The 452862-nt window shown below is 69.0% G+C and carries 417 protein-coding genes, 4 tRNA genes and 50 pseudogenes (2 of these 471 cut by a window edge); 245 read left to right on the top strand and 226 right to left on the bottom strand.

What is annotated here, in order from left to right:
* Positions 1–176: the start of a helix-turn-helix domain-containing protein gene (locus FNV62_RS08185; RefSeq protein ID WP_097283267.1), read on the bottom strand. The gene continues 700 nt to the left of window position 1, outside the view; the window shows 176 of its 876 coding nt (coding positions 1–176); it begins with the start codon at positions 174–176; its stop codon lies off the left edge, out of view.
* A gap of 376 nt (positions 177–552) precedes the next feature.
* Between FNV62_RS08185 and FNV62_RS08180 the strand changes: the two genes are divergently transcribed.
* Both FNV62_RS08180 and FNV62_RS08175 read left to right on the top strand, forming a co-directional pair.
* Positions 553–1035: an ATP-binding protein gene (locus FNV62_RS08180; RefSeq protein ID WP_143607244.1), complete on the top strand. Its 483-nt coding sequence runs from the start codon at positions 553–555 to the stop codon at positions 1033–1035.
* On the top strand, positions 1013–1594 hold the full coding sequence (locus FNV62_RS08175) for a hypothetical protein (RefSeq protein ID WP_318658462.1): 582 nt from the start codon (positions 1013–1015) through the stop codon (positions 1592–1594). Before FNV62_RS08180 ends, FNV62_RS08175 begins: the two co-directional genes overlap by 23 nt.
* A 301-nt stretch (positions 1595–1895) precedes the next feature.
* On the opposite strand, the gene FNV62_RS08170 is transcribed toward FNV62_RS08175, so the two are convergent.
* On the bottom strand, positions 1896–2336 hold the full coding sequence (locus FNV62_RS08170) for an SPW repeat protein (RefSeq protein ID WP_054233786.1): 441 nt from the start codon (positions 2334–2336) through the stop codon (positions 1896–1898).
* A gap of 138 nt (positions 2337–2474) precedes the next feature.
* The gene (locus FNV62_RS08165; RefSeq protein ID WP_097283265.1) at positions 2475–3077 is read right to left on the bottom strand and encodes a TetR/AcrR family transcriptional regulator; all 603 of its coding nucleotides are present in this window, start codon (positions 3075–3077) and stop codon (positions 2475–2477) included.
* Between the two features lie 150 nt (positions 3078–3227).
* Between FNV62_RS08165 and FNV62_RS08160 the strand changes: the two genes are divergently transcribed.
* Positions 3228–4070 (top strand): MBL fold metallo-hydrolase, encoded by an 843-nt coding sequence (locus FNV62_RS08160; protein ID WP_186003057.1) that lies wholly within the window; start codon positions 3228–3230, stop codon positions 4068–4070.
* 67 nt (positions 4071–4137) lie between these two features.
* Here the strand turns inward: FNV62_RS08160 and FNV62_RS08155 are convergent, their stop codons facing one another.
* The gene (locus FNV62_RS08155; RefSeq protein ID WP_143607242.1) at positions 4138–4731 is read right to left on the bottom strand and encodes a sigma-70 family RNA polymerase sigma factor; all 594 of its coding nucleotides are present in this window, start codon (positions 4729–4731) and stop codon (positions 4138–4140) included.
* A gap of 132 nt (positions 4732–4863) precedes the next feature.
* Here FNV62_RS08155 and FNV62_RS08150 point away from each other — a divergent pair, with 132 nt between their 5' ends.
* Positions 4864–5892: a MerR family transcriptional regulator gene (locus FNV62_RS08150; protein WP_144314961.1), complete on the top strand. Its 1029-nt coding sequence runs from the start codon at positions 4864–4866 to the stop codon at positions 5890–5892.
* A 30-nt stretch (positions 5893–5922) separates the two neighbouring features.
* Here the strand turns inward: FNV62_RS08150 and FNV62_RS08145 are convergent, their stop codons facing one another.
* The 3 genes from FNV62_RS08145 to FNV62_RS08135 form a co-directional block, all read right to left on the bottom strand.
* Positions 5923–6645, bottom strand: a complete 723-nt coding sequence (locus FNV62_RS08145) for a DUF4142 domain-containing protein (RefSeq protein WP_179858072.1) — start codon at positions 6643–6645, stop codon at positions 5923–5925.
* A 230-nt stretch (positions 6646–6875) separates the two neighbouring features.
* Positions 6876–8249, bottom strand: coding sequence for a cryptochrome/photolyase family protein (locus FNV62_RS08140; RefSeq protein ID WP_097283261.1), 1374 nt, complete (start codon positions 8247–8249; stop codon positions 6876–6878).
* Positions 8250–8366: 117 nt separating this feature from the next.
* On the bottom strand, positions 8367–9899 hold the full coding sequence (locus FNV62_RS08135; protein WP_144314959.1) for an SDR family oxidoreductase: 1533 nt from the start codon (positions 9897–9899) through the stop codon (positions 8367–8369).
* A gap of 186 nt (positions 9900–10085) precedes the next feature.
* Between FNV62_RS08135 and FNV62_RS54535 the strand changes: the two genes are divergently transcribed.
* The gene (locus FNV62_RS54535; protein WP_165854173.1) at positions 10086–10253 is read left to right on the top strand and encodes a hypothetical protein; all 168 of its coding nucleotides are present in this window, start codon (positions 10086–10088) and stop codon (positions 10251–10253) included.
* 10 nt (positions 10254–10263) lie between these two features.
* Here the strand turns inward: FNV62_RS54535 and FNV62_RS08130 are convergent, their stop codons facing one another.
* Entirely contained in the window at positions 10264–11190 is a 927-nt protein-coding gene (locus tag FNV62_RS08130) for a LysR family transcriptional regulator (protein ID WP_181360854.1), read from the bottom strand.
* 137 nt (positions 11191–11327) lie between these two features.
* Here FNV62_RS08130 and FNV62_RS57970 point away from each other — a divergent pair, with 137 nt between their 5' ends.
* From FNV62_RS57970 to FNV62_RS08105, 5 genes are all read left to right on the top strand, one after another.
* Positions 11328–11411: a putative leader peptide gene (locus tag FNV62_RS57970; RefSeq protein ID WP_351305882.1), complete on the top strand. Its 84-nt coding sequence runs from the start codon at positions 11328–11330 to the stop codon at positions 11409–11411.
* A 156-nt stretch (positions 11412–11567) separates the two neighbouring features.
* A complete protein-coding gene (sfnG, locus tag FNV62_RS08120; RefSeq protein ID WP_143614407.1) occupies positions 11568–12764 on the top strand; it encodes a dimethylsulfone monooxygenase SfnG in 1197 nt (398 codons plus the stop codon).
* Between the two features lie 53 nt (positions 12765–12817).
* Positions 12818–13372: an NADPH-dependent FMN reductase gene (ssuE, locus tag FNV62_RS08115; RefSeq protein ID WP_060897914.1), complete on the top strand. Its 555-nt coding sequence runs from the start codon at positions 12818–12820 to the stop codon at positions 13370–13372.
* 4 nt (positions 13373–13376) lie between these two features.
* Positions 13377–14561, top strand: coding sequence for an SfnB family sulfur acquisition oxidoreductase (locus FNV62_RS08110; RefSeq protein ID WP_144314958.1), 1185 nt, complete (start codon positions 13377–13379; stop codon positions 14559–14561).
* Positions 14562–14602: 41 nt separating this feature from the next.
* On the top strand, positions 14603–15745 hold the full coding sequence (locus FNV62_RS08105; RefSeq protein ID WP_143600484.1) for an LLM class flavin-dependent oxidoreductase: 1143 nt from the start codon (positions 14603–14605) through the stop codon (positions 15743–15745).
* On the opposite strand, the gene FNV62_RS08100 is transcribed toward FNV62_RS08105, so the two are convergent.
* Positions 15735–16835 (bottom strand): acyl-CoA dehydrogenase family protein, encoded by a 1101-nt coding sequence (locus FNV62_RS08100; protein WP_144314956.1) that lies wholly within the window; start codon positions 16833–16835, stop codon positions 15735–15737. The genes FNV62_RS08105 and FNV62_RS08100 overlap by 11 nt on opposite strands.
* Before the next feature lie 115 nt (positions 16836–16950).
* On the opposite strand from FNV62_RS08100, the gene FNV62_RS08095 reads away from it, so the two are divergent.
* The 5 genes from FNV62_RS08095 (at position 16951) to FNV62_RS08075 (ending at position 22087) form a co-directional block, all read left to right on the top strand.
* Complete coding sequence (locus tag FNV62_RS08095; RefSeq protein ID WP_060899052.1) at positions 16951–17307, top strand: YciI family protein; 357 nt, start codon at positions 16951–16953, stop codon at positions 17305–17307.
* Positions 17304–18521: an RNA polymerase sigma factor gene (locus FNV62_RS08090; RefSeq protein WP_060899053.1), complete on the top strand. Its 1218-nt coding sequence runs from the start codon at positions 17304–17306 to the stop codon at positions 18519–18521. The genes FNV62_RS08095 and FNV62_RS08090 overlap by 4 nt, the downstream gene beginning before the upstream one ends.
* A gap of 136 nt (positions 18522–18657) precedes the next feature.
* Positions 18658–19980 carry an aldehyde dehydrogenase family protein gene (locus FNV62_RS08085; RefSeq protein WP_143600481.1) on the top strand — a complete coding sequence of 441 codons (1323 nt, stop codon included), beginning with the start codon at positions 18658–18660 and terminating at the stop codon, positions 19978–19980.
* A 256-nt stretch (positions 19981–20236) separates the two neighbouring features.
* A complete protein-coding gene (locus FNV62_RS08080; protein WP_097283252.1) occupies positions 20237–21127 on the top strand; it encodes a glycoside hydrolase family 19 protein in 891 nt (296 codons plus the stop codon).
* 54 nt (positions 21128–21181) lie between these two features.
* Positions 21182–22087: an aldo/keto reductase gene (locus FNV62_RS08075; protein WP_179858070.1), complete on the top strand. Its 906-nt coding sequence runs from the start codon at positions 21182–21184 to the stop codon at positions 22085–22087.
* 55 nt (positions 22088–22142) lie between these two features.
* Here the strand turns inward: FNV62_RS08075 and FNV62_RS08070 are convergent, their stop codons facing one another.
* The 3 genes from FNV62_RS08070 to FNV62_RS08060 form a co-directional block, all read right to left on the bottom strand.
* Positions 22143–22853: a dienelactone hydrolase family protein gene (locus FNV62_RS08070; protein ID WP_054233804.1), complete on the bottom strand. Its 711-nt coding sequence runs from the start codon at positions 22851–22853 to the stop codon at positions 22143–22145.
* Positions 22854–22924: 71 nt separating this feature from the next.
* Positions 22925–23977: a sodium-dependent transporter gene (locus FNV62_RS08065; RefSeq protein WP_060899056.1), complete on the bottom strand. Its 1053-nt coding sequence runs from the start codon at positions 23975–23977 to the stop codon at positions 22925–22927.
* Positions 23931–24677 (bottom strand): phosphatase PAP2 family protein, encoded by a 747-nt coding sequence (locus FNV62_RS08060; protein WP_060899057.1) that lies wholly within the window; start codon positions 24675–24677, stop codon positions 23931–23933. The genes FNV62_RS08065 and FNV62_RS08060 overlap by 47 nt, the downstream gene beginning before the upstream one ends.
* Before the next feature lie 371 nt (positions 24678–25048).
* On the opposite strand from FNV62_RS08060, the gene FNV62_RS08055 reads away from it, so the two are divergent.
* Both FNV62_RS08055 and FNV62_RS08050 read left to right on the top strand, forming a co-directional pair.
* Positions 25049–25444 (top strand): VOC family protein, encoded by a 396-nt coding sequence (locus FNV62_RS08055; protein ID WP_054233807.1) that lies wholly within the window; start codon positions 25049–25051, stop codon positions 25442–25444.
* Between the two features lie 41 nt (positions 25445–25485).
* Positions 25486–26550, top strand: a complete 1065-nt coding sequence (locus FNV62_RS08050; protein ID WP_054233808.1) for an adenosine deaminase — start codon at positions 25486–25488, stop codon at positions 26548–26550.
* Here the strand turns inward: FNV62_RS08050 and FNV62_RS08045 are convergent.
* The 3 genes from FNV62_RS08045 to FNV62_RS08035 all read right to left on the bottom strand — a co-directional run bounded on the left by FNV62_RS08045 (position 26538) and on the right by FNV62_RS08035 (position 29571).
* Positions 26538–27047 (bottom strand): mycothiol transferase, encoded by a 510-nt coding sequence (locus FNV62_RS08045; RefSeq protein ID WP_144314954.1) that lies wholly within the window; start codon positions 27045–27047, stop codon positions 26538–26540. The genes FNV62_RS08050 and FNV62_RS08045 overlap by 13 nt on opposite strands.
* A gap of 27 nt (positions 27048–27074) precedes the next feature.
* Complete coding sequence (locus FNV62_RS08040; RefSeq protein ID WP_144314952.1) at positions 27075–28577, bottom strand: carotenoid oxygenase family protein; 1503 nt, start codon at positions 28575–28577, stop codon at positions 27075–27077.
* 100 nt (positions 28578–28677) lie between these two features.
* On the bottom strand, positions 28678–29571 hold the full coding sequence (locus tag FNV62_RS08035; protein ID WP_054233811.1) for a LysR family transcriptional regulator: 894 nt from the start codon (positions 29569–29571) through the stop codon (positions 28678–28680).
* 127 nt (positions 29572–29698) lie between these two features.
* On the opposite strand from FNV62_RS08035, the gene mgrA reads away from it, so the two are divergent.
* Complete coding sequence (gene mgrA / locus FNV62_RS08030) at positions 29699–30691, top strand: L-glyceraldehyde 3-phosphate reductase (RefSeq protein ID WP_144314949.1); 993 nt, start codon at positions 29699–29701, stop codon at positions 30689–30691.
* 52 nt (positions 30692–30743) lie between these two features.
* Here mgrA and FNV62_RS08025 read toward each other — a convergent pair whose 3' ends face one another.
* On the bottom strand, positions 30744–31739 hold the full coding sequence (locus tag FNV62_RS08025; RefSeq protein WP_097283245.1) for an oxidoreductase: 996 nt from the start codon (positions 31737–31739) through the stop codon (positions 30744–30746).
* 100 nt (positions 31740–31839) lie between these two features.
* On the opposite strand from FNV62_RS08025, the gene FNV62_RS08020 reads away from it, so the two are divergent.
* A complete protein-coding gene (locus tag FNV62_RS08020; RefSeq protein ID WP_144314947.1) occupies positions 31840–32769 on the top strand; it encodes an AraC family transcriptional regulator in 930 nt (309 codons plus the stop codon).
* Positions 32770–32924: 155 nt separating this feature from the next.
* Here FNV62_RS08020 and FNV62_RS08015 read toward each other — a convergent pair whose 3' ends face one another.
* A complete protein-coding gene (locus FNV62_RS08015; RefSeq protein ID WP_143614395.1) occupies positions 32925–33305 on the bottom strand; it encodes a nuclear transport factor 2 family protein in 381 nt (126 codons plus the stop codon).
* Between the two features lie 383 nt (positions 33306–33688).
* On the opposite strand from FNV62_RS08015, the gene FNV62_RS08010 reads away from it, so the two are divergent.
* From FNV62_RS08010 to FNV62_RS08000, 3 genes are all read left to right on the top strand, one after another.
* A complete protein-coding gene (locus FNV62_RS08010) occupies positions 33689–34099 on the top strand; it encodes a hypothetical protein (RefSeq protein ID WP_054233816.1) in 411 nt (136 codons plus the stop codon).
* A 472-nt stretch (positions 34100–34571) separates the two neighbouring features.
* Complete coding sequence (locus FNV62_RS08005; RefSeq protein ID WP_143600474.1) at positions 34572–36905, top strand: FHA domain-containing protein; 2334 nt, start codon at positions 34572–34574, stop codon at positions 36903–36905.
* A gap of 5 nt (positions 36906–36910) precedes the next feature.
* The gene (locus FNV62_RS08000; protein ID WP_054233819.1) at positions 36911–37537 is read left to right on the top strand and encodes a hypothetical protein; all 627 of its coding nucleotides are present in this window, start codon (positions 36911–36913) and stop codon (positions 37535–37537) included.
* 39 nt (positions 37538–37576) lie between these two features.
* Here the strand turns inward: FNV62_RS08000 and FNV62_RS07995 are convergent, their stop codons facing one another.
* Positions 37577–38878 (bottom strand): streptophobe family protein, encoded by a 1302-nt coding sequence (locus FNV62_RS07995; RefSeq protein ID WP_144314945.1) that lies wholly within the window; start codon positions 38876–38878, stop codon positions 37577–37579.
* 163 nt (positions 38879–39041) lie between these two features.
* Between FNV62_RS07995 and FNV62_RS07990 the strand changes: the two genes are divergently transcribed.
* On the top strand, positions 39042–40304 hold the full coding sequence (locus FNV62_RS07990; RefSeq protein WP_144314943.1) for a DUF6777 domain-containing protein: 1263 nt from the start codon (positions 39042–39044) through the stop codon (positions 40302–40304).
* Between the two features lie 7 nt (positions 40305–40311).
* Here the strand turns inward: FNV62_RS07990 and FNV62_RS07985 are convergent, their stop codons facing one another.
* From FNV62_RS07985 to FNV62_RS07975, 4 genes are all read right to left on the bottom strand, one after another.
* Positions 40312–40734: a PRC-barrel domain-containing protein gene (locus tag FNV62_RS07985; protein ID WP_143607225.1), complete on the bottom strand. Its 423-nt coding sequence runs from the start codon at positions 40732–40734 to the stop codon at positions 40312–40314.
* The gene (locus FNV62_RS07980; protein ID WP_143607224.1) at positions 40731–41327 is read right to left on the bottom strand and encodes a PRC-barrel domain-containing protein; all 597 of its coding nucleotides are present in this window, start codon (positions 41325–41327) and stop codon (positions 40731–40733) included. The genes FNV62_RS07985 and FNV62_RS07980 overlap by 4 nt, the downstream gene beginning before the upstream one ends.
* Positions 41324–41470 carry a hypothetical protein gene (locus FNV62_RS54530; RefSeq protein WP_169081005.1) on the bottom strand — a complete coding sequence of 49 codons (147 nt, stop codon included), beginning with the start codon at positions 41468–41470 and terminating at the stop codon, positions 41324–41326. The genes FNV62_RS07980 and FNV62_RS54530 overlap by 4 nt, the downstream gene beginning before the upstream one ends.
* Positions 41471–41596: 126 nt before the next feature.
* Complete coding sequence (locus FNV62_RS07975; protein ID WP_376224382.1) at positions 41597–42778, bottom strand: PP2C family protein-serine/threonine phosphatase; 1182 nt, start codon at positions 42776–42778, stop codon at positions 41597–41599.
* 126 nt (positions 42779–42904) lie between these two features.
* Between FNV62_RS07975 and FNV62_RS07970 the strand changes: the two genes are divergently transcribed.
* Together FNV62_RS07970 and FNV62_RS07965 are read left to right on the top strand one after the other, a co-directional pair.
* Positions 42905–43417, top strand: coding sequence for a MarR family winged helix-turn-helix transcriptional regulator (locus tag FNV62_RS07970; RefSeq protein ID WP_144314941.1), 513 nt, complete (start codon positions 42905–42907; stop codon positions 43415–43417).
* Positions 43418–43690: 273 nt separating this feature from the next.
* A complete protein-coding gene (locus FNV62_RS07965) occupies positions 43691–44020 on the top strand; it encodes an STAS domain-containing protein (RefSeq protein ID WP_097283237.1) in 330 nt (109 codons plus the stop codon).
* Positions 44021–44027: 7 nt separating this feature from the next.
* Here the strand turns inward: FNV62_RS07965 and FNV62_RS07960 are convergent, their stop codons facing one another.
* Positions 44028–44600 carry a MarR family winged helix-turn-helix transcriptional regulator gene (locus FNV62_RS07960; protein ID WP_164657623.1) on the bottom strand — a complete coding sequence of 191 codons (573 nt, stop codon included), beginning with the start codon at positions 44598–44600 and terminating at the stop codon, positions 44028–44030.
* Between the two features lie 187 nt (positions 44601–44787).
* Here FNV62_RS07960 and FNV62_RS07955 point away from each other — a divergent pair, with 187 nt between their 5' ends.
* From FNV62_RS07955 to FNV62_RS07935, 5 genes are all read left to right on the top strand, one after another.
* Complete coding sequence (locus FNV62_RS07955) at positions 44788–45240, top strand: ATP-binding protein (protein ID WP_097283235.1); 453 nt, start codon at positions 44788–44790, stop codon at positions 45238–45240.
* A 68-nt stretch (positions 45241–45308) separates the two neighbouring features.
* On the top strand, positions 45309–46547 hold the full coding sequence (locus FNV62_RS07950; protein WP_225900197.1) for a PP2C family protein-serine/threonine phosphatase: 1239 nt from the start codon (positions 45309–45311) through the stop codon (positions 46545–46547).
* Positions 46544–48211 (top strand): sensor histidine kinase, encoded by a 1668-nt coding sequence (locus FNV62_RS07945; protein WP_144314939.1) that lies wholly within the window; start codon positions 46544–46546, stop codon positions 48209–48211. Before FNV62_RS07950 ends, FNV62_RS07945 begins: the two co-directional genes overlap by 4 nt.
* Complete coding sequence (locus FNV62_RS07940; protein ID WP_054233829.1) at positions 48208–48651, top strand: response regulator; 444 nt, start codon at positions 48208–48210, stop codon at positions 48649–48651. Before FNV62_RS07945 ends, FNV62_RS07940 begins: the two co-directional genes overlap by 4 nt.
* Positions 48652–48864: 213 nt before the next feature.
* Positions 48865–50208 carry a diacylglycerol/lipid kinase family protein gene (locus FNV62_RS07935; protein WP_164657622.1) on the top strand — a complete coding sequence of 448 codons (1344 nt, stop codon included), beginning with the start codon at positions 48865–48867 and terminating at the stop codon, positions 50206–50208.
* Between the two features lie 109 nt (positions 50209–50317).
* Here the strand turns inward: FNV62_RS07935 and FNV62_RS07930 are convergent, their stop codons facing one another.
* Complete coding sequence (locus FNV62_RS07930) at positions 50318–50545, bottom strand: DUF5133 domain-containing protein (RefSeq protein WP_054233831.1); 228 nt, start codon at positions 50543–50545, stop codon at positions 50318–50320.
* Between the two features lie 274 nt (positions 50546–50819).
* Here FNV62_RS07930 and FNV62_RS07925 point away from each other — a divergent pair, with 274 nt between their 5' ends.
* Both FNV62_RS07925 and FNV62_RS57525 read left to right on the top strand, forming a co-directional pair.
* A complete protein-coding gene (locus tag FNV62_RS07925; protein ID WP_079089687.1) occupies positions 50820–51341 on the top strand; it encodes a DinB family protein in 522 nt (173 codons plus the stop codon).
* A gap of 87 nt (positions 51342–51428) precedes the next feature.
* Entirely contained in the window at positions 51429–51902 is a 474-nt protein-coding gene (locus FNV62_RS57525) for a helix-turn-helix domain-containing protein (protein WP_097283232.1), read from the top strand.
* Between the two features lie 69 nt (positions 51903–51971).
* Here the strand turns inward: FNV62_RS57525 and FNV62_RS07915 are convergent, their stop codons facing one another.
* From FNV62_RS07915 to FNV62_RS07905, 3 genes are all read right to left on the bottom strand, one after another.
* On the bottom strand, positions 51972–52574 hold the full coding sequence (locus FNV62_RS07915) for a ClpP family protease (RefSeq protein ID WP_144314937.1): 603 nt from the start codon (positions 52572–52574) through the stop codon (positions 51972–51974).
* Between the two features lies 1 nt (position 52575).
* On the bottom strand, positions 52576–53229 hold the full coding sequence (locus tag FNV62_RS07910; protein ID WP_054233834.1) for an ATP-dependent Clp protease proteolytic subunit: 654 nt from the start codon (positions 53227–53229) through the stop codon (positions 52576–52578).
* A gap of 212 nt (positions 53230–53441) precedes the next feature.
* The gene (locus tag FNV62_RS07905; protein WP_144314935.1) at positions 53442–54665 is read right to left on the bottom strand and encodes an epoxide hydrolase family protein; all 1224 of its coding nucleotides are present in this window, start codon (positions 54663–54665) and stop codon (positions 53442–53444) included.
* Positions 54666–54823: 158 nt separating this feature from the next.
* On the opposite strand from FNV62_RS07905, the gene FNV62_RS07900 reads away from it, so the two are divergent.
* From FNV62_RS07900 to FNV62_RS07870, 6 genes and pseudogenes are all read left to right on the top strand, one after another.
* A complete protein-coding gene (locus tag FNV62_RS07900) occupies positions 54824–55306 on the top strand; it encodes a VOC family protein (protein WP_144314933.1) in 483 nt (160 codons plus the stop codon).
* 364 nt (positions 55307–55670) lie between these two features.
* Positions 55671–56680 (top strand): annotated as a pseudogene (locus FNV62_RS55570) (IS110 family transposase); the annotation flags it as partial.
* Between the two features lie 594 nt (positions 56681–57274).
* Positions 57275–61264 carry a Pls/PosA family non-ribosomal peptide synthetase gene (locus tag FNV62_RS07885; RefSeq protein WP_144314928.1) on the top strand — a complete coding sequence of 1330 codons (3990 nt, stop codon included), beginning with the start codon at positions 57275–57277 and terminating at the stop codon, positions 61262–61264.
* Positions 61261–62682 (top strand): M1 family metallopeptidase, encoded by a 1422-nt coding sequence (locus tag FNV62_RS07880; RefSeq protein ID WP_143614381.1) that lies wholly within the window; start codon positions 61261–61263, stop codon positions 62680–62682. Before FNV62_RS07885 ends, FNV62_RS07880 begins: the two co-directional genes overlap by 4 nt.
* A 277-nt stretch (positions 62683–62959) precedes the next feature.
* Positions 62960–64156, top strand: a complete 1197-nt coding sequence (locus FNV62_RS07875) for a TIGR03118 family protein (protein ID WP_144314926.1) — start codon at positions 62960–62962, stop codon at positions 64154–64156.
* A 324-nt stretch (positions 64157–64480) separates the two neighbouring features.
* Positions 64481–64558 (top strand) — tRNA-Ile (locus FNV62_RS07870).
* A gap of 763 nt (positions 64559–65321) precedes the next feature.
* Here FNV62_RS07870 and FNV62_RS57965 read toward each other — a convergent pair.
* Positions 65322–65600 (bottom strand): annotated as a pseudogene (locus FNV62_RS57965) (cation transporter); the annotation flags it as partial.
* 124 nt (positions 65601–65724) lie between these two features.
* On the opposite strand from FNV62_RS57965, the gene FNV62_RS07860 reads away from it, so the two are divergent.
* On the top strand, positions 65725–66594 hold the full coding sequence (locus FNV62_RS07860) for a transposase (RefSeq protein ID WP_225900196.1): 870 nt from the start codon (positions 65725–65727) through the stop codon (positions 66592–66594).
* A gap of 119 nt (positions 66595–66713) precedes the next feature.
* On the opposite strand, the pseudogene FNV62_RS07855 reads toward FNV62_RS07860, so the two are convergent.
* Positions 66714–67480, bottom strand: a pseudogene (locus FNV62_RS07855) (transposase).
* Between the two features lie 92 nt (positions 67481–67572).
* Between FNV62_RS07855 and FNV62_RS07850 the strand changes: the two are divergent.
* The gene (locus tag FNV62_RS07850) at positions 67573–68013 is read left to right on the top strand and encodes a VOC family protein (protein ID WP_144314925.1); all 441 of its coding nucleotides are present in this window, start codon (positions 67573–67575) and stop codon (positions 68011–68013) included.
* Between the two features lie 80 nt (positions 68014–68093).
* Here the strand turns inward: FNV62_RS07850 and FNV62_RS55560 are convergent.
* Positions 68094–68192, bottom strand: a pseudogene (locus tag FNV62_RS55560) (cation transporter); the annotation flags it as partial.
* Positions 68193–69182: 990 nt separating this feature from the next.
* Between FNV62_RS55560 and FNV62_RS07840 the strand changes: the two are divergent.
* A complete protein-coding gene (locus tag FNV62_RS07840; RefSeq protein ID WP_375336837.1) occupies positions 69183–70421 on the top strand; it encodes an IS701 family transposase in 1239 nt (412 codons plus the stop codon).
* Positions 70422–71436: 1015 nt separating this feature from the next.
* Here FNV62_RS07840 and FNV62_RS07835 read toward each other — a convergent pair.
* Positions 71437–71946: a hypothetical protein gene (locus FNV62_RS07835; RefSeq protein WP_143599462.1), complete on the bottom strand. Its 510-nt coding sequence runs from the start codon at positions 71944–71946 to the stop codon at positions 71437–71439.
* A gap of 678 nt (positions 71947–72624) precedes the next feature.
* Between FNV62_RS07835 and FNV62_RS07830 the strand changes: the two genes are divergently transcribed.
* Both FNV62_RS07830 and FNV62_RS07825 read left to right on the top strand, forming a co-directional pair.
* Positions 72625–72849 carry a LexA family protein gene (locus tag FNV62_RS07830; protein ID WP_144314924.1) on the top strand — a complete coding sequence of 75 codons (225 nt, stop codon included), beginning with the start codon at positions 72625–72627 and terminating at the stop codon, positions 72847–72849.
* Positions 72846–73058 (top strand): hypothetical protein, encoded by a 213-nt coding sequence (locus tag FNV62_RS07825; RefSeq protein WP_144314922.1) that lies wholly within the window; start codon positions 72846–72848, stop codon positions 73056–73058. The genes FNV62_RS07830 and FNV62_RS07825 overlap by 4 nt, the downstream gene beginning before the upstream one ends.
* Positions 73059–73852: 794 nt before the next feature.
* Here the strand turns inward: FNV62_RS07825 and FNV62_RS07820 are convergent.
* Entirely contained in the window at positions 73853–74128 is a 276-nt protein-coding gene (locus tag FNV62_RS07820) for a hypothetical protein (protein ID WP_144314921.1), read from the bottom strand.
* 364 nt (positions 74129–74492) lie between these two features.
* On the opposite strand from FNV62_RS07820, the gene FNV62_RS07815 reads away from it, so the two are divergent.
* A complete protein-coding gene (locus FNV62_RS07815; protein WP_164657570.1) occupies positions 74493–74957 on the top strand; it encodes a hypothetical protein in 465 nt (154 codons plus the stop codon).
* Between the two features lie 289 nt (positions 74958–75246).
* Here FNV62_RS07815 and FNV62_RS07810 read toward each other — a convergent pair whose 3' ends face one another.
* Positions 75247–75888 carry a carbonic anhydrase gene (locus FNV62_RS07810; protein ID WP_143600456.1) on the bottom strand — a complete coding sequence of 214 codons (642 nt, stop codon included), beginning with the start codon at positions 75886–75888 and terminating at the stop codon, positions 75247–75249.
* A gap of 515 nt (positions 75889–76403) precedes the next feature.
* Between FNV62_RS07810 and FNV62_RS07805 the strand changes: the two genes are divergently transcribed.
* Entirely contained in the window at positions 76404–77606 is a 1203-nt protein-coding gene (locus tag FNV62_RS07805; RefSeq protein ID WP_263986824.1) for a PP2C family protein-serine/threonine phosphatase, read from the top strand.
* Positions 77607–77716: 110 nt separating this feature from the next.
* On the top strand, positions 77717–77899 hold the full coding sequence (locus FNV62_RS07800) for an XdhC family protein (protein WP_240363130.1): 183 nt from the start codon (positions 77717–77719) through the stop codon (positions 77897–77899).
* Here FNV62_RS07800 and FNV62_RS07795 read toward each other — a convergent pair.
* The 4 genes and pseudogenes from FNV62_RS07795 to FNV62_RS07780 all read right to left on the bottom strand — a co-directional run.
* Positions 77876–78136: pseudogene (locus FNV62_RS07795) on the bottom strand (XdhC family protein); the annotation flags it as partial. The gene FNV62_RS07800 and the pseudogene FNV62_RS07795 overlap by 24 nt on opposite strands.
* 371 nt (positions 78137–78507) lie before the next feature.
* On the bottom strand, positions 78508–78984 hold the full coding sequence (locus tag FNV62_RS07790) for a (2Fe-2S)-binding protein (RefSeq protein WP_097283223.1): 477 nt from the start codon (positions 78982–78984) through the stop codon (positions 78508–78510).
* Positions 78985–78994: 10 nt separating this feature from the next.
* Positions 78995–81328 (bottom strand): molybdopterin cofactor-binding domain-containing protein, encoded by a 2334-nt coding sequence (locus tag FNV62_RS07785; RefSeq protein ID WP_143607205.1) that lies wholly within the window; start codon positions 81326–81328, stop codon positions 78995–78997.
* Positions 81329–81747: 419 nt separating this feature from the next.
* On the bottom strand, positions 81748–82941 hold the full coding sequence (locus FNV62_RS07780) for a PucR family transcriptional regulator (RefSeq protein WP_164404844.1): 1194 nt from the start codon (positions 82939–82941) through the stop codon (positions 81748–81750).
* Between the two features lie 164 nt (positions 82942–83105).
* Between FNV62_RS07780 and FNV62_RS07775 the strand changes: the two are divergent.
* Positions 83106–83231, top strand: a pseudogene (locus FNV62_RS07775) (PadR family transcriptional regulator); the annotation flags it as partial.
* A gap of 259 nt (positions 83232–83490) precedes the next feature.
* On the opposite strand, the gene FNV62_RS07770 reads toward FNV62_RS07775, so the two are convergent.
* The 3 genes from FNV62_RS07770 to FNV62_RS07760 all read right to left on the bottom strand — a co-directional run bounded on the left by FNV62_RS07770 (position 83491) and on the right by FNV62_RS07760 (position 86870).
* Positions 83491–84660: a cytochrome P450 family protein gene (locus FNV62_RS07770; protein ID WP_097288759.1), complete on the bottom strand. Its 1170-nt coding sequence runs from the start codon at positions 84658–84660 to the stop codon at positions 83491–83493.
* 689 nt (positions 84661–85349) lie between these two features.
* On the bottom strand, positions 85350–86048 hold the full coding sequence (locus FNV62_RS07765) for an MFS transporter (RefSeq protein ID WP_144314919.1): 699 nt from the start codon (positions 86046–86048) through the stop codon (positions 85350–85352).
* A gap of 267 nt (positions 86049–86315) precedes the next feature.
* Positions 86316–86870, bottom strand: coding sequence for an alpha/beta hydrolase (locus FNV62_RS07760; RefSeq protein ID WP_205523136.1), 555 nt, complete (start codon positions 86868–86870; stop codon positions 86316–86318).
* 52 nt (positions 86871–86922) lie between these two features.
* On the opposite strand from FNV62_RS07760, the pseudogene FNV62_RS07755 reads away from it, so the two are divergent.
* From FNV62_RS07755 to FNV62_RS07710, 10 genes and pseudogenes are all read left to right on the top strand, one after another.
* Positions 86923–87153: pseudogene (locus tag FNV62_RS07755) on the top strand (VOC family protein); the annotation flags it as partial.
* Between the two features lie 272 nt (positions 87154–87425).
* The gene (locus tag FNV62_RS07750) at positions 87426–89009 is read left to right on the top strand and encodes an ABC transporter substrate-binding protein (RefSeq protein ID WP_144314917.1); all 1584 of its coding nucleotides are present in this window, start codon (positions 87426–87428) and stop codon (positions 89007–89009) included.
* 3 nt (positions 89010–89012) lie between these two features.
* Positions 89013–89969, top strand: coding sequence for an ABC transporter permease (locus FNV62_RS07745; protein ID WP_144314915.1), 957 nt, complete (start codon positions 89013–89015; stop codon positions 89967–89969).
* Positions 89966–90859 carry an ABC transporter permease gene (locus FNV62_RS07740; protein WP_143612562.1) on the top strand — a complete coding sequence of 298 codons (894 nt, stop codon included), beginning with the start codon at positions 89966–89968 and terminating at the stop codon, positions 90857–90859. The genes FNV62_RS07745 and FNV62_RS07740 overlap by 4 nt, the downstream gene beginning before the upstream one ends.
* Positions 90859–92586: a dipeptide ABC transporter ATP-binding protein gene (locus FNV62_RS07735; RefSeq protein WP_143612561.1), complete on the top strand. Its 1728-nt coding sequence runs from the start codon at positions 90859–90861 to the stop codon at positions 92584–92586. The genes FNV62_RS07740 and FNV62_RS07735 overlap by 1 nt, the downstream gene beginning before the upstream one ends.
* Positions 92583–94589 (top strand): CocE/NonD family hydrolase, encoded by a 2007-nt coding sequence (locus FNV62_RS07730; protein ID WP_144314914.1) that lies wholly within the window; start codon positions 92583–92585, stop codon positions 94587–94589. The genes FNV62_RS07735 and FNV62_RS07730 overlap by 4 nt, the downstream gene beginning before the upstream one ends.
* On the top strand, positions 94586–95227 hold the full coding sequence (locus FNV62_RS07725; RefSeq protein ID WP_225900195.1) for a TetR/AcrR family transcriptional regulator: 642 nt from the start codon (positions 94586–94588) through the stop codon (positions 95225–95227). Before FNV62_RS07730 ends, FNV62_RS07725 begins: the two co-directional genes overlap by 4 nt.
* A gap of 55 nt (positions 95228–95282) precedes the next feature.
* Entirely contained in the window at positions 95283–95678 is a 396-nt protein-coding gene (locus FNV62_RS07720; RefSeq protein WP_097283191.1) for a nitroreductase/quinone reductase family protein, read from the top strand.
* Positions 95679–96047: 369 nt separating this feature from the next.
* Positions 96048–97577 carry a DHA2 family efflux MFS transporter permease subunit gene (locus FNV62_RS07715; protein ID WP_144314912.1) on the top strand — a complete coding sequence of 510 codons (1530 nt, stop codon included), beginning with the start codon at positions 96048–96050 and terminating at the stop codon, positions 97575–97577.
* 60 nt (positions 97578–97637) lie between these two features.
* On the top strand, positions 97638–98030 hold the full coding sequence (locus FNV62_RS07710; RefSeq protein WP_144314910.1) for a winged helix-turn-helix transcriptional regulator: 393 nt from the start codon (positions 97638–97640) through the stop codon (positions 98028–98030).
* Between the two features lie 6 nt (positions 98031–98036).
* On the opposite strand, the gene FNV62_RS07705 is transcribed toward FNV62_RS07710, so the two are convergent.
* The 3 genes from FNV62_RS07705 to FNV62_RS07695 form a co-directional block, all read right to left on the bottom strand.
* On the bottom strand, positions 98037–98978 hold the full coding sequence (locus FNV62_RS07705) for an SGNH/GDSL hydrolase family protein (protein ID WP_143607195.1): 942 nt from the start codon (positions 98976–98978) through the stop codon (positions 98037–98039).
* Positions 98979–99074: 96 nt separating this feature from the next.
* On the bottom strand, positions 99075–100301 hold the full coding sequence (locus tag FNV62_RS07700) for a PP2C family protein-serine/threonine phosphatase (RefSeq protein ID WP_143600442.1): 1227 nt from the start codon (positions 100299–100301) through the stop codon (positions 99075–99077).
* Positions 100302–100365: 64 nt separating this feature from the next.
* Positions 100366–101382 (bottom strand): zinc-binding alcohol dehydrogenase family protein, encoded by a 1017-nt coding sequence (locus FNV62_RS07695; RefSeq protein WP_144316434.1) that lies wholly within the window; start codon positions 101380–101382, stop codon positions 100366–100368.
* A 154-nt stretch (positions 101383–101536) separates the two neighbouring features.
* Here FNV62_RS07695 and FNV62_RS07690 point away from each other — a divergent pair, with 154 nt between their 5' ends.
* The 5 genes from FNV62_RS07690 to FNV62_RS07670 all read left to right on the top strand — a co-directional run bounded on the left by FNV62_RS07690 (position 101537) and on the right by FNV62_RS07670 (position 107255).
* Positions 101537–102334: a VOC family protein gene (locus FNV62_RS07690; RefSeq protein WP_143600439.1), complete on the top strand. Its 798-nt coding sequence runs from the start codon at positions 101537–101539 to the stop codon at positions 102332–102334.
* A gap of 176 nt (positions 102335–102510) precedes the next feature.
* Complete coding sequence (locus FNV62_RS07685) at positions 102511–103566, top strand: ArsR/SmtB family transcription factor (RefSeq protein WP_143607193.1); 1056 nt, start codon at positions 102511–102513, stop codon at positions 103564–103566.
* Complete coding sequence (locus FNV62_RS07680; protein ID WP_144314908.1) at positions 103547–104266, top strand: ribonuclease H family protein; 720 nt, start codon at positions 103547–103549, stop codon at positions 104264–104266. Before FNV62_RS07685 ends, FNV62_RS07680 begins: the two co-directional genes overlap by 20 nt.
* Before the next feature lie 159 nt (positions 104267–104425).
* Entirely contained in the window at positions 104426–106498 is a 2073-nt protein-coding gene (locus tag FNV62_RS07675) for a serine/threonine-protein kinase (RefSeq protein ID WP_225900194.1), read from the top strand.
* Positions 106499–106745: 247 nt separating this feature from the next.
* Positions 106746–107255, top strand: a complete 510-nt coding sequence (locus tag FNV62_RS07670) for a hypothetical protein (protein ID WP_144314906.1) — start codon at positions 106746–106748, stop codon at positions 107253–107255.
* 92 nt (positions 107256–107347) lie between these two features.
* Here FNV62_RS07670 and tnpA (FNV62_RS07665) read toward each other — a convergent pair.
* Positions 107348–107778 (bottom strand): annotated as a pseudogene (gene tnpA / locus FNV62_RS07665) (IS200/IS605 family transposase).
* A 25-nt stretch (positions 107779–107803) separates the two neighbouring features.
* Here tnpA (FNV62_RS07665) and FNV62_RS07660 point away from each other — a divergent pair.
* Positions 107804–109084: an RNA-guided endonuclease InsQ/TnpB family protein gene (locus FNV62_RS07660; RefSeq protein WP_144314904.1), complete on the top strand. Its 1281-nt coding sequence runs from the start codon at positions 107804–107806 to the stop codon at positions 109082–109084.
* 107 nt (positions 109085–109191) lie between these two features.
* Positions 109192–109398 carry a DUF6745 domain-containing protein gene (locus FNV62_RS07655; protein ID WP_144314903.1) on the top strand — a complete coding sequence of 69 codons (207 nt, stop codon included), beginning with the start codon at positions 109192–109194 and terminating at the stop codon, positions 109396–109398.
* 73 nt (positions 109399–109471) lie between these two features.
* On the opposite strand, the gene melC2 is transcribed toward FNV62_RS07655, so the two are convergent.
* Together melC2 and melC1 are read right to left on the bottom strand one after the other, a co-directional pair.
* Positions 109472–110296, bottom strand: a complete 825-nt coding sequence (gene melC2 / locus FNV62_RS07650) for a tyrosinase MelC2 (RefSeq protein WP_143607192.1) — start codon at positions 110294–110296, stop codon at positions 109472–109474.
* Positions 110297–110330: 34 nt separating this feature from the next.
* Entirely contained in the window at positions 110331–110717 is a 387-nt protein-coding gene (melC1, locus tag FNV62_RS07645) for an apotyrosinase chaperone MelC1 (protein WP_054236852.1), read from the bottom strand.
* A gap of 504 nt (positions 110718–111221) precedes the next feature.
* Here melC1 and FNV62_RS07640 point away from each other — a divergent pair.
* Both FNV62_RS07640 and FNV62_RS07635 read left to right on the top strand, forming a co-directional pair.
* Positions 111222–112667 (top strand): MFS transporter, encoded by a 1446-nt coding sequence (locus FNV62_RS07640; RefSeq protein WP_143607191.1) that lies wholly within the window; start codon positions 111222–111224, stop codon positions 112665–112667.
* Entirely contained in the window at positions 112664–113263 is a 600-nt protein-coding gene (locus FNV62_RS07635) for a TetR family transcriptional regulator (protein ID WP_143607190.1), read from the top strand. The genes FNV62_RS07640 and FNV62_RS07635 overlap by 4 nt, the downstream gene beginning before the upstream one ends.
* Before the next feature lie 39 nt (positions 113264–113302).
* Here FNV62_RS07635 and FNV62_RS07630 read toward each other — a convergent pair whose 3' ends face one another.
* Positions 113303–113929, bottom strand: coding sequence for an alpha-ketoglutarate-dependent dioxygenase AlkB (locus tag FNV62_RS07630; RefSeq protein ID WP_144314901.1), 627 nt, complete (start codon positions 113927–113929; stop codon positions 113303–113305).
* Positions 113930–113973: 44 nt separating this feature from the next.
* Positions 113974–114858: an aminoglycoside phosphotransferase family protein gene (locus FNV62_RS07625; RefSeq protein ID WP_144316432.1), complete on the bottom strand. Its 885-nt coding sequence runs from the start codon at positions 114856–114858 to the stop codon at positions 113974–113976.
* A gap of 305 nt (positions 114859–115163) precedes the next feature.
* Here FNV62_RS07625 and FNV62_RS07620 point away from each other — a divergent pair, with 305 nt between their 5' ends.
* The 3 genes from FNV62_RS07620 to FNV62_RS07610 all read left to right on the top strand — a co-directional run bounded on the left by FNV62_RS07620 (position 115164) and on the right by FNV62_RS07610 (position 119251).
* On the top strand, positions 115164–116222 hold the full coding sequence (locus FNV62_RS07620; RefSeq protein WP_144314899.1) for a tetratricopeptide repeat protein: 1059 nt from the start codon (positions 115164–115166) through the stop codon (positions 116220–116222).
* On the top strand, positions 116219–117274 hold the full coding sequence (locus FNV62_RS07615; RefSeq protein WP_144314897.1) for a polyprenyl synthetase family protein: 1056 nt from the start codon (positions 116219–116221) through the stop codon (positions 117272–117274). The genes FNV62_RS07620 and FNV62_RS07615 overlap by 4 nt, the downstream gene beginning before the upstream one ends.
* Before the next feature lie 201 nt (positions 117275–117475).
* A complete protein-coding gene (locus FNV62_RS07610) occupies positions 117476–119251 on the top strand; it encodes a M4 family metallopeptidase (RefSeq protein WP_144314895.1) in 1776 nt (591 codons plus the stop codon).
* Between the two features lie 77 nt (positions 119252–119328).
* Here the strand turns inward: FNV62_RS07610 and FNV62_RS07605 are convergent, their stop codons facing one another.
* Together FNV62_RS07605 and FNV62_RS07600 are read right to left on the bottom strand one after the other, a co-directional pair.
* Positions 119329–120006: an AIM24 family protein gene (locus FNV62_RS07605; protein ID WP_060897522.1), complete on the bottom strand. Its 678-nt coding sequence runs from the start codon at positions 120004–120006 to the stop codon at positions 119329–119331.
* 134 nt (positions 120007–120140) lie between these two features.
* Positions 120141–120704: an NADPH-dependent FMN reductase gene (locus FNV62_RS07600; RefSeq protein WP_054236861.1), complete on the bottom strand. Its 564-nt coding sequence runs from the start codon at positions 120702–120704 to the stop codon at positions 120141–120143.
* A gap of 127 nt (positions 120705–120831) precedes the next feature.
* On the opposite strand from FNV62_RS07600, the gene FNV62_RS07595 reads away from it, so the two are divergent.
* Complete coding sequence (locus FNV62_RS07595; RefSeq protein ID WP_060897528.1) at positions 120832–121497, top strand: TetR/AcrR family transcriptional regulator; 666 nt, start codon at positions 120832–120834, stop codon at positions 121495–121497.
* Between the two features lie 14 nt (positions 121498–121511).
* Here FNV62_RS07595 and FNV62_RS07590 read toward each other — a convergent pair whose 3' ends face one another.
* The 8 genes from FNV62_RS07590 to FNV62_RS07560 all read right to left on the bottom strand — a co-directional run bounded on the left by FNV62_RS07590 (position 121512) and on the right by FNV62_RS07560 (position 129647).
* Entirely contained in the window at positions 121512–122717 is a 1206-nt protein-coding gene (locus tag FNV62_RS07590; protein WP_143600422.1) for a glycoside hydrolase family 64 protein, read from the bottom strand.
* 785 nt (positions 122718–123502) lie between these two features.
* Positions 123503–123721, bottom strand: a complete 219-nt coding sequence (locus FNV62_RS55555) for a hypothetical protein (RefSeq protein ID WP_143600421.1) — start codon at positions 123719–123721, stop codon at positions 123503–123505.
* Positions 123709–124470 carry a carbohydrate kinase family protein gene (locus tag FNV62_RS07585; RefSeq protein WP_225900193.1) on the bottom strand — a complete coding sequence of 254 codons (762 nt, stop codon included), beginning with the start codon at positions 124468–124470 and terminating at the stop codon, positions 123709–123711. The genes FNV62_RS55555 and FNV62_RS07585 overlap by 13 nt, the downstream gene beginning before the upstream one ends.
* A complete protein-coding gene (locus FNV62_RS07580) occupies positions 124467–125456 on the bottom strand; it encodes a zinc-dependent alcohol dehydrogenase family protein (RefSeq protein WP_144314893.1) in 990 nt (329 codons plus the stop codon). The genes FNV62_RS07585 and FNV62_RS07580 overlap by 4 nt, the downstream gene beginning before the upstream one ends.
* Entirely contained in the window at positions 125453–126319 is an 867-nt protein-coding gene (locus FNV62_RS07575) for a carbohydrate ABC transporter permease (protein ID WP_144314891.1), read from the bottom strand. Before FNV62_RS07575 ends, FNV62_RS07580 begins: the two co-directional genes overlap by 4 nt.
* A complete protein-coding gene (locus FNV62_RS07570; protein ID WP_144314889.1) occupies positions 126319–127281 on the bottom strand; it encodes a carbohydrate ABC transporter permease in 963 nt (320 codons plus the stop codon). The genes FNV62_RS07575 and FNV62_RS07570 overlap by 1 nt, the downstream gene beginning before the upstream one ends.
* Before the next feature lie 85 nt (positions 127282–127366).
* Positions 127367–128725: an ABC transporter substrate-binding protein gene (locus tag FNV62_RS07565; protein ID WP_144314888.1), complete on the bottom strand. Its 1359-nt coding sequence runs from the start codon at positions 128723–128725 to the stop codon at positions 127367–127369.
* A gap of 160 nt (positions 128726–128885) precedes the next feature.
* Positions 128886–129647: a DeoR/GlpR family DNA-binding transcription regulator gene (locus tag FNV62_RS07560; RefSeq protein WP_144314886.1), complete on the bottom strand. Its 762-nt coding sequence runs from the start codon at positions 129645–129647 to the stop codon at positions 128886–128888.
* On the opposite strand from FNV62_RS07560, the gene FNV62_RS07555 reads away from it, so the two are divergent.
* Positions 129600–130796: a hypothetical protein gene (locus tag FNV62_RS07555; protein WP_144314884.1), complete on the top strand. Its 1197-nt coding sequence runs from the start codon at positions 129600–129602 to the stop codon at positions 130794–130796. The two genes, FNV62_RS07560 and FNV62_RS07555, sit on opposite strands and share 48 nt — an antisense overlap.
* 267 nt (positions 130797–131063) lie before the next feature.
* On the top strand, positions 131064–131825 hold the full coding sequence (locus tag FNV62_RS07550; RefSeq protein ID WP_144314882.1) for a class I SAM-dependent methyltransferase: 762 nt from the start codon (positions 131064–131066) through the stop codon (positions 131823–131825).
* 32 nt (positions 131826–131857) lie between these two features.
* On the opposite strand, the pseudogene FNV62_RS07545 reads toward FNV62_RS07550, so the two are convergent.
* Both FNV62_RS07545 and FNV62_RS07540 read right to left on the bottom strand, forming a co-directional pair.
* Positions 131858–132103, bottom strand: a pseudogene (locus tag FNV62_RS07545) (IS630 family transposase); the annotation flags it as partial.
* Between the two features lie 11 nt (positions 132104–132114).
* A complete protein-coding gene (locus FNV62_RS07540; protein ID WP_164657621.1) occupies positions 132115–132282 on the bottom strand; it encodes a hypothetical protein in 168 nt (55 codons plus the stop codon).
* Positions 132283–132348: 66 nt separating this feature from the next.
* Here FNV62_RS07540 and FNV62_RS07535 point away from each other — a divergent pair, with 66 nt between their 5' ends.
* The 7 genes and pseudogenes from FNV62_RS07535 (at position 132349) to FNV62_RS07515 (ending at position 136215) form a co-directional block, all read left to right on the top strand.
* The gene (locus FNV62_RS07535; RefSeq protein ID WP_144314880.1) at positions 132349–132561 is read left to right on the top strand and encodes a cold-shock protein; all 213 of its coding nucleotides are present in this window, start codon (positions 132349–132351) and stop codon (positions 132559–132561) included.
* A gap of 261 nt (positions 132562–132822) precedes the next feature.
* Positions 132823–133644 (top strand): annotated as a pseudogene (locus FNV62_RS07530) (SAM-dependent methyltransferase); the annotation flags it as partial.
* Positions 133645–133675: 31 nt separating this feature from the next.
* On the top strand, positions 133676–134110 hold the full coding sequence (locus FNV62_RS07525; protein ID WP_240361209.1) for a class I SAM-dependent methyltransferase: 435 nt from the start codon (positions 133676–133678) through the stop codon (positions 134108–134110).
* 741 nt (positions 134111–134851) lie between these two features.
* Positions 134852–134950: pseudogene (locus FNV62_RS57960) on the top strand (Mu transposase domain-containing protein); the annotation flags it as partial.
* A gap of 24 nt (positions 134951–134974) precedes the next feature.
* Positions 134975–135466, top strand: a complete 492-nt coding sequence (locus FNV62_RS57955; RefSeq protein ID WP_375336858.1) for a hypothetical protein — start codon at positions 134975–134977, stop codon at positions 135464–135466.
* Entirely contained in the window at positions 135463–135672 is a 210-nt protein-coding gene (locus FNV62_RS57520) for an ATP-binding protein (protein WP_275901436.1), read from the top strand. The genes FNV62_RS57955 and FNV62_RS57520 overlap by 4 nt, the downstream gene beginning before the upstream one ends.
* Before the next feature lie 6 nt (positions 135673–135678).
* Positions 135679–136215, top strand: a complete 537-nt coding sequence (locus FNV62_RS07515) for an ATP-binding protein (RefSeq protein WP_309171924.1) — start codon at positions 135679–135681, stop codon at positions 136213–136215.
* A 413-nt stretch (positions 136216–136628) separates the two neighbouring features.
* Here FNV62_RS07515 and FNV62_RS07510 read toward each other — a convergent pair whose 3' ends face one another.
* The 3 genes from FNV62_RS07510 to FNV62_RS07500 all read right to left on the bottom strand — a co-directional run bounded on the left by FNV62_RS07510 (position 136629) and on the right by FNV62_RS07500 (position 141455).
* Positions 136629–137123 carry a transposase gene (locus FNV62_RS07510; RefSeq protein WP_143600418.1) on the bottom strand — a complete coding sequence of 165 codons (495 nt, stop codon included), beginning with the start codon at positions 137121–137123 and terminating at the stop codon, positions 136629–136631.
* A 268-nt stretch (positions 137124–137391) separates the two neighbouring features.
* Positions 137392–138624, bottom strand: coding sequence for an SWIM zinc finger family protein (locus FNV62_RS57030; protein ID WP_144314878.1), 1233 nt, complete (start codon positions 138622–138624; stop codon positions 137392–137394).
* A complete protein-coding gene (locus FNV62_RS07500) occupies positions 138621–141455 on the bottom strand; it encodes a DEAD/DEAH box helicase (RefSeq protein ID WP_143605237.1) in 2835 nt (944 codons plus the stop codon). Before FNV62_RS07500 ends, FNV62_RS57030 begins: the two co-directional genes overlap by 4 nt.
* A gap of 466 nt (positions 141456–141921) precedes the next feature.
* Between FNV62_RS07500 and FNV62_RS07495 the strand changes: the two genes are divergently transcribed.
* Positions 141922–141995: transfer RNA gene (locus FNV62_RS07495), tRNA-Met, on the top strand.
* Between the two features lie 672 nt (positions 141996–142667).
* Entirely contained in the window at positions 142668–143069 is a 402-nt protein-coding gene (locus FNV62_RS07490) for a hypothetical protein (protein WP_164331631.1), read from the top strand.
* A gap of 100 nt (positions 143070–143169) precedes the next feature.
* Here FNV62_RS07490 and FNV62_RS07485 read toward each other — a convergent pair whose 3' ends face one another.
* Together FNV62_RS07485 and FNV62_RS07480 are read right to left on the bottom strand one after the other, a co-directional pair.
* Complete coding sequence (locus FNV62_RS07485) at positions 143170–143496, bottom strand: alpha/beta fold hydrolase (protein ID WP_181360853.1); 327 nt, start codon at positions 143494–143496, stop codon at positions 143170–143172.
* Positions 143497–143547: 51 nt separating this feature from the next.
* Positions 143548–144315, bottom strand: a complete 768-nt coding sequence (locus FNV62_RS07480; protein WP_143600415.1) for an SDR family NAD(P)-dependent oxidoreductase — start codon at positions 144313–144315, stop codon at positions 143548–143550.
* 555 nt (positions 144316–144870) lie between these two features.
* Between FNV62_RS07480 and FNV62_RS07475 the strand changes: the two genes are divergently transcribed.
* The 5 genes from FNV62_RS07475 to FNV62_RS07455 all read left to right on the top strand — a co-directional run bounded on the left by FNV62_RS07475 (position 144871) and on the right by FNV62_RS07455 (position 148390).
* Positions 144871–145158, top strand: coding sequence for a hypothetical protein (locus FNV62_RS07475; RefSeq protein ID WP_143600414.1), 288 nt, complete (start codon positions 144871–144873; stop codon positions 145156–145158).
* A 224-nt stretch (positions 145159–145382) separates the two neighbouring features.
* The gene (locus FNV62_RS07470) at positions 145383–146423 is read left to right on the top strand and encodes an IS110 family transposase (RefSeq protein ID WP_143600412.1); all 1041 of its coding nucleotides are present in this window, start codon (positions 145383–145385) and stop codon (positions 146421–146423) included.
* A 25-nt stretch (positions 146424–146448) separates the two neighbouring features.
* Positions 146449–146844 (top strand): hypothetical protein, encoded by a 396-nt coding sequence (locus FNV62_RS07465; RefSeq protein WP_143600409.1) that lies wholly within the window; start codon positions 146449–146451, stop codon positions 146842–146844.
* Positions 146845–147101: 257 nt separating this feature from the next.
* Positions 147102–147824: a hypothetical protein gene (locus FNV62_RS07460; protein WP_144314876.1), complete on the top strand. Its 723-nt coding sequence runs from the start codon at positions 147102–147104 to the stop codon at positions 147822–147824.
* Between the two features lie 104 nt (positions 147825–147928).
* Positions 147929–148390, top strand: a complete 462-nt coding sequence (locus FNV62_RS07455) for a hypothetical protein (RefSeq protein WP_143600406.1) — start codon at positions 147929–147931, stop codon at positions 148388–148390.
* A gap of 873 nt (positions 148391–149263) precedes the next feature.
* On the opposite strand, the gene FNV62_RS07450 is transcribed toward FNV62_RS07455, so the two are convergent.
* Both FNV62_RS07450 and FNV62_RS07445 read right to left on the bottom strand, forming a co-directional pair.
* A complete protein-coding gene (locus tag FNV62_RS07450) occupies positions 149264–151027 on the bottom strand; it encodes an amidohydrolase (RefSeq protein WP_143600404.1) in 1764 nt (587 codons plus the stop codon).
* Positions 151028–151331: 304 nt separating this feature from the next.
* On the bottom strand, positions 151332–151889 hold the full coding sequence (locus FNV62_RS07445) for a DUF3291 domain-containing protein (protein ID WP_143600403.1): 558 nt from the start codon (positions 151887–151889) through the stop codon (positions 151332–151334).
* 614 nt (positions 151890–152503) lie between these two features.
* Between FNV62_RS07445 and FNV62_RS07440 the strand changes: the two genes are divergently transcribed.
* Together FNV62_RS07440 and FNV62_RS07435 are read left to right on the top strand one after the other, a co-directional pair.
* Positions 152504–152743 carry a hypothetical protein gene (locus FNV62_RS07440; RefSeq protein ID WP_143600402.1) on the top strand — a complete coding sequence of 80 codons (240 nt, stop codon included), beginning with the start codon at positions 152504–152506 and terminating at the stop codon, positions 152741–152743.
* Between the two features lie 1134 nt (positions 152744–153877).
* Positions 153878–155419, top strand: coding sequence for a metallophosphoesterase family protein (locus tag FNV62_RS07435; protein WP_225900822.1), 1542 nt, complete (start codon positions 153878–153880; stop codon positions 155417–155419).
* 195 nt (positions 155420–155614) lie between these two features.
* Here the strand turns inward: FNV62_RS07435 and FNV62_RS07430 are convergent, their stop codons facing one another.
* Complete coding sequence (locus FNV62_RS07430) at positions 155615–156328, bottom strand: IS6 family transposase (protein ID WP_143600400.1); 714 nt, start codon at positions 156326–156328, stop codon at positions 155615–155617.
* Between the two features lie 68 nt (positions 156329–156396).
* A pseudogene (locus FNV62_RS07425) lies at positions 156397–156687 on the bottom strand (MerR family transcriptional regulator); the annotation flags it as partial.
* 162 nt (positions 156688–156849) lie between these two features.
* Between FNV62_RS07425 and FNV62_RS07420 the strand changes: the two are divergent.
* A complete protein-coding gene (locus FNV62_RS07420) occupies positions 156850–157521 on the top strand; it encodes a class I SAM-dependent methyltransferase (RefSeq protein ID WP_143600398.1) in 672 nt (223 codons plus the stop codon).
* Between the two features lie 1419 nt (positions 157522–158940).
* On the opposite strand, the gene FNV62_RS07415 is transcribed toward FNV62_RS07420, so the two are convergent.
* Genes FNV62_RS07415 through FNV62_RS07405 form a run of 3 tightly spaced genes read right to left on the bottom strand, consistent with a single transcriptional unit; the run spans position 158941 to position 161576 of the window.
* On the bottom strand, positions 158941–159954 hold the full coding sequence (locus FNV62_RS07415; RefSeq protein WP_143600392.1) for an NAD(P)/FAD-dependent oxidoreductase: 1014 nt from the start codon (positions 159952–159954) through the stop codon (positions 158941–158943).
* Positions 159951–160490, bottom strand: coding sequence for an isoprenylcysteine carboxyl methyltransferase family protein (locus tag FNV62_RS07410; RefSeq protein WP_143600391.1), 540 nt, complete (start codon positions 160488–160490; stop codon positions 159951–159953). Before FNV62_RS07410 ends, FNV62_RS07415 begins: the two co-directional genes overlap by 4 nt.
* 27 nt (positions 160491–160517) lie before the next feature.
* Entirely contained in the window at positions 160518–161576 is a 1059-nt protein-coding gene (locus FNV62_RS07405) for a type III polyketide synthase (RefSeq protein WP_143600390.1), read from the bottom strand.
* A gap of 150 nt (positions 161577–161726) precedes the next feature.
* On the opposite strand from FNV62_RS07405, the gene FNV62_RS07400 reads away from it, so the two are divergent.
* Positions 161727–162596 (top strand): UbiA family prenyltransferase, encoded by an 870-nt coding sequence (locus FNV62_RS07400; RefSeq protein ID WP_181360852.1) that lies wholly within the window; start codon positions 161727–161729, stop codon positions 162594–162596.
* 591 nt (positions 162597–163187) lie between these two features.
* On the opposite strand, the pseudogene FNV62_RS55540 reads toward FNV62_RS07400, so the two are convergent.
* The 4 genes and pseudogenes from FNV62_RS55540 to FNV62_RS07380 all read right to left on the bottom strand — a co-directional run.
* Positions 163188–163364 (bottom strand): annotated as a pseudogene (locus tag FNV62_RS55540) (PRC-barrel domain-containing protein); the annotation flags it as partial.
* A gap of 444 nt (positions 163365–163808) precedes the next feature.
* Positions 163809–164918 carry a fatty acid desaturase family protein gene (locus FNV62_RS07390; RefSeq protein ID WP_143600389.1) on the bottom strand — a complete coding sequence of 370 codons (1110 nt, stop codon included), beginning with the start codon at positions 164916–164918 and terminating at the stop codon, positions 163809–163811.
* Between the two features lie 19 nt (positions 164919–164937).
* Positions 164938–166155, bottom strand: coding sequence for a ferredoxin reductase (locus FNV62_RS07385; RefSeq protein ID WP_225900192.1), 1218 nt, complete (start codon positions 166153–166155; stop codon positions 164938–164940).
* A 418-nt stretch (positions 166156–166573) separates the two neighbouring features.
* Positions 166574–166771, bottom strand: coding sequence for a hypothetical protein (locus tag FNV62_RS07380; protein ID WP_143600388.1), 198 nt, complete (start codon positions 166769–166771; stop codon positions 166574–166576).
* 745 nt (positions 166772–167516) lie between these two features.
* On the opposite strand from FNV62_RS07380, the pseudogene FNV62_RS57950 reads away from it, so the two are divergent.
* A pseudogene (locus FNV62_RS57950) lies at positions 167517–167741 on the top strand (CHAT domain-containing protein); the annotation flags it as partial.
* Between the two features lie 533 nt (positions 167742–168274).
* Here FNV62_RS57950 and FNV62_RS07370 read toward each other — a convergent pair.
* Complete coding sequence (locus tag FNV62_RS07370; RefSeq protein WP_164331627.1) at positions 168275–169039, bottom strand: esterase/lipase family protein; 765 nt, start codon at positions 169037–169039, stop codon at positions 168275–168277.
* Positions 169040–170197: 1158 nt separating this feature from the next.
* Here FNV62_RS07370 and FNV62_RS57945 point away from each other — a divergent pair.
* A pseudogene (locus tag FNV62_RS57945) lies at positions 170198–170347 on the top strand (IS110 family transposase); the annotation flags it as partial.
* On the opposite strand, the gene FNV62_RS07360 reads toward FNV62_RS57945, so the two are convergent.
* The gene (locus FNV62_RS07360; protein ID WP_164331626.1) at positions 170326–170499 is read right to left on the bottom strand and encodes a hypothetical protein; all 174 of its coding nucleotides are present in this window, start codon (positions 170497–170499) and stop codon (positions 170326–170328) included. The pseudogene FNV62_RS57945 and the gene FNV62_RS07360 overlap by 22 nt on opposite strands.
* 426 nt (positions 170500–170925) lie before the next feature.
* Between FNV62_RS07360 and FNV62_RS07355 the strand changes: the two genes are divergently transcribed.
* Both FNV62_RS07355 and FNV62_RS07350 read left to right on the top strand, forming a co-directional pair.
* A complete protein-coding gene (locus FNV62_RS07355) occupies positions 170926–171771 on the top strand; it encodes an alpha/beta fold hydrolase (protein ID WP_225900820.1) in 846 nt (281 codons plus the stop codon).
* A gap of 98 nt (positions 171772–171869) precedes the next feature.
* A complete protein-coding gene (locus tag FNV62_RS07350; protein WP_164331624.1) occupies positions 171870–172706 on the top strand; it encodes a GNAT family N-acetyltransferase in 837 nt (278 codons plus the stop codon).
* Between the two features lie 59 nt (positions 172707–172765).
* On the opposite strand, the gene FNV62_RS07345 is transcribed toward FNV62_RS07350, so the two are convergent.
* Together FNV62_RS07345 and FNV62_RS55530 are read right to left on the bottom strand one after the other, a co-directional pair.
* Positions 172766–173758: a hypothetical protein gene (locus FNV62_RS07345; RefSeq protein WP_143600383.1), complete on the bottom strand. Its 993-nt coding sequence runs from the start codon at positions 173756–173758 to the stop codon at positions 172766–172768.
* Between the two features lie 498 nt (positions 173759–174256).
* Complete coding sequence (locus tag FNV62_RS55530; RefSeq protein WP_240361469.1) at positions 174257–174556, bottom strand: hypothetical protein; 300 nt, start codon at positions 174554–174556, stop codon at positions 174257–174259.
* Between FNV62_RS55530 and FNV62_RS57515 the strand changes: the two genes are divergently transcribed.
* Positions 174530–174916 (top strand): hypothetical protein, encoded by a 387-nt coding sequence (locus tag FNV62_RS57515; RefSeq protein ID WP_275901621.1) that lies wholly within the window; start codon positions 174530–174532, stop codon positions 174914–174916. The two genes, FNV62_RS55530 and FNV62_RS57515, sit on opposite strands and share 27 nt — an antisense overlap.
* Before the next feature lie 129 nt (positions 174917–175045).
* Here FNV62_RS57515 and FNV62_RS07335 read toward each other — a convergent pair whose 3' ends face one another.
* On the bottom strand, positions 175046–175606 hold the full coding sequence (locus FNV62_RS07335; protein ID WP_143600381.1) for a nucleoside-triphosphatase: 561 nt from the start codon (positions 175604–175606) through the stop codon (positions 175046–175048).
* A gap of 109 nt (positions 175607–175715) precedes the next feature.
* Here FNV62_RS07335 and FNV62_RS07330 point away from each other — a divergent pair, with 109 nt between their 5' ends.
* Entirely contained in the window at positions 175716–176168 is a 453-nt protein-coding gene (locus FNV62_RS07330; RefSeq protein WP_143600380.1) for a YbhB/YbcL family Raf kinase inhibitor-like protein, read from the top strand.
* 5 nt (positions 176169–176173) lie between these two features.
* Here the strand turns inward: FNV62_RS07330 and FNV62_RS07325 are convergent, their stop codons facing one another.
* Positions 176174–176749, bottom strand: a complete 576-nt coding sequence (locus tag FNV62_RS07325) for a protein-L-isoaspartate O-methyltransferase family protein (protein ID WP_225900818.1) — start codon at positions 176747–176749, stop codon at positions 176174–176176.
* A 39-nt stretch (positions 176750–176788) separates the two neighbouring features.
* On the opposite strand from FNV62_RS07325, the gene FNV62_RS07320 reads away from it, so the two are divergent.
* Positions 176789–177364, top strand: coding sequence for an IS607 family transposase (locus FNV62_RS07320; RefSeq protein ID WP_144314874.1), 576 nt, complete (start codon positions 176789–176791; stop codon positions 177362–177364).
* Positions 177361–178818 (top strand): IS607 family element RNA-guided endonuclease TnpB, encoded by a 1458-nt coding sequence (gene tnpB / locus FNV62_RS07315; protein ID WP_143600378.1) that lies wholly within the window; start codon positions 177361–177363, stop codon positions 178816–178818. The genes FNV62_RS07320 and tnpB overlap by 4 nt, the downstream gene beginning before the upstream one ends.
* 188 nt (positions 178819–179006) lie before the next feature.
* Here tnpB and FNV62_RS07310 read toward each other — a convergent pair.
* From FNV62_RS07310 to FNV62_RS57940, 5 genes and pseudogenes are all read right to left on the bottom strand, one after another.
* Positions 179007–179531 (bottom strand): annotated as a pseudogene (locus tag FNV62_RS07310) (hypothetical protein); the annotation flags it as partial.
* A gap of 130 nt (positions 179532–179661) precedes the next feature.
* Positions 179662–180759: a hypothetical protein gene (locus tag FNV62_RS07305; protein ID WP_143600377.1), complete on the bottom strand. Its 1098-nt coding sequence runs from the start codon at positions 180757–180759 to the stop codon at positions 179662–179664.
* Between the two features lie 97 nt (positions 180760–180856).
* Positions 180857–181102 (bottom strand): hypothetical protein, encoded by a 246-nt coding sequence (locus tag FNV62_RS07300; RefSeq protein WP_143600376.1) that lies wholly within the window; start codon positions 181100–181102, stop codon positions 180857–180859.
* Between the two features lie 334 nt (positions 181103–181436).
* Positions 181437–182150, bottom strand: a pseudogene (locus FNV62_RS07295) (amino acid permease); the annotation flags it as partial.
* Positions 182147–182428 (bottom strand): hypothetical protein, encoded by a 282-nt coding sequence (locus tag FNV62_RS57940; RefSeq protein WP_143600375.1) that lies wholly within the window; start codon positions 182426–182428, stop codon positions 182147–182149. The gene FNV62_RS57940 and the pseudogene FNV62_RS07295, both read right to left, overlap by 4 nt.
* On the opposite strand from FNV62_RS57940, the gene murI reads away from it, so the two are divergent.
* The 3 genes from murI (at position 182427) to FNV62_RS07275 (ending at position 185056) form a co-directional block, all read left to right on the top strand.
* Positions 182427–183212: a glutamate racemase gene (gene murI / locus FNV62_RS07285; RefSeq protein WP_143600374.1), complete on the top strand. Its 786-nt coding sequence runs from the start codon at positions 182427–182429 to the stop codon at positions 183210–183212. The two genes, FNV62_RS57940 and murI, sit on opposite strands and share 2 nt — an antisense overlap.
* A gap of 44 nt (positions 183213–183256) precedes the next feature.
* Positions 183257–183937, top strand: coding sequence for a M15 family metallopeptidase (locus FNV62_RS07280; RefSeq protein ID WP_143600373.1), 681 nt, complete (start codon positions 183257–183259; stop codon positions 183935–183937).
* A gap of 552 nt (positions 183938–184489) precedes the next feature.
* Positions 184490–185056, top strand: coding sequence for a hypothetical protein (locus FNV62_RS07275; protein WP_143600371.1), 567 nt, complete (start codon positions 184490–184492; stop codon positions 185054–185056).
* A 46-nt stretch (positions 185057–185102) separates the two neighbouring features.
* Here the strand turns inward: FNV62_RS07275 and FNV62_RS07270 are convergent, their stop codons facing one another.
* Positions 185103–185825, bottom strand: coding sequence for an SDR family oxidoreductase (locus tag FNV62_RS07270; RefSeq protein ID WP_143600370.1), 723 nt, complete (start codon positions 185823–185825; stop codon positions 185103–185105).
* Positions 185826–185900: 75 nt separating this feature from the next.
* Here FNV62_RS07270 and FNV62_RS07265 point away from each other — a divergent pair, with 75 nt between their 5' ends.
* Complete coding sequence (locus FNV62_RS07265; RefSeq protein ID WP_143600369.1) at positions 185901–186278, top strand: MerR family transcriptional regulator; 378 nt, start codon at positions 185901–185903, stop codon at positions 186276–186278.
* Between the two features lie 44 nt (positions 186279–186322).
* Here the strand turns inward: FNV62_RS07265 and FNV62_RS07260 are convergent, their stop codons facing one another.
* Both FNV62_RS07260 and FNV62_RS07255 read right to left on the bottom strand, forming a co-directional pair.
* Positions 186323–187432, bottom strand: a complete 1110-nt coding sequence (locus FNV62_RS07260; protein WP_143600368.1) for a glycosyltransferase family 4 protein — start codon at positions 187430–187432, stop codon at positions 186323–186325.
* 74 nt (positions 187433–187506) lie between these two features.
* Positions 187507–188670: a hypothetical protein gene (locus FNV62_RS07255; RefSeq protein ID WP_144314872.1), complete on the bottom strand. Its 1164-nt coding sequence runs from the start codon at positions 188668–188670 to the stop codon at positions 187507–187509.
* A gap of 159 nt (positions 188671–188829) precedes the next feature.
* On the opposite strand from FNV62_RS07255, the gene FNV62_RS07250 reads away from it, so the two are divergent.
* Positions 188830–190218 carry an IS1380 family transposase gene (locus FNV62_RS07250; RefSeq protein ID WP_144314448.1) on the top strand — a complete coding sequence of 463 codons (1389 nt, stop codon included), beginning with the start codon at positions 188830–188832 and terminating at the stop codon, positions 190216–190218.
* Between the two features lie 326 nt (positions 190219–190544).
* Here FNV62_RS07250 and FNV62_RS07245 read toward each other — a convergent pair whose 3' ends face one another.
* The gene (locus FNV62_RS07245) at positions 190545–191801 is read right to left on the bottom strand and encodes a nucleotide sugar dehydrogenase (protein WP_143605229.1); all 1257 of its coding nucleotides are present in this window, start codon (positions 191799–191801) and stop codon (positions 190545–190547) included.
* An 82-nt stretch (positions 191802–191883) separates the two neighbouring features.
* Here FNV62_RS07245 and FNV62_RS07240 point away from each other — a divergent pair, with 82 nt between their 5' ends.
* A complete protein-coding gene (locus tag FNV62_RS07240) occupies positions 191884–192657 on the top strand; it encodes a glycosyltransferase family 2 protein (RefSeq protein ID WP_143600366.1) in 774 nt (257 codons plus the stop codon).
* A 130-nt stretch (positions 192658–192787) separates the two neighbouring features.
* Here the strand turns inward: FNV62_RS07240 and FNV62_RS07235 are convergent, their stop codons facing one another.
* Complete coding sequence (locus FNV62_RS07235) at positions 192788–192946, bottom strand: hypothetical protein (protein ID WP_143600365.1); 159 nt, start codon at positions 192944–192946, stop codon at positions 192788–192790.
* Between the two features lie 156 nt (positions 192947–193102).
* Between FNV62_RS07235 and FNV62_RS07230 the strand changes: the two are divergent.
* Positions 193103–194128: pseudogene (locus FNV62_RS07230) on the top strand (ISAs1 family transposase); the annotation flags it as partial.
* Positions 194129–194448: 320 nt separating this feature from the next.
* Here the strand turns inward: FNV62_RS07230 and FNV62_RS07225 are convergent.
* The 3 genes and pseudogenes from FNV62_RS07225 to FNV62_RS07215 all read right to left on the bottom strand — a co-directional run.
* Positions 194449–194955 (bottom strand): annotated as a pseudogene (locus FNV62_RS07225) (TauD/TfdA family dioxygenase); the annotation flags it as partial.
* Positions 194956–195536: 581 nt separating this feature from the next.
* Positions 195537–196169 (bottom strand): DUF6302 family protein, encoded by a 633-nt coding sequence (locus FNV62_RS07220; protein ID WP_143600363.1) that lies wholly within the window; start codon positions 196167–196169, stop codon positions 195537–195539.
* Positions 196170–196652: 483 nt separating this feature from the next.
* On the bottom strand, positions 196653–196868 hold the full coding sequence (locus FNV62_RS07215; RefSeq protein ID WP_144314871.1) for a hypothetical protein: 216 nt from the start codon (positions 196866–196868) through the stop codon (positions 196653–196655).
* Between the two features lie 338 nt (positions 196869–197206).
* Here FNV62_RS07215 and FNV62_RS07210 point away from each other — a divergent pair, with 338 nt between their 5' ends.
* The 6 genes from FNV62_RS07210 to FNV62_RS07185 all read left to right on the top strand — a co-directional run bounded on the left by FNV62_RS07210 (position 197207) and on the right by FNV62_RS07185 (position 204222).
* The gene (locus tag FNV62_RS07210) at positions 197207–197599 is read left to right on the top strand and encodes a hypothetical protein (protein WP_144314869.1); all 393 of its coding nucleotides are present in this window, start codon (positions 197207–197209) and stop codon (positions 197597–197599) included.
* 110 nt (positions 197600–197709) lie between these two features.
* Entirely contained in the window at positions 197710–198564 is an 855-nt protein-coding gene (locus FNV62_RS07205) for a terpene synthase family protein (protein ID WP_144314867.1), read from the top strand.
* 154 nt (positions 198565–198718) lie between these two features.
* Positions 198719–200236: a prenyltransferase/squalene oxidase repeat-containing protein gene (locus FNV62_RS07200; protein ID WP_164657620.1), complete on the top strand. Its 1518-nt coding sequence runs from the start codon at positions 198719–198721 to the stop codon at positions 200234–200236.
* Between the two features lie 316 nt (positions 200237–200552).
* The gene (locus FNV62_RS07195; RefSeq protein ID WP_144314863.1) at positions 200553–202178 is read left to right on the top strand and encodes a wax ester/triacylglycerol synthase domain-containing protein; all 1626 of its coding nucleotides are present in this window, start codon (positions 200553–200555) and stop codon (positions 202176–202178) included.
* Positions 202179–202341: 163 nt separating this feature from the next.
* Positions 202342–203379: a beta-ketoacyl-ACP synthase III gene (locus tag FNV62_RS07190; protein WP_316738814.1), complete on the top strand. Its 1038-nt coding sequence runs from the start codon at positions 202342–202344 to the stop codon at positions 203377–203379.
* Between the two features lie 435 nt (positions 203380–203814).
* On the top strand, positions 203815–204222 hold the full coding sequence (locus FNV62_RS07185; RefSeq protein WP_143600356.1) for a hypothetical protein: 408 nt from the start codon (positions 203815–203817) through the stop codon (positions 204220–204222).
* 279 nt (positions 204223–204501) lie between these two features.
* On the opposite strand, the gene FNV62_RS07180 is transcribed toward FNV62_RS07185, so the two are convergent.
* Together FNV62_RS07180 and FNV62_RS07175 are read right to left on the bottom strand one after the other, a co-directional pair.
* Positions 204502–206016 (bottom strand): ISL3 family transposase, encoded by a 1515-nt coding sequence (locus FNV62_RS07180; protein WP_143651897.1) that lies wholly within the window; start codon positions 206014–206016, stop codon positions 204502–204504.
* A 123-nt stretch (positions 206017–206139) separates the two neighbouring features.
* On the bottom strand, positions 206140–206484 hold the full coding sequence (locus FNV62_RS07175; protein ID WP_375336692.1) for a transposase: 345 nt from the start codon (positions 206482–206484) through the stop codon (positions 206140–206142).
* On the opposite strand from FNV62_RS07175, the gene FNV62_RS07170 reads away from it, so the two are divergent.
* Both FNV62_RS07170 and FNV62_RS07165 read left to right on the top strand, forming a co-directional pair.
* Positions 206477–206731, top strand: coding sequence for a DUF5372 family protein (locus tag FNV62_RS07170; RefSeq protein ID WP_164331618.1), 255 nt, complete (start codon positions 206477–206479; stop codon positions 206729–206731). The genes FNV62_RS07175 and FNV62_RS07170 overlap by 8 nt on opposite strands.
* 139 nt (positions 206732–206870) lie before the next feature.
* The gene (locus FNV62_RS07165; protein WP_143600355.1) at positions 206871–208913 is read left to right on the top strand and encodes a recombinase family protein; all 2043 of its coding nucleotides are present in this window, start codon (positions 206871–206873) and stop codon (positions 208911–208913) included.
* Here the strand turns inward: FNV62_RS07165 and FNV62_RS07160 are convergent.
* The 7 genes and pseudogenes from FNV62_RS07160 to FNV62_RS55510 all read right to left on the bottom strand — a co-directional run.
* The gene (locus FNV62_RS07160) at positions 208870–209910 is read right to left on the bottom strand and encodes an IS256 family transposase (protein ID WP_375336691.1); all 1041 of its coding nucleotides are present in this window, start codon (positions 209908–209910) and stop codon (positions 208870–208872) included. The genes FNV62_RS07165 and FNV62_RS07160 overlap by 44 nt on opposite strands.
* A gap of 95 nt (positions 209911–210005) precedes the next feature.
* Positions 210006–210860 carry an urease accessory protein UreD gene (locus tag FNV62_RS07155; protein ID WP_143600354.1) on the bottom strand — a complete coding sequence of 285 codons (855 nt, stop codon included), beginning with the start codon at positions 210858–210860 and terminating at the stop codon, positions 210006–210008.
* The gene (gene ureG, locus FNV62_RS07150; protein WP_143600353.1) at positions 210857–211552 is read right to left on the bottom strand and encodes an urease accessory protein UreG; all 696 of its coding nucleotides are present in this window, start codon (positions 211550–211552) and stop codon (positions 210857–210859) included. Before ureG ends, FNV62_RS07155 begins: the two co-directional genes overlap by 4 nt.
* Before the next feature lie 30 nt (positions 211553–211582).
* The gene (locus FNV62_RS07145; RefSeq protein WP_143600352.1) at positions 211583–212257 is read right to left on the bottom strand and encodes an urease accessory protein UreF; all 675 of its coding nucleotides are present in this window, start codon (positions 212255–212257) and stop codon (positions 211583–211585) included.
* 115 nt (positions 212258–212372) lie between these two features.
* Positions 212373–214418, bottom strand: a complete 2046-nt coding sequence (locus tag FNV62_RS07140) for an urease subunit alpha (protein ID WP_143600351.1) — start codon at positions 214416–214418, stop codon at positions 212373–212375.
* A complete protein-coding gene (locus FNV62_RS55515) occupies positions 214415–214810 on the bottom strand; it encodes an urease subunit beta (RefSeq protein WP_225900817.1) in 396 nt (131 codons plus the stop codon). Before FNV62_RS55515 ends, FNV62_RS07140 begins: the two co-directional genes overlap by 4 nt.
* 165 nt (positions 214811–214975) lie before the next feature.
* Positions 214976–215272: pseudogene (locus FNV62_RS55510) on the bottom strand (urease subunit gamma); the annotation flags it as partial.
* Positions 215273–215536: 264 nt separating this feature from the next.
* Between FNV62_RS55510 and FNV62_RS07130 the strand changes: the two are divergent.
* Entirely contained in the window at positions 215537–215788 is a 252-nt protein-coding gene (locus FNV62_RS07130) for a hypothetical protein (RefSeq protein ID WP_164331616.1), read from the top strand.
* Between the two features lie 40 nt (positions 215789–215828).
* Here FNV62_RS07130 and FNV62_RS07125 read toward each other — a convergent pair whose 3' ends face one another.
* Positions 215829–216611 carry a uracil-DNA glycosylase gene (locus FNV62_RS07125; RefSeq protein ID WP_143600348.1) on the bottom strand — a complete coding sequence of 261 codons (783 nt, stop codon included), beginning with the start codon at positions 216609–216611 and terminating at the stop codon, positions 215829–215831.
* A gap of 148 nt (positions 216612–216759) precedes the next feature.
* Between FNV62_RS07125 and FNV62_RS57935 the strand changes: the two are divergent.
* Positions 216760–217192: pseudogene (locus tag FNV62_RS57935) on the top strand (DUF4259 domain-containing protein).
* Positions 217193–217321: 129 nt separating this feature from the next.
* On the opposite strand, the gene FNV62_RS07115 reads toward FNV62_RS57935, so the two are convergent.
* Complete coding sequence (locus FNV62_RS07115; protein ID WP_225900191.1) at positions 217322–218062, bottom strand: group II intron maturase-specific domain-containing protein; 741 nt, start codon at positions 218060–218062, stop codon at positions 217322–217324.
* A gap of 114 nt (positions 218063–218176) precedes the next feature.
* Between FNV62_RS07115 and FNV62_RS07110 the strand changes: the two genes are divergently transcribed.
* A complete protein-coding gene (locus tag FNV62_RS07110) occupies positions 218177–218524 on the top strand; it encodes a ribbon-helix-helix protein, CopG family (protein WP_101408544.1) in 348 nt (115 codons plus the stop codon).
* 39 nt (positions 218525–218563) lie between these two features.
* Positions 218564–219778, top strand: a pseudogene (locus FNV62_RS55505) (recombinase family protein); the annotation flags it as partial.
* A 501-nt stretch (positions 219779–220279) separates the two neighbouring features.
* On the opposite strand, the gene FNV62_RS57500 reads toward FNV62_RS55505, so the two are convergent.
* Positions 220280–220654, bottom strand: a complete 375-nt coding sequence (locus FNV62_RS57500; RefSeq protein WP_318658500.1) for a reverse transcriptase domain-containing protein — start codon at positions 220652–220654, stop codon at positions 220280–220282.
* 1210 nt (positions 220655–221864) lie between these two features.
* Positions 221865–222386, bottom strand: a complete 522-nt coding sequence (locus tag FNV62_RS07095; RefSeq protein ID WP_144314861.1) for a GNAT family N-acetyltransferase — start codon at positions 222384–222386, stop codon at positions 221865–221867.
* 498 nt (positions 222387–222884) lie between these two features.
* Here FNV62_RS07095 and FNV62_RS07090 point away from each other — a divergent pair, with 498 nt between their 5' ends.
* The 5 genes from FNV62_RS07090 (at position 222885) to FNV62_RS07070 (ending at position 225802) form a co-directional block, all read left to right on the top strand.
* Complete coding sequence (locus FNV62_RS07090; protein WP_143600346.1) at positions 222885–224126, top strand: PP2C family protein-serine/threonine phosphatase; 1242 nt, start codon at positions 222885–222887, stop codon at positions 224124–224126.
* Positions 224127–224465: 339 nt separating this feature from the next.
* Entirely contained in the window at positions 224466–225041 is a 576-nt protein-coding gene (locus FNV62_RS07085; protein WP_143612556.1) for a DUF5994 family protein, read from the top strand.
* A gap of 5 nt (positions 225042–225046) precedes the next feature.
* A complete protein-coding gene (locus FNV62_RS07080) occupies positions 225047–225235 on the top strand; it encodes a hypothetical protein (RefSeq protein ID WP_143612555.1) in 189 nt (62 codons plus the stop codon).
* A gap of 95 nt (positions 225236–225330) precedes the next feature.
* Positions 225331–225597, top strand: coding sequence for a hypothetical protein (locus FNV62_RS07075; RefSeq protein ID WP_205523134.1), 267 nt, complete (start codon positions 225331–225333; stop codon positions 225595–225597).
* Positions 225598–225643: 46 nt separating this feature from the next.
* A complete protein-coding gene (locus FNV62_RS07070; protein ID WP_164331383.1) occupies positions 225644–225802 on the top strand; it encodes a hypothetical protein in 159 nt (52 codons plus the stop codon).
* A 143-nt stretch (positions 225803–225945) separates the two neighbouring features.
* Here the strand turns inward: FNV62_RS07070 and FNV62_RS07065 are convergent, their stop codons facing one another.
* The 3 genes from FNV62_RS07065 to FNV62_RS07055 form a co-directional block, all read right to left on the bottom strand.
* Positions 225946–226713, bottom strand: a complete 768-nt coding sequence (locus FNV62_RS07065; RefSeq protein ID WP_144314859.1) for a hypothetical protein — start codon at positions 226711–226713, stop codon at positions 225946–225948.
* Positions 226714–226906: 193 nt separating this feature from the next.
* A complete protein-coding gene (locus tag FNV62_RS07060; RefSeq protein WP_144314858.1) occupies positions 226907–228337 on the bottom strand; it encodes a selenium-binding protein SBP56-related protein in 1431 nt (476 codons plus the stop codon).
* A gap of 654 nt (positions 228338–228991) precedes the next feature.
* Complete coding sequence (locus FNV62_RS07055; RefSeq protein ID WP_225900190.1) at positions 228992–230293, bottom strand: IS256 family transposase; 1302 nt, start codon at positions 230291–230293, stop codon at positions 228992–228994.
* A gap of 170 nt (positions 230294–230463) precedes the next feature.
* Here FNV62_RS07055 and FNV62_RS07050 point away from each other — a divergent pair, with 170 nt between their 5' ends.
* Complete coding sequence (locus FNV62_RS07050; RefSeq protein WP_143651897.1) at positions 230464–231978, top strand: ISL3 family transposase; 1515 nt, start codon at positions 230464–230466, stop codon at positions 231976–231978.
* A 159-nt stretch (positions 231979–232137) separates the two neighbouring features.
* Here FNV62_RS07050 and FNV62_RS07045 read toward each other — a convergent pair whose 3' ends face one another.
* Together FNV62_RS07045 and FNV62_RS07040 are read right to left on the bottom strand one after the other, a co-directional pair.
* Complete coding sequence (locus FNV62_RS07045) at positions 232138–234363, bottom strand: haloacid dehalogenase-like hydrolase (RefSeq protein WP_143600341.1); 2226 nt, start codon at positions 234361–234363, stop codon at positions 232138–232140.
* Positions 234364–234710: 347 nt separating this feature from the next.
* Positions 234711–235301: an isochorismatase family protein gene (locus tag FNV62_RS07040; protein ID WP_143600340.1), complete on the bottom strand. Its 591-nt coding sequence runs from the start codon at positions 235299–235301 to the stop codon at positions 234711–234713.
* Between the two features lie 576 nt (positions 235302–235877).
* On the opposite strand from FNV62_RS07040, the gene FNV62_RS07035 reads away from it, so the two are divergent.
* Positions 235878–236324, top strand: coding sequence for a hypothetical protein (locus tag FNV62_RS07035; protein ID WP_143600339.1), 447 nt, complete (start codon positions 235878–235880; stop codon positions 236322–236324).
* A gap of 46 nt (positions 236325–236370) precedes the next feature.
* On the opposite strand, the pseudogene FNV62_RS55495 reads toward FNV62_RS07035, so the two are convergent.
* A pseudogene (locus FNV62_RS55495) lies at positions 236371–236704 on the bottom strand (transposase); the annotation flags it as partial.
* A gap of 50 nt (positions 236705–236754) precedes the next feature.
* On the opposite strand from FNV62_RS55495, the gene FNV62_RS07025 reads away from it, so the two are divergent.
* Positions 236755–237516, top strand: a complete 762-nt coding sequence (locus tag FNV62_RS07025) for a hypothetical protein (RefSeq protein ID WP_143600337.1) — start codon at positions 236755–236757, stop codon at positions 237514–237516.
* A gap of 195 nt (positions 237517–237711) precedes the next feature.
* Here the strand turns inward: FNV62_RS07025 and FNV62_RS55490 are convergent, their stop codons facing one another.
* The 8 genes and pseudogenes from FNV62_RS55490 to FNV62_RS57020 form a co-directional block, all read right to left on the bottom strand.
* Entirely contained in the window at positions 237712–239331 is a 1620-nt protein-coding gene (locus FNV62_RS55490) for a replication-relaxation family protein (RefSeq protein WP_225900189.1), read from the bottom strand.
* Positions 239332–239723: 392 nt separating this feature from the next.
* Positions 239724–239960 carry a hypothetical protein gene (locus FNV62_RS55485; RefSeq protein WP_225900188.1) on the bottom strand — a complete coding sequence of 79 codons (237 nt, stop codon included), beginning with the start codon at positions 239958–239960 and terminating at the stop codon, positions 239724–239726.
* Positions 239961–240226: 266 nt separating this feature from the next.
* Positions 240227–240472 (bottom strand): annotated as a pseudogene (locus FNV62_RS07010) (DNA-binding protein); the annotation flags it as partial.
* 129 nt (positions 240473–240601) lie between these two features.
* A pseudogene (locus FNV62_RS57025) lies at positions 240602–240670 on the bottom strand (hypothetical protein); the annotation flags it as partial.
* 233 nt (positions 240671–240903) lie between these two features.
* The gene (locus tag FNV62_RS55475; RefSeq protein ID WP_225900187.1) at positions 240904–242316 is read right to left on the bottom strand and encodes a hypothetical protein; all 1413 of its coding nucleotides are present in this window, start codon (positions 242314–242316) and stop codon (positions 240904–240906) included.
* Positions 242317–242446: 130 nt separating this feature from the next.
* Entirely contained in the window at positions 242447–243763 is a 1317-nt protein-coding gene (locus tag FNV62_RS07000) for a hypothetical protein (RefSeq protein ID WP_143600335.1), read from the bottom strand.
* A gap of 162 nt (positions 243764–243925) precedes the next feature.
* A complete protein-coding gene (locus FNV62_RS57495) occupies positions 243926–244507 on the bottom strand; it encodes a hypothetical protein (RefSeq protein ID WP_309170904.1) in 582 nt (193 codons plus the stop codon).
* Between the two features lie 112 nt (positions 244508–244619).
* Positions 244620–244751, bottom strand: coding sequence for a hypothetical protein (locus tag FNV62_RS57020; protein ID WP_258320958.1), 132 nt, complete (start codon positions 244749–244751; stop codon positions 244620–244622).
* Positions 244752–245008: 257 nt separating this feature from the next.
* Here FNV62_RS57020 and FNV62_RS06990 point away from each other — a divergent pair, with 257 nt between their 5' ends.
* Both FNV62_RS06990 and FNV62_RS06985 read left to right on the top strand, forming a co-directional pair.
* Positions 245009–245857: an ABC transporter permease gene (locus FNV62_RS06990; RefSeq protein ID WP_143600334.1), complete on the top strand. Its 849-nt coding sequence runs from the start codon at positions 245009–245011 to the stop codon at positions 245855–245857.
* Positions 245858–246268: 411 nt separating this feature from the next.
* Complete coding sequence (locus FNV62_RS06985; protein ID WP_143600333.1) at positions 246269–247105, top strand: hypothetical protein; 837 nt, start codon at positions 246269–246271, stop codon at positions 247103–247105.
* A gap of 29 nt (positions 247106–247134) precedes the next feature.
* Here FNV62_RS06985 and FNV62_RS57015 read toward each other — a convergent pair whose 3' ends face one another.
* From FNV62_RS57015 to FNV62_RS06970, 4 genes are read right to left on the bottom strand one after another with little or no spacing between them, the layout of a single operon-like run.
* Positions 247135–247269 carry a hypothetical protein gene (locus FNV62_RS57015; protein ID WP_260690256.1) on the bottom strand — a complete coding sequence of 45 codons (135 nt, stop codon included), beginning with the start codon at positions 247267–247269 and terminating at the stop codon, positions 247135–247137.
* A 23-nt stretch (positions 247270–247292) separates the two neighbouring features.
* Positions 247293–247883 carry a transposase family protein gene (locus FNV62_RS06980; protein WP_225900186.1) on the bottom strand — a complete coding sequence of 197 codons (591 nt, stop codon included), beginning with the start codon at positions 247881–247883 and terminating at the stop codon, positions 247293–247295.
* Positions 247880–248101, bottom strand: a complete 222-nt coding sequence (locus tag FNV62_RS06975; RefSeq protein ID WP_054237256.1) for a helix-turn-helix domain-containing protein — start codon at positions 248099–248101, stop codon at positions 247880–247882. Before FNV62_RS06975 ends, FNV62_RS06980 begins: the two co-directional genes overlap by 4 nt.
* On the bottom strand, positions 248101–248592 hold the full coding sequence (locus FNV62_RS06970) for a DUF2975 domain-containing protein (protein ID WP_143607180.1): 492 nt from the start codon (positions 248590–248592) through the stop codon (positions 248101–248103). Before FNV62_RS06970 ends, FNV62_RS06975 begins: the two co-directional genes overlap by 1 nt.
* Positions 248593–249491: 899 nt before the next feature.
* Between FNV62_RS06970 and FNV62_RS06965 the strand changes: the two genes are divergently transcribed.
* The 3 genes from FNV62_RS06965 to FNV62_RS06955 all read left to right on the top strand — a co-directional run bounded on the left by FNV62_RS06965 (position 249492) and on the right by FNV62_RS06955 (position 252994).
* On the top strand, positions 249492–250745 hold the full coding sequence (locus FNV62_RS06965) for a hypothetical protein (protein ID WP_097283169.1): 1254 nt from the start codon (positions 249492–249494) through the stop codon (positions 250743–250745).
* 444 nt (positions 250746–251189) lie between these two features.
* Positions 251190–251345 carry a hypothetical protein gene (locus FNV62_RS06960; RefSeq protein ID WP_164405932.1) on the top strand — a complete coding sequence of 52 codons (156 nt, stop codon included), beginning with the start codon at positions 251190–251192 and terminating at the stop codon, positions 251343–251345.
* A gap of 287 nt (positions 251346–251632) precedes the next feature.
* Positions 251633–252994 (top strand): beta-1,3-glucanase family protein, encoded by a 1362-nt coding sequence (locus tag FNV62_RS06955; RefSeq protein WP_144314857.1) that lies wholly within the window; start codon positions 251633–251635, stop codon positions 252992–252994.
* Between the two features lie 73 nt (positions 252995–253067).
* Here the strand turns inward: FNV62_RS06955 and FNV62_RS06950 are convergent, their stop codons facing one another.
* Together FNV62_RS06950 and tnpA (FNV62_RS06945) are read right to left on the bottom strand one after the other, a co-directional pair.
* Positions 253068–257339 carry a discoidin domain-containing protein gene (locus FNV62_RS06950; RefSeq protein ID WP_144314855.1) on the bottom strand — a complete coding sequence of 1424 codons (4272 nt, stop codon included), beginning with the start codon at positions 257337–257339 and terminating at the stop codon, positions 253068–253070.
* Between the two features lie 531 nt (positions 257340–257870).
* Positions 257871–258235 (bottom strand): annotated as a pseudogene (gene tnpA, locus FNV62_RS06945) (IS200/IS605 family transposase).
* Between the two features lie 76 nt (positions 258236–258311).
* Between tnpA (FNV62_RS06945) and FNV62_RS06940 the strand changes: the two are divergent.
* Positions 258312–259226: pseudogene (locus FNV62_RS06940) on the top strand (RNA-guided endonuclease InsQ/TnpB family protein); the annotation flags it as partial.
* Between the two features lie 45 nt (positions 259227–259271).
* On the opposite strand, the gene FNV62_RS06935 reads toward FNV62_RS06940, so the two are convergent.
* Both FNV62_RS06935 and FNV62_RS06930 read right to left on the bottom strand, forming a co-directional pair.
* Complete coding sequence (locus FNV62_RS06935; RefSeq protein WP_143614313.1) at positions 259272–259739, bottom strand: NUDIX hydrolase; 468 nt, start codon at positions 259737–259739, stop codon at positions 259272–259274.
* Entirely contained in the window at positions 259732–260448 is a 717-nt protein-coding gene (locus FNV62_RS06930) for a DUF5919 domain-containing protein (RefSeq protein ID WP_318658460.1), read from the bottom strand. Before FNV62_RS06930 ends, FNV62_RS06935 begins: the two co-directional genes overlap by 8 nt.
* Positions 260449–260766: 318 nt before the next feature.
* On the opposite strand from FNV62_RS06930, the gene FNV62_RS06925 reads away from it, so the two are divergent.
* Positions 260767–261129 carry a hypothetical protein gene (locus FNV62_RS06925; protein WP_225900185.1) on the top strand — a complete coding sequence of 121 codons (363 nt, stop codon included), beginning with the start codon at positions 260767–260769 and terminating at the stop codon, positions 261127–261129.
* Entirely contained in the window at positions 261126–261353 is a 228-nt protein-coding gene (locus FNV62_RS06920) for a hypothetical protein (RefSeq protein WP_143614309.1), read from the top strand. Before FNV62_RS06925 ends, FNV62_RS06920 begins: the two co-directional genes overlap by 4 nt.
* Before the next feature lie 592 nt (positions 261354–261945).
* Here FNV62_RS06920 and FNV62_RS06915 read toward each other — a convergent pair.
* Together FNV62_RS06915 and FNV62_RS06910 are read right to left on the bottom strand one after the other, a co-directional pair.
* Positions 261946–262668 carry an SMI1/KNR4 family protein gene (locus tag FNV62_RS06915; protein ID WP_143614307.1) on the bottom strand — a complete coding sequence of 241 codons (723 nt, stop codon included), beginning with the start codon at positions 262666–262668 and terminating at the stop codon, positions 261946–261948.
* A gap of 453 nt (positions 262669–263121) precedes the next feature.
* On the bottom strand, positions 263122–264558 hold the full coding sequence (locus FNV62_RS06910) for a recombinase family protein (RefSeq protein WP_143614303.1): 1437 nt from the start codon (positions 264556–264558) through the stop codon (positions 263122–263124).
* 28 nt (positions 264559–264586) lie between these two features.
* Between FNV62_RS06910 and FNV62_RS06905 the strand changes: the two are divergent.
* From FNV62_RS06905 to FNV62_RS06895, 3 genes and pseudogenes are all read left to right on the top strand, one after another.
* Positions 264587–264940: pseudogene (locus FNV62_RS06905) on the top strand (zinc ribbon domain-containing protein); the annotation flags it as partial.
* A 16-nt stretch (positions 264941–264956) separates the two neighbouring features.
* Positions 264957–265331: a hypothetical protein gene (locus tag FNV62_RS06900; RefSeq protein WP_097283165.1), complete on the top strand. Its 375-nt coding sequence runs from the start codon at positions 264957–264959 to the stop codon at positions 265329–265331.
* 106 nt (positions 265332–265437) lie between these two features.
* Positions 265438–265611 carry a hypothetical protein gene (locus FNV62_RS06895; RefSeq protein ID WP_164657619.1) on the top strand — a complete coding sequence of 58 codons (174 nt, stop codon included), beginning with the start codon at positions 265438–265440 and terminating at the stop codon, positions 265609–265611.
* Between the two features lie 30 nt (positions 265612–265641).
* On the opposite strand, the gene FNV62_RS06890 is transcribed toward FNV62_RS06895, so the two are convergent.
* Positions 265642–266286 carry a LuxR C-terminal-related transcriptional regulator gene (locus FNV62_RS06890; protein WP_144314853.1) on the bottom strand — a complete coding sequence of 215 codons (645 nt, stop codon included), beginning with the start codon at positions 266284–266286 and terminating at the stop codon, positions 265642–265644.
* A complete protein-coding gene (locus tag FNV62_RS06885) occupies positions 266271–267314 on the bottom strand; it encodes a sensor histidine kinase (RefSeq protein ID WP_240363945.1) in 1044 nt (347 codons plus the stop codon). Before FNV62_RS06885 ends, FNV62_RS06890 begins: the two co-directional genes overlap by 16 nt.
* Before the next feature lie 47 nt (positions 267315–267361).
* On the opposite strand from FNV62_RS06885, the pseudogene FNV62_RS55470 reads away from it, so the two are divergent.
* Positions 267362–268138, top strand: a pseudogene (locus FNV62_RS55470) (MMPL family transporter); the annotation flags it as partial.
* The gene (locus tag FNV62_RS55465; protein WP_413083915.1) at positions 268112–268498 is read left to right on the top strand and encodes a TM2 domain-containing protein; all 387 of its coding nucleotides are present in this window, start codon (positions 268112–268114) and stop codon (positions 268496–268498) included. The pseudogene FNV62_RS55470 and the gene FNV62_RS55465, both read left to right, overlap by 27 nt.
* 135 nt (positions 268499–268633) lie before the next feature.
* On the opposite strand, the gene FNV62_RS06875 is transcribed toward FNV62_RS55465, so the two are convergent.
* A complete protein-coding gene (locus FNV62_RS06875; protein ID WP_054237249.1) occupies positions 268634–268849 on the bottom strand; it encodes a tautomerase family protein in 216 nt (71 codons plus the stop codon).
* A 168-nt stretch (positions 268850–269017) separates the two neighbouring features.
* Here FNV62_RS06875 and FNV62_RS06870 point away from each other — a divergent pair, with 168 nt between their 5' ends.
* Positions 269018–269905: a helix-turn-helix transcriptional regulator gene (locus tag FNV62_RS06870; RefSeq protein ID WP_144314851.1), complete on the top strand. Its 888-nt coding sequence runs from the start codon at positions 269018–269020 to the stop codon at positions 269903–269905.
* A gap of 312 nt (positions 269906–270217) precedes the next feature.
* Positions 270218–270592, top strand: a complete 375-nt coding sequence (locus FNV62_RS06865) for a hypothetical protein (RefSeq protein ID WP_144314849.1) — start codon at positions 270218–270220, stop codon at positions 270590–270592.
* A gap of 289 nt (positions 270593–270881) precedes the next feature.
* Here FNV62_RS06865 and FNV62_RS06860 read toward each other — a convergent pair whose 3' ends face one another.
* From FNV62_RS06860 to FNV62_RS06850, 3 genes are all read right to left on the bottom strand, one after another.
* On the bottom strand, positions 270882–271067 hold the full coding sequence (locus FNV62_RS06860; RefSeq protein ID WP_164657618.1) for a hypothetical protein: 186 nt from the start codon (positions 271065–271067) through the stop codon (positions 270882–270884).
* A gap of 236 nt (positions 271068–271303) precedes the next feature.
* Entirely contained in the window at positions 271304–272581 is a 1278-nt protein-coding gene (locus FNV62_RS06855) for an FAD-dependent oxidoreductase (RefSeq protein ID WP_225900184.1), read from the bottom strand.
* Between the two features lie 345 nt (positions 272582–272926).
* A complete protein-coding gene (locus FNV62_RS06850; protein ID WP_144314847.1) occupies positions 272927–273370 on the bottom strand; it encodes a GtrA family protein in 444 nt (147 codons plus the stop codon).
* Between the two features lie 211 nt (positions 273371–273581).
* On the opposite strand from FNV62_RS06850, the gene FNV62_RS06845 reads away from it, so the two are divergent.
* The 4 genes from FNV62_RS06845 (at position 273582) to FNV62_RS06830 (ending at position 276819) form a co-directional block, all read left to right on the top strand.
* Positions 273582–275006 (top strand): molybdopterin-dependent oxidoreductase, encoded by a 1425-nt coding sequence (locus FNV62_RS06845; protein ID WP_144314846.1) that lies wholly within the window; start codon positions 273582–273584, stop codon positions 275004–275006.
* A 2-nt stretch (positions 275007–275008) separates the two neighbouring features.
* The gene (locus FNV62_RS06840; RefSeq protein ID WP_144314845.1) at positions 275009–275512 is read left to right on the top strand and encodes a hypothetical protein; all 504 of its coding nucleotides are present in this window, start codon (positions 275009–275011) and stop codon (positions 275510–275512) included.
* A complete protein-coding gene (locus tag FNV62_RS06835; RefSeq protein ID WP_144314844.1) occupies positions 275509–276183 on the top strand; it encodes a class I SAM-dependent methyltransferase in 675 nt (224 codons plus the stop codon). Before FNV62_RS06840 ends, FNV62_RS06835 begins: the two co-directional genes overlap by 4 nt.
* 195 nt (positions 276184–276378) lie before the next feature.
* Complete coding sequence (locus FNV62_RS06830) at positions 276379–276819, top strand: DUF11 domain-containing protein (protein WP_143614283.1); 441 nt, start codon at positions 276379–276381, stop codon at positions 276817–276819.
* A 224-nt stretch (positions 276820–277043) separates the two neighbouring features.
* Here FNV62_RS06830 and FNV62_RS06825 read toward each other — a convergent pair.
* A pseudogene (locus FNV62_RS06825) lies at positions 277044–277361 on the bottom strand (hypothetical protein); the annotation flags it as partial.
* Positions 277362–277373: 12 nt separating this feature from the next.
* Positions 277374–277910 (bottom strand): annotated as a pseudogene (locus tag FNV62_RS06820) (transposase); the annotation flags it as partial.
* A 343-nt stretch (positions 277911–278253) separates the two neighbouring features.
* Between FNV62_RS06820 and FNV62_RS06815 the strand changes: the two are divergent.
* From FNV62_RS06815 to FNV62_RS57930, 3 genes are all read left to right on the top strand, one after another.
* Entirely contained in the window at positions 278254–279168 is a 915-nt protein-coding gene (locus FNV62_RS06815) for an NAD-dependent epimerase/dehydratase family protein (RefSeq protein ID WP_143614281.1), read from the top strand.
* A gap of 175 nt (positions 279169–279343) precedes the next feature.
* Positions 279344–279748, top strand: a complete 405-nt coding sequence (locus FNV62_RS06810; protein ID WP_143614279.1) for a Dabb family protein — start codon at positions 279344–279346, stop codon at positions 279746–279748.
* 78 nt (positions 279749–279826) lie between these two features.
* A complete protein-coding gene (locus tag FNV62_RS57930) occupies positions 279827–280195 on the top strand; it encodes a nuclear transport factor 2 family protein (RefSeq protein WP_205522901.1) in 369 nt (122 codons plus the stop codon).
* A 38-nt stretch (positions 280196–280233) separates the two neighbouring features.
* On the opposite strand, the pseudogene FNV62_RS06800 reads toward FNV62_RS57930, so the two are convergent.
* Positions 280234–280410 (bottom strand): annotated as a pseudogene (locus tag FNV62_RS06800) (IS66 family transposase); the annotation flags it as partial.
* Between the two features lie 94 nt (positions 280411–280504).
* Positions 280505–280882, bottom strand: a complete 378-nt coding sequence (locus FNV62_RS06795; RefSeq protein ID WP_143614275.1) for a MerR family transcriptional regulator — start codon at positions 280880–280882, stop codon at positions 280505–280507.
* 260 nt (positions 280883–281142) lie between these two features.
* Here FNV62_RS06795 and FNV62_RS06790 point away from each other — a divergent pair, with 260 nt between their 5' ends.
* Both FNV62_RS06790 and FNV62_RS55455 read left to right on the top strand, forming a co-directional pair.
* Positions 281143–281841 (top strand): LuxR C-terminal-related transcriptional regulator, encoded by a 699-nt coding sequence (locus tag FNV62_RS06790; RefSeq protein ID WP_143614273.1) that lies wholly within the window; start codon positions 281143–281145, stop codon positions 281839–281841.
* Positions 281842–281854: 13 nt separating this feature from the next.
* Positions 281855–282076 (top strand): annotated as a pseudogene (locus FNV62_RS55455) (cysteine hydrolase); the annotation flags it as partial.
* A 196-nt stretch (positions 282077–282272) separates the two neighbouring features.
* Here FNV62_RS55455 and FNV62_RS06785 read toward each other — a convergent pair.
* Positions 282273–282881, bottom strand: a complete 609-nt coding sequence (locus tag FNV62_RS06785; RefSeq protein ID WP_097288738.1) for a TetR/AcrR family transcriptional regulator — start codon at positions 282879–282881, stop codon at positions 282273–282275.
* Positions 282882–282973: 92 nt separating this feature from the next.
* On the opposite strand from FNV62_RS06785, the gene FNV62_RS06780 reads away from it, so the two are divergent.
* From FNV62_RS06780 to FNV62_RS06765, 4 genes are all read left to right on the top strand, one after another.
* A complete protein-coding gene (locus tag FNV62_RS06780) occupies positions 282974–283714 on the top strand; it encodes an SDR family NAD(P)-dependent oxidoreductase (RefSeq protein WP_143614271.1) in 741 nt (246 codons plus the stop codon).
* A gap of 12 nt (positions 283715–283726) precedes the next feature.
* Positions 283727–284380 carry an NADPH-dependent F420 reductase gene (locus tag FNV62_RS06775; RefSeq protein WP_143607160.1) on the top strand — a complete coding sequence of 218 codons (654 nt, stop codon included), beginning with the start codon at positions 283727–283729 and terminating at the stop codon, positions 284378–284380.
* Between the two features lie 119 nt (positions 284381–284499).
* Positions 284500–284892, top strand: a complete 393-nt coding sequence (locus FNV62_RS06770) for an ester cyclase (protein WP_097283084.1) — start codon at positions 284500–284502, stop codon at positions 284890–284892.
* An 83-nt stretch (positions 284893–284975) separates the two neighbouring features.
* Entirely contained in the window at positions 284976–285662 is a 687-nt protein-coding gene (locus FNV62_RS06765) for an SDR family NAD(P)-dependent oxidoreductase (protein WP_143614269.1), read from the top strand.
* Between the two features lie 814 nt (positions 285663–286476).
* On the opposite strand, the gene FNV62_RS06760 is transcribed toward FNV62_RS06765, so the two are convergent.
* Positions 286477–287349, bottom strand: a complete 873-nt coding sequence (locus FNV62_RS06760; RefSeq protein WP_097283081.1) for a TetR/AcrR family transcriptional regulator — start codon at positions 287347–287349, stop codon at positions 286477–286479.
* Positions 287350–287489: 140 nt separating this feature from the next.
* Between FNV62_RS06760 and FNV62_RS06755 the strand changes: the two genes are divergently transcribed.
* Complete coding sequence (locus FNV62_RS06755; protein WP_144314843.1) at positions 287490–289727, top strand: MMPL family transporter; 2238 nt, start codon at positions 287490–287492, stop codon at positions 289725–289727.
* Between the two features lie 202 nt (positions 289728–289929).
* Here FNV62_RS06755 and FNV62_RS06750 read toward each other — a convergent pair whose 3' ends face one another.
* A complete protein-coding gene (locus FNV62_RS06750) occupies positions 289930–290511 on the bottom strand; it encodes a TIGR03086 family metal-binding protein (protein ID WP_144314842.1) in 582 nt (193 codons plus the stop codon).
* Between the two features lie 85 nt (positions 290512–290596).
* Here FNV62_RS06750 and FNV62_RS06745 point away from each other — a divergent pair, with 85 nt between their 5' ends.
* Positions 290597–291208, top strand: a complete 612-nt coding sequence (locus tag FNV62_RS06745) for a TetR/AcrR family transcriptional regulator (protein ID WP_225900183.1) — start codon at positions 290597–290599, stop codon at positions 291206–291208.
* Between the two features lie 625 nt (positions 291209–291833).
* Here the strand turns inward: FNV62_RS06745 and FNV62_RS06740 are convergent.
* Together FNV62_RS06740 and FNV62_RS06735 are read right to left on the bottom strand one after the other, a co-directional pair.
* Entirely contained in the window at positions 291834–292817 is a 984-nt protein-coding gene (locus tag FNV62_RS06740; RefSeq protein WP_143607155.1) for a GNAT family N-acetyltransferase, read from the bottom strand.
* 42 nt (positions 292818–292859) lie between these two features.
* A pseudogene (locus FNV62_RS06735) lies at positions 292860–293126 on the bottom strand (IS256 family transposase); the annotation flags it as partial.
* Positions 293127–293562: 436 nt separating this feature from the next.
* Between FNV62_RS06735 and FNV62_RS06730 the strand changes: the two are divergent.
* On the top strand, positions 293563–294414 hold the full coding sequence (locus FNV62_RS06730) for an oxygenase MpaB family protein (RefSeq protein ID WP_225900182.1): 852 nt from the start codon (positions 293563–293565) through the stop codon (positions 294412–294414).
* On the opposite strand, the gene FNV62_RS06725 is transcribed toward FNV62_RS06730, so the two are convergent.
* On the bottom strand, positions 294401–294787 hold the full coding sequence (locus FNV62_RS06725; RefSeq protein WP_263986823.1) for a helix-turn-helix domain-containing protein: 387 nt from the start codon (positions 294785–294787) through the stop codon (positions 294401–294403). The genes FNV62_RS06730 and FNV62_RS06725 overlap by 14 nt on opposite strands.
* Before the next feature lie 432 nt (positions 294788–295219).
* Between FNV62_RS06725 and FNV62_RS06720 the strand changes: the two genes are divergently transcribed.
* The 3 genes from FNV62_RS06720 to FNV62_RS06710 all read left to right on the top strand — a co-directional run bounded on the left by FNV62_RS06720 (position 295220) and on the right by FNV62_RS06710 (position 297654).
* Entirely contained in the window at positions 295220–295420 is a 201-nt protein-coding gene (locus FNV62_RS06720; RefSeq protein WP_144314841.1) for a hypothetical protein, read from the top strand.
* A 94-nt stretch (positions 295421–295514) separates the two neighbouring features.
* A complete protein-coding gene (locus FNV62_RS06715; RefSeq protein WP_143600153.1) occupies positions 295515–296042 on the top strand; it encodes a hypothetical protein in 528 nt (175 codons plus the stop codon).
* Between the two features lie 73 nt (positions 296043–296115).
* Positions 296116–297654: an ISKra4 family transposase gene (locus FNV62_RS06710; protein ID WP_143600152.1), complete on the top strand. Its 1539-nt coding sequence runs from the start codon at positions 296116–296118 to the stop codon at positions 297652–297654.
* Between the two features lie 202 nt (positions 297655–297856).
* Here the strand turns inward: FNV62_RS06710 and FNV62_RS06705 are convergent, their stop codons facing one another.
* Entirely contained in the window at positions 297857–298378 is a 522-nt protein-coding gene (locus FNV62_RS06705; RefSeq protein ID WP_144314840.1) for a hypothetical protein, read from the bottom strand.
* 192 nt (positions 298379–298570) lie between these two features.
* On the opposite strand from FNV62_RS06705, the gene FNV62_RS06700 reads away from it, so the two are divergent.
* Complete coding sequence (locus FNV62_RS06700; RefSeq protein ID WP_144314839.1) at positions 298571–299269, top strand: hypothetical protein; 699 nt, start codon at positions 298571–298573, stop codon at positions 299267–299269.
* A gap of 106 nt (positions 299270–299375) precedes the next feature.
* On the opposite strand, the gene FNV62_RS06695 is transcribed toward FNV62_RS06700, so the two are convergent.
* From FNV62_RS06695 to FNV62_RS06685, 3 genes are all read right to left on the bottom strand, one after another.
* Positions 299376–299936 carry a hypothetical protein gene (locus tag FNV62_RS06695; protein WP_144314838.1) on the bottom strand — a complete coding sequence of 187 codons (561 nt, stop codon included), beginning with the start codon at positions 299934–299936 and terminating at the stop codon, positions 299376–299378.
* A 301-nt stretch (positions 299937–300237) separates the two neighbouring features.
* Positions 300238–300450 carry a cold-shock protein gene (locus FNV62_RS06690; RefSeq protein ID WP_144314837.1) on the bottom strand — a complete coding sequence of 71 codons (213 nt, stop codon included), beginning with the start codon at positions 300448–300450 and terminating at the stop codon, positions 300238–300240.
* A gap of 456 nt (positions 300451–300906) precedes the next feature.
* Positions 300907–301149 carry a hypothetical protein gene (locus FNV62_RS06685; RefSeq protein ID WP_144314836.1) on the bottom strand — a complete coding sequence of 81 codons (243 nt, stop codon included), beginning with the start codon at positions 301147–301149 and terminating at the stop codon, positions 300907–300909.
* Between FNV62_RS06685 and FNV62_RS06680 the strand changes: the two genes are divergently transcribed.
* Entirely contained in the window at positions 301144–301665 is a 522-nt protein-coding gene (locus FNV62_RS06680; protein ID WP_144314835.1) for a hypothetical protein, read from the top strand. The two genes, FNV62_RS06685 and FNV62_RS06680, sit on opposite strands and share 6 nt — an antisense overlap.
* A gap of 573 nt (positions 301666–302238) precedes the next feature.
* Here FNV62_RS06680 and FNV62_RS06675 read toward each other — a convergent pair.
* From FNV62_RS06675 to FNV62_RS06665, 3 genes and pseudogenes are all read right to left on the bottom strand, one after another.
* Positions 302239–303360, bottom strand: a complete 1122-nt coding sequence (locus FNV62_RS06675) for a lipid II:glycine glycyltransferase FemX (RefSeq protein ID WP_144314834.1) — start codon at positions 303358–303360, stop codon at positions 302239–302241.
* A gap of 183 nt (positions 303361–303543) precedes the next feature.
* A pseudogene (locus FNV62_RS06670) lies at positions 303544–303636 on the bottom strand (IS5/IS1182 family transposase); the annotation flags it as partial.
* Positions 303637–303681: 45 nt separating this feature from the next.
* Complete coding sequence (locus FNV62_RS06665; protein WP_225900181.1) at positions 303682–304206, bottom strand: SMI1/KNR4 family protein; 525 nt, start codon at positions 304204–304206, stop codon at positions 303682–303684.
* 199 nt (positions 304207–304405) lie between these two features.
* Between FNV62_RS06665 and FNV62_RS06660 the strand changes: the two genes are divergently transcribed.
* The gene (locus FNV62_RS06660; RefSeq protein WP_144314833.1) at positions 304406–304651 is read left to right on the top strand and encodes a hypothetical protein; all 246 of its coding nucleotides are present in this window, start codon (positions 304406–304408) and stop codon (positions 304649–304651) included.
* 576 nt (positions 304652–305227) lie between these two features.
* Here the strand turns inward: FNV62_RS06660 and FNV62_RS06655 are convergent.
* From FNV62_RS06655 to FNV62_RS06645, 3 genes are all read right to left on the bottom strand, one after another.
* Positions 305228–305626: a hypothetical protein gene (locus FNV62_RS06655; RefSeq protein ID WP_144314832.1), complete on the bottom strand. Its 399-nt coding sequence runs from the start codon at positions 305624–305626 to the stop codon at positions 305228–305230.
* A 279-nt stretch (positions 305627–305905) separates the two neighbouring features.
* Entirely contained in the window at positions 305906–307606 is a 1701-nt protein-coding gene (locus tag FNV62_RS06650) for an RICIN domain-containing protein (RefSeq protein WP_413083820.1), read from the bottom strand.
* Between the two features lie 744 nt (positions 307607–308350).
* Positions 308351–309019: a hypothetical protein gene (locus FNV62_RS06645; RefSeq protein WP_144314830.1), complete on the bottom strand. Its 669-nt coding sequence runs from the start codon at positions 309017–309019 to the stop codon at positions 308351–308353.
* Between the two features lie 205 nt (positions 309020–309224).
* Here FNV62_RS06645 and FNV62_RS06640 point away from each other — a divergent pair, with 205 nt between their 5' ends.
* Positions 309225–309929, top strand: coding sequence for a TIGR02391 family protein (locus tag FNV62_RS06640; RefSeq protein ID WP_225900180.1), 705 nt, complete (start codon positions 309225–309227; stop codon positions 309927–309929).
* On the opposite strand, the pseudogene FNV62_RS57925 reads toward FNV62_RS06640, so the two are convergent.
* Positions 309929–310039, bottom strand: a pseudogene (locus tag FNV62_RS57925) (Tn3 family transposase); the annotation flags it as partial. The gene FNV62_RS06640 and the pseudogene FNV62_RS57925 sit on opposite strands and share 1 nt — an antisense overlap.
* Before the next feature lie 232 nt (positions 310040–310271).
* Between FNV62_RS57925 and FNV62_RS06630 the strand changes: the two are divergent.
* Positions 310272–310601: a hypothetical protein gene (locus FNV62_RS06630; RefSeq protein WP_144314829.1), complete on the top strand. Its 330-nt coding sequence runs from the start codon at positions 310272–310274 to the stop codon at positions 310599–310601.
* 237 nt (positions 310602–310838) lie between these two features.
* Here FNV62_RS06630 and FNV62_RS06625 read toward each other — a convergent pair whose 3' ends face one another.
* The gene (locus tag FNV62_RS06625; protein ID WP_144314828.1) at positions 310839–311705 is read right to left on the bottom strand and encodes a hypothetical protein; all 867 of its coding nucleotides are present in this window, start codon (positions 311703–311705) and stop codon (positions 310839–310841) included.
* A gap of 187 nt (positions 311706–311892) precedes the next feature.
* Between FNV62_RS06625 and FNV62_RS06620 the strand changes: the two genes are divergently transcribed.
* From FNV62_RS06620 to FNV62_RS06595, 6 genes and pseudogenes are all read left to right on the top strand, one after another.
* Positions 311893–312474, top strand: a complete 582-nt coding sequence (locus FNV62_RS06620; RefSeq protein ID WP_225900179.1) for a hypothetical protein — start codon at positions 311893–311895, stop codon at positions 312472–312474.
* 13 nt (positions 312475–312487) lie between these two features.
* Positions 312488–312685, top strand: a pseudogene (locus FNV62_RS57920) (transcriptional regulator); the annotation flags it as partial.
* Positions 312686–312750: 65 nt separating this feature from the next.
* Positions 312751–312830, top strand: a tRNA-OTHER gene (locus FNV62_RS06610).
* 112 nt (positions 312831–312942) lie between these two features.
* Positions 312943–313527, top strand: coding sequence for a hypothetical protein (locus tag FNV62_RS55450; RefSeq protein ID WP_225900178.1), 585 nt, complete (start codon positions 312943–312945; stop codon positions 313525–313527).
* Between the two features lie 635 nt (positions 313528–314162).
* A complete protein-coding gene (locus FNV62_RS06600; protein WP_164657617.1) occupies positions 314163–314309 on the top strand; it encodes a hypothetical protein in 147 nt (48 codons plus the stop codon).
* Positions 314306–315505 (top strand): DMT family transporter, encoded by a 1200-nt coding sequence (locus tag FNV62_RS06595; protein ID WP_205523133.1) that lies wholly within the window; start codon positions 314306–314308, stop codon positions 315503–315505. Before FNV62_RS06600 ends, FNV62_RS06595 begins: the two co-directional genes overlap by 4 nt.
* 331 nt (positions 315506–315836) lie before the next feature.
* On the opposite strand, the gene FNV62_RS06590 is transcribed toward FNV62_RS06595, so the two are convergent.
* A complete protein-coding gene (locus tag FNV62_RS06590) occupies positions 315837–316556 on the bottom strand; it encodes an IS6 family transposase (protein ID WP_144314826.1) in 720 nt (239 codons plus the stop codon).
* 17 nt (positions 316557–316573) lie between these two features.
* Here FNV62_RS06590 and FNV62_RS06585 point away from each other — a divergent pair, with 17 nt between their 5' ends.
* Entirely contained in the window at positions 316574–317431 is an 858-nt protein-coding gene (locus tag FNV62_RS06585; protein ID WP_144314825.1) for a HEPN domain-containing protein, read from the top strand.
* Positions 317432–317571: 140 nt separating this feature from the next.
* Here FNV62_RS06585 and FNV62_RS06580 read toward each other — a convergent pair whose 3' ends face one another.
* On the bottom strand, positions 317572–317859 hold the full coding sequence (locus tag FNV62_RS06580; protein ID WP_144314824.1) for a hypothetical protein: 288 nt from the start codon (positions 317857–317859) through the stop codon (positions 317572–317574).
* A gap of 6 nt (positions 317860–317865) precedes the next feature.
* On the opposite strand from FNV62_RS06580, the gene FNV62_RS06575 reads away from it, so the two are divergent.
* Complete coding sequence (locus tag FNV62_RS06575; protein ID WP_144314823.1) at positions 317866–318453, top strand: hypothetical protein; 588 nt, start codon at positions 317866–317868, stop codon at positions 318451–318453.
* Entirely contained in the window at positions 318446–318910 is a 465-nt protein-coding gene (locus FNV62_RS06570) for a DUF6650 family protein (RefSeq protein WP_144314822.1), read from the top strand. Before FNV62_RS06575 ends, FNV62_RS06570 begins: the two co-directional genes overlap by 8 nt.
* Before the next feature lie 48 nt (positions 318911–318958).
* On the opposite strand, the pseudogene FNV62_RS57915 reads toward FNV62_RS06570, so the two are convergent.
* The 4 genes and pseudogenes from FNV62_RS57915 to FNV62_RS06555 all read right to left on the bottom strand — a co-directional run.
* Positions 318959–319069: pseudogene (locus FNV62_RS57915) on the bottom strand (hypothetical protein); the annotation flags it as partial.
* A 651-nt stretch (positions 319070–319720) separates the two neighbouring features.
* Positions 319721–320638: a recombinase family protein gene (locus FNV62_RS06565; protein WP_144314821.1), complete on the bottom strand. Its 918-nt coding sequence runs from the start codon at positions 320636–320638 to the stop codon at positions 319721–319723.
* A 140-nt stretch (positions 320639–320778) separates the two neighbouring features.
* Positions 320779–321537, bottom strand: coding sequence for a DUF429 domain-containing protein (locus FNV62_RS06560; protein ID WP_225900177.1), 759 nt, complete (start codon positions 321535–321537; stop codon positions 320779–320781).
* A gap of 380 nt (positions 321538–321917) precedes the next feature.
* Positions 321918–322349, bottom strand: a complete 432-nt coding sequence (locus FNV62_RS06555; RefSeq protein WP_144314819.1) for a hypothetical protein — start codon at positions 322347–322349, stop codon at positions 321918–321920.
* 298 nt (positions 322350–322647) lie between these two features.
* On the opposite strand from FNV62_RS06555, the gene FNV62_RS06550 reads away from it, so the two are divergent.
* Complete coding sequence (locus FNV62_RS06550) at positions 322648–322818, top strand: hypothetical protein (protein WP_164657616.1); 171 nt, start codon at positions 322648–322650, stop codon at positions 322816–322818.
* 9 nt (positions 322819–322827) lie between these two features.
* Positions 322828–323376 carry a hypothetical protein gene (locus FNV62_RS06545; RefSeq protein ID WP_144314818.1) on the top strand — a complete coding sequence of 183 codons (549 nt, stop codon included), beginning with the start codon at positions 322828–322830 and terminating at the stop codon, positions 323374–323376.
* A gap of 16 nt (positions 323377–323392) precedes the next feature.
* On the opposite strand, the pseudogene FNV62_RS06540 reads toward FNV62_RS06545, so the two are convergent.
* Together FNV62_RS06540 and FNV62_RS06535 are read right to left on the bottom strand one after the other, a co-directional pair.
* A pseudogene (locus FNV62_RS06540) lies at positions 323393–324222 on the bottom strand (IS5 family transposase).
* 124 nt (positions 324223–324346) lie between these two features.
* Entirely contained in the window at positions 324347–324763 is a 417-nt protein-coding gene (locus FNV62_RS06535; protein ID WP_164331608.1) for a peptidase inhibitor family I36 protein, read from the bottom strand.
* A 171-nt stretch (positions 324764–324934) separates the two neighbouring features.
* Here FNV62_RS06535 and FNV62_RS06530 point away from each other — a divergent pair, with 171 nt between their 5' ends.
* A complete protein-coding gene (locus FNV62_RS06530; RefSeq protein WP_164657569.1) occupies positions 324935–325111 on the top strand; it encodes a hypothetical protein in 177 nt (58 codons plus the stop codon).
* Between the two features lie 555 nt (positions 325112–325666).
* A complete protein-coding gene (locus tag FNV62_RS06525) occupies positions 325667–326065 on the top strand; it encodes a hypothetical protein (protein ID WP_144314816.1) in 399 nt (132 codons plus the stop codon).
* Positions 326066–326554: 489 nt separating this feature from the next.
* Here the strand turns inward: FNV62_RS06525 and FNV62_RS06520 are convergent.
* A pseudogene (locus tag FNV62_RS06520) lies at positions 326555–326887 on the bottom strand (transposase); the annotation flags it as partial.
* A gap of 241 nt (positions 326888–327128) precedes the next feature.
* Here FNV62_RS06520 and FNV62_RS06515 point away from each other — a divergent pair.
* Entirely contained in the window at positions 327129–327854 is a 726-nt protein-coding gene (locus FNV62_RS06515; protein ID WP_144314815.1) for an HAD family hydrolase, read from the top strand.
* Complete coding sequence (locus tag FNV62_RS06510; RefSeq protein ID WP_205523131.1) at positions 327851–328828, top strand: transposase family protein; 978 nt, start codon at positions 327851–327853, stop codon at positions 328826–328828. Before FNV62_RS06515 ends, FNV62_RS06510 begins: the two co-directional genes overlap by 4 nt.
* A 97-nt stretch (positions 328829–328925) precedes the next feature.
* Here FNV62_RS06510 and FNV62_RS06505 read toward each other — a convergent pair whose 3' ends face one another.
* The 5 genes from FNV62_RS06505 to FNV62_RS57910 form a co-directional block, all read right to left on the bottom strand.
* Positions 328926–330782: a phosphatidylglycerol lysyltransferase domain-containing protein gene (locus tag FNV62_RS06505; protein WP_144314814.1), complete on the bottom strand. Its 1857-nt coding sequence runs from the start codon at positions 330780–330782 to the stop codon at positions 328926–328928.
* Positions 330783–331198: 416 nt separating this feature from the next.
* Complete coding sequence (locus FNV62_RS06500; protein WP_413083819.1) at positions 331199–331390, bottom strand: hypothetical protein; 192 nt, start codon at positions 331388–331390, stop codon at positions 331199–331201.
* Positions 331391–331672: 282 nt separating this feature from the next.
* Positions 331673–331813, bottom strand: a complete 141-nt coding sequence (locus FNV62_RS06495; protein WP_164331566.1) for a hypothetical protein — start codon at positions 331811–331813, stop codon at positions 331673–331675.
* A gap of 56 nt (positions 331814–331869) precedes the next feature.
* Positions 331870–332958: a glycosyltransferase family 2 protein gene (locus FNV62_RS06490; protein ID WP_075033438.1), complete on the bottom strand. Its 1089-nt coding sequence runs from the start codon at positions 332956–332958 to the stop codon at positions 331870–331872.
* On the bottom strand, positions 332895–333107 hold the full coding sequence (locus FNV62_RS57910) for a hypothetical protein (RefSeq protein ID WP_413083914.1): 213 nt from the start codon (positions 333105–333107) through the stop codon (positions 332895–332897). Before FNV62_RS57910 ends, FNV62_RS06490 begins: the two co-directional genes overlap by 64 nt.
* 402 nt (positions 333108–333509) lie before the next feature.
* Between FNV62_RS57910 and FNV62_RS06485 the strand changes: the two genes are divergently transcribed.
* Complete coding sequence (locus tag FNV62_RS06485; protein WP_143612493.1) at positions 333510–334229, top strand: IS6 family transposase; 720 nt, start codon at positions 333510–333512, stop codon at positions 334227–334229.
* Between the two features lie 363 nt (positions 334230–334592).
* A complete protein-coding gene (locus FNV62_RS06480; protein ID WP_225900176.1) occupies positions 334593–336263 on the top strand; it encodes an alkaline phosphatase family protein in 1671 nt (556 codons plus the stop codon).
* Positions 336264–336662: 399 nt separating this feature from the next.
* Here the strand turns inward: FNV62_RS06480 and FNV62_RS06475 are convergent, their stop codons facing one another.
* Entirely contained in the window at positions 336663–337637 is a 975-nt protein-coding gene (locus FNV62_RS06475; protein ID WP_144314813.1) for a magnesium transporter CorA family protein, read from the bottom strand.
* Between the two features lie 231 nt (positions 337638–337868).
* Here FNV62_RS06475 and FNV62_RS06470 point away from each other — a divergent pair, with 231 nt between their 5' ends.
* The 5 genes from FNV62_RS06470 to FNV62_RS06450 all read left to right on the top strand — a co-directional run bounded on the left by FNV62_RS06470 (position 337869) and on the right by FNV62_RS06450 (position 342026).
* On the top strand, positions 337869–338603 hold the full coding sequence (locus FNV62_RS06470) for a site-specific integrase (RefSeq protein WP_164657615.1): 735 nt from the start codon (positions 337869–337871) through the stop codon (positions 338601–338603).
* Between the two features lie 2 nt (positions 338604–338605).
* Positions 338606–338971 carry a helix-turn-helix domain-containing protein gene (locus FNV62_RS06465; protein ID WP_144314811.1) on the top strand — a complete coding sequence of 122 codons (366 nt, stop codon included), beginning with the start codon at positions 338606–338608 and terminating at the stop codon, positions 338969–338971.
* A 137-nt stretch (positions 338972–339108) separates the two neighbouring features.
* Positions 339109–339750 carry a hypothetical protein gene (locus tag FNV62_RS06460; RefSeq protein ID WP_144314810.1) on the top strand — a complete coding sequence of 214 codons (642 nt, stop codon included), beginning with the start codon at positions 339109–339111 and terminating at the stop codon, positions 339748–339750.
* A 234-nt stretch (positions 339751–339984) separates the two neighbouring features.
* Positions 339985–340725, top strand: a complete 741-nt coding sequence (locus tag FNV62_RS57010; RefSeq protein ID WP_164657614.1) for a hypothetical protein — start codon at positions 339985–339987, stop codon at positions 340723–340725.
* A 302-nt stretch (positions 340726–341027) separates the two neighbouring features.
* The gene (locus FNV62_RS06450) at positions 341028–342026 is read left to right on the top strand and encodes a YdcF family protein (protein ID WP_144316303.1); all 999 of its coding nucleotides are present in this window, start codon (positions 341028–341030) and stop codon (positions 342024–342026) included.
* A 339-nt stretch (positions 342027–342365) separates the two neighbouring features.
* Here the strand turns inward: FNV62_RS06450 and FNV62_RS06445 are convergent, their stop codons facing one another.
* Entirely contained in the window at positions 342366–342524 is a 159-nt protein-coding gene (locus FNV62_RS06445) for a hypothetical protein (protein WP_225900175.1), read from the bottom strand.
* A gap of 362 nt (positions 342525–342886) precedes the next feature.
* Here FNV62_RS06445 and FNV62_RS06440 point away from each other — a divergent pair.
* A pseudogene (locus FNV62_RS06440) lies at positions 342887–343186 on the top strand (transcriptional regulator); the annotation flags it as partial.
* Positions 343187–343654: 468 nt separating this feature from the next.
* On the opposite strand, the gene FNV62_RS06435 reads toward FNV62_RS06440, so the two are convergent.
* Positions 343655–345820, bottom strand: a complete 2166-nt coding sequence (locus tag FNV62_RS06435) for a P-loop NTPase fold protein (RefSeq protein WP_164657613.1) — start codon at positions 345818–345820, stop codon at positions 343655–343657.
* Positions 345821–346348: 528 nt separating this feature from the next.
* Positions 346349–347068 carry a hypothetical protein gene (locus FNV62_RS06430; protein ID WP_144314807.1) on the bottom strand — a complete coding sequence of 240 codons (720 nt, stop codon included), beginning with the start codon at positions 347066–347068 and terminating at the stop codon, positions 346349–346351.
* 168 nt (positions 347069–347236) lie between these two features.
* On the opposite strand from FNV62_RS06430, the gene FNV62_RS06425 reads away from it, so the two are divergent.
* Positions 347237–348169, top strand: coding sequence for a hypothetical protein (locus tag FNV62_RS06425; protein WP_144314806.1), 933 nt, complete (start codon positions 347237–347239; stop codon positions 348167–348169).
* Positions 348170–348310: 141 nt separating this feature from the next.
* Here the strand turns inward: FNV62_RS06425 and FNV62_RS06420 are convergent, their stop codons facing one another.
* Positions 348311–349699, bottom strand: coding sequence for an IS1380 family transposase (locus tag FNV62_RS06420; RefSeq protein ID WP_144314448.1), 1389 nt, complete (start codon positions 349697–349699; stop codon positions 348311–348313).
* A gap of 167 nt (positions 349700–349866) precedes the next feature.
* On the opposite strand from FNV62_RS06420, the gene FNV62_RS06415 reads away from it, so the two are divergent.
* The 5 genes from FNV62_RS06415 to FNV62_RS06395 all read left to right on the top strand — a co-directional run bounded on the left by FNV62_RS06415 (position 349867) and on the right by FNV62_RS06395 (position 354916).
* The gene (locus FNV62_RS06415) at positions 349867–350076 is read left to right on the top strand and encodes a hypothetical protein (RefSeq protein ID WP_144314805.1); all 210 of its coding nucleotides are present in this window, start codon (positions 349867–349869) and stop codon (positions 350074–350076) included.
* Positions 350077–350460: 384 nt separating this feature from the next.
* On the top strand, positions 350461–353184 hold the full coding sequence (locus tag FNV62_RS06410) for a polymorphic toxin-type HINT domain-containing protein (RefSeq protein ID WP_144314804.1): 2724 nt from the start codon (positions 350461–350463) through the stop codon (positions 353182–353184).
* A 6-nt stretch (positions 353185–353190) separates the two neighbouring features.
* A complete protein-coding gene (locus FNV62_RS57905; protein ID WP_097282995.1) occupies positions 353191–353598 on the top strand; it encodes a barstar family protein in 408 nt (135 codons plus the stop codon).
* Positions 353599–353968: 370 nt separating this feature from the next.
* Positions 353969–354658 (top strand): DUF4328 domain-containing protein, encoded by a 690-nt coding sequence (locus FNV62_RS06400; protein WP_164657612.1) that lies wholly within the window; start codon positions 353969–353971, stop codon positions 354656–354658.
* A gap of 66 nt (positions 354659–354724) precedes the next feature.
* The gene (locus FNV62_RS06395) at positions 354725–354916 is read left to right on the top strand and encodes a hypothetical protein (RefSeq protein WP_225900174.1); all 192 of its coding nucleotides are present in this window, start codon (positions 354725–354727) and stop codon (positions 354914–354916) included.
* A 17-nt stretch (positions 354917–354933) separates the two neighbouring features.
* Here FNV62_RS06395 and FNV62_RS06390 read toward each other — a convergent pair whose 3' ends face one another.
* Together FNV62_RS06390 and FNV62_RS06385 are read right to left on the bottom strand one after the other, a co-directional pair.
* Positions 354934–355821, bottom strand: a complete 888-nt coding sequence (locus tag FNV62_RS06390) for an IS3 family transposase (RefSeq protein WP_144314802.1) — start codon at positions 355819–355821, stop codon at positions 354934–354936.
* A complete protein-coding gene (locus tag FNV62_RS06385) occupies positions 355818–356117 on the bottom strand; it encodes a transposase (RefSeq protein WP_144314801.1) in 300 nt (99 codons plus the stop codon). Before FNV62_RS06385 ends, FNV62_RS06390 begins: the two co-directional genes overlap by 4 nt.
* Here FNV62_RS06385 and FNV62_RS06380 point away from each other — a divergent pair.
* The 4 genes and pseudogenes from FNV62_RS06380 (at position 356016) to FNV62_RS06365 (ending at position 359707) form a co-directional block, all read left to right on the top strand.
* Positions 356016–356804 carry a tyrosine-type recombinase/integrase gene (locus FNV62_RS06380; protein WP_318658499.1) on the top strand — a complete coding sequence of 263 codons (789 nt, stop codon included), beginning with the start codon at positions 356016–356018 and terminating at the stop codon, positions 356802–356804. The genes FNV62_RS06385 and FNV62_RS06380 overlap by 102 nt on opposite strands.
* Positions 356801–357244 carry a DUF6262 family protein gene (locus FNV62_RS06375; protein ID WP_144314800.1) on the top strand — a complete coding sequence of 148 codons (444 nt, stop codon included), beginning with the start codon at positions 356801–356803 and terminating at the stop codon, positions 357242–357244. Before FNV62_RS06380 ends, FNV62_RS06375 begins: the two co-directional genes overlap by 4 nt.
* Before the next feature lie 513 nt (positions 357245–357757).
* Positions 357758–358210: an ATP-binding protein gene (locus tag FNV62_RS06370; protein ID WP_413083818.1), complete on the top strand. Its 453-nt coding sequence runs from the start codon at positions 357758–357760 to the stop codon at positions 358208–358210.
* An 86-nt stretch (positions 358211–358296) separates the two neighbouring features.
* A pseudogene (locus FNV62_RS06365) lies at positions 358297–359707 on the top strand (ISKra4 family transposase).
* Positions 359708–359850: 143 nt separating this feature from the next.
* Here the strand turns inward: FNV62_RS06365 and FNV62_RS06360 are convergent.
* Both FNV62_RS06360 and FNV62_RS06355 read right to left on the bottom strand, forming a co-directional pair.
* Positions 359851–360390: a transposase gene (locus tag FNV62_RS06360; RefSeq protein WP_225900173.1), complete on the bottom strand. Its 540-nt coding sequence runs from the start codon at positions 360388–360390 to the stop codon at positions 359851–359853.
* Positions 360378–361586, bottom strand: coding sequence for a glycosyltransferase 87 family protein (locus FNV62_RS06355; protein ID WP_225900172.1), 1209 nt, complete (start codon positions 361584–361586; stop codon positions 360378–360380). The genes FNV62_RS06360 and FNV62_RS06355 overlap by 13 nt, the downstream gene beginning before the upstream one ends.
* A 222-nt stretch (positions 361587–361808) precedes the next feature.
* On the opposite strand from FNV62_RS06355, the pseudogene FNV62_RS06350 reads away from it, so the two are divergent.
* Positions 361809–362106: pseudogene (locus tag FNV62_RS06350) on the top strand (transposase); the annotation flags it as partial.
* 150 nt (positions 362107–362256) lie between these two features.
* Here the strand turns inward: FNV62_RS06350 and FNV62_RS57005 are convergent.
* The 3 genes from FNV62_RS57005 to FNV62_RS06340 form a co-directional block, all read right to left on the bottom strand.
* Positions 362257–362385, bottom strand: coding sequence for a hypothetical protein (locus FNV62_RS57005; RefSeq protein ID WP_263986835.1), 129 nt, complete (start codon positions 362383–362385; stop codon positions 362257–362259).
* Positions 362386–362474: 89 nt separating this feature from the next.
* A complete protein-coding gene (locus tag FNV62_RS06345; protein ID WP_144314799.1) occupies positions 362475–363227 on the bottom strand; it encodes a hypothetical protein in 753 nt (250 codons plus the stop codon).
* 501 nt (positions 363228–363728) lie between these two features.
* Positions 363729–364067: a hypothetical protein gene (locus tag FNV62_RS06340; protein ID WP_144314798.1), complete on the bottom strand. Its 339-nt coding sequence runs from the start codon at positions 364065–364067 to the stop codon at positions 363729–363731.
* A 1167-nt stretch (positions 364068–365234) separates the two neighbouring features.
* Here FNV62_RS06340 and FNV62_RS06335 point away from each other — a divergent pair.
* Positions 365235–366590 (top strand): S1 family peptidase, encoded by a 1356-nt coding sequence (locus FNV62_RS06335; RefSeq protein ID WP_225900171.1) that lies wholly within the window; start codon positions 365235–365237, stop codon positions 366588–366590.
* 412 nt (positions 366591–367002) lie between these two features.
* On the opposite strand, the gene FNV62_RS55430 is transcribed toward FNV62_RS06335, so the two are convergent.
* On the bottom strand, positions 367003–368025 hold the full coding sequence (locus tag FNV62_RS55430) for a hypothetical protein (protein ID WP_225900170.1): 1023 nt from the start codon (positions 368023–368025) through the stop codon (positions 367003–367005).
* Between the two features lie 366 nt (positions 368026–368391).
* Positions 368392–369657 (bottom strand): IS701 family transposase, encoded by a 1266-nt coding sequence (locus FNV62_RS06320; RefSeq protein ID WP_143612542.1) that lies wholly within the window; start codon positions 369655–369657, stop codon positions 368392–368394.
* A 364-nt stretch (positions 369658–370021) separates the two neighbouring features.
* Here FNV62_RS06320 and FNV62_RS06315 point away from each other — a divergent pair, with 364 nt between their 5' ends.
* Positions 370022–370471: a hypothetical protein gene (locus FNV62_RS06315; protein ID WP_164331601.1), complete on the top strand. Its 450-nt coding sequence runs from the start codon at positions 370022–370024 to the stop codon at positions 370469–370471.
* A gap of 231 nt (positions 370472–370702) precedes the next feature.
* On the opposite strand, the pseudogene FNV62_RS55425 reads toward FNV62_RS06315, so the two are convergent.
* Positions 370703–370804 (bottom strand): annotated as a pseudogene (locus FNV62_RS55425) (IS5/IS1182 family transposase); the annotation flags it as partial.
* 385 nt (positions 370805–371189) lie between these two features.
* Positions 371190–372251 carry a helix-turn-helix domain-containing protein gene (locus FNV62_RS06305; RefSeq protein WP_143614237.1) on the bottom strand — a complete coding sequence of 354 codons (1062 nt, stop codon included), beginning with the start codon at positions 372249–372251 and terminating at the stop codon, positions 371190–371192.
* A gap of 13 nt (positions 372252–372264) precedes the next feature.
* On the opposite strand from FNV62_RS06305, the gene FNV62_RS06300 reads away from it, so the two are divergent.
* Positions 372265–373152, top strand: a complete 888-nt coding sequence (locus FNV62_RS06300) for a hypothetical protein (protein WP_143607143.1) — start codon at positions 372265–372267, stop codon at positions 373150–373152.
* Positions 373153–373375: 223 nt separating this feature from the next.
* Here the strand turns inward: FNV62_RS06300 and FNV62_RS55420 are convergent, their stop codons facing one another.
* The 3 genes and pseudogenes from FNV62_RS55420 to FNV62_RS06290 form a co-directional block, all read right to left on the bottom strand.
* Positions 373376–373612: a DUF6207 family protein gene (locus FNV62_RS55420; protein ID WP_143611051.1), complete on the bottom strand. Its 237-nt coding sequence runs from the start codon at positions 373610–373612 to the stop codon at positions 373376–373378.
* Positions 373613–373621: 9 nt separating this feature from the next.
* Positions 373622–374512: a LysR family transcriptional regulator gene (locus FNV62_RS06295; protein WP_143607141.1), complete on the bottom strand. Its 891-nt coding sequence runs from the start codon at positions 374510–374512 to the stop codon at positions 373622–373624.
* 498 nt (positions 374513–375010) lie between these two features.
* Positions 375011–375376: pseudogene (locus tag FNV62_RS06290) on the bottom strand (DUF6233 domain-containing protein); the annotation flags it as partial.
* A gap of 351 nt (positions 375377–375727) precedes the next feature.
* Between FNV62_RS06290 and FNV62_RS06285 the strand changes: the two are divergent.
* From FNV62_RS06285 to FNV62_RS06280, 3 genes and pseudogenes are all read left to right on the top strand, one after another.
* On the top strand, positions 375728–376480 hold the full coding sequence (locus tag FNV62_RS06285) for a hypothetical protein (protein WP_143614233.1): 753 nt from the start codon (positions 375728–375730) through the stop codon (positions 376478–376480).
* Positions 376481–376482: 2 nt separating this feature from the next.
* Positions 376483–376602: pseudogene (locus FNV62_RS57900) on the top strand (IS5/IS1182 family transposase); the annotation flags it as partial.
* Positions 376603–376761: 159 nt separating this feature from the next.
* The gene (locus FNV62_RS06280) at positions 376762–377232 is read left to right on the top strand and encodes a hypothetical protein (RefSeq protein WP_144314796.1); all 471 of its coding nucleotides are present in this window, start codon (positions 376762–376764) and stop codon (positions 377230–377232) included.
* Here the strand turns inward: FNV62_RS06280 and FNV62_RS06275 are convergent.
* Positions 377227–378170 (bottom strand): IS5 family transposase gene (locus FNV62_RS06275; RefSeq protein WP_225900169.1). Its coding sequence is split into 2 segments (ribosomal slippage): positions 377227–377823 and positions 377826–378170, totalling 942 coding nucleotides; the frame shifts between segments, so codons are not numbered across the junction. The genes FNV62_RS06280 and FNV62_RS06275 overlap by 6 nt on opposite strands.
* Before the next feature lie 451 nt (positions 378171–378621).
* Complete coding sequence (locus FNV62_RS06270) at positions 378622–379110, bottom strand: DUF2269 domain-containing protein (RefSeq protein WP_225900168.1); 489 nt, start codon at positions 379108–379110, stop codon at positions 378622–378624.
* Positions 379111–379481: 371 nt separating this feature from the next.
* Here FNV62_RS06270 and FNV62_RS06265 point away from each other — a divergent pair, with 371 nt between their 5' ends.
* The 4 genes from FNV62_RS06265 (at position 379482) to FNV62_RS06250 (ending at position 382378) form a co-directional block, all read left to right on the top strand.
* Positions 379482–380210 (top strand): hypothetical protein, encoded by a 729-nt coding sequence (locus FNV62_RS06265; RefSeq protein ID WP_143614231.1) that lies wholly within the window; start codon positions 379482–379484, stop codon positions 380208–380210.
* 20 nt (positions 380211–380230) lie between these two features.
* Positions 380231–380749, top strand: a complete 519-nt coding sequence (locus tag FNV62_RS06260; RefSeq protein ID WP_143614229.1) for a hypothetical protein — start codon at positions 380231–380233, stop codon at positions 380747–380749.
* Between the two features lies 1 nt (position 380750).
* On the top strand, positions 380751–381581 hold the full coding sequence (locus FNV62_RS06255) for an NAD(P)H-binding protein (protein WP_143600264.1): 831 nt from the start codon (positions 380751–380753) through the stop codon (positions 381579–381581).
* Positions 381582–382030: 449 nt separating this feature from the next.
* Positions 382031–382378 (top strand): SDR family NAD(P)-dependent oxidoreductase, encoded by a 348-nt coding sequence (locus FNV62_RS06250; protein WP_240361190.1) that lies wholly within the window; start codon positions 382031–382033, stop codon positions 382376–382378.
* 401 nt (positions 382379–382779) lie between these two features.
* On the opposite strand, the gene FNV62_RS06245 is transcribed toward FNV62_RS06250, so the two are convergent.
* The 5 genes from FNV62_RS06245 to FNV62_RS06225 all read right to left on the bottom strand — a co-directional run bounded on the left by FNV62_RS06245 (position 382780) and on the right by FNV62_RS06225 (position 386862).
* A complete protein-coding gene (locus FNV62_RS06245; protein WP_143614226.1) occupies positions 382780–383172 on the bottom strand; it encodes a hypothetical protein in 393 nt (130 codons plus the stop codon).
* Between the two features lie 431 nt (positions 383173–383603).
* On the bottom strand, positions 383604–385142 hold the full coding sequence (locus FNV62_RS06240) for an ISKra4 family transposase (RefSeq protein WP_143600152.1): 1539 nt from the start codon (positions 385140–385142) through the stop codon (positions 383604–383606).
* A gap of 73 nt (positions 385143–385215) precedes the next feature.
* Positions 385216–385743, bottom strand: coding sequence for a hypothetical protein (locus FNV62_RS06235; RefSeq protein WP_143600153.1), 528 nt, complete (start codon positions 385741–385743; stop codon positions 385216–385218).
* 57 nt (positions 385744–385800) lie between these two features.
* The gene (locus FNV62_RS06230) at positions 385801–386220 is read right to left on the bottom strand and encodes a hypothetical protein (RefSeq protein ID WP_144314795.1); all 420 of its coding nucleotides are present in this window, start codon (positions 386218–386220) and stop codon (positions 385801–385803) included.
* Between the two features lie 568 nt (positions 386221–386788).
* Positions 386789–386862, bottom strand: a tRNA-Met gene (locus FNV62_RS06225).
* Between the two features lie 567 nt (positions 386863–387429).
* On the opposite strand from FNV62_RS06225, the gene FNV62_RS06220 reads away from it, so the two are divergent.
* Both FNV62_RS06220 and FNV62_RS06215 read left to right on the top strand, forming a co-directional pair.
* A complete protein-coding gene (locus FNV62_RS06220) occupies positions 387430–387681 on the top strand; it encodes a hypothetical protein (RefSeq protein WP_143600262.1) in 252 nt (83 codons plus the stop codon).
* Between the two features lie 223 nt (positions 387682–387904).
* Complete coding sequence (locus tag FNV62_RS06215) at positions 387905–389380, top strand: NF041680 family putative transposase (RefSeq protein ID WP_143630318.1); 1476 nt, start codon at positions 387905–387907, stop codon at positions 389378–389380.
* Positions 389381–389713: 333 nt separating this feature from the next.
* On the opposite strand, the gene FNV62_RS06210 is transcribed toward FNV62_RS06215, so the two are convergent.
* From FNV62_RS06210 to FNV62_RS55405, 4 genes are all read right to left on the bottom strand, one after another.
* Positions 389714–390832: a PP2C family protein-serine/threonine phosphatase gene (locus FNV62_RS06210; RefSeq protein WP_225900167.1), complete on the bottom strand. Its 1119-nt coding sequence runs from the start codon at positions 390830–390832 to the stop codon at positions 389714–389716.
* A 436-nt stretch (positions 390833–391268) separates the two neighbouring features.
* Positions 391269–391688 carry a transposase gene (locus tag FNV62_RS55415; protein ID WP_225900166.1) on the bottom strand — a complete coding sequence of 140 codons (420 nt, stop codon included), beginning with the start codon at positions 391686–391688 and terminating at the stop codon, positions 391269–391271.
* Positions 391689–391690: 2 nt separating this feature from the next.
* Positions 391691–392509: a hypothetical protein gene (locus FNV62_RS55410; RefSeq protein ID WP_225900165.1), complete on the bottom strand. Its 819-nt coding sequence runs from the start codon at positions 392507–392509 to the stop codon at positions 391691–391693.
* A gap of 30 nt (positions 392510–392539) precedes the next feature.
* Positions 392540–392923 carry a transposase gene (locus FNV62_RS55405; RefSeq protein WP_225900164.1) on the bottom strand — a complete coding sequence of 128 codons (384 nt, stop codon included), beginning with the start codon at positions 392921–392923 and terminating at the stop codon, positions 392540–392542.
* Positions 392924–393353: 430 nt separating this feature from the next.
* Here FNV62_RS55405 and FNV62_RS06200 point away from each other — a divergent pair, with 430 nt between their 5' ends.
* Positions 393354–393704, top strand: coding sequence for a hypothetical protein (locus FNV62_RS06200; RefSeq protein WP_143600260.1), 351 nt, complete (start codon positions 393354–393356; stop codon positions 393702–393704).
* Positions 393705–393865: 161 nt separating this feature from the next.
* A complete protein-coding gene (locus FNV62_RS06195) occupies positions 393866–394468 on the top strand; it encodes a hypothetical protein (protein ID WP_143600259.1) in 603 nt (200 codons plus the stop codon).
* 312 nt (positions 394469–394780) lie between these two features.
* Here the strand turns inward: FNV62_RS06195 and FNV62_RS06190 are convergent, their stop codons facing one another.
* A complete protein-coding gene (locus tag FNV62_RS06190; RefSeq protein WP_143600258.1) occupies positions 394781–394960 on the bottom strand; it encodes a hypothetical protein in 180 nt (59 codons plus the stop codon).
* 342 nt (positions 394961–395302) lie between these two features.
* On the bottom strand, positions 395303–396619 hold the full coding sequence (locus FNV62_RS06185; RefSeq protein ID WP_143607133.1) for an XRE family transcriptional regulator: 1317 nt from the start codon (positions 396617–396619) through the stop codon (positions 395303–395305).
* Positions 396620–396901: 282 nt separating this feature from the next.
* Between FNV62_RS06185 and FNV62_RS06180 the strand changes: the two genes are divergently transcribed.
* From FNV62_RS06180 to FNV62_RS06155, 6 genes are read left to right on the top strand one after another with little or no spacing between them, the layout of a single operon-like run.
* Positions 396902–398083 (top strand): cytochrome P450, encoded by a 1182-nt coding sequence (locus FNV62_RS06180; protein ID WP_164657610.1) that lies wholly within the window; start codon positions 396902–396904, stop codon positions 398081–398083.
* Between the two features lie 34 nt (positions 398084–398117).
* Positions 398118–399509, top strand: a complete 1392-nt coding sequence (locus FNV62_RS06175; RefSeq protein WP_143607131.1) for a hypothetical protein — start codon at positions 398118–398120, stop codon at positions 399507–399509.
* Complete coding sequence (locus FNV62_RS06170) at positions 399506–400483, top strand: aspartyl/asparaginyl beta-hydroxylase domain-containing protein (RefSeq protein WP_143607130.1); 978 nt, start codon at positions 399506–399508, stop codon at positions 400481–400483. Before FNV62_RS06175 ends, FNV62_RS06170 begins: the two co-directional genes overlap by 4 nt.
* 20 nt (positions 400484–400503) lie before the next feature.
* The gene (locus tag FNV62_RS06165; protein ID WP_143614222.1) at positions 400504–401649 is read left to right on the top strand and encodes a glycine amidinotransferase; all 1146 of its coding nucleotides are present in this window, start codon (positions 400504–400506) and stop codon (positions 401647–401649) included.
* A complete protein-coding gene (locus tag FNV62_RS06160) occupies positions 401646–402893 on the top strand; it encodes an ATP-grasp domain-containing protein (RefSeq protein WP_143607128.1) in 1248 nt (415 codons plus the stop codon). Before FNV62_RS06165 ends, FNV62_RS06160 begins: the two co-directional genes overlap by 4 nt.
* Positions 402890–403696: a class I SAM-dependent methyltransferase gene (locus FNV62_RS06155; protein ID WP_143614220.1), complete on the top strand. Its 807-nt coding sequence runs from the start codon at positions 402890–402892 to the stop codon at positions 403694–403696. The genes FNV62_RS06160 and FNV62_RS06155 overlap by 4 nt, the downstream gene beginning before the upstream one ends.
* A 73-nt stretch (positions 403697–403769) precedes the next feature.
* Here FNV62_RS06155 and FNV62_RS06150 read toward each other — a convergent pair whose 3' ends face one another.
* Positions 403770–406268, bottom strand: coding sequence for an NACHT domain-containing protein (locus tag FNV62_RS06150; protein ID WP_143614218.1), 2499 nt, complete (start codon positions 406266–406268; stop codon positions 403770–403772).
* Positions 406269–406330: 62 nt separating this feature from the next.
* On the opposite strand from FNV62_RS06150, the gene FNV62_RS06145 reads away from it, so the two are divergent.
* On the top strand, positions 406331–406624 hold the full coding sequence (locus FNV62_RS06145) for a hypothetical protein (protein WP_143600248.1): 294 nt from the start codon (positions 406331–406333) through the stop codon (positions 406622–406624).
* 345 nt (positions 406625–406969) lie between these two features.
* On the opposite strand, the gene FNV62_RS06140 is transcribed toward FNV62_RS06145, so the two are convergent.
* Both FNV62_RS06140 and FNV62_RS06135 read right to left on the bottom strand, forming a co-directional pair.
* Positions 406970–407953 (bottom strand): phosphotransferase family protein, encoded by a 984-nt coding sequence (locus tag FNV62_RS06140; RefSeq protein WP_143607126.1) that lies wholly within the window; start codon positions 407951–407953, stop codon positions 406970–406972.
* A 99-nt stretch (positions 407954–408052) separates the two neighbouring features.
* Entirely contained in the window at positions 408053–408739 is a 687-nt protein-coding gene (locus tag FNV62_RS06135) for a hypothetical protein (protein WP_143600240.1), read from the bottom strand.
* Between the two features lie 74 nt (positions 408740–408813).
* On the opposite strand from FNV62_RS06135, the gene FNV62_RS57000 reads away from it, so the two are divergent.
* The 4 genes from FNV62_RS57000 to FNV62_RS06120 all read left to right on the top strand — a co-directional run bounded on the left by FNV62_RS57000 (position 408814) and on the right by FNV62_RS06120 (position 412498).
* Positions 408814–408939, top strand: a complete 126-nt coding sequence (locus FNV62_RS57000) for a hypothetical protein (protein ID WP_263985282.1) — start codon at positions 408814–408816, stop codon at positions 408937–408939.
* 526 nt (positions 408940–409465) lie between these two features.
* Entirely contained in the window at positions 409466–410854 is a 1389-nt protein-coding gene (locus tag FNV62_RS06130; RefSeq protein ID WP_144314448.1) for an IS1380 family transposase, read from the top strand.
* A gap of 149 nt (positions 410855–411003) precedes the next feature.
* On the top strand, positions 411004–411915 hold the full coding sequence (locus tag FNV62_RS06125; RefSeq protein ID WP_144314794.1) for a hypothetical protein: 912 nt from the start codon (positions 411004–411006) through the stop codon (positions 411913–411915).
* A 295-nt stretch (positions 411916–412210) separates the two neighbouring features.
* A complete protein-coding gene (locus tag FNV62_RS06120) occupies positions 412211–412498 on the top strand; it encodes a hypothetical protein (RefSeq protein ID WP_143600238.1) in 288 nt (95 codons plus the stop codon).
* Positions 412499–412871: 373 nt separating this feature from the next.
* On the opposite strand, the pseudogene FNV62_RS55400 reads toward FNV62_RS06120, so the two are convergent.
* Both FNV62_RS55400 and FNV62_RS06115 read right to left on the bottom strand, forming a co-directional pair.
* Positions 412872–412967: pseudogene (locus tag FNV62_RS55400) on the bottom strand (IS5/IS1182 family transposase); the annotation flags it as partial.
* 55 nt (positions 412968–413022) lie between these two features.
* Positions 413023–413709, bottom strand: coding sequence for an SDR family oxidoreductase (locus FNV62_RS06115; RefSeq protein ID WP_143600237.1), 687 nt, complete (start codon positions 413707–413709; stop codon positions 413023–413025).
* 501 nt (positions 413710–414210) lie between these two features.
* Between FNV62_RS06115 and FNV62_RS06110 the strand changes: the two genes are divergently transcribed.
* From FNV62_RS06110 to FNV62_RS06075, 8 genes are all read left to right on the top strand, one after another.
* Positions 414211–415089 carry an alpha/beta fold hydrolase gene (locus FNV62_RS06110; RefSeq protein ID WP_143600236.1) on the top strand — a complete coding sequence of 293 codons (879 nt, stop codon included), beginning with the start codon at positions 414211–414213 and terminating at the stop codon, positions 415087–415089.
* The gene (locus tag FNV62_RS06105) at positions 415086–415703 is read left to right on the top strand and encodes a hypothetical protein (protein ID WP_143600235.1); all 618 of its coding nucleotides are present in this window, start codon (positions 415086–415088) and stop codon (positions 415701–415703) included. Before FNV62_RS06110 ends, FNV62_RS06105 begins: the two co-directional genes overlap by 4 nt.
* A complete protein-coding gene (locus FNV62_RS06100) occupies positions 415703–417268 on the top strand; it encodes a hypothetical protein (RefSeq protein ID WP_144314793.1) in 1566 nt (521 codons plus the stop codon). Before FNV62_RS06105 ends, FNV62_RS06100 begins: the two co-directional genes overlap by 1 nt.
* A 27-nt stretch (positions 417269–417295) precedes the next feature.
* On the top strand, positions 417296–417979 hold the full coding sequence (locus FNV62_RS06095; protein ID WP_143600233.1) for a DUF169 domain-containing protein: 684 nt from the start codon (positions 417296–417298) through the stop codon (positions 417977–417979).
* Positions 417980–418328: 349 nt separating this feature from the next.
* Positions 418329–419303 (top strand): zinc-dependent alcohol dehydrogenase family protein, encoded by a 975-nt coding sequence (locus tag FNV62_RS06090; protein ID WP_164331595.1) that lies wholly within the window; start codon positions 418329–418331, stop codon positions 419301–419303.
* Positions 419300–420028: an NADPH-dependent F420 reductase gene (locus FNV62_RS06085; RefSeq protein WP_318658498.1), complete on the top strand. Its 729-nt coding sequence runs from the start codon at positions 419300–419302 to the stop codon at positions 420026–420028. The genes FNV62_RS06090 and FNV62_RS06085 overlap by 4 nt, the downstream gene beginning before the upstream one ends.
* Positions 420029–420073: 45 nt before the next feature.
* Positions 420074–421075 (top strand): zinc-binding dehydrogenase, encoded by a 1002-nt coding sequence (locus tag FNV62_RS06080; RefSeq protein ID WP_143614208.1) that lies wholly within the window; start codon positions 420074–420076, stop codon positions 421073–421075.
* Positions 421076–421169: 94 nt separating this feature from the next.
* The gene (locus tag FNV62_RS06075) at positions 421170–421496 is read left to right on the top strand and encodes an MmcQ/YjbR family DNA-binding protein (protein ID WP_143607124.1); all 327 of its coding nucleotides are present in this window, start codon (positions 421170–421172) and stop codon (positions 421494–421496) included.
* 401 nt (positions 421497–421897) lie between these two features.
* Here FNV62_RS06075 and FNV62_RS56995 read toward each other — a convergent pair whose 3' ends face one another.
* Positions 421898–422449: a TetR/AcrR family transcriptional regulator gene (locus FNV62_RS56995; protein ID WP_164657609.1), complete on the bottom strand. Its 552-nt coding sequence runs from the start codon at positions 422447–422449 to the stop codon at positions 421898–421900.
* Positions 422450–422774: 325 nt separating this feature from the next.
* Between FNV62_RS56995 and FNV62_RS06065 the strand changes: the two genes are divergently transcribed.
* The 3 genes from FNV62_RS06065 to FNV62_RS06055 all read left to right on the top strand — a co-directional run bounded on the left by FNV62_RS06065 (position 422775) and on the right by FNV62_RS06055 (position 424943).
* Positions 422775–423608 carry an MBL fold metallo-hydrolase gene (locus FNV62_RS06065; RefSeq protein ID WP_143614202.1) on the top strand — a complete coding sequence of 278 codons (834 nt, stop codon included), beginning with the start codon at positions 422775–422777 and terminating at the stop codon, positions 423606–423608.
* Between the two features lie 538 nt (positions 423609–424146).
* Positions 424147–424590 (top strand): tautomerase family protein, encoded by a 444-nt coding sequence (locus FNV62_RS06060; protein WP_143600226.1) that lies wholly within the window; start codon positions 424147–424149, stop codon positions 424588–424590.
* 125 nt (positions 424591–424715) lie between these two features.
* Positions 424716–424943, top strand: a complete 228-nt coding sequence (locus tag FNV62_RS06055) for a hypothetical protein (RefSeq protein ID WP_143600225.1) — start codon at positions 424716–424718, stop codon at positions 424941–424943.
* Between the two features lie 59 nt (positions 424944–425002).
* Here FNV62_RS06055 and FNV62_RS06050 read toward each other — a convergent pair whose 3' ends face one another.
* A complete protein-coding gene (locus FNV62_RS06050) occupies positions 425003–425638 on the bottom strand; it encodes a TetR/AcrR family transcriptional regulator (RefSeq protein WP_143600224.1) in 636 nt (211 codons plus the stop codon).
* Positions 425639–425759: 121 nt separating this feature from the next.
* A complete protein-coding gene (locus tag FNV62_RS06045) occupies positions 425760–427445 on the bottom strand; it encodes an FAD-dependent oxidoreductase (protein WP_143600223.1) in 1686 nt (561 codons plus the stop codon).
* Positions 427446–427721: 276 nt separating this feature from the next.
* Between FNV62_RS06045 and FNV62_RS06040 the strand changes: the two genes are divergently transcribed.
* Positions 427722–429110 carry an IS1380 family transposase gene (locus FNV62_RS06040; RefSeq protein WP_144314448.1) on the top strand — a complete coding sequence of 463 codons (1389 nt, stop codon included), beginning with the start codon at positions 427722–427724 and terminating at the stop codon, positions 429108–429110.
* 161 nt (positions 429111–429271) lie between these two features.
* On the opposite strand, the gene FNV62_RS06035 is transcribed toward FNV62_RS06040, so the two are convergent.
* Positions 429272–430021, bottom strand: coding sequence for an SDR family NAD(P)-dependent oxidoreductase (locus tag FNV62_RS06035; protein WP_143600222.1), 750 nt, complete (start codon positions 430019–430021; stop codon positions 429272–429274).
* A gap of 326 nt (positions 430022–430347) precedes the next feature.
* Here FNV62_RS06035 and FNV62_RS06030 point away from each other — a divergent pair.
* Together FNV62_RS06030 and FNV62_RS06025 are read left to right on the top strand one after the other, a co-directional pair.
* A pseudogene (locus tag FNV62_RS06030) lies at positions 430348–430638 on the top strand (LexA family protein); the annotation flags it as partial.
* Positions 430639–430851: 213 nt separating this feature from the next.
* Entirely contained in the window at positions 430852–431091 is a 240-nt protein-coding gene (locus tag FNV62_RS06025; RefSeq protein WP_143600221.1) for a hypothetical protein, read from the top strand.
* A gap of 251 nt (positions 431092–431342) precedes the next feature.
* Here FNV62_RS06025 and FNV62_RS06020 read toward each other — a convergent pair whose 3' ends face one another.
* Complete coding sequence (locus FNV62_RS06020) at positions 431343–432104, bottom strand: DNA polymerase thumb domain-containing protein (RefSeq protein WP_309171918.1); 762 nt, start codon at positions 432102–432104, stop codon at positions 431343–431345.
* A gap of 272 nt (positions 432105–432376) precedes the next feature.
* A pseudogene (locus tag FNV62_RS06015) lies at positions 432377–435879 on the bottom strand (DNA polymerase III subunit alpha).
* A 182-nt stretch (positions 435880–436061) separates the two neighbouring features.
* Between FNV62_RS06015 and FNV62_RS06010 the strand changes: the two are divergent.
* Both FNV62_RS06010 and FNV62_RS06005 read left to right on the top strand, forming a co-directional pair.
* Positions 436062–436868, top strand: coding sequence for a S1 RNA-binding domain-containing protein (locus FNV62_RS06010; RefSeq protein ID WP_211178877.1), 807 nt, complete (start codon positions 436062–436064; stop codon positions 436866–436868).
* A gap of 381 nt (positions 436869–437249) precedes the next feature.
* Entirely contained in the window at positions 437250–438053 is an 804-nt protein-coding gene (locus tag FNV62_RS06005; RefSeq protein ID WP_143600220.1) for a hypothetical protein, read from the top strand.
* 123 nt (positions 438054–438176) lie between these two features.
* On the opposite strand, the gene FNV62_RS06000 is transcribed toward FNV62_RS06005, so the two are convergent.
* Positions 438177–439055: a DNA ligase gene (locus FNV62_RS06000; RefSeq protein WP_143612536.1), complete on the bottom strand. Its 879-nt coding sequence runs from the start codon at positions 439053–439055 to the stop codon at positions 438177–438179.
* A gap of 111 nt (positions 439056–439166) precedes the next feature.
* Here FNV62_RS06000 and FNV62_RS05995 point away from each other — a divergent pair, with 111 nt between their 5' ends.
* A complete protein-coding gene (locus FNV62_RS05995) occupies positions 439167–440096 on the top strand; it encodes a Ku protein (RefSeq protein ID WP_143607117.1) in 930 nt (309 codons plus the stop codon).
* 196 nt (positions 440097–440292) lie between these two features.
* Positions 440293–440826 carry an RICIN domain-containing protein gene (locus tag FNV62_RS05990; RefSeq protein ID WP_143600217.1) on the top strand — a complete coding sequence of 178 codons (534 nt, stop codon included), beginning with the start codon at positions 440293–440295 and terminating at the stop codon, positions 440824–440826.
* Between the two features lie 501 nt (positions 440827–441327).
* Here the strand turns inward: FNV62_RS05990 and FNV62_RS56990 are convergent.
* On the bottom strand, positions 441328–441390 hold the full coding sequence (locus FNV62_RS56990; RefSeq protein ID WP_258320987.1) for a DUF6207 family protein: 63 nt from the start codon (positions 441388–441390) through the stop codon (positions 441328–441330).
* Between the two features lie 94 nt (positions 441391–441484).
* A pseudogene (locus tag FNV62_RS56985) lies at positions 441485–441532 on the bottom strand (hypothetical protein); the annotation flags it as partial.
* A 104-nt stretch (positions 441533–441636) separates the two neighbouring features.
* Here FNV62_RS56985 and FNV62_RS05985 point away from each other — a divergent pair.
* Entirely contained in the window at positions 441637–442905 is a 1269-nt protein-coding gene (locus FNV62_RS05985) for a hypothetical protein (RefSeq protein ID WP_143600216.1), read from the top strand.
* Between the two features lie 160 nt (positions 442906–443065).
* Here the strand turns inward: FNV62_RS05985 and FNV62_RS05980 are convergent, their stop codons facing one another.
* The 4 genes from FNV62_RS05980 to tnpA (FNV62_RS05960) all read right to left on the bottom strand — a co-directional run bounded on the left by FNV62_RS05980 (position 443066) and on the right by tnpA (FNV62_RS05960) (position 445492).
* Positions 443066–443866, bottom strand: a complete 801-nt coding sequence (locus FNV62_RS05980) for a DUF6348 family protein (RefSeq protein ID WP_143600215.1) — start codon at positions 443864–443866, stop codon at positions 443066–443068.
* Between the two features lie 319 nt (positions 443867–444185).
* A complete protein-coding gene (locus tag FNV62_RS05970; protein ID WP_205522447.1) occupies positions 444186–444416 on the bottom strand; it encodes a TetR family transcriptional regulator in 231 nt (76 codons plus the stop codon).
* A gap of 154 nt (positions 444417–444570) precedes the next feature.
* Positions 444571–445005, bottom strand: a complete 435-nt coding sequence (locus FNV62_RS05965; RefSeq protein ID WP_097283049.1) for a VOC family protein — start codon at positions 445003–445005, stop codon at positions 444571–444573.
* 130 nt (positions 445006–445135) lie between these two features.
* Positions 445136–445492: an IS200/IS605 family transposase gene (tnpA, locus tag FNV62_RS05960; protein WP_101913763.1), complete on the bottom strand. Its 357-nt coding sequence runs from the start codon at positions 445490–445492 to the stop codon at positions 445136–445138.
* 48 nt (positions 445493–445540) lie between these two features.
* Here tnpA (FNV62_RS05960) and FNV62_RS05955 point away from each other — a divergent pair, with 48 nt between their 5' ends.
* Complete coding sequence (locus tag FNV62_RS05955) at positions 445541–446755, top strand: RNA-guided endonuclease InsQ/TnpB family protein (RefSeq protein WP_143605186.1); 1215 nt, start codon at positions 445541–445543, stop codon at positions 446753–446755.
* Positions 446756–447383: 628 nt separating this feature from the next.
* Here FNV62_RS05955 and FNV62_RS05950 read toward each other — a convergent pair.
* Entirely contained in the window at positions 447384–448073 is a 690-nt protein-coding gene (locus FNV62_RS05950) for a DUF4232 domain-containing protein (protein WP_143600214.1), read from the bottom strand.
* Positions 448074–448433: 360 nt separating this feature from the next.
* Between FNV62_RS05950 and FNV62_RS05945 the strand changes: the two genes are divergently transcribed.
* Positions 448434–448811: a hypothetical protein gene (locus tag FNV62_RS05945; protein WP_143607112.1), complete on the top strand. Its 378-nt coding sequence runs from the start codon at positions 448434–448436 to the stop codon at positions 448809–448811.
* A gap of 357 nt (positions 448812–449168) precedes the next feature.
* Here the strand turns inward: FNV62_RS05945 and rph are convergent, their stop codons facing one another.
* Positions 449169–451766: a rifamycin-inactivating phosphotransferase gene (gene rph / locus FNV62_RS05940; RefSeq protein ID WP_143612535.1), complete on the bottom strand. Its 2598-nt coding sequence runs from the start codon at positions 451764–451766 to the stop codon at positions 449169–449171.
* A 681-nt stretch (positions 451767–452447) separates the two neighbouring features.
* Between rph and FNV62_RS05935 the strand changes: the two genes are divergently transcribed.
* Positions 452448–452862 carry the 5' portion of a hypothetical protein gene (locus FNV62_RS05935; protein ID WP_097283045.1) on the top strand. 224 nt of this gene lie beyond the right edge of the window, so the window shows 415 of its 639 coding nt (coding positions 1–415); its start codon is at positions 452448–452450; its stop codon lies off the right edge, out of view.

Below are 452862 nucleotides of genomic sequence, written 5' to 3'. Positions count from 1 at the left end.
CGGAGCCGGGCCACCTTGGCGGCTTCCATCCGACGGATGGTGGAGTGGCTGACGCCGATGGCCTCGCCCGCCTGCTCGAATGTCAGCCCGGCCTGGGTGCGCAGCTCCTCGAGTTGCTTGCCGAGAATCATGCGCAGAACGGAGGGGGCGCCGCCCCAGTCGGTCTCCGTGGACACGCCTTACCCCCCTCACAGCGGGCTTCGAGGTCGCAGTCTGTCACGATCATCCGTCAACGGGGGAAGCATGCACCTGGCACATTGCAATTTTCAACTTGTCGGTTGCGAGGTGTTGTTGGCAGCTGCCACAGTGGTCCTATCGTCCCTGGCCCGGTGAAGGGGGTGGCTGTGCGGCCCAGTTGGGGGAGACGGGGCTGCAACATGACGTCTTGCGCGGCGAGTTGTGTGCATCTCGCGGCAGTGCGAGGCCACGGGGGACGGCATTGGCACCGCTTGTGGTGCGAAGGCAGACGAAAGGCGAACGGCGATGACCCCGCCCTCCCTCCCCCAGCCTTTGGGCCTACCACCAGGGGACGAACGTCCCCATCGGGCAGGTGTGTTCGCCCTGCCCGCGGCCCCCGCCTCGGTGGGTATGGCCCGAAGAGACGTCCGTGAGTGGCTCACCGAGTGGGGCATCGACCCCGAGACCCGCGACAACGCGATCCTGGTGACCTCCGAGCTCGTCACCAACGCGCTGACGCACACGGCGAGTGAGTGGATCGTGTGCAGAGTCCAGGTCGCCGAGGAGCGGCTCCACATCGAGGTCGAGGACCAGCACCGCGGCTGGAGCCTTCCGGCCCAGCGCCGGCCGGGGCCCGACGACCAGGGTGGACGTGGGCTCCTGCTGGTCGGCGCCCTGAGCAGCGACTGGGGCGTCACAGACACCGCCGACGGCTCCGGACGCATCGTCTGGGCCGTACTGCCGTCGAAGGGAGGAGACATCGTGTCGACCGGCTCGCCGGCGACCGTGACCATGGCCCGGCCCATCCCCCACTCGGCCGAAGGATCTTTATCTGATGGAACGACAGCACATTCCTGACCTGCGCGATCACCAGCCCGCCGGACACCCGGGCGACCACCTCTCCGCCCTCGACGGCCGAGACCGTCTCCAGGCCCCCGACGGCCGCGATCACACCGCCGCCGTCGAACCGCGCCCGTATCCCGCCGTCCTCGGCCTGCGCATGTACCTCCCCACCGCGCCGCCGCACGAGTCCCCGGCACGACTGGCGATACCCGCCGAGTTGTCCGCCGGGCTGGGATACGACGCCGTGGGCACCTCCCCGGAGCACGGGGAACGGATCATGGACTGTCTGCCCCGTGTCGGTTGTGTCTTCGCCGACGACGAGCGGTGGTGGTGGATCGTCCCTTCCGGCTCCCACATAGGCGTCACCTGGCCGCCCTCCATCAGCTACGCGGTGGGCGCCCGGCTGGCCGACCCGTCCTGGACCCGGGCCCTGCTGCGCTCACGGGCCGCGCGCCCCCGTCTGATCCACCGGCCCGAGGGCGACTCGCCGTACACGCCGCCGATTCCGCTGTACTTCCTCACCTGCCGCCTCGCGGGCAGCACCCCCAGCTGGTCGCTCGGCGCGGGTATCTAGAGACGCGGGTATCAAGAGACGCGGGTATCCAAAGACCTGCGGCTCTTCGCCCCGCCGACACGCAAGCAATCACCTGCGCAACTGTCCGTGGCTGGGCGACTGCCTCGATCGGGACGCGCGCGGGACGGGCGTGACGGAGGCCGGTCCGTGTGGACGGGCCGGCCTGCGGGGTTGTTCGTTTCCTTTCGTGGGCCTGGGCTCAGCTCGGGCATCGACTCACGGGAACTGAGCCCGGGTACGTTCCTCCGGCGCTGGTCCCGTGAGTGTCCGCCGGGACCGCTCCGAAGGGTGTCCGTCGGGCCTACGCCCGAGGAGTGTTCCTCGTCGTCGTGACCGCGCACAGCGCCCCGAGCACCACGGCCAACGCGCCGATGATGATGCTGTTGATCACGACGCCGGTGTCCGGGCTGGTTCCGACCACCCACGGTGAGATGATCAACCATGCGCCCATCGCGCAGATGGCCCAGCTCAGGCCGTACATCCGTTCGGGGGCCCTGGTGAATCCGAGGGCCAGCAGGCCTATGGCGATGCCCATGATGAGGTTGTGTGTCGCCAGGGCGGGCTGGCTCGTCGTGTAGTGGAGTATCCACGGGGACACGGCGCAGTACAGACCGAGCAGGAACACCGGTCCGTCGACGAGCGCCACGTCGTGGCCACCGAGCATGCGGTCATACCGCTCCCGCATTTCGGATGCATCGGGGTGGGTCGTGATGTCACTTCTGGGGTGCGAGACGTTGGCCATGAGTCGTCTCCTTCGTTCTCTGCAGGCCTGACCGCTTCTGGTGCGGTATGCGGGTTGGCGCCGCTTGTTTTCATTGTGCTCTTATTTCTTCTTTATGTGTAGAGGTGGCTTTTCGCTCCGCCGGGGCGGGATCCGCCCTCAGGGGGCGCTGAGGAGACGGGCGACGGCGCGGCGGGCCCGCGTGGGTGCCTGCGGGTCGCGATGGAGCTGGATGGACTGATTGGCCGCCAGGGCCACGCCGTTGAGCTCGAAGGCGAGCTGTTCCACATCGGTGCGCGGCGGCAGTTCGCCGGCCTCGACCGCCGTGCCCAACTCCGCCGCGACGTACGCCGACCATGAGGCGAGCGCGTCGAGCACCGCGTCGCGAACCGGACCGGGGCGGCCGTCGAACTCGCTCGCCACCGAGGTGAGGAAGCAGCCGCCGTGCCCCTCGCCCTCCGTCATGTAGTCGATCCACTCGTCGAAGGCGCGCGTCAGCCGCTCGGTGCCGGGTCTGGCGCCGACGGCCCGGGCCGGCACGCGTAGCCGAAACCTCTCGACGGCCGCGGCCAGAACGGCGAGTTGGAGCGCTTCCTTGCTGCCGAAGTGGCCGATCACTCCGGCCTTGCTCATCTCCAGATCGGTCGCCAGGCGGCCGATGGTGAGGCCTTCGAGGCCGTCGGTGGAGGCCAGCGTCAGGGCGCTGTCGATGATCCGGCTCCGCGTGGCGGCGGTTTCGGCAACGGACTTGCGGGGGCTCATGCGGTCACTTTAACCTAACGACCGTTCGCAATTAGCTGACGATCGTTCGGTAGCTATGTGCTGGCTCGGGTTCGTGAGCGGGCGGTACCGGGCGCGTACGAGGGACCCACCGAATCGATCTACCGAATCGACCCACCGAAGGGACTCACCGTGAAGATCCATCACCTGAACTGCGGCTCCATGCGGACGATCGACACCGAGGAGGGGAGCCTTCCCGCGGTCTGCCACTGTCTTCTCGTGGAGACCGACCGGGACGGGCTCGTCCTCGTCGAGAGCGGCATCGGTACGCAGGACGTGGCGCGGCCCGAGGAGAGCCTCGGCCCGGACTTCCTCGGCCGGGCCCAGCCCGTCCTCGACCTCGCGGAGACCGCGCTGCACCAGGTCACCGCGCTCGGCTTCCGCCCGGAGGACGTCCGGCACATCGTCCTCAGCCACCTCGACCTCGACCATGCCGGGGGACTGCCCGACTTCCCCTGGGCCAAGGTCCATCTGAGCGAGGCCGAACACCGCGCGGCGATGGCGGCCCCCGGGGCTCACCCCGAGGACCGCGTCCGCTACCGCCCCGCCCAGTGGGCGCACCGGCCGCACTGGGTGACGTACGCGCAGCCGTACGGCGAGGCGTGGTTCGGATTCGACGCCGTGCGCCCGCTGGAGGGCCTGGACGCCGAGATCCTGCTGGTCCCGCTCGGCGGCCACACCCGCGGCCACAGTGCGATCGCCGTCGCCGACGGTGATCGCCGGCTGCTGCACTGCGGGGACGCGTACTACTTCCACCACGAGATCGACCCCGACCATCCCCGGGGACACCCCGGCTTGGACGTCCTCCAGCAGATCACCGAGGTGGACCGGCCGCTGCGTCTCGGCAACCACGCCCGTCTGCGGGAACTGGTGCGGCGGCACGGCGACGAGGTGGAGGTCTTCAGCGCGCACGACCCGTGGGAACTGGCGCGTTACGCGGGTGGGGCCGAAGGTCCGGGAACGACTCCGTCGTGATCTCGGTCCATCCCGACCAGGCTCTGCGACCGCCGGTGGATCGGCTCGCGGTGGCGAACTCAGGAGTTCATCCGACGGCCTGCGCGCGCAGACCCCGGCGCAGCTGGTGCAGTCCGCGCCGGGAGTGGCTCTTGACGGTGCCCAGTGGCCAGCCGGTGCGCTGCGCGATCTGGGGCTGGGTCAGGTCCTCGTAGAACGCGAGGTGCAGCACCCGGCGCTGGGGCGCGGGAAGTCTGGCGAGCTCGCCGCGCAGGAGGACGCGGTCGAGCACGGTCTCCGGGCGGGCCCGGGTGTCGTCGACCGGGCCGAGGAGGGCTCCGGCGGCGGCGACCAGATCGGTACGGCGGGTCCGCGCGGAGAGCGCGTCGGCGATCTTGCGGCGGGTGATGCCGACGAGCCAGCCCACGAACGCGCCGCGCTCGGGGCGATAACCCCGCCGGCCCTGCCAGGCGGCCAGGAACACCTGCTGGGTGACGTCCTCGGCCTCCCGGGCGTCTCCCAGCGAACGTCCCGCCAGTGTGTGCACCAGCGTTCCCCAGCGGTGGTAGGCGGCGGTCAGACACTCCTCGTCGCCGTCCACGAGACCCTGGGCCAGATCCGTGTCGGAGAGCGGCTCCCACCGCCCGTCGACGCACTGCTCGGTGATGGAATCCACGGTCATGGCCACGGCTCCTCGGTTCGGGCGGGCTCCCGGTCACCGTGCGCTTCCCGCGACGCGCCCGGTGATCCCCATCGTGTGAACGGAGGCACATGACGGACAACTCGCATCGTTTGTGCGTCGTATAGTCGCCGCATGGGCGAGAACCAACCGGCACAGCGGCGGGAGGCGGCCGCGCGGCCCGTCGAAGCGGGCGTCACGACGGGGTCCCTGGCCCGCCGCCTCGGGGTGTCGCCCACGACCCTGCGTTCCTGGGACCGGAGGTACGGGGTGGGGCCCGCGGTCCGTTCCGACGGACGGCACCGCCGCTGGACGCCGCAGGACGTGGCCATGCTCGAGGAGATGTGCCGGCTGACCTCGGCCGGGGTACCGCCCGCCCAGGCGGCCAGGACCGCCCAGGAGGGCGTCGGGCGGAACCGGCCCGGCCCGGAGCTGCCCGGGGGAGGCGACCGGCCGGGCGGGCATCGTTCGCAGGCGGCCGGCGCGCTCCCGCTCGGTGACGTCCGCCAGGAGTGCAGGGGTCTCGCGCGCGCCGCGGTCCGCCTCGACGCACCGACCGTGGGCGACCAACTGGCCTCTCTCGTGGCGCGCTACGGCGTGGTCCTCGCCTGGGACGAGGTGATGGTGCCGACCCTGCACGCGGTCGGACGCAAGTGGGAGTCCTCCGGCGACCGTTATGTGGAGGTGGAACACCTGCTGTCCTGGCACATTTCACGTGCCCTGCACCGCGCCACCGAGCCGGTCGCGCCCGAGGGAACCCGGGCCGCCGCCGGGCCGGTGGTGCTGGCGTGCGTCCCGGGCGAACAGCACAGCCTGGCGCTGGAGGCGCTGCACGCGGGGCTCGTCGAACTCGGCCTGCCCACCCGGATGTTCGGCGCGGCGGTTCCGACGGAGGCGCTGACCGCCGCCGTACGACGGCTGGGCCCGAAGGCCGTACTGCTGTGGGCCCAGACGCGTTCGACGGCCGACCTGCCCTTGGCCCGGCATGTCGCGGACACCCGGTGGGGAGTCAAGGGGGCCCGCGGTCACCCGGCCGTGCTGCTCGGCGGGCCGGGCTGGGCAGGCCGCCCGGCGCGGGGGATGCTCCGCCCGCCCGGGCTTCGGGACGCCCTCGGCACCCTCTCGGCCCTGTACGACCGGCCCGTCCCGGTCATCCGGGGCTGATCGCCCGCGCGCCGTCGGGCCGGGTACGGCTCAGCCGACCGTCCCGGTGGGCGAGGGGGAGGCGCCGGCGGGCGGGGTGAGCACGGCGGTCGGCTCACCCGGGGCGGGCGCGGGCGGCGTGAGATCGGAGGCGGGCAGCTTCGGCGGGGTGGTCTGCTGGAACAGCGTCTGGTCGAAGTTGACCAGCCCGGTCTTCTCCATCACCGTGATGTGGTCAAGCACCGTGACGTTGGCCTGGTCGGCCAGCTGGCGGACCAGCGAGTTCTTGGTGGTGGACCGGATCTTGGCGACGGTGTTGAAGATCGAACCGTGGGTCATCCGCAGGATGTTGGCGAAGTCGGTGTCGAACTGCTTGCCGGTTTCTCCGGTAAGCGTCGACACGAAGCCCTGCTGCTGAGGAGACGGCTTGTTGGGGATGGTGATGCCGAGTGCGGCGGCGACCTTGCGGTCGGTCTCGTCCAGCGCGGCATGGCCCCTGACCAGGTGGTCACCGGCGGTCCTGACCGCCGGGGTGGTGCCCTTCTGCAGACCCAGCATCCCCACGGGGTACTCCCACAGCCCGGCCGCCCGCACCTTGACGACGAAGTCGCGGTCGGCCTCGGTCACCGGGCCCGTCGAGGTATTGGCGATGACGCGGCTCTGATCAGCGGCCGTGGTCTGCAGTCCGAGCATGCTGGGATACGCGAGCGCGGCGAGAGTCATGACCAACGCACCTGCCACGAAGACGGTTCCTGCGGTTCGTGCAATGCGCATTGAGCCTCCTGGCGGGGCGGCGGCCCGGAGTGTGACGCTCCGGTGGGCCGCTCGGTGGATCCGGTGCGTGGATCCGGTACGGGTGTGTCGAACGTCCACCAGTACGGCTGCGCGGGCCGGAGAAATCTTTAGGGAAAGCAAAATCTGTGCCGCCGCTCGCGCAGTCGCGAACCGCTGAGCCACCCTCTCATCTGCCGTGATGCTGCTCGGCCGCGCAGCTGCGATGCCGCTCAGTCACGATCCCGAGCAGCCCTGAACCGGGCCAGCCCCTCGGAGAGTTCGACGACGGGGTCCGGGTAGTCGTACGCGGCGCGCTCCAGGCCCCGGAGTTTCCAGGGTTCGTGCACGGCGCCGCCCGCGAGCCCCGCCAGCTCCGGCACCCAGCGCCGGACGTACTCCCCGTCCGGGTCGTACCGCTTGGCCTGCGTCACCGGATTGAGGACGCGGCCCGGCCGTGAGTCCGTGCCCGTTCCGGCCATCCACTGCCAGTTGAGCTGGTTGTTCGCGACATCGCCGTCCACCAGCAGGTCCAGGAAGTGCCGGGCCCCGATCCGCCAGTCCACGTACAGCGTCTTGGTGAGGAAGCTGGCGGCCAGCAGCCGTGCCCGGTTGTGCATCCAGCCCTCGTGGCGCAGTTGGCGCATCGCCGCGTCGACGATCGGATAGCCGGTGCGTCCCTTCTTCCAGGCCTTGATGTCCTCGTGCGCCGCTCTCTCCGAGCGCCAACGGTCGCGTTTGGTGCGGTAGTCGGCGACGGCCGCGTCGGGCCGCGCGGCGAGCACCTGGTGGTGGAAGTCACGCCAGGCCAGTTGTCGTACGAACGCCTCGGCGCCCGGGCCGCCCGCCGCGCGCGCCCGGTGGACGAGTTCGACCGGGGAGAGGGTGCCGAAGTGCAGATGGGGGGAGAGCCGGGAGGTGGCGTCGCCCGACAGGTCGTCGTGGCCGTCCTCGTACGAGGCGATGTCCGCGCGCAGCCAGGCCGTGAGCCGCTTCCTGCCTTCCGACTCGCCGCCGCGCGCCAGCCCTTCCGACAGCCCGGACAGGCCCGTGCGGGAGGGGATTGCCTCCGAGCCGACGCCGTCCGGCACCCGGATCGCCCGGGGCGCGGCGACCGGGTCCCGCAGCGGCTCCTGCGACCAGTGCCGGAAGTACGGTGTGAACACGGCGAAGTGGTCCGAGGTGGACGGAGTGACGGCGCCGGGCGCGAGCGCGGTGATCACGGTGTCGTGAACGTGCAGCCGGCATCCCTCGCCCTCCAGGGCCGTGCGCAGCCGCTCCTCGCGGCGGCGGGCGTAGCCACTGACCCCCGCCGCCATGTGCACCTCGTCGGCGTCCGCCTCGGCGACCACCTGGCACACCTGTGCGACGACATCGCCGGAGCGCACCACGAGGCGGCCGCCGCGCGCCCGCAGTCCGCCGTCCAGGTCCGCCAGACAGTCCGCCAGGAACGCCATGCGGTTGGGTGCCGTGAACCCCGCTTCGGCGACGGCGTCGTCCCGTACGAACAGCGGCACCAGCGCTGCCGAACCGTCCTGCGCCGCGCGCAGCGCCGGATGGTCGTGCAGGCGCAGGTCCGAGGTGAACAGGACGACCGAGACGTTCATGGTGTGACTCCGGGACGGGGGAGGCGGTGTTGTGACGGGGCGGCGACGAGCGCGGCCATGACTGCTTCGGGCCCGCGGCCCCTCGCGGATGCGGGCATCGGCGAGGGGATGCGGGACTCAGAGGGACGGCACGGCGGCCCGCCACGCCCCGGACGGTACGTCGGCCTCGGCCGCCTTGGCGATGTTGCGGGCCATGCCGCCGAACACGACGGCGTGGAAGGGCGAGATACTCCACCAGTAGGCGTGTCCCAGCAGGCCGTGCGGATGGAACAGGGCCCGTTGCCGGTAGCGGGACCGGCCCTCGGCGCCGGGCCCGGCGTACATCTCCAGCCAGGCGAGGCCCGGCAGTCGCATTTCTGCGCGCAGCCGCAGCAGACGGCCCGGCTCGATCTCCTCGACGCGCCAGAAGTCGAGCGAGTCGCCCACGCGCAGCCGGGCGGCGTCGCGCCGTCCGCGCCGCAGGCCCACGCCGCCCACCAGCCGGTCCAGCCGGCCACGGAGCGCCCAGGCGGGCGGGAAGGAGTACCAGCCGTTCTCACCTCCGATGCCCTCGATCACCCGCCACAGCGCCCCGGGCGGCGCGTCCACCACCTGTTCGCGTTGATCGGTGTAGAGGCTGCCACCCGCCCAGTCGGGGTCGGTGGGGAGGGGATCACTGGGCGCGCCGGGCACGGAGGCCGACGACCACCGGGTGGTGACCTGGGCGTCCCGCACCCGTTGCAGGGCCAGCGACACCGCGTCGTCGAAGCCGATCGGACGCCCCGGGGGATCGGGGACGTACCGGACGATGTCGTGTTCGTGGCAGACGACCTCGTGGCGCAGCGATTCGGTGAGCGGGCGCGCGATGGACGCGGGCACCGGGGTGACCAGGCCGACCCAGTGGCTGGAGAGTCCGGGGGTGAGCACCGGCACGGGCAGGATCAGCCTGCGGGGCAGCCCGGCGACGGCGGCGTACCGCTGCATCATCTCCAGATAGGTCAGGACCTCGGGACCGCCGATGTCGAAGGCGCGGTTGACCTCGGCGGGCATCCGTGCGCTGCCGACCAGGGTGCGCAGCACGTCCCGTACGCCGATCGGCTGGATACGGGTGCGCACCCAGCGGGGCGTGACCATGACCGGGAGGCGTTCGGCGAGGTAGCGGAGCATCTCGAAGGAGGCCGAGCCGGAACCGATGATCACGGCCGCGCGCAGGACCGTGGTCGGCACGCCCGACTCCAGCAGGATGCGGCCGACCTCGGCGCGCGACCTGAGGTGCGGCGAGAGGCGTTCCTCGGGGACCCCCGCCGGGGTCAGGCCGCCCAGGTAGACGATCCTGCTCACCCCGGCGGCGCGGGCCTGCTCGCCGAAGATCCGGGCCGCCTTCCGGTCGGTCTCCTCGAAGTCGTGGCCCGTGCCCAGGGCGTGCACCAGGTAGTACGCGACGTCGATGCCGCGCAGCGCCTCGGCGACCGAGCCGGCGTCCGTGACGTCGCCGCGCACCACCTCCGCGTCGCCCGCCCACGGGTAGTCACGCAGCTTGGCGGGCGAGCGGGCGAGACACCGCACGCGGAGCCCCGCCTCCAGCAGCTCGGGCACCAGCCGGCCGCCGATGTAGCCGGTGGCACCGGTCACCAGACAGCGCGGGCCGGGGCGGGGATCGTAGTCACTCATGGGTCCCTCCGTCGTTCACCGGGCCACCCGCTTTCCGTGTTCCCTCTGTCATCTCTTCCACGCGAACACGGCGGTCGGATGCACCCAGGACCTGTCCGGCGGAGTCCTGACGGACATGTCCGGGGGAATCGCGGGCAAGCGGGAGAACACGAGAGTCCGAGGTCACAGCTGGAGGTGTCTGCCGTGATGGGCACGAAGGTGTTGGAGCGGTTTCCGGCGGGAGGCCCGCGCGGATCCTGGACGGCGGAGGAATACGCGGCCCGGCGCCGCACCGAGGGGCAGCCCGCGACGGTGGTGATGGACCTGAAGTCGGACGCCTTCCTCGTGGTGGTGCCGGTCGGCGACGAGGACTGAACGCCCTCGGTCAGGGCCGACCCGACAGCCGGCCGCCGAGCTCTGCCGCCCTGCGCACGAACGCCTCGTGCAGGTCGTGGGCAGCACGCGGCACCGACTCCGCCCGGCGGCGCCGCAGCATCAGCAGGACGCGTGTCGTGTCGTCCGTGAGCGGCCGGTGGGTGATCGCGCCGCACCGCTCGAGGGGATCCCCGATCACACTGAAGTCGGGCAGGACCGTCGCGCCCAGCCCCTCGGCGACCATGAGCTTGCCCATCTCGGCGCCGTCGGTCGTGTACGAGAGGGCCGGGCCGCGGCCCTCCAGGAGCCGGTGGAGATAGCGGTGCATGACGTACCCGGAGCGCATGGCGATCAGCGCCTCGCGTCCGTCCAGCAGGTCCGCCGCCGACACCGCGTCGAGTGCGGCGAGCGGACTGTCCGGGCGCAGGCACACCACCGGTCGGCCGCGCAGCAGTTCGGTGGTCTCGAAGTCGGCGGGCAGGTCGTCGCCGTCGAGATGGTTCACCAGGCCGAGGTCGAGGCCGCCCTCCGACAGGGCCCGGTGGATCTCCGTCTGCTGGGCGCCGACCACCTCCACCTGCGTCAGCGGATGCGCCGCGCGGAATTCCCGGACCGTCGGGATGAGCAGGGGCACCGTCGCCGCGTTCACCGTGCCGACGCGGACCATCCGGCTGATGCGGTGCTGCTCGCCGGCCGCGCCGCGCAGCCGGTCCACCGCGTCCAGCACGTTGATGATGTGGGGCAGCAGCTCCCGTCCCTCGGCGCTCATCCGCGCGCCGGACCGCTTGCGCTCCAGCAGATCGACGCCGAGTTCGCGCTCCAGGTTCCGCACGGTCTCGCTCAACGCCGGCTGGGAGAGGTGGAGTTCCTCGGCGGCCCGGCGCAGTGAGCCGAGCCGGGTGACCGCCGCGATGTATTCCAGTTGCTCTGTCCGCACGCCAGCAGAATGCGGTCCATTTCACGGCCCGTTCAAGGGTTTCCCTGTCACACGTTCGTGAAATTCGGTGGTCCGCGATACGAGACCGGTCGGGTTTTCCTTGACTGCCCTCGCGGCCGGCTGCCACGATCGACGGCATGATGATGCGACTGGACCTCACGCGGCGACGCCATGTCGACCTCGCGCGCGTCTCCAGCGCCTCCTGTTGCACCGCGGCCTGAGTCCCCGGATCCGCCGCACCCCATCGGCCGCACCGCTGTCGTCGGACAGCCGTGCGCGGCGTTCTCACCGCACCGCCTGAATTCCGCGATCCCGTGCGCCGTCCTGAACGCGCCCTGTGAATTCGGCGTACCCGAAATCCGCAACAGGAGTTCCGCATGTCCGCAGCGCCCGTGAATCCCCTGAATCCCGTGAATCCTCTGGACCCCGTGAATCCCGTGAAATTCGCGTACTGGGTTCCCAACGTCAGTGGCGGCCTGGTCACCAGCAGGATCGAGCAGCGCACCGACTGGGGTTACGACTACAACCGCGAACTGGCCGTCCTCGCCGAGAACAACGGCTTCGACTACGCGCTCAGCCAGGTCCGTTACATGGCCAGCTACGGCGCCGAGTTCCAGCACGAGTCGACCAGCTTCAGCCTCGCCCTGCTGCTCGCCACCCAGCGCCTGAAGGTCATCGCCGCCGTCCACCCGGGACTGTGGCACCCGGGCGTCCTCGCCAAACTCGGGGCCACCGCCGACCACTTGTCGAACGGACGCTTCGCGGTCAACGTCGTCAGCGGCTGGTTCAAGGGCGAGTTCACCGCCCTCGGTGAACCCTGGCTGGAGCACGACGAACGCTATCGCCGCTCCGAGGAGTTCATCCGCGCCCTGCGCCAGATCTGGACCGAGGACCACACCGAACTCGCCGGGGACTTCTACCGGTTGCGTGACTTCTCGCTCAAGCCCAAGCCCCTCAACACCCCCGAGCGCCCGCACCCGGAGATCTTCCAGGGCGGCAACTCCACCGCGGCCCGCGCCATGGCGGGCCGGGTCTCCGACTGGTACTTCTCCAACGGCAAGGACTACGACGGAGTGGTCGAGCAGATCGCGGACGTCCGGAAGGCCGCGGCCGAAGTGGGGCGCACGGCACCGAAGTTCGGCCTCAACGGCTTCCTCATCGCCCGAGACACCGAGGCCGAGGCCCGCGAGACCCTGCGCGAGATCGTCGCCCAGGCCGACCACGAGGCCGTCGAGGGCTTCGGCGCCGCCGTGAAGCAGGCCGGACGGTCCACCGCCGACGGCAAGGGCATGTGGCAGGACTCCGGTTTCGAGGACCTCGTCCAGTACAACGACGGCTTCCGTACGGGCCTGATCGGCACGCCCGAGCAGATCGCCGAACGGATCGTCGCCTACAAGCGGCTCGGCGTCGACCTCTTCCTCCTCGGCTTCCTCCACTACCACGAGGAGGTGGAGTACTTCGGCCGCCGGGTGCTGCCCCTGGTGCGCGAACTGGAAGCGCGACGGCCGGACACAGGGATCGCGACCGCGACCGAGACCGCTACCGAACCCGAGTCGGTCTCCGCGCACGTCTGAATCCGTTCCCCACTCCGCTCCCGCTCCCGCTTCCGCTCCTGAAAGAGGAACCCATGGCCACCGTCCTGTCCGTCTCCGGCAGTCCGTCCGTCTCCTCCCGCACCGCGAAGCTCCTGCGCCATCTGGACGCCCGGCTGGCCGCGCAGGGACACGAGGTGATCCCGCTCGACGTCCGCACGATCCCCGCCGAGGCCCTGCTCGGCGCCGACTTCAAGCATCCCGCCATCGTCGAGGCGACCGCGCTCTTCGCCCGCGCCGACGGCGTGGTCATCGGAACCCCCGTCTACAAGGCCGCCTACTCAGGCGTCCTCAAGGCGCTGCTCGACCTGCTCCCGCAGTACGCCCTCACCGGGAAGACCGTGCTGCCGCTCGTCACCGGCGGCAGCACCGCGCACGTCCTCGCCCTCGACTACGCCCTGCGCCCGGTCCTCAACTCCATGGGCGCCGCGCACATCGTCCAGGGCTGGTTCACCCTCGACAAGGACATCACCACGGACGAGGACGGCGGTATCACCGTCGCCCCGGCCACGGCCGAGGCCCTCGCGCAGGTGGTCGACCAGTTCTCGGCGGCCCTCGGCAGCGCGCCGCTGCTGGCCGCGGCGGGCTGAGGCGATGTCCGCCAAAGTGATCGCCGACGACGTCGAGGCCCTGGCCGTCGCCGCCGCGCTCGCCGAGGAGTTCCGCGCCGGTGCCTCGGCGCGGGACTCCGAACGGAGGCTCCCGCGCGAGGAGTTGGACCGCCTCTCCGCCTCCGGACTGCTCGCCGTCACCGTGCCCGCCGAGCACGGCGGGGCGGACGTACGGCAGGAGACCCTCGCGGAGGTCTTCCGGCTGCTGGCCTCGGCCGACGCCAGCCTCGCCCAGATCCCGCAGAACCACTTCGTGTACGTGAACGTGCTGCGCCGCCAGGGCACGCCGGAGCAGCAGACGTTCTTCTTCGACGAGGTCCTGGCCGGGCGCCGCTTCGGCAACGCCCAGTCGGAAGCGGGCACCCGGCACGTCCAGGACATCCGCACCCGCCTCGCCCCCGGGCCTGACGGCTCGTACGTCCTCACCGGCGTCAAGCACTACTCCACCGGCGCGCTCTTCGCCGACTGGATCCCCGTCCTCGCCCGGACCGCCGACGACACCCTGCACGTCGCCTACGTCCCGCGCGGCGCCGACGGGGTCACGGTCGTCGACGACTGGGACGGCATGGGCCAGCGTACGACGGCCAGCGGCACCGTCCGCCTCGACGCCGTCCACGTGCCCGCCGACCGTGTCGTCCCCCATCACCTCACCTTCCGAGGGCCCCAACTCCACGGAGCGATCGCCCAGTTGCTGCATGCCGCCATCGACGCGGGGATCGCCGCGGGCGCACTGGCCGAGGCCGCCGAGTTCGTCCGCACGAAGAGCCGGCCCTGGTTCGAGAGCGGCTTCGACACGGCGGCCGAGGACCCGCTCCTCGTCCAGCGGTTCGGTGAACTCGCCGTCCAGGTACGGGCGTCCGAGGCGCTGCTCGCTGCCGCGGCCCGCACGGTGGACGCGGCCGTCGACGAGCTGACCGAGGACTCGGCGGCCGAGGCGTCCATCGCGGTGGCCGCCGCGAAAGTGCACACCTCCGCCACCGCCGTGGAGGTGGCGGGCGCCCTCTTCGAGCTGTCCGGCACCCGTTCCGCCCTCAACTCGCTCAATCTGCACCGGCATTGGCGCGACGCCCGCACCCACACCCTGCACGACCCGGCCCGCTGGAAGATCCAGCACATCGGCCGATACGTGCTGGTGGGCACCAAGCCACCCCGCCACGGCCTGCTGTGACCCCACTCGCTCATCGGCCCCCACGATCGGAGAACGCCCCCGTGTCCCTCACCTTCCACTGGTTCCTGCCCACCAACGGCGACAGCCGCCATGTCGTCGGCGGCGGTCACGGCACCCCCGCCACGGCCTTCGGCCGGAACCGGCCGCCGACCGTCGCCTATCTGAGCCAGATCGCCCGCGCCGCCGAGGACCTGGGCTTCGTCGGCGTGCTCACCCCCACCGGAGCCTGGTGCGAGGACGCCTGGCTGACCACCGCGATGGTGAGCCAACACACCGAACGGCTGAAGTTCCTGGTCGCCTTCCGGCCCGGCTTCGTCTCACCCACGCTCGCCGCGCAGATGGCCTCCACCTTCCAGCGGCAGACCGGCGGCCGGCTGCTCCTCAACGTGGTCACGGGCGGCGAGAGCCACGAACAGCGTGCCTACGGCGACTTCCTCGACAAGGACGCCCGCTACCGCCGTACCGGCGAATTCCTGCAGATCGTGCGGGACCTGTGGGAGGGCAAGACCGTCGACCTGTCCGGCGAACACCTCCAGGTCGAGGACGCCAGGCTGGCCCGGGTCCCCGACCCGGTCCCCGAGGTCTACTTCGGCGGCTCCTCACCCATCGCCGGCGAGATCGCCGCCCGCCACGTCGACGTCTACCTCACCTGGGGCGAACCGCCCGCCCAGGTCGCCGAGAAGATCGCCTGGGTACGGGGGCTGGCGGCGAAGGAAGGGCGCACCGTCCGCTTCGGCATCCGGCTGCACGTCATCACGCGCGACACCGCCGAACAGGCCTGGACCGAGGCCCACAAGCTCCTGGACGGCTTCGACCCGGACACTGTGAAGTCCGTCCAGGCGGGCCTGGCCCGCAGCGAGTCGGAGGGGCAGCGGCGCATGCTCGCCCTCCACGGCGGCAACCGCGAGGACCTGGAGATCCACCCCAACCTGTGGGCCGGCATCGGCCTCGTCCGCGGCGGCGCGGGCACCGCCCTGGTCGGCAGCCACGACGAGGTCGCCGAGCGGATCAAGGAGTACCACGCCCTCGGCATCGACGAGTTCGTCCTCTCCGGCTATCCGCATCTGGAGGAGGCGTACTGGTTCGGCGAGGGCGTCCTGCCGCGCCTGGCCGCACAGGGCCTGTGGCAGCACCCGTTCGCACCTACGTCCACCCCCGCCGCACAGGTGCCCTTCACGAGCTGAGCGAACCGGACGAACCCGGCGAGCCGAACGAGCCGAACGAACCGAACGAACCGAGCGCACCGAGGTGGGCGGCCCGCACCTGGGCGGTCTGCCCCTGCACCAGCAGGAACATCCCCTCGCGTGCCAGCCGTTGCGCCGGGCTGCCCAGGTCCATCGCGCGCCCGCCACCAGCCACGACCGCCGCGGTCGTGGCCGCGCGCATGACGTCGTACGCCCGCGTCTTGACCGCCAGCCGCTCCTCGATCCGCTCGGTGGGCACCGGGTGGTCGGCGAGTTCGTACGCCTGCCGTCGGACCTCGTCGAGGCGGGCGCGCAGCACCTGCTCCGTCTCCTTCGCCGCGGGATCGCCGTCCAGCAGGTCGAGTGCCGACGCGGTGATCCCGAAGACGGCCGGCGAGGCGTTGGTGTTCTTGGGGCGATCGGTGACCGCCCAGGTCTCGTAGGGCGTGCGCAGGGCCACGGCGTCGTCCGGGAGCCACAAACCCTCCAGTTCCAGGGACACCGTGCGCGAGGCGGTGAGCGCCGCCAGCCGCATCGGCGGCGAAGGGCGCAGTCCGGGCTGCTCGCGCGCCTCGGTGAACGCGAACAGCGCCTCGTCCGCGTCCGTCACCCCGGCGAGCAGCATCACGTCGTTCAGCCCCCAGCCCGTGTACCAGGGGACCGTCCCGTCGAAGCGCCAGCCGCCACGCTCACGGGTGACCCGAACAGGGACCCGCGGGTAGGCCCGCAGCTGTGCGTACGCGACCCCGGACAGCAGCTCCCCGCTCGACAGCGGGCCCAACAACCGTTCACGCACCGCGAGTTCGCCCTTCGCCAGGGTCAGCACCGGAGTGTGGTGCTGGGTCTGCACGAACCAGGTCGAGCAGCACGCCCCGGCCAGGATCTCGGCGGTCCGGCGGACCACCGCGGCGGGCGCGGCCGACCCGCCGTAGGTCACCGGCGCGCTCACCCCGAGCAGCCCCGACCGCTTGACGGCCTCGATGCTGCTCGCAGGTACGCCCTCCTGGTCCACGCGTTTCGCCCGTGGGGCCAGTACCTCGGCCGCCAGCCGTCCGGCCGCCGTGACGAGCGGATGCGGTGGGGTGGTCATCGAAAAAATCTCCCGCTGTCGTCGTGTCGTGTGTCGATCCGGCCGCCTCCGGTTCGTGTAGTCAGTGAAAGACCACCCGAGAACGAGCCGAGAACGACACGGCCGAGGAGCACATATGAAGTACTACCTGCTGAGCGTGATGCAGCCGCCCGGTGAGCCGCCCGCGCCCGAGATCCTGAAAGAGATCATGCACAATCTCGACGTCTTCCACGCGGAGCTGCGCGAGGCCGGTGCGTGGGTGTTCGCCGGGGGACTGCACGGACCGGAGACGGCCACCGTGGTGCGCGCCAAGGACGGCGACGTGCTCGTCACCGACGGCCCGTACACCGAGAGCAAGGAGTACCTGGGCGGGATCTGCCTGATCAAGGCACCCGACCTCGACGCGGCGCTGGAATGGGGCCGCAAGGCGACGCTGGCGACCACCCTCCCGATCGAGGTGCGGCCCTTCATGGGCGAAGCCGAGGACGGATGACTCCGAACGCCGACATCGAGGCCGTGTTCCGCGCCGAATACGGCCGCGCGGTCGCCGTCCTCGTCCGCTTCCTCGGTGACATCGACCTCGCCGAGGAAGCGGTCCAGGACGCCTTCACCACCGCCCTGGCGAAGTGGCCGGAGTCGGGCATACCGCCCAGCCCGGCCGGATGGATCATCACCACCGCGCGCAACCGCGCCGTCGACCGGCTGCGCCGCGAGTCCACGCGCGAGGCCCGGCACGCCGAGGCCGAGCGGCTGTACGCCCGGGACGAACCGGCCGAGGAGGGTCCCGTGCGCGACGACCGGCTCCGCCTGATCTTCACCTGCTGCCATCCCGCGCTCGCCACCCAGGCCCAGGTCGCCCTCACCCTGCGCCTTCTCGGCGGTCTGACCACGCCGCAGATCGCCCGCGCCTTCCTCGTGCCCGAACCCACCATGGCCCAGCGCCTGGTCAGGGCCAAGGCCAAGATCCGCGACGCCCGCATCCCGTACCGCATCCCGCGCGACGCGGACCTCCCGGACCGTGTCAGGGGGGTGCTCGCGGTCGTCTACCTCATCTTCAACGAGGGCTACGGCGGCCGGGAGGACCTCTGCGCCGAAGCCGTCCGGCTCGGCCGACTCCTCGTCGAGCTGATGCCGGACGAGCCCGAGGCGCTCGGCCTGCTCGCGCTGATGCTCCTCATCGAGTCGCGCCGGCCCGCCCGCGCCACACCGGACGGCGACCTGATCCTCCTCTCCGACCAGGACCGCTCGCGGTGGGACCGCGATCTCATCGCCGAGGGGCAGACCCTCGTACGCCGCTGTCTGCGCCGCGACCGGCCGGGCCCGTACCAGATCCAGGCCGCGATCAACGCCGTACACAGCGACGCCCCGACCGCGGCCGCCACGGACTGGGGCCAGATCCTCCAGCTCTACGACCAACTGGCCGCGCTCGCCCCGAGCCCGGTGGTCGCCCTCAACCGAGCCGTCGCCGTCGCCGAGGTCGAGGGCCCGGAGCAGGCGCTCGCCCTCGTGGACGCGCTCGACCTGGACGGCTACCACGCCTTCCACGCCGTACGGGCGGACCTGCTCCGCCGCCTCGGGCGGCACACCGAGGCCGTACGGGCGTACGAGGCGGCCATCGCGCTGACCGGCAGCGCACCGGAGCGCGCCTACCTCGAACGGGCCCGCGCGGCACTCCCGCCGAGCCCGCACCGGGACCTCCGTCCGTGACGGCGTGATCGCGGATCGTATTCTCCGTGTACCCGGAATTTATTTGGGCACATGAAAGGTTGGCGTTTGCACCGAGCCCTACGGCTCACGACGACCGCCCGTGGGCCGCCAGGTCCGCACCGATCAGCGAGGCACCGTGAACGACCGCACCCCCGAGCAGCCCGCCGACATCGTGGCCCGGCTGCGCGCCACCTTCCGCTCCGGCCGCACCAAGCCCCTCGCGTGGCGCACCACCCAGCTGCGCCGACTGCGCGAACTGCTCACCACGCACGGCGCCGAGCTCGCGGAGGCCCTCCACGCGGACCTCGGCAAGAGCTCCACCGAGGCCTTCCGCACCGAGATCGACTTCACCGTGCGCGAGATCGACCACACCCTCGACCACCTCGACGAGTGGCTGCGCCCCGAGTCCGCCCCGGTCCCCGCCCACCTCGGCGCCGACGCGACGGCCTGGACGCGGTACGACCCGCTGGGTGTCGTGCTGGTCATCGCCCCCTGGAACTATCCGGTGCAGCTCCTGCTGACGCCGATGCTCGGCGCGCTGGCCGCGGGCAACGCGGTCGTCGTCAAGCCCAGCGAGCTCGCCCCCGCCACCTCCGCCGCCCTCGCCCGCCTGCTGCCGCGCTACCTCGACACCGACGCGGTCGCCGTCGTCGAGGGCGCCGTCCCGGAGACCACCGCGCTGCTGGCGGAGCGCTTCGACCACATCTTCTACACCGGCAACGGCGCGGTCGGCCGGATCGTGATGCGGGCCGCCGCCGAGCACCTCACCCCCGTCGCCCTCGAACTGGGCGGCAAGTCCCCGGCGTTCGTCGACCGTGACGCCGACCTGTCCGTCGTCGCCGACCGGCTCGCCCGCGGCAAGTTCCTCAACGCCGGTCAGACCTGCGTCGCGCCGGACTACGTCCTCACCGACCCGGAGACCGCCCGCGCGCTGGAGCCCGAGCTCGCCCGCGCCGTCGAGGCCCTGTTCGGTGCCGATCCGCAGCGGTCGGGCGAGTACGGACGGATCGTCAACGAGCGGCACTTCGACCGGCTCGGCTCGCTGCTCGACTCCGGGCGCACCGTCATCGGCGGTACCGGAGACCGGGCCACCAAGTACCTCGCGCCCACCGTCCTCGCCGACGTCGACCCCAAGGCCCCCGTGATGCAGGAGGAGATCTTCGGGCCGATCCTGCCGATCGTCACGGTGACGGGGCTGGACGAGGCCATCGACTTCATCAACGACCGCGACAAGCCCCTGGCGCTCTACGTCTTCACCGAGTCGGACACCACCCGGGAGCGGATCGCCGAGGAGACGTCCTCCGGAGGCCTCGGCCTCGGTCTGCCGCTCGCCCATCTGACCGTCTCCGACCTGCCGTTCGGCGGGGTCGGCGAGAGCGGCATGGGCCGCTACCACGGCCGCTACTCCATCGAGACGTTCAGCCACCGCAAGGCGGTGCTGGAGAAGCCGCTGGGCTGAGTCGGCCCCGATGGCGCCCCGGTGGATCGTCGAGGATCTGCCGGGGCACCGTTGTGCGGCGCTCTCTGCCAACGTTGTCAGATCTGACTGGTCTACACCCTTGACTGGTACATACCAAAGCGGTTGAGTGTGGCTCCACACCCCCCACCACGGCCGCCCCCGACGCCGTGGCCGGCTCCGCCGGCACGTGCGCACAAGGCTCCGCTCCGCGCTGCCCTTGTCCGGGAGCGGCCGTGTCCCGCAAAGGAGTTGACCTGTGTCGAGGCGCCGCATCTCCGCAGTCCTGATCGCCCTCGCCCTCGCGTCCGCCACCCCGGTGCTGCTACCGGCCGCCGGCGCCTCCGCCGCCGCCTGTTCGAGCTATCCGAGCTGGGTGGCCGGGAGGTCGTACGTCACCGGTGACGTCGTCCGCTACACCGACGGGAAGACCTACATCGCCGAGCACGACAACCCGGGCTACGACCCCATCATCAGCACCTGGTACTGGGACCCCTACGCCTGCGACGGAGGTTCCACACCCCCCTCCGACGGCTTCGTGGTGAGCGAGGCGCAGTTCAACCAGATGTTCCCGAACCGGAGTTCCTTCTACACCTACAGCGGACTGCGGGCGGCGATGAGCGCCTATCCGGCGTTCGCCAACACCGGCAGCGACACCGTGAAGAAGCAGGAGGCCGCGGCCTTCCTCGCCAACGTCAGCCACGAGACCGGCGGTCTGGTCTACGTGGTGGAGCAGAACACCGCCAACTACCCGCACTACTGCGACTGGAGCCAGCCCTACGGCTGCCCGGCCGGACAGTCGGCCTACTACGGCCGCGGCCCGATCCAGCTCAGCTGGAACTTCAACTACAAGGCCGCGGGCGACGCGCTCGGCATCGACCTCCTCAACAACCCCTACCTGGTGCAGAACGACGCCGCCGTGGCCTGGAAGACCGGCCTCTGGTACTGGAACACGCAGACGGGTCCCGGCAGCATGACGGGCCACAACGCCATGGTGAACGGCGCGGGGTTCGGCCAGACCATCCGCAGTATCAACGGCTCCCTGGAGTGCGACGGCAAGAATCCGGCGCAGGTGCAGAGCAGGGTGGACGCCTATCAGCGCTTCGTGCAGATCCTCGGGACCTCGGCCGGCGGCAACCTCTACTGCTGATCGGCCGTCGACGGCAGCCGCCCGGGCCCGGAAAAGGTGTGCGAAACTGCCGCGATGACCTCGGAAACGATCACTGCGGCAGCTTCGGGCAGCTGGACACTCGGAGATCTCCCCGTCCGCCGCATCGGCTTCGGCGCGATGCGGCTGACGGGCAGCGCGGCCTTCCACCTCGGCACGCCCAGCGACCGCGACCGGTCGATCGCCGTGCTGCGCCGCGCGATCGAGCTGGGTGTCGACCACATCGACACCGCCGCGTTCTACTTCTCGTCGCTGCGCTCCGCGAACGAGCTGATCAACAGCGCGCTGGCCCCGTACGCCGACGACCTGGTCATCGCCACCAAGGTCGGGCCGTTCCGCGACTACTCGGGGGAGTGGGGCACCCCGGCCCGGCCGGACCAGCTCCGTGCCCATGTCGAGGAGAACCTGCGGCAGTTGGGCCGCGACCACCTCGACCTCGTGTATCTGCGGAGGACGGGGCAGGATTCGATCGCCGAGCACTTCGGCGCGCTGGCCGAGCTGCGCGAGGCGGGGCTGATCCGGCACCTCGGCCTGTCGAGCATCGGACTCCGGCACCTCCAGGAGGCGCAGGCCATCGCGCCGGTGGTGAGCGTGCAGAACCAGTACGGGCTCGACTCCCCGAACGCCGAGACCGACGAACTCCTGCGCACGTGCGGGGAACAGGGCGTCGCGTTCGTGCCCTTCTTCGCGATCGCGGGCAAGGGCGGCGCGCAGGGCCCGAGCGGCAGCGACGGTGACGAGGTGCTCGCCGTCGCGCGTGCGCACGGCGCGACGCCCGCGCAGGTACGCCTCGCGTGGACCCTGCGGCAGGGCCCGCACGTGCTCGCCATCCCCGGCACCGGCAGCCCGGACCATCTCGTCGAGAACGTCGCCGCCGGCGCGCTCAGGCTCACCGACGACGAGATGGCCCGCCTCGACGCACTCCATCGGCCGGGCGAGTGACCGACGGGCCCCGCCACCGGGGGCGGTCCTCGTCGGGCCACCCCGGATGACCTGCTCAGCCCAGTTGCTCGTGCAGGAAGGGCACCGTGCTCTCCCAGGCCCGCGCGGCCGACTCGCGGTCGTACGTCTCCGGTCGGCCGTCGTTGAAGAAGGCGTGGTTGGCCGGGTAGAGACGGAAGTCCGCGGCGATGCCGGCCTGCTGCTGGACCGCCTCCCTCAGCTGCTCCAGGTTCTCCTTCGGGATGCTCGTGTCGAGTTCGCCGTAGTGACCCAGGATCTGCGCCTTCAGGCGGGAGAAGTCGGGCAGTTCACCCTGGATCACGCCGTAGAACGGCACCGCCGCGCTGACCCGGGGGTCCGCCGCGGCCAGGTAGAGGACGAAGCCGCCGCCCATGCAGAAGCCGACCGCGCCCACCGTGTCCGAGGTGACCTCGGGCAGCCCGAGCAGGTGATCGACCGCACCGGAGAGCAGCTCGACGCCGCGCGACACCGGCAGCTCCTTCATCATCCGGAAGGCCTCGCCGCTGTCATGGGCGACATTGCCGCCGTACAGGTCGGGCGCGAGGGCCACGAAGCCCTCCGCGGCCAGCCGGTCCGCCACCTGCGCGATGTGGTCGGTCAGACCCCACCACTCCTGGATGACGATCACCCCGGGTCCCTGCCCGGACGGCGGCAGCGCCAGATAGCCGTGGGCCGTGGTCCCGGCGCTGGGGAAGGTCACGTTCTGATGGGCGGGGGCTCCGGTCGGCTTCGGCAGCTCGGACATCGCACTCAACTCCTGTGGGGCAGCGCTGGGCAGGAGCCGGTGGGGCCGGCCCCGAGTTGATCTCCACGATGTCATGCGCGGACGCCCGGTCTGCCCCCGGCCCGCACGACGCGCCCCGCGGCCACCTTCTGCAGCAGGCTGTACGCCAGCACCGGCAGCAGGACGTGCGGCCGGTCGGGCAGGGTCGTCGTGATGAGGACCGCGCTCGCGCTGCTGTTGTTCATCCCGCAGGCCAGTGTCACGGAGGCGCCCTCCGGAGCGTCCAGGCGCAGTGCGCGGGCCGTGATCCCGCCCAGGGCGAACGACAGGCCGCAGACGGTGGCGGCGACGACCAGCGCCGCCACCAGCAGCACCGGTTCGGGATGGGTGAGGAAGGGGCCGAGGACACCGCTGGCGTTGACGTACGTCAGGAGCAGTGAGCCGATCATCGCCGTGGGGACCGCGGCGGCGAGGAGGCGGGTCAGCGCACGGTCCGGCAGGGCGAGCCGGCACAGGATTCCGGCGCCGCAGGGGAGCAGGACGCCCGTGAGCGCGAAGGCGTGTCCGGTGGTCAGGGCGGCCCCCGCCAGCGTGTTCGCGTAGTCGCCGCTCAGCAGGGGGCACAGGGCCGTCATGGTGACCGGGATCGTGAGCGGGCTGACGATCGTGGACGCCAGCACCAGGCCCACGGTCGTCGACTGGTCGCCGTCCCCCTTGCTCGTCCACACGGTGGCCCCGGCCGCCACCGGCATCGCGACGATCAGGATCATCGCCGCGATCATTCCGCTGCCCCCGTCGCTGTCGGGCGACCGGCTCAGGGCGAAGGCGACGCCCGGAATGATCAGCAGGGGTGCGACCAGATGGAGGACGAGCCCGGTCAGCAGTGCGGTGGGGCGCCTGGCCAGTGCCCGCAGTGCGTGGACCGGCACCTGCAGGCCGGCGGTGAACAGGAGCAGGGACAGCAGGAAACGCGGGGTCTCGAAGGCGAGGTGCGGTAACCCGGCCACCCCGATCAGATGCGGATGACGCAACCACCGCCCCGGCGCCGGCAGGGCCGCGGCGGCGAGGTACGACGCGCCGACGGCCCAGCCGAGGTGGTCACGGAGCCGAGTGAGGGGGGACTTCGCGGTGCGGGTGGGAGTCATCGGGGCGCTCTTCCGTCGTCGTGGGACCGGGGCGGAGACGGAGCGCCGATATGGCGGAGAACGTGTGCGGGGCGACGCGGGCGAGGGTGTAGACGCTGAGGCTCAGCCAGCACAGGGCGAACAGCCAGCCGCCGAGCACGTCGGAGAACCAGTGGACGCCCAGGTAGACCCTGGTGAGTCCGACCAGGACGGCCCAGCATGCGAGGAGCGCCGCGAGGGTGCGCCCGCCGCGGGGCGCCCGCGCGAGCACCGCGAGGACGAGCAGGCCGCCGGTGATGGCGGACGTGGTGGTGTGGCCCGAGGGGAAGGACCAGCCGGAGGCGTGCGTGGCCCACTCCACCGTCGCGGGCCGGGGGCGGGCGACCAGGGACATCACGCCGTACCGAACGGCCTGGGCGGCGGCGAGACAGCCGACGCAGCCGAGGGCGAAGAGGATGCGCTGCCGTGCGGTGCGACCGAGGACGACACCTGCCAGCGCGACCAGCAGGTACGGCAGGACGCCCGTGCCCGTGTAGGTCAGCCCGCGGGCCACGGCCAGGGCCACGGGCGGGCGGTGGCCCGCGGACCAGGAGTTGAGGTCCTGGTCGCCGAAGAGCGGGGCACCGTCCTGACCGGTCACGACCAGCGTCAGCAGCACGAAGGCGACCAGGCTGCCGACCGCGATCGAGCCCGCGAGGTCCGATGCGTCCGCACGCCTCATGACAGGGCCCGGGGAACATCGACCGCGTACGGCGGCGCGGTGTGCAGGGCTGCGGACATCGACGGAGGCCCCTTCCATGAAGGCGTGCGGGCGCGTCGGAAGACCACGTCCGCGTTGACTACAATCCTGTAGACGGTCTACAGAACTGTAGACGATTGGCGGGCCGAGATCGTTCCCGCGGCGGCCACGAAAGATGAACGCCCTGCGTGGGTCACGGCCTTGCCGGACGCCGGCGGGCGGCGGGGGCCGAGGGTGTGCCCAGCGTCCCGCACCCCGCCGCACCTGGCGAATCGGCATGGGCAGGGCGGGCGGGAGCATGCGGTGGGATGCCGTACCCTAGCGTGTTACGTATAACTACCTAAGGGGTCCCGATGCGACGCATCGCGCTGGTCACCCTCGTCGTCGACGACTACGACGAGGCGATCCGCTTCTACACCGAAGCCCTCGGGTTCCGGCTCGTCGAGGACCAGCCGCGGCCCGACGGCTCCCGCTGGGTCGTCGTCGAGCCGGGCACGGAGGGCGGCGGCAGCGGACTGCTGCTGGCCCGGGCCAAGGACGAGGCGCAGCGCGGCCGGGTCGGCGACCAGACCGGCGGGCGCGTGGGCTTCTTCCTGCACACCGACGACTTCGCCCGCGACCACGCCCGCATGCGCGAGGCGGGCGTCACCTTCCTGGAAGAGCCGCGCCACGAACCGTACGGCTCGGTCGTCGTCTTCCAGGACCTGTACGGAAACCGCTGGGACCTGCTCCAGCCCGCCACCGCCTGACATCCACCCATCTGTTCAGAACCTGCCGAGGAACGACACGCATGACCGCGCCCCGCATCGACATCGACACCATCCGCCGCCTCCCCAAGGCCGTGCTGCACGACCACCTCGACGGCGGCCTGCGCCCCGCCACGCTCGTGGAGCTCGCCGAGACGGTCGGCCACACGCTGCCCACGACCGACCCGGACGCGCTGGCCGCCTGGTACTACGAGGCCGCCAACTCCGGTGACCTGGTGCGCTACATAGCCACCTTCGAGCACACCCTCGCGGTCATGCAGACCCGCGAGGGCCTGCTGCGCACGGCCGAGGAGTACGTGCTCGACCTGGCCGGGGACGGCGTCGTCTACGGCGAGGTCCGGTACGCGCCCGAGCTGATGGTGAACGGCGGCCTGACCCTGCCCGAGGTCGTCGAGACCGTGCAGGAGGGCCTGGCGGCCGGTATGGCCAAGGCGGCGGCAGCGGGCACCCCGGTCCGGGTCGGCACCCTGCTGTGCGGGATGCGCATGTTCGACCGCACCCGGGAGATCGCCGACCTCGCGGTGGCGTTCCGGGACGCCGGCGTCGTCGGCTTCGACATCGCGGGTGCCGAGGACGGCTTCCCGCCCGCCGACCACCTCGCCGCCTTCGAGCACCTGCGCGGCGAGAGCGTCCCGTTCACCATCCACGCCGGTGAGGCCCATGGCCTGCCCAGCATCCACCAGGCCCTCCAGGTCTGCGGTGCCCAGCGCATCGGCCATGGCGTCCGCATCACCGAGGACATCGTCGACGGCAAGCTCGGCCGCCTCGCGGGCTGGGTGCGCGACCGCCGTATCGCCCTGGAGATGTGCCCGACGTCGAACCTCCAGACGGGTGCCGCGACCTCCATCGCCGAGCACCCCATCACCGCACTGCGCGACCTCGGCTTCCGCGTCACCCTGAACACCGACAACCGTCTGGTGTCGGGCACGACGATGACGCGCGAGATGGCGCTGCTGGTGGAGGAGGCGGGCTGGACGGTGGAGGACCTGCGCACGGTCACGGTGAACGCCGTCAAGAGCGCGTTCATCCCGTTCGACGAGCGCAGGGCCCTCATCGAGGACGTCGTGCTGCCCGGCTACGCGCTCTGAACCAGCCCCCGTACATAGGCGGCCTGTCCGACGTGCTGCAGATCGTCGGACAGGACGCTGACCAGCCGTACTCCGAGGGTGACCGCGGGATCCCAGCGCTCGTCCACGATCCGCTCGAAGTCCTTGGCGGTCAGCCCGCGCAGGAACTCCAGCGTCTGTTCGTGCACGGCGTCGTAGTACCCCGTCAGCAGGTCGCCGGAGTCGACCCGCACCTTGGCGACCTTCGTGGAGCTGTGCCCGTACCCCGTGTCCCGGCGCGGCAGATCGAGCCCGAAGCGCTTCTCCCAGTCGTGCGCGAGCCAGACCTGCTCGAGCCCGGCGGCGTCCGCGACATGGTCGTCCTGGACGCGGGTGAGGTGCCAGACCAGCCATGAGACGGAGTTGGCGTCGTCCGAGGGGCGGGCGTTGAGAACGTCCGGCGACAGGCCCCCGACGGCGGCATGGACCTCTTCCTGGATGCGGCTGTACGCGTCGATGAGGATGTCCTTTGCATGCATGCGTCCACCATCGCGCATCGCGGTCGCTCACGCGTCCGGAATCCAACTCCCGTGGAATCCGAGCGGCACCCGCCCCGGGAGATGGATCCGGGCGACCGGCTCGCCCGTGAAGTCCTGGGCGGCCAGGATCACCAGGTCGGCGGCCCCGCGATCGGGATTGTGCACATAGGCGATCGCGTAGCCGTCGTCCTCGGCCCGTGCGCCCTCGGAGGGGACGAAGACGGCTTCCCCCGCCGCGGCGTCCCGCGGCAGCCGGTGGACCTGCGTGGTCCCGCGGAGCAGGTCGTGCTTGATCAGCGCGTTGGCGAAGGCCCGGTCGGGCGGGTTCCCGTCGGTCGTCAGATACGCCAGGGTCATGTCCGCGGCGGCGGCCGTGTAGGCGTAACGGTGCCGCCTGGACACCAACGCCTCGTGGACGCGCGGGAACTCCTGGGGACGGTCGTCGAGCGTCCTGGTGCGCACCCGGCCGTGCGCCACGTCGATCGTCCAGCGTTCGAGCGAGGCGGTGCCGGCGCCGTACGGTCCGTCGGAGCCGCGGCCCGCGACGTAGAAGGGCGCCGGGTAGGTCGTCATGTCGACGACCACGGACGAGCCCTCGTCGTACGCGTTCAGGGTGTGCGAGTAGAAGACCGGATCCACCTCGAACCAGCGGACCTCGCCCCCCGCGCGTGGCAGCAGACCGACCCGCGTCGGGTGCTTCTCGTTCCAGACGTACGGCACGAGGTCGCCCCGCTCGGCTCCCGCGGGGTCGAAGGTGATGGGCAGATCGAAGATCACGACGTACTTCTCGGTGAGCGCGAAGTCGTGCATCATCGGCGCCTCCGCCACCGGGATCCGCGTGGTCCTCGCGACCCGGCCCGTGTGGTCGATCACCTGGTGCCGGACGTGGTCCCAGGCGGGGTAGTAGGCGATCGCGTGCAGTTCTCCGGCCGCCGCGTCGAACTTCGTGTGGGCGGTGAAGGCCCCTTCGAGGGTGCCGCGGAAGTCGTACGTGCCCACCGTGCCGAGCTCGTGGTCGAGTTCGTACGGCAGCGGCCCGCTCTCCTGGAGGGCCAGGATCCGTCCCCTGTACCCGATCACATGGGTGTTGCACGGGAAGTCGTCCGGCGGGACGGGCCCGGCGTACGGCTCGCCGAGCTTCTTCGCCACGGAGGCCGAGCGGACCCAGCGGTTGCGGTACCACTCCGCGCGACCGTCCCGCAGCCGCACGCCGTGCACCATGCCCTCACCGAGCATCCAGTGGTGGGCGCGCGGATCCTCCAGGCCCAGGACGTTGGGGCCGTTGCGCAGGAAGCGGCCGTTCAGCTCGCGCGGAACGCGTCCGGTGACCGGCAGGTCGAACGCCGTCAGCTCCTCGGTGACGGGCTTGAACGCCCCTTCAAGGAAGGGGAACCGATGCCCGCCCTGTGTCGCCGTGCCGGGCACCGACGCCGCTGCCGCTGCCACCCGGCCCCCCATCGCGCCGACGAGCCCTCCCGCCGCCGCGACCGCCGTCCCGCGCAGGACCGTCCGTCGTGTGTGATCCGCCATCTCCGTACTCCAGCCTCGCAGTCGCCTTGGTGGACGTCCACGAGTCTGCGGCCGGGCAGCGGGCCCGGTCAGGAGTGCTGGAGCCCCTCCGGGGGTGGTGTCAGACCCCCTCTTGCGGGGTGTCGAGAAGCACCATCAGCGCCCGCGCCGCCGGACTGGTGGCGTCCGGCGGCGGCAGCATGGCGACCGTCTCGTACGAGGTTTCACAGGCGCCCTTGAAAGGGAGGGCGGTGAGATCGCCGGCCTCGCGCTTGTGGCCGAAGTGGCGGGGCACGACGGCGATGCCGAGGCCCTCGTGGACCAGCTCCAGCAGGCTGTGCACGTCGCTGACCTCCAGCGCCACCGTCCGCCGTACGTCCGCCGCCGCGAAGGCCGCGTCCGTGGTGCGGCGCGGCCCCCAGTCGGGGTGGAAGTCGACGAAGGCCTCGCCGCCCAGCTCCTGGGGCGTGACCACGGCGGCGGTCGCGAGGTGGTGCGTGGGATGGCAGAGCACGGTCATCGGCTCGCTGGTCAGCGGGACCGACCGCAGCTGGTCCCCGTCCGCCCGCGTCCTGACGGCGAAGGCCAGGTCGAGACGGCCCGCGGCGACCTCCTCGGCCAGCGCCTCGGAGCCCGCCTGCCGCAGCCGGATCTCGACGTCGGGATGGCGTCGCCGGAACGCCGCGAGAAGCTTGGCCACGTCCACGCCCGCGATGCACTGCTCGGTGCCCAGGGAGAGCGTGCCGCGCAGGACGCCCTGTACGGCGGCCACGGCGTCCTGCGCCGAGCGCACCTGGGCGAGGATCCGCTCGGCCTCGCCGAGCAGGGCGCGACCGGCCTCCGTGAGCGTGACCCGACGGGTGGTGCGCACGAACAGCGGGGCCTGAAGCTCCCGCTCCAGGGCGCGGATCGAGGACGACAGTCCCGACTGCGACACCATCAGCCGTTCCGCCGCCCGGGTGAAGTGCTGGTCCTCGGCGACCGCGACGAAGTGCTGAAGGTGGCGCAGTTCCATGGGGCACCACAGTAGTCGCCGATTGAGAAGCGCCGTCGCTCAGTCCCATCCGATTCTCCCGTTGGACCTCTGCACCGTGCCCGCGCGAGAGTGGAGACCTGTTTTCCCGGCCTTCCAGGAGCACGCGTTGTACACCGCACACCCCGACCGTTACGCGGACATGCCCTACCGGCGCACCGGACGCAGCGGACTGAAGCTGCCCGCGCTGTCGCTCGGCCTGTGGCACAACTTCGGCCCCGACCGGCCGGTGGCGACCCAGCGCGCGATCCTGCGCCGCGCCTTCGACCTCGGTGTCACCCACTTCGACCTGGCCAACAACTACGGTCCGCCGCCCGGCGCCGCCGAGTCGGCCCTCGGCGACGCCCTGAAGGCGGACTTCGCGCAGCACCGCGACGAGCTGGTCATCTCCACCAAGGCCGGATACCTGATGTGGCCGGGCCCCTACGGCGAGTGGGGCTCCCGCAAGTACCTGCTGTCCTCGCTCGACCAGAGCCTGGCCCGGATGGGCCTGGACTACGTGGACATCTTCTACTCGCACCGCCCCGACCCGGAGACTCCCCTGGAGGAGACGATGGGCGCCCTGCACTCGGCGGTCCAGCAGGGCAAGGCGCTCTACGTCGGCATCTCCAACTACTCCGCGGAGCAGACCCGGGAAGCCGCCCGCATCCTGGCCGAGCTGGGCACCCCGCTGCTGATCCACCAGCCGCGCTACTCGATGCTCGACCGCCGCCCCGAGGACGAGGGGCTCCTGGACACGCTCGACGAGCTGCAGGTCGGCTCCATCGCCTACTCCCCGCTGGAGCAGGGCCTGCTCACCAGCCGCTACCTCGACGGCATCCCGGAGGGCTCGCGCGCCGCGAGCGACAGCCCCTTCCTGAGCGCCGACACGGTCACCGAGGACCTGGTACGGCAGCTGCGCGCCCTCGACGAGATCGCCAAGTCCCGCGGCCAGTCCCTGGCGCAGCTGGCGCTCGCCTGGGTGCTGCGCGGCGGCCGGGTGACCTCCGCGCTGATCGGCGCGAGCAGCCCCCAGCAGCTGGAGGACAGTGTCGCGGCCACCCGCGCCCTGGACTTCACCGCGGAGGAGCTGGCGCGGATCGACGCGATCATCAAGGCCTGAGGCTCGCTGATCAGGCCGTAGGGGAAGCCGACCGGGCCGTGCGGCCCGGTCGTCAGGCGGTGAGCCGCTCGCTGAGCTCCCAGAGGCGGTCGACCGCCGTCGGGTCCACGGCGTAGGGCACCACGCCGGCCTTGGCCGTCCTGTTCCCGAGGGACCACGCACGGCCCTCCTCCGCGGACATCGGAGGGGCGATGTCGCTGTTCTCGCAGTAGACGCCGCCCCTGCCCTCGAGCAGGGGACTGGTCGCGCACCACACGCTGGTGGCCGCCCCCTGCTCGACGGTCTTCAGCTGCCGTTCCGGGTCGAGGATCGGCCGGCCGTCCGCGTCGAGGACGCCGACGGCCCTGAGGTCCTCCTCGGCCAGGTACTTCTTCAGACCGGTGTCGACGATGCTTCCCGGGTGCAGGGCGAAGGCCCGGATGCCGTCCGCCTTGCCCCGCTGGTCGAGACCGAGCGCGAAGAGGATGTTCGCCGTCTTCGACTGCCCGTAGGCGACCCACCGGTCGTACTCGTGGTGCTCGAAGTGCGGGTCGTCGAACAGGACGGGTGAGAACCGGTGGCCCCACGAGGACACCGAGACGACCCGGGCCCCGTGCGCCCGGCGCAGCGCCGGCCACAGGCGGGCGACCAGCTGGAAGTGCCCGAGGTGGTTCGTGGCGAACTGCACCTCGTACCCCCGGGCGTCACGCGTCAGCGGCGTCGCCATGACGCCCGCGCTGTTGACGAGGATGTGCAGCGGCCGCCCGGAGTCGAGGAAACGCTCGGCGAACGCGTCGATCGAGGCCGGATCCAGCAGATCCATGGTCGCGGTCTCGACGCCGTCGATGCCCTTGAGCGCGGCCCGCGCCCTTTCGGTGTCCCGCGCCGGTACGACGACCTCGGCGCCCGCGGCCCGCAGGACGCGCACGGTCTCCAGGCCGATGCCGGAGTAGCCGCCGGTGACGACGGCGACCTTGCCGGTCAGGTCGATGCCCTTGATGACGTCCTCGGCGCTGGACGCGGCGTCGAATCCGGAGTGGAGGGGCTGCTGCTGTTGCTCGGTGGTCATGGTTCGGCTCTCCTCATGTGTGCCTTCCCGACCACCGTAGAACCGGGAATCCGTACGATGAATGCTTGAAAGTCCGCACTACTTGCGCGATAGTACGGATATGCCTGCGGACCCTCTTTCCGACACCCTCGCTCTCATGGACGCCCGGTGTGTCATCTCCGGCGGCTTCACGGCCGGCGGTGACTGGGCGCTGCGCTTTCCGGCGCCCGGGATGCTCAAGATCACCGCGGTGGTGCGGGGCGGCATGTCGGTGTCCCTGGACGGACTGCCGGAGTTCACCCGGCTGGGGCCGGGCGATGTGGCCGTGTTCGACGGCAGCCGGGCGTTCGTGGTCGCGAGCGGTCCGTCCGTGGAGCCGGCGGACGCCGCGACACTCTTCGCGGACACCTCCGGGTCCATGATTCGTCACGGCGGCGGAGAGGATGCCGTCTTCGTCGGCGGACACATCGAACTGGGCCGGGCGGGCGAGGAGTTGCTGCTGCACGCCCTGCCGCCGCTGCTGTGTGTCCGGGCCGGCGCCGAGGAGGCGCCGGTCATGCGCTGGCTGCTCGATCAGCTGTTGCGCGAACTGACCGCCGGGCGGGCCGGGGCCGACTTCGCGGCCGACCAGCTCGCCCAGCTCATGTTCGTCCAGGTCCTGCGCGCCTATCTCGCGGACGCCGACGCCCTCCCGGCCGGACGTCTGCGCGCCCTCGCCGACGAGCGCATCGCCCCGGCGCTGAGGCTCATGCACGCCGATCCGGGTCGCCCCTGGCAACTGGAGGAGCTCGCCAGGGCGGCGGCCATGTCCCGGACCACCTTCTCCGAGCGTTTCCGGGCCGTGGCCGGGGTGCCGCCCCTGACGTATCTGCTGGACTGGCGGATGAGTCTGGCCCGCCGGGCCCTGCGGGACGGCGAGACGTCGGTGTCGGCCCTCGCCCAGCGGGTCGGCTACACGTCCGAGAGCGCCTTCAGCAACGCCTTCAAGCGGACGACGGGTGTCGCGCCGCGGCGCTACCGTGACGTCGCACGGGCGGCGCTCACGGGCTGAGACGCTGTTCCAGGCGGACCGTCACACTGCCGCCCTCCTCCTTGCCGATGGTGCTCATGTGGTCCTCCGCTTCCGGTGGGTGTCCTGTTCAAGAGACCACCGGAGGCGGGAAGACTCATCGGACTCCGCGCTGACGGACCGGAGGCGCTGGAGCGTCACTGGGTCGGCACGCGGTCCAGGAATCCGTGCACGCTGCGGATCCGGTCCTCGCCGTCCAGGGTGATCACGTCGAATCCCGCGACGGGCGCCGTGCCGTCGGCCGCGTTGACCAGTTCCCAGCCGAAGCGGGCGATGTCGTGGTGCCCGTCGACCGGTCCGGCGGGCCGGAAGGAGAACCCCGGGAACTGCTCGTGCGCCGCCGCGATCACCGCCGCGATCCCCTCGTGCCCGCGGACCTCGGCCAGCGGGTCGGTGTAGCTGCCGTCCGTACTCCAGGCGGCGGCGACCGCCTTGGCGAGCGCGTCCCGGTCAGTGGCGTTCCAGGCCTCGAAGTAGCGGGCGACGGCGTTCTCGTAACGGTCGTCGGTTGCGGACATGGTGGATCAACCTCCGTGGAAAGTAGGGTAGTTGCTGGTCAGTGAGTGGATTCCGGGCGGTGGCTCTCCGCCGGGATCCGATGCCGCAACCATGCCCGCCGACGCCCGAGGGCGTCGATTACCTCCCGGGTAAGGGCAGCGAGTCGCGTTTCGGCCAAACCCGGCGGTGAATATGCCAGGAGACTGGCTGGAATGGCATGGTGACAGAGTGTCAGGAGTGGCGATACTCGAGTGACAGGGCGATTCAGCCACGCCCGCGCGCTGCACGACCATGCACGACGCGCGCAGCACCACCGTGCACCACGAACGAGCCGCACGCAGTGAGCGAGCCGCAGGGAAAGCGAGGCCGGGCCGGCGGAGAGCGTTGCAATGGGGGAGCGATCGTGCATGACGAATTCCTGTGCCATGTGACCGCATACGGAATATGCGGAGGTAGACGCATCGGCGTCCCGTTGGGGACCTATCGCGCGCCCACCCTGGCGCTGGCCCTGTGGTGGATGCGGGACCGTGCCTCCTGGATGGCGTCGCGGCTCGATCCGCAACCCGAGGATCCCACCTTCCCGCCGAACTCGATCGCGCCGGTGGCGGACACCGTCCCGGACGTGCCGAGCGTCCTGCGCGCCTGGTGCGGTGACACCCTCCAACAGGAGCTGGTCGCCGAGGAGTTGGCCGCCGGAAAGCTCGTCCGCATCGCCACCAGCGACGACACCACCGAGTACGAGCTGCTCGCCGAATCCGTCGACGCGCTGCGCATGCAGCGGACCGCCGCCGCCCTCGGCAGCTCCGCGGCCTGACCGCCGCCGGGCGGGTCCCGGAGGCCCCCGCCGACCAGCGGCCTCAGGGTCGAGACGATCGTGTGCCGCCGCGGGTCGTGAGCGTCCTGGTTCACACCGAGGACGATCGTGACGTCCTCGCCGGTCGCCGCGACGGCGGCGATCACCTTCTTCGCGCCCCCGTCGACGTGCACCCGGGCGCACACAGCGTCGGTGCGGGCGCCGGTGGACTCGGCGGGTGGAGCGGCGTCCCGACCCGAATGACGGACGTGCCCCCCTCGTCCACATCACCGAGGCGGGCCGACGGATCGGCCGCTCCCGCCACGACGGCCGGCCCCCCGTCTGGAACTGCTCCTCGCCCGGGTGCCCCCCGAGCGGTGCCGGAAGGTCGCGGAGGAGCCTGCCGCCCTGACCCGCCTCGCGGACCTCGCACAGCACCGGCCATGAGCCATTGATCAGGCGCATATATGAACGAATAGCTAGAATTCTGGGCATGGGAGAGCGGTCGGTCGCGCCGACGGCGCCCGAACTCGTCCTCGAAACGGAGACGGGCTCCACGGTGCTGAGTCCGAGCCGCGACTATCACGTCGGGCGGGACCCGTCGAGCGAGATCGTCATCGACGACGTCCGGGTCTCGTGGCACCACGCGGTCCTGCGGCCCGAGGCGGACCACTGGACGATCCAGGACGAGAACAGCACGAACGGCACGTACGCCGACGGCAGGCGGGTCCACGAATGGGGCGTCGGACCCGGCAGCGTCATCCACTTCGGCAGCCCCTCCGACGGCCCCCGGCTGGTCTTCGCCGGCAAGACCCCGCAGCGGCCCTCGGGCGAGTTCCGGCCCTCGGCCGGCGGCACCTTCCAACGGCCGACCACTGTACGACCGCTGCCCACCCGCACCGTCCGCATCGGCCGCGGCGCCGACAACGACCTGGTCATCGACGACCTGGTCGTCTCCCGGCGGCACGCCGAACTGCTGGCCCACCCGGACAGGACGTACGAGATCCTCGACCTCGGCAGCCACAACGGCACGTTCCTCAACGGGCAGCCCGTCACCCGCGCCGCGATCACTCCCGGTGACATCGTCGGCATCGGCCACTCCGTGTTCCGCCTCGTCGGAGACGAGTTGCAGGAGTACGTCGACACCGGCGAGGTCTCCCTCGACGTCCAGGAACTGACCGTCGCCGTCGACCGCGGCCGCAAGATCCTCCTCGACCAGGTGTCCTTTCCCGTCGGCGAGAAATGCCTGCTGGCCGTCGTGGGCCCCAGCGGCGCCGGGAAGTCCACGCTCCTCAACGCCCTCACCGGGCAGCGGCCCGCCGACCGCGGAGCGGTCCTGTACGACGGCCGCGACCTCTACCGCGACTACGCCGAGCTGCGCCAGCGCATCGGCCTCGTGCCGCAGGACGACATCCTGCACGCCCAGTTGACCGTGCGGCGCGCCCTCGCGTACGCCGCCGAACTGCGCTTCCCGCAGGACACCGCGAAGGCGGAGCGCCAGGCGCGGGTCGACGAGGTCATCCGGGAGCTGGGCCTGGAGCAGCGCGCGGGCCTGCCCATCCACAGTCTGTCCGGCGGCCAGCGCAAGCGGGTCAGTGTGGCCCTGGAACTGCTGACCAAGCCGTCGCTGCTGTTCCTGGACGAACCCACCTCCGGTCTCGACCCCGGCATGGACCGCTCGGTGATGCACATGCTGCGCGGCCTCGCGGACGACGGTCGTACGGTCATCGTGGTCACCCACAGCGTGCTCAGCCTCGACGTCTGCGACCGGCTTCTGGTGCTCGCTCCCGGCGGCAAGGTCGCCTACTTCGGACCGCCCGAAGACGCGCTCGCCTACTTCGGCTACGAGCAGTGGCCCGAGGCCTTCGAGGCCTTCGAGCGGGACCAGGACCGGGACTGGGCGGGGGAGTACCGGAGCTCGCCGCTCCAGGTCCGGTACATCGACAGCTCCAGCCCACAGCCCCATCCGCTCCGGGCCGGCCCGGCCGCCGCCGTCGGACCGCCACCCAAGGCCCAGAGCTGGGGCGCGCAACTCGGCACCCTGGTGCGCCGGTACGCGGCCGTGCTCAGCGCCGACCGGACCTTCCTCGCCGTCATGATCGCGCTGCCGTGCATCATGGGCGTGATGGCCCGAGCCGTCGCGGGCAGCAAACTGACGCTGGAGACGTCGATGAACGCGCTGCTCACCCTGTGCATAGGCGGAGTCCTGGCGGGCGCGGCCAACGCCGTACGCGAAGTGGTGAAGGAACGGGTCATCTACCAGCGGGAGCGCGCGGTCGGCCTGTCCCGGTCGGCGTACCTGATGTCGAAGATCGTGGTCCTCGGCACCATCACCGTTCTCCAGGCCGTCGTCCTGACCCTCGTCGCGTTGTTCGGCGTCGACCTCAACGCGCCCCGCGGCCAGGGTGTCCTCATGTCGCCGCTTCTCGAGATCACGCTGGCCGTGGCCCTGCTGGCCTTCAGCGCGATGATGCTCGGCCTCCTGGTCTCCGCCGTGGTGACCAAGGAGGAGGTCACCATGCCGCTGCTGGTGCTGATCGCCGTCGTCCAGGTGGTTTTCAGCGGCGCGCTGCTCAAGCTGCACGGGGTGCCCGGCATCGAACAACTGGCCTGGCTCGTGCCCGCCCGCTGGGCCCTGGGCGCGATGTCGGGGACCGTCGCGCTGGGCCGGATCGTCCCGGGGTCGCTCACCTCCGACCCGCTGTTCCGGCACGAGCCCAGCGTGTGGCTGGTCAACATGAGCATGCTGGTCCTGCTGTCGATCGTCTTCGGGTGCGTGGTGGCCCGGCTGCTGCGGCGGCACGAACCCGAGGTCATGCGGAAGTAGGTGCGATGACGACTCCCGACCCGGCGACGACCGACGAGTTCCGCCCGACGCACGTCGTTCCGCCGGACGGCCTGCCCGCCTGGGAGGCGCCGGACGCCTCCCGGCCCACCGTGCCGCTCGACGCGCTGCTCCCGGTGCAGCTCGTCGAGCGGCTCGGTGACTGGGGCCGGGTCGTCTGCGCCAACGGCTGGTCGGCCTGGGTCGACGGCCGGCTGCTGGTCGCCGTACCGCAGCCGCCGCCCGCGGAGGGCGACCCCCTCACCCGAACGGCCGACCCGCGCCCGCTCCTCGCCCGCGTCGAGCAGGCCCTCACCCGCTATCGGAGCGCGGCCGAGGACCTCGCGGCCGGGCGGCTGGACGGGGCGTCCTTCCGTGGCATCACGCGCGGGCAGCGGATCGGGGTGGTTGTCGACGGTGAGTCCCTCTGGCTGTACGACGCCGAGCACGAGCGCTGGGTGTACACCGACGGGACGCGGCTGAGCACGTACGCGGTCGCGGACGAACCGGCGGCGACCCCGGAGCGGAACGGGAGTGTTCCGGGCCGGGCGCGCACGGGTGTCGTACGGGCACCCGGCGACCATGAACCGACCCGTCTGGTCCCGGGGGTGACGGACGAGCCGGGTGACCGCTGACGGCACGGGAGGCAACCGCCCTGGCCGCCGGTGTCCTTCCTAGCCGACCGCGTCCCGCACGACCTCGCCCTTTCGGCGGACTCCCCTCGCCAGCAGGGCGCCGAGGAACCCGGTCACCAGGCCCCACACGACGGCGAGTCCGAGCGCGCCCCAGAGTCTCGGCTCGAGGAAGAGCTCGCCCGCGAGGCCGCCACCGGCGTCGCCGATGCCGATGAGCGACAGGCCGTAGTGCGCCGAGATCCTGCCGACCAGGCAGATCATGAGCACCGTGAGCGCCAGCGCGAGGGCCATGCGGACGGCGTGCTGCCAGGCCCGCACCCGGGCCGGTGAGCGGGCGGCCATCAGGAACGCGGCGCCCAGGAGCAGCAGCGCGTCGACGACCGGCAGCCACCACACCCTGCCGTCGTAGTGGCCCAGGGTGCGCAGGTCGACCGTCGAGACGTCCGGGGTGCGCAGCACCTGGTCGAGGACGTGCGGCATGGGCAGCCCGAACGGCCCGTCCACCCGCCCCCTCCAGGTGGCGCCCAGCCCGATCGTGAAGGCGAGCCAGGCGAGGTTGGGCAGCCCGAGGAAGATCACCGCGAAGGTCTCGGGGACGTGTCCGCGCGTGGCGGCCACCACCAGCGCGACGACCGCTCCCGCCGCGACACAGGCGAGGAGCAGGACGACCATGGCGTACGCGGCCGGGCGCACCGACTCCTGGAAGCGCAGCAGCCGGGCCGGCAGCGGAGCTCCGCGCGACACCAGCAGGGCGAGGACGAGGACACCCGCGAGCCACAGCACCCCGTAGAGCAGTGTCACCGGCACGGCCGTCTTGAAGCCCGCCTCGGGCGAGACCCCGATGAGGTCGCCGATGTCGCTGATCGTCCCGGTGCCGAGGGAGATCTTGAAGTTCTGGTGGGAGTAGAGCGCGAGTCCCAGGAGGGCCAGCAGCCACAGGACCGCGATCCTGGCGGCCCAGCCGGCCAACTCGGCGGCACTCGCGACGGCCCGGTGCCGCAGCGGCCGCAGGAACCCGGCGGCGATCATCAGGGCCCCCGCGAGCGTGACCGACAGAGGGATCACCGTCAGTCCCGCCCGGGTGTCGGCGATCACGCCCGCGTCACCCGCCAGTTCGATGGTGCCGCCGACCGCGGTCACGACGGAGGCCGCGACGACCCGTGGGTAGGCGTGCTCGGGCAGGTCCGCTGCACCCGCCCCCCACAGCCCGAGGGCGGCGACCGCGAGCATGACGATCGCCCCGGCCACCACCGCCAGCAGGGCCTGGACCCAGCCGTGACGGGCGGCCGTCCGCTCGCCTGGAGCGGCGATGACCTGGTCGGACGGTGTCTGCGGGCTCACGCTGCCACGCTAAGCAGCACCAGGGTCCACCGCTCGCCGGGAGGGCCGACCGCGTCGGCTTGCGGGGGACACCCGACCGGAGCACACAATGGGCTCGTTGTGGAATGGAACGGCATAAAAGGCCCGAAATGCCGCGAGATCCCTACGCTCGGAAGAAGAGCCAGTGAGCGTCGACCCGCCGTCCTCCGACCGGCCCACCGGACCTCCCGCGGGACCGCTGTCGGGCTCCCCCCGGCCGGGTGCCTCCGACCACGCTCCGACCCACGGGATCGGCCGCCCGCTCACGCCACCGCCGAGTGTTCCGCCGTCCGGTCCGCCAACCGGTCCGCCGTCCGGTCCGCCGGGCGGCGGCGGTTCCGGAGGTCGCGGTCCCGGCGGCCGGCCCGGTCACGGCGGCGGCCCGGACCACCCCTGGTGGAAGTCGGCGCCGCGGATGGCGCTCATCACCGGGGTCGTGGTGGCCGGGGTGGTGCTCGGTGTCGTCCTCGCCCGCTCGGGCGGCACGTCCGGCACGGCGTCGGGCGGTGAGTTGTTCCTGCAGGCCGCGAACAGACCGGGTCCCGACCCGTTCACGGAGTCGACGGCGAAGGACAGCTCCACCACGCCGGTGACCCCGGCGGCGAACGCGCCGGAGTCCGCCAATGTGACGCGCGGTGTGTCGGGTTCCACGCCCGGGCTCTACGGCGGCACCCGCAACACCGCGAGTTGCGACGTGGAGAAACAGGTCAAGGCGCTCCAGGCGGAGCCGGCGATGAACAAGGCGTTCGCCTCCGTGGAAGGCGTCCAGCCCAGCGCGATCCCCGCCTACCTGCGCTCGCTCACCCCCGTACAGCTGCGGATGGACACCCGCGTCACCAACCACGGCTACCGGGGCGGCGCGGCCACCGACTACCAGGCGGTGCTCCAGACGGGCACGGCGGTCCTCGTCGACGGCCACGGGGTGCCGCGCGTGCGCTGTGCCTGCGGGAACCCGTTGACACCGGCGGTCGCGCAGCGGACCGTGCCCAGGCGGACGGGTGACACCTGGGCCTCGTACCGGTCGCAGAACGTGGTGGTCGTCCTGCCCGCCACGACCACCATCGACGTCTTTGTCATCTACGACCCCCAAGCCGACGAATGGGTCGGCCGTCACCGGGGCGACTCCGACGGCCGCCGGGACGAGAAGACGTACCCCCCGGCGAAGCCGTCCCCCGCGGTGAGCGTGTCGTCGGCGTCACCGAAGCCTCCGGCATCGAAGTCACCGGCATCGAAGTCACCGGCATCGGAGTCTCCGTACCCTTCGGACCCGTCGTCGTCCGATGCGTCGTCGCCGTCCACCTCTTCGTCATCGGATCCGGAGTACCCCTCCTCCGAACCTGCCACGACGGCGGACACCTCGTCGTCCTACGACGCGCCGGAGTCGGCCCTGACGCCTCCTGGGTACTGAGGCGACCTCAGCCGGTCCGTACGACCAGGGCGTAGTCCCCGAGCCCGACCAGTCGGTCGCCCGGGATGTCGCCCAGGGCCGTGCACAACTTCTCGACGCGGCCGGTGACCGGGTCGAAGGCGATGTCCCGCACGGTGCCGCGCTCGTCCCCGTCCTCGGTCAGGACCCGGATGCCCAGGATTTCCACGGGCGCCGGGGGAGGGGCGGTGTCCAGGGCGGTGCCCGACCGGACGAGGACGGCGTCCGGGCCGATCACGTGCAAGGCGCTCCAGTCGATCGCGATCTCCTTGCGACCCCGGGCCTGCGACAGCCGCACCTGGCCGACCAGCCCCGATACGACATCGATCGTGAGTGACCTGACGACGCCGAGCTCGTTCGCCTCGCCGAGCGTGACGACCGGCAGGCCGCGGATCTTGGAGAACAGCGTCACGGTGTGGGTTCCGTCCGGTCGGCGGTGTCCCGGAGCCGGAACGCCTCGACCTGGGCGGCGAAACCGGTCAGGTCGTCCGCGACGAAGCGGGTCGCGTCCGCGGGGATGACAAGTGCCTGTCCCGACACGGCGAGCGTCTCGCCCCGGGGCACGTACACCTTGCGGCGGCGGCGCTTCGAGCCGGACTCCAGGGACTGACGGGCGGCGATCCGGAACCCCACCACGCGGCCGCTGATACCGGCCTCGACGACGAGGTCGAGCACGGTCCCCACCTCCGTGCCCCCGTCCGTGAGCACCCTGGCACCCAGCACCCGGCCGTGCGCCGCCTCGCCCCGGGCGATCACCGCGGCCGGTTCGGCGAGGACCTCCCGGCCGAGGATCATGACGGCGTCGCGGCCCAGCGAGTGGACCGCGCTCCACGGCAGGCTCTGCTTCAGCGGGCCAGCGAGCAGCCCCCGGCCGTTGAGGGTGAAGCCGGCGACACGTCCCCCGGGCCCGTCGAAGACGGTGTCCTTCACCCGCGCCACCGCCTCTCCGCCGAGCGTGACCACCGGTCGTCCACCGAGGTCGCGCGCGGACATCAACTCGCTCATCGCACCTCCCGCTTCCCGAACCGGTGCCCGCGCCGTACGGCGATGACGGTCCCCGACCGTCTGCTCGTCTGCACCCAGACCGCCGCCGCGCTCAGCAGCACCAGGGCCGCGACCACGACGACCAGCCACATCCACCAGTCCACCGTCCACCTCCGGGCCTTCGGGCCCCGGCCGCCGTCGGCCGGATTCCGCCCCGTCCGGGTGCCCCGAGGGGACGGGGGAATGCGCGGTGGCCGTCGCCATTTCGGCGGCCGAACCCGGGTGCGACGTCAGCCGGACGGCGTGTCGACCGGTCTGCCGGACCAGTCGAGACACACGATCAGCGCGTCGTCCAGCGGCTCGGTGACGCGGTAGCGGGCCAGCTCGTCGAGGACGGCGCGCGGTACGTCGGCCGCGGGCAGCAGGGCGGTGGCGGACACGGCACGGGCCAGCGCCCGCTCCCCGAAGACCTCGCCCAGCGGGGACAGGGCGTCGTACACGCCGTCGCTCACCACCAGGAGCCGGTCACCGGGCAGGACGCCGAACTCCTGCGCCACGTAGTCGGACTCCTCGAACATGCCGAGCGGCAGCTGCGCCTCCAGCTCGATCCGCTCCACGGCCGTGCCCCGGCGACGCCACATCCGGGGCGAGCCCGCGTCCACCGCGAGCGCGCTGCCGGTGGCGAGGTCGAAGGAGAGCAGCAGCGCCGACACGTGCTGGTCGCCGTGGTGCTGGGCGTAGAGGGCCTGGTCGGCGAGTCTCGCCTGGTCTGCGACCGGGAGCCCGGCGCGGCGGGCGTTGCGCAGGGCGCCGACGGCCAGGTGGGTCAGCAAGGACGCGTGGATGCCGTCCCCCATCCCGTTGATGATCGACAGGGTGAGCCGGTGCGCGTCCGAGGACCAGTCGAAGTTGTCTCCGCGCACCGCGTACGCGGGCTCCAGCTGGGCGCCGACGGCGAACTCCTCGCGGGCACAGGCCCGGCCCGGGAGCAGCTCCCACTGCATTTCGGCGGCCAGCGTCAGCCGGCCGATCCGCCGGGCCTGACGGTAGACGTCCGTGTCCCGTTCGGCCACGACGATCGCGTGGCCCAGCAGATCGGCGACCTGCACCAGTTCGTCCGTCACCGAGGGGTCCACGGGCCCTGGGGGCAGCAGGACGGTGAGGATGCCCAGGCGTTCGCCCCGGGCGGTGACCGGCAGATGCAGACGCGTCCGTTCGGTGTTGCGGGGGTGTTCCTCGTGCGGCTCCTGACTGCCGAAGGCCCGGCTCTCGGGGGTGTTGTGCAGGGACACGGCACGCGCGGGGTCGCCGGGCTCCTCGACCGGCTGGAGCACGGTCATCCCGTAGTCCGCCAGCAGCAGGTCGGCGTCGATCGCCCCCCAGACATCCGTCAGGAGGGGGCGCAGGGTGTCGAGCAGCGCGTGCGGCGGGGCCGCGCGCAGGGCTCTGTCGACGTCGTTCACAGAGGTCACGGTCGTGATGACTTTCTCGTGCGGTTGTCGTGCGAGTGGGTCTGCGTGGTCGCAGGGGTCTGTTTCGAGGGCTCCGGTGGACCGGCGCGGCTGGCAATGGCCTTCAGTTGATGACAAGGTGGATCGGTGCCTCGCTCGATCCGTCCACCCGTCTCCCGAGACGAAGCCGCGTACACGCTCGACGCCGTCTCGGAGCTCCTCGAACTCCTGTGGGGTCGAGGGCAGGAGTCCGCGCCGTCCGGACCGGTGCCGCCCTCTCAGCTACGGGCCCTGATCGTGATCGAGCAGGGCGGGTCCATGAATCTTCGCTCGCTCGGCGACGCCCTGGCCTCGCGTCCCTCCTCGGTCAGCCGTCTGTGTGACCGGATGGAGGCAGTCGGCCTGATCCGCAGAGTGCCGAGCTCGACGAGCCGGCGCGAGGTCGAGGTCGGCCTCAGCCCGCTCGGCGAGCAGGTGCTGAGCGAACTCCGGGAGCACCGTGCGCGCGAGGTGCGGGCCGTGCTGGAGCAGATGTCCTCGGCGGACGTCGCCCGGCTCACCGAAGGCCTCGAAGCGTTCCGGGCGACCGCGCTGGACCAGCTCGAAGAGCGCTCCGGCGGGTCCGGCCGGGCGCCCGGGCGTGCGACCGGTACCGGTTAGCTCCATCTGCGTCCCTTCGGTGCGACCCGTCACTCGACCACATCACTGCGACAACCGGCCCACGGGTCGCCGGACTTGGGATCGCAGGGGCACCAGATTGTTGCCTGACGGCAATTGTTGTCAAATGACAACGATCGGCTACGGTAGGGCCTGACACCGCTTCATCGCGGCGTTGTGGCACACCGTCCCCATGCGGTTACCCCACTCTCCGCGGATTCGACAACATTTCGAGGGATCGCTGTGCATTCAGGCCGGAGTCCAGGTCAGGCGGCCATGTCGCTCTCCACGCGCGAGGCCGGTGGGTCGACCGTGATCACGGTCCGCGGCGAGGTGGATCTCGACAACGCGGGCGAGCTCGACGAGGCTCTCGCGGAGGCGGGCCGCGCCTGCCCGGGCGCGGTGGTCCTCGACCTGGCCGCGGTGACCTTCCTGGACTCGACCACGATCAATGTCGTCCTGCGGGCCCACGGGGTGCTCGGCCCGCGGCTCCGGCTGGCCGCCCTCTCCCCGTTCGTGGAGCGGGTGCTGGGCATCACCGGCGTCTCGGACGTGCTTGCGGTCTTCCCCGGCGTGGGGGAGGCACTGGAGGCCGATGCGGTCTGAGAGCGTGTCAGACGGACCGGTCGGGTGGCCCGGGTATCTCCGCGTGCTCCGGATGCCCGTGGGCCAGGGACGGGCCGAGCGAGCGCAGCGCGGCCAGCAGTCCGCTCAGATCGGACTCCGGCATCCGCAGCAGCGCGTCCTTGATCCAGGCGGTGCGCCGATCCCGCACCCGGTCGAGGGCGGACCGGCCGCGGCCGGTCAGACTCAGGCCGACGCCCCTGCGGTCCTCGGTGCGCGGCGAGCGGGCCAGCAGCCCGGCCTCTTCGAGCGTGTCGCACACCCGGCTCGCCCGGGAGCGGCTGATCTGCGCCCGCTCGGCGAGTGCCGCGAGCGTCAGACCCGGATCCGTGCCCACCAGGGTCAGGGCGCGCAGCAGCGGCGGCGACAGTCTGCCGTCGACGGCGACGGCGGTTCGGGCCGACACGGAGACCAGGATCTCCGCCGCGGCCGCGAGCCGGTCGGCGGCCTGGAGCAGGGCGTCGTCCCCTTCCCGGGGCGGTGTCGCGTCCCGTACTTCGGGGTCCTGTCCGTCCATCCGCCCGCGCCCCTTGCTCGCACCGAGAACTCGGTGACCGGTCATGCCTCGCCTGGTGGCCCTGCCCGGCCGCGTCGGGATGACACCGTTCCCTTGTGGGAATCGTGTGCGGAAGCCACCGGGACGGGGGAACATCGGGGTGACTGTGGAGGACTTCACGGGGTACGAGCCCCTGTGCAGCAGTGTCCGGACGCGCAATGTCCGGACATACCGGCATCCGAGAGAGAACCACATGATCGAGCGCTTGGACGGAGCGGTGATACCGACTGGCTTCGACGTGCCCGTGGAACCGCTTCGGCGGGCGGCGCACTACACCGGCGAGCCGGGGTGCATCGCCGAAGCGCGCCACTTCGCCGAGCTGTTCCTCGAACAGCTCCGTTCGGAGTGGTGTGCCGAGATCGGCGCACAGGCCACCGGCGACCTCCTGCTGGTCGTCAGCGAGCTGGTCACCAACGCGGACCGGCACAGCCATGGGCCGTACATCCTGGAACTGGAGGGAACCGACACCTCCGTGACCGTCATCGTGTACGACAGCAGCGCCGCCCTGCCCCGGCGCTATCCACGGGATCCCGGACGCGTGGGGCGGCACGGCCTGGAGATCGTGCACGCGCTCGCGACGGAGGTCACCGTCGGGCGGGTACCGGTCGGAAAGTGCGTCAAGGCGCGGCTCGCCCTTCACCGTTGACCCGCAGTGACGTACCAGTAGGCTCACAGCGCACCATCGTCGGCGTGGGTCATCCAAGGGGGGCGAGCGTGGCGGATCGCCTGCCGCGGACAGGTGAACGAGGCGCGGTACCCCGGCAGGGGGGTACGGATCCCCGCTGGGGCCTGGACGCCACCGCGGTACTGCTGCTGGTCGAGGACGACGCCGGAGACGCGCTGCTGGTGCGGGAGGTGCTGGTCGACAGCGGACTGCCCATGGAGGTCACCTGGTGCAAGTCCCTCGCCGAGGCACGCGCGTTCCTCGACGCCACGCCGTACTCCGTGTGCGTCCTGCTGGACCTGCATCTGCCCGACACCCACGGACTCGGCGCGGTCCGGATGGTGCGTGACGCCGCGCCCGACGCGGCCGTCGTGGTGCTCACCGGAGTCGCCGAGAACGAGGCCGGGCTCGCCGCGGTGGCCGAAGGAGCGCAGGACTTCCTCGCCAAGGACGGCCTGGACGCCGAGGCGCTCAGCCGAGCGGTCCGGTACGCCCTGCAACGCAAGCAGGTGGAGCGTTCGGGCGCCGAACTCCAGGCGAGCCGGCTGCTGGCCCGGGAGAACGCGCGTCTGGAGCGCGGACTGCTGCCCACGCCCCTGCTGCGGGGTGCCGGTTGCCAGGTGGCCTCGCGCTACAGCCCGGGACGGGACCACGCCCTGCTCGGCGGCGACTTCTTCGACGTCGTCGAGAGCGAGGACGGCACCGTGCACGCAGTGATCGGTGACGTCTCCGGCCACGGCGCGGCGGAGGCCGCCCTCGGTGTCTGTCTGCGGGTGGCCTGGCGGGCCGCCGTCCTGTCCGGATGCGTGGGCACGCGCCAGCTCGAGCTCCTGGAGGAGATCATCGGCGCCGAGCGCGCCGCGGACTACATCTTCGCCACCCTCACCGTCCTGCGGATCGCCAAGGACCGCAGCCGTATGAGCGTGATCCGCGCCGGACACCCGGGACTGCTCGTGAGCACATCGCGTGGCATCGAGCTGCTGGAGCCGGCCCCGGGCCCCGCGCTCGGGCTGCTTCCGGGCCGGGCCCACTGGCCGGAGACCGAGCTGCCCGCGCACGACATCAGCGCCGTGACGCTGTTCACCGACGGTCTCTTCGAGGGCGTCGTGGCCCCGGACCGGCGGCTGGGAGAGGAAGGACTGCTCGCGGTGGCGAGGAAACACCAGACCCTGCGCGGGCGCCCGTTCGTCGACGCGGTGGTCGAGGACGTCGCCGCGCTCACCGCCTCCCACGGCGGACTCGCCGACGACGTGGCCGTCCTGCACCTGACGACGGACGGAATGGCATGACCCGTACGCCGAACGCCCCGGGACCTGACGACGCCACGGCGCACCGTCCCGAGGAGGGAAAGCCCAGGCGCGTCGCCCGGCTGACCGTGCAGGGCTGGATCCATGTCGTGCTGGCCGCCAACGTGCTGCTGGTGATCGTCTTCGCCGTGTCCGGCGGTGTCCTCCAGGCCCGCGCCGACGACCGCACCGATCTGCTCACCGACCGCGTCCAGCCGGCCCGTGCCACCGCCTACCAGCTGGAGACCTCGCTGGTGGACCAGGAGACGGGCGTACGGGGCTACGTACTGAGCAGGGACGCCGGTTTCCTCGATCCGTACGCGTCCGGAGCACGGGACGAGAAGACCTTCGAGGCCCGCCTGGCGGCGCAACTCGCCGACCACTCCGGGATCGTCGCGGACCTGAAGACAGCCGGGCGCCTCAGTGACGCCTGGCGCCGCGACTACGCCGAGCCGCTGATCGAGGCGGCCCGCGCACCCGGCGGCGCCAAAGCCCCCTCCCTGGAGGCGAGCAAGGCCAGGTTCGACGAGCTCCGGGGTCAACTCACGACCCTGGAGAAGGACATCGAGCAGCTGCGCGACCGGATCCGCGCCTCGGCCGACGACAGCCGTCGGTCCCGCAACCTCCTCTTCGGCGGCATGCTCGCCGCCTTCCTGGCGAGCGGCCTCGCGCTGACCCTGTTGCTGCACCGGATCGTGGGGCGCCCTCTGCGGGTCCTGGAAGCGGCCTCGGTGGACGTCAGCGGCGGCGCGTTCGAGCGCAGGATCCGGCTCGACGGGCCACGCGACCTGGAGAGGGTGGCCCAGGCCGTCGAGGAGATGCGCCGCCGCATCGTCGAGGAACTCTCCGCCTCCAAGGCCCGTGAGGTCCTCCTGGAGCGGCAGGCCGAGGAACTCGACGCCCAGACCCTGGAACTGAAGCGCTCGAACGCGGAGCTGGAGCAGTTCGCCTACGTCGCCTCGCACGATCTGCAGGAACCCCTGCGCAAGATCGCGTCCTTCTGCCAGCTCCTGGAGAAACGGTACGGCGACCAACTGGACGACCGGGCCAAGCAGTACATCGACTTCGCCGTCGACGGCGCCAAACGCATGCAGATCCTCATCAACGACCTGCTGACCTTCTCCCGTGTCGGCCGCGTCGGCGAGGAACCGATACCCGTCGCCCTCGACGACGTACTGGACCGGGCGCTCGGCAACCTCAGCGTGGTCCTGGAGGAGACGGGCGCGCGTGTCGTACGGGAGGGGCCGCTGCCCACCGTGACGGGCGACGTCACCACCCTGACCATGCTCTGGCAGAACCTGATCGGCAACGCCGTGAAGTTCCGCCACCCCGACCGGCCGCCCGAGATCGCCGTCCGCTGCGAGGCGGAGCCGGAGGACGGACGGTGGCGGCTGACCGTACAGGACAACGGCATAGGCATCGAACCCGAGTTCAGGGAGAAGGTCTTCATCATCTTCCAGCGGCTGCACGGCCGCGACGAGTACGAGGGCACGGGCATCGGCCTTGCCGTGTGCCGCAAGATCGTCGAACATCACGGAGGTGCCATCACCCTGGACGGCACCGCCGGTGGCGGCACGCGCGTGACCTTCACCCTGCCCATGGCGCGACCGGAACCCGACCTCGGGGCCGAGGAGGCGGCGCGCCCACCCGAAGGAGCACACACGTGAGCACCCCCGCCGTACCCATCCAGGTCCTGCTCGTCGAGGACGACCCCGGCGACGAGCTGATGACCCGCGAGGCGTTCGAGGACAACAAGATCCGCAACACCCTGCACGTCGTACGGGACGGCGAGGAGGCCCTCGACTTCCTCTACCGCGCCAACCAGTACACCGAGGCACCGCGCCCCGACCTGATCCTGCTCGACCTCAACCTGCCCAAGTACGACGGGCGCCAGGTGCTGGAGCGGATCAAGTCCGACGACGACCTGGCCCACATCCCCGTCGTCGTCCTCACCACCTCCTCCGCCGAGGAGGACATCCTGCGCAGCTACAGACTGCACGCGAACGCCTATGTGACCAAGCCGGTCGACCTCGACCAGTTCATCGCCGCGGTCCGCCAGATCGACGACTTCTTCGTGACCGTGGTGAAGCTGCCCAAGACCACCTGACCCCAGCCCCGGCCGGGGTCCATGAATGCGTGAAGTCGGGGAACAGGGACAACGGCGGCACAACCTTGCCGACCAGGAGATCTGTTGTCGAGACGCGAGGGTGGGCCTCAGATGAGAAGGCGCGGGACGGGGCGACGAACAGGCGGTGGCACGCCGTGGTGGACGGGCGGGGCGGCCACGGGACCGGCAGGGGCCTCCGGATGGCGGCGGACCGTGGCTGGTGGACTCGTGTGGGGCGCCGCCGCCGCGGCCCTCGGCGCGTCGGGGAACCGGACCGCGCGTCGGGCCGCGCTGCGCGGCATCGGCACCGTCGCCATCGCCTCGGCCGTGACCCGTGTGCTGGCGCGCCCGGCGGCCCGCAAGGCGCAGCCGCTCGACGCGGTCGGCCGGGTCGCGTCGGCCGCCGCGTTCGCCGTCGGCGTCCTGCTCGAAGCGCCCCGGTACGGCCTGTTCGCGGTGCCCGGCGCCGCGGCACTGACCGTGGCTCGCACGCGCTCGGGGGACCGGCGTCCGGGCGACGTGGCCGTGGGCGTCGCGATCGGTGTCGGCGCCGCCGCGCTGACCGCCCGCTGGTGGCCGGTCAAACCGGAGGCGGCGGCCGCGGCGGCACACCCGCGGCGGCCCGCTCCGGCGCTGCCCGGGGGCGCCGGACTGCACATCGTGGTCAACCCGTCCTCCGGGCTCTCGTGGAGCGCCGACACTCCCGACGCGAGCGCGTATCTGCGCACCGCGCTGCCCAAGGCCGAGATCACGGTGCCGCGGGAGGACCAGGACCTGGTGGAACTCCTGGAACAGGCCGCCCGGCGGGCCAAGGCCGAGGGCGGCGCCCTCGGCGCCTGCGGCGGCGACGGCACGATCAACGCCGCGACGGAGATCGCCGCCCGGCTCGGCCTGCCGCTCGCGGTCTTCCCCGGCGGCACCTTCAACCACTTCGCCGTCGACCTCGGCAACCAGACCCTGGAGGACGTCGTACGAGCCGTGCAGGCGGGCGACGCGGTCGTCGCGGACCTCGGGCGGGCCCGTGCCCCCGGCGGACCGGAGCAGGTGTTCCTCAACACCTTCAGCCTCGGCGTCTACTCGGACCTGGTCGGTGCCCGGGAGAAGCTGGAGCAGCGGATCGGGAAGTGGCCCGCGCTGGTGGTCGGGCTGGCCAGGGTCCTCGCCAAGGGCAGCCCCGTGGACGTCTCGGTCAACGGCCGCCCCAAGCGCCTGTGGCTCCTGTTCGCGGGCAACGGCATCTACCACCCCGCCGGGTTCGCCCCGACCTACCGCACCCAACTCGACGACGGACTGCTCGACGTCCGTGCCGTCGACGCCGGCACCCCCTTGGCCAGGACCCGGCTGCTGCTGGCCGTCCTGACCGGCACGCTGCACAACAGCCGGGTCCTCACCACGGCGCAGGTGCGGGGCCTGCGGCTCGAAGTGCTGCAGGGCGACCCGCGGTTCTCGTACGACGGCGAAGTGACCCGGGTCGCGGCGCCGAGGCTGGTGCTCGACAAGGTGACACGGGCCGTGACGCTGTACCGGCCCGCGGAGAAGGACCAGTGGCTGCGCTGAAGGGGCTGAAGGGTCGGGTGGGCTCGCTCGCGGGCCCGCCCGAACCGGTTCGGATCACTCACTGAGCTCGGACACCAGGGCTTCTTGGGCACCAGGTCCGCGCCTCGGGTCAGGTGGCGAGGACGGAGTCGTCCATCGTGCGGGCTCCGGGCAGCCGGTGGCGGGCCGCGACGAGCGCCGCGTCCACGTCCCTCGTACCGGTCGAGACGCACAGCGTGTAGGCCACGTCGTCCATGCGCCGCCGGACTTCCGTACCGCCGTCCTCGGCGTGCAGCGTGCGCAGGGTGACGTACTGCTCGACGAGGTTGCGCAGTACCGCGGGGTGGGCCATCAGCACGGGAGTCCTCCTGAGGGGTGGGTGGGCCGACCGGTCGGTCGCGACCGGTGATCGTTCCTGACCCCGGTTACCCGGTTCCTCCCGATCCACGCGGGCGGGGCCTCGCCCCGACTCCCGGGCACGGCGGACGATTTGACGCCGTCTCGGGGCGGCGGAAAACCGGTGGCGGATCGCGGTCGGGGCGCCGATGCTCATAGGCATGGCCGACACCACACTTCCCCAGCCTCCCCAGTCCGGGAACACCCCGCCCGAGCGGAGCTTCGGGTGGTGGGACATGTTCGTGCACCCGGACGACGATCCGCGCTCCGACGGGGGGTTCGTGGGGGAGCGGGACACGCTCGTCGGGTATCTGCGCGACCAGCGGCTGACGTTGGAGATGAAGTGCGCGGGTCTGGACGCCGAGGCGATGGCCCGGCGTTCCGTCGAGCCCTCGAACATGTCGCTGCTCGGGCTGGTGCGTCATCTGGCGGGGGTCGAACAGGCCTGGTTCCGCGGGGTGCTGGCCGGCCAGGACGCGCCGCGGCACTACCGCTCGGACGGCGACCCGAACGGCGACTTCAACGGCGCGGTGCCCGACCAGAAAGTGGTGGAGGATGCCTGGGACACCTGGCGCTCCGAGGTGGCCTTCGCCGAGCGGTTCGTGGACGAGGCCCGCGACCTCGACATCACCGGGACCCACGACGACGAACCGATCGCGCTCCGGGAGGTGCTGGTGCACCTGATCGAGGAGTACGCCCGGCACAACGGCCACGCGGACTTCCTGCGCGAGCGGATCGACGGACGGGTCGGGCAGTGACGGGCGGGTGACGCGCCTCGATTCCCCCGAGAGCGGAATGCGGAGGCGATCCCTTTCCTGGCGGGTCGGGGCTTCTAGGCTGAAGGGGTGAGCAACCAAGCGCCGAACGAAGCCCGCGTCATTCCCCTCCGCCCGGCGACCGCACCGGCTCCGGTCACCGGCCCGGCGGCCCGTCCCACCGGTCCCGTGGCCGACGCGCCCCAGCGGCCCCGCCCGGTCCTCGCGCCCCGGCAGACACCACCGGCGCCCAGGAGCAGGGAGCCGCTGTGGCGCGACCTGGTGGGTGACGTCCTGCGGCGCGAGCGGCTCGCGCAGGAGCGGACGCTCAAGGACGTGGCCGACGCGGCCCGGATCTCGATGCCGTACCTCTCGGAGCTGGAGCGCGGCCGCAAGGAGGCCTCGTCCGAAGTCCTCGCGGCCGCCGCGCGCGCCCTGGGCCTCGGGCTGACCGATCTGCTCTCGCTGGCCCAGGGCGAACTCACCCGCCTCGCCCAGGTGCGGCCCGCTCGCCATCGCACCCCGTCGGCCTCGCGCCACGACGGCATGTGCCTTGCCGCCTGACCGCGACGACCGGCCAGGGCCTGCCCGGCGGAGCACGCCGCAGACGTGGGCCCTGGCGGTGGTCCGGTCTCAGACCGTCGCGAGCCGTCGGCTCAGGACCTCGTCCGCGAGTCCGTATGCCACGGCCTCCTGCGCGGTGAACACCTTGTCGCGGTCCATGTCCGCGCGCAGGGTCGGCACGTCGTGGTGCGTGTGCCGGGAGAGGACCTCCTCGACCTGGGCGCGGATACGGAGCATCTCCTTGGCCTGGAGGGCGAGGTCGGACACCGTCCCCTGCCGGCCGCCGCTCGCGGGCTGGCCGAGCAGCACGCGCGCGTGCTCCAGCACGAACCGCCGTCCGGGATCGCCGCCGGCCAGCAGCACCGCCGCCGTGGAGGCCGCCTGGCCGACGCAGAACGTCGAGATCGGCGCCTGGACGAACGCCATCGTGTCGTAGATCGCCATGAGCGAAGTGAACGACCCACCGGGCGAGTTGATGTAGATCGCGATCTCGCTCTCCGGGTTCGACGACTCCAGATGGAGGAGTTGCGCGATGACGACGTTGGCGACCCCGTCGTCGATCTCGGTGCCGAGAAAGATGATCCGCTCGGACAGCAGCCGGCTGAAGACGTCGTAGGACCGCTCGCCCTGCGGGGTCCGCTCGACGACGTTCGGAATCGTGTACGTACTCATGTCAGAGCCCCATCCGTCGCCGTGACGCGGCCGGGCGGACGTCGTCGAGCGACTCCACGACCCGGTCCACCATGCCGTACTCCTTGGCCTGTTCGGCCGTGAACCAGCGGTCGCGGTCGCCGTCCCGGGAGATCGTTTCCTCGCTCTGGCCGGTGTGCTCCGCGGTGATCCGCTCGATGGCCTGCTTCGTGAACTCCAGGTTCTGCGCCTGGATCTCGATGTCGGCGGTGGTGCCGCCGATGCCCGCCGACGGCTGGTGCATCATGATCCGCGCGTTGGGCAGCGCGTACCGCTTGCCGTGGGTGCCGACGCTGAGCAGGAACTGCCCCATGCTCGCGGCGAATCCCATGGCGAGGGTCGAGACGTCGTTGGGGATCAGCCGCATGGTGTCGTAGATCGCGAGCCCCGCGGTCACCGATCCGCCCGGGCTGTTGATGTACAGACTGATGTCGGTGCGCGGGTCCTCCGCCGACAGTACGAGCAGCTGGGCGCAGACCCGGTTCGCGGACACCTCGTCGACCTGGGTGCCGAGCAGGACGATGCGCTGCGCGAGCAGCTGGGCGGCCAGGTGGTCGTCGAAGCGGGTCGCGGGGGTGTCGCCGTCCTCGGCGCGCGGTGCGTGGGCCGGGTACCGGCCGGTGATGAGTGGAGTCATCGGTCCTCCTCGTGGTGGCGCGGCTGTCGTCGCCGCGATCCCCACTCTCGGACCGAAGGCCCTTGCGGATCAGCTTTCTCGGCCCGCAGCAGATTCGCCACGGGCAGAGGGGGTACGGGGTTGCCGTCACCGACGCCACCGATGCCACCGACGGCCGGGGCGGGGGACCGGGGCCCAGGTGTCCGGCCCGTGCTCAGGTGTCCGACCCGTGTTCAGGCGTCGGCGCGCAGGTCCCGGAAGAAGGACCGCACATCCTCGACCAGCAGCTCGGGCTCCTCCGCCGCGGCGAAGTGTCCGCCCCGGTCGAATTCCGTCCACCGCACGATGTTGTTCGTACGCTCCGCGATGTGCCGCAGCGGTACGAGGGGCTCGTGCGGGAAGACGGCCAGCGCGGTCGGCGCCGTCGACGGCTCGGGCGCGGTGCCCCAGTAGTCCGCGTGCGCCCGCTCGTAGTAGATGCGGGCCGAGGACCCCGCCGTCGCGGTCAGCCAGTACAGCATCACGTTGGTCAGGATCAGGTCCCGGTCGACGGCTTCCTCGGGGCGGTCCTTCGCATCCGTCCACGCCCTGAACTTCTCGGCGATCCAGGCGAGTTGACCGACGGGGGAGTCCGTCAGCGCGTAGGCCAGGGTCTGTGGCCGGGTGCCCTGGAGCTCGGCGTACCCGGCCTCCTCGCGGCGCCATTCCACGCCCCGCCGCCACGACAGCAGCGCGCGCTCGCGTTCTTCGGGGCTCAGCGCGGCCAGTTCCCCGGGAGTCGGCTCGGTGGCCGCGGACGATCCGGGCAGCAGGTTCAGGTGGACGCCGACGAGCCGTTCGGGGTACGCCCGGCCCAGCTCCCGGGAGATGGCCCCGCCCCAGTCGCCGCCCTGGGCGCCGAACCGCTCGTAGCCGAGCCGTGTCATGAGCTCGGCGAAGGCGGTGGCCACCCGTTGGAACTCCCAGCCGGTGTCCCGGGTGGGCCCGGACAGCCCGAACCCGGGAATGCTCGGCACGACGAGATGGAACGCGTCGGCCGGATCGCCGCCGTGCGCGCGCGGGTCGGTCAACGGGCCGACGACGTCGGTGAATTCGACGATCGAGCCGGGCCAGCCGTGCGTGATGACCAGCGGGGTCGCGTCCGGTTCCGGGGAACGGATGTGCGCGAAGTGGATCCGCGCGCCGTCGATCTCCGTCGTGAACTGCGGCCATGCGTTCAACCGCGCCTGCGCCGCCTGCCAGTCGTAGTCGTGCCGCCAGTACCGTACGAGTTCGCGCAGGTACTCCCGCGGGACGCCGTAGGCCCAGCCGACCCCCGGCAGCTCGTCGGGCCAGCGCGTGCGATCGAGCCGTCGGTGCAGGTCGTCGAGGTCGCTCTGCGGGAAGTCGATACGGAACGGCTCGATGCGCGCGCTGTCCGAGGCGGAGGGGCTGGAGGAATCGGCGGAGGAAGTCATGTCCGCGCATGCTATAGCGCCCCTGGGAGGGCGCGGCGAACGACGCGATCGGCCGCCGCCGTCCCCCCGGCGAAAGGATCCCGCGCGACGCCGATGAGTTTTGGGACGACGATCGGTCTACAGAGGTGACGAAACTTTTCCCGCCGCAGGAGGTACGTATGTCCGCCGACGGATTCACCACGTGTCTGTGGTTCGACGGTCAGGCCGAGGAGGCCGCGCACTACTACGTCTCGATCTTCAAAAACTCCCGGCTCGGCAGGATCGCCCGCTTCTCCGAGTCGGAGCACGGCACCGCCGGTTCCGTGATGGCCGTCGACTTCGTGGCCAACGGACAGAAGTTCGTCGCACTGAACGGCGGCCCGCAGTTCACGTTCGACGAGGCCATCTCGTTCCAGATCCACTGCGAGGACCAGGAGGAGGTGGACCACTACTGGAACAAGTTCGTCGAGGACGGCGGCGAGGCGGGGCCCTGCGGTTGGATCAAGGACAAGTTCGGCCTGTCCTGGCAGGTCGTGCCGAACAGGCTCATCGACCTGATCAGCGACCCGGACACCGAGAAGGCGGCCAGGACGGCCCAGGCGATGTACAAGATGTCCAAGCTGGACATCGCGGCGCTGGAGAAGGCGTACGCGGGCGAGTAACGCACCCACGGCACCACGCGGTCGGCCCCCTGCTCCTCCCCCCGTTACCGTTTTCGTGGCTCCGCGACGGGGCCTCCGGCCTTCGGGTCCGGTATGACTTCCCCCTCCTGTTGTCGATGATCCGGGGGGTGGTCCTACGTTGATGATGGGTCGGATGGGCTGTCGTACGGTCCGGAGGATCCAGTGGCCCCGGGTATGGCTTGGGGGAGGTTGCCTTCAATGGTTCCTGTGACACCTGGCCGCCCGGGGCCGCACGACGACTCGACCACTGATGAGGAGCTGCGGGCCCGCGGGTATCGCTGAGTAGGACCATGCTGGAGGGGTCGTCCGGATGTACGAAGTACGTCGAGCGACTGGCGGAACCATGGCCTGGAACTGGGCGGGAACCGATATCGGCAAGGCCCACCACCACACCGTTGTCCTGAACAACGATGGCGAGGTGCTGCTGTCCCGGAAGGTGGTCAACGACGAGGCAGACCTGTTGCATCTCATCAGCGAAGTGCTGACGCTCGGTGAGACTGTGGTGTGGTCCGTCGACGTGGCCGACGGCATGGCTTCCCTGCTGGTCAACCTCCTGCTCAACCATGGACAGGCCATCGTCTATCTGCCCGGCCTCGCCGTGAATCGGGCATCGGCTGGCTACCGCGGCCTGGGCAAAACCGATGCGAAGGACGCCCGGGTCATCGCTGATCAGGCGCGTATGCGCCGCGACCTCCACGTCCTGACCCCGGAGAGCGAGCTGACCGCCGAACTGCGGGTGATGACCGACCGACGGGCCGATCTGGTCAAGGGACGGACGCGGAAGACCAACCGTCTGCACGCGCAGGTGCTGAGCATCTTCCCGGCCCTGGAACATGCCCTGGAACTGACGAGCACTGGACCGCTGGTGCTGCGGTCCGGCTACCAGACGCCGGTGCGTTACGACGTCTCGGCCGCAGGCGGCTGACGACATGGCTGCGCAACCGCAAGACCCGCAGCGCGGAAGACCTGGCCACCGCCGCTGTCGATGCCGCGGAACGACAGCACACTCGACTTCCCGGCGAGGCTGCGATCGCCCACGTGGTCCGCGACCTGGCGCTGGAACTGCTCGGCCTCCACGAGAAGATCCACGAGTTGGACAAACTCATCGAAGCCCGATTTCGCGAGCCCGAGCTCGCGCCGGTGATCTCCAGCATGCCCGGCATCGGACCGCTGCTGGGCGCCGAGTTCCTCGCTGCCACCGGCGGTGACCTGTCTCGGTTCCCCAGCGCAGACCGGCTCGCCGCGTTCTCAGGCGTCGCGCCTGTCCCCCGCGATTCCGGCAACGTGAACGGCAACCTGCACCGCCCCCGCCGCTACCACCGCGGCCTCCAACGCGTCTTCTACCGCTCCGCGGGGAACTCGGCCTGACCGGCGTCACCGGCCTGATCCCGATCATCGGCGAGGCCCTGCGGTGCCTGGCCCTGCGCGGCTCGGACCTGGTGGCCAACTGGCTGCTGATCGCCGTCCTGATCAAGGTCAGCTACAGCGCTCGCCGACCCCGCCCACCCCAGCCACAGACCTGAGCGCCGCCGAAACCCAGCTCATCCGGCTGTGACCACCCTGCGGCCTGTCTCATGGGCGTGCGGTGGTGAATCTTTGGCCTGATTCCGGGAATTGGCCATGCTTTCAGCCAGGTGAGAAATTTCTTTCCACGGCGAGATTTCAGTAAGAACTGAGTGAGGGTATGAGGGGTGCTCGTGCGCCCGCATGCATCGAAAACAATTTTGGGGTCTTGCCAATTATTTCCCATGAGCTGGTCGCGGCCGGTGGGTGACTGCCGGTGTGGTGGCTTGCGGATACGGGAGGCAAGGCCGTTTCGCGGCGTGTTCGATTTGATGATCCCTCGGTTTCGCAGCGAACCCGTGGTGGATGGATGCCGTCTTCCGAGGCGAATGTCCGAGGTCTTTTCGACCTGTCAGTAGCGAACAGAACAACTGAGGCATGTTGATGTCATGGTCCCGCGAGGAACCATCTTTTGGCCCGTCAACGGAGTTGGCCGGCCGGGCCGTCTACCGCTCCGGGGAGGCTGCCGCGCCACGTACGCTGATCGACCTCCTGGATGCCACTGCAGCAGCGTTTCCGGATGCGCCTGCTGTGGACACGGGAGCGGCGGTGCTCTCCTACCGTGACCTGTACGAGGAGACCGTACGCCGGGCACGGGACCTGACGGGGCGGGGGATAGGCCCCGGTGACCGGGTCGGTGTACGGGTGTCTTCGGGTACGGCGGAGCTGTATCTGTCGATCCTGGCGGTGCTCCGGTGCGGTGCCGCCTACGTACCGGTTGACGCGGACGATCCCGAGGAGCGGGCCGCCACCGTGTTCCGGGAGGCGGGCGTGTGCGCGGTGCTGGGGCCCTACCCGCAGCCGGAGGGGCTCGTGGAGCCGGTCGGAGTCACCGCGGCGGGCCGGATGGCACCCGGACCCGCCCTGGACGACGACGCGTGGGTCATCTTCACCTCCGGCTCGACGGGCGCGCCGAAGGGCGTCGCCGTTACGCACCGATCGGCAGCGGCGTTCGTGGACGCCGAGGCGGGCCTGTTCCTGCGGGAGCGGCCGCCCGGCCCCGGCGACCGGGTGCTGGCGGGGCTGTCCGTCGCCTTCGACGCCTCCTGTGAAGAGATGTGGCTGGCGTGGCGGCACGGCGCGTGTCTGGTGCCGGCGCCCCGCTCGCTGGTGCGAGCGGGGTACGAACTCGGCGGCTGGCTGGTCGAGCGTGGCATCACGGTGGTGTCGACGGTTCCGACGCTGCTGTCGCTGTGGCCGGTCGAGGCGCTGAGCCGGGTGCGGCTGCTGATCCTGGGCGGCGAGGCGTGTACCGCGGGGCTGGTGGAGCGGTTCGCCGCGCCTGGACGGGAGATGTGGAACACCTACGGGCCGACGGAGACCACCGTGGTCGCGTGTGCGGCTCCCCTGGAGCCGGGCCACGCGGTACGGATCGGACTGCCACTGGAGGGCTGGCAGTTGGCCGTGGTGGACGAGGCGGGGGAGCCGGTGGCGTTCGGGGAGGAGGGCGAGCTGGTCATCGCCGGTGCGGGCACGGCCCGTTACCTGGATCCCGTCAAGGACGCCGACCGCTTCGGGCCCTGCCCCGCGCTGGGTTGGACGCGTGCCTACCGTACGGGTGACATAGTGCGGGCCGACGCGGACGGCCTGATCTTCGTCGGGCGCGCCGACGACCAGGTCAAGCTGGGCGGCCGCCGTGTCGAGCTCGGGGAGATAGACGCCGCGCTCAGCGCCCTGCCGGGGGTACGCGGCGCTGCGGCAGCCGTGCAGACGACGCCGGCCGGTACCCAGGTGCTGGTGGGCTACCTCGTACCCCAACTCACCGCGGACGGCCGGGGCTCGGCCTTCCAGAGCGACAAGGCCCGTGCGCTGCTCGTGGAGCGTCTGCCGCAGCAGTTGGTACCGGTCCTCGCCGAGGTCGCGGAGTTGCCGACACGCACGTCGGGCAAGGTGGACCGTAAGGCGTTGCCCTGGCCGCTGCCCCTTCCGTCCAGCGGTGAGAGCGGCCAGGACGGTCCTGCCGGCCGGGCGATGGAGTTGGCGGGGACGGCCGCACGGCTCGCGGACATCTGGGAGGAATTGCTGGGTGTACGTCCCGGCCCGGACAGTGATTTCGTGGCGATGGGCGGCACCAGCCTGACCGCGGCGCGGATGGCCTCGATGCTGCGCGTGCACCATCCGGGCGTCTCGGTCGCCGATCTGTACCGGTATCCGGTGCTGTGCCGTATGGCCGTGCATCTGGACTCGCTGGCCGGTGCGACCGAGGAGAAACGGGTGGTGCGGCCCGTGCCACGGTGGGCCTTTGCGGTGCAGATTCTGGTCCAGACGGCCTTGTACGGGGTGACCGGGCTGCGCCTGCTGACCGGGCTGGCGATGGCGGACAACGTACTCGGCGAGGTGGCGCCGCATGCCTGGGCGCCGCACACCCCGTGGTGGCTGGTGGCGGTGGCATGGGCGGTGCTGTTCAGCGCGCCGTCACGATGCATGACCGGAGCGGGCCTGGCGCGTGCGCTGGTCGGCTCCGTCCGCCCGGGGGCCTACCCGCGGGGCGGCGGCGTCCACCTGCGTCTGTGGAGCGCCGAACGGGCGGTGGCCGCCTTCGGCGTCCCGTCCCTGCTGGGTACGCCGTGGGCCGCCCTGTACGCACGCCTGCTGGGCTGCACGACCGGCCGGGACGTGCGCCTGCACGCGATGCCGCCCGTGACGGGTCTGGCGGAGCTGGGTGAGGGGGCCGCCATCGAGCCGGGGGCGGACCTCTCCGGCTGGTGGCTGGACGGCGACACGCTGCATGTCGGGACGGTGGCGCTGGGGGCGGGGTCCCGTGTGGGCCACCGCAGCATGCTGCTGCCCGGGGCGGTCGTGGGCCGAGGCGCGGAACTCACGGCCGGCGCCTGCCTGGACAGGCGGATCCCCGACGGTGAGTGCTGGACGGGCTCCCCGGCCCGGCCGGCCGACCCGGCCGAACGTATCGCGAGCAAGGGCTGGCCCGCCTCGCCGACCGTGCGTCGACGCCGCTGGAACATCGCCTACGCCCTGTCCCTGGCGGCGGCGCCCTTGCTGCCGCTCCTGGCGGCCGTACCGGCCCTGTTGGTCACGTATCAGCTGGTGCGCGACGCGTCGGCCCTGCCCACCGCGGCGCTCCGCCTTCTGGCGGCCGTTCCGCTGTTCACGGTCATGACGACCGTGTGCTGGGTACTGGTCCTCGCGCTGGTGGTGCGGGGCCTGGGGCGGGGGATCACGCCGGGTGTGCACCGCGCGGACGGCGGTGTCGCCTGGCGGGTGTGGCTGGTCACCCGTCTGCTCGACGGCGCCCGCGGGGGCCTCTTCCCGCTGTACGCGAGCCTTGCCACGCCGCACTGGCTGCGGCTGCTCGGGGCGCGTGTGGGACGGAACGCCGAGATCTCGACGGTGCTGCCGCTGCCGTCGCTGCTGCACGTCGAGGACGGTGCGTTCCTCGCGGACGACACGCTCGTCGCACCGTTCGAGGTACGCGGCGGATGGATGCGGCTGGGGCAAGTGCGCATAGGCACGCGGGCGTTCGTCGGCAACTCCGGCATCGTCGGCCCCGGCCGTACGGTGCCCGACCACAGCCTGGTGGGCGTGCTCTCCGACATGCCCGCGCACGGCGAGGCGGGCATGTCCTGGCTCGGGCGACCCGCACTGCCGCTGCCGCGGGTGGCGACGGCGGCCGATCCGGAGCGTACGTTCGCCCCGCCCCGGCGGCTGGTTGTGGCCCGCGCGCTGGTGGAGATGTGCCGCGTGCTGCCTCTGATGGTGAGCACCGCCCTCGCCGAATGCGTACTGCTGGGCGAACAGGACGCCTTCACCCACGGCGGTCTGCTCCTGGCGGCACTCGCCGGCGCTCCGCTGCTGCTGGGCGCGGGCCTGGCGGCCTTGCTGACGGCCACCTGCTCCAAATGGCTGCTGGTGGGCCGTTTCCGGGCCGGTGAGCACCCGCTGTGGTCGTCGTTCGTGTGGCGCAACGAACTCTTCGACACGTTCGTGGAGTCGGTGGCCGTGCCGTGGATGGCCCGCGACTTCCTGGGCACCCCGGTCCTGAACTGGTGGCTGCGCAGTCTGGGCGCGCGCATCGGGGGCGGTGTGTGGCTGGACACCTACTGGCTGCCGGAAACCGACCTTGTCACTCTGGGAGACGGTGCGAGCGTCAACCGCGGCTGTGTGCTGCAGACCCACCTCTTCCACGACCGCATCATGCGGATGGACACCGTGCACCTGGCCGCCGGTGCCTCGCTCGGCCCGCACGGCATCGTGCTGCCCGGCACCATCGTGGGCGCGGGCGCCTCCATCGGTGCCTCCTCGCTGGTGATGCGCGGCGAGACGGTGCCCGCGGGCACCCGCTGGGCCGGCAACCCCATCGCGGGTGAGCCGGCCGTGCGCCCCGCACCGCCGTCGGCCGGGACCGGTGAGGCATGACTCGTTGCAGTCGTCGTGCCCTTCTGCGGGGCGCGGCCCTGATCCCGCTCGCCGCGACGGCCGCAGACGGTCTCCTCGATGAGGCCGGGGCAGAGAACCGCTACTTCTCGAGTCACGGCACGTACGACCATCACACCCTCTCCTACGACCTGCGCCTCGCGTACGACCCGTCGAGCGGCACGCTCGACGGCCACGCACACATCCGCGCCGTTGCCGACCGGCCCCTCGCACGGGTGGAACTGGACCTCGCCCGCCTGACCGCCCACACCGCCCGTGTCAACGGCATTCCGGCGAGGCCCCGGCAGAAAGGCGACAAGCTGTACCTGACCGGCTCGCACGCGCTCGCCGCAGGCACCCCGTTCACCGTGGAGGTCGGCTACCGCGGCCGACCGGCCCCGCTGCGCTCACCGTTCGGACAGATCGGCTGGGACCGCACCGGTGACCCGCATGACGGCACTCTCGTGGCCTCCCAGCCGCTGGGCGCGCCCTCGTGGTTTCCTTGCAACGACCGCCCCGACGACAAAGCGGCCTACACCTTCCGGGTCACCGTCCCCCACGGCCACCAGGCACTCGCCAACGGCACCCTGCGCGACCGGCATGCCACCGCGGCCGCCCAGTGTTGGACGTACCACCACCCCGGCCCCATGGCCCCCTACCTCGCCACCCTCTACACCGGTCGCTTCACCTACGACGCCTGGCAGGCCCACGACAGCGCGACCGGAGAGACCATCACCGGACACAATCACTACCCCGCACGCCTGTCCCAGCAGGCCCGCCACGACCTGGCCCGACAACCCGACATGCTGGCCGCATTCACCGGTTGGTTCGGCCCCTACCCCTTCGAGACCTACGGCGCCGTCGTCGTCGACACGGAACTCGACCAACCGGTGGAGAACCAGACCCTGTCCGTCTTCGGCAGCAACCACATCGACGGCCACCGCGGCTCGGAGACACTGGTGGCCCACGAACTCGCCCACCAGTGGTACGGCAACAGCGTCAGCCTGCGCAACTGGCGCGACATCTGGCTCAATGAGGGTTTTGCCACCTACAGCGAATGGCTGTGGTCCGAACACATCGGCGAAGATTCCGCCGACACCATCGCCCGCGCCGAATGGCACACCCTCAACCACCGCCACCGGAGAGACCTGCGCATCGCCGACCCCGGCCCGCACCGTATCTTCGACGACCGCATCTACACCCGCGGAGCCTGCACCCTGCACGCCCTCCGGCTGGCCCTGGGCGATGACCGCTTCTTCCCCCTCGTGCGCACCTGGCATGCCACCCATCGCGGCACCAGCGCCACCACAGCCGCCTTCATCGGACACGCCGAACGCTACTCACCCCACCCCGTCCAACCGCTCCTGCACACCTGGCTCTACGAGAGACCCCTGCCCGCACTTCCCTCCGGCCCGGCCTGACACCCTCCGGTTCGTGCCGGAGGGTCCATCTGGTCCCGCTTCTGCGTGCCTTCGGCCTTTGGCGTACCCGATCTCCAGGCCGCTTCCCGCCTGCGCGGGGACCAATCAACGCTGCAACTGGCGTTGTTGAGGTTGCCGGCGGGCCGCTGAGAGTCGGCCGTCGAAGGTGATGTCGAAGACGTGCTCTGCGTGTCGTTTATATGCAGTAGCCATCACATGAGATGACTTCTGGTTGTTTGCCCCACAATGGGGCTCGCACTGGAACAGGAGTAATCGCATGGCATCAAAAGCATCGGCCCGTGGACCGCGTCCCAGCCTGCGGCGGCTGACCGCGGTCACGCTCGCCCTGGGCACGTTCGGCGCACTCGTCGCCGCGGCGCCGCCCGGGGCCGGGGACGCGCCGCGCAATGCCGACCACGGCTTCCGGGAGCGCGATCTCGTGTCCGACATCCCGGGCAGGGCGGAGAAGACCGATCCGAACCTGGTCAACCCCTGGGGTCTGGCCCGTACGCCCGCCGGCGAGATCTTTGTCTCGGACAACGGCTCGGACAAGGCCACGACGTACTCGGGCGCCCTCGACAACCAGCCGGTCGACATCCTCCCCCAGGTCGTGTCGATCCCTGAGGGCGGCGCCCCGACCGGGGTCGTGCGCAACGACGCCGACGCCTTCCGCTTCACCGACTCCGGGACAGGGAAGTCCGGGGTCGCCCGCTTCCTTTTCGCGGGGGAGGACGGCGACGTCTTCGCCTTCAACCCGGAGGTGAACCCGACGAGCGCCGTCCGGGTCGCGCACGAGGACAGCGACGGCGAGACCGCTGTATTCAAGGGCCTGACGATCGTGCCGGGCGAGAAGGAGCACGGGGAGGTCAAGGGTCATGGGGGAGACTGCAAGCAAGGCGGCAAGTGCCACGAGCCGCGCCTGCTCGTCGCGAACTTCCGTGACGCCCGCATCGACAGCTTCGACACGAACTTCCATCTCCTGCCGCCGGACAACCGGTTCCAGGACCCGAACATCGAGAGCGGCTTCGCACCGTTCGACGTCAAACTGATCGGCGACCAGGTCTTCGTGACCTACGCCAAGCAGAACGCCGACAAGCACGACGACGTCGCCGGTCCCGGCAACGGCTTCATCGACGTGTTCAGCACGGAGGGCAGGCTGCTCAAGCGCTTCGCCAGCCACGGCGTGCTCAACTCGCCCTGGGGCCTCGAGACGGCGCCCGAGAAGTTCGGCAAGTTCTCCGGTGATCTGCTCGTCGGCAACTTCGGAGACGGCAAGATCAACGCCTTCGACCTGAAGACCGGCCGCTTCGAGGGAACCCTGCGGGACCTCAGGGGGAAGCCGGTAGTGATCCCGGGGCTGTGGGGCCTCGCGCGCGGCACCGACAAGTCGGGCGGCAGGAACAGCGTCTGGTTCGCAGCGGGAATCAACGCCGAGAACAACGGGCTTCTCGGCACTCTGCGCGCCGAGAAGTAATCCGTCGCCACACCCCGGGTGGGCCCGCGTCGCGGTGAAGCCCTGGCTCTCGTAAATGACGTCACTGGGCGCCGCTCGCCTTGGTGTATTCCCTCACCGCTCGGTAACCTGTACGTAGACGCCCTGGCCTGCGACAACGGCCAGAGAGGCTCCATCCCCGAGTGTCTGGGGTGGAGCCTCTGTGCGTTGCGCACAGGGCTCTCGGCTGCATGTGGGGTGAGCTGTCCGGCGTGGCGATCGTCTGGGTTTGCGGCCGGCAAAGGGTGCGTCCTGGCGATGGATGGTGCTGCGGTCAGCCGCATGCCGACGACCAGGAAGCGTTGAGGGGCGGATTACGGCGTAGAGCAGAGCAGCGGACTCATAATCCGTCGGCCGTGGGTTCGAGTCCCACTCGCCCCACCAGAAGCATGCCCAGACCTGCGCAAACGATCTTTCCCAGCAGCCGAAGCGTCAACTTCGGTTCAACGGAGGGAATCCGCTGCTCGCAGCTTCTCTCTTGGATCCGCTGGTGCCGCGTGATCGTTACATTCAAGGTCCTGACCTGCGGTGATGCGAACGATCGGGATCGCTAAAGGTTGCCTGGTGGCTCTCTTTGTCCCCTCAGAGCAAGATCAAGTGGCCCTACAGTGGCCCGGAGGGCGTGGAACGGTGTGGCGTACGTTCCTTCCTTGCCTCGTTGGCTTTGGCCCCGACGCACGAAGCAGCTTTGAATCCGCTACTCACACGGACCGTCTGAGGCGTCAGGGCAGAACGCGGCTACCCACTGTCAGGGTCCTGACCTGTGGGGATGTGAGCGAGCTCGGGTACTGGAAGTGCGCAGGCTCGTTTCGTGTCTCCGCTCGTGGGTGTGCCTTGGGGCCCCTTCCGACTGGTGGGATCAACGGCTGTCGCCGAACTCCTCGCGTATCTGGGGCGGCTCGCCCTGGCGGTGGGTAGCGTTCGGCTTCGTTGAACGCCCTCGAGCCCACATCGAGGACTTGGTTTCCGGGGCTGACATGGTGACTTTGGGCGCGGTGCCGCCAAGCAAGCTGCTGCTGCCGCCGCACGGCCGTGCCTTGGTGCCTTCCGGAGTCACGGCGTTGCGTTGTGGTTCGCCGGGCGGTCGGGCTGCGGGTTCAGCTCGCGGCTAGGGGAGTTGAGGGACGGCCCGCAGGTCGCGGTCGGCTCAGTTGCAGCACGAGCACCCAGGGGCGCAACCGCAGGGAACCGTCGTGCCGTCGACCTCCTTGAGCGCCGTAAGGCAGGTGGGAGCGCAGCAGCCGTCGCCGCGCCAGGCCTAGCGGCCGTCCTTGACCGCGACAACCGCGATCACGAGGGCGGCGATGGGGTCGGCCCAGGTCCAGCCCAGCAGGGAGTTGGCGAGCAGGCCGACCAGGAGGACGACCGAGAGGTAAGTACAGAGCAGGGTCTGCTTGGAGTCGGCGACGGCGGAGGCGGAGCCTAACGAGCTCGTGCACGGTAAGCGGTGAGACGTCGATCCCTTGATCGTTGATCATGGGTGTGTGGTGGGAAACGCGGCTCGTGCAGCGATCATCAGCGACCGAAGGATCACAGGTCTGTCGGCCGGGGTGATCGCCGAACTCGTAGCGGAAGTAGGCCCGTTGTGGCGTGAACGGCACCAGGCCCGGCTTGCCTCCCGGCAACGCAAGCGAGCCGTGGGCGCTGGCGCGAAGCACCAGCTGGTGTTCGTCGACCGGCTGCTCGCAACGCTTGTGCATCTCCGCCACGGGGCCACGCATGACGTGCTGGCCTGCTGGTTCGGTGTGGATCGCTCCACCATCACCCGGGCCATCGGCGAGGTGCGGCCCCTGCTCGCCGAGCGGGGATGCTCCGTCACCCCAGGCGTTCGCCTCCAGACTCTGGCCCAGGTCGTGGACCATCTCGGCACCACGGGGAAGACGGGCATCATCGACGGCACCGAGATCCGCGTCCGGCGGCCGGCCGCCGGACGCAAGGATCGGGACAAGTTCATCTCCGGCAAGAACAAGCAGAACGCCGTCAAGAGCATGGTGGTCACGGACGGGGAGGGCCACGTGCTGTACTGCAGTCCGAGCGAGCCAGGCAGCTGCGCGGACATCACGCACGCCCGCCAGTTAGGGCTGGTCCGGCTCCTGGCCGATGGGCCTGCAGTGGAGATCCTCGCGGATGCGGGCTACCAGGGCTTGGGGGCACAGACCGGCGGACGCGTGGTGACGCCACCGCATCGCAAGTTCAAGAAAAACGCTCCGGACTGGTACGAAGAGATCCACGAGCGCCGACGCAAGGCGCACTCCTCGCGACGTATCCGGGTTGAGCACGGCATCGCCCATCTGAAGAACTGGCGGGCGCTGGCCCGCCACCTCGGCCGGCGCGAGCACATGAGCGACATCGTCCAAGCCGTCGCCGGCCTGCTCTCCCATCAGCGGACCGCTGACCTGATCCCGACACCGCAGACGTGAACAGCGAGCCCCCCCGAGGCCCTCGACGTCTCACCACTTACCGTGCACGAGCTCGTAAGGGCTGTCCCGTAAATGACCTTTCGGCTGGTCGGGACGTGCTCGACCCCGGGCGGGCTCGCCTATCCGGCGAGGGTGAGGTTGTGGAGGCAGGCGATGCCGCGCATCGCATGGTGCACGCCGTCGCCGCGGAGCCGGCAGTCGCGCAGGATCTTGTAGGTCTTCATACGGGCGAAGACGTGCTCGACGCGGGCGCGGACCTGCTTATGGATTTGTTGTGGGCCTGTTGCCAGTCGGACAATTCCTCGCCGGTGCGGCGGCGGTGCGGCATCACCAGCCCGGTGCCCGGATAGCCGCCGTCGGCGATCGTCGTGGTCTTGCCAACCGCGGCTATGGCGCCGGACTCGCTTCAGGCCCGGCAGTCATTGCGGTTGCCCGGAAGCGGTCGGCCGACCACGACCACCAGGCGGGTGTCGGCGTCGATGACCACCTGGTGGTTGGTGGAGTACCGGTAGTTTTTGGACTGCTCGGCCACGTTGTGGTCGCGGGTGGGCACCAGGGTGCCATCCACGATCAGCACCGCGTCCTTCGCGAACCGCTTGCGCGGCAGGAGGGCGAGCTTCGGGCCGAGGTCGTCGATAACGCGGTCGGCCGCCGACTTCGACACCCCGAACAGCGGGGCGAGTTGGCGCAGCGTGAGGTTCGTTCGCCAGTACGCAGCAACCAGCAACACCCGGTCTTCCAGGGCGAGCTTCCACGGTCGCCCTTTGCCCGGGGCGTCGACACCCTCACGCCGCAGCTGCGTCACCAGCTTCGTGAAGGCGCGCGCGCTCAGCCCGGTGAACGGGGCTATCCAAGACGGTTCCGACGCCGTGATCACACCAGCCACACCGAGATCATCTCATCCGTGAACAGCGGCTACCGCACGGAATTGGTCGATGTCCGGGCACGCGGGCGGCGGCATTTCGTAGCCTCGGCGTCATGAAGCTGGTGCGTAACGTGATCGTGTTCGACGCAGCCGACCTGACTGCCGAAAGCTCGTTCTGGGCTGGGATCTTCGGCGGCTACGTCTTTGAGGATGAGGCATGGCACAGCGTCGTCGATGCCGATGGGGAGTGGCGGATCGGCGTACAGCTGGCACCGAACCACGTTCCTCCCGAGTGGCCACACGGCGTCCTTCAACAAGTGCATCTCGACCTCCACGTCGATGACCCCCGAGCCGCGCACGAAGAGGCAATCTCCCTCGGCGCCCGCCTGCTCCAGCCGGCTCCTGACCTGGACAGCGACGAAGGCCATCAGGTGTACGCCGACCCGGCCGGACACCCGTTCTGCATCGGCTGGGGGCACCCGTCCCAAGAGACGCTCGCCGCGTTCGTCGCCGACCGGCTCGGACGAAGGAACCACGCCGGGCCAGCCAGGTAGCACCGGGCTCGGCACGACACCCCCGGAGGGCTTCTTCTACGACGCTGCGGCCCCGCGACCAGCAGCTACGGGCCAAGCCTTAGTTCGCGTCCGGCGCGGCGCTGGGCGGCGGACAGGAACGGCATGATCGCGAGGGAGAGGGCTGCCAGGACGATAACCGGCGTGGAGTGCTGCGCCTCACTCGCCTCCGCCGGCCGACTCGTCGGGGCGCGCGCCCCGAGTCCTGCCGGGTGGAACGATGCCGTGGATCATTTCACGTAGATCGCCAACGCCTCTTCCGGGACCCGTGGGGATCCTTTTCGCAGCGCCGCGGTCATCCTGCGGGTGTGTCGCTCTGCGATCCTGGGTTGGTCTCGCGGATCTGTTCAACGCCACCAAGGCGGCCGGCTGTCGGGAGCGTCGGCGACGGCTGAAGCAGGTTTCGCTGGTGAGCCCGATCCGCTCGGGTTCGTCGCCACGAAGCACGGTCAACGCTCCTTCGTATCCCGCAGACCGGGGCGGGCTGGGACACGGCGATGAGTTGGTCATCTCCTGTGAGCGGAAGGTGTTGAGCCACCAACTGTTGGAACCATCTACTGCGGCCACTGTTGCACCTGACTGTTGCATCAAGGGTTCCCCACCTCCTGTCAGCGCCTGTGCGTAGGCCCAGGTCAGCCCCCAATTTCCGCGTGGTCGGGGGCCTGACATCCCCTCTGCTGCCGCTGCTCCCATGCCCGGTGGAGAAGAAAGAAGGGTGGTGGGCGGGCTGGGTCGACGCGGCGGCCTCGGGGATCGGGGCCGGCTCAGCATGGTTGCGCGTCGGCAGGCCTCCGCGCCGGCCGCTGACGCGGCGTGAGCAGGATGAGCGGCGAGGTGCTGGAGAGTGGACGCGATGCGCGTGCCGGCAGACGGCTGCGCGGGTGTTTGAAAGGCGCCCTTTTGGTACGGCCGGTCAGCAGGACTGTGTCGGTTCGGAGATGCGCGAGAGCGTCTGCAAGCGAGGGCAGTGGCCTGGCCGCAGTCTCCGGAAGCTAGTACTCCAGCAGCACTTTGACGTTTTCCCTGTTCAGGGTCGGTCTGGGTGAGTGTAGAGGGCTGATGGCCGGCCTGTGTTCTCTTTCCCGGGCCGCCCCTCGATCGTGTGCAGCCGCCGCTGATAGTGACAGCGGTCCGGGCAGCCTCCCGGCGTGATCGACGAGCGTGCAGTTGAGATCTGGAACGACGAACTCGAGGAACTGTTCCTGCGTACCGGCCACCGCTTCAGGCGTGTCGAGCCGCGTCGCCGGATGCGTGACTACATCCGTGGACTACTGGGCCCGGTCGGCCGCAAAAACGGCTGGCAGCTGGCCGAATACGCCGGACACCGCACACCCGACCGCCTCCAGCGGCTCCTCAACGGCGCCCGCTGGGACGCCGATGAGCTCCGCGACGACCTCCAGCACTACGTAGCCGAACGGCTCGGCGAGCCCGACGGGATCCTCATCCTCGACGACACCGGCTTCCTCAAGAAAGGCACCACCTCGGCCGGCGTCCAGCGCCAGTACTCCGGCACCGCCGGCCGCACCGAAAACTGCCAGATCGGCGTGTTCGCCGCCTACGCCACCACACACGGACGCGCCCTGGTGGACCGGGAGTTGTACCTGCCCAAGACCTGGACCGACGACCGCGACCGCTGCCGCGCCGCTCACATCCCCAACGAGCGGACTTTCGCCACCAAACCCGACCTGGCCAAGGCCATGGTGCTGCGGGCGATCGCCTCACCGCTGCCGATCGCCTGGGTGACCGCGGACGCCGCCTACGGCCAGGAATGGCGGCTGCGCCACATGCTGGAGGAGACCAGCCTGGGGTATGTACTCGCGGTTCCCAAGTCCCAGCAGGTGCCCCACTTCGGACGCATCGACCACCTCTTCTCCCAAGCACCCGACGAAGCGTGGGAGAGACGTTCGTGCGGTGACGGGGCCAAGGGCCCGCGCGTCTACCACTGGGCCGCCCTGCAGATCACGCCCATCGAGGACTTCGACGACGAGATGCCCACCCACCAGCGGTGGGCACTGGCCCGCCGCAGCATCAACAAGCCCGAAGAGATCGCCTACTACCTCGCCTACGCACCGCTCGGCACCACCATCGAGCACTTGGTCCGCGTCGCCGGGACGCGCTGGGCCATCGAGGAAGCCTTCCAGGCCGCGAAGAACGAATGCGGCCTCGACCAGTACGAAGTCCGCCGCTACACCGGCTGGATGCGGCACATCACCCTGGCCATGCTGGCGCATGCCTTCCTGGCCGTCATGGCCGTCGACGCCGCGGCAAAAGGGGCAGCAGAAACGGTTCCTGCCTCGCGCCCCTCACCGTGGCAGAAATTCGGCGGCTCCTGGCAACTGGCCACTCATCCATCGCCGTTCACCAGCCCCTCATCAGCGCACGCGCGTTGAGGTGGTCACACTGGCGCAGACGACGCCAAGCCGTCGCCCGCCGCTGTCACTATCAGCGGCGGCTGCACACGATCGAGGGGCGGCCCGGGAAAGAGAACACAGGCCGGCCATCAGCCCTCTACACTCACCCAGACCGACCCTGAACAGGGAAAACGTCAAAGTGCTGCTGGAGTACTAGGGGGCAAAAAGATGCTGCGTGCAAAATTGAGCGAACCCTGAGGCTACTGACGGGGCTGCCCTACCTCTCCTGCCGGTGTGACGAGCTGGCTCGAGTACTCGGTCGAGAACATCGCTCGTCGAGGACGTCGGCCTCGACGCGGGATACGTCCGTATCCGGAAGAACCGACTTCGGCCCAAGCGCGCGCACGGCCGCGGCGCCAACCCGTGCGGTAGGGATGCGGCCCACTGCCCGAAGCGGGAGCGGAGGCGGCGCGAGCCAAGTCCACGAAGTCGCGGGCGGGGCGCCCCACGATCGGTCTGCCCGGTCACGGGCGACTGCATGACGCTCGCCACCCGGCTACGACGGAGACGGAAGCCGAGACGGCCAACGTCGAAGGGCCCCACCGCAAGCGGTGGGGCCCTTCGACATCGTGCCCGGTGAGGCACTGGCGGAGGATACGAGATTCGAACTCGTGAGGGGTTGCCCCCAACACGCTTTCCAACTGTCCGCGCGGCCGTCCGGGGGCGTTCGCAGGGGTTCGCTGGGCAGGTCAGAGGGGGTGCGCGTACGGCGGTGAACGGTCGCGGCCGTGGGCGCACAGGACAAAGACCAGGACAAGGAGGCGACTGACACCCGCTTTAGGAGTTCGATCCGACGCCCTCAGCGGTCGGCTGCTGCAAGGCTTGAGCTGATGCCTACGACCGCCCGGAGTTGCTGGCGTCCGGCGCCGTTGATGTCAGCCGTGGATGTCAGGCGACCCCGCCTGCTTCGGCTACGGGCGACGGTAAGCGGCACGGTCGGTTCCGGGTACCGGAGCCCGGGACAGGTACCGCAACCGGTATCGGACGGAAAGGATCACGGGCTGCATAGGTAGTAAAGGTGGTCGCCCGCCATCCGCGCGCGGCGGGCCAGGGCCATGAACGTGGCAACCGTGTCCTTGGCATGGAGGTAGTCGGCGAAATCGACCTCCTCTATCTCGTACCACTGGGCCGTCACCATCGGGACCGCGTCCTCAGGGAGGGTGGCGAGGATGTCCCGCCAGCTATCGGGAAGTTGTTCGAGGACCAGGCCCGTGTTCCAGGGGGAGTCGGGGTCGGTGGGCTCACCTTCGGGGTACGGCGGTTCGGGCCAGATCAGTTCCGGCGCATCCCGCTGACCGGTGAAGGGAACGCCCTCGGCGTAGGCGACCAGTTTGGCCAGCACGACGTGCGGGTCCAGGCCCTTTGCGTCGATCCAGTCTGCGCCCATCTCCCCCAGCGACGTCCCGTGGCGCCAGTCGCCGTCAGGACCGATGGCCTGGTTCACCGCCGTGGTGTGGTCAGTCGCGTGGAAGTAGTCGTACAGCACGCCCATGTCGGCCTCCATCGTTCACCGATCCTGTCCTGTGCTGAAGTAGAGCAGGCGGCACTGACATCGAGTCGGCGGAGTCGTTCCTCTTCGCTGTGGCTTGGCTGAGGAGCAGTAGCGCAGAGTCAAAGGCTGGCTGTGATGGCGCCAGTTCAGCCACAACTGATCATCGGCGGCCGTGACCTGCGGCTGCCTAACCGATCATCGCTCTGACCTGCTGCCGAGCTGTCGGCAGTTGTCGGCGTTGGTCATCATTGAGCGCCCTTCCACGGCCTGGAGACGGCCCGGGGGAGGGCGTTCAACTCGTTGGGGTGATACCTGCTTTGTAAGTTCCCCCCAACAGCCCAACGACCAGGGGCGATGCCGTCTGGCCTGGCCTGCGAGGTGCGCGGCTGGTTCTCCCGATACGGCCATGTGCACCGGTGTTGCCGTCAAAGACTGCCGTCACGCCATGGGGCCTCGCAGCTGCGGTTTCGTCCACGAGCCCATGCCCGCCGGCCGTGCGGAGCGCTAAGCGATCCAGCCAGAGACCCGCGGGCCGCCGTTCACCGCCGCCCCTCGGACTCTTTGAGGTGGCCCTGCCCTCGTCAGTCACCGGCCGTGCGCTGAACAGGTCGACGTGACGGTGCCGCCGAACAAACCGGTGCGGTGCGGCTCACCTTGGCGCAGAATTCGAACACGCGATCTAATTCGGATATGGCAAACCACAGGGTCGACTACCTCACCAGCACCCAGGAGCACATCCTGCGCTGCATCCGCGAGTCGATCACCGAACGAGGTGAATCCCCGACCATGCAGGAGATCGGCGAGCATGTGGGCATGCGCAGCCGCGCCTCCGTGCACTACCACCTGGGACGGATCGAAGCGCTCGGGTACATCGTCCGCGAGCCTCACAGGCCGCGCGGGATCAGGCTCACATGACCAGCACCGCCCCTGACCGGGAGCGCTTCCACCTCACGGTGTCCTCCAGTGGCCGCCCGGTCATGCACGGCTGGTGGGAGAACGACGCAGTCGCGCGAGGCAAGTTCGTGTCCTGGGTGGGCGAGTACGGCACCATCCCCGGCGCACGCCTCACACTGGTCGACGAGGCCGAGGCTCGCACGCTGGCCGTCTGGCCGGACGCGGAGTAGCGCCGTCAGCCCTCCGACGCCGGGGGTCGTACGGCCCTCTTCACAGGCCACTCGACCTCCTGCCGCGACATGCTCACGCCCTCACGCGCCGCGTGTTCCGTCACCACCGCCTGCGCGGCTTCCTGGACACCTGGGTCTAGCAGGGCAGACGTAGCAAGGGGGCGCAGCAATCTGCCACGCCCCCTGTGTTGAGTCTGTCCGCCGGAGACTCGTCAACCGTCGCCTTGTAAGGGCGGACGTGGCCGGCGGCACTGTTCTCCAGGTCAGTCCGGCTGCAGTGGCGGTCCAGGTGAACGGCATGTCTCGACCGCGTACCCCCGCCGCTGACCGTGATTGACCCCACGATGTGGCACGGCACTGGCACGGAGACCTCTTCGCCCCGAACGGGGGTAGACCCACTGTGACCTCGCTCCGGAGCACGCTGACCTGACCCTTTCGGGTCCGACACTCCCCCTGGCGTCCGCGAAGGTCTGGGCGGGCTGCAACGTCTCGCCCTCTGTTCAAACCCTGGCTCCGCGCCCTTGCCGACTTCATTCAACTGGTCAGGATGAATCGCGAGCCTGAAAGGCCCTATCGCTGCTTGGCCCTAGCCGCGGGGCCACCGTGCAGCGCACTCACGTGAGACGACCTCCCTTAAGTGCCGCTTGGCCAGGTGTTCCAGCACCGTGCGCACGCGCTTGGCGCTGTCCAGGTCGACCACGGCCGGAGCGTTCCGTTCTTAAAGCGGCGAGAGATCGGCACCTCGCCGAGGTGACCTCCGCGAGGTGCCGACATTTCTGGGGACTTCTCAGCGATCAGCCCTGGGTCCCGCCCTGGGTGTTGCCGCTGCCACCACCCTGGGTCCCGCCCTGGGTGTTGCCGCTGCCACCACCCTGGGTCCCGCCCTGGGTGTTGCCGCTGCCACCACCCGGGTCCCCGTCCTGGGTGTGGTGCTGGCACGGCTTCTCAGGGAGCAGGCGCTGAGCCTGCGTCAGACCATTGCCAACGCGTGCCTGAGCGATGGAAACTGTGCTGGTCGGTGCGGGTGCCGCCGAAGCGGGAGTCCCGATGGTGACGATTCCTCCCACCATTGCCGCCGACGCTATCGCTGTCGCTATCTGTCGCTTCCGGCAATTCAGCACGAGCTTGTTCCTTCCTCCCGTACGATGGGATAACTGTGCGCCTCCGATAATTCAATGCGCCGGAATTCTCGAGTTAATTTCCGGGCGTTCCAGGCGTCTGGTGATTGACCACGGATCGCTTGGTCATCCCGCTCTCCCAGGCTCCGCCGGGTACTCTTGACTTTTTGGTCGCCCGGCAGAGAGCTCCGAAAGGTGACTCCATGCAATGGATAGTCGATCCAGTGCGGAGCGGGGATGGTGCTCGCTGCGGACCATCGGTTAAACCTTCGGAGCAGGCACATATATATGACGAGCCGGGTCCAATGCTCCTCGCATGCCCCGGTCGCGTCAAATCACCGCGGCATGCCCTTGGCGATGCAGCCTCGCCGCCTGGCGAGAGATGAGCTGCTCTCGGGCCTATAACGCGATCAGGAGTACGACCTCGACCGCATGCCGTGCAAAGAACTTCGTCGACGAGACCGAGGCGAACCCTTTCACCAAGGAAGAAGCCAAGGCGTTCCTCGAAGCGGCCTACGTCCCTGCGGTGGATCGGCGGCGTCGGCGCCTGTTTCTGTCACTGCCGGTGGGTGAGATCACGCCGACGGCTGAGGTCAGGCATCTAAATGCCGAGCTGGCAGAAGAGTACGCCGGACACACCCAGAAGATGATCAATAGGGACCTGAATGCCCTGCAGGACATGGGCCTGGTGCACCGAATGCGTTCAGGGGTGCAACCTGCCATCGACCAGATGCGTGCCTTCATGCCTTTGAGGGCGCCGGAGAACCACCAGCCAGGCTAGAAAATGGGACCGTGCGGCCATCCTCTGGCCAGACTCGCTCAAGCGAGCCGGGCAGAGTCAGTGAACGTCCTGGTCAGCGCACCTTGGGCCTTGGGCTTTTAGGCGGTCTTGAAAACCGTCGTGGCGCGAGTCACCGTGGGTTCAAATCCCACACCCACCGCAGTGGTGGAGAGCCTCTGACCAGCAGGATCGGTCGGGGGCTCTCTTCGGTCCTGTCGCCGCGGGGCCCCGGCCCTCCTCGGTCCCCGGCCTCCAGCAGCACTGAACACCGGGCGGCCGGCAGCGGGTTTCACCGTGTGGGGGCAGCAGCCCTGCTCAGGCCGTGGGAGGCGACCAGTTGTGCACTGCCGTCGGCCAGGCGGTAGGACAGACCCACCACGGCAAGTCGACCGGCGGACACTCGCTCGGCCAGCACGCGGGAGCGTTCCAGCAGCAGATCGACGGTGTGCCTTACGTGCTCGGCCAGGATCTCCTCGGGCTGCTCGCGCCCGGCGGCGCGGGCCGCCAGCACACTCGGGGTCACACGCTCGACCACGTCACGGACGAAGCCGGAGGGCACCCGGCCGCCGTCGGCGGCAGCGCGGGCAGCTGCGATGGCCCCGCACGAGTCATGGCCCAGCACCACGACCAGCGGGCAGTCCAGCACACTCACGCCGTACTCGATACTTCCCAACGCCTCCGCGCCGACGACATGCCCGGCGTTACGCACCACGAACAGATCCCCGAGGCCCTGGTCGAAGATGATCTCGGCGGCCAGCCGGGAATCGGAGCAGCCGAACAGCACCGCGAAGGGATTCTGGGCCGGGGCGGTCTCGGCGCGGCGTGCGGCGTCCTGGTTGGGGTGCTCGGGCGAGCCGGCCACGAACCGGTGGTTGCCCGCCAACAGCATCTCGAAGGCATCATCGGGAGTCGGCGTCAGGGTCTCAGTCATGGCGGAAGGCTAGGGCCGGCCCCGCTAGATCGCGCGGCCGGGTCCACGGATGGCGGCCTGGGCACCCTCCCGGCCGGCACTCCCAGACGCCGGGCGGTGTCGTTCTCGGTGGGCCTCCTCGGTGCGCTGCGCAGCCGCTCGGCCCACCACGGCCCGCCCGCACCGCCTGGCCCTGCGTTAAGCCTCTTCCCGCGACGCTGTCACTCGCCAACCGCGAGGATCCGCAGGGCAGGGGGCGTGTACGCCACACGAGTGGATCTGCCGGGGCGGCCGGCGGTCCTCCCGGCGGCGCCGAGATCACCGGGCCGGGACACCACGCAGTGAGAGGGGCCCCGGCCAGGGCGCATGCCGGGTGAAGGGATGCAGTCGCGACCCCCGCTGCCCATGGTGCTCGGCGGGCGCATGGGCAGCGCAGTTCGTAGATTGAAGAGGGAGCAACTCGCAGGGACACACGTGTGACGGCACCAGAGATCGACTACACGGCGGTGTTCGCCGTCCTTCCGAGCCCGTGCCTGATGCTGGGCACGGACCTGGTGATCGCCGCTGCCAACCCGGCCTTGTGCGAGGTGACCGGACGCAGCCGCGGCGAGCTGGTCGGGCAGTATCTCTTCGATGTCTTCCCGGACAACCCCGCCGACCCGGAGGCCGACGGGATGGAGACGCTGAAAGCCTCACTACACCGTGTCCTGTCCTCCGGCCAGACCGATCACATGGCGCTGCAGAGGTACGACATCCCGGTCGCCGGCAACCCCGAGGTGTTCAAGGAGCGGTGGTGGACCGCGATCAACGTGCCCGTCCTCGGCCCGGACGGCAAGGTCGCCTGGATCCTCCACCGGTCCGAGGACATGACCGACGTCGTCCGCGCCCGCCGCACGGCGCAGCTGCCGTCGGTCAGCCCCGGCCGGGAAGCGGCCATGGAAGCCGAGCTGTACGCCCGGGCACGGCAGCTGCAGCGGCTGAACGAGGAACTGCGGCAGGCGCACGCCCGTGAACGGCGCATCGCCGTCGCCCTGCAGGAAACCATGCTCCACACTCCTGACCTGGCCCGGCACCCTGACGTCGCCGTGCGCTACCTGCCTGCGACCGGATCACTGAACGTGTGCGGCGACTGGTACGACGCGGTCGACCTGCCCGCAGGCCGCTTCGCCGTCGCGGTCGGCGACGTGGTCGGCCACGGGCTAATGGCAGCCACCGTCATGGGCAGGCTCCGCAGCGCGCTGAGCGCCGCCACCCGCACCGTCCACGGCCCCGCCCAAGCACTGGAGGTCCTGGGGCTGTACGCCCGCTCGGTCGAGGGAGCACTGGCCGCCACCGCCGTCCAGGTCCTCGTCGACTGCCACAGCCATCTACTCATCTACAGCAGCGCTGGCCACCCCCCGCCCGTCCTGCTGCACCCTAACGGCACGTGCGAGCTGCTCGACCAGGCCACCGACCCACCGTTGGGTGGCCGCCCCGAACACGTTCCCCGCCCCCAGGCCACTACCACCTACACCCCGGGCGACACCCTCATCCTCTACACCGACGGCCTGATCGAACGCCGCGGTGAGGACATCTACACCGGCCTGACCCGCCTGACCGACACGCTCGCCACCTGCACCGGGTTCGGCGCGGAACACCTCGCCGACGCCCTCCTGGCCGGCCTGGACCTCACCAGCGGCGCAAGCGACGACATCGCCATGGTCGTCGTCCGCCTGGACGCAATGACCCGACCGCCCTGAGCGGGACGGTGCCGGAGATCGTGACGGCCGTCTGCCGGAGCTTCGCCGCCACCGCAGCTGCGGCAGATGCCGTGGCAGTGGCCAGGGTCGTCCGCGGGCCGTCCGACCTGATGGGTGGGTCGCTGTTCGTACGGGCAGACGGCTCTTACGCGGGCGGCTTCGGCGATACGGCCCTGGAGGCGACGGCGCGTGTCGAGGCCACTGTGGTCCTGGAGACAGGGCGCACGGGCACGATCGAGATCGGTGCCCGAGGCAGCCGGTGCGGTGAGCACCGCGAAGGCGTCCTCGTCTGAGTAACCGAAGTGCTGGATCGTGCAGGCGGCGGACGCCAGTGCTTCACGGCACAGGTCGTAGACGGCCGCCTCCACGCATCCTCCCGACACGCTCCCGATGACGGCGCCGTCGACGTCGACGGCCAGCGCCGCGCCCGGTTGCCTGGGAGCGCTGCCGTGGACCGCGACCACGGTCGCGACAGCGAAGGTCCGCCCCTGCTTACACCAGCGCGACAACTGGTCAGCGATGTCCAGCACGATGCTCCTTTCCGTGTTCGGCGGCGGCCGGGGTTTTCCGCGCGTTCACCGCGATGGCTTCGCGGATACGGTGGAAGGAGCCACAGCGGCAGACGTTCCGGACCTCGGCGAGGCCCAAGTCGCCGATCGCGTGGCCGCCGGAGTTGCCTGACCTCGGCGACGGCGGCCATGACACGTCCGGTCTGGCCGCCGCACTGTGCGACGCCGCGTACCAGGCATGCTTCCCGCGCCGGGCGCAGGGCCCTGCCGGCCGTGGCGGGAGGCCCTTGATGGTGGCCACCCTGTGCAGGCCCGCCCACGAGAGCCCCCCCGCGAGAGCTGACGCAGGTGCGCGTTACGCCCTGGGCGGGCCGCACTCGGGCGGGGGCAGGTCACATGTGCGCAGCGCCCGCCTTGATCGCTTCCCGGATGCGGTGGTAGGTCCCGCAGCGGCAGATGTTGCGGATCTCGTCGAGGTCGGATTCGCTGATCTCATGACCGGCGGCCTGTGCCTGCCTGACCTTGGCCACCGCCGCCATGATCTGCCCGGGTTGGCAGTAGCCGCACTGCGCCACGTCGTACTCCAGCCAGGCCTCCTGCATGGGGTGCAGGTCCTTGCCGACCGTGTCGGGCAGGCCTTCGATCGTGGTGATCTCGTCGTCCGGCCCCACGTCCTTGACCTCCACCGCGCAAGGATTGAAGGCCTTGCCGTTGAAGTGGGACGTGCAGGCCTTGCAGACATTGATGCCACAGCCGTACTTCGGTCCGGTGACGTCCAGTACGTCACGCAGGACCCACAGCAGTCGAAGGTTGTCATCGACGTCGACGGTGACGCGCTTGCCGTTGAGGATGAAGGTGTGCGTGCTCATGGTGCGCTCCTCAGTAGGTGTGGCTCAGGCCGTCGGACGGAGACTCGGGAATGGGTGGGATGAAGGGCTTGACCTCGAAGGACACCGTGTCGTGGTTGATCGGGAACCGGGTGGGCATCGTGCCGGTCGCACGGGCGTAGGCGCCCGCGACCGCGGCCACGGACGCGGCCACCCCGGCTTCGCCGGCACCACCGGGTTGCTCGGAGTCGGAGGGCATCACGATGCACTCGAAGTCAAAGGGGACGTTCCACTGCCGGGTGTAGAAGTAGTTGTCCCAGCTGGCTTCGAGGAAGTGCCCGTCGCGCAGGTGCAGGCTGCTGGTGAGGGCGAGCGCGATCCCGTCCGAGACACCACCCAGCATCTGGGCCTCCAGGCCCTGGGGGTTGATCACCAGTCCGGCGTCCACCGCGATCACGGCCTTGGTCACCCGCGGCCCGGTGACCGCGTTGTAGACCTTGCGGTTCACGGTCTCGGGCCGACAGTCGATCTCGACGAGCACCGCGGTCGCGCCCTTGTACTCGCTGTGGATCGCGATGCCCTGCGCCGTCCCGGCGGGCATCGTCCTGCCCCACTCGCCCACGTCAGCGACCTTCTGGAGCACCGCTTTGACCCGGTCGTTCTTGAGGAACGCAAGCCGGAACGCCAGCGGATCCCTGCCCATCTTCCGGGCGAGCTGATCGACCACCAGTTCATTGGCACACGCCACATCGGGCGAGTAGATGTTGCGCATGCTCCCGGTGTTGAAGCGCGCGTCGGTCTCGTTGAGCAGCTGGGTGACGACGCCGAAGTTATAGGGGAGTTCCTGGGTCAGCGTGAAGATGGTCTCGGAGAACCCCAGCGCGCCGAGCCCGGTTGGCAGCCTGTCGGCCGTCGCCGTGATCATCTCGCCGAGTCCGTGACTGAAGTCGGTGACCACACTGGTCTGCCGCTGTTCGAAGGTCAGCACTTGCCCGGCCAGGTACGTGGCCCGGATCCGCGAGGTCACCATGGGGTGCACCCGCCCTTGCCGAGGCTCGTCGGCGCGATGCCACATCAGCTTGACCGGCTTGCCCATCGCCTTGGAGATCTTGGCGGCCTCGATGGCGGGGTCAGCGAAGAGTTTGTGTCCGAACGACCCTCCGCCGGTGACGACGTTGACGGTGACCGCGTTCTGCGGCAGGCCGACTGCCTTGGCGATGTCACCCTGTGCCACGATCGGCACCTTCAGTCCCGCCCACACCGTCGCGCGGTCCGACCGGACGTCGGCGATCGCACAGTTCGGCTCGAGCGCGGCGCTGCTGCGGAACATGAAGGTGAAGTCCGCCTCCACCGTGCCCGCCAGCAGCGGGACCTTCGGGACCGCCAGCGGCAGCTCGGCCTTCCTCAGCCGGGCCAGGATCGTCTCGTCGGACTCGCCCGCGACCGGGCCCGGGTTCCACTCCACGTCGAGGGCACGCACCGCGTCGATGCACTGCCCGAATGTCTCCGCGCGAACAGCGACTCCCGTATCGACCATCGCCACATCCGTTATGCCCGGCATGGCAAGCACCGTGGCTCGGTTGTGTACCGACTTCGGCGAGCCGTTCAGAGTGGGTGGGCGGCAGACCATGGTCGGCAGCGCGTCCGGCACGTGAAGGTCCAGCGTGAACTGCTTCCGCCCGGTGACCGCAAGTCGGGCGTCCTCCCGCCGGTAGGGCTTGCCGATCACCGAGAAGCTCGAAGTGGCCTTGAGTTCGACCTCCACCGCCTTGACGGTGCGGCTGGCGGCCTTGGTGGCCAGAGAGCCGTAGGTCATTGATGACCCGTCAGGCGCGAAGATCGCCCCTTCCTTGGACTTCAGCAGCGCCACTGCCGAGCCGAGCTCGATCGCCGCGGCTTCCAGCAGCGCCTTCCTGGCGATCGCCGCGGCGACTCGTACCGGTGTGAAGGTCGAGACCGTGGTGTTCGATCCGCCGGTGAGCTGGTTGAACATCAACTCGGGGCGGGCCGGTGCCAAGGCCACGTGCACCTTGTCGACCGGCAGGTCGAGCTCCTCGGCGATGATCATCGCTGTCGAGGTGGTGATTCCCTGGCCGACCTCCATCCGCGGAAGCTCGAACGACGCGGTGCCGTCCTCGTTGATCACGATCTTGATCAGCGCGGACGTGGGGAGCGCGGCGTCGGTCTGCAGATCCTCGAGGTCGTACAACTCCGGGATCTGGGGCGCTGAGGGCACCGCGGCGTAGGCAGGTGTGCCCAGCCCGAGGTCGGCGGCCACGGCAAGCGTGGCTCCACCCAGCACATAGCCGATGAACGCGCGGCGGCCGACCCGCGCGCGCTCACCACGTCCAGAGGTGCGGCCACTCCTGGCAGGGACGTCGGTCATCGGCCATTCCTTTCTTGTTCCCAGTCGTTCGCTCCCGGGATCGGCAGACAGGCGCGTTCTCGGGACCAGCGCGGCAGGGAGCACTGGGCACAACCAGTTGTCGGCTCCCCATAGGCGAGCGGACCAGAGCCTAGAACCGCATAAAGTCCTGGTCTTTGGGCCGAGCACCAGCGAAGCGGGGCAGCAGATTGTGCGCGAGCACAACGGAAAGCAGGTATTCGCACGAGGAGAGAGTGAAATGAGGAGACAGTGAAAAAGGACAGTGAAAGGGGACTGCGAAAAGAGACAGTCAGAGGCCTGCCGGCGTCGGGAACCTCAGTCCGCCAGTTCCCCTGACCACCGGAAGACGCGCCGCGCCGGCCTTCGGCGGGATCGCCGGAGCGCGTCCGCGCGTACCGGTGTCCAGGCCGGCCGAGGCCTCATTCCGAGATAGTGCCCAGTCGCACGGCCTGCAGGGCAACGTAGAGCTCCGCGCAGGAGTCCGCGTCGCTGGTTCGCCGGCCGGTCAGTTCGGTGATCCTGCCCAGCCGGTACAGGACGGTGTTGCGGTGGCAGTGCAGGTGCTCGGCGGCCAGTGTGGTCGAGCCGCCGGTGGCGAACCAGACGCCCAAGGTGTCGAGCAGGACGGCTCGTTCCGTCGTCGGCAGGGTGAGCAGCGGCCCGAAGACCGTACGGGCCACCTCGGAAGCGGCGTCGGGTGAGGCCGCCGCGAGCAGGGCTATCGGCGAGCTCCCGTAGACGTGCGTGCCGGGGGTCCCGGGTGGCAGGCACTGGGCCGCCAGTTGGGCCTCCCGTCGAGCATTCGGCGCGTCCATGAGCGAGGCGAAGGGCCGGCTGATGCCCACGCGGGAGAGTGCGATGCCGTCGAGGCGTTCCTCCACCGCGACGACCAGCTGCTCGTTCGGCAGAGCGAGGAGGCCGAGCAGGCTGCCTGCCCGGTGGATCCACTCGCCGTCGATGTCGATCGCCCGCAGCTGTCCCTCGACCGTCGGCAGAGGGCCGACGCCGTCGTTGATCTCGCCGCACACCACCAGGAACGGTCCTTTGCGGTCCAGCCGCAGGACCCGCATGGCCTCCCAGGCCCTGGAGCTGTTCCCCGCGGTGCCGTCGAGCAGCGTGGTGAGCATGACGCGCCGTGCGGCGGCATCGCGGCATGCCTGTTCCTCCACCGCGACGCGGTAGGCCTCGGCAGCGGCGCTGGAGCACTCGTCGATGATCAACCAGATGTCCGAGGCCCTGTGCAGCAGCCAGGCTGCGCTGTCCTTGCCGAGGGCCATCGCCAGCAGCCGGTCCCAGATGAACCGCCCGCCAAGGCGGAAGGCATGCAGCAGAGCGGCCAGCGGGATGCCTTGTTCGGCCTTGAGCCGGCCCGCCGCCCGCGGGGCGTCCATGCTGGTGGGCACACCCCCGTTTTTCAAGGCTGCCAGCAGCGTGCACAGGTTGTCGTGCACGGGGGCGCGCAACTGCTCGTGGCTCAGCAGCATGCCCTCGGCGTACGAGCGCTCGCCGTTGAGGATCTCGGCGGTCAGTTCGTCGGTCAGTGAGTCCACCGAGACCAGGAGCCGGTCGAGCAGATCAGTCATGCACGGGTCGGTGCCCAGCGGCATGGTCATGCGCGGATGATAGACGCCCGCGATCGTGTGCGGGCCCAAAGCGTTCGGCATGAGGCCCGGCTACCGCCCGACCAGTTGCCCCGCCGTCCCGGGTGAGTCCTTTCTCCAACGAGCGCTGCCGCCTGTCTGCGCAACGAGTTGCACAGAAGGATCGCGATATGGCGCTCGAACCCGAGAGCCTCCGGCACGACCTCGCCGTGAAGATCCGTGGCGCGGCCTTCGACGACCCGGCGGTGCTGATCCGCGAGGTCGAGCGGCACCGGCAGGCGCACAGTTCCGAATCCGTACACCCGCCGCGCGCCACCCGGAGGTGGGTGGTGGATTGTGGCCAGTCTCAGCAGCACGACCGATCACCATGCCGGGCACACCGCCAACCGCGCGCGAGTGCGGACTGCAGCGACAATGGCCAGCACACCCGAAACCCGCTTGCACCTGCATGGATGAGGTATTCGGCAAGGGCAACGTAGACGCACGCAATGCGGCGGCATCCTCTACGCGTACACGCATGGAGCCTGACCAGCACGGATGAGGTATTCGGCAAGCGTGAGGTCAGGACTTCCACCGGACCGGCAGCTGACGCGGGCCGCGGATGAGCATGCCGTGGCGCCAGGTCAGGGCGGCCGGGTGGGCGTCGAGGGCGAGGTCGGGGCAGCGCTCCAGCAGAGCACGGATCGCGATCCGAGCCTCCATGCGGGCGAGCGGCGCGCCGAGGCAGTAGTGGATGCCGTGGCCGAAGGCGACATGACCATTGGCGGGCCGCCGGACGTCGAAGCGACCGGGGTCGGGGAAGCGTGCCGGGTCGTGGTTTGCGTCCGCCAGGGCCACGAGGACCAGCTCACCACCGCCGGGGATGACCGTATTGCCGATCTCGACCGGCTCGGTGGTGAACCTGAACGTCGGCGTCTCCACCGGCCCGTCGTAGCGCAGCATCTCCTCCACCGCGTTGTCCATGAGCGTCATGTCCTCGCGCAGTGCAGCGACTTGGTCGGCATGGGTCAGCAGGGCCAACACGCCGTTGGAGATCAGATTGACCGTGGTCTCATGCCCCGCGACCAGCAGCAGCCAAGCGGTACCGCGCAGTTCGTCCGCAGACAGCCGGTCGCCCTCCTCGTCGGTGGTGCGAATCAGGGCGCTCATCAGGTCCTGGCCCGGGGCCAGGCGCTTACGCTCCAGCAACTCGGCGAGATACGTCGCCACCTCACCCGTCGCCGCCAGCCGCGCCCCCGGGTCGGGGTCAGTGAGGATCGTGCCGGTCCAGGCGCGGAACGCGGCCCGGTCCAGCATCGGCACGCCGAGCAGCTCGCAAATCACCGAGATTGGCAGCGGGAACGAGAGTGCCTCGACCAGTTCGGCCCGCCCGTCCGGAAGCGCCACCATCGCGTCGATCAACTCGTCGGTGATCTGCCGCACGCGTGGCGCGAACTGTTCGATCCGGCGCGGAGTGAACTCACGGACGACCAGCTTGCGCAGCCGCTCATGGTCCGGCGGGTCGGAGTTGAGCATGTGCGGGCCCGCAGATGGACTGGGGATTGGAAAGGTGGGCGACGCGTTCTTCCACTGCTTGGACAACCGCGGATCTACGAGCGCCGCTCGGCCGGCCTCGTACCCGACGACAAGCCAGGCCTCCGTACCCTCCGGAATCCGCACCTTGTGCACGGGTCCGCGCTCGCGCAGCGCCGCGTAAACCGGATACGGATCGCGGACGAAGTCCTCGCCCATCGCCACCAGATCGATCGCCTCGGCTGCCGCCACCGCCTGCCCCCGTCTCCCAGTTCGCCCGACGCTAGCAGTGGGCGCCGCTTCGGCGAAGGACACATCCAGCCGAACGGGGTGGGGAAAACCGGAACGACGCGGACGAAAAAGGCGAGCACGGAAACCGCCATGAGCCTGAAGATCACGGTGGCGTGGGGGATGAAGGTTGCAATCCCCTCGCAGCATGGAGAGTTCCCATGCTTGCATGCTTGCGCGTGCTGGAAACCCCGTCCGTGCAGGTCAGGCGGATTCCCCGTACAAGTAGTCGTCGACGCCCTCACTGAGGTCCTCGGGGCCATCGAAGACGAAGAGAGCCGCCAACCGGGGGGCCGGAGTCTCGTCTGGCTCTACCAGGCGCGCAGCAGTGCTCACCGGGCCTCGTCGTCCTGCTCGCCGCGCGAGGTGTCGGCGTTGCATGAGTCCGCCCACTCCTCGCTCCACCGCACCAGGAAAGAACGCCGGTCGAAGTTCTCATCCGCCAAGACGGCAATCCTTCCAGCCGCCACTCACGACACCGGTCTGTTGCACGGCAGTTGTGCTCCCCGGACCGCCCTTCTGCCGTTCCGGTCATCCGCGGTGTCCACTCGCATCCGCGCTGCGGCATTCACTCCGCCCCCGGGGCGGCAGAACGAGCGTCTACGGTCACCCCTGCTCCTTCACGACACGAAGTGGCCTACGACAGAGCGTCGGCCCAGCAGCACACCCCGGCCGGCCCGGATTTCGCTGCGCAGGCCGGGTCTTGCGGTGCGCGGACTGGGAGCGGTCTCGGGGCTGCGAATGCGCAGGGTGCACCAGGCGGTGACCAGGTAGGAGACCGCGTCCGCGGCGACTGCGCGGGCGGCGCCGATCAGGCCGATGAGCGCTCCGGCGAGGGCCGGGCCGCCGATGTCGGCCAGCGTGTTGGCGCTGGCCAGTTTGGCGTCGGCCTCCAGAAGCCGATGCGGTGGCAGAAGGCGTGGAATGTAGGACAGGCTTGCAGCCATGCCCACCACGTGGCAGGAGCCGACCACGAAGGCGGCCACCCACAGCTGCATCAGGGTCAGCCTGTCGTAGGAGGCCGCCGGCGGGATGGACGCCGTCGCCGCCGCGCTGATCAGACTCGTCGCCATCATCAGGGGACGTTTGCGGACGCGGTCGCACCAGGCGCCGGCGGGCAGCGAGAACAGCAGGGGCGGGGTCTTGTGCACGGCCGCGAGGACGGCGGCTTCCCACGTCGTGGCGTGAAGGCTCACGACCGCGACCAGGGAGATCGCCACTGAACTGGGCGATGAGCCCAGGACGTCGCTGGCCTCACCTGCCCAGTGGAGGCGGAAGTCGCGGTGGCGCCAAAGACTCGAGTCTGCGCTGGATTTCATGCCAGGCCGTCCACCGACGTCGCGGGCGGTGTGCCGTAGGCGAAGGGCGTGAAGTGCGCGGGGGTGTGGTCGATGAGCAGGTCGGGACGCCAGGCCGACAGTGCCGTCACCGGCCTTCCTGACATCTTGGTCAGCTACTGAGCTTGAAAGCGTGATGTCGTCGCAAGGAGGTTGCCCGGTCGGACCGGGGCCGCCTCGTTGCGTGCGGTGCTGCGGCGGTCGTTGTCGGCGTGGCCTATGCGTCGACGGACTTCGCGGCCTCACGGATCACATTGAGGACGAAGTCAGGATGCGAGAGCCTGGGAACGTGGCTGCTGTCCACGGGATGGATATTGGCGCCCATGCGCTCGGCGGCGGACCGCTCCAGGTCGGGGTGCACGGTGTGGTGGTTGTGGCGACGATGAACCAGCTTGGCTTCGTCCGCCAGGCGGTGCCGGGAACCTGCTGATTGAACAGGTCCGCCACTGGCACAGCGCCCGTCGCCAGGACGAGCTTCTGCTCCGCTTCGGGGAGGTCGCCGCAGAAGTGCGGGACGCCCGAGGGCTTGAGCCACACGCGGCCGTCAGCGACGTCCACGTGCTCGAAGATGGGTGTGCGGGGGAATTTGTCCTGCTGTTCCTGCGACGTCTCGTCCTCGTCCGGGGCGAGCGCGGCGATGTACACCAGAGCGCCGACGCGGTCGTGGGTGCCCGCTTTGGTGATCAGGGTCCCACCGTGGGAGTGACCGACTAGCACGATCGGGCCGGGGACGTGGTTGAGCGTGAAGTTGACGCACGCGACGTCGCTTTCGAGCGAGTCGAGGCCGTGCTGTGAGGCGAACACCTCGTGCCGTTCAGCCTGGAGCGTGGGGATGAGCTTGTTGAAGCACGACCCCCAGGAGGAGGTGGACCACTACTGGAACAAGTTCGTCGAGGACGGCGGCGAGGCGGGGCCCTGCGGTTGGGTCAAGGACAAGTACGGCCTGTCCTGGCAGGTCGTGCCGAGCAGGCTCATCGACCTGATCAGCGACCCGGACACCGAGAAGGCGGCCAGGACGGCCCAGGCGATGTACAAGATGTCCAAGCTGGACATCGCGGCCCTGGAGAAGGCGTACGCGGGCGAGTAACGCACCCACGGCACCACGCGGTCGGCCCGCTGCTCCTCCCCCCCCGGGCGAGGAGCGGCGGGCCGACCGCTGTGCGGTGCCGAGGTGGTCTCGTCCACCGCCCCCGATCGGCCGAGTCCGTGGGTTCGACATCCTCACCCACCCCGTAACGAGTGGGTTTCCGAGGTTAATTTCCGCGTTCCAAGGGTTGGCGCGGAACCATCTCCTCGTTATCGTTCACGCACTTCACTCAATCGTTCCGCTGAACGAATAGCGAGAAGGACGGTCGGTCCATGTCCGACATCCACCACCCGGGACGGCGATCGGTCCTCGCCGCGGGAGCCGCCAGCGCCGCGGCACTCGGTGCGTCCTGGCTGCTCACCGGCTGTACGGGTGCCGCGGCCGCACCCGTGCTGCCCGCGGCGGCGAAGAAGGGCGCCCCCGACCGCGGCGGCACCCTCCGCATCGCCCGGCCGCCCGCCTCCGAGGCCGAGACGCTGGATCCGGCCAGCGCCCTTTCCGCGTACGAATACCTCGGCGCCCTCTACAACCGCCTCGTCCGCGTCGACGCGAACGGCGACCTCGTCCCCGACCTCGCCGAGTCCTGGGAGCCCGACGCCCAGGCCCGCACCTGGACCTTCCGCATCCGCGGGGGCGTCACCTTCCACGACGGCCGAAGGCTCACCGCCGCGGACGCCGCCTACACCCTGCGCCACATCCTCGACAAGGCGACCGCCTCGCCCCAGGCCGCCGTCCTCGCCCCGCTGATCGACCCCAAGACGCTCCGCACACCCGACGAGCACACCCTCGTCGTGCCGCTGAAGACCCCCAACGCGGAGTTCCCGAGCCTGCTCACGCACTACAACTGCTACGTCGTGCCCGACGGCAGCGCCCGTTCCATCGGGCGGACCGGCATCGGCACGGGCCCCTTCAAGCTGGAGTCCTTCGCCCCCGCGGGGCCCGGCCGTGTCACCGCGTACACGGACCACTGGCAGGGCCGCCCCGTCCTCGACGCGATCGCCTTCTACTCCGTCGCCGACATGTCCGCCCGCTCGAACGCGCTGCTCGCAGGGCAGGTCGACCTGCTCTCCCAGACCAATCTGGACTTCGCGACCGCCCGGGTCGTCGCCGCCTCCAGCCGTGCCACCGTCGCCCGCGTGAAGAACGCCCAGTGGTACGTGCTCCCGATGCTCACCACGGAGAAGCCCTTCACGGACGTACGGGTGCGGCAGGCGATGAAGCTCGCCTACGACCCCGAGCACGTGGTGAAGGTCGCGCTCCAGGGCGCGGGCACCGCCGGCTGGGACAACCCCGTGCCGCCCGGCGACCCCGCGCACATCGCCGCGCACCCCGCGCACGACCCGGAGAAGGCCAGGTACCTGCTGAAGCAGGCCGGACACGAGGGCTTCACGACGGACCTCTACACCTCCTCCTACGACCCGATCTTCACGCCGATGGCGCTCGCCTACCAGGACTCGGCCAGACGCGCGGGCATCCGGATCAAGGTCAAGACGGCCGCGGCGGACTCGTACTACACCCAGATCTGGATGAAGAAGCCGCTCATGGCCACCTACTGGTACACCGGCAGACCCGTCGACCAGCTCTTCACGCAGGTCTTCCGCGGCGGCTCCTCGTACAACGAGACCGCCTGGTCCGACAAGGACTTCGACGCCCTGCTCGACCGGGCGCGGCGGGAGACGGACGACAACCGGCGGCGCGAACTGTACGGCGAGGCGCAGACCTTCGTCGTCGAGAAGGGCGGGGCGATGACCCCGATGTTCGCCGACCGGCTCGTGGGCCTGTCACGGAAGGTGCGCGGATACGCCGAGCACGGCTTCGAGTTCGACTACCTCGGCATCGGCCTGAAGGGAGCCTGAGCAGTGATCTCCTTCATGGCCCGCAGGGTGGCCGCCGCCCTCGGCACCCTCTTCCTCTCCTCGGTCCTCGTCTTCCTCGCCGTCCAGGCGCTGCCCGGCGACGTCGCCACCCAGGTCCTCGGCAAGGACGCCACCCCGGACGCCGTCGCCGCCCTGCGCGAGAAACTGAGCCTCGACCGGCCCGCCTGGGAGCGGTACACCGACTGGGTGCGCGGCGCCCTGCACGGCGACTTCGGCACCTCCCTGGTCTCCGGGAAGGCGGTCGGCGGCGAGGTCTCCATGTACCTCGGCAACTCCGCGCTGATCGCCCTGATCACCGTCCTGTTCGCCGTCACCGGTTCGATCGTGCTCGGCATCCTCGCGGGCCTCTACCGCGACCGCTGGCCCGACCACCTCATCTCGACCGTCAGCCTCGTCGGCATGAGCGTCCCCGAGTTCGTGGTCGCCACCGTGCTGGTGCTCTGCTTCTCCGTCGCACTGCCGTGGTTCCCCGCGGTCGTGCTCTACGGTCCCGACGCGAGCGTCGGCCAACTCCTGCCCGCCGTCTGGCTGCCCGCCCTCGCCCTGGCCGTGGTGATGGCCGCGTACATCGTGCGGATGGCCCGGACCTCGGTCATCGACGTCATGGCGAGCGAGTACGTCACCACCGCCCGCCTCAAGGGCCTGTCGACCTGGCGGGTCGTCACCCGGCACGCCCTGCCCGGCGCCATGCTGCCGACCCTGCACGTCATCGCGCTGAACGTGGCCTGGCTGGCCGGCGGGGTCGCCGTCGTCGAGAACGTCTTCAACTACCCGGGCATCGGCAAGCTGATGCTCTCCTCCGTGCAGAACCGCGACCTGCCCGTCATCCAGGCCATCGCCCTCATCAGCGCCGTCGTCTACGTCGTCTGCAACCTCGCTGCCGACCTCGGCGCCATGGCCCTCAACCCCAAGCTCCGTACGCGCGGGAGGACCCGATGACCACCCTCGACACCGCCCCGTCGGCCCCGCCCGCGACCGCTCCGGCGCGCGCCGCCCGCGCCTGGCGCACCGTACGCTCCTCGCGCGCCGCCGTGATCGGCCTCGCGATCGTCGCCGTCCACGTACTGATCGCCGTGCTCGCGCCGCTCCTGACCTCCTACGACCCCATCGCCAACGACTCCGCGCACGCCCTGTCCGGTCCCGGCTGGGACCACTGGGCGGGCACGGACCAGTACGGGCGCGACGTCCTCGCCCGGGTGCTGTACGGCGGCCGTTACGCGCTCGGCGTGTCCGTCGCCGCGACCCTGGTGACCGTCGCCCTCGGCACGGTCGTGGGCTGCGCGGCGGCCCTGCGCGGCGGCTGGTTCGACGACGTCCTGGGCCGGGTCCTCGACGCGGTCCTCGCCGTGTCGTCGATCCTCGCCCTGCTCGTCGTCGTCACGGCGCTGGGCACCGGCCCGGCGGTCATCGTCCTCGCGATCGCGGTGGTGTACGTGCCCCAGGTCGTACGGGTCGTACGGGGCGCGGCACTCGCCGTGGTGCCCGCCGACTACGTCACCGCGGCCCGGGCCCGGGGCGAGGGCACCTGGTCGATCCTGCGGCGCGAAGTCCTGCCGAACATCACGGACGTCGTGTGCGTGGAGTTCGCGATGCGGGCGTCATGGGTCGTGCTGCTCGTCAGCTCCCTCTCCTTCCTCGGCTTCGGCGCCGATCCGCCCACCCCCGACTGGGGGCTGATGGTCGCCGAGAACCGCACCGCCATCACCGTCGTCCCGATGGCGAGCCTCGCGCCGATCATCGCCCTGGCCACGCTCGTGGTCGGGCTCAACCTCGCCGCCGACGGCCTGTCCAAGGCGTGGGGCGTCGACCGGATCAGGGAGGGCTCCTGATGGCCTCGATCGTGTCCGTGAACTCGTTGTCCGTGGCCTACCGTTCGGGCGGCCGTGACGTGCCCGTCGTGCACGAGGTGTCGTGGGAGGTGGCCGAAGGACGGACGCTCGCCCTCGTCGGCGAGTCCGGCAGCGGCAAGTCCACCGTCGCCGCCACTCTCCTCGGACATCTGCGGCACGGCTCCCGGATCACCGCCGGTTCCGTCCACGTCGACGGCTCGGACGTCTTCTCCCTGTCCGCACGGGAGTTGAGGCGGCTGCGCGGGAACACGGTCGCCATGGTCGCGCAGAACGCCGGCCACGCGCTCACGCCCTCCATGCGCATCGGCCGGCAGATCGCCGAGGCCGGCGGTGACGTTCCCGTCGTCGACCTGCTCGAACAGGTCCGGCTGCCCCGCCCCGCCGAACTCGCCCGCCGCTACCCGCACGAGCTCTCCGGCGGCCAGCAGCAGCGCGTCGCCATCGCCATGGCCGTCGCGGCCCGCCCCAAGGTCCTCGTCCTCGACGAACCGACGACCGGGCTCGACGTCGTCACCCAACGCGGCGTCCTCGACCTCATCGGCGCCCTGCGCGACGAACTGGGCCTCGCCGCCGTGCTGGTGAGCCACGACCTCGGGGTCGTCGCGCACATGGCCGACGAGGTGACCGTGCTGCGCTCCGGTCGCGTCGTGGAGTCCGCGCCCACCCGGCAGCTCTTCGCGATGCCCCAGGACCCGTACACCAGACGCCTGCTGGCGAGCGTGCCTCGGCTCGACGACGCCGGTCTCGCGCTCGTCGGCGCGGCGGGCGAGCGGGAGGTGCGGCCCAAGGTACCCGTGCCGGACACCGCTCCGGTGGCGGTCTCGGCGCGCGACCTCACCATCGACTACGGGTCCTCGCGCGCGGTGCACGGAGTGTCCTTCGACGTCCGGCGCGGCGAGGTCCTCGCGCTCGTCGGGGAGTCGGGAAGCGGCAAGTCGACGCTGGCCTGGACGCTGGCCGGCCTGCGCACCCCGTCCGGCGGCACGATGACCCACGAGTCCGGCGACCTCGCGCGCTCCGCGCAGAAGCGGCCGCTCGCCCTGCGTCGCCGGGTACAGCTGGTCTTCCAGAACGCGGACACCTCCCTGAACCCGCGCCGCTCGGTGGGCGACGCGGTCCGCCGTCCGCTGCGCTTCTTCGGCACGGCCGCGACACGGACACAGGCGGCGGACCGTGCCCGGCGGCTCATCTCCGACGTACGGCTCGACCCGGCCCTCGCCGACCGGCTGCCCGCCCAGCTCTCCGGCGGCCAGCGCCAGCGCATCGGCATCGCGCGGGCACTGGCGGGCGAGCCGGACGTCCTGATCGCCGACGAGATCACCACCGCCCTCGACGTCTCCGTCCAGGCCGACGTGCTGCGCCTCCTGGACGACCTGCGCCGGGAACGCGAACTGGCCTGTCTGTTCATCAGCCACGACCTCGCGGTCGTCCGGGGCATCGCGGACCGGGTCGTGGTGCTGCGGCACGGGGTCGTGGTCGAGGAAGGGCCCACGGACGCGGTGTTCGCCTCGCCCGGACACCCGTACACCCGCCGGCTGATGGCGGCCGCCCTCGAACCCGACCCGGACGCGGCACCCTTCGTCGACGGCGCCGTCGACTGGAGCGACGCCGCCGAACCCGACGACCTGTGGACGGACCACGGCCCGGGACACCGGGTACGCCGCTGGCGCCCGGCAGACCGGCTCATCACCGAGGGAGTTTCGTGAAGTACCGCGAGCAGTTCGAGCGCCAGGTCGTCCGCGAGGACGTCTGGATCCCCACCCGGGACGGGAACACCCGCCTGCACGCCCGCGTCTGGCGTCCGGTCGACGCGGACACCGATCCCGTCCCCGCGCTCCTCGAATACCTCCCGTACCGCAAGAGCGACTGGACCGCGCCCCGGGACGCCCAGCGCCACCCCTGGTACGCCGGGCACGGCTACGCCTCCGTCCGCGTCGACATCCGCGGCCACGGCGACAGCGAGGGAACGCCCGGCGACGAGTACGACGCGCAGGAACTCGCCGACGGCGTCGACGTCGTCAACTGGCTGGCCGCGCAGCCCTGGTGCACCGGCAAGGTCGGCATGTTCGGCATCTCGTGGGGCGGCTTCAACTCCCTCCAGATCGCGGCCCTCGCCCCCGAACCGCTGAAGGCGATCGTCACCGTCTGCTCGACGGACGACCGCTACGACAACGACGTGCACTACACGGGCGGCGCCCTGCTCGGCATCGACATGCTCGCCTGGGCCGGCACCATGCTCGCGTTCGCCTCCCGCCCGCCGGACCCGGCGAGCGTCGGCCACGACCGCCTGCTGCCCATGTGGCGCGAGCGCCTGGAAGCCCTCGAACCCTTCCTGCACACCTGGCTCGCCCACCAGCGGCGCGACGACTACTGGCGGCACGGCAGCGTCTGCGAGGACTACGACGCCATCGACGCGGCCGTCCTCGCGGTCGGCGGCTGGCACGACCCCTACCGCGACACCGTGCTGCGGCTGGTGGAGCATCTGCCGGGCGACCGCGTACGGGGGCTGATCGGCCCCTGGTCGCACCAGTACCCGGACCGCGGGCTGCCCCCGGGCCCCGCGATCGGCTTCCTCCAGGAGACCCTGCGCTGGTGGGACCAGCACCTGAAGGGCATCGACACGGGCATCATGCGGGAGCCGCTGCTCCGCGCCTGGATCAACGACCCGGTCCCGCCCGCCACGTCGTACGACGTCATGCCGGGGCGCTGGGTCGGTGACACGAACTGGCCCTCCCCGTCGGTCACCTGGGACGAACGGACCCTCGGGGCGGGCGAGGCTCCCGTCCTCGTACGCTCGCCCCAGCACACCGGCCTCGACGCGGGCCGCTTCTTCCCCTTCGGCAACGCGAGCGACCTGCCGCCCGACCAGCGCGAGGAGGACGGCCGTTCGGTCTGCTTCGACTCGGCGCCGCTCACGGAGCGCGTCGAGATCCTCGGCCGCCCGCGCGTCCGGCTCCGCCTCGACAGCGCGACCCCGCGCGCCAACGTCGTCGCCCGCCTCTGCGACGTCGCCCCCGACGGCTCGTCCACCCTCGTCACCCGGGGTGTGCTGAACCTGCTCTCCCGGCACGGGCGCGACCGGGCCGTGGAGTGGACGCCGGGGACGTACGAGGACGTCGAGTTCGAACTCAGCGGCATCGGGTACGCCTTCCCGCCCGGCCACCGTGTCCGCGTCGCGGTCTCCGACGCGTACTGGCCGTGGGTGTGGCCGCACGGCGAACGCGGCGAACTGAGCGTCGTACCCGCGCGCAGCTCGCTGCTGCTTCCCGTGCGGGAGCCGGGGGAGGAGCCGCCGATCCGCTTCGAGGAACCCGAGCAGGCACCCCCGCTCCCGGTGACCTACGACCAGCCCGCCGCACCGCGGCCCGAGCGGCTGGTCACACACGACGTGGCCACGGGGGAGTGGACCCTGGAGGTCGACCCCAACTACGGGGGATCGCGGACGTATCCCGACGGACTGCGCTACGAGGAGAGCGCCCGGGAGACCTACCGCATCCGCCGCGACGATCCGCTCTCCGCGTCCGCGGTCTCCGAATGGACGATCCGGCTGACGCGCGGGGAGGATGGGGACGCGGAGATCGTGACGCGGACCGAGCTGCGCGCCACGGCCGCGGACTTCATCATGGACAGCCGCATCGAGGCACGGGCGAACGGAGAGACAGTGGCCAAGCGCGCATGGCACCACACCACCCCGAGGACGTCGGTATGAAGGCCGCCAGGACCCCTCGTCGTGCCGTCGCCGCCGCCGACCGCACCCGCCAGCCCACCGAGGTGCGACGCCGCCTCATCGTGGAGGCCGCCGTGCCGCTGATCGCCGAGCGCGGCTACGCGTCGGTGGGGGTGCGTGACGTCGCCGCCGCGGCCGGGGTGTCCGTCGGCACGGTCACGTACCACTTCGGGAGCGTGCAGGAGATCCTCTCCGAGGCGATGGTGCTGCACATCGAGCGGTACTACGCGGCGCTCAGCGAGGCCGCCGCGCAGGCGGCCGGCGCGGCCGAGGCGCTGCGGCTGCTCGTCGACGCGCTGTTCACCGAGGACACCGACCGGCACTGGCGGATGTGGTTCGACTACTGGAACGCGGGCGACCAGGACCCGGACCAGGCCTTCGCCCGCGGCCAGGCCGAGCGCTACGAGGCCTGGCACACCCAGATCCGCGAACTGGCCGAACGAGGCGTCGCCGAAGGGGAGTTCAGCTCCGACGACCTGGACGGCTTCACGGTGCGCTTCGCCGCCCTCGCCGACGGCCTCGCCCTGCAACGGCTGCGGCAGGCACCTCCGCTGAGCACCGAGGACGCGCGTCGCCACCTCAACCGCCTGATCGAAACGGAACTCCGACGGCGGTCGTGAGACGGTCGCCGGGCCCCGCACAATGGTGCCCGGCACCGAACAGGAGGACCCTCGTATGTCCCGCAACCCCGAACGGAAATACCGCGTCGTCACCTCGTTCCAGCGGTGGATCGGCAATCCGCTCCTGAAGCGCCTGCCGATCCAGACCCTGCTGGAGACCACGGGACGCAAGTCGGGGCTGCCGCGCCGGACCCCGGTCGGCGGACGGCTGGTGGGGCGGGAGTTCTGGTTCGTCAGCGAGTACGGCGCGCGTTCGCAGTACGTGCGCAACATCCAGGCGGATCCGCGGGTCCGGGTCCGCGTCCGGGGCCGCTGGTACACCGGGACCGCCCATGTGATGCCCGAGGACGACGCCCGCGCGCGACTGAGGACCCTGCCGCGGTTCAACAGCGCCGCGGTGCGGGCGATGGGCGCCGGTCTGACGACCGTGCGCGTCGATCTCACGGACTGATCCCCGGCGCATCGGGAATTGCGCACCGTACGTTGAATTCGCATTTGCCTTTTCCGTAAAAGTGTGGGCACGCGCTTGTGCGCCTTTTCCGTGCCCACACTCCGGGGCGGTTCGTCAAGTGCGATATCGACGAATTTCAAAGGGATCGAACGCGCCCCGAGTGGTGCTGAAAGAATGCTACGGTTGAGCCTCGTCCCGAGTCCGGATCGCGTGCCGTTTCGGCACCCTGGCCTCGGATTGCACAGCGAGTGTTCCGTTTCATCAGACTCCGTTCACTCTTTCTTTTCCCCGATCGCGACACCGGCATTTCATGTCTGTGGCGTGGTCGGGGAGCACTGTTTCCTGCGCACTCCCTGGAGTACTTGATTCATGTCTGCTGAGAGCGTGACCGCTGTTGCCCCCGCGGGGCCGGACACATCCGGCTCCTCGTCCGGAGGCCGACATCTCCGCCTGGCTCTGTTCGTGATCGCCGCGGCCCAGTTGATGGTCGTCCTGGACGCCACGATCACGAATATCGCCCTGCCCGCCATCCAGACCGACCTGGGCGTCTCCGACGCGAACCTCGCCTGGATCGTCAACTCCTACGCGCTGGCCTTCGGCGGCCTGCTCCTGCTCGGCGGGAAGGCGGGTGACCTCTTCGGCCGGCGGAAGATGTTCCAGGTCGGCACAGCCGTGTTCACCCTCGCCTCCCTGCTGGGCGGACTGGCCCCGAACGAGAGCCTGTTGATCGGCGCACGCGTCCTGCAGGGCGTCGGTGCCGCACTCGCCGCCCCCAGCGCCCTGGCACTCATCACCACGACGTTCCCGGCCGGAAAGTCCCGCAACACCGCGATGGGCGTGTACGCGGCGATGGGCGGCGTCGGCGCCACCGTCGGCCTGCTGCTCGGCGGCACGCTCACCGACCTCCTGGACTGGCGCTGGGTGTTCTTCGTCAACATCCCCATCGGTCTGGCCGTCCTGGCGGGCACCCGCACCCTGGTCGAGGCGCGGCGCCACCCCGGCCGCCTCGACGTCCCCGGCGCGATCACCGGCACGGGCGGCCTGATCGCCCTGGTCTACGGCATCACCCGGGGCGGCGAGCACGGCTGGACCGACGGCGTCACCCTCGTCTCCTTCGCCGCCGCGGCCGTACTCCTGACCGCCTTCCTGTACCTCCAGGCCCGCACCATCGACCCGATGATGCCGCTGCGCCTCTTCAAGGACCGCACCCGGTCGGGCAGTTACGCCACCATGCTGTTCATCGGCGCGGGCATGTTCGCCACGTTCTACTTCCTGACCCTCTACATGCAGCTGATCCTCGGCTACAGCCCCGTCAGGACCGGCTTCGCCTACCTGCCGTTCAGCTTCGGCATGGCGATGGCCGCGGGCATCAGCTCCAAGCTGGTCACGCACCTCGCGCCGCGCCTGATCGCCGGCCCCGGCCTGCTGGTCGCGGCCGTGGGCATGCTCTGGTTCGCCACCCTGGAGCCGGACTCCTCCTACACCGCGCATCTGATGCCGGCGATGTTCGTGACCGCCCTGGGCCTGGGCATGAGCTTCGTCCCGATGACACTCGGCGCGGTCAGTGGCGTCTCCCACCAGGACACCGGCGTCGCCTCCGCACTGCTCAACACCGCCCAGCAGATCGGCGGCGCGCTCGGCCTCGCCATCCTGTCGACGATCTCCACCTCCGCGGCCGACGACAAGATGCCCCAGGCGGCCGGCTCCCTCTACCGGGGCCTGGCCACCAACGACTTCGCCCTGGTCGCGAAGGCGGGGGACGCGGTGACCCACGGCTACACGATGGCCTTCGTCGCCGCCGCGGCCATGTTCGTGGCCGGTCTGCTCGTCACCGGGGTCGCCATCAACGCGGGCAGGCAGCAGCACACCGAAGGCGCGGCCCCGGTCCACATGGGCTGACGCCCACCCCCGGCATCACCACGACGGACGGGCACGGTCCTCCCGCCGCTGGAGCGCACCATGACGAACCCATCCGCTCAAACGGACCCCCAGAACCCCGAACCCTCCCCGACCATCCGCGCCCTGACCCACGCCTTCGCCCTGCTCGGCAAACGCTGGAACGGCCTGGTCCTCGCCGCTCTCGCCCAGGGCCCCGCCGGATTCGGCGAGGTGCGCGAGCGCGTGCCCGGCATCAGCGACCGCATGCTCGCCGACCGCCTCCACGAACTGGCCGTCGCCGGACTCCTCACCCGGACCGTCCACCACGGACCTCCGCTGCGCTCCCAGTACGCCCTCACCACGCACGGCAACGCCTTCCTCATCCCGCTCGCCGCCCTGGCGGTCTGGGCCGAGGAACACCTGCCGCCGCACCCCGACCGACCCCGCCACGAGACCCTGGCGGGGCAGCCGTGAGCCCCGTCAGCCGACGTGGTCCGCTATCACGCGGGTGATCTCGCGCGTGATCCGCGCGATGCCGGGGGAGCGGACCGGGCAGGGCTTCGGCGTGGACGTGGTCGGCGCCAGGCAGAAGTGCAGATAGTCGTCGTCGCGGTGGAGGGCGGTGCGGTCACGGCCCGGCTGGGTGCAGTACGACGGATGGTCGTGCTCGTACGTGGTGCACGGTAGGTACTGCGCCCAGGTGTAGCGGGCCGTCGCCGGGCTCACCGTCCTCCCGGCGTCGGCGACCAGGTCGTGGGAGGCCGCGGCCCGTGCCGCGTAGAGCGCGTTCACGGTCCGGATCCGCTCGGGGGTGATCGGGTCCGGACCCTGCGACACCCAGATGATCCGGGGCCGTCGCGCGCCGCCCGCGTCCGCGATCTGCTCGGTCAGCCGCCGCATGTCCGCCGCGTACCGCTTGAAGTAGGTGGCCGGTTCCTTGTCGTACGTGATGCCGTCCATGCAGGGCGTGTAGCCCCAGGAGTTGCCCCAGAACTGGAGCACCACGAAGTCCGGACGCAGTGAGCGCACCAGCGCGGCGGCCTTGTCCGTGGGCGGTACGAGGGATCGCTCCCCGGTCCCCTCCAGATAGTCGCAGAGGGTGGTGCCGGAGTAGGGGGCGCTCGTGTACCGGGCGTTCACCTGCTCCCGGAGCGACTGTCCGAGCACCTTCTGGCTCTCCATGGCGAGCGAGTCCCCGAGGTAGAGAACCGTGGGCGCCTTCGCCGCTGCGTCAGCGGTCGTGGGAGTCGTGGCAGCCGTGGGGGAGGCGGCGGGGCGCTGGCGGGTGGTCGTGGTCGGTGACGCAGCGGCCGTGGGCAGCGCGGGATCCGGCGGCGACTGCTCGGGCCCCGACGCGGGATCCCCGCACGCGCCGAGCAGCAGCCCGGCCAACAGCACCCCCACGATCCACGGCCTTCGCATGAAGCAACTCCCGCCCCGCCCGCCGAAAGGGGTCCCCAGGCAAGCACAGCGGGGCACAAGGGGGAAGACGTACGTCGGTCACGGCGGTGTCGGGCGTCAGGCCGGGGGACGGTGGCGGATGCGGGCCGCCAGCAGCGCCACGTCGTCCTCCGCGTGCCGGGCGTCGAGCCCTACGAGGACCCTGTCGAGGGCCGCTTCGACGCCGGTCCCGGGAGGCAGCCGCAGCCCGGCCAGCCGGGCGAGCGAGGCGTCGATGTCCTCGCCGCGCCGCTCCACCAGACCGTCGGTGAACATCATCAGGGTGTCCTCGGGAGCGAGCGCGCGCATGACCGCCTCGTAGCCGCCCACGCCGGTGCCCAGCGGCGGGCCGACCGTCAGCTGCAGGAGTTCCCCGGTGCCGTCCCCGGCGAACACGACCGGCGGCAGATGCCCGGCGCTGGCCAGCGTGGCCGTTCCCCGGGCCGGGTCGACCTGGACGAGCAGAGCGGTCGCCGGACGCCGGGCGCTGTCCTCGGACACGGCCGCGTCCAGGCGGCGCAGCACGCGGTGCGGCGGCAGATCCGTCGAGGCGACGTAGCGCAGCATCGAGCGGTACGCGTTCATGTCCACCGCGGCGTCCAGCCCGTGCCCCATGACGTCGCCCACCACCAGCAGGGTGCGCCCGAAGTGCAGCCGGACGGTCTCGAACCAGTCCCCGCCCACCAGGACGCTGCTGCCGGACGGGAGATAGCGGGTGGCGAGGTCGAGGTTGGGATGCGGGCGGCCCGGTTCGGACAGCAGCGCCCGCTGCAGGGAGAGCACGGTGTCGCGTACGGCGTCGTGCTGCCGTGAGTGGCCGAGGTGGACGGCCGCGAGCCGTGCCGCGTAGTGCATGACGGCGGTGCCCCGGTCGCTGAAGCCCCGCCCCTGCCGGACGGCCAGCAGCACTCCGTACAGGTGGCCGTGGGCCAGCAGCGGCACCGTCATGACCTCCCGGGGGACCGTGCCGGACAGGTCGAGCGACGCCGTGATCGGCAGCCCCTCGTCGAGCGCCTGGACGGACAGCGGGCGGGTGCCCTGCGCGGTCCAAGGGGTGAGCAACTCGGTCCGGCCGGCCGTGGCGACCCGGGTCAGGTTCGGCTCGTGCGCGTGCTGTGCGGCCGGGACGTCCGTGGGCAGCAGATCCACCGCCGCGGCGTCGCAGACCTCCCGGCACACGAACTCCGCGAGCTCCTCGCAGGTGATCCGCTCGTCCAGGGTGGTGCCGATCGCCTCGACGGCGTCCTCACTCATGGCGAACGACGCCCCTGCCCCCGTAGCGTCGTCACCGCCTCGGATCGTCATGCCACCTCCACCGTCGCACACACGTCTGGTTCCATCCACGCACGCGCGTCGCGGGCGCGCATGCTCAGGTGCGCGCCGGGAAGTCGTTCACGAGCACGGCCGCCCCGTCGAAACGGCCGGCCTTGAGGTCCCGAAGGGCCTGCTGGGCCTCGGACAGCGGGTAGGCGTGCGTCGTGGCGCGTACACCGTGGCGGGCCGCCAGCGCCAGGAAGTCCCGCCCGTCCCGTCGGGTGTTGGAGGTGACGCTGCGCAGCTCCTTCTCGTAGAACAGGTCGCTCTCGTAGCGCAGCGGCGGGGTGTCGCTCAGATGGATCCCGGCGACCGACAGGATCCCGCCCCGGTCGAGGGCCCGCAACGCGACCGGGACCAGGTCGCCGACCGGAGCGAACAGGATCGCGCTGTCCAGCGGCTCGGGCGGCTCGTCGTACGCGCCCCGGGCGGACGCGGCCCCGAGTTCCAGCGCGAGCCGCCGCGCGGCCGGGTCACGCGTCAGTACGTGCACGGTGGCGCCCTGTGCGAGGGCCAGCTGCGCGCACAGATGGGCGCTGCCGCCGAACCCGTACAGACCGAGCCGTCCGGCGTCCGGCAGCGCGGCCCGCAGCAGCGCGCGGTAGCCGATGATGCCTGCGCACAGCAGCGGCGCCAGCGCGACGTCGTCCACCTCGCCGGGCAGCCGGTAGGCGAAGGCCGCCGGGACGGTCGTGTACTCCGCGTAGCCGCCGTCGGCGTCCCAGCCCGTGTACTCGGAGGCAGGGCAGAGGTTCTCGGACCCGCGCGCGCAGTACCCGCACGTGCCGTCCGTACGGCGCAGCCAGGCGACGCCCACCCGGTCGCCGACCGCGTGGTCGAGGACGTCCCCGCCCGTCGCCGCGACCACGCCGACGACCTCGTGGCCGGGCGTCACCCGGGCCCGGCGCACCGGCAGGTCTCCCTCGGTGACGTGCAGGTCGGTGCGGCACACCCCGCACGCGCGCACATGGACGAGAAGCTCGTCGGCCGCCGGCACCGGGATCGGCCGCTCGACGAAACGCAGCGGTTCCCCTTCGACCGGCCCGGGCCTGGCCACTTCCCACGCGTGCATCATCCCGTGTCCCCGTCCGTCGACGACCACCCGAGCCCTCTCTCCAGTGTCGTCCAGGGCGCCCCGCTCGGCGCGCGGCCCGGACGGAGGCTGGCTAGCGTGAAACGGGAATGAACCGTAACGAACCGTAACGAACCGGGAAGAGTGGAACGCCATGGCCGTACAGCCCGAGGGAACGCCCTGCTGGGCGGACGCGATGTTCAGCGATGTCGAGGGAGCGAAGAGTTTCTACGGTGACGTGCTCGGCTGGACGTTCGGCGAGTCGTCCTCGGAGTACGGCAACTACACCCAGGCCTACGCGAACGGCAAGGCGGTGGCCGCCGTCGTCCCGCCGATGCCCGGCCAGGAGGGCCAGTCCGCCTGGTGTCTGTACCTCGCGTCGCCCGACGCCGCCGCCACCGCCCAGAAGATCCGGGCCGACGGCGGCGAGGTGCTGATGGAGCCGATGCAGGTCGGCGACTTCGGCACGATGGTGATCGCCCGGGACCCGAGCGGGGTCGTCTTCGGCGTCTGGCAGCCCGGCCGCCACGAGGGCTTCGAGGCCCGGGGCGTGCCCGGCGCGTACTGCTGGGCCGAGGTCTTCACCCGTGAGCCCGAGAAGTCGGACACCTTCTTCTCGGCCGTCTTCGGGTACCGCATGAAGCAGCTGGACGACGACGCCGTCGACTTCAGGCTGTACGACCTCGGCAAGGACCCGGTCCTCGGCCGGATGCGGATGACGGACGACTTCCCGCCCGAGGTCCCGCCATACTTCAACGTGTACTTCACCGTCGAGGACTGCGACGCCGCGGTCGCGAAGGCCACCGAACGGGGCGCGATTCTCCGCTTCGGGCCGATGAGCAGCCCCTTCGGCCGCTTCGCCGCGCTGAGCGACCCACAGGGCGCGGCGTTCTCCGTGATCGACGTCAAGACCACCGAGGGCGCGATGCCCAAGGCGACCGACGTGTCCTGAACGGACCACGGATCGCCCGCGGACCGGCCCCCCGGAGAATGGCGGAATTCCTCCGGGGCGGACCGGGCCCTTTGCCTCCCGGGCAACCATGCGCATGCGGTACTCGTCCCCTCTTGTGGTTGTGGCACGTTCGAACGGCCGAACCCCCCACAAGGATTGCGAGCGAAAGAGACCTCATGCTCCGCATTCACTTCACTTCGGACGACCTTCAGAACATTCGAGTGGCCCGGCAGCCCGATCCCCTGTGGGAACTGATGTGCAGTGTCTGCCGTCTGGAAACCGGCCAGGGACCGCTGGAATTCGGACATTGGCGTCGCTCGGCTCGGCAACGATTCTCCGGCGACTCGAACCTGGTCCGCGCGCTGCGCCCACTGCGCGCCCTGATCCCCGCCACCGGCTATATCCCGGACTTCCTCACCCCGCCGGTCACCGGCGGCGGTCTTTCCGCCGGACTCGACCAACTGCTGCGCACACCGCGTGGGCAACTGGTGCGCGAACTGTCGCGGCTGGCCGAGTCGCGCCCGGTCCCGAACTGGGCCGCCTCGCTGGGCAGACCGGGCAGCGACGCGCTCAAGGTGCTGGCGAACTCCCTGGGGATCTACTTCCGCGGTCTCCTGGAACCGCACTGGCCGCACATCCGCACGGCGGTGGGAAACGATGTCGGGGTGCGCGCCCGAGCCCTCCTCGACGGCGGCACCCAGGCACTGCTGGAGAGCCTGCGCCCGGTCGCGCGCTGGAGTGCCCCGGTGCTCGAAGTGGACTATCCCGTCCAGCGCGACCTGTATCTGGAGGGCCGCGGACTTCTCCTGGTGCCCTCCTACTTCTGCTGGCGCAGACCGACCGCGCTGGCGGACCCCGGTCTGGATCCCGTGCTCGTGTACCCGGTGGCGAAGACTCCGCTCGCCGTCGCGGACGGGACGGACGGCGGGGTCGAGCGACTGCTCGGCCGCACCAGGGCCGCCGTACTGACCGAGGTCGCCGGACAGAGCGCCCGCACCACCTCCGAGGTGGCCGAGGCCGTGGGGATCGCGCTGCCCAGCGCCAGCTACCAGATCGGGGTGCTGCGCGACGGGGGACTGGTCGCCAGCCTCCGTGACGGCAAGTACGTCCTGCACACGGCTACGCTGCTGGGTCTGCGGCTGCTCGGCACCAACCCCCGGATGCGGGAGAGCGCGCTGCGGCCCGTGCGGGGAGCCGCCGCCGGGCCGTGGCATGATCGGGGACATGCTTGAACGTGTGGTGGCCGCCTGTGACGGGGCTTCGAAGGGAAACCCGGGACCGGCCGGATGGGCGTGGGTCGTGGCCGACGGCGCGGAGACGCCGACCCGCTGGGAGGCGGGAGCGCTGGGCACGGCGACGAACAACGTCGCCGAACTCACCGCGCTGGAGCGCCTGTTGACGGCGATCGCGCCGGACGTCCCGCTGGAGATCCGGATGGACTCCCAGTACGCGATGAAGGCCGTCACGACCTGGCTGCACGGCTGGAAGCGCAAGGGCTGGAAGACGGCCTCCGGGAAGCCGGTCGCCAACCAGGAACTGGTCGCGCGCATCGACGAACTCCTCGACGGCCGCACCGTGGAGTTCCGTTACGTCCCCGCCCACCAGGTCGACGGCGACCGGCTGAACGACTTCGCCGACCGAGCCGCGAGCCAGGCCGCCATCGCCCAGCAGCCCGCCGGCAGCGACCTCGGCTCCCCTGAGCCCCCGCCGTCCCCCGACACCCCGGCCCCCTCCGGCGCCGGCCGCCGCCGCACCACGGCCACCGCCTCCGCCAAGACGCCCCGGCAGGGCACGTCGGCCCGTACGATCAAGGCCAAGTTCCCGGGCCGCTGCCTCTGCGGCCGCTCGTACGCGGCGGGCGAGCCCATCGCCAAGAACGGCCAGGGCTGGGGGCACCCCGAGTGCCGTACGGCCGAGCCCAGCAACGCCTAGTACTTTCCCTGCCTCGGTCTCCTTCGGGGGCTGTCCGCCGAACACTCGGCGGACAGCCCCCGAAGTGCGTGGCGGACACTGGTGCGAAGACGGGGCGGGTCGGGGAGGATGTGGGATCTTCGGCACCGGCCGGGGGCGTGGGGCCTTGCAGGGGGTTGCGTGGAGGCGTTCGAGGCGCTGGAGGCGGGGGACCCTCGCCAGGTGGGGCGCTACCGGATCGTGGCGCGGCTCGGTGCGGGCGGGATGGGGCGCGTCTACCTGGGGCGTTCGCCAGGAGGGCGGGCGGTCGCGGTCAAGGTGGTGCGCCCGGAACTGGCGGACGACGGTGACTTCCGGCGCCGGTTCGCCCGGGAGGTCGCCGCGGCCCGACGGGTGAACGGCGTGTTCACCGCGGGTGTGGTCGACGCCGATCCGGACGGGTCGCCCGCGTGGCTGGCGACCGCGTACGTGCCCGGGGTCCCGTTGGGCGACGCCGTGGCGGCGCACGGGCCCTGGCCCGAGGGCCCGGTGCTGGCGCTCGGCGCGGGCCTTGCCGAGGCCTTGGAGGCGATCCACGCGGCCGAGGTGGTCCACCGGGACCTCAAGCCGTCGAACATCCTGCTCGCCCCGGACGGACCGAGGGTGATCGACTTCGGGATCTCGGTGACCGGGGAGGCCAGCGCGCTGACCCGCACCGGCGTGGTGGTGGGCACGCCCGGGTTCATGTCTCCCGAGCTGCTGACCGGCAAGCCGGTCGGGCCGGCCAGCGATGTCTTCTCCCTGGGCGCGGTCCTGGCCTACACCGCCACCGGGGCCGGGCCGTTCGGGACCGGTTCGGCGCACGCCCTGAGCTTCCGTGTCGTCTACGAGGAACCCGACCTTCGCCGACTCCCGCCCGACGTACGGGACTTGGTGGCGGAGTGCCTCGTCAAGGAGCCCGGCGGACGGCCCACCGTGCCCACGTTGCTGGACCGGCTGGCCCGAGCGACCGGCGGCGCACCGGCCGTCAACTCCGCCCCGTCGCACCCTGGTTGGCTGCCCGAGCCGGTGGCCGCCGCCGTGCACACCCGTACCGCCACGCAGCCCACGCCCGAACCGTCGGCGTGGGTGGCGCCGCCCCGGACGGGGGAGTGGCCCGACGGCGACCGGCCGCCGTCCGTCGATGCCGCCGGTGGGCCGGCGGGGCCGTCGCGCCGACGGGCCCTGCTCGGCATGGGCGCCGGTGTCGCGGGTCTTGGGTTCGGCGGCTGGAGCATCTACGACAACAGGTCCTCCGCCACCCGAAGGCGCGAGGCCGGGCCCGGCGAGCAGCGCTGGCGGTTCCAGGTCGGCGGCCTGGTGTACGCGTCGCCGGCCGTGGTGGACGATCTGGTGTACATCAGCAGCAGCCGGAACCTGTGCGCGGTGGACGCCTCCACCGGCGAACAGCGCTGGAAGCGCCCCAGAACCGGTGTCGGGTATTCGTCACCGGTCGCCGTCCGGGGGACCGTCCTCCTCAGCAGCGTCGACGAGAACCTGTACGCACTGGACGGCGCCACCGGCAAGGAACAGTGGAAGTTCCACCTCGGCAGCGTCGGTTCCCAGTCGCCCACCGAGGTCGGTGGGATCGTCTATGCCGGCGGTGAGAACGGCAACCTGCATGCCGTGGACATCGCCGACGGCAGCGAAAAGTGGCACTTCTTCGCCGGCGGCGGGGTGTCCTCGTCTCCGACCGTGGCAGAGGCGGTGGTCTACTTCGGCAGTTTCCACAGCCTGTTCGCGGTGGACGCGGCCACCGGTGAGCAGCGGTGGAAGGCCACCACCGACGCCAGCGTGTTCACGCGGCCCGCCGTGGTCGACGGAGTGGTCTACGCCGGCTCCGAGGGCGGCACCCTCCTCGCGGTGGACGCGGTGACGGGCGATCAACGATGGAAGACAGCGGTCGGAGGTGTCGTGTCCTCGTCGCTGACCGTGTCCGACGGGGTGGTCTACGCCGGCAGTGCCGACGGCAACCTGTACGCGGTGGAGGCCGCCACCGGCAAGCGACGATGGAAGTTTCCCATCGGCAAACGCACGCTCTCCTCGCCGACCGTCTCCGACGGGGTGGTGTACGTCGGCGGTGGCGACCGGCACCTGTACGCGGTGAACGGCCCGACCGGCAAACAGCGGTGGAAGTTCGCCACCGGCGGGGCCGTGTACTCCACGCCCGCCGTGTCCGACGGCGTGGTGTACGTCGGCAGCGAGGACGGCTATCTGCACGCGGTGACACGGTAGCGACGGATTCGGGTGGGAGATGGGGGATGGGGGGATAGGCGATGAAAGATGGGGGATGGGGGATGGGGACGAAATGGGGCACGAAGAACTACTGACCGCGGACGTCGAGGCCCGCGTGCTGGCCGAAGCCGACCGATGGCTGCGGGCGGGGCTGAGTACCTAGCCCTGCGACCGGCCGAGGGCCGAGGCCTCGGTCGCCGCCGTGTACCGCGCCCATGGTCTGCCGGTCCCGCGGACCGTCGTGTGGATGGACTCCCCGCTGGGCGGCGCACCGGCGTCCTGGGCACTGCGCCACGGGCGCGAGGACGGGCTCGACGGGACGCTGTTCACCGACCTCGCCGCCGGTCCGCCGCTGCGGCTCTCGCCGGAGTTCGCGCGGAGGAACGGATGCGCGGGCAACTCCCGGCGGCGGGTGTCGGCCGGCTGCCGGCCGGTCGCGCGAGCGTTGACCGGCACCTTCTGGGACACCTCCGAAGCGAGGACACGACTGGTACGGGCCCTGGGCGAGCCCCTCTACGACACGCTCGGCCTGCACTGGGAACGCGGCGAGTCCGGCGCCTACGAACTGGAGGAGGAGATGAGCCGTGTCCTTTCCCGGTCGACGGACCCCGCGCCGGGGCGCTTCGGCGGGCTGGTGCGGCGCCGCCTTCAGGACAGGCTCCGCGGTCCGGTGCCGGAGCACATCGTTCGGCCCGTCCGTGTCATGGACGTCATCACCCCGCCACCGCCGCCGAGCCGGGAGGAGATCTACCTCTGATCTTGGCCAGTGCTCCGCCGTTTACGGCGGGGGTGAAGGCCGTCTCAGAACTGCTCTGAGTCGCGTGTGAGCATGGGTCTGTGCTGTCTGCGTCAGTTCGTGGGGCGCTGCTGGTTGTCGATGTACTGGCGTACGGCGGTCAGCGGTGCTCCGTCGCATGAGCCGCGAAGTAGGAGCCAGACCAGAAGTGCCCGCCCCGCAGATACTTGCGGACGTGGCTGTCGTACTTCTGGCGCAGGCGTCGGGATGAGACGCCCTTGAGGCTGTTGACCAGCTTGGAGAGCTGCACCTTGGGCGGGTAGTGCACGAGGAGGTGGATGTGGTCCTGTTCTGCGTTGAACTGCTTCAGCTCGGCCTCGAAGTTGGTGCAGACCTTGCGCATGACCTCCTCGCAGCGGGTCAGCATGGTGTCGGTGAACGCGTTCCGCCGGTACCTGGTGACGAAAACCAAGTGGACGTGCAGGCTGTGCAGGACGTGACGGCGGGTGCGCGCGCTGGGGTTTGGATTCCAGTGTGGTGACATAAACCAATACCGTAGGGTGTCGTCCGTGAGTGATCGCGGCCTGGAGGCACGGCAGTTCGGGCACCGCGCCCGGCTTGCACTGTCCCCTGCCCTGGCGCTCAAGGCTGACGATCAGGCGCACGCGGCCCGCACGATGTGGAATCTCCTGCACGTCTGGTGGCAGATGATGCCGAAGGAGAAGCGGACCCTGGCGAACGCGGACGCCGCGATCCGCCAGGCCCGCCAGGACATCGACTTCCTCGCCGTCCTCCCCGCCCAGGCCGCGCAAGCGGTACTCAAGACGTACTTCCAGGCGTGGAAGAACTGCTGGGACGGCCGCGCCGACACCCCGAACTTCAAGGGCCGGTTCCGCACGGTGATGTCCGTGGACATCCCGCAGGGCCGCGACCTGAACATCACCCGCGTGCACCGCCGCTGGGGCACGGTCAACATTCCCAAGGTAGGCCGGGTCCGCTTCCGCTGGACCAAAGACCTTCCGGTCGGCAAGCGTGCAGGCGCGGAGAACCGGATCACCGGTGCACGACTGAGCAGGGACGCGCTCGGCTGGCACATCGCCTTCCGAGTCCAGACCTTGGAGGTCAGGCCCGATCCCCACCAGGGGCCGGACGTCGGCGTCGACGTGGGCGTCACCGTGCCCATAGCCCTCTCGGACGGTGAAACGTACGAGCACGGCGAATGGCTGACCGGCAAGGAGAAAGCCAGGCTTCTGCACCTGGAGCAGCGCGCCGCGCAGCGTAGGCGGCACCGCAACCCAGGCGAGCGCACCAGCCGCCGGCTACGCCGCACCTACGACCAGATCGCAGAACTCCGCGCGAAAGCCAAGCGCCGGGCTTTGGACTGGCAGCACCAGACGACCACCGTCATCGCCCGCACATACGGCACCGTCGTGGTCGAAGCACTCACCATCACGAACATGGTCAAGTCCGCCAAGGGAACCATCGAGGAGCCGGGGAAGCACGTTGCCCAGAAGGCTGGGCTGAACCGCTCCATCAGCGGGGAGGCATGGGGCCGGACGGTCACCATGCTGACGTACAAGCTCGCCCAGCTCGGCGGCACCCTGCACAAGGTTCCTGCCCCCGGCACCTCCAGGCGCTGCTCAGTGTGCGGCTTCACCATGCCCGGCAACCGGGAGAGCCAGGCCGTGTTCGTGTGTAAGAACCCGGACTGCGGCTGGTCGGGTAACGCCGACCACAACGCGGCCCGGAACGTCTTGCACCTGTACCGGATGGGCCACGCGCTCATCCCGGCTGCCGGGAGGGCAGTCGCCAGGCGCGCACCGCGCGTCAAGCCCGCCACCGCAAGGTAGGCGGGAATCTCCCTGCTTTAGCTGGGAGAGCACTTCAATTCCGGCAGGAGTTCGGCGGCAGGCTGGACAGCTGGTCCGCCGCAGGGGAGTTGATCCACTGGCGCTGCATGCTCGCCGCCGCCGGGCTGCCCGGCTCGCCCGCCCTGGAGGCCATGCAGGAGGCCTTGTACCAGGTGGGCGCCTGGTGGCCGCTGGAGGACGCCGTCGTCCTCACCGAGCGCCCCGTCGTCCTGTTGCACCAGGACGGCACGGACACCACCGCGCCGCACGTACGGATCGGGTACGCGGACGGCTGGCAGGTGGAGGACGTCTAGACGAGCGGCGTGGGGCCCCGCTCTCCCCTCCCGGTGAGGAGCGGCGACCGGGGCTGGACCTGCGAACGCGCGGTCAGACGGTGTCGAAGGTGTAGAACGCGGTGTGATCCAGCAGCTCCGCCGGTTTCACGTCGTTCCACGGCTTCATGGTCTCGTCGAGGTCCACGACGTCGGGGGTGCCGGAGAGCGGCAGATAGCCGGAGGCGGGGTGGCGGCGCTGCCAGTCGGCCCAGAGCTTGTCTATGTAGGCGTGGTGCAGCCAGAAGACGGGGTCGTTGGGGGAGACACCGGTGGCCATCTGGCCGCCGACCCAGACGTGCACCCGGTTGTGGAGATTGACGCCTCGCCACCCTTCGAGGTGATTGCGGAAACCGTCCGAGGAACTGTTCCAGGGCGCCATGTCGTACGTCGCCATGCCGAGCACGGAGTCCACCTCGGCGCGGGTCGGCAGCTCACGGGTACCGCTGCCGAGCGAGCGCCGCAGATACGTACGGCCGTCGACGCGCACGCTGATCGGCCAGTTGCCCGCGGAGGCCGCGAAGGGGCCGTCCATCACCCGCCCGTCCAGGCTGCGTCCGGTGCCGCCGAGGAAGTCGGGGGCCCACAGGGTGGAACGGGGCGAACGGTCGGTGCTCCAGTCCCAGTACGGGAGGGCGACGGAGGCGTCCACGGACTGCAGTGCCCGCTCGAACTCCAGCAGGAATCTGCGGTGCCAGGGCAGGAAGGAGGGCGAACGATGGCCCGTCCGTTCGCCGTTGTCCGTGTCGCCGAGGATGAACGCGTTGTGCGTGGTGACGAAGGCGTCGTACCGGCCACTGCGCTTCAGCTGGAGGAGCGCGTCGGTGAAACGCCGCTTCTCGTCGGCGGTCAGGTTCGCCTGGTTCTTGCGTACGGTCATGTGCGGGACTCCACGGTGTGCTGACGGGGCTGGGTCACTGCTGAGGCATGGGCATGGGCATGCCGAGGGGGACGAGCGGTGCCCCCTGGAGTTCCACGACCGCGGCGCGGGCGGCGGCGCGCGGGGTGGGCACCGGGTCGTAGTGGCTGACGACGCTGATCCAGCTGCCGTCGGCGTTCTGCATCACGTGCAGCTCGACCCCGTCGACGAACACGGCGTACCCGGCGCCGTGTTCGTGATGGTGACCACCGCCGGCGGCGCGGCCCGTGATGCGACGACCCCGGTACACCTCGTCGAAGGCCTCGGGCCCGACGTGGTGTCCGGTGTCCGCGGCCCTGGCCACGGCGACGGTCTGGGTGCCGGCCGCGGCGGCGAGGGCGGCCGCGGCCCCGAGGGCACGGCGACGGGTGAGTTCCGGCATGCGGAGACCTCCTGCGATCAAGCTCGGTCGATGACCCGATATGCCTATCGGTTCGTCGGAGAGCGGGAGAAATCGCCGGATGTCGGTTGGCCGTGATCAGGACAATTAAGTAAATGTCGTGCAAGGTTGAACGAAGATGATCTTGCTGTGCGGGCATCCGCGATCGACCGGAAGGTGGAATTCCTCCGGTCGGCCGACGTTCCGCCGATGATCTTCCCGGGGCGGCCGATGGCGGGTGGCGCGGCTCACGCCCCCAAGCTGGCGCGAACCACGGGGGTCGCGCCGGTCTGCCGCTCTACGTGGTCAATTGAGGCCGATCCCGACTCCGCACGCGCCGTCCGCGACCACTCGCTGTGCGGGAGTGCACCTGGAGCCACGCGAACGGCGCCGCTGTCGGTGCAGAGCGCCGCCCGAAAGTAGGGCGCCCATTGGGTGAATAGCAATTCACCGGCTATGGTGAATTGCTATTCACCCCCCTTCTTCGCGCCGACTTCTGGAGAGTTCATGGTGGCACTGCGTGACCGACTGACGGTCCCGGTCCTCGCGCTCGGCGGGAGCCTCATGGCCGTCATGCAGGTGGTGGTGGTGCCGCTGCTGCCCGACCTGCCGCGGCTGACGGGCGCGTCGGCGGGCGCCGTGTCCTGGATGGTGACGGCGACGCTGCTGACCGGAGCGGTGCTCAACCCCGTACTCGGCCGCGCCGGCGACATGTACGGCAAGAAGAAGGTGCTGCTGATCGCCCTCGGGATGATGACGGTCGGCTCGCTCATGTGCGCCCTCACGTCCGACATCCGCATACTCATCGCGGCCCGGGCCCTGCAAGGGGCCGCGGCCGCCGTCGTACCGTTGTCGATCAGCCTCCTGCGGGACGAACTGCCGCCCGAGCGCACGGGTTCCGCGGTGGCGCTGATGAGCTCCACCGTCGGGATCGGCGCCGCCCTCGGCCTCCCGATCGCCGCGATCGTGGTTCAGTACGCCAGCTGGCACGTCATGTTCTGGGGGACGACCGCGGTCGGCGCCCTCGGGACGGCGCTGGCCTGGTGGGCGGTGCGCGAGTCGCCCGTCCGCGAGCCGGGCCGCTTCGACATGACCGGCGCGCTGGGCCTGGCCCTGGGGCTCTCCTGTCTGCTGCTGGGGGTGTCGCAGGGCGGCCAGTGGGGCTGGAGCAGCCCCCGGATCCTCGGCCTGTTCGTCGGGAGCGTCTGCGTCCTCGGCCTGTGGTGGGCGCAGCAACTGCGCGCCGCGCGCCCTCTGGTCGACCTGAAACTGGCGACCAGCCCCCGCGTCGCCCTGCCCCATGTCGCGGCGCTTCTGACCGGCTTCGCCTTCTACGCCAACTCCCTGGTGACGGCGCAGCTGGTGCAGGCGCCCAAGGCGACCGGCTACGGCCTCGAGCTGTCCATCGTGGCGACGGGTCTGGTCCTGCTGCCCGGCGGGGTGATCATGCTGCTGCTCTCGCCGGTCTCGGCGCGTATCTCGGCGGCCCGCGGCGCCCGGGTGACGCTGGCGCTGGGCACCCTGGTCATCGCCGCCGGCTACGGCATACGCATCATCAACAGCCACAGCCTGCTGGTGATCCTGCTGGGTTCCGCGGTCTGCGCGATGGGAACGGCGTTCTCCTACTCGGCGCTGCCCACCCTCATCCTGCGCGCGGTGCCCGCGGGGCAGACCGCGTCCGCGAACGGCGTCAACGTGCTGATGCGCACCGTCGGCCAGGCCGTGAGCAGTGCCGCCGTCGCCGCCATCCTGGTCCACCACACCAGCCTCGTCGGCGGCGCCCCGATCCCCACGCTGCACGGCTATCTGCTGGCCTTCGCCATGGCGGGTACGGTCGCACTGGTGGCCTGTGTCGCCGCCCTCGTCATACCCGCCGACCCCACCCTCCGTGACACCCGACGGGCCTCCGGCAGCTCGGACGCACCTCGGGACGAGGCATTCGAAGGAGCCTGAGCACCGTGTCCACTCCGCCCCCCGGCCTCAGCGCGAGCCCGATCGCCCCACCGCGCCGCGACGCCGAGGCCACGAAGGCGACCATCCTGCGCGCGGCCCGGCATCTGATGGCCCGGCACGCCCACGCGGACATCACGCTCAAGGCGATCGCCGACCGCGCGGGGGTGAGCGCTCCGCTGATCCTCAAGTACTTCGGGAACAAGGACGCGCTCTTCGGGCGCGTGATGTCCTTCGAGACGGATGCCGCCGCCCTCCTGGACGCGCCCCTGGACCAACTGGGCCCCCACATGGTCCGCCAGGTGCTCGTCGGCCAGACCGAGCGCGGAGCCGACCCCGTCCTGCGGATCATCTTCGCCCCGCGCCAGGGCGACCAGGGCGACGTCATGCGCGCCAACTTCCGCACTCAGGTCAGCGACCGCCTCGCCCTGCGGCTGAGCGGCCCCGACGCGGACCTGCGCGCCGAACTCGCCGTCGGCACACTGCTCGGGCTCGGCGCGATGTACGGCATCGCGCGCGGCACCCGGCTGCGCGCGACCGCGATCGAGGACATCGTCGACCGGTACGGCCCCACGGTCCAGGCACTCCTGACGCCGTGAGGCGATGGACGCCGCCGGACAGGAACGGCCGCCCCTCGCTCAGTTCACGCCGTCCGGGCGGAACTGGACGCTGATCCGCGGCCCCGCCGCCCGCGCCGTCTTGGGAATGGCGTGCTCCCAGGTGCGCTGGCAAGAGCCGCCCATCACGATCAGGTCGCCGTGTCCGAGTGGGCGCCGTACGGTCTCCCCGCCGCGGCGCGGGCGCAGCAACAGGTCGCGCGGAGCGCCCACGGAGAGGATCGCGACCATGGTGTCCTCCCGTGCGCCCCGCCCGATCCGGTCCCCGTGCCAGGCCACGCTGTCGCGGCCGTCCCGGTAGTAGCACAGGCCCGCGGTGGTGAACGGTTCGCCCAGCTCGCGGGCGTAGTGCGCGGACAGCGCCTGCCGCGCCTCGTCGAGGATCGGGTGCGGCGGCGCGTCGCTCGCCCGGTAGTACGCGAGCAGCCTCGGTACGTCCACGACGTGCTCGTACATCTGCCGCCGCTCCGCCCGCCACGGCACCTCCTCGACGAGCCGTGCGAACAGGGCGTCGGCGCCACTGAGCCATCCGGGCAACAGGTCGATCCAGGCCCCGTCGCCCAGGACCGTCCGGCGCGTCGCGTTCAACTGACTGAGGTGGAGCTCGTCGGTCTGGTCGAACAGCGAGCCCTGGAGGTGCGTGGACATGCCTCCAGCGTACTCCGTATTCGAATATACGTTCCATTGATGTCTCAGGGTCTGGCGTCGGCCTCCGTGAGGACCGCGTGGATGACGTGCTCGGCGTTGGCGGCGATCACCGGATTGGTGACGCGGTAGCACGGGAGCTGGATGAGCGCCATGGACAGGGCCCAGCCGCGCCCCCGCGCCCAGGCGGCGTCGTCGGCGCCCGCCGCCCGCCGGAAGGTGTCCCGCGCCTCGGCGGGGAGCAGGTTCCAGGCCGGGATGAGGTCGCAGGCCGGGTCGCCGACGCCGACGGTGCCGAAGTCCAGCACGGCGTCGAGCCGGTCCCCGCGGGTGAGCAGGTTGCCGGGCATCAGGTCGGAGTGGGCCCAGGTGGGCGGACCGGTCCACGCGGGCGCGGCGAGCGCCGCCTCCCAGGCGGCGGTGGCGGCGGAGGTGTCGATCGTGCCGCGCAGCTCGTCGAGCGCGGCGCGGGTCATTGCATCGGCGGTGGACAGGGGCACACCCCGGTAGGCGGTCGGCCCGTCGGGCAGCCGGACCCGGCGCAGCGCGGCCACGAAGGCGCCGAGGTCGGCGGCCAGGGGCAGCGGATCGCTGAGGCGGCCGGCGCGCGGGGGTTCGCCGTCGAGCCAGCGCTGCACCATCCAGGGCCACGGGTAGCCCTCGCCGGGTGTGCCGGTGGCGAGGATCTCGGGGACGGCGGCCGGGAGCAGCGGGGCGAGCCGCGGCACCCAGTGCGCTTCCCTGGCCACGTCCTCGGCGCCCCCCTCGATCCGGGGGAGGCGTACGGCCAGGTCGTCCCCGAGCCGGTACAGGGCGTTGACGGTACCCGCCGACGGGAAGCGCTTCAGGGGCAGCTCGGCCCACCGTGGGAACTGCGCGGCCAGCAGCCGTCGCACGAGCGAGGCGTCGATCGGGAACTCGCCGGGACGCATCGGGCCCTCGGGGATCGTTTGCGCTTCTGGATCTCTGTCTGACACGCGGCCCAACTATGCCTGGGGTGAAGGAGGTTCGCGCTTCTTTTTCGCGACAGGCAACCTGGCGCACGCCGTCGCCGTCTTGATCGACAACGGATGGGCGGCGCGACAACCGCGAAACGGCAGGGATTCCCGAGTGGAAATCCAGCACACTATACGCTCCGTGTATACAACGCGTGTATATACGGCGTGTATACGAGGGGTGCGGAGTCGAGTCGTCGGGTGCCGCCGGTCCGCGAAAGTCAGCCGATCGAAAGGGATCCATGTACGGCAAGGCCTTCGCCCCCGAGTACCAGGGCGCTTTGACCACCCTGTCCGTGAACTCCTCGCTGACCGATGTCCTGGCGGCGGGTACCGAGCAGCTGCGCGCCGCCGAGCGCGTGGGCGCCCGTGCCGAGGCGGCCCGGTCGGGCCTGGCGGTCGCCGAGGCGCACCGCAGGCTCGGGCAGGTGGCCGACGCCGACCGGGCGTGGAAGGCGAGCTACCGCACCGCCCGCGAGGCCCGGGACACCGGCGCGATGGCGTGGGCGCTGTGGAGCGGCGGCACCCTGGCCCGCCAGCGCGGGGCGTTCCCGCTGGCCTGGCGGCTGCTGCGACTGGCCGCCGAACTCGGCGAGCAGTCCGGGGACGTCGTCGTACGCGGCTACTCCCTGGCGGGCATGGCGGAGACCGGCCGCATCCAGGGCGACTACGCCGCCGTGACCGCCCTGCACGAACAACTGCTGGCCGAGGCCCGCAGGCGCGGCGAGGCCCGCCACACCGTGTGGGCCCTGGAGGGCATCGCGCAGATACACCGCAACACCGGCGCCTACGACACCGCGTACGCCCTGTTCGAGGAAGCGGCCGAGATCGCCGCGCGCGCCGAGGACCGGCGCGGCCACGCCTGGGCCTTGCGCGGCCTCGCGGACATCGTCTCCGTACGCGACCGGGACCCGGACCGCGCGCTGGCACTGCTGAGTGAGGCGGAGGTGTCCTGCCGGGCGATGAACCTGTCCGGGGCACTCGCCTACAACCACAAGATGCGCGGCAACGTCCTCTACCGGGCCGGGCGTTATGAGCGGGCGCGGGACCTCTACACGCGGGCACTGGCGGAGTTCGAGGCGATGAGCGAGCCGCGCGGCCGGGCGCTGTCCCGGCTCGGACTGGTCAAGTCCCTGGCCAGGCTCGGCCGTGACCACGCCGACACCGCCGCCGAACTCACCGAACTGGCCCGCGTGTTGGAGGGAATCGGGCTGCGACACGCCCAGGAGATGGTCGAACGGGCGCGGACGGAACTCGGCCTCACCCCGCCGGAGGGCGCGGACCCGGAGGCCGCCCGATGACCTCTCCCCGTACGGTCCTGACGGCGCCGCCCGCCGCCCCGGAGATCCTGGCGCGCTGCCGCGAACTGGTCGCCCCGGCCCTCGCGGAGGCGGTCGACGGACTGCACCCCTGGGTGGCGGAGATGGCCGGCTACGCGCTGGGCCGCTGCGAGGTCGGCGGAGCCCCCGCGACCCACCGCCAGGGCAAGGGCGTACGACAGGCACTCGCCGTACTCGGGGCCGAGGCGGCCGGCGGTTCCGCCGAGGCGGGCGTGCCGGGCGCGGTGGCGGTGGAACTGCTGCACACCTTCTCGCTCCTGCACGACGACATCATGGACGGCGACGCGCTGCGCCGCGGCCGTCCCGCCGTGTGGAAGGCGTACGGCACCGGCCCCGCCGTCCTCACGGGCGACGCGCTCTTCGCCCTGGCCGTCGAGACCCTCACCGCGGCGCCCGCGACCTCCCACGCCGCGGCGGCCGTGCGGCGGTTGACGAAGGCCTCGCGCGACCTGGTCCGGGGTCAGGCCGACGACCTGCTGTTCGCCCACCGCCCGTGGACCGGCCCCGACGCGGTGAGCGCGGGGGAGTACGAGGCGATGGCGGAGCACAAGACCGGTGCCCTGCTCGGCTGCGCGCTGGCCCTCGGTGCGGGGCTGGCGGGCGCGCCGCGGGAGACCGCCGCCGCCCTCGACCGCGCCGGACGGCATCTCGGGGTGGCCTTCCAGATCGCCGACGACCTGCTCGGCATCTGGGGCGATCCGGCCGTCACCGGGAAGCCGGTGCACGGTGATCTGCGGCAAGGGAAGAAGACCCTCCCCGTTCTCGCCGCCCTGGCCGCGCCGGACCGCTCCCCGCTCGCCGAACTCCTCGCCTCCACCGCCGTCCTCGACGACGGCGCCGTACGCCGGGCGGCGACCCTGGTCGAGCGCGCCGGTGGTCGCACGGCGGCCCTGGGCGCGGCGCGCCGGCATCTCACCGCGGCGGACACCCTGCTGGCGGGAGCCTCCCTGGCCCCACGTCCCGCCGCGGACCTGCGGACGCTCCTCTCCTCCCTCGCCCACCGCACGATCTGACACCTGCGTGCCTCCGGCTCCCCCGCTGTGGGCCGGAGGCGCTGCGACCTCGATCACATGTGCGGGTTGGTGGACCTCATCGGGCAACCACCGCCCCTCCCGTCGCATCTGTCGGGAGGGCCCGACAGCCTCCACGGCGTTCAACGGCGCCGTGTCTCAGGGCGGTTGGCGACGCCGGCCGCCCCCGTTCGAAGGAACTCAGTGCGTAGACCCCACATACGCCGCGTGGCGATCGCCGTCGCGGTGACGACGGCGGCCACGCTTCCGATGGCCCCCGCCTTCGCGGCGCCCGACTCGCCCGCCCGCGCCGCGACTTCGGCCTCCTCGCCGGTGGAGGCCGCCCGGGCCGCCGCGTTCGCCCACGCCTCGGCCACCGGTGTCGGCCCGGGTGACACCCTGCGGGCCACGGACGTCATGACGGACCCGGACGGCAAGCAGCACGTCCGCTTCGTCCGCAGCCACCAAGGGCTCCCGGTCCTCGGTGGCGACCTCGTCGTCCACCTCGGCAAGCAGTCCGCCTACCTGGGCGTGACCCGGGCCGCCGACCACGCCGTCAAGCCGGCCACGACCGAGGCGAAGCTGACGCCCCAGCAGGCCGAACAGAAGGCCGCCGCGGTCGCCCAGGGCGACGCGGGCAGCGCCGAACTCGTCGTCGACGCCCGCGACGGCGCCGCCGCCCTCGCCTACCAGGTGCGGGTGACCGACAGCGACACCACCGAGGCCGGTGGCTCCCGCACGGTCGTCGTGGACGCGCAGAGCGGCCGGATCCGCAGCAACACCCCCGACAGCGACGAGTTCATCTCGCCGCACCTGGAGGAGACGCTGCGCGAGAAGGGCGAGACGGCGAGCCCGGTGACGGGCGTGGCCACCCAGCCCGCCGGCCTCCTCGGCGCGACGACGGCCGCCCGCTACCCGGTCACGGCCACCGGCAGCGGCACCTCCCTCTTTGCCGGCAAGGTGACGCTGACCACGACCCGGACCGCGCGGACCAGCTTCCTCCTCAAGGACCCCACCCGCTGGAACACCGAGACCCGGGACGCGAAGGGCGCGGAACTGGAGGCCTTCTCGCGCGGCACGAAGTTCACCAGCACCACCAACAAGTGGGGCACGGGCACCACCGCCAACCGGACCACCGCCGCGGTCGACGCCCAGTACGGCATCACCCAGACGCTGGACTTCTACAAGAAGACCTTCGGCCGCAAGGGCATCAAGAACAACAGCACCGGCGCCCGCGCGATGGTCCACCTCGGCCGCAAGGTGGGCAACGCCTTCTGGGACTCGACGTGCGGCTGCATGCTCTACGGCGACGGTGACGGCGCCATGTTCAAGAAGCCGCTGGTCGTCCTGGACGTCACCGGCCACGAGCTGACCCACGGCGTCGTCGACGCCACCGCCGCCCTCGAACCCACCCGGGTGGACGCGCGCGGCAACCAGTACGGCGAGCCGGGCGCGCTCAACGAGTCCCTCGCCGACATCTTCGGGTCCAACGTCGAGTTCTCCGCCAACAACCCGAAGAACCCGCCGAACTACCTCATGGGCGAGAAGCTGGGCCTCGCCCAGAAGTTCCTGCGCCGCCTCGACCACCCCTCCCTGGACAAGCTGGAGGGCACCATCGACTACTGGTCGCCCGCGGCGTACGACACCGAGGTGCACGCCGGCTCCGGCGTCTCCTCGCACGCGTACTACCTGCTCGCCGAGGGCAGTGGCCGCAAGACGATCGGCGGGGTGAAGTACGACTCGCCGACGTTCGACGGCTCGCGGGTGACCGGCATCGGACGCGCCAAGGCGACCGCGATCTTCTACCGCGCGCTCACCCGCTACATGGTCTCCACGACCGACTTCCACGACGCGCGGACCGCGACCCTCGAGGCCGCCGCCGACATGTACGGGGCGACCAGCGCCGAGTACCAGGCGGTGGACGCGGCGTGGGCCGCCGTCAATGTGACCACCGCCAACACCCCGGCCGTCGGCCGCTGACGGACGGCACGAGAAGGACGGCACGAGAAGAGGGGCCCCGCCACTGGCGGGGCCCCTTTCGCCGTTTCCCCTCGGCGTCAGTGCTGCTGTGCCTTCTGCGGAGTCGCCTCACTCGGCCGTACGACGACCAGTCCGTCCCCCTCCAGCTTCAGCTGCACGGCCTCGCCCGAGCCGCCGCGGATCATCGAACCGATCGACTGCGAGCGGTGCAGCGAGGTGTGGAGCTGCGCGGTCCAGCCGACGACCGCGTCCGTGTCGACGTACACCGGCTGCTGCGGCGAGACGGGTATCACCAGCGGGTTGCCCTCGCAGATCAGCCCCAGACTGCCGTGACCGCTGAAGACGCTGTTGAAGATGCCGCCGCCGGTGACGCCCGCGCCCTTCACGGTCTTTATCTCGTACGACAGCGTGGAGTCGAAGCACAGGACGTTGCGCCCGTTCACGGTGAACAGGTCGCCCGGCTCGATGCCGATGATGAAACAGTTCTGCGCCTCGTGCGCGAACCAGGCCTCGCCCTGCCCGCGCACCGTCATCAGCGGCAGTCCCTCACCGGTGACCGCCCGCTTGAGCATGCCGCCCACGCCCTGGCCCTTGCGCTCGAACTGCAGATTCCCCCGGTAGGCGATCATCGCCCCCTGGCGCGCGAGCATGTCGCCGTTGACGGCGTACTTGATCGACTTGGCGTTCTGGATGGTCATGCCCGGCGTGACGGCGGGCTGCACCATGTGGTCACTGGAAAAGAGATCACCCTTCATGCGGGCATCTTGGCCCGGAGGGTTTGGTTCCGCCAAGATCGCCGACATCCGGGGACGGTTGGGGGTGGTCGGCGGCTGCCGGGAACGCGCGAAGGGCCGGTCCGGTGGCACCGGACCGGCCCTGGGGGGAGTCGTCAGGAGGCGCTGGCGGTGCCGACCTGGCTGTGCAGGCGGGCGACGACCTCGGTGAGCTGGGCGGCGACCTCGGCGTCGTCGACCGGGTGGGTCTCGGCGAAGCGGGTCACGGAGCCGGGAACGGAGAGCTTGAGGTCCTCCAGGACGGCGGCACCCGCGATGCCCAGGGCCTTGCGGGCCTCGTCCTGCGCCCAGACGCCACCGAACTGACCGAACGCGGTGCCGACCACGGCGGCGGGCTTGCCGGTGAAGGCGCTGGCGCCGTACGGACGCGACAGCCAGTCGATGGCGTTCTTCAGGACGGCCGTGATCGTGCCGTTGTACTCCGGCGAGAAGAGCAGGAAGGCGTCGGCACGGCCCGCGGCCTCACGCAGGGCGGTGGCGGCGGCCGGGACCTTGCCCTCGACGTCGAGGTCCTCGTTGTAGAAGGGGACCTCGGCGAGTCCCTCGAACAGCTCGATCTCCGCGCCCTCGGGGGCGAGCTTGATGGCCGCCTCCGCGAGCTGGCGGTTGTGGGAGCCGGCGCGAAGGCTGCCGACGAGCGCGAGGATGCGTACGGACATGGGAACTCCCGGGGACGAAACATTGCGGCAATAAAACGGACCGAGGTCCGCTTGCTGGTCTGTTTAATGTTGTAGCACCTAAACGGACCAGGGTCCAGTTGCCCCCTTCTGCCGTTACGCTGTGTTCATGTCCACCCCACTTCCGCCCTTCCCGAGGGGGCAGGAACCCTCGGGAGCCCCGGTCCCGCTGGAGCTGACCGTCGGGCCCGCCGCGCCGCAGCTCCGCGCCGATGCCGCGCGCAACCGCGCCCGGCTGCTGGAGGCCGCCACCCGGCTGGTGGAGGAGCACGGGGTCGCCAATGTGACGATGGAGGCCGTCGCCGCCGCGGCCTCGGTGGGCAAGGGAACCGTCTTCCGGCGCTTCGGTGACCGCACCGGCCTGCTGATGGCCCTGCTCGACCACACCGAGCAGCAGTTCCAGGCCGCCTTCCTCAGCGGCCCGCCACCTCTCGGCCCCGGCGCGGCCCCGGCGGACCGCCTGCACGCCTTCGGCTGCCGGGTCCTGCGCGAGATCCACGACCGGCTCGACCTGTACCTCGCCGCCGAGCCGGACGCCTCCCGCCGCTTCAGCTCCGCCCCTTACCGGGTCCGCTTCACCCACGTCGTCATGCTGCTGCGCGAGGCCGTGCCCGGCGCGGACGGCGTTCTCCTCGCCCAGACCCTCATGGGCTACCTGGAACCCGCCCTGATCCACCACCTGACGCGACAGTGCGGGATGCCGCTCGAACGCCTGGAGTCCGGCTGGCACGACCTCGTGAAGCGGACCACCTGCCCGGTGCCGGACAGGCCCTAGCCCTTCGGTTTCCGTCAGTTGAACGGGTCCAGCGTGACGTACGCCTGCTGGGGGTTGCCGTCGTGGACGAGGGACTCGTAGTTGCCCACGTCGTCGAAGGCGAACGCGTAGGCCTTGCCGTCGGCCATCTGCGCGTGGATCTTGCGGGCGTACTGGTTGGTCACCGTGTCCTGGTAGAAGCTCGCCGAGCTCGTGTCCGGCTGGTTGGGGTTGGTGAGAAGGGTCGAGCGGTTGAAGCCCGCGCACAGGGTCCGTGAAATGGGGCCGCGTACCAGGTCGTTCGGGGCGTCCAGCCGCTTGTAGCAACCGAAGATGCTGTCCGAGTCGGGCTTCTGGAAGCTGGTGACGACGGCTCCGGCGCTGTTGGTGAAGTTCATGACGTCACCGGAGACCCGCCCGAAGTACTTCGTGTTCGGCTGATCGGTGAACGGTGTCACGGTCAGCGTCGACGAACTGTACTTCTGCCACACGCGGTTGACGTAGTCGTCCATGACGGTGCCCGGCAGCGCGCCCGCCTCGATGCCGTGGCCGGGAGCCAGCGCCCGCAGGACGGTGCCGTCGGACCGGGTCTGGATCAGATTGGCCCAGCCGCCGGGCTGGCCGCGCAGGGCGTTGAAGAACCCGGTGTAGCCGCCCGCCTTGAGGTGGCCGGTGTTCTTGGTGCTCCCGTCGGCGAGCTGGACCCCGACGGCGTACGGGGCCGAGAACATGTCGACCTGGGTGCTGTTGATCCACAGTCCGGAGTCGTTGAGCGTGTACTCGGACCAGTTGAAGAGGATGTTGTGGTTGGGGTCGCTCGGGTTCTGCACGGCCGGCTGCACCAGGCCGCCGGTGGTCAGGCGGAAGTCGAGTTTCTGGCCGTAGGAGAAGTAGATCCGGCCGGAGAACTTGGGCATCCGGATCGTCATCGACTGGCCGTTGGCCGGTCCCGCGATCGAGGCGTCGGGCGCGGGCGTCGGCGGATTGCCGCCGGCCGGCCAGGCGTGGAACGTGCCGTTCGCGTCGGCCCAGCCCTGCTGGCCCGTCGAGAGGAGCGTTCCGAGGTCGTAGATGTACACGGGTTCGCTGCGGCCGGAGTTGTTGGTGAACTTGAGTGGGATCGTCGCCGGGACGGCCGCGTTCGCGTCGGAGGGGGCGCCGAACGTGAGAAGCGCCGTGGTGGCGGTGGCCGCAGCCACCGCCAGGGCATGCCATTTGAGACTCCTGAGCCTTCTGGGCACTCGCTCTCTCCTTGAGTGGGGGGATTCCAACGAGGTGGATTCCGGCGGAGTGGAGCCGTCCGGTTCTCGTTGAGAGCGCTCTCAGAATTGCGGCGGGTGCCGTACATGTCAACGATTCGGACAGGATTGGTCTGGTCCAACTGGGCCTGGGGTGGCGTTACACGGTGATGTCCGGGGCGGATCTGACCGGCAGCCGGCGGAAGCGATTTATCAGGTAGCCCTGACCTGCGCCGAAGCGATCATCGCAGTCCATTGCCTGCGTCGATGAGTCTTTGAGTGTCTTTCAAGGTGCATGGAGTTACGCAGTCGACTCTCCTCATGTGCTCCCCAGCGCCGCTCGTACTCCCTTAGTCAAAGGGTGTACTCGTGGCAGTAGGCGTTCCTTTGGGATCTGCCGACGCTCCGGATGAGCCAGGGGCCCTTGCGTCCCTGTTTGCGCCGGCCGGGTATGTGCGGCGGCCCGCGGTCGCCCCGGGCGCCCTGGCCGCCGAGCTCTTCCTCGAAGGAAGCGATGCGCAGGGCACCGCGACGCCGCACGAGCACCATCGGTAGTGCTCAAGTGGGAGCCGGCGGATGTGGGCCAGCAGCGCGGGCTGCCCCGAGCGCAGCGCTGTGTGCCGGGCGTCCCGGCCGCCCTCGTGGTCGGGGTGCAACAGCAGCCGGCCCCGCTTGTCGACGGTGCCGTCGGCACGAGCGACATGGCAGGCGGTGGCTGCAGTGATCCGGTGTCGTGCTGCCACGCCCGAGCAGCCCGCCGCGCCGGAACGGGACGGACGGCCCGAAGGTCACACCATCAGTTCTGCTGCAGCGGGCGGGTTCGCCCCCTCGCGCGCGCATGTAAGAGCGGCCGCTCGGGCGGCCACTGCCAGCGCCGCGGCGAGGGCCGTGGGCAGTCGGTCGGTCTCCGTCGCCGCGCGGAGTGCCGCGCGTGCCGTCGCCGCCTCGGCTTCGGCGCCGCCTCCCAGCAGCCCGGCGTGGAGTAGCCCGCTGGTCAGTCCGGCCATGAAGCGTCGCCCGCCCCCACGGTGTCCGTGACCCGGACGGGCAACGGTGCGATGTCCTGGCAGCCGTGTCGCCACCAGGCCCGGGCGCCGTCTGCTCCCAGGGTGAGGACGACCAATGCCGGGCCGTTTCGGGCCCAGCGAGCCGCCGTCCTGTCGGGGTCGACGTCCGGGTGGAGCCAGGCCAGGTCCTCCTCGCTCGCCTTCACCACGTCGCTGAGGGCGACGAGTTGTTCCACCCGTTCGCGTTCCCGCTCCCCGGAGCGGAGCAGCGCGGGCCTCAGGTTGGGGTCGTAGGAGACGGTTGCCGAGGCCCGTAGGCCGTGCAGGGCGCTGAGGACCTGGTCGGCTCCCGGAGCCAGGGCAGTGGCGATGGATCCGGTGTGGACGTGCGCCGGCGGGCCGTCGCGCAGCGACTCCTCGACGGCCGCTGGCAGTGCCCAGGTGAGGTCGAAGGCGTAGTTCGCGGCGCTCGTGTCGTCGAGTACGGCCGTTGCTGTGGAGGTCGCGATGCCGACCACGGAGCCCGGTGCCAGTTCGACCCCGCTGCCCTCCAGGTGCTCTCGCACCAGGCGACCGTGGGGGTCGTTTCCCACGCGGGTGGCGAGCCGGACCGGGTGGCCGAGCCGGCCCAGGCCCAGCGCCACGTTGGCGGGGCTGCCGCCGGGGTGGCTGCGGCGCGGGCCGTCGGGGCCGGCGATGATGTCCACCAGGGCTTCGCCGATGACGAGTGGCGGGAGTCTCCCGGTCACGGGAGGACCTGGATCTTCCGGGCCTTGCCGGCCTGGAACTGCCGTACGGCCTCGGCGTAGTCCGCCAGCGGCAGCCGGTCACTGATGAAGATCTCCGGGTCGAGCACGCCGCCGGCGAACAGTTCTGCGGCGCGCTCGTAGCTGTGCAGGACCGCCATCGAGCCGGTGATGGTGATCTCCTGGTTGTAGATGCGGTACGGGTCGATGGTGGCCCGGGTCGCGTAGTCGGCGACGCCGAACTGGAGGTAGGTGCCGCCCTTGCCGACCCGGCTCAGGGCGTCCTGGATGGCGTGGGCGTTGCCGGTGGCGTCGATGACGACGTCCCAGCCGCGCGGGCGCTCGATCGCGTCGGCGGTGGTCACCGCGTTGCTGCAGCCGAGGGTGCGGGCGGTGGCGAGCCGGTCCTCGTTGATGTCGACCATGTCGACCGTGGCCGCGCCGGTGCGCTTGGCGAGTTCCAGCATCATCAGGCCCATGGTGCCCGAGCCGTAGATCAGCACATTGCTGGCGAGCGTGGAGCGCAGGATGTCGTAGCCGCGCACCGCGCAGGACAGCGGTTCGATGAGGGCGGCGTCCTCGGTGCGGACGTGCTCGGGGAGCTTGACGCAGTTGGCGGCGGGGGCGGCCGTGTACTGTGCGGCGCCGCCGGGGACGGTGACACCGATGGCGTTCCAGCGCTCGCACATGTTGCCGCGCCCGATACGGCAGTAGTGGCACTCGTGGCAGTACAGGGAGGGGTCTACGGCGACGCGGTCGCCGACTTTCAGGTCGCGTACCCCGGAGCCCAGGGCGACGACCTCGCCGGCGAACTCGTGTCCGGGGATGATGGGCAGGGTGGGTGCGAACTCGCCCTGGAGTATGTGGAGATCGGTGCCGCACAGGCCGCAGGCCGAGACTTCGATCACCACCTGGCCGGGGCCCGGTGTGGGGTCGTCGACGGTCTCCACGCCGACCTGGCCGGGCGAGCTGATGACGGCGGCTTTCACTTGACTGCTCCAAGGGACAGGCCCTGGACCAGCTTGTCCTGGGCGGCGAATCCGGCGATGAGAACCGGCAGGGAGATGCAGACGGCGGCGGCGCACACCTTGGCCAGGAAGAGGCCCTGGCTGGTGACGAAGCCGGTGAGGAACACGGGTGCGGTGCCGGCGACGACGCCGGTGAGCACGCGTGCGAAGAGGAGTTCGTTCCAGCTGAAGATGAAGCAGATCAGCGAGGTGGCAGCGATGCCGGGCGCGACGACCGGTGCGACGATCCGGGCGAGGACGGTGGGCAGTCCGGCGCCGTCGATGGAGGCCGCCTCCAGGATCTCGACGGGGACCTCGGCGAGGAAGGAACGCATCATCCACACCGCGATCGGCAGGTTCATCGAGGTGTAGAGGACGACCAGCAGCGCGACGTTGTCGAGCATGCCGCTGTTCTGGGCGATCAGGTAGATCGGCAGCAGGCCGGCCACCACGGGCAGCATCTTGGTGGACAGGAAGAAGAACATCACGTCGGTCCACTTGCGCACCGGTTTGATGGACAGTGCGTAGGCGGCCGGGATGGACAGCACCAGCACCAGCAGCGTCGACATGAGGCTTGCGGAGAAGGAGTTGATGAGGGGCGGCCAGGGGGAGACTCCGGTACTCGCGCCGAAGAACTCCCGATAGCCCTGGAGGGTCAGCGGTGCCCCCAGGCTCGGCGGATTGGTCGCGGCGTCGGACTCGCGGTGCAGCGAGGTGAGCACCATCCAGGCGACCGGAAGGAAGAACACGGTTCCGCAGAGCCAGGCCAGCAGGCCGAGCGCACCGCGTCGGCCTCGGGCCGCAAAGCCCCTGGGGCGCTGGGGAGTGTCGAGGGTCGCGGCCATCAGCGAGTCTCCTCTCGGAGCAGGGATGAGACGGTCCGAAGCGCGAAGGAGCCCACGAGAAGGGAGCACAGGACGACGATGACGCCCTCCGCGGAGGCCTGGCCGTAGTCATGGGCCTGGTAGAAGGTCTCGTAGACCGCGTAGGGCAGGTTGGCGGTGCCGAGGCCGCCGCCGGTGAGGGTGAAGACGGCGTCGAAGTTCTGCACCACGTAGATGCTGCCGAGCAGTGCGGCGAGTTCCAGGTAGCGGCGCAGGTGGGGGAAGGTGAGGTAGCGGAAGACCTGCCAGGTGGTGGCGCCGTCCACGCGGGCCGCCTCGACGGCGTCCATGGGGCGGCTCTGCAGTCCGGCCAGCAGGATCAGCATCATGAAGGGCGTCCACTGCCAGATCAGCGACGCCTCCACGGACATCAGCGGTAGCGACGACAGCCAGTCGGGCTGCGGTGGGCTGTCGCTGCCGAACAGGCTCCACAGCCAGGTGAGCGATCCGTTGATCAGCCCGTAGGTGGCGTTGTACAGCGCGTGCTTCCACAGCAGCGCGGAGGCCACGGGCACGACGAGGAACGGTGTGATCAGCATCGTGCGGACAATGCCGCGGCCGCGGAACTGGCGGTCCAGCAACAGCGCCAGCCCCAACCCCAGGACCAGGCTGACCAGGACCACGCTGACGGTCAGCGTGACAGTCGTCAGCAGGGAGGAACGCAGCTGCGGATCGGTCACCGCCTCCTTGTAGTTCTGGAGGCCCGCGAAGGCCTTGTTGTCCGGATCGAGGGCGTTCCAGCGCATGAACGAGATCACCACGGTGCCGACGAACGGCAGCTGGGTGACCACGATCATGAAGATCAGGGCCGGGAGCAGCGGGGCCCGCCGGGCCCATGCCCCGCGGGATTGCCGCGGGGGTGTTGTCCGTCGGGCGGTCTGCGGTGCCCGGGCACGCCTGGTGAGCGAGTGAGTGATGGTCATCGGTGTGTCTCCGCTGTGCCCCCGTCTCCCGGTCCCACTGGTGCGGGAGAGGGGAGACGGGAGCGTCGGGTGGATCGGGCAGGGGTCACTTGGCCGCGTACTTGGCGGCGACCTTCTCGGCGAGCGCCTGGCTTGCCTTCAGCGCCTGCTCGACACTGGTCTTGCCGGCGATGGCGGAGCTGATCTGCTGGGAGACCTGTGTGCCCAGATCGGTGAACTCGGGGATGCCGACGAACTGGATGCCGGGCGCCGGCCGGGGCTGCACGCCAGGGTTGTTCGGGTCGGCGGTCTTCAGCGCGTTCGCGGTGGCGAAGGCCGACGCCGCGGCGACGTACTTCGGGTTGGTGTAGGTGGAGGTCCGCTTGCCGGCCGGGACCCGGGACCAGCCGAGCTTGGTGCCGACGAGGTCCTCGTACTTCTTGCTGGACGCCCAGGAGATGAACTTCCAGGCGTCGGCCTGGTGCGTGCTCGCCTTCTGCACGCCCCAGGCCCAGGTGAACAGCCAGCCCGAGCTCTTGCTCTGGTCGACCGGCGCGGGCACGTAGCCCACCTTTCCGGCCACCGGCGAATCGCTGGACTCGAGCGACCCGGCCGCGGAGGTCGCGTCGTACCACATGGCGACCTTGCTCTGCTCCATGTTGTTGAGGCACTCGGCGAACCCGGACTGCGGGGCGCCCGCCTCACCGTGGGCGCGCACGAGGTCGACGTAGAACTTGGTCGCCTTGGTGAAGGCGGCGCTGTCGACCTGGGCCTTCCAGTTCTTGTCGAACCAGGTGCCGCCCATGGTATTGACCACCGTGGTCAGCGGGGCCATCAGCTCACCCCAGCCGGGCAGGCCGCGCAGGCAGATGCCCTTCATCCCGGACTTGGCGCCGTCGGACTTGGCGGCCAGGGCAGCCACCTGCTGCCAGGTGGGGTTGGCCGGCATGGTCAGCCCCTTCTCCTTGAAGACGTCCTTGCGGTACATCAGGAAGGACGACTCGCCGTAGAACGGCTCGGCGTATACCTGGCCGGACGCAGTCAGGGACTGCTGCATGGCGGGCAGGATGTCGCTCTGGTCGAAGGCGGTGTCCTTCTTCGTGTACGAGGTCAGCGGGGCGAGCCAGCCGTTCTTGGCGTAGATCGGCGTCTCGTAGTTGCTGATCGTCGCCACGTCGTACTGGCCGGCCTGGCTGGAGAAGTCCTGGGTGATCTTGTCGCGGACGTCGTTCTCGGGCAGCACCGTGAAGTTGACCTTGATGCCGGTCTCCTTCGTGAAGTTGGCCGCCGTGAGCTTCTGCAGGTCCGCCATCTGCGGGTTGTTCACCATCAGCACGTTGATGGAGTGCGAACCTGAGCCGCCCCCGGAGCCACCGGCGCCGGCACAGGCGGTGAGCAGGGCGCCGCACACGGCCAGCGCTCCCAGTGGCACAGAGCGGCGCAGAACAGTCGGTCTCGAATTCATGATCGTCCCTTTCATGAAATGTCGGGTGTGAGCAGGCGGGGGAGAGGTGGAGGAGGATGTGGGATCGGGCAGAAGCGGTCTCGGCCGTGCGGGTAGGGGGTGCCGTCGGGGCGGCTCCGGCGGATCCGTCCCGTGCGGGTAGGGGGTGTGGGCTGAGCGGTCAGACCCGGTGGACGCGGGGTCCCATCAGTGAGTAGCGGTGCGCTTCGGCGCTGGAGAGCCCGGTATCGGTGACGATCGCCTCGAAGTCGTCCACCCCGGCGAAGCGGCAGAAGCTGCTCGCGCCGAACTTGCTGTGGTGCCCCATGAACACACGTCGGCGCGACACGGCCAGCGCCTTGGCTTTGACGTCCGCCACCACCGGATCGGGGGTGGTCAGACCGAGCTCCCGGGAGATGCCGTTCGACCCGAGGAAGGCCAGGTCGATCACGAATCCCTCGAGCATGCCGCAGGCCCATGAGCCCACCGTGGCCAGCGTCCGGGCCCGGACCCGGCCTCCCAGGAGCAACACGTTGAGCTGCGGGGAGTCCACGATCGCGGCTGCGGTGGACAGCGACGCGGTGACCACGGTCAGGGGCCGCTCGCCCGGAAGGAGCGCGGCGACGAGCTGCGGGGTGTAGCCCTCGTCCACGAACACGGTCTCCGCGTCACCGAGGAGCTTGACCGCCTCCGCGGCGATACGGCGCTTGTCCTTGACGTGCAGAGTCTCCCGTTCGGGGAGGCCCGTTTCGAAGCCCGCGCCCTCGACGGGGTACGCGCCGCCGTAGGTGCGGCGGAGCAGCCCCCTGCGTTCCAGCACGCCGAGATCGCGGCGGACGGTCTCAGGTGCGACAGCCAGGTCGACAGCCGTGGTGGTGACCTCGACCCGTCCCTGGTGACGGGCGAGCGCGAGAATCCGGCTCTGACGCTCTTCGGCGTTCATCGCACTCACCTCGCCGACGCCTTCTTCCCCGAGGACTACGACACCGGCAGCGTCGTGACGCTCCTGTCGGACGGTAACTGGATCCGACTGGCCGCCGAGCCGTACGACGCCTTCGGCTGGCAACTGCTCACCCTGGCTGCCGGGCTGCCGGGGCTGACCTTCCTCGCCGCGGGTGTCCTGGCCCGCCGCCGGGCCGCCGTGCTGCGCCGGGCGCCCGTTCCCTTGCTGCGGGTACTGCAACGTCTGGACCACAACGGTGACACCTGGATCTACGCCGCCGACGACACCACCGGCCGTACGCCGCTGCTGCGCTGCCTGGCCTACCCGGCCATCGATGACGAGGCCGGTGAGTTCGGCCCCCCTGATGACGAGGACGAGGATCGGCCCAGGGTCGACACCCGGCTGCGGGAGGCAGTGCTGTACGGTCCGCCGTACGACGCAGGCGAGTTGCTGATCGTCGCCGCCGCCCAGGGCGGGGTCCCGGTGGTCCTGCTCACGGCCGGTCCGGTGCGGTTGCCGACGGGCGATCAGAGGCCCGAACTCGAATGGCCTGTGGTGGATGCCGTTGAGCAGGATCCAGTGCTGGTGGGCCGGATCGCGGCGTCGATGCAGCCGGTCGCCCGTCCGATGCGCTGGGGGCCGAGCGTGTTCACCCGGTGCGCGGCGCTGCTCGGCGCAGTAATCGCTGCGGCGGTAATCAAGTTCATCCTGGACGAGGTGAAGGCGGGCACGCTGGGGTGGCATGTCCTGCCCATGCTCGGACTGGCGTTTGTGCCGGGATCGCTGGCGACCTTCCTCAACTGGCATATCACCGCAGACCGTTCAGGGCTGTGGCTGGCCGGAGCGTACAAGGTCCGGTATCTGGCCTGGGAAGAGCTGCGCACGGCCGTCTACACCAGCGGCGGCGTTCTCGAGATACACCGCGCCGACGGGAAGACCTGGGCACCGTCCCTGGGCTGGCCCTGGATGGAACGCCGCCTTGGCCTGCGCCCGTCGTACCTGAGAGCCGCAGAGGAGATCTCCGCCATGCACGCCCACCCCGAGCTCCGCCCCACCGAGGAGAGCCCGGCGCGCGCCCACGGCCTCCCGCTCGGCCCGTTGTTGGCGGTGCTCTACGCCCTCTGGGCGGCCGCTCTCCTCATCCTGTGACCGCAGCTGTCAGCCCGGACTATGCCGGATTCGTGTTTGGAGCCGACCACCACAGCCGTCGGCTGCCGCACGGACCTGCGCCAGCAGTACCCGACGCTGCGCCAAGCGGTCTTTGGACGGCGTCCGCGCAGCAAGTAGCCCGGCCCCGCAGAACGGTACGGGACCGGGCTAGCGCTGAGGGTCGGCCGGGACCTCAGCGTTGCGCGTGCTGTGACCGGAAACGATCACCGGGGCGGGCAGTCAGCGGGGGAGGGGGATGATGCGGGGATGACCACCTGCTCACGCGCCGATTCGTTCAACGCGGCGGCTGACCAGTACGCGGCCAGCCGGCCTTCGTATCCTTCCGCGCTCTTCGACTGCATCGAACAGCTCACGAGCCGTCCCCCGGCGAGTGCCCGCGTCGCCGATATCGGCGCGGGCACCGGAATTGCCACCGCTCTGCTGCGTGAGCGCGGGGCTGACGTGATCGCCGTTGAGCCGGGCGACGCCATGGCCGCCAAGTTCCACACCGTGCTCCCGGATGTGCCGATCATCAGAGGTGACGGCAACGCCCTCCCCCTCGCGGATGCCTCCCACGACCTCGTCACCTACGCGCAGTCCTGGCAGTGGACCGACACCATCCGCTCGGTCCCGGAGGCACTGCGGGTCCTGCTTCCGGGCGGTGCGCTCGCGATCTGGTGGAACACCACCGCCTTCGACGTGCCCTGGATCCGAGAGCAGCACCAGCGGATCGCGCACCACTGCGGAGTGAAGCCGACTTCTCGGGTGCGTCCCGACGACGGCGACGCCGTCCGACTCGCGGGCCTGTCGGGGCTCCGGGTCGCGCGCCGCCAGGTGCGATGGAGCCGCGCGGTCTCCCTTGACATGCACCTTGCCAATATCAGCAGCCGTTCGGCGTTCCTTGTGCTTGCCGAGGACGACAGGCGTGCCTTTCTCTCCGGGGAGCGCAGGCGGCTGCGCGAGTTCTTCCCCGACGAGGTGGTGGAAGAGACCTACGTGGTTGATCTGCTGGTGGCCACTCGTCCGTGACCTGGATGGTGTCCTGGGATCGGGAAGGGCAGTCAGGCCGCTCCGGCGGTGGGGCGGCCGCCGAATCGGGTGCCTTTCTCGCTGGGGACGCGGGCGCGTTCACACCGCTGTGCGGCCAGGACGTCGGGATGCCAGCCGTTGTGGGTGCGCCAGCGCAGGTAGCGGTGCAACTCGCGTGTCTGGGCGGTGTGGTTGGGGTGGTGGGAGTTGGCGAGGGTGAACTGCCGCAGCGGCCCGAAGTGCGCCTCGATCGGGTTCGCCCACGACGCGTTCGTCGGCAGGCGGCCGGTCAGCCGCGGGGGCCGCTCCCTTCGTGGCAGCCGAGTTCGAGGTAGCGGGTGCGGGTGTTCCAGGAGCCGAGGTCGGGTGTGTTGGCCAGGACGTCGTGCCAGGGCCGGGCGCCGGGAGCGGCCGCCTCGCCGGGAGCCGCCGCCTTGCCGGATCTTCGTCCCCCCAACGGGGATGATCAGCCCGTCGGGCGTCCTGCACGTCCGATCGGAACACGTGATTCGAGGGAGTGGACATGTCGCAGCGCCAGTCCGGCACCGTGAAGTGGTTCAACGAAGAGAAGGGGTTCGGTTTCATCACCCCCGAAAGCGGACCTGACCTATTCGTGCACTTCAGGGCGATCCAGGGCAACGGCTTCAAGAGCCTGAAGGAAGGCCAGAAGGTGACTTTCATTGCGGTGCAGGGCCAGAAGGGTATGCAGGCGGACGAGGTCATCGCAGAGCCCTGAGCTCCCACCACGGAACAGTCGGACCGCTACCGGCCCGGCACCGATACACAAGGGGACGCATGCTTGCGGCGGTGGTCAAGCTTCGGTGAGACGCGCTCAGGATTGAGCGAGACGGGATACTGTCCTTGGACAGTGACGCCAGTCGCCCTGTCATCCAATCGAGGCGTTTGACAGCGAGCCCAGGCATCCATGCCCTCGCGCCGCCCCCAACCGGCCGGAGGATCCCAAAACGAGGGTCCGCAGGCGACGTTGCGGGAAAGAATGGTTGCCATGACGTACGAAGGCTCCTCCATCGACCCGGCCAGGCCCAGCATCGCCCGCGTCTACGACTACCTGCTCGGCGGCAAGGACAACTACGCCGTGGACCGTGAGATCGGCGACGTGTTCAAGCGCGACCTGCCCGGTTCGGTGGCCATCGCCTTCGCCAACCGCGCGGCCCTGACCCGGGCGGTCAGGGAGATCGCGAAGACCACCGGCATTCGGCAGTTCATCGACCTGGGCAGTGGCCTGCCGACCGCGGACAACGTCCACCAGGTCGCGCAACGGCACGCCCCCGAGTCCCGGGTCGTCTACGTCGACATCGACCCCCAAGTGCTGGTCCACGGCCGCGCACTGCTGGAGAACAACGACCGGACCCGCGTCGTCGCGGTCGATGTGCGCAACCCCGAAGGCATCCGCACTCACCCCGACACCCTGGAGATCATCGATTTCACTCGTCCCGTCGCCGTCATCCTCAGCGCCATCCTCCACCACGTCAACGATGACGAGGACCCCGCCGGCATCGTCCGCTACTGGCGAGACCACGTCCCCTCCGGAAGCTACTTCTTCATCAGCCACTTCCGCTCCGGCAACAACCCGGAGACCGCGGAGGCCGAGACGGTCCTCCAGCAGACGTTCGGCCGCGGCCGGTGGCGCACCGACGCGGAGATCGCCTCCCTGCTGGACGGCCTGGAGATCCTCGACCCCGGGATCGTCCCCGCGTCCCTGTGGCGTCCCGACGAGAGCGACAACTCGTGGAACAGCGGCGAAAGACGAGAGCTCACGGTGTGGGAACACCTCATCGCCGCCGGACTGGCCCGGAAAGCACGTCACCGGGATCGACAAGTCGCCGGACATGATCGCCTGCGCACGGGAGTCCGCTGCCGGCCAGCCGCAACTCACCTTCGTCGAGGGAGACTTCCTCGCCGTGGAACTTCCCCGTGCGGAGTACGACTTCGTCTGCTCGGTGACCACGATCCATCACATGGACTTCGAGACGGCCCTCGTTCGCATGCGTGAGCTGCTGCGGCCTGGCGGCACGCTGGTGGTGGTCGGTCTGGCCTGCGAGGCGAGCGTGACGGAGTGGGCGGCGTTGATCGCGGCTGCCCCGATCGTGCGGATCACGAAGGTGCTGCGTCGCGCGCGTGGCCCGCAGGGCATGCCGGTCGCCGACCCGCAGATGAGCTATGGGCAGGTGCGGGCTGCTGCCCGGCGGCTGCTGCCCGGCGTGCGCTATCGCCGGCATGTGCTGCGCAGGTACTCGCTGACCTGGGAGAAGCCCGCCCGCTGATCCGGCATCGATGGCGGTTTTCACCATCTGGGGCGGTTTGAGATTCATGTGATTCTCTACGACGGTTCCTCCTTATTGACCATGGGTAGCGCGGAGTCCGGGATCGAGGGACCTGGTCGTCGCGGAGCTGTCCGTTTTCCTCGCCCCGTGGTTCGGCAGGCCGATGGGCAGCCCGGATGGCAAGGAGAACGTTCGTCGTGGTCGACATCACCGAGATCTACGTCCACTGGTACGCGGGCCGCTCGAAGAGCGCGCTGGCCGCGTCGCTGGGGGTAGACCGCAAGACAGTCAGGAAGTACCTGGCGCCGGCGGAGGCGTCCGGGATCACCCCGGGCGGCCCGCCGATGACCGACGCCGACTGGGCCGGGCTGATCGAAGGGTGGTTCCCCGGCCTCGTCGACAGGAGACTGCGGCAGGTCACCTGGTCCGACATCGACCAACATCGCGACTACATCAAGGACTTGCTGGGGACCGTGACGGTCTCCACGATCCACCAGCGGCTGCGGGACGAGCACAAACTGAAGGTGTCGATCTCCTCGTTCCGTCGCTGGGTGCACGCCACGCTGCCCGACGAGGTGAGCCGCTCGCAGGTCACCGTCCTGCGCGACGAAGTCGAGCCGGGCGAGGAGGCCCAGATCGACTATGGCTTCCTGGGCCAGTGGACCAACCCCCGCACAGGCAAGAGGCACCGCGTCTGGGCGTTCGTGATGGTGCTGCCCTGCTCACGGCACATGTTCGTCCGTGCTGGCCCGCTGGTCGACTGCCACGGTCGGCCCGGACATCCACATCAGGGTCGGCCGCACCCTCTACTCGGTGCCGTGGAAGCTGATCGGTCGCCGCGTCGACGTCCGCTCGACCGCCACGATGGTCCAGGTCTTCCACGAAGGCCAGCTCGTCAAGACCTCCCTTGAACAGGGGAAACGCACGGACAGGAGCGACTATCCGCCGGAGAAGATCGCCTTCCAGATGCGGACGCCGGTCTGGTGCCGCAGCCAGGCGTCCGAGGTCGGTGACGCCTGCCGCGAGGTCGTCGACCAGTTGCTGGAGGTCAACGTCCTCTATCGGCTCCACGCTGCCCAGGGGGTCCTCGGGCTGCGGAAGAAGTACGGCGGGACACGGCTGGAGGCCGCCTGCGCGAGGGCCATCGCGGTCGGCGACCCATCCTACCGCACCATCAAGGGCATCCTCGTCGCCGGCACCGAGACCGACCCCGAGCCCGAGACCAGCGGAGACGCCGGGGCCGCGGCCTTCCTCCACGGCCCCGCCCGGCTCTTCGCCACCGTCGCGACCCCCGACACGACGGACGACGACCATGATGACCAGGTCCACGACGAAGCCGAGGTGGAAGCCCGATGACCGTGATGGACGCCGCCCTGCGGGAGTCGCTCAAGGCCCTGCGACTGTCCGGCATGCTGGAAACCCTCGACGCCCGCCTCGCCCAGACCCACGGCGGTGAACTCGGCCACCTCGACTTCCTCCAGGTCCTCTGCCAGGACGAGATCACCCGCCGCGAGACCGTCGCTTTCCAACGGCGCCTGCAGCGAGCCAAGTTCGAGCAGTAGGTCACCCTGGAAGAGTTCGACTTCACCGCCTCATCGAAACTGCCCGCGGCACAGATCCGTGACCTCGGCGCCCTGCGCTGGCTCCACGCCGGCGAGTCGGTCATCCTCTTCGGCCCCGTCGGCGTCGGCAAGACCCACATCTCCCAGGCCCTCGGCCACCTCGCAGTCCGCCAGGGCGCCCACGTCCGCTTCGCCAAGACCAGCCGCATCCTCGCCGACCTGGCCGGCGGCCACGCGGACCGCACCTGGGGGAAACGGATCCGCGAACTCGTCCGCCCCGACGTCCTCATCCTCGACGACTTCGCCATGCGACAGCTGTCCGCGGCCCAGGCCGACGACCTCTACGAACTCGTCTCCGAGCGGCAGGGACGCTCGCTGATCATCACCAGCAACAGGGCACCCAGCGACTGGTATCCCCTCTTCCCCAACCCCGTCGTCGCCGAGTCCCTCCTGGACCGGCTCATCAACACCAGCCACCAGGTGATCATGAATGGCCCCAGCTACCGCCCGAACAGGCGGCCCAGGAACACTACCGACAAATAGGCTAAGTCCCTGATCAGCAGGGCTCACACTCGTCTCACGCAGGCCGCCGTTCCGAGGTGCGACAGGCTCCCTCAGAATGCCTGCATGAAGATCCTCGACATCGACACGATTGCCGGCTCACAGACGACGGCCTACGGCAGCCAAGGTGTCCGACGCGTCCGTGTTCACGGCGGAAGCGGTTCTGCCGCCGTGAACATCATGCACCTGGCGCCAGGCGGACGCCTCGGGCGGCATGTCGCGCCAGTGCCACAGGTCCTCATCGTTACAGAGGGCCAGGGGTGGGCCAGCGGCACAGACGGTGAACCTGAGGCCCTGACGAGGGGACAAGCTGCCTGTTGGGCCGCAGGTGAGGAGCACGAGACCTGGACCGACATTGGCATGACAGTACTCATCGTCGAGGCCCAGTCTCCGCCTCAGGAGAGCATGCTCGGGGAAGCTGCTCGGGGATAGCAGTACCCCGGCTCAACGCCAGGCCCTGGGGAATTACGTGAACTTGCCCCTGGGGAAATACGCGATCGTCCACACAGGGCGCTCCTCGCCGCACGATGGAGCTCGACTATCGAACGGAAGGCCCGGTCCGCGATCTTCTCCTTGGTGTGGGCCCAGAGTAGTTCGACAGGGTTCAACTCCGGTGCGTAGGAGGGCAGCTGGATGATCGTGAGCCAGTCCTGCTGCTGTGCGTACTGCTTCACATGCTTGCTGATGTGGCTGAAGTAGTTGTCCCAGACGACGGTGAACGGGCCTTCCAGGCGGGGGTGGAGCAGGGCGAGGAAGCGGGGGAAGGCGAATACCCCGCAGCCGGGGCGGGCCCGCGCGGTCACGTCCGTGGTCATCAGGTGCACCCGCCGGGTGCCGTTCGCGAGCAGCTCGACCTTCGTGACGGCCAGGCCGTCTAGGTCGAGCAGCAACGTCGTATTGTGGTCCAAGCCCGTGCGTCCAAGTGATCAAGCTGCGTGGAGAGTAGCCATGATCACCCGCGATCACGGGCTTCCTGCATCCAGGGCCCAATTCGCCCCACACTCACCATCAGCGACGGCAGGGTAGGCCGATCGACGCCAGACCCCGCTCAAGCTCGAAGACCCGACAAGGCTTGACTGTCGTGATCTTGTGCCTCCTGGCTGCCTGGTCCGGATGCTTCGCCTGGGGATTTGCGGCGTTGGCCGGGTGTTGTTCAGGTCAGTGACCGCTGTTGCCAGACGGTGTGAGCGCTGCGACGGGGTCGGTGTCGGCTGGTGGCGCGGGCCACCATGCGCCGTCGTCGTCCTGGAGGTAGGGGTACCAGCAGGCGTCGGGGCCCAGACGCAGCTGGATGCCCTGGCCGGGGAGGGTGAGGCGGTTGCGCCAGGCCCTGAGGGGGACAGGGGCGGTGGCCATCTCGGCGAGGGTCATGGTCAGGGCGGTGCGGGCGGCTGCCATCACCGCTGGGTCGGGGGTGTGGGGCTGCTCGGCGACGGTGAGGCCGGTGGGACCGCCGTGGCGCCAGGCGCGGACGAGGCGGGCGAACGCGGTCGGTTTGGTGCCGGTGTTCTGGATCAGGTTATGGAACCACTCGGGTCCGGGGCTGCTCGCGGCGATCCGTACGGCGTCCTGGTGCTGGGTCAGGTGCAGGCAAGTGGTGTCGCCGGACAACAGCTGCGTTGTGCGTGCCGCTGCGTCGGCCATGAGCCGTTCCAGGTCCGTGAGGGACAGGCCGCTGCCGGACGGTGGGGGGACCGGTAGTGCAGCGGCGTGGGGGGATGGTGCGGGGAGGTCGGGCAGCCCGGGTGTGTGTTCGGCCCAGGCGGCGTAGGCGCTGGCGGCGGGGATCCCGGCCGGAGCCGGCGGGGTGTCCGTCGCCGGGCTCGCGGTGCGGCGTGCGCGCAGTTGGGCGAGGACCTCCTCGCGGCTGCGACCGCGCAGCGCGAAGAGCACGAACGGGTCGGTGTCGATGGTGGCGGCGATGGCGTAGCAGAGCGCGGCGGCGTGCTTGCAGGGGTATCCCCAGTCGGGGCAGGAGCAGTCCGGGTCGAGTTCGGTGGGCTGCGGCAGCAGGGGGACGCCTGCCTGGCGGGCGGCGTCGACGAGTTGGGCGGGCATCTCGCCGTCGAGGAGCGCGGCGAGATGCCCGGCACGGGCCGCGACGGCATCCAGCAGTGTGTCCCACTGGGCGTCGGTGAGGACGGGCAGGTGGACCGAGGACCGGTAGGGGCGCGGCTGGCTGCCCTGGACAGAGGCCTTGATATGGCCGGGGGCGACGGTGGTCGGGCCGACCATGCCCTTGCGGGCGTAGGTGCGTCCGCGGGACAGACGCCCGGCGTCGAGGGTGGAGTCCTCCAGGGCGGTCACCCACGCCTGGCCCCACCAGGTTGCGGCGAAGGCGTGCCTGCCACGGGCGGGCGCACGGCGCTGGCCGGGCAGCGAGGGACTCATGACTGCCTCCCCAAGGCGACGAGTTCGGCGAGGTCGGCGTCGGACAGTTCGGTCAGGGCGGCCTCGCCGGAGCCGACGACGGCGTCGGCGAGCGCGCGCTTGGATTCCAGCAGCTTGGCCACCTTGTCCTCCACGGTGCCCTCTGCGAGGAGCTTGTGGACCTGGACGGGTTTGTCCTGGCCGATGCGGTAGGCGCGGTCGGTGGCCTGGTCCTCGACGGCAGGGTTCCACCAGCGGTCGTAGTGCACGACGTGGGTGGCGCGGGTGAGGTTGAGGCCGGTGCCTGCCGCTTTCAGTGACAGCAGGAATACCGGTACTTCACCGTGCTGGAAGCGGTCCACCATGTCCTCGCGTTGCGCGACGGGGGTGCCGCCGTGCAGGAGGAGGGTGGGGATGCCGCGTTCCGCGAGGTGTTTCTCCAGGAGGGCCGCCATCTTTGTGTACTGGGTGAAGACCAGGACCGACTCGCCCTCGGCGGTGATCGTGTCGATCAGCTCGTCGAGCAGGTCCAGTTTGCCGCTGCGGCCACGCAGCGGCGTGGACTGGCGCAGGTACTGGGCCGGGTGGTTGCAGATCTGCTTCAGAGCGGTGAGCAGCTTCAGCACCAGGCCGCGCCGGGCGATGCCCTCGGACCCCTCGATCTTCGCCATGGTCTCGCGGACCACCGCCTCGTACAGGCTGGTCTGCTCGGCCGTCAGCGACACGACGCGGTCGGTCTCGGTCTTGGCCGGCAGTTCGGGCGCGATCCCCGGGTCGGACTTCCTGCGGCGCAGCAGGAAGGGACGGACGAGACGGGACAGGCGCTCGGCGGCCTCGGGGTCCTCGCCCGTCTCGACCGGGCGGGCGTGCCGGTCGCGGAAGGTGGAGAGCGGGCCGAGGAGTCCGGGGGTGGTCCAGTCGAGCAGCGCCCACAGTTCGGAGAGGTTGTTCTCCACCGGGGTGCCGGTGAGGGCGACGCGGGCGAGGGCGGGCAGGGCGCGCAGCTCGCGGGCGGTGACGGCGTAGGGGTTCTTGACGTGCTGGGCCTCGTCGGCGGCGAGAAGCGACCAAGCCGTCTCGGCGAGGGCTTCGCGGTCGCGGCGCAGCACCCCGTAGGTGACCAGGACGATTTCATCGCCGGCCAGGTCGTCGAGGTGGCGGCTGCCGCCGTGGTAGCGGCGCACGGGCGTGGACGGCGCGAACCTGGCCGCCTCGCGCTGCCAGTTGCCGAGCAGGGAGGCGGGGCACACGACAAGGGTGGGGCCCGCGGTGGCGGGGTCGGTCTGGCGGTGCAGATGCAGGGCGAGGAGGGTGATGGTCTTGCCCAGGCCCATGTCGTCGGCGAGGCAGCCGCCGAGGCCGAGCTCGCACATCTCGGCCAGCCAGGCAAGGCCCCGCTTCTGGTAGTCGCGCAACGTGGCCTTGAGCGCGGCCGGCTGCTCGGCGGGGGTACGGGATTCGGGATCGCGGATACGAGCGACGAGGTCGCCGAACTGGCCGACCGCCGCGCAGGGGATCGCCTCGCCCTCCCTTTCCACCTCGCCGGTCAGCGCGGCGCTCAGCGCCTCCATGGGGGTGAGCGGTTGCATCCGGCGGCGCCTGGCGCGGGCCACCAGTTTCGGGTCGTCGACCACCCACTGGTCACGCAGCCGGACGAGGGGGCGGCGGGCCTCGGCGAGGGCGTCCATCTCGGCGTCGGTGAGCGGCTCGCCGCCGAGCGAGACCTGCCAACGGAAGTCGAGGAGGGCGTCGGCGTCGAGAAGACCGCCGGCGCTGGAGCCGGGGGCGGTGCGCTGCCCGATCTCCCCGGTCGCGGTGAGTGCCTTGACCAGCTCGCGCGGCCAGTGCACGTCGATACCGGTCGCGCGCAGCGCGTCGGTAGCGTCGCCCAGCAGGTCGAAGGCTTCGTCGTCGGTCAGCCGGAGTTCGTCGGGGGCGGCGTCTTTCAGCAGCCGCTGCAGCGGGGGCCAGACACGGGCACCGCGGCGCAGCGCGAGCAGCGTCTCGGTCTCGGCACGCGGACCGAGCAGCCGCTCGACCTCGGCCGGCTCGCTCCACAGCCGTGCCGCCTGGACGAGGAGCGCCGGATCCGCCGCGGTGTGCAACTGCAGGACGGCCCTGAACTGCCGGCGCCGCCCCTCGGGCAGGTCGACGCGCAGCGAGACACCGACCTCGGCGGTGAGCGCAGCGGTGGTCTCTTCGGACCACTCGCGCAGGGCGGGCACGGCACGCACCTCACGCCAGGCGTACGGCAGTGCTCCCACGGCGAGTGACGCGGCCGGGGTACGGACCAGGTCGTCGGCGACCGCGTCGCAGAACTGGCGTACCAGAGCCGCCGGTTCGGCGATCCGCAGCGGTGGCGGACCCGGTTCCGGCAGGCAGTGGGCGTGCGGCGGGAACGCGGCGGCCAGGGAGTCCAGCGTCTGCCGCTGGGCGGCGGTGAAGGGGCCCGCCTGCCAGGTGTCGTAACCGGCGGGGGTGAGGGCCGGGTAGAGGCGGCCGTCGGCGAGCAGCCGCAGCGCGAACCGGGCGGCGGCCTGCCAGGCGATGGCGGACGGATGCGGCGGCCGCGCCCCCTCCAGGGCAGACACGGCGACAGCGACGGGCAGCGCGTAACCCTCCACCCTGCGCCGTCTGACCGAGCGGCCGTGCGGCAGCACCAGTTCCACCGAGTCGGTCTCCACACTCGGACGCATGCCATTGTCCTCGGCGACCGCCCCAGCAGGCTGCCAGAGCAGCACACGCCCGAGACGGGCCGGCTCCCCGGGCAGGAACACCGCCGCCCAGCCCCCGTCGAGCAGCCCCCGTGCCCAAGTGGCAGCCTCGGGGGCGGCCAGCGGCGGTGCGCTCATCGTGCCCGTGCCCGGTTCTCGTACGACGATCCGTGCCACGCTCTTCCGCTCCATCGCCATCCGGGGCGGTCCTCACCGCACACGCCCACCAACGGACTTCACCACGCACTGTCACCCACCGGCAAGTTCGGGCCATACCGTCACGGATGGGGAGGAGATTTTACCGGCCGCGGGCCCGTAGAGGTCGGGCGGATGGGGACACGCTCGCCAAGTGGGCCGCCCCGTCTCCAACACCCTGGCGCTCGGCCTGATCAACGAGGGCATCGGTATGGGCCTGCCGATCGTCGTCCTTCCCCACTTCAACGACGCCCGGGCCGCATTCGGCCGTCGCCGGGCACGTCGACGTCCTGCGCAAGGGGGGCGTCACCGTGTTGCTCGGAGAGGGCGGCTTCACGCCCTGGCCCTGCTGGCAGGCGAAAGCCGATTCGGCCGGGCCGGGCCGGTACCGTACAGTTCACCCTACCGACGCGGGGTGGAGCAGCTCGGTAGCTCGCTGGGCTCATAACCCAGAGGTCGCAGGTTCAAATCCTGTCCCCGCTACTCAAACGTGAAGGCCCGGTGGATACCGGGCCTTCACTGTGTCTGGTCCCGCTCGAACCTGGTCCTTAGGCGACAGGGCTCCGGGACGAAGAAGACGTCAACATCCTGGGCACGAACCCGCACGTTCTGACACCTCGGTGATCTGGCCCCGCGAGCCAGGGCGGTCGCTGAGTCAGTGCTCATGGTTACCCGGATTTGCTCGGACAGTGCTCATGATCACTCGGAATTGCTTACTTCTTTGTTGAATCGGCGTGCTGAAGCCGATCAAGAGGGGTGCTGGCGCGATGAGTTGGCGGGTTTTCTGGGTGCCGCGTGACGCGGTGCGGGATGGAGTACGGAGGTCGCTGCTTGGGCAGTGGGAGGACCTGCCGGCTCGGGAGCAAGCGGTAGGGGTGCGAGCTGGCGACCCCATCTTCCTGTCGCCGGACCACCGGTGGATCCGCTCCTGAGTCGTTACGGACAGTCGAACGTCTTCCGCGCTTACACCGTGGAGACGCGGCGAAATTACGCGACCGATAGCGCGTTGTTTTTTGACCTCCCTGTGGAATCGCGGCCGGGGGTGGACGGAAGCGACGCAGAAGGATCTGGACGACTACGAGCACTGGCGACGCTTCGCGGAGACGAATCCGGAACGGATTGGGGGGTCGAAGTGGAACCGGGAACTGGCGGCAGATGCACACCAGCGAGGCCGCGGTCCTCGGGGTGAGTGGCCGTGGTCCCGCGACGCAGTGCCTCATCCTCGGCCTGCCGCACCGCGGAGGCCAGATGCGGGCGGTGGGAGTGAGCCTCCCGCTCGGCCAGGCGGTACGCCACGAGAGCCTCCCGCTGCTGCGGCCGGCCGGGGACACGGAGGCGGAGCTGCCCGGGACCGTGGGCGGACTGCCCGGGCACATGACCGAGGCAGCCCCGGAATTCCTCAAAGCGGTAGCGCTCGTTCAGGATGCACGGGCGGGTTTCACCCGCCCAGGAGGGCTGACCGGGGCGATTGCGGTGCCCGCCAAGTTGGGGAAGCAGGCCCGCTCGTACAGGGTGCTGCTGGGCAGAGCGCGAGGCCGACTCCCGAACGGGGCGTAGCAGCACGGCCTCGGCGGTCACTCCGAGTACCGGCTGCCGTCCCGGCAGCGGACTTGTCGTTCCAGCCGTTGGTCAGGTCGATCGAGCGGGTGATTCTGCCTCACCTGGGATCGCGGGAATCCAGATGCTTCTCCAGGAAGGAGATCTCCGCCGCGACGGCCTGTTCGTGCGACTCGAGGAACGGGGCATAGCGACGGCCCGTCAGGTGAACCACTTCGGACCGAAGCGCGTTCCGGGCGGCCTGGACGGCGGGGCCGGGAAGCGCGCTCTGGTCCTGGTCGCAGACGACGACCAGCAGGGGGCACCGGATCCGGGAGGCATGGCGGCCGGGCCGGTACCCGCCGATCTGCAGGGCGATCCGTGCGGCGACCGTCTGCTCCCAGTTCGCGTGGCGACGCTCGGGATCGAGGGCCCGGTCGCCGTCCATGGCGTCGGGCGTGGTGAGCAGCGCGCCGCCGAGGCCGACACGGCCTGCGATTCACGTGCTCGGGAACAGGGGCCCGCCCGCCATGAGGCCGCCGTCGACCACGAGAATGTGCCCGGTGACGTAGCTCGCCCTGTCCGAACCCAGGAACTGGACGGCCTCGGCGATCTCCTCCGGGGTGCCCGCCCGGTGCATGGGCAGCACCGAATCGACCGCGTCACGCGCCGTGTCGTCGCCGGTGAACCGCTCGTACATGGCGGTCCGGGTGTAGCCGGGCGCGACCGCGTTGACCCGGATACCGTGAGCGGCGCCTTCCAGTGCGGCCGCCTTGGTGATGCCGACGACGGCGTGCTTGCTCCCGACGTACAAGGTCGCCCCGGGGTAACCCATCAGGCCGTAGCCGGAGCTGACGTTGACGATGCTGCCGCCGCCCTGTTCCCTCATGACCCGGAACTCGTGCTTCAGGCACAGCAGCGTTCCCTTGACGTTGGTGTCGAAGGTGGCCTGGTAACCCTCGTCGGTCACCTCGGTGACAGGGCCGGGTGTTCCCTCGGTGCCGGCGTTGTTGAAGGCGACATCGATCCGCCCGAATCGCGCGACCGCGCGGTCGACGAGGTCCTTCACATCGGCGTCGAAGCGGACGTCGGCACGCACGAACTCGGCCGGGGCGCCGAGGTCGGAGAGTTCCCTGGCGAACTGCTCGCCCACGTCCTCGTGGCGGCCGGAGACCACAAGGTTCGCGCCTTGACGGGCGTAAGCCAAGGCGGTGGCGCGGCCGATACCGGTGAGCGCGCCCGTGATGAGGACGACGGGATCAGACACGTCGAGGGTCCTTCCTGCAACCACCCAGGTGAACGACGGGCAAGCGGTTCGGAACCCGCACGACACCGGGTTCCTCTTCGGGTAGGGGCGTATCCCCCGGTGCGCCCGCAAGGAACGTGCCCCAGCCGGACGACAGCCGCATCGGACCCGACCGCCGCATCCATCGAACGGCGGCACTTGATGGTCCCTATGGCCCAGGGACGGCAGCCGGGACAGACGACCCGAAAGCGGTCACGCAGGCGGGAGGCGAACGCCGCAAGCCCCCTGGTGACATCAAAACAAGCTGACATCGCAAACTTGCTCAGCCAGTGACTCCCACGGTCACATCGAAACGACTTCCGCGGTCACGTACAAAGCCAAGGGACGGGCGCAATCTCCCAGGCCATCGGTCCGAGGCAGGGCAGCGTCAGACCGCGCGTCGCAACGTGGGACGTGCGAGCGGCAGCCCGATCATGGAGAGAGCAGCGACACCATCGACGGAACAGGACCGCCCAACTGGGTGGCTGGGCGGGGATATCCGCAGCACAGCGTAGCGATCCTGCGACGCTGAGCGGCATGACGAAAGCCGTGGCGCCGGCCGTCCGGGAGGCCGCCCTCACCCGTACCTGCCCGGAATGCCGGGCCGCACCCGGACAGAAGTGCGCGCCCGGCCCGGGCGGCCGCTCGAACCTGCACCGCCATCGGATCCTCGACGCCAAGCAGGCCCTGGAGCCGATGCCGCCCTACCAGATCCTGCCGCCAGACGGTGATCGCACGTTCATGGAGATGGATCCGGACGACGCTGACACGTTCGTGTTCTCCGTGCACCACGACGTCATGGCATCGCTGGTCTTGTGCCCCTGACTTGTTGAATCGAGCCCAGACGCGCGGTCTGCAGCCGTAGCGTCCAGGGTGCCGGTCGGCACGGGTCCGTATGCCCCTTGCCGCCGCCTGGCTGGCTCTTCCATAGAGTGCCGCCGCCGGCCGGTACCCACGCGGTGTGGCTCGACAGAGGCATGAACGTGTGTGACTGCTACTTCAAGTCAGGGTGCCCACCGCATACTTCGTCTCTTCGAGCACAGACCGGGATGCGCGTGATCACCATTGGGATCGACCCCCACAAGTCCTCTCACACCGCAGTTGCCGTCGATACGACGGGCCACAAGATCAGCCAGCTGCGCTTTGTCGTCAACGCCGGCACCTTCAGGCAGCTGATGCGGTGGTGCGAGCAGTGGCCCGAGCGCCGCTTCGCAGTGGAAGGTGCCCGCGGCCTGGGCCGAACCCTTGCTCAGCAGCTCGCCGCCGCAGGGGAAGACGTTGTGGACGTTCCCTCCACCCTGTCCGCGCGGGCTCGCCTGCTGGCCACCGGCGGCGACCGCAAGACCGACCCAGCCGACGTCCTGCACGTCGCCCAGGTTGCTCTGTTCCGCCAGGACCTGCGGCCCGTTGAGCCTGAGGACCAGACCACGATCCTTCGCTTGCTGACCGAGCGGCACGACGATCTGGTCCACGAACGCACCCGCGTCCTGAACCGGCTCCATGCCGTCCTGCGTGACCTCGTTCCCGGCGGCGCCCCCACCGGGCTGTCCGCCGACAAGGCCGCTGCCATCATGAAGAGCCTCCGGCCCGAGACCGCCACGGACGCCTGCCGCCGGGACATAGCCCGCGATCTCCTGGCCGACCTGCGCCGCCTGGACCGGCAGGTCAAGGACAACGAAGCCGAGATGCGTGACGCGCTCGCTGCGACCCGCACCACGCTCACGGTCCTGCCGGGACTGGGCACCGTGCTGGCCGCCAAAGTCATCGGCCATGTCGGAGACGTCAGCCGCTTCCCCACCGAGCACCACTTCGCCAGCTACACCGGCAGCGCGCCCCTGGACGCTTCCAGCGGCAACAACGTCCGCCACCGGCTCAACACTGGCGGCAACCGGGCACTGAACTCGGTGCTGCATGTCATCGCCATCTGCCAAATCCGCGATGGCGGACGCGGGCAGGACTACTACCTGCGCAAGATCGCGGAAGGAAAGACGCCTGCGGAAGCCCGCAGGGCCCTGAAACGCCGCCTGCCCAACGTGGTCTACCGGATCATGAAACGAGACCAACGGACCCGCCTCGCTCAAGCCGCTTGACACACAGAGGCGCTATGAAGCGGCGATGCTGTTCTACCTGGCGATGGAGGAGCACGATCTGTTCCGCGACGGCGGGAGGGGCATCACCAACATCGGCGTGTGCATGATCCTCTCGCCCCTCGGCATACTGACGCCGCGGGAACATCAGGAGGCCATCGACCGTCTGATGGCACGAGGATTCGTCCACTTGGCAGCACCGGGGGAGTACTTCACCGATCCGCTGGTCGCCCGGGTCCAGCACCGGCGTGAGCTCCCGGCGCAGTTCCTCATGCAGTGGAACGCGGCCAAAGCGCAGTGGCCCCCGCCGCAGGACAGCCCAGAGCCGTACGACGGCAGCGCTCCCAGGCCGCGGCGGCCCAAGCCGGTGGCCGTCGGCTCCGGCCAGCTCACCCTTGATGACCTTGCAGACTCCCCGGCATGACCAGGTCGAGAGCGGGCCAGGGCTCGCGAGCGGTTCCCCCCATCGAGGGAGATCCACACTGGTGACGGCGTGGCCCTCCACGCACCCGTCTGCCGAACGCCAGCATGCCCTGCGGTGATCATCAGGCCAGACGGAAAGCAGGAGACGGAGTGAGGGCGGCTACAACTCCCCCGGGGCGGCGCTGGCTCGTACGCCTAGATCCGTACGGGACGCCCGCCGCCGGTGTATCGGTGATCAAGTGCCGGGGCGGGCTGTGCGTGCCGGATCCGACCAGATTCCGCGACCCGTTGCTGGCTCGTACCAAGGCACTGCAACACGTCCGCGAGCACATCGCCGCCGTGGGGCCGCTCTGGGAAGCGGCCCGCTGCCGGTGCCGCCACGAGGAATGCACCTGGCACGCCGCGAAGAGCGTGACCTGCACCGGTCCGATGACCCTGGTCCTCATCCCCGACCGGGTGGGCCGTCTCTGGATCCTGGCGGAGACGTGCGAGGCCTGCGCGACGGCCACACCACGAGCGAAAGTCATCCGCAGCAGCCGGCCCCCGTCCGAGCCCCCCGGACCAGCCAAGGCGGCCGCGCACGCCAACATGCCGCCCGCTCCGCTCGGTGAACAGCGCAGTGATGACCGAACCCCGGCGGCCCCGCGACCTTCCGACCGGGAACGCGCCCTCAACTGCGAGGTGTGCCAGGCCGAGGCGGCCCCCAAGCCGCCGGTGCACGAGGACGACAGCTTCGCGGCTGCCCAATCGGAGCCGACAAGCTGGGCAGTACCAGGCGCATACGGCGACTACGCACTCGCCGCCCTGCAGTACCTGCACCAGGCAGAGGTCGGCCACAGCCCCGAGGCCCGCCTCCTCGCACTGCTCATCGCGCTGCGCGTCCGTCCCGGCGGAATCGTCAAGATGGTCAGCGACGACCTGGGCCCGGGCCGGATGGACCTGCCGGACTGGGCGCTGGAGGAACTCATCGACGCAGAATAGGTGGACGCCTCGCTCGACGAGGTCCAGGGCGCCGTGCGCGGAGCGCCCGCACGCAGCTCCGTGTCCCCGACCTCGCCGCCAACTCGAGGCTCATGGGGATTCCAATGGGGACCGCCCGCGGCAAGCTGAACGGCTGGACGCAGCGGATGATCGACCATCCGCTCCTGCGCGGAAAGCCGGCGGCAGACCGTCTCGGCGCGTTCTTCGTCACCGCGCGGTGCGACCGGGAGGGACGCGCCCAGATCGTCCTCCGCCAGATGGCCACACTGTGCCGACTCACCTCCCGGGACCTCGCCCTGGAAGTGATGGAGACGCTGGCCCGAGCGCAATGGCTCGCGCACGTGACATCCGGCCCGAAGAGCGGCCACGCTGTCAACGTCACCTTGGCCCACCCCATCCGGCACCTCGCGCCAGGCTCCCCACCACGCCACACCACCCCACTCCACCCGCACAGCCAGGGCCGCGGCCCAACCCGATCAAACTTCGCGGCCGCGAGTTCGAGGTCGCCGCCTGGGTCGATGGCTACGTCGCTCGACACCGCCATGGCCCACGCCTGCACGAACTGATCGCCGCCCACTGCACGGAGAATCCCCGCACGCCCTGGCCCCAGCAGTGGACGGCCGGCGCCGTACAGCGCCTCGCCGACGAGGGATGGCTTCATCTTGACGGGAGCCGTTGGTATCGCACCCGTCCTGGCATGGCCTATCTGCGCCAACTTGCCCGCGAGCAAGCGGCGGCAGCCCCCGCTCCGCAGGCCACGGTGCCGCGCACTCTTCAGCAGCAGACCGGATCGGGCCAGCAAACTCAGGCACCAGGCATCTGGCTGATCCCAGGTGCGGAAGCCGTCCTTGGTCCGCGCTCCTGAGGCGGCGCGGACCTGATCGGTGGGGAGCGGGAGGTTGGCCATGAAGGACGCGATGGCGGTGTAGTACGGCGTAGTCGCCGCCGGTGGTCTACTCGTGCAGCTGGGCGAGGACGGCGTGCGCCTGGTCGCGAGCGTCGCGGGACGGCCTGGTGGAAGGCGAGGGCGCGTTCGAGCGCGGCCCGGGCGGCGGTGATGCCAGCGAAGTCAGCCTGCGGTGCGCAGGACGCGGACGCGGTGGTCCACGCCCATGCCGCTTGTCCCTTCTCAATTGGTCTGGCCCGAAGCTGTGCTCGTGACCTGCGGCGACCAGATCAGCTGAGATAAGCAGCGGCTCGGAATCTCAACCGATCCGGTTCGGTGCGTGCGGATGCTGCACGTCGTCTCAGCCGATCTGGTCTGCTGGTACCGGGGTGCCCGGAGACCAGTGGGTGGGCTTGGATGAACGCTGTGGGTCGCTGGAGCAATCTGCCGTTTTCCTACGCTGACAGACATGCGTCGCCTGTTGGGGGCCTCAGGGGGTGTTCGCAGTCGGCGGGCCCGTACTCAGCCCCTCGACTGGGTGGCCTTCGGGGCGTCAGCAGTGGGCAAAGGCCGCGGACATGGCCTTTCGCCGGATGGGGGCGGGGCCTGGGAGTGTGGGAGAGGGCGGGTAGACGGTCCTGCCCTCCTTGATGGTCTCCACGACGGTGATGTCCTTGATCTTCCGCTCGGGGATCGTGAGCGGGTTGTGGCTGAGGATCACGAAGTCGGCGAGCTTGCCGACCTCGATGCTGCCCTTGGTGTCCTCTTCGAAGTACTGGCGGGCGGCGTTGATGGTGATGGACTTCACCGCGTCCAGGGCCGACACACACTGGTCCGGGCCCAGGACGCTTCCTGAGCGGGTGACGCGGGTGACCTGGCTGGACAGGATGGCGATCGAGTTGGGCAGGGCGACGGGGGCGTCGTGGTGTGAGGTGTAGGCCATGCCGCGGTCCACCGCCCACCGGGCCGGTGAGATGTCGACAGCACGTTCGGGACCGAGCACGGTCTTGCGGTACCAGTCGCCCCAGTAGTAGGTGTGCATGGAGAAGAACGACGGGATGATCCCGAGTTCCCGAAACGCCTCGATCTGGTCCTCGCGGGCGGTCTGGCAGTGGATCGCCGTCGTACGCCGGTCCTGTCCGGCTTCTTTGGTGGCCGTGCGTACGCACTGGATGAACTGGTCGATGGCGGCGTCGCCGTTCACGTGCGCGATGACGTGCCAGTTGTTGGCGAAACCCGCCCGGACCTGGGCCAGGACGTCCTTGTCCGGCAGGGTCGCATAGCCGCGGTAGTTCTCGTTCTGACGGTCGGGAGGGGTGAGGTAGGGCTCGGTGAGCCAGGCGGTGCGCCCCTGGGGCGAGCCGTCCAGGAGCAGCTTCACTCCGGCCGTGCGCAGGCCTTTGGTGTACTCCCGGCTCGCCTGGACCGTGTCAGGGGATTTCATGGCCTGGTCGGCCTTGACGTAGACGACCACGTCGGTGGGCAGGCCATCGGGGTGGGCGTCCGCGACCTGCCGCAGGAGGCCCAGGACCTCCAGGCTCGCTCCACCCTCCTGCACGGTCGTGAAGCCGAATCTCGCCGCCGCCAGGAGGCCCATGGCCAGGAACTGCCCGCTGTCGATGGGGTCCATCCCGGCGACGGCCAGGTCGGCGGCGGGGTTGAACGCGGTCTCTTCCAGCACCCCGTTCGGCTCTCCGTACACGGGCTCGGATTCGGTCGCGCGCTCCAGCTTCCGCCGGATCACCCCGCCCTTCGGGTCCGGTGTCGTGGCGGTGTACTTGAGCCGTTCGAGCCCCAGGCTGTTGACCGCTCCCAGATGGAAGGACTGGTGGATCGCCAGAACGGGCTTCTCGGTGGAGACCACGTCCAGGTCGTGGCGGGTGGGGTGCTTGCCCTCGGTGAGCATGGAGTCGTCGTAACCGAAACCGATGATCCAGTCCGAGCGTTTCCCCACCTCGCTTTCGGCGAACGCGCGCAGCTTGTCCTGGAGGGATGCGATGTCGGTGACGTTGCCGTCGGGAGCGGCCAGGAGATTGGCGATGGTGGCCTGCAGGCCGGTGCCGGTGATGTGGCCGTGCGCATCGATGAAACCCGGCAGTAGAGCCTGGTCCGGCAGCAGGTCGTGCAACCGCGTGTCTGGCCCCTGCCACTTGGCCTGCGCCTGGGACAGGTTGCCGACGAAGACGATCCGGCCGTCCTTGACCGCCACCGCCTCGGGCGCTGCCGACTTCTCGTCGGTGACCGTCACGATGGAACCGCCGGAGAAGATGATGTCGGCATCTCCAGACCGCGTTCCCGTCGAGATTTCCTGGGACATCAAACACCACCTGTTCTCCTGGTAATGAAAGCCTTCGCCACGAAGGGTAGTCAATTACATGCGAAACGTGATTGATCGACGCCGGTCAGCAGCAGAAAGCCGCGCCCCGGACGCTGCCGACCATGAGACGCCCGTCGCAGGGCGGGAGACCAGGCGGACCAGGCCATCTGAGACGCCGAGCGAATCAGATCCATTCATCTGAGACTTGCACCAGGTCGACAGAGACCTGACACCGCTGGTGCCGGTGTTCGCCGTCATTCAATCGAGGCGTTTTACAGCGAATCCAGTCGTTCAGGCTTCCTTGTCAGCGAACCTGGTCGCTCTTCGGCCCGATGCCTTTGATCCTGGTCGGAGTTCCGTCCGGGGCGAACGAGTGGTGGAAGGTGAAGGCGTGCGGCGCGGAGCCGTGGTCGTGGAGGTGCTCCAGCCTGGAAACCCCGTTCTGCCAGGTGGGTATCACGTCGTCGGAGACCCACCAGAACACATAACCCGGGTGTCCTGTCCTCTCGAACCAGTCGTAACGCCTGTTCAGCGCCTCACGGTGCAGGCCGGTGTAGATGGCGTCGAAGGCGGGGCGCAGGTCGGTCCAGAGCGCGAGGGTCGCGGCCAGGGCGGTGGTTTCCACCGTACGGCCCTTGCCGTACCAGGTCGGTACGGCGAACTCTCCCCATGCACCCCAGTCCGCCTCGAAGTGTGAGCCCCGGTCACCGTCTGCCGCTTCGGCACGCGCGAGGTATTCGGGGTGCTGACTGATCTTCCGGTAGACGGCCTCACCACTGTCGTAGAACTCGCGCGTGAGAGGTGCGGGATCGGCGAGAGGTGACTTCAGGACGCCGAATGTGTACAGAGCAAGATGGGGCATGCTTCTCTCCCTGGTTGGGGGTGCCTGGTGTGGACCCGGTTCGGCGGCTTACGCATGGGGGCGAGGATTCGTGGGGCGTGCCAACTCATCCCGTCGCGGGCGGCTCAGCCTGAAGGAACCCCTGCGCGACCGTGGGCGATCGCCGAAGACCAGGTGAAGGTAGCTGCCTCTGCGAGCCATGTCGAAGTTGCGTTTTCCCTGTCCAAGTGGCCTCTTGCACAGGCCCTTGCGGGAGCTGGGGCGGTGGCGCTGCCTGCCGCCGTGGAAGTCCGCATCGGCCCAGCAAATGCCGAGAAGCAGCATCGACAACCCCGCTCAAGCCGGTGTGCCGGGGCGACGCCAGCGGCGTTGTCGGCATCGACTGGGTTGGATGACGGAGCGACTGGGTTCACTGTCAAAGGACACAAGCGGCTGGTCACGCGCAGGCGTACGGCCACCGTCCCCCTTATGGGGATGCTGACGAAATGGATGGTCCGGGTGACGAAATCTACGGGGCTGCTCGAAACGCTTCGCTAGCCCGCCCCCTTTTGAGTGGGATCACCGGACCTCGCGGTGCCTTGGTGATCACCGCGCGTTAGGCCGAGCACCTCACCCCACGAGAACGGGAGAATCCGATGCGGGTCCGCTCGATCGTCACCGCCCTGTTCCTAGCCAGCGCAGCCGTCATTCCCTTGTCCAGCCCCAGCGCCGCAGCAACCAGCCCGTCAGTCGGCTCCTGCCGGGAAGGGGCGATGTTCGCCGCAGGGCAGGGGTTCTATACCTGCGTCCAAGGCCAATACGTCTACCGTGAATGCGGCCCTGGCACCGTTCCCCAGCAGATCGCCCAGGACGTCGTCATCTGCAACTACGCCTGACGGATGTGACCGCCCGGCGCGGGGACTGGGCCCGCGAGGACTCAGCCCCCGCACCCTTCTCAGTCCGCACGCCGCAACTCCCGGGATTCCCCCGGCACGACAACGGGATCTTCACTCAGGAAACGCCGCAAACCTGCAGGTCAGCGAATTCCGTCGGTGACCCAATGAGCGCAACCCGGAGCGCAGTGGGTCTCTCCGCGGCTGTACTGGGTCGCGCTGCTGCCTGGCGGGTATCTCGGCTTCCGAGAGCAGGGGCCGAAAGCCAGTGGCAGAAGAGCGGTGGGGGCCAGGCGCCCTCCGGTGAGCTGAGGATGTAGTCAGGCGTGGCGGCCGGTCTACCTGACCGGGCCTTCATCTTCTCCTGACTGTGCGTCAGGCATGTCCAGGATGGCCTCTCGGGTGTACTGAGGGCTCTCTGGGGGTGGGGCCACGCTAGGGGCCATGAGTTCGGTGAGGAGCCTGCTCAGGTCATCCGTGGAGAGCGCCAGGCCCAGGGTCTGCACGATGCGCAGAGCGCAGTCCCGGATGGACTGAGCGTCCTGCTCGGGCGCCGCCGTGCTCCTAATCTCGTCACACACTCGGCTGAACTGTTCAGCGCTGATCGTTGGCCGGCTTATCGGTTGCGCCATGGTGCGCTCCTCCTGGAAGAGCGGGCGGTTCCACCCGCTCTTCCAGGAAGCGCTGAGCACACCCCAACGGCAACTGGAGAGAGCCAGCGCGCAGGCGCTCGACCAGAGCCGCTCAGAATCGTCGGCACGCGCTCAAGTTGCGCTGTCACAGGCCAGTTGTTGACCTCTCGCATTCAAGGTTGAGCGTTCTCACCGAACGTTGAGCGAAAGACATGCCGCAGGTCAGGGGACTGCGGAGCCCCTCGGGGCAGCGGCGACAGGGCCACGCGAGCAGTTGGAGCCGTAGCTGCCTGCTTCTTCCTGGCGTCCCGCGTACGCCAAGCCCTCGCTACACTCCCCACCGCCAGGCCGTTGACCAGGAGAAATACAGAAGTCCGGCTGGAGTATTAGGCCGTTCGCCTGCATGGTCGTGCACAGGTTGACACCGACGGTGACGATTCCAGGGTGATCACCGACGAGGTGATGCGCCGGTAGTCGGCCATTCGATCGGAGGAACGTGAAGAAGATGATGCACCGGATCGTCGCCCTCGCCGCGGTGAGCGTGCTGGCCACGGCGGTCCCGGCAGGCGCGGCTCTCGCCGGGCCCACATCCGACAGCGCGGGGCCACGGCCCCCCAAGCCGACCGCTCCGCCCGGGGCGGGGCTCAACGGTGAGGCCTGGGCGTGGACCCAGCTGACCAGTCAAGGCACCCGGATCCGCTACGTGTCCACCGATACCAGCCTGATGTGTCCCTCTGTGCTCCTCACCATGGGTGGGCAACAACCCAGTTCGATCCCCATGCAACTGGTGAGCACCCCCATGGGGTCACAATTCCCGACCACAGTCTGCGAGTTGGGAGGTATGACGGGGATCCCCCTCGCGGCGTCCAAGGCGGAGCTTGATCCAACGACGCTCCACGCGGCTACGCTGCATCCCGGGAGGCAGCTCCCGCTGCCGCAGTGGACCGCATCGACACGTCCCGCGAAGATCGGAGTCATCGGCGACACCGGCTGTAGCCTCCCGAAGAATCCAACCCCAACCAATCCCACTCAGAAGTGCGCGAAAGACTGGCCCTTCGGGCAGATCGCGACCAGCCTTGCCAAGGTGACGCAGCCGGATCTCGTGATCCACACCGGTGACTACCTCTACCGGGAAGACCCCTCCACGGCCGACGACAAGGCGAAGAATCCAGGCTGCCGGACAGCCCACCAAGCTGCCAGCTGGGACTGCGTCGTCGCCGACTTCTTCCGGCCCGCGGAAACGCTGCTGGCCAAAGCACCCGTCGCGTTGACCCGGGGCAACCACGAAAACTGCAACCAGACGCACCAGGGCGGCGCGGGCGGCGCATGGTTCCGCTACCTTGCCGACGTACTCCGCAGCAACGGCTCGTGCAGCGATTTCACCCCGCCCGCGTTCATCCGCGCCGGCACCCTGAACCTCGTCAATGTGGACTCCTCGATGGCCGATCCGAACGACAACGGAAGCACAGCGAACCTCGGCCGCTTCACCGGGTATTTCGATGCTGTGAACCAGAACGCGGCGCAGCCCGGTCACACGAACCAGGACTACTTCGTGTTCACGCACAAGCCACTGTGGATGGTAAAAGCAGCCGCCCCACCGCCGGCCCCTGGAGTGGAAGCGCCGACTCGCGTCCTTGCCACTGCCGTCGGCAACACCAACCTCGGCAGGCTGCGGGACAACGTGCGACTCGTCCTGTCGGGGCACATCCATCTCTACCAGATGCTGGACTTCAACACCCCTCGGCCGCCCCAGCTGACCGTGGGCTCCGCGGGCGGACCTCTGGACATGGGCCCGGTTGACGACAACGCCAACGGAAAGAGGATCGGTACGCCGCGGGAGCTCGTGAATCAGACGATGACTCAGGAACAGACTCCCGGGGGACTCGGGATCTTCGGCTACGCGGACCTGCGCGACGTCGGCGGGACCTGGGACCTCGTCTTCCGTGACAGAAACGGTGTCCCGCAGGGTTACCCACCGGGTGGCCAAGTGTGCAAACTCAGCAAGCTGACCACGGACCTCGCACACAAGTCGTTCGTCTGCCAATGAGCCGGGCACTGTTGTGCGGTGCGTCGGCGTGCACGGCGTAGGCGACCAGGCTTGCCGACCAGAATGATAGGCGCCTCCCCTCTCGCGGGGAGGCGCCAGAGCCCGGATTCCCCCAGCGCGGCTCTGTCAAGTTGCTGGAGTGATGGGCGAGTTGGGGCATGTTGGAGTTGCGGCTGGACCGTGGGGCCATCCCGGTCAGGCGGTCGTGGTCGTCCCGGTGGCGGTCTTCCAGATACGGAATCGTTCGGCCATCTCGGTGTGGTAGTCACTCGCTGTGAGCAGATGCCGTCGGGGTCGGAAGTGCGGGGAGATCCTCGAGAAGGCGGCGAGGAACCGCTGCGCCGTGCCCCGGGAGCGGAAGTTCTTCATGGCGCGCTCGCGCTGTCTCGTTGGCTGGTGACTGTTCTCGGCCCGGTTGTTCAGATACTTCGAACAGCGGTGCTCGACCGAGGGCATGACGTGGCGGTGGGCGGCGCCGTAGCTGCGCAGCTTGTCCGTGACGATCACCCTCGGCACGTGCTCGAGGTCCTTGAGGAGCTTGCGGAAGAACCGCTTCTCCGCGGCCGTGTCGCGCTTGGCGGTCACGAGGATGTCGAGGACGTTCCCGTCCTGGTCTACGGCCCTCCACAGGTACTGCATCTTCCCGTTGACCTTGATGAACACCTCGTCCAGATGCCATTTATCGCCGGGCCGTGGCTGCCGACGGCGCAGCTCCTTGGCGTAGGCCGGGCCGAACGTGGCGCACCAGGCGCGGACCGTCTCGTAGGACACCTGGAGACCGCGCGCAAAGAGGAGTTCCTCGACCTCCCGGAAGGAGAGCGGGAAACGATGGTAGAGCCACACTGCGTGACTGATCACCTCAGCCGGAAACCGGTAGCCCTTGTACGACGGTACTGCCCCGGACTCCACGAGCGCCCCCTCCCACGACGACCTACACCAAGATCATCTCACGCCCCACAGACAACTTGATAACGCCCGGCGAGGCGCCCTTCGGCCTCGCCGAGGCGGGCGGCGATCCGGGGCCGCAGGTCGGCCTTCACGTCAGCGCAGGCACCGGCCTCCCACACCGCGAGCAGCTCGCCGATCTCCTCCAGCGGGAGCCCGAGGTGCTTGGCCGCGCCGATGAACGCCAGCCGCTCCACCGCGTCCTCCCCGTACACGCGGTACCCGGAGGCGGTGCGGCCGGCGGGCAGCAGGCCCGCACCCTCGTAGAAGCGCAGGGTGGTCGCCGGGACGCCACAGCGCTCCGCGAGCTGGGAGTTTCGCATCGTGCTCACACCCTCGACGGTAAACCTTCCACCCGGCTCGAAGGTCAAGCACGCTGCGCGACGAGAACGCCCCGATGAGAGCTCTTTGGGCCGGTGCCCGAGACGGGTTCTAGGCTGGGCGCTGCCCCGCACCCGGGGATGTGTGGAGAGGCAGGAACGCTCATGCCGGACCAGGACCAGGACCAAGAGCTGGCCGAGGCGCAGCGTGCGCACTGGCAGCAGACGTACACGGCCCATCCCGGCATGTACGGCGACGAGCCCTCCACGCCCGCTGTCCATGCCGCAGACGTCTTCCGCGCCGCTGGTGTCGAACGCGTTCTTGAGCTGGGGGCCGGGCACGGGCGTGACGCCCTGTACTTCGCCCGGTGCGGCTTCATCGTCGCGGCAACCGACTTCAGCCCCGTGGGTCTGGACCAGCTGCGTGACGCGGCCGGCCACCTCGGTCTCGGCGACGTGGTGGACACCACCGTCCACGACGTACGCGAGAAGCTGCCGCTGGCGGACGCCTCGGTGGACGCGGTCTTCGCGCACATGCTGCTGTGCATGGCCCTGTCGACCGAGGAGATCCACGCTCTGGTGGGCGAGGTCCGGCGCGTGCTGCGGCCGGGCGGCACGTTCGTCTACACGGTCCGCCACACCGGCGACGCTCACTACGGCACCGGTACCGGGCACGGCGACGAGATCTTCGAGCACAGCGGCTTCGCCGTGCACTTCTTCGACCGTGTCCTCGTGGACGCCCTCGCCGAGGGATGGCGCCTCGACGAGGTGCACGCCTTCGAGGAGGGCGAACTGCCGCGCCGCCTGTGGCGGATCACCCAGACGCTGCCTGGATGAGACCGGCTCCCGTGCGGATCCGATGGTCGGCAGCGACACCTGCTGCACATACGACTCCTGCTGGACGCAGGCACGGGGTCGTCCACGATCTTGCTCATCGCCATTCGACGCCAATCGACGACAGTCGATGACGGGCTGACGGAGAGCTCCCGGCACTGCCGTGGATGCATGACGGCACCGTTGGATGCGAGGGTGGCCGGCGCGTACCCGATCCTTGTGGGCGCGGGTGACGACGCTGACGCCGAAGCGGCTGCCGTCGGCCTCGCCGGCCGGGACGGCGACGGCGGCCATGTCCAGGAGACCGAGGCGACCCCAGCCCTGCAGGACTCAGCGCCTCGACTCCCCAGGTGGGGAGTCGAGCGGGGGAACGTACTTCACCGCATCACCAGCGCGTATCGCCGCATGGACGCCGCCGTCCCTGCAGGGCTTGGCCTGGGCTGGCGGCGGTGAGCGGGCCTGGGGCGGCTCACAAACCGGTGACGGGCTGCCCTGTGAGTGATCGAGGCGGGCGAGGGTCTGGGAGCTGGCCTGTGCGAGCAGTCCGGCCGTCGACAGTAGCGTCATCGTGGACATCGAAGGCGTACTGGTGCTCGCACACTCCAGTTACCGGGGCGAGTCCAATCGCAGCACCGAGAGGGTCGTGCGTTGGGCCAGTATCACGCCCCGGGCAAGGTGATCATCCGCGAGCGGGGACATTCCTCGAGGTGCCGTCGTTGCTGCCATCTAAACTAGGGGTTGCCTTAACGGAGGTTGGCGGATACGAATAGGGACAATTCGGAGCGAAAGGTTTGTTTCACCTTTCTTGCGGGCTCCTGACCTCATCCCTGATCTTTGGGTGACTTCCTTGGGTCGAGCCGCGCGTGGCGGCGAACCCGAGAGCGGCGGACTCATAATCCGTCGGCCGTGGGTTCGAGTTCCACCCGCCCCACTTAAATGTGTCCTGACCTGCGGAAACGTTCCTCGCGAGGTGTTGGAGCGTCAACTCCGGATCAACGGACTCAATCCGCTGCTCGCGAGTTTGGGGCCGGGGCGGTCTGCGTCAGCTGTCACTCGTCTGACCTGCACAGATGCGCGCAAGCGCACACCTGGCGAGCTCCATTCTGGTCAGGTGCACTGCGACAGAGCCATGACTTGAGGCCATCCTGAGGCCGTCGGTATCGGGAAAGCGCCCAGGAGAGGCTGCACTCCGACCAGCCGGCTCCGTGTGTCTCAGAGTTCGGTGTGGGTGGCGATCGTCTAGATCTGCGGCCTTGTGACGAGCGTGTCTGGCGATGGCCGGTAGGCGCCAAGGAAACGGCCCCAAGAGGAAACGGACCACAGGGGTTACTCGGCCCTCTGATGTGGTGACCCACCTCCGCTGGCGCGGAGAGCGCGTATGTTTGGCATCGTTCACTTTCGGCGTGAAAACGGGCCAGGCCACTACTGCAGTGCGTGGACCGCGGCTGAGAACACCGGGGGCATCCGGGACGCTGCGGGGACGATGAGGCGGGCGGTGCCAGGACGGCGGCTCGCGGCCAGCAGGGCCCCGGTCAGCAGCCGGTGGCGCCGGGTCAGCCGGGCCCAGGCGCGCTCGTACTCGTCCGGTCGCCCGGCGGCCAGGCAGCGGACGGCGGCCCCGGCCGTCGCCAGCGAGAGGGCGATGCCCTCACCGGTGAGGGCATCCAGGTAGCCCGCGGCGTCGCCGACGAGCAGGACACGGCCGGCGACTCTGCGCCGCACCTGCTGCAACAGCGGTCCGGCGCCGCGTACCTCCGTCGCGGCCGGGCCGCGCAGCGAAGCGGTGAGGGCCGGGAAGCCGGCCAGGTGCTCGTCGTACCCGCGGCGGCTGCGACTGAGGACCGCGACGCCCACCAGGTCGTGGCTGACCGGTGTCACGTAGGCCTCGCCGTGCCGGGACCAGTGGACCTCCACGAAGTCCGTCCACGGCTCGACACGGAAGTGCCGGCGCAGTCCGTAGCGGCCGTGGGCGATGCCCGGCAACTCCAGCCCCAGGCCGCGGCGCACTGGGGAGTGCAGGCCGTCGGCGGCGATCAGCCAACGAGCCGTGGTGCCCACGGCGGTGACAGTGTCCGCGCTCTGGCGCACCTCGCCGACCTTGCCCGGCAGCATTCGCACGCCGAGGCTGAGCGCGCGCTGGTGCAGTGCGGAGTGTAGCGTCGTACGGCGAATTCCCAGCCCGCTACGGCCGCGGAAAGACGCTTCGGCGCGGGCGGCGCCGTCCACGTAACGGATGCCGCGCAGTTCGCGGCCGGTGACCTCGACGCCCAGTGCTCGCAGCGCGGTGACACCGCCGGGCATGACGCCTTCTCCGCAGGCTTTGTCCACAGGCCCGGTCCGGGGCTCGACGACGACGGTCTCCAGGCCGGCGAGCGCGGCGTGGATGGCGGCGGCCAGACCGGCCGGTCCGCCGCCGGCCACCAGTACGTCGATCACGCTTGCGCGGCCGCGGTTGGGGTGGTCGCGGCGGCCAGTGCCTGGTTCTCGCAGCGGATGCGCACGGTGAGCAGGGCGGTGTTGAGTACCGTGAACACGGCCGCGGTGATCCAGGCGGTGTGCACCAGTGGCAGGGCCACGCCCTCGGCGACGACGGCCACATAGTTCGGATGCCGCAGCCACCGCCACTGGTAGGGGCCGCCCGTCACCAGCGGCAGGCCGGGTACGACGATCACCCGGGTGTTCCAACGGGGTCCCAGGGTGCCGATGCACCACCACCGCAGTGCCTGAGCGGCCGCCAGCACGGTGAGCATCGGCCAGGCCAGGGCGGGTACGAAGGGTCGGTCGGCCAGCCACACCTCGGCCGGGCAGGCGACCAGCAGGCCGGTGTGGAGGGCGACCATCGCCGGGTAGTGGCCCTGCCCGGTCTCGGTCGCGCCGTGGGCGGTGCTCCACCGCTCGTTACGGCGGGCGACGACGAGTTCGGCGACGCGCTCGCCGGCGACGGCGGCCACCAGCAATCCGTACCAGATCATGTGTCCACTGTCCTTCGACGGTCCGAACTACCAGCGCAGCAGGACGAGTTCGCAGGCCATGCCGGGCCCCATTGCCAGCAGCAGACCCGGCGTGCCCGGCGGCGGGCGGCGTTCGGCCAGGGTGTCGCGCAGCACATGGAGCACCGATGACGAGGACAGGTTGCCCACGTCGGCCAGATGACGCCAGGTCACATCGAGGGCGTCGTCGGGCAGGTCGAGGGCCTCGGTGACGGCCTGAAGGACCTTGGGGCCGCCGGGGTGGCACACCCAGGCGGTCACTTCCTTCGGCTTGATCCCGTGGTCGCCGAGGAACCCCTCGACGTCATCGGCGAGGTAACGGCGCACCACATCGGGGACCTTCGGGTCGAGGACGACCTGGAAGCCGGTGTTCTTGATGTCCCAGCCCATGACGCGCCCGGTGTCCGGATACAGGTGGCTGCGGGAGTCCACGATCGTCGGGCCGGCGCTCTCGGCCGGGCGGTCCGCGCCGCACGCGACGACTGCGGCGGCGCCGTCGCCGAACAGTCCGGTGGCGACCAGGTTGGCCATGGAGGCGTCGTTGCGCTGGAAGGTGAGCGAGCACAGTTCGACCGACAGCAACACCGCCACGTGGTCGGGCCGGCCCAGCAGGTAGTCGTGCATACGGGCCAGGCCGGTGGCACCGCCGGCACAGCCCAGGCCGAACAGGGGCAGCCGTTTGACGTCCGGCCGCAGTCCGAGGCGGCCGACCAGCCGTGCGTCGATCGAGGGGGTGGCGATGCCGGTGACGGAGGTGAAGATCAGCAGGTCCACGTCGGCTGCGGACAGACCGGCGGCGTGCAGAGCGCCCCGGACGGCCTTGGCGCCCAGGTCGGTGGCGGCGGCGATGAAGACGTCGTTGGCCGCGCCGAATCCGCCCAGTTCCCCGTAGCGTTCGAGCGGCAGCGTCATGTGGCGCGAGCGGACCTTCGCGCTGCGGTGCAGCCGGTCCAGGACCCGACGGTCGGTGCCCTCGGGCAGGCAGGTGCGGGCCACCATGTCGGTGATCTCGGACTGGGTGCGACGGTGCGGGGCGAGGGCACCGTGCACTGCGGCGATCCGCGTCATAGGGTTCCCGTCCGGTTACCGACTGGGGTGAGTTGCTCCCCACGTGTTCCCCGGACCGGGACTTCGGCACCATGGATCGCCCGTCCGGCCGTTCGTCCTGAGGGCGCGGTGCTCCAGCCGGGTGGGGCCGGGGCGCCTACGATCGGCCGGGTGGGCACTCCCGAGCAGTCGACGGCCGGCGGCGCGGCCGCGAGTTGGGCGGGCCGGGTGGGTGGCCTGGCCGGGTCGTGCCACCCCGGGCCTGTCGTGGCGGTCACCGTCTTGATGGCCGCGCTGGCCGTGACCGCCGGCCAGAGCGCCGCGCGTTGTGTGCTGACCGGCGCCGCCGTTCTGACCGGGCAGTTGTCCGTCGGCTGGTGCAACGACGCGTTTGACGCGCGCCGGGACATTGCCGCGGGCCGCCGTGGCAAACCCGTCGTCGACGGCACGGTCGGCGTGACGGAGGTGTGGGTGGCCGCGTATGCCGCACTGGCGCTGTGCGTGCCGCTGTCGTTCGCCTGTGGGCTGTGGGCGGGCGCCGTTCACCTGGCCGGGGTGGCGGCGGCGTGGGCGTACGACCTGCGACTCAAGGCGACAGCATGGTCCTGGGCGCCTTACGCGGTGGGTTTCGCCGCGCTCCCGGCGTTCGTGGCGCTGGGGCTGCCGGGGCAGCCGTGGCCTGCCTGGTGGGTTGTCACCGCCGGGGCGTTGCTGGGAGTCGGCGCCCATCTGGGCGATGTGCTGCCGGACATCCGCGGGGATCTGGCGACGGGCGTACGGGGATGGCCGCACCGGCTGGGCCCGGACGGCGCGCGGCTGCTGCTGCCGGTGCCGCTGGTGGCCGCGTCCGCGACTCTGGTGCTGGGGCCTGCCGGACCACCCGGCATGTGGGGATTGGCAGTGCTCGTGGTGACCGCACTGATCGCAACGGCGGGGACGGTGCTGGGACGCCGCTGGGAGCGGTTGGCGTTCGCGGCAGCGGTCGCCGTGGCAGTGGTGGACGTGGCGTTGCTGCTGTTGCGCGGCACCGGGATCGCCTGACCGTTCGGCCTCGCCGGCCGGCTCACACCGTACGAAACCCGCAAGCGGAAACAGGAGTTCCCCGATCCCTGCTGCGGTTGCCGTCAGTTTGCGAGTGCTGTCCGCAGTCGCGGCCGATGAGGCTGCCATGTGCCGCTTTGCCGGTCCACGTGCCGGTGATGGCCGAGCCAGCCCCGCGACCGGCCCCCCGGACTTGTGTTCCGTCGTTCCTCACGTACGGATCGGTCCAAGGCACCGTGTCCTCCTCGGCGCTCCTGCGCGGCCGCTCCGACCGGACAACAGGCATCGGTGCGGACATTCTTGACACTAGGTCAGATTTCCCGGCCGGCTGAGAGTGAGCGCCCTTTTCGGCCGCGCCGAACACTCGTACCCCGCCCGTCGCGTGCCCCCAGGGCACACGCGTTCCCATCGGGTGGGCCCTCGACGGGGGTGCGAATCCGAGCGGGATTCGGACGGTGATCGGATTACGTTCCGCCCCAGCTCTCGCCGGACGTCAGCCTCAGCGAGATGCTGTTGATGCAGTTGCGCTGATCGGGGGGAGTCGGAAACCCCGCCCGCAAGGAGATACCCGAAGTCGGCCGAGAAGCGCGCGTCGAGGGGCACGAAGACCAGGCGCCGGCGAGTCGGGAGCCCGGTCCGTACGGTGACCACGGCTGGTTCGTCGGTGGTGGTGTCCACGTAGACCGCTTCGAGCACGCCGATCTTGTGCCCCTTCGGGTCGACGACGTCATGGGTGCGCCACTCGCGGATGTCGGCTGCATGGATCATGCGCTGTCCCTCCTGAGCGGGACACCCGTCGATGCGGGCCGCGTCCCTTGGAAGGTCGCGGCCTGGTCGGCACCGCCAGTGCGGCTTGACAACGACTCCGGCGCAAACACGCCGGAGTCGCCCTTCCGGGCGGCTGCACGTGAGAGTGAGCCAACCCACGATCCATGTTACTGCGGCTGGTGCGGCTCGCACTTTTCCCGAGCGTCGCATCAACCACGTTCTGCTTAGGATTCCGTGATCCATCCGCCTGTTCCGGTGAAACTGCTCGAACGAATTCGATCCTCCCTCAGCGCACGCCCGAGCAGTCCCACGGCGCGAACAGCCGGTTCCGGACGGCGCTGCACAACCTGTCCGGTCGGACAGGTCAATGGCATCCTCGCGAAGCTGTCGGCAGACCTCGACGGACGACGCGTTCGAGGTATTCCGCCTCTATGCCCGCGCCTGTCAGCTGGCCCAAGCCCGGCGGCGCTGGGGCCCGTCCGGCACCGCGTGCCGAAGGACGCGGCCCCACATGGACGCGTACTGGCGCCACAGCGGCCCGCTCGCGTACGTGATCCCGTGCCGGGCGCAGATCTCGCGCACCCGTGGCGCGAGTTCGGCGTAGCGGTTGCTGGGCAGGTCGGGGAAGACGTGGTGCTCGATCTGGTGGCTCAGGTTGCCGGTGAGCATGTGGAGGAGGGAACCGCCCTCGATGTTCGCCGAGCCCTGGATCTGGCGCAGGTACCACTGGCCGCGCGTCTCGCCCTCAAGTTGCTCCTCCTCGTACAAGAAGGTCTGGACGTCGCCGGGGAAGTGGCCGCAGAAGATCACGGTGTGCGCCCAGATGTTGCGAAGCCCGTTCGCGGTGACGTTGCCGACCAGGCAGGGCAGCGCGGAGGGGCCCGCGAGCAGGGGGAAGAGGACGTAGTCCTTGGCCGCCTGGCGCACGGCTTTGCGGGCCAGGCCGGCCAGGTCGCTGAGGAGGGCCCGCACGCTCTTGCGGCCGGACGGCACGGCGTCCGCCTCCAGGTCGTAGAGGGCGATGCCCCACTCGAAGAAGGGGGCGAGCAGCGCGGTGTACAGCGGCTGGAGGAGGTGGACCGGATGCCAGCGCTGGTCCGGGCTCATGCGCAGGATCGTGTAGCCGAGGTCCCGGTCGAGGCCGACGACGTTGGTGTAGGTGTGGTGCAGGTGGTTGTGGGTGTGCTTCCAGGCGTCGGCGGGGGTGAGGAAGTCCCACTCCCAGGTGGTGGAGTGGATCGCCGGGTCGCCCATCCAGTCCCACTGGCCGTGCAGGATGTTGTGGCCCAGTTCCATGTTCTCCAGGATCTTGGCGGTGGTCAGCATCGCGGTGCCCGCGAGCCAGGCGGGCGGAAAGAGGGATACGGCGAGAGCGACGCGGCCGCCGGTCTCCAGGCCGCGCTGGGCGGCGATCACCGTACGGATGTAGCGGGTGTCCTCGGCGCCGCGCGCCGCGACGACCTCGGCGCGGATCCGGTCGAGCTCCTCGCCGAGCAGCTCCGTGTGATCTTCGAGCGACTCAAAAGGTGTGACGGGTCCGGCAGTTGTGGACATCGCGGGCTCCTTGAGGGGCCTAGAGAGCGAGGGCGAGTGGACCTGCCGCACCATTGACGCAGGTCTGGATCAACTCGCCCGGTTCACCGTGCAGTTCACCGGTCCGCAGATCGCGGACCCGGCCGTGGACCAGCGGGACGAGGCAGCCGAAGCAGACCCCGCGGCGGCAGCCGTACGGCATCGCCACACCCGCCGCCTCGCCGGTCTCCAGGAGGGGGACGGCCGCGGCCGAGTCGGCCTCGACGCCGCTGCGGTCGAACCGGACCCGGCCGCCGGTCGTGCCGGCGCCCGGCGAAAGCACGGGCGCCAGCCGGAAACGCTCCACGCGCAGCCGCTCACCGGCGCCGGCCGCCGCCCAGTGCCGCTTCAGCGCGTCGAGCAGTCCGTCCGGACCGCAGGCCCAGGTCTCCCGGGCGTACCAGTCCGGACAGAGCACGCCCATGTGCTCCGGGACCAGCCGGCCGGCGGTACGGGTGTACCGCGCGTGGACGCTCAGCCAGGGCAACCGGGCTGCCAGCCCGGCCAGTTCGGCACGGAAGAGGAACCCGTCCGGGCCGGGTGCGCTGTGCAGGAGTACGACGTCGGGGGCGGGCCCGGAGAAGCGGCGGCGCGCGAGGGTGCGCAGGATCCCCGCCACCGGGGTGATGCCGCTGCCCGCCGTCACCATCAGCATCCGCGGCGGCAGCGGATCCTTCGGCAGCGTGAACTCGCCCTGCGCGGGGCCGAGTCGGAGCACCACGCCGGGACGGGTCCGGTGCACCAGGTGCGGGGAGACCCGGCCGCCGGGTTCCTCCTTGACCGTGATCGTCAGCGTCCGGCCCGGCGCCTCGGCGGGTGAGGTGATCGAGTACGTACGCCAGTGCCGTACGCCGTCGATCTCCACCCCCACCGGCAGGTACTGCCCGGCCCGGTGCCCCGCCCAGCCGCGCCCGGGACGGATCTCCAGCGTGGCCGCCCCGGCGCACTCCGGCCGCACGGCGACCACCCGGCCCGCGGGATGGCGAGCAGACAGCAGCGGGTCGATCAGGCCGAGGTAGTCGTCCGGAGCGAGGGGACTCGCCAGAGGGCTCACGAGAGCACTGGTGATCCGGCCCGCCACCGTCGGCACACGGCCGCCGCCCCACTCGGCGAGCCTGTCGGCAAGACCGACGAGAGCGGCGAACAAGCCGGCCGTCGTACCGGAGACGGCCGACTGCATCGACGGCATTGACGGGGTCGGCGCGTGCAGAACCGGCATGGGATGAAACCCCTCTCTCACCACAGGGCACACGCGGGGGCCGGGCGCGTCAGGCACATCATCAAACGCTAGCTCGCCGGGCGCATCACCGCATCACGTACCCGGGACCGCCTCGGTCACGTACGTCGCCCCCCGGGCGGCGGGCCGCAGCCAGCGTCCCGCCAGAGAACCACAACGACACGGCCCGTGGCGGACGCGGAACCAGATTCCGCCACCCCGCACGTCCCTCCCCCCACCCACGCCGAGCGACACGGGTGATCCCGCCCGGCCGCCGCGGAAGGACCTCGGAAACAAGGCGTACGAATTCCGCGCCTGTCCATCGCACCATGGCCGAATCCTGTTTGAGCGCACGCCGTGTCAGTGCCCGTGCGGCTCGACACACCCCAGCCCCAGGCGCTGGGCGCAACCTGCGACAGTGTCACTGACCGGCAGGCGCTGACATGTGCAGTAGCCGTTCGGTGATCTCCCGGCACTGCCTCAGCGCGAGCCGCGGTTCCTCGGTCTGCGCTGCGCTGTCCGGGTCCTGCCAACTCTCGCGGAGAACGCGCCGCTGTTCCGTCAGGGTGTTCGTGAGGTAGGTGGCGATTTCGTCGAAGACGGCGTCGGCCTCGCCCACGGCCTGGCATGGGCTGTCGACGAAGGTGCTGAGGGCCTGCTGGAGGCGCAGGGCCAGCTCGTCCCGTTCGCCCTGCGGGAGTAGCTCCGAGTCGGCGCCGGTCCGGGTCGGCCGGCTCTTCGGTGACCAGTGCCTCGAAGAGGCCTCGGGCTGCGACGATAGCCTCCCGCATCTCCTCGGTGCCGCTCTGGCCGCGGGCTGCTGTGTGCATGCTGCGGTAGCCCTGGACGAAGTAGGCGTGGTGGACGGAGAGGGCGGCCAACTGCTCCTCGGACTGCTCGCCGTCGGGGAAGCCGCGCTCCCCTGCCAGGCGCGCCAGCAGCGCGTCCGCCTCGGTGACGGCCTTCCACGGTGAGGTCGACGAACTGCTCCTGGACGGCGGCCCACTGAGCCACGTACTGCTCGCGGGTCTCGGGCGACAGCGGCTGTTCCCGGAGGGAGCCGTCGCTTGACGCGCTCGCCGAGTTCCCGCTCCGCAGCCCGGACACCACCACGTGGAAACACCGACCCGTCGGCTCTTCGCCCGTCAAATGCTGCTGGGGGGTGGGAGGGGCACGCTGGTGTGCGCGGTGTGCAGCACCAGATGCGGCCTCAGGGTGCGCCGTTCGCCTGGGTAACGAAACCGAGCGGCTCCGAGATGCCGTAGCTACCCCGCCAACTACCCGTGGCGGATGGCAACTGGTCACATGGGTGACATCGAGGGCCGGGACGATCGTGTGGTTCCTGCAGCGCCCGATCCTCCTTCCGGCTCGCCGGTTTCCCACACTTGGTGGGAACCCTGTGGCCAGTGGATGACAAGCTCTCGGTCGCTGTAGCCGAACTCTTCTGCCAGGGCCTGGATCCCGGCAATGGCACTGCCGCCGGCGCCACTCGCTCCGCGCAGGCACTCCACCAGACGGTGTGGCATGTGCGGGACACCCTGAACTACGTTCGGGCGCCCTCGCTTTGGGCGCCGTACATAGGCGCATAAATTGCAGGCTCCGCCGAGGATCTACCGGCACCGCCGAGGGGGGCGTCGGCCAGCCGACGCACGTACCGGACGACCACGCGCCACGACCGTATCCCGCACCCGGAACTTCTCGCCGCGTGGGATCACGCACGAAACGTGACCTCCCCTGCCGCACGGCCGATCGACTTGATGACCACACCAGTCAATGCGGTATCAAACGCGCCAACCCCCCTGAACCGCGCACCCGGTAGATGCCTGGTCAACACCGTCGGGACGGCAGGATTTGAACCTGCGACCCCTTGACCCCCAGAATTATCCCGACAATTCACTGTGAACAAAGACGCAGAACGTGCAATGGGCCGCGGGCGCCACGATGGTGCCCATCACCTGAGAAGCCGGCCCGGGGCCGGGAGCGGTTGGTCGCGCGCGACCGACCCGCTCGCCGTCGGCCGGTCCGCGCCGTGACCCGTCTGGCGGCTGGGGCAGACCGCCCGCATCGCCGCCTTCACCAGGGGCCCGGCAAAGAAACGGTCCGTTCGCAGGGCTGCTCCGGCTCAAGCTGCGGCCAGGGGCTCGGCGACGCGCGCGTCGCCGAGCACGCGGCAGACCTCGGCAACGACCCTGCCGTGCAGGGGCAGCGAGACGTGGCCGACAGCCCGTACGGGGACGTTGCTGATCTGAAGGTCTGGGTGGACAAGCCTGGCGTTGGCGGTGGGGACGACCATCTCGTCGAGGTCACTGTGGAACGCAACAAAGCGGGTTCCGCAACCGGGAGCGGGCCCTGCGAGTTCCACGAGCACGTCGCTGCCCGGGCGGAGCTGCCGGATCGCCTGATGCGGCAGCGGCACCATCGCGGCCAGCGTGCCCTGGTGCGGGGTGCCCAGGGTGACCAGCGTGTGCACGCGGGCGTCGCCGCCCATGCGCTGCACGTAGTAGCGGGCGATCACGCCTCCGAGGCTGTGGCCGATCACGTGGACGCGCTCGTGCTCGCTGCCCTCGCAAACCCGCTCCACCTCGTCTGCCAGCAACCGCGCAGCGCTGCGGACGTCGTTGCTGAGCCAGCTGTAGTTCAGCATGGCCACCCGGCGAAAGCCCGCTTGCCGCAGGCCGCGTCTCATGACGTGGAAGATCGCCCGGTTACTGCTCAGCCCGTGTACCAGCAGGACCGGGCTGTCAGCGGACATGGCCGGAAAAGGCACACTGCCGCCTGACGGCGCCTCCGGGCGGGATCCGGCCGTGTGGTGATCCTCGCCTGCGCCAGACGGGTACAGGGCCAGCGCCGCAATGATCGCGGCCACCTCCACGGTGGCGCCGAACACGGCTTCGGTGAGCAGGCGGACCGAGAGCAGGCACCTACGGGAACCCTGCGGCCCGGCCCGGCCCGGAAGTTGTACTCCCGTGCTGCGGCATCCGAAAAGAGGCATGGGACGACTCCTTACGCCGCACGGGGTGTGGGCTGTCGGAACCAGGCGGGGAAACGTGCCCCGCCGACGGAGAAGGCTCCACTCCGAGCGCGCACTCGAAGGCCGCCGCCGACCGGGAACCGGCCGGTAACGCGGTCCGCTCAAACGGATTGCGGGGACGTTAAGCCGAAGCGTCCGGTATCAGCAATGGATAGGTGACCCACCTCACGCCATGAGGGGTCGCTATGTCTGAATTAGCGCGATATTCCGAAATCTTGATGAGGCCTGATGGGTCTTTCGGAGCGCGGTTCGTGAGGTGATGTCCGTTTCCTGGTGAGGTTGGGGTAGGACTGCAGGTCGCGAGGCTTCGGTCGGCTGCTGCTTCCTGGTGAAGCTGTCGGCGTCGACCGCCGTGAGGGCCTCGAGCTTGACAAGGCGTTTCAGCTTGGCGCGAGCGCCTTCGACGTTCTTCGGTAAGTAGCAGTGTGTGATCGAGGGCTTCGCAGACGTCACGGGCCCAAAGCGGGCCGGTGCCTTCGTTGAAGACGGCGAGGGTGCGGGGGGTGGCCCGGGTGCTCGGGCAGGTCGGGCGAGGCAGCCTGGGCGGGGAGCCGCTCGGTGAGGTCCCTGCAGCACGTGCGGCGCCCCCGTCGGCGGGACCCTCCGGTGTTCCTCGTCGAGGTCACGCAGGTGTGGGGGTGGCGCTCCCGAAGCAGACCCCCGTCGCCTGTGGTGCTCGAGCTGAGCCTCTCGCTCCAGGGCCCGTTGACATCCTCACCCCCGAGGAATCCGACAAAAGTAGTAGAGAGTGCGAAAGTGTGTGCTTCCGGATCTCGCTGGCTCCCAGGCGTCCGACGCCGGGACTCCTGACTGCGATGTGTGCTCTGGTCGCTGATTATGGAGATGACAGCGGAGTGTTGCTCGGGCTGACGGCATGCTGTGCGGAACGAGGATGGGCGAATGGGCGAGCGACCGGCCCGGGTCTGGGTGGGCATCGACGCCGGCAAGCGGTCGAAGAAGATCGACAGCGGCGAGTCGGCGGCCCTTGCTGTGCCCAGCGAGATCCTGGAGCTGACTGACGAGGTCCACTGGTTGGTGGACAGCTCCGGCACTTCCTCATCGCTGCTGTTGGCTCTGCTCGCGGCCCACAGCCAGCAGGCTGTGTATGTGCCCGGCCGCACCGTCAACCGGAGGTCTGGCGCCTACCGGGGCGAGGCCAAGTCGTGCTCGCCTCGCTTCGCGTAGGCCGCGGCGGCCCGCGCGTCATTGCGCCGGGCGTGGCCCGCGCCACCGTGCGGGTCGATGGCGCGCAGGCCGTGGACGGTCTGCTCCCCGATGGCACGCAGCAGGTCCTTCAGCGATCCGATGGGCAGCACGCGCGTTCCTCCTGCGGCAAGCCGTCCCGGCCGCCTGGCAGGCCGCCGGAGAGAGCAAGGGATACTCTGTTTTCGGACGTAAAGCTACTGAATAGGGCGATTGGCCGCCCGTCGCTGGACCGTAACGACCGAAGGGTGTCGCGAGCCGCAATCCCGGACGATCGCGCGTTCGCATGCCAGGGCAGGGCTTTTGCCGCCCGACTTCAGAGGCTGGTCGGCGGGTTGTCGGGGAACACGCCGGACTCCCGGCAACACGCCGTTTGAGCTGCCCATGACCGCAGGGACCCGCTGTGGTGGGAAGGGAATCGGGTCGGCGCGCGCAATGTCCCCCCATACACGCGACGTTCCCCGTTTTGGTGAGACCAGCGCGAGCGCACGTAGAGAAGGTGAACGGCTACGAGCATTCCTGTCAGGACGCAACTGTTGGTGCCGGGGCTGTCACCGGTGCGCGGCGTCGGCGTCGAGGCAAGCAGGGCGGCGGTACGCCTGGCCCGTCTCCCGCTCGACATGGCCGCGGAGGGCGTCGGGCAGCTGAGCGGGCGGCTGGGTCGCGTCATGCTCTGGTGGTCGACGGAGCGGGAGGAGGCGCCGCCGACCGATTCGGGGATCCCGGTGTTGTTGGTGCACGGGCTGGCCGACGGGGCATCGGTCATCTCGCCGTTGCGGCGCGGGCTGCGCGGCTGCGGCGCGAGTCCCTTCATCCCGGTCAGCTACAACGCGCTCAAGCCGGACATCCGCACGGCGGCCCGGGCGCTGGGCGCCCAGGTGGAGATGGCGTGTGCCCGCAGCGCGGTGCGGCCCGTGGTCGTGATCGGGTACAGCCTGGGCGGGCTGATCGCCCGCTACTACGTGCAGCGGCTCGGCGGCGACACGTACGTGCCGCTGGTGATCACGCTCGCAACGCCGCACGGCGGGACCGCAACGGCTCTGCTGGCCCCACCCCATCCGCTAATGCGCCAGTTGCGGCCGGGAAGCGCGTTGCTGACCGAGCTCGCCGAGCCGGCCGAGGGATGCCGCACCCGCTTCGTGGCCTTTTACAGTGACCTGGACGAGGCCGTCATTCCCGCCGCCCGGGGCCGCATCGACCATCCCGACCTCACGGCCCGCAACGTGCTCGTGCCCGGTGTCGGCCACCTGACGCTGCCCCTCCACAAGCCGGTCATCGACCAGGTGCGCTCGCTGCTGACCGCAGCCCAGCAGGCCACGTTCACCGCATGCCCCCCATGCGTGACAGCAGGGATGAAACGGAGGACGCTGGAAGACAGTCGGTAAGAACGTCAGCACGTGTGCGGACGGACAGCATGGCCTTTTCACCCAGCCCTGAGAACGCGTCGGCGGTACGCCCGTATCGCCCCGAGGACGAACCAGGGGTGCGAGAGCTGATTGATGCCGACAGGCTGCCGGGACAGCCGCACTGCACCCCGGAGAAGCTGGCCGCGGCGCGGCGCGCTCCCGCCTCCCTGGTCGGCTGGGCAGGACCGGCCCGGCCGCAGATCAGCGTCCTGGCCGATGTCGAGGGCCGCGCCCACGGCGTCATCGCGTACCTGTCCTGGACCGATGTGAAAAGCGGAGTGATCTGCTGGGTTCACGCCCACGAGAACCCGCCTGCCCTGCGGGCCCTGCTTGGCCACGCCCTCGCCGCGCTCGCTCACTGCCCGCAGATCGAGGCATTTGTCGGCGCTCCGCCGGGGCCCCTCGGGCCGGGCGGCCTGCCCCGTACCCGCCGCGGCGCCACTCATGACGCTCTGCTGCGGACTGGCTTCACCGGCCGCCGCCAGGGCTGCTACTTGCACGTCGTGCTACCCGTCGAGCCCCCGCCCGCGAAGCTGGTCGCCGACGTTTTCCCCTGCGACTTCCCTCAGGGGCACCGACTGATCATCCGCGAGGCTGCCGAGCCGGTCGCGGAAGCCGTGATCAGCGTAGGACCCGATCGCACCGCGACCGTTTACTGGATCGAGACCCTGCTCACCCACCGCCGCTGTGGCCTGGGCCGCAAGCTGCTCAGCCAGGCCCTGGCCCTGCTGGCAGAGCAAGGTGCCAACGAGGTCGCCCTCGTGGTCGACGACGCCTCGCAGCCCACCACCGACTGCCAGGCCGCCCCTCAACTCTTCGACTCCTTCGGCTTCACCGTCGTAGACCAGCTGTGGACCTACCGGCACCTACCTCCCGGGGCCCACGCGGCCTGCCGCGTGGGCCCCGGGAGGTGACGCCGGCACTGAAACTGAACGGGTTGCGGCACCAGGTGGCCCCGCCGAACCCGGGCCGGTCAGGCGTGGGCTCGTTCGGCGGCCGCGAGGATGGTGGAACGTGCGTGATGGCGACGCTCGTAGTCCAGCACCCGCCGGGTGAGGCCCGACTCGGCGTCAGCGAGCCGCTTCAGGATCTCGTCCGCATGCATGGTGTCGTAGCCGGGCCAAGGCACGGGCCCGAGCAGGTCCGTGATCCTGCTCAGGACAACGGGGCGGCCCGCGTGGGTACGCTCATAGGCACCAAGCGTGGCCAGATCCGTCTGGGACAGGCGCGGGAGCCGGTCAATGATCATTTTGGTGCTGAGCCTGCGGTAGTCGGGGATCGGCAACTCGTCCTCCGAGATGAGGGACCCTTCCGGTGCACTCTGGAGCCGGTCCGCGCCTGGCATGCGCTCTGCCGTCTCCCGCAGCCAGTTGCTCCAGGCGCGGACCGCCTGGGCGGCGCCGGTGGTACCCAAGTCCTCGGCGGTCTCGGCGGTCTCGGCGGCCACCACGGCTGCCTCGGCGTGCTGCTCGAGGCTGCTGCCGAGCTCTTCCAGCGCCTCCTCGCCGTCGCGGCGGATGGAGCTGAGCAGATCCAAGCTGACGGCGTCCTCGGCCTCCTGGGCGATACGCTCAGAGGCCCGGCAGATGGCCACGGCGAACGCGGTGACCGCATACTCGTCCTCCGCGTTCTTCAGTAGCTGCTGCTCCGATGTCGTCCCCCAGCCACGGAGTACGGCGCTCGGGACGGCCATGGCCACGTCGAAGGGCAGCCGGGCAGCTTGCCCGGTGAGGCGCCAAACATTCCCGAGGACGGTCTGCGCCAGCCCGCGGGGGTGCAACGTGTCCAGGCGTTCGTTGACGCGGTACACATGACCCCGGGCGTCGCCGACACGGCGCTCCAAGACCTCCCGGTACTCTCCGGCGGGTGTGACTGCCACGTGCGTCTTGAAGCGATCGGCAAGCGCAGCTTCGGCCTCGCGGACCTCGCGCAGCGCCGGAACGAGCATGTCTGTTGCTACGGCCATCACGTTTCCCTCGGCTAGTGTGATGCTCGGTAAGAATCGGCCGCTAACGGCCCCCGCCCCCTCTTCCACACTGCGTCGAAACGGCCACTCTCGCATCTTCCCGCCCACGCCCGCGCGAGGGGATGACCGACCGTCCCCCCGGCTCACGGCTCCGCACCGAACTGGCAGCCGTGAGCAGGATCAGAGCGCCGTCGTACTGACTCTTCCGACCGGTCCGGCCGTCGGCACTCATGGACAAATGCCATGAAGGGGCATAAATCTGCGCCAAGGGCTTGGAAGGCGCGTGTTTCAACGGCTCACGCACTTGCTTTGATCTGCGGCTTCCGCTGGTAGGCGAGCTGTCAGGAATGGGTAGCCGACGGCAGCCAGGCACGGGATGCGAGCCAAACTGGGTTTGCCCTAGCGGAGTTTGGCGGACACGTCCGGAGCGTCAGGTCCGGCTGTCGTTCTTCGGGTAGCGGCACTGTAGGCGCGATATCCGGCCGTACCAAGCGGCGGTCAGCGCGACAGGAGCAGTGCCGAGCCGATCTCCGCCAGCCGGTCCGCGAGGTCCGGGCGCCGGCCCAGGAGGCCGGTGCGGACCGCGTTGTCGACCAGGGTGAGGGCCGCGCACACGGTGATCTTGGCCTTGGCCTTGGCCGTGTCGAGGCCCGGCCTGACCTCGTCGAGGACGCGGAGCCAGAGGGCGAGGTAGTCGCGCTGTGCCTGCTTCGACGCCTTGCGTTCCTTCTCCGGCAGCTGGTCGAGCTCGCCGATGAGCAGACCGATCAAGTGGCTGTGCTGGAGGGCGAATTCGATGTACGAGCGCAGCAGGAGGTGCAGGCTCTCGTCAGCGGTGGTGGCGCGGGCGAGCGCCGCCGCGGTGCCGGCGCGGCGCTGTTCGCCGGCGCGGGCTACCAGGCGACGTCGCTCGTACGGCCGAAGGGCATGTTCTCGATGCTGCCGCTCACGCCGGACCAGATGCGCCGACTGCGCGGGCAGCTCGGCATCTACGGCACGACCTCGGGGCGCATCAACATCGCGGGTGTCTTCGCGCACCGGATTCGATACCTGGCGCAGGGCATCGCCGCCGTCCTTGAGACGCCCCCTATGCCTCCGGGGGCGCCGGGCGGCACACCACGGCGGCCGGGGAGGGGCGGGCGCCGAACCGGGTGGTGAAGGCGATGCCGGCCGCGTACTCGGTGGGCAGGCACCGACCCTTGGTAGCGGGCGCCGCCGGTCGCACCGGCCGGGCGACTTCACATCCTGTCGCCCCGACTCCGTTTCAGCAGGTCGGAGGCCGGTCTCTCATCCGTGAGAGGGAGGCCTTCCGTGCGTCCGGGGCTGCTGCAGCCGGGCCGCGAGCTCCCCCGGCAGGACGTCCCGGTTTGCCGGAGTGAGCTGGACGACCTCGATGTCGGCGCGCCGCTTGAGGGCGTCGGTGAACGGATCGCGGTGCGTGTGGACCGTGGCGACGACGTCGACCTCTGCGACGAACAGCGCGTCGACCGCGTGCCGGAACGCCGTGCACGCCAGTTCCATCCGCCCCAGCTCGTCGATGAGCACCAGCCGCCCTGTTGCCTCCTCGGTTGCTGCCGGCCGAAGCGACGGCAGCGCCAGTCGTTCCAAGACGCCCAGGTCGACGCCGTATTTCCCTACCCGTGGCGGACCGGGCAGGTCGACATGGGCGAGCACCTCCCGCCGGCCTGCCAGGGTCTCCAGGGCGAAACCGACGCGGCCGCCGGATTGCCGGATCTCCTCCGTGGTGAAGCCGGTGGCCGTGTGGGTGGGCAGCAGCGCGGCCAGCCGACGGAGGGCGGTCGTCTTGCCCGAACCAGGGCGGCCCTCGAGCAGGATCCTTGTCGGCACACTGCCATCTTCACCCCCGCTTCCGGAGCGGCCCGGGTGGGCTCGGCCGAACGGGGGTTTTGGGGTGCGGACCGGTGCCGGTGCCGCCGTAGCGGGTATGGCGGCGCGCATGAGCGGAATCGAACTCAGCAGCACCGCGTTCGACGACAAAACGGTGATCCCCCTTCGGTACAGCGGGGAGGGTGAGAACATCTCACCGCCCCTGACCTGGTCGGGGGTGCCCCACGAGGCCACAGAGCTGGCGCTCCTGTGCGAGGACCCGGACGCGCCGGGGACGACCTTCCTGCACTGGCTGGTGACCGGCATCGATCCGGGGACCACCGGGGCGGCGGAGGGCCAGAAGCCCCACGGGGGCCTGCCGTGGCCCAACGGCTTCGGCCGCGTGGGCTGGGGAGGGCCGATGCCTCCACCGGGGCACGGGCCGCACCGCTACTTCTTCCGCCTGTACGCCCTGTCTGAGCCGCTTCCGCTGCACGACCACCCTGGCGCCGAGGACGTGCACCGTGCCCTGAAGGGCAGGGAGCTGGCCTCCGGCACCCTGGTCGGCACCTATCAGCGCTGAGCGCGTCACCGCTGGTCGTAGCCATGGGCGCCGTACAGCCGGACGAACCGGGCCGCGGTGACCGTCCTGCGGTGCACCAGGCCGCGGGCCCGCCGCTCGTACAGCTCGACGCGCTCCTGCCCGCCCTGCCCGATCGGCTGGACGAGCCGGCCACCGGTGCGGAGCTGATCCACGAGCGGCTCAGGCACTCGCGGGAAGGCCGCGCAGACGATGACGGCGTCGTACGGGGCACGGGTCGGCATCCCGAGGGTCCCGTCGCCGAGTACGACCTCGGCATTGCCGACGCCCTGCCCGGCCAGCCGCAGGCGGGCCTCGTCGACCAGGTCGGGCCAGCGCTCGACGCTGACGACGTACGCGGCCAAGCGGGCCAGCAGCGCGGTCTGCCAGCCGTATCCGGTCCCGACCTCCAGGACCTTTTCGTCTCCGGTGAGGCCGAGAGCGGAGACCATCATGGCGATCAGCGAGGGCTGGGTGGTCACCTGCCCGTGGGGGAGCGGAACGGGCGTGTCCCGGTACGCGGATGCCACCTCGTCCGCGGGGACGAATTCCGCCCGGGGGCTACCAACTGTTGCGTGGTTAATCAGTGAATCTCAACCTTTCTCAGTTGCTATCTTAATCGCGTGAAGCTTTCTGAGTGGGCGGCGCGCAACGGCGTGCACTACCAGACCGCGTGGGCGTGGGCGAAAGAGGGCCGTATGCCGGTCCCGGTGCGTCAGACGCCATCCGGGACGTGGCTGGTCGACGAGCCCGCCCCGGAGACGTCCGGCCGTGTCGTGGCGTACTGCCGGGTTTCGTCGGCGGACCAGAAGCCGGATCTTGACCGGCAGGTGGCCCGCGTGGTCCAGGGGGCTACCGGGCTCGGCCTGCCGGTTGCGGAGGTCGTGACCGAGGTCGGCTCGGGGCTGAACGGGCGTCGGCGCAAGTTGCACCGCCTGCTGTCCGACCCGCGGGCCGCGGTGATCGTGGTCGAGCACCGGGACCGGCTAGCCCGGTTCGGCGTCGAGCATCTCGAAGCCGTCCTGTCCGCCTCCGGGCGGCGCCTGGTCGTCCTCGACCCCACCGAGACCGCCGATGACCTGGTGCGCGACATCACCGAGGTGCTGACCTCGATGTGTGCCCGCCTGTACGGGCGGCGGGCGGCGAAGAACCGGGCCGCCCGCGCGGTGGCCGTGGCGACCGGTGAGGACGCCGAGTGAAGAAGTTCCGGCCGCAGCCCGGGTTCGTGGTCCAGGCGTACCGCTTCGCTCTGGACCCGAACGCCGTCCAGGAGCGTGCGCTGCGTTCGCACTGCGGCGCCGCGCGTGCCGCGTACAACTGGGCTGTGGGCTGGGTGACCGCCTCGTGGTGGCAGCGTAAGGCCGAGGAGACGTACGGCGTCCCCGAAGAGTCGCTGACCGAGTGGCGGCCGTGGTCGTTGCCATCGCTGCGGACGGCGTTCAACGCCGCCAAGCACACCGACCCCAGGTTCGCGCACTGGTGGGAGGAGAACTCCAAAGAGGCGTACTCCACCGGGCTGGCCAACGCGTCGGCCGCGTTCGACAACTACGCCAAGTCCAGGAGCGGCAAGCGCAGGGGTGCCCGCATGGGTGCGCCGCGGTTCAAGTCGAAGCGGAAGGCGCGCCTTGCCTGCCGGTTCACCACCGGTTCGATCCGTGTGGACGCCGACGGCCGGCACGTCACGCTGCCGAGGCTGGGCACGATCCGCACCCACGAGCCCACCGTCAAGCTCCTCGCCCGCGTCCAGGCCGGGACGGCCCGGGTCCTGTCCGCGACTGTGCGGCACGAGCGCGGGCGCTGGTTCGTCTCCTTCCAGGCCGAGGTGAAGCGGGACATCGAGCGAGTCAAGCGTCCGGACACGGCGGTCGGGATCGATCTCGGCGTGAAGACGCTCGCGGTGACGGCTGACAGTACGGGCGAGATCCGCACCGTCACCAACCCTGGGCACTACGACCAGGCACGCAAGCGACTGCGCCGCGCCTCCCGCGTCGTCTCCCGACGCCAGGGCCCCGACCGGCGCACCGGGCAGAAGCCGTCGAAGCGGTGGGAGAAGGCCAACGCCCATCGGAACAAGGTCCACCACCGAGTGGCGAACCTCCGCGAAGACGCCCTGCACAAGCTCACCACGGCCGTGGCCGCCGAGTACAGCACGATCGTGATCGAGGATCTCAACGTCGCCGGGATGCTCCGTAACCGGCGCCTGGCCCGACGGATCGCCGACGCCGGGTTCGGCGAGATCCGCCGCCAGCTCGCCTACAAGACCAGCCAGCGCCACGCCACCCGCATCGTGGTCGCGGACCGCTGGTACCCCTCCTCGAAGACCTGCTCCGGGTGCGGCGCGGTGAAAGCCAAGCTGCCGCTGCACGTCCGGACCTACGAATGCGACGCCTGCAACCTGGTCATCGACCGGGACGACAACGCCGCACTCAACCTCGCCGCGCTCGCGGCAGCCGCAGTAACTGGTACCGGAGTGGCTGGAGACCAGGACACCGCCCCGGCGGTGTCGAAGCCTCGTGGAGCCGACCAGAAGACCCGCGCCACCCGCCCCCGCCGCAAGGCGGAGGCGGGGCGGGCAGGTGGCGCAACCCTGCCGCGCCAGCGACAGACGGAAACGAGAGACCGCACTCAAGCCGAAGCCCTTACGCTTTGGTGATGAGACGGACCTTCCGGGCTGAAATGCCCGGGATGCTGAGAGCCGCTGAGGCCCCGAGCAACGGATGCTCCGTACGGCCTCCCAGGAGACGGTCGTCGGTCACGCCCCCGGCGTGGGCCGCGCGGACCAGGTCCTCGGGGGTCCCTTCATGGGCCATCGGACCGCGGGGCCGTGGCGGTGGCGCCGGGGAGGAGGATGGCGGCCTCGTTGCTGACGCGGCCCGATGTGTAGAAGGCGGCCTCGTCGGGGGAGTCCAGCTGAGCCAGTTCCCCGGCCAGGAGTGCGAAGGCCGCGTCCCAGCTGATGGGTTCGTAGTGGTCCGAGCCGGGCCGCTTGACCATCGGCTCGGTGAGCCGGCCCTGCTGGTTGAGCCGCTGGGCGGATCGTTCGGCCGGCTCGGGGACCGGGTGCTCCCGGAAGAACCCGGCCGTGATCCGTCGTGACGTCGCCTCGTCGCTCACGTGCTTGGCGCCGTTCTCGCAATACTCGTTGCGGTGCCGGTGAGCGGGGTACGGTTCCGGCCAGGCGCAGCCCGGGCAGACGAAGCCCTTGGTCTGGTTGAGGTTGAGCAGCGTCAGCCCCGTACGGCGGACCGTCCTCTGCTCCAGGGAGTACCGCAGCGCCTTGGCCATCGCCGGCACGCCTACCGCCCAGGACTTGGGCGGGGTGATCGAGATGTCCGTCTCCTCCGCGCCGCTCCTGCTCCTGTCCATGTGCCCCATCCGCCGCTCATCCGCCGCGCTGCCGCTCCAGCCCAGTGTCGGCACGTTCCGCGCGCGGCGCGATCCGGGGCGGTCGGGCGCAAGGGGCGACCCGTGATCCGGGAGGCGCAGCGCGTTGGCGTCAGGACGGAGTCCCTGGGTCGGTGTACCGCAGCAGGGCGCCCACGCCCTCGTGCAGCCTCAGCTCGCTCTCCGGTACGACGACCAGCTCGGCACCGGTGCCGACGAGGGCCCGGACGAGGGCCTCGTCGGCGCGTTCCTCGCGCGGGGCCCGCACGCCGAAGGACATCAGCTCCGCCTCGGTCAGGGCGAGCTGAGTGGGCTGGGAGCCCGCCCAGAGCTGCAGCGAAGACTCTGGCGGCCGGTTCAGCAGCAGTGCCGCGACCTGGCCGCGCTGGAGGGCGGCGACGGTGGCGGCCAGCCCCTCCGTCATGGGTCCGTGCAGGGCACGCCGGCCGATGAAGATGTCCACGAGGTCCCGGTCGTGCGCGGCCATGCGGCCGCGGAAGACGCTGTCGAGCTGTGGCTCCAACAGGGCGCGTCCGGTGTCGGTGGGGGTCCGGCCGCCCACGCGAACGACCTTGTCCCGCAGGGTGTGCGGCAGGCGGCGGATCAGTACGTTGCACGCCCACTCGTCCCCGCCCACGACGACGGCATCGGCATGGGCGCGCCGCGCCCGTTCGTCCAGCCGGTGGCCGAGCCGGAGGGAGGTGCGGTGCCAGGTCGCCACCGCGACCCTGCGGTGCAGCCGCTCACCCGGGGTGACGGTGGACGCGGGCCAGGTGCCGGTCTCCGCCTCCAGAGTTACCCAGCCGTGGGTCTCGGCGGTCGGAAGGCCGCCGTAGTGGACGACTACGGCCATGTAGGGGATCTCCGGAACGTGCTGGGTGACCAGGGGCATCGCGTCCGGCAGGGTGCTGTAGCGCGCGGAGTCGTGCTCGGGCGGCCTGGGCAGCTCCCCGTCCAGGACGAGCGTGCCGTGGGCGGCGAAGATGGCCTGACCGTGCACCCCCGGCACCTCTGTGTCGGCTCCGACCACCTCCTCCAGTACGTTCAGCAGCGCCCGGTCCGAGCCCTGACGGGACAGACTCTCGCGCAGCCGCCGCCAGCGCAGCGCGATCGCCCGCTCGGGATGCTCGACGTTTCGGGAGGTGTCCAGGTACACGGAGGCGAAGGGGCCCGGCTCCGCGTAGAGGGGTTCAAGGAACGACAACCTCATCGCCACTCCTCGTCGATGGTCTCCCCTCCTTTGATGATGCGCGCCCCGGGGGGCGATGGAGCTCGACGAGCGCAAAGCGGTGCGGAACGCGGGGCGGTCAGGCGCCAGCCGGCAGCAGCCGGCCCATCGTGAGCACGGTGGCGGCGACCAGGCCGTCCAGCACCGCCAAGCCGCGGGCCGGGACAGCAGGCCGCTGAGCAGCCGGGCTCCGTAGCCGGATGAAGGAGCAGTCTGTGCGCGAGCACCAGATTGTGGCGGGGGCCGCCTTGCCCCACGTGAATACCGGTTTCTGGGCCGTATTCGACAGACCGAGCGACGCGTTCGTGAGCTGCGGATCCAGCACCGGCCCACCCACTTCCGGAGGCCATCGCGGCACGCATGGAGTTGGATGAGCTGACGGGTCGCTCAGGCGATGCGCGTGGTGCGGTGGTGCACCTTTACGACGGACTCCGTCAGGACTGCTGCAGTTGGTTCGGTCCACATGACCGGAAGATACTCGACGCCTTTGAGGGCATCGCGCGCTGGATCGAGAGTACAGCGGGGTGTCGCCGCAGCCGTCGGCTCCTGCAAGACATCAGTTGAGACAGCCCCGGGACCGCAGTCTCCCATCGTTGTCATGGATCACCCATTGGAGCTGCGGCGGGCCTATCGGTAGGGTCGGGGTTGTCTTAGCGGAGTTTGGTGAACACGAAGGACACCGACTGGTGCTGGGCCAGCGCCAGAGTGAGCGCCCCGACGATCAGAGCGACGCCGAAGAGCTGCCACCACACGGAGATGCTGTTGAGGACGTTGACCAGCCGGACCCCGGCGGCGTTCAGCGCGCCGTGCAGGACCAGGATGCCCGCGAAGATCAGGATCGTCGTCTCCGGCGTGGGCGTCAGCCCCCACTGGAGACTGGCGAACGCGCCGACGAACAGGGCACAGCCGTAGTCGATGCCGGCGATGGCGCCGAGCAGACCCAGCAAGTTGAGCCAGCCGGTCACCCACGCCCAACGGGGCCCGCCGAGCCGGTGGGCCATGTAGTAGAGGCCGCCGGAGGTGGGGTAGGCGGACGTCACCTCGGCCAGGCACATCCCCAGAATTAAGGTCATGGCGCCGATGCCGACCCAGCCCCAGATCATCACGGCCGGGCCGCCGGTATTCATGCCGTAGCCGAACAGCGTCATGCCGCCGGCCAGGATGCAGATCACGCTGAAGCTGATCGCGAAATTGCCGAATCCTCCCATCCGGCGGGACAGTTCGGGCTGGTAGCCATGTGCGCGCAGTGCGGCATCATCGTCAAGGCGTGCATGGGCTCTACTCGGAGACAACGGAGAAATCCTCTGGTTGTAGGGGGCGGAGTGGTGTGCCAGGTATGGCCCGCATGAGGGCGGAGGTGCTCGACTGCTCATCGGCGACCGTTGCGGTCTCTGAGGGCTCTCTTGCGTGCGGAGCGGAAGTCGTCCATCCACCACGCGGGGTTCGTGCCGACGTGGGCCCACGGTGCGGGGTGGCGTAAGGGCCGATCGCGGTGAAGCTGGGTCGGGTCCTTGTCGGCCTTGGACCGGTTGGAGGTGGCGGAGACCGTGATGAGCGCGCGCGGGTCGTCCAGGTCGTTGGCGTAGGCCTCGCGCTCCTTGGGTGTCCAGGTGGAGGCGCCGGAGCGGGCAAGGGGAGAGGAGGAGGCCATGGCCCAACGGTCTGAACGGCGGGGCTTGACAACGATGTCGATCGGCGGCATCTATCTAGGTGACAGTGCGCGACAGCCGTACGGCCCCCGCCAACTCGCCGACGTCCGACGGATGTCTCTCGAGTGCCTGGATCAACTCGTCGGGTTCGGGGTGAAGGCAGTTGTCATCGCATGCAACACCGCCAGCGCCGCAGTGGTACGAGATGCCCGTGAACGCTACCAAGTCCCGGTGATCGAAGTGGTCGGATCGGCGAGTCGCATGGCGGCCTCCGCCACGAAGAACTTCCGCATCGGGGTGGTGTGCACCGAGGCCACACGTGTTTCCCGGGCCTACGAAGATTCCTTCGCTGCGGCTCCGCACATCAATCTCATCACCAAGGCGTGTCCACCGTTCGTGGACTTCGTCGAAGCGGGAGTGACAACTGGCCCGGAACTGGCTTCTGTCACGCAGCAGTATCTGACCCCGCTCGTCGAAGCGGACATCGACACGTTAATCCTCGGATGCACTCACTATCCGCTGATCAGCGAGGCGATCGCGGGAGTGATGGGTGAGCGCGTCGGCCTGGTCTCGAGTGCCGAGGCCGCTGCACACGACCTTGCGGCGTGCCTGAACCGCTTGGACCTCTGCCGTCCCATCTCCGCAGGACGGCCATCTCATCTTTTCCTGACGACCGGCGACGTCGAGTACTTCGAGGACATCGGCAGCCGCTTCCTGGGATTGCCTTTCCCTGGCGACGGTACCGGTGAGGCCAGCGAAGCCGTCTTCGCAGCAGCCACCCCCTGAACTTGCGGGCGGCAGCGGCGTTGAGTGTTTGAGAGGATCGCCTCATGGGTGAGATCATCTTGATGTCCGATCCTAAAGTCGCTGCCGTGCCGCTGCGGGAGTGCGGCGAGAGACTCGTGGATGTGCGCTGCAGCGGTCAGCTACTGATCGCCGGACGGAGGCGGGACAGGACCGGGGCGTTCGCCTATCTGCGCGAGCGGGTCTCGGAGCGGCTCCTTGAAGCCCAGCAGCGTCTGCCTGACGGCCTACGACTGCTCTTCGTCGAGGGATTCCGCCCGCCGGCTCTCCAACGGCACTACTTCGACCAGTACGCAGCCAGCCTGTGCGCTGCTCATCCTCACTGGTCCGCGCAACAGGTGCGTTCGGCAGCAAGCCGTTACGTGTCGCCCCCCGAGATCGCGCCGCACAGCGCCGGGGCAGCCGTTGACCTGACCCTCACGGACTCTGAAGGCCGTGAGCTCGATCTAGGCACGCGGCTTAACGCGAATCCGGAGGAGAGCGCGGGCGCCTGCTACACCGACGCCGACAACATCAGCGACGAGGCTCGCGCTCACCGACGGACTCTGGGAACTGCCCTGACTGCTGCTGGCCTGGTGAACTACCCGACAGAGTGGTGGCACTGGTCGTTCGGAGACCGGTATTGGGCCCTGGTCACGGAATCCGACGCGGCACTCTATGGTCCGCAGGAATGCGCTCCGGACCACAACCCGCAAGACCTCGCTTAGCTTGACTCTGCCGGGGATCTTGTAGTTTCCCGGTGCGGCAGCATGATCGGCGGGCATTCTCGGGGCGTTCTGAAGCTCCGTGCAAAAGGGGGGAGCACGAGGACATCATCAGCCCCGAACAGCTCATCCCCTACACCGCGGCCGAGATCCGCAAGCTCCTTACGCTCATCCACCCGCCGCCCCCACCCGAGCACGGTCGGGCCGCCCACGGACTGTGGTGGTCACGCTGGCGACGACATCACCAGGCCGACGCCAACGGGCATCATCGCAGACGCCGGACTCGCGAACTCGCCCTGAACTACAACTGAAGGGGCTGAGCCGGGTCGCATCCGGTCGTTGAATCTCGCCAGTTCAGAGGTCGCGCCCGATGCGGACTTCACGATGCGACCACTGTCATGTCACGAACGTGTCCTGAGCACGATCAAGAGGCAACGGGGACAACCACACCGACTCTCTGAGAGGACAGAGAGCCACACGGACGAACAGTCGCCCAGTTCACTCGCCCGCCCGCTCCCCAGGAGCGAGAGCCTCACGCAGAGGACAGATACCAGCATGCGTACTCGGAAGATCTCGGTACTGACCATGACCGCAGTGGCCCTCGGCCTGGCACTGACGGCATGCAACAACGACGGCGCCGGCAACGCGTCCCCTTCCGCAAGCAGCTCATCGGCATCGGCCACGAGCTCGGCCTCGGCCACGAGCACCCCGCAGTCCGACACTGCGAAGGGCAAGTCGTCGGGCACGCCCGCCAAGTCCGACACGAAGTGCACGGACCAGCTCAACTACGCCGGCGACCCGCGCTCCAACGCCGAGATCAACTCCATCGGCGAGGACACGGGCACGTGCCCGCCCGTCCAGAAGTCGCCGTCCGACACGAAGTGCACCGACCAGCTCAACTACGCCGGCGACTCCCGCTCCAACGCCGAGATCAACTCCATCGGTGCGCGCACGGGCACGTGCCCCGCGCCCCAGAAGTCCGACGGGGCGTCGGGTACGCCGAAGGATCCCGACACGAAGTGCACCGACCAGCTCAACTACGCCGGTGACCTGCGCTCCAACGCCGAGATCAACTCCATCGGCGAGGACACTGGCACGTGCCCGCCGGTCAAGCAGAAGTGAATTGCTGACCGTCCCTGAAAGAAGGAGCGCCGGGGCCTGCCAGCGGCTACAGTAGCGCCGCCAGGGCGCGGTCCATCGCGGCGTTGAACTCTTCCGGCGTCAGCGGCAGCCGGGACTTGACGTCCCGACTCCACTGGTCGGCGAGGACCTCGGCGGAGCCCGCCTCGACACCGTCGAGCGCCGCGTCGGCCAGGTCCGACGGCGCGATCTTGTCCACGGGCCAGTCCGCGGACATGTCGGTGTCGGCCAGACCGAGGTGCACCGCCGTCACAAGCGTGCCCTGCTCGGCGAGCTCCAGGCGGACGCCGTTGGTCATGGCCCAGGCGGCGGCCTTGGTCAGGTGGTAGGCATTGGCGCCCTTGCCCCCGAACCACGACATGGCGGAGAGGACGTTGACGATCGCGCCCCCGCCGTTCCTGGCGAGCGCCGGCGCGAACTCCCGAATCATTCCCAGGTGGCCGAACATGTTGGTCTCCAGCTCGTGCCGCACCGCGTCCAGCGAACCGGTCACCAGGTCGGTCCCCGTACTGATTCCCGCGTTGTTGATGAGTAGCGAGGCGTCCGGGGCGGCCTCGGCGGCGGCCCTCACAGATGCAGGATCGGCGATGTCGAGGGGCAGCACCTCGACCCCGGGCAGGTCCACGGTCTCCGGTCGGCGGGCCGTCGCGTAGACCTTGCGGGCGCCCCGTTCGAGCAGGCGCTGGGCGAAGGCGCGGCCTAGGCCGCGGTTGGCTCCGGTGACAAGGGCAACTGAGTTGTTGATATCCATGTCCGGTACGCTAAAACCTGACGTTGACGTCAGGGGCAAGTGCTGGTCGTCAGGACCGGGGTAAGAGGAATCACCATGACCGTCACGCAGGCCGCGGCCGAGCGGCTCATCCGCATCGGCGAGGTGGCGCGGGGCGCCGGCGTCTCGGTACGCGCCGTGCGCTACTACGAGCAGCAGGGACTGCTCATCGCGGAGCGCAGCCCATCCGGCCAGCGCCTCTACCGGCAGGACGCCGTCACCCTGGTGCGCTTCTTCCAGCAGATGTTCACCGCCGGCCTGACCAGCCGAACGATCGCGGAACTCCTTCCGTGCTGGGACTCCGGGCACACCGACGCCGAGCAACGAGCCATCCTGCGCGCCGAGCGCGACCGCATCCAGGCCAAGGTTGACGACCTGCAGGCCGCCCTGGACCGCCTCGACGAGGTCATCGCGATCACGGACACGCACCCGTAGGCGCGGTCGGTCGGACGGCGCACCAGCGATCTACGGCTGGAGTATTAGGAGGTAACGCGGAGCGTCAGGTCGCGAAGCTGGCGGCCGGTGGTAGTGATGTCGTATCGGCGCGCGTTATTGAGAGCCGCCTTGTTCAGGGCCTTGCGCTGGTGGAAGTCCCGGCCTATCTCGTCTAGGGCCACGGCCAGCGAGCGCGGGTCGCCAGGAGTGTAGGGGACGCCGGCGCTCCCGAGGATTTCCCTTACACCGGGAAGATCGGAGTAGATAACCGGAAGTCCGTGGGCTTGGGCCTCAATGAGGACGAGTCCGAAAGCCTCCAGACCTCTGGTTGTGAAGACGAAGGCGTCGAAGTTCGGCAGGCGGCGCCACAGTTCGGTGCGGGGCAGGAACGGATCAAAATGAACCCGGTCCCGGAGCCCGAGTTCGATGGCTCGCTGTTCCAGATGCTCCCGTAGGATTCCTTCGCCGATCACGGTCAAGTGGTGAGGCTGATCGGTTAAAGCGAGGGCTTCGACTGCGGTGATCGTGGATTTGTTGTCGTCCAGACGACCGGCGTGCACCAACGATAGCGGTCCGGTTCCAGTAGGTGGTTGATCGCGTACCCGGGCATCGCTCAAAGGGATGCCCCACGGGATGACGGTGAGTCGATCGGTGAATCGGCGTCGGGTGAGGCGGTCGATGCGGTCGGCGAGGGCGGAGGTCGGGGCGACGATTGCGGCGCTTGCGACAGCAACTTCATTCATGACCTCGCGTTCCGATGCGCTGCGCTCGGCCACCATCACGTCGGGGCCGTGGGCGATGGCGATGATCGGGATGTTGCCGGCAGTTCGGGTGAAGGCCAGGCTGAGAGCGAACCCGAGGTACTGGGCGTGAATGGCATTCGGCTGGATCTTCTTGATGAGCGCACCGACCTCACGCGTCAACTCGTCAACGTAGGGGTCGAAGTCCGGGCCGTGAGGGCGTTTCGTCGTGGAGAGGGTGATCAGCTGATCAAACGCAGCCTTCCAATCCTGATCGACCGGTGCCCTGCCCAGGAAGGTCGTGTGGAAATCAGTCATCGCGCCGTAGAGATCGTTGACGAGGATCATACTCCCGGACGAAGGCACGGCAGTGCGGTTGATGCCGGTCAATATGTTCAGGAATTTGGTGGTCATGCGGAAACTCCATTCATCGATAACCGTTGGGGGGAATCAGAGATCGGGCTTCCAGGGCCAACTCGACTCGTGAATCAGCGGTGGCGTTCTGCATCTCGCGCTGACGGGGTGGCGCCCACCACGACGCCAGGTGCGGCGTGAAGACGACCGTGACCTCCTCGGCCGGATGTAAATAGCCTTTGCTGTCCTTTTCTGCTGTCCACACCCTGACTGACGATCGGGGGTAGACGGGATTTATTCCAATTCTCTCCCTTGGGGAGGATTCCATTGAAGGGGGTGGGTATTCCCTCACTGTTCCAGTAGTCCCACGCCTCAAAAGCCTTGGCTTTCTCGAAGCAGTGGTACAACTGCCGATAGCGGGGCATGTATCGGATCTCGCGGAAGATCATCTGGCCGATCAGTCCAGGCGCGGCTTTCTGGATCGTACTGAGATCAGCGCCCTGGAAGGTGACCGATGCCGCGTCCTGGGATGGGTGCAGCGCGGTCCGGGTGAACAGGTGGGACAGTCGTCGCCGGACGTACTCGGCGACTCCCGGGCCGAGATCCGGTTCTATGCCTTCGATGAGCTGGACGAGCCGGTGATGGCGCGGATTGAAACGGGTCAGGTCGAACAACTGGTCCATGCCGTCCACGGCGGCGAAGGCGAGTCGTTTGTAGAGCCTGTTGTTCAGCTCTCCCGCCTGGGCATGGGTCTTGGTCTCCGGAGTAACGGAGTGGAGCATCAGGTATTCGGACAGAACCTCGAAGTACAGGTAGCCGAGGAACGGCACGTGGGCCACGGCGTCGGACAACTGGTCGATGAACTCGGGTGCCGGAGTGGCATGGCCGGCGGCGTTGCGCAGGGCGACGTCGAGGAACACGGCCGCAGCGCGCAGCCCGGCCAGCACGGCGCGGTCGAGCTGGTCGTTCTCGGCCGGGGTGAGGAAGCTCTGGTAGCGCAGGTAGGTACGCAGGTGGATGGTACCGAGATGCAGGTAGTCGACGCCTTTGGGCCGGATCGGGGCATCCGGGGTGACCTCGAAGATCATGGGTGTGATGGAGGGTTTCGTCCGCATCAGGTAGGCGCCGAGGTTGTGTGGGCGCAGTCCCTCGCGCTGACTGGCGAGAGGCGAGCAGTACAGGGCCCCGACCAGGCATCCGGTGGAGACGTGCAACTGCCGGCTGGTGCGGATGGCGTTGATGTCCTTGGTGGTGTGCAGCAGGTACATCGGCTTTCCGCTGACGAGCGCTTCGGTCATGGCGTTGTGTCGTATCAGCCAGCCGTTGGGGGTTGAGCCTGGATCCACCGGCTTGATGTCTGTGGACAGTTTCTCGGGGAACGAAGAAGTGCCTTGTGACCTGCGATGATGGGGTTTCTCTAGGACCACATCAGGCGCGATCAGCAAGGCACTTCCGAGATGCAATCTTCCCATGCCGCAGCGGCGGTCTCATCCGCGTTCGACGACCCGAACCTAATCGCGTACGGCGGCCTGGAGCCGGTGGTGCGGTTGGCCGAGCGGTGCGGTCTGCCCGCACTGGTCGGGGAGTACATCCGTCTGCCGGCCTCGAAGGACGGCACCGGTGCCTTCCCCGCGGCGAAAGTGATGTCGCTGGTGGGCGGCATGGTCGCGGGCGCCGACAGCATCGATGACATGCACCGGCTACGGCACGGCGCGATGGGCCGCCTGTTCTCCGGTGTGCGGGCCCCGTCCACGCTGGGGTCGTTTCTGCGTTCCTTCACGCACGGGCATGTGAAGCAATTGCACGCCGTGGCCCGCCGGTTCCTTCCCGAACTGGCCCGTCACGCCCCGCTGCTGCCCGGCGCGGACCAGGTCGCCTACGTGGACATCGATGACACCATCCGCCGCACCTACGGCTACGCCAAGCAGGGCACCGGTTACGGATACAGCAAGGTCAAGGGCCTGAACGCGCTGCTCGGCATCGTCTCCACACCCCTGGCCGCCCCGGTGATCGCCGCCACGAGGCTGCGCAAGGGACCATCGAACTCCGCGCGCGGGGCGGCAGCGTTCGTCGCCGAGACCATCCGCACCGCCCGCGCCTGCGGCGCGAATGGCCTGCTGGTGATGCGCGCGGACTCGGCGTTCTACGGCGCCGATGTCGTCAACTCCTGCCGGGCGCTGGGCGCGCGGTTCTCCATCACCGTGCGGATGAACGCTTCCGTCAAGGCCGCCATCGCCCGCATCGATGAGGACGCCTGGATGCCGATCAAGTACCCCAAGGCGGTCTGGGACGAGGAGGGCCAGTGCTGGATCTCCGACGCCGAGATAGCCGAGACCGGCTACACCGCCTTCACTTCCAAGCCGAAGAAGCAGCAGGTCACCGCCCGTCTGATCGTGCGCCGCGTCAAACGCCTGAGCACTGGCACCGTCCCCGCCGGACAGGGCACGCTGTTTGACACCTGGCGCTACCACGCCGCGTTCACCGACTCCCCGCTCTCCTTGAACGATGCCGAGCGTGATCACCGACGGCACGCTGTCGTCGAGCAGGTGATCGCGGATGTCAAGAACAGCGCCTTCGCCCACGCACCCTCCGGGCATTTCCAGGCCAATGCCGCGTGGCTCGCCCTGGCCGCCCTGGCGCACAACCTGACCCGCGCCGCTGGCGCACTGGCCGGCACGTTCCATGCCAGAGCGACCACCGCCACCATCCGTGACCACCTGATCAACGTGCCCGCCCGCCTGGCCCGCTCCGCCCGCCGCCTCACCCTGCACCTGCCCGAACGCTGGCCCTGGAGCACGGACTTCACCCAGCTCTTCAGCATCGTGCACGCGCCACCAGCCCCCTGACACTCCCCGACCGACCTGCCCGAAAGGGCCCGAGAACTGCGGAAAAGTGGAAAGGCTGGGCAGACCAGCGGCCGCCCCACGCCCGAATCCGCAACTCAGCCCCGACACGCCCTGCACGACCCCGAACCGATCACACCACAATCAAGCCGGTGGATCCGGGTTGAGCGTTCCAGGTGGTGGCGCCAGTCGCTCTCGCTTTCGGCCAGCGAGGCAGGAATTTGACGCTGCGCGGGCATGGTGTAGTCCGTGTGGGCGTGTTCCCATTCGTCGCGCAAGAGAACTCCTGGGGATGGAAGATCGGCAGCGGGGCGGGGGATTTCGAGAAGCTAAAGAGTTTCTACGTTCGGTCCGGAAAGGCGGTTTCGGCAGTCGAGAACGTAGGGCGCGTTCTTCTCGATCATCGCGAGGTCGAATCGGGTGTGGTCCATGAGGAGCACCACGGCATCAGCGGCCGCGACCTCCTCCGGGCTTGCATCCACCCAGGGCACGTTCAGCTTGGTGTCGTCGCCGTCCGGGATGTTGGGGTCGGCCCCGCGGACCTCGGCGCCGAGGTTGATGAGAAGTTCGGCGACCCGTGCCGAAGGTGAATTGCGAAGGTCGGTGGCGTTGTATTTGTAGGTCAGGCCGAGCAGCAGGATCCGGGATTCGCTGATGGTCATGCGGCGCTTGTCGAGTGCTTCCGTAAGACGCCGGACGACGTAGTCGGGCATGTGGCGGTTCACGTCGTCGGCGAGTTCCACGAATCGGAAAGGGGCGCCGAGCTCCTGCTGGACCTTCCAGGAGAGGAACAACGGGTCGACGGGCAGGCAGTGCCCGCCGACTCCCGGCCCCGGGGTGAACCGCGTGAATCCGAAGGGCTTGGTCGCGGCGGCGTCGATCGCCTCCCAGATGTTCACGCCGAGGGAAGCGGCCAGCATCGCCATCTCGTTGGCCATGGAGATGTTGACGAACCGGAAGATGTTCTCGATCAGCTTGGCCAGCTCGGCGACCCTGGTCCCGGACACCGGAACCGTGGTCTGAAAGATGGCGTCGTAGAAACCCTTGATCGCATCGAGTGATCTGGCGTCGATTCCGGACACCAATTTCGGCGTCCCGTCGAACGACCACCTCTTGTTTCCCGGAGCGATGCGTTCGGGACTGAATCCGGCCAGGAAGTCCACCCCGCCTTTGAGGCCCGAGGTCTTCTCCAGGATCGGCAGCAGCAGTTCCTCGGTGGTGCCGGGATAGGTCGTGGACTCCAGGACCACCGTCGCGCCGGGGCGAAGGTGCTCGCCCAGGGTCCGGGCGCAGGACTCGACGTAGGTCAGGTCGGGCACGCCGTCCCGCAGCGGGGTCGGCACGGTGATCACCGCGATGTCGAAGCCGGCCAGCGCAGCGGCGTCGGCGGTCGCGGAGTATGCCCCGGTGTCCAGGACCGCGCGGAGCCGGGAGGAGGCCACGTCCTCCACGTACGACTCACCGGCCGTGAGCTGCTCGATACGGTGCAGGTCCACGTCGTAGCCGACGACGCGATGACCCACCTCGGCGGCGCGCACGGCGAGCGGCAGCCCGACATAGCCCTGCCCGGCGATGATGACCTTCATGAACTGCTCCTTCGGCTGCGAGGGCGCTCGAATACAATCCGTGCTGGATACCGTCATTGCTGGTCGTGCTGGGAGGAGAGCCGTGCCGCTCGTGTCTGTCGTGATGCCTGTGCACAACTCGGCGGCGACGCTCGGCGCGTCGGTGCGCTCCGTGCTCGCACAGACCCACCCCGACGTGGAGCTGCTGGTCACCGACGACGCGTCCACCGACGGCTCCATGGACCTGCTGCAGGACCTGGCCCGCCGGGACGAGCGTGTGCGCCCGCAGGCGGCGCCCGAGCAGGGCGGCGCGGCCAGGGCCCGCAACCTCGCCCTGGCGCGAGCGCGGGGGGAGTACGTGGCGTTCCTGGACAGCGACGACATGTGGCTACCCGGCAAGGTGGAGCGGCAGCTCGCGTTCGCCGCCGACGGCGATGCTCCACTGACGTTCACCTCCTACTACAAGGTCGCTGGCGACTACACCGGTGAGGCTTGCGACTTCACGCCGAACGGGCGGGTGGTCGCGGCACGGGAGCGCGTGACGTACCGCGACATGCTGGTGCAGGACCACATCGGGGCCCTGACTGCTATGTACGACCGGACGGTGCTGGGCACGCGACTGATGCCGGACATGCCGAAGCGTCAGGACTACGCGCTGTGGCTGTCGATCATGAGAGATGGGCACCCCGCCCGGGGTCTGCAGGAACCGCTGGCGGTCTACAGGGCCGGCCGGGCGGGGTCGCTGTCCTCGAACAAGCTGGCGCTGGTGGAGCACAACTGGCGGCTGTACCGGGAGCACGAGCACCTGTCGGTGTTCCGGTCGACGCGGGCTCTGGCCGGGGCGACATGGCACTCGGTGCGGAAGTCGCACATCTAGCACCCGTTCGCGAGCCCGGGGAGCCCGGTGCCTGACCGTTTCCGGGTGGCGCCCGCCCCGTGGCCGTGCCGCGTGCTCGGCGGCTGGACCCGCAGGGGGGACTCGGCGTGTCACCGGTACCGTCTGCCGGCTACGCGGCCGAGCCAGCGCCGGCTCTCGCGCGCAGGAACAACTGGAGGAGCAGCCGCGTGTCGGTGACCGGGACGGTCTCCTGACCGCTGTGGAGCGCCTCCCGACCGTGCAGGAAGCGACGCTGGTTCACGATGAGGTAGTCCCCGGGCTGGAGCATGAAGGAGATCTGCCCCCGGACGAGCCAGGGCTTCGGCGTAGTCGCCGGGCGTCCGGTTCATGACGGTCCGCCAGGTTGGTCGGTCAGGGAGAGCGGAACAGGCACGGCTTCCAAGATCATGGAGTTCTCGACGCCCCGTGACCTGCCTGGAAGACCGTGCCTGCCGAAGCATCATCGCTGATCCCGCCTGCCCTTGACCAACTCCGCGAGCATCCAGAGGCCGCGCCGGAAGAAGTGCCCGGACTGCTGGGCCGCCTCGCCCAGGTGCCCGATCCGCGTGATCCCCGTGGAGTGCGCCACGCTCTGGTCGGCGTCCTTGCCCTGGTCGCCTGCGCGGTGCTGGCGGGGGCGACGTCGCTGCTGGCGGTCGGCGAATGGATCACCGACGCTCCGCCCCACGTGCTGGAACACGTCGGCGTGCGATTCGACCCCCTGTTCCCCAAACGGTGCCTGCCTGCGGAAACGACGGTCCGACGACTACTGGCCCGGATCGACGGCGACGCATTGGACCTGGCGGTCGGCCGCTGGCTCGCCGACCGCCGCCACCGAACCCGGGGCCGGCTGCGCGGCCTGGCGGTCGACGGCAAGAGCCTTCGCGGCGCGGCCAGGGCCAACGGCCGCAGGATCCACCTGCTCGCAGCCCTGGACCACACCACCGGCCTGGTCCTGGCCCAGCTGGACGTGCAGGAAAAGACGAACGAAATCACCTGCTTCCAGCCGTTGCTGGAGGCCATGGCCGACCTGGCCGGGGTGGTCGTCACCAGCGACGCCATGCACACCCAATGCGAGCACGCCGACTATCTCCTGGGCCGCGAAGCCCACTACATCGTGATCGTCAAGGGCAACCAGAAGAAGCTCCGCAAGCAGCTCAGATCCCTTCCGTGGACAGAGATCCCGCTGCAGGGCCGCGTGAAGGGCACCGGCCACGGACGCTCGGAGATCCGACGGATCAAGGCGGTCACGGTCAACAGCCTGCTCTTCCCCGGAGCCCGGCAGGCCGTCCAGATCAAACGCCGCCGCACCGACCGCAAGACCGGCAAGACCACCATCAAGACCGTCTACGCCGTCACCAGCCTCACCGCTGAGCAAGCCATCCCCGCCCAGCTGGCGACCCTGATCCGTGATCACTGGCAGATCGAAGCCCTGCACCACGTCAGAGACACCACGTTCGCCGAAGACGCCTCACAGCTGCGAACCGGCAACGCGCCCCGGGCGATGGCCACCTGGCGCAACCTCGCCATCGGCGCCCTACGGCTGGCCGGCGCGACCAGCATCGCCGCGGCGCTGCGACACAACGCCCGCAACGCGGACCGCCCGCTCGCCCTGCTCGGGCTCAAGTGATCACGAAACGGACGCCCGCCAACTACGCCGAAGCCCTGCCGGACGAGCTCCTCGGCGAGCTCCCTGGCGGCGTCGGCGTGCGTTTCGCCGAGCTCGGACCTCTTCAGCATCTTGGCGGTGAACCGGACGAACCCGCCCGGGTCGGAGCCGTTCAGGATCGGGAACGGCTTGTACTCCTCGCCGACGCCGTGCAGGTCGAAGAAGGTCCCGTAGTGGTAGGCCGTCTCGGCCAGGAGGGCGCGGCTGTTCTCCGACAGCCGCGCCACCGCCGCGTGGGCGTCGGAGAGGATGCTGGGGCCGCCGCCGAGCGGGTCGGGGCGGACGCACAGGAGCGTGGTGTAGTCCGGGGGCAGGGTCCCGTTCACCAGGTCCATGTGGAACGCGTTGTACCCGATGCCGCTGGACTTGCCGGGGTCCTTGTCGACCTTGACCCCGATGTCCTTCCACAGGGGCCACCGCGGGAAGGGCGAGAAGGGGACGGCCACCTCCGCCGCGAAGCCCGTCACCAGCCGCAGGAACCGGTCGGCGTCGGTCCCCAGCGCCTTGGCGAGGTTCCCGAGGCACAGCACGGCGTATCCGCCGCCCTCTCCGGTCAGCGCGTGGCGCAGCGTCGCGGCGGTTTCCTCGAACCGCGGGGTGGCCGTCAGCTCGGTCCGGTACTCCTCCATGGTGGACTGCGCCAGGAACGAACCGTCCAGCTTCCACGTCGGGAGAGAACGGTCGATCAGAGCGGCTTCGAGTTCGCTCGGGATGTCGATGAACACGCGGAGCCTCCTTCTCTCTTGGGGTTCTCGGGGTGTCGTTCGGGCGCTGCTGCTGTCGTCCGGGCGCCGAAGGCGGTCCGACGGCGGGTGGGTCTCGTCGGGCCGTGGGGCCTCGGGGTCGTGCCTGTCGCCAGGGTCGGGTCTGGCACAAGTTCCGTGAGCCGGTCACGCGTTGTAGTTGTTGATCTAGCTACGGGGCATGCGGAAGTCGCCTCGAAATCGCTCCTCGCACGGGTCGTATGGCTGACATTCGGTGGCCGTGAACGAGGTATTGTCCCGGCTGCACGAACTGTTGTTTCCATCGGTTCCCGGCGTCGCGGTCGTGGCCGTCCACACGGACGGCGAGGCGATACGTGTCGAGGTCCGGTGCACGCCCACCGGCGCCTCCTGCCCCGACTGCGCCTACTGGACGGAACGGATTCACAGCTCCTACCTGCCGTTTCCCGCAGACTTGCCCTGCTCCGGGCGGAGAGCGCAACTTGCGGTCAGCGCTGGCCGAGGGGTGCAGACGACTGGGCGTGAGCGGCGGTGTATTCGTTGATCCCGGCTTCGTGGTAGCCGAACATGCGGCCTCGCGTGGGCCAGTCATCGACGGGTGTAGAGGTACCCCAGCAGATAGTTCTCGGCTCCCACGGCGAGCCGAGCGGCTTACGCTGGCGGACCTTGGGATACCGCTCCGGATGTGCTTCCAGCTGCAGAATGACGATCAGTGCCTCGCCCCAGTTCCCGACGGTCACTTCCCCCGCTACGCGAACCCCGCCCACGGGCACCGCCAGCGGGCTCACGCCTGCGCCGGAGACCGGGGCTGAGCTGAGATCGAGGACGAGGCTCTGCTCGAGCAGACCGGGCTCCGCCAGACGCTGCGCAAGCGCCGCCCGCTCCCTGTCATCGGCGGATGTCTCCTGCACTGCTGCGTAGGCAGTCCGTCCGCGCGGGCGCCGGGGTACGTCCCAGGAGTCGAACTGCCGCCGCAGCCATCCGATTCCCACGCCGTAGTCACGGCAGAGCGCCGCCATAGACGCGCCCTCGTAGGTGTATCGGCGGACCACGGTCGCCTTCTGGGCGATAACTGCTGCGCGATTCTCTGAGACCTCGCGCTTGGTGCGGTGATTTGTCATCAGTCTGTCTCCCGGGCGGCCTCGAAGAGACCTGACGGCTGCGGGAATGGGGGCGGGGAATGAGGTCTGTCGGGTGCGTACCGCGGTGGACACCCGACAGACCGGGCCCGCGCCGGGGGCATGCAGGGGCTTCGAATTACTGAAGGAGGAAGAAGAGCGGCGGCCCGTTCGATGCCGCTGGGGACGGAGCTTTGGGAATGTCTGGGCGAGCGGGCCAGCTCCGCGAGGTCACCCATGTCCATGGCCGGTGCGGCCGCTGACGTCTGCTGCGCCGGCGTGAACTCCAAGGCGGCCATCAGACGGCAGGTTCCATCACTGCGGGCACGGTGAGAGAGCACCAGGTCTTCCTGCAGTCGGAGCTGACACCCCAGGAGCCGCTGTACTCGGAAGCGATGGCCGCAACGATCCACAGCCCCCGACCGCTCTCGGCATCCAGCTCCGGCGCTGCCAGCCGGGGACTCTCTCGCGAGCCGTCGTCGACCGTCAGCCGGACGGTCTGTCGCAGCCGCGCCGCGGCCGCGGAGCTCTGAGCGCGATCACCTGCTCCTGGGCGTACTGGTGGCCCTGCTCCTGGCGGCGGATCTTCTGCGCCGTCCGCTCGGAACCGGGCGGGTTCGCCGGTTCCTGAATGTAGTTGAGACGGAACCCGCACGCGAGGTGGCCGATGTGGTGGACTGACGTGGGCGTTCTCGTCGCCACGCAGCTGGAGCGGGGCCTCACGCCTTCAGGTGAACTTCGGGTGCGAAAACGTTCATTCACCCGATGTTGGGGGTGTTATGGGCAATTCTGGCAGCCGTCCAACGGAAGGCTTGCTCATGCGACGTCGCACGGTGATCGCCACTGCTCTTGTTTCCCTGTCGGCCGTTGGCGTGTCTGCGGCAGTGGCTGCGGGACCCGTGATGCCTGTCGCGGGGACGGTCACGTGGTGCTTGTCTTCAACGGCGGCTGAGCATCTGGCGGCTGACGGAGTTGTGATGGCGGCTGGTGCTCCGGCTGTGCTGGACTCTTCAGGACCGACCCCGTGCGTGCAGTGGCCGATGAAGGGCAAGATCAGTCTCGACCTGACCGAGGGGTCTTGGACGGCGGGTGGTGGCCTGACCTTCACCAGGGCCTCGGACGGGCGCAGTCTGCGCTTCACCGGGGCGCACGGTGACTTGGCGCGGCGGTCGATGCTGGTGGATGCGACGGTCGGAGATGAAGCGGCGCTGCCGGTTGATCTCTCCACGTACGAGCTCGACATGACGAAGATCACGGTCACTATGCCCTCCGTGAACTCGCCGGGCTCGGTTGAGGGCAGGCCGTTCAATACGACGCTCAAGCCGGACGGTGCGGCGGTGTTCTCTCGAGCGTTCGGCGCGTCGCTGGTTCCCACTGGGAGCGGCCTGGCCACGCTGGCGGGCCGTGTCGATGTGGTACCGGCGCTGGGCTGAATCGGATGTGGGGGGAGACTGGTGCCGGCCTTGTCAGTGCTGGTCTGCTGGGTGAGGTCCGGGCTGAGAAGACCGGCGCTGCGGTGCTGGCATGGGCGCGGGACTTGAGCGTGGTGGTTGACGCTTTTGAAGAAGGGCGTCTGCTTGCTATGCGGCTGGGGAAACTCGCTGAGCTGGCGGTGCCGGAGGCGAGCGACGCCGATCTGGAACTGACGGCGCAGTGGGCGGCATTCATCTGCCTGGTCGACGACCGGTTCGACCGCAGCCGGGTCGATATCCGGCCGGAAGAGGTCGCGTCGCTGTTCACCCGGCTGCTGAACGTGATCACTGGCGGCCCTGCCGGATCCGTCAGCGGGATTGAGCAGGCCCTGGATGATTTGTGGCGGCGTACGGCTCCGCGGATGTCCACTCAGTGGCGGGAGCGGTTCGTTGCCGACTACCGCGACTTCGCCCTGGCCATGCAGGAAGAGGCCGCCGGCCGCACCGACCGGGTCCCGATGGGGCTCAGCGACTACGTGCTGCGGCGTCGCAGGACCATCACCGCCCTGCCTCTGGCAGACATCCTGGAGTGCACCGCTGGCGCGCCCTGGCCCGGCCTGCCCATGGGGGAGGACCTCATGAGGGCCCTGCGGCGGGCCGTGGCTGATGTGGCCGGCTGGAGCAATGACCTGGTCTCGGAGGAGGATGACCTGCGGGAGGACCGCGACAACCTGGTGACGGTGCTGAGCCGTGAGCGCGGCTGCTCCCTGTCCTCGGCACGCGAGCAGGCCACGGCAATGCGCGATGGCCGTGTCAGGGATTTCCATGCCCTGGCCGCTTCGCTGGCGGCGATGACCCTTCCCGGAACTGAGCGGGAGGAAGTACGGCGTTACGTGGCGGCACTCGGGTCCTTTGTGGCCGCGACGCTGCACTGGCTTGGCGTCACCCATCGCTTCGATGCCCGTTGGGCGCCCCGGCCCGTGTGACCGACCTCGTTCGCCCCTTCACGCTCGACCGTGTTTCTCGTGCCATCCAAGGACTGTCCTACCGGTGAGACCCCCTGCCGCCAAGCAGCTCCCCCCGGCCTGGCTGTCGTCGTACTTCCCAGCAGCGCTGCCTGCCGGACGCAGACGTCTTTTGGTGCACGTGCTGAACCGGGTGGGAGCGGACGGTGCCGTGCGCGACGCCTGCCGCAGTCGGGTCCTCGAATCCGCGCTCGCCCTGGCGCTGGTGGAGCGGTGTGGATCTGGCCACCACGACGCGGGTACTCGCATCGTGAGCTACCTGGAGCGCCATCAGAACAGCGAAGACCTTATTGATACGACCGTAGCCGCCGCTGCCCTGGGCCGGGGCACCAGGCAGCCGGCGCGTCGCCAGGCCCTCGAGGACATTGTCAGCCGGGTACCGGACTTCACCGGATCACGCAAACGAGCCCTGGTGCAGGCCATCTTCACCATGCTGGGCGTGGCTACCGACCATGCCGACGTCGCTCCCCATGCTGTCGATGTGAGCGCGCTGCATCCCTGGGCTGCGGTGCAGACCGTTGCGGTGAACGCGATCCTGGGCCGGGCGGTAGGTGGAAATCGCGCTGGCGGGGAGGATGTCACTCGGCTGGCATCCACCCAACGTCCGGGAAGGGTGTGGGAGGGAAACCTCTTCATTCACCTGTCAGTCCTGCATGCCCTGGTGGACGTCCCCGGTATGGAGAGCGTCGTCGATGCCGGCCTGAGTACTGCCCTCAGGCATCAGCGGGAGGACGGCGGCCTGCCCTTCGTCACGGACACCGACACGTGGAGCACCGTCGTCGTGGGTCTGGCTCTGGGCAGTGCCGGCGCACCGCGTGAGGTGATGCACCGCATCGCCCGGCACCTTGTGCGTGTTCAGCACGCGAACGGCGGCTGGTCGTACACCGACCACGCTGAGCTCTCCGACACGGACTGCACCACGGTCGCAGTCGAGTTCTTGCATCAGCTGGACCCGGTCGCCTACCGCGACCCGATTGAGCGTGCCCTGGACGCACTGGTCGCGGTCCGCGGCGCCGACGGCGGATTCCCCACCTACGGAGCGGGCACTCCCTCCGAGGCGTGCATGACCGCCGCCGCGATCAACGCGCTCAGCACCCAAGACCGCCACCGTCACCTCATCCAGCCTGCTCTGCGCTTTCTCGCCGACCGTCAGGTGCCTGACGGCTCCTTTCCCCCCGGCTGGAGCAGCAGTCGCCTGCACACCCTCTTCAGGGCCTACCTCGCCACCCACCACTGGCAGGCCTCTCTGACTGTCCAGGACATGAGCGGTCGGATCGCCGGTCTGGTGCAGAGCACACAGAACGCGGACGGCGGCTTCGGACAGAGGGACGGCGCCTCAAGCGATGCCATCAGCACCGCCTACGCCCTGATCATCCTGGCCGGACAGCGCGACCCTGCTCCCGCTGCGCACGCCACTGGCTACCTGCTCACGCAGCAGCGTCCCGACGGCAGCATCATCTCCGTTCCCGACATGCTCGGCCCGCGTCCTTTCCCGTATCACGTCCCCGTATTGACCGACGCGTTCACTCTTCTCGCCCTGGGCCACCTCACCCCTCGTATCCGGCCATCACGCATTGCCGTGCCGGGCCGCCAGGACAGCAATGCGCAACTCGCCCAGAGGACAGCCCCATGAGTCCGCGCTCCAAACCGGCTTCCCCGCCCGGGCACGTATGCCTGGCCACGGGATGTGCAGCGGGCATCGACTGGCCCCTGCCCGTAGCCGGGAGCCACGTGCACGGATGCGACAAGTCCCCGACCAATCTCGACCGAGCCGCTGCCGACCGTCTGGAAGGGACCGAGCGGACCGCCGCCCGGGACCACCTCATCCAAGCCGGGCCAACCTACGTCTCCTTCGCCCAACGCTCGGGACACTTCCAGCCGATTCTCCGGCTCACACCGGCCTGACCTGACCTCTGTCCCCCCACCGAACCACCACCGCGGAGAACCCCGTGACCGTGCCCCTGCGTCCCACGCCCATGGACCTGACCATGCACGACATGGCCCAGGTCTATCCCACGATCTCCCAGACCATCGGAGTGATCCTCCACCTGGAAGGAACCACTCCAACCCTCAGCGAACTCCGCGCCTATGGCGGCTCCCACCTGAAAGACCAACCGCGCCTGACCCACTACCTCCACGGCCCCGGACTCAAAGCCCGCTGGCACCACGACCCAGCCCCCGACCTTAACCACCGCGTCCGCGAACAGCACCTCCCATCAGGCGACCAGCACCTCGATACAGCCCTGACCGGTCTCGTCGCGCACCCCTTGCCCGCCGAGGGCCCGCTGTGGGACATCTGGCTGCTGGCCGGGTACGCCCCGGGGCGTTATGCCATCTGCCTGCGAGCGCACCACAGCACCCAGGACGGTATGGGCCTGATCAGTACCCTGACCGCTCTGTTCGGCACCGCACCCGCGCCCACCACGCACCCAGCGCTCCGGGCAGGCGCCGCGGCCTACCTGAGCACCGTGCGCGGCATGCTCACCGCAAGCGCCATCAACAACGCCTGGAACGACACCGAACTGTCCCTGACCGGCCACCGCGATATCAACTGGGCGGATGTCCCCACCCAGCGGCTGCGGCAAGCCGCCACCGCCCGCGGCGGCGACACGAACGACGGCTTCCTGGCCGCCCTCAGCGGAGCCCTGCGCACATGGGCAGCACAATCCTGGCCCCGCGGCGCCGACAGGCCGCTCCCAGCGATCACGATGGTCAACCTGCGCCGGACCGAGGACCACGACCGGCCGGGAAACTACTTCACCTTCGCACCCGCGCCCCTGCCCTGCCACGAGCCGACAGCCGAAGGCCGCCTCGACCACGTCATCGCCGCCACCCGCACCACGAAAGACCCGGCCCGCCACAAGGCCATGCGCTCCGTGATGGACCTCGTCCCCGCACGCGCCTTCCATGCTCTGGCAACCCGGCTGACCACACCCGACCGGGCCACCATCAGCACGTCCTACCTCGCCGTCCACCGGCCGTTGCACTACAAACAGGACCCCGTCACCCGCCTCCAGCCCTTCACCTGGCTCCCCCGGCACCAGCCGGCATCGATCGTGGCCTGCAGCTACAACGGAACCACCAGCATCTGCTTCGTCACCGACGCCGCCCTCCCCGGCCTGAACCAGCTGCCCCGTCTGTTCCACGACGCCGTGGGCGACCTCCCGCGCTCTGACGACGACCCGCAGGCGGGCAGCCGAGCGGAGCAACTTCCCCACGCCGGCGTAACGCTCCCCGTACCTGCCGCTGCCTGTGATACCGCAGTCGTCATCGATTTTGACTTCATCAAAGGCATCCTGGTCCACCAGGGGAACCTGCCGGCCGAATCAATCACGCGCCAGGCGACGCAGGAGGAAGCCGGCATCGACTCCCTGGCGGTGACCGAGCTGTCCATGATTCTCGAAGAGCGCCTAGGCGTCGTGATCACCGAAAACGAGCTGGCGAAGCCGACCACCATGGACGACCTGGTCAGCCTCGTAGCTCAACGGACAGCATCATCCCCCGACCGCGAGAGTCCGCAAGAGCAGGGTCTCCACCCCCAGACAGAACGACCACACGCAGTGCCCGAGGCGTAGGCGCGCCCCGGCTCCCCAGTCAACAGCGCCGGTCATCACCGGCCGCAGCGGCAGCACGCCAGCGACAGCGGGATCACAACGAGCAGCCGGTCAGTCCGCAATTCCGAAGGCATCCCCTCCGCTGACGGTGACGCCAACGAGCAAGCACAGAGAAGACAAACCGTTGATCTTTGCACGTAAAGCCATGCCTCCGTCGCCAGCGCCTGCCGCGCGGTTGATCGGCCTGGGGTCCTATCTGCCCCCACTGAAAGTGAGCAACGCCGACCTTGCAGCACGCCTGGACACGACAGATGAATGGATCCGCACCCGTATCGGTATTGCCGAGCGACACATCGCCGATCCGGCGACTGCCACCAGTAACCTGGCCGTGGAGGCAGGACTCCGGGCAATGAAATCGGCGGAGCTCGAGCACGTCGACGCCGTCATCCTGGCCACCGCCACTCCGGACCATCACGTTCCTGGCACCGCACCGGTGGTGGCCCACCAACTCGGCCTGTGCCAAGTGCCTGCCTTCGACCTCGGTGCAGGATGCTCGGGCTTCGTCTACGCAACGACTGTCGCAGCGGGACTCATCCACGCGGGAACCGTCGGCACCGTACTGGTCATCGGAGCGGAGAAGATGTCGGCCGTCATCGACCCCGCCGACCGATCCACCGCGCCGATCTTCGGCGACGGGGCGGGTGCAGTCGTACTCACAGCCGGACACGCCGACGAACCCGGAGCCCTCGGACCAGCCGCATGGGGCAGCGACGGCGAGCACGCAGACGCCATCGTCATCCCCGGCGGCGGGTCCCGGAGCCCCTCACGTACCACTGCCGACCTGGAGAATCTCTACGTACGCATGAAAGGAAACGAGGTATTCCGTCACGCGGTGCGCCGCATCACTCACGTGACTCAAGAGGCAGCCACCGCAGCAGGATGGGCCGCCCAGGACATTGACAGGCTGATCGTCCACCAAGCAAACGCACGCATCAGCGCAGCAGTGGCCAACGCCCTGGGAATTCCGGCCGAACGCGTACCGTCCAACATCGCCCGAGTCGGCAATACTTCTGCAGCTTCGATCCCCCTGCTGCTAAGTCACGCCGCGATCGACGGGCAGCTGGAAGCCAGGCAACGAGTCGTCGTGACCTCCTTCGGCGCAGGCTTCACCTGGGCGGCCACCACTCTGCTGTGGCCCATTGGCCTCCAGGCTCTCGCCTGAGCGCCTATTGCACTCACCAGTGACGGGTTCGTTGCTCTGGTAGCGTCGCCAACCAGGCGGCAGCACGCGCCAACTGTCTGCAGAAGCGGTGGTGGCCGCCGTGGCGCACGTCCCGCGCGCCGACGTCGTGCAGGGCCTCCGCCAGCCACGCCCGGCCCGGCTCGCCCGCGCCACGAGGGCGAGCACCGAGGGTGACCAGGCGCCGCTCCACCCCGCCGCGGCCGCGCTCGCTGTTGCGGACCTTGGACATCGCACGGTCGGAAGCGCGCGAGTTCGCCGATCAGACAACCGGTCAGTCTGTGCCCGTACCTGAGGACGGCCAACCTGGTCGAGGCGCTTCGTCGGCTACCGGCGCCCCGCTTCGCTGTGCCCTTGGCCGAGGCATTCGGGGAGTTCCAATACGCGACTCCACCATGAGGCCGCTCCAAGGCCGACATGCTTGAGGCCCTGGACCAGGAGAAAGGCCTGGCCCTGGCCGAGACGCTCACCGAGGCCGACGAGCGCATCGCGGCCGGTGAAACGGTCAGCAGCTCAGCCGCCGACCGCTACCGCACTGCGGCCGCCGAGTTCTCCCATCGCTACGCCGGGACCTACCTCGGCAAACGCGAGCTGCGCGCGCTGGTCGCCAACCCCCGACTCCAGGTTTACGAAGACCCGAAGGCCTTCCTGGCCTGCAACCACGACGCCTTCACCGCACTGTGCAACCCGGAACCGCGGCCGCCCCCGCGGCGCCGGCCAGAGCACCCCCGACCACTCCCGCTGCAACCCGGCCTGCCCCAACATCAGCCTTGCCCAGGCTCACCTGATGGCTGGCGTCATCCAGGTGCTGGAGATCGAAAATGACCGCCTCAAAGAGACGAACACGGCCCTGGAACGGCAGGTGGACCAACGCAGGAGTGTCCGACCTCGCCAGTCGACGGCCGCCGCCGTAGGCCGTGCGCCCAGCGTAAGGAGGGAGCGGGGCCACTCGTGTATGCCCGCATCCGAAATATCCTGTTCGATCCCTGCGACCTGGGCTTCTTTCGGCCGTCTCATTCGTGGGCCATGACATCCATTGGGCGTGTACGAAACTTGGCTCTGACTTGATTTTCGTAGCGGGTGATCGTCCCGTTGACCCGAAGATCAGTTGAGCAGGATGCGCTGGCGGAGGAGGGCGAAGCCGGCTCGTCCGTAGGTCTGGCGCTTGAGGAGCTTGGTCTTGTTGTTGATGCCCTCGGTGGCTCCGTTGCTGTAGGGCAGGTCGAGACCGGCTTGAACGGCGTCTTGGTCCTTCTGAAGGCCGCGGACGAAGGCGTGCAGGGCGGGGAGGTCGTCGCCGTTCACGGCCTCGATCCATTCGGCCAGGGCCGCGTGCCCGGTGGTGGGATGTTCGTGGTGGGCCAGTAGCTTGGCGAAAGCGGTGACGTGGCTGGTCAAGGCGGTCATCTCGGGGCAGACGGCGGTGAGTTTGTCGCGGTGGGTCCCCGGCTCATCGGCCAGGTGGTCGGGGTCGGTCATGATCCAGGAGGTGAGGCGGCGGACGGACGGGTCGGCCAAAGACTCCTCGGCCCGGCCCTGTTCGAGGTAGCGGACTAGCAGGTTCGGGCTGCCGGTGTAGCCCAGTACGCGGATCTCCGCGAGGAGGGTGGTGGTGGCCACCGGACCGGCCGCGCGGCGAGTCCGCAGGTGGTCGCGGTAGGGATCGACCAGGCAGCGCCGGTACTGAGGGGGCCGGATCAGCTGCGCGGGGTCACCGACGCGGGCGTACCGTTTGACGGTGTTCAGCGCGAGGCCCAGGCGTCGGCCGGTCTCGCACAGACTCACCCCGGTCTCGAGTGAGGCGTGCACGGCGGCATGGGTCTGCAGGACACGCGCGTTGCGCGACCCGGGCGTCGCCTCGGGGGGCACCGCGCGCCAGCACGCGGCGTGCGCGGCCACCGTCTTCTCCACCGCGGCGGCGAGGTTGTGCCACAGGTGCCATCGGTCGCTGACCTGCACCGCGTCGGGGGCTCCCTGACGGATGCCCTCGGCGTAGCCGGCCGAGCCGTCCCGGCATACGACCTCCACCCCGGGGTGTGCACGCAGCCAGGCGGTCAGCGTCTCGGCGGTGCGGTCGGCCAGTACGTCGACGCGGGCGTGGGTGATCACGTCGATCAGGACGGTGGCGTAGCGGTGACCGCGCCGTAGCGCGAAATCATCGACTCCCAGCACCTGCGGAACCGGCAGGACGGGGAGCGGAAGTGCCATCAGCATGGTCAGCAACGTGCTGCAACTGACCAGTTGATGCAGGTGAGGCAGTAATCGGACGGCGGTCTTGCCGACGAGCGCCGCCGCGACAGCACTCAGCAGTTGCTGCAGGGCAGGGGTGCGTCGCTGGTAGCGCACGGTCAGTCCATCGACCTGCTCCACGAACGTGGTCTTCGAACACCCGGGGTTCTCGCAGTACAGGCGGCGGACCGAGAGGTCGACCGTGACCGGCCGGCCCCCGACCGCCTCGTCAGCGACATGCCGTTCGTACCGGCTGTGCACCCAGTCCGATAACCAGCCACAGCCCGAACACGCCACCGCGACACCGTCCCGGGTCCGGGCCATAATCTGGATCAGATCCCCGCCAGCCTGCACTTCCCGTACCTGCACCGCGGCCAGCTGCGGCAGCAGGACCTCCAACTCGAGGGCATACACCCACCAGTCTGCGCCCAGGGCAGGGAGAACCACGACGGGTTCGATCACCCGCTACGAAAATCAAGTCAGAGCCCGAAACTTTGTGTAAGTCCTCGACTTTCACTTGGTGTTGAGCCGGTTCTCGAAGAACAGTGAGAACTGGTTCAGTGCCTTCTTCCAGTGTGGCGCGACGTGGTTGACGTCGCGCGCTCTGGGGGTGATCTGCTCGCGGACGGCGAGGTAGAGCACCTTCAACGCGGCCTGCTCGGAGGGGAAGTGTCCGCGGTTGCGGGTGGCCTTCCGCAGCCGTGCGTTGATCGACTCGATCAGATTCGTCGAGTAGACGACCTTCCTTATCTCCGGCGGGAAGGCGAGGTAGGGGGTGAATTCGCTCCACGCGGCCTGCCAGAGGACACAGCACAGTGCCCCTGTTCGTGATGTTTCTGCAGATTCGCTGATGGTCACCCATCCGTTCCACCCGTGGTCGGGGCGCCGGGTGCGGGTGTGTCGGTCGGTGCGTCGCGGGGGCGGGCTCGTCTTCGTGTGCACGGCCGGTGACGGGATGACGGTGACGCTGCCGCAGGCGTGGACGGATCGCGTCCCGGTTCCGGGTGAGAACCGGCTCGCCGCTGACGGGCTCGGCGCGCTGTCTGCGCTGGTGAATGCCCTGATGAGCCGTTGCGGCGAGCCGGGCGGCGGAGGACCGTCGTGAGGGGCAGCCCACGCGTGGTGCCGGCGGGTGCCCAGTTGGGGGTGACGGACGGTGCCAGGTGTCGAGGGCTGGGACCGTACTGCCACGCTGTTGATCGCGAACATGGTCGAGTCGGCCCTGCGTGGGGAGGCCGGTGAGCATGAGCGGCTCCCAGAAGATCACCTCCTCGCACCGGTCTCGGCTCGCGTTGATCTATGTGAGGCAGTCGACGCTGCTGCAGGTGCGGGAGAACACCGAGTCGACGGCCCGGCAGTACGGACTGGCCGAGCGGGCCCGGCAGCTGGGCTGGGCCGAGTCGGACATCACGGTTGTCGACACGGATCTGGGGGTCTCGGGCCGGTTCTCCGGACTGCGGGCCGGATTCCAGCAGCTGGTGGCCCGGGTGTGCCTCGGGGAGGTCGGTGCGGTCTTCGGTCTGGAGGTGTCCCGACTGGCGCGTTCGTCGGCCGAGTTCGGTCGGCTGCTGGAGTTCGCGCGCCTGACCGACACCCTCCTGATCGACGGCGACGGCGTCTATGACCTGGGCGATTTCAACGACAGGCTGGTGCTGGGGCTGAAGTCCACGATGAGCGAGGCCGAACTGCACATCCTGGCCGGGCGTCTGCACGGCGCCCGCCGGGCCGCGGCCGAACGCGGCGACCTGCGGCTGCCGCTGCCGGTCGGACTGGTCCACGACGCAGAGGGCCGCATTGTCATCGACCCGGACGAGGAGGTCCGGGCCGCGGTCGCCGACATCTTCACGCTGTTCGACCAGCATGGTTCCGCACTCGGAGTGGTCCGCGCTTTCTCGGGCCGCCGCTTCCCGCGCCGGGACACCGGGGTGTGGGACGGACGCCTGGGCTGGGGCCGGCTCACGCACGGACGGGCTGCTGCCGTACTGAAGAACCCTGTCTATGCAGGTGCGTACGTCTTCGGCCGCGCGACAAGCACGCGCCGGGTGCGGCCCGACGGCACCGTGGTCAACACGGTCAACCGGCGTCCTCGCGATCAGTGGGCCGTTCTGATCCCTGAACACCACGAGGGCTATATCTCCTGGCAGCACTACCTGCGGATCGAGGCGAAACTGGCCGCGAACCGCACCAGCACCGGGGCACGACCGCCGCGCGAGGGCCCGCCGCTGTGTCAGGGCGTCATCTTCTGCGGTTCGTGCGGCTTCCCCATGAACACCAGCTACCGGCGCGCGGACAACACCCCGGACTACGTCTGCACCCGCTCACGCAGCGACGCGGTCAGCACCCCGGGCCGCCACTCGATCGCCGCCTCGGCCGTCGACGGGCAGGTGGCCCGACTGCTGCTGGCCGCGCTGACTCCCGAGCAGGTCCACCTGGCTCTGATGGCAGCCGACGAGGTCCACCACCGACACCAGCGCTCGCACCGGGCGGCCGAGCTCGCCGTCGAACGCGCCCGCTACGAAGCCGACCGCGCCGAGCGTGCGTTCAGCCAGGTCGAGCCGGAGAACCGGCTGGTCGCCCGCTCGCTCGAGTCCCGCTGGGAGGCCAAGCTCACGGCCCTGAACCAAGCCGAGGCCGCACTCGCCGACCTGATCATTTCCGAGCCGGCCCTGCCCGAGCCCGCACAACTGCAACAACTCGCCCGCGATCTGCCCACATTGTGGGAAGCGCCGACCACCACGGCCAAGGACCACAAGCGTCTGCTGAGGACCCTGATCGCGGACGTGACCGTGCGACATGTCGACGACACCCGAGCCCACATCGGCATCCGCTGGCACACCGGCGCCACTGACGAGATCACCTGCGACCGGCGGACCAACCGCAATCCCACCCGGGCTGTCGAGATCGTCCGTGAACTCCTGGACACCCGCAGCGATGCCGAGATCGCTGAGCACCTCAACACACTCGGCTTCAGCACCGGCAAGTGCCGTCCCTTCACCGTCGCCTCGGTCCGGCACATCCGTCAGCAGCACGCGATCGGCCCCAAACGCAACGACCCCACAGGCCCCGGCGAGATCACGGTGCCACAGGCCGCACGCATCCTCGGCATCCACGAGGCCACGATCTATCCCTGGCTCCGCAGTGGCGAGATGACCGCCCGCCAGGGACGCCACCGGCGCTGGTGCATCCCATGGAACAGCGAGGTCGAGGAGTACTGGCGCACCCGCGTCGCGACCTCCTCGCACCTCACGCGCACAAACCCCATCTACGAGACAGGACAGGCAGTATGAAGCCGACTTCCCAGGTCCGCACGATCGCGGGGTACCGCTGGCCCAGCTCGCCTGCGGCGAAGTCGGTGAGGGCCTGCTCGGCGGCCTGCTCGGTCGGGGCGGTGTAGATGGCCTTCAACTCCGCAACCAGCTTTGCGTGGTGCTGTTTGGAGGCGAACCTCAGCGAGGCACGGATCAAGTGGATCACACATGTCTGAACGGTGGCTTTGGGCCAGGTCGCGGTGACGGCGTCGGGTAGGCCCTTCAGTCCGTCGCAGGCGACGATGCAGACGTCCTCGACGCCGCGGTTGCGGAGCTCGGACAGCACGGTCATCCAGGTGGTGGCGCCTTCGCCCTCGTCGCCGGCCCACAGGCCGAGCACGTCCTTGCAGCCGTCCATGTCCACCCCGACGGCCAGGTAAACCGGCCGGGAGGCCACGGATCCGGAGCGGATCTTCACCCACAGCGCGTCGATGTAGATGATCGGCCAGACCGCGTCCAACGGTCTGTTCTGCCACGCCTCCAGCTCGTCGGTGACGGCGTCGGTGACCTTGCTGATCAGGTCCGGTGAGACCTCGACGCCGTACATGCCGGCCAGGTGCGAGCGGATGTCGCGCACCGACATGCCGCGTGCGTACAGCGACAGGACCTGCTCGTTGAAGCCTGCAAGCCGCCTGGCGTGCTTGGGCACCAGCTGCGGTTCGAAGGACCCGTCACGGTCCCTCGGAACGGCCAGCGTGACCGTCCCGGCATCGGTCAGCACCGTCTTGGGCGATGTGCCGTTGCGGCTGTTGCCCGAGCCGCGGCCCGCCCGATCGTGCTTCTCGTAGCCGAGGTGGTCGGTCATCTCCGCGTCCAGGGCCCGCTCCAGCACGGCCCGGGTCACCTCCGTGAGCAGCCCGCCCTCACCCAGCAGGGCAGCACCCGAGGCGTCGGCGCGGTCCATCAGCCGCTCGACGACCTCATCCACGAGCTTGTCCTCGACCGGTTCGACGGCCGGGATCTCCTTGTCGTTCATGTCCGTCCGTCCCGGCTGGTCAAAGACCCTGGTCAGAGCCCCGACCAGCCTGTCACATCACGGACTTACACGATCTTTCAGACACGCTCCATCCATTAACGGGCGAACGCGTGTGCGTATGCCTCGTCGAGCAGTTTCCGCAGTGTCGAGGTGGTGGGTGCGATGGCGGTGGCGAGCAGCGCCGGGCCGCTTGCCAGCGGTGCGAGGACGGCGCACCCGTCTTTGACCTCTTCGCCGAGCAGGACGGGGTCTCGTCGGACGTCGAGGCGCGGGTCCACGACGAGGAGTTGGCCGACGGCGCGGTGTCCGTTCAGGATGGCCGGGCCGTCCCAGCCTGGTTCGGGGGCCCCGTAGGCCGTGTGCTGGTCGAGTAGCGGGCGCCCGGCGCGGTGGACCAGGATCCGGCTGACGACGTGGCCTGGTTCCTCGTCGGCCCGGCCCAGGAGCTGTTCTTCTCGCAGCACCAGGTGTGAGGTGGCGGCGAGTTCGACGGTGTACGTCTGGTGCAGGTTGCTGCCGGCGGCGCTGATCAGGGGCTGTGGTAGCCAGCGCATACGGGCGTGTTCTCCAATGGTGAGGCGCACGTCGTAGGTGGCCGCGTCGGTGGTGGGGCCGCGTAGGGCGAGTGTGGCGGCGGCTGTGGTGATCTCCACTTCGGCCCGGTCCTCGGCGGTGATGTCGAGGGTGAGACGGTCGCCGCCGAGCGGTGCGCTCATCGCGCTGATGATGCCCACTTTGGCGGCGTTGCCGTGGGTGCGCAGTCGTCGAAGGTGGAAGGGGCCGTCGCTGTGCAGTTGCGGGAGGGTGGTGACGCGTCCGTTGTGCGCGGCACGGATCCGGGCGGTGGCAAGTACGCCGTCGGGGTGTCCGGCGGGCTCCTGGGCACCGGGTGAGGGAATGTCGGGGCCGGACGGGGGCCGGGCGGCGGTCAGTTGGCGGGAGGGGCTCATGCGGCTGTCCCGGCGTGCCATTGGCTGACGTGGCTGGTGACCCAGTCGGCGACTTCGCGGATGCCGTCGTCGGAGGTGAGGCTGGTGAAGATGACGGGGAGGTCGCCGCGTTGTCGTTTCGCGTCGCTGGCCATGGTGTCCAGGTCTGCGCCGACATGCGGGGCGAGGTCGGTCTTGTTGATGATGAGGAGGTCGGCGGTGGTGATGCCGGGGCCGCCCTTGCGGGGGATGTCGTCGCCACTGGCTACGTCGATGACGAAGATCTGCACGTCGACGAGGCCCTTGGAGAAGGTGGCGGTGAGGTTGTCCCCGCCGGACTCGATGAGCACGAGGTCGAGGGGGTGGAGGGCTGCTTCGAGGTGTTCGACGGCTTCCAGGTTGGCGGAGATGTCGTCGCGGATCGCGGTGTGGGGGCAGGCGCCGGTTTCGACGGCGGTGATGCGCTCGGGCGGCAGGACGGCTTCGCGCCGCAGGTATTCGGCGTCCTCGCGGGTGTAGATGTCGTTGGTGACGACGGCGATGGGCCAGCGGTCGCGCAGGGTGCGGCAGAGCGCGGCGACGGTCGCGGTCTTGCCGGAGCCGACGGGGCCGCCCAGGCCGACGCGCAGCGCGCGGCGGCTTCCGTCGGCGCGGAGCGGCTCGGCGCTGTGGGTGTGGCGCTGCGGCATGGGCACGGGATGGTCGAGGTGCACGAAGAACACTCCAGGTGGGAAGGGAAGGTTTCAGGAGGCGAAGAGCCGGACGGTCCAGGCGGCGTGCTGTTCACCGGTGATGTCCAGCAGCGGTGAGGACGCCGACGGCAGGACGTCGATGCCCTCGGCCGAGACGCGGTCCGCGGCTTGGGCGGCAGCCGTGGCGACGGCGTCGGTATCGGAGCTGAGGCGGGCCAGCATTCCCGAGGCGTCGAGCGGGTCGAGGCTCAGCAGGCGCACTGCCGCTGTGGCCGGGCCGCCGGCGTTCTCGTACGCGGCGGCATAGGCGGCGTCCAGCGGGGTGAGCCCCGCGGCCCGGGCGGCAAGGCCCAGCACGATGGGCTGGTGGGCGCCATGAGGACGCGCGGCGGCCAGCAGTTCCAAGGCTTCGGACGGGAAGATGGCACGGGCTGCGCGCATCATCTGCCGGCCGAGCCGACGGGCGACGCCGCGCAGTGCTGGGGCGGGGGTGCGCGCGTCGGCGGCGTCGTCCAGCAGCAGTGGGTCGACTCCGGCGGCGGCTGCGGCGGCCAGCCCCGCCGCCGTCAGACCGGTGGTGTGCAGACGTCCGCGGCAAAACGCCTCCAGGCTGGGGGTGTCGTGTACGGCTTTGTGGGCGACGGCGGCTTCGACACCGCCGGAGTGCGCGTGGCCGCCGGCGGGGAAACGGCCGTCGGCCAGCAGGAGCAGGGCTGCGCGGCTCATGGGTGAGCGGCTGCCTTTCGCAGGGTCGGAGGTGATGCGGCGGCCCGGGCGGGCACATCAAGTCCGCCCGGGGCCCAGCCGCAGCGGCGGGGCCGGCGGCAGGGCAGGTGTCGGATCAGAAGAGGAAGTACCGCTGGGCCAGGGGGACTTCGGTGACATAGGAGCGCGGCACGGTCGCGCCGTTGAGTTCGGTGCGGGCGTCGCTGGTGGTTGCACCGCCGATGGTGACCTCGAAGCTGTTGTGGTCGACTTCGAGGCTGTCGGGAACTGTGTCGTTCAGTTTCATGTCGGCCTTCGTGACCTTCCGAGTGCTTGTAATGTCCACGAAGTCCTTGTCGAGTCCGAGACCCGGGTTACTGCTGGTGCCGTCTCCGTTCAGGTTGCCGGCCACGCCAGGAGCGACGAAGTTCACCGAGTTGCGTCCCGGGGAGCGGCTGGTGGAGCCCCAGACCGGGCGCGGCAGGTACGGCTGCGGCGTTGTGATCGACGCGTTGGCGTCGCCGACCTGCGCGTACGCGAGCTGGCCGCCCTTGAGGAGCATGTGCGGTTTGACGCCGAAGAACTTCGGCTCCCACAGCACCAGGTCGGCGAGCTTCCCGGTCTCCACGGAGCCGACGTATTTGGCGATGCCGTGGGTGATCGCCGGGTTGATCGTGTACTTGGCAACGTACCGGCGCGCGCGGAAGTTGTCGTTCGGCTGCAGCCGCTGGTCGTTGAAGGAGTGGTCTGTGTCGTTGGTGATCGTGCGGACCTTCGCGGCTTCGAGGTCCTCCTTCAGCGCCCCGTAGCGGCACTTCATGACGTGCGCGGTCTGCCAGGTACGCATGATCGTTTCGCCGATGCGGCCCATCGCCTGGGCGTCGGAGGACATCATGGAGATGGCGCCCATGTCGTGGAGGAGGTCCTCCGCGGCCATGGTGGAGGGCCGGATCCGGGAGTCGGCGAAGGCCATGTCTGCCGGAATCTCCGGGTTGAGGTGATGGCACACGATCATCATGTCGACGTGCTCCTTGACGGTGTTGACCGTCAGGGGACGCGTCGGGTTGGTCGAGGCCGGCAGGACGTTCGGGTCCTTGACCAGCTCGATCATGTCGGGCGCGTGACCGCCGCCGGCGCCCTCGACATGGAAGATGTGGATGGAGCGTGCCTTCTTCGTGAACTTCCCGTCTGCGTCCCTGGCGTCGCCTGTGAAGGCTGCCCGTGTGCTCTCCAGGAACCCCGACTCGTTCAGTGAGTCGGCGTGCAGGGCAAGCTGGACACCGCGCTCTTCGCAGATGTCCAGGGCCCGGTCGATCACCGCGGGCGTAGCGCCCCAGTCCTCGTGGACCTTGAAGCCGCAGACACCGGCGTCCACCTGTGCGTTGAGCTCGTGCTTGTTCATCGTGCTGCCCTTGCCGAGCAGGCCGATGTTGACGGGGAACTGATCCAGCGCCTCGAAGAGCCGCCTGATGTGCCATGCGCCCGGTGTGACGGTGGTGGCCGTACTGCCCTCGGCCGGTCCCGTGCCGCCGCCGATGAGGGTGGTCACGCCCGAGGCCAGAGCCTCGTGGATCTCCTCGGGGCAGATGAAGTGGACATGGGTGTCTACGCCGCCCGCGGTGAGGATCCGTCCGTTGCCGGAGATGACCTCGGTGCTCGGCCCGACCACGAAACTCACCGGCGTCACCGGAACAGGAATCGCGTTGCCGATAGTCGTACGAGTCGGCATCTCGAACCTGTTGCTCGGGATCGGATCCATCGTCTCGGGGTTGTACGCCTTGCCGATGGCCGCGATCCTGCCGTCGCGGATGCCGATGTCGGCCTTGACCACGCCCCACCAGTCGAGGGTCAGCGCGCCTGTGATGACGGTGTCCACGGGCCTGTGGTCCGTGGCGTCGCCTTTGCTGTTCCTCCCGTCCCTGGCGAGGTGCGACATTCCCATTGACTCGCGGATCACCTTGCCGCCGCCGAAGAGCATCTCATTGCCGCTGTATGAAGGGCCGCCGCTCCAGTCGGCCTCGATCTCCAACGTAAGGTCGGTGTCGGCGAGCCGGACCCGGTCCCGCGTGGTCGGCCCGTACAGCGCGGTGTAATCCGCCCGTGTCAGCTCATTGCTCGGCTTCGGCTGGCCCTTCCCACGCTTCGGCGCCTGGCCGCGGCCTCGTTCCTGCGGATTACTCATCGGACGATCCCTTCGCGCAGTCCCTGGATCTTGGTGAGGTCGCTGATGTTGCTGCCGCCGGCCGTGACATCACCCTGAATCTGCACCAGTTCCACACAGCACTCGTCGCCCGGTTCGAAACGCACGGAGGTGCCCGCGGCGATGTTGAGCCGCCGGCCCCTCGCTGCGTCGCAGTTCCAGAGACTGTGGTCCTGGGGGACTGTCTGACCGGCAGGGACCTCGACGCTGATGACCTTCAGCCCTGGGTTGACCTCGGCGAAGTGATAGTGGGAGCCGACCTGAATGGGACGGTCCGACTCGTTCTTCACCTTGATCTTCGTCTTGCCCGGCCCTGGCAAGGTGGTGGCGTCCGTCTGCAGGCTGACGCCCTGCGTGTCCCCGTCGAGGTGCACGTTGAAGCAGATCGCGTCGTACCGGGAGACTGTGTCGTCGTCCTCGTCGCAGCTTACGGACGAGTTGCCGCTGTCGTCGCAGTCGACCGGGGAGCCTGGCTTGCGGGGCGGCTGGGGGTGCTCGACCTTGCCCGGGTAGACCTCGGGTTCCTCCGTGGCCTCCGGGATGGGGTCGTGGATCGTGACCAGCTTGGTGCCGTCCGGGAAGGTCGCCTCCACCTGGACGTTCTTGATCATCTCCGGGACGCCGTCCATCACGTCGTCACGGGTGAGCACCCGTCGGCCCGAGTCCATGATGTCGCTGACCGTCTTACCGTCGCGCGCCGCTTCGAAGACGTGAGCGGTCAGCAGGGCCATCGTCTCGGGGTAGTTCAAACGCAGCCCCCGGTCGCGGCGCTTGCCGGCCACGTCGGCCGCGACGTGGATCAGCAAGCGCTCCTGCTCATGCGGAGTCAAATGCACGATGACTCGTCTCTGTTGTTCGGATGGTGCGTGCGACCGGGCATCCCAAAGGTCACCAACAATGCTCCCTGGATGGCACACAGGCGCTCTCCGAGCATCAGTGGAGAGGAACGGCGAGAGGATCAAACGGCGGTTGATCTACACCATCTGGTGAATCCGCGTGTAGGCCGACATCCCACCGGGCAGGTTGGGTAGCTGCTGGGGCCTCCGCGTCGGCCAGGCGGCAACACGCGGAACCCGTCCGCAGAAACGATGCGCGCCGCGGTGCCGGATGTTGCGGGCGCCGACCGCGGCCAGGGCCGTGTGCACGCCGAGGAGATCTTCACCTTCCCCGCCGTGATCGTTCTGGCCCTGCGCATCACCGATCCCGCCATGGCCGGTACCACAGACGAGGAGCCCGCCTTGTACTACCGGGTCTTTCACCTCTGCCACGACCAGGTCATCCGCATCCGCGACTACACCGAACGCGGCCATGCCCTCGCCTCCGCTCACGGATCAGCGGCCCCCGGCTTCTGACACGCAGACCGGCCCCCGTGGGAGATGCGGCGAGGGCGGGTCACCCACCAGGCCGGCGGACCGCCACGTCGGCGATGTCCGCACCGCGCTGCAAAACGTCGCGGAGCATCGCCGGGGTCAGTGTGTGCGTGGACACGTTGCGCTGGCTCGGGTGGTAGCCGCCGATCAGGTGCAACACCCGTTCACTTCGGGCGTCGGTAAGTTGCGCGTGTGCACCATGCCCGAAGGCCGGGCGTGGGCGGGGCACCTGCCACCCGGTGGCGGTGAGTACCGGCAGCAACGCCTGCCAGGCGAAGCCGCCGAGCACCACGATCGCGCGCAGGGCCGGGCGCAGGAGTTCCAGCTCCCGGGCGAGCCAGGGCCGGCAGGTGTCGCGCTCGGTGGTGGTGGGGCGGTTGTCGGGCGGTGCGCAGTGCACCGGCACGGTGATCCGCACGCCGTACAGCGTCATCCCGTCGTCGCGGCGCGTGGCCGCTGGCTGGGTGGCCAGGCCGAGGTCGTACAGGGCGGCGTACAGCACGTCGCCGGACGGGTCACCGGTGAAGATGCGTCGGGTGCGGTTGCCGCCGTGCGCGGCGGGAGCCAGTCCGATGATCGCCAACGGCGCGTCCGGCGGGCCGAAGCCCGGTACCGGCCTGGCCCAGTACTCCCAGTCCAGGAAGGCCCTGCGCTTGACGCGTGCGGCCTCCTCCCTCCAGGCCACCAACCGTGGGCAGGCCCGGCAGGTGGCCACGGCCTCGTCCAGTTCGCGCACGCAACCCAGCCGGGGTGCCGTCACCGAGGGGAAGTCGGGGGCCTGCGGTGTCGTACGGCTGCCGTGCATGTTCGTGCCTGCTCCTCTCACCGGCCGGCTCGCTCGGGCGAGCCCTGCCGAAGGCGATCCTTCTGCGGAAGCGCGTACTGCTCGCGCAGGGATCGCAATGTCAGCGGCTGATGCGAGGATCCCGGCGCAGCTACACGAGGAGATCAACATGGGCACCTGGGACACTGGCCCCTTCGACAACGACACGGCCGCGGACTTCACCAACGCTCTCGACGGCGCCAAACCCGAGGAACGCGAGGCACTGATCCGTGGCGTCCTCACACGCACCGTCGACGCCACCGGCTGGCTCACCGAAGGAGAAGAAGCGGGTGGCCGCAGCCGCACTGATTGCGGCGCAATGCCCTGGTGGCGACCCAATCGACACACCTTACGGCCCTGAAGAACCCATGCCCGCCTTCCCCAACGATCTCCGGACGCTCGCGGACAAGGCCCTCGATCGCATCATTAGTGACGAGGCCGGGCCAGGATCGAACTGGGTCGACCCGGAAAATTGGAAGCAGTGGCGAGCCAACCTCAACCGCCTTCGCACAGTCCTTGCTCCGCTATCACCGTCCATCCCGCTGTTCGATGTCGAGCAATGACAGAGCATCACCCGTCGCTGAGTAGGCCCGGAGCGCGGTGCCGGGATTGCTCCCGGTCCGTTTCTCCGGACCTCTCGCCGAACCCGCCGTGCGCCTCTCAACGCAACGGGCTCTCCACGGTCTCTGCCTTCAGGCGGGGTTCGCAGGCTGCCATGGGGTGGGGATCGTGGGCCGGTATCGGTAACGGCTGACCGTGACCGAGGCGATCCGGAACAGTTCGATCCCGTCTGCCGCGATCGGTTTCCACCGCCCTGCGGGGGTGGTGAACCGGCGGCGGACGTCGCCCCAACTCCAGCGGTGACGGGCCCGCAGCATGCGGATCAGTCGCCACCACACGAAGGCGTCAAGCTTGCTGAAGACATGCTTGGCGACCGCGTGCTTGAAGTAGTTGGCCCAACCGCGCATGATCTGGGTGAGTCTGATCAGCACGGCGGCAAGATCCTGCTGCGATGTCCTGCCCGTGATGGCACGGATCTTCGCCTTCAGCGACCGGAGGGGCCGGTCGGCGATGAAGGTGTAGACGTGCCACTTGTTCGTTCCCCCTTTGCGTTTCCACTGGATGTGGAAGCCCAGGAAGTCGAACCCGTCGCTCATGTGCACGATCCGCGTCTTGGCCTGCGACAGACGCAGACCCAACGGTTCGAGCACACCGGCGACTTCTTCGCGCAGTGCCGCTGTGTCGCTCTCGGTGCCGAACACCAGGACGACAAAGTCGTCCGCGTAGCGGACGACCCGCCACGTCGGTTGACCTTTGCGGCGCCGGTAGGCGCGTTTGCCTTCGGTGGCCATCGTCCCTCCCGGCGTCCAGGGCCCGTGCAGGTGCTCGTCGAGCACCGTCAGGGCGATGTTCGCCAGCAGCGGGGACAGCACGCCCCCAACGCAATGGGCAACTTCTGCTTCGAGGTGACGATCGGCTACCGGCGCTTGGAACTCCTCCCTCGCACGGAGGGTAAGGGTCGTCACAATGGGTAGTAGGTTTGTGACATGGTGCGTGGTGATCGTGTCGATAGCGTCGAGTACGCCCGGCGGGTCAACGCCGCCGCGGATCTGGCCGGGGCGGGGGTGCCCGCGGCCGCAGCCGCTCGCACGTTGGCGAGTAGGTACGGGGTGTCGGTGCGTCAGGCACGCCGGTATCTGGAGCAGGCCATGGCTGCTGGCCGAGTCGAAGTCCCCGAGTCGAGCGTGGTGTTCACCGTCAAGCTGCCGGAATCTCTGGCAGGACGGATTCGCAGCCGTGCCCACGAGAGTGACCGGGCGATCTCCGCGGTGGTGGCCCAGGCCCTGGCCGAGTTCCTTGAACGGGGTGCCCCGGAGGGCCGGCCTCGCAGGTGACCGGCCGGCGGGTGGAGGTGGAGGCGGTCTTCGACCGTCATGCGGCGGCGGACTTGTCCGCGGCCTACGCGGTGTTGGTGCCGCAGCGCCAGGCCCGAGTGCGGGCCGGCCCCGATCAGGCAGGAGGAGCCGATGACCAGCGCGGCGATCTACGCCCGGGTGTCGTCCGCCCGGCAGAAGAAAGACCAGACGATCGGCTCGCAGACCGCGGCCCTGCGGGCACACGCCGCCGGACAGCATCTTGAGCTGCCCGAGGAGTGGGTGTTCGAGGACGAGGGGCACTCCGGGGCGACGTTGGTGCGGCCCGCGCTGGAGCGGCTGCGAGATCTTGTCGCCCAGGTCGGCGTTGATGTGGTGCTGTGTTATGCACCCGACCGCCTGGCCCGCAAGTTCGCCTACCAGGCCCTGCTGATCGAGGAGTTCGCCCGCGCCGGCACCCGGGTGGAGTTCGTACGGGGCCCGCGCGGCGACACTCCCGAGGACCAGCTGATGGTCCAGTTCCAGGGCATGTTCGCCGAGTACGAGAAAGCCCAGCTGATGGAGCGCTACCGGCGGGGGAAGACCTACCGGGCCCGCTCGGGGTCCATCAACGTGCTGGGCGGCGCCCCGTTCGGCTACCGATACCTGCGCAAAACCCCTGAATGCGGGGCCACTTACGAGATCGTCGAGTCCGAAGCGGCGCTGGTGGTGGAGCTGTTCCGCCGCTACACCGACGACGGAGCCTCCATCGCGGACCTGACCCGCTGGCTCACCAGCAGCAGCACCCCCACCCGCACCGGGAAGACCCGCTGGGACCGAAGCGTGGTCTGGGGCATGCTCCGCAACCCCGTCTACCAAGGTCAGGCCGCCTTCGGCAAGACCCGGACCGTCCACGAGTCCCCGGGGCTGAACCGCCGCGCGAGGCTGGAGGGCCGCACCACCCCACGCGCTGTCAAGTACGAGGACCGGCCCCGCGAGGAGTGGATCACCATCCCCGTCCCCGCGCTCGTCAGCCCGGCCACCTTCGAACGCGCCGCCCAGCGACTCGCCGACAACAAGCGCTTCGCCTCGCGCAACAGCAAGGTCCCCTCCCTGCTCCAGGGCCTGTCGGCCTGCGTGAACTGCGGATACGGCTACTACCGCACCTCGACCACCACCACCTCAGGCAAGAAGATCTACTACTACCGGTGCCTGGGCTCCGACGACTACCGTTACGAGGGAGGCCGGGTCTGCACCAACAAGCCCGTCCGCGCCGACTACCTCGACACCCTCGTCTGGGACCACATCATCGGCATGATCGCCGACCCGCACCTGATCCGGTCCGAGATCGACAAGCGGCTGGACCGCGCCCGCACCAGCGACCCCGCCACCCGCCAGCGCAGCCGACTCGAACTGGCCCTGGCCAAGGCCACGGCAGCGATCACCCGCATGATCGAAGCGTTCCAGGAACAGCTGGTCACCATCGATGAACTGCGGGCCCGGATGCCCGGCCTGCGGGCCCGGGAGAGCAACCTGCGCGGCCAACTCGACGCGCTGGACGCCCAGCTCGCCGACCGTGATGCCTACCTCAAGCTTGCCGACGACCTCGAAGGCTTCCTCGCCCAGCTCCGCGACAACGCCCAGACAGCCGAGATCCCCGAGCGCCAGCGCGTCCTGCGGCTCCTCGTCAAGGACGTCCTCGTCGGCCCCGAGAAGATCACCATCCGGCACCGCATCCCCGTCCGTGAACATGCCCCCGACGACCGACATCAAGATCGAGACGCTACGGAGGGTGACTCATGCCCGAGTTACCCATTGCGTTGGGGGCGTGAGGATGCCGCCTTGGGGTGTGCCGGTGTTGGTGTCCCTGGTCTCGCCATCGGCGGACATGATGCCCGCCTTCAGAAACGCCTGGACCAGGGCGAGAACCCGCTTGTCTCCGACTCGTCGGCGCATCCGCTCAAGGAGAGCGGAGTGTGCGATGTTGTCGAAGCACGCTTCGATGTCCGCATCCAACACCCAGTGGTAGCCCTTGGTGCCGAAGTGGTGCACCTCAGCGATCGCGTCATGGGCTCGTCGTTCGGGGCGAAAGCCGTAGCTGACCGGCTTGAAGGACGCCTCGAAGATCGGCTCCAGGACCAGCACGAGCGCGGCTTGCACGAGCCTGTCCATCGCGGTGGGAATCCCCAGTCTCCTGAGCTTTCCCCCGCTGCCCGGCTTGGGGATCATGCGCTCCCGCACCGGCAGAGGGGTGAACGTGCGGGCCCTCAACTGCTCCCGCGTGTTCTTCAAGAAGGCCACGATGTCGGCGTCGTCGGCGATGAAGGCCGGGATGACCCGGTCCACGCCGGCGGTGCGCGCGCCCTTGTTGCCCCTCACCCTCTCCCACGCGACGGTGAGGAAGTCAGGGTGATGGACAAGGTTGTAGAGATCATCGAACCTGCGGTCGGGATCATCGACCGCCCATTGGTGCAGCTTGGTCTGCATCCGTCGTACCCGCAGCCAGGCCCCATCGGGGTCGGGCCACAGATCACCGGTATTCACCAGCGTCTCCGTCCATTGCAGTTCCTCAACTACCTGAATCCGCTGGGCTGCTTCGCCATGTGGACGGCTTTCCCGCCCCCGGACTACTACCAGCCCTCCGCCCCACCTCGGGCCGTCGGCGGACGTCGCGCCTTCCCGCCCCATCGCACCTGGAGAGTGCACTGAGACGAAAGCTTCGAGGTGGTTCCCACGTTCACTGTGATCCGCTCGTCGGGTGAGGCGGCCAGCTTTGCCCCTGCGGCATCGCCACGGTTACGCCGCAGTCCTTCTCCGTGGCCTCCCGACCGGCAAGATCAATCCGATCCAGGAGTTCCTGCCCATACGGGCAGTGCGCACCGCGATCCAGCCCAGATCCACCGGGTTTGAGCTGGCGGAGGTCTTGAGGGGCTTTACACCGCTGGTTCCTCGCGTCCACCTTCCCGTCTCGCTTGCCGGACCCGCGCCGTCCGGTAGTTCCGGTGCGTCCCGTCGTTGTCGGGGCTGCTCTCCACCAGACCCGGCCGACTCGCCGGACCCAGCTACCCCCTGCTTCTGTCGTCCCGCTGCGACGGGACGACGGTGCGGGTCTCACACCCGCACGCGGATCACAGCGCCTCGTGGCGCACGGTCTTTCACCTCCACTCGAACCAACAGCGCCTCCCGGCGCAAACAAAACCTGAGCCAGAACCCGAGAACGGACAGCGCTTGCTCGCCGCTTTGGGTGGCGGCGACGAGGTGCGAATCGAACGTTCACGAGTTTCGGCAGCACCTGCACCGGGGCTCGGGCACTGACTGGCGCCCGAAGGAGGGCAACTGGCCGCCCGTCTGCTCCCTCAGGCATCTACCACCGGGGCGGGGCTCACAGGTCCCTTCGCATGAGAACGCACATCGTCTCGTGGCGACGGATCAACCCGTCGGGACCTTCCTCGTCCCAGGCATCCGGCCCGCGGCCGTACGCGACGTAGCCCAAGCGCTCGTACAGGGCGCGGGCCCGAGGGCTGTCCTCCTCCACGGCGAGTTCGGCCCTGCGCAGGCCGCGGTTCCTGATCCTCTGTTCGGCGGCTCGGATCAACAGCGTTCCCAGGCCGCGGGACTGGAGTGCCGGGAGCACGGCGAGCTGCCACAAGGTTCCGGCATCCGCGCGAACCTGGTAGTCGATGCCGCCGATCGCCACCGGCAGGTCCACCGGGGTGCATACAGCCAGGTAGTCCACCTCGCCGGCCACAGCGCGCGCCAACTCTCGCTCTACTTGGCGCAGGTGGGTGGCCGAGCCCGACCAGGTGCATGCGGGCAGGTCTCGGGGCAGTAGGTCGCGCACGCTGACGGGCATGACGACGGTGGCATCGGTGGAGTCGTGTGCAGTGATCACAGCCATGAGCATGCCGACCGACGCGAGGGCACAGCAATGCATTTCTCCTGCCTCGGACCCGCGCGTGGCGCCGACCTGTCCCGCGGCGGCGTGCTGTCACTCCTCGTGAACATCGAACATGACCTGGCTTGTGCGCCTCCCGAAGCGCTGAACAAGTGCTGTCAAACTGGCGAACAAAGCCACACAGTTGAGAGCCACCCGTCCCGACCTGGTACGACATGCCGCTTTTGGCGTAATGGGCTCTTCAGGCTGGTCGGCCACGTCACTCTGTGCGGGTTGATCACGGTCGTGTCAGGAGCCCGTGTGTACCGATGAGTGGGTCTTCGAGCGGATCTGCCGTGAGGGCCGGGTGGACCCGAGCGTGTCGGGGCGGGCGTCGGCTCTGCGGTGCAAGGTGAGCGGGGCCAGCTCCAAGTCCCCGAGGCCGAACACTGTGCCGCCCCGTAAACGGCCCCCCGGAACACCCATCCAGCAGGCGAAATCGGCTCTGGTGGAGTGAAGGAGGCGGCCATGGCGGACAGCGAGCGGTGGCCTGACAAGGCCATGGTGGACCGGTCTGAAGGGTTCGGTGAGCGGCTGCTGGGGGTGCTGCTGGACCGGGCGCACGAGATGCCGCCGCAGCTGATCGCCCCGCTGGTCGCGGAAGAGGTGGCGAGGGTCGGCGGCCGCGACGTCTCGATCCTCCTGCAGGACTACGGCCAGCGGGTGCTGGTGCCGCTGCCGGGTAGGCGGCTGACCGTCGGCGAGCCCGAGCCGATCGGTGACTCCCACGCCGGCACGGCCTTCCTGTCCGCGACGCCTGTGGAGGTGCCACAGGCCGACGGTGTCCGGATGTACCTGCCGTTGCTGGACGGCAGCGACCAGGTGGGCGTGATGGCCCTCACCCTGGACACCGCCGATGATGACGACCGGCGACTGCTGCGCAGGCTCGCCGGCCTGGTCGCCGACACGCTGGTCACCAAGCACAGCTACACCGACCGGTTCTTCCAGGCCCGGCGCCGCGAGCCGATGAGCCTGGCCGCGGAGATCCAGTGGTCCCTGCTGCCCCCGCTGGCCATGTCCGTCCCGCAGGTCGAGGTGGCCGGAATCCTCGAGCCCGCCTACAAGGTCGCCGGCGACAGCTTCGACTACGCCCTCAATGACGACATCCTGCATCTGGCAGTGATCGACGCGATGGGCCACGGCCTGGACGCCGCCACCATGGCGACCGTCGCCATCGGCGCCTACCGGCACGCCAGACGCGCCGACATCGGACTGGCTGAGATCTACGCGTTCATGGACCAGGCCATCGCCGGGCAGTTCGGGCCCGAGCACTTCGTCACCGCGCAGATGATGCGCCTGGATATCGCAACGGGCCATCTGCAATGGGTCAACGCGGGCCATCCCGCACCGCTGCTGATCCGTCACCACGAGGTCGTCCAGCAACTGGAGAGCCCGACCACCCTGCCGGTCGGCTTCGGCGGTGAACAGCCCCGGATCAGCGAGCAGACCCTCCACCGCGGCGACCGGGTGCTGTGCTTCACCGACGGCCTCATCGAGGAGCACGAAGCCGGCGAAGAGCAGTTCGGCGAGGAACAACTCGTCCACTGGATCAACCGCATCGAGCACACAGAGAAACGAGTGCGTGCGGTGGTGCGCGCCCTCTCCCACGCCCTGATGGAGGAACGGGGCGGCACGACCACCGACGACGCGACCCTCTTCCTGATGGAGTGGCGCGGGGGCGCCGCCGATCACCTCGCCGCCCTGGACTGAGTCGAAAGCCGCACCACGATTGCGGAGCCCACGACACGGAGCCCCCGCTACCCGCCTGGCCAGAAGACCCGCTCACCGCCGAGGAGATCGATCTCCGCGAACGTCTCCGACGACGTACGCGAGCCCGCCGTCGTTTCACGGTGCTCCCGCCGCCCGCACCGCCGCTCGCCACAGCGCCTCCGCAGGAAAATACCTGGTCACACCGGTCATTGCCCATCGAACAGGCGTACAGTGAAAGCACCGGAAGTACTTCGCGCACCCGCTTTCATGCGGGTGTCATTTCCGGCGATCGCCTAAAAACCGGACTGCCGACGGGCAGTCCGGGGGCAGGTCCGCCTCATGACCACGACCCTCGACCGGACCGCGCCCCGCGACCTCGCCGCAGAGCTCCCGGCACGCTTGTCCCTCACCCCGAAGACCACCCTCGCCGGCCAGCTGGACGGGGCCTGGTGGCCCTACTCCCGCGACCTTGCAGCCGAGCTCCCACCGCTCGCCGCCGCCCTGGAGGAACCCTGGGGGCGCATCACCCGCGTCACCGTGAACCCCACCCGCTGGCCGGTCATCCCCCACACGGTGCCCGTGGACGGGCGCACGCTGCACGTGGCCTGGTTCACCGAACAGGACCCCGACAAGCTGATCCTGCTCTCCTACACCGTGGGGCGCTGGGACCTCCTCGTCATCCCGCCCGAGACCGAGCCCGCCGCCGCGGCCCGCCTGATGGCCGCCGCCGCGATCCCCGGCAGCGTCCTCACCGCCGGCGTCCTGATGGCCAACGAAGCCACCATCAGGCGCGGCATCCGCGACGCCGCGCGCCGGGAAGCCACCTGGGAGGGCGAAGGCGGGGCCTGCATGTCCCCCTTCGGGTACCCGATGAGACGATGCGCCCTCCCTCTGCCCGCAAGCACCTGGAGGTGAGCGACATGGAGACCATCGTCCTCGTCGCGCTGATCATCCTGGCAACCGGCATCGGAATGTACTGGATCCACCTGCTGAACGCCCAGCACGACGCGCGGATCGCGGCCTACCACTTCAGCGACCCCCTGCCGAGACCTCCCGGCCTGCCGGACGACACCAGTCGTCGAGCCCTCCGCACGGATGCCGACCGGTGAGGAACAGACCTTCCTCCGACCGGGGGCAGCGGGCGGGGCGCCATGGCGCCCCCGCCCGTCGGCTTCCCGCCCACTCCGAAAGGGAACACGCCCACGTGAAGTGCATCGAGACCCAGATACTGCCGTCGCTCGGGCAGGCCGAGGTCCGGATTATCGCGCACACGCCCGAAGCCGCCCGCGCGGTCGCGGAAGCGCTTCGTCACTGCTTCGCCGCAGCGGAACAGCGCAGCTATCCCGGCCCCGACGGCGACACTCGCCTCCACCTCACCGTGGACACGGCAGCAGCCGCCGGCCCCGCCCGCTCCTGGCTGGCCGCCAGCCGGACCCCTGCCGGCGCGGGCGCCCACTGCGACGAGATCTGAGAGCCCCGGGCCCGGAGCCCACCCCCGCACACGAGAGGACGCGGTCATGGCCACACTGCGGGAACGCAAGACCTACCGCGAACAGGTGCTCCGGGTCCTGTACGAAGCCGTCGAAGGCAACCGCCTCCTCGGCATCACCGGGGCACAGCTGCGGCGCGACCTCCACGTACCGGAACAGGACCTGGCCGCCGCCTGCATCCAGTGAGGACGTTGGGGACGACAGGTCTGCGTGGCCGTGTGCTCTGCCTCCATGCCGGTCTCCGCACCTCGCGGGCCGAAGGCAGAGAGTCGCACGGCCGCGCCCGCCGGTTCCCGCGACCTTCATGGCCCTCGTGTGACAGGTCGCGTTCAGCGGTTGACTGTCCCGACAAAGACAAAGAGCGCGGTGAGGACGGCCGCGAGAGTCATCGCCATCACAGCCGGGACCCCGAGAACTCGCCGGTCCACGGGCCGCTGCTGATGGGCGAGTGCGAGCGCCACCCACGCCGCCTGCGCGAGTACGCCGCCAACGAAGGCGAGCAGCAGCGGCATGATGCCGTCCGGAATGGGCAAAGCGCTCGCCACGAAGGCTCCCGCGACCAGGCTCAAGCAGGCCAGCCCGATCCACGGAGCCACACGCCGCCTCGGTTGCACCCCCAGCAGAGCGGCCAGCGCCAGGCCCTCGCTGGCCGCGTGCACGAGGAGCGCCGCCACCACGGCGACCGAGGCGGTCAGCGCCAGGGTCGCCCCCTCCAAGAAGCGGTGCAGAGCGAGCCCTGATGCCGCGCCGACGCCGCCCGCACGACCTGGCCTGCACGGGCAGCCGATACGGACCACGGCACCCATCACCCCGTACGAGGCGAGCGCGGTGACCGGCACCGCCCACAGCGGCACGCCGGCCTCATGGGCCTCGTCCCACGCGTCGGGCAGAAGATCGAGAACCGCCATGATCAGCAATATCCCTGACGCGGCGGCCAGCAGAAGCGCCGACCGGCCGGATCCGCGCCGTGTTAGCCAGGCGCCCACCACAGTGGCCACAGCCACCAGCACCACGGCCACCAGCGTTTCGGTGGAGGGCAGCTGCCACCCGGTTGCGTCGTCAGTGTGCGCGCCTGCTGCGTAGAGCACGGAGGACATGTCCCCTCCCTCCGAAGGTGGCGGGCTTACGTGTGCAGTGCCCGGGCGAACCGGCTCCGTCGGATGTGCTCGGATGCGACCCGCCGCTGCGCCGATATGTGCCGCCAAATCCTCGGCGCACTCCGCATCTAGCGGCCCCCGAGCCGAGTCGGAACAACACGACCTTCAGCAGGCCCTCGCGGAGCACAAGCGGTCAGCTGCGGTAGCAGTACGAATCCGAGGAGGCGTCGCCGCCTTGCAGGCGCGTCTGGTGCACGCGCAAGCCCAGGAAGTCCGGGCCGTGCGGGTAGAAGCGGCTGTCGACGGAGAGCCCGCCGTGCGAGGTGTCGGCGTCGAGTTTGACCATCCACGGGTCGATGCCCGCGGGATAGAACTGCGCGTCCCAGGCGCTGTACAAGGAGTTCGTCAGGTACACGCGCCGCCCATCGCGGCTGAGCTCGACCATCTGCGCTCCGCCGGTCAGCGGAGTGTCCGGCTCGGCGGGATGCGGCTGTCGGCTGGCGATGCCGCCAAGACGCACGGACGCGGTCTGCCTCGGATGGAACGGGTCGCTCACGTCGTACTGGTGCAGATCGCCGGTTCCCCATGTGGATACGTACAGCCATTGGTCGTCCACCGACAGGTCGATGTCGGTGATAAGTGGGGGAACGGCGCCGAACGGCTGCAGCGCCGGAGGCAGGTCCTCCGCTTGCGCGGGCTCGGCAGAGATGGTGATCACCTTGCGGACCACGAAGTCCTCGCCCTCCCGGTTCCACAGCCACACCGACGCCGACAGGTCCTCGACGTTGACCACGGCGTGTGCGAACCCCCACGTTGCCTCGGGGTCGTGCGCGGGACGCAGCTCCAGCACCATCTGGTTCTCGTCCCCCAGATCGACGCGCTGCAGGTGCCGACCGGAGTCCAGCTCCCAGAAGTGCAGCGAGTGGCCGTACTGGCGATCCAGCAGCAGTTCGGGGACGAGGCCGTCCTCGTACATCGAGGGGGTGCCCCACTCGCTGGTCACGGCGATGTTCTGGCGCAAATGCCACCAGAGGTCGTAGGCGAACCGCTGCGGTCCGCGGTCACTCTCCCAGGCGCGCAGCACTTCGAAGCTTTCGTGGTCCAGCAGCGCGACGCCGCCAGGCCCGTCCGCACCGTCCGCGCCGCCCAGGCAGGACAGGAACACCCCGTCGGGACCGCAGTGGAGTGTGTGCGGACGCGAATATTCGGCCTTGTCGGCCAACTCCTCGGACTCGACCACCTTGACCAGGCGCGGGCGGGCGGGATCGGGGCCGGTGTCGAAGATGTGCAGCCGGGAGGAGCGCAGTCCCGGGATGATGAGGTAGCGCCGCGCAGCGTGATGATGACCGGCATGGGCCAGCGCGCTCGAGCAGGCGTTCCAGCCGAAGTGGTGCAGTTCGTTGCCCAGGCCAGGCAGGTCGGCGCGGGAGATCACGCGGCCGTATTCGGCGGATTCGGGATCGGTGCCGACGGTGAACAACGCGTCCGCCCGCTGTGCGGCCGGGTCAAAACCGACGACATAGGCGAGTTTCTCCGGGGGCGCGGCGACGGCATCCGCCGGAGTGCGGTACAAGGTGGGGTCACTGTGGTCGTCGCGGTCGTGAGCGCGCTCAGTCGTCCTCATGGCTGTTCCTTACTCCCGAACGGGAGTCTGGATCCGGGGGACTTCCGAGAGACAGCCGGACTCAACCGTTCGAGATCGATGTCCCGACGCAGGACAGATATGCCATAAAACGAGCGTTTCACAGTCCCGGAGCCCTGCCAAGCCGACAGCGCGGGGGCGCGGACCGCCTCAACGCGCGGCTCGCTTCCGGCATGCCCGATAGCGACGGCGCCGAGCGGACACGGGCCTTCCGGCCGCCTTGCCAGTTGACCGTGTCAGATGCCGCTCGCTGATCCGGCCTGATAGACCAGACAGGACCTGGCGGGCCCGGCAGTGACAAGCCGGTGGAAGATCCGGTGATCGTGCGCCGCTGCTTGCGGGGCGCGTCGAGGTCCGTCCGCAGTATCCCGTCGATCACCGACGCTCGAGCTCCCGCATCTTCGTGCCGCCACGGCGATCACGTCGGATCGCCGCGTGCAGCTCGGCCTTCGAGATCTGCGTGACCAGGATCTTTCACCAGGAGCATCCCGATGCTCCCCTGGCAAGAACCCCAGCGCCTTCAAAAATCGTGAACATCACCCCGTCGTTGATCTGGGCGCCTCCCAAACCCGTGAACAGCTGCCTTCACTGGGAGTGTCTGGATCTTTGTGTGCGGCCTGGTGTGGATGATTCCTGTCAGTGGTTGGTGACGCGGTCCCCGTAGTAGCTGGCGAGGCTGTTGATGGCCTGCTTCCAGGCGGGTGTCTTGCCGGTGACGTTGGCCCGGTTCTTGATCGGGTTGCGGATGACCAGGTAGAGCACCTTCAATGCCGCGTCGTCGTCGGGGAAGTGGCCGCGCCGCCGCGTTGCTTGCCGGAAGCGGGAGTTGAGGGACTCGATCATGTTGGTGGTGTAGACGACGCGGCGGATCGGGGCCGGGAAGCGCATGAAGACGATCACGTGTTCCCAGTTGCGGCGCCAGGTGTCGATCACCGCGGGGTAGCGCTGGCCCCACTCCTCTTCGAAGCGGGCGAAGCGCTGCTCGGCCTCGTCGGCGGTCTTGGCCGTGTAGACCTCGCGAAGCTGGCGGGCGATGGCGGCCCAGTGCTGTTTGGCCGAGTAGCGCAGGCTGGTGCGCACGAGGTGGACCACGCAGAGCTGGACGTCGGTCTGGGGCCACACGTCGTTGATCGACTCCGGCAGCCCCTTGAGGCCGTCGCAGCAGGCGATCAGGACGTCCCCCACGCCGCGGTTGCGTAGTTCGGTCAGCCAGGTCATCCACTGCTTGGCGCCCTCGCCGCCGGTGCCGACCCACATCCCGAGCACGTCGCGGTCCCCGTCGAGGTTGATGCCGACCGCGATGTAGACCGGCTTGTTCGCGACCGCGCCGTCGCGGATCTTGATGTAGATGCAGTCGATCAGCAGCACCGCGTAGACGCGGTCCAGCGGCCGGGTGCGCCAGGCGGACAGGTCCTGGGCGACCTGGGCAGTGGCGCGGGAGACCAGGTCGCGGGAGACCTCCACGTCGTAGACCTCCGCGAGGTGGGCCTGGATCTCCCCGGTGGTCAGGCCCTTCGCGTACAGGGAGACGATGGTCTCGGTGAAGCCCTCGACGCGGCGGGCGTGCTTGGGCACGATCTGTGGCGTGAACGATCCCGCGCGGTCGCGGGGGATGTCGATGGTCACCGGCCCCGCCTGGGAGGGCACGGTCTTGCGGCTGGTGCCGTTGCGGTGGTTGCCCGGCCCCGCGCCGGCCGGGTCTCCTTTCTCGTAGCCCAGGTGCTCGGCCATCTCGGCCTCCAGCGCACCCTCCAGGACCAGCTTCACCAGCCCGGTGAGCAGACCGCTCTCGCCCACCAACTGGAGCCCGTCCCGTCGGGCCCGTTCCACCAACTCCTCGGCCAAGTCCCGGTTCTTCTCAGCGATCCGCGCCAACTCCGCCCCCGTCCGCACCTGGTGCTCGCTCTCAACGGGGCCTGGTTCGTCCTTGCTGCCCATCTGTGATCCTTCCCGGCAGAGAACCCATCTCATGCCAACTCGGGTCACACCAGGCCAGACACACAAACTTCAGGGCTCTGACTTGATTTTCGTAGCGGGTGATCGAACCCGTCGTGGTTCTCCCTGCCCTGGGCGCAGACTGGTGGGTGTATGCCCTCGAGTTGGAGGTCCTGCTGCCGCAGCTGGCCGCGGTGCAGGTACGGGAAGTGCAGGCTGGCGGGGATCTGATCCAGATTATGGCCCGGACCCGGGACGGTGTCGCGGTGGCGTGTTCGGGCTGTGGCTGGTTATCGGACTGGGTGCACAGCCGGTACGAACGGCATGTCGCTGACGAGGCGGTCGGGGGCCGGCCGGTCACGGTCGACCTCTCGGTCCGCCGCCTGTACTGCGAGAACCCCGGGTGTTCGAAGACCACGTTCGTGGAGCAGGTCGATGGACTGACCGTGCGCTACCAGCGACGCACCCCTGCCCTGCAGCAACTGCTGAGTGCTGTCGCGGCGGCGCTCGTCGGCAAGACCGCCGTCCGATTACTGCCTCACCTGCATCAACTGGTCAGTTGCAGCACGTTGCTGACCATGCTGATGGCACTTCCGCTCCCCGTCCTGCCGGTTCCGCAGGTGCTGGGAGTCGATGATTTCGCGCTACGGCGCGGTCACCGCTACGCCACCGTCCTGATCGACGTGATCACCCACGCCCGCGTCGACGTACTGGCCGACCGCACCGCCGAGACGCTGACCGCCTGGCTGCGTGCACACCCCGGGGTGGAGGTCGTATGCCGGGACGGCTCGGCCGGCTACGCCGAGGGCATCCGTCAGGGAGCCCCCGACGCGGTGCAGGTCAGCGACCGATGGCACCTGTGGCACAACCTCGCCGCCGCGGTGGAGAAGACGGTGGCCGCGCACGCCGCGTGCTGGCGCGCGGTGCCCCCCGAGGCGACGCCCGGGTCGCGCAACGCGCGTGTCCTGCAGACCCATGCCGCCGTGCACGCCTCACTCGAGACCGGGGTGAGTCTGTGCGAGACCGGCCGACGCCTGGGCCTCGCGCTGAACACCGTCAAACGGTACGCCCGCGTCGGTGACCCCGCGCAGCTGATCCGGCCCCCTCAGTACCGGCGCTGCCTGGTCGATCCCTACCGCGACCACCTGCGGACTCGCCGCGCGGCCGGTCCGGTGGCCACCACCACCCTCCTCGCGGAGATCCGCGTACTGGGCTACACCGGCAGCCCGAACCTGCTAGTCCGCTACCTCGAACAGGGCCGGGCCGAGGAGTCTTTGGCCGACCCGTCCGTCCGCCGCCTCACCTCCTGGATCATGACCGACCCCGACCACCTGGCCGATGAGCCGGGGACCCACCGCGACAAACTCACCGCCGTCTGCCCCGAGATGACCGCCTTGACCAGCCACGTCACCGCTTTCGCCAAGCTACTGGCCCACCACGAACATCCCACCACCGGGCACGCGGCCCTGGCCGAATGGATCGAGGCCGTGAACGGCGACGACCTCCCCGCCCTGCACGCCTTCGTCCGCGGCCTTCAGAAGGACCAAGACGCCGTTCAAGCCGGTCTCGACCTGCCCTACAGCAACGGAGCCACCGAGGGCATCAACAACAAGACCAAGCTCCTCAAGCGCCAGACCTACGGACGAGCCGGCTTCGCCCTCCTCCGCCAGCGCATCCTGCTCAACTGATCTTCGGGTCAACGGGACGATCACCCGCTACGAAAATCAAGTCAGAGCCAACTTCAGGACAGTCCCGCCCCACGCAGCCGTACGGTGAGCAACGACCAGGAAGAAGCACAGTTGCGGTCCTGGCGGTACAAAGCGAGCCGAGCTGGGGTTGGTGCTGACTCAGACGTAGTGGGTGAGTGCGAGGAGGACGAAGATGTCGGTGAGGACGGGGATGGTGTAGCGCAGCGGGCGGGGGGCGGCTTGGTCGGAGACGGAGCTGTATCCGCCGTCGGGGTTCTGCCGGCTGAGCAGGTAGTGCAGGCCCGCCTGGACGGTGGGGTGGTCGCGGTGGGTGGGGGCGAGCGCGGTGAGGGTGTAGGCGGTGCTCATCGGGTCGCTGTCCTCTCCAGGGGTCTGGCCCCAGCCGCCGTCGGCGTTCGAGGTGACGAGCAGGCGCTGGTGGATGGAGTCGATGGCCGGGCCCAGACGTCCCTGATGGTTTGCAGGGTTGTGGCGGTGGGCGAGTGTGAGGGCGTTCAGGGCGCGGAGCATGGCGTTGGCTTCGCTCAGGCTCCAGCTGCGTTCGAAAGTGCCGTCGGTTTTCTGCGCGTTGAGGAGGTAGCGGGTTGCCCCCTCCAGCAGGGAGGCGTGGGCGAAGTGGAACGGCTGTAGGGCGGTGATGGTGTTGGCGGTCATGGTCGGCTCGGAGGGCTGGCCGGGCAGGTAGGTGGGCACCCCTCCGTCGTCGCCCAGGTGTGTGGTCAGGTTCCGCCGGGCGGTGTGGATGTGTGCCCGGTATCGCTCGGGGTTGACCGTGTGCAGGAAGGCCATGGCGTGGGCGGTGGTGTCCGTGTCGGTCTGTCCGACGTCCTGGGCGTAGGCCCAGCCGCCGTTGCCGACCTGCTGGACCGCGAGGTAGTCGCCCATGACGAGCAGGACTTGCCGGTCGGCGCCGGCGCGGGCCAGGGCGAGGCCGGCGGTGGCGGTGCAGAAGATCTCCTCACTGGTGATGAAGGGCATGCCGCCGTCGTCGCGGACGGCTTTGGCCAGCGCGGTGATGCCTTCGTGGATGACCCGGTGTCCGGGCACCGTCCGCTGCAGCGACAGCAGCGCGAACAGGTGCGCGAACACGTTGCCCTCGGTGATCCCCCGGGCCTGGCCGCGCTCGGTCAGCCGCAGCAGTCGTGCGGTCAGTTCCGGGGCGACGGGGTCGGGCACGTGCAGGTGATGGATGGCGATCTGCCGCAGGCGGGTCCAGGTGGCCTCGTTGTGGTGCTCGAACGCGTGGGAGGGTGCTTCGACGTGGAAAGGCTCGGGTCCCACGACGGCGAGGATCGCCTCCAGAGCGAGCTTCTTTCGGTCGGAGGAGTGCTGGGCGGCGCCGGCAAAGGTCTGCTCGATGAGCCGGTGCCGGTCCGCCGGCACGATGCCGTGCAGGGTGGCGTCGATGACCGCGGCATCGAAGGTGTTGGCGGCCCTGCGGCTGCGCGACAGGTAGGCGTGCAGCCGGCTCTGCACGCCCGGCAGGGCCTTCGCCCGGCGCAGCAGGGTCAGCATCAGGGCCGACTCGGTGACCCGGCTGCAGCACTCGCCCGTGACGGCTCCCTGCCCACTGACCTGGGCCAGCAGCCGCTCAGTCAGTAGCCGGACCGCGCCGGCCACCGACATCGCCGCCATCGCGCGGTGAGCTGACGGCACGTCGCGGGCCGGGGCCGGCAGGGGCACGGTCAGGGCGGCTTGGTCGCGCAGGTGGGTGAGCAGGCTGGTGCGGTCACACACGGGCCAAGAGCGGTGGCGGGCCAGCAGCCTGAGAGCGGGCGTCGGCTCGAAGAGCACGGGTCGGCCGACCCGGCTCAGCGACGAGACGTCCCCCAGCGAGTTGCCCACTGCCAGCGAACCCGGCCAGTCGATGCGCTCGTCGCCCACCAGATCCTGTGCAGCTCCGTCCTTCCCGCCGACGACCGCGGCGGCGACGCGTCCGGTGTACAGCCCGTCAGCCGTCTCGAACCGGGTGCCGCGGAACAGGGGCACGCCCAGCTCACCGGCAAGATGGGCCACCATCTCCTGTGGGCCACCCGAGATCAGCAGGGGCACATAGCCGGCCTCCTTCAGTGCCGCGGCCAGCGGCCTGGTGAAGGCGAACAGCCGCGCACGTTGCCGCTGCCACAGCCGGGCCGTCACCGTGGACACCGCCCGGCACGGCACGTCGGTCAGCATCGCGGCGAACAGCTCGTTCATCCGCGCCACCGCCAGCGCGTCCTCCGCATCCGAGGCCACTTGCGCCCGGCGCAGCAGCCCCAGCCGGTCCTCGGGAGCAAGACCCGCCTCGGCCAGCATGGCCGGTAGCGGACCGGCCAGCGTGCCGGCGATCAGAGTCCCGTCCACATCCAGCACCGCGATACGCATGCTCCGAGCCTCGCGGGCACGCCACCGCACCGACGCCGATTCCCCGCCCTGTCACCCGATCGAAGACAGCGCCGGCGCGTCGGCCCGGGGCGGCGGCCGTAGAGGGGCGCAAGACCGTCACCGGTCAGAGCGGCTTGCTCGGGAAGTGCCCGCAGGCCTTGACCGTCCGGCGCATATCCGCGCGTTGACCGACTCGATCGCCTTCGAGGCGCGCATTTGTCGGTCCCCGCAGCCTGAGGGCGGGCCTCCGCAGCCAGTCGGATGACGGCCGCTGGAGGCTCCGAGACTCGTGACACGGACAGCGCGCCGGTGGCGGGCCGGTCCCGTGGCGGAAGCGTCAGAGGTTTTCAGGCGAGGACGACTGGCTCGCCGCTCAGCGCCACACCTGCTTGGCGTAGTTCACTGATCGCGGTGCTGGTGGTGTCGGCGGCGACGCCGGCGGTGTAGTCGAGCAGGACCTGGACGGCGAAGCCCGCTCGTACGCCGTCGAGCGCGGTGGCCTTCACACAGTGGTCGGTGGCGATGCCGACGACGTCGAGATCACTGATGTGGCGGGCACGCAGCCAGTCGGCCAGTGACGTGCCGTCCTGGGCCGAGCCCTCGAAACCGCTCTTCGAGGCGGAGTGTGCCCCCTTGTAGAAGACCTCGTCGACGCCGCCAGAGGTGACGGCGGGCGCGAAGTCCGGATGGAACTCGCTTCCCTCGCTGCCGACGACGCAGTGCTCGGGGAAGGAGTTCTGGAAGTCTGGGTGTTCGGAGAAGTGGGCCCCCGGGTCGATGTGGTGGTCACGGGTGGCGACGATGTGCGCGTAACTCCCGTCAGCGCGCCGAACCAGGTCGGCGATGGCGACGGCCCTGCCCGCGCCGCCCTTCACCGGAATACTGCCGCCCTCGCAGAAGTCCTTCTGCACATCAACGACGATCAATGCACGGCGCACGGCGATCCTTTCCCTCGGGAGAACCCATTGCCGGTATCGTCGCTCCCTCCGCCGGTAAACAGACGCAGCACTCGCCAGCACTCACCCGACTGCGACGCACCTGGTGAAAGCGTCCAGCTGCGAGTCGAGCACCTTGCCGAGAGCCGAGCACCTGGCGTAGCCCATGCGGATGTCCGCCGGTCGGGGCATCGGGCTCTTCTGCGTTCACCGCGGCTCCTGACCGCAACACCCTGAGTACCTGACCGGCCAGCTCCGCCCCGGGAGGATCTAGGCGTACGCCTATGTCGGCTCCGGATACTCGATGCCCCGCGGCCCGGTCACCTCACTCCGGCGCGTCTACGCGACACCCGAGTCGGTCGCCGAGGCGGCCGGCTCCCTCGTGCACACCGGACGGCCGCCGACCGAAGCTCACGAAGAGGAGTGGCCGCAAGAGGGCGCAGTACGCGCCGCGAGTGACGCGTACCGTCTGCGCTGTGCGCCTGTTTCTGTGCTGGCTTGAGCTTCCTGACCACTCGAATAGTGGGTTTGCCGGAAGCATCGATGTTACTCTGTGTGATCAAAGCTAACGTTCCAGTTATGACAGCGACGACGACTGCGGCCTCCGTACAGGGCGGTTCGCAATGGGTACAGACCGGTCCGCTTACCTTCAACCACGCCCTCACCACCACCGCAGAGCGCATCTCCGAGGTGCCGGAACTCACGATCCCCTTTCCCGGGGTGTGGGAGCTCACCTATCACGTCCGCACCTCGTTCACGTCGGGCAATCAGAAGGCCCTGTGGATCCACACGTGGTTAGGAAAGGACGGTGTGCGCATCGAGGGCAGTGAAACAACGCACGGCCGCCAGGGCCCGGACTCCGAATCCGTCCAGGACACGGTCGGACAGACGGTCCTGGTCACTTTCCAGACCGGGGAGAACGTGACGCTCCACGGCCGCTACAGCGGAGAGGGCAACGCGTCCGTTCTCAGCAACGACGGCGGACGCACCTCAGTCGTGGCGCACTGGGTGAGCCCAGGGTTCTGAGCGCCAGTGACCGTCGGTGCGGCCGGCCCAGCCGGCCGCACCGACGGTCTTGGCCAGCAGCACTCGACCCGCGAGACCAGGAGAGCTCGACGACCCGGCGGCGGGGCAGGGTGACGAACCCGGGGGGTGTTCTCCGGCCGGCTGACGGCCTTCAGAGTCAGTCCGAGGTTCACCTTCGCCCAGTTGACGAGCTGTCCGGCATAGCCGGAGTCCGCCCAGACGATGGTGATTTCGGGGTACATCAGCCGCAGCCGGAAGAGGACTTCCTTGGCCGCATCGCGGTCGGTCATGTCGGTTGGGGTGGCCATGACGAACAGCGGCAGCTCCTTGGTGTCCACGATCAGGTGCCGCTTGTGGCCATTGATTTTCTTCGTGCTGTCTCCGGATGGAGGCCGCCTCTTCGCGTATGTCACCTGCGGAGTCCAACGGGGTGACCTGGGAGCGTCGTGCGGGCGTGAACGTGCGTGCGGGTGTCACGGTTCAGATGATGATCTTGGCGCCTTCTGTGGAGGATGCAGTGAACGCTCGATTCGGAATCACCGGCAGCCGTGCGGCGGCCGGTGCGGTTGCGGGCATGGCGGGGCTGGTTTGCCTTGTGCCGTCCATGGCGCAGGCAACGCCGTCGGTTGGTCCGGCAACCCGTGCCCAGGTAGGCGCGGCTGAGCTGCCACCGGTCGGTGAGGTGGACTACGAGCCGTTGGCCGGAGACTTCGAGTTCACGCTGAAGGGCCAGACCTGCCGTGCACACGTGGCCGGGTCTGTCGAGGAGGACGTCGTTGCCCAGGACGCCGCGCACCGGGCGGACACGGTTGCGGAGAAGCACCTGAGGATGCGTGGCAGAGAGACGTGTGGGAGCGGACGGGCCTCCGGCGGGTCGATCACCATTGAGCAGAACGACGTGGATGTCGACCCGAAGTCGCTCCTGCGGCTCACGCAGCGCTTCCCTCCGAAGTTCGAGCAGGTCATGGTGCTGAGCTTCACCATGGTGATCGATCAGCCAGAGCGTGCTGCGGCCGAGCCGCTGGTCCTGACCACCAGGGCCCCGGCGAAGCTCATCGGCTCGCTCACCGAGTTCCCGCCGAAGGGCGACGTGTACCAGCTGCAGAACCCGGTCGACCTCATCGACCTCGAAAACCCGGACACCACCGTCGCGACGATCCAGAAGTTCCCCGTCAAGGTCGGCGGACTCTAACCGAGCTGGCTGGCTGGGCGTACTCGCCCGCGCACCGAAAGGGGGCCACAGATGGCAGGCCGCCATCTGTCGCCCCCTCCTTCGTCCGTCGCCGGCACGGGCGGACGCCCTCGGGAATTTCAGACCCGCACGGTGCGAACGTCCGGTGGGGCCGCTGCCCGATGACTGCGGCTCCACAGCGCAGGGCGAGTGTGGTCACAGTGACAGCCGGCACCCGCGGCCGCGAGAGTCCGGTGTGGTGCAGCCAGCGCCCGCCGAGCGGACGGGGTGCTGACAGCACACCTGGCCCCATCGTTTCGTTACGGGGGCGATCCGGGCTGAGGTCTGTCGCTCGAGTCGGGCGGGGGTGTGCTGCGTGATGCGTTCGAGGTGGGTCAGGCCCCGGTCGAGGTCGGCGAGATCCAGGAGCCGGTCGCGCTGTCGTCGTTGTGCTGACTCCGTGCGGTGGGTGGAGATGCCGGCGAGTACCGCGGTGAAGTTTTGGGTTCCCGCCCCGAGCAGGGTGGGGAGCAGGATGAGGACCGCGATCCAGGACGGGGCATTGCCGATTGCTCTCGCCCGTGGACGGGGCCGAACGAGGGGAAAGCTCCCGCAGCGTGGTGGGGGGCGGTGGTGGGGCCCCACCACCGCCCCCCACCACCGGTGTGGTCGGCCCTGTCCATCGCTGGTAGGGGCTGCGCGCGGTGGATACGTCTCTCGCACACCGGGCGCGCGGTTGAGCATCGCGGGCCGGGTGTGCCTGCGCGGTTGTGCAGCGGTGAGTTGCGCAGCGTCTGCGCAATCAGCCGACGTGGTCTGCGCAATCGCTGTGCATCGGCTGCGCGACGTTGTGACCTGCCGTGGACGGGTCTGTGGTCGGGGTGCGTCGTGCGCAGCCGATACGCAGAGGGGCGTGGGCGGCTGTGCCGGGCGGCTATGAGTGGGGGTGCATCCAGCTGACGCGTTGGTCGGGGTTTTGGACGGGGCGCCATACGGGTGCGGAGGGGCCGTGGTGGAGCAGGTCGGCCAGCGACGCCGCGAGGATGGGCACGTCCTGCAGGAAGCGGGACGGCGCCAACTGCCTGGCGGCGGCGTGCAGGTTTCGGTGATCCGGTTCTCGATGCCGGTGGGGCCGGTGCCGTCCAGGACAAACAGCAGCCGCGGGAACAGCGGGTAGTGCCGCCGCCAGTCCTCCAGTTCCGGCTTCTGGCCGATGGACGGCCGGCGGCGCCCCGGGATCGTGGGCACGTAGCGGTAGAAGCGCTCGTACGCGGGCAGCTTGGCGGCGAGGCGTTCGGGGCCCATGGTGGCCCGGTCGACTTCCACGAAGGCCCGCAGCATCGCACCGCTGTCGCCGTCCTGGCTGCCGCGGCGGTAGTACATGAGGGCGTCGGGGATGACGGCCTCGCCGCTCCCGATCGGGTGGTGGACCTCGGTCAGCCAGTCGAGGGGCCGGCACAGCTCGCCGCGGCGGCGGGCATCCTCGAGGAAGACGAGCGCGGTCTCGGTCACCGTCAGCGCGTGACCGGCACGCAGTCGCGCGGCGGTCGGGTCGGACACTGTCTTCGACGGCCGCCGGCCGCGCATCTCGGGCCATTCGGAGGCAAGTTGCACGCCGTAGCGGGTGGGGAACCACATCCTCAGCCGTCCGGCCTGCGGCAGGGTGATGCGCGCGGTCAGTCCCTCCTGGCGCAGTCGGGCCAGCCGTCGCCTCGTCTGTTCGATGCGTACCTCGGGGGCGATCATCCGGTGCATCTGCTCGGTGGTGGCCATTCGGTACTGCGTCAGCACGGCCAGCGCCAGCCGGTCCCCGTTGCCCGCGTCCACGTTCGTCATGGGTTTGCTCGCTTCCCATCCGGATGCGGCGCTGTCCTGGCGCCGCGTGTATCGCCCAGGCCAGCAGCCGGCCTCTACCGGAACCCCGACCACCAGAGCCCCCGGAGGTCACGATGCGACAACGCCTCCGTCGACCAGGCCGACATCCCCTCCGACAACCCGCCCGACAACCGACCGCACGTCCTCGCGCACCGACCCACAAACCCGCAGGCCACCACGCAGATCCGGCCGCGGTCGGCAGCCCGACATCCCCTCTACGCCCCCGGACCACGCCCCACAGCAGGAAGAACAAGGAAGTGGGTGGGTGGGACAGGCTCCGGGCGGCGGGCGAGGGGATTAGGCGCCGCCGGTGCTCCTCGCGCGTCGGCCGGGGCCGCCGCGCTGCGCCGCAGTCAGAGCGGCGTCAGGCGGGGGACGTCGGAGGGGGAGAGGTCGGGGCGGGCGCGGTGCCAGCGTGCGGGGTGGCGCCATCGGCCGGAGGCGTCGCGGGTGACGTCGACGCCGACTTCCACCACCAGCTCGGGCTCCACCAGCGTGACGTTCAGCGTCTCCCTGGTGCCCCACCTGGCGGAGAAGGACCAGCCCGTCCAGGGATGGCCGCGCTGGGCCGGAGCGAGAAATCCGCCCACCGCAGCACCCGTTGCCCGGGCGGTTAGCGGACCGGGGGCTTGGCGGGCTTGTCGGTGGGGTTAAGGGCGCGTTTGTCCTCGTCGGTAAGGATGTCGGCCCATTCGGGGTCGGCGAGCATGTCCTGGATCACGAGGTGGACCCACCCGTTGAGGAAGAAGGTGGCGGGGACGGTGACGGTTTTGACGGACGAGGGGTTTCTGGGCACGACGTACGTGTCGGGGGTCTGGTAGCTGCCCCGGCCGGTCTCCTTCATCAGCGTGAATCGGGCGGCGTGGCCGGAGATCGACTCCGTGACCGGTTCGACGACGAGGCGGGACAGGGTCCACTCCAGGGCCGGGCGGTTGATCCAGGGGTGGACCACCTCGACGAGGGTGGCCGTAGAGGTGATCACACGCAGGTCGTCGACGAGGGCGAGTCAGCCGGTGACGGTGCCGTCTCGCAGGACGGCCTTGGCGAGGCCCTCGCTGTCGAGGACGAGGGTGCCACCTGGGACGGCGGGGGAGCGGGTCACGCCGCGTCCGCCCCGCCCTGCGTCTGCTCGGTCTGCTGCGCGGCGTTGACCCGGACCCCGCGCGGGCCGTAGTCGGCAGGCTTTGGTCAGTAGGTTCACGGCCATCTTGCTCGAGCCGTACAGTGCCATTTCCGAGACGCCGAGCGCGGCCGCCATGGTGCTGACGTTGATGACCGCCCCGCTGCCCCGCTCGGCCATCGCCGGCGCGAGTACCGCCACCAGATTGTAAGGGGGTCTTCACATCCAGTGCGTACACGGCGTCAAACCCGCTCCGCGGCGTCTGCTCGGTGGCCCCCGAGAGGGTAGCTGCCCGCGCCGTTGACCAGGGTGTCCACCCGGCCACCGCCCAGTTCGACGGCTTGCCGAGCCTACTGTCGCACCGAGTCGGCGTCCAGCAGGTCGGCAACCGCGAAGTCCGCCGTGCCACCGTGTTACCGGATGGCCTCGACGACGGCCCCGCCGCGCCCTCGGCCCCGGCTCGCCACCAGTACGTGCGTGCCGCACTCGGCGTGCGTTTCCGCGGCGGCTGCCCCCGGTGCCGCTGGTCGCCCTGTCACCAGCGCGACTTTCCCTGTCAACGACGCGGTAGTTACAGAGCCTGTGCCCGGGCTCGCGACAGTCACGCTCAGTGATGCACGGTCCACCTGCCCGCTTCCGCGCCGACCGACTGGGCGACCCACGGGTCTCGGGGAGGCAGTCGGTGGGCGCCGGCGGCGACCTCGTTCGGTTTCGACGCGATGCACCAGTCCCGTGGAGCCCAGCAGGACGCTGAGGGTCACCCCGAGAACCAGCCAGAGTCGGAGGTCGCCCAGGATCTGCGCGTCGTTGGTCAGCCTCGGGGCGAGGTACAGGGCGCCGAAGGAGACCAGCGACCAGACGGGCACGGGCCGACGCAGCCCCAGGGCCTCCCAGAGCAAGGTGCCGAGCAGGAATCCCGCCGAGTAGTAGTCGTAGACGCCGGGATCCAGCAGGAGTCGCGCGCCGATGCCGAGCAGCGGCACCGCCACCCAGCGCCCCCGGAGGATCGCGGCCGCCCCAAGCACGCAGCCGAGCACGAGTTGCGCCGGCCGGTCCCACGACGGCGTCCCTGCCGCCGACACCCCGAGCGCGCGCAGCGCCGAGGACGGCTCGTTGACGATGTGGTACTGGGTCGCACCCAGCGTCGCGGGGTCGGCGACGACGAAGGGCAGCCAGGCCAGCAGCACGACGGCGACGGCGTAGAACGCGACATGCCGTCGTCGGTCGCGGGCCACGGCGAGAGCCAGCGGCAGGAAGACCAGAGCCCACGGCTTGGCGTCCACGGCCAAGCCCAGGCTCAGTCCCGCCAGTGCCGGGACGTCAGCGAGGACCGCCCGGATCGCCAGTGCCGCGAAGAGCAGCGCCAGCACGTCGTCGAGGTGGCTGTAGTGCACCGCCAGCGATGCCCAGACGATCAGGAACACCGCACCGGCGGCCGCGAGGGTCAGCCGCAGGGTCTGCGGGCGCGACCGCAGATCCGGCTGCCGGGCCAGTGCCGTCTGCTCGATCAGCCGCAGCACCAGAAGGCCGACGCTCATCATCGTCAGCTGGGCGGCGACGACCCCGCCGAGGTTCCCCAGAACCCAGGCGCAGAGAAAGGCCAGCGGTCCTATCTGCAGGTTCGGGTAGTTCGCATAGAGGTGCAGGCCCCCCGCCGGCGAGGCCCCGGAGCCGGAGAACAGCAAGGTGCTGCCGTTCGCGAAGTAGTGCCACGAGTAGCCGCCGCCGTGCAGGTCCGCCAGGAACCAGACCGTCGCCCAGAGTCCGAGGAACCACCAGTGCCAGGCGGCCCCGCTCCGCGCGGGGCGGCTGCTCTGATCAGCCATCCTCATGCCTCTCTGGTGGTCGACCCCCTGCCTGGAAAGAGTCCCCTGACCGCTCCCAGGTTCCTGCACAACCATGAGATTCAGGTGCGAAGCGTCTGAAACACCTCTGCGGTCGGCCCGGCGTGGTCTCTCACCATGTCCAGCCGTGGCCGCCGCTGTTGTGGGACAGGGCCAGGACGGCGGTGGCCACGGTGAGGTACTGGGTCGGGCGGCCCTGGCTGAACAGGGCCGTCAGGGCCCAGGCGAGAGCCGTGTACCACGGCATCGACCACGGTGCCGCGAGGACCCAGGCGAAGGCCAGCGCGAACGGCACGGCGATGACCGAGGGGGCGTCCGGAGCGGCACGGCGGCGTAGCACCCACGCCAGCGCCAGCATCACCACCGGCCACAGCACGCTGACGATCGCCGCGGTCGAACCAGGGCCCAGGACCGCCGTGGCGCACTGGTCGAAGACCGCCCAGACGGAGGGTGCGGAGACCAGTCGGGAGGCCGCGGAGAGCGGCACCAGCGCGTGCGCTCCGTAGGCTCCGTAGAGCGCGGCCAGGGTCAGCGCGGCCGCGCATGCCTGCCGGGCGGCCGGTCGCCAGCGGCCCGAACGCAGCAGCGGCCAGGCCAGCCCGACACCGAACAGGCAGGCACTGATCTTCACACCGCAGGCAAGGCCGACCAGCCCTCCCACGATCAGGTCGTGGTGCCACCGGGTCGTCCTGCGGGCGAGGTGAACGGCGCAGACGGCCAGGCCCGCGACGAGGGTGTCCAGGTGCCCACCCTCGACCAGCACACCGATCAGCAGCGGATTGACGCTCCACACCAGGCCCGCACGGACCGGATCGTCGGCGGTCCGCAGCAACAGGTACCCGGTACCCACGAAGACGGCGGCGTTCGCGAGCATCAGCGCCCAAATGGTCAGCCACGGCCGCTCCTGACCGATGAACGCCGCGGCGCCCTGCCACCACGTCGCCACCGGCCCGTACACGGAAGGGGTGTTCCGCCACGCCTCGCTCACCAGGTGGGCGTACGCGCCGCCCAGCCGGGCGGGAGTCGTCACGTACGGGTCACCGCCGAGCGCGGCGATACGGCCGTACGCGGCGTAGCTGGCCGTGTCGGAGGAGCCGACCGGGGTGAGGTTGGCGACGGCGAGCGCGGTCATGGCGCCGAGCCGGAACAGGAGCCGGGCATCGGGTCTCCAGCCCCGCTCATGGGCCTTGAGCATGCCCAGCGTGCCCCAGCACGACAGCACGATGGCCGCGATCGTGGCCGTCTGGGAGACGGTGCCGGCCATGGCAGGCAGCCGGAGCCAGGGGATCGGTGCCCTGAGCGTGTTGTGGTTGGGCGCGCTCGCGCCGACCAGAGCGAACAGTGCGATCCCGGCCCCGGCCATCCACACCGCTGGGCGCGGTGTCGGCCGGTCGACGACCATCGGCTTCCGCGGGGGGAGTCTCCGCATCGGGGCCGCGAGACGCAAAGTCCACCCATTGTGGTTGGTCGTCAAAGTCACTCTCCGGGGTGTTGCTTCAGTTCGCGGCAAGGGCTGCCATGACGATCTTGCCCGCGAACTTGTGGGTGCTCTCGCCGCTGTCGAGCACCACGGCCGCCCCCGCATCGCCGCTCACCGCTCCTCCGGCAGATTTCCCAGTGGTTGCCGCAGCAACTCTTCGTCCGTGGCGGGCAGCCTGTCAATGAACCGGGCGAGCACCGCCTCGGGGTCCGGGTCGGACTCCAACGCGAGGTGCATCCGGCAAGCGGTCGTGCCCTGACGTCGGTGAGCACACAGGAATGAACGACTACGGCAGAGCCTATCGTCTACATAGCTGTAGACGATAGGTGGCCGCAGGGGGTTCCCGCAGCTCGTGTCCGGCACCGGATGTCCGTGGTCGCAGAGCGGGCCGACCTCGTGGCCTCGCTGCGTGCAGGTGTCGAGGATGCGGGGGAGCGCGCCGAGCGCCAGGCGCCGGGGGCCGAGGTGCGGTCCGAGTCGTGCAGCAGGATAGTGCCGCCGCCGTCGAGGTCCGCGGTCACCGTGCGGTGCGCCGGGGGAGCGGTGTGCCGCGCTGCTCAGCAGGAAGAAGCTGGCGCGCACCCCGCGCTCGTCGAGCAGTCGCGGGAAGAACGGGGTGGACAGCGGATCGGGTCCGGCGTCGACATTGAGGACGATGTGGTCCGCGTGGGCCCGGCCGGACAGGCGCGGCATGGTGCGGTCGCGCAGCGGCCCGAACGTGGAGACGACGGGGCGCAGTGGACCGCTGCGAGGGCGGCGGAGGGCAGGGCGGCCAGCGCGGTCGTGCGCAGCGGGCGGGAGGTCGTCACGAGTGGTGCCCTTCCTGGTCGAGGGCGGGCGCGAGTTGGTCCAGGTCGAGACCGTGGCCCAGGGTGCGCATCAGCGCGGGTCCGTCGCAGGTCGTCGCGACCCCGGTGCCGACGGCGCACGCCCACACCGCGCAGGCGGTGGCGCCGGTGACCGCGAGCCGCCGGGTGCGCGGGCGGCGGGGCCGGCCGGGCCCGGCGGCGGGGGCGCGGCTGGTCAGGGAGAGCCGGCGGCCTAAGGTGACGGCCAGATCGGGGGCGAGCGCGAGACCGGTGCCCGTTCCCGGCCCTGCGGCACCGTAGACTGCGCTGTCGGCCGTCGGGGCCAGTCAGGTTGGGGACCCGCGCACCCCATCGGCCCGTGCGGCAGCTTCTTGAGGCGGAAAACGTGACGTCGAGTGCGGCATCTCTTGTACCGGTCAACCCAACCCTCGGCGTCCTGCTCGCCGTTCTGCTGTTGGTGGCGGCGGCGGTCGCGGGCTGGGCCCGTCTGGATCCGCACCCGTACAAGAGCCGGGCCCGGGAGATCCTCCTCGCCGGCTTCCGCGCGGCCGTCCAACTCGCCCTGGTCTCGGTGGTCATCACCTGGGCGGTCAAGTCAGTGCTGGGGCTCCTGGCGTTCCTCGCGGTCATGTTCGCGGTGGCCGTGCGCACGGCCGGGCGGAGACTCACCGGCAACCACACCTGGTGGCTGACGGCCGCCCCGATCTCCGCAGGTGTGATACCGGTCGTTGTGGCGCTCCTTGCCACCGGCCTCGTCCCTTTGACGGGCGTCGCCCTGATTCCGATCACGGGCATCCTCATCGGTGGGGCACTCACCGTGACCGTACTTGCCGGACGGCGTGCCCTGGACGAACTGTCCCAGCGTCGCGGGGAGGTGGAAGCCGCGATGGCGCTGGGGTTCCTGGACCGGGACGCGCGGATGGAGATCGCACGTCCCGCGGCCTCCGAGGCTCTCCTGCCCGGTCTGGACCAGACTCGTACGGTCGGGCTGGTCACGCTCCCCGGTGCGTTCGTCGGCATGCTTCTCGGAGGGGCCAGCCCCTTGCTGGCCGGAGTGGTGCAGCTGTTCGTCCTCATCGCGCTCATGGCTGTGCAGACCATCGCGGTGGCGGTGACCCTTGAGCTCGTCGCCCGGCACCGCCTGTATCGCCCGGGACCGGACACCCGCACAGGTTCGCCGCGCAGGGCCAGAAGGTTTCGCAGGGTCCCGGCGCCGAGCCGTCCTTCCGAGTAGAGGCCAGGCCGGCCATCCGCGGTCAGCACGAGCGCGATCACGAACTTGGCCATGCGGCCCGGGCGCGGCGGGCGCCCCCAGGGCCGTCAGGGTAGACACGTCGGTTGTCGCGCGCCGGCTCACAGGTCGCGCAGTTCCTCGATGGCGGGCGCCGGGCGCGGCGGATCCCGTTCAGGGCTGCGGCTGGTACGGCGATCAGGGCGGCCAGTGCTGTCGGGCCGAGGTGGGCGCCGGGCACGGCCGGGCTGGCGGGCGGGGGGCCGAAGACGCCGGTGAGGACCTTGACCAGCAGGTCCGACAGAGCCCAGCCGATGAGAATGCCTTCGGCCGGCACGGTGACGGCCAGGAGCAGGGCCTCGGGAAGTCGGCAGTCAGGATGCGTTCAGGTGCCCGGTGGCACGGTCGGACAACGTGACCTATGAAACGCGTGAGAGTCAGGTGGTTCCGCAGGCCGGTCAGCCCTCCGGTTCTCGGGGCCGGCTGCGTTCGAACAAGGTGCCCGAGGTCACCGTCTACTTCTGGATCATCAAGGTGCTGTGCACGACGGTCGGCGAGACCGCGGCGGACCTGCTGAACGAGAAGGCGGGTCTCGGGCTGACCGGTGTGTCGGTGCTGATGAGTGCCCTGCTGGGCGTCGTCCTGGTGGTCCAGTTCCGCTCCAGCGCCTACCGGCCGGGCGTGTACTGGTCGGCGGTGGCGCTGATCAGCGTCGTCGGCACGCTGATCAGCGACAACCTCACCGACAACATGGGCGTGCCGCTGGAGGCGAGCACCACGGTCTTCGCGATCGTCCTCGCGGTCGTGTTCGCCGTCTGGCACCGGCGCGAGCGGACCCTGTGCATCCACCACATCGACACCACCAGCCGTGAGTCCTTCTACTCGCTGGCGGTCCTGTTCACCTTCGCACTCGGCACCGCAGCCGGTGACCTGGTGTCCGAGCGCATAGACCTCGGCTACTGGCTGTCCGCCGTGCTCTTCGCGATGGCCATCGCCGCGGTGGCCATCGCGCACTTCGCGCTGGATCTGGACGCGGTGTTGAGTTTCTGGATCGCCTACATCCTGACCCGCCCGCTGGGCGCCTCGATCGGCGACTACCTCTCCCAGCCCACCAGCAACGGTGGCCTCGACCTGGGTGCCGTCGTGACCAGCGCTCTGTTCCTGGCGGTCATCCTCGGGCTGGTCACCTACCTCTCCGTCACCCGCAGGGATGTCGCCGAACCGGAGCACCCGTCGGGGTACGCCGCCTGAGCCACGAGCCGGTCCGGTACTTCCTGCCGTCAGCTGCGGCCGCGCTCGACGGCTGGTTCATCCCACCCGGGCCCTTTCGCGATCACGATGTACTGCGCGCCTCGGCCGAGCAGGTAGCCGGCGTGCTCCCGCTGGGTGTGCATGGCGTCGCTGGTCACGACCACGCCCGCCAGATCGGCGCGGGTCTTCAGCAGAGGCTGGAAGCAGGTGATCTCGTTGGTCTTCTCACCAACGTCGAGTGGGGCCAGGACCAGGCCGGAGAGGCCAGGACCAGGCCGGAGAGGAGGTCGCAGACGGCGAGTGGATGAATCGTGCGGCCCGTGGCCCTGGCTGCTCGGCGCAGGGTCTTGCCGTCGACCGCCACTGCGTGCAGCCGGCCGTCGGCCCCAGCGCGCCGGCCGGCCGGCGGCCACCGCCCGGTCCAACGCGGCTCCGTCGATGCGGCCAAGCAACCGACGCACCGTCGCCTCCGCCGCAGGCACCGCTTCGGGGACAGCGGATCGGGCCGTACGCCGAGACGCTCCAGGACGGACGGCGGGGCGTCGGTGATCCACTCACCCACCGCCGGCAGGGAGGTCGCTCCGGCCAGAACCGCGCACGCGGTCAGCGCAAGCATGACGACCAGAGCGTGCCGTACGCCGCGCGGATCGCGAGGGCCGGGCACCTCGGCCAGACGCTCCAGGAGGCCCGGGATCTCCCCGGGTACGGCCCCGGGATGCTCGCGGAGTCGGTCAAAGGCGAGCGGGATCGGCGATGACGCGTCGCAGGCACGGTTCATTCGCCCGCGGTGTCCTCGGCCTCCCAGCGAAGCAGGTCGCCCGGCTGGCACTTGAGCACCTCGCAGAGCGCGGCGAGTGTCGCGAAGCGCACCGCCTTGGCGCGGCCGTTCTTGAGTACCGCCAGGTTGGCGGGCGTGATCCCTACCCGGTCTGCGAGCTCGCCCACGGACATCTTCCGCCTGGCCAGCATCACGTCGATGTCGACGGCGATCGGCATCAGATCACCTCGTCCAACTCGGCCTGCATCTGCGCCGCTTCGACGTCGCGGGCGACGGCCTGGGCGAGCAGCGTCCGCAGCACGAGCACGATGAGCGCGACTCCCAGGATGGCCACGCCGATCCCGCCCATGATGAGGGTGACGCCCGGGTCGTCCCGCTGGCCGGGCGCATTGACGGCCGTGACCGCGAACCACATGAGAGCAGCCGCGACGATCGCGCCGATGATGACGTCCACGTACCGGAAGGCGGCGTGGGAGAACACGGTTCCGCGTCGCACCATCGTCACCAGTCGCCATACACAGACCAGGGCGACCTGGGCCGTCCCGATGCCCAGGATCGTGATCACGCGCAGCGGGGTCAGCGGGAGCGACCCGTCCTCCGGGTCACTCCCGCTGACCAACGCCCACACCATCAATGCCTGTACGAGCACCGTGCCGGTGAGCACCACCACGAGCACGGCGCGCAGCGCGCGCACTGTCAGCTTTCCCACGGCCCATCCTCCCATCGATCAACGATGGGAATCTATCGAATCTCGATAGGTGAAGCAAGGGTTGGGTCGGGGGGCGACGATTTCGCACCATGGCGGGATGCCGTCGCCCCCTCCCACGGCATGGCGCGATGCGAAGGTTTTCGATCTTGCCGAAGTCGACCTCGCTCAGCCACAAATCGGGCGCCATCCGACTGCGCCGAAGCCTTGGGGGGCGACCGCTACGGAGGGGAGGTGCGTGTGTGCTTGGAGTCATGCTGCTCGTGCTGCGCGAGTGGGGCGAGTGATGCGCGGTGGCAGTCAGGATGCGTTCAGGTTCCCGCTGGCACAGTCGGGCGGTATGACCAATGAAACCTCTGAGGCTCAGGTGGTTCCAGAGGCGGGCACCTGGCAAGGAGACCGGCAGTGAGTCGGCGAGCAACCAGCCGAGGCGGGTCCACACCGCCTCTCCGGCACTGGGTAGGGAGCGACAGGAGCGCCTTTGCGTGGCCAGGAGGGGGAGGCCGCATGGGGGATCGGGCGACGCGAATTCACGCGCTCCGCAGATTGAATTCTGGGACGAAGTTCCCAGAATTTCGGCCAAAGGCGTGTTCTGTATCACACAGGGCAATCTCAAGACCCCGCCTATAAGGTATGTCGCCCCCCGGGTCATAACAGGTGTACAGAAAGTCCTTGTGCAGGCCAAGGAAAGAATAAAAGCAGAGGTCATTCCGGGAATGCGAACCGTGCCGCGGATATCGCTCCCGGCGGCGCGGCCCGGGCGGGCCTGGCGGGCAATCGAAGTCGTCCCGCCGTCCTGCGGATCCGAGGCTGCGCTTGTCTACAAAGTTGTAGACAGTTAACGTTCCGCAGACGTGAGGGGCGCCCCCTCTGTGCTGCCGCCCGTTCTATGTGAGGGTTACATGACAACTGTGACGACGCCCGAGAGCTCTCGGACGCATGTCAAGCAGATGCTGAACAAGGTTCCCGAGGTCACGATCTGGTTCTGGATCATCAAGATCTTGTGCACCACGGTCGGCGAAAGCTTCGCCGACTGGATCAACATGAACCTCGGCGTCGGCCTGATCAACACCTCATTGATCTTCACCGCGGTTCTGGCCGGTGTCCTGGGCTGGCAACTCACCACCAAGCGCTACGTCCCGTTCGTGTACTGGCTCACCGTCGTGGTGGTCAGCGTGACCGGCACGCTTTACACCGACATCCTCACCGACAGCCAGGGCGTTCCCCTCGCGCTGAGCAGTAGCGTGTTCGCCTGCGTCCTCGCCGTTGTCTTCGGGATCTGGTACGCCCGCGAGCGGACCCTGTCGGTCCACACCATCACCACCCGCCCCCGTGAGCTCTTCTACTGGCTCGCGGTCCTGGTCACCTTTGCCCTTGGCACCGCGACCGGCGACTGGACCCTGGAACTGACCGGCTGGACCCCGGGCGTCTCCGTGCTCCTGCCGCTCGGGTTGATCGGCGCGATCGTCCTCGCATGGCGCCTCGGTGCCAACGCGGTGCTCTCCTTCTGGCTGGCCTACATCCTCACCCGCCCGCTCGGCGCCAACCTCGGCGACTGGCTCGGCTCGCCCAGCGGCGACGGCGGCCTGGGCCTCGGCACCGCGGTGACCAGCGTGATCTTCCTGGCGGCGATCCTCGCCACGGTCGTGTACCTCACGCTCAGCCGCAGCGATGTCATCGAGACCAACGACCTCACCGATGCCCCACGAGCGCTGAACCCGGCGCGTGAGCGGATCATGCTCGGTTACTACGCCGTCGTGGCGGTCGCGACCGCGGCTCTTCTCATCTGGGCACACCACCAGCCCCACGCGGCCGCGGCCAGCGAGTCCGACACCCCGGCACCTGTGACCGCCCACCTCACCCCGCAGCAGGCGACGTCGCCGTTCCCTCCGGCCGAGATCGCGAAGTTCCGCACGATCACGGCTGACACCCTGGCAAAACTCAACTCGGGCAACCAGCAAGGCGCGACCACCCGAGTGACCGACCTCGAGACCGCTTGGGACGATGGCCAGCCCACTCTTGAGCCCAAGAGCGAGCAGTCCTGGCGCTTCCTCGACAGCGAGATCGACCACGTCCTGAAGTCACTGCGCGCTTCGAACCCCGACAAGGCCACCGAGGTCAAGGCACTCAACACCCTCCTCACCTCTCTCGGCTGACCGGCCACGATGCCCGGACTGCCTCGACGCATCCCCTGCGTCGGGGCAGTCCGGCATTCCGAACCGGACTCGGCACATGGATCGCCAACCGCCGCGCCCGCCAGGTCGGCCAAAAGGCTGAGCGGGCACGGCATCGCTGCCGTCCGTACTTCCCAGACGCGTGTCGACGGACTCGCGGCCGTCGGATCACCGGAACGCGAGCGGGTGGACGCTGTCTTGGGGCCGAGCGAGCAGGTCATGAGTGATCTGCGCGCACGCGGTACGGAGAGTGGGCCTTCCGCCGCCGATCCGGAGGACGTGCGCACACGGAACTGGCGGCAGCGCTCGAACTGCTCCGGCGCAGGGCCGACGCGCCCCTGCGCCCGCTGCCGGCTCACCGCACCCCGGCCGATCTGACCAGTACCTCGCCGCTTTCGCCGAGAACCAACTGCTGGTCCCCACGGCTTGTTCACGGTCAGCTTCCGGGGCCGGCTGCTGCGGATCCCCCTGCTCTCGGCCGAGGCCAAGCCGCGTGCCGCCCGCAAACTGGCGCGGCAGCGCGTGGTCGTGCGCCTCGAAGCGCGCCACGCCCTGGAGACCGCCGCTCTCGCAGCCGACTGACCACGGCCACGACGATCACGAAGGTCCATACCGGACACGTCAAGTGATGGAGGAGCAGGTCGGGTCGAGGTGAGGCCCGTGGTCGGATTCCGAAGGGAACGCCGGGGGTGGCGCGCGGCGTTGCCCAAGTCGTCGGCCTCTTGCTGCCCCCGCATCGACGAACTGCCGTGGATTCGGCTTCAGTTGTTGACGCCGGGCAGGGGTGGGGCTACAACCCGGAGAGAGCGCTCTCACACCCGCTGTTGCTCCTGCCCCCCGCACGCCGAACCGGCTTGAGGAGACCCCCCATGCAGACTTCCGCCGGCGTATCCGGCACACTCGGCAGACCTTCGGCCGTTGCCGTACGCTCCCGAACGGCTCTCGGTCTGGTCGTCATCCTGATAGTCGCCTGCTTCGCCGCCCTGACTCCCTCGCCCGCCCGCGCTGCCGACCAGTTGCTGTCCCAAGGACGGCCCGCCACCGCGTCCTCGACCGAGAGCGGGTCCTTCCCCGCGAGCGCGGCCGTCGACGGCGACACCGGCACCCGATGGTCCTCGGCCTTCGCCGATCCGCAGTGGCTGCGGGTGGACCTCGGTTCCACGCAGCAGCTCACCCGCGTCTCGCTGAACTGGGAGGCCGCCTACGCCACCGGTTTCCAGATCCAGACCTCGACCGACGCGAACAGTTGGACCACCGTCTACTCCACCACGACCTCCACCGGCGGTACCCAGAACATCAACATCACAGGCAGCGGGCGCTACGTCCGGGTGTACGGCACCGCACGGGCCACCCCGTACGGCTACTCGCTGTGGGAGTTCCAGGTCTACGGCCCCGGCAGCACCACTCCGCCGGACGACTTCTGGGGCAGCACCAGTGACATACCCCCGGCGAGCAACGCCGTCGAGGTGAAGATCCTCAACCGCACCAACGGCAAGTACCCGGACAGCCAGGTGTACTGGAGCTTCAACGGGCAGGTGCACTCCATCGCCGAGCAGCCCTACCTGGACATGCCTGCCAACTCCGCGGGCCGCATGTACTTCTACCTGGGCTCGCCCAACGGCCCCTACTACGACTTCATCGAGTTCACGGTCGGCAACAACGTCTTCAACGGCAACACCACACGGGTCGACGCCTTCGGCCTCAAACTCGCCATGCGCCTGCACACCAAGGACGGTTACGACGTCGAGGTCGGCGAGAACCGGCAGACCTTCGCCGAGGACCGCGCCACCACCTTCCAGCGCTTCACCGACGCGGTTCCGTCCCAGTTCAAGGTCCTGGCGCAGACCCAGGCTCCGTACCGGATCATCGCACCCGGCAGCGACCCGAGCTTCCGCGCGGGTGGCGCGAGCGCCGCCTACTTCACGTCCTACGCCCAGTCGGTCGGCGTGAACGCGGCCACCTCCGACATCTTCGGCTGCGCCGCCTCGCTGGCCGTCAACCCCGACATGTGCGCCGCCCTCAACCGCCACGTGGCCACCCTGCCGGCGTCGCAGCAGTCCGACCCGGCGCAGTTCTACAAGGCGGCCCCCGCGAACTACTACGCCAAGTTCTGGCACGACAACGCCATCAACCAACTCGCCTACGGCTTCCCCTACGACGACGTCGCGGGGCAGTCCTCCTTCATCTCGCACGCCAACCCCCAGTGGCTCCTGGTCGCCGTCGGCTGGTAGGCACGGACACATCGCGAAACGGGGCCGCCCTCGTCAGGAAGGGCGGCCCCGCTTCATGGGGTGATGGTCCGAGTCACTGGACGTTGATCGTGAAGGTGGACGTGGTGTTGCGGATGTCCTGGGCGTTGCCGCTCATCCGCAGGTTGACGAAGGTGGCCGAACCGACGGCCGGTCCCTGACCGGGCTCGGGCAGCTCGTTGGCCCAGATGCCGAACCCGGACTTCGCGTCGAACGCGTCCCCACTCTTCTTGGAGTTGGTGATGGAGATGTCGGTGAAGATCGTGTCCTTCACCGGGAACTGCGGCTGGCCACCGACGTAGTTGGTCTGGAACATCACTCCTCCGTAGGTGGAGTCGTCGATGTCGACGTCGTTGACCCTGATGCCCTGGAAGACCTTCGAGGCGGAGAACGCCCAGATGGCCGGGAAGACCTGCGAGCCCCAGAAGTGGCCGCCCGTTCTGTCCAGGGAGACGTTCTCGATCGTCGTCGGATCGGTCCCGAAGCCGTTCATCGGGTAGCCGAAGTCCAGCGAGGAGATCGTGATGCCGGAGTAGACCAGGGTGTCGGCGACCCGGATGTTGCGGAAGGTGTTGTGGTAGCCGCCGTAGACGGCGATACCGGCCGCGCGCCAGGTGAGCGTCGACGTCAGGTTCTCGTAGAGGTTGTTCTTCTCGTCGGCGCCGCCCGCGTCGATCGCCGAGAAGAGCGCGAAGCTGTCGTCACCCGTGGCCCGGGCGTCGTTGTTGACCACGTGGTTGTCCGTGGAACCGTTCGTCATGTTGATGCCGTCGGCGAACGTGTCACGGATGCGGGAGTTCTTGATGGTCATGTTGTCGGTGTTGGCACCCCAGTAGAGGCACACCATGTGCTCGGCCCAGATGTCGTCGATGGTGATGCCCGAGACGTTGGAGAAGTCGAACACCTTGCCCGGACCGTCGATCCGGGACGTGTAGTTGCCGAAGTAGGCGAAGCCGGTGAACGACGAGCCGTTGGCGGTCGCCTCGGCCCGGAAGCCCACGTCGGTGTTCTCCTGCGAGGCGGGTGCGTGGAAGCGGGTGAACCACGACCCGGCTCCGACGACCTTGACCGCCTTGCCGTAGACCTGGAACTTGCTGGAGGTCTCGTAGTCTCCGGCGGGCAGGTAGACCCCGACGAGCTTGCCCGTGGTGTCCATGCGGACCTTGTCGAGCGCGTTCTGCACGTCCTGGTGGGAGAAGCCGGCCGGTACCGTGTAGGCGGCCGGGTCCGGGTTCGGGACCGCCGTCGCCTGTTCGAGGTTGATGAAGTCGACTGCGTAGGTGGAGGTGTTGGCCGAGTCCTTCTGGAGCCGGATCTTGGAGCCGGCCGGAACGGTCCTGCCGAGCTGCAGGTTCGCCTCGTCGTAGATGTGGCGCGGGGCACCGGAGCCGGGCGAGTTGCCCGGAGAGGTCTCGTTGCCGTAGAGCCAGGCGTACTTCGACGTGAGGTCGATCGGCTTGAGGAACTGGCCGTCCACGTAGACGTTGAGCGTCGTGTCGGTGCCGTCCGGGATCTCGAAGCGGGTCACCAGGGTGTTGGTGGCCGCCCGGGTGGTCCACTCGACGTACTGACCCGTCCCGGTGAGGGTCACCGCCTTGCGGCCGCTCGCCTCGCCCGCGATGTCGCCGATCGTGCGGTTCGGGCCGACGACCTTGGCGCCGCCGCCGACGGTGCCGTCCTCGGCCTCGTACATGTCGTACGGCATGTCCGCGCCGCGGCCGACGAACAGGGCCTGCGTGGTGGTGTTGTTGGCTCGCTTGACCGGCAGTTCGTTGGCGTCGTCGGCGATCACCGTCTTGACGGTGTACTTGCCGTTGGCGGCCGTCCAGGAGCCGAGGCCGACCGGTGCGGTCGTCTGGCCGGACGCGATGGCGCCGCTGTAGGAGCCGGTGAGCGTCTTGACGGTGGCGCCGTTGGAGTCCTGGACCGTCAGCGTGACGTTGTGGGCGCCGGAGGCCGAGGCCACCGTCCCCTGGTTCTTGATCGCGACGGTGAACGAGACGTTGTCGCCCGCCGAGGCGCTGGAGGGCGTCCAGGCGACCGGAGCGGCGACCAGGTCCGAGCTGGAGACGGGCTTGACGACGAGGGCGTCGGAGCGGGCGAAGACGTTGTTCGCCTCGTTCTGCTCGATGACCTTGTTCGACGGGTCCACCTCGGCTCCGAGCGGGTAACTGCCCGCATCGCGGGTGCCGATGCTCGCCGTGACCGTCGTCGAATCGCCGGCCGCGAGGGCCGGGACGTCCGCGGCGGCGGCCTTGGTGCCGCCGAGCGTGAAGTTCAGGTCCGTGGCCTTGGACGGCTTGCTGCCGCTGTTGGTGACGGTCGCTGTCAGGCTGATGGCGTCCGACTCGACCGGGGCCGCGGGCGTGTTGCTGATGCCGGTGACCTTGAGGTCCGGGTTGGCGGCCGGGGTGCCGATGACCTGGAACTCGGCGACCTGCGCGCCGGGGGCACCGGTGTTGGAGGCGAACTTGAGCTGGATGTCGGCGGCGGAGCCGGAGACCGGGATGGTCACCGTGTTGCCGCTCGCCGGGTTGAACGTGTAGTCCTTCGCGGCCACGAGGCTGGTGAACCCGGTCGCGTCCTGGTCGCGGCCGAGCACCTGGATGTTCTGCGTGCGGGTGGACCAGGCGGCATCGGGGTTGAGTTTGACGACGACCTGGCCGAGGTCGGCGTTGGCACCCAGCTTGGTGGTGAGGGTGGCCGGGTAGGCGCCGCCCCCGCTCTCCCAATAGGTGGCTGTCTGGCCGTCGTTGGCGTTCGCGGCGACGTAGGTGAAGGTGTACGAGGACGCCTCGATGGGCTTGCCCTGGGCGAGGTCGGAACCGCCGCCGGACCCCGCCCTGGTGACGCTGTTGCTCGCCACCGACACGTTCCCGGCGGCGTCCTTCGCCTTCACGTAATAGGTGACCGTGGCCGTCGGCGACGGGGTGTCGGTGTACGTCGTGACGTCGCCCGCCACGGTCTTGACGAGCTGGTCGCCCGCGTAGACGTCGTAGCCGGTGACCTGGACGTTGTCGCTCGACGCCTGCCAGGTGAGCTTCACGTCGTTGCCGGACTGCGTGTAGGCGAGGTTTCCGGGCGCGGTGGGGGCCTGGGTGTCGCCGCTGGATCCCTTGCGGGTGACGCTGTTGCTGTTCGCGGAGACGTTGCCCGCCGCGTCCTTGGCGCGCACGAAGTACGTGATGTCGCTGCCGGCCGGCTGGGTGTCGGTGTAGGTCAGGACGTTCCCGGCGACGCTCGCCCGCAACTGGCCGTTCGCGTAGATGTCGTAGCCCGTCACTGCCGTGTCGTCGGTGGCCGCGCTCCAGGTCAGCTTGATCTGCCCGGTGGCCGGCTCGGTGTAGCCCAGGTTGGACGGCGCCGTGGGCGCCTGGGTGTCGCCGGTCGCCGGTCCGTAGACCTCCAGCTCGGACGCCTGCCCGGCGGGCCAGCCGGTGTTGGCGGTGAACAGCACGCGCACGTACCGCGTGGTGGTCGTGTCGAAGGAGATGGTCGTCGACTGGTCGTTGGTGCTGTCGAAGGTGTACGCCTTCGACGCCGTGAGGTCGGTGAAGTTCTGGTTGTCGGTCGAGCCCTGGACCTTGAAGGTCTGGCTGCGGCTCGGCCAGCCGCTGGGCAGCCGCAACGTCACCTGGTTGATCTTGACCGACGAGCCGAGGTCGACCTGGAGCCACTGCGGGAAGGCGTTGTTCGTGCTCTCCCAGTAGGTGTTGCGGTTGCCGTCACCGGCGTTGGCCGCGCCGTAGACGTCGGCGTGCCCACTCTCGCTGAAGGGTTTGCCCTGGGCGAGGTTGGGGGTTGTGGCGGCGGTCGTGAGGACCTGCATCTCGGCGAGCTGAGCGGTGCCGGCGACCGAGTTGGCGCTGAAATCGGCCCGTACGTACCGGGCGAGGGTCGCGGGGAAGGAGACCTTCACCGTGTTGTCGTTGCCGGGGCTGAAGACGTACTGCGCCGACGACGTGAGCGTGGCGAAGCTCTTTCCGTCGGCGCTCGCCTGGAGCGCCAGCGTCTGTTTGCGGGTCTGCCAGTGTTCGGGCAGACGCAGCACGACCTGGCGGACGCGCTTGCTCCGCCCGAGGTCGGTCTGCACCCACTGGGCCGACTTCTTTCCGGCCTGCCAGTAGGTGTCGGTGTCGCCGTCGGTGACGTTGGCTGCGGCGTGTGCGCCGCGGCTGCTGCCCGCCGTGGTCACGGCGTCCGCGGCGGCGTTGGGGCCGCCGGCCGCGTGTGCGCCGACGGCGGGCAGGCCCAGAACCATGACGACGGAGGCGAGCGCGGCGGTCGCTGCGCGGCGCCTTGTGGATCTCTGCTTGTGTCGAGTCATGCGGGGTCACTTCCTGCGGAGGCTCGCGCGCCGAGGGGCGGCGAGGGCGGCTCATTCCTGGCGGAGTGGTGCAGAAAGGTGCAGGACGATCAGTGCGGAGCGGGGTGCGGTGCGTTGAGGCGGCAGGAGCCGACCTGGCGGAGAAGATCTTCTAAGGGCATCGGGGAGGCAGTATTTTGCGTTGTTTCATCGAAATATTGCAGAGCAGCATGGACGGGTCTACAGCTGGAACGGCACAATATTCACCAGAAGCACCCATCACTCAGGAGTCGTGGCGGCGCGCGCACCACATCCGAGCCGCTGAAGCAGTCAAATGGCAGGCGTCGGGACCGGCTTTGCGGGCCCGCACGGTCCGGTCCGCGACTCGGCGGCGGTTGCGGGCTTGCGCTCCGAGACCGCAAGTGAACGCAAGGAGCGCAAATTCTTGCGCGATCCATGCGTGATGGGTAGTGGGTTACCGGGGATCTTGCAGAAGGCGCCGGCGTTCACGCCGGGGATGAATGCATCTCAACACTGCTCCGGCGTGCAACCTCAGAGCGGGCGTTTGTGCTGCTCGATGTACTGGCGGACGATCGCCAACGGCGCTCCGCCGCAGGAGGCGGAGAAGTACGAGGGCGACCGCAGGTGCCCGTGCATGCTGGCGTGGTTGATGTGGCCGGTGAACTCCTGGCGTATCCGGCGGGCAGAGACGCCCTTGAGGCTGTTGACCAGCTTGGAGACGGCGGCCTTGGGCGGGTAGTTGATCAGGAGGTGGACGTGATCGCTTTCGCCGTCTCCTTCAGCTCCGCCTCGAAGTCCTCGCACACCTTGCGCATGATCTCTTCGCGGCGTGTGGGCATCTCGTCGTTGAAGACCCCTCGCCGGTATTTCGTCACGAAGACCAAGTGCACATGCATCGCTGAAATGACGTGCCTGCCACGTCTGTAGCCGTTCTCGTCATCTATGAGAGCAGTCGTATTTAGGATCGTGGTTGTGCAGCTCCGCTACAACTACCGGGCCTGCCCGGATGCCGCCCAGCGTCGTGCGCTGGCTCAGGCGTTCGGGTGTGCCCGCGTGGTGTGGAACGACTGCTTGCGCGACCGCAAGGAAGCGCACGCAGCGGGGCTGCCGTATGTGAAGTCGGCCCAGTTGTCCCGGCTTCGTATTACCCAGGCCAAGCGCACCGAGGAACGGGCCTGGCTCGCCGACGTGTCAGCGGTCGTCCTGCAACAGTCCCTCCGGGACCTGGATACCGCCTACAAGAACTTCTTCGACTCGATCAACGGCAAGCGGCAGGGCCGGAAGGTGGGGCCGCCCCGGTACAAGTCGAAGAAGGACACCCGTCAGTCGATCCGCCTCAACACCAACGCCTTCTGTCTTCAGGAGGACGGCACGGTATACGTGGCCAAGGTCGGCAACCTCAAGGTCGAGTGGTCCCGTCGGCTACCGGCCGTGCCCACGTCCCTGACTGTCACCAAGGACAGCTGTGGCCGGTACTTCCTCAGCTTCGTCGTCGACACCGAGCCGGACATCCTCCCCGGGCTGGAGGCGGAGTCCGGTATCGACCTCGGCCTGTCCGCCTTCGCGGTTCTGTCCGACGGCCGGAAGATCGACAGCCCCCGCTTCCTGCGCCGGGCGGAGAAGAAGCTCAAGCGCCTTCAGCGGGAGCTGTCCCGCAAGGCCAGGGGTTCGAAGAACACGGCCAAGGCCCGTATCAAGGTCGCCCGCCAGCACGCCAGGGTGGCGGACCGGCGCCGGGACTTCCACCACAAGGCTTCCACACAGATCATCCGCGACAGCCAAGCGGTGTATGTGGAAGACCTCGCGGTGTCCGCTCTCGGCCGCACCCGGCTCGCCAAGTCCGTGCATGACGCGGGATGGTCCGCGTTCGTCAACGGTCGTTCATACAGTCTTGGCTTCGGGAGGGGTGTGTCGTGTCACCGCCTCTTCCGGCTACCGGGCTGCGGGCATGTCGCCGTCGCGCCAGTCGTTCACGCGCTTGCGGATGCTGGGGAGCATCGGAAGCGCGTCGACCTCTTCGGACAGGAACCAGCGAACATCCGTGGATTCCTCGGACACCGCCAGTTGCCCGGCCACGGGCCGCGCCAGGAAGCAGATGGAGAACTCCTGTCGCACCTCACCGTCGTCGTAGGCGAAGACATGACGGGGGTTGGTGTACGTGCCGACGATGCCGGTGATCTCTACGTCGTAGCCGGTCTCTTCGCGGGTCTCGCGGACGGCGCAGTCAGGTAGCGACTCTCCGATGTTCATGGCGCCTCCGGGCAGGGCCCACATGCCGTTGTCACTGCGGCGCTGGAGGAGGATGCGCCCGGAGTCGTCGACAACGACCGTGGAAGCGGCGGGAACCAGGCTGTTCGCGGCCGGAGCGTTGGGATCGTCCTCGTAGTCGCGCCTAGCCATTGGCTTCCCTTTCCCATACCGGAGTGCCCCGGTTCCACAGTTCGTCAACGTGCGACGCGAAGCGATCAAACATGCCGTCGTCCTGGTGCCGACGCAGATGCAGCGTGGGGGCATCGTGGCCGACCCGGTGCGTCAGCAGGGGCGTGACGATCATGTCGTCATCGAAGCGGAACACGGACAGGTGGGCGTGTCCGTCACTGTACCTCGCGTCGATGCCCGGCTGGCTTCTGATCTTCTCCAGCTCGGCGAGCGTCACGCGGATGCGGGTGGAAAGTGTGAGCGCAACGTCTTCGTCCTGCTCACGCGACCGCGTGAGATCGCTGTCGGGGTCACCGAGCAGGAACCGGACTCGGCACCCCTGGGCCGCCTTCCGCCGGAGTGCGGTGCCGAACCGGGCCTGTTCAAGCCATAGGAAGTAGTTGGTGTACCCCGCGAAGGTCAGCTCTCGTTCAGCTTTGGTGATCAGCGACCGCCACAGAGAGGCCGGGCAACCGGACCGGTAGGGATAGACGGATACGACCTCGCGGTCCGGACCGACCTTGATCGCCTTCTTCGCGGCTGCTGGCCACAACACCGCCTCGTCCTCTCCGAGTGCTTCACAGACGGCCCACCGGTGACGGGCACGGGGAACCCGCCCCGTCTCGGTGATCCATCGGCCGACGGTCTTGATATCGACGTCGCACTTCTCCGCCAACTGACGATCTGTCATGCGGGCTTGGAGCATCGCACGGCGCAGAGCCTCATTCACTGGTACCCCCAGGGACGTTAGGCACGCTTCACACGGTAGACGTACTCCGTGCCTAACGGTCGCGGAACGCAGTAGGAACGCACCGCCAGGGGCGGAAGTGTGGTGATGGACAAGACCCCCGCGACCGCGCGAACGGCCCGGGGGCATGGACAACCTGAAAGAGCAGGTCGACATGAGTCAAGGTATCGCCCGCTTCGCCGAGTCGCCGTTGCGGCCCCGGCTCCTTTCTCCGAGGTGCCACCACTTCGCGCGCCTGATCCACGGTGTGGAGGCGTCGGCGTGACCGGACACATCAACGTAATGCGGCTCCTGCCGTGGTCAGGTCCGGAAGGCAAGCCGTGCTATCTCGCCGGGGACGGCTCCGGCGGCTATCTCTCGCGCCTCGCGGACAACATGGAGGCTGTGCAACTCGGCCTGGCCGCTGACCTCGTCGAGGAAGCCAAGAGAATCCTCGACGGGCGCAAGTGGACTCCGGGTGAACTCTACTTGCTGGCCGTTCAGCTGACCGAGGCTCTCACCGACGTGCACCGCGTCGCGGAGAGCCGGGGCGCACGCCTGGCCGATCCCGCATGGGATGACCCTGACGTGATCGACGACGAGGACGAAGACGACCCCGCACGGCCCGTTGAGGCATCCGCATGAGCCGCGTCGTTCTACGCTACGTGCCCCACACGATCCGGCATGTACCGGACGGCGGAGTCACCTTCGAAGCCTTCTGCGTGGCCTCCGGGTGCGACGAGACATCCGGCCCTCACGAGGAACAGGAAACGGCTCAGGACTGGTGCCTGCGTCATACCGGCCGCACGGGCCATGACCTCTTCCGCCGCGTCGCGACCGACCACGCCCGCGTCACCCGGGACGAATGACCCCGGCCCGCTGAGCGACGGCGAGCAACAACGCTCAGCGTGTCGGCTGCCCCGCCTGTGCGTCCTCCCCCGGTGGCGCAACGGGCGGGGCTCTCCGTTTTTCGGGGGCTGGTCCTGACTGGGGTAATGGCGCGCTGTGGGCACGTCGCCGGCCGCAGAGACTTTGGGCGGGAGCTGCCATGGGGCGAGTGAACAGGGGGCCTTACGCTCGCCAGCGGATCGGGCAGTCTCTTGGGAGCTGCCCGCAATAGCCCGATCGGCCCCCTGTTCTTCGAGGCTCGCCCCATGGTGGCTGCCTGAAGTCTCGGAGGCCGTCGACCCCCAGCCCACCACGTCCCGGGCCAAGACGGCTGGTCGACGCTCTCTTCCTCTGGCGTGCTGCGGTGCGGGGGCGCCCGGCGACCGGACGGGACCGGCGGTCACGCCGCATGCCCGGCCGGGGCGGCTGGGCGCCCCGGCGCGCCGTAGGCGCGCCCTTGAGGAAGTAAAGGCTGTTTCGACCGATGCCGATCGGTGTCGTGTTGTCTTGTCTCGGTTGATGCTTGACGCTGTGGCTTCAGTTGATGCTCGACACCGCTTGCCTCGGCTTGGATCAGCAGACCCACGGCCCAGGGAGCTCTCCACGAATGGTTTCGAGATCGGCAGGCGTACGTCCACGCGCGTGAATCCAGGACTGGTCCTCGATGCCGTCCCGGCGCACCAGTCGGCCGGGAGCCGCATACCAGCGCACCGGCGAGTCGTCCTTGCTCGCCCACATCGGATGGTCAGGCAGGTCCACCCGCGCATAGCGAGTGCGGAGGCTCGGCACGAGCGCGTCCGGGAGCTCGCAGGCGTCGTAGAGGCTGTCCGCTCCGAAGAGCGATTCGCTCAGCACGAGTTCCACCCAGGCCAGGGACATTCGATCGAAGAAGGGAATCCAACCCTCGTGTGATTCCACCACCACGGGCGGATCCTCGTGCTCGATCTCGTCCAGCGGAATCCCCCAGTACGCGCAGTCCTGGTTCTCACGCCGGAAGACCAGGACACCGTTCAAGGCTTCATCGACGTAGAGCCCAGTCGGCCGGACCAGAGGGTCCTGCTGTCGGGTCAGGTCGTCCCGCTGGCCGAAGAGCTCGAAACCCTCACGCAAGGCAGCCGGAAGCTCGAAGCCAAGATCAGCCTCCGCAGCCGCCAACTCGTCCTCGGCGCAACAGTCTTCCACTCGTAGAGGGCAACCGATCCATGCATCGGCGAACCAGCGCACGAAGTCCCAGGCCTGGGAGCGAGTTTGCACCCCGCCTCGCAGCACCACCGACACATCAGGGCCGTCCAGCATGCCGAAGACGCTACCGCCTCCTTCGACCACCCGACCGCGTGGGGAGGCATAAGCAACCCGGCCTCGTGATCGTTTCACGCACTATCAAATGAGACTCGAACCCGTTACTTACGGGGCGGGCGAGCAGCTGCCGGGCTCTCAGGCGGCGTTATTGAGACCGCTGTGTCAGACCTCGCTGCCATCATGTAAGGACGAGTGACGACGGATGTCGCATCGTAGCCGCAGAGTTGACGTGACGTCAGCAAGACCGAAAGGAGTGACGGCCATGGACTGCCGCGGCCCACCGACACCACCGACCTCGGAGGCTTACCCAGGTTGCGCGCACAGCGTTCCCATGACGATCAACGCACACGTGCTGTCAGACGACAGGCGGCGAAGTTCCCGGCACGGATAGGGCCGAAGAGTGCGGCACGGCTCGCACGACTCCTCGGCCCTCATAGCGATGACTGACGGCTAGTCGAGCGGGTTGGGCTCGATCTCTATGCGGTCGAAGTTCAGCCCCTGGCCCCGCTTGCTGGTGGGGTGGATGATCACGGCGGCGAACAGGAAGCGGAAGACGGCGTTCATGCGGGCGTAGTCCTTCTCCTCCTCCAGGCGTCGCCAGTTCTTCCGTGCGTCCGCTCCGACGATGCCTTCGAGCACCGCTACGGGCCGCAGCACGGTGCGGCGCTGCCGCTCCTTGATCCTGTCCTCGATGACGCGGCGCATGGACCGGTATTCCGGAGTCGGGATCTCCTTGGACAGCCACATCTGATTCAGCTCCGCGAGTTGCGCGGCGTCGTCCTCGTCGGCGGCCACATCCTGTGACGGCCGGGTGGTGGTGGCGGGCTGGCGGCCGGTGATGTCGAGCTTCTCCAGCACCTCAAGCGCCACGTCCCGGGTGAAGGCTTCGAGCGGCTCGGCGGTGATGGCACGCGTGCAGCGTTCCTGGCCGTAGGCGGCGGCCCGGGTGCACCGGTAGATCGGCTTGGTCCGGTTGCTGCTGCCCGACATCCGCATGCCACAGGTGCACATCACCACCCCGCGCAGCAGGTAGTAGCGGTGCTCGGCAGTGCTCCTGCCGCTGTGCGCAGCCCGGTAGGTGCGGAGCTGCTGGACCTCCTCCCACTGGCCCACATCAATGAGCGCGGGCCACTCGCCCATGCCGATCCGCTGTCCCCGGTGCACCTGGATTCCTGCCACGTACGGCACGGACAGCAGATTGCGGACCTTGTTGGGCTGCCACTGCGCCCCCTCGGCCGTCGTGAGCTGCCGTGCGTGCAGGTCCTTGGCTATGGCGCTGGCCGTCTCTCCGTCCAGGAAGCGACGGAAGACCTCCCGGACGACCTCGGCCTCCTCCTCGATCACGGTGCAACCGTCCTTGGCGTAGCCGTAGCGGCGTCCGCCGTGCGGCTTCCCGGCGCGGGCCCGGTCCTCCAGCGCGGAGCGGGTGCGGCGGGAGGTGTCATCGGACGAACGGCAGGCGTGCGCCACCTCGATGCGCAGGATGAACCGGTCATCCGGGTCCGACAGGTCCTTGCGGTTGGCCTGCCCGTGCAGCACCACGTGCTGATCGTCCGCGATGGTCAGCAGCTCTTCGAGGTCCTTGGGCTGCCGCATCAGCCGGTCGGGGTGGTAGACGATCACATGCCGGTACGCACCCTCACCCATCCGCACCAGTAACGCGTCCCAGCCCGGCCGCTTGCGGTTGCGCCGCCACGCGGAGCGGTTGTTGTCCACAAACACATCCGCCAGCCGCGCCCCCAGCCGCTCCGCCATCTCCCGGCAGATACGTTCCTGACGGTCCACACCGGTCTGGTCGTCGTCCCCAGCCTGCGAGATCCGGCAGTAGATCGCCGCATCCTCACCAACTGCGTTGCTTTGCCTGGCCGTTGTCGCCTCTTGAGTCATATCTAGACTGTATGAACGACCACTGACATTCGTCAGGATGCTGGAGTACAAGGCGGTCAGGCACGGCCGCACGTTCGCCAGGGTGGACCGTGCTTTCCCGTCGTCTCAGGTCTGCTCGGCCTGCGGATTCCGGGACGGTCCCAAGCCCCTGCACGTCCGGGAGTGGACGTGCGGCGCGTGCGGCATCGTGCACGACCGCGACCACAACGCAGCCCGCAACGTCCTCTTCGAAGGACGCCGTATCGTCGCCGCCGGACGGGCGGAGACACTAAACGCCTCGCAGAGCGCCGGTAAGACCAGGACGAAAGTCCCGGCACAGCGCGTTGAAGCAGGAAGCCCCCGGAAGGGTCAGACGACCCAGGCCGGAATCCCTGGACTTTAGGCCAGGGAGCACGTCAATGACCGGTCTGCACATCGGTGGCGTCGGCTTCACCGCCGAGCTGCACGACAGCCGGCCTGTGCTGGACGAGACGTGGGAGGAGATCGTCGAGGTCCCGTTCCGGCCGGTGTCCGAGGAGACGAAGCTGCGGCAGTGGAATTGGAAGAAGTGGTGGGAGTTGGGACTGGAGGTGCGCGACTACCGCGTGCGTTACTCTGCCACCGGTATGGACGCCGGCAGGAGTCAGAACGTCCGGGAGGACGACGAGCCTCAGACGGATGACCGGTATCTGCTGCAGTTCTGGCCTGCCCCGCCCGAACCGGCCAGGCTGCTCAAGCAGACCAGCCGTGCGGCCGCGTCCTGGCACGACTTCGCCACTTCGCCCGTGGGCTGACTGCTTGAACGGACCGGGTGCTGAACGCCCGGTGAGGACTCAGAGTCTGCGGGAGGGTTCCGGCTGCCAAAAGCTCGGCGGCCCTTGGCCTCTGAGAGGGTGGTTCGTGAGTCTCTTCCTGCCGGTGACCGGCTGCGGGCGAACTGCGGCAGCCCTGGTCGAGGCACTGGAGCTGATACTCACATGTTCTGGCGAGCAGGAGTTCCCCTCGTCGGCCGCGCCGCTCGACCAGGTCGTTTCCTGGAGCATCGCCCTGGTCCGGGTCCGGATCGGCACGTAGGCGGCTTCGGTGGCGGACGGTGATGGCGGCTCAGCCTTCCAGGTAGGCGAGTACTGCCAGGATCCGGCGGTTGTCGTCCTCGGACGGTTCGAGTCCGAGTTTGGTGAAGATGTTGTAGCTGTGCTTGCTGACGGTCTTCTCGCTGACGAACATCCGGCCGGCGATGGCGGCGTTGGAGCGGCCCTGGGCCATCAGTGAGAGCACCTGGTGCTCACGCGGGGTCAGCTCCAGTAGGAGAGGGTCTGCCGAGCGGTGGGTGAGGAGGGCGCCGACCACGTCGGGATCCATGACCGTACTACCGGCGGCGACCTGCCGGACGCCTGCGACGAACTGGCCGACGTCCAGCACCCGGTCCTTCAGCAGGTAGCCCATCGCCCCGGCGCGGTCCGACATCAGTTCCCTGGCGTACAGCTGCTCGACGTACTGGGAGAGCACCACGATGGGCAGGCCGGGGATCTGCTTGCGTACGTCGATCACGGAGCGCAAGCCCTCGTCGGTGAAGGTCGGGGGCAGCCGCACGTCGACGACTGCGACGTCGGGCCGGTGGGTCGTCAGCGCCCTGATCAGGGAAGGGCCGTTGTCGACGGCGTCGACGACCTCGAAGCCGTTGGCCTGGAAGATCCTGATTAGGCCTTCTCGGAGCAGGGCGAGGTCTTCGGCTATGACGATGCGCACGGCAGCGACATCCTTATCTCGGTGGGTCCGCCGGGCGGACTGTCGGCGGTCAGGGTGCCGTCGAAGGCCGCCAGGCGACGCGCGATGCCCCGAAGGCCGGTGCCGCCGTCGGGACGGGCGCCCCCGCGGCCGTCGTCCGACACCCGCATCGTCAGCAACCCCGCCGTCGTGCCCGGGTGGGGCGTGAACTCCACGGTGATCTGGATGTGCCGGGCTTGGGCGTGCTTGATGGCGTTCGCCAGGGCCTCGGCGACGGCGAAGTAGGCCGCGGACTCGACCGGCGCGGGCAACCGTCCAGGCAGGCGTGTGATCACCGTCGTGGGTATCGGGTTGGCCAGGGCCAGGGCCTGCAGGGCGCCGTCCAGGCCGCGGTCCGCGAGCACCGGCGGATGGATGCCGCGTACCAGGTCCCGGAGTTCGGCCAGGGCGCCTGCGGTCGATCCGTGGGCCTCGGCCAGCAGCTGCTGGACGGCCTGTGGATCGCCGGGCAGGAGTTGTTCGGCCAGGCCCAGGCTCATGCCCAGCGACACCAGTCGGGCCTGTGCGCCGTCGTGCAGGTCCCTTTCGATCCGGCGCAGTTCGCCCGCCTGGGTGTCGACGGTCTCGGCCCGTGAGGCGGCCAATTGCGCGACACGGGCCCGTAGTTGTTTCTGCGCGGTGGGCGCCAGCAGGGAGCGGATCACCAGGGCGTTGAGGTTCGCCAGCCGCTCGGCGGTGGTGTACCAGAGCTGGAAGAACACCGGGCCCAGCGGAACCAGCGCGAACGATTCCTGGACGCTGTGGAGTCGAAAGCTGTTGCCCAGTGGCGTACGGAACACCTGAGGAGGGGTCAGCGTGTACAGCAGCGGATAGCTCAGGTAGAAGACGCCGCAGAGGAAGAACAGGAACGACAGCCCGTAGGTGAACCACCCGGTGATCGAGTTGGCCACCAGCCAGGCCCAGTCCCGCCAGGTCGCCGGGTCGCGCAGGATCGCCCGCAGCCGCATCGGCCAACCGCCGTCGGGTGTCGGCAAGTAGGGCCGGGCCACCGGTTCGCCGAGTCGGTCGGCGGCCGACTGGCGGTGCAGGTCGGGCCACGAGCGCCCTGATCACCCACCTGCGCGAGGACGTCGTCCCCGCCGCGGAGCGGGGAAGCGGTCTGACGGTCTACGTCGGTGGCACGACCGCTGCCTCCGGTGACCTGGCCGACCTGCTGGCGGGCAAGCTGCCGCTGTTCCTCGGGGTGATCGTCGCACTCGGCTGCCTGCTGCTGATGGTCGCCTTCCGCAGCGTCCTGGTGCCGCTGACCGCCGCCGTGATGAACCTGCTCGCCTCGGCCGCGTCCTTCGGAGTCGTCGTCGCCGTGTTCCAGTGGGGATGGGGCTCCGAACTCCTGGGCCTGGGGAAGGCCGGGCCGGTGGAGGCCGAGCTTCCGGTGATCATGCTGGCCATCCTCTTCGGCCTCTCCATGGACTACCAGGTCTTCCTGGTCAGCCGGATGCACGAGGAGTGGGAGCACACCCGCGACGACCACCGCGCCATCCGGATCGGCCAGGCCGAGACCGGCCGGCTGATCAACGCCGCCGCCCTGATCATGATCTGCGCGTTCACGGCCTTCGTCTTCGGCGGCCAACGGGTCATCGCCGAGTACGGCGTGGGACTGGCCGCGGCCGTCGCGATCGACGCCTTCGTCCTGCGCACCGTGCTGGTTCCCTCGCTGATGCACCTGCTGGGACGGGCGAACTGGTGGCTGCCCGCCTGGCTGGAGCGGATCCTGCCGCGCGTGTCGATCGAGGGCGCACCCTCCCGCGAACCCGTGCCCGTCGTCCCGGTGCCCGTCGTCCCCGTGCCCGCGAGGGCCGCTAGGGTGGAGCGGACGGCGGGTCTTCACCGCACGGGTGTGGCGACGACCGCGAGCCGACCGGCGGTGGTGCCGCCGTCGGCTCGGCCCGAGCCGCCGCTGCGACAGGACAGCACGCCGCGCCCGGCGAAGTCGGTCGCTGTGGCCTACCTCTGGTGGTTCTTCCTCGGTCTGTTCGGCATGCACCACTTCTATCTCGGCAGGACCGGCCGTGGGCTGCTGCACCTGTGCACCCTCGGCATCTGCGGGCTGGGCTGGCTGGCCGACGCGTTCACCCTGCCCCACCAGGTCCGGAGTGCGAACGCCCGCATCGCGCAGCAGGACGTCGCACCCCGGGCCGACGCCCCGGCCCTGAACGACCCCGTCCACTGACCGACGGATTCGCCGACAGGCGGAGAGGCCCGGCTCAGGCCGCGTCGGCGGGGGAGGGGGCTTGGATGCTGTCGAGGAGCTGCCCGAAGGTGCTCTTCTCGTCGGTGGGGCCGCGGGCGGCGACCGGCCGGGCCGTCACTCCTGCGGCGTCTGCTGGATCTTGGCAAGCGTCAGGACACCGCCGCCGATGCCCCATCCGGCGTCGGCGACCTCTTCGACCAGTACGAGGGTGGTGGCCCGGGCGCCGTCGCCGAAGATCTCGGCGTACAGGTCGGTGGTGCGGGTGATGATCTGCTCCTTCTGCTCTGCGGTGAGGGCGCCGGCGGGGACCTTGAAATTCGCGAACGGCATGGTGCTCTCTCTCTTTGTGCGGGGGCGCCGGAGCTGCTCACAACGAGCAGGAGGTCGACCCCGATGGGGCAACCATCCGTCCGAGTCACCTGCTCCGGCCAGGGCTGAGCCCACCCAGGGGTCACCAGCCCCTGGCTCGGACACCGACGGAGAGGCGACGATGAGCGGGTGAACCTTCCCGAGCTTGCGGCGTTCCTCAGGTCCCGGCGTGATCGGATCCGGCCGGCCGACGTCGGCCTGCCCGCCGGGCCCCGGCGCAGGGTGCCCGGCCTGCGGCGCGAGGAGGTCGCGCAACTGGCGGGCCTGTCGGCCGACTACTACACGGAGCTGGAGCGCGGACGCGGCGCCCAGCCCTCGTCCCAGACGCTGGCCGCCCTCGCCCGGGCGCTGCGGCTGGGCGGCGACCAGCGCGACCACCTGTTCCATCTGGCCGACCGGCCGCTGCCCGCATCGGCGCACGGCGCAAGCACGCGGCACGTCCAGCCCGGCCTGCTCGGGCTGTTGGACCGGCTGGCCACCACCCCGGCCCAGGTCATCACGGACCTGCACGAGACCCTCGTCCAGAACGAGCTGGCCGTGGCACTGCTGGGCCGGGCTCCGGAGCCGCGCGGCCCCGCCACCGGCTTCGCGTACCGCTGGTTCACCGATCCGGCCGCCCGCGCGGTCTACCCGCCCGAGGACCATCCGCACCACTCACGGGTCTTCGTCGCCGACCTCCAGGCAGTCGCCGCCCGCCGCGGCCGCGACACCGAGGTCGCCGGGATGACGGCCGCGCTACGGCGGCGCAGCGCGGAGTTCGCTGCCCTGTGGGACGCCCACGACGTCGGCCTGCGCCGCACCGATCACAAGCGCATCGTGCACCCCGCGCTGGGCGTCATCGAGTTGGACTGCCACAGTCTGTTCAGCGAGGACGGCCGCCAGCGCCTCCTGTGGTTCACGGCCCCGCCCGGTACCGAGGGCGCCGCTCAGCTTGAGCTGCTCGGCGTCATCGGCACGCAGGACATGGCGGCGACCGAGGCCGCCTCCCGCACCGAAGGCGGCGTCCACGCGGACTGAAGGTGGATGGCCGGTCCCGGAACCCGCGGCGGAGACGGTTGCGGATCCGGTCGGCCCGCTCGGGCGTGGTGTGGTCGATTCCCCGCTCCCGCAGCCAGGCGCGGATGACCTTGGAGCGGCACCAGGACATCGACGGCGGCCAGCGGCTCGTCTCGTGGGAGCCCGCGGACGGACACCCGCGTCTGGACCGGCCCGACGGCATGGAGGGGCCAAGTCCCCACTGTCCGGGCGCACTTGGCTCCGCTGAAGCCTCGCGCCCGCTCCTCATTGCCGTGCGTCCGTGCTGAGCGGTCGATATACAGCTTCTTTAGCTTGCTCTTTGAACCCGTGGAGCTTCTCATGGCCTGTCACATGTACGGTGCCGTGGTGAAAGATGGGCTGTACCCACAGCTGGCGGATGCGTTCCCGGCACTTGCTTCCGAAATCGCTGAACTGCTGCGTGCTGAGGGTGAACCGCTGGCTGAGGCGGTCGCTGACCTGCCCTACTACGGCCCGTGCACCTGTACCGCAACTTGCATCAACCTGCTGACCGCGCCGCACGGTTCGTCGGGTTCCTCGATGATCCAACTCGAACGCGATGGCATGGACGTCATCTGGCTGAGCATGCATCCCTCCCGGACCACTATCACCGACATTGAAGTTCTGGACGGACGCGACCTCGGCCCAAGCGCCCAGCGATCTGGTTAACCACTTATCCTCCGCTGTCCGCCGAACGTCCAAGCGGCGCGGGGCTGATCCCATGACGGCCTCGAACGATGCCCCGAACATGATCGCCCGAACGGGGATTCCCCGGACGTGAACACGGCCTTCGTCTGACCCTGTGCTCCGACCAAAGAGGCACTTGACCGGTACGAAGGCCGTGGGGGAACCTCACGCCCTGAGCACAACATCAGACGACTGCGGTACCGCCGGACCCTGCGGAACCACAGTGATTTACCGGGTGGTGTCCCGCCCGGCGCGTCTGAGGCGGCCGGTGTCACCCGGTGGGCTTGCCTTCCCCGCCCTGGCGCTGTCCGGACGGGTGTCGGCGTCTACGGTCGGCGCACGCGTTCATGGGCACACCCTGGGGGAGTGGGATGAGGAGTTGGGAGAGGGCGTTGTCGGTGCTGGAGGCGCTGTGCGAGCGCGGGCAGGCGGCCGGGCACGGCTGGACGCTGGACACGGAGCTCCTCCCGCCGCATCAGCAGCAGGTGAACGCCCTGGAGAATCAGGGCCTGGTGGAGCTTGCCTGCCGGGAGGACCGCGCGGAGTTGTCGGCTCTGGAGGGTCGGCCCGTGCGGTGGGCGGCCCGTCTGACGCCGTACGGTCACGACACTCTCGCCTACGGCCAGTCCCGCCCCCGTTCGCCGCGTACAACAGGCCCATCGGATACGCGTGCGGGGACTCCGGTGCGGGCGGTCAACGGCGCAGATCCTGACGCACCAGCCGCTCGGTGATCCGCCGGGCGGCGAACTCGGTGCCGGCCACGAAGCGCAGCATGGGCCCGAACGTGGGCGCGGCCAGAGAGCCGGTGAAGTACAGCCCCGGCACGCTGGACTCGAACGCGACTGACAGGCGCGGTGCTTGCACCCCGGGCACGCGGGCCACCGCCTGGCGCACCGGCGGCGTAAGGAAGGGCAGGGCGTCCACGTCGAGTCGGTAGCCGGTGGCGGCCAGCACGTGGTCGACGACCAGTTCGGCCAGCCCATTGCCCCTGCCGCCGAGGCGCAGCTGCACCTCGTCCCCAGCCAGCCGCGCCTGCTCGACGCGGCAGGCGGTGCGGACGGGAACGACGCCTTCGACGCGCTCACGTAGCCACCAGCCGCCCGAGGGGCCGAGGGCGCGCCGGAACAGCTGCATCCGTGCGGCGGCCGGCAGGGGTCGAACGGTGCCAGGAGCGCGGCAGACTGCGGCCAGGATCCAGCCGGTGCCCAGCGGGGAAGCCGGCTGGGCCAGCCGCCGCGTCCACGGCCGCCGCAGCTGAGGGCGCTCGCCCCAACGCACCTGGGAGGCACGCACCAACACCTCGACGTCGGCGCCGGCCTCGTGAAGCAGCGCGGCACTCTCCAGCGCCGACTGGCCGCCCCCGACCACCGCGACGCGCCGCCCGGCGTACCGGGACAGGTCGGTGTGCTGGCTTGTGTGGGACAGCGCCGCCTTGAGCCCCGGCCCGCCCGGCGCCAGCGAGAGCAGTATGTCCGGGAGGTGCGCGAGCGTGGCCAGGCCGGTGGCCACCACCACGGCCGCGGTCTCGATCTCCTCGCCGCCCTCCAGACGGACGCAGAAGCCCGCCCCGTCCTGTTCCACCGCCGTGATCCGGGCCGACTCAACCGTGCCTACGTATCGCTGGGTGAACCACATCCCGTAGCGCACGAAGGTCTCGCACGGGATCGGCGTCAACTCCGTGAGCTCCGGCTCACCCGTCTCCCGGCAGAAGTCCGCCAACCGGCCCCCCGGAACCGGGGCGGACAGATCCGTCGCCGCGGGCGTCGACTTCAGGAACATCCCGGTCGCCATCGCATGCCGCCAACTGCCCATGACCTCGCCGAAGACCCGCACCGGCACCCCGGCCGCCCGCAGATGCGCGGCCACCGACAGTCCGTACGGACCGGCGCCGACCACCACCACCGGCCCGCCCCTCAGGCCGGAGTACGGGCCGTTTTCGGCACGGCGCTGCCCGGAAATCGAGTGCGTCAACTCATCCCCCCACCGCCACGGCGGCGCCCCCAAGGCTCACGCGGCCAGCGGCGGCTCACCGGCCCCCGGCCTGGTATGCCGCCCCCCTCCGCGTCAGTGTGCCCGCCTCCGCGCCATTCGCATGCGGTATGGGAACACGTTGCCCAAAAACTTACCTATCGGACAAGGCCGGGGCATCGCGTGTCACAGGCCCCTTCCCCGGGTGGCTGTGCACGTGAGTTGGGGACCGCCACAGCCCGACGACTCACCGCTGGGCCGAACGCCCGAACCGCCGACCACCAACCGGCGGCGGGCTCTCACTCGCGGGGTCTCCTAACGGTGTGCCGGCACGTATGTGTGAGGACATCAGCGCCGGTGGCCTCCGCCAATGACCAGTCGCAGCAGGGTGAAGCGCACCACGGTCACCAGGGCGAAGCTGGGTACCAGCACCAGAGTCTCGCGTGCAGGTGAGGCGCTGGGCCGGTAGTGGCGGAAGAGCAGGACTGCTCCGGATGTGACCAGGTACGCAAGGACGAACAGGACGCCTGCCACCAGGTGTGCCCGGACGGCACGGACCGGAGAGCCGCGGAAGGTCAGCCGTCGGTTCGCCTCGGTGTTGAGGACGGTGACGACGCCGAGCGAGGCGAGATTGGCCACGAGAGGAGGCGACCAGTGGCGCAGCCCCCAGTACAGCAGGGCCTGACCCGCTGTGGAGGCGACGCCGATCACGGCGAACCAGCCGGCCTGTCTGGTCAGGGTGGCGTGGCCGGGCCGGTCGGAGGCGCTGTGCCGCGCGCTGGGGCGTCGCACCTTTCCATCATGACCCGGGGCACGGGGGATCTGGGGGACTGCCTGAAGCAGTGGTTCGACCGTTCGGCTGGTGACAGACACCCGCTTGCACCTCAGGCCCGGTCAGCCGGCCTGGTGTGTGTCAGCTTGTGAATGTCTTGTCCGTCAGGCCGGGGCCACACATGGAACCGCCCCGTCGTTGGGGCCGCTGAGCGACTGGAGGCGAGGGCCGATGGAAAGTGGCGGACGGCCGTCGGGGCCGGCACCGTCCGGTGGGTCGCAACGCCGGGGATCGGCCGGAGAGCGCACGCGGGCGTGGCGTGAGCGCGCGGAGGCGGCTCTGGGAGCTGCGACCGTTCGTACCCGGGCGACAGCGCGGCGGATCGGTCAGATTCCCCCGCCACCGGGTCCGTTCCGTCCTGGGTTCTGGCGCAGTCCGATCCGCGGGCCCTGGCTGACGTCGGTGTTCGGCCTGGTGCTGCTGATCGGCATCCCGCTGCTGTTCGTCACCGGGCTGCTCTCCTACGCCTCCTACAACCCAGGGCTGAGCCCCCTCAATGACGAGACTCCCGACAAGGGCGTGCTGGGTTTCTATCTCTTCAGCTGGCCCACACACCCCTACTGGCTGTACCGGCTGCTCCAGGGCGTGCACGTGACGCTGGGTGTGGTCCTGGTGCCGGTGCTGCTGGCCAAGCTGTGGTCGGTGATCCCGAAGCTGTTCGAATGGCTGCCCGTGCGTTCCGTCGCCCACGGACTCGAGCGGCTGTCCCTGCTGCTGCTGGTCGGCGGCGTCATCTTCGAATTCGTCACGGGGATCATCAACATCCAGCTCTACTACGTCTTCCCGGGCTCGTTCTACCGCCTGCACTTCTACGGCGCCTGGGTGTTCATCGCCGCCTTCGTCGTCCACGTGTGCCTCAAACTCGGCCGGATGACCCGCGCCCTGCGCTCGCGCAGCCTGAGTACCGAACTGCGCACCGACCTCGCCCGCACCGTGCCCGAACCACCCGACCCCGACGGCCTGGTGGCGGCCGCCCCCGCCCCACCGACGATGACCCGCCGCGGCGCGGTGGGCATGGTGGGAGCGGGATCTTTGCTCCTCCTCGTCGTGACCGCCGGACAGAGCATCGGCGGCTGGATGCGCGCCACCGCGCTCCTCGCACCGCACAACCGCGACCCCGGCAGTGGCCCGAACGCCTTCCAGATCAACAAGACGGCGGCGAAAGTGGGCGTCACCCCCGCACTCGTCGGCCCCACCTGGCGACTGGAGGTCCACGGGCGCGGAGCGCCACAGGTCTTCACCCGCGAGCAGCTCCTGGCCATGCCCCAGCACGCCGCCGCACTCCCGATCGCCTGCGTGGAGGGATGGTCGACCGACGACCAGCACTGGAGCGGTCTCCGGCTGGCCGACCTCGCCGCCATGGCCGGTATGCCCGATGCAGGAAGCGTCTTGGTCCAGTCGATTCAACCCCCCGGCCCCTTCACCAGGGTGGTGCTGCGGGGCAACCAGATCCACGACCCCCGAGCGCTGCTCGCCCTGCGCGTCAACGGCGCACATCTCTCGCTCGACCACGGATACCCGGCCCGCATCATCGTCCCGGCCAACCCCGGCGTGAACAACACCAAGTGGGTCCACCGGCTCACCTTCAGGGCGTGACCATGGCACGATTTATCCGCTGGTACGGCTCCGGCCCCCTGCACCTTCTCGTCCTGATCGCCTCGTTCGCGCTCACCGGCTACGCCATGGTGCGCCTGTTCGCGGTCCAGCCTTGGGAGGTGGCGATCTGGTTCGTGGGGGCGGCGATCCTGCACGACCTGATCCTGCTGCCCCTGTACTCGCTGGCCGACCTCTCGGCCCTCTACGTACTCCGTCACCGTGCCGCCGACAGCCCGACGGTGCCATGGATCAACTATCTGCGCGTCCCCACCTTCCTGTCAGGTCTGCTCCTGCTGGTCTGGTTCCCCCTTATCTTCCGCCTCGCGGTCCCCTACCCCGGAGACACCGGGCTGTCCGACAGCGTCTACCTCGGCCGATGGCTGGCGATCACCGGTGTGCTTTTCGGTGCCTCGGCGCTGGCCTTCGCACTCAGACTGCGCCGCGTCCTCCTGGCCGCCCGCGCCGACGAGGAACGTCCACCGCCCGATCGTGACGACCCCCCGTGACGACCGAGGAGAACCGACCCGCACGCCGGGACCCCTACGCACTGGCCCTGCGGACCGGCGGCGGGCCGGTGTACCTACGGCTGACGGACGGACGGTGGACCTGGTTGCCGGTGCACCGCTGGTACGCACAGCCCACGAGGGCCGACGAAACCCTGCTGGAGCGCTGCGCCGGTCCCGTTCTGGACGTCGGCTGCGGACCGGGCCGGCTGTGCAGGGCACTCCTGCACCAGAGCATCTTCGCCGTCGGTATCGACGTTGCCCCGCGGGCGGTCGCCTGCACTATCGCTCTCGGTGGGACGGCACTGTGCCGGTCGGTGTTCGCCCCCCTTCCTGGCGAGGGAGCCTGGCAAACCCTCCTGCTGGCCGACGGGAACATCGGTATCGGCGGCGACCCCCGGGCCCTGCTCCGACGGTGTACGCAGCTCATCGCACCGACGGGTGTCCTGCTCGTCGAGGTCGAGCAGATCGACGTGGCAGAGCGCTGTACCGCATGGGTGGAAGACACCCATGGCCATCGGGGTCCACCGTTTCCCTGGGCACGTCTGGGCGCTCCGGCGCTCCGCCGCATCGCGCCAGAACTCGGCCTCGGCGTCACCGACGAGTGGCGGAGCGATCACCGGAACTTCCTTGCGCTCAGCCCTCAGTGCACTGCCCGGGGGCGTCCCAGCTGATGGGGGATCGGCGATCCGGTTGCCGCGGTCTGGATGGGTGGCACCAGTTCGCCGCCGGGCTGCGGCGCCGGGCCCAGAGGAGAACGCCGTGGTGCACCGGTCGGCAGGTTGCAGGGCGTTTCGTTCCCCGCCCTCGTGCGGTTAGAGGGGGCACCGCGCTAGGACGGCGCGGCCTTCGGATGAAAGCAGGAAACAATGCGGTCCAGGATCTGGCTCCTCGTTCTCGCGGCCACCGCCCTCATCAGTCCCACCACCCTGGCGTCTGGCGCTTCCGCGGCCGTCACGAAAGTCGAGTACGCCTACAGCTCGCCTGAGATCTCCGAAGACGGCGAGACCGTCACCTGGCATTGGACACTCGTCAACACCGGTGACGGGGACGCCGACAACGTCGTGTTGGTTCACCAGCTGACACCGGCGCTGAAGGTCATCCGCGTCAGTGCGCCGTGCGAAGCCGGGACCCAGACCACCACGTGCCGCTATGGCAGCCTCGCCGCCGGCGGCAGGCGCGAAGGCGAGCTCGTCGCTCAGGTGCCAGAGGGCTCCTCTGGCAGCGTCCAGATCAAGGGACGCGTGACCTGGCGGGAACCCGCACCTGGACAGAGCCCCGCCATCGGCAGCACGGACGGGCGGCGCTGAAAACAGCGCCGTCTCCCAATTCCTCATCCCACTCACCCGCGTGTGCCCATGTCCGTACGCGTTCGCCGACCGTAGACGCCGGTCTGGAAGGTGCGAAGGAGGGAAGGCAAGCCCACCGGGTGACACCGGCCGCCAGACGCGCGCCGGACGGGACGCCGCCCGGTAAGAGACTGCGGCGCTGCCGGATCCGGCAGCGCCGCAGAGCTGTCTGATGCTGTGCTCAGAGGGGTGCGGTCCAGTACCCGGACCGGTTCGCCGGCCCACTGGTGCGGGGCGGTGGTGGCGATGATCGCGCCGTCGGGGCGGTCCGGGGTGGGCTGCGCCGCGTACTGGCTGTGCGCCGCGGCTCAGGTCTCCTGCCGTGCGAGGGCCCGGGCGGCGGCCAGGTCCAGGACGGTGATGCCGGGGAGGAAGGCCAGATGTTCGGCCGTGCCGTGCCGGGCGCGGGAGGTTGCGATCAGTGCAGAGCGGGGTCCTTGCCGTAGTCCGCGTCGGCAGCCATCCAAGAGAACGGCAGCCCACCGGCCACCGCGCCCTGCAGCATGGCGATGCCCAGCTACGGCTTGGTGGCGAAGGCGACCTCGTCGGGGACTCCGGCCGCCCGGCTCGCGATCGCCGGTCCAGGACTGCGGCAGGTACAGACGCCGGTCGTAGAAGGTGTGGCCACTCGCGGCGGCATAGGTGAGCATCACCATGACTTGGCAGTTGCGGACGTCACCGGTCGTCCCGCAGTGCTGGTGGCCGACCCCGACGGACTTGTCACCCTTCTTGATCACCTGGGTGTCGTCCAGCACCAGCGTCGCGCTCGGATCCCCCAACTCCCGTGCCGCGTAAGCCTGCACCTCGGCCAGCAGTCCGTTCGCGCTCCAGGACGCCTCGCCCAGAAACTTCTGGATCCGGTGTGGGGTGGCATGCCCGGCTCGCCCTGCCATCGTCCAGCCGTTCTTCCGGCCCAGGTCAGACAGTAGCCCCTCGATCAGATCGGCGAACACCTCCTGCGGCTCCTGCCGGACGAACAGCTGCCCCAACCCGCCCGTCAGGGCAGCCAGTTCCTCTGCCCATCCCTCAACGCGCTCCACCCTCACATCCATCAGCATGACCGGACAACGGTCAGCACCGATCACCAGTCACAAGATCTGAGGTGGTACCTGACAGTGTTAGAAAAATCTATCTCTGCCAAATAGCAGCGAGGCCCGGCTAGCGTCACGACTCGTGCGACACCACCGGTGACCAAGTACGAAGACGGACGACGAGATTGATACGAGCCCTTAGCTCACTGACAGGCGGCCGCATACGGCAGCGTGAAGAACTGCCGATCCGAGGTCTGCCCTGCGGCTAAAGCTCAGGCCGATTAGTTTCCACAACGGCCATCGATGAACTTTGTTCTGAGTCTTTAACGAGCCCGGGACGCCCATCTATATGAAAGAGCCCATCATGGCCATGCATGTCGTTATCGGTGCCGGTTCCATCGGCACGAATGTCGCTCGCCTGCTCGCTGACCGCGGTGAAAGCGTCCGCATTGTCACGCGCAGCGGCTCGGGCCCGGAGTATCCGAAGGTCGAACGGGTCGCCGCGGATGCTTCCGACCCGGGCCGCTTGACCGAACTGTCTCGCGGCGCAAAGGTGATCTATCACTGTGCGAACCCGCCTTCCTACACAATGTGGGAACGGCTGTTGCCGCCCATACAGAATGCGGTCATCACAGCCGCGAAAGCAAACAGGGCCGTGCTGGCAATTACTGGCAGCATGTACGCTTACGGCCCGCAGCCTGGCGGCATGATGAACGAATACACCCCCATGGCCGCCACTGGGCCTAAAGGCCGTCTCCGTAAACGGCTGTGGGAGCAGGCCCTTAACGCCGGAATCCGCACCGTGGAGGTTCGCGGGTCCGACTACATCGGTAGGGACTCGAATGGCCTGTATTCCATAATCATTGAGCCGGCAATGAAGGCGGGCCGAGCAGCCTGGGTGCCTGCCGATCTGGATGCGCCACATACCTTCACCTTCAACGGAGACATGGCTCAGGCCCTGGTCGCACTTGGAAACGATGAGCGTGCGTGGGGTCAGGCGTGGCATGTGCCGTCGCCACCGGCCATCAGCATCCGTGAACTGGCGCGGCGCTACGCCGCCGCTGCAGGTCGGCCCCCGGTCAAGCTGATCCCGATGCCACGCGCGGCAATGCGCACAGCTGGGCTTTTTGTGCCGACAGCCCGTGAAATGGCCGAAATGGACTATCAGTGGTACTCGCCGTTCCTCATGGACGCCTCAAAAACAGCTGACACCTTCGGCCTCACCGCCACCGACCTGGACATCATTATCAATAATCAGGTGAGCGCGGCGGCGGCTTGATCCCGCCTCCCGATTTCGACAGCAAGCAGCGATTCCGGCACTGCGCTTCGTCATGACACGTCCGGTGAATCGGCCCTTATCGCATTTGAGTCAATCCTGCGATGAGGCCCACCATCTGGACTGTGTCGTGAAAGGCATCCCTATTCGGCAGTGAGAAACAACGACAGGAGTAGCCATGATCTACCACATCAACCGCGCGAAGGCTAAGGCCGAAGTCACCCCCGAGCAAATCGAGGCTGCATTGGAAAGTTGGCGCAACCAAGGACGGTCCAACCCGGCCGTGAAGTCTTTCATGGTTGGCCGCGATCTCGGCGGGGAATTCGACTACAGCTGTGTGTTCGTCGTTGAGGACCTCGACGGCCTCTACGAGTACCTGACCCACCCCGCGACTATCGGGACTGACCATCTGGGCCTGGCGCTGCTCGAACGCCTCGACATCTTCGACATCAGCGACGACGATGACCCTGACCTGTACGCGAAAATCGAAGAACTGCACCGCCGCCGCAGCGCCCTGAACCCGGAGATTCCCGGCATGCTTTCGGACGTCCCAGACTTTCGCGGCGCCGGCGCGAACGACTAGCCAGCACGTCACGACCGGCGGCACCTGCCGGTCAGGTCGTGACGCAATCACCGTAGAGCAGCGAGAAGGAGTATTTCTGTGCACCTAATTGACGCGGTAGATCGCCTTTGTGACGCCATCAATTCGCATACAGCGCAACGAGTCGCCGACTGCTTCACTGCCGACTACGCGGCGGAGGTGCCGCACCGTCCTGCAGAAAGTTTTACTGGGCGGGAGCAGGTGCTGATGAACTGGTCCTTGATATTTACCCGAGTACCCGATCTGAAAGCAAGAGTTCTGCGGACAGCGGTTTCGGGGTCCGAGGCGTGGTCCGAATGGGAAATGAGTGGAACTTCTATCGAGGGACTACCCGCTCTCTTGGTCGGACCTGTAGTAATGACCGTCCGCGACGGTCGGATAAATTGGACTCGTTTCTATGTGAGTCCGGTCCCGCCCGTCTCATCCTAAGGTAACTAATCAGGTCAGTTGATCGTGGGTACCCACGGTCAGCCGGATGCCAATTGGACGAGCGCGTCGAGCAGATTGATGCCGCATTTGGTGGCGGTGGCGAGGTAAGAACGCAGATGGCAGAAGTGTTCCGCGCCGGTCAGGGTCCGCATGCCACCGGAGATCTTCTGCCGGAATTTGAACATGCGGACTTCCCGTTCGGCGGCGTTGTTTTCGAACGGAAAACAGCGACCGAGCGGACCGGCACCACGCCATCGCCCGCTTCACACCCCCGTCTCGAACACAGGGGAAATCACAGCTCGCGGCGGCTCACTCCGCGCGCTTTTGGAGCTCGGTCAGGTAGTCGGCGATCGCGTGACGGTTGTGGGCCAGGATGTCGATGCGCTCGGTCAGACCGTCACGCTCTCGTTCGAGAGCCGCCACCGTCTCGGATGTGACGCCTTTGAAGGCGATCGGATCGCGCGGTGATTGCAGGCAGGGAAGGATCGCGCGGATTGCCTGCGTCGACAGGCCCGCGTTGAGCAGTTCTCGGATCTGCTGGACGCGGCCCAGGGCTGCTTCGCTGTAGTCGCGGTAGTTGTTGGGCCCGCGGGTCGAGGTGATCAAGCTCTTTGCCTCGTAGAACCGCACCTGGCGCGGAGATGCACCACGTGGTGGACCTGAGGGGTGGCCATCGCGATGCGGCACGCACACAGCCCTGGCAGCGCGACACTCACCGCCATCCACCGAGCCCTCGGTGCCGACTGAGTGCGCGGCAGCACCCGGCGACGATGCGACCCAGCCGACAAGAGAAACGATGCAGTTTCGATAACCGCAGCGTTAGCCTGAAACCCAAGGTGAACGAAACCGTTTCGTTCAGAGGGGGTGGGCGATGGCTGAGCACACACCCACTCGCAGCGATCACTGCCCGCGCCGATAATCCGCTTCCCGTTGAGAGAACGCCCACCATGACCTCCGTACTCATTGTCAATGAGCAGTCCTTGCAGCGCCGCGGACTGCGCATGCTCCTGGCGGAGGAGCCCGGCCTGACTGTCGTCGGCGAGGCCTCGAGCGGGGCCGAGGCGGTCCGCATGAGCGCCGCACTGTGCCCCGACGTCGTGGTGATGGACAGCCACATTTCCGACTCGGACGGCACCGAGACCATCCGCCGCATCACACGGCCTCCCACCCTCCCCTGGACCCCCGAACTCTCCAGAACGCAAGGGAACGGCCCACGCGTGCTGATCCTGACCCCCGCCAGCCACGAGCAGCGCGCCTACGCCGCCCTGCGCGCCGGTGCCGGTGGATTCCTTCTCCACGACGCCACCCCCGGCGAACTGACCGCGGCCATCCGTGTCGTGGCCGCCGGAGGCGCCGTCATCACCCCCGGCCTGACCCGCGCTCTCATCGACACCGTCCGACAGTTGCAACCCGCGCTCCCTGCCGAGCGGGAAGTCGGGATCGGCACGCTCACCGAGCGGGAGCGTGTCGTGCTCACCGCCGTCGCCTCCGGCTGGTCCAACGCCGAGATCGCTGCGCGGCTGTCCATCGCCACGACCACCGTCAAGGCCCACGTCAGCAGCATCCTCGCCAAGATCGGAGCCCGCGCCCGTGTCCAGGCGGTGGTCTTCGCCTACGAATCGGGGCTGGTGCGGCCGGCCGCCTGAACGGCCCGAAGTCCTGCCGCGGCCTCCAGCTGGTCGACCGCTGTGGGGGACCGCCTCCGACCTGAAGATCGTCGAGCAGGCGAACCGCCTGGTCCGACTGTCGCGCCAGGCCGGGGACCTGGTGGTGTGGGTGCTGCACTCCGGGCCCGGCACCGGCGACGTCTTCGACCCGGCCCTCGGCCATGTCCGGCTCATGAAGGAGCTGGAGCGAGCGGACGGGGTGCAGATATACCACCACCGCGGTCAGCCGGGGCCCGTACTGCACCGGCGCGTCCACCCCGGCCGGAGCATTTGCGCAGGTCGCCGTCGCGCATCCGCACCGCCGCGCCACGAGCCGGTGCTCGACAACCCGGGAAGTTGCCCATCACGCCGCCGAGAGATGATCACCCGCCAGGCCCGCACGGCACGGCCCCCCCGCAGCCACGCCGGTGTCAGGACAGGGGCCAGTGGCGCAAGGCGGCGTCGGCCAGCTCCTGCAAGTCGTCGCGGGCGACGCCGCTCGCGGCTTGGACGGCGATGCCGTAGGCGAGGGTGGTGAGGTAGCGGGCCAGGAGGCCGGGGTCGGTCTGCGGGGGCAGATCGCCGTCATCGACGGCGCGCCGGAACCGCTCGCGGATGCGGGTGTATCCGGCGGTGCGCCAGTCGACGAGGAGGGCGCGGACGTCCTGGCCGGAGTCGCTGGTGGTCAGGGCCCCCTGGACGCCCAGGCAGCCGTGGGGGTGGGCCGGGCGGGTGGTGGTGCGCACGGTGCCGGCCAGGATGGCGGTGGCGACGCCAAGGGCGGTCGGCTGCTCCAGGGCCTGGGCCAGGTAGGCGCTCGGGCCGTCGGTGTAGCGCTCCAGCACCTTGCGGAAGAGCTGCTCCTTGTTGCCGAACGCGGCGTACATGCTGGTGGTGGAGATCCCCATCGCGTGCGTCAGGCCGGCGGTGCTGGCCCCCTCGTAGCCATGCTGCCAGAACACCAGCATGGCGCGCTCAAGGGCGGCGTCGGCGTCGAATCCTCGCGGTCGGCCGATCGGGCCGGTCGGTTTCGTCTCCACCCCCACACCCTACCCCTTCCGCAGTGTTCGCTGCAGAAGTGCTACGGTCCACTTCTGTAGCGACTGCTGCAGAAATGGAAGGGGCGGCACACATGGGACTGCTCGACGGAAAGAGCGCTCTCGTCACCGGGGGCAGCGCCGGCATCGGCCTGGCCAGTGCGGTCCGGCTGGCAGCGGAAGGCGCGCACGTCTTCATCACCGGCCGGCGCGCGACCGAACTCGACGCGGCCGTCGACCTGATCGGTCCTGCGGCCACTCCGGTGACCGGCGACATCGCGAACCTGGACGACCTGGATCGGCTCTACGCCACCATCCGCAGCCGGGGCGGGGGGCTGGACGTGCTGTTCGCGAATGCCGCCGTCGCCGCGCTCGCTCCGCTGGAGCAGGTCACCGAGGAGCACTTCGACACCCTGTTCGGCATCAACGTCCGTGGCCTGCTGTTCACCGTCCAAAAGGCCCTGCCGCTGCTCAACGACGGCGCCTCGGTGATCGTGAACGGCTCGACCAACGGGGACGTCGGCGATGCGGAGCTCGGCGTGTACGCGGCGACCAAGGCCGCCACGCGCTCGTTCGCCCGGACCTGGGCAAACGAACTCAGGGGACGCGGCATCCGGGTCAACACCCTCACCCCCGGCCCGACCGACACCCCCGCCCTGGCGGGGCTGACCCCCGACCCGGAACGGTTCAAGCAGCACCTGGTGACGCGGGTGCCGCTGGGTCGGCTCGGGCGCCCGGAGGAGGTGGCCGCTGCCGTGGCCTTCCTGGCATCCGAGCAGAGCAGCTTCATCACCGGTTCGAGCCTGTACGTCGACGGCGGCCTGAACCAGATCTGAGAGGCGGACCCCATGCCCACCATCGGGATCATCGGCGCCGGCGAGGTCGGCAGCCAGATCGCCCGGGCGGCCCTGGCCCACGGCTACAGCATCGTGATCGCCAACTCGCGCGGACCGGAAACCCTGCAGCATCTGGTCGCGGAACTCGGCCCGTCCGCGCGGGCCGCCCGCGCTGCGGACGCTGCAGCCGCCGGCGATTTCGCTGTCGTGGCCGTCCCGCTGAAAGCGGTCAACAACCTGCCGGTCGACGCCCTCGCCGGCAAGATCGTATTGGATACGAACAACTACATGATCTGGCGCGACGGTCACTTCGCCCGCATCGACTCCGGCGAGACGACCGTACTCGAGCTGCGCCAGGAGCACCTGCCCGCCTCCCGGGTCGTCCAGGCATTCACCCATATCCAAGCTCCCCGCATCACCACCGCCGGCCGCCCCGCGGGCGCCCCCGACCGGCTGGCGCTTCCGACCTCCAGCAACTTCCCCGACGCCGCCGACCTCGTGACCCGGCTCTACGACCAGTTCGGCTTCGACACCGTCAACAACAGTCCATTGAGCGCCTCGTGGCGCACGGCCCCCGGTCAACCCGCCTGGACCGCGCTGGCGCACCAAACGCGCGACGAGCTCATCGCCAACCTGAGCCGAGCACAGCGCCTTGCTCCGACGTGACGCTGACCGCCGGGCCCCCGCCGCAGCCGCGGCCGTCCGGCGCGGCCGCGGCGGCATGCCCGCTCTGACCCTCCACGCGCGGCCCCGATCCGGAGCCACCCCACAGAAAGGCCCCTCACATGTCCGACAGTGATCTGCGCACGTTCTACCGGCGCTACCTCGAAGCGCTCAACGCCCACCAATTCGATGGCATGGACGCATTCATCAACGACCGGACCACGTTGAACGGGGAGCCCGCCACCCGCGACGACCTCCTGGCCGTGCAACGGCAGGACGTAGACGCGGTACCGGACCTGCACTGGGAGTTGCAGGAGCTGCTCTTCGACGGTGACCGTCTGGCTGCGCGCCTGGTCAACACCGGCACCCCCGTGAAGCCCTGGCTCGGCGTGGCTCCCACCGGCGCCTCGTTCGAGATCGTCGAGTACGCCATCTACCAGGTCCGCGACGGGCGGTTCGTGCACATGACCGCCCTGCACGACGCCGGTGAACTGCGCCGGCAGCTGACCGGCTGACCTGCAAGTTCGCGCCTGCCCCACTTAGACATGTCCGCATACCGAGAACGGCCCGCTCGGGCACTTCACTTGCGAGGATCTGCATGACCATCACACTGATCACCGGGGCCAACAAGGGCATCGGCTTCGAGACCGCCCGACAGCTGCTGGCGGTGGGCCACGTGGTCTACCTCGGCGCGCGGGACGTCGAGCGCGGACAGCAGGCCGCGGCGGCGTTGGACGCGAGATTCGTGCAGCTCGACGTGACCGATGACGCCTCCGTGCACAGCGCGCTGGCGGCCATCGACGCGGCCGAGGGCCGGCTCGACGTCCTGGTGAACAACGCAGGCATCTTGGGGGACGCAGCCCTCGACGGCCCCACCGCCCTGCGCGCCTTCGACACCAACGCGGTCGGCCTCGTGCGGGTCACGGAAGCGGCGCTGCCCCTGCTGCGCAAGTCCGCGAACCCCACCGTGGTGACCGTCTCCAGCAGCGCCGGATCCTTCTGGGCCGTGACCAACCCGGACCGTCCGGAGTACGCCTTGCCGCTGGCGCTGTACTCGGCGTCCAAGGCCGCCGCCACCATGCTCACAGTCCAGTACGCCAAGGCCCATCCGAGCATCAAGTTCAATGCCGTCGAACCCGGCACCACCGCGACGGACCTGACGGCGGCCTTCGGTGTCGGCAGGACGCCGGAGGAGAGCGCGAGGGTCGTCGTACGTCTCGCCACACTCGACGCGGACGGCCCGACCGGCACCTTCCAGGACGAAAACGGGAAGGTGCCCTGGTAGGCAGGCCGGCGCGGCTGGGAGGGCCCAGCCGCGCCCAGGCCGGCGGGTCACCGGCCACACCCATGCGGTGTCCCGTCCCCTGCGGGCGAGCGACGCCGGACACATCCTCGACGTCGTGCACGCCGACCGCCTCGCCCCCGCGCATCCACGACAGAGCGCTCTTTGCCATGGACCTCATCGCCCGCCACCCACACGGACGAGCTGCTGTCCAGCATGCAGTGCATGGTGCGGACCCTCGCCGCCCCCGGCGAGGGTCCGGCGCGAGCGCTGGTCGGCCGGACCCGAAGCGAGGGCATGAAGCTGACCGTTGCGGTGGTCTGCCGCAGCAGATGACCCAGCGAGTGCTGGAGGCCGCTGTGGAGGGCGAGATCACCGGCCACCTCGGTTGTGACCAGGTGGGAGGTCCAGGAGTGCGGTGGGCACGCCACCACATGGGAACGGATCGGCCAGGCACTCGCAGGTCTGCGGATTGCTTGCCCGATTGCGAAGCGCCTTTCCCCGTGAAGGCAAGGTGACGACACCAGGTGCCCCCAGATACGGGGCGAGCGGCATACAGCCCTTTCCCGGCCGGCCTGTGGTCCGACCCGCCCCACGCCCCGGTGAGTTCACTCAGTTCAAGCGGTTCCGTATCGCCCGAAGCGCGCCTCGGCCGCCCAGCGGCGGCCGGCCACCCGGTGCTGCCGGTCGGGCCACTGCCAGGAGGCGGACTTCGGCCCTCGCCCAGTTGTGGACGCGCGGGCCGTGCAACGCCGTTGCCGCACGAGCGGCGCTTCTGACGCCACCGCCCGGACGCGCGTCACATCTTGACGGCGCCTCACACCGCCCCGGCTTCAACGGCGTCCGCGCTCCCCGGGATTCGCCGGTGGATGTCCGCGAGCATGTTGCGCATCGCAAGGTGGAAGAGCTCAGCCTCGTGGTCCCCGAGGAACGAGGTGTGTCCGAACACCTCGAGGACGACCATGCCGTGCATGCGCCCCCATGCCTCCATGAGCAGGGCGATCGCGGGCGGCGGGAGGACTCCCGGCCCGTCCGGGGGCAGCTGGTCCAGGTAGGCCCGGAACTGGGGCGAGAGCGGGGGCATGTCGGCCGCCGCGAGTTGCTCCGGGCTGAAGCCGCCGAAGAGCTCACGCTGGAAGATCGTACTCATCCGGCGGGCGGCCATGGTGGAGGCGCCGTCGGCCGGGGCCGCGTAGTCCCGCAGCGGTGTCCCGAACAGGAGCTTGAACCGCTCGGGGTGGGCGATGGCCCAGCCCCGGTAGCCCTCGGCCGCGTCCAGCAGACGCGACACGAACGGCCGGTCCGCCACCGAGTCCGCCGCAGTGCCCCCAGCGCCCGCAGCCGGGTCGGCCGTCGAGTCGACGGCGGCCTGGACGGCGGCGAACAGGTCCTCGTACCCCTTAGTGACGAGCATCGTGACGAGGGCATGTCGGTTGGGGAAGTAGTGGTAGAGCGCCTGCACGGTCATGCCGAGGCTGCGCGCGACGGCCCGCAGGGACAACCCCTCAGGACCGTGCTCGGTGATGTGTAGTTCGGCGGCGTCCAGGATCTCCCGCACCGCTGTGGCCCGCCGCCGCTCCCGCAGCGTGGGCGGAGCAGATGAGGCGGATCGAGCGGCCGGGGCGGAGGGAGCAGACGGCGCGGACGGAGCCGGCGGGGCGGCGGTCTTCGGTCGTTCGGGTACGGGCATGGGCCCACCCTACGGTGCACCTCTGACACCTGAACATAAACCGAGCACTGTCAGGTAAATCTCGCACTGCCAACTTCCCCATGGCCTCCCCTAGCGTCGTCGCGTCCCCGCAGACACATTGACCTCAAAGGAGATTTGGCGTGTTCGAACGCATAGCCGACCTGGCGATCCGCCGGGCCCGGCTGGTACTCATCGTCGCCGTCGTGGCGACAGCTCTCATGGGTGCCCTCGGTAGCGGCGCATTCACCAAGCTGCTGGGCGGCGGTTTCGACGACCCGGCTTCCCAGTCCACCCGGGCACGCGATCTCATCGACAAGAAATTCGGCGGCGAGACCAACCTCGTGCTGCTGGTCCGCGCCGGCGACGGCCGGGTCGACACCCCGTCTGCCGAGCAGAACGGCAAGGCACTGGTCGCGAGCCTGAAGAAGGAGAAGACGCTCGCGAACGTCGTCTCGTACTGGGACACGCGGAGCACCCAACTCCTGTCCAAGGACGGCCGCGAGGCCATGGTCCTCGCCCACGTCAAGGGCGACCCGACCCAGCAGCAGAAGAACGCCACGAGCCTGCTCGACGATTACGACGGCACGTACAACAAAGCCCTCACGGTACGGGCCGGCGGGGTGGCCGCCGTCGGCAACGACATGTCGACGCAGGTGGTCAAGGATCTTGAACTGGCCGAGCTGATCGCGATCCCGCTGACCCTCATCCTGCTGCTGTTCGTTTTCGGCAGCGTGGTCGCCGCGCTGCTGCCGCTGGCCATCGCCGTCATCGCCATCCTGGGCTCGTTCGCCGAACTGTCCCTGCTCGCCGACGTCACCAGCGTCTCGAACACGGCGACCAACCTCACCACGGCTCTCGGCCTGGGACTGGGCATCGACTACGGCCTGTTGATGATCAGCCGGTTCAGGGAACAGCTCGCGACCGGCGCGAGCGTGGAGGACGCCGTCCGCCGGACGGTGCACACCGCCGGCCGCACCGTCGCGTTCTCCGCCTCCACCGTGGCCGCCGCACTCGCGGCGCTTCTCGTCTTCCCACAGTATTTCCTGCGCTCGTTCGGCTTTGCCGGGGTCGGCGTCGTCGCCATCGCGGCCGTCAGCGCGCTGTTCGTCATGCCGCCGCTGCTCGTCGTCCTGGGGCACCGGGTCAACAAGGGGCAGATGCCCTGGGCGAAGACCGCGAACGTCACCACGCGCGTCTCCATATGGGCGCGGCTGGCGCGTACCGTCATGCGGCGGCCCGCGCTCACCGCGCTGCCCGTCCTCGCGGTCCTGCTGGTGGCGGCGAGCCCGCTGCTCGGCATCACCTTCGGCACCCCGGACGAACGCGTGCTGCCCAAGGACGCCGAGAGCCGCCAGGTCTCCGCGACGCTCCAGAAGAACTTCAACGGCAACGACAACGCCGCCCTCCAGATCGTCATCGGCCAGAACGTCGGCCAGAACGTCGGCCAGAACGTGGACAAAGCCCCGCTGGACAAGTACGCCGATCAACTGTCCCAGCTCAAGGGCGTGGTACGGGTCGAGACCAGCACCGGAACCTACACCCACGGGCAGGAATCGGCGGCCGGTCCCGGCAGCGCCAACCTCAGCCGCCCCGACGGCCAACGGATCAGCGTCGTCAGCTCCTTGACGCCGAAGTCCGACGCGGCACAGAGCCTGGTCGCCGACGTACGGGCGCTCACCCCGCCCCCCGGCACCCACCCGCTGGTGGGCGGCATCGACGCCGAACTGGTCGACGCCAAGCATTCCCTCAGTCGCCAACTCCCGCTCGCCATCGGCCTGGTGGTTGTGAGCACCTTCGTCCTGCTCTTCCTCTTCACCGGCAGCGTGGTGCAGCCGCTGCGCGCCCTGGCCCTGAACGCGATCACCCTGGTGGCGACGCTGGGCATCATGACCTGGATCTTCCAGGACGGCCATCTCTCCTCCCTGCTCGGCTTCACGGCGCAGCCGATGGAGATGTCGATGACCGTGCTGATGTTCTGCATCGTCTTCGGTCTGTCGATGGACTACGAGGTGTTCGTCACCAGCCGGATCAAGGAACTCCACGACCAGGGCGAGGACACCGAGTCCGCCGTCACCAACGGCCTCGGGCACACCGGGCGCATCGTCACCGCCGCCGCCTGCCTGCTCGCGGTGAGCTTCTTCGCCTTCGGTACGGCCAAGCTCAGTTTCATGCAGATGTTCGGTCTCGGCAGCGGACTGGCGATCCTGATCGACGCTGTCGCCATCCGTGGTGTGCTCGTTCCCGCCGCGATGCGCCTGCTCGGCGACTCGGCCTGGTACGCGCCCGGCTTCCTGCGCAGATTCCACGGCCGGTTCGGTCTCAGCGAAAGCGCGCCCGAACCCGCTGCCGAGCCCGAACCCGCAGTCTCACGGGGTTGACCCCGGCCCACAGCGTCCTGCCCTGCGCGGAGTCCGGCTGGGGCGACACCGCTCAGCGGGCCGCGAGCCTGCTGACGAGGCAGCGCCCCCGGCCGTTCTCGGCGTGCGGATGATCCAGGGCGCATGGCTCCGGCGGGGGCGGGGCGGCAGTTGCCGTCCGCCCCGCCGGTCCGTCAAGCGAGGACGACGCCGCAGGCGCTCATCAGCGCAGCTGAACGGCGGGCGCCCAAGCGGGGTCGCGGCCGGTGAAAGCGACCAGCCGGTCCAGAGGTGGTGCGCTTGCGTCGATGGCGATTTCGGGGCCGAAGGGCATGCCGGGGCCACGGTATTCCGGCTGGATCACGCCTTCGAGCACGGTGAGGGCATGCTGGCAGGTTTGCGGGTCCGGGTTCCATCGCTGGCCGGTCGCACGGGCCAGGTCCCAGCCGTGGCCGAGCGTTTCGATCAACAGCAGGTCGATGACTACGGAGCCCGGATAGGCGCCGCCCAGCAGCGGAACGTTCACGGTAGCTGTCGCGAGGCCGCCGGCCAGGGCCGATCGGATCGTGGTGGTGAGGTGCGCGATCACGGCACTCGGGTGGTCGGGGCCCGTGAACGCGGACGGGTCGGGCCGGTCGCTGCCGGACGGGTCAGTGAAGGCAGCGTCGAAGTAGGTGAGCCAGCCCAGCAGGTGGCGGCGCAACGTGCTCACGTCGAAGTCGTCGCACGGTGTGGGGAGCTTGTCCTGCTCAGGAGTGATGCCGGGGAACTGGCGAGCCAGGTCCTCGAGTACCGGAAAGATCATGGAACCACTTTCTCTGATAGGTGACTATATCGAGTATAGGCGACTGTCAACGATCAACGATCGGGCAGGGTCTACAGTCATAGGCGTGGTGACATCAGAGGCCGGACGGCGGGCCGAGTACGCAGCTGCGACACGTCAAGCGATCCTGCTGGCAGCGCGGGCACTGTTCGTCGAACGGGGCTATTTCGACACCCGAGTGCAGGACATCGCCCGCGCAGCGCGGGTAGCAGCGCCCACCGTCTACGCGGCGGTCGGAGGCAAGAGCGGTGTGCTACGCACACTCATCGAGGACGGGGTGCGCGCCGCTGAGGCCGGCGGCATCTACGAGCGGATCGCTGCGCAAACCGACCCCGGCGCGCTGCTTCGCATGCTCGTGGACGGCACGCGAAGCGAGTTCGAGCTCTGGTCGCCGATCATGCGTCAGGCGATCGCCGCCGCACCCCAGGACGCCGGGATCCGGGAGACCGTCGGCGCGGCGCACGACAGCCTGCGCCGCGGATTGCGGGCCACCGCGGCCCGGCTCGCAGAACTCGGCGCACTACGTGCCGAAGTCACCGTCGACGAGGCTGCGGATGTGCTCTGGTACTTCCTCGGCAACGCCTCCTACTTCACACTGACCGACGACTGCCACTGGCCGCTCGTCCGCTCCGCCGACTGGCTGCACCGATGCCTCACCGCCGCGCTGCTCGGCACGTAAGGAAGCAGCCGGCCAGAACCGCACGCCGTAGTGGGCGCGGCGGCCGCGCGACGGGCAGCGGCCGAAACGGCCGGCGCCTCGGCCGTAGACCTCCTTCGACCTGACTCGGCTGACGACCTGCCGTCGAAATCCCCGACGGCCCGCTGCCGTCCTTCCGCCAGGCCGACGTACGCCAGGTCACACCGGCGCCGCGCCGAGGAACGGTCGACAGGCGTAGGCGGCGCATTCCATGAGCTGTTCGTCCAGGCGAGCCCCGACGCTCCGTTGTCCGCGTGGGGCCTTGGCCCAAGCCCTAACTACCCGGCCTTGGGTCAAGGGCCGCCTACCACCTCCAGCAGCATCACTGGCGAGCCCTGCACCAGACCCGGGCCACCGTCAGCCACTACAACCGGCGCGGCGACCCCCTCCCAGCCCGCCTCCGCCCCTGGCGACAACCCGAGCAGAACCGATCACAACCTCAAGATCTGAGGCCGTAGTACTTGGCTGTGCTTCCTGCACGAATAGCTCCGGTGGAAAAACACCTACTCAGCGAGCCGGGTGTATCTGCTGCCTCAGCCCGGTACGTGCGTGGATTGAGGCATTGTCAAATCCTGTGGACTGACCAGACAGCCCAATGGCCGATCGATCAAGCAAGCGGCTTGCGGTATCGGACGTACTCGTTCTGCCGCCGGAACCCCACACTCTCGTAAAGGTCGTAGGACCGGTGCGGATTTGCCGTGCCCGTGAACAGTCGCGCGGTGGTTGCACCCTGCTCCCGAAGGCTCCGCAGCCCGTCCAGCAGCAGGACCCGGCCGATTCCGAGGCGTCGCTGGTCCGTCCGGACACTCAGCTCTTCCACCTCGCCGACGGTGTGGTCGTGACGGCGGATGGAGCAGAGGGCGACGCCGACCATGTCCTGCCCGTTCCAGGCAGCCCTCCAGCATGCCGGGTCGGCGGTGTCGACGAAGTCCTGGAAAGACCATCTCGGAGTGAAGCCGGTGTCCGCATACGAATCAACGACCGTCCTCCAAGCTGCACGGTAGTGGCTTGTCCCGATCGGCCCTGTCCGTATCCCGGCTGGCAGCTCGCTGCCCGGCTCGGGCAACTGCTGCAGATCGTCCAGCTCCAGCTCGACCAGGCTGAAGACACGTCGGTAGCCGGCTGCGAGCAGCAGCGCCGTGGCGTCCTGCTCGGAGGCCACGGCGTTCGCGCCGATCACTGCCGTCCGCGCCGTTCCATGCTGTTCGACGAGCTGGCGGATCCGCTCTTCGGCCCAGCCCAGCATGGCTGAGCCGATGCCCTGGTGGCGATGCTCGGGCAAGAGGTAGCCGCGGTGCATGTAGAGCCACGTATCGTCCCGCTCTTGCCACCACCGGATCGTCGAGTAGCCGACGACGCTCCCGTCGAGCACCACCAGGATCTGGTTCTTGGACGGCTCCTCCAACTTGGCAGAAGCTTCGGCGATCTCGGCCGCTGTCGGGAGCCCTTCCACAACCGATTGGACATCGACCTGGTCCCGTTCAACACACCCTAGCCGCACCGCGGCCATGGCGCCGTGGTCTTGGTCGTCGCGATACGGCCGGAACCCGAAGCCGACCGGAAGGTCCTGTCCTGCGGTGCCATCCAACATGGCCGGATGATCTCGAACTTCGAGGCAGGTCCGCCAACCTATTCACGCCGCGGTCGTCTGCGGCCGTTCAACGAGCTGGCCGCGTTCAAAGCGGGCCCCGGCGCGGACGAGGGCGACGAGATGGGGTGCGTTCACGGCTCGCCAGCGGGCCTGAGCGGACTCGACGAGCTTGAAGACCATCGCCAGGGCGGCGGCCCGGAATCCGGCGCCCTTGGTGACCTTGGTCCGCAGACGGACGGTCGCGAAGGTCGACTCGATGGGGTTGGTTGTCCGCCGGTGGATCCAGTGCTCAGCGGGGAAGTCGTAGAACAGGGGAAAATTCACCCGCGCGGTCAACTCGGTCGCGAGTAGCGTCCTTTGTCATGCACAGCGATCTAGGGGGCCCACCGGCTGGCTGTGTCCCAGACATCGGACGCTGACCGTTGGACAGCTTGCCTTCCGGCTTCTGCTCTGCGTTCGGCGAGCGGAGCTGGACGCCACTTGGGACTTCGACTCGACGACCGACTCCGAGGCATGAGAGCGCCTTCGGCGAGAGATCCGCCAAGCGCGTATGCCTGGCACCGGGAACCCGGTTCCTCACGGCTGCGTCTCTCCGTGCAGCACCACCGACTTGGCATCAATTCCTTTAGCGGCCACGGCAGATCACCCCCATGGCCTTGAGGTGGAGGAACCAACTTTGCGCCGTGGCTACAAGTGGGTGGACCGCGAGCTGGCTCGCATGGATCCGGACACCGAGTGGGAGAGGATGATCGCGCTCTACGTCAGCCACCGGGTCCCCGAGTTCGCCCTGGCGATGATGATCTATCCGGGCACCATGCACATGATGCAACCGGCCCTCGGGGCAGCCACGTTGGACCACACGCGAAAACTGGAGACGAAGCCGTACCGGCGCTTCCAGGACGGCAACGACTTCCTGGTGGCCTGGATGGTGGACGGCGTGTCCAGCGCGGCGGGCCGCACAGCCGCTGAGCGGCTGAATCGCATCCATATGGCCGTAGCCCGAAGAACGCCGAATTTACCCGGCAACTTCGACGACAAAGACGACTTCGTCTACCCGCTGGTCCTGCTGGCCACCTTTGCCCACCGACTCCAGACCTCGCTGGGTATGCCCGGCATCCCCGAACACATGCAACGCGCCTGGCACCACTGGGCGCAGGCCGTCTTTCACATTCTGGAACGCGAATCCGGCCCCCTGGCCGAGGAACCCTTCCCCGAGGACTGGCAGGCGATGGAGGAGTTCGCCCGGAAATTCGACTCCCGGCCCTACGAGCCGACCGATTCCGGACACCGTGTCGCCACCGCAATGATGCACTTCTTCGCCGAGCGCTGGTTCCCGGCCCCACTGCGTGCCTTCGGCCGTGATCTGACCCGCTACCTCGCCGGAGAACGGGTCTGCCAACTGCACCGGATCGGCTGGATCGGGCCGCGCCGCGAGCGAGCGATCCGCCTGTTCCTCAAGATGCTGTTCCTCGCCTACCGCGTGCTGCCCGACGCCCGCAAACCGCTGCCCGACCGACTCCGCCGGACCCGGCGCACCAACGCCCAGCTCAGGGAGCTTGAACCTTATTCCCGGCAAAGGCCTTTCAGCACAAGGTAGTTGACTGCACAGGACCACCGATGTGCTCCGCTGTGCTCGGCCTCGTTCGAACACACCGACGCCCGGCGAGCTCCTGCTCGAGCACGGTGAACAGTGCCTCACTCAGCTTGGGCCGTGAGACGGGCCCAGCAGACCGCAGCCCCTCGGTGCCGGCATTGCACCAGGCTCGGCGCCAGCGCTGCACCGAGCGCACACTCACCCGTAAGTCCCTGGCGACCTCCGCGCTGGAGGCACCCGCAGCGAATCGCTCCGCGGCCTCCAGCCGGATCCGCTCGCGAAACGCCTGCCGTTCAGGCGTCAGCCCACCACCCTGCGGATATCTCACACAACCGGCATGCCGCGACGACCACACATCGTCAGCCCCCAACGACATCACGCCGCAAAGGTCAGTAGTCCGAATCGTTAATGTATGGGCGTGTTGCCCCCGAACATGCCAAGTGATCCAGTGTGTGCAGTTCAAGCTCGCATCGGATGTAGGAGACATCTGAAACGCTTGAAACAAGGAGCACACATGAGTCCTGACCACAGGACACCTACGCCGTCCGGGCCCCTACTGCGAGGCAAGCGCAGGAAGATTGGCGGGCTCGCCACAACCGCGCTGCTGGTGGCGATCGGACTGGTCACCCCCGCCGCGGCCATCGCGCACACCGTGACTGGCCACGCGTCCGCCGATGATAGGTGCGAGAAGCCTGGCATGGGGGCGTTGGACAAGTGCAGGGGGCCGAGGCCGCCGGAGCCGACCCCTACCCCTACCCCGCCCCCGCCGCCGACGGGTTGCAACGACATCGACTCAGCAGTTCAAGGGATGACCAAGTACGTCTCGGTGGTTTGTAGCGGGCAGGTGCGGGTCCTGTCCGTCAATGAGGCTGGTCCGAATCCGCCGACCCCTGTTGCTAACGGAAGCAACGTCTTCTGGCAGCCGGTGGGAGGCCCGACCAACGTATTCGACGCCACGCTGTCGGTATTCGACGCTAGCCTCCTGGTCACCGAGCTGACTTGGGTGTAGTTCCTTTCGAGGGATAGCTGAGCTGGGAAGACGCTGATTGGGGTGTGGTCGGTGCCGTCGTGCTTCTACCGTGGCGGGGTGGAGGTGGGGCGCCATGGTGTCGTTGCCGGAAGAGCTTCAGGCGCGGGAGGCCGCGGCTCGACAGCGGGTGGAGGAACTCCAGGCTGAAGCGGCGGAGTTGGCCGTCCGGTTGGAGAGGGCCCGGGAGGATCTGTCGCGGTTGGAGATCACGCGGGAGACCGTCGCGCAGGTGCTGGCGGACTTGTCGGCCGCGGAGGCAGCGCCGGACGGGCCGGCGCACGATGTGCCGGAGTCCGAGGAGACGTCGGCACCTCACGGCATCGGGGTGATGGCGGTGCCGCCGTGGCGGGAGGGCCTGGTCGCTCAGGTGTTGCCGGACGTGTACCGGGACATCGTGGAGATTGTCGCTGATGCTCCAGGTCCACTGCAGGCCAAGCAGATCGTGCCGCGGATCGGGCTGGAGGCCACGACAGCAAAGATCGAGGGGACACGGGGGAAGCTGAAGCGTCTGGTGGAGCGGGGCTGGCTGGACGAGGACGCGCCGGGACGGTTTACCCTCGCCCGCCATGGGCCGGACGCCGACCGGGTCAACTCCCAGTGACCAAGGGGCTCTTCTCCGTAGATTCGAAGGTGCCAACCAAACGAATCGCAGAAGAGCAGAAGAAGAGCCCCAGATGGAACAGTACGACGCCTTATCCGAGCCTGATCCGTACGTCGCCTCCCGTGATGCCTTCGAATGCCTCGTCTCGACGCTGGCCGGTGCCCCGGCGCGGAGTATGGCCCACGACGAGCTGGAGCTGCTGCTTGAGCGGCAGGGACGCGAGCTGTTGCGGCAGTTGATACAGGATCACCTCGATATGCGGGCGAGGAACGAAGAGGACGCGGTGCGCACGGGCGGAGGGCAGCCGGTGGTGCGTGGGCCGGAAGGACAGGAGCGGACCTGGCGGGAGAAGGGCCATCGTCGCTGGCTGACCTGCGTGTTCGGGCCGGTGCGGGTGACCAGGATCGCTTATCGCGGCCGCGGCGTGTCCAACGTGCACCCGGCGGATGCGGACCTGTCGCTGCCCGCCGGCCGGCACTCCCGCGGTCTGGCCCGGCTCGCGGTCCTGGAAGCGGTCCGCGGCTCGTTCGACCAGGCCGCCGCTGCGATCGAGCGACGGTGCGGAAGAGTGCTCGGCAAGCGCCGCCTCGAAGAACTGGTGGTCGCCGCGGCCGTCGACATCGCCGCCTACTACACGGTGAAGATCCCCACCCCGTGCACCCGCGAGATGCCGCTGGTCATCCAGGTTGACGGCAAAGGCGTGGTGATGCGCCCCGAAGCACTGCGCGAGGCCACCCGCCGGGCCGCGGCCCAAAGCGCGGCGGCCGGGCGGCGCGGGCGCTTGGCCCCGGGTGAGAAACCCAACCGCAAGCGCATGGCGACGGTGGCCTGCGTCTTCGACACCGCGCCCGCCCCGCGTCGGCCACACGACATCGTCCATCCACCCGGCGGCCGCAGCGAGACCCGGCAGCCGAGGCCAGGTCCGAAAGCAGAGCGGAAATGGTGCACCGCCTCGGTGATCCGCCCTCCGGAACAGGTCGTCTCCGACGCCTTCGCCCAGGCCGAGGCCCGCGACCCGCAGCATCTGCGGGACTGGATCGTGCTCGTCGACGGCGCCCGCCACCAACTCGACCTGATCCACACCGAAGCCGCCCGCCGCGGCATCCGTCTGAACGTCCTGCTCGACTTCGTGCACGTCGCCGAATACTGCTGGACGGCCGCGCACGCCTTTCATCCACCCGGCAGCCGCGAGGCCGAAACCTGGGCCGCGGACAAACTCACCGCGATCCTCGCCGGACACGCCGACCGCGCCGCGACCGAGATGACCGCGCAGGCCGCAGCCGAACAGCTTCCCGCCGCCCGCCGCGACGCAGTCACCACCTGCCACCGCTACCTCACCGGCCACCTCGACCAGCTCCACTACGACACCGCCCTCACAGCCGGCTGGCCGATCGCCACCGGCGCCGTCGAAGGCGCCTGCCGCCACCTGATCGCCGACCGCCTCGACATCACCGGCGCCCGCTGGGGACTCAACGGCGCCGAAGCCGTCCTCCAACTCCGCGCACTGATCACGAACAACGACTTCGAGGACTACTGGAACTTCCACTCGGCCCGCGAACATCAACGTCTCTACCCCAGCCCTGACCAGCGGAACTACAGCCTCACCGCTTGATCCCGACCGTCACTTCAGAGGATCCGCACCCAACTGCCTTCCTTCCCCGAGTGACTGCCCTGGACGACGTCTGCGCAGATGAGCCCGGGTTGGCGTCGCGGCGAGTCGGATCCGGCCAGGCGTTGTCCCCTTCTGCAACAGCGATGAGGCCTCACGGCCGCCTGGGCGAGTTTGCGTGTGGCGAGGCGCCCTGCCGGGCCTATCAACCGGTGTCGGCAGCCATGGAGTTGAAGGTCTCCCGCATGAGCTGGTCGGTGGCGCCGGGCTGTTCGACCAGGCTGTCTAAGAAATCGGCGAGCAACCAGAGCACGAAGTTGTGTACCAGAGCCTCCTTCGGTGGGATCGTCCCGAACTGGTCGCGCCAGGCCACGGTGTCCATGCCCATGGCCGCGGCCATGAGGACGCCGGTGACCATCGGTACCTGGGCGGGGTCGGCCAGTTCGAAGCCGGGGAGCTTGCGGATCACGGCCGGGATCAGATCACTGAGCGGATCGAGGCGGTCCTCCTCTTCGCCGTCCTGCCGGCCGATGATGTGCGCGATCAGCACGCCCACCAGGCAGACCGAGCCCCGGGACACTTCCTCCCGGCCGTAGGTGTCCATCGCGGCCTGGACACGCTGCTGCGACAGCTGGCGCTCCTTCCCCGACGTGCGCTTTTCTAAGATCCGGTACGAGTCCCATGCCGCGCGGACTACCTCGTCCACGACTACACCGTCACTGGTCATGCGCTGACCGTAGTGAGTCGGCGGACTGCAGCGGCAGTATTCGCACGAACAGCCGGCCTGGACCCGGTGCGGCCCGCCGTGTTCCGGCCAGACCGTTGGTCGGAGCTGCGGAGTTTCACAGCCCTGCCTTCGTGCGCCGGTGCCGGGTAGTACGGTGCCGATCACTGTCCGTGCTGTGGGTGGGGGAGTGGCATGCGATTTCCGCCGTTCGACGACCGCGGAACGCTGACGACGATCGAGCTGGAGGCGCTGCGGTCGTTGCACGGAGCGTTTCTGACCGCGCGGTACGAGTGGCAGTCGGCCATCGCAGTCTGGGACCGCCTCTCCGCCGCTCGCGATCTGGCCGACCTGCGAGCAACGGAGCGGCCGCCGTTTCGGTACTACGAGGAAGCCCTCCATGAGATCGCGAGCGACGCGGACGACTACGAGCGGAAAACAGCGCTCACCACCTGGCGGTACGCGGCCTCGACTGTCGTCCTGGGCATCACCGTGCTCGAGCGCGTGGCCCAAGCGAAACCGCCGCTGACGGCCTCCGCCGTGGAAGAGCTGTGCCAGGAGCCGACCCTGGGCCAGCTGCGCGAGGCGCTGTCGGTGCCGGCGGCCGACTTCCTGCCCGCCCGCGACCGCGGTTCCCCTGAGGAGCGAAAGGAAATGGCGGAACGGTGGGCAGATCTGCGCGACGGCGTGGACACCGCGATCGAGATCGTTGTCGAGATCGCCGAAGAGGAGGGAGCCGCCCATCCCAAGACCAAGGAGGAGGCGGCGGGCTGCTTGATGACCAAGCACAGCCCACCCCACACAGATCCGGTGTACCTGGGAATCCTGGAACCGCTGTTCGTGGTGGCGGAGGAGGTTCCGTACGGGATCAGCCGGGTCATCAAGGGCCGTTGACGCCGATGGCTGATCATCGTCTCGTGCTGGCCGCGCGGCAGTGTTGCAGTCGGCCGCCCCCTGGCATTCCAGTTGCCCGGGGCGGGACGTTTCCAGTGCCGCAGGGTCAGTGGGAGCAGTGCGTGCAGGCGGTGCCGGTGAACGCATGGTCCGCCGCGGCGACGTCGCGGCCGGTGAGATGGGCGGCCGCGTCCAGCGAAGCGGACAAGGGCCGACGCGTGGCAGTGCTGAACTGGTACGGCGCGTCGGTGGTGATGTACCGGTCAGCCGACGCCGCGTACCTTCCGGGGTCCTTCCGCAAGGGACTGTCTGCCCGGGAGGTATGACGCCACCGTGCTTCCGCGCCTGCCCACCTCTTCTCCGCATCGGCTGCGCTCATGCGGAGGGCGTCCGCGATGGTCTCCCAGCCGGTCCCGCGGTCCCGCTCGGTGATCACCGCGGCCGTCAGGAACGTGGCCTCCATCGATTCGCAGATGCGCACCGCCCGGCGCACGTAGTCGCCAGCCTGCGTCAGATCCTCACCCATCATCTGCGCGTACTGGCCAAGGTCCGTCGCACGGGATTCGGCCCCCGAAACCAACCCGATCCTGGCGAGGTCGGAGCCGGTGAAACTGTCGGCCGGCAGCGTCTGCGGGTCCACCTGGACGGGAACCGTCTCGTTACTCACGGCGAGGATCGTAGGGGCGCGCTGAACAGCCCCAGCCTCCTGTCACCTGTGTGGCTCACAGGCCGTATCCCCAGGTGGGCGAGCTGATCTGCGGGGGTTGTGAGTCTGTGAGGAACCCCGCGACACTGCCGGTCTCCACTGACCTCTGACAGGGAATCTTGGCCGGTTGTCAGGAGAGTTTGACGACGAGTTGGTTTCTACCCGCGGACGTTTGACCCCTGCGGCAGCATCATCTGCTGCCGCAGGGCCCGGCAACCGATTCAGCTCCAAGCCAGCAGCAGACGCTTCCCTGATCAGGGGCTCAGCCCTCCGCGATGACGTCGTCCGCCTGCATACCCTTCTGGCCCTGCACCGCGATGAAGGTCACCTTCTGGCCTTCCTTGAGGCTCTTGAAGCCGTTCCCCTGGATCGACTTGAAGTGCACGAAGAGGTCCGGACCGCTCTCGGGGGTGATGAAGCCGAACCCCTTCTCTTCGTTGAACCACTTCACGGTGCCGGACTGCCGCTCCGCCATACCCACTCCCTCGAATCACGTGCTCGGGCTGGACGTGCAAAACGCCCAACGAGCTGATCATTCCCGATGACGGGGACGATCCCGGGAATCCCCGACCTTGTCGCACAAAGTGATCGGAGCCAGTCGATCAAACTCACTTGGCAAACGGTCAAGATCTTTCTGTCAGAGGTCATCCACCGCCGTGTTCACCCTGGTGTCCGTCACCAAGGACGCCGCGCCGCCCCTCTTGCGAGTGAATCCCGCACCCGCTGCTCCCCTCAGCTACTCCCTGCGGGTGACCGAGTGTCAGTCCCGCTCCCTACCGTCCAAACCGTGACACCCCCGCGCCCTGGCGGCGCCCGATGAACGGCGGTGATCCGTCATGTCCATGGTCGACGGGCTGCGCAGCCCCCACACCCCGTTACGCCGGTTTCTGGACCGCGAACTGTCCGCCGGCGCCAAGCCGTTGCGCGACAGCTACGCGCCCAGCACCGTGCCGACCACCTTCTGCTCCCCCCTCCCGGCGTCGGCACCGAGGCCGGCACCTTCGGCACGGCAATCGACCAACGGCTGCGCCTGGCCTTCACCACGGCCGCACCCGTCGACGACGCCTCCCTGGTCGGGATCGAGCTCACCGGCCAGATCGGCAGCCGTGGCGCTGGCCTGCGAATGCGCGCCGTCGGCAACCAGCTCGCGGTGCGCCTGGCGGAGACCGTGCACCGCCTGGACCTCGACAACCGCGAACTGCCCGTCGACCGCGGCCAGGACGAAGAGGAGGACCTGGCCCGCATGCTGATCGCCGCGGCCTGGTACCAGGTCCTCGCCCGTACGCCGATCGGCTTCGCCTACACCCCGCTCGCCAAGGCCGCCCTCGAGGACCCCGCCGCCTTCACGCTCACGCGGCTGCTGGAGCTCCCGGACCGAGACCTGGTGGCCGACGTCACCGCCCAGCTCCACAAGGCCGCCCACAGTCCCCTTCAGGCCCTGCGCGCTGGCACCCGGCCCGGGAACTGCGTCGGTGGGCCGACGTTCGCCGGCGCCCAGATCACCGCCGACGCCGACATCGTCGTCGACGGCCTGCTGCTCGACTTCAAGAGTGCCCGTCGGCCGCTGGCGGAGATGTCCCAACGCACCGCCTGGCAGCTGACCGGCTACCTGCTGCTCGATGCCGCCGACCAGTACCGGATCGACACCATCGGCCTCTACCTGACCCGCTCCGGGGTCCTCGCCTCCTGACCCGTCGACGACTACCTCGCCCTGCTGGGCGCCCGCCGCCGCGACCTCACCGAGCTGCGCGGCGTGTTCGCCGAACTGCTCGCCGGATGCCGGGGCCAGGCCGACGCCCGGTACTTCGCCACCCAGGAGCAGACCGAGCGCGTCCGGATCGTCGGCGAGCGCGACCAGGGCGACGGTGAAGTACCGGCGAACATCCTCGGACCGCCCCTTGAAGCGGCGGATCCAGCCGCGGACCGTGTCCTCGGCCCGGCCCAGATGCGCGGCGACCTGACGGTGTCCCATCCCCAGGGCCGCTATCTCCAGTCCGGCCCCGATCACCTCGGCCGCATCCGCCCGCCGCGGCCAGATCGTCTCCGGCAGCAGCACGTGCGTGATCCCGCAGCCCGAACCCCGCGACCGGCGAGGGCGTACGAACAGACGGGCCCCGAGATCACCGCGTACTTCCCGCGACCGCCCGTGCCCCCAGGGTGTGAGGACCGCACTGCAGGACGGGCAGTTCAACTGGACGGCCTGCAGCTGGCGTTCCACGCTCACCGCATCGGCGTCGACGATCAGCACGAGGCGGCCGCAGTGTCAGCGGCGGGACATGTAGAGGTCGAGGGCCCTGTGCAGCACCTTGTTGAGTGGGAAGTCCCACTCGCCGAGGTATTCGACGGCCTCGCCGCCGGTTCCGGACTTGAACCGCAGCAGTCCCAGCAGGTGGTTGCTCTCCTCCAGGGTGTCGGTGATGCCGCGGAAGTCGTAGACGTCGGCGCCGAGGGCGTGGGCGTCGGTCATCATCCGCCACTGGATGGCGTTGTTCGGCTGGACTTCGCGCTTGCGGCTGGTGGAGGCGCCGTAGGAGTACCAGACGTGCTGGCCGACCATCAGCATCGTGGCCGCCGCGAGCACCTCGCCCTCGTGGTGGGCGAGGTAGAGGCGCATGCGGTCGGAGTCCTCAGCTGTCAGCGCGGTCCACATCCGCTGGAAGTAGGCCAGCGGGCGGGGAATGAACCGGTCCCGCTCGGCGGTCTCCACGTAGAGGTCGTAGAAGGCGGGCAGGTCCTCGTAGCCGCCCTGGACGACCTTGACGCCGGCCTTCTCCGCCTTTTTGATGTTGCGGCGCCACTGCTGGTTGAGACCCCGCTGGATCTCCTCCAACGACCGCCCGGCAAAGGGAACTTGGAAGACGTAGCGCGGCTGGCCCGCGGCGAAGCCGTCCTCGCCGCCTGGCTCGGTCTGCTGCCAGCCCATCCGGCGCAGCCGGTCGGCGATGTCGAAGGCCCGCGGCTCGTGCACGGTGGCCTCCACATCCCGCAACCGCCCAGCCTGCGGGTCGGCGATCGCTGCCTTGACCGCCTCGGCACCCCAACGGCGGGCCACGACGGGCGGCCCCATCTTCACCGAGAACGCCCCCTGTTCCTTCAAGTACGCGAGCATCGGCTCAAGCCACCGCTCCAGATCCGGCGCAGCCCAGTCGATGACCGGCCCCTCGGGCAGGTAGGCGAGGTACCGCTTCAGCTTCGGCAACGGCCTCAGCAGTACCAGTCCCACGCCGACGAGACGGTCGCTCTCGTCGAACCAGCCCAGGCTCTCCGCCCGCCAGTCCGGCTTCACATCGCCCCACGAGGGAACCTGCATGTGACTCGCCGAGGGCCGGGCCCGGACGAAGGCCAGATGATCCTCACGGGTGATCGCCTTCAGACGAAAACTCATGCGCAGCGCTCCTTTGTTCGACGCACAAGCGTACTGAGGCGTACGGCCCGTCCAGTTCCCTCGTGCACACGCTGTCGTCGTGCACGAAGCAGGCACAGACTGCTCAGCAAGATCACAAATCATGCTCATCGCGGGCGTCGCGAACCCGATGCTTCATCAACATGCAGAGAGTCGTCCAACACACAGGCTGGTGATCAGCTTGCGGAAGTCGCGCGAGCTCAACCCGGTGAACGGGGCTATCCAGGACGGTTCCGACGCCGTGATCACACCAGCCACGCCAAGATCATCTCGTCGTGAGCGATTGGGTCGTAAGGCGTGGCGCTACAGCTTGATCTGCCCTGTCAGCCACCATTCAAGGTACTTGGCCAGGCTCGGTGCCACCCAGGTGCGGCTGTCGTCCTCATGGTTCCAGACGAAGACATCGGGCCGGTCGATCCTGGACAGGAGCGCGAACAGGTCTCCGTTTCCCGCGTCCGCGAAGAAGAGCAGCGGTCCGAACGGCATGTAGAGGGTGGCGAGCTCAGCGTCCTCGCGAAGGCTCTGGTTCTCAGAGGCGATTCGCTCGGCAGACCAGATGAGTCCGTCTCCGTACTCGCCCTCGATGCCGTTGCTCTCGCGGAGGAGAACAGCGAGGTCCGCAGGCAGTGGATGGCCGAGGACCGCAGTGCAGCGGATCAGCGACGACTCCGATGCAGGGGGCTGGAAGACGGCCGTGCCAGGCAGGGCCGCAACGACTTCGGTCCACACAGTCGATTCGACCTCCATGAGCCTGGTCTGGACGGAGTCGACGTACAGCCCGTCGGCGCAGGCCACGGGGTCCGCGCCTCGACCAGCGTGACTGATCAACGAGCGCACAGTACGGTCCCGGCCGAGCCAGCCACTCACCGCCCCAGCAATGCGGGACAGCCCTTAGAAGATCTTGTAAAGGGATCATCCAGCCTGTTGGATGGGCGGCATGCTCACGCGGTCTGACAGGGGCACCTTCGAGCAGCGGATCAGCCCTTACCCGAAATCGACGCCCCGCTCTACGTGGGAGCGGTTCAACATGGCGAAGACCGACTCTGGCTGGCTCTGGCTGATCGCGAACCTTCTGTTTGGTGTGGCAGCCGCCAGCGTGTTCACCTACCTCGGCGCATCGCGCGGTCGGTTGTTCCTGGTCTTCGGTATCGCCTTGATGGGACACGCCATCAGAACCATCTACGTCATGATCTGCGTTGCTCGAGGCGAAACCGATCGACTGGCTCCAGGAAGCACTGCTGGCGCTCGGAGGGGTGCCGGTCGGCACAGGTGAAGGTGCCTGAGCGATGTCGTGCCCCAGCCGTGCCCGATCGGGCCGTGCCCGATCGGAGGGCAAGCTACGAGGAATAGAGGTAGGTCACGGCGGAAAGCTGCCGGAAATCCCAGACGTAATAATGTCGAAGGTCAGGGCCGCTGCCCCGCGCCATTCCTCTAAAACCGGTGTCGCAGGTTCGAATCCTGCTTGGGGCACTCAAAGGGCTGATGGCCGTTTCGCTGTTCCCGGCTGTTCGACCGTTCCCGACAGACGACTTGACACGCTAAGCGCCTGAGGTGTCTCACAGCCCGTTTGCCCAGGTAGGGGTGCCGGTAAGAACCGATGTGCGTCCCTCGTTGCGGCTGGTGACAGGACGCACATCTGCCCACTTCTGTTTTGGCCCGGTGGGGGGCGGTAGCGGGCCACAGGCCGGGCGGAGACGCCCGGAAGTACTTCAAGCCCGGCGCGGCCGCGCTCGCCGAGGTCACCAGCCTGCTCGCCCCCAGCGACAGCCGGCGCTGAACGGCACACCGACGAAGCCCCGGGGGCCCACCCCCCGGGGCTTCTTTGTGCCCAACGGCCGCCCTCCAGCTGTCAGAAGAGCGCGCCGGACTCCGGTTCCGGTTCCGGGATGGTGAAGGGCAGTTGGCCCTGCACGGGCCGTTTGAGGACCTGGGGCGACCGCCGCGACCGCCGCCGGCCATGGCGCAGGCCCGTATCGGAGCGCTTCTCGTCCACCGCGACCTGGTAGAGCGAACCGATGCTCGTCACATCCAAGTGACCGTTGGCCGGTTGGAGCTTCCGGAGCCTCCGGAGCTCCCGGAGATTCCGCAGGGACTGCATTTCATTCAGGCCGGGCGGCTCCGTGCGCTCCGCCAGCGCCACCAAGGCGCGCGCGGTGGCCGACGGGTACGCGTCCCAGGCACTGACGGTACCCAGGGCGGCGAGGTCGTCCTGCTTCTCGTGCCGCAGCGGTCGGAACTGGACTCGCAATGAATCCGCGCGATCCGGTGTCGCCGCAGGGCGGAGGTCATTTTCGGCCCGAAGGCCCAAGGATTGGTAAAGTACCAGGCCAGAGGTCTGGGGCTTGCTTTTGTGGCCCGATTCCCGCTTTCGCGGCATGAGCTGAGATTGCCGGCGCCCCGGCCGGCGCGCTACGGCCGGCGCCCGCGGGCGGTGGCAGCCGGTCGGCACCGGCCGAGAAGTGCTCGGCGGGACGACAGGGGGATGAACGCGGCCCCGTCGAAGGGTGGGCCGACCGGCTGCGTGTGGCTACTTGAGCGGCGTGCCGCCCGAGTTGCGGTACGCGATCGTCTTGTTGATGAGGTTTCCGCCGTCGGACTCGACCGTGGTCTGTTCCTGCTGCCCCGGGCCGAACAGGAGGGCGGCGACGTGCGCGTTCGCCACCTGGTCCATGTGCGAGAGCAACCAGTCGACCTTGTCGTCCTTGTAGTGGCCGAAGGTGTTGTTCTGCGCCATGTTGCCCAGGGGGATCTGCCACAGGACCACCGGCTTGCCCACCGACTCGGCCATCGTCTTGTACCACCCCAGCGCGGCAGTGGCCTTCTGGTCGTTCCAGAAGGTGTCACGGCCGCCGTTCGCCGACTTCGCGTACCAGCCCGCGTCGCGGTCTACCACATCGGCGACCAGGAAGTCGGCGTTCTTCGCCCCGAGGTCCGAGTAGTCCTTGACGCATCCCTGCATGTTGCTCTGCCAGTCCCAGCAGGTGAGGTGGAACCCGGCGCCCGTGTTCGGTGCGTACTTGTGCGCCATCGTTATCAGGCACTGGGCCAGGCCGACGGCGCTGTTCTCCTGCGATCCGCAGTCCGTCGGGTTCGCGGCCTTGACCTGCGCGGCGACCTGGTGCGGATTGCCGAGCGACCGGACGTAGCCCCAGAAGTCGGGCTCGATGTCGATCATGTCCTGCGAGTTGCCGATCTTCTGGAGGAAGAAGCGGTAGTCGTTCATGTAGCGGGTGAGCAGGTCAACCCTGTTGATGGCCTTGACCTCGCCCGGACCATCGCCCTCGCCTGCCAGATCCCCGAGGTCGCGCAGCGAGTACCAGGTCCAGAAGAACTTCTGCGGGCGCGGCTTGCCCTGGTACGTCGCCTTGGTCACGTGGTCGTCGTTCCAGGTCACGTAGAAGCCGGGCGCCGTGGTCTCGCCGCTCCAGCAGCCCCACCAGCTCGACCACTCGGCCTTGCAGCGCGATGCCGAGTAGTAGTCCGACGAGGGCGCGGGCTGGCTGTGCACGTAGGCGTACCGCACGTCGAACGGCGCGGCGTTCGCCGAGGCGTCGTTCATCGAGCCGCCGACGAGCACCGTGTTACTGCCCATGAAACGCTTCGCCGAGCTGCCGCCGGCGGCCGGAGACGCCAGCGGCGCCGACGCCGGGCGGGTACCGCTCGGAGCCTGGCTCGCCGGAACGCTGCCGCCCGGCGTGGCAGGCGTGGCGCTGCTGCCGGAGCTCCCCGCGTTCCCGGTGCCGCTGACGCTACCGGCCGGGACGAGCTGCCACTGCTGGTTGGCGCCGCCCCGGTCGTGGTACTGGGCGATGTGGCCCCCGTCGGCCTTGGAGCGGCCCTGGACCTCAACGGCCATGCCACTGAAGCGGTTGATCAGACGCACGTAGCCGTCCGGCGAATTCTTCATGTGGAACTGCTGGTTGGCGTTGTTCAGGTCGCGCCACTGCACCAGCTTGGCGTCGGCGGTCTTCGACCAGTTGTAGTCGTCCAGCACCTTGCCGGAGTTCCGGTTCTTCAGCCGGTAGTTCCCGTTACCCGAGTCGATGAACTTCCACTGCTGATTGGTCCCGCCGTTACGGCTCCACTGCACCAGCGAAGCACCGTCGTTCGTGGCGTAGGCGGGGGCCTCCAGCACCTCGCCGCTGTTGCGGTTGACCAGCACGTACCAGGCGTTCGTGTCCACGGTTCCCGCTGAGGCCGTGTTGACCACGACCACGGAGGCACCCACGACCGCCAGGCTGACGGCCGCCCAGAAACTCCGACGCTGGTACAACCGACGGCCACGATGCGTCTGCCGCCGCCCCGGAATGGCCGAGCGGAACGACGCGCGACCACGGCGGGCGTGGCCGCCGGGCGACGCCTCCGGCGACGTGGATGGGCGAGGGAACATGTCGATGCTCTCTTTCAGCCGTTGCCTCTGACCAGACCGCCTGGCCGGACACCATCCAGTTGTCACCGCCCCCGGAAAGGTTGCCCTGGACTGCGAAGATTCTTTCGGGCACCGCGCGCCGGGTGGCGATCACGTCGTCGGGCGGGGCAAAACGCAGCCGACGACCGGTCAGCCGGTTGCCGGCGGTGGGTAGACGGTGGGTATCGGGAGCCGTCCGGCCCGTCGCCCGGCGCGGCACCGGCCGCACGGCCGAAAGTTCCGCTGCGGGCCAGGGCGGCGCGGGGTGATCGATGGTCGAACCCAGCAGGGGTTGCTCACCCAGCCACGGCCATAGGAGGCCGGCGAGTTCGCGACCAGCCCACCTACCCCAACTGAAACCGCGAAACGTGCGCCACGTCATTTACCGCCCTCTCAGACCTTTGGGAGGGGAATCGTGGCGAACATCTGGGCCATGCGGCCTGCGCGCCATGAACGTACGGCGCTACTTCCACCCCTCGGCGGAGGCGATCGCCGAAGTCACCAGCCTGCTTGCACCCGGCGACAGCAGGCGTTGAACAGCGGTTGACGCTCCCTGGCCCACTGCTAAGAGCGCGACCGGGGCTCGGGGTGCACGACGCGGAAGGGCTGTCCGCGCAGATCGGCGACTACGACCCCGGACTTTCCATTGCAGATCCAGTGCGCGCCGATGCGCCACCTGAAGTCGCCCGGCTCATCGGTGGTCACACGGATATAGAAGTGATCGGGAGCGAGGGGTGTGACCGTGTAGGGGAAGTCCGGTACGCCATCGGCAGGTCTCGGCGAGGGCGCCGGCTCCGTGGCGTTCGCAGAGAGTCTCACGTTGAGGTTCACGCGGAACTCTCGCAGTTGCCGGGGGGCCATCGGTTCAGCAGACGGAGGCTGGGCGAGGTGGCTGACGTGCGGAGGGGCGTCGCACGACTCCATGCGCACGTCCAGTTTGTTGATGATTGCTGTACGGTCACCGGCGGCCTCGACGATCAGATGGACGACGGAATCATAGAGCTGCACCACGTTGGCGGAGTCGCGCCATCGCTCCGTGGTCGGTGGCAGAGGGCCTACGTACCCTCTGGTGCCAGGAGGCTGGGAAGCGTGAACGGTGATGGGATCTTCCGGTGTCCGGGCCAGCACCGCCTCGCCCCCACGCGTGATGACCTTGTCGAAGTTGCGGGTGACGAGTCCCGTGACGGCCGCGCTCGCACCCGCGAGGACCGCCGTCAGGACCCACTTCTCCACCCCGGCGACAACTACAGCTACAACAGCGGCAGCAAGAGCCAGCGCAACTGCGCAAATCCGTATGACTAGTTGACGAGACGGCACCACATCCCCCCTTTGATGACCAGGATGCCCGATCGCCTTCAGGCGAATCAGTGGCCGACCTCGGCGAAATTCAGGACACGGAAACCACTCCGGATAGCGGCAGGTCACCTACCATGCGGCAGTGGATCGTGACTGGATGCGGCAACAGCTCGAAGCGTTCGACAACCTGGCCATGCGCTACGAAAACAGCGCCAGGCCCGGCGACTACATCGGGGACGAGGCCCTCCTGGAGCAACTGCATCGATCTGAACCCACGGTCAAGCAGATTCTGCGACGCCTTGACCCTCAGCTCGCGCAAGAGATCAACGTCGATCAGATGGCGGGAGAGTCGCACGCCCGGAGCCAGGTGCAGCGAGGGCTGGGCATCCTCACTGACATGGATGAATGGGCAGCCAGGCTGGCACCCGACGCTCCGTCCCTTCCGGCCGACCAGTTCCACCCCTGGGTCTGGGACGCAGCCCGCACCTTCTGGGACTCTCAGCACTACCGCGCGGCCGTGCACGCAGCCGCCAGCGCGATCAACGCTCACCTCCAAGCGAAGCTCGGGCGCCGAGACGTTGCTGACGACAAGCTCGTGCAAGAGGCATTCAGCGACAAACCAGCCGAGCCCGGCAAGCCTCGACTCCGTATCCCCGGCGACGCGACGAGTCCTACCGTCCAGAGCCGGCAACGCGGTGCCCTGCAACTCGGGCTCGGATCGTTCTTCGCGATCCGCAACCCCGCCGCACACGAGACGGGCGAGTGGACGGAACAGGAATCACTGGAACAGCTGGCCACCCTCAGCGTCCTTGCCCGCCTCATCGACAGCTGCCAAGTGTCCAGATAAATGTTGATGTGGTGCCGTACGAACGGCGAGAGGCGGGCCACGTCCTCGTCGCGGACGTCGAAGCCGTCCGCGATCAGGTGGTTCACCGCGGCGTCCATGTACCTGGTGTGGACACCCCGGGGCTACCCCGCTGCACGTGCAGCCACCCTGGTGCCGCCTGGGGTTGTGCAAATGCTGCGCTACATCACGAGAACCACCAGGACCACAAGCGGCACCAGGACTACAAGCAGCAGCACGGCGCTGCACACCACCACGAGCAGCACCAAGCAGCGGCACCGTGCAGCAGCCGCAGGCCCTGGCCGATGCCCCTCTGGGCAGCTCTACCAGCGATACCAGGACGGCATGGGCAGCGCTGCACTGCCGGGCGGTTGCAGCGCCGCGCCGCTGCAACGCTGCTATCGACGATGGGATAGCAGCGTCCTGCCCAGCATGCCGGGCCGTCCAGCCTGCACCCAGCGCAGCGAGCAACGCCTGCGCAGGCAGATCGGTCGGCTCAAGGAGCTGCGCGCTGCCGACGTGGAGGAGATCTCCCAGCTCAAGGCCGACGTCGAAGCCCTCGTCGGCACACTGCACCAGGCGACGGTCGAGAACCAGCTCCTTCACCAGCAGCTGGCGGAACGAACGGCCGTGCTCCGCCCGCTGCCCTCTCAGCCCCCTTGCTACGCCCTCTGACCTTCGTTGCGGTGCAGGGGCAGAAGGGCATGCAGGCGCCCGAGGTCATCGCAGAGTCCTGAGCCCCAGTAGCGGTCACAGGACGGTGCCGTGCAGGGCTCGGCGGTCTCCGGACGGACCTCTTCGGCATCCACGTCAACACCGCCGTCGAGTGGTCCGTACTGGCACAGGACAGCTGGGCGGGCTACCTGGCGGCCCGGAGAGCCACCGAATAGCGCACTTCGGAACGTCCCACTTTCAACCCCGAAGGAGTGGATCTACGTCGGTGACATGGACTCCTCCATCGTGGGTGAACCATGCACGCTCACCGTCCAACGCGTTCTTCACCATCCAGGCGAGACGTTCCCGGCCGCCAACGGTGCAGTCGAAGGGATCGGCGAGTTCCTCACCGACGATCGCAGAGATGGAACGCACCTCTGCAGCAGGCTGGCCGCTCACGGTCAGGACTGCTGGCGGTTCGAACCGTCGCGTCACGCGGTGGAGGGGCGTCAGCGGCTCCGTCATAGAGTTGAGTTCGCCATCCTGGAGGAGATCCATCACGCTCACACGTCGACCGCTCGGCTCCTCGATCTCAAGGCCATGGTTCAGTACCGGCCCATTCAGAGCGTCCGAGAGCAACGCGGAGACGTCCATGCCGACGTCCTTGACTACGGGGACGCGACCCGTCATCGAGATGTGGATCTTCATCAGCCGACCATCAACGTCCTTGTCGGTCGGAGTCCGCATCTCCAGAATGATCAAGCCATAGGTATCGGCGATCTTTCGAGCACCCCGTTGGAATCCGGTTAGATGCACCATGACCCCGGTGGTGGGGATCGATCCAAAGCCGACCTCCTCAACCACGCCCTTGAAAGCGAGAGCGTCGTTTTGCTCCAGCGAGCGATTCTTGCGACGACACTCGAAGATGACGCGGTGCGCATGACCGGACTCGACCGTGAACTCCCACAAGACGTCGATCTGATGAGCTGACGCACGGCCTGGCAGGACAACATCGTGCTCAAGCCGGGTCGTGACCACGGGGGCTCGCGCAGCGATTCGCTCGACCAGAAGCCGCGTCAGCTTCTCGTACTCGGTCGAGTTCATTGAACTGCTGTTGTCAGCCATCAGCGCCGTCCCGCGAACTGGTTCGTGTTCGACATGGACGGCAACCTATCCCCATCCAGTGACACCCGGCCGGTGCTTGACGCACGCACCCCGCGCCGCGGCGGCCACCAGCCAGGGGTGAATAGTGCAGGGGTAGAACATCACCCCTTCACCAGTAGACCAGGCTGCCGTCGACCAGTTCCGCGCGTTGCTCTCCGCCCTGCGTGACCCGGAGCCCTGGACCCCTGGCCACTGCCAGGACCTCGCCGTCCGCGTCGGGCCGTTCGTTGAGCGCGCTCACCCGCGCCCGGGTGACGACCACGGGCCCGACATCATCGCCGTCGCCCTGCAACACCCCGGCGGCTCGTACACGCCCTACGGCGCCCGCTACCGGAAGCTGGACTGGCTGCGCTGCGAGATGGACAAGATCCTCGGTGCGTGGAATCCGGCCTACGAGCCGCTCACCCACGCCGCAGCGGACCTGGACCTCCCCGACGACGTCGGCATGGCCCCGGCGAACTACGGCGTCCACGTCGAAGCACGCCGCAGCAAAGGCACTGGATACACGCTGCTCCACCTCGACCCCTACTGCCAGACCTGGCTCGCCTCCCGCGACGCCGACCGCCTCAACACCGAACTGGCGGGCAAGGCGGCCACCGTCCTCCCCGGATTCACGGTCACCGCGAAAGCGGCGCCGTTCCACGTCAGCGACCACGCGAGCTACACCGACCCGTCCGGCGCCGACGTCGCCGCGCTCCTGGCCGACGCCAACGCGGGGGTGAGCGCGTGACCACGGCCCTGTACGGGTCACCGCGACGACCGAGACCTACGACTGCAAGTGGTACCTGGAACTCGACTGGTCCTCCCAGGACCGCACCGGCACGGTCCGCATCGACGACCACGGCCGCCCGTTCCGCACCAGCAGCATCAAGGGCCTGTCCCACTACTGGTACGGCACGAACGGACACGGTGTGCGTCAGTGGGTGCCCACCGACTCTTGACGTACGCCACACGGCCAACGACGCCCCGGCCGGCCCTGAGTCCCGCCGGCCCCACTGACATCCAGCGCTGACGTCAACGGCCATAAACGGCCGCCGCTGTCTGCTCCTAAAGCGGGTGTCGCAGGTTCGAATCCTGCCGGGGCACAGAGAAGCCCCAGCCAGAGGCCCTTCCGTCCAGTGGACGGGAGGGCCTCTGCGCTTGCAGCGCACATATGGCACACATGGCCGTGCACGCAGATGGTGCGGAGCTGTGCAGGATGCCCGGCAAGGATGAGCTGACCCGACGTCGGCACGAGAAGCTGGTCGACCAGCTTGAGTCGCTGATGCGGGCCGCCCTCAGGCCCGAGTACCAGGGCTCCTACGGGCAGCTGATCCTGAGCGGCGATGCCGCTACGGACATGGACGAGCTCAAGGACGTCCGACGTGCCGCTCGTGAGGCAGGGCGTCGTCTCGGCTGGAAGACGACCACCCATCTCGTCGGCGGCCGGCTCTTCGGACTCGACGAGCGGGAGGTGCCCGAGGAGATCGAGCAGCCGGCCGGGGATGCGGCCCCTTCGGTTACGGCTCCCCGGCACGGATTGGACACACATCCGGTAGGCGCCTGCCGCGTTGGCCAACGCCTCGACCTGCATGTCGTCGAGGTAGACGTGGTCGGTCGGGGCCGCCTTCGGGAGGGGCACTCCTACAGCCGGATTGGCCTCCAGGTGACGGGACTTGACCACGTAGCCGAATGGCTGAGGATGACGTACGCCTTGCGGACCGAGCGCGGGCTGAGCTTCCGGCCGCCCGTCGCCTGGCCGGACAGCATGTCGGCGAGCCACTCGGAGACGTCTTCGAAATAGATGCCGTCCAAGGGCGTGGTGCCCCACCTCTGGATCACGTGGGCGTCGAGAACACCGCGGTACCAGTGGCGAGTTGATCGCTGGAGGTGGATCTGGGCGGCCAGCCAGGAGTCCGCCACCTCCGCGAACTTCACGCACACCGCGGCCGGGTCGCGACCCCACCTCCGCCGGCTGCAACCGCGACCGCCGCATCTTGAGGAACTCCCCCAACCACGGCTCCTTGTTCATGCGCCGAGTATCGAGCACCCGGACGCCAGGCAGCCTGCCCCTGGCAAGGGCAGGCTGCAAGCGCCCGGCGCCAGCACACTCGGAGCCACGAGCAGGGCTCAGGGTCGGCCCCCCTCGGCACTTCACTCTCCTTGCCGCGCCCCTGCCGCCTGCGGCCCGCCTGAACGACAAGGACACGTCGGCGCCGGCCGGTCTCGCCTCCGCCGTCGAAGCCCTGAGCCGCCGCTACCACTTCCCACAGCACAGAAACCGCGTACCCAGTGATCAATATTGGCCATACATCCGACGTCCCATTCGCCGCGTTCGACAAGAACGGTCTGCCCCCACACCTGCACATACTCGCGCGCGATGCCGTTCACCTGCCGAACGCCGGTACGACAACCGCCGACGGCACGTCGATATCCGCGATGTCTGCGGCCCTGTGGCAGTTCGTGCGAGTGCGCCACGGAACGCGGCCGGGCCCGCACGACGACGGCGGCAGCCCGGCATCCGCCGCCGCCCGGTCGACCGCGGACGGCAAGCAACGGACGGCGGACGGCGGTACGTACGCGTGAAGTCCAAGCTCGATCCGCTGTCCATGGCGGCGATGGCAGTCACCGTGGTCTCCGTCTCCGCCACCGCCCCGCTCACCGCCGCCGCCTCCGCCTCGCCGCTCGCCATGGCCTTCTGGCGCAACTGCCTGGGCTTCGCCGTACTCGGGCCTCTCCTGCTGTTATTGCGCCGGCGTGAGGTGGTGCGCGTCGCGCGGGGCGAGCGCGGCGTCCTGCGCCGGGAGCAGTGGCGGCCCCTGGTCTTCGGCTTTCTCGCGGCCACGGCGCTCGCCCTCCACTTTGCGGCCTTCATGACGAGCACCCGGCTGACCTCGGTCGCCATGTCCACGGCGCTCGTCGCCACCCAGCCCGTCTGGCAGGCTCTCATCGCCAGGGGCCAGGGCGTCCGGTCGTCCCGCCGGACGTGGGTGGGTCTCGCGCTGTCCGTGGTGGGAGCGGCAGCGGCGGGCGGTCTCGACATCAGGTCCGGCGGTACGGCGCTGCTGGGGGACCTGCTCGCCCTCGTCGGGGCCGTCGCCCAGGCCGGGTACACCGCGCTGAGCGAACGGTCTCGCGCGGATGTGAGCACACCGCTGTATTCGACGTTCACTTCGCTGGTCTGCGGTCTGGAACTGCTCGCCGTCTGCCGGTTGGCCCACATCCCGCTGACGGGCTTCGACAGATCCACGCAACTGTCGCTGCTCGGGCTGCTCATCCTTCCCCAGATCCTGGGGCTCGGCTCACTGAACTTCGCCCTCGGCAGGACATCGGCGACCACAATGAGCGTCCTGCTCCTGCTGGAGACCCCCGTGGCGGCGCTCGCCGCGTGGTGGTTCCTGGGGCAGGGCATCAAGCCCGCGACCGTGCCCGGGCTCCTGTTGATCATCGTCGGCGTCACGGTCGTGGTGACGAGCGGCGGCGTGGAACGAGCCACGGCACAGCAGGGCAGACACCGCAGTACAGGAACACCGGGGTACCCGGCCTACGCCCCGTACCCGGCCTACGCTCCGTACACACCCCAGCCCCCGTACACACCCCAGCACCTGACGTTCCCGCACTCCGTCAAACGGGACCCCAGAGTGGACTGGGCAACGTACACCGGGGACGAGAGCCCAACGGTCACCCTCACCTATCACGGTGCGGGGGCGTTCGACACCCTGTTCTTGCGCATGCCGCACGCGGCGGAAGAGGAGCCGGGCCGGGACAAGGACGACAGGTAGGAACCGGCCCTGCCGGCACCGGCGGCGGCGGGGCGAGGCCGCCAACGCCCGCGGCGCCGCCCGGCTCGGTCAGACCGTCGGTTTCGGCCGGAACGGACACCACCACGATCCCGAACGGCATCACTCCAGGTCAGGGCAGACAAAAGGATGCCGGTGAGTGCGCAGGAGAGGCTGGCGGCGAGGTGCCGTTCCCTGCTCCGCTGAGATGATGTTAGGTGCCCCGCCCCGCGCTCGCTTCACCAGCCCGCGGTGGGGCGCTGTCACGTTGTTAAGTGCGTGGATTTCTGACGCCATGTCAGGGTGTGGCGGAGGTCGGGTCTCGGGTCGGTGCTCAGGCTTCGGCGGGCAGGCCCGCGATGCCGGTGACCTGGTCCCAGATCGCGAAGCGGATGGTCATTTCGGATCGGTAGCCGGAGGCTGTCATCAGATGGCGGCGGGGCCGGAAGTGCGGTGAGATGCCGCTGAACGCGGACAGAAACCGCTGCGCTGCGCCCACACTACGGAAGCCTTTCATCGCCTGTTCACGCTGCCTGGTGGGCTGATGACTGTTCTCCGCCCGGTTGTTCAGACCCTTGTGTGAGCGGTGTTCGACCGAGGGCATGACCTCGCGGTGGGCCGCGCCGTAGGAACGCAGCCTGTCGGTGACGATCACCCGCGGCACCGCCCGGGTCCTCTTCATCAGACGGCGGAAGAAACGTCGAGCCGCGGCCTTGTTGCGACGGTTCTGGACAAGGATGTCGAGGACGTTGCCGTCCTGGTCGACGGCCCGCCACAGGTACTTCAGCTCCCCGTTGATCTTGATGAAGACCTCGTCCAGGTGCCACTTGTCGCCAGGCCGGGGCCGGCGGCGGCGCAGCGCGCCTGCGTAGCCCTGCCCGAACTTGACGCACCACCGCCGGACGGTCTCATACGAGACGACGACACCGCGCTCGAGCATCAGCTCCTCGACCTCGCGGAAGCTGAGCGGGAAGCGGTGGTAGAGCCACACGCAGTGGGCGATGATTTCCGCCGGGTACCGGTGCCCCTTGTATGACGGCGGCGCGCTACCCACGGACAACCCCCTCCACCATGATCAACCAGAAGATCATCCCACCCGGTCAGCCAAACGTGACAGTGCCCTGGAGGGCGCTGCTGCCGTTGATTCTGTGGAGTGACGACCTGCTGCATGTCGACGCGGTGTTCGACGTCGAGCGGGGGCGCAATTTCGGCCTGCACCAAAACCACGTCCCCACCACCCTCCAGGTCTACGAAAACCGCAACGGGGGGCAAGAAGAGGTCGAAGTCCGCGAGCGGCGAGGCTTCTACGTCACTCCGGCAGAGCTGCCGCGGCTGCAAGCCTTCTGCACCGCCGTGACGGCAAAGATCGACGCCGTCATGGACGGTGCCACCAGCGGCCGAAGCCTGCCCCGAAAGCGTGCCCGGCGCCTGGAGCGAGCCGCCCGGCACCTGCTGCAGGCCCACCAGCGCACCCACAGCGACTACGGCGTGTGGGAGCAAGAAGCCGACGAGCTGCACCTGGACTACGTCATCGCACTGGAAGCCCTGATGGCCAGCCCCAAGGACGATCACGCACAAGGCATCAGTGAAAGGATTCGGTCCCGCGCATCCGCCCTGTTCCTAACCCCGTCCGCGCGCGAGTGTGTCGAGAGCAAGGTGCAGGAGGCGTACAGCGCGCGCTCCAAATACGTGCACGGCGACGTGCTCAAGGACCAAGAGGAGACGGAAAAGCTGGCCGACCTGCGCAACCTCAGGCTTCTCGTGCGGCAGGTCGTCCTGCGTTGGCTCGTCCTCACCCCCTACGACACTGAAGACCTCGCCCCCCGTCTCGATGCCGCAGCCGACGGCACCAGCCGCGAACGCGCCATTGACGAGCCCCTGCGCGCCTTCTTCCAGGAAACGCCGCCACAGGAAGCCATTCGGGCCTGAGGCAGAAAAGAGGCGGCCCGCTGCCACCGCGGCCGACCTTGCCGCACGCGCAGGCGCCTGATACTCCCTGGGCCTGTCAGCACCGCTCACAGCACCTCATCGCCGAGGCGGGGTTCCCTTCTTCGCCAAGGCGGGATCACTCAGGTGCGCGGGCGAGCGCGGCAGTGAACCAGCTCCATGCCGAGGACGAGCAGCAGCTGCTGCCCGGCGCGGTCGAACTGCTCCTGCAGGGTGGGTTCGCGGAACAGGCCGGCCAGCTGTCCGGCCCCGGCTGCGAGTTCACCGCGCTGCGTGAGGTAGTCGGCCATGGAAGCCCGGTGGACGGCCCGTGCCCGTTCCAGCAGTGCGCCGTCCACCTTCCCGTCTACGGTGGAGCGCAGCGCGGTGCAGAGGGCCTCGACGTGGGTCGCGACCACGTCTGCGGTCATCGGCGTATGCGCGGGCCCGAGCGCGCGTACGAGCCCGCTGGCAGCGAATACCGTGTCCGGTTCCACCACGTCCCGCACGGCGTCCAGCAGTTCGGCGCGCCCGCGGACCGTCAACGGCTTGCCGTTGCCAAGCTCGGTGATGATCCGTACGAACCGGGTTCGTGCAGTCGGTGTGGCCAGCTGATGGCCGACCCGCTGCAGCAGACCTGCCGCGCCCCGCACAAAGCGCCTGAGCAGGTCGCGAGCTGGGACGGGGCCGAGTTCGTCGACCACTACACGGACGCGGCCGCCGAGCTCATCGCGGCGAAGCGGGAGGACAGGGAGCCGCTGAAGGCGCCTGAACGCCCCCTAGCCACTGAACGGGAGGCGCCGGCCGGCAGGGTGGTCGATCTGATGGCCGCCCTCCACGAGTCTGTCGCAAAGGCACGCTCCTCGCGCGGCGAAGCGTCCGACGAGGGCGGCACCGTTCACGGCATGCCGACGAAGAAGGCAACCGCGAAGAAAACGACAAAGAAGCGATCAGCCAAGACGGCCGCGAGCAAGAATGCTGCACGTAAGAAGGCGGTCACGAAGAAGCCGCCACGATTTGTTTGACGCCGCGGAAGTTCAGGTGGGGGCGATGGGGTTTCGACCGACAGAGATCAGCATCTTCGGTATCGGGGTGGGATGGGAGTTCAAGAAACCTGATCGGCAGACGGCACAGCAGATCATGGACTTCTTGTCGGACAAGCGGGTCTTGACCGTCGATCGGAACCGACCCACTGAGGATGCTGCCGCCTGCGTGGCCTCGGCGATGGAGTGCAGGAAGCGACTGTCTGAACTCCTGGACGAGGTACCGGCGAAGAGCGTGGATCTACGAAAGTGGCTTCGTGGCCTACGAGAGGCTTTCACCTCCTTCGTCGAGGCGTCGGAGCACCACGGCTTCGAGGGACAGGACGGCGAGTCGCGGTTCCGGGAATCGCTCCGGGACCTGCAGACCGGGGTGGAGACACTGTCCGGCGTCGTCTCGGAGAGATACAAGCTGACGGGCTTGAGGACGCTGGATTCGTAGGCCGGCCAGTCGACCACTCCGGGCTCGGTATCGGGCCGGGCAGAATTCGCAAGCCTCTGCGCCGATGACGGGGTCGTCGAGCGTGGCCCGGACCTTCTGCTCGCCAACCTGTCGAGCTCTGCGTTGCGTCATGGCGCAGGCGACGAGATGGATGACGACGGCAGCGTGCCGTGCGAGCGGCCCTGTCTCATGCGTGCGTGTCGCTCAGCTTGTCCTCCGACCGACAGAAGGCACAGCACTCAATGTGATCCGTATCGCGGCGGCCGACCCGAAACTGCGCTCGAGCCCGACCCCCCTCTTCACTCCCGTTCCCACCCCTCCAGGAAGAAAGGAAGGGAGGGGCGGGGCGGGTACGCGAGCGCTTCGGGGGATCGGGTGCCGGTGGGTGTGGTTGCGCGTCGGCAGTGGCCTTCGCGCTTCGGCGGGCCAGGACCCTGCCATGCCAGGGGGGAGGAGAGTGGCGATGGGATGCAGCGGAGCTGCCGTCAGTTAGTGTGCGACCGAGGAAGTGCTGGACAGGCCTACTGTCTGGCCAAGCAGGGGGATCGCCGAGGTAAGCCCAAAAGGGGCCACGGGATGATCTTTGTGTCCGAGTAGGAACGGACCAGGAAACCGGTGTTGCTGTCAGAAGTTTTGACAGTCCGTGATCGGCCGAAGCCACCTTGGATCCGAAGGCGCCTGTGACCAGCAGAACGGCGAAGGCCTTCGACGCCTCCCAGGTCGGAAGCCCCTCGGTTTTGAAGGCGCCAGAGTTCGGCCGAGATACGCGTCAAAGGGGCAACGGGGTGATCTTGAAGCCCGGATGGCTTGCTACGGGGTCTCGGTCCCGAGGGCGCTGACGCGGTTCGCGTACTCGCGGCGGGCCTTGCGCTGTGCCGGGATTGCCGAGGGGGCGTCGAGCGGCTGGCAACGGCCGAGGAGTTGGCGGTGGACCGAGGGCACTGCGGGGACGCGGAGTGTGTAGCCCTGGCCGCGCCGTACGGTCACGCCCTGGTCGAGCGCGACCCGCTCGGCGGGCTCCAGTTCGGCCGCGCGGAGGAAGTCGGCGACCTTGCCCGGCATGTCGAGAGTGACCGCGGTCTCCGGTGCCGGGGTGTCCTGGCGGTCGTCGGAGTGCTCGGGCATGAGGTCGGCGACGGCGGTGCGGATGGCACCCCGGCTGACGTGGTGGTCGCGGGCCAGGGCGGCGATGGACTGGCCGCCCACGTACGCGGCGCGCACGGCGACCGCCTTCGCGGCCGTGACGGCCGGGCGGCGTCCGCCCTTGCTGCCCTTGGCCTCGGCGGCCCGCAGCCCGTCGTAGGTCAGTTCACGCTGAAGATCGCGCTGGAGTTCGCCGGCGGCTGCAAGGGTCTGCACCATGAACTTCACGGTGGACAGCAGCTCTCCGGTGCGGGGGTGGCGGGCGGTGAGGTCCATCGCGGAGAACGCGCCGTCGTGGATGCGCAGGGAGAGGCGGTCGCGGTGGAGGACGTCGAGCACGTCGAGGATGTGCCCGGTGCCACGTACGAGGCGGAACATCTTGGAGATGTGCACGGTGTCGCCCGGCCGCGCGTACGTCAGCAGCTCGCTGAACTTCGGCCGCTGGAGAGGGTGGAGGCGGCTGGAGGTGCCCGGGTCCTCCTCGAAGACGACCGGGTCCTCGATCCCGGCCTCGTCCAGGACGAGATTCTGCCGGGCGGTCGACTGCTGGTCGGTCGAGACCCGCTTGTAGACCAGGTTCGCCACCGAGGGGCCCCTTCCGTACGGAGGATCGGACCCTATCTGTCGTCAAACCCTGTCAGTAATCACCATCGGATCTGATTGGATTCGAGCCGCCGCGAACCCAGTGATTCCGCGGGTTCATTGGACGCGTCGGCCGCCTGTCGTCAAACGATCGTTTGCCGACACTCAGGGTTGAGCCCGGCCAAGCCGTCCGGTCCGGGGAGATGAATCCAGCCCTCCATGGCAGCGGCTTGCTCCTCCTGTTCGTTTCGAGGCAGGGAGGTCAGGCCGAGGGCGGCGGCGCGGGCGACGAGAGCGGCGATCAGCGCATCGAAGGCGTGCTCGTTCTCGTACGCCTTCTGGGCTCCGGGTTCGAACCGCAGCCACGGCGCCGCCTGGAGCAGGGCCTGCGTGGAGCGCGGATCGCCCAGGCCCCACACAGCACGGGCACCGGCCGGATAGACCTCAACCACCTGTCCAGCGCCGGTCCGGTCAACGGGGCGGCGCCCCGCCGCAAGTTGGTCAGCGAGGTAGGCCCAGCGTGCCGCGGTCGCCCCGAGCTTGTCCATCGACACCGAGAGCGGACCGCGCCCCCTCAGGGGCCGGACCACCGCATCCGCGACATGGTCAGTCGTCCGCAGACGCAGGCGGGCATAGTGTTCCGCCCGCCCCGTATTCCCCGGCCACGGCTGGTGACCCGCGTGAGCGGCGATGGCCTCGACGAAGGCCGTTGGCCACCCGAACGGGCAGTCGATCCCCGCGCGCTCCCCTGACGCGAGACCCAACAGCAGATCCAGCAGATACTCGTCCGTACACCCGAGTCTCGGAAGCTTCACCTCTGCCCCGTCCCGGTTCCAACGGATCTCTGCAGCCGCGGTAGTCCCTGGCTGCACGGCCAGATCGACGCCGATGGTGCGCTCCACCTGTTCCTCCCCTGTTGGCATCCCGGGGCTCTCACCGAGAACAGCGGCAGACTACGGATTGCGTGCTGCTCCATGGAGTCCCTCGGCATGATCTGCGGCCCATGTGCTCGCATTCGATGGGCAACGACGGCACCGGCAAAGACGGTTCTGCCGCACGCCACTCCTCCTGCGCGGCCAGCCCGCCGGCTCCCGCTCCGCTGGCTGCTTCAGGCGACCGCACCGAAACCGGTCGCGGCCTTGCCGACCCCGAACGGGCCGACGTGCTCACCGACGAGGACAAGCGGGCCCTGACCGCGTTGTTCTGGATGCACATCCACCCGACGGGTGCGAGTGGTGAGGATCAATGGAGATGGCCCTCACCACTCGTCCGCGGTGGTTTGTCAGTCCGAGCTGGTCAGCACGGTGACTCGCTGCCCTGCGGGCACTGCGAGCGTGGCGGAGCCGTCGTCGCCCACGGTCAGGATGAAGTCGTTGATGACTGCTCGGCGGCCTTCGCCGGTGTCCTCGACGGTCGCGGTCCCCCCTGTGAGCACGGCAGTGTCCAAGTACTGGACAGGCCTGGCTTGTCCCTGAACCCAGGGCCTGCCGGGGTTCGGAGTCCCGATCAGGTGCCCGAATTTCGCGGAGGGGACACCGTTGAAGACCACTCGACCGTCGGCTTGACGCTCCCAGTCGACAACGTCGAAGGCGGTAACCACGGTGTTCTGGTAGATACCGAGGACTCCGTCGCCGTAGGAGTCCAGGGCCTCGTCCTTGATCTGCGCCCAAGCGCGGAGTGTCACGTCTTCTGGGGCCTTTTTCCCGGCGAGCACATCGGGCCATGATGAAGCGAGATGAACGAGGATCACAGCAGGCCTCCGACTCGGAAGATGATGCATTCATCATACGGTGATGATGTCGCATCATCAAGTCCAGCACGGCTCTGGGCGCTGTTGTCGGGGCTGCCGGGTCCTCCCCTTGGTCAGGCTGCTGCGGTGAAGCCGACAGTGGTCAGGTCCTGCTCGCGCAGGGGAGCGAAGTCGACGTCGAGTTTCGGGTCGTACGCCTCGGGGTCCCAGTAGTTCTCGCCGAAAAAACAACGCTAAGCGGATGGGGCGTCCCTGAGCTGGGGTGACGTCGATCGAGAGCCGTACCGTGATCGTGAGGGCACCCCATCCCCTCGGCGCGCACCGCGCCACCGTGCGTGCCCTGCACGCCGCACACCGGCGCCTGGTCTTCAGCCTCCTCGGCCACGCGCTGCGCCTCGGTGAACTCCGGCCCCCCGAACCCGCCGACCACTAGGCTTGATCCATGACCTCCGACGAGTCCACGCCCTACCCGGAACCCTCGCCGGAGGACATACAGGCTGACCCGCCGTCAGGAGACAGCGACGAGGAAAAGTCCCTGCACCGGCGCATCGTTGACGGATGGAACGGCCTCGGGGTCGCTGGCAAACTGGGTGTGGCCGCTGCGGTGGCCGGAGCCATCGTCCTCGTCGCCGCCGCCCTCTCCAGCACCGACGAGACCGAGACCGAATACAACCCCGACCAGTTCGACGACAGCACCGGCCCAGAACCCGTCACCCGCATGTACACCAACCATGCAGGTGGCTACTACGTGTGCAGTCACACGGGGTGCAGCAAGAAGATCAACCACATCTACATGACCGATCACGACTGCTGCGGCCGGTGCTCGCGCGGCAGAGACTGTATGAAAGCCGCGGCGAGCGAATACGACGGTCCCGGCGGCTTCCCTCACACCTACTTCGAGGGGCTCCTGTACCCCGGCGTCTGCACGGTCTGCGGCGAAGGACCCGAAGGCCACCGGTCAGACGATCCGAATCGCTGGCCAGACCGCTAGGAGTTGTCGTCAAATGTCACGCCCACATCAGGAGCGAGGCGAGGGTGACGGCTGCTTGGTAGGACTCGGCGGTCTTGTCGTAGCGGGTCGCGATGCCGCGCCATTGCTTGAGGCGGTTGAAGCAGCGTTCCACGACGTTGCGCCGCTTGTAGACCTGCTTGTCGAAGGCCGGCGGACGCCCGCCCCGGCTGCCGCGCCGGAGCCGGTTGCGGACTTGGTCCGCCCGCTCGGGGATGGTGTGCGGGATGTCTCGGTGTCGCAGCCAGGTCCGTATCGCGCGGGAGCTGTAGCCCTTGTCGCCGAGGACGTGGGCGGGCCGCACCCGGGGCCGTCCCGGCCCGAGACGGGGCACCCGGATCGCTTCCATCACGACGGTGAACTGCGTGCAGTCGTTGGTGTTCCCGCCCGTGAGGGTGAAGGCCAGCGGGCGGCCGAGCCCATCGCAGGCAAGGTGGATCTTGCTGGTCAGGCCACCCCGCGAGCGTCCGAGTGCCGGCGGGCAGAGCCCCCTTTTCGGGCCCCGGCCGCGTGCTGGTGGGCCCGCACGACGGTGGAGTCGACCGACACCAGCCAGTCGATGTCCCCGGCCGCGTCCGCCTTGGCCTGCGCGGCCCGCAGCATCCGCTCGAAGGTGCCGTCCTTGGCCCACCGGCGGAAACGGGTGTGCAGCGTGGCCCACGATCCGTACCGCTCGGGCACATCCCGCCAGGCCGTGCCGGTGCGGAACTTCCACACGATCCCGTTGAGGACCCTTCGGTCGTCCAACCGCTTGCGGCCCCGCAAGGACGCGGGCAGCAACGGCCGGACGAACTCCCACTCGGCATCGGACAGTTCATGACGACGTATCACCCGACCATGATCCACCACTCAAGATCATCATTTGACGACAGGGCCTAGCGGGGTCGGCGAAGGGGCGGGCCCCCTCCACCATGTCGGTGCAGAGGGGGCACTCGCGATGCTTCGCTGGGCGTCAGCAGTACAGGAGAGCGTCGTGGTTGTAGGTGAAGGAGGTCAGGGATCCGGCGTAGCCCGCGACGTAGTAGTCGTCGTGGCCAAGGTCCGACTCAACGACCACCGTGTGGCCGGTGTTGTTGACGATCGAGGCAGCGTGGTCGTACACCGTCTGCCCGTAACCAGAACTGTTCCCCCAGTGAGCGAACTTGAAGTCCGACAGACTGAGGCTCTGGCCAGGTGACCAGTCTTCCCACGCGCCCCAGCCGTACTGCGGCGAGTTGAAGTACAAGCACACGTTCCCGCTCGGGCAGGCCTCGGCCCCCGTCGGCGGCGTGGCGGCGAAAGCGCCTCCCGTGGCCAAGCTCAACGCGGCGACCGTGAGCGTCCCCACGATCGCAAGCTTGCCGGTGCGCCGCCCGAACCTGATACGCATTGCGTCCCCTCCCATGACAGCAGTGCCATGACGAAGCCCAGTCAGGCTGCCCGCATAGCGAGCCCGTGCTGACTGGACTCCGACAAGGATCACATCGCCTCCGCGCCAGCGCTATGTGTCCGCCTTCTTCCGGTTGTGGAGATCACCGCCCATTAATGAGCGGTGTGCATCGTGAAGCCGCAGGTCAAGGGCCTGGTGTGCGCGAGGTTCGGGGTGCTGGGGCTGGTGCACGGCTTCGCCCACCTCAAGAACTGGCGCGTGCTCGGCAAGGTCCGCACCGACCCGAAATGGGCGACCGCCCTGGTCAGGGCCCTGCTGTTCGTGCCGGGCCGCGGCCGATGCCGGTGAAGCCTGTGAGGTGTACGAAGAGGGTCCACCGGCGAGGCTGCCGCTCCGGCCCGCCGTCACCGCGGAGCACGATGTGGTCCTGGACCGAGCACCGTCCCTGGATTCGCTACGCCAATAGTTGCTCACCTGCGCTTTCCCGGCTCGCTGTGCACTGCGGCACCGGAACCCCCGCTTCACTGTGCAACTTGCCACTCCACACAATGCGTTGCCGGTCCTAGATTGACGTTCGAACGCGAACCGCGCCCCTGCTCACCAGCGTCACCTGCGAAGTTGTGCCCCTGACATACATGGTCTGGGAGCGGGTGTGCGGGATCGTGCGGGAATCGGAACTTCACCAAGCCGGCTCGGGCAGCCTGGTCTTGCCGCTTCGCGAAAGGCCGGCCCAAGCGGCGCAGCGACCGCTCGAAGTGTCAGGGGAACGTCAAGCCAGCGTCATTCCCCGGCTGACCGTGCACAGGCAAGCTGGTACGCGAATCCAACGGCCCCGCCGCGGGCCGCTGTCCACAACTCCCCGGCATCCATTGGAGGACTCCGGGGCCGACCGTAGGGGGAAACATGCCCGGAGGCATCACCAAGGCCGCCGTCGCGGCCGTCATCGCCGCAGCCGCAGCCGCAGCCGTCGCCAGCACCACGAGCGCGCAGGCCACCCCGCTTCCCAATCCGGTCACGGACCAGGTTTCGACCGGCAGCCACGTTGGTGTCTATTCGCACCCCTACGACACGCCTGCCAACAAGCTCGGCTACACCCCCCTGAGCAACGGGGACTATCTGATGATCGACTGCTGGGTCGCCGGCGGCCAAGTCGGCAACGCCGGCGACGTCTGGTACCGCACGTGGCAGGTCGAGTACGCCAACGGTTCCAGCTGGGCCACCGTTACCGACCCCTGGTGGACCTTCGCTCCTTATGTCGACGGCGCCCTCTACTTCCACCGCAACATCGTGCCGCCGTGCTGACCTGGTCCAGCCGTCCGGACCTCGGTCTGTGAGGGGCCGGACGACCGCGGTCAAGCTGCGGCGCCGGAGCACACGGCTGGCTGGCCGGCCCCCTGCGTCCTCGCGCTCTTTTCCGCGGTGCCGGTCAGGGCGTCAGACGAGGCGGACGGGGTTCGCGCCGGCGTGGCCGCCCGTGCCGAGGGTCCGTCGGGCTGTCGGGGGTGCTGATGATCGCTAGCATCGTCGCGGGACGTGGCCCGGCAGGAAGCCACGCCTGGTGGGCTGTGGTCCTGTATCCGTCGAGCAGTGTCCCTGCGTGGTCCCTGACTGCGGTACTGCTGGCAGTCGCAGGCATCCGTTCCGTCAAAGCCTCCGGGAAGCCGTAGCCTTTCCTGCGGGGCCAACCGGAGCCGTAATCGGCCACGCGGGCCCGCTCCAACTGGGCCTTCGTCGCCCCGACGTCCGCGGCGACCGTCGCCGCGTTCGGCCGCGGCCAGGCGGGCGCCGTGCCTTGGCGGACAGCGAGAGCACCATCTCTTCCACGCCGGTCAGCCGGCGCTGCCGCTTCTTGACGGTGGCCGGCTCGAAGGAGCCCTCCCGGTCGCGGGGCATGTCGATCTCGACCGGGCCGATGTCGGTCAGCACGGTCTTGGACCGGGTGCCGTTACGGGAGTTGCCGCCGTCCTTGCCCGCCGGATCGTGCTTGTCATAGCCGAGATGGTCGGTGATCTCGCCCTCCAGGGCGGACTCCAGAACCGTCTTGGTCAGCTGCTGCAGCAGCCCGCCCTCGCCGGTCAGCTGCAGTCCCTTGTTCCGGGCCTGCTCGACGAGCTGGTCGATCAGTTTCTGCTCGACCGTCGCGGCCTCCGGCGACGGTTCCGCCTGGTCATTGGCGGCCACGGACTCGGTCACGGTGTCAGCCACTCGATGTCTCTTCCATGATCATCAATTACACCGGTGAGCGTACAGACCCCCCACAGGGCGCGACCAACGACCGCGCCGTCACTGTTGGCATCGTGCAAGGTAACGACCTGGTCCGCGATAGACCTGGTCATTCTCGTCCGGCCTGCGGTAGGAAGATCAAATGACTCGCCTCCCTGCTTGCGGTCCTGAAGGGCCCATCCGTGCCAGGACCACCTCGCAGGCGCCGCTGGCCGTGCGGGCCGTCCTCTTCGACTTCTCCGGCACTCTGTTCCAGATCGATACGTATGCAGACCGGATCCGAGCGGCGATGGCTGAACCCGTGGACGAGGTGGCGATGGACGTCATGCTGAGCGGGCTCGAAGGCAGTCTGTCGGACCCCGACGTGGTCGAGGCCCAGCGTGGCCGTGACGTGTCCTCAAGGGCACATCACCATGCCTGCACAACCTGGTATGCCTCGGTTCCCGAGCTGGCACCGGTCGCTGACGTGCTCTATGAGCAACTGCAGGCCCCTGAGCATTGGGTGCCTTACGCGGATACCGAGTCCACACTGGTCCGGCTGACTCAGAGCTGCGTGGTTCTGGGGGTGGTCAGCGATGTGGGCTGGGATCTGCGGGCCACCTTCGCTCATCACGGCCTTGACCACTACTTTTCGTCCTGGGTGCACTCCTACGAACACGACACTGAAAAGCCGGACCCGTTGCTGTTTCAGCATGCCTGCCGTGAACTGGGTGTCGCTCCGGAGGAGACGCTGATGGTGGGTGACCATCCCGCGAAGGATGGCGGCGCGGCTGGGGCGGGACTGCGCTCGTATGTGCTGCCTGGTCGAGCCACTCCCGGTTCGTGTCGCGGACTGGATGCAGTGCTCCGTCTGGCCGATCGAGTGTGACCAAGAAGTGGGCCCGTGCGGCCTTGTTACATCCTGCTTTCTGCGGCATCTCCCGTTCACATCTCGGCGACTTGATCGAGGAGTTGGCAGACCCGTGGCTTGCCCGGTGCGAGTCGGCTCTGCATGAGCGGCGTGGCACCGAGCGGCAGCGGGAGGCTGGCGCCGGACCGAAGTACGGCCTGGTCTTCACTGACCGGGTGCTGGTCACCCTGGTGCACCTGCGCACTGGGCTCCCGCACGCCGCCCTGGCTGAGCTGTACGGTACCGCTCGCTCCACCGTTTCCCGCGCCATCGGCGAGGTCCGGCCGTTGCTGGCGTCGCGCGGCTTCGCCGTCCCCGACCGCCCCAGGGTGCGGTTGCGCACCCTGGCGGACGTGTTCGCCTACGCGGAAGCCGAGGGGATCACGCTGCGGATCGATGGAGCGGAGACCCAGGTCCGCCGGCCCAAGGCCAACCGGCCCGGACGGCGGGCCTTCGTCTCAGGCAAGAAGAAGCAGAACACCATGAAGACCACCACCGTCAGCGATGGCCAGGGTCGCCTGCTGTGGTCGGGCGCGGACCGGCCCGGTCGCATGCACGACCAGACCCCAATGCGCACTGAGGGCATCGCCGAACAGCTCCGGCTCCGTCCGAAGGTGAGAGCTGAGGTCGACGAGGGCTATCGGGGCCTGGCCAATGAGTTCCCCGACCAGGTCAGTGCCCCGCCGAAGAAACCGAAGGACGACGCACCGCTTGGCGAGCAGCACGCATGGCGGGAGATGCGCCGTCGGCAGTCCTCAGCCCGGATCTGCGTCGAGCACACCAATGCCGAACTGCGGCAGTGGCGCCCGCTCCAGCGATACATCGGTCGGCGCGAGGACTACGCCGAAACCCACGTCGTGATCGCCTCACTGGTCTCGGACCGCTCTGCCCGCCGGGTAACCCGCCGCAAGCCGAGCACTGAACTGGTGCTCGCCCGACAGGCGACCTATTGATCAACTACCAGCCGATCTGCCAGGCCAGCACGCCCCGACCCCAATCGCGGACCGAGTCGTTAGCTGATCAGAGACGCTACCGAAACCGCCAAGGCGCTCAGCAGGACGATGTGACCGCACCCTCGGCGGCCGCTTCGGACTGCTCCTTACGCCGCTTGAACGACGGGAGCGCGGGCACGGTGAGGAAGCCCTCGGCACGGGCGCTGGCGATGCCGATGCGCGGAAGATCGCTGCTCTTGGCGAAGAGGAGGAAGCGGGGCTCCCAGACCGGCCGGTACTTGGCGTTGGCGCGGTACAAGGACTCGATCTGCCACCAACGTGAGAAGAAGGAGAGGATCGAACGCCACAGCCGCAGGAAGGGCCCCGCGCCGAGGCGGGCGCCGCGCTCGAAGACCGCGCGGAACATCGCGAAGTTCAGCGACACCCGCTCGACGTCGATCTCCTTCGCGCGCAGCAGGAGCTCGACAACCATGAACTCCATCAGGCCGTTCTCGGAGTTGCGGTCCCGGCGCATCAGGTCCAGGGACAGCCCGTGCTCGCCCCACGGCACGAAGCTGAGCAGCGCCCGTGGTCTGTCGTCGCCGTCCCGGCACTCCAGCAGCACGCAGCGCCCGTCGCGCGGGTCACCGAGGCGGCCCAGGGCCATGGAGAAGCCGCGCTCGGTCGCGCCGTCGCGCCACTGGTCGGCCAGCTCGATCAGGGTGGCCATCTCGTCGTCGGGGATGTCCTCGTGACGGCGGATGCGCACGGTGTAGCCGGCCCGGCGGACCCGGTTGTGTGCCTGCCGTACCACGCGCATCGCGCGGCCTTCGAGCGAGAAGTCATCGACGTCGACGATGGCCTCGTCGCCCAGCTCCAGCGCGTCCAGGCCGTGCCGGGCGTAGATCGTGCCGGCCTCCTCGCCTGCGCCCATCACTGCGGGCGTCCAGGCGTGCCGGCGGGCCTCGGCGAGCCAGGCGTCGATGGCGCCGGGCCAGGCCTCGGGGTCGCCGATCGGATCGCCGGAGGCGAGACTGACCGCGCCGACGACGCGGTAGGTGACGGCGGCCTTGCCGGTCGGCGACCAGGTGACGGCCTTGTCGCGGCGCAGCGCGAAGTAACCGAGGGAGTCGCGGGCGCCGTGCTTGTCCAGTAGACGTCGCAGCCCCTCCTCGTCCTCCACGCTGAGCCGCCTGCGGCCGCGCGGCGAGCGGAAGCAGGCGTACAGGACCAGACAGAAGGCCGCCGCGAGCAGGATGTTGATCGTGATGTCCACCCAGCGCGGCGCGTGCACGTTGTCGATGTGGTCGGCGAGCGGGCCGACACTGACGCCGCGCAGCAGGGTGTAGACGATCTCGTCGGGCAGGCTGGCGCCGTGCAGCTTGTTGGTGGCGTGTACGAGCAGCGTGCCGAGTCCGCCGGTCACCAGGATGCTGCCGGCGCCGACGGCCAGGGCGAGCTTCGGGTTGGAGGGGTCGCCGACGGCGTTGAACTCGCGGCGGCCGATCAGCAGCGCGGCCACGAAGAGGCCGGTGAGGCCGGCGGAGCCCCAGTTGAAGACGTGGCTGCGGTATTGGTCCTGGGTGAGGGCGAGCAGGTAGAGCGCGAAGAGCGGGCCGGCGAGCAACAGGTTGGCCACCCAGGCGGCCCGCTTCCTGCGCCGCATCACCAGCACGAAAAAGATCGCGAGGGTGGCCGAGACCAGGCCGGCGGTGGCCAGGTATGGGGTGAAGAAACCGCCGGAGTGGTGCGCGTGCTCCCGGTGCATGGTGATCCGGCCGGTGTTGTGCTCGTTGACCTCTTGGCGGAACGGCACCGACAGCACCGCGACAACGTTGAGCACGGCGACCAGACGCAGGTACCAGACGGTGGCGGCGGCAGCCCGCGCCCGCAGGCGTGGACTGGGTGACGGGAGTGTGAGGCCGCGGCGGGCGTTGGGTTGTGGGGGAATGACGACCGACTGCTGAGCGGGCATGGTGACACGTCACCTTGGCGTGGGCCGGTGGGACCGGCGGGGGCGGGACGGGCAGCCGGACGCGCGGTCCGTCGCGCACCCTCGTCGCTGACCCTACAGTTTGTAGGGTCAGCGTAACGGAGCCAGTGCTGCCCCTGGAACCGTAGTGCAGGAGCTCACTCCGGCACGGAGGGCGTTCGGCTGTGATCACCGCCGTCCGCGGTCCGCCACGCTGGCGCCAGTATCCAGGCCAGGCTGACCGGCGCGGCTCTGGCCGTCATGGTGGCCACCATTGTCCCGAGCGAGACGAGGGCCACCATCAGTCTGAGCAGGAGTCGATGCAGTACGTCGCGCAACTTGTTGGCGGATGCGTAGTGCGCATGGCGGGGCGGTGCGTGCAGGCGCGTCACGGAGTCAGACCCGGCAGGAGGGCCACTTCAGGTGGCGGCCTCACCAGCCCCGGGGCCAGTGGTGAGCTGCAGCTGCACGGCGTATGCCGCCTGGACGTCATCACGGCCGATCAGGTCGCGTACGGGGGCGGCAGGGACGCCGGTGGCCGCGGCTTCGCGGAGCCGGGCCGCAGCGGCGGCGATGCTGTCGATGCCGACAGCGGGGTGGGTCTTGGGCATGACGTCCAATCTGCGACAAGGGTTGGGGTGAGCTCCAGGAGGTCTGTCCTGTCTGCTTCTTGGGATGTATGTGATGTTGGGTGGGGGACGCAGACAGGCGGCGGATCGGGGGCGAGGGTTCGGGGCGAGCCTGTCGTCTGTTGCGCGTCGGGCGGCGGCCCTCCGCGCTCGCGCCGGGCAGGGGCCGGCGTACCGGTGGGGCGGGCAGCGGCGGGGACGGATGTCAGGGCGGTGTGCCGGGTTCGGCTGACTGCTCGCGCTTGTAGACGATGCGGGCCTCGTTCACGGCGCGCTGCCAGCTGCGGTCGACACCGCCGTGTTCACGCGCCAGTTTTTTTGAAGACCCACTTTGGCGAGGAGGTCGAGGATCAGGACTGGCTGCTCGGTGAGTTCACCCGTCGGCGCGGCGGGAAGCCGTGTCACGGGCGTGAGGCCACGTCCTGACATTGAGTGTCCCGGTCGGTGCCGCTCAGCCTGCGCTACCCTCCGCGGACGGTGGCGCCCCGGGAGACGAAGCCGCGTGCGAGCTGAGGGAGCCTGGCGGCCTCGAAAGCGCTGTACATCCCGCTCGCGACGAGTTGGAACTTGACGCCCTCGCGGCCATCGGGGCGCTCGTAGCCGTCGGGGAGGAATCGGCGGTAGTGCTCGCTGGCGCGTTGGAAGAACTGCGGGCGCTCGGCGCGGGAGAGGCACCCCTCAAGATTGAGAAGGAAGAGGTAGTGACGAATCATGCGAGTGAAGAGAAAGGGAGCCAGAGCGTCCAGGGCGGTGCGCTCCTGCAGCAGACCGAAGCTCTCTTCGTACCTGGCGAAGACGTCGAAGTGGGTGCCGCCTGGCGCGTCTGCGGGGTGTTGGGTGAGCCGGCGGCGGATTTGCACGCAGTTCCATCTCAGAACGCCGATCCGGTCAGCGGCGAGCATGGCGCGGTGGACGGCCGAGACCTCCTCGTAGAGACCGTCGGGAAATGAGAGGTGCTGCCGGATCCACATGTCGCGGCGGAACAAGCGGTCCCAGGAGTAGGCGGGGGCACCGAACAATTCAGGCAGATCGATCGGGGCGAAGGACTCACGCCCCTGCTGGGCAATCAGCTCGGCGGCGGCACCGTGCCAGGAGCGACGGTGATGCAGACGCGTATGCCCGAAGAGAAGAACGTCCGGCTCGTCTGTAGCTTGCAGCTGGTCGGCCATGGCCTGAAGTGTTGTACCCCCGACGATGTGATCGCTGTCCAGGAACAGCAGGTAATCACCGGCGGCGTGCTCCGCGCCTGCGTTGCGTATCCGGCCGATGCCGACGACACCCTTCAAGCGCACGACGGACACGCGCCCGTCACGCTGAGCGTAGTCATCCACCACGTTCGCAGGGCACTCAGGCGACTGGTCCAGGACCGCGACGACCTCCAGATCCCGGAAGGACTGGTTCAGGATCGAACGCAGGCAGCTCTCCAGCTGACCCTGCAGGTCGTGAGCGGCGACTATGACGCTGATCATTGGGGATGTGCGCATGATCATCGAAACATAGGTCGGCAGCTCAAGGCATGACAAGCTATCGGACGTGAGGGTCTGGTGCACGACCGGGTGACATCTGAACTGGCTTGCCCTGTGGCGTCCGTCAGGGCCTGCCAGACCGCCGACTTCCGCTGTTTGACGAGCCACTTCCCGACGTCCATCCCGTGGACCGTGAACCCGGGCAGGACCTCCGCCTGGTCCTCGTCGCGCACCAGCTCCTGCAGCGCGGCGTAGTGCCGCTGCCACTCCGGCGGCCACCCCGGGTTCCAGTCCTCGTCGACGGCTTTCAACGCGGCCTCCCACTCCGGGTGTTCGGCCAGCGCGCCGGGCCGCCGCAGGTTGGACAGCCACTGCCCCACCGACCGGTCCAGCGCCGTCGCCGACCGGGGCGCGCACAGCGTCCAGTGCTCCGAAGTACGCGCGGGCCGCTTCCAGGTTCTCCTGGAAGCGTTCGTCTGCCAGGGACCAGACCATGCCGAGTTTCTCCAGCCGCTTGGCCCGCAGCCCGGTCATCTGTCCGGCGCCGTACGCCCTTCGTTGTTCTGCTGGCGCTGTCACGTCGACTGGCTGGGTGGGATGATCTTCTGGTTGGTCGTGGTGGAGGGGGATCGTCCGTGGAGAGCGCGTCGCCGTCGTATAGGGGGCACCGTTACCCGGTCGAGGTCATATCCCACTGCGTGTGGCTGTACCACCGATTCCCGCTCAGCTTCCGCGAGGTCGAGGAGCTGCTGCTCCAGCGCGGCGTGATCGTCTCCTACGAGACCATCCGCCGCTGGTGCGCCAAGTTCGGCCAGGCCTACGCGAACGGGCTGCGCCGCCGCCGTCCCCGGCCCGGCGACAAGTGGCACCTGGACGAGGTCTTCATCAAGATCAACGGGGAGCACAAGTACCTGTGGCGGGCCGTCGACCAGGACGGCAACGTGCTCGACATCCTCGTGCAGAACCGGCGGGACAAGGCCGCCGCCAGGCGCTTCTTCCGCCGCCTGATGAAGAAGACCGGCACGGTGCCGCGGGTGGTCGTCACCGACAAGCTCCGCTCCTACGGCGCGGCCCACCGCGAAGTCATGCCCTCGGTCGAGCACCGCTCCCACAAAGGACTGAACAACCGGGCCGAGAACAACCACCAGCCTACCCGGCAACGGGAACACGCGATGAAAGGCTTCCGCTCCGCCGGCGGGGCGCAGCGGTTCCTGTCCGCGTTCAGCGGCATCTCGCCCCACTTCCGGCCCCACCGCCACCTGATGAGCGCCCCCGACTACCGAGCCGAGATGACCATCCGCTTCGCCATCTGGGACCAGATCACCGGCGCCGCCGACCAGCCCGCCACGGACTGACCACAGGCCCCAACCGCAAACCCATCACGCCCCGACACACCGTCAGGCATCGGCCCCGCAACAACGTGACAGCGCCCCGCCGACGGCACTGTTGCGCCTGTGCATGCCAGGGGTGCCGCCCGCCCTGTTCAACGTTTTCTCAAGCTCTTCTCAACGTCTTCGGCAGGCGTCTCATACAGGCTGGTCGAGGCCGGTGCCTGCTTCACTTCCATCGCTCCGGCGTCACGGGCCCACGGTCTTACGTGGAGGGGCAAACACGGCGGGTTTGTCGAATGTTCAGATTCCGGCCGTTGCCGGGACAGAACCGGCGGCTACTCATGTCCCGCACCGCTGCCGCGTCGTCAGTAGCAACTGGAGTGAGTTGTGACCCGCCGATCCATACGACTGGCCGCCGCCCTCGGTATCGCCATGACCCTCGCCGGAGGCTCGCTCGCCGCGGCGTCGGAGTTCACCGGCGCCTCCGCCGCCGCCGCGCCGCAGAAGCCCGCGGCCGCCAAGCACGTCCTGCTGCTGTCCGTCGACGGTCTGCACCAGTCGGATCTGGCCTGGTACATCGCCCGACACCCCGGCTCCGCGCTGGCCCGGCTGGTGAACGGCGGCGTGCACTACACCGATGCGCAGACCACCAACCCCTCGGACTCCTTTCCCGGCATGACCGCCCAGGTCACCGGCGGCGGCCCGAGTACCACCGGCATCTACTACGACGACGTGTACAACCACGCCCTGCTCCCGGCCGGCACCACCAACTGCAAAGGCGTCAAACCCGGCGCAGAGGTGGACATGACCGAGGACATGGACAAGAACAAGGCCTCCCTCGATGCCGGCCAAGGGCTGAAGAACCTGCCCGGCAGCATCCTGCAGATGACGGGCCGGCCGCAGAGCCTGCTCGACCCGAGCAAGCTGCCCGTCGACCCCACGACCTGCAAGCCGGTCTACCCGCACTCGTACCTGCAGGTGAACACCGTCTTCAACGTGGCTCGCAAGGCCGGCCTGCGCACCGCCTGGTCGGACAAGCACATCGCCTACGACATCCTCAACGGCCCTTCGGGCACCGGCATCCAGGACCAGTTCTCCCCGGAGATCAACAGCGACGCAGGCGGCTACTCGGCCGGGAACGACTGGACCACCGACAACAAGGCGACCGAGCAGTACGACGGGTACAAGGTCAAGGCCGTGCTCAACGAGATCGACGGCTACGACCACTCCGGAGCCCACAAGTTCGGCACCCCGGCGATCTTCGGCATGAACTTCCAGTCGGTCTCCACCGCGCAGAAGCTGCCCTCCTCCGAGGGCCTCAAGGGCGGCTACGCCTCCAAGGGCGTCCCCGGCCCGCTGCTGCAGAAGAACCTCGACTACGTCAACACCGAGGTCGGTGCGATGGTCAAGGAGATCCAGGCCAAGGGCCTGGCCGCGAGCCCGGACATCGTGCTGTCCGCCAAGCACGGCCAGTCTCCCATCGACCCCAAGGCCCTGACCCGCGTCGACGACGGTCCGCTGCTCGACGGGCTCAACGCCGCCTGGAAGAAGAAGCACCCGGGCGCCGGCGATCTCGTCGCGCACTCCGTGGACGACGACGGCATGCTGCTGTGGCTGCACGACCGCTCCGCCAAGGCCACCTCTTTCGCCAAGCAGTACCTGCTCTCGCAGACCGGCAAGGGCACCGACATCAACGGCAAGCCCGCCAAATCCTTCACGAACGGCGGGCTGAGCAGGCTCTACGCGGGCGAGGAAGCGGCCACGTACTTCGGCGTCAAGCCCGGTGACGCCCGGGTCCCGGACCTGTTCGGCATCGCCAAGTACGGCGTGGTCTACACGGGCGGCACCAGGAAAATCGCCGAGCACGGCGGCGCCCACACCGACGACCTGAACGTCCCGCTCGTCATCTCCGGCGCAGGAACCCCCGAGGGCGTGACCAAGACTGCTCAGGTCGAGACCACCCAGATCGCCCCGACGATCCTGTCCCTCCTGGGCCTGAACCCCCACAACCTGCAGGCCGTCCAGAAGGACCACACCCAGGTCCTGCCGGTCCGCTGACCCTCGGCAACCTGTGACCCCGGCACGGGTGGGCCGCACGCACAACAGCGTGCGGCCCACCCGTACATGCGCGCCGTCAAGCGCTGCATGAGCTGACTACCTGACGGCAGGACACGTCCGCAGAGGCGGTGTGTCGCCAGGGGTGCACCGTGGCTGACAAGAGTCCCTCGGATGGCACCACAACCATGCGGTCTTCGTTGATCCGCTCAAGAATCTGCAGGGGAACGAGAGCCACGGATCGTCCGGCCGCATCATCGCCACGACGCCGGGCTCTCCAACGATCGTACGGACCTCGGTGCTGGAGCGGCACGGAACGCGCTGTCGACCTCGCCTCCGCGACCACCGCTTCGCAATCTTCTGCGAAACCCGGAGTCAGCCCGGTCCCTGCCGGGGCCGGGGTCAGATCCAGTCCTTGCGCTTGAAGGTCCAGTAGAGCAGCACCGATGCAACGACCATGACACCAGTGGAAGTCAGGAAACCCGCGGGGGTGTTGACACCTGGATACGGAACGTTCTGCCCGTAGAAACCGGTGACGGCCGTGGGTACGGCCACGATCGATGCCCAGCTGGTGACCTTCTTCATGATCAGGTTCATGCGATTGCCCTGAACGGTCAGATTGGTCTCCATGATGGACGTGATCATGTCCCGCAGCGCCTCGGTCCACTCGGTGGCCCTGAGGACATGGTCATACACATCCTGGTAATAGGGGAGCAAGGGCTCGGCGACGATGTGCAGGTCACGCCGGAGGAGGCTGTTCACGACCTCCCGCATCGGCAACACCACGCGGCGCAGCTTCGTGAGGTTCTTACGCAGCGCGTAGGAGTCACGCTGGACGGAGTCCATCTGCTGGCGCCCCTCGTCGAAGAGCAGATCCTCCACTGCTTCGATACGGTCGTCGAGATCCTGCACGGCGGCGAAGTGCCCGTCGACTATGTGGTCGAGCAGTCCGTGCAGCAGGAACCCCACCCCGTACTTGGCGAGATCACTGTTGTTGTCCCAGCGTTCGACGACCTTCTCGATGTCGAACCGGTGATCGGGGCGGATAGTGATCAACGCCGTAGGCGTTATGAACACGGACAATTCGCTGGCGGTCAGCTGTCCACCGGTCTCGTCGGTACTGGTGCCGTAGGCACTGAGGAAGGCATGGGTACGGTAGCGGTCCAACTTGGGCCGCTGATGCTCCTGACGTGCGTCCTCCACCGCGAGCTCGTGCAGACCGAACTCCTCGCTGATCATCGCGAAGTCGGCGGAGCACGGATCGCACAGGTCGAGCCAGACCGCCACGTCCGGATCGTTCACGTATTCCGAGATGTCCGCGGTCGGAAAGTCCTCCAGGATCAGGGAGCCGTTGCGGTAGAGCCGTGTGCGAGTCATGGCGACGCACCATAAGCAGCCCTGGTAAGAAGCCCGCTTCCGCTCCTTGCCGAGGGTTCGCCCGTCGACACGAGTGCGCGCGCCCGGGCGAGCAGTGGCGGGGACGGTCAGGAGCGTTCGTGGAAGCCGTCGAGGCGACCACGAGCGAGCACGTCTCCGGCAGCGGAGATCACCGGCCGGCCGCTGGCCCAGCCGGTCGACGCGTTCAACCAGCCCCGCCTGCTGGCCCGGGTGCACGTACGCATCCCGCCGTCGGCCGGCGAGGTCGAGACCCTGTTCGCCGGCTGGCGCTCCGGCCTGCCCGGCCAGCAGGGCAGCAAATTTCTGACCGGGGCCCGGGACTACGTGGCCGCATCCCTGTGGCGGCGGGCGGGCCTGCGCATCAACGAAACCGTCCGCCTGCCGGTGGGGGACTGGTACCCCCAGGTCGGCTCCAGCGGCGTCCTGCACGTGCGGTGCGGCAAGGGCGCCAAAGGAAGCGGACCCCGGCAACGCCTGGTCCCGGCCATCAACGGCGTCGACCGGCTACTGGCCTGGTGGATGTCCCAGGTACGCGGACAGTTCGGTGACGACCCCGCCGCTGCCGGCGCGGCGCTGCTGCCCAGCCGCTGCCACAACAGCGACGGCAGCCTGCGCCCGGCCTGTGCCGAGACCCTGCGCCAGGGCCTGGCCCAAGCCGTCGCCCATCGGCTGCCCGCCTGGACCGGACGCCTGACCCCGCACCCGCTGCGCCACTTCTGCGCCACCCACCTCTACCACCAGGGAATGGAGCTGGAAGCCATCGGAGCCCTGCTGGGCCACACCTGGATATCCACCACCGCCCGCTACATCCACGTCCCCGCCGAACGGATCGAGTGGCACTGGCAGCAGGCCAACGCCCGCGTCACCGGCCGCCTCCTGCCACCCGCCCCACCCGTCCCGCCCGCCGCCACTGCGGGGACCCCTACCACGCACGGCGGACGGTGACCATGCGGTGGCAACTGCGGCTGCGGGCAGCCGAACGCGGCGTGTTCAAAGCCGTCGAGATGCGCCGCCTGCTGGCCCAGGCCGGACTGCCCATCAGCGCGGGCAAGATGTCCGCCCTGTGGTCCACCGCCGTGGCACCCGTATCGATCCGGCTCGACGACCTCGACATCATCTGCCGCGTCCTGGGCTGCGACGCAGCCGGCCTCCTCGTCCTGGACCCCGCACCCGGCGACCCCACCACCCCGCCCCGGACCCCACCACCCGTGCCCGCCGCCGAGACCATCGGCGAGACCTGGGCATGGAACAACAGCCGGCGGCTCCCACGGCCGGCCGGCGGCCGCACACGGCCCTCGATACCACCGGTCTGAGCCCCGTGCACCCCACCCTGCCCTCACCCACCCAGCCGATCCCGTCGGCGACAGGAGATCAGCAGCCCAAGGACGCACGGGAGTTCGTGCGCAGCCGGGGCCGGCCCCGCGTGTGTCCCGGTTGCGGGGTGCGGCCGGTGGCCTTCACCGTCCCGCGCATCGACGTCTGTTTCGTCTGCCTGCCCGGCGGCCCGCACACCCCGCCCCCGTGCACGGTCTGCGGCCGCAGCGGCTTCTTCTTCCACCAGGGCCTGTGCACCGGCTGCCACCCCTTCTCACCTGACCGCCGGGATGCGTGTCCGGACTGCTACGCCTGGGGGACCAGTGCGGCCTCGCGGTGGCGGTGCTGGGGCTGCCTGGACTGGCACCGCAAGTTCTCCAGACACGGGCCGGGCGGCCCGTGCGCGTGGTGCCGGCGCACTGTCGCCCTCAACCGGGACCGGGCCTGCTGGATGTGCTGGCAGCAACGGGCCCGGCTGCGCCGTGCGACGGGAAATCCCCACGCCTCCTACGAACAGGCCGTCGACAGCGGCTGGGTGCAGCTGTCCATCGCCAACACCCGCCCCCAGGAACGCCGCCCCACACCCGCACGCGTGGGTGCCGGGTCCGGGCCGGAGCCGGTGGGCGACGGCACAGATCCTGCCGCCGCGCTGCCGGCAGCCGTTCTGGTGCCGTTCAGCCACCGGCAGTTGGTCCTGTTCGAGCCGCCGCCGCGCCTGGTGACGGCCTCCACCGGGGTGCCGCTCGATCCCGTGCTCGCCGGCTGGCTGCAGGCGTAACTGGCCGCCTGGGGGCGATCCCGCGGCTGGACGCCCTCGACGCTGACCCGCGGACGGCGGGGCCTGCGGATCCTACTGGCCACCCAGGACACCCCCGGCGGCCCCGTTCCGGCCAGCCTGCTCCAGCACCTGTCAGGCAAAAACCTCGCATCCCACCTGCTCCGCGAGTTCCTCACCGCTCACGGCTTCCTCGAGGACGACCTGCCGCAGACCATCGACGTCTGGTTCGCCCGTATGACAGCCGCCCTGCCCCAGCCCATGGGCCGCCAGCTCGCCCACTGGTTCACCACCCGCCTGCACGGCCGGAGCACCCCGCCCCGCAGCCCGGCCCGCTCCCCGGCCACCATGCGCCACCACCTGCAGTTCGCCCTTCCCGTCCTGGCCCGCCTTGCCGCGGTCGGCGTGAGTGACCTCACCCACGTCAGTGCCGCCCAGCTCCGGCAGGAACTGGACGCCTGCCACCTTGTGGGCAACGACTACACCGACACTGCCTCCGCCCTGCGCACCGTGTTCACCTTCCTGCACACCCACCACGGCGCACCGAGCAACCCCGCCGTCCACCTGCGCGTCGGCACCCTCCACCGCGGCATCCCGCTGCCGGCCGACCTCGACCCGATCCGTGAGGCCCTCACTTCACCCGACCCGTCCCGCGCCGCCGTTACCGCCCTGCTCGCCTTCCACGCCCTGCGCACCACCGAGATCCGCACCCTCACCCTCGACAGCCTGCGCGACCTCGACCAGAGCCGGCTCCACCTGCCGGATCGCACCGTCCTGCTCGCCGACCCGGTCAGAATCCGTCTGAGCGCCTACCTCGCCCACCGCACCGCGACCTGGCCCCGCACCGCCAACCCCCACCTGTTCCTCACCCGTCGCACCGCGATCTCCACCACGCCTGTCAGCCGGCCCTGGCTCTACCGCCGCTACCCCTCCTCCAGCCACCTCCTGCGCGCCGACCGCCTCGTCGACGAAGCCTAGGCCGCCGGGGACACCCGCATGATCTGCGAACTATTCGGCCTCACCTTCAAGGCCGCGGTCCGTTACACCCGCCTCTACGCGGCTGCGGTGGCGTCTTCAAGCGTCCTCGGGTGTTGACGAGGGGGCCACGCTCAGGTGTCGAAGGCACCGCACCCGCGTACGGCGCGCCCCGACGGGTCTGCGAGGATGTCCGGCGGCGTCCGCACCGGGCCCCGCAGCGCTCCGCGGGTCCGGAAATGCGCAGGCGGCGACGGGCGGACGGGGTCGGGCCCGGCGGGCGGGAGAGCGGAGTGGTGGGGGACGTGCCGGAGTACCCGGAGTACGTTGCCGCGGCGGTGTTCGCCGTGGGCGGCGTCGTCCATGCCGTGCTGGCGCCGCACCGGTTCTCCACCGCTGTCCTGTTCTGCCTCGCGGTGACGTCGGCTGGGCTCGGCGAGGCCGCCCGCAGTGCGGAGACTCACCCCACCGTCGTGACCGTGCTCGCCGTCGCCGCCCTGCTCATGACCCTCGCGCTGGGCCTGCTCCTGCTGGTCGACAGCATCGTCCTGGTCCGGCGCTACGGACCGCAGGCGTCCCTGCTGGCCACCGGCGCCGCCGGCTGCGCCCTGCTGGCGGTGCTCGGCCTCGACGCGGTCGTCCAGACTGCCGGGGGCGAGGTGGCGGGTGCCCTCATGGTGGCGGTGAACGCGGCCGCCGGATACCTCAGCCTGCTCTTCCTCGCCTTCACCGTCTACGTGTTCGTCCGGGGCCGCAGCACCCCGCCGCCGGAGACCACCCATGTCGTCGTCCTGGGCGCCGGGCTCAATGGCGACCGGCCCGGTCCGCTGCTGCGCCGCAGGCTGGAGCGGGCCCTCGCGGTCGACGACGCCGGCGCACCGGACGCAGACGGTGTGGTGTTCGTCGTCTCGGGCGGCCGGGGCGACGACGAGGTGCGCTCCGAGGCGGACGCCATGGCCGACTACCTGCGCGCACGCGGGGTGGCTGCCGACCGGATCGTGCGGGAGGACCGCTCCGTGAACACCGGGCAGAACCTCCGCTTCAGCGCGGCTCTCATGGACCGCACCGCTTCCGGGCACCGTGCCACGGTGGTCACCAGCGGCTTCCACGTCTACCGCACGGCCCTGCTGGCCTGTCGCTCCGGCGTCCTTGTCCACGTCGTGGGGGCGCCGACCTCTCCCGCGTACTGGCTCTCCGCGACCCTGCGTGAGTTCGCCGCCGTCCTGTGGTTGGACCGGCTGCCCCTGATCGGGCTCAGCCTGCTGCTGGCGGTGCCTGTGGCGACAGCGGTCTTCCAGCGCTGAGGCACCCGTCGCGCGTGCCGCCCCGGGCAGCAGGGTCGGCGTGGCTTCGCCAGCAACCCGCGCCCGCGCCGAACAGCGGGGGTGGCCGCTGGCTGACGGAGCTTGCAGGTCACAGCGCGATCGGATGGTATCTGAGAGCTTCGTGGACGATCTGCTCTGCATTGAAGTCATCGGGACTGGGAATGACTTCTCCGGCCAGGATGCGGCCGTCGAAGGTGCCGATGATAGCGACGCTCTGCTGGCGACAGCCTCCTCACCGAATTCCTTAAGGAGTTGGGCTGTACCAGTGGCGACCGACGACCCCGCGCGTCTTAGAAGGTGTCTCGGTTGGTGTGCGGTTCACATTCCGCGCTCCGGTCCGTACGTCTCCCACATGCGCTGACCCGGCCCTGTGGGCAGGTATTCCAGCAGAACAGGGCCGGGGTAGAAGACCGCGCTGTCCCAGCCGGTCATCTCCCCGCCGACCAGGTACCGGTACAGCCATTCTGCGAAGGTCATCGCGTGTCCCACCCAGTCACCTTCTGAGCCCTGGACTACTACGCCCATGGAAATCCCGTGAACTTGGGTAGCCCCGAAGATCACGGCCCCCTGGTCGGTGGAGGCGAGGGGGATCAGGCCCTCGGCGGTTCCAAAGCTGAGCTGCGGGAGGTTGCAGAAGACGCGAGGGTCGTCCTCCGGCTCAGTGACGTAGGACTCCCATGAACTCTTTGCCCAGGTGGCCGACGTCGAACGTATGCGCTCGGCCAGGTTGAACCATGCAGATGCCGGATGGTGGAGGTAGAGGTGCCCGTTGATCTGCACCGGCGCGTAAGCGTCGACGATCTGCTTGTAGTCCGCCGGCAGGGCTCTGCCGACTTCCTTCCGGCCTGGAGCTGATGACCGCCCTGCACCCGCCGACCCGGGCCTCCGAAGCGGACGCGACAGGCAAGCGGCACTCCGAGCACAACCCCGGCTCGCTGGGGAAGGAGCCGGTGGACTGCGCGCCGTGCGAGGCCCCGGACGGGCACCCGCTGCTCGCCGACCTGCCGCGCTTCCACCACCGCACCCCGGCCGAGGTCCTGGTGGAGGAGGCGTACGACTGGGCGCGCCCGCTCACCGACGCCGAATGCCTTCGCCGGAACCTGGTGGGCATCGACGTGAACATGGCCTTCGCCGCCGGAGTCGTGCACGTCGACGGCACGCCCAGCGCCAGCTGGTCTCCGCTGCCCACGTCCACGCCGATCGTCATGGTCTGCTCGCTTCTCGTACGGTGCGGCGCCGTCCTGCCCGGCGCCGCGCGTACTGGTCACAGCAGCAGCTGGCCCCCACCAGAACCCCGACCACGGTCACGAAGCGACAACGCCTCCGTGGACCGGGCTGGAATCCCCTCCGATAACCCGGCCGACAACCGTCCGCACCCACTCCCGCACCCGCCCGCGAACCCGCAGGCCACCACGCCTGGTCCTGCCGTGGTGGGGAGGCAGACATCCCCTCTACGCCCCCGGACCACGCCCCACAGCAGGAAGAACAGAGAAGTGGGTGGGTGGGACAGGTCCTGGGCGGCGGGCGAGGGGATCGGGCGCCGCCGGTGTTGCTCGCGCGCGACGGCGGGGCCGCGCGCGACGCTGGACGGACAAGCCGCCCGCCGGTCAGAGGGCCGTTGGCTGCTGCGGGTTTTGGTCGCGGTATCGGCGGAGGGCACTGAGGATGTGCTGCTGGTGCAGGTCCGGGGTTGCGAGGGTGGTGGAGAGCGGTAGCTGGGGCGGGGCGGCGTCGATCTGGGGCGCGAGTTGGGCCATGATGCGATCGAGCCCGATGAGGACGTTGAACCGGTCGAGGTCTACGGGACTCAGGAGAGGCATCCCGTTCATGAGCTGGCGGGGCGTCAGGCTGACGAGCAGAGCGAGGAGTTCCCAGTCCTGATTGTCCAGGCGCTTGCGAGTCCATTCACCTGCCTGTTGCGGGGCAAGCATCGTCCAGGCGAGAAGCAGTTCGCGCTCTAGGGGTGTGAGCTGGTCGGCGCCGTGTTGTGCCGCGGGCAGCAGGTGGTGGGCAAGGTGCGTGGCCAGGACGTCGCGGGCTGCGCGGGCCCAGTCGGCCAGGTTCGCGTCTGTGGTGAGGTCGCCAGGCTGCTGCTCTGCGGGGTAGATGGTGTTGCGGAGGGTCTGGACGGCGAGCACGCCGCCGTCTGGGGTCTGGGCCATGCGGGCCAGTGCCTCAGGGCGCTGCTCGCTTGGCAGGTCGGCCAGGACGCGCCGCGCGAGGTGCTGGACGGCTGACTCGGGCCGGAGCAGGCCGAAGGCCTCGGCGGGGCCCTGGGCGTTGCCGTACTCGTCGGCAAGCAGCGCCAACAGTGCCTCGGATTCGGTGGCAGCCAGTGGGAGGCGCTGTTCGAGGCGGCGTATCACGCGGTGGGTATCAGTGCGCAGCCGCTCGGCCAGGGCAGTTGCCTCGTCTGCGGTCTGTCCGCTGATGATCTGCTGGACGGCGCGGTCGAACGCGGCTTCCGAGAGGTCGTCGTCCGGCACACGGAAGGAGGTGTAGCGATCGAAGTAGTCGCTGCTGCCGATGCCGTGGCGCCGTTCCGCGTCGCCCGCGGCGGTTGCCTGCCAACTCTCCAGCACGTTGGCTACCGGGCTGAAGAGCATTCCGAGCAGGCCGATTACGCTGTCGATGTGTTCGTCCGCGACATTGGCGCGCTGGACGCGGTCTTGCCAGAGCTTCAGCACATCAAGCGGTGTGTGGTGCCCGGGCGTGTAGGTGGTGCCTGTCAGTTCCGCGCGGTGCCGCTTGATCATCGCGTACACGCCGGGTTCCATGGTTCGCAGGAACGTCACCAGCATGAAGTCGACGAGGTCCACGTCATCAACGACTGAGCCGAGGCTCGCGTCGACCTGGCACATGAACCGCTTGATCGACCGCGGCGTCTGCAGACGCTGCTGCAGATACGACGCATACGCTTCGCCGAGTCGGGACATGTCCGTCGGCGTCAACTGCCGCTCATGGCGCTCAAGGAGCGCGGCGACATACATATTCATCAGAACGAGCGCCTCTTGTTCGCGGAAAGCCGGCAAGTCGAGGCGGACTTGCACGATCTTCTCCAGGAACTCTCGGGCTCGCGAGACGTCGCCGCCAACCAGGTCGCTGCGTGTGAGCACATCGAGCAGTGTGTGCTCGTCGTAGCTGAGCAGGTAGTGCACATTGGGCAGGCGCCCGATCAGCCGCACGAGCTTGAAGACTAGGAGCAACTCGTCGGGAGTGAGGCGGTCCAGGTCGTCCATCACGACCAAGATGGGAGTGTCGGCCTCGCGCAGAACGGCCTCGACTTTGCGCTTCGTCGCCGTCGCACTGGTCTCGCCCGCGATGCGCTTGCCTATGACCTTCATAGCCCCCGAGGCGTTCACACCAGGGAGACCCGTCAGGCTGCCCAGCGGGGCTATCTCCTGGGCGAACTTCCCCAGGTTCTCCCTCGCCGTCGACCACCGCTTGTTCTTAGGCAATGCGGCGCGGATCTCCGCGAACAGCCCCGCCGTCAGCGATTCCAGGTCTGGGTACAACCACGGGTTGATCTCTGCAATCAGCCAGTGCTCTGTCTCAGCCGGTTCCTCGCGCAGCGCGTCCATCGTCATCGTCAGCACGGACGACTTCCCGGCCCCCCATGCTCCGATCAGCGCCAGCACGCTTGAGTCGCTCTGCGTGCGGACGCTGCGCACAAGAGCTGCTGCCTCGCGCGCGTAGCTTCGGCGGCCTAGCAGATCAGGAGCAGAGGGCGATCCGTCGACGGGGTCATCGCTGAACAACGACAGGGAAGGCATGCCGGACATCATGGCGTACCCCGCCGCTCTGCGGCCCACTCTCGTACCGACGTGCGGCGGCCCCAGGCTTCCTCGCCTGGGGCCTTCGCGGGGACACCGTCATGAACCCGAGCGGCTGCCATGCCGTTCGCGGCCGCCGTCTGGGCGCCTCCGGGTGTGACCAGTTTGGTGCTCTCTCCGAGGCGTCGGCGGTCCGCCAGGTCGCGTTCGTCGCCGTTGGCGCCGGTGAGGTCCTCGCGCGCCCGGCTGTCCTGGGCGACCGCGGCCGCGTCGATCCGAGCCCACTGCTCATAGGTGAGGTCGGGCAGCAGAGGCCGCAGTGTGGAGGGCGAAAGCAGCGCGGGGGCAGCGCCGTGCAGGAGGTTGGTGAGGCCGGCGCCGTGCGCGTTGCGGTGGAGTTCGCCACCGCCCGACAGGACTTACGCGGATTCGTAGGAGCAGGAGGCTTGGTCGCTGATGGTGATGGCCGACGTCACTGCCCGTGCGCGAGGAGAATCATGGTCAGCGGTACCGCTGACCATGATTCCTCTATCCCCCAAGGCCGGGGCCGTCGCGGAGATCTGGCGAGTCTTGCGTCCGGGAGTGCGGCGGCCTCGAAGGCCCTGACCGCCGTGCTTCTCGACGACGAGGAACTGCGGGCCGGCGGCGCCCCGGAGCAAGCTCACGTTGCCCTCCACGGTGCACAAGCCTGCGCCACCACGGCTGGTTTGCTGGCTCTGACCTGAACAACTCTCGATGGCTTGTACCGTCGAAATCCCACTGATGCCACAATGCGCGCTCGGCGTCCCCGCACCCTTGGTTGGGCACAGGAAGCGGCTGGCCGTTGCGCCAGGCACCGACGCACTCCACCGCATGCTGCAGAGCCTGCCGCATCGCCCAGGACGACACCGGAACGAACGTGTTGTCCGAGGCATCGACGACGGTGAGCACGTCGCTCAGACGGCTACGCGTCTCCCTGTCCGGGACCAACTGGACGCTGCTGTGCGTCTGGATGAGGGCTTCGCTCAATCGGCGCTCCAAGGCCGCGGATGTATCGCTGCCCGCCGCCGGATCCTCCGGCCTGTCAAGGACGACCTTGTGCAGAGCCATGAAGCCGTCGTTCAACTTGTTGGCCAGCGCCTCCTTCTGATCTTCGCTTCGGATGCGGCGGCCGTCTTTCAGCGACGCGCGGTTCAGGTACACGCCGCCCAGGCTCACGGCGGCACCAATCCAGGCGACGCCGAGGGCGGTGATGTCGGAGAGGTCCATGATGGCCAGTCTGGTCCTACGAACGGGTCCAGCGATACCAGCACCATCCCGGGTCCGTGAAGCGGGGACACTGATCACGTCGGCGTACTTCCATGCTGAGGTGCTGCTTCGTCTAAATTCCCTTATACGAGGCAGGTTGCCTGAGAGTGATTCTGAGGGGGAGTGGTAATGAGCGAGGAGAGCAAACCGAGTACTGGCGGGGCTCCCGGAGGACGTCCTACGGCATCGGCAAGGGGGAGGCGGCGCGCCTTCCTAGGCACCTATGCACCCGCCTTCTACGACTGGGCAAACCGCCACGACGTGTACGGATCGAACGAGCCGAACGCAGTGCTGGAGAACGCGATCGGGCTGATGCTCTGCTACGACGAACTATGGTTTCTTGACCGTCGCCACTGCCCGATGGACATGCAGGACCTGAACTTCGTGAAGTTCGTCTCCGATGACGCGGAGCTTGCGAGAACAGCCGGGGAAGTAGCTGGGGACGTGAGCAGCATGCTCTGGAAGCAGCTCGCCAGACCACGGGGCCATCCGGAGCGGCCGGCGTACTCGAGGAGGCGTATCAGCACGCATCCTCAGTACGCCAACCGTTGGAGCCAGCACCATCCCTTGCAAGATCATTTGTCGGGGGCTATGCAAGCCGCCGGCAACTCGTGCGACCTGCGGCCCCTCAAGGGAGCGACCATTCCATGGATGGGGCCGTGGGCGGACGTTCAGCAGATGTCTGAGTGGGTGGTCGCCGATGCTCTCCAGCTGGGCCCGATGGACTACATCGTCAATTCTGGCTCAGCCGTTCTCCTTGACTTGTGGCAGACGACCGAACACGACGAGTCCGGCGAGCCCGACGCAATGCAGTTCGAACAACACAAGGTTGCTGCTGTCGAAGAGCTCCTTCACCTGCGCAGCACCGAAGCCTTGACTTCTCAAGGCCCCTTCCACGAGTACGTCCTTGACCTTCGCAAGGACAGGCGTATTCACGAGCTGCGGGATGTCCTCGCGGGCGCCCCGTCATCCCAGGGCAGCGCCGCAGCACTCGTCGCCGAAGTGGAACAGCAGGTTGCGGATGTCACGCTTGAGGCCCTGAGCCCGGATCCACCGGCTTGATTGTGGTGTGATCGGTTCGGGGTCGTGCAGGGCGTGTCGGGGCTGAGTTGCGGATTCGGGCGTGGGGCGGCCGCTGGTCTGCCCAGCCTTTCCACTTTTCCGCAGTTCTCGGGCCCTTTCGGGCAGGTCGGTCGGGGAGTGTCAGGGGGCTGGTGGCGCGTGCACGATGCTGAAGAGCTGGGTGAAGTCCGTGCTCCAGGGCCAGCGTTCGGGCAGGTGCAGGGTGAGGCGGCGGGCGGAGCGGGCCAGGCGGGCGGGCACGTTGATCAGGTGGTCACGGATGGTGGCGGTGGTCGCTCTGGCATGGAACGTGCCGGCCAGTGCGCCAGCGGCGCGGGTCAGGTTGTGCGCCAGGGCGGCCAGGGCGAGCCACGCGGCATTGGCCTGGAAATGCCCGGAGGGTGCGTGGGCGAAGGCGCTGTTCTTGACATCCGCGATCACCTGCTCGACGACAGCGTGCCGTCGGTGATCACGCTCGGCATCGTTCAAGGAGAGCGGGGAGTCGGTGAACGCGGCGTGGTAGCGCCAGGTGTCAAACAGCGTGCCCTGTCCGGCGGGGACGGTGCCAGTGCTCAGGCGTTTGACGCGGCGCACGATCAGACGGGCGGTGACCTGCTGCTTCTTCGGCTTGGAAGTGAAGGCGGTGTAGCCGGTCTCGGCTATCTCGGCGTCGGAGATCCAGCACTGGCCCTCCTCGTCCCAGACCGCCTTGGGGTACTTGATCGGCATCCAGGCGTCCTCATCGATGCGGGCGATGGCGGCCTTGACGGAAGCGTTCATCCGCACGGTGATGGAGAACCGCGCGCCCAGCGCCCGGCAGGAGTTGACGACATCGGCGCCGTAGAACGCCGAGTCCGCGCGCATCACCAGCAGGCCATTCGCGCCGCAGGCGCGGGCGGTGCGGATGGTCTCGGCGACGAACGCTGCCGCCCCGCGCGCGGAGTTCGATGGTCCCTTGCGCAGCCTCGTGGCGGCGATCACCGGGGCGGCCAGGGGTGTGGAGACGATGCCGAGCAGCGCGTTCAGGCCCTTGACCTTGCTGTATCCGTAACCGGTGCCCTGCTTGGCGTAGCCGTAGGTGCGGCGGATGGTGTCATCGATGTCCACGTAGGCGACCTGGTCCGCGCCGGGCAGCAGCGGGGCGTGACGGGCCAGTTCGGGAAGGAACCGGCGGGCCACGGCGTGCAATTGCTTCACATGCCCGTGCGTGAAGGAACGCAGAAACGACCCCAGCGTGGACGGGGCCCGCACACCGGAGAACAGGCGGCCCATCGCGCCGTGCCGTAGCCGGTGCATGTCATCGATGCTGTCGGCGCCCGCGACCATGCCGCCCACCAGCGACATCACTTTCGCCGCGGGGAAGGCACCGGTGCCGTCCTTCGAGGCCGGCAGACGGATGTACTCCCCGACCAGTGCGGGCAGACCGCACCGCTCGGCCAACCGCACCACCGGCTCCAGGCCGCCGTACGCGATTAGGTTCGGGTCGTCGAACGCGGATGAGACCGCCGCTGCGGCATGGGAAGATTGCATCTCGGAAGTGCCTTGCTGATCGCGCCTGATGTGGTCCTAGAGAAACCCCATCATCGCAGGTCACAAGGCACTTCTTCGTTCCCCGAGAAACTGTCCACAGACATCAAGCCGGTGGATCCAGGCTGAGGCGAGACCACCGGCCCGCGCTGTTGCGCACCATCGGCAGTATGTCCCTCAGCGCCCTCGGCAATCACCTGATGCCGGGCCTCGGCGGCATCCTCGGGAGCCTGGTCAACGCTGACCGTGTTGTCTCCGACTTCAAGTTCCGCCAGGACACCACCTGGGCGATGTTCATCGTCGATGCGCGGGAGAAGCGTCCACAGCTGGACAGAGCCGACTCCCCCGCAACGTTCGTGGAGGGGAATGACGCAGGATGACCGGCACAATCGACGAGCGGCGGGCGGCCGAGCACGCCAGCTTGTGGAAGGCCGACCTCGGGAACCCCGCACTACACCCGAGCCCTCGTCAGCGCCGGACGCGCCGCCACCTCACCGCCCTGAGCACCAGCGTGGCCGGAGCCTCGGGCGTGGCCTCCGTCCCGGCAGCCAACAACTGGACGGAGTGGACCATTGACTCGCACCGAAGATCGTGCAAGTCCGCCTCGACTTGCCGGCCCCTGGGCACCACACGTCCGCCAGTGGCTTAAGCCGCTTGTCCAGGTCGCCGAAATCAGCCGGTACTGCCGTTCATGAGCCTCGTGAGGCCGTAGGAAACCTGTACTCGCCGTTCTTCGGATTCGAGAACCGCGCAGAACGTCGCCGTTGGTTCGCAGCCCTTTCAGTCGGCGCCTGGAACGCCTTTGGTCAGATCTGGACCTGATCGAGGCGGGAACCCGAGATCTTCCAGGGCCAGGACCACCGGGTCGAGCCAACCGCGCCGCCAACGCGGCCGCATCACTGGCCGCAGAATCGGCCGGTGCGGCCAGCGACGCCCGGGACGCTGCCAACGCGGCGGCCACGCATGCGGAGAACGCCGCCAAGGACGCCGATGACGCGGCAGCCCACGCCGGGCAGGCGGCCACCGCCGCTGCCCAGTCCGCGGCCCATGCCAAGGCCGCCCAGGCCGCAGCCGACGCGGCCACCGCGGCCGTCGACAAGGCCAAGAAGACCCACAACACCGCCGTCAAGATCGAGACGGAGGAGCTGACCGAACGCACCAACGCCGGCATCGCCCAGGCGAAAGACCTCAAGGCCCAGCAGGACCAGCAGACAGCCGCCGACACGGCAGCCGCCCAGCAGGTCAAGGACACCGACACCCAGGCCAAAACCCTGGCGACGCAGGCCACACAGCCCGGAGCCGACCCCAAGGCCCTCGCCCCGGCCGGTCGCAAGATTGCGCTGGCGACCATGCAGACCGGCAGACCCTGGAGCAGAGGCGCAGCCGAGGTGGCCCTCACCGGCAGCGACCAGGACGTCGTCGACTACCTCACCACCCGCCGCACACAAGCCGCCCACCAGGACGACCGCTACCAAGTACAGACCCTGGCCCAGGAAAGCTCCCTGGCCTCGGTGCGCACCGCCGCCGAGGAAGCCCTCAAGGGCAGCGACGACCAGGTCTCCGCGTTCCTGGCCACCGGGCAGTACGAGGCCGGGGCCCAGGACTTCCGCGTCGCCATCGCCCAGATCATCGACGCCGGCGGACCGGTGGTGCATGAGACCGGCCGGGCCGCGCTGGACTCCGACGACCCGCAGAAATTCAGGCAGTTCATCACCACCGGGCAATACCAGGCCCGTACCCAGGACGAACGGGTCCGCGCGGCCCAGCTGATCGACAGCGGCGGCCCCGACCTCAAGTCCGCAGCGCACATCGCCCTGGAAGGCCCCGACGACCTGCTGGACCAGTTCATCCAGGTCGGCCAGTACAAGGCCCAGCGCCAGGACTTCCTCGGCGCCACCCACACCGCGCAGATCGCCCAGCTGATCGCGGACGCCGCCGGCACCGCGGCCACCGCCCAGCAGAACGCCGCCGACGCCCACAAGGCCGCCGCCACCGCCGCCAAGGCAGCACAGCAGGCCGCCGACTGGGCGAAGAAGGCCGACGCATCCGGCAAACAGGCCAAGGGCTACGCCGACCAGGCCACCCAGTCCGCCAAGGACGCGCAGGCCTCCGCCGACCAGGCAGCCGCCTCCGCCCACACCGCGGCCAAGGCCGCCGCCTCCGCCGACAAGTCCGCGAGCGACGCGGCCACCTCCGCCGTCGACGCCGCCGGCTCCGCCCAGTGGGCCCAGGCATCCGCCACCGCCGCCTACACCGCAGGCGACCAAGCCCGCGCCTCCGCCACCGCCGCCGGCAAGGACTCCAAAGCCGCCGACCAGGCCTTCAAGGACGCCTTCCAGGCAGCCGTGGAGAAGAAGGAAGCCGAACGCAAGGCCGCCGAGAAGGACACCGGAAGCCAAGGCGAAGTACGACGCTACCGCTGCGGCATGCTCGGCTGTGAGCCCCGCGAACACCCGGCCCGCTGGTGCCAGCACAACGAGGTCCTCTGCGAGCTCTCCACCATGGGCCCCGCCGCCGATGCCGCGGGCAGGCAGGCGTGGACCTTCGAGAAGGACCTCCTGGGCCTTGGACAACTCGACGCCTGCAAGGGCGGGGACCCCGTGGCCTGCCTCCAACTCGCCGAGGACGTCACCCTCAGGTCCAAGTTCAAGCTCCTCGAACGAGGTATGGACGCGCTGCAGGACTTGCGCCTCAAGCGGTACGTGCCGGGATGCGCCCAGTGCTTCCCGGCCGGCACCAAGGTCCTCATGGCCGACAGCGGCACGCGGCGTATCGAGACGATCCACCCGGGTGACACCGTCCTGGCTACTGACCCGGCCACGGGCCGCACCGCAGCCCGCAAGGTCAGCCGTCTCATCATCACCGATGGCGACAAGCACTTCGATGAACTCACCATCACCACCCCTGACGGCCCCCGCAAACTCACCGCCACCTACGAACACCCCTTCTGGAACCCCTCAGCACATCAGTGGGTCAAAGCCCGCGACCTCACCCCCGGCACCACACTCCTCAGCACTCACCGCACCACCGTGCGGGTCAAGGCCAACCGCGCCTTCGATCAGCACACCCGCACCTACAACCTCACCGTCGACGACCTCCACACGTACTATGTGCTGGCGGGCGAGACACCGGTCCTGGTGCACAATTCCACCACCCCATGTCCGACCGTTGCGCGAATTGCTCCCGGGTCTCTTCCTCCAACGGAAGAGGCTGCTCTTGGTCGCACTTTGAGTCATATTGACGCGGGAACAGTCCCCACTGGTCCGACTGCGAGGCGATGGGGTATTCCATTCCAAAATCGAGAGGGGAAGTTGCCCGGTGGACAGGGGGCCAACTCTCCCTACCGCGAGTATCGTGTAGAGCCGCCTCCCGGCACCTCCGGGGCCGGCGCCCTTCGCGTGGTTCGCAACGATCAGACGGGTGAGACGTACTACACATGGACGCACTACGGCGATTCCGGAGACCCGGCATTTGTTCAGGTTCGGTGATCGGGCATGAATGATTTCGAGTCAGGGCTTACGTGGGTCCGTGGCGATGAAATGTGCTCTCTTGCGAGCAGTATCGCCCAGCAGGGGTATCGTGTGTACTCCATAACCACTGCTGACGGCTCAGGTCGCGCGGCATTCTTCAATGCCGTTCGCGCAGCACTTCCGTTGGATCCTCCGGTGGTAAGCTCGCGTAGCTTGGACGCGCTTTCAGATTCTCTGTGGGGCGGGATCCAGTCAACCGATGATCAGAAAATCGCGATCATCTGGGAAGACTCATCGCGCTTCTTCGAGGGGTCTCCCGAGGAATTTGAGGATGCGTGCTCGGTCCTGGCTGAAGTCGCCGAGTCTCTAGCTGATCGGACGTTTACAGCGGGACAGCCGAAACAGGTTCGCGTCTTCGTTTCAAGAGAGTAGTTCTCACGTCGAATCCAAGCCCAGAACTACTCCGATGATGGCGCCTTCGACGGTTATACGATGGGTGACCATCGACCGATTTGATCACCCCTCAGGGTGGCAGGTTGAGATCCTGTGGTGCGGGTGTTTCCTGAGCCCGCACCACAGTGGAGCTTCTCCGTCCAGACGGGCCTTACGGACTTACGCGGCCGTCGTCCGAGGATCCGGTACCGGCAGTTACTTTTCACGGCCGGTAAGGAGTTCGGTCCCCGGACGCTCTACTGGGCCGATCACGGAATGGGTTGGGTCGGAACACGCAGTATGAAATGCGATCCTGCAGCACCCCGCTGAACGGTTTGCGGGATTCTTGATTCCCTTGGGGGTTCCAGCGTTGTTGTCTCAGCCTTTCGACATACCGCCGCCGCAGACGCTCCTTCGCTCGCCGCGCGGACTCGCCACAGCCACGAGCGTGTTGCTCGGCCTGGTCGCCGCAGCCGACCTGTTCGCCCTGTACGCGGGGATGCGGATGCACAGTGTGAGCGGTGATCTGCTCAACCGCAGCGCCGACGACATCGCCGGCGCCGACGACCTGTACAAGCTGGCCGGGAACCTCCAACTGATCGGGATCCTCGCCACCGCCGTCGTGTTCGTCGTCTGGTTCTACCGGGTCCGCTGCAACGCGGACATGTTCGCGCAGGACGTGTGCACGCGGAGCCGGGGCTGGGCCATCGGCGGCTGGTTCATCCCGATCGGCAACCTGTGGATTCCGTTCACGATCGCCCGCGAGATCTGGACTGCGAGCGCGCAGAACGCACCGGACAGATCGTGGCGCGAGGTCTCCCAGCGGCCCGTAGGGCTGTGGTGGGCCGCCTGGACCGCAGCCCTGGTGATGGCCCGGATCGGTTCCACCATGCAGTCCCAGGCCGGGAGCCCCGAAACCCTCCAGCGCGCCGCTGACGTGACCATGATCGCCGATGCGTTGAACCTCACGGCCGCACTCCTCGCCATCGCCTTCGTAAGAAAGCTGACGGCGATGCAGCAGCACACCGAAGCGACCCCGGGACCGGTCGCCGCCGCCTAGAGGGTGCGTTTCATAAGCGGCTGTCCGCTGATGTCCGCAGCATGATCGGCCAGTACAGTCGCCCTCATGGCAACACCGGTACTGCGGGCGATTGAGTGGGACGGGACGTCATGGGACGACCCGTCTGACGAACATCTGCACGATCTGCTGGCCGACATGAGCCTGACTTGGCGATTTGTAGTTGTCCAGCGGCTCGACCTCGAACCTGTCGGCCAGCACTACATGCAGGTCTATCTCAACGATGAAGCTTCCCCGTGATCTTGGACACTTGATCTCTATGCTGCGAGGCCGTGTTGGTGCCGTTGCCGGGTCTCGGCTGGGGTGAGGTAGCCGAAGACCTTGTGCTTGCGCAGTCGGCGGCGGTTATAGAACGTCTCGATGAAGTCGGAAACGTCGGCGCGGGCGGTGGCCCGGTCGGGCCAGACTCTGGTGCCGATCTCTTCCTTGAGCAGGGCCCAGAAACTCTCCGCGGCGGCGTTGTCGAAGCATGATCCGGTGCGTCCGCAGCTTTGTCGGAGGTTCAACTCGCGTATTTCACAGCGGAATTGGCTGCTGGTGTATTCGCTGCCGCGGTCCGAATGCGCTATGCAGCCGGGCCGGAGCCGCCCACGGCCGGCGGCCATCTTCAGGGCATCCACGACCAGGTCTGCGCGGTGGTGGTCGGCCATCGAGTAGCCGACGACCTCGCGGGTGGCCAGGTCCAGCCAGCAGGCGAGGTAGAGCCAGCCCTCGGCGGTCGGGAGGCAGGTGATGTCGCCGACCAGCTTCGTGCCGGGGATCTCGGCGTGGAAATCGCGGCCGATCAGGTCCGGAGCCGGCTTCGCCTTCTTGTCCGGCCGGGTCAGCGACCGCCGCCTGCGGCGATGGGCTCCCTGAATACCGTGCTCGCGCATCAGGCGGGCGACCCGCTTGCGGTTCACGCGCTGCCCCAGACGCCGCATTTCGGCATGGATGCGCGGGACGCCGTAGGTCTGGCGTGAGCCGACGTGGATGACGGTGATCTCGTGTACCAGGGCCTCGTCGGCGGCCTTGCGGACCGTTCGGGTCCTGGCCGCGGCGAGCCAGGCGTAGAAGGAGGAGCGGGCCACCTTCAGCAGCCTGCAGAGGAAAGCGACGCCGTGGGTGGTCTTCTCCGCCTCGATGAACGCGTACGTGTCGTTCACCGAGCGCTCTCCTTCGCGAAGAAGACCGCGGCTTTTCGCAGCACCTCGATCGTCTTGGCCTGTTCGATGTTCTGCCGACGCAGCCGCCTGAGCTCCTCACGCTCGGCCGTGGTGAGCTCACCCGGGGCTCCCTCGCCCCGATCTGCCTTGGCCCGGCGATACCAGCCGCGCAGGGACTCGGAGCTGATGCCGAGATCCCGGGCGACCGCCGTGACCGTCTTGCCCGAAGAGTCGACGAGCGCGATCGCGTCCCGCTTGAACTCCTCGGTGTACCGCTTCGTGTATTTGCTTCCCACCTGGCGCTACTTCCTCTGGAACCTCAGGTCCCAGTCTCCAGGTGTCCACGATCAAGGGGAAGGTTCAGCCTGAGCCACACCCACCGCTTCCGTCATACCCAGCTGACCAGGCTCGCCGAACTCGGCCTGCCCGTCCATGTGTTGATGCGCTATGCCGGACACGCCACCCCGTCGATGTCCATGCACTACGTCGCCGCCCGCGAGGAACACGCCGAGCAGGCATTCCTGGCCACCACCAAGCTGCGGGCGGACGGCACCCACGTCACCTTCTCCCGCGACGACCACGACAGCATGCACCTGTTCAACCGGGCCGACCGGTTCCTGCCCCACGGCTGGTGCATGCTGCCGCCCCTGCAGACCTGCGACAAGGGAAATGCCTGCCTGACCTGCTCGGTCTTCGTCACCGACGCCTCGCACCAGCCCGCCCTGGAGCGGCAACTGGCCGAGACAGAGGCCCTGATCATCCGCACCACCACCGCCTTCCAGGAACAGCACGGCCGCCCGATGCCCGAGGACAACATCTGGCTCCTCCAACGGCGGGCCGAGCACGCAGCCCTCACCAAGCTGCTGGACACCATCCGCACCAAGCCCGGCCAGGCAGTCCAGGGCGCCGGCTGCGGAGCCGCCACTACCGGCCCCGTCGCTCTCACCCTCGACCTCGACCGTCACCGAAGGACCCGGCCATGACCGACCCACGCACCAAGCGCACCCAGACCCTGGCCGCCGCCGCGAAGGCAAAGTCCCAGGCCAAGACGGAGGCGGCGGAGAAGGCGATCCGAACATTGGTCAAGCGCGGCGAGCCGATCACCTTCCAGGCCGTCCAGCGCGAGGCCGACGTCTCCCATGCCTTCCTCTATAACCACCCTGACCTGCGCGGACGCATCGAACGTCTGCGGGCCCAGGCCCGTCCGGCCACACCGGCGCCTCCGGCCGACGAGCAGAGCACCCTCGTCCTCGCGCTGACCGGTCAGATCACCCGCCTGAAGCAACAGCACCGAGAGGAAGTACAGGCTCTGCGGGACGCACTCGAACAGGCCCACGGCGAGAACCTCGACCTCCGACGTGAACTCGCCCGCCGCGGCGCAGACATCACACCGACGCAAGCTCACGTAATCGGGCCCTGCTGACGTCAACACATCTCATCAAGACGGTCGACAAGCCGACGCAGCTCGCGGGAACTGCGCTCGGACATCGACGTCATGACGGTCTCCAGGAGCTGCCTGGCCTCCCATGGCGAACCACAGCACTCAAAGATCCCGCAGCCGCCGTCGGGATACTCCACCCACAGGCGACGATAGGGATGGCGGACGAACCCTCGCCACATCCGCAGTGCCGCACTCACCTTGCCGGGCCACAGATCATCCCGCGTCCACTCAAGCCGGGCGATCACTGCCAGGGCATACGGCGACAGCCCACGGATAACCGAGGTTCGTGGATGAGATCGGCACCGGAACGGAAGGCCGGCACGAACCTTGCCAGGCCGCCTACGCGGCATGGTCCTTTCTGGTCGCAGTCACACGGCGATTCTTCCATGTCCGGCAGTCCCGGCTCCACCCCCGGCATCCGGACCACGGCGAACGATTCATCGATTGAAGGAATGTCCTGAACTGGGAGATCATCTGTCAGCAGAGACCGAACCGTTGATAACGCCCGGGACCGGCAAGACCCACCTCGCCACCGGGCTCGGCATCCGGGCCTGCCAGGCCGGCCACCGGGTCGCCTTCGCCACCGCCGCCCAGTGGGTCACCCGCCTCGCCGAGGCCCACCAAGCCGGCCGCCTGAGCGACGAGTTGACGCGGCTGGGCCGGATCCCGCTGATCGTGGTCGACGAAGTGGGTTACATCCCCTTCGAACCCGAGGCGGCGAACCTGTTCTTCCAGTTCATCTCGGGCCGCTACGAACGCGCCTCGGTGATCGTGACCAGCAACAAGCCCTTCGGACGCTGGGGCGAGGTCTTCGGTGACGACACGGTCGCCGCCGCGATGATCGACCGCCTCGTCCACCACGCCGAGGTCATCTCGTTGAAGGGCGACAGCTACCGCATGCGCGGCCGCGACCTCGGACGGGTTCCCGCGGCCAACACCGGGGAATGACCAACATCAACTGACGCAGTGGGGGTCACTTTTCACCCGTCGGAACTGGGTCACGATTCACGCGTCGCCGACAGAAAGAAGAGCCGGTGGAACCCTACGACGCCTTCGATGCCATCGATCCATTTACTGCCGCGACAAGGGCCTTCGACCGCCTGAAAGGCGCGTTGGCCGGCCCGGAGTCGGCCGCGCTGTCCCATCACGCACTCGAAGACCTCATCGGGCTTCAAGGCCGTGAGCTGCTGCGGCTGCTCTTCCAGAGCCACCTCGATCTGCGGGAGAAGCGGGAGCGGGAACAGATTCGACAGACAACAGACAGGGCGGTCCGTGGTGCGGACGGGCAGGTCCGCCCGCATCGCGAGGTGGGTCACTCCCGCTTGCTGGCTTGCGTGTTCGGCACGGTCACCGTGACGCGGTGCGCCTGGCGGGGCAAGGGCCAAACCAGCGTGCACCCGGCCGACGCGGAGCTTTCGCTGCCCGCGCGCTTGCACTCCCACGGCCTGCGTCGCATCGCCGTCCTCGAAGCCGTCCGCGGCTCCTACGACCAGGCCAAAGAAGCGATCGACCGCAGCTGCGGGAAAGTCCTAGGCAACCGGCAGGCCGAGCAGCTCGTCGTCGCCGCGGCAGCCGACATCGACGCCTTCTACCAGGACAAGGCCCCTCTCCCGTCGACCGCCGCCACCGCGCTCGTCCTTCAGGTCGACGGCAAGGGCGTCGTGATGCGCCCCGAGGCCCTGCGGCCCGCGACATTCAAAGCGCACCAGAGGAAGAGGCGCGCTCTGCGCACCCGGCTGGCACCGGGCGAAAAGCCACACCGCAAACGAATGGCCACCCTGGCCTGCGTCTTTGACACCGATCCCGTTCCGCGCAGGCCCCACGACGTGATCGCTCCGCCCGAGCACGTGATCGCCGCCGCGTTCGACCAGGCCCAAGCCCGACGGGGCCCGCCACCAGCTCGAGCTGATCCAGACCGAAGCCGGCCGGCGCCACCTCGAAGTGCACGTCCTGCTCGACTTCGTCCACGTGGCCGAGTACGTCTGGGGCGCGGCACACTGCTTCCACAAGGTGGGCACGCCCGAAACCGAAGCCTGGGTCGCCAGCCACCTCACCACGATCCTCCACGGCCAGGCCGCCCGCGCCGCCACCGAGATCACCGCTCAGGCCGATCAGACAGGGCTGCGCGGAACCCGGCGCGAGGGAGCAGACGCCTGCGTCCGCTACCTCACCGGCCACCTCGACCACCTCCGTTATGACACCGCGCTCAGCGCGGGCTGGCCGATCGCCACCGGCCCGATCGAAGGCGCCCGCCGCCACTTGATCGGCGACCGCCTCGACATCACCGGCAGCCGCTGCGGCCTGGACGGCGCCGAAGCCGTCCTCAAGCTCCGCGCTCTCATCGACAACGGCGACTTCGACGCCTACTGGCGATACCACCTCGCACGCGAGCACGAACGCCTCTACCCAACCCCCGACCAGCACAACTACCAACTCACGGCCTGATATGGCGCTGATCGAACGGACTGACCCGCCAAAGTAGCCGATACTCCCGCCCCACGTGCAGGTCTCCCGAGGCACTTCCGCCTTCCAGCGCACCTTCAGATGGGCCTGTCAGGCCGATAGCGTGTGGTCGTGACGGACCATTCCTATGACGCGGCCAACATCGAGGTGCTCGAGTTCGATGCCGCCGTGCGCAGACGGCCGGGTATGTACATGGAGTGCCTGACCGCGACGGTCGCCCGTTTCACGCCGCGATGTGGCACCAGCCTACGGAACTGGGCGCCGAGGTAGGTGCGCTTCATCCGGGCGGCGCTTGAACCGGCCATGTACAAAGCAGTCTTGAGCCAGGTGTCGCCGTGCCGGGTCCGGCCGGACATTCGTTTGCCGGCGGACTCGTTGTTGCCCGGGCACATCCCCGCCCAGGAGGCGAGGTGGCCGGCGGTAGCGAACCTGCTCATGTCCACCCCGATCTCCGCGAAGATCACCTGAGCCAGGACCAGGCTGACGCCGGGGATCGTGGCCAGCAGCTCGGCCTGGCGCTGCAGCGGCTGCAGTTGACGAGCGATCTCCTGGCTCAGTTGAGCGATCCGGGCGTCTGCCTGGTCGATCGCCCGCAGCATCGCCGCGACCATGAACGCATGGTGAGCGGTGAAGCTGTTGGTCAGCGCGCGGGTCAGCAGCGGCACCTTCTCCAGCAGGACGCCGCGTAGTCAGACGTGGCTTCCGGCCGTGAGGCCGTACTGCGCCAGAGCCGGCGGCAGGCCGAGACCGTCGCCACCAGCAGCAGCCCGTCGCGGATCAGCAGGACGACTATGCCCGGCAGATTGCTCCGCACGACCTGGCCGAAGCCGACGGGGAATTCGAGCACCGTGAAGAAGCACGCGGCCAGGATGAGCAGCACAGGCCAGCGCTGGACGGTGGAGCGGCTGGTCAGGCAGAGCGCGCCGAGGCCGAGCAGCCAGATCAGGTACTGCGGGCTGATCACCCGGCTGGTGGTGACGAAGACCAGCACCGCGGCGAACGCCGCGTCGTACACCACAACGTCGCTGAAAGTGCGGGCGCGTACCCGCCACCAGATTAGCCAGCAGAAGGCCAGCACCGCGCCGGCCAGTGCGATCCGGGCCGCGGTGGGCACATACGGGCCAAGGAACTCGTACGACCCGTAGTGCAGCCGGGAGGCGCCGTGCCACAGACCGAGCCAGCGCAGGACATGGAACGGCAGGGCGCCCAGCGACTCGATCTCGACGCCGCGCTGACGCTGCTCGGTGAGGAACGCGAACGGACCCCGGGTGAACGCCAGGAACGCGGCGCTGACGCCGACGGTGGTGACCAGCGCCGCCCCCCAGGAGCGGCGGGTCGTGCCGCCCGGCCGCGCACCGGCGAGCACGAGTACCGGCCAGACCTTGACGAGCGCGCCGATCCCGGCCAGCGCGCCCGCCACCCGGGGGTGCCGTGCGGCGGCCAGCAGGGCGGCGACCGCGAGGGCGGTGACCATCACGTCGTAGCGGGCCAGGGCCAGCGGGCCGAGCACGGCGAACCCGGCGACCCACAGCCAGGCGCCGGCCAGGTCCCGGCCGTGGGCCCGCCCGGCCCGCAGCAGCATCGCCAGGACCGTCGCGTCGGCGGCGCAGGCGAGCAGGTAGAAGGCGTGCGAGTAAGTCAGGAACGGCAGCAGTGCCGGGGCGAGGAAGGCCGCCGCCGCAGCGGGCGGGTACTGCCAGGTGACGTCGCCGACCGGAAAGCTGCCGGTCAGCAGCCGTTCGTACCAGCCGTGGTAGATGACGACCACGTCGGGGCGGACGTCGTCACCAGGGAAGCGCAGGGCGCCGAAGAGCGTCAGCAGCAGTACGGCTCGCGTCACCGCCCAGGCCAGCACCGGCATCCATGTCCTTGAGCGACCCGCGGTCACCGTTCCACGCCACCGCACCGTCACGTTTCGGGGCCTCTCCGCCAACCGCCTTATACCGGTCAGACTGCCGGTGTCGGCCCGCATAAAGGTGACATCGCGATGAACATAGTGTGTCATCTTGTTGCACCACCCTGTGAATGACTGCAAGCCAGCGACCACGCTGCCACCCGTCACAGCGCGGCCCGGTTGCCGATGTCGGGGGACTTCGTGCCCGTGCTGGATCAGTTCCTCGGCTGGGCGGCCGGGCTGTCGCCGGCCACCGTGACCCGGCTGACGAAGCAGTGGCAGGACGACCACGCCGCCTTCCAGCAGCGCGACCTCGCCGACAGCGACTACGTGTATGTGCGGGCGGACGGGGTGCACCCCAAGGTGCGGCTCGAGCAGGCGTACTCCTGCGTCCTGGTGCTGACGGGTGTGCGCCTACCTGCTGCGTGACTGCCGCAGGCGCGGTTTGCGCGATCCCGAGTTGGTCGTCGGCGATGGCGCGATGGGCCTGAGGATGGCATGCGGACGCGGCTTCAGGTCGATCTTCGGTCTCAGCAACCTTGATCATCTGGTGTGGCGTCTCCTGCTTCCACTCCGGCAAACCGCCCATCGGATGCCAGGTCCGACGAACCGGCTCATCCCGCTAGCTGGGAACGCATCAGCCCTGATCGGGAAGCCGGTCCAGGACCGTCGACAACGAGGTCAGGTCGGGCAGTTCGGCGGGTCGGCAGGACAAGTCGACGTCCTTGCGGTGGCGTTGCAGGACACCGATCAGGGAGGATGACATGCGAACGCGACCCCTGTTCGTGATCAAAGGCTTCGACACCTTTGATCATCGGGGCCGCGTTCGTCGCCTCCAGTTGGTGCTCTCGGGTTTCACGGGGTGAGTTGTTTGGCGATCCTCAGGAGTTCGGCTTTGTGCAGGTCCTGATCCGTGGTGCCCACGATGAATGTGTAGGTCCCGTTCGTCCATGTCACGGTGTTATTGGAGTCCGGGGTGAGCCGACCGGCCCACCCGTGGATGGACTCCGGAGTTCCTGCGGCACTCACGGTGAGATGTCCGGCGATTTGCGTGATGCTCAAAGACGCCTTCTCCTGGGCGCGGTGGTAGAAACGGGTCCAGGCGGGGGCTGAGTTCCGGCCCCACATGAAGGGTGCCAGCTGGGCATGCTGGACGGGGTCGATCCATTGCACGTCAGTTGTCGGCGCATAGCCTGGCGGGAGATATCGCGGATTTGCCAGCCGCTTCTGGTCGAAGGGGGCGATGGTCCAGCCGTTACCGGGGTCTACCAGCCGCCGTGTCCCCAGCGGTGACTGCAGCCTCGTGCTGATCTGCTCGTCGATCCTGTTGCACTGAGGCCGGAGATCGACACCGCTTTCCTTCAGTACCAGGGTGACGGAATCTCGGGATTCGCTCGCCACCAGTTCGGGCGAGTCCTCCTGGCATGGGGCCCTGCTGTTCAGGGTGGTGATGGTGCGGCCGTCACCGCTCACCAGCACCTCACCCAAGAGACCCTCCCCACGCCTGGGGTCCTTCATGATCGATGCAGTAACGGCAAGGGCGAGAGCAGCCACTACGGCAACGGCCAACATGATGCGCAGGGTCCGCTGGTGCCTTTTCGGGTTCACGGTCGTGCTCCAAGGTGGGCGAGCCAGCTCCCTGGCTTCATTCGATGGGTCTTGCAGCCCTCGGGGCGACACCCCCCGCTTCGCATCACAGGGTTCAACGGCTCGTCCAACCCGAGGTAGAGGAGGGGACGGCAACAAGGTGCTCCTCTTCTCACCAGGCCGTATGGGTTGCGATGAACGTAGCCTGGCTCACCGCCACGGGACCCTCTGCCTCTCACGTGACCCAGACTGACATCCACGCATGACATCAATGACGGCTCCCGGAGGCGTGATCGCAGTGACCGTCCACAGACTGAGGAAAGCAAGGATTCGCCCCGAAGTCCAAGAGCCCACCCGGCCCACAAGGGGCGGGTCGTCTTGTGTACTCCGCCCCGTCACTTGGGGGCCATCGCTGGGCTGTCCCAGGCGTACCAAGGCCGACAGAGAACGACCGTCCCGCTCTGCCCGACCTGATGCCCTGTCCGAGTCGAGCGGCAGGGCCCTGCACGCACAGGGCTGCCATCACCCAGCCGGGGGTTCTACGGCGTCGACCTGAATCCGGTCACCGAATTTCGCGCCCAGCTCGCGCTTGGCCCGCTGCAGGTCGCCGTTAACACCGACCTCCACGACCCCACGGGTGAATCCGAGCTCATCCCCTCCGGTGCTGACGCTGACGATGCGGTAACCGGTGGTGTTTCCCACAAGCGGCACCAGGCGGTCGTGCGTCGCCCGCATCTCCTTCCTGGACCGTGGTGCGTCCTGGAGATCGACGTGCACCCCCAGTCCGAGCCCGGCGAGGGCGGCATTGAAGCGCGAGTCCGGTCTGCGGTAGACGATGAGGCGGTCGCCGGCAGTGTCCACCTCCACCCCCGTATACGTGTCCGGGAAGGAGCCACTCAGTTGTTCGATCGAGTCCGCGGCCCGATGGAGGGCCGCCTCGTTAGCCGGCCCGGATTTGCCCATGGACGGGTGGGCGACGGGGCTCGAGCCAGTAGACGGGGTGCCGGTCCGCGGAAGTTTGGACGGTGCGGCGGACACCATGCCCGCGGGGGCGCCGGCGGACTGCCGACTATGCTGCCCACAGGCGGCCGTGAGCAGGACAGCCGTCGCGGTCAGACTTATTCCGATCGCGCGCACGGATGCATGGGCGTGTGGCATGGGCGGGCCCTTACTTCGACAGGTCAGGGAATAGAGCTGGTTGACGTCGGGAGTTGCGGGATGTCACCGCGCCTCCGGAGGCGCCCGGATCGATGGCGACGCGGAGATTTCGGCGATCGTACCGTTCGGTCCATTTGCTAGTCGCACGCTCCTTGTCGGTCAAGGGCGGCCCGGAGTGCCAGGGTGGGGGCGGGAGGCGCCGACACGGTCGAGCAGAGCAGCGGTGACGACACACCCCGCGACGATCCAAGCTTTCGCGCGACGTGGCAGGCACGCCCCGTGCCCGATGAGACTCAAGTTCTCTCCCTCGTGCTGGTCCGCCGCCACGGTGCCAGACGACACAGAACCAGCGCAACAGACCTCAGCCATCGCTCTGATGGCAGCCCGGGCAGAGGAGAGGCCGCCACGTGTCACGTGGCGGGTCCGGGGACCGCGGGACCCGATGCGACAGCGCTGGCGGTATGGACGGAAGCGCGGCGACAGCCAACCAGGGTGAAGCCACCCACCGGCGGATGCGCCTCGGTCCTGCTCGCACCTGACTGACTGGGCCGTCTCCGGGCCGTGCGAGGCGAACCAACGCTAACCAACGTTGACAGGCGACGATACGGGCTAAACCGGCCCTAGATCGCAGCTTCGCGTCAAATTATTTCGCAATAGATAAGGTTGCTCATTTCCGACACGCATTTCGACGCTCACGATTTCCTTACCTGCGAGCCCCGTGGGTGCCTGATAGCGTGCGCCAAGATCGATTGCGAATCGTGTAATCGATCTTGGTGAACCATCTCTTGGGGGGAAATCATGAGTGGCAGAACCACCAAACGCCGGGTACGAGGGGTCCTTGCTGTCTCGCTACTGGCAGCAATCCCGCTCGTGGCCACGAGCCTCGCTGACGCCTCTCCGTCTGCAATCCCCGGGGAAGCCGCCAAGGTTGCCGCCAATCAGACTGCTGGCGGTCCCCCGCCGGGGACATCTCTCCAAGACATCCAGCAGCTGAACAACCAGCGGGTCCTCGACAAGATTGCCGACCAGATCACGGGAGGAAAGGGCGAGGCCGTCCTGGCTCAAATCCCAGGGTTCACGGATGCCGAGGTCATTCCGGCGCAGATGCACATTCGCCTGCATTGGAAAGGCGAAGTACCGGCCTATGTCAAGAGGATCCTCGCGTCGCTTCCGTCCGGCGTTACTGCTGAGGTCCTGCCCGCCAAGTATTCCAAAGCAGAGCTTCACGCGGCTCGGGACAAGCTGATCTCGAACCGCAAGCTCAAGAATATCGCTTCGAACTTGACTTCGGTCCCCAGTCGCATCACCAGTATCGCGCCCGCCGTCGACGGAAGTGGGCTGGACATCGGCTACGACGAAGACCGGGGAGTCGGCCAGCGCGACGATCACGATCGTCTCACGCCCACCGCGCGGCAGGACAAAACCCGTGAGGTCAAGGCCGCCGCCGACGGTGAAACCGGCGTGGAAACGCACGTCCGGTACAAACCTCTGGCCATCGATGCCTCAACCCGCCAGGTGGACTCCGCGCCTTGGTGGGGAGGAGCGGGCCTTCAGACGCCAGGCGGCACCATCTGCTCAACCGGGTTCGGCGTGACGACGGCGGACGGGCGGAAACTCATCACGACCGCCTATCACTGCGGTAATGGAAGCTTCCACACCTGGGGATACGGCGGAAACGGCCCACATAATTACGTCGGCTCGACGAGCTCTGCGGATCAGGCCAGCTCCAACGACGTTTCTGGCCTCTCTCCCGCACCGGGCGTCTTGACCGGCAGCCACGTCTACGACGGCGCCTGGGACGACATGAACGGGTACTCGAAGGCCGTCTCGGGATGGGAGCACAACTATAGAGGTGACAAGGTATGCACATCCGGCGCCAACGGAGGTGTGCACTGCGGCATCACCATCGCGAAGGTTGATACAACTGTCGTGGGTAGCAACGGCATCCTTCGGCCGGACGTCGATTTGGCGTACGCAAGCACCGGCGGCATCGCCGCGGTCAACGGGGACAGTGGCGGTCCAGTGTTCAGCGGCACCGCAAGTGGCTATACCACCGACGCAGCTCGGGGAACGATCACCGCTCTCGACACCACAACGGACTGCAATGGTCAGTCCACTGCGGACTCCTGGCAGCGGACCCCGTGGTGTTTTAACGGGTTGTATTACGTGCCTATCTCTGTGATCCTGGCCGACAAGAGCTGGACGCTCAACACCAGCACCAGCTGATCCACAAGGCTTCACGGCCCGTCACCGAGGTTCGTCACTCGATGGCGGGCCACCTGTGTCGCCCAGCCCCTCCAACAGGGAAGGGCGACTTCAAAGTCGAGTTGATCTTGTAGATGTGCTGGTCACGGGTACGTGATGATGGCTGGTGGGTGCGTCACGCACGCAAAGAAGTAAACGCGTGCACGGGCCGTCGACTCCCGCTGTTCCAGCTCTTCGATCAACGAGCCCATCGACGCTCCCAAGGTCCTGCCGAGACCGTAGGAGACGACCGCCTCTCACCGCAGCCCTACCGGACAACTTCCCTGCTCAGCACTTCCCTACAGAAGAGCTACACCCAATTCCTATGGCGGCTCACCCTCGCCTGCGCGGGGAGGACTGCATGACGACTCCCACGCTTCTGATCCCCGACGGCTCACCCCCGCCTGCGCAGGGAGGACTTCTTGTTGGTCCAGCCTCCACCCCAAGGATCGTCAAGCGCTGTTCCGGGGATGTTCGCCGTGAGCATTTCGGCGATGCAGCTGCGCAGCCCGACGCCGGTGGGGTCGACCCAGGTGAGCCATGGCACCGGCTGGAGCAGGTCGTCGTATTGACGGATGCCGGGGTCGGTGAGGAGGGTGCGGAGCTCGTCGGGGGCGGGGTCGGTTATCAGGCACAGCCAGGCCAGGCCGGCGCCGATGCGGACCTCGGGCGGTCGTCCGGGATCCGACCACAGGTCCCGGGCCCAGCTGGGAGCGTGTTCATCCTGGTGTTGGCGGGCGAGTTGGGCGATCGCCAGGATCAGGCTCACCCGGACCACCGCATCGTCTTCCTTCGCCAGCCTGAACTGCAGAGCCGAGGAGACGTGTGAGAGCTCGCCGGTCGCGGCCGCCAGGACGTAGGCGGTCACGGAGCGGACCTCGGGGTCGGGGCCGGAGAGAAGGGGGAGCAGAAGGTGCAGGTCGTCCGTGACGGCCTGACGGGCGGCCTGAATCGTCCAGTCCACCGGGCACATCGTGCTGCCCTCGATCATCAACGGCTCCTCGGCGACCTGGAGCAGGCCTTCCCGCGATCCGTCCCCCATGTGCTGACACCGGCCGATCTCGGCGACCAGGCGAAGGGTTCGGGCACGGAGTTCGGGGCGCCCGGTCGCCGCGATCCGGAGCAGGAACGGCACCGCCAGTGCTCCCACCGCGATCGTGCCGCCCTGGTGGTGAAGATTCATCCAGAGCTGCCGCAAGGCCCTGTCGGCAGCTTCGGCGTCTCCGGAGTCGAGCGTCGTGAGGAGTCCGGGGATCTCCTCGCCCGGGCCGTAGAAGTGCCGGAACCGCTGCCAGGGGACCTCGTCGTACCTGAACCCGTCCTTGACCACCCGCGAGATCGCGCCCACGGCCGTCTGTACGTCGCAGTCCGTGCCGACCCACCGTTCCGGCCAGCCAGCCCAACGGTCATCGTCCATGGCTTGGCCTTCCAGACCACCGACAGCATCCGAACCCCGGGAGTTTAACGACCGGTGATCAAGAGGCGGACCGCTTCTGCCGCACTCCGGTGGCACCGCACCACAGCGACGTCATTTGGCGTGCGAGGTCCTTGCCTGCCGGATCGTATGGAGTGGTGCTTGGGGTGGTGAGGGGCGAGGTCCCCCCGTCCAACCCCTGGCCAACGACGGGCGCAGCCTGCCCTGGTGCGGGGAGATTTTCCGTTCAGACCCTAGTAGGGCTTGGTCAGGTCTGTATTGGTGCTGGTATGTCGCGGTGGCAGGTCGGGCAGGCGCCGGTCCAGACCGCGAGCAGTGTCTGTAGCTCGCGGACGACCTGGTAGAGGCTCAGGCCGACGCCGTGTCTTTTGGGGCCCGGGCCAGTCGTTGCAGAGTGCAGAAGGCATGTGCGACAGAGACAAGGGTGACGTGGTGGTGCCAGCCGCCCCAGGTCCGGCCCTCGAAATGGGCCAGGCCCAGGGCCTGCTTCATCTCCCGGTAGTCGTGCTCGATGCGCCAGCGGAGCTTGGCGAGCCGGACCAGCGTGGTCAGGGGCATGCCGGAGGGCAGGTCGGACAGCCAGAACTGCACCGGCTCGGGCTCACCGGCAGGCCATTCGGCCAACAGCCAGCACTCCGGCAGCTCCGGGCCGTCAGTGGCCTGCCGAACCTCGCGTCCGGCAGGCCGGACCCGCAAGGCCACAAAGCGGGAGTACATCCGCTTGCGGCCGGAGCGGCCGGTGCCAGGCCGGGAGCCTTCACGCCACTGCACCGGCCGAGCTGCCTTCCGCCCCGCCGCGATGACCAACTCCTTCACCGACCGTGGCTTGTCGGGATACTTGGCCACCGGCGGGCGTCCGGTCCCGGAGTACGGCTCGGCCACCGGCACCGCGCCGGCGGGCTGAGCCGACAGCGTGGTGGAGATCCCCACCACGTAATTCAGGCCGCGGGCCTGCAGTCCGTGGCGGAACGCGGCAGCGTCGCCGTATCCGGCGTCCGCGACGGCCAGCGGCACCTCGATCCCCCACGAGCGGGTCTCGTCGAGCATGTCCAGGGCCAGCTGCCACTTCTCCACATGCCCGACATCGTCCGGGATGCCGCAGGCGGTGCGGCGGGCGATCTTGTCCGCATCGGCCTTCGGTGAGGCGGGATCCCAGGTCCGGGGCAGGAACAGCCGCCAGTTGACCGCCGCCGAGGCGGTCTCGGACGCGAGGTGGAGCGAGACGCCGACCTGGCAGTTGGTGACCTTGCCCGCGGTGCCGGTGTACTGCCGCGACACGCATGCCGAGGCAGTCCCGTCCTTGAGGAACCCGGTGTCGTCGAAGACCAGGGCTTCCGGCCCGATCACCTTCTCCATCCGCCAGGCGAGCTGGGCCCGGATATGTGCCGGGTCCCAGGGGCTGGTGGTGATGAAGTTGGCAAGCGCCTGACGATTGCCGTCCTCCCCGAGCCGGGCGGCCATCGGCTCGACCGACTTACGCTGCCCGTCGGTCAGCAGCCCCCGCAGATAAACCTGCCCCCACCGGCGCTGATCCTTGCGCGCGAACGGCTCGAACACCTCCGCCGCGAACGCCTCCAACTCACCACGCACCACAGCAATCTCGTCCGGAGTCACACACTCTCAACGCCACACCGGGCCGACAGGACACGCACCACCACAACCGACCTGACCAAGCCCTACTAGGGCGTCCGCGGCTCGGCGCCGGCGACATCGCGGGCTCTTCGACGTCGTCGGCCTGGACGGCCCGGAGGGGAGCCGCATGCGCTGATGGCGCGAGGCCTGCAGCTGACCGGCGAGGGCACGGACGAGTGCACGCAATATCAAGTGATCTTGCACGGCATGTCAACTCCGTCGCGCGGGCCGTTGGCATCTTCTACGGGGGTGCTTGGCAGCGACAGGCCTTCACTCGTGTGACGAGCCGGTCTGCCGGATGCCCGCACCCAATACCACAGCCCTGGAACGTTTTGAATGGAGCACCGTGAGTATGAGCATGATCCGCAGGCTTGCGACGGCCGCCGCGGCGGTCGGTCTGGCCGCATCCGCCCTCATCGGCACCGCCGGAACCGCATCGGCGGCCGCGGGCCAGAGCTTTCTGTACCGGGGTGAGGCCCTGCACGTCGGGCAGATGATCTATCGGTACTCCCCCCAAGGCTGGCAGATCCAGCTCGTCATGCAGAGCGACGGCAACCTGGTCGAGTACCTCCGGTTCGACGACGGCAGCCGCTATGCCTGCTGGGCGACGAACAGCTGGGGCTCCGGGGACAACAACTGGGCGGTCTACCAGACGGATGGCAACTTCGTGGTCTACAACAGCAGCGGCGGCGTGGTCTGGGCCTCGAACACCCAAGGGGGTGGGGGCTCGACCGTCGACATGAACTCGAACGGCGTCCTCTACGTCGGCACCAAGGCCATCAACAACGGCTGCTGACGTCATCGGGAACATCCGTCCGCGGGCAGTCGTAAGCCCGCGGACGGATGCGCTGATCGTCAGAATGTTCAAGGCCGGGGGAGCGAGTGAACCTGGATGACTCCCCGTCACATGCTGGAGCCTGGTGGGCGCCATCGCCTCCGCGAGCGCCTGGGTCGGCATTCCCCAGGGCGGCCCGCTCGCGCGCGGCAGTCGCTGGCTTCGGGCCAGGGCCTGTTGTGAGAGTCCTGGTCACAGCCATTCGTTGAGAGCTGCGATCAGTACTGTCGCTTCGGAGCGGACGGCGAGTTTGTCATACCGGGTGGCGACGGCGCGGTGGCGCTTCAGGCGGTTGCTGCCGGCCGCGGCCGAGCACGCCCAGCAGCGGCGCCACGAAGTGGACCGGATCTGGCGCCAGCGTCTGGAGCGGTCCGACTGTGCCGCTGACCGGGCCCGCTGCCAATATCAGCTGGCTGAACCGGAAAACCGCTTGGTCGTGCGCGAGTTGGAGTGGGCCTGGGAAACCGCGCTGGCCGATCGGTAGCACCGACCTCCCGGCCGTGCGGCAGGCGCCCACCACGACGGACAACGGACCGCAAACAGCTGATGCGACACCTGATCGACAAGGTCCGCGTGAGTGTCATCGACGACAGCGAACGCGTCGCCGTCCAGATCACCTGGGCCGACGGCCACCGCAGCGACGGCGAGACCGTCCGCCCCGTCGGCCGCCTGGACCAGCTCAGCTACTTCCCTCAACTCGCCGCCCGCGCACGGGAACTGGCCGCCGCTGGACAGGCCGCCCCCGCCATCCCCAAGCCTCCACGACCTCAAGCACCTCCGGGACGCACAGCGCCCGGAACTCGGTAGGGCTGAGTCCGTACGCCTCGCGGAAGGAACGGCTGAAGACCACTGATCCGCTAAAGCCCCAGCGGGCGGCTATGGCGCTCACATGGCGGGCCCGGAGACCGGGGTCGGCGAGGTCGCTGCGGCACTGCTCGAGGCGGCGTCGGCGTATCCGGGCGCGGACGCTCTCGCCCTGGTCGTGAAAGAGCTGATGGAGAGTGCGCACCGATATGTGGTGGTGGGCGGCGACTGCCGAAGGATTCAGCTCCGGGTCGCCGAGGTTGTGCTCGATGAAGGTGTGGATCCGCTGCACCAGCGCCTGCGTCCGGACTTCGGCAGGAAGCTGGTCCTCGGTGTCCAGGTGCTGGGCCAGGCAGGCCGTCGCGAGGTCGACGGCGACCGTGCCGAGACGACGTAGCTCTTCCGGAGTGCATTCGGCGCCGTGGTCTTCGAGTGAGGTCATGAAGGCCGCCAGGATCGCGGCCATGCCCCGGTCGCCCGGGATGCGGCGGGCCAGCACCTGGTCGAGGCGCTGGGTGCGGAGCGGCATGATGTTCCGGGGCAGCAGCAGGATCGTTGCCTGCACCTGGCCGCCCGCGGCGGGCATCTGGTTGTAGGAGGGGCGCGAGGTGTCCCAGAGCATGAGGTCACCGGCTCCGATGGTGCACTCGTTCCGGTGCTGCGACAGCGACGTGGCTCCCTTGCGCAACAGGGCCAGCTGGTACTGCTCCGGGTCGCCACGCCGGATCATCGCGGCCGTGCGCCGAGAGCGCAGGGGCGACAAGGAGAATCTCGACGCACGGATGTCCCCCAGGTCCAGCACTGCGGCCTCGCCCTGGAATTCGGCGGGCCGCTCACTGCTGAGCGCGGCGGGCATCACCTCACGCGAGACGATGTCGGAGTACCAGTCGAACCGTTCCCTCGCCGGTACCGCACCCGTTGACACCACTGACCACATCCAGCGCCCCCTATTGGATCTCTTCGACAAGAACCAGGATGCAGCAACAGAACCGCTGCCCGCCGTCCGGCGCGACGTGTGCGCGCTCACCCTGGCCTGGTACATGGCCGGGCGGGCCTCCGAACCGGCCGGGCTGAACATCCGGGAAGTCGCCGAGGACGTCGCCGAGCTCGTCGGCCCGGAAACGGGCGAGCTGCTCGAACTGCCCGCGCTGGTCATCACGCTGCACCGGTCCAAGACCAACCCGCACGGCCGCACCACGGACGTGGTGCGGATCGTGGCGCAGGACGACAAGACGTGTCCGCTGGCCGCCTGGCGGCAGTGGCGTCAAGTGCTGGCGGCCGCGGGCGTCGAGCGTGGGCCGCTGCTGCGGCGGGTGAAGAACGACAAGCTGACCACCGCCGGGCGGCCGCCCAGGGACCCGGCCCGGGCGGGCGGCATCGGGGACCGCACGATCCGCAACCTGATCCGCGACACCGCGGCGGCCGCCGGGCTGACCCGCGAACTCACCGCCGCGGAACGGCGGCTGCTGTCGACGGCCGCCGAGGCGGAGGACCTCGCCGCGCTCGATGACGCGGCCGAGCGGGAGGCCCTGGCCGCCGAGCGGCGCCGCCAACAGCGGCTGCTGCGGCAGTCGTTGCGCCGTTACTCCGGGCACAGCATGCGGCGCGGTCAGGTCCGCCACCAGCAAAGGCTCGGCGTCCCGCGGCACATCATCGAGACGACCAACCGCTACCGGCCCGGCTCCAAGGCCCTCTCCCGCTACCTCGACGGCCTGGTGTCCTGGCAGGACAACCCCACCGTGCTGATGCGGCAGCAGGGCCGGGCCGCGCCCCCGGGCGGCCGCGCACCGTGTGACCGGCCTCACGCGGAAAGCGGGCGGGAGGGGTTGCGAGGCTAACTACCCGCTCCTCCAAGTTCGGTGCTGCTCGCCGACCGGCGGGCGCACCGACTCATTGCCGGAGGCCTTCGCATGCCGTCCTCGCCCACCCCGCCGCCCGACCGGACCGCCCTCGCGGTCGCTGCACTCGGCGCCGCGCTCGCCGTCCGATGAGGCGGCGGCGCGCTGCGCGCGTTCCCGTAGTGGCAACCGGGGTGATCGGTGGCGGGTCCGCCGTCGGGGTCTAGGTGGCCGACGGCGTCGGCTCCGGCGAAGAGGCCTCCTCGAGGACCTGCCGCAGATCGGTGTACATCCGCAGCCGCACGCCGGGCTGGCCGGCATCCCGGGTGGTGCGCTCGGCGGTCGAGGTCCCCCGGGTCCGGGCGATCGCGGCCTGGAAGGCGAGGAGGGTGCCATCGTCGAAGCCCGCGACTTCTCTGAATTTTGGGCTGTCTCCCTGATCTTGCCGGGCTCGGCGCAGAGGGCAGGGCTAGGTGCGGGCGCAGTTCTGGGTCACTGTGTCAGCGAAGGCGCGGGCGAGGGGAGACAGGGCGTCCCATTTCCGTACTGCCCAGCCCGCTGACAGGGCGGGAATGGCCGGGATGGGGATGAAGCGCAGGGAGGGGTGACCGGGGCCGCGCCAGCCGGGGAGGGCGGGTACTACGGCGTGGCCGAGGCCGAGTTCGGCCAGGAGTATCGCTGTGTCCCAGTCGGCGACGCTGGTGTCCGAGGTGATGTGGATGCCCGACTCCGTGAAGATTGCGTCGAGCCGGGCCCGTGAGGTGGAGTTCTCGGGGAGCCGGATATGCCGGATGTCCGCGAGGTCCTCCAACTCAATCCGGCTCCGGGTTGCGAGTGAGTCGTCGGCATGGACGGCCAGTACCCAGGGCAGACCGATTACGGGGCGCTGCTCGATGCCGCGCACGGGCGCGCCGATGGTGATCCAGGCCAGGTCCAGGTCGTGGGCGGCCAGTGCGTCGAAGCAGCTGCGGCTGGAGTTCTCTGTCTGAAACTCCAGGCTGACCTGGGGGTATCGGCGCCGGAAGTCGACGACGGCCTCGGACATGAAGTGCCGCACGGTGGTGGCACCCGTGGTGATGCGTACCGACCCGCCGTCGCCGCGCACAAGATCCGCGAGACGCCGCAGCGCCAGGTCGAGGCCCGCGATGCCGTCGGCGGCGGCTGCCTGCAGGAGCCGGCCGGCCTGGGTGGGCACCACGCCACGCGGATGCCGCTCCACCAGGCTGGCACCGATCTCGCGCTCCAGCCGCTTCACATGCTGGCTCACCGCGGACTGGGTGCAAGACAGCTCCCGGGCGACAGCACTCAGGCTGCCGACGCGACACACGGCAACGAACACGCGCAGATCATCGAGGGTCATGAGGATAGAAGTTATTGCTTAGACCTACGCAAGAAAACCCTAGGATTGACTTGGAGATTGGCCACCGCGAAGATCTTCATCGGATCCAGGGCGGCAACCCGGACCGCGCGACGGCGCGTTCCGGGTGCCGACCCACCCATGTACGACGCCTCGGCTGTTCGAACCGTGCTCCGGTCTGCCGGGCGGCGACATCTCCTGCGCCAACTCTTGCGTCTTCTCCTGCGGCATCTCTTGCGACTTCTCTTGCGCGAGCCTCGCCGACGCCGCCGCATCCTTGCAGGTCACCCCCACCGTACGGGCGTGGTCGGGGCTCTGACATCCCCGTTGCGACCGCTTTTGCCCATGCCCTGGCTGGAGTTAGAGGAGAGGGAGAGCAGCAATGGGCGGCGCGGCTGCTGCCGGGGATCGGGGCGTGCTCGCTGGTGTTGCGCGCCGGGCGGGGCCGCCGCGCCGGGGCCGCCGACGGTGCGGCGGCCGGGGGCAGGAGTCGTCGGGGGCGGAGTCGGTGATGTGGTCGAAGCCATGGAGCAGAGGCGTCAGCTCCTGCGCTGCTCCGCACAGCCGGGTGCCTGGATGTTCTGCCGCGTCCAGGGCGCGGTCCACATTGAGCAGCGGCGCGCCCGCCGGCGCTTCCTCGCAGTCCGGTGTGTGCAGGACAGAGCGGGCCGGGCCGCGGCCGTCGCGCAGCTTCGCAAGCACCCACCCCGAAGGCCGGCGTCCCCCGAGGACCTCCCGGACCACCGCCTGCGGTGACCGCTCCAGCTTCTCGGTGACGACCTGGTCGTAGTCGACGCCGTCGACCGGCCGTACGTGGTCGGGGGCGCGCACCCACACCCGGTACTCCGCCGCCTCCACACCGCCGTCCAACCGGTGGAGAGGCAGTATTCCGACGTGCGCTATTCGGGGATTCAGGAACACCGTCCCTTCTCAGCAAAGTTTGTCAGTGACAAGTCGTGACAACGAGAGGTTTCGTAGACAGGCGGGTCCCTGACCACCTGGGCGGCCATCAGCCTGATAGCCCACCGTCTGGCACGCCGACCCAATGCACTCTCCGGACCGTCCACACGAGCAGTGAACCCCCTCCGTCGGCAGCTTGAACCCATCGGCGACAGACCTCAGAGTCGAGAAGCTGGCCGGATAGGCCGGTCCATGGCCTGCCATAATTGGGCGATCTGCTCCAGGGGTGGGGCTGACCAGCTGGGGAGGGGAGGGGACATGGCTCTGTTCAGACGCCGTACGAGCGACGGACCGGACTGGATTACGGATCTGCCTGGCAAGAGCAGGACGACGCGGAAGTTCTTCCAAGCCCTCGTTCAGGAGTACTTGTACTGGATTCAGAGGTCGCAAGGCGTCACTATCACCTCGGCGCCCGCGGGGACGTGGGGCCAGGTGGACTGGCTGGCTCTGGCACACAAGGGCTGCATGAACCGAGTTGGGCGCACGATCCGCGGCGTCAACATCCTCGCCCCGGAGATCCAGGATGCGATCCGCATCGCTACGGATCAGTTCGCGGCGCACCACGGCGTCCGAGGCAGCTTGGTCCGGGTCTGGGCGTTTGCGAAGCCGCTTAATGAACGCTTCGCATCAGGCTGGCAGCGTTCCGAGCTGTTTCGCATTGCCTGGTGGGAAGAGCGACCCGTCGCCTTCGCCTGCATCTTGCACCCCGCGAAGGAAGGTGAGCCGCTGATCGACGGGGTGCTGATCTTTGATCACGTCACTTACGAGTTCACACCTGACGCCGAAAGCCAGCCGCAGGTTGTGTGGCACAGAAGGCAGGTCCGCGACGCAGAAGAGCCGCACCTCGGCGCTACCGTTCTCCACCTGAATCGATCCACGGGCTATTCCCGCGCTGACATTGCCTCATCGATTCCGGTCATCCTGGAGACCCAGGCTGGACCGCTCTTTACGGCTCACAGCAGGCATACCCCTCGCGGGAGGCAGCGCCGCGACTGGGGTTCTGTGGGCTGACGCGAAGTCTGGCGTGGATGATGCACGCCCGCAGACATGCCCTGGGCTACGAACGGCTCGTCCAGCACTCCGAGAGCCAGGTCACCTGGGTTGCGATCACGCTCATGCCCCGTCGACTCACCTGGCCAAGCGCCGCAGCAGCGCGTCCCTGACCTCCGGTTCGCACCACGCGTCAGCCGGGGCGAACGCAACGGCTGACCATTCGCCTAGGAGCTGTCCGGCCGATCATTGGTCGGTGCGCACGGTCTGCGGCTGTCTGCGCGGTCCCATAACCTGCGGCCATGACCACCGAGAAGTACCTCTCGACGATTGACGCGTTGGCCGGGCAGCCGTTCCCGGAGGTGACCTATGTCGACGCCTCCGGGGGAGGTGGACCAGAGCATCATGTGCGCGAACTGCAGGTCAGTCGGGACTTCTGGGATGACGACGACGGACAGGCATGGGTTGAGGCTGAAGCCGAACTGCAGGCATGCCTCGACGACCTGGCCGCAAGCCTGACGACTCGATGGGGCAATGCGTTCGTCGTGGACCTCGGACCCTATCTCAGTGCTGGCTGCGAGGGAGAGCCGGTGCCCGAGCCGGTCGACTACCTCAGCCAACAGGCCGTGAGCATGCAGGTGTGGCCGCTCCCCGACAGCGGTCGTTGGCTCGCGCTGGCGATCGGACAGGCCGACAAGGAGCTGCCACTCATCCTGTTTGCTGCGGTCGGCCAGGCTTCCGCACTCGACTTGAACACGAGTGGCCGGTCATGAGCGGAGCCACACGATGACAGCTGCAGCTGAGACAGTGCCGAGGAACACATAGCCGCGCTTGTCATACCGCGTAGCCACCGCACGGAAGTTCTTGATCCTGTTCACGGCTCGTTCGACGGCGTTGCGCTTCTTGTACCGCTCCTCGTCGAACCCCGGTGGCCGTCCGCCTCGTGATCCCTTGCGCAGGCGGGCGGCCCGGCTGTCGGCCTTCTCCGGGATAATGTGCCGGATGCCGCGCCGCCGCAGGTACTCGCGGCAAGGGCCGTTGCTGTAGCCCTTGTCTGCTGCGACGCTGTCCGGCTTCTTGCGAGGCCGGCCCGACCCAGGCCGGGGGACCCGGATCTTCTCCAGCACCAGCGCGAACTGGGTGCAGTCGGCCCGCTGCCCCGGTGTGACGATCAGGGACAACGGGCGGCAGCGGCCGTCCGCGGTCAGGTGGATCTTGCTGGTGAAGCCGCCGCGCGAACGCCCCAGGCCCTCGCCTCCTGCACCACCTCCACCAGCCGGTCGACGAGGCTGCGCCACGGAGTTTCGCCCTGGTGTTCCAGCGGCTCGCCCCCCTTTGGGACGGCGAGGGCCGGCGGCGGGTCGGTGCGGGCGCCGGCCGCGTGCTGGTGCGCGCGCACGATGGCGGAATCCACCGAGACATCCCAGTCGATCTCGCCCACCGCGTCGGGCTCAGCCTGGACCTGCTGCAGCAGCCGTTCCCAGGTGCCGTCCGCAGACCAGAGCCGATGGCGCTCATAGACCGTTTTCCACGGCCCGAACCGCTCCGGCAGATCACGCCAGTGCACCCCGGTCCGCACCCGGTGCAATATCCCGTCGATCACCTGCCGGTGGTCACGCCAGCGCCCGCACCGACCATTGCTGACGGGCAGGAACGGCCGCAACCGTTCCCACTCCGCGTCCGACAGATCACCGTGTTCACCCCGCCCCATACACGGGACAACGATCCGATCAGGCGACAGTCACATGATCGGCCGGACAGCTCCTAGTCTTTGATCACCGCACCAGGGATCAGAATCTCGCGTTTTGTACTTCTGCCACCCGCGCACGAGGGCCTGTAGGGGGCATCGAGTGGTCTCCCGGCAACAGGTTCGGCGACTGGATGGATGCCCGGCTTCTGGTTCCCGGATGGCTGATGGACCGGTTCACAGAGGACTTGCTTGCGCGGATCCGGGACACCCTCTTGCCGATCGCCGAGCGGAACGGCGTCAAAGAGCGGAGTCAGCCTCTCGAACATGCGGGCGGGGAAGTTGACGCCGCTGGTGGGGAATTACGGGCTCTGTCGGAGATCTTGTGACGGGGCTGGTAATTTCCCAGGCGCCCGACAGGTCGGTCGGCATGTTCCGGTAGAACAACGACGCCTCACAGCTGATCACGGCGACGCTACTGCCGGCCTGCACTCGGCGCGGCCGGCCGTCGACCCCATGGCTTGAAGACGGACAGGATGACGTTGGCGAGATACAACAGGAGCGCGACGGCCGGGACGATCACCATGTTGTAGCGGATGAATCCCAGATCCATGGCTGAGATGGGGCCCACCGGATGGCGGGCCACCGCATCCGCCGCGTCGTGCAGTCTGGCAGTGAGGGCGAAAATCGAGGCCACCGTCGCCGCCAGGGTCAGCCAGAACTTGGCACTGACCCAGTAGTACCGAAACAGGCCCCACGGCGTGGCGAGCGCCAGCATCACACCGCTGACCAATGTGAGCAGGCTCAGCGGGATGATCAGAGCGTTCCCCAGCATCCCCATGGCCCGGTAGGCGGTCCGCAGGGTGTCGGCATTGTTCGTCGCCAGCGCCGTCGTCCCCAGGGTGAGCAGGCAGAGCATCAGGGCCAACCAACTGACAGAGACGACCACATGCACGACGACCACGCTCTTACGGGCCGTCTGAGGCAACCGGTGGCCTGAACGGCGTTGTGGGCCGCCGCCAGCGGACGTCGTCACCGTCGATGATCGGGCGGAGGGGGGCATAGATACCTCAATCGGGTCAGGGTCACAGGCAGGCGGCCAGGCTCGCCCTTCTGACCGTCCAGGGCGTCCGTCGGCGGAAGTAACTCCCGCTGCTCCGACGCGAGTACGGTCGGCACTCCGAGCAGTTCAGCGGATGGATCTGTACGCCACCGGGAGTACGCCCTCGGCCTTCCTGGGCGGGACGTCCCACAGGAGCCGCTCTGTGATGGTGAAGACAGCGGGGCCGGGACTTCCGCTCCGCCGTCACCACTTACCTCAGGAGGGTCGCCGCCGTGACCACCGCCACGCTCACCCGCACGAGCGCCCAGCGCCGGGACCTTGGCGCTCTGACCGGCGTGTTGTACGTCCTGTTCTTCGTGGCCAGTCTCGTCATCGCCGGGGCGCTGGGCCCGTCCGGCACGGTAACGCCGTACTCCAGCGACGCCGAAGTACAGGCGCATCGGCTGAAGGATCCAGCCACTCTGGAGAACCTCTTCCGCATCCTCGGCCTGCTCCAGGGGCTGTCTGCCCTCGCGCTGCTGGCGTTCGTCCCCTGTCTGACCGCGTTCGTCCGCAGGTACGGCAGCGACGCCCGGGCGGGCATGGTCCGCGCGCTGGCCACCGTCGCCGGAGCTCTCCTCCTGCTCTCCGCCAGCACCACCTGGGTTCTGGCTCAGATCAGCTCCAAGGCGGAACTGTCCACGTATCGGGCCGTCTCGGACCTGTCCTTCATCACCGGTGCCGGCCCGGCCATCGCCGCACTTGGCGTGGCGGTCTTCCTGGTCGCCGCGACGGGACGCGCCAGCCACGCCTTGCCCGCCTGGGTCACGTGGGGCGGCATGGTGATCGGGGTGGCCAGCGCATTGTCGATGAGCTCGCTCGTCGCCGAGGGCGGCTCGGTCTTCATCCCGGTCGGTCGTTTCCTTGGCTTCGTCTGGTTCGTCGCGCTCAGCGTGTTGCTGTGGCGGCGCGGTGGGCGAACGGATGATCTCACCGGTTCCACCACGCCGCGGTATCTGTGAGGCCGACGTCGAGCAGGAGCGTGGAAACCGAATCTGTGGTCACCGTCGGCGGCCGTGGTCCGCATGGGGAAACAGGCGCTGTCGGAGATCTTGTAACCGATGCGCGGTCATGGGCTGTGAAGGATGCGTTTGCGGAGAAGCCGGAGGTGCGCGCGACCGAATCCCATGCGCTTGAGGAGCTTGGCTCTGGTGAGAGCTCCCCCTGGCTATCGACGCAGAGCGAGTCCGCGAGCGCAACGGACTACTTCACCGCATGGGGACGGCCCGACGACAACAGGACGGGCGAAGCACTGGCCTCGCTCGCGACCGAGCGCCCCCGGCTGGTGGGCCTGTTCACCACCGCAAGCATGGTCGCCGCCATCAACAGCATCGTCGCAGGTGCCGGTGTCGTACTCGCCGGGGTGCTGCTCACCGGCGAGAGCCACGCCGTCGTGCTCGTGTCACTGGGACTAACTGCCGCCGTGCTCTGCATGGTGGCCTTCTACCGCTACCAGGACTCACGCTATCAAGCCCTGCGAGAGCACGGCGGAAAGGATTGAAATGATTTTGGTGACGGGTGCGTCCGGTCACGTCGGAGGCGAACTGGTCGAGTTGCTCGCCGATCGGGGACGGCAGGTGCGGGCGTTGGTCCGCGACCCCGCCGATTCCGGCGTACGGCCTGGAGTGGAGGTCGTGGGTGGTGACCTGAACCGACCCGAGAGCCTGTTCGAGGCCCTGCGCGGCGTGGACGGGGTTTTCCTGCTGGGCGGCTTTTCCGACATGTCCGGGGTGCTGGCGCGGGCGAAGGCGGCGGGCGTGGGCCATGTCGTGCTGCTGTCGTCGCGGTCGGTGGTGGGTGGTCATCTCGACAACGCCGTGGTCGGGATGCACATGGGCTCCGAGGCGGCGGTGCGCGAGTCCGGCATCGACTGGACCGTACTGCGGCCGAGCGGTTTCATGTCCAATACGTTCGAGTGGGTGGGGCAACTCAGCGCTGGGGACGTCGTACGCGCTCCCTTCGCCGACGTGCCGATCGCCACGATCGACCCTTACGACATTGCCTCGGTCGCGGCCGCCGTGCTCGGCCGCGCGGAGCACTTCGGCCAGAACCACCCGCTCAGTGGCCCGGCCGCGCTGCTCCCTGCGGACCGCGTCGAAATCCTGGCCAAGGTCCTCGGTCGGCCGCTGCGCTTCGAGGGTCAGCCCGACGGCGAGGCCAGAGACGAGATGAGCCGCACTATCCCGGCCAAGTACGTCGAGGCATTCTTCCGGTTCTTCGTGGACGGCGAGTTCGACGACACCCCGGTTCTACCGACCGTTGAGGAACTCACCGGTCGACCGCCGCGCACCTTTGAGGAATGGGCCGCAACGCACGCCAAGGCCTTCCGCTGACGCACTCCGGACGCGCCGACGCCACCCCTGCCGTTCTCCCCGAACTTCCCCAAGCCCTGCACCTCGTCAGCGAACTCCTCAACACCTGATACAGGCAGATCGGCGCTGTGGACGGATCACCACCGTCCGGACCGGCCCCGCACCGCGGGCTCAGCCGCCTCGCAGGTATGGCACCAGCGGCGTCGCCATCGCCTTTCCGGAGGATGACCTGCCGTTCCCATGGATCCGCGACCGGGTCGCACTTCCCGGCCGTCATACCGAGAGAACAGAGAGAAGCAAGATCATGAGCGTTTGGTTCATTACCGGCGCCTCCCGCGGCTTCGGCCTGGAGATCGCCCGCGAGGCGCTGAACCGCGGCCACCTGGTCGCCGCCACGCGCGCGCCGTACCGTCGGCATCGGTGACCTGCTGCCCGACGCGGGTGACCGGCTGCTCACCCTGGACCTGGACGTGACCGACGAAGCACAGGCCAAGCGGACGGTGGACGCCGCCGTCGAGCACTTCGGTCAGATCGACGTCGTCGTCAACAACGCAGGCCAGGGTTTGCTCGGCGCGGTCGAAGAAGCCTCGGACCAGGCAGTTCGCGCTGCCTTCGACGTGAATGTCTTCGGCGCCCTGAACATCCAGCGCGCCGTCCTGCGCAATCAGCGCTCCGGGCACATCGTCAACACCAGCTCGGTCGCCGGCGTGGTCGGGATCCCCGGCTGGGGTCTCTACAACGCGACCAAGTTCGCCATGGAGGGCTTCAGCGAGGCCATGTCCCTTGAGCTCGCCCCATCCTGTAGACCGTTCGGGTGACATTTGGCCGTCGTCGAGGAGCCCGTCGCAGCCGAGCGCCGCCGCTCAGCGCGGCATCGTGCAGCAGATCCTCGGTGGCCGTGCCCCGAAGGTCCTCCGGCCGACGGCGGGACCCCGCGAGCAGGTGTACACCGCGTACGGCGGCCTCACCGCCGACAGCATCCGCAAGCCGTGCACTGAAGCTGGCCAACCAGCTGTCTCCCGGAACCGATCTGCTGATGGTCGCTCGCGCCTACCGGTTCGAGCGGGAGCACACGGACCAGGACCGGCCCGCGCCGGTGGGTCCCTTTGAGCCATCCCCTCGTGCGTGGTACTGCGGTTGCAGGGAAGGTTGGGGTCAGGGCAGACAAAGGGCGGGAGTCCGCGTCGGACCCAGTTCGGGAGGGGTGCTTGGGTGGCTCTTAACTGTCGAGATCCTGCTGGGCTGCGGTGATGAAGGCGTTCCGGTGCTTGACGTAGTCGGTCTGGGTGCAGGTGTGGTCCGCGGTGGCGGGAGCTATCTCCGTGACGTATTTGGTGAGGCCTTCGGTCGGTCCGTGCAGGGCCTTGCTCGCAACGAGAAGAACGCGCGACTCCTGGGTGAGAACCTCGACGAAGGCGGCGTTGACCTTGTCCTGGCTCTGGCCGAGCGTGCTGCAGGTCTGGCCGGCGGAACGGATGAAGTCGGCATAGGCGGCCCGGCGCTGGTCCTGGATCTGGGCCGAGCGCTGACGGTCGAGCGTCTCCTGGATGCCCTTGTTGGCCCAGGAGCCGGCCAGGGCAGCGGCTCCGACGGTGCTGGCCAGGCTGATCACGGCAAGAATGAAGAGGAAAGGGCGGTCTCTCCGTGCTGGTGCTGGTGCTGGTGCTGGTGTGGGTGCTGGAGGCGTGGGCGGCTGTCCTGGAGTTGACACGAAACGTCCCTTCGAGGTCGAGGGAAGGCGTGGCTCTTGGAGCGCAACGTTCCGCGTGTGTTTATGGGTTGCGGGGAGGCTGCGCGGGTCCCGGGTAGGGTGCGGGTCGGTGTCGTGCGTTTTCCACGGACAGGGCCCAGAAGCGGAGAGTCAGCGCGGCCAGCCCGATGAGCGTCATCAGGACCACCTGGTAGACAAGGTCGGTCCCCGGGTAGTTCTTCGTCAGGGCACTGCCGAGCAAGCCCATTCCCGCGTATGCCATCGCCGCCAACGCCAGGTAGAAGGCCAGGCGAATCGACTTGGGTGCGGATCCTCTGAAGTGACGGTCGGGATCAAGCGGTGAGGCTGTAGTTCCGCTGGTCAGGGCTGGGGTAGAGACGTTGATGTTCGCGGGCCGAGTGGAAGTTCCAGTAGTCCTCGAAGTCGTTGTTCGTGATCAGTGCGCGGAGTTGGAGGACGGCTTCGGCGCCGTTGAGTCCCCAGCGGGCGCCGGTGATGTCGAGGCGGTCGGCGATCAGGTGGCGGCAGGCGCCTTCGACGGCGCCGGTGGCGATCGGCCAGCCGGCTGTGAGGGCGGTGTCGTAGTGGAGCTGGTCGAGGTGGCCGGTGAGGTAGCGGTGGCAGGTGGTGACTGCGTCGCGGCGGGCGGCGGGAAGCTGTTCGGCTGCGGCCTGCGCGGTCATCTCGGTCGCGGCGCGGTCGGCGTGTCCGGCGAGGATCGCGGTGAGTTTGTCCGCGGCCCAGGTTTCGGCCTCGCGGCTGCCGGGTGGATGAAAGGCGTGCGCGGCCGTCCAGCAGTATTCGGCGACGTGCACGAAGTCGAGCAGGACGTTCAGACGGATGCCGCGGCGGGCGGCTTCGGTGTGGATCAGGTCGAGTTGGTGGCGGGCGCCGTCGACGAGCACGATCCAGTCCCGCAGATGCTGCGGGTCGCGGGCCTCGGCCTGGGCGAAGGCGTCGGAGACGACCTGTTCCGGAGGGCGGATCACCGAGGCGGTGCACCATTTCCGCTCTGCTTTCGGACCTGGCCTCGGCTGCCGGGTCTCGCTGCGGCCGCCGGGTGGATGGACGATGTCGTGTGGCCGACGCGGGGCGGGCGCGGTGTCGAAGACGCAGGCCACCGTCGCCATGCGCTTGCGGTTGGGTTTCTCACCCGGGGCCAAGCGCCCGCGCCGCCCGGCCGCCGCGCTTTGGGCCGCGGCCCGGCGGGTGGCCTCGCGCAGTGCTTCGGGGCGCATCACCACGCCTTTGCCGTCAACCTGGATGACCAGCGGCATCTCGCGGGTGCACGGGGTGGGGATCTTCACCGTGTAGTAGGCGGCGATGTCGACGGCCGCGGCGACCACCAGTTCTTCGAGGCGGCGCTTGCCGAGCACTCTTCCGCACCGTCGCTCGATCGCAGCGGCGGCCTGGTCGAACGAGCCGCGGACCGCTTCCAGGACCGCGAGCCGGGCCAGACCGCGGGAGTGCCGGCCGGCGGGCAGCGACAGGTCCGCATCCGCCGGGTGCACGTTGGACACGCCGCGGCCGCGATAAGCGATCCTGGTCACCCGCACCGGCCCGAACACGCAGGTCAGCCAGCGACGATGGCCCTTCTCCCGCCAGGTCCGCTCCTGTCCTTCCGGCCCACGCACCACCGGCTGCCCTCCGCCCGTGCGCACCGCGTCCTCTTCGTTCCTCGCCCGCATATCGAGGTGATCCTGTATCAACTGCCGCAACAGCTCGCGTCCCTGCCGCTCAAGCAGCAGCTCCAGCTCGTCGTGGGCCATACTCCGCGCCGGGGCACCGGCCAGCGTCGAGACGAGGCATTCGAAGGCATCACGGGAGGCGACGTACGGATCAGGCTCGGATAAGGCGTCGTACTGTTCCATCTGGGGCTCTTCTTCTGCTCTTCTGCGATTCGTTTGGTTGGCACCTTCGAATCTACGGAGAAGAGCCCCTTGGTCACTGGGAGTTGACCCGGTCGGCGTCCGGCCCATGGCGGGCGAGGGTAAACCGTCCCGGCGCGTCCTCGTCCAGCCAGCCCCGCTCCACCAGACGCTTCAGCTTCCCCCGTGTCCCCTCGATCTTTGCTGTCGTGGCCTCCAGCCCGATCCGCGGCACGATCTGCTTGGCCTGCAGTGGACCTGGAGCATCAGCGACAATCTCCACGATGTCCCGGTACACGTCCGGCAACACCTGAGCGACCAGGCCCTCCCGCCACGGCGGCACCGCCATCACCCCGATGCCGTGAGGTGCCGACGTCTCCTCGGACTCCGGCACATCGTGCGCCGGCCCGTCCGGCGCTGCCTCCGCGGCCGACAAGTCCGCCAGCACCTGCGCGACGGTCTCCCGCGTGATCTCCAACCGCGACAGATCCTCCCGGGCCCTCTCCAACCGGACGGCCAACTCCGCCGCTTCAGCCTGGAGTTCCTCCACCCGCTGTCGAGCCGCGGCCTCCCGCGCCTGAAGCTCTTCCGGCAACGACACCATGGCGCCCCACCTCCACCCCGCCACGGTAGAAGCACGACGGCACCGACCACACCCCAATCAGCGTCTTCCCAGCTCAGCTATCCCTCGAAAGGAACTACACCCAATCGACTTCGCGGCGCGTCGATGAAAGCGGTAGAGCAGCAGGACACGGCTCGGTGAGGCACTTGGCGGATCCGTGTCGAGGTGACTCCTGCCGGCTTCGCTCGCCAGGGTCGCCGCTTGGTCTATCCAGCCCCGGGCTGTCGCCTCGGCGTCCTGGAGTGTCTGGGGTGTGGTGGAGAGCAATTGCTGAGCCTGCCACCACTCGACGGTGAAGGCGATCTGCCGGCTTGCGTCCTCGAAGGCAAGACGCCGACTGGCTGTGAGGGAGTTGCGAGCCTGGCGATTCTCCAGGAGAACGCTGACCGTTCCGGCGATCGCGGTCACGACGGGGACCAGCAGTGCGACGACGAGTGCGACTATGTTGTTCGAATTCATGATCGGAAACAGCTCCCCCCAGCTGTCAGACCCGGTGGGGTCAGCATGACAGTCGCTGGGGCAACAAGACGGTGTTTCGAGCATCTGTTGGCCGGGACCAACTCGCCGTGCAGAGGTATCCGGCACGTTTGGATGCTCAACTTTGCTTGCCGTGTGGACGTGCCGACCGTCGCGCGCAGGAGTTCCGCGGCGGTCTGTTCTCGTGTTCAGAGCCAGGGCTCTTCGCTTCGGCTCGTCGCTTCGGGCGGATCCGCCCGAAGCGACGACCGGGCCAGGTACCGCCCACCGTACGGTGGGCCTATGGGCAGCGACGGGGTGCCCGGCTGCGTCTGGTCGTCGTCGCGGTCGACGGCGACGGCCCGCGGTTGTGCCGGAAGTGCGGCGGACCGAAGACGCCGTCGGCGAAGTCGACGGCAGTGTTCTGTGAGGACGCGTGTGCTTCGAGGCACTGGCGGCGGATGCGTCGGGTGCAAGTCGGCTCGCCTGACGTACGTGCTGTACCGCCGCGTGACTCGGGTACGCACATGCCTGAGGGGCCAGCACATCGTGCCAGCCCCTCAGGCATCAGTAGCGGGGACAGGATTTGAACCTGCGACCTCTGGGTTATGAGCCCAGCGAGCTACCGAGCTGCTCCACCCCGCGTCGGATTCCTCCACCCTACGCGATCCCTCCCGGCCCCGAGACCATGATTGCCTGACTGCCGCGAGGTGCCGGCGATCGAGGCTGCCCCTTCCTCATCCGGTACTTGGCTGCTGGCGTCTGGGTCACCGAGGATCTGCCACTGCCTTGGGTCATCAAGGCGGCACAAGGCGGCCCGGACGGTTTCCGCGGCCCGGCGCGCACGCCCCCGTCCCCATAGCCCGGGGACGATTCAGCCGTCGTCGCCATCGCGCGTGAGCGAGTTCAAGACGTCTGCTGCCGGACTGGGCGACGACCCGGTCTGCTCTTGCACCCGACTGCGTTCCGGAGCCGGGCGAGACGGCTAAAATCGGCCACTCTCGTGAGATGTCGGCGGCATCCCCGCAACGCTCACTGACTGAGGTATTCCGGACTGTCTCGGGCTCCTGAAGATCGCCGTCGACACGCGACGAGCCCCGGTTCCTCACCCCGCAAGAGCTTCTGCAGATCGCGCAGGCCCTCCCGGGCGACCCGGGCTGTCGCGACCTGGGGATCCTCGACGCCGTCTGCGCCCGGGTCAAGGCCCACTACATGGGCCGCGACGTGTACGCGAGCGACTGGCTGAAGGCCGCGGCCATGCTCGAGACCGTCGCTCTGCACGACCCCCTGGACGCGAAGAACGAGTTCTTCGCCTGGCTGGTCGCTGAGACGTTCCTCAACACCAACGGCCAGACTCTGCACTACGAGCCCGAAGAAGCCCTCGCGCTCGTCATGCGCGCCAAGCACAAGGGCGCCCGCGTTCAGGAGATCGCCGCGCAGCTGCGTGCCTGGGCCACCGGCTGACGTTCCCGGCCTGCGAAGGCCGGCCCCTATCCGTCTTCGGCGGGTACCTCGAAGGTGATGGTCTGCTCGTTGGCCGCCTTCTCCTCAGCTTGTGGTTTATCCTCCGGCTTCGCGCATGTTTCACACGTGAGTGGGGTTTGCCCAGATCAGGGCACGTAGGAACGGCCTTCCGCTGATGCTGTGCTCCGTCACAGATACACCGCTCAGCAGGAAGACCGTGAGTATGAGCCTGTCGTGTGTGAGGGTCCCGCAGGATGCGATCGCGCAACTGTCATGCTTCCGGGCGGACTTCTACGACTCCTTGACCAGTCGTGCGGATGCGCTGTTCGAGCTGACGGACGCTCTGCTGTGCGCGGACGGGCCGGTGAAGACGCTGGTCGGACTGGCTCTTGAGCCCGAGCACCGGCGCGGGCACGGCGCGTTGTACAGCGGTCTCAACCGGGGCCGAATCGAGGTCGCCCGGTTGCGGCGGGTCCTGGCCTCGATGCCGCTGCCTCGGTCAGCCGACGGCCGTCTGGTCCTGGCCGTGGACGTCTCACCGTGGCTGCGGCCCGACGCCGCCACCAGCGACGCCCGCTCCTTCTGTCACACCTACGGCCGCGGCGAGAACAAGCACCTGATGATCCCGGGCTGGCCCGTCTCCTGGATCGTCGCCCTGGAGACGGGCCGCTCCTCCTGGACCGCGCCCCTGGACGCCGTACGGCTGCGGCCGGGCGACGACCTCGCGGCCGTGACCGCCGCCCAAGTGAGGGACCTGGTCAGGCGTCTGGTCGAGGCGGGCCAGTGGAACGTGGGCGACCCGCTCATCTGGATCGTGCTCGACGCCGGCTACGACGTGATGCGTCTGGCCTGGCTTCTGTCCGACCTGCCCGTCGAACTCCTCGGGCGCCTGCGCTCGGACCGGGTCATGCGCCGTCCGGCGCCCTCCCGCGAGGAGTACTACCGGGCCCATCCCCGCGGCGGCCACCCGCCCCGGCACGGCGGCGAGTTCATCTTCAAGGACCCCAGGACCTGGGACACCCCCGACGCGGAGACGAAGACCCTCACCACCCGCTACGGCACCGCCCACGCCCAGAGCTGGTACCGGCTCCACCCTGAACTGCAACAACGTGCCGCCTGGCGGAACCACCCCGGCAGGCTCCCTGTCATCGAGGGCACCGTCATCCGCCTTCAAGTCGACCACCTGCCCAACGGCGGTGACCCCAAGCCCCTGTGGCTTTGGTGGTCACAGCCCACAGCCACCCCGGCGGAGACCGACCAGGTCTGGCAGGCGTTCCTCAGACGATTCGACATCGAGCACTTCTTCAGAATGATCAAACAGACCCTCGGCTGGACCGCCCCGAAACTGCGCGACCCCGAGGCGGCGGACAACTGGACCTGGCTGATCATCGCCGCTTACACCCAGCTCCGCCTCGCCCGCCCCCTGGCCATCGACCTACGCCGCCCCTGGGAACGCCCCGTCCCTTCGAACAGGCTCACCCCCGCACGGGTCCGGCGCGGGTTCCGACACCTGCGTGCCAAGATCCCGACGCCGGCCGCAGTGCCGAAACCCTCCCGGCCCGGCCCCGGACGCCCACCCGGCTCGAAGAACCGCCACCCCGCCGAACGCTACGACGTCGGCCTGCTCCTCGTCACCGGCGAACTCCACCGCCGACCCACACATCACAAAATCGGCACCAAACCACGCCGCACTGGATAAACCACAAGCTCAGAAGCTGTGTCACATCCTCTTTCTGCAGCTCATGGCATTGTGAGACGTGATCATAATCCGGTCTGCCGTTCGGCTGGTCGTCGATGGACGGGCGACCGAACGGCAGTAACGGATGCCGCACCCACGGCACAACCGGGGCCCGGCATCGTCGTCCGTGACCACGACCAGCCTCGGCCGGGGCACCGCGCCCCTGCCCATGCAGGCCACCGTACGACCGACGTCGTCGCCGAGGGCAAGGCCGTCGCCCAAGACACCGGCTTCAGGCACCTCGAACGAGTTCCGGCACCTGAAACCTGCGCAGGTCAGCGCCTCATCTCAGGCTCAGCGGTTCGGGCGCCGCCGGGCGACGAGGGCAGCGATGTCGTCGTGGAGCTCGCCGCCGCTGTAGGTGATCAGGTCGCGGTGGAGATGGTCGAGGAGTTGGTGGGGCGCCTCGCCGCTCCATGAGCGGATGCGTTCGGCGAGGGGGTAGAAGGTGCCGGAGCGGTCGCGTGTCTCAGTGACTCCGTCGGTGTACAGCAGGAGCTGGTCTCCGGGGTGGAAGGGGGCGAGGTCGACGTGGTACCCGTCGCTCATCAGCATGCCCAGGTTGAGCGGCGGCGAGGGAGCGGCGGGCTGCAGTTCCCGGACCTCGCCGCGGTGCAGCAGTAGCGGGGGCGGGTGGCCGCAGGTGACGGTCCGGACGACCGGTTCGTCGTCCGGGATCTCGGCGAGGAGCGCAGTGATGAAGCGTTCAGCGATCTCCGAGCCCGGGACCCCCGGGTACTGGGACGCGTGGCGGCTCATGCTCGTCTCCAGGCGGCACGCGAGGTGGGGCAGGTCGGGCGCGTCGTGGGCGGCCTCGCGGAAGGCGCTGAGCAGCGTCGCGGCCGTCCGCACCGCGAGCAGGCCCTTGCCGCGTACGTCGCCGATGAGCAGCCGTACGCCGTGCGGGGTGCGTATCGCCTCGTACAGGTCGCCGCCGATCCGGGCTTCCGCCGCGGCGGCCAGGTAGAGGCTCTCGAGCGTGACGTGCCCGAGGTGTCTCGGTACCGGATGCAGCACCGCCAGCTGGGCGGTCTCGGCCACCGAGCGGACCTGAACCAGCTGATGGGCACGTCGGCCCAGCAGACGGTTGAAGAAGACGGCGAATGCCGCAATCGCCACGAGGGTGGCCAGCTCAGAGTAGGCGGTCGCATCCCGCAGCCCATTGAAGTCCACCATCAGGCAGACAAAGATGGCGCACGCGCCCACTCCGGTGAGCACGGTCCCCCGCAGGGACAGCAGCGCGGCGGCAGAAACCATGGCCGTGGCGAGGAAGGCATCCGGCCTCACATCGCGGGGTGTGAAGAGGCCGAAGAGCAGGCCGCCGAACAGCAGCAGAGCAGGCAGCACGGGCAGCAACCTGTCCCGCGCACCGGCGCTGTGCGGGACTCCGCGTTCCTGAGGAGACCTCGCCACCGTGCCGCTCCCTCGCACAGGTCGAGCGGCAGCCTGGGCCCGGAAGCCAAGCCACCGATTTGGGTAATTTTATCGCCCTTCGCCCGTAGCCACGAACAACCCGGTGACCTGGTGGTGACGCGCAGGCGTCACCAGGTCACCGTGCCGTTCGGCGACGAGATCGATGGAGAAGGTATGCAGAAGGTCACCGGGGTTCATCTCTGGTGAGCTCCGTTTCCCTGCCGCCCATGATGGCCGTGATCGCTCTCCTAGCCAGTTGAGCAGCCTCTCGCAGCCGCCTGAAGATCCTTCCATTGCCGTTCGGGCGCCTGCCCATCGATGCCCAACCCAACGTCAAGCGGGATCACTGCCGCGCGTCACGACCCCGTGACCTGCGAAAAGAGGATGTGACACAGCTTCTGAGCTTGACTCTGTCGGTGATCTTGGAGTGCCGAGGTTAGCTGCCCAGGGTTCGCCAGGACTTCAGCCGGCGTATCTCACGCTGGTCGAGGTAGTTCTGAAGGGCGGTTGGCCGGCGGGGCGTGGGTGTTTCTTCGGTCGGTGGCAGTTCGCTGAGGCGCTCGATGTTGACTGCGATGGCCGTCAGGACGTGCTGGATGTGGGCCTTTCCCTGGCCTCTGTAACGGCAGCGTCGCATGCCATGTCCGTGGGCGAACTCGTTGACCGTGCCCTCCACTCCGGAGCGGACCGCATATCGAGTCTTCCACTCGAGTGTCTGTTGCTCGGCGCGGACGCGGAGTTGCAGGTCGCGGGGCTCTCGCGGGGGAAAGCCCACGGTGCGGGCGCTGTCGGCGGTGCTGGTGCACTGGGTGCGGGCCGGGCAGGGGCGGCACTGGCTCTTGGCGAACCTAGCCACGATCAGCGGGGCCGCGGTGGGAGAGGAGGTCGGGTAGGGGCCGTGCCAACCCCCTGTCCCTGGAGGCAGGTGACCTGCTGACGGTCGTAGTCGATGTGGAAGTCGTCCCGGGCGAAGCCCTCGTTCCGGCGGTGCTGACGGGTGGGGTCGCTCCGGAGCGGTCCGGAGACGGTGACCTGGTGTTCACGGGTGGCTTGTTCCAGGTGGGGCAGGGAGGTGTAGCCGGCGTCGACCAGGTGCTCGGCGGGCAGCAGTCCGCGGCGGGCGAGGCGGGTGTGGATGCCGGGCAGGACCTGGCTGTCGTGGGTGGTGGCCGCGGTGGTGGCCACGTCCGTGATCACGTTGGGGCCGTCGGGAGCACAGGTCTCGGTCAGGTGAGCGGAGAACCCCTTCCAGCTGATGATGTGTCCGTGCCGTGCATAGCGGGCCGAGGTGTCGTAGGGGGAGACGACCGCCAGGGACGAGGGCGGCAGCCCGGGGTCGCCTTCCGTCTCGGCGGTGCGCCAGCGCAGGTGTCCTGCGCCGTCATGGTGATAGTTCTGCACCATGATCTGCCGCAGGGCCTGGATGCGAGGGCCGAACGTGTGGTCTGTCCCGTGCCGGTAGAGGTGTTCCAGGACCCGGACGGCGTCGTTTCCCGTGGCGAGGATCCTGGTCTTGGGCCGGGTGGGGTTCTTGCCCAGGCGGACCGGTCGGCCGTAGCGGAGCCCCCAGTCCTCATCGACCAACTCGTCGAGCAGGTGAGGAGATGTGCCGGCGACTTCTTCGAGTGCGGCGCGGACGGCCTCGGTGATCAGCTCCAGGCGGGTCAGGTCGCGCACCGCGGCCAGAACGTGGGTGGAGTCGGTGCGCTAAGTGGTGCGCTCGCGCACCAGTCCGGCCTCCTTGAGACGAGCCAGCGCGAGGTCCAGGAGACGGTCGGCACGGTCGCCTTCAGCGAGACGGTCGCGGAAGTCGGCCAGCACGCTGTGATGGAAGCCGGGATCGTCCAGCTCCATGGCCATCGCGTACTTGAAGTCGATGCGGCAGCGGACCGCCTCGGCCGCCTGCCGGTCCGACAGACCCAGCAGGAACTGCAGCACACAGACGGTGGCCAGTTGAGCAGGCGAGAGACCCGGCCGCCCGTCCCGCGGGTACCAGTCGGCGAAGTCCTCGTCGCACCACAGCCCGTCCAGCCGGTCACGCACCCATATCGCCGTCGTACCACCCGGGTTGCTCGCCCGCGCAACCTGCACGGTCAGAGACGGGACTTGCTCACCGGAACGGGGGCGAAGGGACAACAGACACCTCGACAACTGCATCGGTCGGCGGAACGACCCGAGCATGCCCGCCGATCATGCTGCCGCACCGGCAAACTCCAAGATCACCGACAGAGTCAAGCTCAGCGGCGAAGACGGACTCGGCGAGGTTTTCCCGGTAGGGGCGGCCGAGGGCCGCGTTGATGACGCTCCTTGAAAATCCCCACCCCCTGCTCGGGGGTGACCCCATACCTGCTCCACGCGTCTCCCCACTCATACGGCATCTGACCTGGGACGGGACGTCACTCAACTACCACCGCAGGGATTGGCGGAGCCTTGTCGCCGCCTCGACCGACGATCTAGCAAGCTCTAAGAAATAATCTTAGGCAGCTAGGAATGATTCTTAGATTCCTGTAAGGTTGCATGTATGAACCCACTCGAGGATGACCTGAAGCAGGTGAGGGTTGAGCTGGCTGCCGCCGAGCTCGAATCTCAGCGGCTCGAAGCTCAAATCGCGGCCCTGCGGGCCAAGGAAGCGACGCTGGAGGGGCTGATCGTCAAGGCCCCGGAGCTGAACGTCCAGGGGATGACGAAGGCGGAAGCCATCGTTGCTGCCCTCGCCCAGTCCTCAGAACCCATGACGCTGGGGCAGATCGCGGACACCGTGACTGCGGCGGGTTCGGTCCTGAAGCCAGACGGCGCCTCCGTGTATCTCGATGGGCTCCTGAAGATGGGGAAGGTTGTGCGAGTAAAACGCGGCCTCTATCGAGCCGCATAGTCGCCGTTGCTGAGGATGCGCCCCTTCCGCAATCAACAGGAAGCTGGCCCATCCTGGGACGAGTGGCGCCATGCGAGACCTTCTCGTCGCCGACCTGGGGCGGGCCAGCAGAATGCTGGACTTCTCCGAGCAGTTCGTCCCCAGAATCAAGTGAGTGGAGCATGACAGTGGCGCATGATGCATATGTGCGGCAGCTGATCGCACGGGCGAAGGACGGCACCATCCCGCCGCAGGAGGTGAAACAGATCGCTCAAGCCGTCACCGAGTGCCGGGCCGGCCGGGAGCTCTACCAGCGGCTGTATGCGGTGGCCCGTGCGGGCGGTCCGGCATACGAGCCGCTGATCGCCGCGTATCTGATCTACCCCGAGGATCCCGAGGTCTCGGCACTCGCCGTGCAGGTGCTCACCGCGCACTGGAGAGTGGGAGCGAAGTACAGGAAGCAGATCCTCGAGTTGCTGGGATCCCCCGAGTGGGACCTGGATGACGACGTGTTCATGGCCGCGGTCTCGGGGGCTGGGTGGATCCTGCACGACGGGTTCGACGCCGAACTCCTCCGCGCCCTGCTGAAGCTCGCCGAGGAAGGCCGCGGTGAGTACAACGACGATCTTATGCAGGGTCTCGCGGTGGAGGCGACCGCCCGCGCGCTGGGCGCCAGCCACGCCGAGTTGACCAGACTGCCCGAGGGAGTCACCCGTGCGGAGTGGTCGCAGGGCTTGCTGAGGGCCGCACGTGACCGACTGCACGAGGCGGCGCGTCAGCCCTGAATCCGCTGACACCCAAGCAGGCCCCGGCCGGACGCCGAAGCCTTCGTCGCAGCGGGCGGCGACGTACGTCAGACCCGGGCCGGACGCCACAGTGGAGGGGGCTGCCCGATGCCACCCAAGTCCAGGAGCGGGGCGAGCAGTCCAGGATGGGCGACCCCACTTCGCAGGGCCGCCGCAGGCGTCCTTGACGGCTCAACCCGGCCCGCACCTCCATTAGCGGGCGCCGGCCGAAGACCGGGCACGACGCTCGCTGAAGCTCCTCACATCTTTGAACAGCGGAGCGAGTGAGGTGAGGAGCATCCCCGGCCGATTTCAAGAATCGCCATCAGCGTAGGTCCTGTCTTTGCCCGCCCGGCGGTCGCTGCCGGTGTACTCCTGGATCAGGGACCGCTGGGCGTCCGTCCATGCCGAGCGGGCCGTCCAGAGGCTGTCGTCCCCCATGACAACGAAAGTGGCGTCCTTGGCCGTGCAGCCGTCCAGCAGCGACAGCACGGCCGGCTGGTCTCGGCCTCCGCAAGCATGCCGGGGTCCCTTTCGACGACGTCAATCTCAGCGAAGGCCTCGAGCAGGGCAGCGGGCACTTGCCCTGTGCCCGATCCAAGGTCGAGGAGGACCGGGTGCTGCTTGGCAGCGACCGTCTGGCTGACGAGACGGACGGCAGCCTCGGGGATGCCGGGCCGGTAGGTGGCGCCAGCGAACTCGCTCATGCTGTTCTCCATGTGGTGGGACGGCAGGCAAGACCGTCCCCGCGGACGCGGGTACGAACACAGCTCCTCAGCGACGGGCTCCCGATCCCCGGACGCGAGCGATGTTCCCGACCTGGAGGAGAACGGTCTATGCGGCTGTGAGCTGGAGGAGTTCCGGAACGCCTTGGGCACGGGCGTAGGGCTGGAAGCGGGGGAGCAGGTCGTCGACGAGCTGTACGCAGCGGGGTGCCCCGATGCGACGGGCCAGCAGTAGGGACTGGGTGGCGGCGGCCGCAGCGGCCTCGGGTTCCTTCAGGTCGAGGTAGCTCGCGGCGCGGTAGGCGAGGAACACGCCGCGGGTCTTGTCCCTAGCTGTGGGCAGCAGGCGTTCGCCTTCGGTGATGAGCTGGTGGGCGCGGGCAGTGTCGCCGAGGTCCAGGAGGGCCTGGCCGGAGTCCACCGCGAGATCCGCTGCGCCCACCCATGCGCACCAGGCGGGCCGTTCGGTGCCAGCGTCGTTGAGGTGTTTCTCGGCCGCGGCGAGGGCGCGCAGCACGGCGCGTCGTTCGCTGCGGTCGCCGCGTGCTGCGAGGGTGCGGGCGAGGCGGAGCTGGAGCAGGCAGCGGGCGGCGGGGTTCTGGGCGCGGGTCAGTGCGTGGCCGAGGATGCTGGCCGCAGTGATGTGATCGCGGCGCCAGGCGGCCTGGTAGGCGAGATCGCCCAGGAGGCCGGCGCCCATGTCATGGTCCCCTGCGGCGTGGGCGTTGTGCAGGCCTGCGACCCAGCTCTGGCTCGCATGTGTGTGGCGGCCCAGGTCGAAGGCGTGCCAGGCGACGGTCTGGGAGAGGGAGGCCGCCAGGGTGTGCAGGCGCAGCCCGAGGGCGGGCGTGTAGCGGCCGTTTTCGAGCAGTTCGGTCACCGTGGCGAGGTGGGCGTCCAGTAGCGCGGGGGTGTGCTGTCGCTGCTCGGTGGACAGGCCGGCGAGGTGTCGGGTGGAGTTCTCTAAGAAGGCGACGAGGTCTTCGCCGATGGGTTTACCGTCGTGGGCTTGGGCGAGCGCGTCTGCGGGGCCGCCCGCCCAGTCCGCGGCCAGGGCGGACAGGGCGGCGCCGGAGATCGTCAGGAAGGTGCGGCGTTCCATCGCTGTTCGCTGGGCCTCTCTCAGGGCGGGCACGGAGCTGTGGGGGCCGAGGGGGACTACCCCGTTGGCGGTGAGCGGCAGCCAGTTCGGCCAGTCGTCGGCGCGGACGATGTCCGCAGGCCAGCCGAGTGCTTCGGCGATGTAGATCTGGGATTCCTCGCTGGGTTGGACGCCGCGCTGCCATTTGCGCACCCGTGCTTCGTCGATGCCTGAACGCAGATTCCGCCGAGCGGCGGAGGCATGGATGCCGGAGACGAACTCCTCCATCGTCTTGCCGGCCGCATGACGCGCCACAACCAACGGGTGACCGGTGGTCTCTTCCACGTCTCCATCCAATCACTCAGCGCACAGGACTGGTGACTCCTTCACGAAGGCGGGACCCCCACGGGACCCCCCTCAACTGGTCGACGAACTCGAACAGTTGAGCCCATTCTCATGATGTCGCAGCACACCGCGGCTGTCCCGCCCGAGGCCGAAAGGGGGGTCCGCCATGACGTACGACCACTGATGTACATCGTGCTCCGCAACCCGTTCCGGTCCCGGCCGCCGACGTCTCGTCGGTGGCCGGGACCGGTCCGCCCCTTCTACCGCGTGAAGGAGACCACCGTGGCCGTGACGCCCACCTGCCCGGTGCGGTACGACCCGCTGGACGAAGCCACCCTCGCCGACCCGTATCCCGTGCTCGCGGCGCTGCGCGCGCAGGCGCCCCTGGTGTGGCACGACACCATGGAAAGCTGGCTGGTCACCGGCTACGACGACTGCGTACGCGTTCTGCGGGACCACGAGGCCTTCGCCCGTGACCCCAGGCGGCTGGGCCGCACGGTGCCGGAGGCCTCGCTGAGCGTGCAGGTCCTCGACCCGCCCCACCAGGCCGCCGTGCGGTCGGCCTTCATGACCTCGCTGCACGCGCAGGACCTGCCCGTGCTGCAGGAACGGACCCGACGCGACATCGCGGCCCGGCTGGAGGTTCTTGCCTCGCAGCCGGCGTGGGACGTGATGCGTGAACTCGCCCAGCCCGTCGCCCTGGACGCCATCGCCGACCTGCTCGGGGTCACCCCGCCGCCCCTGTCCGCATGGGTGCAGGTATCCGACACGATCATGCGGAGCATGGATGGAGGCCTCAACCCCGACCTTGTCGAGCCCGGCCGTCTCGCGCGGGAGAAGCTGAGCGAACTGGTGGCCTCCTGGTTCACCACCACCGGCAGCCCGGCCGGGCTGCTCGGCCACGTCCGTACCCGTACGGCCGACGCCGGCCCGGAGCTCGCACGGTACGTCGTGCACACGGCCCGCGTGATGTTCCAGGGCGGATACAGCACCCTGGCCGCGGCGATCGGCAACGCCGTCGACACGCTGGCCCGCAACCCGCAGGCCCAGCGCGCACTGCGCGAGACGCCGCAGCTGCGGGCCACGGGCGTCGACGAACTGGTCCGCTACGACGGCCCCGTCCAGGGCACCAGCCGTCTCGCCGCCACCGACGTCCTGCTCGGCGGGAGGACGGTGCACCGCGGCGAGAAGGTGACGGTGCTGTTCCAGGCCGCCAACCGCGACCCCGCGCACTTCGAGCACCCGGACCGGCTGGTGCTGGACCGCTCGCCGAACCGGCACCTCGGATACGGCTGGGGCACCCACGCCTGCCTCGGCACCACCCTCGCCCAGCGCGTCCTGGTCGCGCTCCTCGACGCCCTCGCCGACCACCCGGGCCTCCTGCACCCGGCCGGCCCCGCGCGGCGACGACACACCGCCACCATGCGGGCCTTCGACCATCTGCCCGTCACCCTCCAGCCCTGACCCGCCTCGTCACCTTCCCGACCTGGAGCATGCGTTGAGGATCATCATCGCCAACCACATCGACCCCGCCATCCGCGACCGCCATGACCTGCGGGCATGGACGCAGCGCGCCCTGTGGGGTGCGCGCAACGGCGACCTGGTCGTCCTGTGCGCCCCACCGGACCCCCACTTCCTGCGGTACGCGACCGCGCTGACCGGCACCGACCCGAACCGGCTGCACCTGGTCGTGGCGCCGACCGGCGCCTACGGCGGCCGCCTGCTCGACCCCCAGATGCTCACCCACCCCGACACCCTCGACCAGGTGCGCGCGTACCTCGCCAAGCACGGCGGCCCGGACGCGGTGGGGGAGATCTGGGCACTGTGGCCGTCAGCCTCCGTCGCCCGCTTCGCCACCGCCCTCGGCCTGACCGAGAAACTGCCCGGCTGCGACTTCCTTGCCCAGGGCGGCGGCGAACTCGTCAACAACAAGGCCGTGTTCCGCACGCTCGCGGCCGCGGCCGGAGTGCCGGTGGCAGCCGGCACCGTCGTACGCGACCCGGGCGAGGCCGCCGCCGCCACCCTGACCCTGCTGCAGCGCAGCGGGGCAGTGGTCGTGAAACAGGCACACAACGGGGCCGGGGTGGGCAACGAGCTGCTCGTCACCGATCCCACCCTGGCCACCGGCCACGCGGGCGCCCGTCACCTCCACCACCTGGGCCGCACGGACCTTCCCGCGGCGGCCGCCGCGTACTGGCGCGAGCGCTGGACGTGGGCCTCCGCCGACGGCCGGTTCCCCGTCGTCCTGGAGGAGTTCATCCCGGGTGCCTTCACGGTCTACTGCGAGCAGCACCTCACCGAGACCGGCACCCAGCCCACCGAGCGCGGCGAACTGCGCTACACCGACCGGCGCCTCAGCCACGAAAGCGTCCCCCTGCGCGACCTGTCCGCGGCCGTCGAGGAGCAGCTGCTCGACGGGTCCGCCCGCCTCGCCCACACCTACCGGTCCGTTGGCTACCGCGGCCGCATCAGCACCGACGCGATCGTGGGGCCCGACGGACGGCTGCTGTTCACCGAGGTCAACGCCCAGGTCTCCGGCTCGTGGCACATCTACGAGGTCTTCGCCCACCACATCGTGCACGCGAACGAGACCCCCGAGCGCACCGTCACCGAATCCCACATTCCGCCGGAGTGGACCTTGCCCGACGGCTCGACCTTCCACCGCGCGCTCGCCGAGCTCGGTCTCGGCTACGACCCCGCCACCCGCAGCGGCGTGATCGTGTCGATGCCCATCGTCGACCATCCCTCCCTCGGGGCGCAGTTCACGTTCTCCACCGTCCACGCCAGCCCGGCCGACCGCGACGCGATCTGGCACGCCCTCGAAGACCGGTTCACCACCACCTCCTCCACCGCGCGGCGGACTGACTCCAGGAAGGCACTCGCCAGATGACCACCACGACCCCCGCCCGGCCGGCGCCGGCGGCCCCCCTCACCCCGGCCTTCGACGCGGACCGCCTCGCGCACGAACTCTCCGCGGTCACCGGCCATCCTTGGCAGCGCCAGCGCACCCACTACGCCGCCGGACGCATCGGCCCGGACACCCCGACCGACTGGCGCGTGCTGCCGCTGCGCAGCCCCGGCGGCGACCCGACCCGCACCGACCCGGGCGGCCCCGGCCCCGACCACTACGCCGCCACCCGCTGGCTCGACCAGATGCCGTACCTCCGCGAGATCCTTGACGAGATCCCGGCCCCGCTGAACGCCGTACGGCTGCTCGCCCTCGGCCCGGGCGCCGCCTCCCAGCCACACCGCGACCCCAAATACGCGCTTCAGCGAGGCATGGTGCGCCTGCACATCCCGATCGCCACCCACCCCGGCGCGGTCCTCGTCCTGGACGGCACCGAACACCGCTGGCAGCCCGGCACCTTCTGGTACGGCGACTTCTCCCGCGAGCACATGGTCGCCAACACCGGCTCCGTCCGCAGGGTCCACGCGGTCATCGACGCGCTGTTCACCCGGGAACTCGCCACCCTGTTTCCCACCGAGTGGCAGGAGTCGCTCGGCTACGCCGACGTCCTCTTCAACCGGCTGCCCGACCCGGCCCTCCGGCCGAGCCCACCGCTGCCGCGCGCCGTGAACCTGCCAGCCGGGTTCACCGACTTCAGCCAGGACACCCCGCTGGAAGGCCCCACCGTGCCGGTCCGGCTCACCGAGCGCGACGGCGACCTGGTCCTCACCCATGCCGAGCGCGGCTTCGCCCTGGTGCACGTCGTCGACGGCGAGTACCGCTACGCCGGCTGGAGCGAGCAGCGCACGCTCCAGCTCGGCAACGACCACGTCGTGCTCCACGCACGGCACGGCCGTGCCCTGACCAGCCAGCACGTTTCCCTCCCGGCCGCCGACAGCAGCCCGGCCGGCGCCTGACACGACGAATCGAGGACGCAATGCGCACGCTGAACAGCTACGACGACTTCACCCCGCTGAGCGAGATCATCGTGGGGTCCGCGGAGAACTACGTGGGGCACGACCGGGACCTCACCTTCGAGTTGTTCTTCCACGAGGCCATCGGCGGCTACCGCTCCGACTGGGCCTATCCGCGCCTGGCCGCCGGCGGCAGCGAACAGGCCGAGACGTGGAAGATCGGCAAGCGGTACACGGAGGAGCTCCACGAGGACGTCGAGAACCTCGCCGCCACGCTCACCTCGCTCGGCATCACCGTGCACCGGCCGCTGCCGCTGCCCACCGACGCCTTACCGATCGCCGGGCTGGGCTGGCAGGCCGCCCCGACCCCAGCCCTCAACGTGCGGGACAACACCCTCGTCCTCGGCGACGAGATCATCGAGACGCCGCCGGCGGTCCGCTCCCGCTACCTGGAAACCCGGCTCCTCAGCCAGGTCTTCCGCTCCTACTTCGACACCGGAGCCCGCTGGACGACCATGCCCCGCCCCGTCCTGACCGACCGGTCCTTCGACCTCAGCTACGCCCAGTCCGCAGCCACCACCCTGGGCGGACCGACCGAGCCGATCACCGACCCACAGCCCAGCCCATACGACGTGGGCGTGGAGATGATGCTCGACGGGGCGCAGGTGCTGCGCCTGGGCCAGGACCTGATCGTCAACGTCGCGCAAGACAACCACCGGCTCGCGGTCGACTGGCTGAAGCGGCACGTGGAGGGCCGCTTCCGCGTGCACACCGTGTACCGGATGGCCGACAACCACATCGACTCCATGCTCCTGGTCCTCAAGCCCGGAGTGTTCCTCGCCCGGCACGCCGGGCTGCGCGAGATCCTCCCGGATGCCTTCCGGACATGGACGTTCATTGTGCCGCCCGAACCGGAGCCCGGCCAGTTCCCCGTCTACACAGACTCCGAGCTGCTGCTGACCAGCCCGTACATCGACATCAACGTGCTGTCCCTGGACGAGCAGCGGGTGCTGGTCAACGCCGACTGCCTCGGCCTGATCAAGACCCTGGAGAACGAGGGCTTCACCGTGATCCCGGTCCAGCACCGGCACCGCAGGCTCTTCGGCGGCGGATTCCACTGCTTCACCCTCGACACGCACCGCGCGGGCGGCCTGGTGGACTACCGGTGAGCGTGCCGGTCATGCTGCTGGAGGCGGCCGGCCCCGAGTCCGAGGCACTCGCCCGGACCGCGGCCGCCGCCGGCCACCCCGTGCACGCCGTCACGGACGCCGCCACCCTGGCCAGCTACTCCGGCGAGCTGCGCCAGCTCCTCGAGGGCTGCCTCGTCACCGGCTTCACCCGGCCCGGCCAAGCCGTCGCGGACATCACCGGCTACGGGCGCCGGATCGGCGTGAAGGCCCTGCTCACCGTCAACGAGTACCTCACCGAGGTGGCCGCCCGATCGTGCGCGGCCCTCGGCCTGCCGGGCAACGATCCCGAACGCGCCGCCGCCGCACGCAACAAGGCCCTCATGGCAACCGCGTTCGAAGCCGGCCACGTCACCATGCCCCGCACCAAGGCCGTCGCGGACCTGCGTGAGCTGCGGGGCCTGCACGAGGCCGGGGCGGTCGGCTTCCCGTGTGTCGTCAAACCGGCCGACGGCGCCGGATCGGCCGGCGTCACCGTGGTCACCGGTCCCGAAGAGCTCGAGCCGGCCTGGCATGCCGCCCGGACGGCCAGGGTGATGTACGGCATGCTGCGCGATGAGCGCATCCTGGTCCAAGAACACGTCCAGGGACGTGAGTTCAGCGTCGAGTACATCACCCAGCACGACGTCACCACCCATCTGTGCATCACCCGCAAGCACACCACCAGCGGCATCCACCGCGTCGAACTGGGCCACACGCTGCCCGCCCGCCTGCCCGCGGCCGCCGAGCGGGCCCTACTCGAACAGGCCGGACGGGCGATCGCCGCAGTCGGCGTACGCAACGGCGCCACCCACACCGAACTCGTCCTCAGCCCCGACGGCCGGTGCACCGTCCTGGAGATCGGCGCCCGACTCGGCGCCGGGCACATCGGCGTCCTGATGCAGCACGCTCTCGGCATCGACCCGTGGCGCACCGTGTGGGACATCGCCCTCGGCAGGCCGGTCACCATCACACAGGCACCCGGCGGTTACGCCACCGTACGGTTCCTGACCACTCACCATGCGGGACGGCTGGTCGCCGTCACCGGCCTGCCAGCGGTGACCACCACCATCCCCGCCGTACGCGTGCGTGCGGCCGAGGGCTCGGACGTAGGTCCGGCGACGTCCAACCGCGGCCGCCTCGGCCATGTCATCGTCACCGGCCACGATCCGCGCACCGTCGACGAGCGGGCTGACCAGATCCTGCGCCAGATCACCATCACGGTCGCCCCGGGGAGTAGGACATGAGCACACCACCCGCCGGCCGCGCGGCCGACACCGCCGGCCACCAGACCACCAGTGCGTTGGAGTTCGACCGCCTCTTCGGCACCGAGGGAACCGAGGGACATGGCAGCGCCTTCAGCACGATCGCGCGCCTGGTCGACCCGGACCTGCCGCCGGACCTCGACCTGTTCTCCTTCCTCTGCGCCGACCTGCTCCACCACCTCGCCCGCCAACTCGACTTGCGCCCCCGGCAGATCCTGGCCGATCTGGGCTGTGGCCGCGGCGGTCCCGGCCTGTGGCTCGCCGGCCGCGCGCACGCGACCCTGGTCGGCATCGACTTTTCCCCGGTCGCGATCGCCCAGGCCCGCCACCGGGCCGTACCGTTCGCGGCCGATGCGGCCTTCGCCGTGGCCGACCTCGCCCTCCTCCCCCTGACCAGCCAATGCGTCGACGAGGCCCTGTCGCTGGACGCCCTGCAGTACGCCCCCGACCGCGTCGCCGCCGCCCGCCAGGTCCTGCGCATCCTCAAGCCCGGCGGCCGACTGGTCCTCACCGGCTGGCACCCGCACACCCCCGGCGACGAGCGCCTGCCACCGCGCCACCGGCACACCGACAGGACTCGCGTGCTGCACACGGCGGGCTTCACCGACGTGCACTGCACCAGCACCCCGGCCTGGGACGACGCCTACCAGGGGATCTACCGCACCGCGCTGACCCTGCACGCCGAGCCCGGTTCGGCACTCGCCGGACTGCAGGGAGAGGCTCGTCGGCGCCTGCCCACCGCGCACCTGCTGCGCCGCGTTGCCGTCACTGCCGTACGAGACTGAACGGAGGCAGCCGCAGCAAACGCGAGGGCGCAATGTGCCGCTACACCGTCGCGGGCACGGTGCGTGCACAGAATCACCGACCGCGCCCTCTCGCCTCCGTCTGGGCGAGAACACGCGCCGCCCTTCCACTGGAGAAGTCGTCCAGGGTGGGGTCGTTGGCGAGGCGGGCCAGGTGGTGGGCGCCAGCTTTGCTGTCCACCTCGGCCAGTGCCCGCGCCGCCTCCACACGGAAGCTGTCGTTGAGGGTGGGGTCGTCGGCGAGGCGGGCCAGGTGGTGGGCGCCGGCTTTGCTGTCCACCTCGGCCAGTGCCCGCGCCGCCTCCACACGGAAGCTGTCGTTGAGGGTGGGGTCGTTGGCGAGGCGGGCCAGGTGGTGGGCGCCGGCTTTGCTGTCCACCTCGGCCAGTGCCCGCGCCGCCCGCACACGGAAGTCGTCGTTGAGGGTGGGGTCGTTGGCGAGGCGGGCCAGGTGGTGGGCGCCGGCTTTGCTGTCCACCTCGGCCAGTGCCCGCGCCGCCTCCAGATGGGAGCCGTCGTTGAGGGTGGGGTCGTTGGCGAGGCGGGCCAGGTGGTGGGCGCCGGCATTGCTGTCCACCTCCGCCAGTGCCCGCGCCGCCGTCACACGCGCGAGGCCGTCCAGGGCGGGGTTGTCAGCCAGCCGGGCCAGACACACGGCAGTGGGGCCTGGGGGCAAGTTGGTCTTCAGATAGACCTGGGTGGTGAGGAACCGATGGGTGCCTTCACCTCCGTGCTGCATTATCTCAACCACATATCGGGTGGTCTCGGCGGCGATGCGGCCGTGGAAGGCGCTGAGCCCGTCAAGGAGGAAGCCGAGGTAGGAGTCGGCGACTGCGGGCGGTGCTAGGCGGCCGTCGGAGCGAACGGTCGAGGACGCGATCAGGTCGTTGAGAAGCTGGGTGCAGGTCTGTTCGTTGCGGGTGGCGTGACGGGCCGCACGGTATTCGAGGAGCGTCTGGTGGAGGAAGTCGAAGTCATCCCCGTGTTGGGTCAGTATGCCGGTGGGCCGCATGAGGTCGCCAAGGAAGGCGTTCCACAGATGCTGCTCTACCTCCCGCGGCCGGTTGACCTGCAGGTGTGAGGCCAAGATGTCGACGGCCGCACCGCGTCTGCCATTGAGCCGTTCGTAGGCCAAGTGGTCGATCAACCCCCGCAGGTGCTGCCGTACCTGCTCGGCAGCGCTTTCCGCGGCGTCGCTTTCCTCGGGGATCTGGTGGCGGTCCTTCAGCCGGCGAATCGCCTGATCATGGGTGTTCTTGATGTTCTTGTGGGTGTTCTGTTCGTAGATCCACTTGACGAACTCCTGGTACGCGCCGGCACGGCCGGCAGGCAGGGGGCGCGTGGGATCGGTCAGGTAGAGCTGGCACAGCATGAGTGCCATCAGGGGGGTGCGGGCCAGGACCTCCAGGCCGGAGTGCGTCAGCCCGGCAATAAACGCTTCGGTGTGGCGCCTGGGATTGTCCAGGGACCGGAACCAGTGCGTGGCGTAGGTGTACAGGTCGTCGTGGGAGAACGGCTGCAGTTCATAATGCGCAACGCGGTCGCCGAGCTTGAGGAGTTCCTGTGCCGGCAAGGGGCGGGTCGCTACGACGAACCGGTACAGCCCTTCGCTGTTGGCGGAGACGTTGGCCAGCTTCGTCATCACGGCACTACGGGTGTCGGTGTCGGGGATCTCGTCGAGGCCGTCGACCAGCACTAGCCAGGACGCCCCGGTACGTGGAGGGCGGCGGAAGAATCCGGTGGGCAACTCGTCGAGCAGCCCGTCTTGCTGAAGGTCGGCGGTGACGGTGCGTGCGAGGGCTGCGGGGAGCGGGTCCGTGGTGGTGAGGGCAGCCGCTCTGAGGAGGATCGGGATCGTCTTCTCGGCCGTGTTGGAGAGCAGGGCCTCGGCGGTCTGAGCGAGGTGGGTGCGCAGCAGCGTGGATTTGCCGCCGCCGGGAGCGCCTAGGAGCAGACAGATGCTGTGGTCAGCACGGAAGACTTGGGCAGCGGGAACGGCGGCGGAAGCCTCGTTGCCCTGGGCGCGCGTGCGGGTGTGCTGGCGCACGTAGACGTCGGCCAGCGCGGGCAGTTTGAGGTCCTGGCGGGTGCTGCGATAAGGGTGCTGTCCGGCGGCGTCGCGTGCCGCCCGCAGGTATGCAGTGAGCAGCCGTGCGTTCTCCGGCGCGGGAGTCGGGGGGCGGGACCTCTTCGCATCCTCCCACCGAAGCCGCCACCCTTCCTCGGTGTAGTTCCAGGCTGCCTTCGCCTTGGCACCGACGGGGTCCTTGGGGGTGGTGGCTCCCTTCGGTGGAAGGCCCCCCGACCACTCCAGGAACACCCGGACCAAGGCCCACAGCACTAGGAAGTTCTTCGCCGGATTGCCCTTTTCGATCCAGTCGCTCACCGTGCTGGTCTTGAGCTTCGGTAGGCCGAGTGGCTCCAACTGTGCGTTTGCCTTCTCGATCGCGTCCGTACGGTTTTTGCCCTCGCGCTGAAGTGCCTTCCTTTCCAGCATCCGTAGTTCATCGCGCAGGACCCGTCGGCCGACTGGCAGCTGGATCGGCTCGCTCACCGGGCGCCCTCCCTCTTGTGACGCGTCCGGCGAGTCCGGCGGGCGGAGTGGTGGGCTCGGCCGTGACCTGGCTGTTCACTGCCACGATCCGGTCGGTCCGGCAACTCGTGACTGTCTTTTGCCGCTCCTGTCTCCTTTTGCTGTGCCGCTCGACAGACGGCGGCACGGACGGAGGGAATTCCATGGACATTACTGCCTGGGTCGTCTTGGTTCCGGTGGTCGCCATGCTGATCGCGGCTATCGCCGCCGTAGTGATCGTCGTGGTTGCGGTGCAGGACACCACCGCGTGCGCCCGCGCCGAGGTGTTGAAGGCAGTCGCCGAGGTGATCCGTGCGGTACGCGGCAGCCGCCGATGACGTCCGCCGCGAGGTGTCCTCCATCGCCACTGGCTGCCGCCCCATGCCCGAACATGATGCCGAAGTGTTTTGGTCGAGACCACAGAACTGTCAATCACGCCTGTTTGGCGGCTGATGACACGCTCGTTACAGCCGCCCGAGAAAGGCGAGCAGTTGCCAGCCAGGAAGGACGATACGGAGCACGGGCAGCACACGCGCAGAGAAGATCGAAAGAGACCCGGCGGAGATCGCCCCTGAACGTAGTCATTGTCACCGGGATCGCGGATTTGCGAATCTGCTGCTCACGGACTGCCTTCATTGCTAGCGGAGCCGCGGATCCTAGAACTCGGCAGTAGGCAGCAACGTTCAGATCAGCTGGGCCAGAACGGCGGCCATGGAGGAGTATGTGTCGTCAACACCGGAGGGGTTGTGGAGGCGGTGCCGCTCCAGCCGGATCGCCCCCAGATGCCGTGCCTCGTAGACAAGGGCCCGCCATGCATGGGCGGACGTGGCGGCGCGGGGCCCGTAGGTGTCCCAGAACGCCGTGCGCTCATCCGTCTTGGCGCTGGCCATACGGATGGTCCAGTCGGCAGCCGGATCGCCCCACAGGGTGCGGTCCAGGTCGAGGACACCGCTGATGACTGGCGTGGGTGCGGCCGCGAGCATCGTGTTGACGGTCCACAGATCGCCGGTGAGCAGCCGGGGTTCGGTGATCTCGTCCAGGACCTTGTGGTGTTCGGCGGCGAGGTCAGCGGCCTTGCGCACGTCCGCGGCGTCCAGCCCGACGCGGCTGACATCGTCCGCGATGGCGGTCAGGGAGGCCAGCACGGCCTCGCTCCACGTGGCGTAGCCGGGTCCGGCGACGGGCCCAAAGCGCGGGCCGGCTACGGCGTGGATGTTCCTCGTGATCGTGCCGAGCTGAGCGAAGAAGCCCTGCCAGAGAGTGCGGGGGTAGTCGCCGAGACGGTCGGGGGCGGGCGTGCCGTCGAGGTGGCTCTGCACCATCCAGTCCCGGCCGGTGATCTCCTGCGACCAGTCGGCGGCCAGGACCCGCGGAACGAGGTCGGCGATGGGAGCGAGGAAGGGGACGGTGGCGTACTCGTTGCGCATCAGCTCGTGCTCGCTGGCGAACTGCCGCTGCGGAGCGGGGGCGATACGCAGGATGACCGGCCCGTCGAGGCCTTCCGCCAAGAGCCGGTAGGTGTTGTTGTACATGCCTCCTCCCAGCTCGACCGCCGAGGTGATGCGGACACTGCGGCCGAAGGCACGCAGAGCGATCGCGTGGATGTCCTCGGCCGTGACGGACTGCTGGAAGGCTTCGGGGTCGCGGGGGACGGGGCGGAAGTCCATGACACTCCTTATACGGCCTTGTCCGGGGCCGGATCGGTCATCGCATGCTTGCTGTGCGCCAGATCGGCAGTGCTCCCGCGTCTTTCGTGCCGCGCGGATTCACAGGGGTGTGCCGTCGCAGTCGACGTAGCCGTCGGGGCCGAGGTGGGGTTCGACGCAGCCAGCGTGCGCCGCGTCAGGACCGTACGGGTCGTCGTCCGCGGCAGCGTGGCGGGCAAGGAAGGCGCCGGCGTGCGCAGCGGCCTCGGTCCGGTTTCCGTACGGTTCCTCGGCCTGACCGCTGGTGCCGTTGCCTCCTGTGGCCTTCCAGATGAACCCTCCCTCGTTGGGGAGTTGGATGATCTCGGCGAGACCCCCGCTGAGCCACAGCTCGAACGGTTCACCTTCGCCGCTGGTGTCGTCGGGTTTGCGCACGGCGCCGGGCCAGCGCAGTCTCGCTGCCTGCTTGGTGATCCCCCAGGCCGCCCCGAGCTGGGGATAGCTGGCTCCGGTGCCGCCAGCGGTGCGCGCCGCGCCGTCGGCAAGCCGCCGGGCGATGCCCTCGATCTCGTGAAGGGCGTACAGGTAAGCGAGTTGCCAGTCCGGCGAGAGAGCGATCCCGTCGGGGGCTTCCTGGCCGTCGGCGCGGTAGGCGGACTCCCGCGTGGAGATCGCACGGGCCAGATCGCGGGCGGCCTCCGCCACCTGGTCTTGGAGGTGCAGGACCTCGTCGTCGACGGGCTCTCGGTACGGGGGCTCCTGCAGTTTCATGACGTCACGCCAGAAGTCGTTCAGACCGGATTCCATAGCGACAAGAATACTTGTCGCAACAGTTGGTGACAAGTGGACTTGTCGCCAGTTGTGCCCCTCGCCACTGACTCATGGGGGGCCTCAGCGACACGGACGCCTTCGAGCACGACGTGTGCCGGGCCCTGACAGAGATCAGCCCGGCCAGCACGTTCGACGAGCTCGTCCGGACGGAAGCCATCGCCGCCACCCGTCCCTGACGTCCCTCCCGCCGGAACCGGGCCATGCACGCTGAGCTTCCCATGGAGTTCATCACCAAGGCGTCGAACGTCGTCGAGGACCCGGTCTCCTGATTCGAGAGTCCGCTGCCAGTACGATGTCCGCTCGCGCCCTCGTCGGGGGCTGGAACCAGCTGGCGAGGGATACATGTTCTGCACGTCCTGTGGCACTCCAGCCATACCGCAAGGGGTCTACTGCACCCGTTGCGGACAACCCCTGAAAGGGCCCACGGCCGTCTACGTCGAGGCTCCTCCACCTGCCTGGCGTATGTCTGCCGCAGCGCTGGGAATCGCGGCCGCTGTTTGCACACTCGCTGCATTGTTCCCGGTCTACGGGTACCAGGGGGCTGACGCTACTGCTCAGCGACTCAAGGACTCATCCTCAACCTGGATCCACCGGCTTGATGTCTGTGGACAGTTTCTCGGGGAACGAAGAAGTGCCTTGTGACCTGCGATGATGGGGTTTCTCTAGGACCACATCAGGCGCGATCAGCAAGGCACTTCCGAGATGCAATCTTCCCATGCCGCAGCGGCGGTCTCATCCGCGTTCGACGACCCGAACCTAATCGCGTACGGCGGCCTGGAGCCGGTGGTGCGGTTGGCCGAGCGGTGCGGTCTGCCCGCACTGGTCGGGGAGTACATCCGTCTGCCGGCCTCGAAGGACGGCACCGGTGCCTTCCCCGCGGCGAAAGTGATGTCGCTGGTGGGCGGCATGGTCGCGGGCGCCGACAGCATCGATGACATGCACCGGCTACGGCACGGCGCGATGGGCCGCCTGTTCTCCGGTGTGCGGGCCCCGTCCACGCTGGGGTCGTTTCTGCGTTCCTTCACGCACGGGCATGTGAAGCAATTGCACGCCGTGGCCCGCCGGTTCCTTCCCGAACTGGCCCGTCACGCCCCGCTGCTGCCCGGCGCGGACCAGGTCGCCTACGTGGACATCGATGACACCATCCGCCGCACCTACGGCTACGCCAAGCAGGGCACCGGTTACGGATACAGCAAGGTCAAGGGCCTGAACGCGCTGCTCGGCATCGTCTCCACACCCCTGGCCGCCCCGGTGATCGCCGCCACGAGGCTGCGCAAGGGACCATCGAACTCCGCGCGCGGGGCGGCAGCGTTCGTCGCCGAGACCATCCGCACCGCCCGCGCCTGCGGCGCGAATGGCCTGCTGGTGATGCGCGCGGACTCGGCGTTCTACGGCGCCGATGTCGTCAACTCCTGCCGGGCGCTGGGCGCGCGGTTCTCCATCACCGTGCGGATGAACGCTTCCGTCAAGGCCGCCATCGCCCGCATCGATGAGGACGCCTGGATGCCGATCAAGTACCCCAAGGCGGTCTGGGACGAGGAGGGCCAGTGCTGGATCTCCGACGCCGAGATAGCCGAGACCGGCTACACCGCCTTCACTTCCAAGCCGAAGAAGCAGCAGGTCACCGCCCGTCTGATCGTGCGCCGCGTCAAACGCCTGAGCACTGGCACCGTCCCCGCCGGACAGGGCACGCTGTTTGACACCTGGCGCTACCACGCCGCGTTCACCGACTCCCCGCTCTCCTTGAACGATGCCGAGCGTGATCACCGACGGCACGCTGTCGTCGAGCAGGTGATCGCGGATGTCAAGAACAGCGCCTTCGCCCACGCACCCTCCGGGCATTTCCAGGCCAATGCCGCGTGGCTCGCCCTGGCCGCCCTGGCGCACAACCTGACCCGCGCCGCTGGCGCACTGGCCGGCACGTTCCATGCCAGAGCGACCACCGCCACCATCCGTGACCACCTGATCAACGTGCCCGCCCGCCTGGCCCGCTCCGCCCGCCGCCTCACCCTGCACCTGCCCGAACGCTGGCCCTGGAGCACGGACTTCACCCAGCTCTTCAGCATCGTGCACGCGCCACCAGCCCCCTGACACTCCCCGACCGACCTGCCCGAAAGGGCCCGAGAACTGCGGAAAAGTGGAAAGGCTGGGCAGACCAGCGGCCGCCCCACGCCCGAATCCGCAACTCAGCCCCGACACGCCCTGCACGACCCCGAACCGATCACACCACAATCAAGCCGGTGGATCCGGGCTCAACTGTCGCCTTCAACGCCGTTTTCATTGGTTCCATCGTAATCGCGGCTCTCCTCGCCTTCCTTTCGCGCACGAGCAGGTTCGGTGCTGGCATGCTGGTCGGCGCCGGGTTGCTCACGGCTGCTCAGTTCATCTCGGACACCACCGACTTCTTGCGGAGCGGCACCGACGGCTCCGCCACGTACTACAGTCCGGGTCCGGGTTACTGGTGGGGAATCACCTCTTGCGCCCTGTGCCTGGCGAGCGCGGTTTTGGCTCTCATCGCTCTGCGACGCTGTGGTGCCCTGCGAATACGCGCCACCCGGGTCGGCATCTTCTGGGCGATTACTGGCATGGTCTTGGCTATCGGATGGTTGATCGGCACCTGGATGCCGTGGCAAAAGACCACGCTGACAAGCACAGTCGCCGACGCGACCAAGACCGTCACCCTCTCCGAGTGCTGTTCGCTCTCTGACATGCCCGGGCAGTTTCTCGCGGAAGCAGCCCTAGCTTTCGTTCTCTTGATCGCAGTGGCGTTGATCGGTGCCTGTATATCGAGTGCTGCCACCGCGTCCGGTGCCATCCTCGGCTCCGCCTTCTGCGCGGGAGCCAGCATCGTTCCGGGGCTCATGAACAAGGCTCCATCAATAGCCGATGTCGCAAGCGCTTGGGACACCGTCACGGAGGACCAACTTCGCCAAGCGCAAGCCGCGACAGCGCTGCATCATCTCCCTGGCCTGTGGTTGACAGCTGCGTCCGTGGTGGGCCTGATACTCCTAGCCACGGCCCGAGGGATGCATGGCATGGTCTCCGCTGCAGGGCCGGACTCGGTTGTTTATGCCGAACGCGAGTCGGCGGGCTCGCCAACCGCCGCTCAGGTCCTTCTCTCCCCGGAAAACTCTCCCAAGACAGGCCCTTGAGAACAGCCCTCGCCAGTCCGGCTGGATTTCGATGCCGGTCAGACCGCCAACATCCGTGAGACCCGCTGGTGGAACGTCAGCGAACTGCAGGCCACGCTGGGGGTCAACCGTCGTGCAGCGTGATCCGATAAGGATCGGTGCAGCTCAGCAGCAGTGTGAAGGACACTACCGCGCGCAACAGGTGTGGCGCTATCACCCGATCAGGTAGGGACGCGCCGTCTCATGGAGGCACGCATCGCGCGGACGGCTTGCCTCCCATCCAGCGTCCATGCCTTGTCCGTCGTAACGTGTGTATATGGACTTCAGCCGTGATCTGCGGGCGGGAGTGCTTTCCGGGTCGATCACCGTTTCATTCCGTCTCTGGCATCGGCCCCAGGTGAAGCCGGGTGGCCGTTACCAGGTTGGTGACGGACATATCGTGGTCGACTCGGTCGAGCAGGTCCCCTTCTCCGACATCAGCGAGGCCGATCTGCGCCGCACCGGAGATCCCGACCTCGAATCGCTACGTAGGCGTGCCGCCCAATCTGGCCCCATCCACGACGACACCCCCCTCTACCGCATCGGGTTCCACGCCGCCGAGTAGGCCAGTGATCTGCACAGCGTCGCCCCGTTCGCCGGTACACGCAATGAATCGGACCGAACGGACGCGTCTCGACTCGCAGGTCGCGTTCGGACTCCCGCATCTTCCGCAGGGCGCGTTGTCATCCCGTCCAGCTCGCGGCAAGCGGAAGCTGCGTGGAATCCGAGACGCGACAGTTCAGTCCCCGGCGAGCCCATCGGCCTGGCCGTTGGTCAGGAGTGTGTCGACCAGGACAGCATCTCGGTCTCCGGCGCATAGCTTTCGCCGTACAGCCGAACGTCAGTACGCCGACAGTAGCGTGCTGCTCGTCGGCAACCATATGACCTCGAAGCCCGACGGGTTGGGGACGTCGCTGTGGGAGGGCAACAACGGCGCAACGTTCGACCGGTGCCCGTGCCGCGGCAAGAGCCCGGTTGACGGTCTTCTCCGTGAGGGTGATTTCCCTGTTCCGGCGGCCCAGTTCGGGAGTCAAGCACCTGCTCCCAGATTCCCGTCCTGAGTGACGCTAATCGCCACAGGCGGGAAGCTCAATCAAGAGGGGGTTGGGAGAGAGAGGCTTTGAGTTGTCTGGTGGGCTCGTCAGCGAGAACTTCGGTCCGTCCCGCGGCGATCGCTTGCATGGTCTGCTCCGCAACGTCGGCGGCGGAGATCTTGGGTTCGTCGACCCGGGCACTGAGGTCGGTGTCGACGAAGCCCGCGTGGACACCCATCACCAGAATTCCCTGCTCGCGCAGGCCTTGGCGCAGGGAGTCGGTGAGTGACCACTGGGCTGCCTTGGAGGCTGCGTATCCGGGGAAGTCGGGCCGTCCGGTCCAGGAGGTCATGGAGAGCATGTTGACCAGGGCGCCGCCGCCATGGCGCCGCAGGACCGGAGCGAAGGCCCGGCAGACGGCCCAGGTACCGAAGAAGTTGACCTCCATGGCCTGGCGCGCACCGTCGAAGGGCCCTTCCAGGAGGCGGGTGTCGCCGCTCGAGGTTCCCGCGTTGTTGATGACGATCGTGACGTCGTCCGCGGTCGCTGCGGCTACGGCGACGTCCTCGGGGTCGGTGACGTCCAGACGCAGTGGGACGGCATCCTCACCGGTCACGGTTGCCGGGTCCCGGGCGCCGGCATAGACCTTGGCGGCGCCATGCTCGATCAGTGCGTGGACGAACGCGCGGCCGATACCGCGGTTGGCTCCCGTTACCAGGGCGACCGAACCCTCGATGTCCATAGTGTCTCCTTTGCCACCCGTGTGCCCTCGTCGGGCCGGCAGGTCGATCTGGGTGATTGCACGTCAGGACCGTCCTACGGCGCTCATCGCGAGGCATCTCCTCCGCGGTTGCGGCTGGACACGGGCCTAGCCGGGCAGTGCCCGCGTCCCTAGTCAGGATATGCGAGGGGCGCCCCTCGGGTTCAAGATGCGACCTGACATGCGGCGCCGTAGGCTCGACCCGTGCGCCGGTCCGAGGCGATGTCGGCGGTCGCCGCGGCCTCAGGCAAGAAGTCGGCCCATACGAGGCGGGGCCCTCTGAGCCCCCTACCTTTCGGCACACCATTCGGGCATGACGCGGCTGCGACGGACCACGCCTGATCCCCTGGTCTCGGTCAGACGACGAGGCGGTGGCGAGCCACTTGATCGGGGCGGCGGTCGCCCGTCCCGGCCGACCCGTGTGCTTGCCCGTGCGTCGCGAGCCGAGCCCCAGAAGCGACCGAAACGGAAGAGTTGATCGTCATGTCGACCAGCGACATCGCGCTGACCGCCCCGAACCAGTTCGTCGAGGGTGCCAACGGGGTCACGTACGCCTACCGGCGGTTCGGTACCGCCTCCGACGATGTGCTTCCGCTGGTGATGCTGCAGCACTTCCGCGGCAATCTGGACAACTGGGATCCGTTGCTGCTCGGCTCCCTCGCAGCCCATCGCGAGATCATCCCGGTCGACAACGCCGGTGTCGGTCTGTCGACCGGGACGGTGCCGTCCACCATCACGGGGATGGCCCGCGACGCCATCACCTTCATCGAGGCACTCGGGCTGTCCAGGATCGACCTGTTCGGGTTCTCCATCGGCGGGATGGTGGCCCAGGAACTCACTCTGATCCGTCCCCAGCTCGTCCGCCGGCTCGTGCTGGCCGGCACCGGGCCGCGCAGCGGTGTGCTGATGCACGGCTGGATCAACGACGTCCAGGCCCTCGCCAATGTTGCCGACAATCATCCCGAGGATCTGCTGTCCCTGTTCTTCGAAGTCTCCCCGACCAGCCAGCAAAAGGGCCGGGAGTTCTTGGAGCGGCGCGCCTCCCGCACCGAAGACCGGGACAAGCCCGCCGGTCTGCAGGCCCGCGACGCCCAGATGGACGCCATCACCGAATGGGGTATCCCCGACCCGTCCCAGCTGGACCGGCTGGCCGGGATCACCCAGCCGGTTCTGGTCGCCAACGGTGACAACGACATCATGATCCCGACACCGAACACCTGGCTGCTGGCCCAACACCTGCCCAACGCGCGCGTCAGGATCTACCCCGACTCCGGACACGGCTTCCTGTGGCAGTGGCCCGAGGAATTCGCCGCGCTGATCCATAGTTTCCTGTCGGGTGCCGGCGAAGAGAAGGCCCCATGATGGACATGACCGGCCGGGCACACGGGCAGCGGCGGGCATCGCATGTGGCGGCGACCGCCGGACTGCGGGCGCTGCTGTGGTCGACGGGGCACGGGCTGGTGCTGGCCACGCGGTGCAGCGCGGCGCTCCGGTCCCAGATCACGCGCGGTCTCACGGTGGAGATCTCCTCCGACGACGGTCCCGCGCGGCACTGGGACTTCGACGGACAGCGGCGCCGCGTCTCCACCTCGTCGGGCAGGGCCGCATCGCCCGACCTCGCGGTCCGCTTCACCAGCAGCTGTCACGCACTTCGTGACCTGCTCTCGCCGGACGCCATCGACGCGATCATGCGCGACCGCATTGACGGAACGGTCCGTGTCGAGGGCAATCATCTGCTTCTGATGTGGTTCCGTGGCCTGCTCCGGAAGGTGGTGCCCATCGGCGGGCCCGGCAATTCCCGACGGGCCCTCCCGGGCGCCTATGTGGCGCACGACCCGGCCGCGAACGGTGTCGAGACGATCATCATCGAGCCGGCTGTGCGACAGCTGGATCCGCAGTGGACGGGGGCCTGGAACGCAAGGGCCAGGCTGTGGATCGTACGCGGGACCAACGGGGAACCGCTGCGGGAGCCGTGATGAGCGCCCACGCCGTGACCCCCGAGACGGCAGCAGCCGCACCCGCGCTGAACGACCGTGCCCTGGGCTGGCTGCGCTACATCTGGGACAAGGCGACCACCCCGGACGACTGGAGCGACCAGGGCGAACCCCTGCCGTGGTGGGACCGTTACACCGCGCCGCCCATGTGCGCGTTCCCCCGGTTCGACGTCCACAACATGGCTTACGTCCTCCCGGTCATGCTGGAGGCGACCCCGGCATGGCGGGAGGTCTACACCCGCATCGCGGACGAACTCGTGCGCCGCTACACCTCGTTCTGGGGCGCGGTCGACTGGTGCACGCTGATCGGGCCCGATCCCGGTGCGGACCGCTATCCGCCCGCGTGGCAGGCATTCATCCCCGAACCGCTGCGCGGCCGCTACCCGGTACCGGGATGGACCGGAAACGGGATCGAACCATGGGGCCTGCAGCCCGACCCGTGCGGCGCCGACGGCAACGTCTTCTACCGGGGCTGGCTGAACCTGGTCCTCGGCATACGCCGCTACGTCTCCGCAGAGGCCACCGAGCACCGGCCGTTCGAGATCACCGGATACCAGAGCCGCCAGTTCACCTGGACCCACGCGCGGATCGCGGAATTCATCTCCGCCCAGTTCCGCAGCCGCCCCCAGGGCCCACACTGCGAGAACACCAAGATCTGGCCGTTCTGCGTCAGCGCCACCGGACTCGGGCTCAAGCTCTACGACTCGCAGCTCGGAACCACCCTGAGCGAGCCGGTCCCCCGCTGGTTCGACTACCTCCGCCGGCACTACATGAGCCTGACCCGCTCCGGCGAGCTGCGTACCTTCGCGCTCTACTACGACCCGATGGAGCAACGTCTCCACTCGCTGCCCGGTCCCTCCGTGGCCCACGGGGTGTTCCCCTGCCTGCTGTACATGTATCCGCAGGACCGCGAATTCTCCTTGTGGATTTACGAGTTGGCGATGCGGCGACTCGGCTGGTTCGACCCGGATCTCCCGCTGGGCAGGCTCCAGGCCGACCCCAACCACCTCAGCACAGCCCTGTGGATGGCACATGAGGTGCAGGACACCGCCACCGAGGACCGCATCCGGGACTACATCGAGAGCGAATACCAGCCCCGGTTCTTCGGCGAGGAGAACGACCGGTTCGGATTCTGGTTCGGCTACGACTCCACCTGGCCCCGCGGGCAGATCAACGCCATCCTGATGCTCGCCGAGAGCGGCGCCCCGGGAGCGTGGTGGCGGATCTTCAACGAACCCCTGCCCGCTTCGACGTCGGAACCGCGACTCAGGGACGTCGATTACCCCGGCATCGGCATCCGGCGCGCCCGGAACGACATGGTCCACCGCGTCCTCGACATCGAGACCACGGCTGCCACACCGTCCCGACGAGGAACACCCACCAGTTTTACGATCGATCGGCTGCCTGCCCCCGCCGGGGTTTCGGTCACCGTCGACAACCAGGACTCGGCCGGCTGGCATGTCACCGGTGCCGATTCGATCCAGCTCGACCTCGACATCGACGACCATCGCATCCGGGTCGCCTTCCCGGGCGGCAGCTCCCGGTGACACAGTCCCCGCACGAAAGGTGTCTCCATGACGTCCGCATCCGCATGGGCGGCTCCACTCGTCGAACTCCTGGACCTCGCGCACCCGCCGGTCGCGATCACCTTCGGCACACAGCCCGTCACCTCTCGCGACGGGAGTCTGCCCGCCCAGCCTGCGGGCTGCTGCTTCTGGGAACCCGCCCAGCGGCAGTCCCTCGACACGCGCGCCGCGGACCACGCCAACTGCAGCACCGGAAGCTATACACATGGCCTGGTCGACATGGCCGGCGCCGCGTCCGGGGCCGACACCGCCGCCCTGATCGACAGTGGCTGGATCACCCCGGCGGACCTCGGCCTTGTGGGACATCTGCCGTTCCGGCCGACGTCGATCCGCTACGAACCGCTCACGGCCGCGACCGGCCCGGATGTCGTACTCGTCCGCCTCTCGCCTGCCTCGCTCATGACGCTCCAGGGCGCGTGCCCGGACCTGCGGCTCTCCTCCAGGCCGCAATGCCAGATCGTTCCGCTGGCTTACAACGGCCAGATCGCGGTCAGTCCGGGATGCGCGGTCAGCCGCGCCCGTACCGGCCTTCCCGCACAGGAGTTGACCTGCGCGATGCCCGCCGCGAGCCTGCCCGCGGTCATCGACGGCCTGCAGCGGGCTGTCGCCGCCGACCGGGCGGTCGCCGGCTACGCCGTCGCCGACCGCCAGCGCTTCACCACCCTGGGCTGACCGTTTCAGCCTTGTCTGGCACGGTCAGCGCTGGGAGCCGAGTTGCCATACGTGTCGCGCAGGCCACGGGATTTGTTCCGGTTGCAGTGGCCCCGTATGAGTTCTTTACTAGTAAGTACAGATCGGGACGTACTGGCACATCTTTACGGCAAGGGCGATTTGGCGCCCGTGCGACCGGGATCGGTCCGGCTTATAGCCCGCCAGCTCGTTGCCGAGGATTCCACCGTGCACCTCACGGGCCGGACCGGGACCGAGCTGGATACTGCCGTGGAAACCGTCGGGAACGGGACGGTCGGCACCCAAAGCGATGGCTCGAACGAGGAAACGACAAAGCAAGGAGTCGTGGCCCATGCTTGCCATTCATCTCACTCGGTTCGGGGAGCCGGAGAAGAACCTGAAGGTAGTGGACGTGCCCGAGCTCCCGCCTCCCGCCGCCGGACAGTCGCTGGTCCAGGTCGAGTACGCCCCGCTCGACCACCACGACCTTCTCCTGGCGCAAGGTATCTACCCCGTACGCCCCGAGCTGCCGACGGCTATCGGAAACGAGGGTGTGGGGTCGGTCGTATCCGTGGGGCCCGGCGTCACGGAGGTCAGCCCCGGTGAGAGGGTTCTGCTTCCCTTCGGCGTCTTTTCCTGGTCCGAGCGGGTCGTGGCCGAGGCAGCGGACCTGACCGTTGTGGACAAGTCCATCAGTCTTGAACAGGCGGCGATGCTCACCATCAATCCCGTCACCGCGGGGCTCCTGGTCGGCCTGCGTGACCTTCCGGCCGGATCCTGGGTGGCGCAGAACGCGGCCAACAGCGGGGTAGGCCGGTCCGTCATCGTGTTCGCCAAGGAACGAGGGCTGCGCACGATCAACATCGTGCGCCGCGCGGAACTCGTGAGCGAACTCCGTGACCTCGGGGCCGACATCGTGGTGGTCGACTCCGCGGACGCCGGCGCGCGCGTGCGGGAAGCCATCGGCTCCGATCCGGTGCTCCTCGGCTTCGACGGTGTCAGCGGTACGGCGACCGCACTGCTGCTGGACGTACTGACCGACGGGGCCCTGCTGGCGATCTACGGGTACATGAGCGGCCAAGCGTTCACGCCCGATCCCGACGTGCTGGCGACGAAGAACATCACCACGACGGAATTCTGGATGTACCAGGACGAATTTCTTCCCCGGCTTCCGGCGTTGAACGCGGAGTCCGCGCAGCTGGTCTCCGAGGGAAAACTCGTCCTGCCCTCCGCGCCCGTCTACAAGGCGGCGGACTTTCCCGAGGCGCTCGCGTACTTCCGGGAGAACGGCAAGGTCCTCCTGGACTTCAACCCGCACCGCGCATAGGCGCCGCCGAAGCCGGGACCATCCCGGCAGGAAGCGGCCGGAGCCGATCACACAGCCGCTGCCGGAACGCCGGCACGGCCCCCGACACACGATCAAGGAGGGGCAGCATGGCCGCACAGAGCACCATCGGAATTCTCGGCGCGGGAGAGATCGGGCAGGCCGTCGCCGACAAGGCCGTCCGGCACGGACATGAGGTACTCATCGGCAACAGCCGGGGCCCGGAAACGCTCAAGGCAGTCGTGGAGCAGCTGGGACCGAAGGCCCACGCCGTGACAGCCGAGGAGGCGGCGCAGCCCGACCTCGTCTTCCTCGCGGTGCCGTTCTCCGCAGTGCCCGACCTGACCGGCCTCACCGCCTGGTCCGGGAAGATCGTCGTGGATACGACGAATCAGTTCGCCGCGGCCAACCCCTGGCGGGGCCGGTACGACGTCGGGGACCTCACGGGCAGCGAGTGGGTCGCCGAGCGCCTTCCCGGAGCTCGGATCGTGAAGGCGTTCAACACCCTGTTCGCCGCGTTCATCGCCGCGGACCCCCAGCACGAGGACGGCCGTCAGGTGGTCTTCTACGCGGGCGATGACGCCGACGCGAAGGCGGCCATGGCCGGCTTGCTCGGCGAATTCGGATTCGCCGCCCTGGACCTCGGCGGCCTGCGGGAGGGAGGCCGGCTGATGCAGCTGGACGGAGCACTCAGCGCGAAGCACCTGCTGCTCCAGGACGTCGGTTGATGCCCCGGCCAAAACCCATACACACCAGCGCAAAGAAGGAGAATCATGAACCGTCGTGTCGTCTGGACCCGTAGCGGGGCGCCCGCCGACGTCCTGACCGTCATCGAGGAGCCCGAACCGGAAGCGCCTGCGCACGGTCAGGTCCTCATCCGCACCACGGCCTTCCCGGTCCACCCCGGTGATCTCCTACGCCTCGATGCCTTCCCCGCGACTGCAGCAGAGCCGGTACCGATCGGCGTGGAAGCGACCGGCGTGGTGGAGGCCATCGGCCCGGACACGCGCGTAGCACCGGGCGTCGTAGTCGGCGGCCGTGTAACGGTCTTTCCCCTGGGGGGATGGGCACAGTGGATCCTGGCGGACGCCGGGATCGTCGTCCCCGTACCTGACGAGCTGTCGGACGAGGTCGCCGCGCAGATGCTGACGAATCCGCTCACCGCGGTGATGCTGCGCCGTGAGGCGGAGGAGCACCCGTCCTTGGGATACGACGGCTATCTGGTGCAGGCCGCCGCCGGCTCGTCGGTCGGACGGCTGGTAACGGGCGTGATGCAGTACCACAATGTGGGCCTGGTCAACGTCGTCCGCAGTGACCGCGGTGCCGCCGAGCTGCGTGAGCGGTTCCCGGACGTCCCGGTCGTGGTGACAGAGCATCCGGGCTGGGCCGACGAGGCCCGCAAGGCAGCCGATGGCCGCCCGATCAGTGTGGCCTTCGACCCTGTCGGCGGACAGCTGACGGAAAGCCTTCTCGACCTGTTGGCGCCGGGCGGCAGGCTGGTCATTTACGGGGAACTCGCCGAGGAGCCGATCTCGGTGCATGCGTCGACGCTGCTGCACCAAGCGCTGACGGTGCGGGGCGCGACCCTCGGCCGGTGGCTGGTGGAGGCATCCGCCGAGAGGCGGGCATCAGACGTCGTCGCCGCGACGCTGATCGCGCTGGAGTTCAAGGACAGGTTCGACGTGGCCGCCACGTACGGCCTTGACGAGCTGGCCACCGCCGTGACGCACGCGGTGCGGCCCGGCAAGGTCGGCACCGTCCTCATCCGCCCCTAGTAGCCGCTGCTACCACGGGCGGAAGTCCTGGTGGTCGGTGAAGCCGAGGGATCCGACGAAGCCGTGTAAGTGCAGTTATGGAAGCGAGGCAGCCATGAACGTGGACGACGTCCGGGAGCTGGCGCTCTCTTTCGCCGGAGTCAGCGAGTCGCGTCCGTTCGCCCCGGACCGCGTGGTGTTCAAGACAGCGGCGAACAACAAGGTGTTCGCCATCCTCAGTGGCCACGAGTTCCCGGACGACCAGGTGACAGTCAAGGCCGATCCGGAGCGGGTCGCCGAGTTGCGGAACCGCTTCGAGTCCGTGCACCCGGCGTACAAACTGAACAAGCGACACTGGGTCAACATTTCGCTGGCCGGCGATGTCCCGGAAGAACTGATCCGGGAACTGATAGGGGACAGCCACGACCTGGTCGCACCCTGAGCCCCGCGCTTCCAGGACCACCGGCCACTGGATGCCAGAGACCTCCCCCGACAGGCAGGTATCCGGCGTCGCCGCCGCGAAGATGATCGCGATGGCAGCCACGGACCAGTTCGACTAAATGGTGCATCTCGGCCAGTTTCCGCAGCCCGTGCCCGGAGCGCTCGGCCGGCAGGTTCAGTCCGGCGTCCAACGGATACAGATGCGACGCGCTGATCGCCCGGTAGGCCATCCGCGCGACGGTCACCGTCCCGAACAGTGTGAACAGCAACCGGGTGTGTCCGGGCTCGACGTTACGCCGCGTCACCTGGTCGGCGCCGACGACTTCTGTCTCGGCTCGCGTATGCACCGCAGGTCCATGTGGCCCTGCAGCAGTTGTCGCATCACCTCCCGGCCGTCAGCGTTCAGCCGGCGGGGCGCGTGCTGAGTTGCCGGACGGTGAACTCCAGCGGCTCCACCGAGCGGCGGGCCCGGGCCAGGATGACCGCGCCCTCGACGGCGTACATGAGCAGCGTCGCGCGCGAGGCGGCCTCGGCGGGCTCCAGTCCGACCTTGGCAAAGAGCGCGGTCAGTGCCTCGACGGTGGCGTCGAAGGCGGCGTTGGCACGCTCGAGGATGCCGGCGTCGTGCCCGCCGGTCACGGCCCCGGTGGTGGCGCAGCCGGCCCGGAAGTCGGTGCTTTCGACGACGCGCCGCCAGATGGCGATGTACCCGGCGACCACGTCGTCGGGCTGACGGGGGTCGATGGCGGCGATCTGGTCCTGCATCCAGGCCCGGGAGTGGTCGATGGCCGCCTCGATCAGCTCGGTGCGCCCGCCGGGGAAGTGGTGGTACACCGACCCGCGCGGTGCCCCCGTGCGGGCCAGGACTTCCCGGGTGGCCATGCCCTCCAGGCCCCGCTCGGCAATCAGTAGCCACGCCGCCTCGATCATCGCCTCACGCACGCTCTTCGACACGCCCGCCATTTTCCCTGATTCCTTGTCCGGCACGCCATCAACCCCAATGACTATGCTATGTTGCATAGCATAGTAAGGATGATCGGATCCTGGGCCCCTCGCACATCCGGAGGTAAAGCCTCCATCGAATCCACGGGGGGGGGGCTTAGCCCCGTACGTGCATCCCATCAGGACATCGCATGTCATTTGATCGCGACGTGTGATGAAGTCGGCACGCTGTGCATCGTGCCGGTCATCCTGACTCGAAGACTCGCCTGTCTCAGGACCAGGCGGAACCAGCGACGCGCGGAAGGTCCGCGCCCGCCGACGCGAATGGAAGCGACCGATGTCCACACCGCTCGAGTACGCCGTCTACATCACCGACCCCATCGAGCAGACCGCCCCGCCGCTGCCGAACGGCGAAACGCCGCGCTGGTCTCCGCTGTCGACCACACTGGTGTACGGCGAGAAGCACGCCGTGCTGGTCGACCCGCCGTTCACCATCGCCGAAACCGATGCGGTCGGCGACTGGGTGGAGAGTTACGGCCGCACCCTCACCCACATCTTCATCACGCACGGGCATGGCGACCATTGGTTCGGCGCGCCGCGCCTGGCGCAACGGTTCGGGGCGACGATCGTCGCCGCCGCGGGCACGGCCACGGCGATGGAGGCTTCGCGCGCGGGCCTTGCCTGGTGGGAGGCGTCATTCCCCGGCCAGATTCCCGACACGAAGCTCGAGGTGAGCACCCCCGGGGACGGCCTGATCCCCTTGGAGGGGCACGAGGTGCGCATCGTGGAAGCCGGCCACGGCGACACGGACCACTCTGCCGTGCTCCACGTGCCCGCGATCGGGCTCGTCGTCGCCGGCGACGTGATCTACGACGGCTACCACCAGATGCTGCGTGAGGCACAGGGCGACGGCGTCGAGCGGTGGATCGAGGCCATCGGCAAGGTCGCCGAGCTGAAGCCGAGCCTCATTGTTGCCGGTCACAAGCGCAAGGAGCGCGACAACGACGCCAACCGTCAGATCGCGGACACCAAGGCGTACCTCGTCGCGGCGCGTGAGGTCATCGACAGCAGCAGCGACCTGCAGCAGTTCTACGCCGGCCTCACCGGTCGCTTCCCCGAGCGCCTGAACCCGAACGCGGTGTACATCGGCGGTCTTGGCCTGTTCGGCTGACCGCGACAACCCGCGGCACAACGCTACCGGGAGCGCCGTCGGCCAACGAACGGCCGTCGATCGCGAAGTGCCGGTGATCGGGCGTGGCGTTGCCCCCACGGTTCGCCGCGGACGGCAGGGCCACGCCTGGTTCCAGCCGGTTCGTGAAGGAGCGCGCCCCGTGCAAACCGGCCAACGGGCCGAGGCCTTCCGCCAGCCATGCTGCCGGGGATCTTGCTCGATGGTTTTCGCCCGAATCAGGCTTCACATATCGTCTGGATCTTCATGGCATGACAGGTTGTCGTATCCCAGGTGGTGCAGGCGCCCAGGGACCCGGAGACAAGCCGATCTGCTGTGGAGGCTTCCTCAAGGCCATGCTCGAACTGCCGGCGACCGAACCCCCGCACCGCACTGTGGCGCTTGGCCCCGCATCGCCGTGGTCAAGCGAGGCTGAACCCCCGCCGCGCGGCGAGGCCCGCACGGCACGGCCGTGGTGGTCCGCCCGCCGGACAAGACCGCGGCACATGCACTTCGCGACCGGATCCCCAGGAGAAAAACCATGCCCATGATCGACGTCTACGCCGCGGCCAGCACCTTCGCCGACCCCAAGAAACTGGCCCAGGACCTCGCCCGCACGCTGATGGTCATCGAGCAGGTGCCCGACATCCCGATGTTCCGCAAGAACACCGCAGCGTTCGTCCACGACCAGCCCGCCACTCATGTCTCCAACGTCGACGGCGACAGCACGTACGTGCGTGTACAGGTGCTCACCAACGCTGACGCCCTGGACCGCGACAAGCAGCTCGCGGTCGTCCGCCAGTTCACCGATCTGATCGCCGAGGCGGCCGGCGACGCCACACTTGCCGAGCGGACTTGGGTGCTGCTCACCGAGGCGCCCGACGGCGGCTGGGGACTGGCCGGGTACGCGAACACCAACACCGAATTGGTCGCTGCGGCGCGCGCCGAGATCGCGGTGCTGTCGGCCGGAACCGACCCAAGCTGACCGCCCAGAAGCGCCCGGCCCGCAAAGCACGCGAGCCGACGTGGGCGGCCGACGATTCAAGCCGCGGCTCTCCAACTCACAGCGGCCTGGACCGCGGGCCCACGGTCCTGCGCCAGAACTTCGGGATGAGCTGGAGCATCGGTGGCTGGCTGCTCGGCCCCTTCCTGCAGAGCATCGGACCGGCCAGGCTCCAGGAGCTGCAGGAACGGGTGCCGGCCGGACTGAAGACCACATTCTCCAGCGGGTATACCCAGGAGAATTCACTGGCCGAACCGCTGCACCCGCAGGCGAACCTCGCCTACACCTGCAACGCCACCAGCGCGAAGTACCTGATCACACCGCACAAGCCATGACCGGCTGAGCCTTCCCGGCCCACCATCACATGTTCGTGCCCAGTTGTACCCGGACCGGGTCACGGCACTAAACGGCCTTCCTGCCGATCCGGCGCCCGCTCGTTCGTCGAAGCGCGGGGCAGAAGGGCCAAAGCCTGCTGGGCAGCCCCGATGACGACCTCCGCTGCGGCTCCCGCCCTGCCCAGGGCCTCCAGTCCTCGCAGTACGGCAAGGAGAAGGCTTGCGAGCCCGTCCGCGTCCGCGTCGGCATCCAGCGAACCCTCCTCTTGGGCCCGGACGATGCAGTCCGACAGCTCGCCGTACAGCCCGCGGACGGTGGCAGCTGTCCGCTCGGCAACGCTCTTGTCGACTGCGGCGAGTTCCGTAGCGCTCCTGGCCATCATGCAGCCGCGCCGCTCCACGTCCTTGCTGATCGCTTCGGAGATGTCGCATACAAGGCGCTCCAGCCGAGGCAGGGCAGGCCCCGGGCCGTGCAAGGCCGCATGCCAGACTCCGATCGCGTCACTGTTGTAGCTGTCCAGAGCCTGCAGGAACAGGGTGTGCTTGTCTCCGAAGGCCGCGTACAGGCTTCCGCGTCCCAAACCTGTGACAGCGCTCAGATCGTCGATAGAGGTTCGGTCGTAACCGTGGGACCAGAACTGGTCCCGAGCCGCCCGCACAACCTCTTCGTCGTCGAACTGCCGAGGCCGGGCCATATGAGAATCGTACGCGGTGTACGAGGCATTGCGGGCGAAGACAGGACTGCGCGCGCCTGTTTCGCTGCCTTCGATGCCGACTCGCCCGAACCGCCGTACTCGTGCCGCTCGCGTCGGCCCCTCAAAATGCAACAGCCCCGGACATCCCTATGACCCGATGAACGGAAGAAACGGCAGAGGCGCCTTCGCCGACTGCGGCTGCAACGCGCTTAATTGACCCATGCCGTACATCGCCTGCGGCAAAAACTCGTGGAATGCTCGTTTCAAAGGGAATAGGAGCGCGTTGCAGTTCCTTCCAGGCTGGCCCAAGATATGCGTCTGCAATGTGCACATCGGTATATATGAATCCGTCTTTGTCGGCTGCGCAGGCCTCATTCAGCCATGCGGTTGCCGGTGTCGCGCCAATGAAGCAGAAGAGTCCGCTGCAGCTCGCCAGTGACTCGAGGCCGGTAGCGGAATTTCTGATCCTGATGGCCTCCAGGGAGCCTTCCCCTTCGAGTGCTGTAACTTCGCTCGACGTGTGCACCGTGACGCGCGGATCCGCGAGAAGGCGGTGGACCAGATAAGAGGACATGCGAGCCCCGATATTGTCGCGGCGCACGATGATGCTGACCGCCAGTGACTTATCGGCCAGGAACAGAGCTGCTTGCCCTGCGGAGTTCGCTCCCCCCACCACGGCTACCGGCCTGCCCGCGCACGAGCGAGCTTCCAACTCAGTCGCAGCATAGTAGATTCCAGCCCCTTCGAAATATTTCCAGCGGGCAATGGGGAGCGACTGGTAATGCGCGCCGGTTGCGATAATAGCGGCGCGCGCGAGAATATCCGTGCCGTCGGACAGGGAAATTCTTATCCGGTCGGCGAGGGGCTGAAGGCTCACGGCGCGCGAAGGCGAGTAGAGGTGAGATCCAAACTTCAGTGCCTGTACGGCGGCAAGGCGGGTAAGTTCAGCACCGCTGATGCCGTTAGGAAATCCCAGGTAGTTCTCGATGCGGGAACTTGCTGCTGCCTGACCTCCAGGTCCCACGGCGTCAAGCAGGACGGTTCCAAGCCCTTCCGACGATCCGTACACCGCGGCGCCCAGCCCGGCGGGGCCGCCCCCGACGACAGCAAGGTCTATTTCTTGGTCCTTGATTTTTTCATGTGACAGTCCCAGATTCACCGCGAGGCTTCCTGGGGTAGCGTTGCGCAGAGTGCGTCCAGGAAGAAGAACGGCAGGCAAGTCACCGGCGGTGAGCGAAGCGAGCCGCATCAGCAGCAGTCCGTCGGGGGTGGCCTCGTCCATCCAGGAATACGGTAGTGCCATGCGTTCAAGATACGAGCGCAGCGCCATGCACCCGGCAGAAGAAGCGCCACCGATGATCTCGATGGTGTGAGAGGCCGACTCCATCAATATTTCACGTCGAGCCCTGAATGCGGTGATCAAAATGTCGGAGAGTGCTGTCTCGGTCTCCATGAGCGAGCGGAACCGGCCGGGTGGAATTCGATAGATGCGGCCATCCGTAACCGCGCGAGCAGGGAGGTACACGAACTGCCCAGTAAGAATACTGAGTTCACCGATAAACTCTCCGGGGCCGAAAGTTGCGATTACTTCCTCGGGATAGCCTGGTCCCGCTTCCTTGATGATTTCGAGCTGCCCTTTGTCGATGACCACCAGGTCATACTTGTCATCTCCTAGGCGGAATATGAATTGCCCTGCGGAGATTTTCTGGGAAACGCCGAACTCGGAAAGGCGGGCCAGTTGATCTTCCTCAAGGCGGGGATAGGCTCTCTCGCCCCAGACTCGGCGCCCTGGTTGTCGTGCGGGCATGACCAGCTCCTCCGGATCGAGCAGCTGCGGATCAGGCGGCCGCATAAGCTCGATCGCCTAAGAAAACCCATGAAAAAACCTCAGTCGACTGGCGGGCCTGGCCGTCTTCCTGCCCCTCTTCGCGCCTCCGCCGACGTATGGCGGTCGTATTCAGCCTGGATCCACCGGCTTGATGTCTGTGGACAGTTTCTCGGGGAACGAAGAAGTGCCTTGTGACCTGCGATGATGGGGTTTCTCTAGGACCACATCAGGCGCGATCAGCAAGGCACTTCCGAGATGCAATCTTCCCATGCCGCAGCGGCGGTCTCATCCGCGTTCGACGACCCGAACCTAATCGCGTACGGCGGCCTGGAGCCGGTGGTGCGGTTGGCCGAGCGGTGCGGTCTGCCCGCACTGGTCGGGGAGTACATCCGTCTGCCGGCCTCGAAGGACGGCACCGGTGCCTTCCCCGCGGCGAAAGTGATGTCGCTGGTGGGCGGCATGGTCGCGGGCGCCGACAGCATCGATGACATGCACCGGCTACGGCACGGCGCGATGGGCCGCCTGTTCTCCGGTGTGCGGGCCCCGTCCACGCTGGGGTCGTTTCTGCGTTCCTTCACGCACGGGCATGTGAAGCAATTGCACGCCGTGGCCCGCCGGTTCCTTCCCGAACTGGCCCGTCACGCCCCGCTGCTGCCCGGCGCGGACCAGGTCGCCTACGTGGACATCGATGACACCATCCGCCGCACCTACGGCTACGCCAAGCAGGGCACCGGTTACGGATACAGCAAGGTCAAGGGCCTGAACGCGCTGCTCGGCATCGTCTCCACACCCCTGGCCGCCCCGGTGATCGCCGCCACGAGGCTGCGCAAGGGACCATCGAACTCCGCGCGCGGGGCGGCAGCGTTCGTCGCCGAGACCATCCGCACCGCCCGCGCCTGCGGCGCGAATGGCCTGCTGGTGATGCGCGCGGACTCGGCGTTCTACGGCGCCGATGTCGTCAACTCCTGCCGGGCGCTGGGCGCGCGGTTCTCCATCACCGTGCGGATGAACGCTTCCGTCAAGGCCGCCATCGCCCGCATCGATGAGGACGCCTGGATGCCGATCAAGTACCCCAAGGCGGTCTGGGACGAGGAGGGCCAGTGCTGGATCTCCGACGCCGAGATAGCCGAGACCGGCTACACCGCCTTCACTTCCAAGCCGAAGAAGCAGCAGGTCACCGCCCGTCTGATCGTGCGCCGCGTCAAACGCCTGAGCACTGGCACCGTCCCCGCCGGACAGGGCACGCTGTTTGACACCTGGCGCTACCACGCCGCGTTCACCGACTCCCCGCTCTCCTTGAACGATGCCGAGCGTGATCACCGACGGCACGCTGTCGTCGAGCAGGTGATCGCGGATGTCAAGAACAGCGCCTTCGCCCACGCACCCTCCGGGCATTTCCAGGCCAATGCCGCGTGGCTCGCCCTGGCCGCCCTGGCGCACAACCTGACCCGCGCCGCTGGCGCACTGGCCGGCACGTTCCATGCCAGAGCGACCACCGCCACCATCCGTGACCACCTGATCAACGTGCCCGCCCGCCTGGCCCGCTCCGCCCGCCGCCTCACCCTGCACCTGCCCGAACGCTGGCCCTGGAGCACGGACTTCACCCAGCTCTTCAGCATCGTGCACGCGCCACCAGCCCCCTGACACTCCCCGACCGACCTGCCCGAAAGGGCCCGAGAACTGCGGAAAAGTGGAAAGGCTGGGCAGACCAGCGGCCGCCCCACGCCCGAATCCGCAACTCAGCCCCGACACGCCCTGCACGACCCCGAACCGATCACACCACAATCAAGCCGGTGGATCCGGGTTCAGACCTGGACGAGGCCGCCGTCGACGAAGAGTTCGGCTCCCGTGGTGAAGGAGCTCTGATCGGAGGCGAGGAAGACGGCTGTGGCGGCGACTTCGTCGGGGCGTCCTATCCTGCCGAGGGGAATCTCGTTGGCGAGACTGTCGGCCAGTTGTTCTTCGCCCTTTGACGGACTGCCCAGACCGCGGATGCCCGGGGTCTCTATCGGTCCCGGGCTCAGGGCGTTGACCCGGATACCGCGCCCCGCGAGTTCGGCAGCCCAGGTGCGGGCAAGGTTGCGGATGGCCGCCTTGGTGGCGCTGTAGACCGTCATGGCCTGGACGCCCATCGACGCGTTGGTGGACGAGAGCAGGATGACCGAGGCTCCGTCGGGGAGCAATGGGAGTGCCTTCTGGACCGTGAAGATGGTCCCCTTGACGTTGATGTCGAAGGTCGAACGGTACTGCTCCTCGGTGATCTCTCCCAGTCGCGCCAGCTCGCCGCCGCCAGCGTTGGCGACGACGACATCCAGCCGACCGCTACCTCCCTGGATGATCGCGAAGAGGTGATCCAGAGCCTCGAGATGCGAGACATCACTTTGTATGCCGATGGCCCGCCCCCCGAGGGCTTCCACGGCCGCATCAAGTTCGGTTTTGCGCCGGCCAGTGAGGTACACGGTGGCGCCCTCGGCGACGAACCGGCGGGCTATGGCCAGACCGATCCCGGTCGAGCCGCCAGTCACCAGGCTGATCTTTCCGTCAAGCTGTCCCATGATGTCCACGTCTCCCTTGCGGAAACTCGACCAGAGGCCTGCTGAAGGCCCAGCGCGCCGGCACACGGCAATGCGCCCTCGGCGACGGCGTAGTCCACCGCCGCCCCACCTCACGGACCGCATGGTTTGGATAGATTTGTACCTGCCAGTAAAGAACCTTGTGCGGGGCGCTGCAACCGGAGGGGCGCTCGCCTCCTCAGTGTCGGTCTCCGGAGAGGCGTCCTGCGGCTCCCCTCCCATAGGCGTGTACGGCGGTGCACAAAGAGGGGGGGTGGATAGGCCGTAACGGCGCATGTGCTCGACAGCTGGCGAGCTTACGTAACGCGATGCCCCGCCAGATCGTGGGCGACGGCGACCTGTTCGCCCTGACCGTGGTCGGCGACTCCATGATCGACGCGGCGATCTGCGACGGCGACATCGTCACCGTGCGGAAGACGGACAGTGCCGACCACGGCGACATCGTCGCCGCGCTCCCGGAGGACGAGGCCACGATCAAGGTGCTGCGCCGGCAGGACGGCCAGGTGTGGCTGATGCCCCGCAACCCCGCCTACAAGCCCATCCCCGGCGACGACGCGCAGATCCTCGGCAAGGTCGTCGGCGTCCTGCGCCTTCTCTGACAGGCCCCGCACCTCCCCACGCATGGCCGAGTGGGAACGACGGCCCGGATCCGCCCCCGGGCGGTCACGACCGGCGCGCTGCCCCCTCCCAGGGCACCGACATCCGTATTGTCGTAAGTGCCCGGCTCGCTGACAGGACAGCAGGGCACGCGGTCCCGCGCTCCGCTCGCACGCCGCGCGGGACCGCCCACGCCGTCTGCATCCCATGGGTCGATGACGAGATCACCGACGCGGCAGCATGCCCGCCTCGGCGCACTCGACCTGGCAGGCATGACAATGCTGCAGACCATCTTCGACACCGCGCGCGCCCACGGCGCCGAGGTGCGCCTCACGCCCGTGGTGGTCCCGACGTACTGGGACGGCCCCGTCTTCACGAGGGAGCCGGACGTGGCAGCTCTGCTGGAGGCGCAGGCCGACCGCGGTCGGCCGCTCGGTCAGTTGCCTCTGTCCTGAGGAGCCCGCGCCGGGTGAGAGCTTCGAGCACGTTGTCGGCGACCTGGATGTAGTCCGCGCCGGTGCGGCAGCCGTCTGCGATCGCGTCACAGAGACAGATCAGCCGGGCGACTTCCTCGCGTGCCGGCCGTCCGCCGTCGTCCGGGACGCGCAGGTCCCTATCTCCGTCCTGAATCATCGGCGTTCCTCGGCAGGGGTGCCCACCATCGCCTGCCGCGCGCTTATGTCGCGTGACGTCCGTGCGCGTCCTCTCAACGACGGCCTCGGTCCCACTGCCGGGCTGACGGTGGAGGTGAGCTGATGGCGAGGGCGGCGGGGTAGATCACCTGGTGTCCGTAACGGGCCCGGGCACGATCGGCGACGGCTTCGATCGCGAGGGGTTTGTCGTCACCGCCGTCGAGGGTGAGCTGCCGGGCGGCCCGGTCGGCGGGCCGAAGGGCGTCGGCGCGCAGCGCGATGCCGCGGACCCGGGCGCGCTGGAGACCGAGGGAGTCGTACAGCGCGTACGCGGCGCGGGCCAGGAGGACGGTGTGCTGGGTGGCTTCGGGCAGGGTCCGGCTGCGGCGGGTGGCCGTCTGGTCGGCGTAGCGGATCGTGCAGGTCACGCCGGTGGCGATCTGGTCGGTGGCGCGGAGGCGGGCACCGAGGTCGTCGGCGAGGGCGAGCAGGATGCGTCGGTGGGCGGCCGGGTCGAGTTCGTCCCGGGGGAAGCGGTGTTCCGTGCTGAGGCTCGCCGGGGCCGGGGTGGGGTCGACCGCCGTGGTGTCGTGGCCGCGGGCGTGCTCGTGGAGGGCGCGGCCGGCGCGGGCACCGAGGAGGCGCTGCAGTGTGTGCTGGGGGACGTCGGCGACGTCGCCGGCGGTGTGCAGTCCGTACTCGCCCAGCAGCGCGGCGGTCTTCCCTCCGACGCCGGGAAGTTCCCGCACGGGCCGGGGCCGGAGGAAGGCCGAGATCGCCTCGGGGGAGTCGTCGATGACGGTGCGCCGCCCGAGCGGCGTGAGGGCGCAGGCCATGGTGGCGAGCATCGGGGTGCTGGCCACGGCGGCCGAGCTGCGCACCCCGAAGTAGGCGAGCACGCGGAGCTGGACGAGTTCGGTGATGCCGCGGGCATCGCGCTGCCACCACCGGGTTGCTCCGGTGAGGTCGAGGAGGGCACCGTCCTCGAGCAGCTGCACGCGCGGCGTGAAGTCCTCCAGCAAGCGGCGCAGCCGTTCCGGGAGTTCGGCGTCGGCGTCGGGCGGCAGGTCGAAGGAGAGGCGGAGAATGCTGCGGCCGCACGTCATGATCACCCTGCACTTCCCCGACTTCGGTGTCCCAGACGGCGCAGGTCCGCCGAGCGGGAACCGGCGGGCTGGAGGTCGGCATACGGATGGAGACGTGCGCCGGGCCGTCGGCCAGCGTCCGCTGCGGCGCGGCGGGCTGCGCCGGGGTTGGGGCGGGGGCGGTGCGTCCGAGCAGTTCCAGCGCGGCCTGCGGGCCCAGGTCGCGGCGGGCCGCGGCGACTTCTTCCAGGTCCCAGGCCATCGCGCCGACGACGGTGCGGCGCGGTCCGCGGGCTTCGACGGTGCCGCGCACCAGCAGGAGCCCGGAGTGGAACACGGTGTGCGCGACGTGCTCGTGGGAGTCCTCGAAGAAGGCGATGTCGACCAGGCCCGAGCCGTCCTCCAGTGTCACGAAGATGACCCGCTTGCCGGACGGGATCGGCGGGGTCTGGGTGGAGGCCCGTACTCCGGCGACCAGGACCGGCTGTCCGGGGATCATTGCGCGGAGGTGGGCGGCGTCGGTGGCGCCGAGCTCGCGCAGGAGCCGGTGGTGGTGCTCCATCAGATGCTGGCTCACGTCGATGGAGAGGGTGTCGAGTTCGGCGCCGAGTTTGTCGCGGCTGGTCATCTCCGGCAGGCCGCTCGGGGTCGCGGTGACGAGTTCTCCGCCCAGCGGCAGCTGCCCGTCGGTGGCGGCGCGGTTGCGGTACTGCCGGTGGAGTTCGGCTGCCTGCAGCAGCAGGTCGCGGCGGGTCAGGTCTGCCGCGAGCTCATCGAGGGCGCCGATGCGGATCAGGCGTTGCGCAAGGGGCAGGGACGGGCGGGCGCGCTGCCACAGGTCCTGCAGGTTTGTGTAGGGCTGGCCGGCCGCGAGGCGGGCGGTCTCGGCCGCGGTGATGCCCTTGATGGTGGCGAAGGCGAGCCGGACGACCCACCCTTGTGGGGTCTGTTCGACGCTGTGCCCGGGCCGGGAGCGGTTGACGTCGACGGGCAGGATGGGAACGCCGTGGCGGCGGGCGTCGGCGACCAGGACGCGGCGCGGCCACATGCCCGGGTCGTGCTCGAGCAGCCCCGCATACAGATACGCCGGGAAGTGCGCCTTCAAATATGCGGACTGCAGGGCCGGGACGGCGAAGGCGACCGCGTGCGCGCGGCAGAAGCCGTACGCGCCGAAGGAGGCCACGGTCTCCCACACCTCGTCCAGCACGGACTTGTCGTAGCCGCGCTCGCCGGCAGTGCGGCGGAACCAGGCCTCGACCTTGGGCAGCCGGTCGCCGTCGGCCAGGGCGCGGCGGGCGACGTCGGCGGCGGCGCGGTCGCATCCGGTCATCTTCGACAGGATCGCGATGATCTGCTCGTGCCAGATCACCACCCCGTAGGTGTCGTTGAGGATCGGCTCCAGGTCCGGGTGCGGGTAGCGGGGCGCGGCGCCGTGACGGGCCGCGATGAACAAAGCGGGCATACCGCCGGAGACCGGGCCGGGCCGGAAGAGGCTGATGTCGGCGATGACGTCCTGCATGTGCCGCGGCTGCAGCCGCCCCACCAGGTCCTGCTGGCCAGGGGACTCGAGCTGGAACAGGCCCACAGTGTCCGAGGCCTGGATGAGTTCGAAGGCAAGCCGGTCGTTGAGGTCGACGTGGTCGGGGTTGTCGAGATCGAGCTGGCGGCCGGTGGTGCGGCGGATCTCGGTGACGGCATGTGCCATCGCCGACTGCATCCGCACCCCCAGGACGTCGAGCTTGAGCAGTCCGAGGTCTTCGACGTCCTCCTTGTCGGCCTGCACCATCGGGTAGCCGCCCGGGGTGGGCTGCACCGGCAGCCGCTCCAGCAGACTCGCGTCGGACAGGATGACGCCGCAGGGGTGCATGGCGTAGCCGCGGGGCAGCGCGTCCAGGCCTTCGGCCAGCTGCCACAGCGGCCCGAACTCCCTGGCCCGGGCGGCAAGTTGGCGCAGTTCCGGCAGCTCGGCCAGGGCGCCGCGGATGTCCCGCGCGCGGATGTGCGGGAACGACTTGGCGATCTCGTCCACGACCTGCGGGGCCAGCCCGAGGGCGAGGCCGGTGTCGCGCAGGGCGTGGCGGGCTCGGTAGGTCTCGGGCATGCCGGTGACTGCGACCCGGTCGCGCCCGAACCTTTCGATGATCTTGTCGTAGACGTCCAGGCGTCGGGCCGACTCCACATCCAGGTCGATGTCCGGAAGCGAGGTCCGCCGCTCGCTCAGAAAGCGTTCGAACAGCAGCCGGTGCTCGATCGGGTTGGCCGTGGCCACGAACAGGCTGTGGTTGACCATGGACCCGGCGCCGGAGCCACGCGCGGCGACCCGGATTCCCATCGCCCGTACATCCGCCACGACCTGGGCCACGGCCAGGAAGTAGCCCTCGAAGCCCAGGCGGCCGATCACGTCGAGCTCGTAGCCGAGCTGCCGCACGGCGCCCTCGTCGGTGTCCAGGCCGCGGGCGAGCATGCCCGCCTCGCAGCGCTGCCGCAGCAGCCGCATCGCCGAACCGGGCTCCGGTCCCGCGCCCACGACGGACGGCTCGGGAAAGTGCGGCCGCCCCAGCCCGAGATCGGCCGGGGTGAGCGCGCAGGACTGGCCGGTCGCCTCCGTCTCGGCCAGCAGACGCGCGCCCCGGTTCCGGTCGCCGCCGACAGCCTGGGCGATCCGCTCGGCGGCCGCTGCCATCGCGGCCGGGTCCTTCAGCCAGCGCTCGCCGCCGTCCAGGTACCGGCGGTCGACGGGCCGCAGCAGCCGCGCCGCATCGAGCACGTCGGCGAGCCGGTGCTGAGCGGGGTCGGCGTAGCGGACCGTGTTGGTCAGCACCACGGGCACACCGAGCTGATCGGCCAGGCCCACGGTCCGCGCGGCCAGCCGCAGCGATCCCGGACCGGTTCCCTCACGGCCCAGATACACGCTCTCCAGGCGCAGGCGCGGCCCTGCCAGCTCCCGCCACGGCGCGAGCAACTGCTCGGCGACGTCGATTCGGCCTGTGGACAGGGCCCGTACCGGCTCGGACCCCGGACCGAGCAGGACCACCAGGCCGGTGTCGGCGAACTCGCGCAGGACCGGCCAGGACACGACCGGCAGGCCTCCGTTCGCCTCGGCGTGCGCGGCGGACACGAGGCGGCACAGCCGTGCCCACCCGGCGAAGGTCTGCGCGAGCAGAGTGATCCGCAGCGGCGGCTCCGCCACGTGCGCGCCGCCGCGTACGGGCGTACGCGGCCGACCGGCTGCCGGGTCGGACGGGGTGATGGGGGCGACGGCGACGTCGACACCGAAGACGGGGCGGATGCCGGCGGCCGCGGCGGCCTTGGCGAAGCGGACCGTGCCCGCGACGGTGTCCCGGTCGGTCAGCGCGAGCGTCGTCATCCCACGCTCGACAGCACGCCGCACGAGGGCATGGGGGAGGGAGGCGCCGTAGCGGGCCGAATAGCCGGAAGCGACGCGCAGATGAGTAAATCCACGGCTTCGCACCTCCGTCTCTCGCGTGTCCCTCCCTGACCTGTGCCCTCTCCAGGTATCCACCATAACTCGAAATCGCACAAGCGTGCGAACAAGTGACTTGATGCTGTCCCACGCCCGACAGCGGCCGCTGTGACGGAGCACGACAGATTGCGAGTGGAGCACGCCAACCTGCGAGTCGTACGGCCGTCGCACTCCGTAATTCCGGGTCCGCCATGCAAGGTCCGTGCGGAAGTTAGGCTCCACCCATGTCCGAGCCAGCCCCCGATCCTCGTCTGCAGTCTCTGATCAACAAGCTCCGGCCGGGTTCCGTGAGGACCGTGACGGTTGCAGGGTTCGACGGAGCAGACGTCCTTGTCCTCCTTGGAGAGTCCGGCGAGGAAGGCAGCGAGGTCGGCCGCATTCCCCAAGACGAGGTGTCGATCCGTCGCACCAACCATCCGTCCGAGATCTTCACGATCGGCCAGCAGATCGAAGCCGAGGAGATCGGACGCTGGCGAGGGCAGCTGAACTTCTCGGCCCGTGCCTGCGAGAACCCCGAGCTACGCGCTTTCCTGGTGGCCATTCAGCCTGGACAGATCGTCTCCGGAACCGTGTCGGGGGTTCACAACTTCGGGGTCTTCGTTCATCTCGACGGCGAGCCCGAAGGGCTCTGCACTGGGTTCATTCGCGGGCCCGACCTGACGTGGGACCGGATCAATCACCCCTCGGAAGCAGCTGAGGTCGGCCAGCGGATCACCGGTGAGGTGCTCATGTCTGAGACGCGCAACGCCCAAGTCACGATCTCCCTGAAGGCCCTCCTGGAAGACCCCCTCGTGCGGTTCGCTGATCAAACAGGTCATGTCCTTGACGGGACTGTCACGAAGATCATCCCGTTCGGCGTGTTCGTGCGACTCGCCCCCGGCATCGAGGGGCTTCTGCACGTCTCCGAGATGACCGACTCGCCAGGCGAAAGCCCGGACCAACTCGTGAGCGAGGGCGACCAGATCACGGTGCGGGTTGCGGAAGTCGACCTTCAGCGACACCGCGTCAGGCTCTGCGCTCACGTCTCCTGAGTCCGGGTCGCCGGGTGATGCTGATCAGTAACCGGGGCTGGCCTCTGGGCAGTATGTCCCTGCGTCGAACTCGCAACCTATCGTGCTCCGCCCTCGCGAACCATCGCGCTCCCCGAAGCTCGTGACCAGCGCACTCCTTGCGATCACTCGCAAACAACCGTGCTCCGTCACAGCCGCATGGGACTCAGTGCTTCAGCGCTTCAGTTGGCCAGATGCGCGCAACGTCTGCGATGCCAAATTGCGGATGCTCGCGCCTCGGCTGCGCCACGATGGCCTCCTGCCACGGTCAGAGGACAGGGGGCGTTGATGGCGGCGTGGGGGGAGCGGGCTGCGGCCTGGACGGCGTCGGCTGCACCAGCGGGGGTCGGCCTCGGGATCTGGGTGAGCTTGGTGGTCACGTCCCAGCACCGGGAAGCCGACTTGTGGCCGGTGTGGGCGGCGCTTGCCTTCGGTTTGACCTGTGGGGCAGGGATTGTCTTCGCTTTGGGTGCCCAGCAGTGGCGCGCTCTGCCTGAGGCAGAACGCCGATCGCGGCGCGAGGCGGCCGTCATCGTGGGCACGGTAGTGCTGGGCGCGGCGCTCTATGGCGCGGTGGCGGCCTCTTCCAATGATCGTCCGGGAGCGTGGCGGGGGTCTCTGCTCGTGGGCACTGCCCTGGTTGGAGCAACGCCGATGGTGTGCGTTGCCTACGCGGTATGGAAGGCAACGCGCTCTGATCGAAGCGACGTGGCCGCAGGCGAGCTGACGGAATGGCTGTTGGCTCGCCGTCGGACCATGCGGGCGCTGGTGGCCAGCCTGGGGGCGCTGGTCGCGCTGTCCACGCTGGCGCTGGGGGCGGTCGTGCGATTGGAGGCTGAACTGGTGAAGGCGCACGCCCTGGCCTCAACCGATGCCACGCCCTTTGAATACGTCCTGGTTTTCGGCGGCGCGGGCACGCTGCTCGTAGCCATCGTCTACGCTCCGGCCGCGATCGGACTGCGCCATCAAGCGCACCATCTCACCGAGCGGCTGTTCACACTGACCGGCGTCGATGAGCCGGCGGCACTTCTTGAGCGAACCGAACAGCGTGCGAGGTTTGAACAACTGCTGGGTGCCGAGGCGGGCCCATTCGCCGATCTCCAAGCGGGCATCGTGGTCCTGACACCCCTGCTGGCCAGCGCCGTCGCGGTCTGGCTGCCGCACTGAGAGGGAGCTTCGCAGAGGTCCATGGGCCGTACCAGTGCAGCCAGGCGGCAAGACCCGGCTGGCAACTTGACCCCATGACGCTGGCTTCGCCACCTTGCCCCGGAACTCGATCTGCTTCTGCGCTCATCGAAGGCGTAGCGGGGTCACGACTGCGTGGCGGGTGGTGCCCGCGAGGACTTCCACGACGGCGAGGCCAGAAGGAATCCTGCTGTAGGCCTCACCGGTATCTGCGCGGCCCTGCTTTGCTGGACGGGCCGTGACCAAGACCTGCGCAATCTGCGCAGCGAGCCGTGCCGACAGCGTCTGCGTGAGTGCGGTACGTCCGTTCGGCAGACGCACCGCGAGCGCGCGGGGCCGGGTCTTCGGCCCGGTGTAGCCGATCACGTCGGCATCGACAGTCTCAGCATGCCGGATCTTCTGCCATCCCCCGGTGCGGCCGGCCCGGTAGGGGGAGGTGGTGCGTTTGGCGACGATGCCTTCGACGCCCTGGTTGTGGAGGGTGTTGTACCAGGTGAGTGCGGTGTCGCGGTCGGTGGTGGCGGAGACGGCCTGGATCGGGGTGTTCGCGGGCAGTTCTGCCAGGAGGCTAAGGAGGGCTGAGCGGCGCTCGCTGTACGGACGCGGCCGGACGTCGCCGGATGGCAGTTGCAGGGCGTCGAAGGCGATGTAGTGCGCGGGGCGATGGGCGGCCAGTTGGTGGGCGCGGGTGGGGGAGGAGGCGGCTCGGGCCTGTGCGGCCTCGAAGCTGATCCGTCCGTCTTCGGTGGTGATGACGGCCTCGCCGTCGAGGACGGTCCCGGCCGGGAGGTGGTGGCCGGCGAGGGCGAGGTCGCCCCATGCGGCGGTGACGTCGCGTCCGGAGCGGGCCTGCAGGCGGACCCCGTCGTCGGTCCGCCACATGATCATTCGGTGGCCGTCGAGTTTCACCTCGTAGCTCCAGTCCGTGCCGGTAGGCAGTTCCGGTACGGACTGGGCGAGGGCGACGGAAGCGGGCCAGTCCACCCGTCCAGCCTGCAGCGGCCGCGGCTGCGGCGCCCGCCGGTGTTGTGGGGGAGCGGGCCGCTCTGGGGGCTTTTAAGCTGGTGGGGCTCGGGGTTGTCGTGGAGGTCTGTGATGCCCCGACCGCTGTGGAGCGGCGCCATTTCCTTTGGCCTGGTGACCATTCCGGTGAAGCTGCTGAGCGCCACCGAGGACCGTTCGGTCCGTTTCCACCAGGTCCATACCGAAGACCTGGGCCGGGTGCGTGTGCGCAAGTACTGCGAAACGGAGGACCGCGAGGTGTCCGCGGCCGAGATCGGCAAGGGGTACGAGGTCTCCAAGGACACGCTGGTCGCGGTCACGGACGAAGAGCTGGAGCAGATGCCGCTGCCGACCGCGAAAGCGATCGAGATCGTCGCGTTCGTGCCGGCCGCGTCGATCGACCCGGTGCGGCTGAGCGGCGACAGCTACTTCCTGAAGTACGACGGCCAAGTCGCAGCGAAGCCGTACGCTCTGATCGCCCGGGCGCTGGCCCGCAACACGAAGGTGGCCGTGGCGAAGCTGGCGTGGCACGGGCGTGAGCGCCTGGTGCTGCTGCGCGTGCGGGACGGGGCACTGGTCGCGCACGTGCTCAAGTGGGACGACGAGGTGCGCGACCCCTCCGAGCTCGCCCCGAAGGACATCACGGTCACGGACTCCGAGATCGACGAAGCGCTGCTGCTGGTCGACTCGATGACGACGGACGACATCTCCGGCTACCAGGACGAGTACCGGAAGGCACTCGAGGCGGTCATCGAGGCGAAGGCCGAGGGCCGACAGCCGCCCGAACCGAGCACCGAGGCCGATGAGCCGGGCGGCCAGGTCGTCGACCTGATGGCCGCCCTCCAGGAGAGCGTCCGCAAGGCCCAGGCCGCACGCGACGGGGACGCCGGCGATGCCGAGGTCCACGAGATGCCGAAGAAGACGGCCACGACCAGGAAGACGGCGGGGAAGGCGTCTGCCAAGAAGACGGCGAAGAAGAAGACGGCGGCGAAGAAGCCGGGCCGGGGGCAGCGGGGCGCCTAGGGCGTGTCTCCTGATGTGTGGGCGCGTGGCCGGAACCGGTCAGTCCAGTTCACCCGCGGGGGTGGCAGGCGCGCCGGGTATCCGCGACACCGGGTGCTCTGACCTTTCCTCATCCCGTCGGCAGGGAAGTCTGAGCGGTGCTGACCAGCGGAGAGTGTGAGAGCTAGCGCGTCCCACGAAGGAGAAGAGAGGCCACGTGATCGGCACCATGATGAGGTCCCTGCGACGGCCGGCAGCGGCCGTAGCTGGCGCAGCAGTCCTTGCCTCCATGATCGGAGCAGCTCGGCCCGCGCAGCCCGCTTACCACCTCGTCCAGATCAAGACGTCCACGGGCAAGTGCCTGACCATCAGGAACCAGAGCACCAGCGACGGCGCTTCGCTTGAACAGAACCGGTGCCAGAATCTTCCCGCCCAACGCTTCAAGAGCATGAACGATGGCGTCGCGAACCCGACCCACGAGATCAGGACGTTCGCGGACAAGTGCCTGACTATCTACGGCACATCCGGGGGTAACGGGATCACTTGGCCGATCATCCAGCAGGAGTGCAGGGAGGGTTCCCTTCATCAGCGCTTCACGTACTTCGCCGAACACGGTCAGCCGGGCATCGGGTTCAGGTCGCTGTCCGTGGGGCTCTGCTGGACCGTGACCAGCGTCAGCGACGGTGCCAGGATCGAGGGCGATGCGTGCGACGGGTCCGACTCTCAGCGCTTCACACTCGTCGATGTGTGAGGCCGCGCCGCTGCTCCCCCGCAGCGACACGGTCCCCCTAGTTTCCTTGGTCAGCGTCGGGTCCAGATGAGGACGCCGGCGAGGTAGAGGGTGGCCTGGTAAGCGATGGCGACCTTGTCGCATCGCGTGGCCAGGCCGCGCCTCTGGCCTTGAGGCGGTTGATGCATCGCTCGCCGTGGCGTACCCGAGCCTGATCCCCGCCATGGCAAATATGGGCTCCCTTCCCGGGATCCCCGGGGCATGCGCCAGACTCCCGCCATGAGCACCATGCGACGCCGCCTCGGCACGGGCCCGACCGCCACCAGGAGCACGCCGTCCGCGGAGGAGTCCCCACGGCTTCTGCCCGTCGAACGAGTTGACCTCGGGGAACTCCCAGAGGCTCCAGAGCAGAGCGATCCAGAGCTGACGCGGCCGCGCGGGCGGCCGCTTCGCTCTCCTGCTGCGGGGACTGACCCCGACCACACCACCGTGTAGGCACGACACAGGCCCGGCCACGACAGGTCAGCTGAGCTCCTGGCGCACATCCAGGTAGCAGCGCAGCCGTACGCCCGGCTCGCCAGGCACCCGTGTCGTACGGTCCGTCGTCGCGGTCGCCCACCGCGCAGCGAGTACTTCCTACAGGGAAGGCCGTCTGGTCGTCGGCGGCCGCGACTTCCACGACAGCGATCCCCGGCTCCGCCACATGCACTTCGCTGATCGGTCCCATGCACAGCACTACGCACAGCCCCCGGCAGCGGTTCTCCGATCCTGGGGTCTTCACCCGACCGGGTAGGCCCGGGGACAGCGACGGCGGGTGGCTAGGCTTCACCCATGCTGACCAGCGAAGACGAGTCGTACGAGGCCGTCAGGCGACTGGCCGCCGGAGTTGCTCTGGACCAGGCGCTCGATGTGACGGATCCAGAGTCCTGGATCGGCCTTGACTTCGGGGTACGCGAACTGGCCTGGCAGCGGCCGGAGCTGTTCCACTCGAACGCGTCGCCGTCCGGGCGGCGGCTGAGCTGGGATCCGGATGCGTCGCTGCCCACCGTCACTTGGCACCATAGGCCCGGTGACGCCGAACTCGCCCTCGCCCTCTGCCACCCCGACGGCCGGATCCGTGAGGCCGCGCTGGACCATACCGAGGAGCGGCCCGCGCTGCTTGCGCTGGTCGTCATCCGCTGCGCGGACTGGGCGGAGCCGGTACGCGAACGGGCCCGCGTGCTCCTGGCCGAGGCGCCCCCGCACCGGCTGGCCGCGCATGCCGCGCTGATCCTGCGGGTCGGCCGCCGCTCCCGGGGCGGCTTCGCCCAGGAGCTGCTGACCGGGGCGCTGCGCGCGGGCCCGGCCGCGCAGGCGACGGCGCTGCTCGACAGCGGCGACCGAGCCACGGCCCGCCTCGCGCACCGCGTCGCCGTCGAGCGGCGGCTGCTCCCCGCGGCCCGGCTCGCTCAAACCGCCGCCCGACACCGCGACGTCGTAGTGCAGGACCTGTGCGCCGACGCGGCCGTGGCCGCCCTCGGCGAGGGCACCTTCGACGAGTTCACCGAGGTCGTGGCGCCGCTGCTCGCCTCCCGCCAGCCCCGGGTTCGCTCGGCGGGGGTGACCGCACTGCGCCGGGCCGGCCGGCACGCCGACGCCGAGCCGTACCTCACCGACCGGTCCGCCGTGGTACGGGCGTGCGCCCGGTGGGTACTGCGGCAGAGCGGCACCGACCCGGCACCGCTCTACCGCGCTCTCTGTGCCGACGCCGCGGGCCGACCCGCCGCCGCAGTGGGCCTCGGCGAGTGTGGGGTACGCGAGGACGCGGACCGGACCCGTGACGCGGATCGGATCCGGGTGCTCCTCGCGCACCCGGTCCCTGGGGTGCGCGCCTGCGCGGTGGCCGGGCTGCGGGCGCTTGAGGCGGTGCGCGTCGACGACGTACGACCGCTCCTGGACGACCCGTCGGCGGCGGTGGTCCGGCAGGCGACCGTGGCCCTGTTGCCGTGGGCCGACCGCATACCGCAGGAGCTGCTGCACCGGCTCCTGGTCGAGGACCGGCCGCGTCACCAGCGGGTCGCGGCAATCCGGCTGCTGCGGGCCGTCGGGGTGCATGCCTAGGGCTGCCACGCGGCTCCGAGCTGATCCGTCGGACAGGCCCTAACGGTGTGGGGTTCCCACGAAGGAGTGTGGAGTTTCCCGGTGAACCGCGGTACGCCGGTGTCGTCGATTTGGGTGCTCATGACCGGTTCCCGCCGACGTGTCACTGTAAGCATCGCGCTCACGCCGGCTGGTTGCCGGAGGCGCGGGTGTGGGTGAGGTCGAGACGGGCTGGCGGATACGGCGGCTCGGTTCCGTCTTCCGGCATGGGGAGCAGCAGGGCGTAGGCGCGGACCATCGTGAACGCGTTGGGTTCGGGCAGGTTCATGGCCGCCAAGGCCGCGGAGGCCGCTTCGTGACGTTCCCCGTTGACGCGGATCTCCGCCTGCATCTTGCCGGGTTGCCCACCGTAGAAGACCTTGATGCCGTTGAAGAACGGCGATTCCAGGTCTGCCGTGAACGTGTCCGCGATGTGGTGGAGCACGTTCGCGTCGACCAGGGAATTTTGCAGGCGACGGCTCTCCTCGGCGTCGGCGCCGAGGCCGACGGCCCCGGAGGCGATGCAGTGCCATCCGGGAACGCCGCGTTCGTCATCGGGACCGGCATGGTCGGCGAAGTACTGGCGCCGGTCCAGGAGTTCCAACATGCACGCACCGGCGGTTTGCACCCATGTGTCGGCCGCCTTGGGGGCGTCCCCGGCGATCGCCACAACGCAGTCCATGAAGCACGGCACGTCGGGCTGGAGGCTCGTGTCCGGCAGCGCGACCAGGTCGTAGTGGTGGGGACCGCCGTGCACGGGCGGCATCACGCCGATCGCCCACCCGTGCGGGCTGCTCAAGGAGTTGCCTTTCAGCTCGGTCCGTTCCGTCACACCTGGCGCGTACCTCTCCAGACTGGCCTTCACCAGAGCGAGGAACTCCAGGTCCGGCAGGCGTTCGGGCGGCGGTTCGGCGTCACGCGCTCGGCGACGTATCCAAGACATGCGGTGGATCTTAGAGCGCGGTCGCACATGCCGCCGGAGCCGCCGAGCAACAGCTCCAGGACATCGTGGCCGAAGGACTCCAGGAGATCTACTTCCAGGACCGCGGCCGGCGCGCGCACGGCCTGCTGGTGGACCTCACCGACATCGACTACCTCGACGTCGACTACTGACCGGGGCGGTGCTCCTTCCGCGCGCTCCGGCATTGTGACTGAGCAGTCCAGTTGGCCAAGGAGTACTTCAACTGGCCACGCTGATCCTCGGTTTCGTCTTGAGCGCCGTACGGCGGGCGCCGGGCATCTGTCGGTCTCCGCCCCGCCTGTTACTGCCCCCGCAGGGGGATATGAACCGAGGAAGCGATCAGGCTGCGCTGAACCTCGGCCTCGTGAGGGCCGTAGGCGACGACGACCGCTTCTTTGCTTTCGAAGTAGTTGAAGAACGTCCCACGTGCGACGTTGGCCGCAGCGGCGATTTCGTCGATGGTCACCGCATCGAACCCGCGCTCCTCGGACAGGGTCAGGGCTGCGGCGCGGATGGTCCGCCAGGTCTGCACCCCGCGGCACCGCGTTGCCCAGTGACCCGCAACCGGTGGCCGGCTTCGCAGTTCCCCGGACCGCGCGATCTTGGGTCCCTTTGTCGCGGGACGGTGACCCTCGTGATGGTGAACGGCACCAGTCGACTCGCGGAGGTGCCACGTTCGCGGCCACTCAGTCGAGACAGAACTCGTTGCCCTCGATGTCCTGCATCAGGAGGCACGACTCGTTGTGGCCATCGGCACGCAGTAGTCGCACGCGTACCGCGCCGAGCGCGACCAGTCGTGCGCACTCGGCCTCGAGTGCGGCGACGCGCTCTTCACCCACGAGCCCGGTGCCGACCCGCACGTCAAGATGCAGCCGATTCTTGACAACCTTGCCTTCGGGAACGCGCTGGAAGAACAGTCGCGGGCCCACACCTGAGGGATCCACGCATGCGAACGCTGAACCCTGACGCTCAGGCGGCAGTGCGCGATCGAAATCGTCCCAAGTAGCAAACCCCTCCGGGGGCGGCGGTACGACGTACCCCAACACCTCGCACCAGAAACGAGCGACGCGCTCAGGTTTTGCGCAGTCGAAGGTCACTTGGATCTGCTTGATCGACGCCATCGGTCCATCGTAGAGGTGCATTCGGGAGTTCAGCATGATCTAGCGCGGAACCCCGGGCGTCACGCCCGGGAGGAAGCGCTTCTTAACACTGCTCTGACCCGCACGGGCGCACGGGTCTGCACTGTCTGCCTCAGCCAGGACGCTTCTGGTTCTCGATGTACTCCTTGATGATCGCCAGCGGTGCGCCGCCGCAGGATGCGGCGAAGTAGGACGGCGACCAGAAGTGGTCACCCCACAGGTACTTGCGGATGTGGCCGGGGAACTCCTGGCGGAGCCTGCGGGCGGAGACGCCCTTGAGGGAGCCGACCAGGCGGGAGATGGCGACCTTGGGCGGATAGTGCACGAGCAGGTGGACGTGATCGGCCTCGCCGTTGAACTCCACCAGCTCGGTTTCGAAGTCGGCGCACACGGCCCGCATGATCTCTTCGCAGCGCGTAAGGATCTCGTCGGTGAACGGGCCGCGCCGGTACTTGGGCGTGAAGACCAAATGGGCGCGGAGGGTGTACGCGAGTACACGACCCTATGGCCCCTGCGGATGTTGGGGTTCGGCTCCCAGCGTGGTGACATAGACCAACGGTATGATCACCCCCCCGTGAAGATCGTGACGCAGGTGAAGCTGATGCCGGAGGCCGAGCAGGCCGCCGCGCTGCGCTCCACCCTGCGCACGGTCAACGACCTGGCGTGCTGGGTCTCCGAGGTGGCGTTCGCCCACGGCGTGCCGCGTGAGTACGAGCTGCGCAAGCACACGTACCCGCGCCTCAAGGCCGAAGGACTCGGGGCGCAGGCCGCCCAGCACACCATCAAGAAGGTGCGCGACGCCTACACCACCTTGAAGGCGAACATCCGGGCCGGGAATCTCGGCAAGGAAGGTTCGAAGCGCCACCGCAAGGCGGAGTCCAAGCCGATCGCCTTCCGGCCCGAGGCCGCGCAGCCGTATGACGACCGGTGTCTGAGCTGGCAGTACGACCAGCAGACCGTGTCGATCTGGACCACCGCCGGGCGTATCAAGAACGTCCGCTTCGTCTGCTCCGCCGACGCGCTCAAGACGCTCCGCGAGTGCCGCAAGGGCGAGTCGGATCTGATCGAGCGTGACGGCAGCTTCTACCTGGCCGCCACCTGCGAGGTTCCCGAGGCCGAGCAGTACGAGCCGGACGGCTTCATCGGCGTGGACCTCGGCATCGTCAACATCGCCACCACATCCACCGGCTACCAGGCCGCCGGGCGCGGCCTCAACCGCTACCGCAAGCGTCAACGTGCCCTGCGGGCCAAGCTCCAGAAGAAGCGCACCAAGTCCGCCAGGCGCCGGTTGAAGGAGCGCTCCCGCCGCGAGACGCGGCATGTCAAGAACACCAACCACATCATCGCCAAGACGATCGTGACCGAGGCTGAACGCACCTCCGCCGGGATCTCCCTGGAAGAACTCAAGGGAATCCGGCAGAGGGTACGGCTCCGCAAGCCCCAACGGGTCGCACTCCACTCCTGGGCATTCGCCCAGCTCGGAGACTTCATCGTCTACAAGGCCAAGCGGGCCGGTGTGCCCCTGGTCTTCGTTGATCCCGCATACTCCTCCCGTGAGTGCGCCGAGTGCGGCCACATCGACCGCCTCAACCGGATCTCCCAAGCCAAGTTCGCATGCCGGTCGTGCGGCGTCGTTGCGCACGCCGACCGGAACGCTTCCCACGTCCTCGCCCGCAGGGGCGAGGACGTGTGGACTGCGGGGCGTGAGTCACGCGTCCCTGCCACCCCATAGGGGTGTCTGGACGGAGGAGCCAACCCAGCAGCCAGTTGGGCGCTACCTCCAAGCCCGGTCCTTTAGGGCCGGGTCATGTTGACTGAGCCCGAGATCGACAACGAGGCCGGTCGAGAGATCCGACGCCTGGACGACTCGGCTCTTTCACCGCCGAGTGTCCGCGTGGTCGATCGGCCGGCGGACAGGCGGCCGTCCGGCGTGCCGAGGAGAACAGGTGTCTCGCGGGCAGTGCCCATGGCTTCGAGCTTTTGGGCTGGGTCGCCCCGGAGGAGTGGGCATCTGGCGCACGCATTTTCGGACCGGCACGGCGTTCCGTGGAGTGGCCGCAGACCTTGGCCGCAAGGTGCGGGGGCACCCCGGAGAGGATGGCGTCGGTGATGCAGGTCCTCCGGAAGTCGTGGGGCCGCCACCGCGCGGTGCGTGCGGCGGCGGGGCAAGGGTCCACGTCGTCGGCCGTGCCGTCGAGGACGACTGTGCAAGGGCTGCCGGGAGGAAGCCTCTGCCGCGTGCCCCTCCCTCCGGCCAGGTTCGGCTCCCGGGACCATGGTGACGGGCCGTGCGGTTGCGGCTCAGTTCCTGCCGGGACTTGTCGAAGGCATGCGACAGTGCGTACGACTCAGTCAGGCCGTCAGCCGCCGACGGGGCCGGTGTAGGTGCCGGGGTGCGTGGCGCCGTCCTGGAGCAGGACGCTGCCGCCGGGCCAGGCCAGGGTGGTCGAGGTGGTCTCGTTCGGCGGGGTGACGACGACCGAGGTGGCCTTGAACTCGGTGCCGTTGCCCTGGTTCCACGGCAGGAAGGTGATGGTGAACGTCGTGCTGCTGCCGGCGGCCAGGGTGACCTTCTTGGGTGTCGCACCGCTGCGGGTCAGCGACCAGCTGCCGCCGGAGGACTTCAGATCGACCCCGGGGAAGCCCTGGATGGTGCATGCGGCGGACGTCTTGTTCTTCAGCACCACGGCCAGCTGCTGCTGGTCGTCCGAGCTGCTGACCTTGCCGTCGCCGGAGCCGAACGAGAAGCCCAGCCCGGCGGTGTGGCATCGGCCCGCGCCGGTGCCGCCCCCGCTGCCGCCGGTGGTGGTGCCGGTACCGCCGCCCGTGCTGCTGCCCGTACTGCCGCCGCCCGTGCTGCTGCCCGCATCCTTCGTGGCGCCCGCGTTCTCGGTCTGGGCGCCGCCGGACGCAGTGGCGGAGGGCGAGGAAGCCGGTGCGGACGACTGGTCGCCCGACGCGTCGTTGCCGCTGCCGTTCCCGCAGGCGGTGAGCGTCAGGGCCAGCGCGGACGTGGCGGCGAGTGCGGTGGCGGCGTGGAACAGGCGCATGGTGGTTCTTCTCCGTAGCGTAAGGGGCGCTGGCGGGCGCCGTGTTGATCACCACAGTATGAGCGGATCATCAACGGCCTTGTAACAGAGGTGTCCTGACCTCGCGTCAGCCATGCAGAAGGCTTTCAGGGCACAGGTCAGGTTCCGCGGTCAGCGCCATCCTCAAGCGGACCGTCGTCGACGGCAGCGTTCGCTCCGGATCGGTAGTCATCAGGGGCCCGGTCAGGGCCGTGTGAATCCCCAGGTTGTCGCACGTGAGTGAGGAGCCGCATTTCTTCCAACCACCCTTGTTTTAAAGGGTCTTGTATGTATGGTCGGCTGCGGCCTCTCACCGGGAGGGGCCAACGCAGGGGGAGAACCGTGTCAGAGATTTCCCGGCGGACCGTGCTGGGCGCCGCCGGCACGGCCGCGACGGCAGCGCTTCTCACCGCGGCAGGGACAGCGCAGGCAGCCGCCACCGTGGACGACAAGAGCGCAGACACCCGGCAGGCCACGAACCAGGAGACCGATACACCCATGGCCGTCACCACCGAAGAGCAGAAGTACGAAGCCTACGTGGCCAACGACGAGGGCGAATGGCTGACCCACGCCATCTTCGACGCCCACGCCGATATCGGCGACATGTGGGCCTTCGTCGACGCGGCCCTGGCCCGCCTGCGGCCGAGGTACCCGAACTACACGTTCACCGGAACCGTTCGGCGGTACGACCAGGTGATCACCGACATCGCACACCCGTAAGGACTCGCTTCCGGAGCGGACACCACGCGAGCCGGGTCGAGCCCGGCGGTGCCGTACCGACTGTCGGGCTTGCTGGTCCCGACAGTCGGTCGGCGGCTGTGGCACCGGCGCTGAGGGGACCGAATCCGCCTGATGCGGACGGTCTCCCATCGCCGGACCGTTCCTCTGGAGTGGGAGACCCGTCGCTGACATCGAGGGCGGGCCAGCCTCCGGCGGCCCACCGGAGGCCTCGCCGTTCCCGAGGCCGTGGACGGGGGATTCGCACCGGAAGCCGCCAAACTCCCTATCCAGCCTCGGGCTTCACTGCATGGCGTTGTTCAGCCGAAAGCTACGGATGGGGCTTCTCGGCGCGGTCGGTCAAGGCAGGATCTCGACGTACCCGTCGCTTCCGTGCACGCGGATCCGCTGCCCGTCCCGGATCAGCCGGGTGGCCCGCTCCACGCCCACGACGGCCGGCAAGCCGTACTCCCGGGCGATCACCGCGCCATGGGTCATCAGGCCGCCCACCTCCGTCACCAGGCCCGCGACTGCGACGAACAGCGGCGACCAACTGGGGTCCGTGAAGGTCGTGACCAGGATGTCGCCCGCTTCGAGATCGGCCTCCGCGATGTCAAGGATGACGCGGGCCCTCCCCTCGATGGTCCCGGCGGAAACCGGGAGCCCGATCAGGGCGCCGGCCGGCACGTCGTCGCGCCGGTACGCCCCGGTGACGGCCTCACCATCCGAGGTGAGCACCCGGGGTGGAGTGTGCGCGTGGTACGACCGGAAGGCGTCCTTGCGTTGCTGGATGAGCCGGTCGTCCGCCTGGTTCGAGCGCACGACGTCGTGGAGTTCCTGGAACGTCAGGTAGAAGATGTCCTCCTTCTCAGGAAGCACGCCTGCCTGCACGAGGCGCTCGGCCTCCTCCAACAGGGCCTGCTTGTAGACGAAGTAGCGGCTGACGATGCCGTACTTCGGGTACTCCCGGTACCCGATGAAGGTTCTGACCCGGTCGATCATCCGCTTGGCCTCGCCGGCTTTCCGGTCCCCGTCCGGCAGGGCCCGCAAGCGTGACAGCACGTCCTGTTCCTTCTGCCGCGCCTTCTGCCGCCCTTGTTCGAAGCGCCGCTCGGCGGCGCCCGGCTCGAAGTTCCTGACGTTGTCGAGGAGCACGGGCACGAGCGTGGTGGGGCGTTCGCGCCAACGTGGCCTCGTGATGTCGATCTCGCCGACGCAGCGCATGCCGTACCGGTCGAGGTAGGCCTCTATGGCGTCGCGCGCTTCGGTCCCGCCCGCGAGCTTCGCCAGCTCGTCCAGGAAGCCCACGTCCTCGACGCCCTGCAGGAACGCCACCACCTCCGACTGCGGCCGGATCACGTCCGCGACGTCGAGCAGCGCCAGTCCCATCTCCGACGTGACGTTGTCGGGGGCGGACAGCGTCAGCGTGTCAGCCGCGTTCTTCTCGCCGAGCCACTCCTGCAGCGTGTCGTTGAGCCACCACGTGGCCTCCATCCCCGCCATGATCGCCTGCATGCTCAGCGGATCACTGAGGACTCGCTTGTGCTCCGCGAAGGCCTCCAGCAGGAACTCGAACAGCGCCGGTCCGGTCTTCGTCCGGATGTCGCGCTCCAGGGCGGCGATGGACACCTGGCTGCGTTCGATCAGCTCGGTGACGATGGCCGGATCGGTCTCGATCGTGGCGGACGCACCGCCGGTCGGCGGCCCGCCGGGACCCGCGTCCGGGAGCGACGGGACGAAGTCGTCGCGGTCGAGGACGGTCTCCAGAGCGTCCCTGACCAGCGGATCGCCTCTCCCCATGACGTCCAGGAGGCCGGCGCGGCTCGCGGGCGAGGCCAGGCGCCGGGTGACGTCGACGAACAGCCTCCCGCCGGCCGCGTGCATCGGCACCATGGCCGTCAGCTGCCACATGGAGAGCCCCAGGGGCTTCATGGGGTCGGTCATCATCTGCTGATGGCCGACGGAGACGTAGACGTGATTCTCCTGGTCGCCGGTCTCGGGGATGGGGAACAGCGTCGTGATCGGCCGGCTCTGAACGATCTGGAAGCCGTCATCGACCAGGCACCATTCGATGTCCTGCGGGCGGCCGAAGTGCGCTTCGATCCGCCGCCCGAGCTGCACGAGCCGTACGACCTGCGCATCCGTCAGCGCCGGCTGCTCCTGCCGCCGCGAGTCGATCGCCACTTCCTGGGTATCGCCGGTCGGCAGGGCGTGAACGGCACGCTGTTTGGCGGCGATCGCCTTGGCGACGACTTCGCCGTGTCGCACCTTGAAGACGTCCGGGTTCACCAGGCCGGAGACCAGGGCCTCGCCGAGACCGAAGCCGGCGTCCACGGTGGCGACCTTCCGGTTGCCCGTGACGGGGTCGGCCGTGAACAGGATGCCGGACGCGTGCGGGAAGACCATCCGCTGCACGACCACGGCCATGTGGACCGTACGGTGGTCGATGCCGTTCCGCTGGCGGTACGTCACGGCCCGCTCGGTGAACAGCGAGGCCCAGCAGCGGCTGACGTGCTGGAGGATCGCCGTCGGCCCCACGACGTTCAGGTACGTGTCCTGCTGGCCGGCGAAGGAGGCCGTCGGCAGGTCCTCTGCCGTCGCGCTGGACCGGACGGCGTAGGCGGCCTGCTCGCCGAGCCGGGTGAGCGCGCGGGTGATCGCCGCCGTGAGATCGTCCGGGATGGCGATCCCTTCGACGGTCCGGCGGATCTGCGCGCTGAGCGTGCGGATCGCCTCCCGGTCGTCCGGGTTCAGGCGCGACAGCTGATCGAGCCGATCGTCGAGCGACGGCGCTTTCGCCATGATCCGCCGGAAGGCGTCCGTCGTCACGCAAAAGCCGGCCGGCACGCGGATGCCTTCGATCCGCGACAGGCCGCCCAGGTGCGCGCCCTTGCCGCCGACGACCGCGACCTGCTTCTTGTCGACCTCTTGGAGATCCAGCACGTACCGCTCAGTCATCGCGGTACCTCCGAGGCATTCGTGCTCCGTATCCCTGGTTGCCGTCTCTCTGACGAGTCGGTCGGCCGCTCCGCCCGCTCGGGCCGATGCGTCGACAACAACACACGCACGTCGTGTCCCCATTTCCGCAGGTTGTGGCGTCGGCCGACGATTCTGCTCCGTGACCCGGGTCTTGCGGCAAGCCCCCCAGCGCGCTATACCTTGAGAGTGGCAAGGAGAGCTCTCTCCTTGCCTTTTTCTTTTGCCGTCCGCTGGAACCGACAACCTTCTCGCCAAGCGGCGGCGTGCCGCGCGAGTGCTGGGCCAAGCTCGGCAATCGGACGCTTGACGGTCGCCGACACCGCCGTCAGGTCAGGCCGGTGACGTGCCGGGCCGGCCGAGATGCCGGAGGAAGAACCGGGCCGCGTCCCTTTTCCTTCGAACGGGGAGTTCGCGGACCCACTCACGCGATCAGGCCGTGGCCCGCGTCCGGGCGGGAGCTGGCACGTCGACGGCCCGTGCGGCACGCCCGCACGAGACGCACGAGCCCGGTGTACGTCGGATCACCGCACCGGCGGAGCGGCCCGCCGGTGCCGGACAACCCCAACGGGTCAGCACCGATCGCGGACGCGGAGCCCGGCACGGAGCATGAGGGAGGCCCGCAGACCGGGTTTTCGGACCGGCAGGAAGAGGACGAGTTCCATGAGCAGACGCACCCACGGTGGCCCGGCACGGACCGGCCGCAGCCGCGCGACCGCGGCCCTCCTGGCCACCCTGACCTGCGGCGCCGCGCTCGTCTCGTGCAGCACGAACAGTGGCGGCGACAGCGGTGCCGCCTCCGTCGCCCCGCGCGCCACTCCGCCGGACACCTCGCGGTTCAGTGGCACACCGCCGTCCGCCCTGGCCTCGGCCGCCTCCTCGATCATCGGCTCCGCCCGGGCCTCGGCCTCGGCGGCGGCCTCGTCGCTGTCCGCCGCGGCGTCCGAGTTCGAGGCGTCCGTCTCGGCCGACACGGCGCGCGCGAGCGCGCAGGCACAGGCGGAGCTGAAGAAGGTGCAGGGCCCCGGGAACGCGCGGTCCGACGTCGCCATGACCGGCATGCCCAGGGCGAAGACGG

It is taken from the genome of Streptomyces sp. RLB3-17 (assembly GCF_007113425.2).
Classification (GTDB): domain Bacteria; phylum Actinomycetota; class Actinomycetes; order Streptomycetales; family Streptomycetaceae; genus Streptomyces; species Streptomyces mirabilis_D.
This window is presented reverse-complemented; position numbering and strand designations above follow the sequence as displayed.

Excerpts from the sequence above, each read along its gene's own strand:
- FNV62_RS08175 (WP_318658462.1), top strand. The coding sequence starts at position 1,013 with ATGGAACGACAGCACATTCCTGACCTGCGCGATCACCAGCCCGCCGGA.
- FNV62_RS08170 (WP_054233786.1), bottom strand. The coding sequence starts at position 2,336 with ATGGCCAACGTCTCGCACCCCAGAAGTGACATCACGACCCACCCCGAT.
- FNV62_RS08165 (WP_097283265.1), bottom strand. The coding sequence starts at position 3,077 with ATGAGCCCCCGCAAGTCCGTTGCCGAAACCGCCGCCACGCGGAGCCGG.
- FNV62_RS08155 (WP_143607242.1), bottom strand. The coding sequence starts at position 4,731 with ATGACCGTGGATTCCATCACCGAGCAGTGCGTCGACGGGCGGTGGGAG.
- FNV62_RS08150 (WP_144314961.1), top strand. The coding sequence starts at position 4,864 with ATGGGCGAGAACCAACCGGCACAGCGGCGGGAGGCGGCCGCGCGGCCC.
- FNV62_RS08145 (WP_179858072.1), bottom strand. The coding sequence starts at position 6,645 with ATGCGCATTGCACGAACCGCAGGAACCGTCTTCGTGGCAGGTGCGTTG.
- FNV62_RS08140 (WP_097283261.1), bottom strand. The coding sequence starts at position 8,249 with ATGAACGTCTCGGTCGTCCTGTTCACCTCGGACCTGCGCCTGCACGAC.
- FNV62_RS08135 (WP_144314959.1), bottom strand. The coding sequence starts at position 9,899 with ATGAGTGACTACGATCCCCGCCCCGGCCCGCGCTGTCTGGTGACCGGT.
- FNV62_RS54535 (WP_165854173.1), top strand. The coding sequence starts at position 10,086 with ATGGGCACGAAGGTGTTGGAGCGGTTTCCGGCGGGAGGCCCGCGCGGA.
- FNV62_RS57970 (WP_351305882.1), top strand. The coding sequence starts at position 11,328 with ATGATGATGCGACTGGACCTCACGCGGCGACGCCATGTCGACCTCGCG.
- sfnG (WP_143614407.1), top strand. The coding sequence starts at position 11,568 with ATGTCCGCAGCGCCCGTGAATCCCCTGAATCCCGTGAATCCTCTGGAC.
- ssuE (WP_060897914.1), top strand. The coding sequence starts at position 12,818 with ATGGCCACCGTCCTGTCCGTCTCCGGCAGTCCGTCCGTCTCCTCCCGC.
- FNV62_RS08110 (WP_144314958.1), top strand. The coding sequence starts at position 13,377 with ATGTCCGCCAAAGTGATCGCCGACGACGTCGAGGCCCTGGCCGTCGCC.
- FNV62_RS08100 (WP_144314956.1), bottom strand. The coding sequence starts at position 16,835 with ATGACCACCCCACCGCATCCGCTCGTCACGGCGGCCGGACGGCTGGCG.
- FNV62_RS08095 (WP_060899052.1), top strand. The coding sequence starts at position 16,951 with ATGAAGTACTACCTGCTGAGCGTGATGCAGCCGCCCGGTGAGCCGCCC.
- FNV62_RS08090 (WP_060899053.1), top strand. The coding sequence starts at position 17,304 with ATGACTCCGAACGCCGACATCGAGGCCGTGTTCCGCGCCGAATACGGC.
- FNV62_RS08075 (WP_179858070.1), top strand. The coding sequence starts at position 21,182 with ATGACCTCGGAAACGATCACTGCGGCAGCTTCGGGCAGCTGGACACTC.
- FNV62_RS08070 (WP_054233804.1), bottom strand. The coding sequence starts at position 22,853 with ATGTCCGAGCTGCCGAAGCCGACCGGAGCCCCCGCCCATCAGAACGTG.
- FNV62_RS08065 (WP_060899056.1), bottom strand. The coding sequence starts at position 23,977 with ATGACTCCCACCCGCACCGCGAAGTCCCCCCTCACTCGGCTCCGTGAC.
- FNV62_RS08060 (WP_060899057.1), bottom strand. The coding sequence starts at position 24,677 with ATGAGGCGTGCGGACGCATCGGACCTCGCGGGCTCGATCGCGGTCGGC.
- FNV62_RS08055 (WP_054233807.1), top strand. The coding sequence starts at position 25,049 with ATGCGACGCATCGCGCTGGTCACCCTCGTCGTCGACGACTACGACGAG.
- FNV62_RS08050 (WP_054233808.1), top strand. The coding sequence starts at position 25,486 with ATGACCGCGCCCCGCATCGACATCGACACCATCCGCCGCCTCCCCAAG.
- FNV62_RS08045 (WP_144314954.1), bottom strand. The coding sequence starts at position 27,047 with ATGCATGCAAAGGACATCCTCATCGACGCGTACAGCCGCATCCAGGAA.
- FNV62_RS08040 (WP_144314952.1), bottom strand. The coding sequence starts at position 28,577 with ATGGCGGATCACACACGACGGACGGTCCTGCGCGGGACGGCGGTCGCG.
- FNV62_RS08035 (WP_054233811.1), bottom strand. The coding sequence starts at position 29,571 with ATGGAACTGCGCCACCTTCAGCACTTCGTCGCGGTCGCCGAGGACCAG.
- FNV62_RS08025 (WP_097283245.1), bottom strand. The coding sequence starts at position 31,739 with ATGACCACCGAGCAACAGCAGCAGCCCCTCCACTCCGGATTCGACGCC.
- FNV62_RS08020 (WP_144314947.1), top strand. The coding sequence starts at position 31,840 with ATGCCTGCGGACCCTCTTTCCGACACCCTCGCTCTCATGGACGCCCGG.
- FNV62_RS08015 (WP_143614395.1), bottom strand. The coding sequence starts at position 33,305 with ATGTCCGCAACCGACGACCGTTACGAGAACGCCGTCGCCCGCTACTTC.
- FNV62_RS08005 (WP_143600474.1), top strand. The coding sequence starts at position 34,572 with ATGGGAGAGCGGTCGGTCGCGCCGACGGCGCCCGAACTCGTCCTCGAA.
- FNV62_RS08000 (WP_054233819.1), top strand. The coding sequence starts at position 36,911 with ATGACGACTCCCGACCCGGCGACGACCGACGAGTTCCGCCCGACGCAC.
- FNV62_RS07980 (WP_143607224.1), bottom strand. The coding sequence starts at position 41,327 with ATGAGCGAGTTGATGTCCGCGCGCGACCTCGGTGGACGACCGGTGGTC.
- FNV62_RS07965 (WP_097283237.1), top strand. The coding sequence starts at position 43,691 with ATGTCGCTCTCCACGCGCGAGGCCGGTGGGTCGACCGTGATCACGGTC.
- FNV62_RS07960 (WP_164657623.1), bottom strand. The coding sequence starts at position 44,600 with ATGACCGGTCACCGAGTTCTCGGTGCGAGCAAGGGGCGCGGGCGGATG.
- FNV62_RS07955 (WP_097283235.1), top strand. The coding sequence starts at position 44,788 with ATGATCGAGCGCTTGGACGGAGCGGTGATACCGACTGGCTTCGACGTG.
- FNV62_RS07945 (WP_144314939.1), top strand. The coding sequence starts at position 46,544 with ATGACCCGTACGCCGAACGCCCCGGGACCTGACGACGCCACGGCGCAC.
- FNV62_RS07925 (WP_079089687.1), top strand. The coding sequence starts at position 50,820 with ATGTTCGTGCACCCGGACGACGATCCGCGCTCCGACGGGGGGTTCGTG.
- FNV62_RS07915 (WP_144314937.1), bottom strand. The coding sequence starts at position 52,574 with ATGAGTACGTACACGATTCCGAACGTCGTCGAGCGGACCCCGCAGGGC.
- FNV62_RS07910 (WP_054233834.1), bottom strand. The coding sequence starts at position 53,229 with ATGACTCCACTCATCACCGGCCGGTACCCGGCCCACGCACCGCGCGCC.
- FNV62_RS07905 (WP_144314935.1), bottom strand. The coding sequence starts at position 54,665 with ATGACTTCCTCCGCCGATTCCTCCAGCCCCTCCGCCTCGGACAGCGCG.
- FNV62_RS07900 (WP_144314933.1), top strand. The coding sequence starts at position 54,824 with ATGTCCGCCGACGGATTCACCACGTGTCTGTGGTTCGACGGTCAGGCC.
- FNV62_RS07885 (WP_144314928.1), top strand. The coding sequence starts at position 57,275 with ATGTCATGGTCCCGCGAGGAACCATCTTTTGGCCCGTCAACGGAGTTG.
- FNV62_RS07880 (WP_143614381.1), top strand. The coding sequence starts at position 61,261 with ATGACTCGTTGCAGTCGTCGTGCCCTTCTGCGGGGCGCGGCCCTGATC.
- FNV62_RS07875 (WP_144314926.1), top strand. The coding sequence starts at position 62,960 with ATGGCATCAAAAGCATCGGCCCGTGGACCGCGTCCCAGCCTGCGGCGG.
- FNV62_RS07850 (WP_144314925.1), top strand. The coding sequence starts at position 67,573 with ATGAAGCTGGTGCGTAACGTGATCGTGTTCGACGCAGCCGACCTGACT.
- FNV62_RS07835 (WP_143599462.1), bottom strand. The coding sequence starts at position 71,946 with ATGGAGGCCGACATGGGCGTGCTGTACGACTACTTCCACGCGACTGAC.
- FNV62_RS07830 (WP_144314924.1), top strand. The coding sequence starts at position 72,625 with ATGGCAAACCACAGGGTCGACTACCTCACCAGCACCCAGGAGCACATC.
- FNV62_RS07825 (WP_144314922.1), top strand. The coding sequence starts at position 72,846 with ATGACCAGCACCGCCCCTGACCGGGAGCGCTTCCACCTCACGGTGTCC.
- FNV62_RS07820 (WP_144314921.1), bottom strand. The coding sequence starts at position 74,128 with ATGGTGGGAGGAATCGTCACCATCGGGACTCCCGCTTCGGCGGCACCC.
- FNV62_RS07815 (WP_164657570.1), top strand. The coding sequence starts at position 74,493 with ATGCCCCGGTCGCGTCAAATCACCGCGGCATGCCCTTGGCGATGCAGC.
- FNV62_RS07810 (WP_143600456.1), bottom strand. The coding sequence starts at position 75,888 with ATGACTGAGACCCTGACGCCGACTCCCGATGATGCCTTCGAGATGCTG.
- FNV62_RS07805 (WP_263986824.1), top strand. The coding sequence starts at position 76,404 with ATGCTGGGCACGGACCTGGTGATCGCCGCTGCCAACCCGGCCTTGTGC.
- FNV62_RS07800 (WP_240363130.1), top strand. The coding sequence starts at position 77,717 with ATGGGTGGGTCGCTGTTCGTACGGGCAGACGGCTCTTACGCGGGCGGC.
- FNV62_RS07790 (WP_097283223.1), bottom strand. The coding sequence starts at position 78,984 with ATGAGCACGCACACCTTCATCCTCAACGGCAAGCGCGTCACCGTCGAC.
- FNV62_RS07785 (WP_143607205.1), bottom strand. The coding sequence starts at position 81,328 with ATGACCGACGTCCCTGCCAGGAGTGGCCGCACCTCTGGACGTGGTGAG.
- FNV62_RS07780 (WP_164404844.1), bottom strand. The coding sequence starts at position 82,941 with ATGACCATGCCGCTGGGCACCGACCCGTGCATGACTGATCTGCTCGAC.
- FNV62_RS07770 (WP_097288759.1), bottom strand. The coding sequence starts at position 84,660 with ATGGGCGAGGACTTCGTCCGCGATCCGTATCCGGTTTACGCGGCGCTG.
- FNV62_RS07765 (WP_144314919.1), bottom strand. The coding sequence starts at position 86,048 with ATGAAATCCAGCGCAGACTCGAGTCTTTGGCGCCACCGCGACTTCCGC.
- FNV62_RS07750 (WP_144314917.1), top strand. The coding sequence starts at position 87,426 with ATGTCCGACATCCACCACCCGGGACGGCGATCGGTCCTCGCCGCGGGA.
- FNV62_RS07740 (WP_143612562.1), top strand. The coding sequence starts at position 89,966 with ATGACCACCCTCGACACCGCCCCGTCGGCCCCGCCCGCGACCGCTCCG.
- FNV62_RS07735 (WP_143612561.1), top strand. The coding sequence starts at position 90,859 with ATGGCCTCGATCGTGTCCGTGAACTCGTTGTCCGTGGCCTACCGTTCG.
- FNV62_RS07725 (WP_225900195.1), top strand. The coding sequence starts at position 94,586 with ATGAAGGCCGCCAGGACCCCTCGTCGTGCCGTCGCCGCCGCCGACCGC.
- FNV62_RS07720 (WP_097283191.1), top strand. The coding sequence starts at position 95,283 with ATGTCCCGCAACCCCGAACGGAAATACCGCGTCGTCACCTCGTTCCAG.
- FNV62_RS07715 (WP_144314912.1), top strand. The coding sequence starts at position 96,048 with ATGTCTGCTGAGAGCGTGACCGCTGTTGCCCCCGCGGGGCCGGACACA.
- FNV62_RS07710 (WP_144314910.1), top strand. The coding sequence starts at position 97,638 with ATGACGAACCCATCCGCTCAAACGGACCCCCAGAACCCCGAACCCTCC.
- FNV62_RS07705 (WP_143607195.1), bottom strand. The coding sequence starts at position 98,978 with ATGCGAAGGCCGTGGATCGTGGGGGTGCTGTTGGCCGGGCTGCTGCTC.
- FNV62_RS07700 (WP_143600442.1), bottom strand. The coding sequence starts at position 100,301 with ATGACGATCCGAGGCGGTGACGACGCTACGGGGGCAGGGGCGTCGTTC.
- FNV62_RS07695 (WP_144316434.1), bottom strand. The coding sequence starts at position 101,382 with ATGCACGCGTGGGAAGTGGCCAGGCCCGGGCCGGTCGAAGGGGAACCG.
- FNV62_RS07690 (WP_143600439.1), top strand. The coding sequence starts at position 101,537 with ATGGCCGTACAGCCCGAGGGAACGCCCTGCTGGGCGGACGCGATGTTC.
- FNV62_RS07685 (WP_143607193.1), top strand. The coding sequence starts at position 102,511 with ATGCTCCGCATTCACTTCACTTCGGACGACCTTCAGAACATTCGAGTG.
- FNV62_RS07680 (WP_144314908.1), top strand. The coding sequence starts at position 103,547 with ATGATCGGGGACATGCTTGAACGTGTGGTGGCCGCCTGTGACGGGGCT.
- FNV62_RS07670 (WP_144314906.1), top strand. The coding sequence starts at position 106,746 with ATGGACTCCCCGCTGGGCGGCGCACCGGCGTCCTGGGCACTGCGCCAC.
- FNV62_RS07655 (WP_144314903.1), top strand. The coding sequence starts at position 109,192 with ATGCTCGCCGCCGCCGGGCTGCCCGGCTCGCCCGCCCTGGAGGCCATG.
- melC2 (WP_143607192.1), bottom strand. The coding sequence starts at position 110,296 with ATGACCGTACGCAAGAACCAGGCGAACCTGACCGCCGACGAGAAGCGG.
- melC1 (WP_054236852.1), bottom strand. The coding sequence starts at position 110,717 with ATGCCGGAACTCACCCGTCGCCGTGCCCTCGGGGCCGCGGCCGCCCTC.
- FNV62_RS07640 (WP_143607191.1), top strand. The coding sequence starts at position 111,222 with ATGGTGGCACTGCGTGACCGACTGACGGTCCCGGTCCTCGCGCTCGGC.
- FNV62_RS07630 (WP_144314901.1), bottom strand. The coding sequence starts at position 113,929 with ATGTCCACGCACCTCCAGGGCTCGCTGTTCGACCAGACCGACGAGCTC.
- FNV62_RS07625 (WP_144316432.1), bottom strand. The coding sequence starts at position 114,858 with ATGCGTCCCGGCGAGTTCCCGATCGACGCCTCGCTCGTGCGACGGCTG.
- FNV62_RS07620 (WP_144314899.1), top strand. The coding sequence starts at position 115,164 with ATGTACGGCAAGGCCTTCGCCCCCGAGTACCAGGGCGCTTTGACCACC.
- FNV62_RS07615 (WP_144314897.1), top strand. The coding sequence starts at position 116,219 with ATGACCTCTCCCCGTACGGTCCTGACGGCGCCGCCCGCCGCCCCGGAG.
- FNV62_RS07605 (WP_060897522.1), bottom strand. The coding sequence starts at position 120,006 with ATGAAGGGTGATCTCTTTTCCAGTGACCACATGGTGCAGCCCGCCGTC.
- FNV62_RS07600 (WP_054236861.1), bottom strand. The coding sequence starts at position 120,704 with ATGTCCGTACGCATCCTCGCGCTCGTCGGCAGCCTTCGCGCCGGCTCC.
- FNV62_RS07595 (WP_060897528.1), top strand. The coding sequence starts at position 120,832 with ATGTCCACCCCACTTCCGCCCTTCCCGAGGGGGCAGGAACCCTCGGGA.
- FNV62_RS55555 (WP_143600421.1), bottom strand. The coding sequence starts at position 123,721 with ATGGCCGGACTGACCAGCGGGCTACTCCACGCCGGGCTGCTGGGAGGC.
- FNV62_RS07575 (WP_144314891.1), bottom strand. The coding sequence starts at position 126,319 with ATGGCCGCGACCCTCGACACTCCCCAGCGCCCCAGGGGCTTTGCGGCC.
- FNV62_RS07570 (WP_144314889.1), bottom strand. The coding sequence starts at position 127,281 with ATGACCATCACTCACTCGCTCACCAGGCGTGCCCGGGCACCGCAGACC.
- FNV62_RS07565 (WP_144314888.1), bottom strand. The coding sequence starts at position 128,725 with ATGAATTCGAGACCGACTGTTCTGCGCCGCTCTGTGCCACTGGGAGCG.
- FNV62_RS07560 (WP_144314886.1), bottom strand. The coding sequence starts at position 129,647 with ATGAACGCCGAAGAGCGTCAGAGCCGGATTCTCGCGCTCGCCCGTCAC.
- FNV62_RS07550 (WP_144314882.1), top strand. The coding sequence starts at position 131,064 with ATGACCACCTGCTCACGCGCCGATTCGTTCAACGCGGCGGCTGACCAG.
- FNV62_RS07535 (WP_144314880.1), top strand. The coding sequence starts at position 132,349 with ATGTCGCAGCGCCAGTCCGGCACCGTGAAGTGGTTCAACGAAGAGAAG.
- FNV62_RS07525 (WP_240361209.1), top strand. The coding sequence starts at position 133,676 with ATGATCGCCTGCGCACGGGAGTCCGCTGCCGGCCAGCCGCAACTCACC.
- FNV62_RS57955 (WP_375336858.1), top strand. The coding sequence starts at position 134,975 with ATGGTCCAGGTCTTCCACGAAGGCCAGCTCGTCAAGACCTCCCTTGAA.
- FNV62_RS57520 (WP_275901436.1), top strand. The coding sequence starts at position 135,463 with ATGACCGTGATGGACGCCGCCCTGCGGGAGTCGCTCAAGGCCCTGCGA.
- FNV62_RS57030 (WP_144314878.1), bottom strand. The coding sequence starts at position 138,624 with ATGAGTCCCTCGCTGCCCGGCCAGCGCCGTGCGCCCGCCCGTGGCAGG.
- FNV62_RS07500 (WP_143605237.1), bottom strand. The coding sequence starts at position 141,455 with ATGAGCGCACCGCCGCTGGCCGCCCCCGAGGCTGCCACTTGGGCACGG.
- FNV62_RS07490 (WP_164331631.1), top strand. The coding sequence starts at position 142,668 with ATGCACACCAGCGAGGCCGCGGTCCTCGGGGTGAGTGGCCGTGGTCCC.
- FNV62_RS07485 (WP_181360853.1), bottom strand. The coding sequence starts at position 143,496 with ATGGACGGCGACCGGGCCCTCGATCCCGAGCGTCGCCACGCGAACTGG.
- FNV62_RS07475 (WP_143600414.1), top strand. The coding sequence starts at position 144,871 with ATGACGAAAGCCGTGGCGCCGGCCGTCCGGGAGGCCGCCCTCACCCGT.
- FNV62_RS07470 (WP_143600412.1), top strand. The coding sequence starts at position 145,383 with ATGCGCGTGATCACCATTGGGATCGACCCCCACAAGTCCTCTCACACC.
- FNV62_RS07465 (WP_143600409.1), top strand. The coding sequence starts at position 146,449 with ATGCTGTTCTACCTGGCGATGGAGGAGCACGATCTGTTCCGCGACGGC.
- FNV62_RS07455 (WP_143600406.1), top strand. The coding sequence starts at position 147,929 with ATGGGGACCGCCCGCGGCAAGCTGAACGGCTGGACGCAGCGGATGATC.
- FNV62_RS07450 (WP_143600404.1), bottom strand. The coding sequence starts at position 151,027 with ATGTCCCAGGAAATCTCGACGGGAACGCGGTCTGGAGATGCCGACATC.
- FNV62_RS07445 (WP_143600403.1), bottom strand. The coding sequence starts at position 151,889 with ATGCCCCATCTTGCTCTGTACACATTCGGCGTCCTGAAGTCACCTCTC.
- FNV62_RS07440 (WP_143600402.1), top strand. The coding sequence starts at position 152,504 with ATGCGGGTCCGCTCGATCGTCACCGCCCTGTTCCTAGCCAGCGCAGCC.
- FNV62_RS07435 (WP_225900822.1), top strand. The coding sequence starts at position 153,878 with ATGATGCACCGGATCGTCGCCCTCGCCGCGGTGAGCGTGCTGGCCACG.
- FNV62_RS07420 (WP_143600398.1), top strand. The coding sequence starts at position 156,850 with ATGCCGGACCAGGACCAGGACCAAGAGCTGGCCGAGGCGCAGCGTGCG.
- FNV62_RS07410 (WP_143600391.1), bottom strand. The coding sequence starts at position 160,490 with ATGATCTGGTACGGATTGCTGGTGGCCGCCGTCGCCGGCGAGCGCGTC.
- FNV62_RS07405 (WP_143600390.1), bottom strand. The coding sequence starts at position 161,576 with ATGACGCGGATCGCCGCAGTGCACGGTGCCCTCGCCCCGCACCGTCGC.
- FNV62_RS07390 (WP_143600389.1), bottom strand. The coding sequence starts at position 164,918 with ATGTCCACAACTGCCGGACCCGTCACACCTTTTGAGTCGCTCGAAGAT.
- FNV62_RS07385 (WP_225900192.1), bottom strand. The coding sequence starts at position 166,155 with ATGCCGGTTCTGCACGCGCCGACCCCGTCAATGCCGTCGATGCAGTCG.
- FNV62_RS07345 (WP_143600383.1), bottom strand. The coding sequence starts at position 173,758 with ATGGCCGTAGCAACAGACATGCTCGTTCCGGCGCTGCGCGAGGTCCGC.
- FNV62_RS07330 (WP_143600380.1), top strand. The coding sequence starts at position 175,716 with ATGAGCGGAATCGAACTCAGCAGCACCGCGTTCGACGACAAAACGGTG.
- FNV62_RS07305 (WP_143600377.1), bottom strand. The coding sequence starts at position 180,759 with ATGAGGTTGTCGTTCCTTGAACCCCTCTACGCGGAGCCGGGCCCCTTC.
- murI (WP_143600374.1), top strand. The coding sequence starts at position 182,427 with ATGGCCCAACGGTCTGAACGGCGGGGCTTGACAACGATGTCGATCGGC.
- FNV62_RS57940 (WP_143600375.1), bottom strand. The coding sequence starts at position 182,428 with ATGGCCTCCTCCTCTCCCCTTGCCCGCTCCGGCGCCTCCACCTGGACA.
- FNV62_RS07280 (WP_143600373.1), top strand. The coding sequence starts at position 183,257 with ATGGGTGAGATCATCTTGATGTCCGATCCTAAAGTCGCTGCCGTGCCG.
- FNV62_RS07275 (WP_143600371.1), top strand. The coding sequence starts at position 184,490 with ATGCGTACTCGGAAGATCTCGGTACTGACCATGACCGCAGTGGCCCTC.
- FNV62_RS07270 (WP_143600370.1), bottom strand. The coding sequence starts at position 185,825 with ATGGATATCAACAACTCAGTTGCCCTTGTCACCGGAGCCAACCGCGGC.
- FNV62_RS07265 (WP_143600369.1), top strand. The coding sequence starts at position 185,901 with ATGACCGTCACGCAGGCCGCGGCCGAGCGGCTCATCCGCATCGGCGAG.
- FNV62_RS07260 (WP_143600368.1), bottom strand. The coding sequence starts at position 187,432 with ATGACCACCAAATTCCTGAACATATTGACCGGCATCAACCGCACTGCC.
- FNV62_RS07255 (WP_144314872.1), bottom strand. The coding sequence starts at position 188,670 with ATGACCGAAGCGCTCGTCAGCGGAAAGCCGATGTACCTGCTGCACACC.
- FNV62_RS07250 (WP_144314448.1), top strand. The coding sequence starts at position 188,830 with ATGCAATCTTCCCATGCCGCAGCGGCGGTCTCATCCGCGTTCGACGAC.
- FNV62_RS07245 (WP_143605229.1), bottom strand. The coding sequence starts at position 191,801 with ATGAAGGTCATCATCGCCGGGCAGGGCTATGTCGGGCTGCCGCTCGCC.
- FNV62_RS07235 (WP_143600365.1), bottom strand. The coding sequence starts at position 192,946 with ATGCTCCAGCCCGGGGACTACCTCATCGTGAACCAGCGTCGCTTCCTG.
- FNV62_RS07220 (WP_143600363.1), bottom strand. The coding sequence starts at position 196,169 with ATGACAAATCACCGCACCAAGCGCGAGGTCTCAGAGAATCGCGCAGCA.
- FNV62_RS07210 (WP_144314869.1), top strand. The coding sequence starts at position 197,207 with ATGAAGGGCAAGATCAGTCTCGACCTGACCGAGGGGTCTTGGACGGCG.
- FNV62_RS07185 (WP_143600356.1), top strand. The coding sequence starts at position 203,815 with ATGCTTGAGGCCCTGGACCAGGAGAAAGGCCTGGCCCTGGCCGAGACG.
- FNV62_RS07170 (WP_164331618.1), top strand. The coding sequence starts at position 206,477 with ATGGTCACCCATCCGTTCCACCCGTGGTCGGGGCGCCGGGTGCGGGTG.
- FNV62_RS07165 (WP_143600355.1), top strand. The coding sequence starts at position 206,871 with ATGAGCGGCTCCCAGAAGATCACCTCCTCGCACCGGTCTCGGCTCGCG.
- FNV62_RS07160 (WP_375336691.1), bottom strand. The coding sequence starts at position 209,910 with ATGAACGACAAGGAGATCCCGGCCGTCGAACCGGTCGAGGACAAGCTC.
- FNV62_RS07155 (WP_143600354.1), bottom strand. The coding sequence starts at position 210,860 with ATGAGCCCCTCCCGCCAACTGACCGCCGCCCGGCCCCCGTCCGGCCCC.
- FNV62_RS07145 (WP_143600352.1), bottom strand. The coding sequence starts at position 212,257 with ATGAGCCGCGCAGCCCTGCTCCTGCTGGCCGACGGCCGTTTCCCCGCC.
- FNV62_RS07140 (WP_143600351.1), bottom strand. The coding sequence starts at position 214,418 with ATGAGTAATCCGCAGGAACGAGGCCGCGGCCAGGCGCCGAAGCGTGGG.
- FNV62_RS07125 (WP_143600348.1), bottom strand. The coding sequence starts at position 216,611 with ATGCACGGCAGCCGTACGACACCGCAGGCCCCCGACTTCCCCTCGGTG.
- FNV62_RS07110 (WP_101408544.1), top strand. The coding sequence starts at position 218,177 with ATGGTGCGTGGTGATCGTGTCGATAGCGTCGAGTACGCCCGGCGGGTC.
- FNV62_RS57500 (WP_318658500.1), bottom strand. The coding sequence starts at position 220,654 with ATGGACAGGCTCGTGCAAGCCGCGCTCGTGCTGGTCCTGGAGCCGATC.
- FNV62_RS07095 (WP_144314861.1), bottom strand. The coding sequence starts at position 222,386 with ATGCTCATGGCTGTGATCACTGCACACGACTCCACCGATGCCACCGTC.
- FNV62_RS07090 (WP_143600346.1), top strand. The coding sequence starts at position 222,885 with ATGGCGGACAGCGAGCGGTGGCCTGACAAGGCCATGGTGGACCGGTCT.
- FNV62_RS07085 (WP_143612556.1), top strand. The coding sequence starts at position 224,466 with ATGACCACGACCCTCGACCGGACCGCGCCCCGCGACCTCGCCGCAGAG.
- FNV62_RS07080 (WP_143612555.1), top strand. The coding sequence starts at position 225,047 with ATGGAGACCATCGTCCTCGTCGCGCTGATCATCCTGGCAACCGGCATC.
- FNV62_RS07070 (WP_164331383.1), top strand. The coding sequence starts at position 225,644 with ATGGCCACACTGCGGGAACGCAAGACCTACCGCGAACAGGTGCTCCGG.
- FNV62_RS07065 (WP_144314859.1), bottom strand. The coding sequence starts at position 226,713 with ATGTCCTCCGTGCTCTACGCAGCAGGCGCGCACACTGACGACGCAACC.
- FNV62_RS07060 (WP_144314858.1), bottom strand. The coding sequence starts at position 228,337 with ATGAGGACGACTGAGCGCGCTCACGACCGCGACGACCACAGTGACCCC.
- FNV62_RS07055 (WP_225900190.1), bottom strand. The coding sequence starts at position 230,293 with ATGGGCAGCAAGGACGAACCAGGCCCCGTTGAGAGCGAGCACCAGGTG.
- FNV62_RS07045 (WP_143600341.1), bottom strand. The coding sequence starts at position 234,363 with ATGCGTATCGCGGTGCTGGATGTGGACGGGACTCTGATCGCCGGCACG.
- FNV62_RS07035 (WP_143600339.1), top strand. The coding sequence starts at position 235,878 with ATGACAGCGACGACGACTGCGGCCTCCGTACAGGGCGGTTCGCAATGG.
- FNV62_RS55490 (WP_225900189.1), bottom strand. The coding sequence starts at position 239,331 with ATGACGAACGTGGACGCGGGCAACGGGGACCGGCTGGCGCTGGCCGTG.
- FNV62_RS55475 (WP_225900187.1), bottom strand. The coding sequence starts at position 242,316 with ATGGCTGATCAGAGCAGCCGCCCCGCGCGGAGCGGGGCCGCCTGGCAC.
- FNV62_RS07000 (WP_143600335.1), bottom strand. The coding sequence starts at position 243,763 with ATGCGGAGACTCCCCCCGCGGAAGCCGATGGTCGTCGACCGGCCGACA.
- FNV62_RS57495 (WP_309170904.1), bottom strand. The coding sequence starts at position 244,507 with ATGCCGCGCCTGTCCGGCCGGGCCCACGCGGACCACATCGTCCTCAAT.
- FNV62_RS06980 (WP_225900186.1), bottom strand. The coding sequence starts at position 247,883 with ATGAACCGTGCCTGCGACGCGTCATCGCCGATCCCGCTCGCCTTTGAC.
- FNV62_RS06975 (WP_054237256.1), bottom strand. The coding sequence starts at position 248,101 with ATGCCGATCGCCGTCGACATCGACGTGATGCTGGCCAGGCGGAAGATG.
- FNV62_RS06965 (WP_097283169.1), top strand. The coding sequence starts at position 249,492 with ATGACAACTGTGACGACGCCCGAGAGCTCTCGGACGCATGTCAAGCAG.
- FNV62_RS06955 (WP_144314857.1), top strand. The coding sequence starts at position 251,633 with ATGCAGACTTCCGCCGGCGTATCCGGCACACTCGGCAGACCTTCGGCC.
- FNV62_RS06950 (WP_144314855.1), bottom strand. The coding sequence starts at position 257,339 with ATGACTCGACACAAGCAGAGATCCACAAGGCGCCGCGCAGCGACCGCC.
- FNV62_RS06935 (WP_143614313.1), bottom strand. The coding sequence starts at position 259,739 with ATGGCTAGGCGCGACTACGAGGACGATCCCAACGCTCCGGCCGCGAAC.
- FNV62_RS06930 (WP_318658460.1), bottom strand. The coding sequence starts at position 260,448 with ATGACAGATCGTCAGTTGGCGGAGAAGTGCGACGTCGATATCAAGACC.
- FNV62_RS06920 (WP_143614309.1), top strand. The coding sequence starts at position 261,126 with ATGAGCCGCGTCGTTCTACGCTACGTGCCCCACACGATCCGGCATGTA.
- FNV62_RS06915 (WP_143614307.1), bottom strand. The coding sequence starts at position 262,668 with ATGCTGGACGGCCCTGATGTGTCGGTGGTGCTGCGAGGCGGGGTGCAA.
- FNV62_RS06910 (WP_143614303.1), bottom strand. The coding sequence starts at position 264,558 with ATGACTCAAGAGGCGACAACGGCCAGGCAAAGCAACGCAGTTGGTGAG.
- FNV62_RS06900 (WP_097283165.1), top strand. The coding sequence starts at position 264,957 with ATGACCGGTCTGCACATCGGTGGCGTCGGCTTCACCGCCGAGCTGCAC.
- FNV62_RS06875 (WP_054237249.1), bottom strand. The coding sequence starts at position 268,849 with ATGCCGTTCGCGAATTTCAAGGTCCCCGCCGGCGCCCTCACCGCAGAG.
- FNV62_RS06845 (WP_144314846.1), top strand. The coding sequence starts at position 273,582 with ATGGAAAGTGGCGGACGGCCGTCGGGGCCGGCACCGTCCGGTGGGTCG.
- FNV62_RS06840 (WP_144314845.1), top strand. The coding sequence starts at position 275,009 with ATGGCACGATTTATCCGCTGGTACGGCTCCGGCCCCCTGCACCTTCTC.
- FNV62_RS06830 (WP_143614283.1), top strand. The coding sequence starts at position 276,379 with ATGCGGTCCAGGATCTGGCTCCTCGTTCTCGCGGCCACCGCCCTCATC.
- FNV62_RS06815 (WP_143614281.1), top strand. The coding sequence starts at position 278,254 with ATGGCCATGCATGTCGTTATCGGTGCCGGTTCCATCGGCACGAATGTC.
- FNV62_RS06810 (WP_143614279.1), top strand. The coding sequence starts at position 279,344 with ATGATCTACCACATCAACCGCGCGAAGGCTAAGGCCGAAGTCACCCCC.
- FNV62_RS06790 (WP_143614273.1), top strand. The coding sequence starts at position 281,143 with ATGACCTCCGTACTCATTGTCAATGAGCAGTCCTTGCAGCGCCGCGGA.
- FNV62_RS06780 (WP_143614271.1), top strand. The coding sequence starts at position 282,974 with ATGGGACTGCTCGACGGAAAGAGCGCTCTCGTCACCGGGGGCAGCGCC.
- FNV62_RS06775 (WP_143607160.1), top strand. The coding sequence starts at position 283,727 with ATGCCCACCATCGGGATCATCGGCGCCGGCGAGGTCGGCAGCCAGATC.
- FNV62_RS06770 (WP_097283084.1), top strand. The coding sequence starts at position 284,500 with ATGTCCGACAGTGATCTGCGCACGTTCTACCGGCGCTACCTCGAAGCG.
- FNV62_RS06765 (WP_143614269.1), top strand. The coding sequence starts at position 284,976 with ATGACCATCACACTGATCACCGGGGCCAACAAGGGCATCGGCTTCGAG.
- FNV62_RS06760 (WP_097283081.1), bottom strand. The coding sequence starts at position 287,349 with ATGCCCGTACCCGAACGACCGAAGACCGCCGCCCCGCCGGCTCCGTCC.
- FNV62_RS06750 (WP_144314842.1), bottom strand. The coding sequence starts at position 290,511 with ATGATCTTTCCGGTACTCGAGGACCTGGCTCGCCAGTTCCCCGGCATC.
- FNV62_RS06740 (WP_143607155.1), bottom strand. The coding sequence starts at position 292,817 with ATGTTGGATGGCACCGCAGGACAGGACCTTCCGGTCGGCTTCGGGTTC.
- FNV62_RS06730 (WP_225900182.1), top strand. The coding sequence starts at position 293,563 with ATGATCGCGCTCTACGTCAGCCACCGGGTCCCCGAGTTCGCCCTGGCG.
- FNV62_RS06725 (WP_263986823.1), bottom strand. The coding sequence starts at position 294,787 with ATGTCGTTGGGGGCTGACGATGTGTGGTCGTCGCGGCATGCCGGTTGT.
- FNV62_RS06720 (WP_144314841.1), top strand. The coding sequence starts at position 295,220 with ATGACCAAGTACGTCTCGGTGGTTTGTAGCGGGCAGGTGCGGGTCCTG.
- FNV62_RS06715 (WP_143600153.1), top strand. The coding sequence starts at position 295,515 with ATGGTGTCGTTGCCGGAAGAGCTTCAGGCGCGGGAGGCCGCGGCTCGA.
- FNV62_RS06710 (WP_143600152.1), top strand. The coding sequence starts at position 296,116 with ATGGAACAGTACGACGCCTTATCCGAGCCTGATCCGTACGTCGCCTCC.
- FNV62_RS06705 (WP_144314840.1), bottom strand. The coding sequence starts at position 298,378 with ATGACCAGTGACGGTGTAGTCGTGGACGAGGTAGTCCGCGCGGCATGG.
- FNV62_RS06700 (WP_144314839.1), top strand. The coding sequence starts at position 298,571 with ATGCGATTTCCGCCGTTCGACGACCGCGGAACGCTGACGACGATCGAG.
- FNV62_RS06690 (WP_144314837.1), bottom strand. The coding sequence starts at position 300,450 with ATGGCGGAGCGGCAGTCCGGCACCGTGAAGTGGTTCAACGAAGAGAAG.
- FNV62_RS06675 (WP_144314834.1), bottom strand. The coding sequence starts at position 303,360 with ATGAGTTTTCGTCTGAAGGCGATCACCCGTGAGGATCATCTGGCCTTC.
- FNV62_RS06660 (WP_144314833.1), top strand. The coding sequence starts at position 304,406 with ATGGCGAAGACCGACTCTGGCTGGCTCTGGCTGATCGCGAACCTTCTG.
- FNV62_RS06630 (WP_144314829.1), top strand. The coding sequence starts at position 310,272 with ATGGGCAGCGCTGCACTGCCGGGCGGTTGCAGCGCCGCGCCGCTGCAA.
- FNV62_RS06625 (WP_144314828.1), bottom strand. The coding sequence starts at position 311,705 with ATGGCTGACAACAGCAGTTCAATGAACTCGACCGAGTACGAGAAGCTG.
- FNV62_RS55450 (WP_225900178.1), top strand. The coding sequence starts at position 312,943 with ATGCCCGGCAAGGATGAGCTGACCCGACGTCGGCACGAGAAGCTGGTC.
- FNV62_RS06600 (WP_164657617.1), top strand. The coding sequence starts at position 314,163 with ATGTCTGCGGCCCTGTGGCAGTTCGTGCGAGTGCGCCACGGAACGCGG.
- FNV62_RS06585 (WP_144314825.1), top strand. The coding sequence starts at position 316,574 with ATGATCAACCAGAAGATCATCCCACCCGGTCAGCCAAACGTGACAGTG.
- FNV62_RS06580 (WP_144314824.1), bottom strand. The coding sequence starts at position 317,859 with ATGACCGCAGACGTGGTCGCGACCCACGTCGAGGCCCTCTGCACCGCG.
- FNV62_RS06575 (WP_144314823.1), top strand. The coding sequence starts at position 317,866 with ATGCGCGGGCCCGAGCGCGCGTACGAGCCCGCTGGCAGCGAATACCGT.
- FNV62_RS06545 (WP_144314818.1), top strand. The coding sequence starts at position 322,828 with ATGACCTCCGACGAGTCCACGCCCTACCCGGAACCCTCGCCGGAGGAC.
- FNV62_RS06535 (WP_164331608.1), bottom strand. The coding sequence starts at position 324,763 with ATGCGTATCAGGTTCGGGCGGCGCACCGGCAAGCTTGCGATCGTGGGG.
- FNV62_RS06525 (WP_144314816.1), top strand. The coding sequence starts at position 325,667 with ATGCCCGGAGGCATCACCAAGGCCGCCGTCGCGGCCGTCATCGCCGCA.
- FNV62_RS06515 (WP_144314815.1), top strand. The coding sequence starts at position 327,129 with ATGACTCGCCTCCCTGCTTGCGGTCCTGAAGGGCCCATCCGTGCCAGG.
- FNV62_RS06505 (WP_144314814.1), bottom strand. The coding sequence starts at position 330,782 with ATGCCCGCTCAGCAGTCGGTCGTCATTCCCCCACAACCCAACGCCCGC.
- FNV62_RS06500 (WP_413083819.1), bottom strand. The coding sequence starts at position 331,390 with ATGCCCAAGACCCACCCCGCTGTCGGCATCGACAGCATCGCCGCCGCT.
- FNV62_RS06475 (WP_144314813.1), bottom strand. The coding sequence starts at position 337,637 with ATGACTCGCACACGGCTCTACCGCAACGGCTCCCTGATCCTGGAGGAC.
- FNV62_RS06465 (WP_144314811.1), top strand. The coding sequence starts at position 338,606 with ATGCGGTGGCAACTGCGGCTGCGGGCAGCCGAACGCGGCGTGTTCAAA.
- FNV62_RS57010 (WP_164657614.1), top strand. The coding sequence starts at position 339,985 with ATGACAGCCGCCCTGCCCCAGCCCATGGGCCGCCAGCTCGCCCACTGG.
- FNV62_RS06445 (WP_225900175.1), bottom strand. The coding sequence starts at position 342,524 with ATGACCTTCGCAGAATGGCTGTACCGGTACCTGGTCGGCGGGGAGATG.
- FNV62_RS06435 (WP_164657613.1), bottom strand. The coding sequence starts at position 345,820 with ATGCCTTCCCTGTCGTTGTTCAGCGATGACCCCGTCGACGGATCGCCC.
- FNV62_RS06430 (WP_144314807.1), bottom strand. The coding sequence starts at position 347,068 with ATGGACCTCTCCGACATCACCGCCCTCGGCGTCGCCTGGATTGGTGCC.
- FNV62_RS06425 (WP_144314806.1), top strand. The coding sequence starts at position 347,237 with ATGAGCGAGGAGAGCAAACCGAGTACTGGCGGGGCTCCCGGAGGACGT.
- FNV62_RS06420 (WP_144314448.1), bottom strand. The coding sequence starts at position 349,699 with ATGCAATCTTCCCATGCCGCAGCGGCGGTCTCATCCGCGTTCGACGAC.
- FNV62_RS06415 (WP_144314805.1), top strand. The coding sequence starts at position 349,867 with ATGTCCCTCAGCGCCCTCGGCAATCACCTGATGCCGGGCCTCGGCGGC.
- FNV62_RS57905 (WP_097282995.1), top strand. The coding sequence starts at position 353,191 with ATGAATGATTTCGAGTCAGGGCTTACGTGGGTCCGTGGCGATGAAATG.
- FNV62_RS06395 (WP_225900174.1), top strand. The coding sequence starts at position 354,725 with ATGGCAACACCGGTACTGCGGGCGATTGAGTGGGACGGGACGTCATGG.
- FNV62_RS06375 (WP_144314800.1), top strand. The coding sequence starts at position 356,801 with ATGACCGACCCACGCACCAAGCGCACCCAGACCCTGGCCGCCGCCGCG.
- FNV62_RS06355 (WP_225900172.1), bottom strand. The coding sequence starts at position 361,586 with ATGCCGGTGCTGGCCTGGGCGGTGACGCGAGCCGTACTGCTGCTGACG.
- FNV62_RS57005 (WP_263986835.1), bottom strand. The coding sequence starts at position 362,385 with ATGTCATCCTCCCTGATCGGTGTCCTGCAACGCCACCGCAAGGACGTC.
- FNV62_RS55430 (WP_225900170.1), bottom strand. The coding sequence starts at position 368,025 with ATGGACGATGACCGTTGGGCTGGCTGGCCGGAACGGTGGGTCGGCACG.
- FNV62_RS06305 (WP_143614237.1), bottom strand. The coding sequence starts at position 372,251 with ATGTGGTCAGTGGTGTCAACGGGTGCGGTACCGGCGAGGGAACGGTTC.
- FNV62_RS06295 (WP_143607141.1), bottom strand. The coding sequence starts at position 374,512 with ATGACCCTCGATGATCTGCGCGTGTTCGTTGCCGTGTGTCGCGTCGGC.
- FNV62_RS06285 (WP_143614233.1), top strand. The coding sequence starts at position 375,728 with ATGGCTCTGTTCAGACGCCGTACGAGCGACGGACCGGACTGGATTACG.
- FNV62_RS06280 (WP_144314796.1), top strand. The coding sequence starts at position 376,762 with ATGACCACCGAGAAGTACCTCTCGACGATTGACGCGTTGGCCGGGCAG.
- FNV62_RS06255 (WP_143600264.1), top strand. The coding sequence starts at position 380,751 with ATGATTTTGGTGACGGGTGCGTCCGGTCACGTCGGAGGCGAACTGGTC.
- FNV62_RS06240 (WP_143600152.1), bottom strand. The coding sequence starts at position 385,142 with ATGGAACAGTACGACGCCTTATCCGAGCCTGATCCGTACGTCGCCTCC.
- FNV62_RS06235 (WP_143600153.1), bottom strand. The coding sequence starts at position 385,743 with ATGGTGTCGTTGCCGGAAGAGCTTCAGGCGCGGGAGGCCGCGGCTCGA.
- FNV62_RS06230 (WP_144314795.1), bottom strand. The coding sequence starts at position 386,220 with ATGAATTCGAACAACATAGTCGCACTCGTCGTCGCACTGCTGGTCCCC.
- FNV62_RS06220 (WP_143600262.1), top strand. The coding sequence starts at position 387,430 with ATGGGCCGCGACGTGTACGCGAGCGACTGGCTGAAGGCCGCGGCCATG.
- FNV62_RS06215 (WP_143630318.1), top strand. The coding sequence starts at position 387,905 with ATGAGCCTGTCGTGTGTGAGGGTCCCGCAGGATGCGATCGCGCAACTG.
- FNV62_RS06200 (WP_143600260.1), top strand. The coding sequence starts at position 393,354 with ATGAACCCACTCGAGGATGACCTGAAGCAGGTGAGGGTTGAGCTGGCT.
- FNV62_RS06195 (WP_143600259.1), top strand. The coding sequence starts at position 393,866 with ATGACAGTGGCGCATGATGCATATGTGCGGCAGCTGATCGCACGGGCG.
- FNV62_RS06170 (WP_143607130.1), top strand. The coding sequence starts at position 399,506 with ATGACCACCACGACCCCCGCCCGGCCGGCGCCGGCGGCCCCCCTCACC.
- FNV62_RS06165 (WP_143614222.1), top strand. The coding sequence starts at position 400,504 with ATGCGCACGCTGAACAGCTACGACGACTTCACCCCGCTGAGCGAGATC.
- FNV62_RS06155 (WP_143614220.1), top strand. The coding sequence starts at position 402,890 with ATGAGCACACCACCCGCCGGCCGCGCGGCCGACACCGCCGGCCACCAG.
- FNV62_RS06140 (WP_143607126.1), bottom strand. The coding sequence starts at position 407,953 with ATGGACTTCCGCCCCGTCCCCCGCGACCCCGAAGCCTTCCAGCAGTCC.
- FNV62_RS06135 (WP_143600240.1), bottom strand. The coding sequence starts at position 408,739 with ATGGAATCCGGTCTGAACGACTTCTGGCGTGACGTCATGAAACTGCAG.
- FNV62_RS57000 (WP_263985282.1), top strand. The coding sequence starts at position 408,814 with ATGGGGGGCCTCAGCGACACGGACGCCTTCGAGCACGACGTGTGCCGG.
- FNV62_RS06130 (WP_144314448.1), top strand. The coding sequence starts at position 409,466 with ATGCAATCTTCCCATGCCGCAGCGGCGGTCTCATCCGCGTTCGACGAC.
- FNV62_RS06120 (WP_143600238.1), top strand. The coding sequence starts at position 412,211 with ATGGACTTCAGCCGTGATCTGCGGGCGGGAGTGCTTTCCGGGTCGATC.
- FNV62_RS06115 (WP_143600237.1), bottom strand. The coding sequence starts at position 413,709 with ATGGACATCGAGGGTTCGGTCGCCCTGGTAACGGGAGCCAACCGCGGT.
- FNV62_RS06110 (WP_143600236.1), top strand. The coding sequence starts at position 414,211 with ATGTCGACCAGCGACATCGCGCTGACCGCCCCGAACCAGTTCGTCGAG.
- FNV62_RS06105 (WP_143600235.1), top strand. The coding sequence starts at position 415,086 with ATGATGGACATGACCGGCCGGGCACACGGGCAGCGGCGGGCATCGCAT.
- FNV62_RS06100 (WP_144314793.1), top strand. The coding sequence starts at position 415,703 with ATGAGCGCCCACGCCGTGACCCCCGAGACGGCAGCAGCCGCACCCGCG.
- FNV62_RS06095 (WP_143600233.1), top strand. The coding sequence starts at position 417,296 with ATGACGTCCGCATCCGCATGGGCGGCTCCACTCGTCGAACTCCTGGAC.
- FNV62_RS06090 (WP_164331595.1), top strand. The coding sequence starts at position 418,329 with ATGCTTGCCATTCATCTCACTCGGTTCGGGGAGCCGGAGAAGAACCTG.
- FNV62_RS06080 (WP_143614208.1), top strand. The coding sequence starts at position 420,074 with ATGAACCGTCGTGTCGTCTGGACCCGTAGCGGGGCGCCCGCCGACGTC.
- FNV62_RS06075 (WP_143607124.1), top strand. The coding sequence starts at position 421,170 with ATGAACGTGGACGACGTCCGGGAGCTGGCGCTCTCTTTCGCCGGAGTC.
- FNV62_RS06065 (WP_143614202.1), top strand. The coding sequence starts at position 422,775 with ATGTCCACACCGCTCGAGTACGCCGTCTACATCACCGACCCCATCGAG.
- FNV62_RS06060 (WP_143600226.1), top strand. The coding sequence starts at position 424,147 with ATGCCCATGATCGACGTCTACGCCGCGGCCAGCACCTTCGCCGACCCC.
- FNV62_RS06055 (WP_143600225.1), top strand. The coding sequence starts at position 424,716 with ATGAGCTGGAGCATCGGTGGCTGGCTGCTCGGCCCCTTCCTGCAGAGC.
- FNV62_RS06050 (WP_143600224.1), bottom strand. The coding sequence starts at position 425,638 with ATGGCCCGGCCTCGGCAGTTCGACGACGAAGAGGTTGTGCGGGCGGCT.
- FNV62_RS06045 (WP_143600223.1), bottom strand. The coding sequence starts at position 427,445 with ATGCCCGCACGACAACCAGGGCGCCGAGTCTGGGGCGAGAGAGCCTAT.
- FNV62_RS06040 (WP_144314448.1), top strand. The coding sequence starts at position 427,722 with ATGCAATCTTCCCATGCCGCAGCGGCGGTCTCATCCGCGTTCGACGAC.
- FNV62_RS06035 (WP_143600222.1), bottom strand. The coding sequence starts at position 430,021 with ATGGGACAGCTTGACGGAAAGATCAGCCTGGTGACTGGCGGCTCGACC.
- FNV62_RS06025 (WP_143600221.1), top strand. The coding sequence starts at position 430,852 with ATGACGAGATCACCGACGCGGCAGCATGCCCGCCTCGGCGCACTCGAC.
- FNV62_RS06020 (WP_309171918.1), bottom strand. The coding sequence starts at position 432,104 with ATGGCCTGCGCCCTCACGCCGCTCGGGCGGCGCACCGTCATCGACGAC.
- FNV62_RS06010 (WP_211178877.1), top strand. The coding sequence starts at position 436,062 with ATGTCCGAGCCAGCCCCCGATCCTCGTCTGCAGTCTCTGATCAACAAG.
- FNV62_RS05995 (WP_143607117.1), top strand. The coding sequence starts at position 439,167 with ATGCCCCGACCGCTGTGGAGCGGCGCCATTTCCTTTGGCCTGGTGACC.
- FNV62_RS05985 (WP_143600216.1), top strand. The coding sequence starts at position 441,637 with ATGCTGACCAGCGAAGACGAGTCGTACGAGGCCGTCAGGCGACTGGCC.
- FNV62_RS05980 (WP_143600215.1), bottom strand. The coding sequence starts at position 443,866 with ATGTCTTGGATACGTCGCCGAGCGCGTGACGCCGAACCGCCGCCCGAA.
- FNV62_RS05965 (WP_097283049.1), bottom strand. The coding sequence starts at position 445,005 with ATGGCGTCGATCAAGCAGATCCAAGTGACCTTCGACTGCGCAAAACCT.
- FNV62_RS05955 (WP_143605186.1), top strand. The coding sequence starts at position 445,541 with ATGTTGGGGTTCGGCTCCCAGCGTGGTGACATAGACCAACGGTATGAT.
- FNV62_RS05950 (WP_143600214.1), bottom strand. The coding sequence starts at position 448,073 with ATGCGCCTGTTCCACGCCGCCACCGCACTCGCCGCCACGTCCGCGCTG.
- rph (WP_143612535.1), bottom strand. The coding sequence starts at position 451,766 with ATGACTGAGCGGTACGTGCTGGATCTCCAAGAGGTCGACAAGAAGCAG.